We start from the raw sequence: 352,367 nt of genomic DNA on the forward strand, positions 1-352,367 counted from the left end.
GTAGTGTGGCTCAAGCCATGCGAGAGTAGGTCATCGCCAGGGTTTACACCCAAAAACCCCGCTGCTCACGCAGCGGGGTTTTTTCTTTGCCTGCGTTCTGGGGTCATGCCCTACCGCGCCGATCACCACCCCAGCGGTCGATTGGGATGCGACCCTACCGGCGCACGTTGCCCGCCAATCGGTAGGGTCGGTTCCCAAACGACCGCCGATAACGGTGATCGGCACGGTGACGCATGGACCAGAATCGAAATGCGATGCCTCCGATTACCGGAACACCGCCACCGCTGCGGCCAACGCTTCGGCTTCCTGCTCCAACTCCCTTGCCGCTGCACTTGCCTCTTCAACCAATGCCGCGTTCTGCTGGGTCGCGTGGTCCATCTGCACGACGGTCTGGTTGATCTGGTCGATGCCGCCAGCCTGCTCGTGCGAGGCCGCAGCGATGCTGGCCATGATCTCGCTGACCGACGCCACGCTGCCGACGATGTCCTGCATGGTGCCTCCGGCTTCCCTGGCCAGGCGCGCGCCGTCGGCCACTTCGGTGACCGAGGTGTCGATCAGCGTGCGGATCTCGCGGGCCGCCTCCGCGCAACGCTGGGCCAGGGCACGCACTTCGCTGGCAACCACCGCGAATCCGCGGCCCTGTTCGCCAGCGCGTGCCGCCTCGACTGCAGCGTTGAGTGCGAGGATGTTGGTCTGGAAGGCGATGCCATCGATCACGCCGGTAATGTCACCGATCCTGCGTGATGCGCGTTCGATCCCTTCCATCGTGGTGACCACTCGACCCACCACCGTGCTGCCCCGCTCGGCAATGTCCTGTGCGCCGTGTGCGAGGGTGCTGCCCTTGCCCGCATGCGCAGCATTCTGGCGAACGGTAGCGGTCAGCTCCTCCATGGAAGAAGCGGTTTCCTCGAGATGGGCTGCCTGGCGCTCGGTGCGCCCGGAAAGGTCGTCGTTGCCGCTGGCGATCTCACCGGCGGCCGTGTTGATGGCCGCAGCGCTGTGGCGGATGCGCTCGACCATCGCGCTCAGCTGTTCGGCTGTCGCGTTGGCGTCGCGCTGCATGGCGGCAAACGAACCTTCGTACTCGCCGTGCATGCGGCGGCCAAGATCGCCCTGGGCCAGGCCAGCAAGCACGTGCCGGACATCGCCCACCGTGGCGCCGACACGCTCCAGCAGCTGATTGATGCCACGGGTCAGGCCGCACATGAATCCAACACCGTCCGCGTCATGCGGCAGGCGGCGATCCAGGTCGCCACGGCTGGCGGCCTCGACGATGTCCGAGACCGCATTCTCAAGCAGCAGCTCCTCGGTCCGGTCATGCCACTCCACGGCAAAGCCCACGCGCGCGCCGGCGTTGTCGAACATCGGCGTGACCACCTGCGCGAAATGGACTGGTCCAATGCGCACGCGACCATGATGGGTTGCCTGCAGGGTGTTCAACAGGCCCCGGATGCGATCCGGATTGGCATGGAAGCGGTGGATGCTGGTACCGACAAGGCGGTCGGCGTCGAAGTCGGGGAAGGCCGCACGCAGGCTGGCCTGCTGGTGGCGCAGCAGGCGCACCACGGCCGGGTTCGCGTAACGGATGACATGCGTGGGATCGGCGATCATCAGCGCCGTCTGCGAGACCTCCATTGCCTGGCGCACATTGCAGTCGTCCGCGACGCCGGCTGCGTCAACATCAGGTTCGGCCTGCAGCGGGTGCAGTCGATCCGTGAGGCTGCGAACCTTGGCCACCAAGGCCGCTTCACGGCGGTACTGCCGGATCGCCAGCGTCAGCAGGGTGCCGCCGGAGACCGCAAGCAGGGAGTAGATGGAGAGAGATGACATGAAAGCTCCTGGAAGAGAAAGCCGCGCCGGCCGCGTCGACGCGGCGAAGCACGCTTCTTCCTGGAAGCCGGATCACACGCGGCTTCGCAATCAACGGAGCAGGCGACAACACAGGCGCAACCCGTGTGCCTGCATCATCGGTATCGGTCACATCCCTGCACTATTGAGTGCGACACGGTGTCGCAGGGACGCGAAAGCTACGTCGCCAGGAACCGCGCGATCACATCCGCCACGATCTGCGGGTGCTCCATATGCAGATGATGGGTACCCGGGAACACGTCCAGGCGGCCATCGCGCAGCAGCTTGATGCGCTCGCTGCGCAGGGGCTCGGGGTAATAGGACTGCGCCGGGCTGGCGTAGATGACCTGGGTGGGGCATTCGATCGCGGCCAGCAGGTCGTCGATCTGCGCTTCACTCAGCCGCATGGCGGTAGGCAGCATCAGGCGCTGGTCGCTGCACCAGCTGTAGCCGCCTTCGACCGGCATCACGCCGCGCTCGACCAGCAGGCGTGCGCAGGGTTCGCTGAGCTGGTTGGCCATCATCCGCGCACGGACCGGCGCCGCCAGGTCGGCAAACACGCGCAGTTTCTTCGACGGCAGTGCACGCACGGCACGCACGTGGTCACGCAGCCGCTGCGCGGTTTCATCTTCGGGTCCACGCAGGCCGCCGAGTGCTTCGATGGCGACCAGGCGCTCCACGCGCTCGGGCGCGGCCGCAGCGGTGAGGCTGGCGATGCCTGCGCCCATGGAATGACCCAACAGGATGAAGCGGTCCCAGTCCAGCGCATCGGCCACGTCCAGGACATGGCAGATCGCGCCAGGCGTGTTGTACTGCGTGCCGTACGGCAGGTGGGCGCTGTGGCCGTGGCCTGGCAGATCGATGGCTACCAACTGAAGGTCCGGCAGCGCATCGGCCAGCGGTACGAAGCTGGCAGCGTTGTCGAGCCAGCCATGCAGCGCCAGTACGCGTGCACCGTCGGTTGCGCTGGAGCGCAGTCCGGCCACAACGCTGCCGTCGACCGGCAGGGTGAACGGTTCCAGCGTCATGCCAGCGCCGCGATGCTCAGCCGCGAAAGCGCCAGGGCGTGCGCGGGGTCGGCATTGAGGCAGGGGATGTAGCGCATCTGCGCGCCACGCTCGGCGACGGTTTCGGTAAAGCCCATTGCCACTTCTTCCAGGGTTTCCAGGCAGTCGGTGGCAAAGCCAGGACAGACCACGTCGATGCGCTTGATTCCGCGTTCGGCCATCGCCCACAGGGTGGGTTCGGCATACGGCTGCAGCCACTTCTCGCGACCGAAGCGCGACTGGTAGGTGAGCTGCCAGTCATCGTCGCCCAGGTCCAGCGCATGCGCGATCGCCTTTGCGCTGGCTTCGCAGCGCTGCGGGTACGGATCGCCGGCATCGGCCAGGCGCTGTGGAATGCCGTGGAAGGAGAACACCAGGCGCTCGCCGCGCCCGTGTTCGGCCCACCATCGGCGAATGCTGTCGGCCACTGCGGCGACCCAGTCCGGGTCGACGGCGTAGTCGCGCACCAGGGTGACGGTGATACCGGGGTGCCGCGGCTGCCAGTCGCGCACCTGGTCCTCGATGGAGGCGGTGGTGGTGGTCGAATACTGCGGATACAGCGGCAGCACGACGATCCGGCGCATGCCCTCGGCGGCCAGCCGATCCAGTTCGGCGGGAAGCGCGGGTGCGCCGTAGCGCATGGCGTGGCGGACCTGCAGGTTCGGCATGAGCTGCTGCATGGCTTCGGCCAGGCGCCGGGTATGGACCATCAGGGGTGAGCCGTCCGGCAACCAGACCTGCGCATACTTGGCGGCGGAGCGCCCGCTGCGCAGGGGCAGGATCAGGCCATGCAGCAGCGGCTTCCACAGCAACGGCGGGATCGCGACGACGCGCGGGTCGCTGAGGAATTCCGCCAGGTAGCGCCGCACCGCAGGAGCGGTGGGCGTCTCGGGTGTGCCTAGATTGACCGCCAGCACGGCGGTGTCGGGTGCGTCGAGCATGGGGATATTCTCGCAGGTCTGCGCGACAGCGCGTGCATACTCATTGCGGATTCATCGCAACCCCTCTAATTTCGGGGCAATCGATCAATATCCTGAATCGTTCGTTCCGATTTCCCCCTTTTGGAGTACCCATGCGCCGTTTGAGCCTTGCACTGCTGATCACCGCCAGCCTGCTGTCGACCCCGGCGTTCGCCGGGCCGGAGCAGGACCAGCGCGCCCGCAATGCGGTGCGCGTCCTGAATGAGATCCAGGCGATTCCCGAACAGGGCATCCCGGACAAGCTGCTGGATGAAGCCCGGGCGGTGGTGGTCATTCCCGACACGATCAAGGCGGGTCTGGTGATCGGCGGCCGTCGCGGGCACGGCCTGATGTCGGTCAAGAATCCCGATGGCAGCTGGTCGAGCCCTGCATTCATCAAGCTCACCGGTGGCAGCATCGGCTTCCAGGCCGGGGTGCAGTCGTCGGACGTAGTGCTGGTGTTCCGCAATGACCGCAGCCTGGACAACATCGTCAACGGCAAGTTCACCCTGGGCGCAGACGCCGGCGTTGCGGCCGGTCCGGTCGGCCGCAACGCGGCGGCGGCTACCGACGGGCAGCTGAAGGCGGAAATCTGGTCGTGGTCGCGCGCGCGCGGGCTGTTTGCCGGCGTGGCGCTGGATGGGGCCGTGCTGCAGATCGATGACGAGTCGAATCTGGATGCGTATGGCAGCAACACCACGGCGCGGATGATCATCGAGGGTCGCACGACCGCGCAGCCGTCGATGGACGTGGTGGCGTTCCGCGACCGCCTGGAAGAGGCGACGTATTCGGCCCGCCAGAACCGCGGCACGGCTGGCAGCGCGCCGGCACCGCGACCGGCAGGTCCGCAGCCGCAGCAGACGGCCCCGGCGGTAGCTGAACAGGCCAATACGGGCGCCACCACGGCGCCGCTGCAGGCGGTTCCGGCCCAGCCGGCCCCGCAGCAGGGTTTCCAGCCGGTGGGTGAGGGCGAGGTCCGGACCGAGTCGTTGGACGGAAACTGACTTTCGTCACGCGCGCCGCCCTCCCGGCGGTGCGCTATGCTCAGGGCTTGGTTTTCAGGTAATGCGAGCAGAACATCATGGGCAGTTTTAGCATTTGGCATTGGGTGGTGGTTCTGGTCATCGTGCTGCTGGTGTTCGGCACCAAGAAGCTGACCAGTGGCGCCAAGGACCTGGGCAGTGCGGTCAAGGAATTCAAGAAGGGCATGCGCGACGACGACAAGCCGACCGCGCAGCTGAGCGATGAGGCGCGTCCGCAGGATCCGTCGACGACGTCGCAGAACGAGCACGACCGCGACCGTCGCTGATCAGGGCGGCATGCCGTGTTCGATATTGGTTTCAGTGAACTGCTGGTCATCGCGGTCGTCGCGCTGGTCGTGCTGGGTCCGGAGCGGCTGCCGAAGGCGGCGCGCTTCGCGGGGCTGTGGGTGCGGCGGGCGCGCAATCAGTGGGATTCGGTGAAGCAGGAGCTGGAGCGGGAGCTGCACGCGGATGAGATCAAGCGGCAGTTCCGCGAGGCGCAGGAGTCGGTGCGTGATACCGAGGCGCAGCTGCGGGCCAGCGGTGAGGCGGTGCGACGCGAGGCGGAGCAGGTGCGCCAGCAGGTGCATGCCAACAACACCGTTGCGGATGCTGTTGACGAGCCGGTGATGACGGGGCCTGCGCCGGGTTCGCCGGCGAGCGTGGCCCAGCATGTGGTACCGGCGGAGCCGGAGACGGTGGTGGAAGCACCGCGCGATGCGATGGCGCCGCCGGGTATCGACGGGCAGGCGCCGCGAGATCCGCCGGCTGCTGCGCCGGAGGTGCCGCGATGAGTGGCAATGAGAATCCGGAAAGTGGGCTGATCGAACACCTGATCGAGTTGCGTGCGCGGTTGATGCGGGCGCTGATCGGGTTGGGCGTGGTGTTGTTGGGGCTGATGCCGTTTTCGCGGCAGATCTACAACTGGCTGGCGCATCCGTTGATTTCGCAGCTGCCGAACGGGCAGTCGATGATTGCGATCAATCCGGCGGGGGCGTTCTTCGCGCCGCTGAAGCTGACATTCTTCGTGGCGCTGTTCATTGCGGTGCCGTGGCTGCTGTACCAGCTGTGGGCATTCGTGGCGCCGGGGCTGTATGCGCGGGAGAAGCGGCTGGCGGTGCCGTTGCTGGCGACGTCGGTGCTGCTGTTCTACATCGGCTGTGCGTTTGCGTATTTCCTAGTGCTGCCGGCGGTGTTCCACTTCCTGACGACGTTCCGGCCGGACGTGATTGCGATCACGCCGGATGCGAATGCGTACCTGGATTTCGTGCTGGCGATCTTCTTTGCGTTCGGCAGCAGTTTCGAGCTGCCGGTGGCGATGGTGATCCTGACGCTGCTGGGCTGGGTGACGCCGCAGCAGTTCAAGGAAGGCCGTGGTTACGCGATCGTGGGTATTTTCGTGCTGGCGGCGGTGTTGACGCCACCGGACGTGGTGTCGCAGCTGATGCTGGCGATTCCGATGGTGCTGCTCTATGAGCTTGGGATTCACGCTTCGCGGTGGTTGGTGCCTGCGAAGACGGATGAGAAGCAGACGGAGTAGTTCGCTTCGCTTTCAGATTGCGCGTAGAGCAGCGTTTCAATCTTTACGTGCTGGGGCGGCCGCCGGGCAGCCCCGCTCCGGGACACGCCGTGAATACGTCCATGTAGGCTGCTAGAAAACATCCATGTTTTCTAGCGTCCCTCCGGGGGCTACCCGGCGGCCGCCCCCGATAGGTGGCTATGTGCGGTTGGACAGAGCGGACGCGCGTGGCGCGTCTCTACCTTTAGGCTGCGAAGATGTTGTCCGGGCCGTTTTTCGGCGGTACCGGCGGCGGGGTGGTGCGGCCGCGGTGGTCGAACATCTGCTTCCAGGCGGCGTACACGGCGCCTACGTAGAGCGGCATGATGACGGTGGACATGGCGAGCTGCATGACGAATGCGGCGGCGGCGACGCCGGCGACGAGCATGGCGAGCTGCATGGCGATGACGACCAGGAAGTAGATGCACAGCGTTGCGATCAGGCCGAGCAGCATGAAGACGGCCATGGCGCCGAAGTTGCGGATGCAGCCCTGCAGGCTCATGCGCAGGGCTTGCATGCCGCTCTGGTGATCGAAGACGACCAGGGCGGGCTGGGTGAACATGGCCATGCTCAGTGCCACGAAGGTGATGAAGGCGAGCAGGATCCAGAGCAGGATGCGCATCACCGGGACGCCGGCCATGAGGGCCAGGGTCTGTTCGTTGCTGGGGGTGGCGCCGGACTGCTGCAGTTCCTGCATCTTGCGGAACATCTCGGCGGAGGCGGTGAGGCCTTCGCTGCCCATCATCAAGTACAGCAGCGAACCCAGCGCGATGATGGCGATCAGCTGGATCGCCAGCGGAACCAGCAGGTGGCTGACGCGGCGGTCGCGGATCGGCTGCAGCAGGTGCACGGGGGTGGCGCGGTGGCCGTCGTCGACTTCGCGCACGGCGCAGAGCATGCCGCCGAACACCAGCGGGCCGACGGCGACGGAGAGCAGCTGGCCGATAACGCCGAGCCAGCTGGGCAGGGCTTGGGCGAGGACGAGGATCAACGAGCTGACCAGCATGCCGATCACGCCAAGGACCGCGAGTTGCAGCGGTGCGCGGCGATACAGGGAAAATGCGTCCAGCAGCCACTGGGCGCCCGCGGAGGCGGGCAGCTTGCGAATCTCGCTCATACCATTCCGGAACAGGGGGAAGGGCGCATGCGCCCTGGATCGAATCGATTATCCCTGTTTTCCGCGCGCGTGACCTGAAGGAAAGCTACCTGGCGCAGGGCTTTCAGTTGTTGCGGGCCTGGCGGACGAAACGGCGCAGCAGCTGGCGGGCCAGCGGGGCGGCGCTGACCCCGCGGGCGAGGCTGCGCGCGCAGCCGCCATGGCGGCTGATGCATTCGGCGCGGGCGCGGACGTAGCCGCGCATGTGGTGGGTGGCGAACTCTGGATGGAACTGCACGCCCCACGCCTGCTCGCCCCAGCGGAAGGCGTGGCAGTTGTCCTGTGCCGAGCGGGCGAGGATGGCGGCGCCTTCGGGGGCGCGCAGTACGGTCTGCAGGTGGGTGGCGTGGGCGGGGAAGCGGGCCGGGAGGCCGGCAAACAGGGGATCGTCCACGGCGGAAGGTTCGAGCGCCAGCTCGATGGTGCCGGACTCGCGCCCGGCCGGGTTGTAGGCCACTTCGCCGCCAAGGGCGTGGGCGAGCAGCTGGTGGCCGTAGCAGATGCCGAACACCGGGCGGTTGTCGTGGGCGGCGGCGCGCAGCCAGTGCGCGCTGCGTTCGCTCCAGTCGGCGCGGTCGGTGACGTAGGCGGCCGAGCCGCTGATGATCACGCCGGCAAAGTCGCGGTGGTCGGGCAATTCGTCGCCCTTGACCACGTCCACGACCACGGTTTCGTCGGCGTCCAGCCCGGCCGCGACGCGGATCCAGTGCGGAAAGCGGCCGTAGCGGCGCAGCGAGGCGACCGGTTGGCCGGTTTCAAGAATCAGGAAGGGCGTGCGGTTCATCTCGCGGAGGCAGTACGGTCAGGACTTCCTCGATTGTAGTCAGCCCTGCCGCCACCTTTTCAAGTGCCGCGCGACGCAGGGTTCTCACTCCTTCAGCACGCGCGGCCTGGCTGAAACCGGCCAGGTCCATGTCCGCGCGGATCAGGCCGCGCAGGCGCGGGCCCAATGGCAGCAACTCATACAGGCCGACCCGGCCGAGGAAACCGGTGCGCCGGCAGTCCAGGCAACCGGCCGGTGCATATGGCGTGGCCGACTCTGGTAATGCTTCATCGGCATCAGCCAGCACCGCCCATTGGGCGTCCGTGAGCGGCTTGGGCACCTTGCAGTGCGGGCACAGGGTGCGTACCAGGCGCTGGGCCAGCACGCCGTTGATGGTGCTGGCCAGCAGGTAATGCGGCACGCCCAGGTCGAGCAGGCGGGTGATCGCCGACGGGGCATCGTTGGTGTGCAGGGTGGACAGCACCAGGTGGCCGGTCAGCGAGGCCTGGACCGCCATCTGCGCGGTCTCCAGGTCGCGGATTTCGCCGATCATGATGATGTCCGGGTCCTGCCGCAGCAGGGTGCGCACGCCGGCGGCGAAGTCCAGATCGATGTTGGTCTGCACCTGCATCTGGTTGAATTCCGGGGCGATCATTTCGATCGGGTCTTCCACCGTGCACACGTTCACGTCCGGCGTGGCCAGGCGCTTGAGGGTGGAATACAGGGTGGTGGTCTTGCCCGAGCCGGTCGGGCCGGTGACCAGCACGATGCCGTGCGGTCGCTCGACCAGCGCATTCCAGCCGGCGGCCTCCTGCGGGCTGAAACCGAGCTGGTCGATGCTCTTGAAGGCGGCATCGGGGTCGAAGATGCGCATCACGCACTTCTCGCCGAACGCGGTGGGCATGGTCGACAGGCGCATTTCGACCTCGCGCCCGCCCGGCGACCGGGTCTTGATGCGGCCGTCCTGCGGGCGCCGGCGCTCGGCCAGGTCCATGCGCCCCAACACCTTGATCCGGCTGACCACGGCGGTCATCACCGCCGGTGGCACCTCGAACACCTTGTGCAGCACGCCGTCGATGCGGAAGCGCATGCGCCCCATGTCGCGGCGCGGTTCCAGGTGGATGTCCGAGGCGCGTTGTTCGAAGGCGTACTGCAGCAGCCAGTCGACGATGTGCACCACGTGCTGGTCGTCGGCGTTCACGTCGCCGGCGCGGCCCAGTTCCACCAGCTGTTCGAAGCTGGGCAGGGTGCCGTTGGTTTCGCTGCGCGAGTCGCTGCGGGCGCCGCGCACCGAGCGCGTGACCCCGTAGAACTCCATGGTGTAGCGGTGCAGGTCGAGCGGGTTGACCATCGCCAGCTCGATCCGGCGGCGGGTCAGGTGCTGCAGGTCGAGCAGCCATTCCTGGGAAAGCGGTTCGCTGGTGGCCACCAGCAGGCGCTCGCTGTCCACCGCCAGCGGCAGGAAGCGGTGCCGGCGGGCGTAAGCGTGGGAGACCAGCGAGGTCACCGCCGAGACGTCCACGCGGGTGGGGTCGATGCGCAGGTAGCGGGTGCCGGTGCGATCGGCCAGCCACTGGGTCAGGCGCTCCAGGCCCAGTTCGCCGCCGGCGGCCGCGGCCAGCTTCAGATTGGCCAGCAGCACCAGCGGGTGCACTTCACTGGCGTTGCGCGCGCCCTGGCCGCTGAAGCGGATGCGCTCCACGTCCTGCGCCGCGACCAGGCCGTCGGCAACCATGGCTGCGGCGACCTGCTCGAACACCAGCCGGCCCGGCGGCAGGGGCTGCGGAGCGGGGGCGAGCGTTGCCGGTGAGCGGTGTTCCATGGCGCCAGAATCCTCGAAGCGGGGCCTGCAGGTCCCTCGCTATACTAGCGCACCCCCTTTGCAGGCAAGAATCCGCCGCATGTCCGCGAACCCGAACGTTCCGATCACTTTCCAGGGCCTGATCCAGACCCTCAACCAGTATTGGGCGCAGCAGGGCTGCGTGCTGATCCAGCCGCTGGACCTGGAGGTCGGTGCCGGCACCTTCCACCCGGCGACCTTCCTGCGTTCGATCGGTCCGGAAAGCTGGAACGCGGCGTACGTGCAGCCGTCGCGCCGTCCTACCGACGGCCGCTACGGCGAGAACCCCAACCGCCTGCAGCGCTACTACCAGTACCAGGTGGCGATGAAGCCGAGCCCGGACAACATCCAGCAGCTGTTCCTGGATTCGCTCAAGGCGCTGGGCATCGACCCGCTGGTCCACGACCTGCGCTTCGTCGAGGACAACTGGGAATCGCCCACCCTGGGCGCCTGGGGCCTGGGCTGGGAAGTGTGGCTCAACGGCATGGAAGTGACCCAGTTCACCTACTTCCAGCAGGCCGGTGGCCTGGAGTGCAAGCCGGTACTGGGCGAGATCACCTACGGTCTCGAACGCCTGTGCATGTACCTGCAGAACTGCGACAACGTGTACGACCTGGTCTGGACCTACGGTCCGGACGGCACCGCGGTCACCTACGGCGACGTGTACCTGCAGAACGAAGTGGAGCAGAGCACGTACAACTTCGAATATGCCGACGTGGAGGAGCTGTTCCACCGCTTCGACGCCTGCGAGAAGGAAGCGCAGAAGCTGGTCGAGGTGGGCCTGCCGCTGCCGGCCTATGAGCAGGTCTGCAAGGCCAGCCATTCGTTCAACCTGCTCGACGCGCGCCGCGCGATCAGCGTGACCGAGCGCCAGCGCTACATCCTGCGCGTGCGCGCGCTGGCCCAGGCGGTGGCAAAACTGTATGAAGCCAAGCGCATCGAAGCGGTGGCTGCCAAGGAGGTGCAGGCATGAGTACGATGCTGCCGCTGTTGATCGAACTGGGTACCGAAGAACTGCCGGTGAAGGCGCTGCCGGGCCTGGCCCAGGCGTTCTTCGAGGGTGTTGTTGACGGCCTGGCCAAGCGTGGCGTGGCCGTGGACAAGGGCGAGGCCAAGCCGCTCTCGACCCCGCGCCGCCTGGCGGTGCTGCTGCCCGGCGTGGCGGTGGAACAGCCCGAGCAGAAGGGCGAAGTGCTGGGCCCGTACCTGAACATCGCGCTGGACGCCGACGGCCAGCCGACCAAGGCGTTGCAGGGCTTCGCGGCCAAGGCCGGGATCGACTGGACCGCCCTGGAACGTACCAGCGACGCCAAGGGCGAGCGCTTCGTGCACCGTTCGGTGACCCCGGGCGCGCGCACTGCCGCGCTGCTGCCGGAGATCCTGGCCGAGGCGCTGGCCGGCATGCCGATTCCCAAGCCGATGCGCTGGGGCAGCCACAGCTACGGTTTTGCCCGCCCGGTGCATTGGCTGGTGCTGCTGCATGGCAAGGACGTGGTCGACGCCGAGGTGCTCGGCCTCAAGTCCGACCGCATGAGCCGCGGCCACCGTTTCATGCACGACAAGACCGTGTGGCTGTCCCAGCCGGACGACTATGTCAGCTCGCTGCAGGCCGCCTGCGTGCTGGTCGACGCCGACGCGCGCCGTGCGCGCATTGTCGAGGCCGTGAATGCCGAAGCTGCTTCGGCCGGTGGCCAGGCGCGGATCACCGACGATAACCTGGAACAGGTAGTCAACCTGGTCGAATGGCCCGCGCCGGTGCTGTGCAGTTTCGAACGCGAATTCCTGGCGGTGCCGCAGGAAGCGCTGATCGAAACCATGGAGATCAACCAGAAGTTCTTCCCGGTGCTGGACGCCAGCGGCAAGCTCACCGAGAAGTTCATCGGCATCGCCAACATCGAATCGAAGAACGTGGCCGAAGTGGCCAAGGGCTACGAGCGTGTGATCCGTCCGCGCTTTGCCGATGCCAAGTTCTTCTTCGACGAAGACCTCAAGCAGGGCCTGGAATCCATGGGTGACGGCCTGAAGACCGTCACCTACCAGGCCAAGCTGGGCTCGGTGGCCGACAAGGTACAGCGCGTGGTCGCGCTGGCCGGGGCGATCGCGCCGCAGGTGGGTGCCGATCCGGTACTGGCCAAGCGCGCCGCGTTGCTGGCCAAGAACGACCTGCAGTCGCGCATGGTCAACGAGTTCCCGGAGCTGCAGGGCATCGCCGGCCGCCATTACGCCGTGACCGGTGGCGAATCGCCGGAGGTCGCGCTCGCCATCGACGAGGCCTACCAGCCGCGCTTCGGCGGCGACGACATCGCGCTGTCGGCACTGGGCAAGGTGTTGGCCATCGCCGAACGGCTGGACACGCTGGCCGGCGGCTTTGCCGCAGGCCTGAAGCCAACCGGCAACAAGGACCCGTTCGCATTGCGCCGCAACGCGCTGGGCCTGGCACGTACGATCATCGAGTCGGGCTTCGACCTCGACCTGCGCGCGCTGCTGGCCACCGCGCTGGGCGGCCTGCCGGCTGCCGTGCAGCCCAGTGCAGAGCGCAAGACCGAGGCCCTGCCGCAGGAGCTGTACGACTTCATCCTCGACCGCCTGCGCGGCTATTACGCCGACAAGGGCGTGCCGGCGACGCACTTCAATGCGGTGGCGGAGCTGAAGCCGGCGTCGTTGTATGACTTCGACCGACGGATCGACGCCATCGGCATCTTCGCGGCGCTGCCGGAAGCCGAAGCACTGGCGGCCGCCAACAAGCGCATCCGCAACATCCTGCGCAAGGCGGAGGGTGACATCCCCGGCATGGTCGATCCGGCGCTGCTGGCCGAACCGGCCGAAAGCGAACTGGCTGAAGCGGTGGAAGCCGCGATCGATGACAGCAACGCCAGCCTGCACCAGAAGGATTACGTCAGCGTGCTGGCGCGTCTGGCCCGTCTGCGCCCGCAGGTGGATGCGTTCTTCGACGCGGTGATGGTCAACGCCGAAGATCCCAAGCTGCGCGGCAACCGCCTGGCCCTGCTCAAGCGCCTGGGCGACCGCCTCGGCAGCGTGGCGGCGATCGAGCATCTGTCCAGCTGACGGCAACGTCCTGTTCCGGCAACACCCTTGGAAGCGCCCGACTCGTTCGGGCGCTTTCTTTTTGGGTGCATGCGCTCGATTGCGACGAAAAATGCAATCAGTCTGAATCTTGATTGAGCGCATCTACACAAACCACGAAGAACGATAGATTCATGCAATCGGTATTTCCGGGGGCGGCGTGATAGTCCAACGCCGCCCCACGTCGTACGGACATATCCATGCCCTCGCTAGACCGCACCGCCCTGCTGCTTTCAACCCTTCATCGGCACACGGCCCTGCCCAACACACCTGCCGCGCAGGACGCGGACAGCGCCAGTCCGGAGCATGTTGGCAACGCGACACGGCCGCCGGTGGTGGAAGCCGAATCACCAGCGTTGGCGCTGACCCAACGTGAAGCGGACGTGCGCGGCAGGATCCGGGCTGCATACCCGCCCGAGAGCTGGAAGGTCGCCGAGATAATGGACCGCCATCTCGCCGCAGCGTCGACGCCGGCCGAGCGGGAAGCGGTCACCGCCTACATGGAAAAGGCATTGGCGGCGCGCGACCACGAGCTCAACGTGGTGCGCGATCTGGGCCTGAACGTGCTGGGCACCGTGCTCGACCGCGCCGCATGGAGCACCCTGCTCGCGGCGCTGCCCAGCTGGGCCAACAGCGCGCTCACTGCGGGCCAGGTGGCACGCGCGGCGTTCAGCGGCAACTGGAGCAGCCTGGCGGCGGTGCTGCCCTCACTGGCCGCTGCACTGCCATCGTTGCGCAGCCATGCCGAATTCGATGCGCTGGTGCAGTCGCTGCCCGAATCATTGCGCACTGGACTGGCCAGCCTCCACGACAGCATCTCTGACACGGACGCGCAGCTGCGCCCAAGCCTGGCCGGTGGCCACCTGCTGTCCGCGCTGGCCGTAGCCACGCTGCTCTGGCAGGTGCAACGTGCGCTGCCCTCGCCGGGCCGCCAGCTCCAGGGTATCGGCCGCTTCATCGCGGAGTTGCCCAGTCACTGGCAGCGCATCGCCGTGCTCAACGGCGTGGGCGGTGCGTTGCTGGAGCCGGCGGCCTCGGCGCAGGGCGCCGACCTGGCCGCGCCCAAAGTCGCGCTGACGCCGACGCAGAAGCGCGAACGCATTGCGCATCAGAAGGCGATGGATCGGCGCGAGGCGATCGTCCCGCCGTGGGACGTGGCGAATGTCGCGCAAAGCGCATGGCAGGCGCCTGGGCTGCCTCATCCAGGTGGGCCCGCTGCGTCGCCTGCCGCACGTCCGCAGGTGGGCTGGATTCCCTGGCTGGGCGCCGGCCTGACGGCCCTGGGCCAGTGGGGACGCGGCGGCTTCCAGAGCGTGCCGCAGGCGCCGCCCGCCATCGAAATGACCGACATGGCTGCGGTGCCGCTGCGCGAGGTGACCGCCAGCACGCCGTTGGTACCGGCGCCGGTCGGTGCAGGCGCAGCGGCCAGCGCAACGGTCCGCAGCGCACCCGGCCTGCGCCGCGGCCTGCTGTACGGCGCCGTCGCGGGCAGCCTGGGTGGCCTCGGCGCTGCGGCGTGGGGAATGAAGCACTGGTTGTGGCCGGACCGGCCGGCGACAGTGACGACCACGGAGGTGGCCGGGCACCTCGCTTCCGACCTGGTGGAACTGCCGGGTGGCAACTGGGGTACTGCGCTGGATCTGGTGCTTGGCGACATCGAGCCGGCCGCACGCAGCATCCGCGCGAGACGCGCAGCGCCCGGGTCCACCGCAGCCTCCAGTCCACCGCACCGCATCGACACGCCGGCGCTGCATGGCGTGACCGCCGCGCAGCTGGACGCGCTGCGCGACGATCCGGAACTGTTGCAGCAGCTGCAGAGCCTGCGCCGCTGGTCGGTGGCGATGGCCCGCGATATCGCCACCCGCCCAGGCTGGCAATGGGTCGCGCGGTTGTCGCCGACCGAGCAGGAGCTGCTGGTCGGACAGTGGCAGGCGCTGCGCGGCCTTCGCCCGGCGCTGGCGGCCGTGCAGCACAGCGCTGCGGCGTCGATGCGCGCGGCGTTGGACGCGGCGGGCTGGGAGGGTCCGTGGGAGGACATCGAGGTGCGCCTGCCGTCGGTCCGCGTGGCCGGCATGCGCGTGGATGACCGCCTGCCGCTGTTGGAGTACTGCCTGGCGCGCGACGCCCAGGGAACGCCCGTATTCCTGCGCGGTGACGTGCCTGTGGCGGCAGACCAGCTGGCGCAGCTGACCCGCTTCGTCCGCAGCGCGGACGCGCGACGACTGCGCGCGCACGTCAATGGGCGGGTCGAGCAGCTGCGCCCGGCGCTGGGTCGCGCGCTGCAGGCACGGCTGACCATCGATGCGTTGAAGGCAAAGGCGCACGGCGTGCTGGGCAGCGGTGCGGCGCACCGGCGCGGCGCCGACGTGGTGCTCGGGTTCCTGCAGGGTACCCACGCGGTCGAACGCGCCACCCTGACCTACACCGACCGCCTGCCCGATGGCACGCCGGTGACGGTGCAGGTGCCCAATTACCTGGTACTGCGCAGTGCCGGCGAGCCGGGCCTGGCCGGTCAGGTGGTGCTGTACCGCTCGGACCTCGCAAGCTTCCAGGCCTTCGGTGACGAAGGTGCGTTCCGCCAGTTCCTGGACACCCAGCGCGCCCGCATCGGCATGTTTGCTGCCAACGGCCAGCTGGACGGGACCCTGGCCAACGACATCGTGCAGGCCGCCGCGCCGGCGCAGCGCGCCGCCGTGCGCGGCCTCGTCCAGTCCTGGGAAGCGCGCTTTTCGCGCTTCCAGAGTGGCGACCGCACGGCACTTGGCTGGAATCCGGGCGAAAGTTTCCAGCTCGTGTTCGCCCCGGTCGATACGCCTGCGGGCGCGCGCCAGCAGTGGGCGGATGCGCTGGTCGTGCACGGGCAGGCGCTGGCGCAACAGCAGCTGGACCGCAACATGCTGCGCTGGAGTCCGCTGGGAATTGCCAATATCGAAGCGGAAAACGCGTACCGCCTGCAGCAGGACATCGCGCTGCAGAGCCTGCGCCAGCATGCGCACGGCAGCGTCTGCGAGTCGATGGTGCGCGCCCTGCGCAGGGCCGGTTTCCAGGGTTCGCTGCAGGGCTTCGACCCGGACCGGGTCCGACTCCGCGTGGGCGGCCAGGACATGTCCCTGACCGACTGGGCCACCCGCGGCTGGCAGCGGTATGGCCTGCGGCGCCCCGCGATGCCGGCCAACCTGCCGGACTGGTCGCCCGACGCCGGTGGGATGCCGGAGGTGCGCCTGGACGCAGCGTCGTGGCTGCAGGACAGCGAGCTGGATGCCATGCAGCTGGTGGCCTACCAGCCCGACGCGCGCGGCACTCCCGACGTGGACATCGCGCTCAGCGCGCAGCTGCAGGACCCGTTGCTGCGCCGTGCGCTGTGCGTCGAGCTTGAAGACTTCGCCGACAGCAATGCGCTGGCCGATGACTACATCGATCACCTGCAGGCGCTTCCATACAGTGCCGATGGCAATGCGTTCGCCGGTGCCCTCGCCAACCAGCTGCGCGCGCGCACCGGGTGGATGATCGAAGTGGCGCGGCAGGACAGCGTGATCGACGCTGCCACGCACGCCGCGCTCAGGTCGGCGCATGGGCGGCTGGATCCCTCCAATGCACGGCCTTCGTCGCTGCAGGCGGTCACGCTCAAGGATCATGCGCTGGTCGGGCTGTGGGCGATCAACAGCACGGCGGGACGGTATGTGTTCCTGCCCGACACCGCGCAGGGCGACCGCCTGCTCGGCGAGCGCGCGTTCGCCGACTGGCTGCGCGAGCCCGGTGCGGAGGCCTACATCCGCGCGCGCGCGCAGTACCGGCACCATCCCGACCTTGCCGAACTGTTCACCCAGTCCGCGGCCAGCCAGGCCATTCCGGTGGGATTCGAAGCCACGCAGGGCCCCGAGGCGGCAGCGGCGACCCTGATTGCCGCACGCATCGATGACGTTGACGAGATGACCGTAAGCCAGCTGGAGCGGTTTGCGGAGACGTTCACCCTGATCGGTACCGTCGGCGTAGGGGCGCTGTGCTCGCTGGCCAGCGGCGGCACCGCCGCGATGCTGTGCCTGGCCGGCACGCTGGGGCTGGTGGGCAGGAGCATCGAGGAAGGCATCGACCAGTTCGAGCGCGGCGACCGTGACGCCGCCCTGCTTGCATGGGGTGAGGCCGTGTTCGACGGGCTCGACTTCGCGCAGATCAAGGGAATCTCCGACCTGCTGTACCAGGTCGGCAGGCGCAGCCTGGAAACCGTGTCCGAGGCCGCCGATGCCCTGCGCCACTGGCGCATGCAGTCGCGGGCGTTCGCGGCCGACGGCACCCTCGGCACCGCACTGGTGCGGTCGCGCGCAACCCTGGAACAGGCGCCGATGCTGTCGCGCCCGCTTCCCGGTGGCGGCACGCTGTATCTGCAGCAGGGCCGCGAATACCTGCAGCGCAACGGTGAATTCGTCGAGAGCTACCTGGACGGAAACGGCGTCCGCCGCCTGCGCGATCCAGGTAACGGCAACGCAGCGGGCGCGCCGGTGCACTTCAAGGATGGCCAGTGGCGGCGCATGGAGGCCCGCGCCGGTGCGCCGGGGCGCACCACTACCCCTATCCCGCATCCGGAGCGACCGGTTCCCGGCTGGGTCAAGGCGATCCCCGAGGCCGGCGAGTTGCCGGCGGCGCGCCTGGACGAGCTGGAAGCGATCTTCGGCGTGCTGACCCTGGCCAGGAAACCCACCGCCGACGTCACCAATGTGGTCGGCGACTGGACGATGCGCCAGCGCCTCCAGGAGATCGTCACCAACCCTGAAACGCTGGGACGGCCCGGCGAAGGCGCGGTCATCCTGCGTGCCTGGGCCGACAGCCCGAGGCTGGGCAACGGACGCAGCGTTGAAACCTACTACCACGAGGTCGGCGACTGGATGCGCGGTGCGCGCTTCGGCAGCGGACCGGTCGGGCTGCATGTCGAGGTTCTCGATGCGCAGGCGCTTCCGGACGTGGACGGGCTGGTCGACGCCGCGGGTCTTGCCGGGGTGACCGAGCGGCTGGGCCTGCCCGCGCAGAGCCCGCGCGATGACGTGATGCTCGCCGTGCGGCGCGAACTGGCCCAGGTCATCGCGGCAAAGCCCGCGCAGAGCCAGCTCACCTGGCAGCGCTGGCGGGCGATGCAGCACCGCTTGCCGACCGCGGCGGACAACCTGGTCAAGCACTACCCTGAGCTGACCCGACCCGAGGCGCAGGAACTGACCTCGGCCGACGCCGAGCTGGCCAGGGCCGCCGAGTCCTGGTTGTTCCCGTCCACCACGGCCACGCAGGTGGCCAACGTGCTGGCCAACCGCAAGCTGCGCGAACAGCGCCAGTCGGTGGTGCAGGGGCGCATCCGCACGCTGTCGGAGGTGCAGGTCCTGCTGTCCCACCTGCAGGAAGTGCTGCCCGGGCGTGAGTGGAGCACCCGCTCGGCGCCTTCGGGCAGCGGCACGGTGCTGACCTTCAGCGCATCGCCCAGCGGCGCGCCTGCCGGCCAGGTCACCTTTGCAGGCGAGCTCGCCGGGAATGCGCCGGCAGACGGTGCGCGGCCCCTGGAGGGCTGGCAGCAGCGTGTGTTCGCCCAGCTGGCTGAAACCGAACAGCAGTCGGTGGGCGACCCGGAGCGGCTGCGTCGGGCGGTGATCGAACGGATGAAGCAGGCCAAGGGCGCGCCCGACTGCGCGGTGCCGCGTCGCAGCGGCGGCCGGACCGCACGCGCGGCAGACACCTGCGAAGCGGTGACGCGCTCCACGCTTGAACCCAGGGACGTGGAGACGCGCGATGCGCTGGACGAGGACCTCATCCAGCTGCGTGCCACCATGGATGCCCGATTCACCGAGCGCAGTGCGCTGGAACGCGAGTACAACGCCCTGTGGGCGAAGTCGCAGGCGCTGAAGAAGCAGAAGCTGACCCTGGATGACGCAGATGCCAAGCGCATGAGCACGCTGGGCAGGAACGACTTCGGCCTGCTGAAGGGATTCGACACGATGAACTTCGCCAACTACCGGCTGAGTGATCTGTCGTACAGGGGGCAGCCGGTGGATCTTGGGCCGTCCTTCCCACCCACGGGGGCGGCCGCCAGCGGGGATCCGCGAAGCTGGATGCAGGGCGACGGGTTCGTCGAGCCCAACTACATCCGGCGGGTCCTGATACCCAACGCGGTGACGGACGGAAAGCTGACCCAGACCGGGATGTTCCCGGCGGACTACGCGATGGGCGCGGACCTGTCGCCGGTGGGCGGCAGGCTGGCCGCACCGGGTCAGGCATCGGTGGAGATACTGCTGACCGAAGACGACCTGCTGGTGCATGCGCCCGGTACCAAGGGTCGCGACCGGAACGTGCGGTTGGCCGACCTCAGCGATGCGGACATTGAACGCCTGGGACCCAATGACCTGTCCGCGACGATGAAGCGGGTACTGGGCGACGCGCGGCTGCTGCCCCGCAACGCGCGTGCACTGGTGCCTGCAGAGCCGTACCGGGCCTACCTGGTACGCTCGTGCAGCGAGGACAAGATCATCAACAACCTGTTCCGGAGCCTGGGCACGGCGGTCACGGAGATCGCAGCACCCTTGAAGGGCAACGGCGACACACCGATCAAGGCGTTGTCGGGCGAACTCTCCATGCTCACGGAGATGCACCCCTGCGAAACCAGCTGCAATGGCAGGTTCAGGAAAATGGTGGCGTTGCTGTCGGACATGAAGATCAACATCTTCTATCGGTTCGACGACAACAAGCAGCGCCGCGAATGGTGGATCGAGAAGAAAATCGAGCGGCTTGTCGACCGCAGCCGGCAGGACTGGGCTTCGAAGGGATACACGACTGCGCAGATGCAGGCAGAGGCTGCGGAACAGCTCAAGGATCCGGTGCTCGCCGACTGGGTCGCGGCAGATCTCGCCCGCAACCCGCCCGCGCAACCGACGCCCAGGTTGTGGGACGCCCATGAGGAACAGGCCTTTTAAGTCAGCGCCGCTGGTGTGCCAGGGCGGCAGGGTGGCACCATGCCAGCGCCTGTGGTCGAGGTTGCAATCCTCGGCCGCAGGCGTGCCAGCCGACGCAGGGAGAGGGCGAAATGAACATCGACAACGCAGGCATGAACACTACCGGCACCCACGCAGCCGCCACCGTCGCGCCAATCGACTCCCCGCTTGGCGACGCCCGCGAACAGGAACTCGGAAAACGGGAGGGCAGCTTCCTTCAGTTCTGCATTTCGGCCAAGCCGCTGATCTGCCAGACCTTCCGCACACAGATCGCTGGCGAGCTCGCCGGGTACCTCAAGCAGGGATTCCTGGGGCAAAGCGACGCTGACGGGCCAGTGCAGCGTCTGCTTGCAGGCGCCGAAGACGAAGAGGGCGTCGATCCGGACGAGGTCAACCTGGCGCTGCGCGACGGGGCGTTGGTGTTTGGCTTCTACAACTGCCACGGGTGCGGGGACCGCTACTTCGCCTGCATGCCGGGGAAGGACGAGCTCGCATTCTTCTCCATCTGCATCGAATCGGGCATGGCCACGAATGGGCCTTATGACATCTCCGTGTCCGCGCCCATGGACTGGTCCCGCTTCCTGGCAGACCTGCCACCTGCGTGAATATGGCGTGATGTCCAGCACCCCGGATGGGGTGGATACAGGCTTCGTTTTCAGCCCGTTCCCGCTATCCTGTGTCCCATGCCGCCATTGAAACACCTCCTGCCCCTCCTGTTCCTGTCGTTGGCTCTCGCCACGACCGCGCATGCGCGCGGCACCATTGAGAAAGTGGACATCACCGGGCTGGACAAGGGCGACGACGCCGAGATCATCGAGAACATCGAAGTCTCGCTGTCGCTGTACGACACCATCGGCACGCCGCAGGGCGAGTCGCGGCTGGAATACCTGCTGTCCCAGGCCGAGCGCCAGACCCGCCGGGCGCTTGAGCCGTTCGGCTTCTACAACCCGGTGATCAAGGTCGAAAGCCCGCGCGAAGGCGACAACCTGCACGTGATCATCCATGTCGACCGCGGCCCGCCTACCTTGGTGCGACGCGAGAACATCGACATCACCGGTCCAGCGCAGCTGGACCTGTACCTGCAGGAAGACATCGAGAACTTCCGTCCACGCAAGGGCCAGCGTTTCGAACATACCCGCTACGACGCCAGCCGCGTGACCATCACCCGGCGCCTGGCCGAGCGCGGCTACTTCGATGCGGACTTCACCCAGCGCCGGGTGGAAATCACCCGCGCCGACAACGCGGCCGACATCGACCTCACCTGGGACAGCGGCCGCCGCTACAACATGGGCGACATCCGCTTCCACCAGGATTACTTCGTGGAGCGCCTGTTCGACCCGCTGGTCTATTGGGAGAAAGGCAGCTACTTCCATGAGGGAAAGCTTGATCGCCTGCGCGAGTCGCTGACCAAGCTCGATTACTTCAGCGTGATCGACATCCAGCCGCAGCCGGACCAGGCCGACGAAAACGGCAACGTGCCGGTCGACGTGAACCTGACCCGGGCCAAGCGCACCATCTACACCGCCGGTGTGAGCTACGGCAGCGAAAGCGGCGCCGGTGTGCGCGGTGGTCTGGAGCGGCGCTACCTCAACAGCCGCGGCCACAAGATGAACACCCAGCTCGACTACGCGCAGAAGCGCAAAAGCCTGGTTACCACTTACCGGATTCCCGCGTTCAAGTGGCTGGACGGCTGGTATGGGTTCACCGCGAGTGCCTACGATGAGCAGACCGACTACATCGACCTGCGCAACTTCAAGCTGATCGCCAGCCGCAGCGGCGAAATCAACGAACACTGGACCGCGATCGCCTCGATCAATGCGCTGCGCGAACGCTGGCGTTATGCGTCGGGCACCGAATTCACCGACGCCATCTACAACACCTCCACGCTGGTGTATCCGCAGCTGGTGGCCGACTACGTCAACGTGGACGACCGCCTGGCGCCGCGCAGCGGCATCAGCGGCACCGCCACCGTGCGCGGTGGCATCGAAGGTGCGGGCTCGGACACCAGTTTCGTGCAGACCAACGTGATGGCGCGCTGGTTCATCCCGGTGGGCGAGGCCGACCGCCTGATCCTGCGCGGCGAAGCCGGCACCACCTGGACCAGCGACCTGGTGGCGATGCCGCCCAGCCTGCGCTTCTTCGCCGGTGGCGACCGCAGCATCCGCGGTTACGCCTTCCGTGAGGTCGGGCCGCGTACGCCGCCGCCGGACAAGTTCGCGCTGGGCGCCAAGAACGTGGTGACCGCCTCGGCCGAGTACGAGCATTACTTCAACGGCGGCCCGTGGGGCGGGGCAGTGTTCGTCGACACCGGCAGCGCGTTCGACAACACCATCGACCTGCACACCGGCGTGGGCTTCGGCGTGCGCTGGAAGTCGCCGGTGGGCCCGGTGCGCGTGGATATCGCGCACGGCCTGAACAACCCCGACTCGCAGTTCCAGCTGTACCTGAGCATCGGAGCGGACCTGTGAGCACGCCGACCCCGACCCCCGCGACCCCGCCGCCGCCGCGCGTGCGCTTCTACCGCAAGCGCCGCTTCTGGGCGTGGTCGGGCTTCACCGTGCTGGGCCTGGTCCTGCTGGCGCTGATGCTGGTGTACTGGCTGCTGCAGACCGTGGCCGGGCGCGACGTGCTGCTGGCCCAGGTGGTAGCGCGGCTGCCGGCCGGCGCCACCCTGACCTGGAGCCGGGTCGAAGGCCCGGTGTCCGGACCGCTGGTCCTGCACAACCTGGACTTCCGTTACGACGACATCCACTTCACCGCCGAGCGCGCCTACCTCGACCCGGACATCCGCCCGCTGCTGGGCCGCAAGCTGCAGCTGGACGCGCTGCAGATCAAGAACGCCACGCTGAACCTGGCCAAGAGCGACGAACCGTTCGAGATGCCGTCGTGGCCCGGGTCGCTGCCGCAGATTGAAATGCCGCTGGCGATCCAGGCCGACACCATCATCATCGACGGCTTCCGTATCACCCAGGCGCAGGAACCGCTGATCGACATTGCCAAGCTGCGCGGTGGGCTGGAGATCGCCAACGGCGAATTCCGCGCGCGCCAGCTCAAGGTCGACAGCAACCTGGGCGATTTCCGCGTGGACGGGCATTACCTGCCCGGCAACGACTACACCACCGACATCACCATCGGCGCCTCGCTGCCGGCCCCGCGCGGGCGCACCCCGGCCAAGCTGGGCCTGGTCGCGCGCGGCAACCTGGGTCGGATGGAAATCGCGGTGGCCGGGCACGCGCCGGCGCCGCTGCAGGCCAGCCTGGTGTTCGAAGGCCGCGACGAACCGGTCTGGAAGGCCAGTGCACGCAGCAAGGAACTGGATCTGGCGCTGCTGGTGCCGGGCATGGACCCGGCCACCGTGCCGCTGTCGCTGGACTTCACCGCGAGCGGCAAGGGCGGGCAGGCCAATCTGCAGGGGCGTATCCAGCAGGGCGACCTGGCGGTGGAACTGGCGCCGTCGAATGTGGGCCTGGCCGACCAGGTGCTGACCGTGTCGCCGCTGGTGGTGAAGGGCTTCGGTGGCCAGGCGCGCCTGCAGGGCACCGCCGACTTCACCGACCGCGAGAACGCGAGCCTGCGCTTCTCGATCGTCGCGCACGATCTGACCTTCGTGCCCGAAGCAGACACCACCACGCCCGGCGCGGCCAAGCCGGTGCCGGTGACGTTGAAGGAAGCGCGCATGGGCCTGGCGGGCACGCTCAAGGCCTGGGCCGCGGTCGGCACGGCCTCGGTGGCGCGGGAACAGCAGTCGGCGAACCTGGACTTCGACGTGCGTGGCAGCGACACGGCTGCGCTGATCAAGCGCCTGCAGGCCAAGACCCCGGGCGGTGCGCTGGATGTTACTGGCCAGGTGGCGTGGGCACCGCAGCTGGACTGGGACGTGGCCGCGACGCTGGCCGCGTTCGATCCGGGCTATTTCGTGCCCGGTTGGGACGGACGCCTGTCGGGCTCGGTGGCCTCCAAGGGCCGCCAGTTGCCGGTGCCGGCGGGCAGCCCGGCCGGCACTGCCGCGAGCTATGAAGCAACGGTGGATGTGCCCGGCATCCGCGGCACGCTGCGCAACCGCAACGTGGACGCGCAGGGCCGCTTCGCGCTCCGTGGGCAGCAGGGCGAAGGCAACGTGCGACTGGCCGTCGGCAACAGCCGTCTGACCGCGCGCGGCAGCGTCGGTGACCGCCTGGACGTGCAGGCGCAGCTGGAGCCGGTGCAGCTGGACGACCTGATGCCGGGCAGCACCGGCACGCTGCGCGGCAACGTGCAGGTGCGTGGTCCGCGGACAGCGCCGGACATCACCGCCGACCTGGTTGGCAGTGGCCTGCGTTACAACGACTGGAGCGCCGAAGCGCTGAGCATCCGCGGTCGCCTGCCGTGGCAGGGCAGCAACGGCACGCTGGCGCTGCAGGGCACCAAGGTGCAGGTCGGCATGTTGCTGGACACGCTCAACGTGGACGCGCGCGGCAGCATCTCCAATCTGCGCCTGGATGCACAGGCGAAGAACGAACTGGGCGCGGTGGCGCTGCAGGGCGGCGTGCGCCAGCAGGGCAGCGCATGGCGTGGCGACCTCTCGGCGCTGCGCATCGCCCCGGTCAAGGGCGACCCGTGGGCGCTGCGCGCGCCGGCAACCTTCAGCGTGCAGGGCAGTAGTTTCACCTTGAGCGATACCTGCCTGGGCGCGGCCACCGGCGGCGCGCTGTGCGCCAGCGCCAACTGGCCGCGCGACGGGCTGGTGGTGCGCGGTGATGCGTTGCCGCTGGCGCTGGTGCAGCCGTGGCTGCCGCCGCAGTCCGGGCGCCGCCTGTACCTGCGCGGCGAGCTCACCCTGGACGGCCGCATCCGTCCGCGTGGCAACGCGTGGGAGGGCAGCGCGAAGATCGCGTCGCTGGAAGGCGGCATCCGCCTGGGCGATAACGCGCGTGGCGAACTGGTGCGTTACGACCAGTTCTCGGCCACGCTTGAAATGACGCCGGCGCAGATCAACGCCAAGCTGGGCGTGGGCTTCCAGGGCAACGGCTTCGTCGACGCCAAGGTGCAGACCGGCTGGGACGCGAACGCGCCGCTCAACGGCGAGCTGTACCTCAACATGTCGCGGCTGTACTGGCTGGAGCTGTTCTCGCCGGATATCGTGCGCCCGACCGGGCTGATCGAAGGCCACGTGAGCCTGCGCGGCACGCGGGGCACGCCATCCCTGGGCGGCGACGCCAAGCTGAGCAACTTCAAGGGCGAATTCCCCGCGCTGGGCCTGACCTTCGACCAGGGCAGCGGCAGTTTCGTCGCGCAGCCGGACGGTTCGGCCAAGATCACCGCGCAGGCCAACTCGGGCAAGGGCACGCTGTTCGTCGACGGCGGGCTGTCGTGGTTCGGTGATGCGCAGCCGTTGCAGCTGCATATCCACGGCGAGAACGTGCTGCTGTCCAACACGCCGGAACTGCGGATCGTGGCCAACCCGAACCTGGACTTCACGCTGGAATCCGCGGCGATGAAGCTGCGCGGCACGGTGCACGTGCCGGAGGCGGACCTGGACCTGGAGCGGTTGGACCGTGGTACGTCGGTGTCTGAAGACGTGGTGGTGCTGGACCCGGCCGACCCGGAAGAGGGCCCCAGCTCGCCGCTGGACATGGACTTGACCGTGAGCCTGGGCGACAACGTGCGCATGGCGGGGTTTGGCCTGAAGGGCGGGCTGAGTGGCAAGATGCAGGTGTGGTCGCGGCCGGGTCGTGAGATGACCGCGAACGGCGCGCTGGAAGTGAGCGGACGCTACAAGGCGTACGGGCAGGACCTGACGATTACGCGCGGCAACCTCAACTGGAACTTCAACCCGGTCTCGGATCCGCGCATCAACATCCGCGCAGAGCGCAGGGTGGGCGATGTAACGGCCGGCATCGACGTGACCGGTCGCGCGCAGTCGCCACGGGTGGACGTGTGGTCGGACCCGGCGATGTCGCAGTCGGAAGCGCTGGCGTTCCTGGTGCTGGGCCGCAGCCTCACTGGCGCGAGCAGCGACCAGACGCAGCAGGTGACCGCCGCCTCTGCCGCGCTCTCGGCCGGCAGCGGCCTGCTCGCTTCGCAGCTGGGCGCGAAGCTCGGCCTGGACGACGCCGGTGTCAGCCAGTCGCGCGCGCTGGGCGGATCGGTGATCGGCTTCGGCAAGTTCATCTCGCCGAAGCTGTACGTCGGCTACGGCGTCTCGCTGGTGGGCAGTGGTTCGGTGATCACGCTGAAGTACCTGCTGCGTCGCGGCTTCGACATCGAAGTGGAATCGAGCACGGTGGAAAACCGCGGCTCGATCAACTGGCGAAGGGAAAAGTAGAGCTGGGCTCTGCCCGGCTGCTCTTGATTTCGCGGTTTCCCGGCGCGCCGGGCTGCGCCCGGCTTCATGCATTTGGGCGAACAGCCGCCGCCTGCTCGGTTCCCATGGTCAGGGCCGTCGGGTGCGGGTTTGTGGGGGACGCCGTGAATACATCCATGTAGGCTCAGTCGCCGCATCCATGCGGCTCATGTCCCCTCAAACCCACCCCCGCCGACCCTTTGACAGTGGGCCGGTGGCCACGGGAAACGCGGATGCCGGCCGCTGGCCGGCTGTGCGCTCCGATCATTTCCATGCGTCACCGGACGCGGATGATTTCACGGCGGTCGTTTGGGAACCGACCCTACCGATGGCGCGTCAGACCTGTACCCGCTGCGGGAATCACGCAGGCCTTGGTAGGGTCGCGCCCCAGCCGACCGCCGATGACACCCCCGCATCCGATGGGGCATTGCAACTATCGAGACCGCATGCTTCCGCACGCGCAATCCATGGCAAAACGGCAGGAACATCACTGCCTCTCCGCAGGCAAAAACCTCCGGAAAAACACCCGCCGCGACGCGAATCACATTCTGCGATATCAGAACCGGGCGAATTCTGATCCCGTCCCTCCACCTGCGCGGCACTGCCCGGCTGCTACCCCATCATCTCCGCCGCTTGCCCGGCTTGTTGGGAAGCTGGTTCACTGCGTCGCACGTCCACATGAACAGGGCGAGGACGACACCGATTTCCCCGTACTGCAGTACGTCGGAGGCGAACCTGGCGATGGGGAGAAGGGGAACCACCACCCAGAACCCGGTTCCCATATCAAATCCCGAGCGGACCAGGAGCCGGATCGCCGCCAGCAACATTACGGACCACGCCAGGACGTTGCCTGCCGTTCTCGCGTCTGCGACGTGCATCAGCAACAAGGCAGTCACCGCCAACGTAGGAATCAGAAGCAGGCGTAACAGGCGGAAGCGCTGCTGCGGGTACTCGGCGGAGACCTGCCATAGCAGGACGGAGCAGAAGGGCAGCAACAGGGAACCTCCCACCAGCACCAGCAGTGCCGCATGGGGCGCAATCACCGCAAAGTCGATCGGCAGTCTCGCTCCACCTGCCGGAATGGCAGAGGCATAGACCTGCTGGAGGAACCCCAACGCCAACATTCCTGCAAGCACGACTGCAGCGCACAGTGCGCTTCGCACGAGGGCCATCTGCAGCCGCGGCCAGTTGAGATCCCTTCGCGTCAGGGCCAACCAGAACGCAACCTGCCTGGTCTGCAGCGGCTCAGGTGCTGTGGCGGGATCATGGATGCCGAGTGCATGAAGCGTGTTGCCGATGGCAATGACCTGCTTGCCCGTCAGAGCGTCCCGAACTGATTGCCACCCGTCCCATGGCCGCGTCAGGCGAGTCATGCGCGCGAGTGCTTCCGCTGCCCCAACCGGTCTCTGTGGGGTGTGCAGGGCCCGGGCAAGGGCTTCCTGGTTTCCCGGCTGGAGCAGCCACAGCCGGTGCGAGCGCGATCGACAGTGATCAGACGCATATGGGTCCAGCCCGTTGCCCACGTCGTTCCAGCGAAAGCACGCCGCCAGAAGATCGAAGTTCTGCGCAGGAATCGGGACGTTGTGAGTGAAGAGAAGCTCGAGCACCGCCCTGCCGATGAATGGCTTCGCATGCAGTGACCACAGCTCCGGGCGTGATTGCAGCCAGTGCTCGAAGTGTGGTGGATCCGTATGTGCAGCTGCAGCAACCAGCTCCAGGGTGACATCACCAATGTTCAAGCCCTGCTCGGCTGGATCCCGCGCATCCGCCGTGCGCGCTTGCTCCACCGGGTCGCTCCAGCCGCCCCGCTCGTTCTCCTCGCCGCCGCGCTGCAGCCACGCCAGCGCCGCTTTGTACGCTTCATGCAGCTGCTGGAATGCAGCCGGATCATCGTCCGGCCGCGTGGTGCGCAGCCGAACCGCGTAGGCGCGTCGTACCGCACGCTCATCGGCATCCGGCCCAAGCTCCAGCGCAGCGTGACCCCAGCTCACGCGTCACGCTCCAGGGCATCCATCGCGCTTGCGAGCTCGCCGCGATGTTGTTCGATTCGCCGGGTATCCTGGCTGTCCAGGACATGCCGAAACTGGTCCAACCAATACTGGACCAGCTCGCGCTGGTCTATGAACTCCTCATACAGCCGCTCGGCACGTGCTACCAATGCCACGTTCTGTTGTGCGTCCCGCGGATGAATCTTCAGTTCCTGCAGTGCCAGCAGACGCGAGCGGATTTCCTTCGGTGACAGCAATCCGGGATTCTGCTGCAGGACCAGTTCGTGCCGGGTCCCCGTCGCGTCTTCGGTCACCTCGACCTGCAGAAGCCCGTTCACGTCGTAGGTGAAACGCGTTGTCATGCCCTTGTCTGCAGCCTTGCCGCGTTGCGGCAGGGGGACGCGGAGCGAACCGAGCTTGATGTTCTTGTCCACGGTAGGGCTCTCACCCTGATAGATGTCGAACACCACTTCGCGCTGGTCATCCCGCACCGGGAAGAAATGATCCTCCCGGCTGATCGGCACCACGCTGTTGCGTTGGATGATGGGATGGAAGTACCCACCCCGTTCGGCCCCATCCGGTCCGCGCCGTGACACCTGGGTACCCAACGTGTAAGGGCAGACGTCGGTCAGCACGAGTTCTTCCAGGGTCTCGTCGCGCGCCTTCAGGCCAGCGGCCACGCCCGCGCCCAGTGCAATTGCCTGGTCGGGATGGATATGGCGCAGCGGCAGCCGCCCGAACATCCGGGTGACCAGGCGGCTGACCATCGGCATTCGCACGGCACCGCCCACCAGCACGATGTCGTCCAATGCCTCAGGGTTGAGCCTTGCGTCGCGAATCGCACGTTCGATCGGTGCACGGAGACGCTGCAGCAGGGGATCGCAAAGCTGCGCGTAGCGTGCCTCGTCAAGCTGCCAGGACAATTGGCGACCCGCCAGCGTTATCTGGAGGTTGCATTCCCCCTGCTGGCTCAGTTCGCGCTTGAATGTCTCAAGGCGGCGCTGAAGCAGTGCAACGTCCGTGGTCGACAGCGCCTTCCTGTCCACCTCCAGCTCGGCGTGGAACGCCTGTACCAGCACCTCCAGGAAGTCCTCGCCGCCCAGGAAGTTGTCCCCGGCACTGGCGTGCACTTCGATTACGCCCTCGAACAGCTCAAGCACCGATACGTCAAAGGTGCCGCCCCCCAGGTCGAGTACCAGAACGCGACCCTCCCGCTCGCGCTGCTGCAGGCCGTAAGCCAGTGCGGCGGCGGTCGGTTCATTGATCAAACGCTCAACACGGATGCCCGCCAGTTCGCCGGCGGCGCGGGTGGCCTTGCGCTGGGCGTCCGAGAAGTACGCCGGGACGCTGATCACCGCTTCCTCGACACGCTGGCCCAAGGCGGCCTCGGCGTCGGCCAGGAGGGATCGGAGTACCAATGCGGAGAGTTCTTCGGCCCGGAACCGGCGCTTGCCCAGCTGAACATCCCGGTCGCTGCCCATCCAGCGCTTGAAATGGGCCACGGTCTGCTGCGGGTGGCTGACCATGCGGTCGAGCGCCGGTCTGCCTACCAGGACCGTCTCCCCTTCCACGCTGACCACCGACGGCGTCAGCAGCTCCCCGAACGCGTTCGGAAACAGGACCCCGCCCTCCGGCCGATGCACGCCAATCAGCGAATGCGTCGTGCCCAGATCAATCCCTACGATCATCCCTGCCATCTCCCCCTGAGAAGCGCCGATTCTAGCCAGCACCGCCCATCCCTGACCATCGGGCGTTGCCCCGCGCGGCCCCAGTGGCTAAGGTGCCCCCTCGTTCCGCCGTACTGGATGCACCCATGCCCGCACGCAAGCCCCTCAGCGCCGCCCTCGCGCTTGGCCTTACCCTCGCTGCCGCCGCCCACGCCGACGAAGGCATGTGGATGCCGACCCAGCTGCCGGACCTGGCCAAGCCGCTGAAGGCGGCGGGCTTCAAGGGCAACCCGGCCGACCTGGCCAACGTGACCGCACCGCCGCTCAGCGCCGTGGTCCGCGCCGGCGGCGGCACCGGCTCGTTCGTCTCGGCCGACGGCCTGCTGCTCACCAACCACCATGTGGCCATGGGCGTGATCCAGTACAACACCACGCCCGAGCACAACCTGATCGACGGCGGCTTCATCGCCCAGGGCCGCGCCGACGAGCGCCCGTCGAACCCGGACTTCCGCGTGCTGGTCACCACCGGCTTCGACAAGGTCACCGATGAAGTGCTGCGCGACGCGCGCGGCAAGACCGGCCGTGCCTACTTCGATGCGGTCGACCGCGCCAGCAAGCGGCTGGTGGCCGAATGCGAGCAGGAAGGCAACGTCCGCTGCAGCGTGGCCGACATGTACTACGGCACCGACTTCTACCGGATCCGCCAGCTCGAACTGAGCGACGTACGCCTGGTGTACGCGCCGCCGCGCGCGATCGGCAACTATGGCGACGAGATCGACAACTTCATGTGGCCGCGCCACACCGGCGACTTCACCCTGCTGCGCGCCTACGTGGGCAAGGACGGCAAGCCGGCCGCCTACAGCAAGGACAACGTGCCCTACCAGGCACCGGCACACCTGCAGATGTCGGTGGAAGGCCCGAAGGAAGGCGACTACGCGATGCTCGCCGGTTACCCGGGCATCACCTACCGCCACCGTACCGCCGCCGAGTTCGCCGGCCAGATCGATACCGTGCTGCCGCGCCGCGTGTCGGTGTTCCAGCAGATGATCGACACCATCGAGGCCGCCACCGCCAAGGATGCGCAGGCGCGTACCCGCTACGCCTCGCAGCTGCAGTCGCTGAAGAACAACCGCAAGCGCGCCGCCGGTGAGCTGGAAGGCCTGCTGCGCAGCGACGCCAAGGCCCAGCGTGCCGCCGACGAGACGGCGATGCTGGCTGCCACCGACCGCAAGTACCAGGGCGACATCAAGGCGCTGCTGGCCAACCTGTCGCAGGGTGCGGCGGTGGGCGAGCGTGACCTGCTGCTGGATCAGATGGCTGCGCAGAGCCAGTTGCTGCGCTCGGCACTGCTGCTGGAGCGCCTGCGCATCGAATCGGCCAAGCCGGACGCGCAGCGCGAGAGCGGTTACCAGCAGCGCGACCAGGCGATGATCGAAGGCGTGCTCAAGCAGGTCCAGCGCCGCTACGCACCGGAGGTCGAGAAGGCCCTGCTGACCACCTTGCTGACCCGCTACCAGCAGCTGCCGGACGCGCAGCGCGTGGCCGAGTTCGACGCGGCCTTCGGCCGTACCCCGGAGCAGCTGGCCAAGGCGCTGGGCACCCTCTATGCCGGCACCCAGCTGGGTGACGAGGCGCAGCGCCTGTCGCGCTTCACTGCCGCACGCGAGGGCAAGGCACTTGCCGCCGATCCGCTGATCGCCGTGGCCGGCCCGCTGGTGGCCGCGCAGCTGCGCATCGAGAACGAGAGCAAGACCCGCGAAGGCGAGCAGTTGCGCCTGCGCCCGGCGTACATGCAGGCGCTGTTCGCCTGGCGTGCCAAGCAGGGCCGTGCGGTGTACCCGGACGCCAACCGCACCCTGCGCATCAGCTACGGCAAGGTCGAGGCACTGCACCCGCGCGACGGCGTGACCTACTCGCCGGTGACCACCGTGGCCGGCATCGTCGAGAAGAACACCAACGCCTATCCGTTCGATGCACCCAAGCCGCTGCTGGCCGCGATCGCCAAGGGTGACTTCGGCAGCACTGCCGACCCGGCGCTGAAGACCCAGACGGTCAACTTCCTGACCAACCTGGACACCACCGGCGGCAACTCCGGCTCGCCGGTGCTCAACGCCAAGGGCGAACTGATCGGCCTGAACTTCGACAGCAACTGGGAGTCGGTCAGCGCCAGCTGGTGGTTCGACCCGCGCTACAAGCGCGCCGTGCACGTGGACATGCGCTACCTGCGCTGGCTGCTGGCCAAGGTCTACCCGGCGCCGGAACTGCTGAAGGAAATGGGCGTGCCGGCCGAGTAAGCCGGCAACACCCTACCTCGGTGGCAGCGGTCTGATCCCGATCCAGTCCAGCTGCAGCGGGGCACGCAGCAGGTTGGGCTCGTTGCCCAGCGGATTGTTCGGATCCCAGACGTTCGGGTTGGCGGTCTCAGCCGTGTGTTCCGGCGGCGGCGCGGCGCCGTTCCAGCCCGCCAGATGCAGCGACACGCCGCCCACGTGGCGGCCCGCCCTGGGCGGCAGTTCCTGCGCCGCCACCACCACCACCTCGGTGGGCTGCACGCCCAGCCGCAACGACTTCTCCATCAGTCGGGCAGCAACGTCGTGGACGGCACGCTCCAAACCCTCGTCGGGCTTGGGGTAGGGAAGCAATGAGAATTCGCGGCGGACCTCGTTCAACACGCGGGCATGGATCGCGCTCTGCGGGCGGCGCTGAACGGCCGTGGTGGTGTCCTCCAGGGCAGGTGCGATCTGGACGTCGTACAGGTAATGAACCGCCCTGACGGCGCGGTCCTCGTCACTGGTGAGCGGGCCGAACGGCGACCCGTTCCTGGGCAGGACAAGCCGCTGATAGACCTGGGCCATCGCCCACGGATTGCTCGGGTGCACCGGCGGCGGCGTGTGGGTGACCGGTGGAATGTTGCGGATCGACTGCAGCAGGAAGGTCAACTCCCTGAACACACCGGCGTGATGCTCCGGTGGCCACGAGTTCGCCAGGCGTTGGCTCAGCAACGGGCTCAGGACATCGGGGATCGTGGCAACGGGCATGCTGGGTTCCATGAAAAGGATGGCCTGCACGCTGACCGCCACGACCTTCCCGGACAAGCGGCGACCGCGACGCAAGCCTGTCGTCTGCGACCACCCCGACTGAATCCCTGCTTTTGTCGCATTTGGCTCGATTCCAGCCGGCGGCTAGACTGCAGGCTGAAACGGGGACTGCGACAAGGCACGTGACGGCACCACGGGAACTGGAAGGACTGCGGGTCTGGGTGGTCGAGGACGACCCCGAACTGCTGGCGCTGCTGCTGGACGATCTGGCCTGGCGGGGTGCCGCCGTGCGCGGGCTCGGCAGTGCCGAAGCCCTGTACCGCGCGCTGCTCAGCGACCGCTGCGACATCGTGGTGCTGGACGTGGGCCTGCCTGGCGAAGACGGCTATGCGGTGGCCAGCCACCTGCGGGCGTCGGCCAGCATCGGCATCGTGATGCTCACCGGCCGCGGCGACGCACGCGACATGGCGCTGGGTCTCACCCAGGGCGCCGACCTCTATCTGGTGAAGCCGCCGGACATGGACGTGCTGGCCGCCGGCCTGCTCAGCCTGCGTCGACGTCTGCCTGCTGCCGCCACCACCGCGATCCCGCAGGTGCCAGCACCCGCCGCGCGCTGGCAACTGGCCGACGATGGCTGGACCCTGCATGCCCCCACTGCTGCCACGCTTCCCCTCACCGCGATGGAGCGCGGCCTGCTGCAGCAACTGGTGGACGCCTCTGGTGCGGCGGTCACCCGCGAGCAACTGATCGCAGCAGTCACCGACACCCCGTGGGACTTCGACCCGCACCGCCTGGACGTATTGGTGCACCGCCTGCGCGCCCGCGTGCGCGCCGCCACCGGCGTGGAACTGCCGCTGCGCGCGCTGCGCGGCCAGGGGTATCTGCTGACCGGCTGAGCCAGGCGATCGCCGCCACGGTGTGAGCAAGTGTGAGCGAGCGTGAGCCGCCGGCACTGACTTGCCGGGCCAGCCCCAAGACAATGCGCCCCGCCCGGAACCGCCGGCGACGCCTGTCGCCTGCGATCCGGGATCGATAAGACAGGGGACGTCTGTACCGGTTGCGTTGTACGCGCATCGTGCTTCGTTCCCTGTGAACGCAGTACCGACCGGAACAGGGGAAAACACATGTCCAGCCATAGCGATCGCGCAGCCTGCTGCGCGGCGGTGACGTCGTTCGAGTGCGTGCAGTCGCCATCGTGGCGCGCCGTGCTGAAGCGCAGCGTTGCGGCCCTGCTGCTGGCAACGCCGCTGTCCGCGCTGGCCATCGACCTGCAGATCACCGACTTCTCCGACACCGGCTACGACCCGGTTCCGGCGGGCACCACGGTGATCTACAACGTCAAGGTCGAGAACGGCGCCAACGACACCGCCAGCGGCACCGTGACCCTGTTCGACCTGCCGGCCGGCACCGCGCTCGGCAGCACCGCACCCGCGAGCTGCAGTTCCACCCCGGGTGCCAACGGCACCACCCGGGTCAGCTGCACCAACCCGGTCCTGAGCGCGTCCACCGCGCCGTACGAGTTCAAGCTGCCGGTGACCACCACCGCCTCGCAGCCGGCCACCATCACCGTGCGCACTGCGATCGGCTTTGCGAGTGCGCTGCCGCCGCCGACCACGCCGATCCAGAACCTGCAGACCAACGACGCGTTCTTCGGCAGCGACACCAACGTCGCCAACAACCGCACCAGCCAGAACACCACCATCCAGGCCTCGGCTGATCTGGAACTGAGCAAGAGCGGCACCCCGAACCCGGTCATCGGCGGCGGTGAAATCACCTACACCCTGAGCGTGCGCAACAACGGCCCAAGCGTGGCCACCGGCTTCCGCGTGGTCGACACGCTGCCGCCGAATGTCACCCTCGTTGGCGCGCCGGCCGGTGCGGACTGGTCCTTCACCCAGCAGAACGGCACCTACAACGGCAGTCTGGCGGTGGGCGCGAGCACCAGCTACACCTTCCGCGGCAAGGTCAACGTGGGCACCGGCAACATCGTCAACTCGGCGGTGGTCAATGCCGGCAACGTGCCCGATGCGATTCCCGACAACAACGCCGCGCAGGTGACCACGGCGGTAACCGCCGGTGCCGACCTGCTGCTGTCCAAGTCGGTGTCGCCGGCGCCGGCTGCTGCCGGTTCGGTGGTGACCTATACCCTGACGGCGCGCAACGATGGCCCGAGCCCGGCCACCGGCGTGACCCTTCGCGATGCGCTGCCGGAAGGCTTCACCATAAACGGGATTGGCGGTCCCAACGGTTGGTCGTGTACCAACAACCCGGAACGCACGGTGGTCGACTGCAGCCTGGCGGGCAGCTTCGCGCCGGGTGCGCAGGCGCAGATCACCATCACCGCCCAGGTACCGTCCACCGGCACCAACAGCAGCGGAACCGTGGTCAACAGCGCGCAGATCAGCGCCACGACCCCCGACCCGGTACCCGGCAACAACACCGGCAGCGTCGGCCTGACCGTCATTCCCGACGGCGCCGACCTGCGCATGAGCAAGAACAAAACCCCGGCGCTGGTGCCGGTGTGGAACGGCACCGGTGTACGCACCGACAGCGTGATGACCTCCACGCTGCAGGCCCAGAACCTGGGTCCGCGCACCGTCACCGGCAACCTGCAGCTGGTCGACACGCTCGCCGTGGGCGAAGAGTGGGTGGATGCCACTGGCCAGCCGTATGCGGCGAACACGGTGATCACGGTGGGCAGCTTCAGCTGCAGTGTCGACCGCGCCTGGAATGGCACCACCGCACAGGTGGTGACCTGCACCCAGGACACCGGCTACCCGGTGGGCGTCAATGCCAGTTCCGCGGCACTGACGCTGCGCACGCTGGCGCGCCTGCAGGGCACGCTGGGCAATACCGCCTGCACCGGCGGCAGCGGCGGTTCGGCCGAGCCGACCACTGCAGGCGGCATCAACCTGGACCCGAACACCGGCAACGACTGCACCGGCGGCAGCAGCCGCGCCACCGATGCGCGTGCGGACCTGTCGATCACCAAGCGCACCAATGCCGCTGGCGATGCCGACAACATCATCCGCGACGCGGACGGTTCGGTGAGTTACACGCTTGAGATCACCAACAACGGCGCGACCACCACCGGCGTGGTGATGAACGATCCGATCCCGGGTTTCGTTACCGGTTCGACGTCGGTGACCCAGATCACGCGGCCCACCGGCTGGACCTGCGGCCTCAGCGGCAGCAGCTGGAACTGCACCTCGGGCACCACACCGCTGGCGGCCGGTGCCACGGTCACCATCGCGTTCACGGTCAACCGTGGCCTGTTCGACAGCCAGAGCCAACCCGCCGGAACCTGCGCGGGACAGGCCATGCCGGCCGGTCGCTTCTGCAACACCGCCGGGGTGCGGATCGATCCGACCGTGAGCGGTTCGATCGGCGAAGCCAACGCCGCCAACAACAGCGCCTCGGACTGGGTCCAGATCGACCCGGTCGCCAACGTGGCCACCACGGCCAAGGACATCACCTCGGGCAGCCCCGGCCGCGCCGGCGTCAACACCACCTACCGCATCACCTATCAGAACCGCGGGCCGTCGATGGCGCGCGGCGTGGTGTTCAACGACACCTTCACCCTCCCGGCCAACGATGCGGGCTTCGTGCTGGTTTCGGCGGCGCGTACCGGCGGCGGTACCACCGCGTGCACCGTGACCCGCCAGGATGCGTCGATCAGCGCGGCTGCGGCGCCGGGTGGTACCTCGTGGTTCAACACCGGCGGCGCCCCGGCCACGCTGCGGCTGACCTGCGCCCCGCTGGACATGGCCAACAATTCCACCCAGACCATGACGGTGGTGATCCGCCCGAACGTCAACAGTGGCAACACCGGCCGCCAGTTCACCAACGTCGGCAGCTTCCACTTCGATCTCAACAACGACGGCGTCGAAGATCCGGCCAGCGGCACGCTCGGCAATGGGGTCAGCTACAACTACAACAGCAACACCAGCGACGACAGCCGCAACGCGGTGCTGGACTTCACCGCCGGTGAAGTGGACCTGATCGTCAACAAGATCGACCAGAACTTCGTGGGAGGGGTCGATCCGCTGGGCTTCGATTCGCGCCCGGGCCAGGAAACCAACAACTACATCCTCTACCAGGTGAGCGTGCGCAATGATGGCCCGTCGCTGTCCACCCGCACCCTGATCGAAGACACCATCACCCCGGCCAGTGGCGCCAACGTGCGCTTCGTCGGCAGTCGCACCGGCACCAACACTACGCCGCAGGGCACGCTGGAAGCACCGGGCGACCGCTGCACCGTGGCTCCGGGCAGCAGCAACCCGACCACGGCGCCGCAGACCCTGTCGTGCACCATGCCGAGCATCGGCGTGTCCACCACCGAGCAGGGTGTGATCGCCGCCGGGCAGACCAGCTATCTGTACCTGGTCTATCAGTACCTCGCCTCGCCGCCGGCAACCGGCGCGACGCTGATGAACTCGGTGACCGCGCGGTCGGCTGAAACCGAGCGCGACAGCAGCAACAACACCGCGGTGCAGGAAACCAGCATCCGGACCCGCGCCGACCTGGCCATGACCAAGACCAGCGTGGTGCAGGCACCCAATGCCGACCCGACCCAGCCGCTGCCGGCCGCCGCGACGAGCATCAGCCTGCGCCAGCCGTTCTGGTTCGTGCTCGACGTGGTCAACAATGGCCCGGGCCACAGCCTGTCGCGCGACCGCAGCGGCAACAGCCCGCAGCGCGGCGACGGCGTGGTGGTCACCGACACCCTGCCGGCACAGCTCGAAGTGATCGGCGGCGCCGAGGCCGTGACCTGGCAGAAGGTCGGCGCCACCGCTGACGCGGGCGTGGTCAGCAACGGCATGGGCAACTGCACCCTGGCGGGTCGCGCGCTGACCTGCCGCATGGGCGACCTTGCGCTGGACGGCCGCACCCGCGTGCTGGTGCCGGTACGCTGGACCTCGCTGCCGCCCAACGGCGCCGGCAGCAACACCGCGCGTGCCACCAGCGACCAGGTCGATCCGACCCCGGGCAACGACGAAGGCACCAGTACCCATACGGTGGTGCGCTCCTCGCTGACCGGCGTGGTGTTCCAGGACCGCGACCGCAGCGGCGCCAACGGCGGCACGCAGCAGGCGGGCGAGCAGGCGATCGCGGGCGTGGAAGTGCGCCTGGGCGGGCAGGATGCCTACGGCAACGCCGTCACCCTGACCACCACCACCGACGCCAACGGTGCGTACCGCTTCGACAACCTGGCACCGGCCGGCGCCAGCGGCTACACCGTGACCCAGGTGCAGCCGACCACCTACGTCAACGGTCCGGTGGCACCGCCGGGCAGTGGCGCACTGGCACCGTCGGCTGGCGGCACGTTCGCGGTGGTCGACCCGGCCGCCAGCGCCAACTCGCTGTACACCGGCGTCGCGCTGGGCGCGGGCGTGGACGCGGTGCGCTACAACTTCCCTGAAGTGCGGCGCGTAGCGCTGTCCGGCTTCGTGTACGTGGACAGCAACTACAGCAACACCCGCAACACCGGCGACGCGCCAATCGCCAATGCCACGGTGGAACTGCTGGATGCGGCCGGCGTGGTGCTGGCGACCGCCACCACCGGCAGCGACGGCGGCTACAGCTTCGCCGCGCTGGACCCGCTGATCCCCTACACCCTGCGCGAAGTGCTGCCCACCGGCAGCTACCGCAACCGTCCGAGCGCGATCAACCCGGGCCTGGTGGGCGGCGCGGCCTGCGTGGGCTGCACGGTATCCACCGGCACCGCCGGTGATGCCGCAACCACCGACCGGATCAGCAGCATCGACCTGTCGCGTGGCGACGACGGCACCGCCTTCAACTTTGGCGAAGACGCGATCACCGCGATTTCCGGCAACGTGTACCTGGACCGCAACGGCAACGGCGACTTCGATGCCGGCGATGCCGGTACCCGCAATTCGCAACCCAACGGCGGCCTGCAGGGCGTGACGGTCACCCTGACCGGTGCCGGTGCCGACGGCGTGTTCGGCAACGGCGACGATCTGCCGCCGGTCACCGTGCAGACCGATGCGCAGGGGCGTTACGCGTTCGACGCACTGGTGGTCGGGCAGAACTACCGCGTTACCGAAACGCAGCCGCAGGGCTATGCGAATGCGGCCGAGAACGCCTCCAACAGCATCGCGATCAACGCGCTGGCGCTGACCGGCTCCACCGGCAACGACTTCGGCGAAACCCTGGGTGCGCTCAGCGGCGTGGTCTTTGAAGACTTCTCCAACGTGGCGGCCAACAACAACAACGGTCGCCGCGATGCGGGCGAAAATGCCATCGCCGGTGTCACCGTGGTGCTGTCGGGCACCGATGTGCTCGGCAACCCGGTGGCACTGACCACCACCACCGACGCCAGCGGTGCCTACCACTTCGCTGACCTGCTGCCGCCACAGGCCGGCACCGGCTACACCCTGACCGAAACCCAGCCGACCGGTTACCTGGACGGCAAGCACACCGTGGGCAATGCGGCCACGCCGGGCAGCAACGCGGTCGCCAACGTGATCTCCGGCATCGTGATCAACGCCGGCCAGGACGCCACCGGCTACCTGTTCGGCGAGCTGGCCAATGCACCGATCAGCGGCACCGTGTACCTGGACCGCAACGACGACGGCGACAACAACGCCGGTGACGTGGGCATTCCGGGCGTGCAGATCGTGATCGTCGGCGCCGGCAACGACGGCGTGTTCGGCACCCCGGACGACACCACGGTGACCCTGGTCACCAACAGCGACGGGCAGTACAGCTACCCGGGTGCGGTGGCCGGCCAGGACTACCGCATCACCGAAACCCAGCCGAACGGGCTGGGCGAAGGCCGCGAGCAGCCGGGCAACACCATCACCGTCGGCAACCTGCCGGCGGCCGGTGCCAGCGGCAACGATTTCGGCGAACTCGCCGGGGCGCTGTCGGGCACGGTGTTCCTGGACCGCAACAACAATGGCGTGCAGGACGCGGGCGAACCGGGCCTGCCCGGCGTGCAGCTGCAGCTGCCGGCCGGCAGCGTGGACGCGCTGGGCAATGCGGTGACCACCGCACTGACCGACGCCGATGGCCGCTACACCTTCGAGCACCTGCTGGCCGGCACCTACACGGTGACCGAGCAGGCTGCGCAGCCGCTGTTCAATGGCACTGCGACGATCAACGGCATCACCCGTGCCGGCACCATCGACGGCACCACTGCGGGCGTGGCCTCGGCCGTGGCGACCGTGCCCAGTGCGATCAGTGCGATCGTGCTGCCGGCCGGCAAGGCCGCCGTGCAGCAGAACTTCGCCGAAGTCCTGCCGGTGTCGATCTCGGGCACGGTGTTCTTCGACGTCGACAACGACGGCGTGCGCAATGGCGCTGCCGAGACCGGCATCGAGCGCGTGACCCTCGAGCTCACCGGCACCGACGACACCGGCGCCAGCGTGACCCTGAGCGTGCAGACCGACGCCGACGGCCGTTTCGCGTTCGAGAACCTGCGCCCGGGCACCTACACCGTGACCGAACCGCAGCAGCCGGCCGGCACCAGCAACGGCATCACCACCGCCGGCACCATCGGTGGGGTGAGCCGTGGCACGGCCACGCCGATCACCAGCGTGCCCAGCCGGATCAGCACGATCGACCTGACCACGCCGGGCAGTGTGTCGGTGGACAACCTGTTCGGCGAAATCCCGCTCAACAGCGGGATCAGCGGCAAGGTCTGGACCGACCGCAACAACGACGGCGTCGTCGATCCGGGTGAAACCGGCCTGGCCAACGTGCGCATCACCCTGGCGGGCACCGACCTGGCCGGCAACACGATCAGCCGCGACACCGTGACCGACGCCGACGGCAGCTACAGCTTCGCCGAGCTGCCGCCGGGCGCCTATGGGGTGACCGAACCGGAGCAGCCGACCGGCACCCGCGACGGCCGCACCGTGGCCGGCAGCACCGGTGGCAGCGTGACCGCGCCGGGCACGGTCCCCTCGCAGATCACCGCAGTGGTGCTGGGTGTCAACCAGCAGTCGATCAACAACAACTTCGGTGAAATCCCGACCGCCAGCATTGCCGGCCGCGTCTACAACGACAGCAACGACAATGGCGTGGTCGACAGCGGCGAAGGCGGCATTGCCGGGGTCAGCGTGGTGCTGACCGGTACCGATGACCTCGGCCAGCCGGTCAACGCGACCCTGACCACCGATGCCGAAGGCCGCTACCGCTTCGAAGGCCTGCGCCCGGGCACCTACACGGTGACCGAGCCGACCCAGCCGCCGCAGACGCTGAACGGCATTACCAGCGCAGGCACCGTCAACGGCGCCAGCGTCGGCGTGGTCACCGACCGCAGCAGCGTGCCCTCCGCAATCAGCCAGATCGTGCTGCCGCTGGGCGTGGACGCCCTGGAGTACAACTTCGGTGAGATCGGCGACTCGCCCGACCTCATGGTCAGCAAGGCATCGACCAGCACCCGCTTCACGGTCAACAACCTGGCCGGCTACACCATCCAGGTGCGTAATGCCGGGCAGCAGCCGAGCCGGGGCGAGTACGTGGTGACCGACCGCCTGCCGGCCGGGCTGAGCCTGGACGGCACGCCGGTGGGCACCGGCTGGACCTGCACCGGCGACGCCGGCGCGACCCGCTTCAGCTGCAGCAGCCAGCGCGTACTGGCGGCCGGTGCGATCTCGCCTGACACCATTGCGGTGCAGGTGCGCGTCAGCGCCGCGGCGGCCGAGGCCGGCACGGTGAACAACGCGGTGCTGGTGGAAGGCGGCGGTGAAAACCCGTTCCGTGCCCCGACCCCGGCCGAGCGTGCGGCGTTCGACGGCGAGGTCGGCGACCTGCCGGCCTGCGTGGACAGCATCCTGCACAACGCCTGCCGCGTGCCCAACAGCGTGCAGCTGGCCGCATCGGTCGGTGGCACGGTGTGGTTCGACATCGGCAGCGATGACCAGCTGCTCGATGGCGGCGACCGTCGCCTTTCGAGCTGGATCGTCGAACTGGTCGACCCGACCAACGCCCAGGTGGTGAAGACCACCACCAGTGCCGCCGATGGCAGCTACCGCTTCGGCGACGTGGTGCCGGGCGTGAAGTGGAACATCCGCTTCCGCGACCCGCGCTCGACCGTGCTGTGGCCGTTCCCGGTCACCCGCGAAACCGCTGGCGGTGTGCAGGAAGCCTGCGATGCCGAGGCCGCCATCGCGCGCGGCGGGATCAGTGCCTGCGTCACCTCCGACAACGCCACCAGCCAGCTGGAAGTGGTGCTGCGTGCCGGCCAGCACCTGCCGCAGCAGAGCCTGCCGGTGGACCCGTCGGGCGTGGTGTATGACGCCACCACCCGCGACCCGGTGCCGGGTTCGATCGTGACCCTGGCCCCGGTCGGCATGTGCAGCGGCTACGACCCGCGTACCGGCGTGCTCAACGCGGCCGCTGGCGGCTACCGCATCGAAGGCAGCAGCATCGCGATGACGGTGGGCAGCGAAGGCTTCTACCAGTTAGCCTTCGGTCCGGCTGCGCCGGCCCGTTGCGAGTTCCAGCTGACGGTGACCCCGCCGGGTGGCTACACCTTCGTGTCGACGATGATCCCGCCGCAGGCCAGCGCGCTGTCGCCGGCCGGTGGGGCAGGCGCCAATCACGTAGTGCAGGCCAACACCCAGGCGCCGACCGGCGCGGTGGGCACGGCGACCGAGTACTACCTGACGCTGTTCGCCGGTTCGGCCACGGCGGCGATCGTGCACAACCACCTGCCGCTGGACACCGCGGTGGCCACCGGCCTGGCGATCACCAAGACCGGCGACCGCCAGACCGCGGAGATCGGCGACACCGTGCAGTACACCATCACCGTGCGCCAGACCGCCGGCAGCGCGCTGGGTGCGTTGAACGTGGTCGACCGCCTGCCGCGCGGCTTCACCTACATCGACGGCACCGCGCGTGCCGACGGTCGTGCGGTGGCCGATCCGGCCGGTCGCCCGGGCCCGATGCTGGGCTTCGCGCTCGGCCCGATCAATGTCGGTGGCCAGATCGTGCTGACCTACCGGGTCCGCGTGGGCGTGGGTGCGCAGCAGGGCGATGGCATCAACCGTGCGCAGGCCTTCGGCTGTTCGATCAGCGGCGGGTGCATCGACACCACCGCGATCGCACCGCTGCCCGGCTCACTCGCCTCCAACCGCGCCGAGTACCGCGTGCGCGTCACCGGTGGCGTGTTCACCGAAGAGGCCTGCGTGCTCGGCAAGGTGTTCATGGACTGCAACAACAACCACCTGCAGGACCGCGAAGAGCTCGGCATTCCCGGTGTTCGCCTGTACTTCTCCGACGGCACCTGGGTGATCAGCGACTCGGAAGGCAAGTACAGCTTCTGCGGCCTGCCGCCGCAGAGCCACACCCTGAAGGTGGACGCCAGCACGCTGCCGGTCGGCGCGCGCCTGACCACCAGCAGCAACCGCAACCTGGGCGATGCCGACAGCCTGTTCCTGGACCTGAAGAACGGTGAGCTGCACCGCGCCGACTTCATCGAAGGCAGCTGTTCCAACCCGGTGCTGGAGCAGGTCAAGGCCCGCCGCACCCAAGGTGAGGTGCGCGCGCCGGAAACCGAACCGGGCCAGGCGCCGCTGCGCTTCGAAAGCAAACCCGCGCGGGCGCCGCAACAGGCGACCGACACGGCCAACCAGAGACCGATCGTGCATCCCCGACCCAACCCGCCTGCCGCCGGCACCGCCACGGAGGGCCAGCCATGAGCCGCGCTCCCGTGCTGCACCGGCTGCCCCGCCTGAGCCTGCTCGCCTGTGCGCTGGCCACCCTGCCCGCGATGGCGCAGAGCGTGGGCACTCCGAGCCGGTTCACCCCGGTGCTGGGGGATGCCAGCACGCTGTACCCGCGCAGTCCGGCCAGTGTCGATGCTGCGCCGGTGGCGCTGCGTGCCACCGCGTCCGGCGTGCTGGACCGGATCGTGGTCGAACTGGACCGCGACGGCGTGCCGGCCGACGGCCAGAGTGCGGTGCACGTGCGCGTGCAGCTGCTCGATGCCACCGGCCTGCCGCTCGGCGGCACCACCTACGCCACCGTTGAAAACAGCGGCGGCCGCATCCGCCTGCCGGGCTCGCGCACCGACGAACTCGGCCCGGGCGCGCTGGATGCCGACAAGGTCACCCCGGACGTGCAGCTGCAGGTGGTGGACGGCGTGGCCGAGTTCGACCTGCTGGCGCCGCACGAGCCGCAGGATGTGCTGCTGCGCGTGACCGCCGGCAGCGAAACCGCGCAGGGCAGCATCGGCTTCGTGCCGGAAATGCGCGAGATGATCGCCACCGGCCTGATCGAGGGCGTGGTCAACTTCCGCCGCAAGGGCAATGGCGGCCTGGTCTCGCCGGTAGAGCATCACGACGCGTTCGACCGCGACATCCGCCGCTGGGAGCGCCAGTTCAACAACGGCAAGGCGAATGCCGCTGCGCGCACCGCGTTCTTCGTGAAGGGACGGATCAAGGGCGACGCGCTGCTGACCGCCGCCTACGATTCGGACAAGGACACCCGCGGCCGCCTGCTGCGCGACATCCAGCCGGAAGAGTTCTACCCGGTGTACGGCGATTCCTCGCTGCGCGGGTTCGACGCACGTTCGGCCGAGCGCCTGTACGTGCGCATCGACAACAAGCGTAGCTACCTGCTGTACGGCGATTTCCAGACCGGCGACGGCCTGGCCACCGCCACCGGCATCGGCGGCAGCGGGCCGATCCCGCAGCGCAGCCTGGGCACGTACAACCGCACCGCCACCGGGCTGGGCTGGCATTTCGAAAGCGAGCGCGTGCGCAGCAATGTGTTCGCCATCGAAGACTCGCTGCGCCAGGTGATCGAAGAGTTCCGCAGCCAGGGCAGCGGCCCGTATGCACTGCGCAACAACGCGGTGCTGGAAGGCAGCGAGCGCGTCGAAGTGATCGTGCGCGATCGCAACCAGCCTACCCGCATCGTTTCGGTGCGGCCGCTGGCGCGGCTGGTCGACTACAGCTTCGAGCCGTTCTCCGGGCGCATCCTGCTCAACCAGTTCCTGCCGGCGTTCGACAGCGACCTCAACCCGGTCTCGCTGCGCATCACCTATGAACTGGACCAGGACACCGAGAAGTTCTGGGTGGTCGGCGCCGACGCGCAGGTCAAGCTGACCCCGCGCATGGAAGTGGGCGCTGCCGCGGTGGACGACCGCAATCCGTATGCGGAATTCCGCATGGGCAGTGCCAATGCCAGCTACCGCTTCGGCGACAACACCCTGCTGGTGGCCGAGTTCGCGCGCACCCGCAGCGAAGTCAACACCAATTCGATCAACCAGATCACCTCGCAGGGCCTGAAAGACATCACCGGCGAAGTGGAAGGCGATGCGTGGCGGGTCGAGTTCGCGCACGCAGCCGGCAAGCTGGACGCGCGCCTGTTCGCGGCGCGCACCGACCCGGCCTTCAACAACCCGGCCGCGCCGCTGTACGGCGGCCGCGGCGAGTACAACGCGCGCGTGGCCTACCAGCTGGGCCCACGCCTCGAGCTTTACGTGGAAGGGCTGCGCAGCGAGGACCGCAACCCGGATGGTGGCAAGCGCGACGCCGGCGGCGCCGGTGTGCGCATCGGCGCCACCGAACGGCTCACCGTGGACCTGGGCGTGCGCAGCATCCGCGAGACCATCGGGGTGACCACGCCGTGGTCGTCCGGAGTGCCGTTCGGCAACGCCGGTGGCCTCACCGGCGGTTTCGCCACCGGGGCCGGCGGTGGCGCGCTCGGCTACGGCCAGCAGGCGCTGGATCCGGCGACCGGGCTGATGGTGATCAACGGCAGCAACACCGGCAGCCCGATCACCAGCGACCTGCCGGTGGGCACCGAGCTGGAATCGGACAGCGCCCGCTTCGGCCTGGGCTACCGCCTGAGCGACAAGCTCAGCAGCGGTGCCGAGATCGAACACAGCGTCAGTGGCGAAGAACGCCGACGCTTGGCCGCAGGCCTGGACTACCAGGTGTTCGAGCGCAGCCGCCTGTACGGCCGTTACGAAAAGCAGACCGGCCTGACCAGCGCCTACGGCATCACCACCACCGATCGCGAGGCCGACGCGCTGGTATTCGGTATCGACAGCAGCTATCTGCGCGATACCCAGACCTTCAGCGAGTACCGGCTGCGCGATGCGATCAGCGGCCGCGACGTGCAGGCCGCTTCGGGTATCCGCAACAACTGGGACATCCGCGAGGGCATGCGCCTGTCCAGTTCCGCCGAACACGTGAAAGTGATCGACGGCAGCACCGGTGACAGCACCGGCCTGGCGCTGGCGCTGGACTATGCGGCCAACCCGCTGTGGCGCGGCGCGATCCGCGCCGAGCACCGCATCTCCGAGGACGTGCCGGACACCGAAACCAACGAGGCGTTCAACACCACGCTGCTGCAATTCATGCTGGCGCGCAAGCTCAGCCGCGACTGGACCCTGCTGGCCCGCAACTACCTGCTGAGCACGCGCTACGACGCACGCGGCGATGTGTTGCAGGACCGCTTCCAGCTCGGCGTGGCCTACCGCGACACCGACCGCAACCGGGTCAACGCGCTGGCCCGTTACGAGTACAAGCTCGAGCGCGACGAGAGCGGCCTGACTCTGTCCGACGGCAGTACGGTGGACGGCAGCAGCCAGGACGTGCGCACCCGCGCGCACATCGTCTCGACCCATGCCGACTGGCATCCGTCGCGGCCGTGGTGGATCACCGGGCGCGTGGCCGGCAAGTGGCAGCAGGACCAGTTCGCCTACGCCGACGGCGCACGCGTGAACAGCCGCTTCCGCGCGATGCTGTTCTCCGCGCGCGTGGTGTACGACATCACCGAGAACTGGGATGTGGGCGTGCTCGGCTCCACCTTCCGTGGCCAGGCCGGTGCGAACCAGTACGCCTACGGCATGGAAGTGGGACGGCTGCTGCGCCAGAACCTGTGGCTGTCGGCCGGCTACAACTGGACCGGCTTCAGCGGCGACCGCGATCTCAACGGTTACGAGTACACCGAGCAGGGCGTGTTCGTGCGCCTGCGCTTCAAGTTCGACGAAGACCTTTTCCGGCCGGACCCCGTCCGCTACCGCGACCCGGCACGCTGAGGATATTTTGATGAAGAACACCGCCATGACCTTCCGTACCGCACGCCCCTTGCTGGGTGCAGCCCTGCTCACCGTGCTGGCCGGCACCGCTTCTGCGCAGAACGCGCAGCTGCTGCCGCAGCAGCAGCGGATCAGCGACGAAGCGATCTACGCCGACCATGCCATGTATGACGCCACCCAGGGACGCATCCAGGCACTCAACGACGGCGGCCGCCCGATCCGCGATTACCACCTGTCCAAGGCGCAGTGCTGGCTGGACGTGTCGTTCCACGAGTACAGCCGGAATGATCGCAGCGCCTTCCCGCAGGCCGCGCTGGGCGAATCGGAGCGGCTGATCGTCGGCATGGAGCAGGGCGCAGACCCGCTGCCCACCGACACCCCGCTGGTGAACAACGCCAAATACCTGCGGGATGACCTGTGGCAGCGCCTGCGCGTGCTGCACGCCAGCCCGGGCTTCGCCTGCGCCGCGCAGCAGGTGGCCTGTGGCGAGGTGGAGCTGGTGCATGCCGGCAATGAGTTCAACCAGCAGCAGTGGCGCCATTCCAAACCGTACATCCAGATTGCCGAAGAGCTGGTCAACGACGCCGAAGCGCAGGCGCGCCAGTGCGCGGTGGCGCCGACCGTGGCACCGGGTCCGCTGGTGGCCAACGTGCTGTTCGAATTCGACCGTGACGGCTACCGCGACATCCGGACGTACTCGCTGGAAAGCATCGACCGCGCGCTGGCCAGCATCGGCAGCGAGTCGCTGAAGCTGCAGTCGGTGGTGCTGGTCGGGCATGCCGACCGACTGCAGGGCCGTGGCTTCGATGCGAACCAGGGGCTGTCGGAGCGGCGTGCGAAGACCGTGCGCGCGCTGCTGATCGGGCGCGGGCTGGACCCGGCGAAGATCCGCTACGAGTACCGCGGCGACACCCAGCAGGTGCAGCAATGCGATGGCGTGCGCCCGCGCGCGGCGTTGCTGGAATGCCTGCTGCCGAACCGGCGGGTGGAAGTGCGGTTCGAGGTGGCGCGCTGAGCGTGCAGCAATGGATGTGCAGCCACGCAGGGCGTGGCTCTACCGCGGCGGGGCTGCGCAGGGCGCGGTCCACCGGCGGGGAGCGCAGGTAGAGCCACGCCCTGCGTGGCTGCGCATCAAGGCGACCAGCGAATGGGCTGGCTGCCGCTGAGCCGGATCCACCCAGCCGACATCGCCGCTTCCGGATTCCCCAGCACCGCATGCAGATGCGGCGCTTCGCTGCTGTGTTCGCCCCAAACCCCGGCCCACGCATTGCGCCCGCTCTGGCGCGCGCCCTGCAACGCACGGTCGGCCGCACGCAGGCTGTCGTCCACCACCGCCGGCGCATCCGCGAACAACGGCAGCGGCGCCACGCCCACGCTCGCCGTCAGGGTCAGGTGCTGCTGCGGCCCGGCTTCCACCACCAGTCGCTCGATCGCCAGCCGCAGGTGGCCGGCCAGCGCCTGCGCGGCGTCGGCGCTGGTGTCGTGGCGGGCCACCAGGAACGCCGCACCGCCCCAGCGCGCCAGTAGATCGTGGCGGTCGCAGGCCGCCTGCAGGCACTGCGCCACGCTGCGCAGCACGCTGTCGCCAGCGGCCTGGCCATAGCGGTCGTTCAGCGCCTTGAAGTCATCCAGTTCCACCAGCAGCAGCGCACTGCGCGCACCGTCGCCGCGCACGCTTCGCTCGTCCAGCCGGCGCTCCGCTTCGCGCCGGTTGAACAGCCCGGTCACCCCGTCGCTGCGGCTGAGCAGGGTGAGCTGGCGGCGCTGGTGGCGCAGCCGCAGCACGATCACCGTGGCCAGCACCCACACCGCCAGCAGCGCGATCACCGCCGTATTGCGCAGTACGCGCACGCGGCCCAGGTCCTGCTCGGCATTCACCTGGGCCGGATCGATGCTGCGTTCGGCCGACGCCTGCAGCCGGGCCAGCTGGCCCAGGGTCTCGCCCTGGCTGCGCGCCTTGTCCAGCGCACGGCCCTGGCGGGTGAGTTCGAGCGCCTGGTCGCGGTGGCCGAGCAGGGTGTGCAGGTCGCCGAGCAGGTCCAGCCCGTTGCGGATCTCCTCGGTGAAGTGGCCGCCGACCGCCAGCCGCTGTGCCTGTTCGGCCAGCGGCAACGCAGCGGCGGTGTTGCCGCGATCCACCGCGACACGCGCCAGGCGCTGCAGGGTCACCACCTGGCCCTGCGGATCCTGCGCGGCCTGCCAGGGCAGTACCCGGCGCAGGCCGGCCTCGGCCGCGTCCAGCTGGCCGGCGACGCGCTGGATCTCCGCGCGGTGGCTGGCGATGCGGTTGAGGAACAGTTCCTGCCCGGCCAGCCGGGTGCCGATCGCTTCGGCGCGCTTGAACGCCTCCGCGGCCTGCGCATGGCGCTCCAGGTTCAGCAGTGCATAGCCGTAGTTGTAATACAGGATCAGGTCGCCGGGATTGGGCGGGCGGTGCAGGTGCTCGCTGAGCAGCGTGGCCTTGTGCAGGTACGTGAGCGCGCCTTCCGCGTCGCCCATCGCATCGCCGCGGATCATCGCGATCTGCATCAGCGCGCTGATCTGGCCCTGCACGTCGCGTTCCCGAACCGCCTCGTCCAACAGGGTGGCGGTCAGGCTCAGCGCGCGCGCGCGCTCGCCGCCCCACAGCAGCAGGTGCGCGGCCATGGTGCGCGCGCGCTGGCGGTCGACCGCGGTGGCGTCAGGTCGTGCGGCTGCGGCCAACAGGCGGTCGGGCAGGGCGGTGGTCTGTTCCAGCTGGCCGAGCGCCCGCGAAGCCACCCCCAGGCAGCCCACCGCGCCGATCTCCATCGACGTCGACAGCGCCGGCCCGGAAAGCAGTTTGCGGGCGAGCTGCAGCGAGGTCGCCGGTTCGCTGGTGAGCAGGGCGTGGCACTGATCGACCTGGGCCATCTGCGGCGCCCCGTCGAGCGGGCGCTGCGCCAGCGCGGGCAACGCGATCAACCACAGCGGTAAGGCAAGCGCAGGCAGGATGCGCCGGACAGGCAACAGCTTGGGCATGGCAACAACGACTTCCCCGGTCGAATGCAGACGCGCTGCTAATATACCGGGGTTGCCGCCGCGTGCCGGCGCCGCCTGCCGACCCGCCCCGCATGCCCGAGCCGACGCCCCGCACCCGCGCCGACAGCGCCGACCGCCCGCACGGGCTGGGCCGGCGCACCGACGCCATGCTGCGTGGCCTGCTGGTGCTGGTGGCGCTCTATCACCCGCTGCTGGCGGCCTGGATCGCGCTGCGGCTGGGCAGCGGCCTTGACCTGATGGTGCCGGCCATGGCGGCCGCGCATACCCTGCTGTGCGTGCTGTGCCTGCTCGAACATCGCAGCGGGCGCAGCCTGCATGCCGCCGCGACCTTCCTGGTCGGCGAAGCGTTGTTGCTGGTGCTGGCCTACGGGTACTGGGGCCTGGCTGCGCAGCTGCGGGTACAGATGGTGCAGCTGGTACCGGTGCTGCTGGTCGCCGCCGTGCTGGGCCGTCGTCCGCTGGCCTGGGCCACCGCCTGGCTGTGCGCGCTGATGACGCTGGGCGGGTGGGTCGACGCGGCCGGCGCGCTGTTCCGCCCGGACCGGGTCCTGCAGGCAGCCACCGACCTGGCCGTGTCCGCGTTCGGTGCGGTGATGACCGCCTGGCTGCTCCACCACAGCGTGACCGGTCTGCGCGAAACCCTGCTCGAGGCGCGCCAGCGCAGCCAGGAGCTGGCCCGCAAGCGCGATGAGCTGCAGGTGGAGATGCAGGCGCGCGAACGCTCGCGCGACCAGCTGGTGCATGCGATGAAGATGGACAACGTGGGCCGCCTGGCCAGCGGTATCGCGCACGACTTCAACCACCTGCTGGCGCTGGTGCTGGGCTATGTGGCCAAGGCCCGGCGCAGCGAGGGCGCGGCCTTGCAGGACGCCCTGCAGGGCGCGGATTCGGCGACGCGGCGGGCCAGCGCGGTCAGCCGCCGGCTGCTCGATTTCAGCCGGCTCGAACCCAGCCGCCCGCAGCTGCTCGACGCGGCCGCGACGCTCACCGCGATGGCGCCGGTCGTGCAGCAGGTATTCGACGAGCGCGTGCACTGCGAGCTGGACACCGGCGGCGTGCAGCGGCTGATCCATTTCGATCCGGCCCAGCTGGAATCGATCCTGCTCAGCCTGGCGGTCAACGCCAACCAGGCCATGCCCGACGGCGGCCGCTTCAGCGTTCGCCTGCAACCGCCGCAGCCCGACGGCGCGCTGGTGCTGCAGCTGCAGGACACCGGCCAGGGCATGAGCGAGGCCGTGCGCGCGCGCTGCCTGGAGCCGTTCTTCACCACCAAGCCGGTCGGGCAGGGCACCGGGCTGGGCCTGTCGGTCACCGCCAGCCTGGTGGCCGCCGCCGGTGGCTCGGTGCAGGTGCACAGCCGCCCTGGCGTCGGCACCCGGATCGAACTGCACCTGCCGTCGCGCCCGTTGGCGCCCCTGGCCGCCTGAGCATGACCGCAGGCGGCCCGATCCAGCGGCTACACTGCCGCATGCGCTTGGGGAAACGTGCCCGTGGTTTCTAGCTGGATCCTGCTGCTGGTGTCGGTGGCCTACGCCGCGCTGCTGTTCGGCGTGGCCTGGTGGGGCGACCGGCGCCCGATGTACCCCGACCGCCCGTGGCTGCGCCCGGTGGTCTACAGCCTGGCGCTGGCGGTGTACTGCTCGTCGTGGACGTTCTACGGCGCGGTCGGCACGGCGGTGCGCAACGGCATCGGCTACCTGCCGATCTACCTGGGACCGCTGCTGCTGCTGCTGTTCGGCTGGCGCATCATCGAGCGCCTGGCGCTGATCGCGCGCAGCCAGAACGTGGTCTCCATTGCCGATTTCATTTCCTCGCGCTTCGGCCGCTCGCGGCGGCTGGCCGCGCTGGTCGCGGTGATCGCGCTGATCGGCATCATTCCGTACCTGGCGCTGCAGTACAAAGCGGTGGCGATGAGCCTGCAGGTGCTCACCGGAAACGTGGGCCCGACCGGTTACTTCAGCGACCCGGCGCTGTACGTGGCGCTGCTGATGGCGCTGTTCGCCACCCTGTTCGGCACCCGCCAGGTGGACGCCACCGAGCACCACCACGGCATGATGCTGGCGATCGCGCTGGAGTCGATGATCAAGCTGATCGCGATGGTGGCGTTGGGCCTGTTCGCCTACCTGTGGCTGGCCGACCGCGGCGAAACCGTGGTGCGCAGCGCGCACACGCTGTTCACCGGGTTGCCGCCGGTGGGCTTCATCTCGCAGACCCTGCTCAGCTTCCTGGCCATCGTCTGCCTGCCGCGCCAGTTCCACGTGGCGGTGGTGGAATGCGGCGACGTGCGCGACGTGCGCCGCGCGCGCTGGATGTTCGGCGGCTACCTGGTGGTGATCTCGGCGATGGTGATACCGATCGCCACCGCCGGCGTGACCCTGTTCGGCACCGGCGGCAGCGTTGCCGACGACAGCATGGTGCTGGCCCTGCCGCTGGCCGAAGGCCGCAAGTTCCTGGCGCTGGTGGCTTACGTGGGTGGGTTCTCGGCCGCCACCGGCATGGTCATCGTCGCATCGATCGCGCTGGCCACCATGGTCAGCAACGACCTGGTGATGCCGGTACTGCTGCGTCGCAGTGGCGACCACCAGGAAGCGGCGGACATGGCCTCGCGGGTGTTGTGGATCCGCCGCCTGGCGATCCTGCTGCTGGCGATGGCGGCGTACAGCTATTACCGCGGCAGCAGCAACGACAGCACCCTGGCCTCATACGGGCTGATGGCGTTCGCGGCGGTGGCGCAGTTCGCGCCGGGGTTGATCGGTGGCCTGTACTGGCGCGGTGCCAGCCGCCGCGGCGTGGAAGCGGGCATCCTGCTCGGGTTCGGTACCTGGATCTACACCCTGCTGCTGCCGGCGCTGACCCATGCCGGCTGGACCGATGGCAGCTGGCTGCGCGAGGGGCCGTTCGGCATCGCCTGGCTGCAGCCGCAGGGCCTGTTCGGCATGACCGGCTGGGACCCGCTCACCCACGGCACGTTCTGGTCGCTGCTGGTCAATGCCGCTGCGATGCTGCTGGTCTCGGTGCGCTGGCGCCCGGGCGTGGACGAACGGCTGCGCGCCGCACCCTTCCTGGACCCGTATGCGCAGCGTCCGTCGGTGGCCGGCGACTGGCCCGGGCACGTCCACGTGGGCGACCTGCTGGCGCTGGCCGCGCGCGTGGTGGGAGACCGCCATGCGCGGCGCTCGTTCTTCGAACAGGCGCAGTCGCTGGGCCGCGAGCTGCAGGCCTCGGCCGCCGCCGACCGCGCCTGGGTGCAGTTCACCGAGCGCCTGCTGGCCGCGTCGATCGGCGCGGCCTCGGCGCGCCTGCTGCTGACCAGCCTGCTGCGCGGCTCGGGCATGGACCTGGGCGAAGTGGTGGCGGTGCTCGACGAGGCCGGGCAGGAACTGCGCTTCAACCGCGAGATTCTTTCCACCACGCTGGAAAACATCAGCGCGGGGGTCAGCGTGGTCGACCCGGACATGCGCCTGACCGCCTGGAACCGGCGCTACCAGCAGATGTTCGGTTATCCCGACGGCATGCTCTACGTGGGTCGGCCGGTGGCCGACCTGATCCGCTACAACGCCGAGCGTGGCGAGCTGGGCGAGGGCGACATCGACGTGCAGATCAACCGACGCATCGGCTACATGCGCGCCGGCTCACCACACATCTTCGAACGCACCCGCAGCGACGGGCGGGTGATCGAGATGCGTGGCCAGGCGCTGCCCGGCGGCGGTTACGTGACCAGCTACAACGACATCACCGATTACAAGCACGCCGAGAACGCGCTGCTGGAAGCCAACGAAACACTGGAACAGCGCGTGGCCGAGCGCTCGCACGAAGCGGAAGTGGCGCAGCAGTCCAAGACCCGATTCCTCGCCGCGATCAGCCACGACGTGCTGCAGCCGCTCAACGCCGCACGCCTGTTCGCCTCGGCGCTGCGCGACAGCCACCACAACAACGACGAGCAGCGGCATCTCGCAGAGCGCGTGGATGCCTCGCTGCGTGCCGCCGAAGAGCTGCTCGACGGGCTGCTGGATGTGTCGCGCCTGGACGCCGGCGGCCTGCACCCGGTGATCGGCGACTTCGATGTGAGCCTGCTGATGCGCGAGCTGGCCGCGCAGTACTCGCCGGTGGCAGCCGGGCGTGGCCTGCGCCTGGACCTGTTCGCGCGCCCGGCCTGGGTGCGCAGCGACCGCCGCCTGCTGCGCCGGGTGCTGCAGAACTTCCTGGCCAATGCGCTGCGTTACACCCGCCAGGGCCGCATCGTGCTGGCGGTGCGTCATCGTGGCGACGAGATCGAACTGCAGGTGTGGGACACCGGCCCGGGCATTCCCGAGCACCACATGCAGCAGATCTTCAACGAATTCCACCGTTACCAGCAGCCGTTCGACTGGGGCGAGCAGGGATTGGGCCTGGGCCTGTCGATCTGCCAGCGCATCTCGCGCCTGCTCGACCACCGCCTCAATGCACGCAGCCAGGTCGGCAGCGGCAGCATGTTCTCGATCCTGCTGCCGCGCGCGGCGGTGCCGGAACTGCCGCCGAGCGACGCGCCGACAGCGGTGCCCGAACACAGTACCCGCACCGATTCGCTGGCAGGCATGCGCGTGCTGTGCGTGGACAACGACCAGGAAATCCTCGACGGCATGCGCGCGCTGCTCGGGCGCTGGCAGGTGCAGGTCATCACCGCCAGCACCGTGGACCAGGCGCTGGAGGAAGTGCTGGCGCAGCCGGACGTGATGCTGGTGGACTACCACCTGCACGACCGCCTGGATGGCCTGGACACGCTGGTGGCGCTGCGCACGCAGGCCGGGCGCGACATCCCCGGCGCGCTGCTCACCGCCGACGGTCGCGACGAGCTCAAGCGCATGGCGCGGGACCGTGGCTACCGCCTGCTGACCAAGCCGATCAAGCCGGCCTCGCTGCGCGCGTACCTGGCCGCGCACTCGACCCTGAAGGGGTGAAACCGACAGGCGCGGCGCTGCCGCGCCGCCGTGCTGACTATCCTGCGCAGCCCATCCCCCTGCTGCGGAGTCGCCGTGCCTCTTCCCTCGCTGCGATCTGTTCTCTCCACGCCGTTGCACTCGCCGGAAGCCATCCCGCTTGCCGGCACCCTGGGTTCGGTCGTGGGGGCAGGTTTCGAGCTGGCGTTTCGGGGCTGCACCAATGCGGCGGGGCCGGCGTGGAGTGTGGCCGAAGTGATGAAGCCCGCCTTGATCTCCGGCTGGCTGGGCATCGGCTGTGTCAACGCGATGCGCTGGCTGGAGCCGGACAGGGCCCAGCTACAGCCCCATGAGCGCGCGCTGGTCGACTATCCCGGCGTTCGCCAGTTGCTGCACGACGCCGGGACCAGCGTGGACGATATCGACGCGCTGAAGGCACTGGCAGGGCAGCTCGAAAAGGACTTCGGCCGTATGACCCGTCAGTTCAACGACTACTGCCGAAGCCGTGGCGTGCCCCCGAATCCGCTCATTGGCGGCGTCATCCGTCATTTCTTCCTGACCCATTGCCGGGAGCGCTCGGTCATGCTGCTCAGCAAACGCACCGCCACGGCGTGCTACCTGGTCGCGGCGCGTGAGGGGCAAAGGCATGCGATCGCAGACGGCCTGAACGAGGAAGGCGCACTGGCCGGTACCGTGCTGCGGCGGATGCACTGCCCCTACCTGCGGGTGGACCTTGCCAACACCGCGCTGCGCGACGCGAAAGCGTTCACCACCGATGACTGCAATGGCGAAATGCGCGTGCACTCGGTGCACGGCCTGCCCGGGGAGACACTGGAAACGCTGGAACCCAGCGAGCTGGTGAGCGTGACCCACCGCCGCCACACGCGCCGCCGCGTCGCCTCGGGAGAGGTTGCTGGGCCCATGCCGGACCTGGTGGCCCATGCCACCCAGGCTCGGGAACACGTGATCCGGAGCGCGTTGCTGCGCGGGAAGCTGGCGGGCGTGGCACCCGACAGCCGCACCTGGCGCGAACTCAACAGGATCGAAGAAGATCTGGCGGCCAACCGTCCCTGCGGCCACCTCGTCCGCGTGAACGGCGTGCTTTACCACGCAAACGACATCCACTGGGAGGGACGGCAGAGTCCCGGCCGCAATGCCTGGCGCCTGCTGCACCGGAACACCCCCGAAGGACACGAGCTGGTCGACATCGTCGACTACCACCGCCCGCGAACGTAGTGCCGGCCGCTGGCTGGCAACCCCATCAGCCCACGGCACCACTCAGGTGCTCGTACAGGATCGCACTGCCCACCAGGATCAGGATCACGCCGCCGGCGATCTCCGCGCGCTTGCCGATCATGCTGCCCAGCACCCGGCCCAGCATGATCCCGCTGGTCACCATCACCAGCGTGCACAGGCCGATCACCGCCGCCATCACGCCGATATGCACGTCCAGGAACGCCAGGCCGACGCCCACCGCCATCGCGTCGATGCTGGTGGCGAAACCGGTCACTGCGAGATGCCAGAAACCGCGGTGCTTGTCCGCATCCTCCTCGGCGTCGTCGGTGTCCGGCTTCACCCCGTTGATGATCATGTGCACACCCAGCGCACCCAGCAGTACGAAGGCGATCCAGTGGTCGAACGCCTCCACGTACGAAGACGCAGCGCGGCCCAGCAGCCAGCCGATCACCGGGGTGATCGCTTCGATCACGCCAAAGATCAGGCCCGCACGCAATGCATCGGGGAAACGCGGTCGGCGCATGGCCGCACCCTTGCCGACCGCCGCCGCGAAGGCATCGGTGGACATGGCAAAGCCGATCAACAACATCGAAATGGGGGACATCGGGAACACGTGCAGGTCGGGCAATGACGGACAACGGGCCGCGCTCGCGCCCAACCTGTCGTTGCGCACGCGGACCGCTGGTCTCGCCAACCATCATGGCTGCCCGCACCACGGCGCACTGGCCGAGTATGTTGATGCGGGCGTTTCCCTTCAGCGGGAAACCGGCTACTCCCCAAGGGGACGCGAAGCTTAGCACCGTGAATGCGGATTACCGCGGAATGAGCGAATTGCGCAGGGGGTGCTGGAATGTATAGCTTCGGCTATAAGCCGAAGCGGGTAGCGCCGGGCCCCAGCCCGGCGACCTCGATCAGTCTTCCTCGGGCGGCAACACCAACGGCTCATCATCCAGCGTCAGTTTCCCGGCCATCAGCACCGCCTGGGTGCGATTGGTCACCCCCAGCTTGCGCAGGATCGCGGTCACATGCGCCTTGATCGTGGCCTCTGAAACATTGAGGTCGTACGCGATCTGCTTGTTCAAGCGCCCGGCACCCAACATCTGCAGCACCCGGAACTGCTGCGGGGTGAGTTCGCGCAACCGCTGCCCGACCTCACGCTCCTCGCGCCCGGTCTGCGGCACGGTGTGTGCCTCCGGCGGGGCCCAGGTCTCGCCGTCCAGGATCGCGCCCAGCGCATGGCCGATCGTGTCCGAGTCGGCCGACTTGGGAATGAAACCGAAAGCCCCATGGTCCAGCGCCCGCCGCATCACCGTCGGCTCCTCCCGCGCGGACACCACCACCACGGGCAACTGCGGATGCAGCGCCCGCATGTGCACCAGCGCGTTGAACCCCTGCGCGCCGGGCATGTTGAGGTCCATCAGCACCAGGTCGGCGTCGGCATGCTGCTCGGCCAGCTGGTACAGCGCTTCGACGCTGTCGGCTTCGTACAGCTGCACGCCCGGCATCACCCGCTGCACCGCACCGCGCAGGGCTTCGCGGAACAGCGGGTGGTCGTCGGCAATCAGCAGGGTAGGCATGGGGGATGCGAACTCCAACTACTTGACCTTGCGTTCTTCAACCAGCGAGGCGACCACCGACGGATCGGCCAGGGTCGAGGTATCGCCCAGCTGGTCCGGCGCGTTCTCGGCGATCTTGCGCAGGATGCGGCGCATGATCTTGCCCGAGCGGGTCTTCGGCAGGCCTGGCGCCCACTGCAGGTGGTCCGGCGTGGCGATCGGGCCGATCTCCTTGCGGACCCAGGCGACCAGTTCCTTCTGCAGCTCGTCGCTCGGGGCCTCTTCGGCCACCAGGGTGACGTAGGCGTAGATGCCCTGGCCCTTCACGTCGTGCGGGAAGCCCACGACCGCCGCTTCGGCCACCTTCGGGTGCGAGACCAGTGCGCTTTCCACTTCGGCGGTGCCGATGCGGTGGCCCGACACATTGATCACGTCGTCGACGCGGCCGGTGATCCAGTAGTAGCCATCTTCGTCGCGGCGGCAACCGTCGCCGGTGAAGTAGCTGCCCGGGTAGGTGCGGAAATACGTATCGATGAAACGCTGGTGGTCGCCGTACACCGTACGCATCTGGCCCGGCCAGGAATCACGGATGATCAGGTTGCCCTCGGTCGGGCCGTCCTGGATCTCGCCATCGGCATTGACCAGCGCCGGCTGCACGCCGAAGAAGGGCAGGGTGGCCGAACCCGGCTTGAGGTCCATCGCACCGGCCAGCGGCGAGATCAGGATGCCGCCGGTTTCGGTCTGCCACCAGGTATCGACGATCGGGCAGCGGCTGTCACCGACCACCTCGTAGTACCAGCGCCAGGCTTCCGGATTGATCGGTTCGCCGACACTGCCCAGCAGGCGCAGCGACGCGCGGGAGGTCTTCTTCACCGGCTCCTCGCCCTCGCGCATCAGCGCACGGATGGCGGTCGGGGCGGTGTAGAAGATGCTGACCTTGTGCTTGTCGATGACGTTCCAGAAGCGTGAGGTATCCGGGTAGTTCGGCACGCCTTCGAACATCAGCGAGGTCGCGCCGTTGGCCAGCGGCCCGTACACGATGTAGCTGTGGCCGGTGACCCAGCCGACGTCGGCGGTGCACCAGTAGATGTCGTCCTCGCGCAGGTCGAACACCGCTTCATGGGTGTAGGCCGCATACAGCAGGTAACCGCCGGTGGTATGCAGCACGCCCTTGGGCTTGCCGGTCGAGCCGGAGGTGTACAGGATGAACAGCGGGTCGTCGGCGTTCATGCGCTCGGGTTCGCACTGCGCCGGCTGCGGGTCCACCACGTCATGGAACCAGCGGTCACGCGGGGCCTGCATGTCCACCGCACCGCCGGTGTGGCGCACCACCAGCACGGTTTCCACCGTGGTGGTGCCGGGCAGCTTCAGCGCGGCGTCCACGTTGGCCTTCAGCGGGATCTTGCGGCCGCCGCGCAGGCCTTCGTCGGCGGTGATGATCAGCTTGCTGCCGCAATCGATCACGCGGTCGGCGATCGAGTTGGGTGCGAAGCCGCCGAACACCACCGAGTGGATCGCGCCGATGCGTGCGCAGGCCAGCATGGCCACTGCGGCGTCGACGATCATCGGCAGGTAGATGGTGACCCGGTCGCCCTTCTTGACGCCCAGCGCGCGCAGCGCATTGCCCAGGCGGCAGGTGCGCTCATGGAGCTCGCGGTAGGTCACGCCCTGCGCCGGTGCGTCCGGGCTGTCCGGTTCGAACAGCAGCGCCACCTTGTCGCCGCGCTTTTCGAGCTGGCGGTCGAGGCAGTTCACGCTGGCGTTGAGTTCGCCGTCTTCAAACCATTTGATGCGGAAATCGTCCAGCTGGTAGCTGACGTTGCGGATGATGGACGGCTTCTTGAACCAGTCCAGCCGCTCGGCGGCCTTGCCCCAGAACGCGTCGGGGTTGTCCACCGATTCGCGGTAGAGCTGCTGGTAGGTGTTCTTGTCAATGCGCGCCTTGGCGGCAACGTCCGCGTTGACGGGGTAAATATCGGCCATGGCACCCTCACTTGCACTAGGACTGGGTTGTGCGATCGCAGCATAACCCGCGACTGTTCCCTCCCAGTTTGCCGCATCCACTGCGCCGCGAGGTAAGGGAATGGTTAGACCATGGTCGTAACAGCGTACCGACCATGGTCGGTACCTACCCAGTCGCCGTCGGCGCCTGCTGTCCGCCCTTGGCGTCCAGGAACACGCGCCGGCGGCGCGGGTTCGACCAATTGCCAATAGCCGGGGTGCGTCAGGCGGCCGCACGCTCGGCTCGACCGTGACCCCACACGCGGCGATCACTTTGCCACCCGGGAGAGAGGGCAACATGAGTACCCGTATGTTGAAGACCATGCGCAAGCCGCTGGCGACCTGTTTGCTGGTCGCACTGGTGGCACCGGGCATGGCATTTGCCGAAACCGCCAAAGAGAAGCAGCTGGAAGCCCGCGTTGCCGAACTGGAACGCCAGGTGCAGCTGCTGCTGTCCACCACCCAGCAGCAACAGGGCCAGATCAGCCAGGCCCAGACCGACGTCACCGCAGTGAAGGCGGTGCAGGCGCAGCAGCCTGCCGTGGCCACCGTACCGGCCGGCAAGCAGCCGATCCAGGTCACCACCATCACCCCCGGCGCCGCGCCGGGCACCACGGTCAAGATCGGCGGCTTCATCAAGGCCGACTTCCTGCTCACCCAGACCGGCGACGGCCAGCTGGCCGACGACGCCACCGGCCGCGCGCTGTACCTGCCGGGCCAGACCCCGGTGGCCGGTGCCGGCGGCAGCGGCGAGAAGTCCGACGTGGACTTCAACGCCCACGCCAAGTTCTCGCGCTTCAACCTGGGCATCGACAACGTCTCGGAAAAGGGCAACAAGTCCGGTGCGTTCTTCGAAATGGACTTCTTCGGCAACTCGCTGGGCAACCAGACCGCCACCAATACCTACGGCGTGACCCTGCGTCATGCCTACATGTACTGGAACAACTGGATGGCCGGCCAGACCTGGTCCAACTTCATGGATGCCGCGTCGCTGCCGGAAGCGGTCGACTTCGTCGGCCCCACCGACGGCGTGATCTTCGTGCGCCAGGCCCAGGTGCGCTACACCCAGGGCGGCTTCAGCGTCGCACTGGAAAACCCGGAAACCACCACCCTCACCGGTACCCGCAATCCGGTCACCGGCGCCTGGACCAACGCCAGCGCCAACTCCGACCGTGGCAGCCTGCCCGACCTGACCCTGCGCTATGGCTGGAAGGGCAACTGGGGCACCTTCGGTGTCGGCGGCATCGTCCGTCAGCTGAAGGTCGACAACCAGGCCACCGGCGCCAAGGCCGACAAGGTGGCTGGCGGCCTGACACTGGGCGGCAAGTGGGTGATGGGTGACAGTGATTCGCTGCACTACCAGCTGACCGGCGGCGAAGGCATCGCCCGCTACATCGGCCTGGGCATCACCGCCGACAGTGCCTATGACGTGGCCCGCGACGAGCTCAACCCGACCGGCGTGCTTGCCGGCTACGTGGGCTGGCGGCATGCGTTCTCGCCGAAGCTGCGCACCAACCTGATCTATGCGCGCAGCGACTACGACAACGACAGCATCCTCGGCCCGCTGGTGACCAAGAGCGTGCAGAGCATCCGCGGCAACATCTTCTACTCGCCGCTGCCCAAGGTCGATATCGGTGCCGAGCTGATGTACGGCCGTCGCGAAGTGGAGAACGGCAACAAGGGTGACATCACCCGATTGCAGTTCACCACCAAGTACAGCTTCTAAGAGCGTGCCGGCCAACGGCCGGCACCTACCGAATTGTGTGCCGACCAACGGTCGGCACCCACCGACCCAGGTCGGCATCCACAGAGGGAAAGCGTCCCATGTCCAGTACACCCAGCACCGCACACAAAGCGGGCACCCTGACCCAGGGCCACAAGAAGGTCATCTTCGCCTCGAGCCTCGGTACGGTCTTCGAGTGGTATGACTTCTTCCTGTACGGCTCGCTCGCAGCCATCATCGCCAAGCAGTTCTTCAGTGGCGTCAATGAAACCACGGGCATGATCTTCGCCCTGCTGGCGTTTGCCGCCGGCTTCTTCGTGCGTCCGTTCGGCGCGGCCTTCTTCGGCAGCCTCGGCGACCGCATCGGCCGCAAGTACACCTTCCTGGTCACCATCCTGATCATGGGCATCTCGACCTTCCTGGTCGGCGTGCTGCCCAACTACGCTTCGATCGGTTTCGCCGCGCCGGTGATCCTGATCATCCTGCGCCTGGCCCAAGGCCTGGCGATGGGCGGCGAGTACGGCGGTGCCGCCACCTACGTGGCCGAGCACGCGCCGGACGACAAGCGCGGCCTGTACACCAGCTTCATCCAGTGCACCGCCACGCTCGGCCTGTTCATGTCGCTGCTGATCATCCTGGCCTGCCGCTACTTCTTGGGCAACGAAGCCTTCGAAGCCTGGGGCTGGCGCATTCCGTTCCTGGTCTCGATCCTGCTGCTGGGCGTGTCCGTGTGGATCCGCCTGCAGCTGAGCGAGTCGCCGCTGTTCCAGCAGATGAAGTCCGAGGGCAAGGGTTCCAAGACCCCGTTCCGTGACAGCCTGAAGGGCGGCAACCTGAAGCTGATGCTGCTGGTCCTGCTCGGTGCGGCGGCGGGCCAGGCGGTGGTCTGGTATGGCGGCCAGTTCTACGCGCTGTTCTTCCTCAGCAGCATGCTGAAGGTCGATGCCACCACCTCCTACCTGCTGATCGCCGCCGCGCTGGCGCTGGGCGTGCCGTTCTTCATCTTCTTCGGCTGGCTGTCCGACCGCATCGGCCGCAAGAAGATCATCCTGGCCGGCTGCCTGCTGGCCGCCGTCACCTACATCCCGATCTTCAAGGGCCTGACCCACTTCGCCAACCCGGCCATCGAAGAAGCCCGCAGCAGCTCGCCGGCGCTGGTCGTGGCCGATCCGAACACCTGCTCGTTCCAGTTCGATCCGGTGGGCCTGCGCAAGTTCACCAGCTCCTGCGACGTGGCGACCGCCGCGCTGACCAAGGCTGGTGTGCCGTACGACGTGCAGCCCGCCGCCGCCGGTTCGCTGGCGATGGTGAACGTGGGCAGCGCCAGCGTCACCTCGTATGAAGCTGCCGGCCTGACCAAGGAAGAAGGCAAGGCCAAGGCCGATGCATTCGGTGCGGAGCTGAAGACCGCCCTGACCACCGCCGGCTACCCGGCCAAGGCCGATGGCGCCCGCATCAACATCGCCGGCACCATCTTCATGCTGTGGCTGCTGGTGCTGTACGTGACCATGGTCTACGGTCCGATTGCCGCTTATCTGGTCGAACTCTTCCCGACCCGCATCCGCTACACCTCGATGTCGCTGCCGTACCACATCGGCAACGGCTGGTTCGGTGGCTTCCTGCCGGCGATCTCGTTCGCGCTGGTGGCCGGTACCGGCAACCTGTACTACGGCCTGTGGTACCCGATCATCATCGCGCTGATGACGGTCGTGGTCGGTGGCCTGTTCCTGCATGAAACCAAGGGTGTGGATATCACCAAGTAAGCGGTATGGGTGATTGATGGACCAAGGGGCCGTGGCGTTTGCTACGGCCCCTTCTCGTTACGGAACCATTGCTATATTCCAGCCATGGATCCCACCCACATTGCCCCCACCGCGCTGCCAGGCATCCTGCACACCCTGCGTACCGCCTGGCACGCCAACCGCCCATCGCTCGACCAGCGCCGCAACGACCTGCAGCGCCTGCGCGCCGCACTGAAATCGCGCCTACCCGAGATGGCCACGGCCATCGCCGCCGACTTCGGCCACCGCTCCACCCACGAATCGCTGATCGCCGACGGCATGACCGTGCTCAACGAGATCGACCACCTGCTGGACCATCTGCGCGGCTGGATGCGTCCACGCCGCGTCCGTGTGGGCTGGCGGTTCTGGCCGGCGCGGGCGCAGACCCGCCCGGTACCACTGGGCGTGGTCGGGGTGATCTCGCCGTGGAACTACCCGGTGAACCTGGCGCTGATTCCGCTGGCCACCGCGATTGCAGCGGGCAACCACGTCATCCTCAAACCGTCCGAACACACCCCGCGCACCAGCGTGTTCCTGCAGGACTTGCTCGCATCGGTATTTCCGGCCGACCGCGTGGCGGTGGTGCAGGGCGACGGCGACCTCGCCGCTGCGCTGTCCGGCTCACCGCTGGACCATCTGGTGTTCACCGGTTCCACCGCCGTCGGCCGCAAGGTCATGGCTGCTGCCGCCCAGCACCTGACTCCGCTCACGCTGGAACTGGGCGGCAAGTCGCCGGCCATCGTCTGCAGCGACTACCCGCTGGACAAGGCCGCCGCGCGCCTGTCCACCGGCAAGTGGTTCAATGCCGGGCAGACCTGCATCGCGCCGGACTACGTGCTGATCGACGGCCGCCGCCAGCGCGAGCTGGTGCAGCAGCTGCAGACCCAGGTGCGTGCGCGCTATGGCGACTTCAGCGACGCCGGCGACTACACCCGCATCATCCACGAGGGCCAGTACCAGCGCCTGCTCGGGTACCTGGCCCAGGCACGCGAACGCGGCGTGCCGGTGATCGAGCTGGCCACTGTCGACCCCGAGCGCGCGCGCCGCGAGCGGCTGATCGTGCCGACCATCGTGCTCGACCCGCCGACCGACCTGGACCTGATGCAGGAGGAAATCTTCGGCCCGATCCTGCCGGTGTGCGCCTATCCCGACCTGGGCGCGGCACTCGCCGAGGTGCAGGGCCGCGACCGGCCGCTGGCGATGTACGTCTTCAGCGAAAAGCGCGAGGTGGTGGAGCGAGTACTCGGCGAGGTCGTGGCCGGGGGCGTTACCGTCAACGACACCCTGCTGCACTTCGCGATCAACGGCCTGCCGTTTGGCGGGGTAGGCCCCAGTGGCATGGGCGCCTACCATGGCCGCGCCGGGTTCGACGCCATGAGCAAGCAGCTGCCGATCCTCTGGCAGTCGCGCTGGGCGGCCAGCGACCTGTTGAAGCCGCCGTATTCAAGGATTGCCGGGATGTTGAAGGCATTGGTGCGGTAGGGCCGGGTAGAATGCCCCCATGAAAATCGCCTCCTGGAACGTCAACTCCCTCAACGTGCGCCTGCCGCACCTGGAACAATGGCTCACCGCGTTCGCGCCGGACGTGGTCGGGATCCAGGAAACCAAGATGGAGGACCACAAGTTCCCTGACGCGGTGCTGGCCGGGCTTGGGTACCGCAGCGTGTTCGCCGGACAGAAGACCTACAACGGTGTGGCGCTGCTCTCGCGTGAGCCGGCCCAGGACGTGCAGATCGGCATTCCCGGCTTCGAGGACGAACAGAAGCGCGTCATCGCCGGTACGGTCAATGGGGTGCGCATCATCAACCTGTACGTGGTCAACGGCCAGGACGTGGGCACCGATAAATATGAGTACAAGCTGCGCTGGCTCGAAGCGGTGCACGCCTGGGTCGCCGCCGAACTGACGCAGTACCCGGAGCTGGTGGTGATGGGCGACTTCAACATCGCCCCGGAAGGACGCGACACCCACGACCCGCTGGTCTGGAACGAAAACCACATCCTCACCTCCACCGCCGAGCGCGGTGCGCTCAACAAGCTGCTGCAGCTGGGCCTGCACGACGCGTTCCGCCTGCACAGCGAGGAAGAGGGCGTGTTCAGCTGGTGGGACTACCGCGCCGCCGGTTTCCGCCGCAACCTGGGCCTGCGCATCGACCTGACCCTGGTCTCCGACGCACTCAAGGCGCGCGCGCTGGCCTCGGGCATCGATCGCGAGCCGCGCACCTGGGACCGGCCGAGCGACCACGCCCCGGCGTGGGTGCAGCTGGGCTGAAAAAAAGAAAAGGCCCGGCGGGTGCCGGGCCTCTTCATGACGAATCGCGCCCCGCGGTCGCTGCCTACCTGATGCTTTTGCGGGTAAACAGATTCACGATCGCGAGCAGGATCACCGCACCGATCAGCGAGTACAGGAACGACCACAACGTGATCGAGTCGTTGATGTTGCCGCCGAACAGGAACCCTGCAATCAGCGCCCCCACGATGCCGACCACGATGTTCAGGATGATGCCCTGCTGCGCGTCGCGTCGCATGATGATGCTGGCCAGCCAGCCCACGATGCCACCGACGATCAACCAGATGATGATGCCCATGTTGGTGACTCCCTCTGAGTGGATGAAGCGGCGCCAGTTGACGGCAGCCCCCGTGAAGTCCCCGTGCAGTGGGCTTGGCGAGGCATTCGCATGAGCCTGCCGGCCACCCTCGACGGCCCCTGGCGGTTCGGTCCGGTCACGGTCTGGCGGCTGCCCCACGTACCCGGCACCCGTGGCGAACCGCAGGCCCGGGTCCTGCTGGCCGAACAGTTGGGCGGCACCCCGGAAACCCTTCCGCTGCAGCGCGACCCGCGCGGTCGACCCGAACTGCATGGCCCGCTGGCGCAGATGGGGACCGGGTGGAGCCACAGCCATGGCCTGCTGCTGGTTGGGTTGGGCGACGGCGTGCGGCTGGGAGTGGACCTGGAACCGCTGCGCCCGCGCCCGCGCATGGCCGAGATCATCGAGCGCTTCTTCCACCCGGCCGAAGTGGCCTGGCTGCTCGGCCTGGACGAAGCGGCCCGCAACCACTGGTTCTTCCGGGTCTGGTGCGCCAAGGAAGCCATCCTCAAGGCGCAGGGCCAGGGCATCTCGTTTGGCCTGCACCGCCTGCAGCTGGCCCCCGGAGCGGATGGCGCGCTGCACCTGGCCTGGGCCGACCCCGAACTCGGCCCGGCCTCGCGCTGGCACCTGCACGAATGGCAGGCGGCGGCCGACTTCCGCGCCGCGCTGGCCTGGCACGCGCTCTGAACGCGCCGAATCCGCGCAGTGCGAACGGCGCCACCCTGCAATAATGGGGACATGACCGACCCCACACTTCCGCCCGCCGTAGCCACCGCGCTCGACAAAGGCCTGGCCGACATGGGCCTGGACGCCGCCTTGGCGCCGCCGCTGCTGACCTACCTGACCCTGCTCAACCGCTGGAACAAGACCTACAACCTCACCGCGATCCGTGATCCGCTGGAGATGGTCACCCGCCACCTGCTCGATTCGCTGGCGATGCAGCCGTTCCTGGAGCAGGGCACGCTGGCCGACCTCGGTACCGGGCCCGGGCTGCCGGGCATCCCGCTGGCCATCGCCCGCCCGCAGCTGCAGGTGACCCTGGTTGAAAGCAACGGCAAGAAGGCCCGCTTCATGCGCGAAGCGGTGCGCCAGCTGGGCCTGGGCAATGCCCGCGTGGCCGAGTCGCGCGCCGAAGCGCTGGCCGAGCCGGGTGCGTATGACAACCTGACCGCGCGCGCGATGGACACCCTGGCCGGCATCATCGCGGTCGGTGGTCATCTGCTCCGTCCCGGCGGTCGGTTATTGGCCATGAAGGGCGTGTACCCGCATGACGAGATCGCCCAGCTGCCCGCCGGCTGGCAGGTCGAACAGGTGCTGCCGCTCAAGGTTCCCGGCCTCACCGGCGAGCGTCATCTGGTCGTGGTGGCGGGTCCATGACGGGGGCCGGCGCGCATCTCACAGTGCATGACACGCCCTGTGACCGCATAATGCCCAGTCCCACTCCCTGCCGATGAGGCTCACCCGCATGGCCCGCATCATCGCCATCGCCAACCAGAAAGGTGGCGTCGGCAAGACCACGACTGCCGTCAATCTGGCCGCCGCCCTGGCTGCTGCACCCAAGCGCGTGCTGCTGGTCGACCTCGATTCCCAGGGCAATGCGACCATGGGCAGCGGCGTGGACAAGCGCGAAGTGGCCGCCTCCACCTGCGACCTGCTGCTCGGCGAGAGCACCGCGGCGGAGATCCGGGTGACCACCCCGGAAGGCTTCGACCTGCTGCCGGGCAACATCGACCTGACCGCCGCCGAGATCCAGCTGATGGACCAGGGCGAGCGCGAACAGCGCCTCAAGCGCGCGCTGGCGCCGATCCAGGGCGAGTACGACTTCATCCTGATCGACTGTCCGCCGGCACTGTCGCTGCTGACCCTCAACGCCTTGGCCGCCGCCGATTCGGTGATCGTGCCGATGCAGTGCGAGTACTACGCGCTGGAAGGCCTGAGCGCGCTGGTGGAAACCATCGACGCCCTGCGCGCCAACCTCAATCCCAGCCTGGAGATCGAGGGCGTGCTGCGCACCATGTTCGACGTGCGCAACAACCTGGCCAACGCCGTCTCGGCTGAACTGACCGACCACTTCGGCGACCGCGTGTTCCGCACCATCGTGCCGCGCAACGTGCGCCTGGCCGAGGCGCCCAGCCACGGACAGAGCATTGTCGGCTACGACCGCGCCTCGCGCGGCGGCGTGGCCTACCTCGGCCTGGCCGGCGAAATCATCCGCCGCCACCACCAACGCAACACGGCCGGCACGGCCATGGAGACCGCCTGATGAGCAGCAAGCCCGCCCCCGGCAAGAAACGCGGCCTCGGCCGTGGCCTCGATGCGCTGCTGGGGCCCAAGGGCGCGGTGACACAGGTGCAGGCCGCTGCGGTGGTCGAACCACTGCCGGGTGAAGTGCTGCGCAGGCTGCCGGTCCAGCATCTGCAGCCGGGCAAGTACCAGCCGCGTCGCGAGATGGACGAAACCAAGCTCGCCGAGCTGGCCGAGTCGATCAAGGCGCAGGGCGTGATCCAGCCGATCCTGGTCCGCCAGCTCGGCCCGGACAGCTTCGAGATCGTGGCCGGCGAACGCCGCTGGCGCGCCTCGCAGCTGGCAGGCCTGGACGAAGTGCCGGTGGTGGTGCGCGAGCTGGAAGACCGCACCGTCATCGCGATGGCGCTGATCGAGAACATCCAGCGCGAAGACCTCAACCCGCTTGAAGAAGCCGAAGCGCTGCAGCGGTTGATCAGCGAGTTCGCGCTGACCCACGCCGAGGCCGCCCAGGCCGTAGGCCGCTCGCGCGCTTCGGTGTCCAACCTGCTGCGCCTGCTGGAACTGCCGGTGGCGATCCGCCTGCTGCTGGAAACCCGCCGGCTGGAAATGGGGCATGCCCGCGCGCTGCTGACCCTGGCCCCCGAACTGGCCAGCAAGCTGGCCCAGGAAGCGGCCGACCAGGGCTGGTCGGTGCGTGAAGTCGAACACCGTGCGCAGCAGTTCGCCGCCGGCAAGGTGCCCGCCAACCTGCGCAGGAAGCCCAGTGCCAGCGCCCCGCAGGCCGACATCGCGTCGCTGGAGACCGAGCTGTCCGAATCGCTGGGCGCACGCGTGGCGATCAACCACGGCCGTGGCGGCAAGGGCAAGCTGATCATCCATTACACCGACCTGGACACCCTGGACGGCGTGCTCGAAAAGCTGCGCGTCCGCAAGGACTGAGGCAATGACCGTCCTTGTCACCGGCGCGGCAGGCTTCATCGGCGCCTACACCGTGCGTGTCCTGCTCGATGCCGGGCACCGGGTGGTCGGGCTGGACAACTACAACGACTACTACGATCCGCAGCTCAAGCGCGACCGCGTAGCGGCGCTGTGTCCGGACGCCGACATCCGCGTGCTCGACCTCACCGACCGCGACGGCTTGGCCGCGCTGTTCGACGAGGTGCAGCCCAGCCGCGTGATCCACCTCGCCGCCCAGGCCGGGGTGCGCTATTCGCTGGAAAACCCGCACGCCTACGTCGACAGCAACCTGACCGGGTTCGTCAACATGCTGGAGCTGTGCCGCCATCGCGGCGTGGCCCACCTGGTGTATGCCTCCAGCAGTTCGGTATACGGCGATTCGGCCACCCCGCCGTTCTCCGAAGACCAGCGCATCGACAAGCCGCGCTCGCTGTATGCCGCGACCAAGGCCGCCAACGAGCTGATGGCCTACACCTACGCGCAGCTGTACGGCCTGCACGCCACCGGCCTGCGCTTCTTCACCGTGTACGGCCCGTGGGGCCGCCCGGACATGGCACCGCTGCTGTTCTCGCGCGCAGTATTGGCTGGACGCCCGATCGAGGTGTTCAACGAAGGCCGCATGCAGCGCGACTTCACACATGTTTCCGACATCGTGGCCGGTATCCTCGGCGCGCTGGCGCATCCGTCCAGCGACGACGTGCCGCACCGCGTGTTCAACCTGGGCAACCACACCCCGGTCGAGCTGGAACATTTCATCGGGGTCATCGAGGCCGCCGCAGGATGCCCGGCGCAAAAGGTGTACAAGCCGATGCAGCCCGGCGACATGGTCCGCACCATGGCCGACACCCATCGCGCCCATGACGCGTTTGGCTATGAGCCGGCCACGCCCATCGAGCGCGGCCTGCCGCCGGTCGTCGCCTGGTGCCGCGAATATTTCGGGGTTCGCGCCTGACTCACATCGTCAGGTTCATCTTCGGATAACCTTGATTGCGGAAAATGCGCGCTCTTTTTCACTCCTGGCCCCTCGCAGAGCCCGAACATGAGCCAACCCCAGTTGTCGGTCGTCGTCCCGGTGTTCAATGAGCGCGACAACGTACAGCCGCTGATCGACGAGATCACCGCTGCGCTACGCGGCCACATCGCGTTCGAGATCCTCTACATCGACGACCATTCGCGCGACGACACCCTGGCCGTGCTCGAAGCGCTCAAGGCGACCACCCCGGAACTGCGGGTGCTGCACCATGTCACCCAGAGCGGGCAGAGCACGGCGGTGCGCAACGGGGTCAAGCAGGCGCGCGCGCCATGGATCGCCACCCTGGACGGCGATGGCCAGAATGATCCGGCCGACATTCCCGGACTGTTGACCGCCCGTGCCGGCGCCGACGCGCAGGTCAAACTGTTCGCCGGGTGGCGCGTGAACCGCCAGGACAGCGGCAGCAAGCGCTGGGCCAGCAAGTGGGCCAACGCGATCCGCGCGCGCATGCTGCGCGACGACACCCCCGATACCGGCTGCGGCATCAAGCTGTTCGAGCGTGCCGCGTTCCTCGACCTGCCGTACTTCGACCACATGCACCGCTACCTGCCGGCGCTGATGCAGCGCGCCGGCTGGAAGACCACCAGCGTGCCGGTCAACCACCGCCACCGCACCGCCGGCGTGTCCAAGTACAACAACCTGGGCCGCGCGCTGGTCGGCATCCGCGACCTGCGCGGCGTGGCGTGGCTGATCACCCGCAGCAAGCGCACCGCGGTGGAGGAGCGTTGATGGACCTGGAGCTGCACTGGCTGGACCAGCCGCTGACCTGGCTGTACTGGACCGGCCTGCATGTGACCGGCTGGAAGCTGATCGGCTATACCGGCGCGCTGATGTTCGGTGGCCGCTGGCTGGTCCAGTTCATCGCGTCCAAGCGTGCGGGCAAGCCGGTGATCCCGCGGCTGTTCTGGTACATGAGCGTGGTCGGCAGCCTGATGACGCTGAGCTACTTCCTGTTCTCGGCCAAGCAGGACTCGGTGGGCGTGCTGCAGAACCTGTTCCCGGCGTTCACCGCGCTGTACAGCCTGCAGCTGGACATCAAGCACCGGGGCTGGAAGCGGGACAGGGCCAGCCACTAGGTCTCCGGTAGATGCCGACCTTGGTCGGCGCTGGGTTTGGGGCCAACCAAGGTTGGCCGCTACCAGGTCCCGGTCGGCCACGCTACGGTAGATGCCGACCTTGGTCGGCGCTGGGTTTGGGGGGCCAACCCAGGTTGGCCGCTACCGGGGCCCCGGTCCGCTGCGCAGGCAGGACCTTCGTCCCATGCCATGGGCCGTGGGCGGTGCCATCATCGGGGTCTGCCTTCCCGGGAACCTGTGCTCGTGAAAACCCGTCTTGCCGTTGCCCTGCTGATCGTCCTGTCCGCCCCTGCTGTGGCCCTGGCCGCGCCGCCCGCCACCGTCGCACCGGCCAGCGTGGCCACCGAATCGCCCGCCGATGCCGCCTTCCGCGCGCTGTACGAGAAGGAATGGAAGTGGCGCCAGGATGGCGGCGGCGAGGCCAGCGAGGACGAAGACGCCCCGGCCAATGCCACCCGCATGCCCGACGTCGGCCCGGCCGCGCAGCAGGCGCGCCTGAAGGTGTGGGACGAGACCCTCGCCGCGCTGAAGAAGATCGATCCGAAGACCCTGTCGCCCGACAACCAGGTCAACTACGCGATCTACCGCGATCAGGTATTCAACCTGGCCGAAGAGACGCGCCTGCGCGGCTACGAGATGCCGTTCAATGCCGACTCCTCGTTCTGGTCCAACCTGTCCTTCATGGCGCGGCGCGAGATGAAGACCGTGCAGGACTACCAGAACTACATCGCACGGCTGAACGATGTGCCGCGTTACTTCGGCCAGCAGACCGAAAACATGCGCGCCGGCCTGAAGCGCGGCTTCAGCGTGCCGCGCGCGGTGCTCGATGGCCGCGAAGTGTCCATCGCCACCGTCGCCGAGTTGAAGGACCCGACCGAATCGCCGCTGTACGCGCCGTTCAAGAAGCTGCCCAACACCGTTCCGGCGGCAGAACAGGCCAGGCTGCAGGCGCAGGCGCGTGAAGCGATCAGTGGCAAGGTGGTGCCCGCGTTCCAGCAGCTGCGCACCTTCTTCGTCAACGAATACGTGCCTCAGGCGCGTACCACCCTGGCCGCCGAAGCGATGCCGGACGGCAAGGCGTACTACAAGCAGCAGATCCACGAATACACCACGCTGGACCTGTCGCCGGACGAGATCCACCGCATCGGCCTGGATGAAGTGGCACGCATCCAGAAGGAAATGAACGACATCATCAAGCAGGTGAAGTTCAAGGGCAGCTTCGCCGAGTTCCTGACCTTCCTGCGCACCGACCCGCAGTTCTATGCGAAGACGCCGGAAGAGCTGCTGTCGCGTGCCGCGTGGATCTCCAAGCGCGCAGACGGCCAGCTTGGCAAGTACATGACGTTGCCGCGCGCGCGCTTCACCATCGTGCCGGTGCCGCCGGACATCGCCCCGTTCTGGACCGCCGGCCGTGGCGGCATGGGCACCTACTGGGTGAACACCTACAACCTGCCGGCGCGGCCGCTGTACAACCTGCCCGCACTGACCCTGCACGAGTCCGATCCGGGCCATGCGCTGCAGGGCGCGCTGGCCGCCGAGCAGGGCGAACAGCCCGAGTTCCGCCGCAACGCCTACATTTCCGCGTACGGCGAAGGCTGGGGCCTGTACAGCGAACGGCTCGGCATTGAGATGGGCATCTACGAAACCCCGTACGAGGACTTCGGGCGCCTGACTTATGAAATGTGGCGTGCCGCACGCTTGGTCATCGACACCGGCGTGCACCACAAGGGTTGGACCCGCGAGCAGGCGCTGGCCTACCTGCGCGACCACACCGCGCTGAGCGAACACGAAGTCACCACCGAAGTGGACCGCTACATCTCCTGGCCGGGCCAGGCGCTGAGCTACAAGCTGGGTGAGATCGCGATCGTGCGCCTGCGCGGCGAAGCCGAGAAGGCATTGGGCGACCGCTTCGACGTCAAGGCCTTCCACGACGCCGTGCTCAAGCAGGGCTCGGTGCCGCTGCCGGTGCTCGATGCGCAGATCCGCGCGTACATCGACGCGAACCGCGCTCCCTGATGTCGGCAACGGCCATTGCCGATGTGCGCTGGCGCACGCATCGGCACATGGCCTTCCGGCACGTTGCCGAAACTGCTTAGCGCATCGCAGTGTGCGCGAGGCAGATGATTAGGCTGGTCGACCCCCACAAGGAGTTCGACCATGCTGGATGCCCTGTCCGCACTGAAGTACCGTTTGATTTCGTCGTTCACCCCGCAGCGGGGACATCGACGCGCAGCGGCCGCGCTGCGCCTGCTCGAGGTCAACAATCGCACCCGCGTTCGCAGCGCGACGCATCTGCCGGGCACGCCCCCTCCGCGCCCGCCCAAGCCTGATTCGCTGCAGCGCTTCGCCCTGCCGTCCGGGCATGTGCAGCTGCTGGTCCCGTTGATGCAGAAATACCGCCGCCTGCTCGACTCGCAGTACGCGATGCCGCTGCAGGACCGCGACCAGGGCCGGGCGCTGGAGACCTTCTTCACCACGCGCGCCCAGCTGGTGGATGCCGCGCTGGGTGCGCCCGCACACGCTCTCGGCGTGCGCCGCCCGTGGCCGGACCTTTCGCCGCCGTCCAGCCACGCCAGACTGCTGGAACGGCTGTTCCAGTGCTCCCACGGCCTGGTGATCGGCGAAAACCACGCTGCCCAAGGCAGCAAGCGCCTGTTGATCGATCACATGGCCGAGCTGCGCAGGCTCGGGATCACCACGCTGTACCTGGAGCACATGCAGAGCGACCTTCACCAGGACGACCTCGACAGGCTGCATGCCACCGGCGTCCTGGCGCCCGGACTGGACCGGTTCCTGGCCGGGCAGGACGCGGGGCACAACACCCATGCGGCGACCGGTGCCACGTTCCGTGCCCTGGTGCAGGCCGCCGCCCAGGCGGGCATCCGCATCGTCGCGCTGGACCTGATGGCCAGCTACCACCTGGGCGGTGCACAGGGCGCGACCGCGTTGGATTCGCTCGAGCTGCGCATCAAGGTCATGAACCATGTCGCTGCGCAGCGCATCGCGCACGACCAACGGCAGCAGCGCGCCCACGCGCCCGCGCAGCGCTGGGTGGCGCTCGTCGGCGACGCGCACGCCGGCGACTTCAACGACACGGTCGGGCTGGCTGAACGCTTGGGCGTGCCGAGCCTGCGGGTGGAGGACATCAGTCCGTCGTTCTCGCAGCGGGTGCGGGTCGGCAGCGACCCGGTACGCACCGTGCCCGGCAGCCTGGGCCGCACGGAGGGCACGGTGCAGTGCGATTATCTGCTGCAGGTACCGGCCCGCGACGGTCGCGCGCGAAAGGCCACGCCGGGTCCGTGCAGCGCGGCCGAAGCCCTGCGCCAGCACGAGCAGCACCAGGCCCGCTACACCCCGGCACGCGCGCACACGGCATGAACGGCCGCGCCCGCTGCGATTGTGTAACGGCGCTTGGCGCAGCTACCCTGCGCCGATGATGTCCCGCCTGCGCCGCCACCTGCCGTTGCCGCTCCGCCTGCTGATGCTGGTGGTGCTGCTGCTTGGCACGGCCGGCGGTGCGCTGGCCTCGGCGCTGGGCGACCTGCACGCGCTGTCGCATGCCGACGTGACCGGGCAGGCGCATGCGGCGTCGCATGCGTCGACGCCGGACGCAGCATCGGACGACGATGCCGATGCCAATCACGACGAAGACGACAACGGCACGCGCCTGCTGCACGCGCTGGTCCATTGCGGGCAGTGCCACGGCCACGGCGGCGTGCTGCCGCTGGCGTCCCCGGCCTGGTCGCTGCCGGCGGCACCCGCGCATGGGGTGCCCACCGCGCTGACCGCGCAGCTGCTGGCGCAGCCGCCGGAGAGCCTGCTGCGCCCCCCGATAGCGGTGTGATGCCACGCGGCGCGATGCCGCGGCTTCACCTTTGAATCGCTTTCTGGAGATTCCCCATGTGGATGCGTCTGGCAGCCGTTGCTGCCATTGCGTTCGTGCCGTGCGCGCATGCGCAGGGCAGCACGCCTGCTACCCCGTTCGTTGATGTCCCTCCCGCCGTCGCCGTACCGTCGGCCACCCCGCTCAGCCTGGACCAGGCCATCGCCCGCGTCGCGCGGCAGCACCCGGACCTGCGCCTGGCCGATGCCCAGCGCCCGATCTGGGAGGCTCGCCGCGACGCCGCCGCCTTCGGCCCGCCGCTGACCGTCGGCGTTGAGCTGGAAAATGCACTTGGAAGTGGCGCCAGCCGCGGCTTCGACGCCGCCGAACTCACCGTCACCCTGGCCGGCGTGCTGGAGCGTGGCGGCAAGCTCGACGCCCGCCGCGTGCTGGCCCAGGCCAACCTCGACGCCCTGGCGCCGCAGCGCGAAATCGCCCGCCTGGACCTGATGGCGGCAGTGGCACAACGCTACCTGGCCATCACTGAAGCGCGCGCGCAGCTGGCCATCGCCCGGACCGACATCGAACAGCGTCGCCGCGCCGTCGCCGCCGCACGACTTCGGTTGCAGGCCGGCGCGTCGCCCGAATCGGTGTTGCTGACCGCCCAGGCGATGCTGGCCCAGGCCGAGGTGGACCGCGACCGCGCGCAACAGGCCGACCGCGCGGCGCGCGTGGCACTGGCTGCGTTGTGGCGCGAGCGCGAACCCGGCTTCGACGTGGTCAGCGGCGACCCGCTGCAGCTGCCCGCGCTGCAGCCGTTCGGCGTGCTCGCAGAGGAACTGCAGCGCACCCCGGAACTGGCGGTGCTGGCTGGCGAACGTCGGATACGCGACGCGCAGCTGCAACTGGCGCGCACCCAGGCGCGGCCGGACGTCAGCTGGCAGGTGGGCGTGCGCAACAGCCGCGACAGCCGCGACACCTCGCTGGTCGGCGGCTTCAGCCTGCCGCTGGGCAGCGTGGCGCGCGCCGCGCCCGAGATCCGCGCCGCCGAAGCCGAACTCGCGCTCAATGGCGTCGAGCGCGAAGCGCGTGCGCTGCAGCTGTACGCCACGTTGGCGCAGGCGCATGGCCGCTACGAAACCTCGCGGCTGGAAGTGGCGCGGATGGCGCGCGATGTGCTGCCGCAGCTGCAGCGCGCTGAGAATGCGGCCGAGAAGGCCTGGCGCGCAGGGGCCATCAGCTACATGGAATGGGCCCAGCTGCAGGCCATGCGCATCGAAGCGCGACAGCGTCAGCTGGACGCTGCCATTTCCGCGCAGACCGGCCTGATCGAAATCCAACGCCTTACCGGGCAGAGCATGCTCGCCCCCACGTCAGAGGAAGACCGCCCATGAACACGTCCATTACTGCGCGGGCATCGCGCATTGCCTTCCTGCTGCTGTGCCTGTCTGCGCTGTCGGGCTGTGGCAGGGATTCGGCGTCGGCTGCCGGGGAGGGCGAGCGTGACGGGCACGCCGAGGACACGCATGGCGTGTCGCTACCCGGGGACGACCATGAGGACGCGCCGGAAAGCACGGTCATTCCCGCTGCCATGGCCGAACAATCCGGCATCCGTGTCGCGCCGGTGGCGGCCGGCACCATTGCCGACGAGCACGACGTGCAGGGCCTGCTGACCCCGGTGGACGGACGCGTGGCCCAGGTGATGGCGCGCTTCCCCGGTCCGATCCGCTCGCTGCGCGCCAACGTCGGCGACAAGGTCCAGGCCGGCCAGGTCCTGGCCAGCATCGAAAGCAACCTCAGCCTCACCACCTATACGGTGAGCGCGCCGATCAGCGGCGTGGTGCTGGCCCGCCAGGCCCAGGTCGGCGGGGTGGCAGGCGAGGGCACCCCGCTGTTCGAAGTCGGCGACCTGTCCACGCTGTGGGTGGATCTGCACATCTTCGGCAACGACACCCAGCACATCACCGCCGGCGTGCCAGTCACCGTGTCGCGCATGACCGACGGCGTCACCCAGTCCACGACGCTGGAACGCGTGCTGCCAGGCACCGCCACCGCCAGCCAGAGCACGGTGGCCCGTGCCACCCTGCGCAACGACGACGGCCTGTGGCGACCGGGCGCGGCGGTGAAGGCGCGCATCGTAGTGGCGACCCGGCCGGCCGCGCAGGTGGTGCCGCTGAGCGCGCTGCAGACGCTGGACGGCAAGGACGTGGTCTTCGTGCGCACGGGCGACACCTACACCGCGCGCACGGTGCGGCTCGGGGCGCGCGACGCCACCCAGGTCGAAGTGCTTGACGGCCTGGCCGTGGGCGAGAGCGTGGTCGTCGAACAGAGCTACGTGGTGAAGGCCGACATCGGCAAGGCGGGGGCCGCGCATGAGCACTGAACGCCCCGCGTTGCTTGAACGCATCATCGCCACGTCGATCGCACATCGCTGGCTGATGATGATCCTTACCCTTGCGCTGATCGTGGTGGGGGTGTGGAGCTTCACCAGGCTGCCGATCGATGCCACCCCGGACATCACCAACGTCCAGGTGCAGATCAACACCGCCGCGCCCGGCTACTCGCCGCTGGAAGCAGAACAGCGCATCACGTATCCCGTGGAAACGGTGATGGCCGGCCTGCCGCGCATGGAACAGGCGCGCTCGCTGTCGCGCTATGGGCTGTCGCAGGTCACCGTGGTGTTCGAGGACGGCACCGACATCTACTTCGCGCGACAGCAGGTCGCCGAACGCCTGCAGCAGGTGAAATCGCAGATCCCGGTCGGTCTTGACCCGCAGCTGGGGCCGATCTCCACCGGCCTCGGCGAGATCTTCATGTACACCCTCGACGCCGATCCGGCGGCGCGCAAACCCGATGGCAGTGCCTACACCGCCACCGACCTGCGCACCCTGCAGGACTGGGTGATCCGCCCGCAGCTGCGCAATGTTCCGGGGGTGACCGAGGTCAACACCATCGGCGGGTTCCAGCGCCAGGTGCACATCACGCCCGACCCGGCGCGGCTGCGCGCGCTGGGCTTCACCCTGGAAGACGTGGCCCAGGCGGTGGAAAGCAACAACCAGAATGTCGGCGCCGGCTACATCGAACGCAACGGCCAGCAGTTCCTGGTGCGCATTCCCGGCCAGGTCGCCAACCTGGAGGAGATCGGCAACATCGTGTTGGCCCGTCGCGAAGGCGTGCCGATCCATGTGCACGACGTGGCCGAGGTCGCCGATGGACCCGAGCTGCGCAGCGGCGCGGCCACCCAGAACGGGCATGAAGTGGTGATGGGCACGGTGGTGATGCTGATCGGTGCCAACAGCCGTGAAGTGGCGCAAGCCGCCGCAGCGAAGCTGGAGCAGGCGCAGCGCAGCCTGCCCGAAGGCGTCACTGTCAGCGCCAGCTACGACCGCACCGCGCTGGTCGATCGCACCATCCAGACCGTGGCCAAGAACCTGATCGAAGGCGCGCTGCTGGTGATCGTGGTGTTGTTCCTGCTGCTGGGCAACTTCCGCGCCGCCCTGATCACCGCCGCAGTGATTCCGCTGGCCATGCTGTTCACCCTCACCGGCATGGCGCGCGGCGGAGTCTCGGCCAACCTGATGAGCCTGGGCGCATTGGACTTCGGCCTGATCGTCGACGGCGCGGTCATCATCATCGAAAACTGCCTGCGCCGCTTCGGCGAACGCCAGCATGCACTCGGTCGGGCCATGACCCGTGAGGAACGATTCGCCGAAACCGCCAGCGCCACCGCCGAAGTGATCCGCCCCAGCCTGTTCGGGCTGGGCATCATCACCGCGGTGTACCTGCCGATCTTCGCGCTGTCGGGGGTGGAAGGAAAAATGTTCCACCCCATGGCGATCACCGTGGTGCTGGCGCTCAGCGGCGCGATGGTGCTGGCGCTGACGTTCGTGCCTGCCGCCATCGCGCTGTTCCTGGGCGGCAACGTGCAGGAAAAGGAGAACCGCGTGATGGCCTGGGTGCGTCGCCGCTACCAGCCACTGCTGGCGTTCTCGCTGCGGCGCGGTCGCTGGATGGTCGCCGGTGCGCTGGTGCTGGTGGTCGGATGCGGCCTGCTGGCCACCCGCCTGGGCAGCGAGTTCGTGCCGAATCTGGACGAGGGCGACGTGGCCATGCATGCCATGCGCATTCCCGGCACCAGCCTGAGCCAGTCCATCGAGATGCAGAAGCTGATCGAGAACCGGCTCGTGCAGTTCCCTGAAGTGAACAAGGTGTTTTCCAAGATCGGCACGCCCGAGGTAGCCTCCGACCCGATGCCGCCGTCGGTGGCCGACACCTTCATCATGATGAAACCGCGCGGGGACTGGCCGGACCCACGCAAGCCGCGCGCCACCCTGCTCGCGGAGCTGGAAAAGGCGGTGGAACAGCTGCCCGGCAACAACTACGAGTTCACCCAGCCGATCCAGATGCGCACCAACGAGCTGATCTCGGGCGTGCGTGCCGACGTGGCGGTGATGTTGTTCGGTGACGACCTGGACACCCTGTTGTCGGTAGGCAAGCGCATCGCCACCGTAGCCGGCAGCGTGCCGGGCGCAGCCGATGTGCGGGTAGAGGAAACCAGTGGCCTGCCGCTGCTCACCGTGACCCCGAACCGCAGCGCGCTGGCCGGGTACGGGCTCAATCCCGGCCAGGTGCAGTCGACCGTGGCCACGGCGGTGGGTGGTCAGGTGGCCGGCCAGCTGTTCGAAGGCGACCGCCGCTTCGACATCGTGGTGCGCCTGCCCGAGGCGCTGCGCCAGGACCCGGCCGCGCTCGCCGACTTGCCGGTCTCGCTTGCCCCGGCGCTGGAAGGCGATGCCGATGAGTCCAGCCTGGGTGGCGGCTGGACCAGCGGCAGCGCACGCACCGTGCCACTGCGCGAGCTGGCCACCCTGGCCAACAGCGAAGGACCGAACCAGATCAACCGCGAGAACGGCAAGCGCCGCATCGTGGTCACCGCCAACGTGCGTGACCGCGACCTGGGCAGTTTCGTCAGCGACCTGCAGCAGGCCATCACCCGCGACGTGCAGGTCCCCAACGGCTACTGGATCGAGTACGGCGGCAGCTTCGAGCAGCTGATCTCGGCCAGCCAGCGCCTGGCGATCGTGGTGCCGGTCACGTTGATCGTGATCTTCGCGCTGCTGTTCTGGGCGTTCGGATCGGTCAAGGACGCGGCCATCGTGTTCAGTGGCGTACCCCTCGCCCTCACCGGCGGTGTGCTCGCGCTGGCCGCGCGCGGCATTCCGCTGTCGATCTCGGCTGGCGTTGGCTTCATCGCGCTGTCAGGCGTGGCTGTGCTCAACGGCCTGGTGATGATCAGCTTCGTGCGCAGCCTGCGCGAAGGTGGCATGCCGCTGCTCGATGCGGTGCGAGAAGGAGCACTCGGTCGCCTGCGCCCGGTGCTGATGACCGCGTTGGTGGCATCACTCGGCTTCGTGCCGATGGCGTTCAACGTCGGCGCCGGCTCGGAAGTGCAGCGCCCGCTGGCCACGGTAGTGATCGGCGGCATCGTCTCCTCCACGCTGCTCACCCTGCTGGTGCTGCCGGTGCTGTACCGGTGGTTGCACAGGAAGGAACCGTCCTGACAGGGGCAAAACGACCGCTCATGAAAAAGCCGCCTCACGGCGGCTTTTTCAAAACGATCGCTTCAGCATGTTTTCGATCAACGTCACTGCAGTATGGACGCCGTGCTCGCTCGACATTGCCTGTCCCAGCGATGCTGCACGGGCACGGACGTCAGGGGACTCGGCAAATGCTATCGCTCTCACCAGCGTGTCGTGATCCAACCGCTTCTGCGAAAGCGGCGCAGGTGCCACGCCCAGGGCCTGCAACCGCGCTGCCCAGAAAAACTGGTCTGCGGCGAACGGCATGACCAGCGACGGCACGCCCGCGCGACATGCAGAGTGCGTGGTGCCGCTGCCACCGTGGTGAATCACCATCGCGCAGCGCGGGAACAGGCCCTCATGCGGTGTAGGGCCGACCACGAACACGTTCGGAGGCAACGGACCTTCCGGCACGCCCGCCCAGCCGGGGAACAACAACACACGTCGCGGCGCCAACGCCTGCAGCAGTGACGGCATCACGCTTCGGTCGAAGCCCGTCATGCTGCCAAACCCCACATAGACAGGAGCAGGGCCTGCGTCCAGGAACGCCTGCAGAGCAGGCTCAGGTTGCCAGTCCACATCCGGCGCGCGCCACTGCCCGCACACGTGGTGATCCGCTGGCCAGTCCGCAGGTGGTGGCATCAGGCTGGGCGAGATACCGTACAGCATTGGCAGATCGTGCCAGAGCGAGCGTCGCGCGGGCATGCCAATTGCCTTCCGCGCCGCATTGATCGGCGTGCGGAAGGTACGCCATACCGCGTGGTTGACCAGGCTGTAGCTCAACCGGTTGAACGGGCCGGGCAGCGACACCCGCGGCAGGAACGGCGAGGGGAAGTCACCGGTGGGCGTCAGCGGAATCATGCCGGTACCAATGGCCGGCACCCCATGGCGCTCCGCTACGCTCATGCCCACGAACGCCGCCAGCCCACCGGTCAGCACCACATCGCAACCGGCCGCCGCTGCATCGGCCTGCCGCATCCACGCCGGCACGTGCCGCTGCGCCATCCGCGCCAGCCCGCGCGATGCCGCCGCCAGATTGTTGCCCCGCGCCACCAGCGCCACCACCTCATCATGGATGTCGCCCTGCAGCGCCGCATGCGGCACGCCCAACGCCTCCGCCGTACCCAGCGTTCCGCCCTCCGCGAGCAGCATCACCTCATGTCCCGCCGCCTGCAGCCCATGGCACAGCATCACCAGCGGCCGGGTATCGCCTTCGGTTCCATAGGTCACTGCAAGCAGCCGCATGGACAGCTCCGCTGATGGGGAAGCATCAGTATCCGCGAGCCGTACTGCATGTCGCGTGTAGAACGGGCCAATCCCGCCGTGTCGATTGCGAGAACTGATAAGCGCATCATGCCTGCGGATACTGGCCGACGAATAGGCTCACTGGCATCTCCCAAGATCCAGCCGAAGGCAGTAGAAATTGTCGTACGGAATATTCCGCGCAGGCGCACGTGCTTACGACCTCACGCACCTTGATCCGTTCTCAGTCCGGGTGTGCGTGCATGGGGTCATGGTCGATGTCGATGTGAGCTTCAGCTTCCATGTCTTCACCGACCAGAAAGGCAAAGGGCCACGCTTCCCCCACCGCACTGAGCAACGCTATTTCTGCATCGCGCGATACCAGCTGAGCCACGCGGTGGCAGACTACATGCGGGGCGCATTCTTCAACGCCTCCGTGCGGCGACACGTCCGCACCATCGCGGGCTGGCCGCATGAGCAGTACTTCTGTACCGATATGGGGCATGGAGACATCATCTGGACGCGGATCTCGCGCCGCGACCGGCAGAATCGAGTTCACGTCTGGGTTGCCAGTGCCTACAACCGCGACTGGCAGGGCGCGGTACTTCCCAGCGGGCAGGGATTGTTCCGCGTTCAGAAGGTGCTCGCGAACAAGCTGGGCATTCCCCGGCCGTGAACGAAAAAGGCACCCCATTGCTGGGGTGCCTCGGAATTACGTCTCGGTGGTGGTGGAACGCGTCGGTTTTCACCTATCCCGCCAATGGCTGAGGAAAGAACGGAGCGGACCCCGTCTTCGCAGCGCTACTATCCCGTTACCGGGTCCGATCAGCAGCACGTAGCGGAATGATGTCATGGGCCAGGCCCGGCCGTACAGGGGCAGGCACGCCATCGTTCAGTCCCGGGCTGTGGATAACCCCTTGCGTCGCCGGCCCCATCCGTGCATAATGCGCGGCTCGCTGTGTCCGGATTTGTCCGGATTGGTGGCCGGGAACACGTCATCCGGTCTGCCCTCGTCAGCGTAACCCTTTGATTCTCATGACGTGTGGCGGGAAACCGTCGAGGCCGCCGTCGCCCGGGCTATGGGCTGACACATACTTTCATCGAGGTGCGCAATGTCCCGCGTATGCCAAGTTTCCGGCAAGCGAGTGCAGACGGGTAACAACGTCTCGCACGCCAACAACAAGACCCGTCGTCGTTTCCTGCCGAATCTGCACGAGCGCCGTTTCTGGGTGGCCAGCGAGAACCGCTGGGTCAAGCTTCGTGTTTCCGCGCATGCACTGCGCACCATCGACAAGAACGGCATCGATTCCGTTCTGGCTGAGCTGCGTGCGCGCGGCGAAAAGGTCTGAGGAGTAGACGATCATGGCAGGCAAGCGCGATAAGGTCCGTATGATTTCGACCGCCGGTACCGGTCACTTCTACACGACCGACAAGAACAAGAAGAACACCCCCGGGAAGATGGAATTCTCGAAGTACGATCCGGTCGTGCGCAAGCACGTCCCGTACAAGGAAGGCAAGATCAAGTAATCCCTTACCGGATTGCCTGATGCCAACGAAAGAACCCGCCTTCCGGCGGGTTTTTTTGTTTCCGGCCGCGCATGGCAGAATGCCGGCACACCCCCACACGGGCGAACCGATGCTGTTCGAATGGCTGCTGGGTTCCTGGTTGCTGCTGCTGGACTGGCTGATCCGGCTGGCGGCGCTGTTGTGGATTCCCAGCCGCACCACGCCGGGGGCCGCGCGCAGCTGGCTGCTGCTGGTCGGGTTCGTGCCGCTGCTGGGGCTGCCGCTGTACCTGCTGTTCGGCCACCCGTGGCTGTCGCGCCAGCGCGTGCAGCGTCAGGCCGAGGCCTCGCAGGTGATCCGTGAAGAACAGGCCTTGCAGCCGCCGCTGCGCTGGACACCGCTGGCCGACACTGCCACCGCCGAAATGGTGCCGCTGGTCGAGCGCCAGGGTGACTTCATGCCGGTGCACGGCAACGCGGTCGAGCTGTTGACCGACTACGACGCCTCGTTGCAGGCGTTGCTGGACGACATCGACCAGGCCCGCGACCGCGTCCACCTGTTGTACTACCTGATGTTCGACGACGGGGTCGGCGAGTTGATCGCCCAGGCCCTGCAGCGTGCTGCCGCGCGTGGCGTACAGTGCCGCCTGCTGCTGGATGCGGTGGGTGCCAAGCGCGGCCTGCGCAAGTACCGTCACCGCCTGCAGGCGGTGGACGTGGACGTGCGCGCGATGCTGCCCGGCGGCCTGCGCTGGCGACGCAACGGGCGCATGGACCTGCGCAACCACCGCAAGATCGCGGTGATCGACAACCGGGTCGGCTACATCGGCTCGCAGAACCTGGCCCAGGCCGAGTTCGTGCCCGGCTTCCCCAACCGTGAACTGGTCGCGCGCGTGCGCGGGCCTGCGGTGGCGCACCTGGAAGCGGTGTTCGCCAGCGACTGGTACATGGAAACCGGCCAGCGCCTGGAAGTGATGATGGTCGAGCCGGTCTGCGCCGACGACGTGCCGACCCAGCTGCTGCCCAGTGGCCCGGCGTATCCCTTCAGCAATGCGCGCGACGCGGTGAACGCGCTGATCCACCTGGCGCGCCGCCGCATCGTGCTGGTCACGCCATACTTCGTGCCCGACGAAGCCACGCTCAGTGCGCTGCGCATCGCCGCGCTGTCTGGCGTGCAGGTGCAGCTGATCCTGTCGGCCAGCAACAACCAGCACCTCACTGCGTGGGCGCAGGAGGCGTATTACGACGAACTGCTGCGCGCCGGCGTGCGCATCGCGCTGTACGAACCGCAGTTCCTGCACGCCAAGCACCTCACCGTGGATGACGACATCGCGCTGGTCGGCTCGATCAACCTGGACATCCGCTCGTTCGCGCTCAATGCCGAGATCGGCATGCTCTGCTACGCGCCATCGCTGGTGCGGCAGCTGATCGACATCGAGGCGGACTACCTGCGCCAGTCGTGTCAGCTCGACCTGGAGGCCTGGCGCCGACGTCCCGCATGGCGGCGCAGCCGCGAAGGCATCGCGCGGCTGGCCGATGCCTTGATGTAGCGCACAGGACCCATCACCCCCATGACCTACAATGCAGCGCATGACTGCATCTGACTCCACGCGCCAGGCAGACCTGGCCATCATCGGCGGTGGCGCCGCCGGTACGCTGGTAGCCCTGAACGCGCTGCGCAACGCCACTGCGTACGTACGGATCGCACTGTTCGAACCCGCTTCCACACTGGCCCAGGGCATCGCGTATGCCACGCCGTGGCCCGAGCATCTGCTGAATGTCCCGGCTGCGAAGATGAGCGCACTGCCGGAACTGCCGGGCGATTTTCTCGATTACCTGCTGGAGGCCGACGCGCTGCCGGGCGTACCGCGCGAAGTGCTGGCCGATACGTTCGTTCCGCGCCGCCACTACGCGGCGTACCTCCAGGACCGCCTCGAGGAGGCCCAGGTCGCAAGCCCGGCCGAGCTGCAGGTCGTGCAGGACGCGGTCGTGGCACTCCACCCGGGCAAACCGCTGTGCGAACTGCGCCTGGCCGGCGGCGACCGCTGGCAGGCCCGCCAGGTGGTGCTCGCCTGCGGCAACAGCATGCGCCCGCTGCCGGCTCCCGGAGCGGATGCCCTCCCGCAGGGCATCGTTGTCGATGCCTGGGACTACGACGGCGTGCGCCTGCTGGCCGGCGACGACGACCTGGCGATCATTGGCTCCGGGCTGAGCATGGCCGACAGCGCGCTCGCCCTGGCGGCCGCCGGCCATCGCGGCCGCATCCACGTGTTGTCGCGGCATGCGTTGCTGCCGTTGCCGCATGCGCATGGCGCCAGCGTCGACTTCGACCCACAGCCGCTGCTGGCGCTGCCGCTGCGCGCGCGCCTGCGTGCACTGCGCCGGCATGCGCGCGACGCCGAAGCACAGGGCGTGCCGTGGCAGGCGGTGATGGACCGGTTGCGCCCGCTCGGGCAGGCGCTGTGGCAGGGCATGGACGAAGACGACCAGCGCCGCTTCCTGCGCCATGTGGTGCGCTACTGGGACGTCCACCGCCATCGCATCGCCGAGAGCGTGCACGCCCAGCTGGAAACGCTGGAGCAGTCCGGCCAGCTGCAGCGCCACCGCGCCCGGCTGGACGCGCTGCTGGTGCAGGGCAACACCCTGCAGCTGCACGCACACAGCGCGAAGGGCGGACTGGCACCGCTGAAGGTGAGCGCGGTGATCAACGCCACCGGCGTGGAGACCCGCGCGCTGGGCATGCGCAACCCGCTGGTGCAGCAGCTGCTGGCCGAGGGCCATGCCCGTCCAGGCCCACACGGGCTTGGCCTGGACAGCGATGAAACCGGCCACCTGCGCACCGCGCAGGGCGAACCGCAGTCGGACATCCAGGTGATCGGCAGCCTGCGCATCGGCACCCTGTGGGAAAGCCTGGCCATCCCCGAACTGCGGGTGCAGGCGCAGGCGGCTGCGGTGAATGCGCAGTAGCGCCTGAACCGGTTGCCGGGCCCGCCCCTGCGCGGCGGCAGCCGGGGTAAAATGGGCACATGGATGTTTCCCACTTGCTCGACGGGCTCAACCCCGCCCAGCGCGAGGCCGTGTCCGCACCGCCCGGCCACCATCTGGTGCTCGCCGGTGCCGGCTCCGGCAAGACCCGCGTACTGATCCACCGCATCGCCTGGCTCAATGAAGTCTGCGGCGTGCCGATGCATGGCATTTTTGCGGTGACCTTCACCAACAAGGCGGCCGGCGAAATGCGCCACCGCATCGACGTGCAGCTGCCCAATGGCAGCCGCGGCGCGTGGATCGGCACCTTCCATGGCCTGGCCCACCGCCTGCTGCGCCTGCACTATCAGGAAGCGAAGCTGCCCGACAGCTTCCAGGTACTGGACTCGGACGACCAGTTGCGCCTGGTCAAGCGCGTGGTGCAGCAGCTGGAGATCGACGACAGCAAGCATCCGCCCAAGCAGATCGCGTGGTGGATCAACGAGCAGAAGGACGAAGGTCGTCGACCACAGCACATCCAGCCCGAGCCGAACGACGCCTGGCTCGAGACGATGCGCCAGGCCTACGCGGCCTACCAGGAGCGCTGCGACCGCGCCGGCCTGGTCGACTTCGCCGAGCTGCTGCTGCGCGCGCACGAACTGCTGCGCGACAACCCGGCGCTGTTGGCCCATTACCGCTCGCGCTTCCGCGAGATCCTGGTCGACGAATTCCAGGACACCAACGCCATCCAGTACGCCTTCGTGCGCGTGCTGGCCGGCGACAGCGGGCACGTGTTCGTGGTTGGCGACGATGACCAGGCCATCTATGGCTGGCGCGGTGCGAAGGTCGAGAACGTACAGCGCTTCCTGAAAGATTTCCCGGGCGCGCAGACGGTGCGGCTGGAACAGAACTACCGGTCCAGCGCCAACATCCTCGGCGCGGCCAACGCGGTGATCGCGCACAACCCGGACCGGATCGGCAAGGAACTGTGGACCGACAGCGGCGACGGCGAGCCGATCGACCTGTACGCGGCCTACAACGAAATGGACGAGGCGCGTTACGTGGTCGAACGCGCGCGCCAGTGGGTGCGCGACGGTGGCAGCTATGGCGACGCCGCCGTGCTTTACCGCAGCAACGCACAGTCGCGTGCGTTCGAAGAAGCGCTGCTCTCCGAACAGGTGCCATACCGCGTGTACGGTGGCATGCGCTTCTTCGAGCGCGCCGAAATCAAGGACGCGCTGGCCTACCTGCGGTTGATGACCAACCGCAACGACGACGCCGCGTTCGAACGTGCGGTCAACACGCCCACCCGTGGCATTGGTGACCGCACCCTGGACGAAGTGCGCCGGCTGGCGCGCAGCCAGGCGATCTCGCTGTGGGAGGCCACCATGCTGACCACCCAGGGCAACGAACTGGCCGCACGCGCCCGCAACGCGCTGGCCGGCTTCCTCAGCCTGATCAACCAGCTGGAGCACGAAGCTGGCGAGATGACCCTGGCCGAACGCATCGACCACGTCCTGATCCGCTCGGGCCTGCGCGAGCATTGGTCGAAGGAGAGCCGCAACGCGCTGGATTCCGAATCGCGCGCGGACAACCTGGACGAACTGGTCTCGGTGGCCTCGCGTTTCGTCCGGCGCGAGGACGACATCGAGGAGACCGGCGAGACCATGAGCGAACTGGTCGCGTTCCTGTCCTACGCCTCGCTGGAGGCCGGCGAAGGCCAGGCCCAGGCGGGCGAGGAGGGCGTGCAGCTGATGACCCTGCACTCGGCCAAAGGGCTGGAGTTCCCGCTGGTGTTCCTGGCCGGCATGGAAGACGGGCTGTTCCCGAGCGCGCGTTCGCTGGAAGAAAGCGGTCGGCTCGAAGAAGAACGTCGCCTGGCCTACGTGGGCATCACCCGCGCACGCCAGAAGCTGGTGTTGAGCTACGCCGAGTCGCGCCGCATCCACGGGCAGGAAAACTACAACGTGCCCTCGCGCTTCCTGCGTGAGATTCCGCGTGAGCTGCTCAACGAAGTGCGCCCCAAGGTGCAGGTCTCGCGCAGTGCCTCGCTGGGCGCCAGCCGCCCGGCCGGCCACGCCGCGCTGGAAGCGCCGCCGCTCAAGCTCGGTGCGCTGGTCACCCACGCCCGCTTCGGCGAAGGCATGGTCACCGACTACGAAGGCAACGGCGCGCACGCGCGCGTGCAGGTGGAGTTCGCCGAGGCCGGCAGCAAGTGGCTGGTGATGGCATACGCCAACCTCACGGTGATCTGACTACGGCATGTCACGGATGACGCGCAACGTATTGTTCATCTGCAGCCAGAACCGCCTGCGGAGCCCCACGGCCGAGCAGGTGTTCGCCGACTGGCCGGGCGTGGAAACCGCTTCGGCCGGGGTGCTGGCCGACGCCGACGTGCCGGTCAGCCAGGAACTGCTGGCGTGGGCCGACCTGATCTTCGTGATGGAGCGTGCACACCGCACGCGTCTGTCCAGCCGCTACCGGCAGTGGTTGAACGGCAAGCGGGTGATCTGCCTGGACATACCGGACGACTACGATTTCATGGACCCGGCGCTGGTCGAGCTTCTCAAGCGCAAAGTGCCCCCGCATCTACAATGACGCATCCCTGATTCCTTATGGATTTTCCCATGTCCAGCACGCCGCTCTCCCTCAACGTCAAATTGAATGCCCGCCTGCAGCCCGAGCATCGCCTTCAGCTCTTCGAGGATCCGCTCGATGCGATGCTGGAAGGCGCCGGCATCGGCGAGATCATGGGCGGTGGCACCGCGATCACCGAAGACGGCGAAGTCGAGTACGGCGATCTCGAGATCCTGCTGCATGACGGCGCTTCACTGCCCAACCTGATCGAAGCGCTCGAACAGCTCGGTGCGCCCAAGGGCTCGCTGATCCAGCGCGAAGGCGAACCGGATCTGGCGTTCGGCAGCACCGAAGGCCTGGCGCTGTACCTCAACGGCACCGACCTGCCGGACGAGGTCTACGAACAGTGCGACTCGAACTACGTGTTCGACCAGATCGTGGAACGCATCGACGGCCACGGCGAAGTCTGCAGCTGGTGGCAGGGCCCCAGCGAAACCGCGCTGTACCTGTATGGCGCTTCGTTCGAAACGATGCGCGAGCGCATCGCCGAGCTGGTGGCGACCTATCCGCTGTGCCAGGGCGCGCGCATCGCGCAGGTCGCCTGATCCGGCGCGGGACGGGGACTTGCCCGCTCCCGCCCGCCAGCTTCGCCCCTGCGGTAACGCGACTCATCCCGGATTTCACGCGGTTCGTCGCGTGCTCCTTGTAGCGCCCCGGCGACGCGCCCAGAGTCTGGCGCTGTCTGCTGGGAGCGCGCACATGAACAAGGGAATCCCGTACCTGATGGCGGCACTGGTCGCGCTGACGCTGTCGGCGGGCTGGGCGGCACCGGTGCTGCCCCTGTTCGACCAGGTGGCCGCATGCCTGGATAGCGGCGGCCATCTGGACCTGCTGCAGCTGCGCTGCGCGCCGCCGGGGGGAACCCAGGACCTGATGCTGGGTGGCTGGGCCTTCTGGCTGACCGCCGCGAGCGTGGTGGTTGTCGTTTTGCTGGCCGCCCGCAGCCGCCCGACGCGTCGGCAGACCCTCACCGCGCAGTAAGCACCCGCACTTTGCAAGCACTCCGAACCGTAGACGGCGGCAGACGCTGTTAGTGTCCGTGCCCTGTTCATGACGGGGGCGACCCTTGATTCCCACCACCGCCAGCGGCGTAGGGCCGCTGCCGCCTGCGGCTGATGCGCCAAGCGGCGCGGTACGCCTCCGCGGGTTGCCGCCGCGGCTGCCGCTCAAACAGGTCAGCAACGTCGAAGCAATCGGCCCGCGCCCGCTCGACCTGGCGCGCTGCCCGGCCACTCCCTGGCAGGGCGCGGGCAGCCAGCCCGCCGTGATCGTGACGCGCGACCACGCGCGCTGGCGGGTCAAGGCCACCGCCGACACCGCCAGCAGCGCCATCGAAGTCACCTTGGGCACGCTGTTCCAGCTGACCGGGTTGCTCGCGCCCGACCACGCGCTGGTGTCGGCGGCGGAGGGCCTGGAGCGCACGGGGCAGCACGTGGGCACCCGCTACGACCCCGCGTTCCAGGATCTGGGCGACTTCCTGCTCGGCGATGCGGCGGCCGATGCGGCGGCGGCGGGCGATCCCGACGCACGCCGCTGCTACGACGCATTGCGTACGTGGCATGCCAAGGCCCTGGCCGACAACGCCGCCCTGCTGCGCGGGGCGGGGGTCGAATGGTGGGCCCTGACTGGCGCCAACGCGCGCCGGCACGCGGCCACCGACCAGGCCCGCTTCGACGCGCTGGAGGCGATGAACCGCATGCTGCCGGTGCCGCTGCGCTGCGAACAGCTGCGCCACTACGTGGTCTCACGCTGGCTGGGCAACTGGGACCAGCTCAACTACCGGCTCGAGAACTTCGGCTACACCGTGCGCGAAGGCGCGTGGGTCGGCATGTCACTGGACTTCGGCTCGAGCGGTCCGCTCGGTTTCCGCCACCCGGAGTCGGGGGCCATGCTGACCAAAGCCGACAGCCGCACAGTGGCGGTGGTACAGCGGCCGCCTTGCCTGTTCCCCATTCCGCGCGCATCTGTTGCGAACGTCGCCGAATTCGATGCATTCGGCCCCGACCCTGGGGCCCTGCACGACCTTCTGACCTGGCCCTACGGCGTCCAGTCGGAGAGCATTGCCGCCACCTTCTGCCCGCCGGTGGCGCCTTATCCCGCCGTGGCCGACACCTTGGCTGAGATGGGCTACCGGCTGGCCCTCCTGCCGCATGCCGCGATTACGCGGGTGATCGAACGCCACTGGCCAGTGGAGACCGCTGGATGGCCGACCCCCAAGGCGATGGCGCAACGGCTGGCTGAACGGCGCAATGCGCTGGTGGCGCGATTCGATCCGGCCCAGGTCCGCGACTGGATCAAGGCCGATCCGGAGCGTGCCAACGGCGTCCGGAAATCGATCGCCGATGCGCTCACTGCCGCACTGGGACCGATCGCGGCGGCGCCCGGTCACGCCGTCCTCGAGCAGGTCCACGCCACCCTGTCCCGGTCCGATTGATCACGCTCAAGGCATCGCCTGCACGCAAGGTGTGCAATGGTGGTCCCATCGCAACTGCCGAGGAGCGTGCCATGTACAAGCGGATCCTGATTGCCACCGACGGTTCGGAGCTGTCGGAAAAGGGGCTGTTGAAGGGCCTGGAGCTGGCCCGCGACCTCGATGCGGAGGTCGACATCGTCACCGTCTCCGAGCCCTGGGCGGTCGGCATGTACGACGCCATGGGCTGGAGCGTGGGCTATATGAACAGCCCCGAGTACAAGGCAGACCGCGAAGAGACCGCGTCGAAGATCCTGGCGCCGGCCAAGGCTGCGTGCGAAGCGCAGGGGCTGCGTTCTACCACCCTGCACGTGCTGGACCGCTACGCCGCCGACGGCATCATCGACACCGCCACCGAGCGCAACAGCGACCTGATCGTGATGACCTCGCACGGCCGCCGGGGCGTGACCCGGGTGCTGCTCGGCAGCCAGACCGCAGAGGTGCTTGCCCGCAGTACGGTGCCCGTATTGGTGATTCGCTGACGTAGTGGCAGGCTCTGCCCGGCACTGCCTTACGGCCGGATCTTCAGCGTCTGCGATTCATCCAGCGTGCCATCGGCCTGCACCACGACGTACTTCTGCCCGGCGCGGTCGTACAGCACCGGCACCGCGTCGCGGAAGATCGGGCGGCGCACGAAGCGCAGCTGCCAGCCGAACTGCTCCAGCGTGTCCACCGTCTGCCGCTGCTCGGCACTGAGCCCCTCGCGCAGCGCGGCGGGGTCGATGGTCTTGCGGCGTTCAGGCGTGGTCATCGGGCACTGCAATGCACTTCGGGAAACGAGTTACCTGCAAGCCGCATTCCAGTGCGGCGGGCAGGCCGGGCACGGCCCCTGCTCACCAGCTGTAAAGCTTCCAGTACACCGGCGCGGTTCCGTCCTTGCTGCGGTCGACGCCGCCGGTCCGGTTGCCTTCGTACATGTAATACGGGGCCCCGCGCGAGGGCGTGACCTTGACCATGCGGAGCTGGCCGCCCACCCGGTACTCCTCGATGGTGTCGCCGTTGTCCATGGTGCGCTTGGCAATGTCGGCCCCGGTCACGTCAACCGGAGGAACGCCGGCACCGCCGGTGGTCGCACAACCAGCCAACACAAGCAGACCTGCCAGCATCAGTGTCTTCATGGACCGGGGTTCCTGGGGCGGGGGAGCCGTGATTATGCCCCATGCCCCGTGATGCCGGTGCCGCGATCGGTCAGCGCGGGGCGCGTAGAATCGTCGCATGAGCCGATTAGTCCTGATTGACGGGTCCAGTTACCTGTATCGCGCGTTCCACGCGCTTCCGCCGCTGACCAACGCGGCCGGTGAACCCACCGGTGCGCTGTTCGGCGTGGTCAACATGCTGCGCGCCACCCTGAAGGAGCGCCCGGAGTACGTGGCCTTCGTGGTCGACGCACCCGGCAAGACCTTCCGTGACGACCTGTACGCCGACTACAAGGCCAACCGCCCGCCGATGCCGGACGACCTGCGCCCGCAGATCGAACCGATGTGCCAGATCGTCGGGGCGCTCGGCCTGACCATCCTGCGCATCCCCGGCGTGGAAGCCGACGATGTGATCGGCACCCTGGCCCTGCAGGGACATCGTGACGGCATGACCGTCACCATCTCCACCGGCGACAAGGACTTTGCCCAGCTGGTGCGTCCGGGCATCGAACTGGTCAACACCATGACCGGCAGCCGCATGGATTCGGACGAGGCGGTGATGGAGAAGTTCGGCGTGCGCGCCGACCAGATCGTCGACCTGCTGGCGCTGATGGGCGACGCCGTGGACAACGTGCCCGGGGTGGAGAAGTGCGGCCCCAAGACCGCCGCCAAGTGGCTGGCCGAATACCAGCACCTGGACGGGGTGATGGCGGCTGCGCCCGGCATGAAGGGCAAGATCGGCGAGAACCTGCGTGCCGCGCTGGAGCGCCTGCCGCTGAACCGCGACCTGGTCACCATCCGTACCGACGTGGCGCTGGACGCCACCCCGCAGACCCTGGCCCTGCGCGACCCGGACGTGCCGGTGCTGGGCGAGCTGTACCTGCGCTATGGCTTCACCCAGGCGCTGAAGGAGCTCGGCGGCCCGGCTGCGGCCGCGGCCACCGCCAGCGACGCGCCGGTCAGCCTGCGCGGCACCGCTGCCGGTTATGCGAAATCACCCGCCAGCGAGCCGGCCGCCGCGCTCGACCCGGCGCTGTCGGCTCCCGGCGACTACGAGACGGTGCTGACCACCGAGCAGCTGCAGGCCTGGGTCGCCCGTGCCGAAGCGGCCGAGCTGGTCGCCTTCGACACCGAAACCGATGCGCTCGACGCGATGCGCGCCAACCTGGTCGGCATCAGCCTGGCGGTGGAGCCGGGCAAGGCCGCCTACATCCCGGTCGGGCATGACTACCCCGGCGCCCCGGCACAGCTGCCCCGCCAGCAGGTGCTGGACGCGCTGCGCCCGATGCTGGAGAACCCGGGCAAGAAGAAGCTGGGCCAGCACGGCAAGTACGACCTGCACGTGCTGCGCCGCCATGGCGTGGCGGTACAGGGTTACCACGACGACACCATGCTCGAGAGCTTCGTGCTCAACTCCACCGCCACCCGCCACGACATGGATTCGCTGGCGATGCGCTACCTGGGCTACACCACGATCAAGTTCGAGGACGTGGCCGGCAAGGGCGCCAAGCAGATCCCGTTCTCGCAGGTGGGGCTGGAGGAAGCCAGCCGCTACGCGGCCGAAGACGCCGACATCACCCTGCGCCTGCACCGGGTGCTGCAGCCGCAGCTGCTGGCCTCGGCCCCGCTGGACAACGTCTACCGCAGCATCGAAATGCCGCTGGTGCCGGTGCTTGCCCGGATCGAGGCCAACGGCGTCTACATCGACGGCGCCGAGCTGCGCCGCCAGAGCCAGGACCTGGGTGCGCGCATGCTGGCCGCCCAGCAGAAGGCCACCGAGCTGGCCGGGCACACCTTCAGCCTGGACTCGCCCAAGCAGCTGCAGGCGGTGCTGTTCGATGAGCTGAAGCTGCCCGCGCTGGTGAAGACCCCCAAGGGCCAGCCCAGCACCAATGAAGAAGCGCTGGAAGCGATCGCCGAGCAGCACGAGCTGCCGCGGGTGATCCTGGAGTACCGGGGCCTGGCCAAGCTGCGCAGCACCTATACCGACAAGCTGCCGGAGATGGTGAATCCCGACACCGGCCGCGTGCACACCAGCTACCACCAGTCCGGCGCCGCCACCGGCCGCCTGTCCTCGTCCGACCCGAACCTGCAGAACATCCCGATCCGTACTGAGGACGGCCGCCGCATCCGTCGCGCCTTCGTGGCCCCGCCGGGGCACAAGCTGCTGGCCTGCGACTACTCGCAGATCGAGCTGCGGATCATGGCCCACCTGTCCGAGGACCCGGGCCTGGTGCGTGCCTTCGAGCAGGGCGCCGACGTGCACCGTGCCACCGCCGCCGAGGTGTTCGGGCGTGCGCTGGAAGAGGTGACCCCGAACGAGCGCCGCGCTGCCAAGGCGATCAACTTCGGCCTGATGTACGGCATGAGCGCCTTCGGCCTGGCCCGCAACCTGGGCATCGACCGCGGCCAGGCGCAGGACTACGTGGCGCTGTACTTCAGCCGCTACCCGGGCGTGCGCGACTTCATGGAGCGGATGCGCCAGCAGGCCCGCGACCAGGGCTATGTAGAGACCCTGTTCGGCCGCCGCCTGTACCTGAACGACATTCATGCACGTAACCAGGGCCTGCGCGCCGGTGCCGAGCGTGCTGCGATCAACGCGCCGATGCAGGGCACCGCCGCCGACATCATCAAGCGCGCGATGGTGGACGTGGACCAGTGGCTGCGTGACAGCGGTGCACCGGCGCGGATGATCCTGCAGGTACACGATGAACTGGTGTTCGAAACCGAAAGCAGTTTCGTCGAGGAGTTGCGTTTGCAGGTGGTCGAGCGCATGTCGCAAGCGGCCAAACTGCGGGTGCCGCTGGTGGTCGATACCGGCATCGGCAACAACTGGGACGAAGCGCACTGAGGGTGTTTCAGGCCGAAAACGACGTGAATTCGTTCATTCGTCAGAGGTTTCTGACTCGATCATGAATGTTCCCCTGATCGAGGTTCATTAAATTGGGCCCCTTCACGAACCGTTAGTGTTCGGAGTGCTTCTATAACTCTCGACAGGCGCAACGCCTGTTGTGGATCTCTCCCATCCCCTGGAGCAGATCTCGGAACGGGGGCTCCTCCCCAAGCGCCCGTTCCCCGGCCCCGCTGACCTCCCCCTGGTCGGCGGGGCTTTTTATTTTGGGGTTCCGTATCTGGTAAGACCGCCTGGGTCGGCCAACGGCCGACGCTACCGATATGCTGCGGTCACCGTCCTCCTGTGAAAACTCCGATGACCGACCTGTTCGACCTGGCCATGCCGTGGTGGGAATTCATCCTGCGCGCGGTGGTGGTGTACGTGGTGGTGCTGGGCATGGTCCGGCTGTCGGGCAAGCGCGCGCTGGGCCAGATCACCCCGTTCGACGTGCTGCTGATCGTGCTGCTGGGCAACGCGGTGCAGAACGCGCTGCTGGGCCAGGACACCTCCCTGGGCGGGGGCCTGCTGCTGGCCGCCACGCTGATCCTGCTCAACTACGGGGTGGGCTGGCTGAGTACCCGCAGCCGCCGCGTGGAGCGGCTGGTCGAGGGTGAGCCGGTGCTGATCGCGCGCGACGGCAAAGTGCTGGAGTCGGTACTGCGGCGCGAACTGGTGACCCTGCAGGACCTGCATGCGGCGATGCGCCAGCAGGGCTGCACCCACATCGACGACGTTTCGATGGCGCTGCTGGAAATCAACGGCCACATCACCATCGTGCCACGCGAAAAGAAGTCGTGATCCGGTAGCGTCGGCCGCTGGCCGACCCAGGCGGTCCCTCACCAGGCGATTCCCGCCAGCGACGACAGATCGAAACCTGAAAGCGCTCCTGCATTTTCCCTGCTGAAATCGGCCGCATCAGGGCCGCCGCCCGGGTGGCCCACGCAACGGAGATGCCTGCCATGCCCCTCGAATCCCCCACCGGTTCCACGCCTCGCCCCTGGGTTGCCGTCTACGCTGGACGTTCCACCGCTACCCGCGTCCACGATGACGCCCCACCGTCCTACGACGAAGCCGTGCGCGTACCGCCGGTGTTGGACGCACCGCATAGGCTGCCGCCCTCGCGTGCGGTGCCGTTGCAGGTGGAAAACCGGGCGCGTAGCTGGCGGCCGTTCTCCACCCCGCCGCACCCGCTGAAACAGCAGCGGCAACTGCAGAAGCAGCTGGAGCGGCGCGAACGCACGCAGCGCAAGCTGGAGGCCGCCCAGTCGCACCTGGACCGGATACTGCAGCGACACGCGGACTTCTCAGAAGCCGGCCGCGTCTACTGTGGCGGCGGCTTGTTCGACGACGAGGAATGCACCGCCATCACCCTGGCGCGGCACGCGGTCGAGCATTACGCAGAGAAAAAGATCGAGCTGCAGGACGCGCATGCGGCACAGCTGCGCCGACGCAACCAGGCGTAGAAGGGCGGAACCCCAGCGGCTGGCATCAACCCAGGTCGAGCCAGTCCCGCGGCACCAGGTAATCGCCCAGCCGCGCTTCGGCGCTGCCGGGCTCGGGCTGGAAGCCGTATTCCCAGCGCACGCGCGGGGGCAGGCTCATCAGGATGCTCTCGCTGCGCCCGCCGCTCTGCAGGCCGAACAGGGTGCCGCGGTCGTAGACCAGGTTGAATTCCACGTAGCGGCCCCGGCGGTACAGCTGGAACTCGCGTTCGCGCTCGCCATGGGCAGTGTCCTTGCGGCGCTCCACGATCGGCAGGTACGCGTCCAGGAAGCCGTCGCCAACCGCGCGCAGGTAGGCAAAGTCGCGCTCGAAGTCGCCATGCAGGTCGTCGAAGAACAACCCGCCCACGCCGCGCGTTTCATTGCGGTGGCGCAGGAAGAAATACTCGTCGCACCAGCGCTTGTGCGCGGCGTAGCGCTCCGGGCCGAACGGCGCGCACAGGTCGTGGGCAGTCTGGTGCCAGTGCTGCACGTCCTCGTCGAACGGGTAGAACGGGGTGAGGTCGAAACCGCCGCCGAACCAGGCCGCCACCTGCTCGCCGTCGCGTTCGGCGCTGAAGTAGCGCACGTTGGCGTGGGTGGTGGGCAGGTACGGATTCAGCGGGTGGAACACCAGCGACACGCCGGTAGCGCGCCACGAAGCGCCAGCCAGCTCCGGCCGGTTGGCCGAGGCCGACGGCGGCAGGCGGGTGCCGGACACGTCCGAGAACCCGATGCCGGCCTGTTCGAACACCGCGCCGTCGCGCAGGATGCGGGTGCGCCCGCCACCGCCCTCGGCACGCTGCCAGAGGTCTTCGGCGAAGCGGGCCTGGCCGTCGGCGGTTTCCACTGCCGCGCAGATGCGGTCCTGCAGGTCGGTGAGGTAGGCGCGGACGCGCTCGAAATCGTTCATGCCCGCATGTTACCGCCCAAACCACCGTTGCACGTCCGGGCGCAGCAGGCGCAGCACCAGCCAGGCGTGCAGGGCGGCGAAGGACAGGGCGGTCAACACGGTGATGCCGGTGTAAAGCACGCGTTGCACGCGCAGGTCGTTGCGTACCTGGTTGGCGTCTGCGGGGTCCATGTGGCCCGGCAGGTGCACGATCAGGTAGCGGAAAATCTCGTCGATCACCCAGGCGCCCACGAAGTTGAGCAGGGCGGTCAACACCAGCAGCACGATGAAGCTCCACAGCGCCCAGCGCTGGCGGCGCAGCAGGCCCCAGCAGGCCACGGCACCGGCCACGCACAGGGCGAACAGCCCCAGGTTCACGGCGACCGCATGGCGGCCGAACCAGCGCAGCGACGGCGGCACCCAGGACAGGTCCGCGCCCTGCAGCTGCTCCTGCAGCCACGCAGACTGGTGCAGCAGCACGGCAAGCACGACACAACCGGCCCAGCACACCGCCGAGACGATGCACATCACCAGGATCGACTTGGCCATCGGGGCGAGAAAGCGGGGCGCGACATCGCCCATGGGCTGGACCGCACGTGCGGCAGCGGCGGAAGGCAGAAGCGGGGGAAGCGTCGACGACATCCGGTGTCCTGGCAGGTGGCGGTGAGGGTCAGCCTGGCGCAAGCGCGCGCGCAGCCGCCGGCAGGATATGGTCTTCGCTCAAGGGTGCCAAGCGGCGCCCATGTGGGGGCCGCAGTGGCACCCAGGCCAGTTCGGCGATCTCGGCGCGTACCTGCGGCGTGCCGCTGACCTGGACGCACCACGCCTGGGCCTGCACCCGGCAGCCGGTTTCATGCACGGCCCAGTCGCTGAACGTTCCCAACGGCACCGCCGTGGCGGGGTCCAGCCTGACGCCCAGCTCCTCGTCCAGCTCGCGCGCCAGCGCGGCCAGCGGCGCCTCGCCCGGCTCCGGCTTGCCGCCGGGCTGGATGAACACCGCCGAGCCATGCTTGCGCACCACCAGCACCCGCTGCGTGGGGTCGGTGATGACCGCGGCGACGATCCGTATCGCCACCGCGGCGTGGCTCACTTCAGGTTCTCGTTGAACAGCTTGAGGATGCGCTTGTACTGGTCCAGCCAGGAGTCGGCACGGACGTAGCCGTGGCGTTCCAGCGGGTAGGGCGCGATGCTCCAGTTGTCCTTGTGCAGCTCGATCAGCTTCTGGGTCAGGTTGACCGAGTCCTGGAAGAACACGTTGTCGTCCATCATCCCGTGCGCGATCAGCAGGTGGTCCTGCAGGCCTTCGGCGTATTCGATCGGCGAGGACTTCCGGTACGCCTCGGGGTCGATGTCCGGGGTGTTGAGGATGTTGGCGGTGTAACCGTGGTTGTACTGGTGCCAGTCGACCACCGGGCGCAGCGCGGCGCCGGCCTTGAAGGTGCCCGGCGAGCGGAACAGCGCCATGAAGGTCATGAAGCCGCCGTAGGAACCGCCGTAGATGCCGGCGTGGTCGCGGTCACCCTGCTGGGTATCGACCAGCCAGTCCAGGCCGTCCTTGTAGTCTTCCAGTTCCGGGTGGCCCATGTTGCGGTAGATCGCCGTGCGCCAGTCGCGGCCGTAGCCCTCGCTGCCGCGGTAATCCATGTCCAGCACGATGTAGCCCTTCTGCACCAGCAGGTTGTGGAACATCTGCTCGCGGAAGTAGGCCGGGTAGCGCTGGTGCACGTTCTGCAGGTAGCCGGCGCCGTGCACGAACATGGCGATCGGGTACTTCTTGCCGGGTTCCAGCTGCTCCGGGCCGTAGTACTTGGCCCAGACCACGCCGGCGCCGTGCTTCGACGGCACCTGCACCAGCTTCGGCTGGATCCACTCGCGGGCCTTGAAGGCGGCCGTGCGGGTGTCGGTCAGCACCTTGGCCTGGCCACCGGCGCTGGGCACCACCGCCAGCTGCGCCGGCAGGTAGGCGCCGGAGTAGCGCACCAGCAGCTGCTGGCCGTCCGGGGACAGCGAGAAGTCTTCCACGCCGTTGAGCGAGGTCAGCTCACGCACCTGGCGCGAGGCGGTGTCCACCGCGCATACCTCGTAGTCGCCCGGGGCCTGCTGGTTGCACAGCACGTAGAAGCCACGGCCGTCGGCGCTGGGCACCGGCATCGAGGTTTCCCACTTGCCGCTGGTCAGCGCCTGCGGCTTGCCCGTGCCCTGCTGGGTATACAGGTGCGAGTGACCGGACTCTTCGGACAGCAGCCACAGGGTGCGGTTGTCGCTGGACCAGCCGAAGTCGTTGAAGCCCCAGTTGATCCAGGCGTTGTCGGTGAGGCGGTGGCGGGTCTGCAGCTTCGCCTCGGCCGGGCTCACGCTGGCGATCCAGCGGTCCTTGTTGTCGTTGGCGCGCAGCAGGATCGCGGCCTGCTGGCCGTCGTTGCTCCAGCGGATGCCGGGCGCGCCGGGGCCGCCCAGGACCTGCACCGGGCGGTTGCCCTTCAGCGCGTCCTTGCCGGCAGCCTTGCGCAGCGCCGCCAGCGGGTCGGTGCCGATGCCCGGCAGGCCGTCCAGCGACAGCGGCTTGACCGTGCCGGTGACCGCGTCGACCAGCCACAGCGCGTTCGGTTCCGGATCATTGCGGCCGACGCGGGTGCGGGTGTCTTCGAATTCCTCGTAGCCCGACTCGGTCACGTACTTGGGCATCTTGCCGCCGCGGCCTTCATCGAAGCCCTTCGGCTTGGTCACCACGATCAGGCTGCGGGTGTCCGGCGACAGCGCGCTGTCGACGATCTCCACCTCGGCGCCCAGGTACACCGGGCCCGGCGCGCGGGTGCTGTCGGCGCGGCGCCAGCTGGCTTCCTGCTCCTTCAGTGCGTCGCGCTGGGCGCGATCGTTGCGCAGGGTGGCCAGGGTGCGCATCTGCTGGTCTCGCAGCACGTCGGCCTTGGGAGCATCGTCCGGGTTCTTCTCGGCCTTGAGGCTGGCCACCTGCTGCACGCCGCCGGCGGCGGTCCAGTGGAACCAGTTCTGGCCGGTCCGCCAGATCACCCCGCCGTCGCGGGCAAAGCCCACCGCGCCGGCCTTTTCGGTGCTGCGGGTGAGCTGGGTCAGCGCGCCGCTGCGCAGGTCGCGCAGGAACACGTCGCCGTTGCGCACGAACGCGGCACGCTGGCGGGCGGCGTCGTACACCGGGTTTTCAACATCCAGGCTGCCGCGCTGGTCATCGGCGACCTGGCTGGCTGCGCCGCCGGTGACCGGCTGGCGGAAGGTGTCGCGGACCGGGCTGCCGGTGCGCTTGAGCTGGTACTCGACCTGCTGGCTGTTCCACGACCACCACGCGCTTTCGACCGGCGGACCGATCCAGTCCGGGTCGGCCATGGCCTGTTCAATGGTGATCGGCGTCGGTGCCGCGTGGGCCGTACCGCCAAGGGCGGCAAGCAGCAGCAGGGACAAGGGCAGCGTTCTGGGCATTGCGGGCAGCACCGTGAAGGAAAACCCGACAAGCGTAGCAGCCGGGCCAGCCGGAGGAAGGGGCAAAAGGTAATGCCCCCGGTAGAGCCACGCCCTGCGTGGCTGCCCCGCCGACCCTGCGACAGAGTGAAGCAGCGCGTCACCGGGTCGCATGCCCTCTTCACTGAAACAGGCCCAGACTGGTGCGGATTCCAGAAATCCTGTTGGAGGCGTCGCTTGGACGCGTTGTTGTTGTCCCGGATCCAGTTCGGGTTCGTCATCAGTTTCCATGTGCTGTTCCCGGCCTTCACCATCGGTACGGCCAGCTGGCTGGCATTCGTGGAGGGCCAGTGGCTGCGTACGAAAAAGCCGATCTGGCGCGAGCTGTATTTCTTCTGGCAGAAGATCTTCGCGGTGTCGTTCGGCATGGGCGTGGTCAGCGGCATCGTCATGGCCTTCCAGTTCGGCACCAACTGGCCGCGCCTGAGCCAGGTGGCCGGCAGTGTGATCGGGCCGCTGCTCACCTACGAGGTGCTCACCGCGTTCTTCCTGGAAGCCAGCTTCCTGGGCGTGATGATGTTCGGCTGGGGCAAGGTCTCGCCGCGCCTGCATTTCTTCTCCACCTGCATGGTGGCGCTGGGCACGCTGGTCTCCACGTTCTGGATCCTGTCGTCCAACAGCTGGCTGCAGACCCCGGCCGGGCACGCCATCATCGACGGCATCGTAGTGCCGCAGGACTGGTGGCAGGTGGTGTTCAACCCCTCCTTCCCGTACCGCTTGGCGCACATGGCGCTGGGCTCGTTCATCACCACCTGTTTCGTGATCGGCGGCGTCGGCGCGTGGTACCTGCGCAAAGGCACGCATGTGGAAGCCGGGCGCACCATGCTGCTGGCGGCGGTCGCCTTTGCCGCGTTGACCGTGCCGGTGCAGATCTTCGTCGGCGACATGCATGGCCTGAACACGCTCAAGCACCAGCCGATGAAGATCGCCGCGGTGGAGGCGCACTGGCATGCGGAAGGCGAGGGCGAAGGGGTGCCGCTGGTGGTGTTCGCGGTGCCCAATGAAAAGGCCGAACGCAACGACTTCGAGATCGCCATTCCGCGCCTGGGCAGCCTGATCCTGACCCATTCGCTCGACGGCACCTTCGACCCGCTGACGTCGGTGCCGGCCAGCGAGCGGCCGCCGGTGGTGCCGGTGTTCTACGCCTTCCGGATCATGGTCGGGCTGGGCACGCTGATGCTGCTGCTGGCCTGGGCCTCGGCCTTCCAATGGTGGCGGGGCCGCCTGCTGGAGTCGCGTTGGCTGGTCCGCGGCTGGAACTGGATGTTGCCGAGCGGCTTCATCGCGCTGGTCTCGGGCTGGTTCGTGACTGAAATGGGCCGCCAGCCGTGGGTGGTGTACGGCGTGCTTCGCACCGCCGACGCGGTGGGTCCGCAGAGCGCGTGGATGACCGCACTGTCGCTGGGCGTGTACATCGTCGGCTACGCGTTCGTGTTCGGCTGGGGCATCTGGTACCTGGTGAAGATCATCCGGACCGGGCCCAAACCGCATGACCAGCAGCCGCCCATCGAGGACGGCAGCCATACCCCGGCGCGGCCGCTGTCCGGCGCCGACGAACCGCTGGAGGAGCGCTGACATGGAGATGACGACCTGGCTGCCGGTGGCGTGGTTCGCGGTGATTGGCTTTGGCGTGCTGATGTACGTGGTGCTGGACGGCTTCGTGCTGGGCATCGGCATCCTCGCGCCGATGGCCGAGGATGAGGAGCAGCTCGATGTGATGATGAACACCGCCGCGCCGATCTGGGACGGCAACGAAACCTGGCTGGTGCTGGGCGGGGCGGGGCTGATGGCCGCCTTCCCCAAGGCCTATGCGGCGCTGCTGTCGGCGCTGTACCTGCCGGTGCTGCTGCTGGTGGTAGCGCTGGTGTTCCGGGGGGTGGCTTTCGAATTCCGCTTCAAGGCGCACCGCTCGCGGCGGCTGTGGAGCGTGGCGTTCGGGCTGGGCTCGCTGCTGGCGGCGTTCGCGCAGGGCGTGATCCTGGGCGCGCTGGTGCAGGGCCTGCAGGTGGTGGACGGCAACTACGTGGGCGGGCCGTTCGGCTGGTTCAGCCCGTTCTCGATGCTGACCGGGGCGGCGGTGGTGTTCGGCTATGCGCTGCTGGGCAGCACCTGGTTGATCCTGAAGACCGAAGGCCGCGAGCAGGCGGTGGCGCGTACCCTGACCCGGCCGCTGGTGGTGGCGGTGATCGTGTTCATGGGCCTGGTCAGCGCCTGGCTGCCGTTCCTGGACTCGCGCCTGATGGCGCGCTGGTTCAGCGACGGCAACTTCTGGTGGCTGTCGCCGGTGCCGTTGCTGACGTTGGCCGTGGCCGTCGCGCTGTGGCGCAGCGCAATGCACCCGCGCCGCGACCTGCCGCCGTTCCTGCTGACCCTGGCGCTGTTCGTGCTGGGTTTCATCGGGCTGGTGCTGGGCATGTGGCCGTACCTGCTGCCGCCGAGCATGACCTTGTGGGAGGCGGCGGCGCCGGCCTCGTCGATGGGCTTCAGCCTGGTGGGGCTGGTGGTGCTGCTGCCGGTGATCCTGGGGTACACGGCGTGGTCGTACCGGGTGTTCCGCGGCAAGGTGCGTGCAGACGCGGGCTACCACTGAGGGTCTGGCAGCGGGGCAGAGCCCCGCTCTACCCGTGAAGGCCTTCGATCTCGACCAGCAACTCGGCCCGGCACACCTCGGCGTGCAGCACCACGAAGGCCGGTGAGCCGGGAAGTTCGGCCATCCGCGCGGCAATCGCCGGCATGTCCCCGGCACGGCGCACATAGACCTTCAGCAGCGAACCGGCGCCCAGCTGCGCTGGCAGTGCCGGACGCTGAAGGCGCGCGGCATCGACCAGGCTCTGCAGGTTGGTCAACGTTTCTTCCAGCTGCTCGCCCACCGATCCGGTGTGCTGCGAGACATGGCCAACGATCGCCGCCGTACCCGACTGCAGCAGCGGCAGGCCGGTGGCCGGCGGCGGCAGCAGCGCGCGCGAGAAACTCGGCGACTGCGGCCCGTACTGGCGCGGGTAGCGGAACGCGCTGACCTGGCGCGGGTTCTCCAGCGGCAGGCCGGCTTCGCGCGCGGCCAGCCAATACACCTGCAGCCTGCGCACGCCGTCGAAGCGGCCGATGCAGGTGGCCGCCGGCAGCGCGGCCTCGTCCAGTTCGCGCAGGCCACGCACGCGGCCCACGCAGAAGCGCCGGTAGCGCTCCTGGTCGCCTTCGCCCTCGGTCACCGCGTCGAGGTAGTTCCAGGTCCGCAATAGATGCGGGAAGCCGCAGGTGCTCAGAAAACCACTCATTCGCGCGTAGGCATCCGCGGCGGCCGCTTCGATATCGCCGTCGACCTCATCGATCTCGATCGCACCGAACAGCACGGCGTCCGTGCTCGACCAGCGAACGCCGTCGCGCACGCCGTGCTGCACCGCGCCACCCCCCTGCCAGACCTCGATCTGTGCCGGTCCCTGTTCGGCCAGGGGCACGCGCAGCCAGCGCGGGTCGTCGCAGGGCGCGGGATCGGCGGAAAAACCGAACACGGCCAGGGTCTGCGGGTCGGCCAGGGCGTCGGCGCGGCGCTCGGCCGGCAGATAAAACGCGCGGAACAGCGCGGGGTTTACCGAGGGTGACATGACCTGCGTGGCCGCTACGCTGTGGATCGTGTTGCTCATTTCAGATTGTGAATGCTGCCAGTGCCGAGGGTGGCATGATAGCGTGCGCTCCTTTCGCGGCGTGCCCAGACACGCTGGACAACCATGTTGGCGTGAATGATCGAGTTCTCAGTAGTGGATTGGTCGGCCTGGGCACCGGGCCTGACCACGAAATCGCAGTGGCAGGCATGGGCGCAGGCGCCGACCCTGCCCGAAGGGTCTGACACGCCGGCGCTGCCGGAGGTGCCGGCCATGCAGCGCCGTCGCATCGAGCGCCTGGGCCGCATGGCCATCCAGGCGGCATGCTGGTGCGAGCAACCTGACGACGCCGGCCAGGTACCCCTCGTGTTCGCGTCGCGCCATGGCGACGTGGCGCGTTCGATGGAACTGCTGGACACCCTGCGCCAGGACGCCCCCATGTCGCCCACCGGGTTCGGCCTGTCGGTGCATAACGCAGTGGCCGCGCTGTACTCCATCGCACGCGGGCAGCGCGGCAACTACCTGGCCGTGGCCGGTGGGCGCGGCACGGTGGAGACAGCCTGCATGGAGGCCTTCGGCCTGCTCGCCGACGGCGCCCCGGAAGTGCGCGTGATCGCCTATGAGTCGCCGTTGCCGACGGTGTACGCGGGGTTTGCCGACGAACCCGACCCGTTCTTCGCCTGGTGCTGGCGGCTGGCCCGGGCCGAGGTACCCGGTACCCGGCTGTCGCTGGGCTGGGGCCGCGATGCCCCGGACAACGGGGCGCCGGACGGCCCGGCAGGGGTCCTGCCGCACAGCCTGGAGGCCCTGCGCTTCCTGCTTTCCGCCGACACGCGCCTGCAGCTGCAGGCCGACGGCCAGCAGTGGACCTGGCAGCGCCGTGACTGAGCGCTGGCCCGCCCGCCTCGACCGCGCCTGGCGCGTGTTGGGCACGGGGATCAGTTTCGCGGCCTTCGGGGTCGGCGGGCTGGTCCTGGGCGGGCTGCTGCCCTTGCTGTTCCTGCTGCCGGCCGCGCGCCGACGCGTGCTGGCGCGCCGGTTGGTCCAATTCAGTTTCGCCAGCCACGTCGCCCTGATGCAGTGGCTGGGCGTGATGACCTATGAGATCCGGGGGCGCGAACGCCTGCAGCGCAACGGCCTGCTGATCCTGGCCAACCACCCGACCCTGATCGACGTGGTGCTGCTGGTGTCGCTGCTGCCCAACGCCGACTGCGTGGTCAAGCATGCTGTCGCGCGCAACCCGTTCATGCGCGGACCGGTCCGTGCCGCAGGCTATGTGTCCAATAGCGACGGCGCCGGGCTGGTCGACGACTGCATCGCCGCCGTCCATGCCGGGGGCAACCTGGTGATCTTCCCGGAGGGCACCCGGACCGAGCCGGGCCAGCCGCTGCGCCTGCAACGGGGGGCCGCCAACATTGCGGTTCGGGGGCGGCTGGACATCACCCCGGTGCGGATCACCTGCACCCCGCTCACGCTGACCAAGGGCCAGAAATGGTATCGTGTGCCATCACGTCGTTTTCACGTTCAGCTGGAAGTCGGGGAAGATCTCCCGATTGCCCCGTTCCTGACCGGGGCAGACGACACGCCCAGGGGGGATGCCTTGGCGGCCCGGCGTGTGACCGATCACCTTGCCCACTACTTTGACTTCGCTGGAGAACCAAGCCGTGCAGGCACTTGAGCACGAGATCAAGGAATTGATCATTTCATCGCTTTCATTGGAAGACATCGCTCCAGACGACATCGATGCCGAGGCGCCCCTGTTCGTCGAGGGCCTGGGCCTGGATTCGATCGACGCGCTTGAGCTTGGTTTGGCCCTGCAGAAAAAGTACGGTGTCAGCCTGTCCGCCGATTCGGAAGAAACCCGTCGCCATTTTTCCAGCGTGCGTGCACTGAGCGAATTCGTCGCCGCACGCCAGCCGTCGTAACGGCGCGTCAGGATTTGTCATGACCAAGAATGAACTTTTCGATCGCATCGTCAGGATCCTCAAGGACAGCTTTGAGATCGAACCGGTGCGCATCACCCCGCAGGCCGCCTGTACGACGATCTGGACATCGACAGCATCGACGCAGTCGACCTGATCGTGCAGCTCAAGCCGCTGCTGGGCCGCAACCTGCAACCTGAAGCGTTCAAGTCGGTGCGCACCGTGCAGGACATCGTCGATGTCGTGCATGGCCTGCTGCCCGGGCAAGCGGCCGCCTGACGGCCGCCGCTGAAGGTCGACCATGGTCCGGGTGCGGGTCGCGGCGTTTGCAGTGCTGTCGCTGGCGTACCCGCTGGTGGTGTACCTGTCGCTCGGCCGCTTCGAGCCGCGCTGGATGGCGCTGCTGCTGTTCGCGCTGGCGGCCCTGCGCGCGCTGACCACCCGCCAGCCGGTGTGGTGGGCCGCTGCGGTCGGCGCCGGCCTGCTGGCCCTGCTCGCCACGGCGTTCAACCAGGCGCTGCCGCTCAAGCTGTACCCCGCACTGGTCAACGCGGTGATGCTGGTCATCTTCGCCACCAGCCTGCGCTTCCCGCCCAGCGCGGTGGAGCGGCTGGCGCGGCTGACCGAGCCGGACCTGCCGCCGTTCGCGGTGATCTATACCCGCCGCGTCACCCAGGTGTGGTGCGGCTTTTTCGTTCTCAACGGGGCCTTGGCCCTGGTCACGGCGTTCTGGGCCTCCAACCAGGTCTGGGCGCTTTACAACGGACTGTTGGCGTACGTGATGATGGGTACCTTGTTTGCAGGTGAGTGGCTGGTGCGGCGGCGGGTGAAGGCGGCGCACGCGCATGGCTGAGTGGATTGCGCTGGACCGGCTGGCTCGGGTGCCGCAGCCCGACCGCATCGTTGGCCTCGACGCCGACGACCGCAGCGTGACGCATGCGGAGTTCCGCACCCGGGTGCTGGGCTGGCAGCAGGCGTTCGCCGCCGCGCCGGGCCGCGACTGGGCGCTGTACTTCGACGACACCCTGGCGTTCGCCGCCGCCCTGCTGGGCGCGTGGCATGCGGGCAAGCGCGTATTCCTGGGCGGTGACAACCTGCCGGCCACGCTGGAAGGCCTGGCCCCGCGCGTGGACGGGTTCGCCGGCGATGTGCCGGACCGCTACGCGCCGCTGCAGCCGCACGCCGACATTGACCCGGACAGCCCGCTCGACGCGCTGGACGAAGATGCACTGGAACTGGTCGTGTTCACCTCGGGCAGCACCGGCACCCCGAGCGCCATCGGCAAGGTCCTGCGCCAGCTCACCCGCGAAGTCGACGCGCTGCAGGCTGCCTTCGGCGAACAGCTCGACGGCGCGCAGGTGCACGGTACGGTGTCGCACCAGCACATCTACGGCCTGCTGTTCCGCGTGCTGTGGCCGCTCGCCGCCGGGCGCCCGATCCAGCCGCGCCGGTTCTTCCACGAAGACCTGGTCAGCGCGCTGGCCGAACAGCCCTCGGTGCTGGTGGCGACGCCCGCCCACCTCAAGCGGTTGCCCGAACAGCTGGACTGGTCGGCGTTGAACGGCCGCCTGCGCGCGGTGTTCTCCTCCGGGGGGCCGCTGCCCAGCGAAGCCGCCCTGCAGGTGCGCGCCCTGCTCGGCGTGGCGCCCACCGAAGTCTTCGGCAGCAGCGAAACCGGCGGCATCGCGTGGCGCCGCTGGAGTGCCGATGCGCCGCAGTGGCACCCGCTGCCGGGCGTGGCGTGGCGCATCGACGACGGCTGCCTGGCGGTCTCGTCGCCGCACCTGGCCGACAGCGCCTGGTGGCAGACCCAGGACCGCGTCGAGGCCGACGCCGGGCAGAGCTTCCGCCTGCTCGGGCGCGCCGACCGCATTGTCAAGATCGAAGAACGCCGGGTCTCGCTCGACGCGCTGGAGCAGCAGCTGCGCGCGCATCCGCAGGTGCAGGACGTGCGCGTGCTGGTGCTGCCGGGCGCGCGCGAGCAGCTCGCCGCCGTGGTGGTGCCGCGCGCCGCCGATGTGGCGCAGTGGCGTGACGCGCAGCGTCGCCAGCTCGGCCAGCAGCTCGGGTCGCACCTGGCGCAGAGCCATGACGCGGTCACCCGGCCACGGCGCTGGCGTTTCGTCGACGAACTGCCGTTCAACGCGCAGGGCAAGACCACCGCCGCCGCACTGGCGGCACTGTTCCGGCCGCTGCTGCCCACCGCGCAGTGGCAGCAGCGCGACGCCGACGCCGCGTTGCTGGTGCTGCCGCTGGAGCCGGACCTGGTCGCTTTCGACGGTCACTTCCCGCAGGCGAAGATCCTTCCCGGCGTGGTCCAGCTCGACTGGGCGATCCATTACGCACGCGAAGCGTTCGCGATGCCGCCGCGCTTCGAACGCATGGATGCGCTGAAGTTCCAGCACGTGGCACGGCCGGGCGATCGGTTGCAGCTCACCCTGGGCTGGGACGCGCTGAAGTCCGTACTCAGTTTCCGCTATGTCTCCGACCACGGCGTGCATGCCAGTGGCCGCGTGGTGTTCGGCGATGCGTGACGCCACGCTGGTGGTGATTCCGGTCTACGACCACGAACACGCCATCGGCGCGGTGGTGCAGGGCGTGCTTGCCAGCGGCCTGCCGTGCCTGCTGGTCGATGACGGCTCGCACGCTGCCTGCGCGGCGACGCTGCAGGCGCTGGCCGACGCGCAGCCGGAGCAGGTTTCATTGCTTCGCCTTGCATGCAACCAGGGCAAGGGTGGCGCCATGCTGGCTGGATTCGCCGAAGCGGCGCGGCGCGGCTACAGCCACGTGCTGCAGATCGACGCCGACGGCCAGCACGACCCGGGCGACATTCCGCGCTTCCAGGCGCTGGCCATGCAGCACCCGCATGCGGTGATCTGCGGTACGCCGGCGTATGACGAAAGCGTGCCCAAGGCGCGCCTGTATGGCCGCTATGCCACGCATATCTGGGTGTGGATCAACACGCTGTCGTTGCAGATCCGCGATTCGATGTGTGGGTTCCGGGTCTATCCACTGGCGCCGGTGATGCGGCTGGTGGGCGAGGAAACGATTGGTCGGCGCATGGACTTCGACAGCGAGATCCTGGTGCGGCTGTTCTGGCGCGAGGTGCAGGTGATCAGCGTGCCGACCCGGGTGACCTATCCCAGCGACGGTGTTTCGCATTTCGACGTGTGGCGCGACAACGTGCGCATCAGCCGGATGCACACCCGCCTGTTCTTCGGCATGCTCGGGCGCGCACCGCGCCTGCTGTGGCGTCGGCGCAAGCGAGCGCGCGCGGCATGAACGCGCCGGCACCGACCCACGCCCCGCACTGGGCCGACCTGGGCGAAAGCACGTCGGCCGCCGGCGTGCTGTTCCTGTGCTGGGTGCACCGCTGGTTCGGGCGCTGGCCGTTCCGCCTGTGCGTGTACCCGGTCGTGCTGTGCCACTGGCTGGGCAACCGCGTGGCGCGGCGCGCCTCGCTGCAGTACCTGCAGCGCCTGCAGGCGCACACCGGCGTGTTCGGTGGCACCCCCGGCTACTGGACCAGCCTGAAACATTTCGCGCTGTTCGCCGACACGATGCTGGACAAGCTGCTCGGCCTCGGCGGGCGCTACCCGCCCGGGCGCATCCACCTGCAACGCGACCTGATGCTGGAGAAGATCGCGCGCCGCGAGGGCGGATTGATCCTCACCGCGCACATCGGCTGCCTGGAGCTGTGCCAGGTGCTGGCCGAGCAGGTGCCGGGCTTCCACATCACCGTGCTGGTGCATACCGCGCACGCGCAGCGTTTCAACCGTCTGATGCAGCGGCTGGATCCGCTGGCGTCGGTCGAACTGCTGCAGGTCACCGACATGGGCCCGGCCACCGCCGTGGAACTGCAGCGTCGCGTGCAGGCCGGCGGCTTCGTCGCGATCGTCGGCGACCGCGTGCCGCTGCGCGGCGGCCGTACCGTGCCGGCACCGTTTCTGGGCCACACCGCGCAGTTCCCGATCGGCGCCTATGTGCTGGCCGCGGCGCTGGCCTGCCCGGTGTACACCATGGCCTGCCTGCATGAAGGCGACGGCTACCGCGTGCGCTTCGAGCATTTCAGCGACCGCATCGTGCTGCCGCGCGGTTCGCGCGATGCCGCGCTGACCGCGCAGGCCGAACACTTCGCCCGGTGGCTGGAACTCCAGGTTACCGAAGCACCCTTGGACTGGTTCAACTTCTTCCCCTTCTGGGATCAGGCATCTCATGGCTCGTAATGCAGGCTCCACCCCGGCACGCACCGTCCGCTTCGGCGACGCGCCGCTGACCATCGAAGACGTGGTCGCGCTGTCGCAGCGCCAGGCCGACGCGGTCGTCACCGACGATCCGGCGTTCACCGCGCGGATCCAGCGCGGCGCCGACTTCCTCGACCGCCTGCTGCGCGAAGACGGCGTCATCTACGGCGTGACCACCGGCTACGGCGACTCCTGCACGGTGAACATTCCGCCGGCGCTGGTGGCCGAGCTGCCGCACCATCTGTTCACCTACCACGGCTGTGGCCTGGGCCGCTTCCTGGACGAGCAGGAAACCCGCGCAGTGATCGCCGCGCGCCTGGCCTCGCTGGTGCGTGGCATGTCCGGGGTCAGCCATCCGCTGCTGCAGGGCCTGGCTACGCTGCTGCGCCACGACGTACTGCCGCTGATTCCGGCCGAAGGCTCGGTCGGTGCCAGCGGCGACCTCACCCCGCTGTCGTACGTGGCCGCCGTGCTGTGTGGCGAGCGCGAGGTGATGTACCAGGGCACGCGTCGCCCGGCCGCCGACGTGTTGGCCGAGATCGGCATGGCGCCGTTGCGGTTGCGTCCCAAGGAAGGCCTGGCGATCATGAACGGCACCGCGGTGATGACCGCGCTGGCCTGCCTGGCCTACGAACGCGCCGATTACCTCACCCGGCTCGCCACCCGCCTGACCGCGTTCAACGTGCTGGCCAGCGACGGCAACGCGCACCATTTCGACGAGATGCTGTTCGCGGCCAAGCCGCACCCGGGCCAGATGCAGATCGCCGCGCGCCTGCGCGACGACCTGCACAGCGACCGCCCGCCGCGCAACGAACAGCGCCTGCAGGACCGCTACTCGCTGCGTTGCGCGCCGCACGTGATCGGCGTGGTGCAGGACGCGCTGCCGTTCCTGCGCCAGCTGATCGAAACCGAACTCAACAGCGCCAACGACAACCCGCTGATCGACGCCGACGGCGAGCGCATCCTGCACGGTGGCCACTTCTATGGCGGTCATATCGCCTTCGCGATGGATGCGCTGAAGAACACCATCGCCAACCTGGCCGACCTGCTCGACCGCCAGCTGGCGCTGGTGGTGGACGCGCGCTACAACCACGGCCTGCCCGCCAACCTGTCGGCATCCACCGGTGAGCGCGCGCCGATCAACCATGGCCTGAAGGCCCTGCAGATCAGCGTCTCGGCGTGGACCGCCGAAGCGCTCAAGCAGACCATGCCGGCCTCGGTGTTCTCGCGCTCGACCGAATGCCACAACCAGGACAAGGTCAGCATGGGCACCATCGCCGCGCGCGACTGCCTGCGGGTGATCGAACTGACCGAACAGGTGGTGGCGGCGATGCTGATCGCCGCCCGCCAGGGCCTGGCGCTGCGCGAACGGGTTGGCCTGAACGCGCAGCTGCATGGCAGTCTGGCCGACATGTACGCCGACCTGGGGCAGCGCATCGCCCTGATTGAAGAAGACCGCGCGCTGGATCGCGAACTGCGGGAACTGCTGGTGGAGATCCGCGCGCAACGTTGGGAGCTGTATGCCGGTGAATGAGGCCATTGAACGGGTTGGCGATATTGCGTTGACCCCCGCCTTCCATGACTGCGACCCGATGAACGTGGTCTGGCATGGCAACTACTTCAAGTACTTCGAGATCGCGCGCTGCGCGTTGCTCGGGCGCTACGACTACGACTACCCGCAGATGCTCGAATCGGGCTACCTGTGGCCGGTGGTCGATGCACGGGTGAAATATGTGCGCCCGCTGCTGTTCAACCAGGCCCTGCGCGTGATCGCGCGCATCGCGGAATGGGAGAACCGGCTGAAGATCGAGTACGAGATTCTCGATGCGGAAAGCGGCCAGGTGCTGACCCGCGCGATGACCATCCAGGTCGCGGTGGACGCGGCCAGCAAGGAAATGCTGTACCAGTGCCCGCCGGTACTGTGGGAACGCCTGGGAGTGCCTGCGCCGTGACGATGCTTGCCCGTGTTTCGAGCGTGCTGCTGTGCGCGCTGCTGCTGGCGGCCGTACCGCGTGTACAGGCGGCCGACCCCGCCGTCGATGCGATCACCCAGGCGGTGGCGCGGCCCGACGTGCTGCGTGGCCAGTTCAGCCAGGAAAAACAGGTCAGCGGCTTCAAGAACCCACTGCGCTCGCAGGGCCGGTTCGTGGTCGCGCGCCAGCACGGCGTGATCTGGACCACGCTCAAGCCCTTCCCTTCTGAAGTGGTGGTCACTGCCGACCGCATCCTCAGCCGCCAGCGCGATGGCAGCACCCGCGTCGAGCTCGACGCGCGGCAGCAGCCGGCGATGCGCTCGGTCAACGCGATCATGTTCGCGCTGATGAGCGGCGACGCACAGGCACTGTCGGCGCAGTTCGTGGTCAAGGTCGAGGCACTGCCGGACAACGGCTGGCGCATGCAGCTGACCCCGCGCTCGGCGATGCTGGCCAAGGTGTTCAGCGCGCTCAGCCTGAGCGGCGACCGCTACGTGCGCGAGGTGCAGATCACCGAAGCCAACCAGGACGTCACCCGCATCCATTTCGCTGGCCTGAGCGAAACCCCGGCACAGCTGAGCGCCGACGAGGGCCGCCGGTTTGAATGAGCAGTTGAACGGGGCGTGGCGTGAAAACGGTCGGTTGCAGCGCGCCTGGCGCTGGCTGGCGGTGGCGTGGCTGCTGGTGCTGGTGGGCCTGGGGGTGCAGCAGTGGCAGCTGTGGCAGCAGGAGGCGCGGATCGACACTGACATCCTGGCGCTGTTGCCGCAGGACGCGCACGACCGCCTGCTCTCCGACGTCACCCGCCGCATCGCCGATGCCAATGCCCGCCAAGTCGTAGTTCTGCTCGGCAGCGCCGACGCCGCGCAGACCAAGGCGGCCGAGCAGGCGTTCCGCGAAGCGATCTCCGGAGCGCTGACGGAAGCGGGGCAGAGCCCCGCTCTACGGGAGGCCGGGTCGATTGAAGGCTGGTTCGACCAGGCGCGTGCGTTCTACGCGCCTTACCGCGACCGCCTGCTCACCGACGCGCAGCGCCAGCGCCTGCAGGACGAATCGCCGGAAGGCCTTTCCGAATCCGCGCTCGCTGCCTTGTACGGCCCGATGGGCGCACCGCGCCTGACCGAATGGCGACAGGACCCGCTGTCGTTGTGGCCGCAGTGGTGGCAGGAACGCGCACTCGGCTCCGGCCTGCGCATGGGCGATGACGGCCTGCTCGAAGCCGACGGGAAACACTGGTCGGTCGTGCAGTACGAAACCACCGGCTCGGCCTTCCAGCTCGACGGCGAACGCCATATCGACCTGCTGCTCGATGCCGCCACCGCAGCGGCCAGCAGACAGGCCCCCGGCCTTGAAGTACTGCGCGCCGGCGTGCCGTTGCATGCCGAAGCGGCGGCGGTCCAGGCCAACCGCGAAATCAACACGATCGGCTGGGGCTCGCTGGCGGCGGTGCTGCTGCTGGTGTGGCTGGCGTTCCGGTCGCTGCGCCCGATCCTGCTGGTCGCCGCGTCGCTGTTGATCGGCTGCGGCGTGGCGCTGGCGGTGACCGTGCTGGTGTTCGGCAAGGTCCATGTGCTGACCCTGGTGTTCGGTGCCTCACTGGTCGGCGTGGCCGAGGACTACGGCATCCACTGGTTCGCCTCGCGCCAGGCCGAGCCGGCCGACCGCCGCTGGAAGCTGCTGCGGCACCTGCTGCCCGGGTTGTGGCTGGCGCTGCTGACCAGCGCGCTGGCTTACCTGGCGCTGGGCCTGGCCCCATTCCCGGGTCTGCGCCAGATGGCGCTGTTCTCGGTGGTCGGCCTGGCCGCCGCCTTCCTCACCGTGATCTTCTGGTTCCCGTGGCTGGATGGCGGCGAGATCCGCAGCACCCGCTTCGCGCGCTGGCTCGGCGCCACCCTGGAGCGCTGGCCGCGCCTGCACGGACGCCGTCCGGTGGCGCTGTTCCTTGGCGCGGTGGTGGTGGTCTCGGCCGTGGGCATGCTGCGCCTGCAGCCCAACGACGACCTGCGCAGCCTGCAGTCCTCGCCGATGGCGCTGATCAACCAGCAGATCCGCATCAGCCAGATGCTGGGCATGCCCAGCCCGGCGCAGTTCTACCTGGTGCAGGGCGACAGCGCCGAACAGGTGCTGGAGCGCGAGGAAGCGCTGGTCGCGCGCCTGCGCGTACTGTCGGCGGAGAAACAGATCGGCGGCTACCGCGCGCTCAGCGAGTGGCTGCCGTCGGTGCAGCGCCAGCACGCCGATGCCGCGCTGACCGCGCGGGTGGAACCGCAGGTGCTGGCCGCCGTCGGCGAAACCGTTGGCGAAACCCTGCAGCGCCCCGACTATGCCGCGCAGGACCTGCAGGCCGACGCGTTCCTCGCCTCGCCCGCATCGATGCCGTTCCGCCACCTGTGGCTGGGGGAAGTAGGGCAGGGCATGGCCTCGGTGGTGATGGTGGATGACCTGTCGCGCGCCGACGCGCTGAGCTTGCTGGAAGCGCAGGCCACCGGCATCGAGGGTGTGCGCTGGGTCGACCGTACCGCCGACTTCTCCGCACTGCTCAAGCACTACCGCAAGCTGATGAGCGCGCTGCTGCTGGTCGGCATCGTGCTGGTGTTCGCGGTGCTGTACTGGCGCTACCGTGGCCAGGCCTGGCGCGTGTTCGCCCCGACCCTGGCCGCCGGCGCGCTCACCCTGGGCCTGCTCGGCCTGTTCGGCCAGCCGCTGCAGCTGTTCAACGTACTCGCGCTGATGCTGCTGCTGGGCATGGGCATCGACTACGGCATCTTCCTGGTCGAACACCGTGGCGACGCCAGCGCATGGCTGGCGGTCTGCGTGGGCGCAGCCAGCACCTGGTTGTCGTTCGGCCTGCTCGGCCTGTCGGCCACCCCGGCGCTGCGCGCGTTCGGGCTCACCCTGCTGTTCGGTATCGGCCTGGTCTGGCTGATATCGCCCCTGTTCCGTCCTCCACCGCACGACGCACCGCACTGAGCGACCGCGCCGGACCCCACTTGTCTTGATCAAGGATGCATCGATGAACGCAGCACTGGAAACCACAGAAATCCTGGTGATCGGCGCCGGTCCGGCCGGATCCGTCGCCGCCGCGATGCTGCGCCAGCAGGGCCGCCAGGTGTTGATGCTGGAGCGCCAGCAGTTCCCGCGCTTTTCCATCGGCGAGAGCCTGCTGCCGCAGAGCATGGAGTACATCGAAGCGGCCGGCCTGCTGCAGGACGTGGTGGAAGCGGGCTTCCAGTACAAGAACGGCGCGGCCTTCGTGCGTGGCGAACGCACGACCGAGTTCGACTTCCGCGACAAGTTCTCGCCCGGTTGGGGCACGACCTACCAGGTGCAGCGCGCCAACTTCGACGACGTGCTCGCGCGCGGCGCCGAGCGCATGGGCACCACCCTGCGATTCGGCGATGAAGTGCTCTCGGTCGAACCGGGCAGCCCGGCACGGGTACAGGTGCGCCGCCCGGACGGCAGCGAGTACACCATCGAAGCCGGCTTCATCCTCGACGCGAGTGGTTTCGCGCGGCTGCTGCCGCGTCAGTTGAAGCTCGAGTCGCCGTCGAACTTCCCGGTGCGCGGTGCGATCTTCTGCCACGTGCGCGACAACATCCCGGCCGATGCGGGCTTCGACCGCAACAAGATCCTGATCACCACCCATCCCGAACATGTGGACGTGTGGTACTGGACGATTCCGTTCTCCAACGGCTGCTGTTCGCTGGGCGTGGTCGCCGAGCCGAGCTTCTTCGAGAAGTACACCGGCACCGACCTGGAGAAGCTGCAGGCCATCGTCGGCGAAGATCCCAACCTGACCCGCCTGCTCAAGGACGCGGAGTGGGCGGTGCTGCCGGTGCGCACCATCACCGGCTACTCGGCCAACGTCAGCTCGCTGTGGGGCGAGGGCTACGCGCTGCTGGGCAATGCCGGCGAGTTCCTCGACCCGGTGTTCTCCTCCGGCGTGACCATCGCCTTCAAGTCGGCGCAGCTGGCCAGCGACTGCCTGGCCCGCCGCCATGCCGGTGAACAGGTGGACTGGGAGCGCGAGTTCGCGATTCCGCTGCGCGCCGGCGTGAAGACCTTCCGCCGCTTCGTCGAAGCGTGGTACGCCGGTGGCTTCCAGAAGATCATCTACCATCCCGACCAGCAGCCCGAGATCCGTCGCATGATTTCCTCGATCCTGGCCGGGTACGCCTGGGATACCAACAACCCGTACGTGGCCGATGACAGCGGCCGGCGCCTGCGGGTGCTGGAGGAACTGTGCAGCGCCTGATCCTGACCCTGCTGTTGAGCCTGCTGCTGGCCGCCTGTGCCAGCACCCGCATGCCCGCGCCGCTGGTGCAGCTGCCCATCCTGCAGTTGCCGCCCTCGGCACTGGCGCAGCCGCTGCAGCTGCAGCAGCGCCTGCAGTTCCGCTTCGGCAGTCACGAACGCGAGCTGGACGCGCTGCTTGAAGCCGATGGCGAACAGGTCAGGCTGGCGGTGCAGGCCATGGGCCAGACCGGTGTGCGCATGGTCTGGGACGGGCATGCCCTGGAACAGACCCGCGCACCGTGGCTGCCGCCGCAGGTGCGCGGCGAACGCGTGCTGGACGACCTTCAGTTCGCGCTGTGGCCGGCCGATGCCATCCGGGCGGCATTGCCGTCCGGATGGACCCTGGTCGAGGACGGTGGGACGCGTCGCCTGGAGCAGGACGGCAAGGCGTGGCTGGTGCTGGAGCCGCTGGACGATGGGCGCGTGCGCCTGCGCAACCTCGCCGAAGGCTATGAACTGGTGATCGAATCGTTGGACATGGGACAGGCAGGATCGTGAGCAGTACGGCGGTATATCTGAATGAGCTGGGCATCACCTGCGCATTGGGCAATGGACGCGCGCAGGTGCGCGACGGCCTGTTCGCCGACCAGCCCGGCGGCCTGCGCGACAACGACCGCATGATCCCCGGGCGCATCCTTGCGCTGGGCGAAGTGGCCGACCCGCTGCCGGACCTGTCCGCGCTGCCGGTGGCGCTGCGCGGGCGCAACAACGCGCTGCTGGAAAGCGCGCTGCTGCAGATCCGCCCGGCCGTGGACGCGGCGATCAGGCAGTACGGAGCCGACCGCGTGGCGGTCATCATCGGCACCAGCACCTCGGGGATCGGCGAGTCGGAAAGCGCCCTGCGCATGCAGGCAGACGAAGGCCGCTGGCCGGACGACTTCCACTACGCGCAGCAGGAAATGGGGACCTCGGCGCGCTTCGTGCGCGAGCGCATCGGCAGCGGCGGCCCAGCCTGGACCATTTCCACCGCCTGTTCCTCCAGCGCCAAGGCGTTGATGTCGGCGGCGCGGCTGCTGCGTGCCGGTGTGGTCGACGCGGTCGTCGCCGGCGGCGCCGACTCGCTGTGCCGCTTCACCGTGGCCGGCTTCAGCGCGCTGGAGTCGGTGTCGGCCGCGCGCTGCAACCCGTTCTCGCGGCACCGCAACGGCATCAACATCGGTGAAGGCGCCGCGCTGTTCCTGATGACGCGCGAAACCGGTCCGGTGCGCCTTTCCGGCTGGGGTGAGTCCTCCGATGCGCACCACATGTCCGCCCCCGACCCGCAGGCGCGCGGCGCCATCGACGCCATGCAGCAGGCGCTGGACCGCGCCGGGCTGGCACCGCAGCAGGTCGACTACGTGAACCTGCATGGCACCGCCACCGGGCACAACGATGCCATGGAGAGCGTGGCGGTGGCACAGGTGCTGGGCACTGCGGTGCCGGCCAGTTCGACCAAGCCGCTGACCGGGCACACCCTGGGCGCCTCCGGCGCGATCGAAGCGGCGCTGTGCTGGATGACCCTGGCCGACAACCCCGATCAGCGCCTGCCCACGCACTGGTGGGACGGCGAGGCCGACGATGCATTGCCGGCGCTGACCCTGGTCGCTCCGGGCACGCGCGCGGCACAACCGCTGCAGCACGTGCTCAGCCATTCGTTCGCGTTCGGCGGCAGCAATGCCGTGCTGGCGCTGGCACGGGGTTGAGCATGCAGCTGCCTGCCGATATCGAAAGCGTGCTGCCGCACCGCGCCAGCCTGCGCCTGGTCGACCGTGTAATCGACTGGCAGCCGGAATCCATCGTGGTCGAGGTGGACGTGCCCGCACAGGGCCTGTTCTCCAGCCCCGACGGCGTGCCGGCCTGGGTCGGCGTGGAGTACATGGCGCAGGCGATTGCGGCCTGGGCCGGGTGTCGGGCCCGCGCCGAAGGGCGTGAACCCTCGATCGGGTTCCTGCTCGGCACCCGGCGCTACACCGCCCACCAGCCGGCCTTCACGCCGGGCACCTGCCTGCGGGTGGAGGCACAGTGCGAGCTGATGGGCGAAAATGGGCTGGGCATGTTCGCCTGCCGGATCCTGGCAGGTGATGTTGAATTGGCGGTCGCCAACGTATCGGTGTTCGAACCACGCGATGCGATGGCCTATCTGGAGAGTGGAGAGGCATGACAGGGAATCAGACCGTGCTGGTGACCGGCGCCAGCCGGGGCATCGGCCGCGCCGTGGCGCTGCGTATCGCGCGCGACGGCTTCGACGTGGTGGTGCATTGCCGCAGTCGCATCGAGGAAGCGCAGGACGTGGTCGCGCAGATCCAGGCACTGGGCCGGCAGGCCCGCGTGTTGATGTTCGACGTGTCCGACCGCGATGCCGCGCGTACCGCGCTGGAAGCCGACATCGAGGCGCATGGCACCTATTACGGCGTGGTCTGCAACGCCGGCATCGCCCGTGATGGCGCGTTCCCGGCCATGACCGCGGAGGACTGGGACGCGGTCGTGCATACCAACCTGGACAGCTTCTACAACGTGCTGCACCCGCTGGTGATGCCGATGGTGCGGCGGCGCAAGCCGGGCCGCATCGTTACCCTGTCCTCGGTCTCGGGGCTGGTCGGCAACCGCGGGCAGACCAACTACAGCGCGGCCAAGGCCGGCATCATCGGCGCCACCAAGGCGTTGGCACTGGAACTTGCCAGCCGTGCGATCACCGTCAACTGCGTGGCGCCGGGCCTGATCGAGACCGAGATGGTCAACCAGGAAGTGCTCGACCACGCGCTCAAACTCATTCCCGCCGGGCGCATGGGCCAGCCGGACGAAGTCGCGCACGCGGTGTCGTTCCTGCTCTCCGAGTCGGCCGGGTACATCACCCGGCAGGTGATTTCGGTCAACGGGGGGATGGTCTGATGGCCCGCCCCGAACGTCGTGTCGTGGTCACCGGTGCCGCTGCGATCAGCCCGCTCGGCAACGACTGGCCGAGCATCCGTGCGCGCCTGCATGAACAACGCAACGCGGTGCGCTACATCCCCGGCTGGGAAGTCTTCGATGGCCTGAACACGCGCCTGGCCGCGCCGGCCGAAGACTACGAACTGCCTTCCAACTACAACCGCAAGACCACCCGCAGCATGGGCAGGGTCGCGGTGATGTCGGTGCGCGCCACCGAGCTGGCGCTCGAAGCGGCCGGCCTGCTGGGACACCCGGTGCTGCGCAGCGGCCTGGCCGGGGTCGCCTACGGCTCCTCCTCGGGCAGTCATGAAGCCACCGCCGAATTCGGCCGCATGCTGCATGACCACACCACCGAAGGCATCAGCGCCACCACCTACCTGAAGATGATGAGCCACACCTCGCCGGTGAACATCGGCGTGTTCTTCGGCTTGTCCGGACGGGTCTACACCACCTCCAGCGCCTGCACCTCGGGCAGCCAGGGCGTGGGCTCGGGCTATGAAGCGATTCGCAGTGGCAAGCAGACGGTGATGGTCACCGGCGGCGCCGAACAGCTCGACGCCACCGCGGCGGCGGTGTTCGACACATTGTTCGCAACCAGCGTGCGCAACGATGCACCGCAGACCACGCCCAGCCCGTTCGACGCGCACCGCGATGGCCTGGTGCTGGGCGAGGGTGCCGGCACCCTCATCCTGGAAGAGCTGGAGCATGCGCAGGCGCGCGGCGCCACCATCCTGGCCGAAGTGGTCGGCTATGGCACCAACAGCGACGGCCAGCACGTCACCCAGCCCACTGCCGACACCATGGCCCAGGCCATGCGCCTGGCGCTGGAAGACGCCGGCCTGGAGCCAGGCCAGATCGGCTACGTCAACGCGCACGGCACCGCCACCGAGCATGGCGACATCGCCGAAACCCAGGCCACCGCCCAGGTGTTTGGCGCGGGCATGCCGATCAGTTCGCTGAAGAGCTACGTCGGCCACATGCTCGGCGCCTGCGGCGCGTTCGAAGCCTGGGTCACCATCGAAATGATGCGGGAAGGCTGGTTCGCCCCGACCCTGAACCTGCACGAGGTCGACCCGCGCTGCGGCGCGCTGGATTTCATCCGGGGCGAAGGCCGCCTCATGCAGCCTGAGTACGTGATGAGCAACAACTTCGCCTTCGGCGGCATCAACACCTCGTTGATCTTCCGTCGCTGGCAGGACTGAGTACCACCCGACTTACAACAAGGAGAAAGTTGAATGCGTCGTTTTGCCCTGTTTGCCGCTGCCGCCCTGCTCACCGTCGCCAGCACCGCCCACGCCCGTGAAACCCGTGTCGAGCAGTCGCTGCGCAGCCTGATCGAATCCCCCGAAGCCAAGGCCGCCGGTATCGACGGCAGCGTGCGCTTCTACCTGGCCGGCGAAAAGGTCAACGTCCAGCAGCGCCTGGGCGAAGACGTGACCAACAAGAAGACCAACGCCGCCAACAAGAGCGATGCCGAGGCCTGCCGCTGGGTCGCACTGTCGGCGCTGCGCGCGCTGCAGGACGGCGCCAAGTCGCGCGGCGCCAACGCCGTGGTCGACATCGTCAGCTACTACAAGAAGAACGAGTTCAAGAGCAGCAGCAACTACGAGTGCTACGCCGGCGCCATCCTTGCGGGCGTCGCCCTGAAGGGGACCTACGCAAAAGTGAAATAACGCGACGCGTTATTTCACGGGTAGCAGCCGAAGAGAACGGCAGGAGCCGTTCTCAACGTCGCGAAGCGACGGCCCGGAGGGTGGCCGACAGGACGTCGGACATACCTTGGTCGGATGGCATTGCCCCGTCCTTCCTTTGGAAGGGCGGGGCCGCTTTACCTGAACAACCCCGCCACATTGATGAACCTGAATCTGCCCCGCGCCTGAAAACCGGCGCCCCACGCGGCAGATACCTATCGGACTTGCGTGGTTTCCGACACAATCGACGTATCTATTCCCAGGGCCACCGCCCCGCGGGCAATGCAAGCCTACGTCTACAAAAGCCAACGCAAGCAGGACACCTACGTCTACCTCGCCGCCCGCGACGCCTTCGATGCCATCCCCGATGCGTTGAAAGCCACGCTGGCGCCGTTCGCATTCGTGCTGGAAGTCGCCCTGACCCCCGACCGTCGCCTCGCCCTGGCCGACGTTGACCAGGTGCGCGTCAACCTCGCCGAACGCGGTTTCCACCTGCAGATGCCTCCGCCGCCGGTACCGCCGGTGCGCGTGCCGCGCCGCGATGACCCGCGATGACTGACGCCCTGCGCACCCGCGCTGCCGCCATTGCCGTTGCCGTCGGCAGCCTGTTGTCGCTGGCCGTGGTGCTGGGTGGCGTGCCGGCGGCATTGGGTGCGGCGCTGGCGCAGCCGGCGTTCGCGCTGGGCGTGTCGTGGTGGCGGCGCAGCCGCGCGGTACCTGCGTTGCCGCAGCTGGGCCGGCAGGACCTGCCGGCGCTGGGCGCCTTGTGGGCGCTGGGTCCGGCGCTGTTTGCGCTGCTGGTGTCCTGGCCGCTGGCCGCACTGCACGACAGCGGCAGTCTCGCCGCCGTACTCGGCCTGAGCGTGGCGGTCAGCGCCGCGCTGCTGGGCGTGTGGCGCACCTGGCCACTCTGGAACGAAATCGAACGCAGCGACGGTAGCCTGGCGCGGCATTGGCGCAGCCTGGCGACGCGTGACCTGAGCGCCTGGCGCGGGCTGATCGTGGCCGGCCTGGTGGTGGCGCTGTGCGCGCTGGTGGTGGTGCCGGCGTGGCCCGGCCTGCTGGCCGACAGCCTGCGCTGGCCATGCGCGTTGCTGGTGCTGATCGGTTCGCCGCTGGCCCACTTCGCGCTGCAGCGTGTCGCACCCGCCGACCCGCTGCCGGCGCGCAGCGTGCTGCAGCCGGCGTCCGCCGCCTTCGCCGCCGCCGCGCACGAGGACGATGCGACCCAGCCGCTGGAGCCGCTGGGCCAGCACGAACGCCTGCCCGCCCTGTATGAGGCTGCACGCAGCGGCCGGGTCGACCGCGCCCTGCAGCTGCTGGCCGCAGGTGCCGATCCGCACGGCCTGCCCGACCCGAACTGGCGCGACCAGCGCAGCCTGGTGGTGCTGGCGGCGGTGCTGCCGGATCTGCGCCTGCTGCGCGAACTGATCGCGCGCGGCGTCGGCGTCAACACCCCGCACCGCGGCATGACCCCGCTGCTGGCGGCCACCCGCGACAGCTGGCATGGCCGCCCCGAAGCGGTGATGACCCTGCTCGCCAACGGTGCCGATTCGCGTGCGGTCGACAGCGACGGCAACACCCCCCTGCACCATGCCGCGCGCAGTTCCGACCCCGGCGTGGCCGCGCTGCTGCGCGACGCCGCCGCCGAAGTGGACGCGCTCAACAACGACGGCTGGTCGCCGCTGGCGGTGGCCTGCCAGGTCGGCAACTGGCGCCTGGCGCGCTTCCTGCTGGAGCGGGGTGCGCGTACCGAACCGGCCGAGGGCACCCCGGTGCTGCTGGCCGCGGCCGGCACCGAAGAAGACGATACCGCCGGCGTGCAGCTGCTGCTCAAGCACAAGGCTCGCGCCGACGCGCGCGACCGCCAGCGCCGCAGCGCGCTGCATGAAGCCGCCCTGGCCGGGCACGTGGACATCATCGAGGTCCTGCTGGCCGCCGGCGCCAACCTTGAATCGCGCGATGCGCTGTCACGCACGCCGTGGCTGGAAGCGGCGCGTGCCGGTCGCGCCGCCGTGGTCGAACACCTGCTGCCGCACAAGCCCGACCTGCACGCCGTGGACGTGGAAGGCCGCAATGCGGTGCTGCTGGCCTGCATGGCCGACACCGTGTCGCCGCTGCTGGTGCGCCGCCTGCTTGACCTCGGCATTGCCGCGGATGTGCCGGACCCGCAGGGCCGCCGCGCCGTGGACATCGCCGCCGCGGCCGGTCGCTGGACCATCGTGTCGCTGCTGGACCGCAGCTATCCGCTGCCGGCAGCAGTGAGCGACGGGCTGGCCAGCGCCGCCGAGGGTGACGCCGACGCTTCTACCCCGATCCTCCCGGACCGCCCGCCACTGGACCTGCTGCGCGAAGCGCTGGGCTTCGGCAATGTCGACGGCATGGCCACACTGGCGCGGCTGTGCAGCCCGGAAGAACTGGGCGGCCTGCTGCACGACGCCGAACTGGCGCTGGACCCGCATGCGGTGGAATGGCTGCTGGCGCACGGCGCCGCGCCGGAAGTGCTGGATGCCTGCGGCGACACCCCGATGTTTGCGCTGCTGTCGCGTGGCGTCGATGCGGTACCCGCACTCCAGGTGCTGCTGCGCCGGGGCGTGTCGCCGGCCGGCACCGGCGGCCTGGCGCGCCTGCTGGCGGCCTGCGCGCAGCACGACCAGGCCGCGCGCGGGCTTGAACAGCTGGCGCTGGAACTGCTTGAGCGGGGTGCCGACCCGTTCGCGGCCTCGCCGGCGGGCGACCCGCCGCTGTCACTGGCGGTGCGGCTGGGCTGGCTGCGCCTGCAGCAGGCCCTGCTGACCCTGGGCGTGGACCGTGAAGCGCGCGACAGCCATGGCATGACCGCGCTGCACCTGGCCACCGCGCTGGCCCGCGAAGGCTCGCTGAAGCTGCTGGTGCAGCAGGGCGCCTCGCCCGAAGCGCGTGCCGCCGACGGCCAGACCCCGCTGGGCGTGGCGCTGTCGATCGGCCGCCGCGACCTTGCCGACTGGCTGGACTGGCGCGTGTGGCCGCTGCCCGGTCGTGCGTTGCGCGCCGCTGACCTGCCCGGCGCCGCCATGGCTGGCGACGCCGACGCGGTGCGCCGTTTGAACGACCTGGGCTTCGCCATCGACGTGGTCGACGCGCAGGGCTGCACCGCGCTGCTGCGTGCCGCCGGCGGTGGCCACCTGGCGGTGGTCGACCTGCTGCTGGCGCGCGGGGCCAATCCGCAGCACGCCGCTGCCAGCGGCGCGACGCCGTTGTCGGCAGCGGTCAGCATGCGCCAGATCGACATCGTCTCGGCCCTGCTGGATGCTGGCGCGGAGCTCGAATACCGACTGCCGGGCGGGGTGACCGTGCTGATGCTGGCGTCGGCGCTGGGCCTGCCCGACATCGCCGCGCGCCTGCTCACCGCCGGTGCCAACGTGCATGCCGGCGACGCGCAGCAGCTCGGTCCACTGCACTGCGCGGCCCTGTACGGCTTCGGCGCCCGCGACCGCTCGCGCCTGCTGGCCCTGCTGGACACGCTGCTGCTGTCCGGCGCCGAGCCTGACCAGGCGGCGGCCGGTTCGGTGACGCCGCTGCTGCTGTTGCTGGGCGCCCGCGCCGAGCCCGGCACCGCCTGCGACGAACAGGTCGTGCTGGCTGCAGTCGAACGCCTGCTCGATGAAGACGTATCGCTGGAAGCGCGCGACCCGCGCGGCTTCGGTCCGCTGCACCTGGCGGCCCTGCACGGGCTGCCGCTGCTGGTGCAGCGCCTGCTGCGCGCCGGTGCCGATCCGGACGTGCGCGATGCACTCAACCGCAGCCCGCGCGAGATCGCGGTGATGCGCGGTTTCATCGATGTCGCCGGCGAATTCGAACCGCGCGTACCGGGCGTGTCCTCGATGGCGCGGTTCCTGCGCGACAACGGGTAGCTACGTGGTGCCGGGCTCTGCCCGGCCGGTGTCCCTTCCGTTGTCCGTTCCGCCGTCGTGTTCCGCATCCGCCTCGAACAGCCGCATCAGATCTGCCCGCGCATCGCGTGAGGTCTGGATCACCGCTGCCTCGTCGTCATACACCAGGTACTGATCGCGCAGCAGTTTCTCGTCATGTTCGCGGAAGCGCCGTACATGGCTGCGCGCGGTATCTTCGGACAGCCCCAGCGCCATCAACAGGCGCTCGCTCATGTCCAGGCTCGACCCGAACACCTCGCGGAACGGTTCGGCCGACATGTCCATCAAGCGCCACGCATGCTGGCGGTTGCGCGCGCGGGCCAGCACCACCGCGTCCGGGTACATGCGCCGGATCAGGCGGGTCGCGCGCATGTTGGCTTCCGGGTCGTCCAGCGTCACCACATACACCCGTACGTTCTCGCTGCCGGCAGCGCGCAGGATCTCCGGCCGGGTCGGATCGCCGTAGTACAGCTTGTTGCCGAACCGGCGCAGGTCCGAGACCGTGTCCGGATTCGCTTCCAATGCCACGAATGGAATCTTCTGCGCGGTCAGCAGGCGTGCCACGACCTGGCCGAACCGGCCCATGCCGGCGATCATCACGCTGGGCTCGGTGCCGCCGGTGTCGATCGTGTCGGCCGGGCGCTTGTCCTTCGCGGCTTCATGCTCGCTGCCGAGCAATCGCAGCAGCAGGATCATCAACAGCGGCGTCAGCGCCATCGACAGACCGACGATCGCCACCAGCCGATCGTGGTTGGCGTTGCCGAGCAGGTTGGCGCGCTGCGCCTCATTGAACACCACGAAGGCGAATTCGCCGCCCAGCCACAGCACGCTGCCCAGCAGCACGGCATGCCGGGTACTGAGTTTCGCCAGTTTGCCGATGCCGAACAGCAGCCCGAATTTCACCACCAGCAGGACCGCCACCCCGATGGCGATCGCCCACGGCTCGGCGATCACCCGGTCCAGGTCGATGCCCATGCCCACGGCGATGAAGAACAGGCCGAGCAGCAGCCCCTTGAAGGGTTCGATCTGCGATTCCAGTTCGTGGCGGAACTCCGAATCGGAGAGCAGCACGCCGGCCAGGAACGCGCCGAGGCTGGGGCTGAGCCCGACCTCCTGCATGAACCACGCGGTGCCCAGCACCACCAGCAGCGCCATCGCGGTGAACACCTCGGGGCTGCGCGTGCGCGCCACGGTACTGAACAGCCAGCGCAGCACCGGCCGCCCGCACACGATCACCACCGCCAGCGCACCCAGCGCCAGCGTCACATCTCCCCAGTCCAGGGTCTCGTTCCTGGCCCCGCCCAACAGCGGAATGGCGGCCAGCAGCGGAATCGCGATCAGGTCCTGGAACAGCAGGATCGCAAAGCCCAAGCGCCCGTAATCGGTGTTCAGGCCCTTGTGCTCGGACAGCAGCTGCAGGCCCACGGCGGTGGACGACAGCGCCAGCGCGATGCCCACGATCAGCGCGCCTTTCCACTGGAAGTGGTCCAGCATCAGCAGGCTGCCCAGCACCAGCGCGCTCAGCGCTACCTGCGCCGTGCCCGCACCAAACACCGAGCGCCGCATCACCTTCAGGCGCGCGGGCGAAAGCTCCAGCCCGATCACGAACAGCAGCATGACCACGCCGATTTCGGCGGCGCCCAGGATACGGTCGGCATCCTGCACGAAGCCCAGCCCGTCCGGGCCGAGTACCACGCCAGCGACCAGATACCCCAGCACCGCGCCCAGCCCGAGCTTCTTGAACACCGGCACGGCGATTACCGCAGCCAGCAGCAACACCAGGGCCAGGACCAGCGCACCGCTATGCATGGGGAAACCTGCGCATCGCATCATCGGCCTGTCGCCGGTGGCCCATTATGCGGCCCGCCGCGTCAACGACCTTCAACCGCGCCTGACCCCAGTCGCCACAGGGGTTGACCCGGCCTGCCCACGGGTCCAGACTCCCGCCCGCTGGCCGCGCCCACCGGTGCGCCCCGCAACACCCTTCCGGAGTCCACACCCATGTCCAGCGACAGTAGAAGTCGACCTTGCTCGACGCCAGCGATGGCCACCGCCTGACATCGGGACGGTTCGCCAGCGTTGGCGTCGCGCGAACGCGATCCACAAGGCGAACCCCATGAACCAGAAAGACCTCCTGCGCCCGGCGGCCGACGCCGCGCTGAGCGCACCCCTGCAGGACTTCAACACCGCTGACGCGGTCGAATACCTCAACACCCTGGAGCTGTCGCGCGCCGCCGACACCCTGGCCGCGTTGCCGTTGCCGCGCGCGGTGAAGATGCTCGAGCAGCCCGAGCTCACCCGCAGTGGCGACCTCGTCGCTGCGCTGCCGGTCGCCAAGGCCGCCGCGCTGCTCGGCTTGATGGCCGACGACCGCGCCACCGACATCGTCCATGAGCTGGACGAGGACGAACGCGCCCGGCTGATCCCGCTGCTCAGCGCCGAGTCGCGCCAGGCCATCCAGCAGCTGCTCAGCTACCCGGCACACACCGCCGGCGCGCTGATGACCACCGAGTTCGTCAGCGTGCCCGCCGACTGGACCGTGGGCCGCACCCTGCAGCACATCCGCGAAGTCGAGCGCACCCGCGAAACCGTGTACGCCATCTACGTACTCGACCCGCGCACCCAGGCGCTGCAGCAGGTGGTGACCATGCGCCGGCTGATCACCGGGTTGCCCGACGAGCCGATCCTGGACGTGGCCCAGGTCAACCCGCCGGTGACCGTCGACGCCCTGCTCGACCAGGAAGAAGTGGCCCAGCTGATCCGCCGCCACGACCTGCTCGCCATTCCGGTGGTGGACGCGCGCCAGCAGGTGCTCGGCATCGTTACCGTGGACGACATCCTGGACGCACTGATCGAAGAATCCACCGAGGACGTGCACAAGTTCGGCGGCATGGAAGCGCTTGAAAAGCCCTACATGCAGATCGGCTTCTTCGAGATGCTGCGCAAGCGCGCCGGCTGGCTCAGCGTGCTGTTCCTCGGTGAAATGCTCACCGCCAGCGCCATGCAGCATTACGAAGACGAACTGGCCCGCGCCGTGGTGCTGACCCTGTTCATTCCGCTGATCATGAGCTCGGGCGGCAACTCCGGTTCGCAGGCCACCTCGCTGCTGATCCGCAGCCTGGCGCTGCGCGAACTGCGCCTGCGCGACTGGTGGAAGGTGGCGCTGCGCGAAGTGCCCACCGGCATCACCCTGGGCGCGATCCTCGGCGTGCTGGCGGTGATCCGCATCGTGTCCTGGCAGCTGCTGGGCCTGCATGACTACGGCGAGCACTGGAAGTTGCTGGCGCTGACCATCGGCGCGGCACTGGTCGGCATTGTCACCTTCGGTTCGCTGTCCGGCTCGATGCTGCCCTTCATCCTCAAGCGCCTCGGTTTCGACCCGGCCAGCGCCTCCGCCCCGTTCGTGGCGACGCTGGTCGACGTGACCGGCCTGGTGATCTATTTCAGCATCGCCGCCGCGATTTTGAGCGGAACGCTGCTTTAGCCCAGTGGTCAACCTTGGGGTAGGGTCGGTTCCCAAACGACCGCCGACCTTGTCCATCGGTGCATTGACGCATGGACCCCAAACGAAGATGCGCGCGGCCAGGCATCCAAGGCCGCGCGAATCATCGGTCATGCGTTCGTCGCCCGATGACATGTCCACGGCGGTCGTTTGGGAACCGACCCTACCGCCCAGGCATCGTATGCGCGTTTGCGCCGGATCATCCCGCTGGCACGGCCAGCCGTGTACCGTGTAGTGCATGAGCATCTACCACCTGCAGTCCGTATTCCGCCCGCAGTCGGTGGCCGTCGTCGGCGGCAGCCCGCGCGAGCGCTCCGCCGGCCGCGCGGTGATGCGCAACCTGCGCGCCACCGGCTTTCCGGGCAAGGTCGCGTGGATCAACCCGCGCTACGGCGAGATCGACGGCATCAGCACGGTCAAGCGGCTCAAGGATCTGGACTGGGTGCCGGAGCTGATCGTCATCACCGCGCCGGCCAGCATCGTGCCGCAGGTGGTCGCCACCGCCGCCGAGCGCGGCGTGGCGGCGGCCATCATCCTCACCGCGAACCTCGGCCAGGGGCCGGGTTCGCTCAGCGAGCAGGTGGAAGCCGCCGCGCGCCCCAAGGGCCTGCGCATCCTCGGCCCGCACTGCCTGGGCGTGATCGCGCCGCATGCGCGGCTCAATGCCAGCATTGCCGCGCACTTCCCGCAGGCCGGCGACCTGGCGCTGATCTCCGAATCCAGTGCGATTGCCGCCGCCCTGGTCGAATGGGGCGTGGCGCGTTCGGTCGGCTTCTCCGCCGTGGTCTCGCTCGGCGACGCGCTCGATGTCGACTTCGGCGACCTGCTCGACTACTTCGCCACCGACTACCGCACCCGCGCCATCCTGCTGTACGTCGAACACATCCGCGACGCACGCAAGTTCATGTCGGCGGCACGCGCCGCCGCGCGCGCCAAGCCCGTGGTGGTGGTGAAGTCAGGCCGCCACATCCGCATCGATCCCGACGGCGACACCCACGTGCAGGCGCTGGCCAGTTCCGACGCGGTGTACGGCGCGGCCTTCAACCGCGCCGGGCTGCTGCGGGTGAGCGCGCTGGACGAGCTGTTCACCGCCGCCGAAACACTGGGCCGGCTCGGCACCTTCCCGGGCCGGCGGTTGGCGATCCTCAGCAATGGCGGCGGGGTGGGGCGCTTGGCCGTGGATCAGCTGCTGGCACTGCGCGGCAGCCTGGCCGAGCTTTCGCCGGGCACCATCGCCGAGCTCGACGCGGTCCTGCCGGAAGGCTGGTCGCGCAGCAACCCGGTCGACATCGTGGTCGACGCCGACGGCGAGCGCTACGCAGCCGCCATCGACGCGCTGATGTCCGACCCCGGCAACGACGCGGTGCTGGTGGTCAACGTGCCGACCGCGTTCACCTCCTCGGCCGATGCTGCGCAGGCGCTCACCCGCACGCTCGGCCTGCGCCCGCGGCATCACCGCGACAAGCCGGTGTTCGCGGTCTGGCTTGGCAACGACGACCGCGCCACGGCCACCCTCAACGCTGCGCGCGTGCCGACGTACCCAACCGAGGCCGAAGCCGTGCGCGGCTTCCAGCACCTGGTGCGTTACCGCGACGCGCAGGCCGCGCTGATGGAGACCCCGCCCAGCCTGCCGCAGGATTTCGTGGTGGATACCGCTGCCGCGCGCGCGATCGTCGAGGCCGCGCTGGCCGCCGGCCAGCAGTGGCTGGACCCGATCGCCACCCACCAGCTGCTGTCGGCCTACGGTATTCCCTCCGCGCCGGTGATGCAGGCGCGCGACGCGCATGAAGCGATGGACCTGGCCCAGCCGTTGCTGGAGCAGGGCGCCACGGTGGCGGTGAAGGTGTTTTCCGCCGACATTCCGCACAAGTCCGACGTGGATGGCGTGCGCCTCAACCTGGGCACGTTGCAGGCGGTGCAGGCGGCAGCCAGTTCCATCCTCGCGCGCGCCCGCGAGCTGCGCCCGAACGCGCGCATCGACGGCGTGCTGGTGCAGCCCACCATCGTGCGGCCCAAGGCGCGCGAGTTGATCGCCGGCATTGCCGACGATCCGACCTTCGGTCCGGTGGTGGTGTTCGGTCGCGGTGGCACCGCAGTGGAGGTCATCGACGACAAGGCACTCGCGCTGCCACCGCTGGACCTGCGCCTGGCCCATGAGTTGATCGGCCGCACCCGCGTCTCGCGCATCCTCAAGGCGTATCGCGACGTCCCGGCCGCCGATGAGCGCGTGGTCGCGCTGATCCTGGTCAAGCTGGCCCAGCTCGCCGCCGACATTCCCGAAGTGCGCACCCTGGACATCAACCCGCTGCTGGCCGACCGCGACGGGGTGATCGCACTGGACGCGCGCGTGGCCATCGCGCCGTCGCGCAAGCTGCACAAGGGCCGCGGCCATCCGCGCTTCGCCGTGTTTCCGTATCCCAAGGAGTGGGAGCGCACCATCACCCTCTCCGACGGCGCGCCGGCGTTCGTGCGCCCGGTGCGGCCGGAAGACGACGCGCTGTTCCGCGCCTTCTTCGCGCGCGTGTCCGACGACGACCTGCGCCTGCGCTTCTTCCAGTCGGTCAAGCACTTCAGCCACGAATTCATCGCGCGCCTGACCCAGCTCGACTACGCCCGCTCCATTGCGCTGGTGGCGATCGACCCGCGCAGCGGCGACATGCTCGGCGCGGTACGCCTGCATGCCGACGCCGATTACGACCGCGGCGAGTACGGCATCCTGATCCGCTCGGACCTCAAGGGTCACGGCATCGGCTGGCGCCTGATGAGCATCATGATCGAATACGCCCAGTGGCTGGGCCTGAACATCGTCGAAGGGCAGGTGCTGCGCGAGAACAGCACCATGCTGGCGATGTGCCAGGCGCTGGGCTTCAAGACAAAGCTGGACCCCGACGATCCCACCGTGATGGTGGTGACCCTGCCGGTGCAGGAGGCGCAGGCAGCGGTGCCGCCGGAGGGCATTACGCACTGACCGGTGCGGAACACACCGGACCAGCGGCAACGCGCCCTTGTCGGCAGGATCGCCGACAATGAGCGCATGACCGAACGCATCCCCCTGTTGTTGCTGCCCGGCCTGCTCAACGACGCCGAACTCTGGCGCGCGCAGATCGCAGACCTGTCCGATATCGCCGACTGCACGGTGGGCGACCAGACCCGGGGCGAGACCCTGCAGGCGGTGGTCGACGACGTACTCGCACAAGCACCGCCACGTTTCGCCCTGGCCGGGTTTTCGCTGGGCGGGTTCGTCGCCCAGCAGATCCTGCGCGTGGCGCCCGAGCGCGTGTTGCGGCTGGCGCTGATCGACACCTCCATCCATGCCGACTCGCCGGAACGCGCCGCCCAGCGCCAGACCCAACGCGCCAGTGTGCGCCTGCCCGGCACCTTCCATGGCTTCGGCGACAAGCTCATGCGCAGCTACATCGACGCCTCGCGGCTGGACGACTACGTACTGGTGCAGCGCGTGCGCGACATGACCGCGCGGCTGGGCGCCGAGGTCTTCCTGCGCCAGAGCGCACTGGACCGCAGCGACGGTCACGACGTGCTGGCCGGCTACCGCGACCCGCTGCTGATCGTCTGCGGCGCCAACGACCGCATCACCCCGCTGCCGATCAGCGAGGAGATGCACGCCTTGGTCCCCGGCTCAACGCTGGTGGTCATTCCCGATTGCGGCCACCTGGCGCCGATGGAAAAGCCGGAAGAGGTCAGCGACGCCATGCGGGAGTGGCTGCGGCGCTGACCCTCAATCCCACGCAGGCGCAATCCCTTCCGGATTCGCCAACCGCTGCCCACGATCCAGCGTCGCAATCTGTGCCATGTCCTCGTCGGACAACTTCAGGTCGGCCGCCAGCAGGTTGCTCGCCAGGTTCTCGCGACGGGTGGAGGAGGGGATCACCGCGAAGCCCTGCTGCAGCGCCCAGGCCAGCGCCACCTGCGCCGGCGTGGCGTCGTGGCGGTCGGCGATCGCCTGGATCACCGGGTCCTTCAGTACCTCGCCATAGGCCAGGCTCATGTAGGCGGTGACATGGATGCCCTGTTCGCGCAGGAACGCGATCAGCGCACGGTTCTGCAGGTACGGGTGCACCTCGACCTGGTTGGTGGCGATGGCATCGGCGCCCAGGATCGCAATCGCCTGGCGGGTCAGGTCGATGGTGAAGTTGGAAATGCCGATCTGCCGGGTCAGGCCTTTGGCCTTGGCTTCGGCCAGTGCACCCAGGTACCCGGCCATCGGCACCGCGTCGGCCGGCGAGGGCCAGTGGATCAGGGTCAGGTCGACATGGTCGGTGCGCAGCTTGCGCAGGCTTTCGCGCAGGCTCTCCAGCAGCGCGTCGTGCTCGAAGCTGGCGATCCAGATCTTGGTGGTGAGGAACAGCTCCTCGCGCGCCACGCCGGACTCGGCGATGGCCTGGCCGACCTCGGCTTCATTGCCGTAGATCTGCGCGGTATCGATGGCGCGGTAACCCACGTCCAGTGCGTTGCGGACCGAGTCGATGACGGTCTGGTCCTTCAAACGGAAGGTGCCGAGCCCGAAGGCGGGAATGCTCATGGAAAGTCCTGAAGGGGGGAGGAGGGCAGTGCAGGCTACGCCGGGCACTGTTAAACGAGGGAAATCGAACGGATCAGTGCGCGGCAACCACCAGGCCTTCGGCACGTTCGCCGACACCATCGCGGCGATCCAGCCGGCCGCTCAGCACGGTCAGGCCCAGCGCACCCAGCACCACCAGGCCGCCCAGCCATGGGGTGTGCATCAGACCGAGGTGGTCCACCACCAGGCCGCCCAACGAAGCGCCCATCGCGATGCCGACGTTGAACGCGGCGATGTTCAGGCCCGAGGCCACGTCCGCGGCCTGCGGGGCAAAACGTTGCGCCTGCTTCACCACATACACCTGCAGCCCGGGCACGTTGCCGAACGCCACCGCGCCCAGCGCCAGCACCGTGAGCAGCACCAGCCAGGTGTTGTGCGCGGTGAAGGTCAGCGCGAACAGCACCAGCGCCAGCAGCCCGAAGATCAGCTTCAGCGCCGGCACCGGGCCGCGGCGGTCGGCCAGGCGGCCGCCCCACAGGTTGCCGACCGCCACCGAGACGCCGTACACCAGCAACACCAGGCTCACCGCGTTCGGCGAGAAGCCGGTGACGTCCTGCAGGATCGAGGCCAGGTAGGTGAAGGACAGGAACGTGCCGCCGTAGCCCAGCGCGGTGATCGCATAGACCAGCAGCAGGCGCGGCTGCGCCAGCACCGCCAGCTGCTGGCCGAAGGTGGCCGGCTCGCTGCGCTGCAGGTTGCGCGGCACGAACAGCAGGCTGCCGAGCAGGGCGATCACGCCCAGCGCGGCCACTGCCAGGAAGGTGGCGCGCCAGCCCAGGTGCTGGCCGATGAAGGTGCCCAGCGGCACGCCGGTGACCAGCGCCACCGTCAGCCCGGTGAACATGATTGCGATGGCGCTGGCCGCTTTCTCCTTCGGCACCACCGAGGTGGCGATGATCGAGCCGATCGAGAAGAACACACCGTGCGCCAGGCCGGTCAGTACCCGGGCCACGATCAGCGAGCCGTAGCTGGGTGCCATCCAGGCAATCACGTTGCCCAGCGTGAACAGCACCATCAGCGCCACCAGCAGGGTCTTGCGCGGTACCCGCCCGGTCAGCGCGGTCAGCACCGGCGCGCCCACCGCCACGCCCAGCGCGTACAGCGACACCAGCAGGCCGGCCGAGGGCAGGGACACGCCCAGGTCGGCGGCGATGGTCGGGATCAGCCCGACGATGACGAATTCAGTGGTGCCGATGGCGTACGCACCGAGCGTGAGCGCCAACAAGGCCAAGGGGATGCCACGGGACATGACGGTTACCGGTGGAAGAAGAAGGTGCGCAGTCTGCGCGCCGCACTCTTGCTGAAAAACCGGTCTTCACGCCAATGACTCTTGCTTCATGGTCAATAATGGGGGCATGAAGACCACCCTCGATGAAATGCAGGCGTTCATCGCCGTGATCGACAGCGGTTCGATCACCGCGGCCGCCGAACAGCTGGGCCAGACCACCTCCGGGGTCAGCCGCGCGCTGGCACGGCTCGAGGAGAAGCTCGGCACCACGTTGCTGACCCGCACCACCCGGCGCCTGCAGCTCACCGAGGAGGGCGATGCCTTCCTCGCCCAGGCGCGCGCCATCGTGGCCTCGGTCGAAGCGGCCGAGGAACAGGTGGCCGCGCGCCGGCAACGCCCGGCCGGGCGGCTGCGCGTGGATGCGGCGACCCCGTTCGTACTGCACGTGATTGCCCCGCTGGTGGCCGGCTATCGCGCGCGTTACCCCGAGGTGCAGCTGGAACTCAACAGCAGCGAGCGCTACATCGACCTGCTCGAACGCCGCACCGACGTGGCCATCCGCATCGGGCCGCTGGCCGACTCCACCCTGCACGCGCGCCCGCTCGCGCACAGCCGCCTGCGGGTGCTGGCCAGCCCGGCCTACCTCGCTGAGCGTGGCACGCCGAAGGCCGTGGACGACCTGGCCGGGCACGCACTGCTCGGCTTCAACGAACCGGACTCGCTCAACCACTGGCCGCTGCCAGGAAGCACCGACGCGCTGCTGCACATCCGCCCGGTGGTGGCGGTGTCGAGTGGCGAAACCCTGCGCCGGCTGGCGCTGGAAGGCGCCGGCATGGTCTGCCTGTCCGACTTCATGACCCAGCGCGACCGTGATGCCGGCACGCTGGTACAGGTACTGCCCGCCCTTACCGTGGAGGTGCGCCAGCCCATCCACGCCGTCTACTACCGCAACACGGCGGTGTCGGCGAGGATCACCTCGTTCCTGGATTACCTGGCCGGGAACATGACCGGCGCGCCCTTCATCCGGTAGGTGCCGGCCGCTGGCCGGCACACCGCCGCATTACGCCGCGCGCGACAACGACGGCGCCACCGGCGCCAGCACGAACACATCCACTGCATCGTTCAGCGCGATGGCCTGTTCTTCCATGCTGCGTGCGGCGGCGGACGCTTCCTCGACCAGCGCTGCGTTCTGCTGGGTCGCCTCGTCCATGTGCACCACGGTCTGGCTGACCTGCTCGATACCGGCGGTCTGCTCCTGCGACGCGGCCGAGATCTCGGCCATGATGTCGGTCACCCGCTGCACGCCGCTGACGATCTCGCCCATGGTCTGACCCGCCTCGTGCACCAGTCGCGAGCCGGTGGTGACATCGTCCACCGACGCTTCGATCAGCGTCTTGATCTCCTTGGCCGCACCGGCAGAGCGCTGCGCCAGCGTGCGCACCTCGCTGGCCACCACCGCGAAACCACGTCCCTGCTCACCGGCCCGCGCTGCTTCCACCGCCGCGTTGAGCGCCAGGATGTTGGTCTGGAATGCGATCCCGTCGATCACCGTGATGATGTCGGCGATGCGACGCGACGAGCTCTCGATCGCGCTCATCGTGGTCACCACCTGGCCCACCACCTCGCCGCCCTGCGCCGCCACGCTGGCCGCACCGATCGCCAGCTGGTTGGCCTGGCGCGCGTGCTCGGCGTTCTGTCGCACCGTGGAGGTCAGCTCTTCCATCGACGCCGCCGTCTCTTCCAGGTTCGCCGCCTGCTGTTCGGTGCGCTGGGAAAGATCGTTGTTGCCGGCGGCGATCTCGCTGGCTGCAGTCTGGATCGCCTGCGCGGCGCGCTTGATGTCGCCGACGATGCCGGTGAGCTGCCCGCTGGTCAGCGCGACGTCATCGCGCATCCGCGCGAACACGCCATGGAACTGGCCGTGCATGCGCGCGCTGAGGTCGCCGCGCGCAATCGCCTGCAGCACGCCGGAGACCTGGCCCAGGTCGCGCTCGGTGGTTTCCATCAGCTGGTTCAGGCCGCCGACCATGTCGCGGAAATCATGCTGGTAGCGCGCTGCGTCGCCGCGCTGGCTGAAGTCACCGGCCGCGGCGGCCATCGCCAGCCGCTTGATCTCCGCATTGATCGAACCCAGGTTGTGCTTCACCGCGTCCAGCGCTTCGGTGATGACGGCCTTCTCGCCCGGCAGGCGCTGCATGTCCTGCGACAGGTCGCCCACCGCGTAGCGGCCCATGATCTCGATGGCGCGCAGCTGCACCTGCAGGTGCGCGTCCACCAGCGCGTTGCTGTCGTTCACCATCTGCCCATAACCACCCGGGAACGCGCTGGCGTCCATCCGGTAGCTGATCTCGCCCGCGTCGTGGCGGTGCGCCATGCCAGCCTGTGCGGCCAGCACGCTCTTCAGGGTGTGGGTCACGTCGGTCATCGCCTGGCCAAGGCGGCCGATCTCATCGCGGCTGCGTACCTGCACCGTGTGGTCCAGCTCGCCGCGCGCCACCGCACGCGCCGCCGCCTCCACCGCGACAACCGGCGCGATCACCGAACGGCGCAACCACACCGCCAGCACCGCCATCAGGATCACGGCGGCCAGCGCGGTCAGCGCCGCGCACACGACCAGCATGCGTCGCGCCTGCTCCGAGCGCGCTTGAACGGCACGTTCGGCCACCGCGGCCGTCTGCTTGCCCAGCGCATCCAGGGTGGTGCCCAGCGCACGGTCCTTGCCGCGCACCAGCGCGTCGCCTTCGACCGGGCTGTAGCCGCTTGCGGCGAAGGCTTCGAGCGCACCGTGGTAGTCCTTCTCCAGCACCGCATGCTGCGCCAGGAACGCTTGCGCCAGCCGCACCGTTTCGGCGTCGCCTTCACTGGCGAGGGTCTTCGCCAGTTCGCGGCTCTTGTCGCCCTGCGCATCGAAGGCGGCCAGGTGCTTGGTCCGCAGCGCTTCATCGCCGCCACGCAGCAGGACGTTCTTCCACTCCTGCACCTGCATGCGGAACTCGCGCTGCAGACCTTCGGCCTGCGCGTTGCGCGCCACTTCCGGCGGAATGGTGGTCGACAGGTTCAACCAGGCCGAGCCCAGCCCGGCCAGTGCGCACAGCACCACCACGGCCAGGCCAAGCGACAGGGCGCCGAGCAGCTTGAACTGCAGGCTGAAGGCACGCGCGGGCGCGGTAGAGGAGGTCTTCATCGCGGGTCACTACAAAAAGAGGGAAGGGTCGATGGCGGTATCGGAACCGTCGCTCCCTTCTGAAGTGCGATGCACAGCACATTTCCTGTCTCATTCATGCATATGAAACATTTCTTACAGCTGAAATATGTCACCGGTAGAACAATCGACGCGGTTGCACCGGCTTCTTCCTTTATGTAACTATCGTTGTTACATGAAAGCCAGCAACCAGTTTTCCGACGCGCTCCACATCATGGCCCACCTCGTTGGCCAGGCCGGACCGCGCACCTCCGAACAGCTCGCGACCTGCCTGCCGACCCACCCGGTGGTGATTCGCCGCCTGCTCGCGGCCCTGCACAAGGGCGGGCTGGTGCACACCGCGCGCGGCCATGGCGGCGGCAGCCAGCTCGCGCGCGACCCGGCCAGCATCACCCTGCACGACGTATATGTCGCCTTGGGATCGCCCGCACTGCTGCACACCGGCGTGCGTGAAACCGGCGGGGGCTGCCCTGTGCAGCAGGTGGTGAACACCGCGCTGGATGAAAGCTACCAACAGGCGCAGGCCCTGCTCGAAGCACGCCTGCGCGACACCACCCTGGCCACGCTGGGCGAAGCCTTCGCCCAGCATCTGGCCCACCATGCCGCAGGAGTTCCGCATGAGCTTTGATGCCGTGATCGTCGGCGGCAGTTTCGCCGGCCTGTCCGCCGCCATGATGCTGGCGCGTGCCCGCCGCAGCGTGCTGGTGGTCGACAGCGGGCTGCCGCGCAACCGCTTCTCCAACCACTCGCACGGTGTGCTCGGGTTGGATGGGATCTCCGGCAGCGACCTGCTGCGCCAGGCCAAGGGGCAGCTGCTGGACTACTCCACCGTGCGTTGGGCGACCGACACCGTCATCGATGTGCAGCCCACGGTTGACGGCTTTGCGGTCACCAGCGCAAGTGGCGAAACCTGGGCGGCACGCAAGCTGCTGCTGGCTACCGGCATCCGCGACGTACTGCCCGAGCTGCCCGGGCTGGCCGAGCGTTGGGGCCACAGCGTGCTGCACTGTCCCTACTGCCATGGCTATGAGATCGGCGGCGGCCAGATCGGCCTGCTCGGCGGCCACGCGATGTCCAGCATGATGGCCGGGGTGCTCGCCGACTGGGGACAGGTCACCCTCTTCGCACACGGCATGACCTTGGACGACGAGGCCCTCGCCACCCTGCAGCGGCGCGGCGTACGCGTTGAGACCGAACAGGTGGTGGCGCTCGAAGGCGAGGCACCGCAGCTGAGCGCGGCACTGCTGGCCGACGGCCGGCGCATCGACCTGCGTGCCCTGTTCGTCAGCGCGCGCCAGCAGATGGCTTCACCGCTGGTGGAGCAGCTGGGCTGCCAACTCGATGAAAGCCCGGTCGGCGTGCTGATCCGCGTTGACGCGCAGAAGCAGACCACGGGGCCCGGGGTGTACGCGGCCGGCGATGCCACCGTGATGGGCAACATCACCCTGGCCAGCGCCGAAGGGGTGCGTGCAGGGGTGAGCCTGCACCACGCGTTGATCGCGGACGATCCGGCAATTCCGTAGAGCCCGGCTCTACGCGCTTGCGGACTCCAGCTGGGCGACGTCTTCCGCCGTCAAACCGACCTGCGCTGCCGCCAGCACATCGCGCAACTGCTCCTCGCTGGTCGCACTGACAATCGGCGCGGTGATGCCCGGCCGCGCGATCAACCACGCAATCGCCACCTGCGCCGGCGTAGCGTTGTGACTGCTGGCCACGTCGTCCAGCGCCTGCAGGATGCGCAGGCCGCGGGGGTTCACGTACTTGCCCACCACGCTGCTGCCGCGCGAGCTGCTCTTGCCTGCATCCTCGGCGCTGCGGTACTTGCCGGTCAGGAAACCGCTGGCCAGCGAGTAGTAGCTGATCACGCCCAGCCCATGCTCCCGTGCCACCGCCTCCAAACCGTCTTCATAGCCGGCACGGTCATACAGGTTGTACTCCGGCTGCAGCGTCTCGTAGCGCGGCAGCTTGTAATCCTCCGAGACCTTCAATGCCGCCTGCAGCCGTTCGGCGCTGTAGTTGGATGCGCCAATCGCCCGCACCTTGCCCTGTTCGATCAACCGGCCGAACGCGGCCAGCGTGGTCTCCAGCGGCGTGGACTCGTCGTCTTCGTGCGCCTGGTACAGGTCGATCACATCGGTCTGCAGGCGACGCAGCGAATCCTCCACCGCCGCGGCGATGTTGTCGGCCGACAGCCCGGGGTGCTCGGCCCATTTGGCCACCTTGGTGGCCAGCACCACCTTGTCACGCTTGCCACTGCGCTGGAACCAGCGGCCCAGGATCGCTTCGGATTCGCCGCCCTTGTTGCCCGGTACCCACGCCGAATACGCATCCGCGGTATCGACCAGGTTGTAGCCGGCGTCCACGAACGCATCCAGCAGCGCAAACGAGGTTTTCTCGTCGGCACCCCAGCCGAACACATTGCCGCCGAACGCGATGGGAAGCACTTTCAGGCCGGAACGGCCGAGTTCGCGCGGTGCAGTCATGGGCAATCCTCCAGTCAAAACCAAGAACCACAGCATAAGTCCCTGTCCATGACACCGCTGCGGCGCCGGCCACAAAACAGTGTTCCGCTTCGCTGCACTGCACTAACGTTTTGTGAACACCTTTGACATCGCGGCTGCTAGGCTCGCCGCATCCCGTCCACCGTAGGTGATTCGATGAAAGCCCGTTCGCTCAGCTGTGCCTGCCTGTTCACCGTCTCCACGCTGCTGCTTGCCGCCCCCGCCATGGCCGTGAAGCCGGCTGGCGCCAACGCCCAGGTCGCGATCACCCCGGCCGTGCAGGCCGCCGTGGACGGCAAGGGCCGCGATGCGGCCAACGTGAAGCGTGACGCATACCGCCACCCGGCGCAGACGCTGTCCTTCTTTGGCGTGGAGCCGGGCAAGACGGTCGTGGAAATCACGCCTGGCGGTGGCTGGTATTCCGAGATCCTGGCGCCGCTGCTGCGCGACAAGGGGACCTACGTGGCCGCCGTGGTCGACCCCAAGGCCGTGGCCGAAGGCAAGGGCCGCGACTACCAGCAGCGCCAGATCGACGGCCTGCAGAAGAAGTTCGGGGCCACCCCGGGCATGTATGACAAGGCCAAGGTAATGCCGTTCGACCCGAACGCACCGAAATTCGGCGCGGACAACTCGGCCGATGTAGTGCTCACCTTCCGCAACGTGCACAACTGGCGCAGCGCCAACCAGGCCGAGGGCATGTTCAAGGGCTTCTACAGCGTGCTCAAGCCGGGCGGCGTGCTCGGCGTGGTCGAGCACCGCGCCAAGGCCGACGTGCCGGCCGACGACAAGAGCGGCTACGTGGGCCAGGCCCAGGTGATCGCCATGGCCGAAGCGGCCGGGTTCAAGCTGGCCGGTACCAGCGAGATCAACACCAACCCGCGCGACACCAAGGACTACCCGAACGGCGTGTGGACCCTGCCGCCGGTGAACAACCATGACGCCGCCGACGATGCGAAGTACAAGGCGATCGGCGAAAGCGACCGCATGACCCTGCGCTTCGTGAAGTAACGCTGCAGCCCGGATGGGTGGGACAATGGCGAACTGCCGCTGCTGTCCCGCCCATGCTCATCGCCTTCAACAAGCCTTTCAACGTGCTGTGCCAGTTCACCGACAGCAGCCAGCCGCCGCGTGCCACGCTGGCCGGGTTCGGGCTGCCGCCGGACGTGTATGCGGCCGGGCGGCTGGACTACGACAGTGAGGGCCTGCTGCTGCTGACCGATGATGGCCGGCTGGCGCATCGGCTGACCGACCCGCGCCACAAGGAAGACAAGACCTATTGGGTGCAGGTCGAGGGCGCCCCCGCTGACGAGCAGCTGCAGGCGTTGCGCCGTGGCGTGCAGTTGAACGATGGGCCGACATTGCCGGCGCGGGTGGAACGGCTTGAAACGCCGACGTTGTGGGAACGCAATCCACCGGTGCGCTTTCGCAAGACCGTGCCGGATGCGTGGCTGGCCATCACCCTGCGCGAAGGCCGCAACCGTCAGGTGCGGCGCATGACCGCAGCGGTTGGATTGCCGACGCTGCGGCTGGTGCGCGTGGCGATGGGGCCACATGGTCTGGACGGTCTTCAGCCCGGCGAATGGCGAACCCTCCGGTAGAGCCACGCCCTGCGTGGCTGAACGCGGCACCGATCAACGTCGCAGCCACGCAGGGCATGGCTCTACCGGCAAAGAAAAACCGCCGGGCAAGCCGGCGGTTTTCAGTTCGGCGTATTGCAACAATCAGGCGTCGCTGCCGATGTCGCTGTGCTCGTCCACCACGGTGGTGTTGCGGCGGTTGCGCGCGTTGATGCGTTCGGCCTGGCCGTTGACCACGTGGCCGTTGGCGAGCTTCTTCTTCTGCTGCTTGCGGTACAGCGCATAGCCCAGCAGGCCCACGCCCACCGCCGCCACCGCAATCGTGGCCGCCGGGTTGCGGCGAACGACCTTGGACGCCACCTTGGAACCGGTCTTCACCGCCCCGAGCGCGGCGCCGGTCTTGATCCAGTCGGTCGCCTGCGGACCGAGGTGGCGCAGGTGGCTGCCGGCATGCTTGAGGCCGTCGCCGGCGTTGCTTGCCAGATCCAGTGCACGCTCCAGGGCGCGGTCGGTAATCACGGTCAGTCTGCTCATTGGGGGTCCTTTGCCTCGGTTCGAAATCCAGTGTCGCGCGGGGGCCGTGTAGGGCGCGTTATCCGCCGGCTACGATCTGGTCACCACCATAACCAATACCCGCAATCGATTCAGGTGCGGCCCACCGCGCCGATTGGCTGCCAGACATGAACGAACACCGGGTCGAGCCACGCCCTGCGTGGCTGCACGCGGGATCAGGTCCCCCGCGGCTTGGCCCGATGCGTGGCGGTAGCCGTCCAAGGATCATCCGGCCAAGGATGCTTCGGATACCGCCCCTTCATCTCCTTCTTTACCTCGGCATACGTGCTCGCCCAGAAGTTCCGCAGGTCCTGGGTCACCTGCAGCGGGCGCCCGCCCGGGGACAGCAGGTGCAGGGTCAGCGGAATACGCCCATCCGCAATGCGCGGGGTATCGGCCAGACCGAACAGTTCCTGCAGCTTTACTGCCAGCACCGGCGGTTGCGGGGTGTGCCCGTCCGCCTCCAGCGCGTAATGGATGTTCCGCTCCATCCCCGACGGCACCGCCATGCGCATCGGTGCGTGGCGGTCGATCAGCTGCCGCTGCGCCCACGGCATCGGCGACTTCAGCGCTTCGCCCAACGCCGACTCATCCAGCGCATCCAGTCGGGTCTTGCCGTTGAACGCCGGGGTCAGCCATGTCGGCAACGACTTCATCAGCGCGGCATCGGAGACATCCGGCAGTTCCAGTTCCGGCATCCACGTGCGCAGTGCAACGGCGCGCGCCTGCCACTGGCGCAGCCCGTCGGTCCACGGCAGGGCATCCAGGCCCAGCTCACGGACCGCGTCGGTCAGTGCCTGTGCGGCCTGGGCCGGGTCGACCCGGCCGGCTGAACGGCTGTCCAGCACGATGCGGTCGAAGCGGCTCTCGCGGCGGGCCACCAGGGCGCGCTTTTCCGCATCCCAGCGCACCACGTCTTCCTGTCGGAAGCGGTCAGGGAAATCGCGGCGCAACCGGTTCTCGTCCACCGGCGCCGCACGCAGCAGCAGCGCGTCGCGCGCCTCGTACCGGAGTTCCACCGCCACCAGCCACGGCTCACCGCGCAGGTCGCTGGGGTCGAACAGGCGCGCGCTGCGGCCGTTGGCGAGCAGGTAGCGCTGCGGGTCGGTCGGGTGGCGAGCGGCGATCCGGTCCGGAAACGCGTGTGCGAGCAGGTCGCCCAGCTGGTGCGCTTCCACCGTGGTCGGAGGTGCGGTGTCGCAACGCAGGCGTCGCCGCCACTGTTTGCTGGCCGCGTCGATGGCCGCCAGCGCGCCGCGGTTGGCGTCGTGAGGCGCTCGCCCCTGCCGGAACGCGGCCAGCGCCCGCCAGCGTGCGGCCAACGCATCACCACCCTGGCGCAGCGGGTCGCGCGCTTCCACCAGCGCGGCCAGGTCGCAGGCCAGCGCCTGTTCGCTGCCGTTGCCGGCCGCCAGCAGCATTGCGGCCAAACGCGGATGCGTGCCCAGCGCCAGCATGCGCCGGCCCAGCGTGGTCAGCGCGCCATCTCTGCCCAGCGCGCCCAGCCGCTGCAGCAGCTCGCGCGCGGCCGCCATCGCGCCCACGGGCGGAGCGTCCACGAAGCGCAGGTCATCGCTGCCCCACGCGGCAAGCTCCAGCATCAGCGCCGCCAGCTCCACCTGCGCAATCTCCGGTCGGCGTTGCGCTTCCAGCCGCTGCGACTGCGGCCACAGCCGCCACGCCCAGCCCTCCGCCACGCGCCCGGCGCGGCCCGCGCGCTGGTCGGCGGAGGCCTGCGCGATGTTCACCACGTCCAGCCGCGAGAAGCCGCTGTTGGGGTCATAGCGTGGCTCGCGCGCCAGCCCAGCATCGATCACCACGCGCACGCCCGGCAGGGTCACCGAGGACTCGGCCACGTTGGTGGCGAGCACCACCCGGCGCTGCCCATCCGGATCCGGCTGCAGCACGCGCGACTGTTGTTCCACAGGCAGTTCGCCGTGCAGGGGCAGCACCTGGATGTCGCCCGGCAGCGCCTGTTCCAGCGCCGCCAGGGTGCGTGAAATCTCGCGTTGGCCGGGCAGGAACACCAGCACATCGCCAGGATGCTCCGCCAGCGCCTGTTCCACCGCGCGGCGTGCCTGCGCTTCCAGCGCTTCGTCGCGGCGGGCCGGGAAGTGGCTGACCGCGACCGGGAAACTGCGCCCCTCACTGCTCAGGCGCGGTGCGTCCAGGAACTGCGCCAGGCGCTCGCCGTCCAGCGTGGCCGACATCACCACGATGCGCAGGTCCTCGCGCAGCTGTGCCTGCACGTCGAGCGCGAGCGCCAGACCCAGGTCTGCCGCCAGATGGCGTTCGTGGAATTCGTCGAACAACAATGCGCCCACGCCCTCCAGCATCGGGTCGTCCTGCAGCATCCGGGTCAGGATGCCTTCGGTGACCACCTCCACCCGGGTGCGCGCCGACACCTTGTTCTCGAAGCGTATCCGGTAGCCCACCGTCTCGCCGACGGCTTCGCCCAGCTGCCGCGCCATGAACTGCGCCGCACTGCGCGCAGCCACCCGTCGCGGCTCCAGCATGATGATCTTCCGACCTTCCAGCCACGGCGCGTCCAGCAGTGCCAATGGCACCTGGGTAGTCTTGCCTGCGCCGGGAGGCGCTTCCAGCACCAGGCGCGGATGCGTGGCCAGGTGCGCGGCGATCTGCGGCAGCAACGGGGAAATCGGGAAATCGGGCGCGCTCATGCCGCAAGGATACGGGCCGCGGGCAGGGGCCGCACGGGCGGCACGCTACAATGGCGCGATCAACTGTCCTGTAGCTGCCTAATGCAACTGATCGATATCGGCGCCAACCTCACCCACGATTCCTTCGACCGCGACCGCGACGCCGTGCTGGCCCGCGCCCGCGACGCCGGCGTGGTGCAGATGGTGCTGACCGGGGCCAGCCGCGAGCACTCGCCGATGGCACTGGACCTGGCACGCCAGCATCCCGGCTTCCTGTACGCCACCGCCGGCGTGCACCCGCACCACGCGGTGGAGTACACCGACGAGTGCGACGCCGAAATGCGCGCCCTGCATGCGCATGCTGAAGTGGTGGCGGTGGGCGAGTGCGGCCTGGACTACTTCCGCGACTTCGCGCCGCGCCCGGCCCAGCACCGTGCCTTCGAGCGGCAGCTGCAGCTGGCCAGCGAGGTACGGAGCGCCGATGGTGCGCTGAAGCCGCTGTTCCTGCACCAGCGCGACGCGCACGCCGATTTCATGGCGCAGATGAAGAACTTCGACGGCCGCATCGGCGCGGCGGTGGTGCACTGCTTCACCGGCGAGCGCCAGGAACTGTTCGACTACCTGGACCAGGACTGGTACATCGGCATCACCGGCTGGCTGTGCGACGAACGCCGTGGCGCGCACCTGCGTGAACTGGTCAAGCACATTCCGGCCGAGCGCCTGATGATCGAAACCGACGCGCCGTACCTGCTGCCGCGCAGCCTGAAGCCGATGCCGAAGGACCGCCGCAACGAACCGATGTTCCTCAAGCACATCGTGGAAGAGCTGGCGCGGGATCGGGGCGAAGACGTCGCGACCACGGCAGCGAATGCCACGGCGGCCACGCGGACGTTCTTCCGCCTACCCGACGCGCGCTGATACGGTCGGCAGCGGCCTTGGTAGGGTCGCATCCCAATCGACCGCCGATATCAGCGCGCAGATCATCCAGGGCATGACGCATGGCGAAGGCGCGTCTCCGAAGAGGTCAATGCGTCAAAGCGCCGATTAATGTAATCGGCGGGGCGCTCCTTCGCATCCTGCGAACGCGCCACTAGTGCATCCATGCACGTCGTCGTTTGGAAACCGACCCTACCTGAGCGCGTCCTGCAACCCTTCGCGATACGTAGCGAACTTCGGCGCCCACTGCAGCGCCTCACGCGTCCCGCGACTGTCGATCCGTTTGCACCCGGCATAGAACCTGCGCAACGCCGGGCGCAACGAAGGATCGTCCCACGCCACTGCAGGCGGCATCTCAAACCCTCCCAACGCCGCCGCATACGCCAGCACCTCTTGGGGCGCTGCCGCTTCATCGTCGCAGGGCAGGTACAACGCCTCGCGCTCGTCACAACGCATCGCCGCCACCACAACCGCCGCAAGGTCTTCCACGTGCAGCCGGTTGAACACCAGCCCCGGCTTCAGCACATGCCGCGCGCGTCCTTCGGCCAGCTGCACCAGCGCATTGCGTCCACGCCCATACAGGCCGGGCAGGCGGAATACCGCCGATCCGATGCCCTTGTCCAGCGCAAACGCACGCCACTGCTGCTCGGCCAGCAGACGCCTCCGCGCCGCTTCATCCACCGCATCGGCCGCCGAATGCTCATCCACCCAGCCACCATCGCGGTCGGCATACACGGCAGTAGAAGAGAGATACCCCACCCATCGCAGCGCAGGGCTGTCGCGCAGTTCCGCCGCAAGCAAACGCAGCATGGGATCGCCATCCCCATCCGGAGGAACCGTACAAAGCACCGCCTCCGCACCGCGAATGACCTCTGGCGCCACCGCAACATCCCGCACCGTGCCACTGCAGGCCACGCCCAACGACTGCAGCAACGCCGCAACATGTCGCCCGGCATACCCCAGCCCCAACACCAGCACCCGCGCCGGAAGCGCACCGGCCGTCATGTTCAACCCGCGCGGTTGCGCTGGTACGCCTGCAGATGCGCATACGCAACCGCCAGCAGCGGCGCCGCCTGGCCCGCCGCGCGCGCCCGCGCCAGCATGTCGCCCACGATCTGCGCCGCCTCGACCTGTTGCCCGGCTTCCAGATCGCGCAACATCGATGCCTTCAACGCCGAGCCGTCCTGGGTCAGCGCAGACAGCGCAATCGCGCGCGCCTTTTCCGGGACCGGCTCACCGGCCGCGTCGGCCACCGCCAGGCACTCGTCATACAAGCCGCGCACCACCGCAGCACCGTCGTCGGTCGCCACGATCGTGCCCACATCGGCCCGCATCACGCACGTGGCCGCCGCCAGCGCGGTCAGGAACGTGTACTTCACCCACTGTTCCTGGCCAATCGCATCGCTTGCCACATGGTCCACCCCGGCCTGCACGCACGCCGCCGCCAGCGCCAACACCCGCGCACTGCCGCCGGGCGTATCGCGCTCGCCAAACGTGATCTTCGCGGCAGGCGCCAGGTGCAGCACCGCACCATCCTCAGCCTTGGCAGCACTGATGAAACACAGCCCGCCGAGCACCGCATCGCGCCCAAAGCGCGCATCCAGCGCCGCGTAATGGCGCAGCCCATTGAGGATCGGCAGCACGGTCGTACGCGACGACACCGCCGGCGCAATCGCCTCGATCGAGCTCTCAAGGTCATAGGCCTTGCAGCTCAACATCACCAGGTCAAACGGCTGTTCCGCCGCCAGCGCAGGCAGCGCGTCAGCCGTCACATGCGCCACCGGGAAGGTGGCATCACCCAGCGGACTGCGGATCACCAGCCCGTCGCGCGCCAACTGCGCCGCGCGGGCCGGCCGCACCAGGAACGTGACATCCACCCCTGCCTGGGCAAGCCGCCCGCCAAAGTAGCCGCCGGTGCCACCGGCACCCAGTAAAAGGATGCGCATCAGCTGCGCATCCCGACACCACGCTTCAGCAGCCAAAGCGCCAGCGCGGTCAGCGCCACCACGAAGCCGATCATCAGCGCGTAGGCCACCCACAGCGGCACGTCGCTGCTGCCCAGCAGGCCGTAGCGGAACGCGTTCACCATGTAGAAGATCGGGTTCGCGTGCGTGGCCGCCTCGGCCCAGCCCGGCAGCAGCTTCACCGAATAGAACACACCGCCCAGGTAGGTCAGCGGGGTCAGGATGAAGGTCGGCACGATCGCCACGTCATCGAACTTCTTGGCGTACACCGCGTTGATGAAGCCGGCCAGCGAGAAGATCGTCGCGCCCAGCAGCACCGTGGTCAGCGTCACCAGCGGGTGCGGAATGCGCACCGGCGTGAAGAACATCGCGATGATCAGCACGATGATGCCCACCATCAGACCGCGCAGCACCGCACCGGCCACGTAACCCCACAGGATCACCCAGTTCGGCATCGGGCTCACCAGCAGCTCTTCCACGTGCCGCCCGAACTTCGCCCCGAAGAACGATGAACTGATGTTGCCGTAGCTGTTCTGGATCACGCTCATCATCACCAGGCCCGGCACGATGAACTGCATGTAGCTGTAACCGCCCATCTCACCCACGCGCGAACCGATCAGCCCGCCGAAGATCAGGAAGTACAGCGTCATCGTGATCGCCGGCGGCACCAGGGTCTGGCCCCAGATGCGCAGGATGCGCGCCACTTCGCGGCGCACGATCGTCATCAGCGCGATCCGGTTGCGCTGGCCGTCGGTCAGGACCGGGGTCGGGGTGCTGCTCATGCCGCATTCTCCTGGTTGCCGGTGAGCCGCACGAACAGCTCCTCCAGCCGGTTGCTCTTGGTCCGCATCGAACGCACCCGGATCCCCGACGCGTTCAGCGCCGCGAACACACGGTTGAGGTCCATCGCACGCGGCATGTCCACGTCCAGCGTGTGCCCGTCGATGGCCGTGATCGTGGTGCCCTCGATCAGCGGCAGCTGCGCCGGCAGCTCACCGTCGATATCGAACAGGAAGCCTTCCACGTCCAGCTTCGCCAGCAGCTCGCGCATCGGCCCCTGGGTGACGATCTGGCCGTGGTTGATGATGGCCAGGTTGCGGCACAGGTGCTCGGCCTCTTCCAGGTAATGCGTGGTCAGGATGATCGTCGTGCCGGCCGCGTTGATCTCCTTCAGCACCCGCCACATGTCGCGGCGGATCTCGATGTCCACGCCCGCGGTGGGTTCGTCCAGGATCAGCAACCGCGGCCGGGTCATCATTGCCCGCGCGATCATCAGCCGGCGCTTCATGCCGCCCGACAGCGTGCGGCTCATCACCTGCGCCTTTTCCCACAGGTGGGCGCGCTTGAGCTCGACCTCGGCCATCTGCTCGGCCTCCTCGCGTGCCACCCCGTAGAACCCGGCGTAGTTCACCAGGATGTCGAAGGGCTTCTCGAACAGGTTGAAGTTGATTTCCTGCGGCACCAGCCCGATCAGGCGCATGGTGGCGCTGCGGTTGCGCACCAGGTCGCTGCCGAACACCTCCACCTGGCCTTCACTCAGGTTCACCAGCGAGCTGATGATGCCGATAAGGGTGGACTTGCCGGCCCCGTTCGGGCCCAGCAGCGCGAAGAAGTCACCCGGGGCAACGTCCAGCGAAACGCCTTTCAGCGCCTGGGTGCCGTTGTCATAGGTCTTGCGGAGGTCGCGCACCCGCAGGGCGGGGGCGGTACTGGTCGCGGGGGGATTCTGGGATGCCAAGCTCTTGCCTTCGCGCCCAAGGGTCGGCGCTGGATAGGGGCGGGGGAGCGGCTATTATAGAAGGCCTCAGGGGTTTGCCCCGGCTACACACTGTTTCCCAAATTCGTGCCTGTTCAATTCCCCCTCAAGCTGATCGACCGGCGCATGCTGGCCCCCACCGTCGGCCATTACCAGTTCCTGCGTGATGACGGCCAACCGCTGGATTTCCAGCCCGGCCAGTTCATCCAGGTCCATTTCGAGTACGCCGACGGCACCGCCACCAAGCGCAGCTACTCCCTGGCCACGATCCACGATCACGCCATGGCGCCCGGCGAAGCCGTTGATATTGCAGTCAGTTTCGTGCCCGGCGGCGCCGCCACGGCCCTGTTCGAGGGCCTGGACCTGGGCGGCCACGTGACCGCCAGCGGCCCGTTTGGCCGGTTCTGCCTGATGCCGGGCGACCACAACGCCCGCTACCTGCTGATCGCCACCGGCACCGGGGTCACCCCGTACCGCTCCATGCTGCCGCTGCTGGCCACCGCCATGGCCGAGCGCGGGGTCGAAGTGGTGCTGCTGCAGGGTGCCCGCACCCCCGAAGAGCTGCTCTACAGCGACGATTTCTACGCCTTCGCCGCCGCCCACCCCGGGTTCCGCTACGTCCCGTGCCTGTCCCGCGAGCTGCCGGAAGACCCGCACCCGGACGTGCGCCACGGCTACGTGCAGCAGCACCTGGCCGAATTCGCCCCCAACCCGGCCACCGACATCGCTTACCTGTGTGGCAACCCGGACATGGTCGACGCCACCTTCGAAGCCCTGAAGGAAGCCGGCCTGCCCACCCCCCAGGTGCGCCGCGAGAAGTACGTCAGCAGCAAGTAGCGCCGGGCTCTGCCCGGCGGGTTTGCTCATAACGTCAGCCGTCATCGATGGAACCTGCTTGAATCGCTGGACGCCTCACGCGTCCATGGTGAACGCAGTTCTCGGAATCGCGATTCACGCGATCTATCGGAAGCCCATTAGATGGCAGAAACGCCAATGGGTAGGCGCCGTCAATGAGACCGCGAAAACCAATAGAAAAAACCTAATTGCCTCACGGCTGTCCAGCGCGCACGGTGCAGGTCGGAGCGCAAAACTCTTGAGCATGCTGGATGTGGGCTCCGATTCCCTCGCCATTCCGTCGAGGGTCACAACCATTGGAGGTCAACCGTGCAAAAGCAGATTCCGGTCTTGAAGATCCAAGGCCAATGGCTGCGTGAGATCGGCTTCACCGCAGGGGCGAAACTGAAGATCGAAGCCAGGAAAGGCGTCATCACCATCAAGGTGGATCCGCCTGTGAAGTTTCCACTCGCCACCGGTCGTCCTGGGGTGACCTACCACCCAATGTCCCGAATTACCCCGACAAGGTACTTCTACGCGAAGGTGGAAGCAGAAACGCATTGAGGCAGCATCGCCTCTACAGATGCCCCGACCCGGTTGAAGGGACATTGGCCACCATGCACATGGTCCCACCAAGAGTGGTCAAGAGAGTCCGGCCCGCAGCACGGTCGCAAACGAACGCCCGCCATGCGCGGCCGTTCGCTTCTTCATAAGTCGACATTGGTGCCGGTGTCCATCAGTTATCGAGGGGGGTGAGGCTGTTGGCGGGAACCTGCTCCACCAGCCAAACGCCATTGTCTGCCTGGAAGAATCTGAATCCCTGCTGGTGCATGCGCAGGGCTTCAACTCTCAGGATGACCGGTTTGCCGTAGCGCTCGCCAACTGTCGTGGCTGTGCTCATGTCCTCGGACAGGTGCACGTGGTGACGCTGGCCGGGACGCAATCCTTCCGCCAGGATCGAGTCCAGGAACCGCGTGGCGGTACCGTGGTACAGGAAGGTCGGCGGCTCCTTGGCGACGTGCCGGATGGCGACGCTGTCCGTGTAATGCCCCTGTACGGCGCGGATACGTCGATTGTCGTCGGAGAGCGCAAAGCGCTTCTTGTCGCTGCTGCTCACCACGGCCTGGATCAGCTCGCGGTCAAGCTCCCGGCCGGCGGCTTTGCTTCCGGCAATCAAGGCGTCCACATCCGCCCAACCTTCGCTGTCCAGCGTGATGCCAATGGCGTGGGGCTCGTGGCGCAGAACGTAGCTAAGGAACTTGCTGGTATCGGTGAATTCTTTGCTCATGCGTCCATACCTGATATTGATGGAAAGCCTGTCCACTACACGTAGTTCTGAGCGCGTTGCAGCCGGTACAAAGTACCGTCGTGCGGTCGTTCAGTCACCAAGGCGCTGAAGGCGCTGCCGATGAGACGCTTACCTCCGAGCGGCGTGGTAGACATTCGCGCCGCGATCCAGAGAGACGCCCGTCACCTTGCTTTCTGCATTGCGGGTGACGTTCAACACCATGTCCTGATCGGTAGTAAAGAACGCTGTTGCAGACTGCGCATGCAGCTCCATGCGCGCTGCGCCGAACAGATCGCTCTGCAGATACAGCCGCTCGCCTTCCGCACTGATCACCACGGGCGTGTCCATCAGTCGATAGGTGCCTGCAATCTGCTGGTTGTTCGCCGCGTCGCCAGCTATGGCCACTTTCTCGGTCACCTTGAACTCCGGCCAGTCGTACTCGGCGGAGATGCTGGCCAGGATCTCCGAGATCAAGGCCGCGCCGTTGTCGCTGTTGGTCAGGATCGCCACGCCCTGGCCGCTGTGGGTGTAACCATAGATCTGCGCGCGGAAGCCGTTGGTGCCACCGCTGTGCGCGAAGCTGGTGCGTCCGCCCAGGTCTTCCACGTACAGCCCCAACCCATATTCGCCCAGGCCGCGCGTCACCATCTGCTGGGCACTGTCGTGCGTCAGCACCTTGCCGGGCGCGCCATCGGCAGCGCGCTGCACTTCAAGCACCACCTGCGCCAGATCCGTGGGCGTCGTCCACAGCCCGGCAGCAGCTGACTCCGGATAACGCCGCCAGCCGCCCGCGACGGGTTGCCCCTCCGTACTGAATCCGGTCGCTGCCAGCGCACGCTGGGGCGGTGAGAGGTCCACGTCAAAGGTGCTGTGGGTCATTCCCAGCGGGCCAAGCACCGCCCGCTGCATGTACTGCCCGAACGATTGCCCGGACGCTTCGGTGACCATCAGCTGCACCACGCTGAAGCCCCCGCCCGAATAGCGCCACAGGGTGCCCGGCCGCACATCCACCCGCACCGGATCCGAATCCGCCGGTGGGGTGCCGTCCAGCATCTGCAGAAGAGAGGGCAATGCCTGCCCCTGCGGATAGCCGAAGTAGCCGTGCACCGTCGTGCCCGCACTGTGGTTCAGCAGCATGCGGAGAGTAGGCTGCGTAGCGCGGGTAAGCGCGTTGTCCGGAATCTTCCATGCGTTGAGCTGGTCATTGGCCGGCGCATCAAGCGACAGCGTGCCCTGCTGGACCAGCTGCATGGCGCCCAGCGCACTGACAGGTTTGCTGACCGACGCGGCCTGGAACAGGGTGTCTACCGTGGCGGTGCGGGGCGTTTCCCCATCAGCGTTGACCACACCGTAAGCACGCGCCCACTCGACGCGGCCGTTCTCGATGAGCGCGATGCTGACTGCAGGCACCTTATGGAAGGCCATGCGCGCTCGCAGGTCCATCTTTCCGCCGCCAGCACCTCTGATGACTACCGGCGTGGAAAGGCCCGACTCCACGCGCGCGATGCGGTCCTCCTGCATGGCACTAGAGGCGTCCCCGGCCAAGGCCGGAGCGCTGCAGAGGCCGAAGACGGCCGTCATGAGCGCAACCCGAAGGGGCGTGGCCTGCTGCATGTTGCGGAAGTGCATCGACGGTTCCGGGCATGGCTGAAGTGGAGCGACGATACCGCATCGCCGCGTCTGCGGTAGCCCTTTCAAAACGGCCATCAGGTCCCGTCGTTGTCCAGATGGCGGGCCCTGTGCGTTGCTCAGCCCGGCAAGAACGGTCTTTCAATGGGAAGGGCGGCCTTCGCCTCTTCCAGCCGCTCCTCCGCTACCAGCGCATGTATCTGATGGGCGAGGGGTGTGACGTCGGTAATCCTTTGGATCCAATCCCCGATGTAGAGGCGGACAGCTTCACCACTCAGGCCAACCTGGATCGCGCGGTGCTCAAGGGGGCGATGGTGCAGGTCGCGTTCGGGGTCCCACTGCACCCGCACGGGCGAGCGCTTCTTCAGCGCATCCCACTCCTGCTCGTCCATCCCCGGTTCGGGATGGCTGGCGCAGCCGTGCGCCAATGCCCACTCAAAGCCCTCGCGGGCAATGTCGATCGCAAGGATGCGGGCCTGGCCTTCGTCCTTGTAGCCCCAGCCTGCGCGATACATCATCCACAGGAAGGAGGGCTTGATCCACGTCATCCGCTCCATCTTGAATGGCGGTGCGACAAAGGTCTGATGCTTCAGGGCACTCTCGGCGATGGTATCCGAGTAGGCCTGGTAAACGCGAAGGGTGGCATCATCGTACTGGGCGCGGATCTGCCGCACCGGAATCATGGTCGCTGTCATTGCGTGCGTTATAGCCGAGGTAAGAGACTCGAGTATTTGCGGGATGACGGACGGTGGCGAGTGGCTGACAACCGGCCCTCCCGGGATCGTGAAGTCCTGGCACGCGCCGGTACGGTTGCCCGATTCTGAAGTAATCTTCAAATGGCAAGTATGGAGCTCCAATCCATTGATAACATGGAGCTGGCCCGGTGGGCTGTCAACGGTCTCTATGCGCATGCCACCCGATGCCGTGGCGCATCTTGAATCCTTGAGTGTCGTTGCAATCATTGGGAACAGAGCGTGTCGCCAACTTGAGTGAGCCGCCTGCGATCACAAACTGGAGCGCTGGAATGATTGCTGCGGAACTATTGATTGGGTCTGGACTTTGCGGTTTCCTGGATAGAATTCTCGCCGAGCATGAGAATACTGATGTTGTAGTGACTCGCATTGCAGGGCGAACCTACGCAACCGTTGGTGAATTGGGTTTTTCGTTGGTGTCAGAAGACGGCGTCTCCATTGATGTTGTCCAGCTGCACGGGGATGGATCGGGCTATGGAGCCATCGCGCTCACTTTGCCTTGGGGTCTGTGCATGCATGATTCACGCGAAGTGGCTCAGTCAAAGCTGGGCCTTCCTACCCAGAGCGGCGGGGAGGCCCACCACCCGGTCACAGGTCATGAGATGCGTGCTTGGGGCGCCTACACTGTGCGTGGATATCGCTGCCATCTTGAGTATCATCCTAATGATGCCGGAATTGCGTTGCTCTCAATCGAAGCTGCGTCGAGTTAGGAGTTGAGCTTGGGCTGGGCCCCATTGCTCGACTGCCTACCATGGATGCGATTCCGGTAGTGAGGGCGCAAAAACTGTCTAACGCTAGCCGAGGAGGCTGAGCCGGCCGTTGTAATCGAAGGATCTTCGTTTTGGTTCGTTCTATTGCCACACATTGCAGCGTACCTGCAACCACGATCCCCGATGTAAGTTCAACAGTATGAGAAGTGTTCCTGAGTTGCTGCGCCTGGATCTACGTACGTTCTGCTATGTAGAGTGGTATGAGTTGGATGAGTTGGCGACTATCATCACGCGTGGTGACTCGGATTTTGATGCCGACGAGTTTAAGGCTCAGCTCGAACGTCTCGTTGGATCGGAACGTGTTCCGGTTGAGGAGTTAAACGAAGTGACTGGTTTGGCGTTCGACAGTGATGAAGAGGCAAGGCAGTGGCTCATAGCGGTACAGCGCGAGTTGTTCCGCTGAACTCCAAGGCTTTGAATCGACCCGAATGATTGCCTTGGACTGGATGTGGACGGCGGCGGAACACGTCAAAAAATGAAGGGCCCTGTGCCGGCGGTGCTGCGGCCAATGGCTGGAATGTCTTTTAATGCGGTTTTGCGGCCTATTGAATGAGCGCGATCGGGCAAATTGAGGAGCAGATCAGCGATGGCGGCAAAAAATAAGCTGCTGCTTCTAGACGAGATGGAGCCAATTGCAAGGGAGGCAACGCGTCAAGCACTGAACAGATTTCCCGAGCCGTCGAAAGAAGATCAGTCCAGTTGGACGCTAGGGAAATTTGAGACTGAGACCGAAGGTGTATTCGAGATATACATCCCATCGGAACGTCCCTTGAACACCAAGGTAATCAGCTGCGCCCGAGTGAATCGCCGGACAGGAGAGGTCAGGGTTGAGGTATTTCTCGATAAGCTCTTCTGATTCTGTCTTAGCCGCTAGAAGGCCCCCACTGCCTGGCACTTGCCGGGTGGTGTTGTATAGGGTCTCGAAATGTTCAGCGTGAAGGCTTCCAGGGTGTGTTTACCAATTGCCCCTGGCCAGAACGTAGCCCAGGCCGGCAACACTCTGCGCAATATTGCCCAGCGCGTGAATGGCACGGACCAACACTGGCAAATGCTGGCCGATGCGAACGGCTTTGGCGATGCAGACGCGCAAAGCGGCTCCTGAGTGTCTATGAAACTCTGGCCGGTCCAGGGTTGAGTGATCAAGGTCTGTCAAACTTTATGGACGTTAACAAGCGAATTCAAGCGCAGTATGCCTCCGCAGTCGGTATTACGGATAATCGTTTAGGCAGCAACCTTTATATGTATGCCACCTTGGCAAGGAACGGCTGGCATACCGCACAGTTAAGAAATTGGAACATGATTCAAGAAGGCCCGACTGTAATCGTGCGACCTGCAAAGCTTGGTGGCTCTTATGTTCTTCCCCCCATGACAATGAAGAGAGGAGGCCGCTGATGCCGACGCTGGCTGAGAAACTAATGGACTTGGCAGGCTCCGTCGCAACGGCGACGGGTGCCCCCGACGAGTATTCTGATAGTAGAGTTGAGGGGTGGGGGAGCATGGAGCTCGCATACAAAATGAACAAGCAAGCGGTACTTGAAGACTGGGCGGAGGTCAAAAGGCTGTTGAAGCGAGATGCGGACAAGATTCCGTTCATCGACGAGAGGCTTCACTTTGCGTTCTCGGCATTCGATGAAGGAAAGAAAGAGATTGGCAAGGCTGCGATGTTCGAGGTGTACAACCTGCAGCTGCGCAAGTTGAGATAGGCGCGAAGGTTGCGCTTGACTAAGGCGTTTTCCTCAACAAGCCCTACCACACCCATCGAGTACGGCCCTGCTGGACCTCCGCCGCGCGCTGTCTCCTGCCGCGCCCGTCGAGCGGCCATGACCGCCCCTACTTCGGTCACATCCAGCCCGCCCATCCGTCATGGCATGCTGAGCCCCTTCAACCAAGGACGTGATCGAAATGCGACTTTCCCGTCGTCCCCTGGCCGCCAGCGCAGCCGTGCTGCTGCTGGCAGCCTGCCAGGCCACCCCGGAAGCGCCCCCGCAAGGGGCGGCGCGCCAGTACGGAACACTGACGTTCAAGCCCTGCACCCTGACCAGCGCCCGGGCCAGCAGCAACGTGGAAGCCGAATGCACCACGCTGCAGGTGGCGGAGAACCCGGCCGCGCCGAACGGCCGCAGGATCGACCTCAACATCGCGCTGCTGGACACCGAGAACGAAGGCGAGGGCAAGCAGGACCCGGTGTTCTTCCTGGCCGGCGGCCCGGGCCAGTCGGCGACCGAAGTGGCGGCGATCATCAACCAGTCGCTGCGCGAAGTCCGTAAGAAGCGCGACATCATCCTGGTCGACCAGCGCGGCACCGGTAAGTCCAATCCGCTCAGTTGCGTGGATGCCAACGGCAAGGACCTGGCATTTGACGAGAACGCGGCGGCCACGCCCGAGGTAATTGCCGAGTTTGCCAAACGCTGTGCGGCAGCGCTGGTGGACCGTGCCGATACCCGCTTCTACACTACTACCGAAGCCATCGGTGACCTCGATGCGGTGCGCGCCGCGCTCGGCGTGGACAAGATCAACCTGGTCGGTGGCTCCTACGGCACCCGCGTGGCCCAGCAGTACGCTGCTCGCTTCCTGCAGCATACCCGTGCGGTGGTGATCGACGGCGTGGCGCCGAACGACCTGGCGGTGGGCGGTGACTTCGCCAACACCTTCGAGTCGGCGATCGAGCTGCAGTCGGCGCAGTGCCGGAAGGATGCAGCTTGCGCCAAGCGCTTCCCGGTCGACACCCGCACCCAGCTGCGCAACGTGATGACCACGCTGGCAAAGGCGCCGGTGGAGGTGGAGTACCGCGACCCGGGTACTGCGGCGGTGCGCCGTGACCCGATCAGTGCCAGCACCGTGACCAGCCTGGCCTTCATGTTCTCGTACATGCCGGAATCGTCCTCGCTTCTGCCGGTGGTGCTGGACGAAGCTGCGCAGGGCCGCTACGCGCCGCTGATGTCCCTCAACAGCCTCGCTACCCGCAACATGGCCGGGCAGATGAACCAGGGCATGCAGTGGTCGGTGATCTGCGCCGAAGATGCCGACCGCTATGTGGAGAGCCCGGCCGGCGACCGCATCCTCGGCCCGGAAGTGGCGCGCATGTTCTTCGCTGCGTGCCCGGTCTGGAACGTGGGCAGCCGACCGAAGAGCTTCACCGCACCACTGAGCACCGACGTGCCGGTGCTGCTGCTGTCCGGCGAATTTGATCCGGTCACCCCGCCGCGCTACGCCGAACAGGTGCTCAAGCACCTTCCCAACGGCCGCCACATCGTCGCCAAGGGGCAGGGCCACGGCACCCTCGGCGCCGGCTGCATGCCGCGCCTGCTGGCGCAGTTCATGGACTCGGCCAACGCCAAAACGCTCGATGCCGCCTGCCTGGATACCCTCGCGCCGGTACCGGCCTTCACCTCGTTCAACGGATGGGCACCATGATCGTCGCCGAGAACCTGCATAAAGCCTTCAAGACCAAGACCGGCCTGATCAAGGCGGTGGAGAACGTCGGCTTCCAGGCCGAAGACGGCCGCATCACCGGCCTGCTCGGCCCGAATGGCGCCGGCAAGACCACCACCATGCGCATGCTCTACACCCTGATGACGCCCGACCAGGGCCGGGTGCTGGTGGATGGCCTGGACGCGTCCACCCAGGCCGTGGAGGTACGCCGCCGCCTGGGCGTGCTGCCCGACGCGCGTGGCGTGTACAAGCGGCTGACCGCGCGCGAGAACATCGCCTACTTCGGTGAGCTGCACGGGATGAGCGCGTCGCACATCCGCGAGCGCACCAAGGTGCTCTCCAAGGCGCTGGACATGGAAGACATCCTCGACCGCCAGACCGACGGTTTCTCGCAGGGGCAGCGCACAAAGACCGCGATCGCGCGGGCGCTGGTGCACGACCCGCGCAACGTGATCCTGGACGAACCGACCAACGGCCTGGACGTGATGACCACCCGCGCCCTGCGCGGATTCCTGCGCGAGCTGCGCGACGAAGGCCGCTGCGTGATCTTCTCCAGCCACATCATGCAGGAGGTGGCCGCGCTGTGCGACACCATCGTGGTCATCGCGAAGGGCACGGTAATGGCGGCCGGCACGGCCGACGAACTGCGCGCGCAGACTGGTGAATCGAACCTGGAAGACGCCTTCGTGAAGGCGATCGGCAATGAAGAAGGACTGCACGCATGAGCGCGTTTGCCACGTTGTTGACCGTCATGCGCAAGGAACTGCGCGACCTCTCGCGTGACCGCCGTACCCTGGCGCTCACCCTGCTGCTCGGGCCGCTGCTGTACCCGGTGCTGTTCCTGGGCATGGGCAAGCTGGCCGAGAGCCGGGTCAAGACCCAGATCGACAAGCCGCTGGACATTCCCACCATCGGCCGCGAAAACGCTCCCAACCTGGTGCGCTTCCTGGCCTCGCAGGGACTCAACGCGGTGGACCCGCCGAAGGACCTGACCGCCGAGATCCGCGACCAGAAGATCGACATCGCGCTGCGCATCAGCCCGGACTTTGGCAAGGACTGGGCAGAAGGCCGCCCGGCCCTGGTGGAGATCGTGCAGGACAGCACGCGCCGCGACGCCGACATCCCGACCGCACGCCTGAAGGCCGCGCTCAGCGGCTACAGCCAGCAGGTCGGTTCGCTGCGGCTGCTGGCGCGCGGTATCGACGCCCAGGTCGCACGCCCGCTGGACGTGGCCACCCAGGACCTGGCCACGGTAGAGGCCAAGCGTGGGATGATGCTGTCACTGCTGTTGCCGATCCTGCTCACCATCACCTCGTTCCTCGGCGGCGCCTACCTGGTGATGGACACCACCGCCGGCGAGCGGGAGCGGCAGTCGCTGGAACCGTTGCTGGCCACCCCGGCCAAGCGCGGCGCCATCGTCAGCGGCAAGATTGCCGCGGCCTGCGTGGTCGGTGTGGTCTCGCTGCTGCTGACGTTGGCGGCGTTCAAGCTCAGCGCGCAGCTCTCCACCGGCGCGGCCGCGCGGCAGCTCAACATGGGGTTCTTGTCCATGCTGCAGATGCTGTTCGTGATGATGCCGATCCTGTTCATCGGTACCTCGCTGCTGACCTTCCTCTCGGCGGCGGCCAAGAGCATGAAGGAAGCGCAGAGCCACATGACCTGGCTGATGCTGCTGCCGATGCTGCCGGGCTATGCGCTGATGGTGTACCCGGTGAAGAGCGAGCTGTGGCAGCTGGCGGTGCCGTTCCTGGCGCAGAACCAGATGCTGCTGAAGATCATCCGCCACGAGCCGATCAGCGCGCAGATGTGGGGCGTGTACCTGGCGGCCGGCTTCGGGCTGGCGGCGCTGCTGTGGCTAGCGGCGGTGCGCCGTTACCATCAGGAGCGGTTGGCGATCTCGGGCTGACACGTTCGCATGCACCCCGGCTTGTCCGGGGTGTGTGCTTCATGGCTATTGACCACTGTGTCGCCGTGCCGCTTCATGGCTCTACCCCACTCCGGAGTAGTGCATGCACGTCGACCTGGCTTCTGGTAACACCTCCGCTGCACGTCGCCAAACCTTCCATGACGCTCCCTTGATGGAACTGGGCGCCCGTCGCGTACTCCGGCCGGGACGGCTGCGGTGGCTGCGCGCCCTTGCCTGGGCGGTGCTGCTGTTCGTCGTGGTGGTTGCCAGCGCCATGACCACCACACAGGTACTGATCAGCATGCTGCCGCCGGACGCCGGCGCCTCCAAGCTGCTCGCATACCTGGCCTCGGTGCTGGTGGGCCTGGGTGCCTACACGCTTGCGGTGCGTCTGGGTGAGGCGCGCCAGCCCACTGAAATCGCGCTGCGGCCGATGCTGCCGCAGTTGCTCGCCGGCGTGCTGATCGGTGCAGCGATGTTCGCGGCGGTGATGGCCATCCTCGCGATGTCCGGGCTCTACGACATCCGGGCGCAGGGTGCCGCACCGGCCTGGGTCGCGGTGGGAAAGGCGCTGCAGGCTGGCGTGGTTGAAGAGCTGATGCTGCGCGCGATCCTGCTGCGGTTGGTGTGGCTGGCCTTCGGACCCTGGGTGGCATTCGCCGTATCGGCGGCGCTGTTCGGCTTCGGGCATCTGGGCAATCCGAATGCCACGGTGTTCGCGGCGATCTGTATCGCCCTGGAAGCCGGCATCATGCTCGGCGCCTTCTATGTGCTTACCGGTCGCATCTGGATGTCGATCGGCGTGCATGCCGCCTGGAACTTCACCCAGGGCTACGTGTTCGGTGCGGCGGTGTCCGGTGCGGAGCTGGGGCCGGCGATAGCGCACAGCACGGCGCGCGCGGGAACGCCGGAGTGGCTGACTGGCGGCGCCTTTGGACCGGAAGCGTCATTGCCCGGCTTGGTAGTGTGTCTGGTGGTTGGCATCGCGGTGCTTTGGATGGCCCACCGGGCCGGCCGCTTCAGCGTGCCGCGCGGCGAACTCCTGCGCGGGTAAGCATGAAAAAACCCCGGATCGCTCCGGGGTTTTTCTTTTTGCGGCAATGCTACCGATCAACCGCCCGGCGCGAACGCCAGCGTGCGGCGGGTGGTGGTCGGCGCCGCCACCGGCTCGAACTTCCACTTCTTCACCGCGCCCAGCGCTTCGCGGTCGAAGATGCGGGCCGGGGTGGCGCGCAGCACGCGCGCGTTGGTGACCGAACCGTCGGTGCCGACGGTGATTTCCACCAGCACTTCGCCCGAGGTGCCCGAGCGCAGCGCGTCGGCCGGGTAGCGCGGCGCCGGAGTGCTGATCGGACGCAGCGTGGCAGCCGCAGCGGGTGCGGCGGCCGGTGCGCGAGCGGCAGCTGCCTGCGCGGCAGCAGCGGCCTGCTGGCGCTGTTCGGCTTCACGACGTGCTGCGGCCTGGCGCTCACCGTCCTGGCGTTCGCTTTCGCGACGGGCGGCGTCCTGCTGCGCGGCGATCTGCTTGGCCGCTTCGGCCTCGCTGGCCTGCTGCTGGCGCTGCTGGTCGGCCAGCTGCTTGGTCTTGTTCTCGGCGTCCTTCTTGACCTTGTCGGTCTCTTCCTGGGTCCGCTTCAGCGCGATTTCCGTGCCCTTGGTGATACCGGTCTTCAGGCGCGGCAGGGCGGCAGCGTTGGGATCGACCTTCTCGATCAGCGCCACCAGGCGCTGGCCTTCAGTGAAGTCCTCACGGGCCAGGCTCTGCTCGGCGGCAATCAGCACGTACGGCTGCAGGTCGGTCAGCGCGCTCTTGATCGAGGCGTCGTCCGGGGTCTTCTCGCGCAGCGCCAGGTAGTACTCCATGGCGTTGTCGCCGGCCGGGGCGTACATGCGGTTCTCGCGCAGGGCCTTGCTGGCCAGCTCGCGCAGTTCCTCGGTGCCCATCGACTGGACCTTGGCCGACACCGCCGGTGCCGGTGCCGGCGTGGCGGCGGGTGCGGCAGCCGGTGCTGCGGCGGTCGGCGCGGCCGGCGTTGCGGTTTCATCCTTGCCCGAGCAGGCGGCCAGAGCCACCACCAGGGTCAGCGGCACCAGCAGGCGCGCCTTGGCGTTCGTGTTGACGTGCGACATCCAACTCCCCTTTGAAGAACGGCGATACGTAGGGCCTGATGCGGTCAGGCCGACCGAGGGCCCTGGACGATTCCCAGCGTCCAGGCCATGCAACAGGTGCTCAATCTAGCATCCCCGCGCCCCGCTGGGGGCGGCAGATGGGGCAGGGCGGCACGCCGGGGCGCGCCGCCGCCCAAGGGCCGGTCTCAGTGGGCCAGCGACTTGCTCGGGGTGTGGGCCATCAGCTTGTCGGTGTAGGCAATGCCGATCGCCGACAGGATGAAGGCGGCATGGATGATGGTCTGCCACATCACGCCGCTGCCGGTCATGGTCGTGCACTTGAAGGATTCCTCCACTGCCGGACCGTACTTGGCCACGGCGTCGAGCACGGCGGTGACGTATTCCGGATTGCCGCAGGACGGCAGCCCGTCCAGGTTGCCCGCACCGATGAAGGTCTTGAGCAGGTGGATCGAGGAGATGCCGATGATCGACAGGGCCAGCTTCACCTTCAGCACGCTGGCGTTGACGTGGCTCAGCCACTCCGGCTGGTCGGGGTGGTTCTCCAGGCGCAGGCGGGAAACGAAGGTCTCATAGCCACCCACGATCACCATGACCAGCAGGTTGGAGATCATCACCACGTCGATCAGGCCCAGCACCAGCAGCATGATCTCCTGCTCGCCCATGGTGTTGGCCTTGTGCACCAGGTGCCACAGCTCCTTGCCGAACAGGAATACGTAAACGCACTGCGCCAGGATCAGGCCCAGGTACAGCGGCAGCTGCAGCCAGCGCGAGGCGAAGATCAGGGACGACAGGGGACTGATGGGCTTGGCGGAAGAACTCATGCTGGAATGCTGCGTTGCTGGGGACGCCGCAGGGTACCGGGCCTTCATGACCCTGCCAACCCGACTGACGCACTAGACTCGGGATTCCTGAACCGCTGGGTCCTGTCATGATCGATCTGTATTACTGGCCTACCCCCAATGGCCATAAAGTCACCCTGCTGCTGGAAGAGCTGGGCCTGCCGTACACCATCAAGCCGGTCAACATAGGCAGCGGCGACCAGTTCAAGCCGGAGTTCCTGGCGATCTCGCCGAACAACAAGATGCCGGCGCTGGTGGACCACCAGCCCACCGACGGCGGGGCGCCGCAGAGCGTGTTCGAGTCCGGCGCGATCCTGCTGTACCTGGCCGAGAAAACCGGCAAATTCCTGCCGGCCGACACCCGGGGTCGGGTGGCGGTGCTGGAATGGCTGTTCTGGCAGATGGCCGGGCTGGGCCCGATGAGCGGCCAGATGGGGCATTTCAGTGTGTATGCGCCCGAGCAGATTCCGTATGCCATTGAGCGCTATGGCAATGAAGTGCGCCGCCTGCACGGGGTGATGGACAAGCGCCTGGCCGAAAGCGCGTTCCTGGCCGGCGACGCGTACAGCATCGCCGACATGGCCAGCTACCCGTGGATCAACGCCTACGACAAGCTGCCGGCCGATTTCGCCGCGTTCCCGAACCTGAAGCGCTGGCACGAGGCGATCGCCGCGCGCCCGGCCACCGAGCGGGCCTACGCGTTGCGCCAGAAGGTAAATCCGGACGCGGGCAAGCCGCTGAGCGACGAAGAGCGCAAGCACCTGTTCGGCAAGCGCTGACCCGAAAACGTGGGTGTATCGACATAGAGCCGGGCTCTGCCCGGCTCCAGGGGCTGCCCGGGCAGAGCCCAATCCCATACGCTAGGATGTCCGCCTGCCGTCGCCGGACCCCTCCATGCGCCACCTTGTTGCCTCGCTCGCCCTCATGCTCGCTTCCACCACCGTCGCCCACGCCGAAAAACTCACCCTGGACGCCATCACCGGGCCGCTGCCGCTGTCCGGGCCGACCCTGATGAAGCCGAAGGTGGCGCCGGACGGCTCGCGCGTGAGCTTCCTGCGTGGCAAGGAGGCCGACCGCAACCAGCTGGACCTGTGGGCCTACGACATCGACAGCGGCCAGACCCGCCTGCTGGTGGACTCCAAGGTAGTGCTGCCCGGCAATGAAACCCTGAGCGATGCCGAAAAGGCGCGCCGCGAACGCCAGCGCATTGCCGCCATGACCGGCATCGTCGATTACCAGTGGTCGCCGGACGCGCGCACCCTGCTGTTCCCGCTCGGCGGCGAACTGTACCTGTACGACCTGGGCAAGCAGGGCAAGGCCGCCGTGCGCCAGCTCACCCATGGCGAGGGCTTCGCCACCGACGCCAAGCTCTCGCCCAAGGGCGGCTTCGTCAGCTTCGTGCGCGACCGCAATCTGTGGGTGATCGACCTGGCCAGCGGCAAGCAGCTCCAGCTCACCCGCGACGGCAGCGACACCATCGGCAACGGCGTGGCCGAATTCGTCGCCGACGAGGAAATGGACCGCCACACCGGTTACTGGTGGGCGCCGGACGACTCGGCGATTGCCTTCGCCCGCATCGACGAATCGCCGGTGCCGGTGCAGAAGCGCTATGAAATGTATGCCGACCGCACCGAGATGATCGAGCAGCGCTATCCGGCCGCCGGCGACCACAACGTCACCGTGAAGCTGGGCGTGATCGCTCCGCGCGCCGAGGCTGCCCCGAAATGGGTGGACCTGGGCCGCAATGCGGACATCTACCTGGCCCGCGTCGATTGGCGCGACCCGCAGCGCCTGACCTTCCAGCGCCAGTCGCGCGACCAGAAGACCCTGGAGCTGATCCAGGCCGACCTGGCCAGCGGAAAGCAACAGACGCTGGTGACCGAAACCTCGCCGACCTGGGTGCCGCTGCACAACAGCCTGCGCTTCCTGAAGCAGGGCGGCTTCGTGTGGTCGTCCGAGCGCAGCGGCTTTGAACATCTGTACCGCGTGTCCGACGACGGCAAGACCGTCACGGCGCTGACCCAGGGCAACTGGCCGGTGGACGAACTGCTGGCGGTGGATGAGGATGCCGGCAAGGTCTACTTCCGCGCCGGTGTGGAAAACGCACGCGAGAGCCAGATCTACGCGGTGCCGCTGCAGGGCGGTCCGCTGCAGCGCCTGTCGCAGCAGCCGGGCATGCACAGCGCCAGCTTCGCGCGCAACGCCAGCGTGTACGTGGACAGCTGGTCCAACACCACCACGCCGCCGCAGATCGCGCTGCACCGGGCCAGCGGCGAGAAGATCGCCACCCTGGTGGAAAACAATCTCGAAGACCCCAATCACCCGTACGCCCGCTACCTGGATGCGCAGCGTCCGGTCACCTTCGGCACGCTCACCGCCGCCGATGGCCGCACCCCGCTCAACTACAGCCTGATCAAGCCCGCCGGTTTCGATCCGTCCAAGCGCTACCCGGTGGTGGTGTACGTGTATGGCGGCCCGGCCAGCCAGACCGTCACCGACAGCTGGCCCGGCCGTGGCGACCACCTGTTCAACCAGTACCTGGCCCAGCAGGGCTACGTGGTGTTCTCGCTGGACAACCGTGGCACGCCGCGTCGTGGCCGCGATTTCGGCGGCGCGCTGTACGGCGTGCAGGGCACCGTGGAAGTGGCCGACCAGCTCAAGGGCGTGGCATGGCTGAAGCAGCAGCCGTGGGTCGACCCGGCGCGGATCGGCGTGCAGGGCTGGTCCAACGGCGGCTACATGACCCTGATGCTGCTGGCCAAGGCCTCGGACCAGTACGCCTGCGGCGTGGCCGGCGCGCCGGTGACCGACTGGGGCCTGTACGACAGCCACTACACCGAACGCTACATGGACCTGCCGGCGCGCAACGCCAAGGGCTATGAAGAGGCGCGCGTGCTGGCCCACATCGATGGCCTGCGCTCGCGCCTGCTGCTGATCCACGGCATGGCCGACGACAACGTGCTGTTCACCAACTCCACGTCGCTGATGAGCGCGCTGCAGAAGCGCGGCCAGCCGTTCGAGCTGATGACCTATCCGGGTGCCAAGCACGGCCTGTCCGGCAGCAACGCGCTGCACCGTTATCGTCTGGCCGAAGATTTCCTGGGCCGTTGCCTGGCGCCGTAACGCTGCACTGCGGATCGGGCAGCCAAGGAGGACGCCGATGACCTTTCCACCCCCGCTGACCCGGGCGCACCCGCCCGGCTGGTGGCGCCGACACTGGCGCTGGGCCATGCCGCTGGCCGTGCTGGCGGTGGTGCTGATGGTGGCCGGGATGGTCTGGCTGGCGCTGCTGGAATGGTCGCGCTGGAGCCGCGCCAGCGAGCCGTATCAGGAGGCCATGCGTCGCGCGCGCTGCAGCATCGAACTGGTGGCGGTGCTGGGCGAACCCATCCAGGACGGATTCCTGCCCACCGGCAACGTGCAGCGCAACGCCAACGGCAGCGCGTCCAGCCAGTACGTGGTATCGCTGTCCGGCCCGCGCGGCGCGGCCGAACTGTACCTGGAAGCGCACCGCGAACGGGGCGAGTGGGACTACCCGCTGCTGTACGCCATCACCCGCAATGACGCGGCGATCGACCTGACCGCACTGGACGATGCCGAAGCGGCCGGTGAATGCGCGCTGCGCGACTGCCGCGAGCAGGGCCACTGCCCGCTGCCGGGCGGTCGCTGGGGACGCTGAGCGGCGGGCATGACCTCCGGCCGATTGCCGCCCAACGCCTGAGTGCGTAGGGTCGCAGGGAACCGCTCACCGGAGTCCTGCATGAAGCCGCTTGCCCTTGCCGTCGCGTTGGCCCTTTCCGTTCCCGCCGCGCTCAGTGCGCCGCCGGTCTTTGCTGCGGCGCCTGCTGCCAACAAGGCGCCGGCCAGCGCCGCGTGGGTGACCCGCAGCAACGAACTGGCGCAGATCCTGCTCAATGCGCAGGGCCCGTTCCAACCGGAAGAAACCGGCTTCTTTGGTGTGCCCGGTTACGACGACAAGGTGGCCGACTTCGGCCCGGACAACGCAAAGCGCTACCGCGAGGCCATGGCCAAGGCGCGCAGCGACCTGCAGGCCAGGCTGGCCACCGAGCGCGACCCGAACGTGCGCCAGGACCTGGCGATCATGATCGCGGCAGCCAGCGAGAACATCGAAGGCAGCGAACTCAACGAAAAGTACCTGCTGCCGTGGACCGACACGCCGCAGGTGGTATTCAGCGGCATCAACCTGCTGCTCTCCGACCAGGTGCCGGCCGAGCGTCGCGCCAAGGCGCTGGATCGCCTGAAGGCCTATGCCGGCCTGGCGCCGGGCAGCACTGCCATCACCACGCTGTCGCGCCAGCGCTACGAAGAACGCCTGAAGGACGCGAGTCTGCTGCAGCCGACGAAGATCGAGGTGGAGCAGTCGCTGGCGAACGTGGACACCTACATCACCGGCATCGAAAAGCTGTTCGACAAATACAAGGTGGCCGGCGCCGACGAGGCCCTGAAGGCCATCGCCACCCAGCTGCGCGAGTACCGCGACTGGACCAAGGCCGAAGTGTTGCCCAAGGCGCGTGCCGACGCGCGTCTGCCGGAGCCGCTGTATGCGTTCCAGCTCAAGCGCGTGGGTATCGACATCGACCCGCAGCTGCTGATGCAGCGTGCGCAGCTGGAGTTCATGGAAACCCGCTCGGCGATGCGCCAGCTGGCGCCGCTGGTGGTCAAGGCCAAGGGCCTGAAGGTGGCCGACCCGACCGACCCGGTCGCCGTGATCCGCGCGCTGAAGGCCGACAAGATTGCCGACGACCAGCTCGAGCACCACTACCGTGGCGTGATCGATGCGATCGACCCGATCATCCGCGCGCAGAAGATCGTCGACGTTCCGCAGCGCCCGATGCAGATGCGCCTCGGCTCGGCGGCCGAAAGTGCCGCATCGCCTGCACCGCATTTCCTGCCGGCGCCGCTGGTGGGCAACACGGGCCAGCAGGGCACCTTCGTGCTGCCGCTGGGTAACCCGGCCGCCGGCGACAAGGCCGCACAGTACGACGACTTCAATTTCGGCTCGGCCGCGTGGACGCTGAGCGCCCACGAAGGCCGCCCCGGGCATGAGCTGCAGTTCACTGCGATGGTGGAGCGCGGGGTGTCGCTGGCGCGCACCATGTTCGCGTTCAATTCGGTCAACGTGGAAGGCTGGGCGCTGTATGCCGAAGCCGAAATGGTGCCGTACGAACCGCTGGACGGGCAGTTGATCGCGCTGCAGTTCCGTTTGCTGCGTGCCGCCCGCGCGATGCTGGATCCCATGCTCAACCTCGGCCTGATCGATCGCGCCAAGGCCGAACGCGTGCTGATCGACGAGGTCGGGCTGTCCAAGGCGATGGCCACCCAGGAACTGGACCGCTACATGGTGCGGTCGCCCGGCCAGGCGGGCAGTTACTTCTACGGCTACACCCGGATCCTGGAGCTGCGCATGCAGACCGAGCTGGCGCTGGGCGAGCAGTTCGACCGGTTGGCCTTCAACAACTTCCTGCTGGACCAAGGCCTGTTGCCGCCGGACCAGCTGGCCAAGGCGGTCAACGAGGTGTTCATTCCGAAGTCGAAGGCGCGCTGATCGTTTCCGTGCGGTCACGACCGATGGTCGTGACCGCCGTCATCATCACGGTTTGATCGTCTGCGCCGGCAGGCGTTCAACCGGCGCCGGATTCGGAACCCAGATGGCCACACCGGCCGCACGGCGCTGCGTGGTCGGAATGCCGATGCCCACGCCGCCACCGCTGTGCGAGCCGTAACTACCGCCGCCCACCGACAGGCCGCCGCCCGAGCTGCTGGACTCCACGCCCATCAGGATCACCCCGTTGGCGCCCAGCGCCGCGGCTTCCTTCTTCAACCGCGCGATCGCCGCATCGGTCTGGCCCTGGGTTCCGAAGCCCGCCGCGCTGGACGACTCCAGCTGCGCGATCTCAATCGAGCCCGGGGGCGGAGTCGAGTAGATCTGCACCAGCGCCGGATCGGTCGGCGCACGGGCCTGCCCGAGCATGACCTTGGACGAGCTGGCGCAGCCGGTCATGACCAGCAGCACGCCGAGCAGTGGAAGGATTCGAAGGTTCATGGGTACACCCCTTGTTCGGCCGCGTCGGCCTGCGCCTGGATCATCCGGGCTGGCCGCTGAATCGGTGCCAACCCCCTCACGCGAACGTTAACACCCACCGGGTGAGACCGCCGCATCCCGACCTTGCCGCCGCCATCACACGCCGCACGCAGGCCGGTCGCTACGCTGCGCCCAGCATTTTTCAGTAAGGGGAGCGGGACATGGGACTGATCAGTCTGTTGTGGGGCGTGCTGGCACTGTTGTGGATGATCCTGGCGCTGATCCCGCTGCTGGGCTGGGGCAACTGGTTCCTGATCCCGTTCGCCGCCGTCGGCGCCGTCATCGGCGCGCTGGGCATCCTGTTCACCCACCCGACCAAGCGCGGCCGTGCTTGGACCGGTCTGATCCTCAATGCCGTGGTCGTGGTGGTGGGCATCGTCCGTCTCTCCATCGGCGGCGGCGTGATCTGACTGCGACACCCGGTCGCACCGACCGGGGATGTCGCACCCAAGGGCGTAGAATGACCGCCCCATGATCATCCGTCCCCGACCCCACGGCTGGCAGCTGCTGTACATCCTGCGCGGCTCCATCGTGCCTGCCATCGCGCCCAAGGTAGCCGCCATCTTCGTGCTGGCCGTCGCCGTGGCCGCCTTTGCCGAGCTGGCCCACCCGCCGGGCATCGAGCGCGTATCGGTCGCACCGTTCACCCTGCTGGGCCTGGTGCTGTCGATCTTCCTGAGCTTCCGCAACAACGCCTGCTTCGACCGCTGGTGGGAAGGGCGCAAGCTGTGGGGCCAGCTCATCTTCGAATCGCGCAGCCTGGCCCGGCTGTGCACCACGCTGCTGGCCGGACAGCCGCAACGTGCGGCGCGCATCTGCCGGCTGTGCATCGGCTTCGCGCACGCCCTGGCCGCCCGCCTGCGCGGCCAGGACGCGGCGCTGGCCGGTCTGCCCTGGGTGGATGAGGCCGACCGCGAGCGCTACGCGCAGCGCCAGAACATGCCGGACCAGCTGCTGGCGATGATCGGGGCGGAAGCCACGGCCGCCCTGCGCGCGGGTGAGATCGATTCGATCCTGTATGCCCAGTTCGAAACCCGCCTGCATGCGCTGTCCAGCATCCAGGCCGGCTGCGAGCGCATCCTGCTGACCCCGCTGCCGTTCGCCTACACCCTGCTGCTGCACCGCTGCGCGTGGATGTTCTGCGTGCTGCTGCCGTTCGGCCTGGCCAGCTCGCTGGGCTGGGCCACCCCGGTGGTGTCGGCGGTACTCGCCTATGCCTTCTTCGGGCTGGACCAGCTGGGCGAGGAAATGGAGGAGCCGTTCGGTCTGGAGCCCAACGACCTGCCGCTGGACGCCATGGTGCGCACCGTGGAAATCGACCTGCTCGACAGCCTGGGCGTGCGCCCGCTGCCGGAACCCCTGCAACCGCAGCGCTACCTGCTGCAGTAACCGACCCTGTCTGGAGCATCCCATGGCCCACCCCGACTACCGCCCCCGCCGCATGCGCCACGACGAGTTCTCGCGCCGGCTGATGCGCGAAAACACGCTGACCACCGACGACCTGATCTACCCGGTGTTCGTGCATGAGCTGGCCGGGCGTGCACCGGTGGCCTCGATGCCGGGCGTGGAGCGCCTCTCCATCGACGAGCTGCTGAAGGTCGCCGAGGAAGCGCTGGAGCTGGGCATTCCGGTGATCGATCTGTTCCCGGTGATCGACCCGGCCGGCAAGTCGCTGGACGCCGCAGCGGCGTGGGACGAGAACGGCCTGGCGCAGCGGGCGATCCGCGCGCTGAAGTCGCGCTTCCCCGAGCTGGGGGTGATGACCGACGTGGCGCTGGACCCGTACACCACGCATGGCCAGGACGGGATCATCGACGACAAGGGGTACGTGCTCAACGACATCACTGTCGCCGCGCTGGTCAAGCAGTCGCTGTCGCACGCTGAAGCCGGCGTGGACATCATCTCGCCGTCGGACATGATGGACGGCCGCATCGGCGCGATCCGCCGCGCTCTGGACGCCGCCAACCACGTCAACGTGCGCATCATGGCCTACTCGGCCAAGTACGCCTCGGCGTTCTACGGCCCGTTCCGCGACGCGGTGGGCAGCTCGGCCAGCCTGGGCAAGGCCGACAAGAAGACCTACCAGATGGACCCCGCCAACGGCGACGAGGCCATGCGCGAGATCGCGCTGGACCTGGAAGAGGGCGCCGACATGGTGATGGTCAAGCCGGGCATGCCCTATCTGGACCTGGTGCGCCGGGTGAAGCAGCAGTTCGGCGTGCCGACCTTTGCGTACCAGGTCAGTGGCGAGTACGCGATGATGAAGGCCGCCTTCGCCAATGGCTGGCTGGACGAACGCGCCTGCGTGCTGGAGTCGCTGATCGGTTTCAAGCGCGCCGGCGCCGATGGCGTGCTGACCTATTTCGCGCCGCAGGTGGCGCGTTGGCTCCGCGACCGCTGACAATACGCGGCAACAGGAATACAGGACGACGACGATGCAGACGATGGGATGGGTACAGTGGCTGACCTGGGGCACCGGGGTCACGGTGTTCGCGGTGGTGATCGCGTTAGTCATCCGCAGCGCGTTGCGCGCGTCGAAGCGTGCACCTGAGCAGCCCTCGGCGGCTGCTCGCCTGGCGCGTGAAGCCAACCTGTCGCCGGCCGTGCAGGCCGAGCTGGCCGCGCTGAACCAGCGCAAGGACAACGGCGAGATCAGCGAAGCCGATTACGAGCAGCAGCGCGCCGCATTGTTGCGCGCGACCTGAACAACGCTCGCAAGGCCGGTAGGGTCGGTTCCCAAACGACCGCCGACAACATTGATCGGCGCTGGGACGCATGACCTTTAACGGAGATGCCTCTCCGGTGAGGTCATGCCCTACCGCACTGATCCACATCCATGGCGGTCGATCGGGATGCGACCCTACCGACCCCGGCCATCGCAATCAACGGCACGCCACCACGGGCGCCCGCATCCGATAAAGATCCAATCCTCCCGCCTTCGGCGCCCGCGCCTGCCCGGCCAGCACCAGCTCCCCAGGCTTGGACGCATCCACCACCGGCGCCCCGGTCTGCCCCTCGACGGTATTGAACGACAGCCCCAGCGGCACCGCTGCCTGCGCGTAATCGCAGCCCACCAGCCACACCTGCGAGTGCCCATCGGCCACCCGGGTCAGGGCCAGCGCCCCGTCGTTGCCCAGCCATTCCGCGCCCAGCTCATCGGCCGCACTGTTCAGCGGCGCAGGCAACGCCGAGGCCTCCGCGAATCCGTTGCCAGCCACCTCGGCCCGATACAGATCAAATCCGCCCTGCCCACCCTTGCCGGTGCGCGCGAACAAAAACACCCGCCCATCCGGGCGCAGCGCAGGGCGACGCTCGTCCGCACGCGTGTTGATCGACGCGGGCAGCGCCGCCACCGGCCCGAAGCCGCCGTCTGCCAGCACTGCCACCTGGTAGAGGTCGAAACCTCCACGCCCACCGGCCCGGTTCGAGGCGAAAAACAGGGTTTTCCCGTCATGGCTGAAGTACGGGTCAGTGTCATCGCCCGCCGTGTTCGCCGCCAGCGGCACCGGGTCCTGCCAGCGCCCGTCGCGCAGGCGGGCCTGCCACAGGTCCCAGCCCCCCGCGCCCCCGGCCCGGTCGCTGGCCCAGACAATCCGCTGACCATCGGGCGAGATCGTGGCCTGGGCTTCATTGGCCTTGGTCGAGACCACGCCCATGCCCTCGATGCCGAACTCGGAAAGCGCCATCGCGCCCGGTGCGAAGAGTAAACTGAGGCTCAGCGCGAGCAGAGACAAGGGAGTGCGCATAGTCGCTTCCATTGGGGTTTGCGTTTCAATCCAGGCCCGGAGTTTAAGACACCCATGACCGCCCGTTACGCCGTATTCGGCCAGCCCATCGCCCACTCGCTGTCGCCGCACATCCACACCGCGTTCGCCCGCCAGGAAGGCATCGCGCTGGACTACCAGGCTGTTGAAGCCAGTGCCGCCGAGTTCCCGGCCGTGCTGGAAGCGTTCGCCGCCGACGGGGGCGTGGGCGCCAACGTCACCGCGCCGCTCAAGGAGGTGGCCTTCGCGCTGTGCAGGACGTTCACCTCGCGCGCCAAGCTCGCCGGCTCGGTCAACACCCTGCTGCGCAAGGGCGACAGCTGGCACGGCGACACCACTGACGGCGTGGGCCTGGTGCGCGACCTCACCGAACGCCATCTGCTGGACCTGCGTGGCCGCCGCGTGCTGCTGCTGGGCGCCGGTGGCTCTGCCCGCAGCGTAGCACCGGCCCTGCTCGATGCGGGCATCCTGGAGCTGATGGTGGTCAACCGCACCTCGGAGCGCGCCGACGAGCTGGTGGACGCCATTGGCGAACCCGGCCGCGCCAAGACCCGACGCTGGGAGGACCTGCATGAGCTGGGCGACTTCGAGTTGATCGTCAACGCCACGTCGGCCGGCCGCGACCCCAACGCCAACTTCGTCCTGCCGATGTCGCTGGTGAACAGCATGACCACGGCGGTCGACCTCAACTACGGTGAGGCCGCCATTGCGTTCCTGGCCTGGGCCCGCGCCATGAACTGCCGCAACTTCGTGGACGGCCTCGGCATGCTCGTGGAACAGGCTGCCACCAGCTTCCAGCAGTGGCATGAAGTGCGGCCGGAAACCGACCCGGTCTACGCCGAACTGCGCGCCCGCCACGCCCTGGCTGGCGACGAATGAACGTGGACCTGCTGCTCAGCCTGCTCGGCATGGCCGCGGTGCGGCTGCCGCTGCTGATCGCGCTGGGGGTGTCGCTGGTGTGGGTGCTGGACACCCCGCGCGGCGCCATCCGCAGCGTGGCGCTGTGGTCGCTGGCGCTGCTGGCGGCCGGCACCCTGGCCGGGCTGGTGCTGAACATCGTGCCCACGTACCTGGTCCAGCAGGGCAGCTACGGCAACGTGCAGATGCTGTCGTGGTGGCTGCGCGGCGGCCACTTCGCGCTCAGCCTGGTCAACGCGCTGGGCATGGTGCTGCTGGTCTGGGCGATGACCCGCGCGCTGCGCAATCGCAGCACGCCAGCTGCCTGATCGGGCGATCCCGGTCACGGATCTGAACCGGCGCGGAAAACTCTGCGCCGGTCCCGGCCTCCGGGCATGAGAAAATACCCGCCTGATCCAGGCAGGACCCTCCCGGCGTGACCGAAAAAGTTGAAGCCCCGCGCGCGCTGAACGACGAGCTCAAGACCGTCATCCGCGATGCCTACGCCAAGCTGCAGGCCAATACCCCCGGCTTCAGCACGCGGCGTTCGCAGAGCCAGATGATCGGGGTGGTCTCGCGTGCGCTGTCGCAGAGCGGCGGGGTCGGCGTGGTTGAAGCGCCCACCGGCGTCGGCAAGAGCCTGGGCTACCTCACCGCCGGCGTACCGATTGCGCTGGCCACGAAGAAGAAGCTGGTGATCAGCACCGGTACCGTGGCGCTGCAGTCGCAGCTGGTCGAGCGCGACATTCCCAACTTCCTCAAGGCCACCGGCCTGGACGCCACCGTGGCGCTGGCCAAGGGCCGCACCCGCTACCTGTGCACCCGCAACGCCGCCGAGGCGCATGGCGACGGCGCCCAGGAAGGGATGTTCGAGGACGAGCAGCCGCTGTTCGACCGCCCGCTGGCGCCGATCGAAATGGACCTGGCGCAGAAGCTGAGCAAGGACTTCGTGGAAGGGCGCTGGAACGGCGACCTGGACAACGCCCCGGACACCATCAGCCCCTCGCTGCGTTCGCGCATCACCACGCCGGCCTCGGGCTGTGCGGGGCGCAAGTGCGCGTACTCGGCGCAGTGCGCCGTGCTGCGCGCGCGCAACACGGTGCGCGATGCGCAGATCGTGGTCACCAACCACGCCCTGCTGCTGTCGGCGCTGTCCATTGGCGAGAGCGACAACGGCCAGCCGCTGATCGCGCCGCCGTCGGACATGCTGCTGGTCCTGGACGAAGGCCACCACATCGGCAATGTCGCCATCGACCAGGGCGCGGCCAGCCTGGCCCTCGATGAAATGGCCAAGCGCACCGGCCGCCTGCAGATCCTGATCGCGGCCGCGTACCGCGCGGTGGACAAGGACAAGCTGGGCAACCTGCTGCCGAACGAGGCCATCGACGTGGCGGCGCGGGTCAGCAAGCAGCTGCGCGCATTCCGCGACGTGATCGACCGCAGCTGGCAGCCTGACCCGACCGCGCAGGAACCGATGTGGCGTGCGCCGAACGGGCGCCTGCCGGACATCTGGATGGCCGACATCGAAGCGCTGGCCGACGACACCCGTGCGCTGTTCAACTGGGCCCACGCCGCGCATTCGCAGGTGGCCAAGGGCAAGCCCGAGGACGCCGCGCGCGAGCGCCTGCAGCGCACGCTGGGCATGGCGCTGGAGATGATCGAGCAGCAGCACAACCTCTGGACGGCCTGGCGCCGCGAGGACAAGGATGGCCAGCCGCCCACCGCGCGCTGGGTCACCCTGTCGCGCGACGGTGACCTGATCCTGCACGGCTCGCCCGTGTCGGCCGCGAACGTGCTGCGCAAGCTGCTGTGGGACGAAGTGGACTCGGTGGTGATGACCTCGGCCACGTTGACCGGCGGCGGCGACTTCCAGGCATTGGCGATCGACAATGGCATTCCGCCCGAAGCTGAAATGGTCTCGCTGGCCTCGCCGTTCGACCTGCCCAACCAGGCCGAGCTGATCGTGCCGAACTTCCCGGTGACCCCGGACGACCGCGACCGTCATCCCAAGGAAGTGGCCAAGTACCTGGTCAAGGAACTGGACTGGAGCAAGGGCAGCATCGTGCTGTTCACCTCGCGCTGGAAGATGGAAAAGGTGGCCGAGCTGATGCCGGCTGCACAGCGCAGGCAGGTGCTGGTGCAGGGTGAGACGGCCAAGCAGAAGATGATCGACGAGCACCTGCGGCGCACGGCGGCGGGGGAGGGCTCGGTGCTGTTCGGCTTGAACTCGTTCGGCGAAGGCCTGGACCTCCCGGGCGAGGCCTGCACCACGGTGGTGATCACCCAGGTACCGTTCGCGGTGCCGACCGACCCGCAGACCTCCACGCTGAGCGAGTGGTTCGAGAGCCGTGGGTTGAATGCATTCAACCTGATTGCGGTGCCGCATGCGCTGCGTACGCTGACGCAGTTCGCAGGGCGGTTGATCCGGACCTCCACCGATACCGGGCGGGTGATCATCCTGGATTCGCGGTTGATCAGCCGGCGCTATGGCAAGCGCATCATCGATGCGCTGCCGCCGTTCAAGCGGGTGATCGGGTAACGGTTGTGGCATGCATCGCGTGGGACACGCACGGCGTGTCCGCGCGGTCTCACACCTTGCTCAAATCCCGAACCGCGCCCTTATCCGCGCTGGTCGCCAACAACGCATACGCCTTCAATGCCCCGGTGACCTTGCGCGGCCGCGCCTCACGCGGCTGCCAACCAAGCGCATCCTGCTCCGCACGGCGTGCCGCCAGCACGCTGTCATCCAGCAACACATCGATCCGCCGCGCCGGAATGTCGATCCGGATCCGGTCGCCATCGCGCACCAGGCCAATGGTTCCACCCGCCGCCGCTTCCGGCGACGCGTGTCCGATCGACAACCCAGACGTGCCCCCGGAAAAACGCCCATCGGTCAGCAGCGCACACTGCTTGCCCAGGCCCTTGGACTTCAGGTAACTGGTCGGGTACAGCATCTCCTGCATGCCGGGACCCCCGCGCGGACCTTCGTAGCGGATCACCACCACGTCGCCCGCCTTCACCTGGTCGGCCAGGATCCCCTGTACGGCCGCATCCTGGCTTTCAAACACGCGCGCGTTGCCCTCGAATACATGGATGGATTCATCCACGCCGGCGGTCTTCACCACGCAGCCGTCTTCGGCCAGGTTGCCGCGCAATACCGCAAGCCCGCCTTCCGCCGAATACGCGTTGGCCACATCGCGAATGCAGCCCTCGGCACGGTCGACGTCCAGCGACGGCCAGCGCGTGGCCTGGCTGAAGGCGACCTGGGTGGGAATTCCCGCCGGGCCGGCCTTGAAGAATTCATGCACGCCGGCGTCGTCGGTCACCGCCACGTCCCAGCGCGCAATCGCGTCGGCCAGGGTGCGGCTGTGCACGGTCGGCACCCCGGTGTGCAGCAACCCGCCGCGCGCCAGCGAGCCCAGGATCGCGAACACGCCACCGGCGCGGTGCACGTCTTCCATGTGGTACTTCGGCGTGTTCGGCGCCACCTTGCACAGCTGCGGTACGCGTCGCGACAGCGCGTCGATGGCATGCAGGTCGAAGTCCACCTCCGCTTCCTGTGCGGCCGCCAGCAGGTGCAGGATGGTGTTGGTGGATCCGCCCATGGCGATGTCCAGCGTCATCGCATTCTCGAATGCATCGCGCGTGGCAATACCACGCGGCAACGCGCTCGCATCCTCGGCGCCATACCAGCGATGGCACAGCTCCACCACCAGCCGCCCGGCGCGGCGGAACAGCTGCTCGCGGTCGGCGTGCGTGGCCAGGGTCGAGCCGTTGCCCGGCAGCGAAAGCCCCAGTGCTTCGGTCAGGCAGTTCATCGAGTTGGCGGTGAACATGCCCGAGCACGACCCGCAGGTGGGGCAGGCGCTGCGCTCGTACTCGGCCACCTTCTCATCAGAGGCGCTGGCGTCGGCGGCGATCACCATCGCGTCCACCAGGTCCAGTTTGTGCTCGGCCAGGCGGGTCTTGCCCGCTTCCATCGGTCCGCCGGACACGAACACCACCGGAATGTTCAGCCGCAGCGCGGCCATCAGCATGCCCGGGGTGATCTTGTCGCAGTTGGAAATGCACACCAGCGCGTCGGCGCAGTGCGCGTTGACCATGTACTCCACCGAGTCGGCGATGATCTCGCGGCTGGGTAGCGAATACAGCATGCCGTCGTGGCCCATCGCGATGCCGTCGTCCACCGCGATGGTGTTGAACTCCTTGGCGACCCCGCCGACCTGTTCGATCTCGCGCGCCACCAGTTGGCCCAGGTCCTTGAGGTGAACGTGGCCGGGCACGAACTGGGTGAATGAATTGGCGATGGCGATGATCGGCTTGTGGAAGTCCGCATCGGTCATGCCGGTGGCGCGCCACAGGGCGCGGGCGCCGGCCATGTTGCGGCCGGCGGTGGAGGTACGGGAGCGGTATTCAGGCATGGGGGCTGGCAGGATCTGGCGGGCCGTGGGGGCGCGTTGCCACTCGATTCTGCCGAAAAAATCCGGTTGCGTTTGCAACCGACCCGGCGGCCCATCCTGAAACGTCGTTCATCTTTTCGACTTTGCCGGTTTTGGTTGTTGTCCCCGATCAGGCATGATTGAGGGGATAACCGAAAAAAGGGGGCACGCCGCCATGAAACGTTCCAGGACTACCGCACTGCTGCTGATGAGCGCCGCACCGCTGCTGTTCACCGCCTGCTCCAAGCAGGAAGGCGTGCAGACGCAGGAGGGGCTGTACACCTCGGTGGAGGCCTGTACCGAAGCCACCGGCGACCCTTCAAGCTGCCGTACCGCCTTTGCCGAAGCGCAGAAGCAGTCGGCCGACGCGGCGCCCAAGTACGCCTCGCGTGCCGAATGCGAAGCCGACTATGCGGCCGAGCAGTGCAAGCAGCAGACCACGTCCACCGGCCATTCGTTCATCGGGCCGATGATGATGGGCTTCTTCATGTCGCAGATGCTCAGCAACCGTGGCGCCGGCATGGCGCAGGCCCCGGCGGCCGCGCCGGCCTACCAGGACAAGGCCAAGGGCTGGGCGCGTCCGGCCCCGGGCGGCAGTGGCGGCCTGAACACGGCCAGCGGCATCGGCGCCGGCAAGGCCGGCCTGGCCCCGGTCAACGCCACCCCGAACCGTGCCGTGACCGCCAGCCGTGGTGGCTTCGGCAACACCAGCAGCAGTCGCAGCAGCTACGGCGGTTGATCCAATGAAGCGTGTGCGTATCGACGAGCGCAGCCAGTGGCGCGCTCGTGCGGCCGAGTCCGGTTTCCGTTTCCACACCATCGACGGACTGCCGTACTGGGATGAAACCGCGTACTACGCGTTCACCCTGCGCCAGATCGAAAACGACATTGAAGACCCCAGCGCCCAGCTGCATGCCATGGCGATGGACCTGGTCGACGAAGTGGTGCGCAGCGAACAGCTGATGGACCAGCTGGCCATTCCGCCGGCGTTCCGCGACTGGATTGCCGACAGCTGGCGCCGCCGCGAACCGCACCTGTATGGCCGGCTGGACTTCGCCTATGACGGCACCGGCCCGGCCAAGCTCTATGAGCTCAATTACGACACGCCGACCTCGCTGTTCGAGGCTTCGTTTTTCCAGTGGCAATGGCTGGAAGACCAGCGCAACCAGAACCGCCTGCCGCCGCAGGCCGATCAGTTCAATGCGATCCATGAAGCGTTGGTGGAGCGGTTCGCCGAGCTGAGCGCGCAGTTGCCGCCACCCTTGTACTTCAGCGCGGTGGGCAGTTCGGAAGAAGACCAGGGCACCGTGGCCTACCTGCGCGACTGCGCGGCCCAGGCCGGGCTGCGGGGTGAGGCGATCGCCATCGAAGACATCGGCCTGTCCGAAGACGGCCGCTTCACCGCGCTGGACGACACCGTCATCGGCAGCCTGTTCAAGCTGTATCCGCTGGAAGACCTGATGACCGAGTCGTTCGGCCAGGCGCTGCCCACCTCCGGCGTGCAGCTGCTGGAACCGGCGTGGAAGGCGATCCTCAGCAACAAGGGCGTGCTGCCACTGCTGTGGCAGCGCCACCGGGGCCATCCCAACCTGCTCGCGGCCGAGTTCGACGACGGCAGCGCGCTGCCCGCGGGTTGGGTGCGCAAGCCGCTGTTCTCGCGCGAAGGCGCCAACGTGGCCATGCACCTGGCCGACGGCAGCTGGCAGGAAAGCGAAGGCCCGTACACCGGCCCGGCGATCCGCCAGGCTGCGCACCCGCTCACCGCGTTCGATGGCGGCTATCCGCTGATCGGCAGCTGGGTCGTAGGCGACCACGCCTGCGGCATGGGCATCCGCGAAGACAACAGCCGGATCACCCGTGACAGCGCGCGGTTCGTGCCGCACGCAATCATCGACGAAGCCCCGACGCGCATATACGTGTGAGGTAGAGCCGGGCCCTGCCCGGCTTCCGCACGATCACAGCAACCCGTCGCGCTTCACCGCCAGGTAGCGCTCCACCAGCGCCCCCGGCAACGCGTCTGCCGTGACATCCAGCACCATCACCCGATGGCTGCGCAGCGCTTCATGCGCATCGTTGCGCTGCTGCAGGTAGCGCGCGATCGCGCCGGCCTGGGTCGCGTCCTGCAGCGTTTCCACTTCCTGCTCCAGCGCCACGTCCAGCTCTCGCTCGCGCAGGCTGGCCACGCACACCAGATGCTGGCGCTGCAGCAGGCGCACTGCCACCAGCAGGTCTTCAATGTCTTCATCGCGCACGTTGGTGACCAGCATCACCAGCGAACGCCGCCGCTGGCGCAGGCTCAGCTCAGTGGCGGCGGCCAGGTAGTCGGTCGCCACCGGCTGCGCCTGCAAGTCGTAGCTGCCGCGCAGCAGCGCATCGATCGCACCCATCCCGCGCTGCGGCGCTACCCAGCGACTCTCGCCACCGGTGGCAAACAGGCCCACGCCGTCGCCCTGGCGAAGCGCGAGGTAGGACACCACCAGCGATGCGTTGAGCACGTGGTCGAAGTGCGACAGGCCGCCCTCGCTGGCCATCATCCGTCGCCCGGTGTCGATCATCAGCACCAGCTGCTGGTTCTTCTCGTCCTGGTACTCGCGTGAGATCAGCTTGCGCGCGCGTGAGGTAGCCTTCCAGTCGATCTGGCGCAGGCTGTCGCCGATGCGGTACTCACGCATCTGGTGGAAATCGGTGCCCTCACCACGACGCCGCTTGAGGTGCGCGCCGACCAGCCGTGAGGCCTGTTCGGCACTGAACAGCGCAAAGCGGGTCAGCGGCGCGAAGTTGGGGTACACGCGCACCGTCAGGGCCGGTGGCAGCACGCGTCGCTGGCGCCACAGCCGCCACGGCGCATGCACGCGCAGGTGCACGCCTTCAAACGCGAAGCGTCCACGCGCGGTCGGGGTCAGCGAGTACTCGACACTGCTGGCCACCAGGGGCTTGAGCGTCAGTGCGCGCGGCAGGCCCTGCAGCGCCCACGCACCCGGCACCAGGTCGAACACGTCAACACGCTGTCGGCGGCTGGACTCAAAACGCAGCGTGGTGCGCCGCTCCACGTTCAATGCCAGCGCCTCGGGCAGCTCGCGCTGCACGGTGGGCGAGGGCTGCGCACGCAGGCGCAGCAGGTCGATCAGTGCCAACACCGCAATGGCAGCGGCGGCGGCCTGCCACGCCCACATGGGCAGCAATCCGAACGCCACCGGCAGGCCGAGCAGCCCCCAGCCCACCAGCAACGCCAGCAGCAGCGGGCCTGGCCTCATTTGCGCGGCGCTTCCACCTTGGCCAGCAACGCGGTCAGCGCATCGTCGGCCGACTGGCCCTCGATCTGCAGTTCCGGGGCCAGCGCGATGCGATGGCGGAGCGCCGGCCGGGCCACGTCGCGCACGTCATCGGGGGTGACGAAATCGCGCCCGGCCAGTACCGCCTGCGCGCGCGCCGCACGCACCAGCGCGATGCTGCCGCGCGGACCGGCGCCCAGCGCGATGCCGGGGAAATGGCGGGTGGCAGCGACGATGCGTACCGCGTAGTCCACCACCTCCGGGTCCACCGTGATCGCAGCGGTGGCCTGCTGCAACGCGATCACGTCGGCAGCGTTGAGCACCCGCGGCACCTGCGACAGGTCGAAGTCGGACGCGCTGCGCCCGGTGGTGATCGCGTCCACCATGCGCTTCTCATCTTCCAGCGCCGGGTAGTCGATGATCACCTTGAGCAGGAAGCGGTCCAGCTGCGCTTCGGGCAGCGGGTAGGTGCCTTCCTGTTCCACGGGATTCTGCGTGGCCAGTGCCAGGAACGGCGGGCTCAACACGAAGGCCTTGCCTTCGATGGTGACCTGGCCTTCCTGCATCACTTCCAGCAGCGCGGACTGGGTCTTGGCTGGCGCGCGGTTGATTTCGTCGGCCAGCAGCAGGTTGGTGAACACCGGACCGCGGCGGATCTTGAAGCTTTCCGACTTCGGGTCGTACACCGCATGCCCGCTGACGTCGCTGGGCATCAGGTCGGGGGTGAACTGCACGCGGCCGTAGTCCAGCTCCAGGGCCTGGGCCAACGCACGCACCAGCAGGGTCTTGCCCAACCCGGGTACGCCTTCGATCAGCACGTGGCCACCGGCCAGCAGCGCGATCAGGATCTGGTCGAGTACCTCGGCCTGGCCGATGAAGGCGCGGCCGACGGCTTCCCGCACGGCATCGACACGCTCGACCAGGCTCTGGCCGGTCAGCGCGGGAGGGGACAGCGGCGGCGGAACGGTCGGCTCGGTCATAGCAGGTTTCTCATCTGGATCAGCAGGCGGATGCGGTCACGCAGGGCGGCGACATCCTTCGATGCCGGTACCTGCAGGGCGGTCTGTACACGGGTGTGTGGCCACTGCAGCAGGGTGGCGATGGCGTGCACCTGGGCTTCGCCGCTAAGCGCCGCAGCGGTCGGCGCACGGCGGCGCAGCCGCGCCAGGAACGCACGGCGCACGGCGTCGTACAGCAGCGGCGCCTTGCCATAGCGCAGCAGGTGTTCGCCGCTGCCACGCACGTGCTCGAGCAGCGAGCGGCGTTCGGTGGCCGGCGCCGGCAGTTCGCTGCCCAGCCGCTGCGCGCGTTGCCACAGCCAGCCCAGCAGCGCCAGCAGCAGCGGCACCCAGACCGGCCAGCCCTGGTAGAAGATGCGCGACCACAGCGTCGGCGGGCGCGAACCGTAGATCAGCCACACGGTGCCCTTGCCGTAGTTGGGCTCGAGCAGATAGCGGGTCAGGTCGCGGTGCGCGGTGTCGTGCAGGCCGTCGGCCAGGCTGGCCTTGGGATCCTCCGCATTGAACATGCGCGGGGTGCCCTTCAGGAACTCCATGTCCGACAGCACATCAATGGTTCCGGCGCCCTTGCGCAACCGTACGAACACCAGGCCGTCGTCGTCGCCCCATTCGCGCTCCACGCGGAGGCCTTCCGGTGGGTCGATGCCGAAACGCAGCCCTGCGCAGAACTCGGAGTGCCCCGGGTCGTCGGCCACGTGGAACGGCTTGCACACGCCCTCGTAGTACTCGGTGTCCACGCCGAGTGCATCCAGCAACGGCCCCTGCGCGGTATCGTCATCCTTGTAGGGCGATGAAGTACGCAGCAGCAGGTGGCCACCGCGTTCGACCCACGCCAGCAGCGCCTGCGCGGTGGGTGCAGGCACGTCGACACTGTCCTGCAACAGCAGCACCGTGTCGCCCGGCGCAAGTTGCATGCGCGGCAGATCGATGCGCGGGCTGCCGTGCGTGCCGAGGCCGTCGGCGCGCAGCGCCTGGCCCAGTACGTACAGCGGGTTGTAGCTGGCCTCGCCCTGCGGCGGCAGGTGTTCGGTGTGGGTCACTTTTTCGTGCGTGCGCAGGAACACGATCGCCAACGGCACGCCGAGCGCCAGCAGCACGCCCAGGACCAGCAGCCAGCGCAGGCGGGCACTCATGCGCGCCACCGGAACTGCGCCTGCAGCGTGCTGGCCAGGCTCTCGAAATCATCGGGTTCCGGCAGGCGACCGGCATAGGCCGCGTACTGCCACACCCGCACCACGCGGGCGAACAGGACGCGATCGGCCTCGTCGGGCATGCGTCGCGACGCACGCAGGCACTGCGACTCCGTCGCACCCGGCGGCAGCACCACCCCGGCGCGTTCGCTCATCGACTCCACGCTGGCACGGTACAGCAGGGCCAGCGCCTGGCGGGGGCGGCCCTGCTGCCACAGGTCGCGTGCCCGCGCCGCCGGATCCGGCGGAATCACCTCGGGCAGTTCCACTGCTTCTTCCACGACTGCGCCTTCCGTTCGGCGTCGGCGTGCACCGGTGCCGCGCAGCCATCGGACCCACCAGGGCGAGGTGACCAGCAGGAACAGCACCAGCGCGCCGACCAGGCCCCACAGGAGCCATTCGGCGATCTGCGCCGGCAGGCGCGGGCCTTTGGCGTACGGGTTGGCGTCCTTGTTCCTGTCCTTGTCCCGCTTCTCTTTCTCCTTCTCCGCATCGCTCTGCGTGCGCTCCCAGCGGCTGACCTCGCGCGTGGGCGTCACCAGCGGATCTTCATAGGCGCGCTGCACGGCCTGGCGGAAGCCCGCGGTATCCGGTGTGCCGCCGAAGATGACTGCAGGGGTATTGGAAGGGTCGTCAGCCGGTACGCCTTCGGGGATGCCTTCATCGTCCGCGTCCGCGTCCGGATCCGCATCTTCGTGGAAACCATCCGGCGTCCCGCAGCTGGGTGCAGGGTCGGACGACTGCGCATGCAGCGCGCCCATCGGCCAGCACAGCACCAGGGCCAGCACCAGCAGTGGTGCTGCCTGCTGCAGGCGTTCGCGCAGGCGCCGGAACGCGATCTCCACGTCCCAGGCTTCCATTTCGGTGCGGCGGTTGAGGTACAGCGCAAAGCCGGCCCCGGCGTAGAACGGGCCGATCAAGGTGGCCGCCAGCCAGAACAGGAAATTCACCCCCAGCTTCGCCCAGGCCGGCATGTCCTGGCGCACCATGTCCCACGCCGCGCGCCAGGAGTCGGAGAGCAGCTCCAGCGGCACGAACAGGAAGATCGCCGCGATGCAGCCGCTGACGATCACCAGCTCGAACACCATGCACATGAACGTGAGCAGCACCGCGTGTCCAAACGTGCCGCCCAGCACCGCGCGGCGGCGCACGCTGCGCTGGCTTGCATCGCTGCCTTCCAGCAGGTTCACCGGCAGCAGCAGCGAGCGGAACGGACTGAAACGGCGCCAGCCCAGGTAGCCCCAGAAGCCGCGCCAGCCCCAGTGGCGCTGCGCACGCAGGGTCTGCAGCGGGCGTGGCTCCTCACCGAACACTCCGCGCGACATCACATACAGCGCGATCCGGTCGGAGACCGGCTTGAGCCACCACATCAGCAGCCAGGCCCAACCGAACGCATCGGCCCACCAGGCCGCGGCGTTGATCAGCGCAAACAGCGGCAGCGACACGCACACCAGCGGCAGCCAGATCGCGCGCGCATGGCGGCGCACCAGCGCCGTGCCCAGTTCCATCGCTTCCCATTCCGTGCGCGCGCGCAGGGTGACGTTGAGCTGGTCAATCCGCATCGCCGGCTCCGCGTCCACCGCGCCACAGCCACACCAGCACCAGTGTCCACAACACGGCGGCCACACTGTACTTGCCCCAGGCGGGGACTTCGGCAATGGACGACCAGAACGCTTCGATGAAGGCCGCCACCAGCAGCATTGCCGCCACGCCCAGGCACAGGCGTGCGCCGATCCGGCCGCCGTCGACCAGCGCGTCGATGCGTCGTCGCCGGCCAGGCGCCAGCAGCTTCATGCCCAGCTGCAGTCCGGCACCGCCGGCGATCACGATCGCGGTCAGTTCGAACGCACCGTGGCCGACCACGAAGCGCCAGAACGGGTCGCCGTGGCCGATGTGCTGCAGGTGCCCGGCCGCCGCACCGATGGTGAGCCCGTTGAACAGCAGCACCAGTACCGTGCCCAGTCCGGCCAGCAGGCCGCTGGCGAAGGTGCGCAGGCCGATGCTGATGTTGTTCATGATGTAGTAGCCGAACATCATCCAGTCGGTGCCGCTGTCGCGGCCCAGGTGTGGTGATGAAGGGTCGTACATGCGTTCCATGGAGGCGATCTGGGCGTTGTCCATCAACAGGTGGACCAGTTCCGGGTGCCACTGCAGCAGTGCGAAGCTGCCCACCAGTGGCACCACGAACAACGCGGTGGCCACCCACATGCTGCGCGCCTGGCTGCGCACCAGCTGCGGGAAATCGGCCAGCAGGAATTCCAGCGCACGCCGCCAGCGCGGTCGCGGGGTGCGGTAGAGCACGCCGTGGCCCTGTTGCATCAACAGTTGCAGGCGTGCCACCAGCTGCGGGCTGTAGCCGCGCCGGCGCGCAAGCGCCAGCTGCTGGCACAGGCGGCGGTAGCGCTGCGGAAAGTCTTCGTCGTTGAGCGTGGTCGGGTCCAGCGTGTTGCGCGCGTGTCGCGCACGGTCGCCACGCAGCGCGAACCAGCGCTCCAATGCCTGCCATTCGGCCTGGTACCGGGCGACGAACTGTTCCTGCCTCATCGGCGCCCCAGCAGCCAGTTGGCCATGGCATACAGGCGCAGCACCCCGACCTGGCCCTGGCCACCGCTGATCGGTGCGGCCACCGCGGCCAGCTCCTGCTGGCGCGGCCCGGACAGGCGCGGCGCGCGTTCGGCAAAGGCGATGATGGCGGCCTGTTCGGCCGGCTGCAGCGGCTGCGGCGGGGCCAGCACGGTGTCGATGGCTACGCTGCCGGAGAGCGGGCGCGCGCTGTCGTGCACCACCACGGTGCCGGCTACCAGGTCGCCGAGGCGGCGTCCGTTGCGGTCGAACAGGCTCGACAGCAGGCCCAGCGCATAGGCGAACGGCAGCATGTCCACGGTGCGCAGCAGGTTGCGGGTGATGGCCGCCATCCAGCCGATCGGCGCGCCGTCCTGGGCCACCACGCGCAGCCCCAGCACGCGTTTGCCTACGGTGCGGCCCCAGAGGGCTTCCTGCACGATGGTGTAGGCCCACATCAGCAGGAACATCAGGCCCAGGTACAGGCCCTGGCCAAATTCGCCCAGCACGGTGAGCGGAATGCTGAGCAGCATCAGGGCTGCCACACGGATGACGAAGTCGACCGCCCAGGCCAGCGCGCGCGGCACCGGGCCGGCGGCGGGCAGGTGCAGGGGCACGCCTTCGGGCGTGATCACTTCACGGTAGGTATCCAGCATGGGCGCGCTCATGCGCACACGTCACTCCGGACGGCTGCCAACGGCATGCGGTTCTCGACGGCTTCCTGGGTCGGGTGTCGACTGTACCGCGCGGCGCTCACATTCCCAAATACTTGTCCTTCAAGCGCACGTAGTGGTCGGCCGAATAGTGCAGCGACTCGATCTCCTGGGCGCTGAGGGTACGCACGGGCCGCGCTGGGTTACCCACCCACAGCTCGCCTTCGCCGACCACCTTGCCTGGCCCGATCACCGCACCCGCCCCGACAAAGCTGTGTCGGCTGACCGTGGCCCCGTCCAGGATGCAGGCGCCCATGCCGATCAGGCTGTACTCGCCGATGGTGCAGGCATGGATGATGGTGCCATGCCCGACGGTGACGCCTTCGCCGATCAGGGTCGGGTAGCCGCCCTTGTTGTACGGGCTGTGGTGGCTGACATGGATGATGGTGCCGTCCTGGATGTTGCTGCGCGCGCCGATCCGCACATGGTTGACGTCGCCGCGGATCACCGTGCCAGGCCACACCGAGACGTCGTCGCCCAGCACCACGTCACCGATGATGGTGCACGCCGGATCGATGTAGGCGCGCTCGCCAACGACAGGGAAGGTGTCAAGAAAAGGACGAAGAGAAGACATGCAGGAAAATCCGGGTAGAGCCACGCCCTGCGTGGCTGAAGCAATCAATCAGGCAACGCGGCTACGCCGCGCACGTTCCAGATGCACCAGCAGCAGCGAAATCGCGGCCGGGGTCATGCCCGGAATCCGCTGTGCCTGCCCGATGGTCTGCGGGCGTACCCGCTCGAGCTTCTGCTGCACTTCGGCCGACAACCCGCGCACGCCGGCGTAATCGAACCCCGGGTCGATGGCGGTGTTCTCATGGCGCTGCTGGCGCTCGATCTCGCCGCGCTGGCGGTCCAGGTAACCGGCGTACTTCACGCCGATCTCCACCTGCTCGGCCACCTTCGCATCGTCCACGCCCGGTCCCAGCGAGGGCACCTGCATCAGCTTGGCGTAGTCCAGCTCCGGGCGCTTGATCAGGTCCAGCACATTGGATTCGCGGCTCACCGCCACGCCCAGTGTCGCTTCCACTTCACGACCCAGCGCGTTGGCCGGCGTTGCCCACAGCGCACGCAGGCGCGCGGACTCGTTCGCCACCGCCTCCTGCTTGGCCTGGAACGCGGCCCAGCGGCGCTCGCCGACCACGCCCAGCTCGCGACCGATCCCGGTCAGGCGCACGTCGGCGTTGTCCTCGCGCAGCTGCAGCCGGTACTCGGCGCGGCTGGTGAACATGCGGTACGGCTCGGTGGTGCCGTGGGTGATCAGGTCATCGACCAGCACGCCCAGGTAGGCTTCGTCGCGCCGCGGGCACCAGCCCGCCTCGTCGCGCACATGGCGTGCAGCATTCAGCCCGGCCAGCAGCCCCTGTGCGGCGGCTTCCTCATAGCCGGTGGTGCCGTTGATCTGCCCGGCGAAGAACAGCCCCGACACCGCCTTGGTTTCCAGCGTGTTGTTCAGTCCGCGCGGGTCGAAGAAGTCGTACTCGATGGCGTAGCCCGGGCGGGTGATGTGTGCGTTCTCGAACCCGCGGATGCTGCGCACCAGCGCCAGCTGCACGTCGAACGGCAGCGAGGTGGAAATGCCGTTGGGGTAGATCTCGACCACGTCCAGCCCTTCGGGCTCTACGAAGATCTGATGGCTCGCCTTCTCGGCGAAGCGCACCACCTTGTCTTCGATCGACGGGCAGTAGCGCGGGCCGATGCCTTCGATCTGCCCGCTGTACAGCGGCGAGCGGTGCAGCGCGCTGCGGATGATCTCGTGGGTGTGCTCGCTGGTGTGGGTGATCCAGCAGCTCACCTGCTGCGGGTGCTCGTCCACGCTGCCCAGGAACGACATCACCGGGCGCGGATCGTCGCCCGGCTGTTCTTCCATCACGCTGTAATCCAGCGAGCGACCATCGATGCGCGGCGGTGTGCCGGTCTTGAGCCGGTCGATCGCGAACGGGCGCTCGCGCAGGCGCGCGGCCAGGGTGGTGGCCGGCGGGTCACCCATGCGGCCGGCCGCATACTGGGTCTGGCCGACATGGATCTTGCCGGCCAGGAAGGTGCCGGCGGTCAGCACCACCGCCGGTGCGTTGAACTGCAGCCCGGTCTGGGTGATGACCCCGCGCACGGCATCGCCTTCAATCACCAGGTCGTCCACCGCGGCCTGGAACACGGTCAGGTTCGGCTGCGCCTCGACCATGCCGCGGATGGCCATGCGGTACAGGTTGCGGTCGGCCTGGCAACGGGTGGCGCGCACGGCAGGGCCCTTGGAGGCGTTGAGCGTGCGCCACTGGATGCCAGCACGGTCTGCGGCATGCGCCATGGCGCCGCCGAGCGCGTCGATCTCCTTGACCAGATGGCCCTTGCCGATCCCGCCGATGGCCGGGTTGCAGCTCATCGCGCCGATGGTTTCCACGTTGTGGGTCAGCAGCAGGGTGCGTACGCCACTGCGGGCAGCCGCCAGCGCGGCTTCGGTGCCGGCATGGCCGCCGCCGATCACGATGACGTCGTAGCCGTAGAAAGAATCGGTCATGGGGGTGCTCGGAGCGGGGGCGGAACGGCCCGTATCAGCCCTGGGGCAGGGCGCGGGAGACAATTTTAGCGCCGTTCGGGGCGTTTCCCTGAATGGGGGCATGCAAAAAAAAATGCAACTGGCCCTCAAGTTGGCACGTTATCTGCAGATAACCCAATAGCACCCAGGATGGCAGGCGCCGTCAGGCGCTACGGATCGGAATTGGAACAGGGGCTGATCCATGCGCATCCCGGGGAAGCAGAGGGGCCGGCAGTCGGGGGACTGTCGGCCCTGTTTTTTTGCCTCACACCAAGCCAGTAAACAAAAGGCCCCGCCATTGGCGGGGCCTTCTGCTTTGTAGGTGCCGACATCCGACAGGGCCGGAACAGGGGGGATCCAGATGTTCCTGTCGGATATCGACGTAGAGCTCAATGTGACGCCCCTCGTCGCTTTTGTCACTTTTCGACCGAGGCCGTCACTGCCCGCTTAGATTGGACCGGCAGGCAGGTGAAAAGCAAGCGATCTTCAGTTCTCTTGTGTGCGCTGGTTCAACTTATTCATGTTCCGCCACGGCGAACCGTTGCTCCGCTGCGGCGGCGGGGTCGGCCGGGACTGCGGCACGCTGACCGGACGCTGCTGCTGGACCTGCTGCGGCGGACGGTCTGGACGCTGCGGACGACCCACGGAGTCCATGTTCCGCCACGGCGAGCCGCCGTTGTTCGGCGGGCGCGGGCGGTCCGGTGGACGTACCTGGCCACCATTGCCGTTGCCGGGACGCGGCGGCGGGCGATGATGGTGCGGCGGGCGGTAGTTCGGGTACGGGCGGTAGATCGGGTAATTGGAGTAACCACCGTAGCCGCCATAGCCGTAGTAGCCGCCACCACCGTAGTAGCCACTGCCATAGCCGTACGGATAGCCGGCCGGGTAGCGGTACTCCACCGACGGCGCGCCGTGGTAGTAGCCACTGCCACCACCACCACCACCACCGCCGCCCACGTAGTCGTAGGTCGCGCAACCGGACAGGGCCAGTAACAGGCCGCCGGCGAACATCAGGCGCATCTTCATGATTCGGGTCCCCCCAAGGGTAGGTGTCCAGCTTCGGGCCGGGGCATTGAATCGGCCCTTAACTCTGGCCAGTGTGGATGAACCGTTGCCGTTTCATCCGTTAATCTTGTGTCATGACCGATTCATCCTTGCCCTGCGCCGATGACCTGTTGGCCGCCGCCGCGCGGATCGCACCGCACGCCAGCGTGACCCCGGTGCTGCAATCGCGCGCGCTCGACGCGCTGAGCGGCGCGCAGTTGGCGTTCAAGGCCGAACACCTGCAGCGCGGCGGTGCCTTCAAGTTCCGTGGCGCCTGCAACGCGGTATGGGCCCTGCCCGGGGCGGTCGCCGAACGCGGGGTGGTCACCCATTCCTCCGGCAACCACGGTGCCGCGCTGGCACTGGCCGCGCGCACCCGCGGCATCGCCTGCCACGTAGTGGTGCCCGACGGCGCGGTGGCGGCCAAGCTGGCCAATATCGAACGCCACGGCGCCACCCTGTGGCGCTGCGCGCCCAGCATCGCGGCGCGCGAGGCGATGTGTGCCCAGGTTGAGGCCGACACCGGCGCCACGCTGGTGCACCCCTATACCAACGCGCGGGTGATTGCCGGGCAGGGCACCGCGGCACTGGAACTGATCGGCAGCCACGGGCCCTTCGACACCCTGGTGGTGCCGGTCGGCGGTGGCGGCTTGGCGGCGGGCACCCGGCTGGCACTGCAGGCAGCGGCGCCCAACGCCCGACTGGTGCTGGCCGAACCGGCCGGCGCGGCCGATACCGCACGCTCGCTGGCCGCGGGCGCGCTGCGCCTGGACTTCACTCCCGACACTATCTGCGACGGCTTGCGCGGCACCCTGGGTGCGCCCAACTTCGCGCTGCTGCATGGCGCGGCCGAGGTGATCGTGGTGGATGACGCGGCCACCGTGGCGGCCATGCGCCTGCTCTGGCAGGTGCTCAAGCAGGTGGTGGAACCTTCTTCGGCCATTGCCCTGGCCGCGATCCTGTCCGAGCCGGCGCGCTTCGCCGGTCAGCGGGTCGGCGTTGTGCTGTCTGGCGGCAATGTGGACCTGGACGCGCTGCCATGGGCGCTGGCATGACCCGGCGCCACCGGATCGGGCTGGCCGGCTGGCTGTGGCGGTTGTGCCTGCTGCTGGCGGCGTGGTTGTTGTGCGTGACCGCGTGGATCGTCTGGGTCGGTGAGCGCGACCAGGCCGCCAAGGCCGACGCGATCATCGTCCTGGGCGCTGCCGCGTACGACGCCAAGCCCTCGCCGGTGTTCGAAGAGCGCATCCGGCATGGCCTGGACCTGTACCACCAGGGCTATGCGCCGCTGCTGATCTTCACCGGCGGCTATGGCGGCACCGGAGCGCGCTTTTCCGAATCGCAGGTGGCGCGTCGCTACGCGCTCAAGCAGGGCGTGCCGGAAAACGCGATCCTGATCGAAACCGCCTCGCGCACCACCCGGCAGAATCTGGTGGAAGCGCAGCGGCTGATGGAGAAGCGCAAACTGCACCGGGTGATCATCGTGAGCGACCCGCTGCACATGGCGCGCGCGCTGCGCCTCGCGCATGAACTGAGGATCGATGCGCTGGCCTCGTCAACGCCGAGCACGCGGTTCCGCAGTTTTCATACCAGCTGGAAGTTCCTTGCGCAGGAAATCTATTTCTTCCACCGCGACATGATCTCGACCGGCGCCTGATCAGGTCGTCCGGCGCCGGATCGGAATCGCCGACAACGGTACCGTGGCCACGTCGTGTCCGTGCTCGCGGATCGGTGCGCCGGCTTCCGGTGCCCAGGCGTGTGCGTAGATGACTTCCCAGCTGCTTGGCAAAGTGCCGTCTTCGCGACGCAGCGGTTCGTACGCCGCACGTGCTGCGGCGAAGCGACCCCGTCCGGTCAGGGTATGGCGGCGGTCCTGGCGCGCGTTGGTGGCACCGATCGCGCGCAGCTCGCGCATCAACGCGTCCATATCCTTGTAGGTCAGCGTGAACAGGTCGCGGTCCAGCACCGGGTCGCGGAAACCGGACATCATCAGTGCATCACCAAACTGCGCGATCGGCGGGAAGCGGCTCACATGCGGCGTATCGTCGGCACTGGCGAAGGCGTCGCGCAGCTCGATCAGCGTTTCCGGCCCGAACGTGGAACACACCAGCAGCCCGCCCGGCTTGAGTGCGCGACGGAATCCCGCGAACACTGCAGGCAGGTCATCCACCCACTGCAGGCACAGATTGCTGTAGATCACATCCACGCTCTGGTCCAGCAGCGGCAATGTGCGTGCGTCGCCGCACACGCGTGCGAACGGCTTCCACCAGCCGGCCTGCTTTTTCGACTCGTGCAGCATCGGCAAGGCCATGTCCAGCGCGATCACCTGCGCCTTCGGCCAGCGCTTCTTCATCGCTGCGCTCGCATGCCCGGTGCCGCTGCCAACATCCAGTACCACGTCCGGCTGCCGCGCTTCCAGGTAATCCAGCGACTCGAGCAGGCGCTTTTCCACCTCGCGCTGCAGGGCGGCGGCGGCGTCGTAACTGCTGGCGGCACGCGAGAACGCGCGGCGGACATGCTGGGGATCGAAGTCGGTGGTCATGCAAGGCTCACTGCGGAAAACTACTGCGGAAAACGGGAAAGAAAGTACGCGTCAGAACGTGCCGGGATAGGCGCCGCCGTCGATCAGCAGGTTCTGCCCGGTGATGTAGCCGGCCTGCGCACTGCACAGGAACGCGCAGGCCGCGCCGAATTCGTCGGCCTTGCCGAACCGGCCGGCGGGAATATGGGTGCGCTTGCGCTCGGCGATCTGCCCGGCATCGACGCCCTGCTGCTGGGCCATGTAGGCAAAGTTGCCGCGCAGGCGGTCGGTGTCGAACTGGCCCGGCAACAGGTTGTTGAGGGTGACATTGTTGGCCACGGTGCGGCGGGCCAGCCCGGCCACGAAGCCGGTCAGGCCCGAGCGCGCGCCGTTGGACAGCGCCAGGATGTCGATCGGTGCCTTCACCGACGACGAGGTGATGTTGACCACGCGACCGAAGCCGCGCTCGATCATGCCGTCCACGGTGGCGCGGATCAGCGCGATCGGGGCCAGCATGTTCGCGTCCAGCGCGGCGATCCAGTCCTCGCGTTCGAACTGGCGGAAGTCGCCGGCAGGCGGGCCGCCGGCGTTGGTGACCAGGATGTCCACCTGCGGGCAGGCGGCCAGCGCGGCGGCGCGGCCGGCTTCGGTGGTGACGTCGGCGACCACGGTGACCACCTGGCCGGCGCCGGCCAGCGCCCGCAGTTCTACGCCCGCTTGTTCCAGTGCCTGTTCACCGCGTGCGGCGATCACCACGTTCACCCCTTCGCGCGCCAATGCACGGGCGCAGCCCAGGCCCAGCCCCTTGCTTGCGGCGCAGACGAGGGCCCAGCGGCCGGCAATTCCAAGGTCCATGCGTCAGTTCCGTGAAGGAGGGAGGGCGGCTACAAAGTGCTGCAACTGCGCGGCCACGTCGTCGGTGTGGCCCAGGAACGGTGCGTGGCCGCCATGGGCGACTACATGCACGCTGGAACGCGGTGCCAGCGCTGCAGCGGCCTGCATGCCGCGCGCCGACACCAGCCGGTCGCGCTGGCCGGCCAGCCAGAGACTGGGAACAGGCAATGCGGGCAGCGCCCCGCGCAGGTCGGTGCTCTCGAGCAGGCGCAGGCCTTCCTGCAGGGCGCGCGGTGCCGGTTCGCCACGTTCCACCAGCATGGCACGCAGGCTGCGCAGTTCCTGGCGGGCGTGCTCGGAGCCCATCGCATCCAAGGCCAGGAAGCGCTCCAGCGTGCCACGGTAATCGGTGGCAAGGTCCTGCCCGAACTGTTCGAACACGGCCGGTTCCACCGCGTGCGGCCAGTCCTCGCCACGTACGAAGCGCGGTGTGGCGGCGATCATCGCCAGACCGCGCACCTTGGGCACGGTAGCCGCGGCGTGCAGTGCGAACAGACCGCCCAACGACCAGCCGCACCACACGGCCGGCGGGGTGGCGGCGGCAATCGCATTGACCACGAAGGGCAGGCGCAGCGGCGTGCCATCCTCGCGGCTGTGGCCATGGCCGGGCAGGTCTACCCGATGCAGCTCGAACTGTGCGGCGAGGCGCTCCACCAGCGGCGCGAACACGCCGCCATGCAGGGCCCAGCCGTGGATCAGCACCAGCGCCGGCCCGCTGCCGGTCACTTCGATATGCAGGCTCACCGGTACCGCCCCTGCATCACGCGCTCAGTGCATCCAGTGACTGCTGGCGCAGCACGTGGTCGCGCGCGTGCGCGATCGCATCGGTCAAGGCGCGGACTTCCGGCACGGTGTGCAGCGCGGACAGGGTCACGCGCAGGCGTGCCTTGCCCTCGGGCACGGTCGGCGGACGGATTGCGCTGACCAGGAAACCGGCTGCTTCCAGCGCGGCCGAAAGCGCCATCACGGTCGACTCCGCGCCGCACAACAGCGGCTGGATCGGCGTGTCCGACGGCATCAGCTCAAGCCCGTGCTGGCGCGCGCCGGCACGGAACACGCCGACCAGTTCCGCCAGCTTTTCGCGGCGCCAGTCGTCGCGGCGGGCAAGCTTCACCGCCGCCAGTGCGGCAGCGGCCTGCGCCGGCGGCACGGCGGTGGTGTAGATGTAGGGTCGCGCGGTTTCGGCCAGGTGCTGGATCAGCGCGTCGTCGCCGACCACCACCGCACCACTGCCACCCAGCGCCTTGCCGAGCGTGACCAGCTGCAGCGGCACGTCGGCCACGCCCAGCCCGGCCTCGGCCACGCAGCCCCGGCCATGTTCGCCAACCACGCCCACGCCGTGCGCGTCGTCGACATACAGCAATGCCTGCTGCATGCGCGCCACCAGCGACAGCGAGCGCAGTGGGGCGATATCGCCGTCCATGCTGAAGACGCCGTCGGTGACCAGCATCGCCGCGCCTTCGGCCGCGTGCTTGAGCTGGCGCAGCGCGCCTTCGGTGTCCAGGTGCGGGTAGCGGCGCAGGCGGCAACCGGCCAGGCGCGTGGCATCGAGCAGGCTGGCGTGGTTGAGCCGGTCCTGCACGCACACATCGTCTTCTTCGGTCAGCAGCGCCTGCTGCACGGCCAGGTTGGCGGCAAAGCCGCTGCCGAACAGCAGCGCGCGCGGGTAGCCCAGCCAGTCGGCCACTTCCTGTTCCAGGGCCTCGTGCAGCGCATGGTGGCCGCAGATCAGGTGCGAGGCGGTGGCGCCGGCGCCTTCGCGCGCGGCGGCGTCCTGCAGGGCACTGACCACGCCGAACTGCTGGGACAGGCCCAGGTAGTCGTTGCTGCAGAAGCCAGTAAGCCACTGGCCATTGAGTTCCAGACGCACGCCATCCCGGCGGGTCACGGTGCGGCGCACGCGGATCCGACCCTGCGCATCGCGAAGCTTGCGCTGGGACTGAATACGGTCGTGCAGGTCAGGACGGGCCATGGTCGTCATGTCTCATGGGCGGGCAGGGGAGCTAGCGTACCCGGTTGCCGGGCGTTGCGCTGCACCGCCCGGGGCGGGGCTCAGGCCGCCTGTCCGCAACCGCCGTCACAGGTGATCTCGGCATGCACGGTGCCCGGGTGGTCGTGCCCGGCCGCGTCGACCTGTACCGCCATCGGGCGGAGTCCCAACCGGCTGAACAGGGCCAGGTCGCGCTCGGTGTCCGGGTTGCCGGTGGTCAGCAGTTTCTCACCGTAGAAGATGGAGTTGGCCCCGGCCAGGAAGCACAGCGCCTGCAGTTCGTCGCTCATCGCCTCGCGCCCGGCCGAGAGCCGCACCATGGACTGGGGCATGGTGATGCGGGCGACCGCGATCATGCGTACGAACTCGAATGGGTCCAGCTCGGCGCTGCCGTGCAGCGGCGTGCCCGCGACCTGCACCAGCCGGTTGATCGGCACCGAATCGGGGTGGGCCGGCAGGTTGGCCAGCGCCAGCAGCAGCCCGGCGCGGTGCGCGCGGGTTTCGCCCATGCCGACGATGCCGCCGCAGCAGGTCTTCAGCCCGGCCTGGCGCACGTGCTCCAGCGTGTCCAACCGGTCCTGGTACTGGCGGGTATGGATGATCGAGTCGTAGTAGTCCGGCGCGGTGTCCAGGTTGTGGTTGTAGTAGTCCAGCCCGGCCTCGCGCAGCGCAGCGGCCTGCTGGCCGTCGAGCATGCCGAGCGTGGCGCAGGTTTCCAGTCCGAGCGCCTTCACCTCGCGGATCATCGCCGCCACCTTCGGAATGTCGCGGTCCTTGGGCGAACGCCAGGCCGCACCCATGCAGAACCGCGACGCGCCCGCCGCCTTGGCCTGTCGGGCCTTGGCGACCACCTCGTCGGTGGCCATCAGCTTCTGCGCGCTCACCCCGGTGTCATAGCGCTGTGCCTGCGGGCAGTACGCACAGTCCTCCGGGCAGCCCCCGGTCTTTACCGAGAGCAGCGTGGAGACCTGCACCTCGGCCGGGTCGAACGCCTCCCGGTGCACGCCCGCGGCCCGAAAGAGCAGCTCCGGGAGGGGCAGCTCAAATAGCGCCAGCAGCTCCTCGGGGTGCCAGTCGTGGCGGATGACAGAAGCCATGGGAGTGTCCTGACAGATTGCGGAAGCGAGGGGCGGCAGTCTGGTGAGGTTGGAGGAGGCTGTCAACCATATGGATCTACGCAAAGTTTACGATGCCCTGGGATGGCTGGGCCGACAGGTGCTTCCTCTGCGCTGCCTGGTGTGCGCCGATCCCGGTCACGAGGGGTTGGATCTGTGTTTCCCCTGCTACGCCGCGCTGCCGTGGAATGACCATGCATGTCCGTTGTGCGCGCTGCCTCTGCCGCCAGACGAGCCTGCCACCGCCTGCGGGGCATGCTTGCGTCAGCCGCCACGGCAGGTCGGCGCGGCGGCAACTTTCATCTATGCCGCGCCGATCGACCGGCTGGTCCTGCGTTTCAAGTTTCACCAGGACTTGGCCGCCGGGCGGCTGCTGTCGCAGTTGATGCTGCAGGCGGTGCCGGAGTTCGCGTTGGACCCGTTAATGCCGATGCCGCTGCACCGGCGGCGGCTGCGCGAGCGCGGTTACGACCAGGCCCGGGAGCTGGCCCGGCCGTTGGCGCGTGAACTGGGCGTGCCGCTGTGGTCGGGGCTGTGCCGCAGCCGGGCCACCGTGGCGCAGTCGACGCTGGATGCGGAGGCCCGCCGCCAGAACCTGCGCGGGGCCTTCGCTGTAAAGGCCACCCCGCCGCCCCGGCTGACGCTGATCGACGATGTGATGACCACCGGCGCCACCCTGGATCCGGCCATGCGCGCGTTGAAGCGGTCAGGGATGGAGCAGGCCACCTTGTGGGTGTGCGCCCGGGCGCCTTGACGCCTTGTCGCGGCGCGCAAGCAGGCCTAGCATCGCGCTTGACCTCCTTCACAGGAACACCGTCATGAGCCAGGCCTCGGATCTGCGCGGTACCTCGTTGTTGTCGCTGGTGGGCCGCAGCTGGTGGGTCCTGCTGCTGTATGGGCTGGTGGCCATCGGTTTCGGCGTGCTCGCGGTGATGCGGCCGCTGTCGGCGGCGGCAGGACTGGCCTGGGCCATCGGCGTCATGGCGTTGATAGAGGGCCTGATCAGTCTGTTCGCGGTGTTTGGCGGCAACAGCGGCGCGCCGCGCGGCTGGGCGTTGGTCTATGCACTGGCGTCCATCGGATTCGGTGCGCTGGCAGTGATCAATCCGCTGGTGACCGCCAAGGTGCTGGTGCTGCTGCTGTCGATCTGGCTGGTCATGGCTGGCGTCTATCGCATCGTTTACGCGATCCGGGTGCGCAAGCAGATCGAAGGTGAGTGGCTGCTCATCGTCAGCGGCCTGCTGGCGATCGTGCTCGGGGGCATGATGTTCGCCAACCCGCTGGGCGGGGTGGCGGTGACCACCTTGTGGATCGGCATCGGCAGCCTGTTGTACGGCTTCCTGCAGATCGCGGTGGCGTTCCGCTTGCGGAAGCTGCGCTGAGGCCTCCGCAGCGGCGTCAGCGGAACCGCGCCTCGATCTCTTCCAGCGTTTTGCCCTTGGTTTCCGGCAGCAGGAACGCGGCCACCAGGAAGTACACCAAGGTACAGCCGGCCCAGAAGAAGAACATGCTGGCGTAGCCGTGGTGGCCCACCGTGGGCAGGAAGATCGCGGCGATCACGGTGGACACGAACTGGTTGATCAGCAGTGCGATGCTCATGCCGTTGGAACGGATGCGGGTGGGCATCAGCTCGGACAGTGCCAGCCACACGCAGACACCAGGGCCGACCGCGAAGAAGGCCACGAACAGCAGGATGCAGCCGGCCACCATCCAGCCATGGGTCGGCGACGGCACCGGGCCGATCACCGCGCGCTCGATCACCAGCGGCGCGCTTGCAGCGGCAGCCGGGTCCGGGAACGGATTGAGGTGGAGGCGGCGGAAGAACGCACCGATCACGCTGTCAGCTGAGACGGCGTCTTCGCGGCGGATCTGCAACGTGGTGTCGATCGGGTTGTCGCTGCGCAGCGAGCGCACGTTGCTGAAGCCGCCGTAGGCATAGGACACCGTGAGCTGCAGCGGCTGCCCGTCGGCCTTGCCGTCGAGGCGGCGCCACTGCGCATCGTCCATCGGCAGCGCGAGCGAGTCGCCCACCAGCTGCTGCTGCAGCGTGGCGTGGACATCCAACCGGCCATGTTCGCTGCGCACGAAGAGCAGGGCCGCGCACAACAGGGCAACGGTGATACCGCCCGTACCCAGCATCAGCAGGAACTTGCGGCCCTTGCGGTCCACCAGCACCAGCGCAACCACGGTCATCAGCGCATTGAGCAGCTTGATCGAGACATCGGCCCAGTTGGCCACCGCGCCCGGCAGGCCGGCCTGGTGAAGGATGTTCACCGCATACGCCAGCACCGAATTGATGCCGGTGGCCTGGGTGAAGGCCAACACCAGGCAGGCCAGCACGAACGGCCACACGTAGCGACGGCTCAGCAGCGGGTCGCGTTTGGCGGGCGTGCCGTCACTTGTCGGTGCATCGGGGGCCTGCATGCGTGCCAGCGTGGCTTCCACCTCGTCCGGCGCCACGGTGCGCTGCAGTGCGCGGCGGGCCTTGTCGATACGCCCGCGCCGCACCAGCCAGCGCGGCGACTCACTGATCAGCAGCGCGCCGCCGGTGAACACCAGCCCCGGCAGCAGGCAGCTCCAGAAGATGGTGCGCCAGGCATGGTCCTTCACCGCGAACAGCAGGCGCTGCTGCTCTTCACCGGGCAGGTGCGCCACCGCCGCCGTGGCCACGTCCACGCTGTGCGCGTGATACAGGCCGATCACCGCGGCCAGCACCAGGCCGATGGTGAGCAGCAGCTGGAACATCGCCGCGCCGCGTCCACGTCGTTCCGGGCTGAGCACTTCGGCCAGGTACAGCGGCACCACGACGCCGATCAGGCCACCGCTGATGCCCTGCAACAGCCGCCCCATCAACAGCGGGCCGTAGCCTTCGGAGAGCGCCATCACCGGAATGCTGGCGGTGAACAACAGCCCGGCCAGCACCATTGCCCCGCGCCGCCCGATCAGGTCGGCTACCGCACCGGCAAACAGCGACGACAGCACGCTGCCCAGCAGTACCGCGGCCACCACGAAGCCGAGCTGCTGGGTGGTGAGCTGCCAGCTGGCGGTGGCGGTGGCCTCCAGGTAGGGCAGGGCGCCGGCGATGATGCCGATGTCGATGCCGTAGAGCAGTCCGCCCATGCCGCCGATGAACAATAGATAGCGCACCGGCCAACGCGGTGCGTTGGCGGCAGCGGGCACGGGCATGGCGGCGGAAACGTCGTTCATGGTGCGGTCCTGTCCAGGTTTCAAGCGCGCCGTGTGCGGCGCGGACTCACTCAGTCGATCGCGATGGTCTCGCCTTCCACCACGACCTGCTGCACGCGCAGGTCGTGGTCGAGCACCACCAGGTCGGCCCAGGCGCCCGGTTGCAGGCGGCCCCGTTCTTCCAGGCCCAGATAGTCGGCCGGGAAGCGTGAAACACGGTCGGAGGCGTCATCCAGCGCCAGTCCCAGCGCAACCAGGTTGCGCAGCGCCTGGTCCATGGTCAGTGCGCTGCCGGCCAGCGAACCGCTTTCCAGGCGCACGCAACCCAGGCACTTGTGCACCCGCTGCACGCCCAGCGCGTACTCGCCATCGGGCATGCCGGTGGCGGCGGTGGCGTCGGTCACGCAGTACAGGCGCGGAATCGCCCGCAATGCGGTGCGGATCGCGCCGGGATGGACGTGCTGCAGGTCGGGAATCAGTTCGGCGTACTGCGCATGCGCCAGTGCCGCCGTAGCGATGCCGGGGTGGTAGTGGTCCACGCCGGTCATGCCGTTGAACAGGTGGGTGAATCCCGCCGCGCCGGCTTCCAGTGCTGCTACGCCATCGTCGTAGCTGCCTGCGCTGTGGCCGAGCTGCACGCGGATGCCCAGCGCGCCCAAGGCGGGAATCAAGGCCAGGTGCTGGCCGATCTCCGGCGCCATGGTCAGCACCTTGATCGGCGCGATGGCGTGCAGGCGGCGCACGTCTTCAAGCGTGGCTTCCACCACCAGCGGTGGCTGCGCGCCCAGCCGTTCGGCGCTGATGAAGGGGCCTTCCAGATGCACGCCGAGCACGCGGGCGGTGCCCGGCGTGCGCTGGGCGATCGCGCCCGCCAACCCCTGCAGCGCCCGCGCGATGTCGTCCGCCTCGGCGGTCATGGTGGTGCCCAGCAGCGCGGTGGTGCCATGCCGCGCATGCGCGCGCGCCACGGTGACCGCGGTGTCGCCGCCCTGCATGATGTCCACCCCGGCACCGCCATGCACATGCAGGTCGATGAAGCCCGGCAGGATGAACGGCACTTCGTCGTCGCCGCGCGGGTCGGCGTGGTCGCTGCGGATCGCAACAATGCGCTGGTCGAAGTGGATGTCGCCGCGTACCCACCCGGACGGGGTCAGTACGCGGCCATGCAGGATGGCGGCAGGGTTCACGGCGGAGACTCGGCGATGATCACTTCGATGCCCAGCTTCTGCAGCCCGTCCAGGTAGTCCGGGTCGATGCTGGCGTCGGTGATGATGGTATGGACCTGATCGAGGCGGGCGATGCGGTGCAGGCTGACGTGGCCGAACTTGGACGCGTCGGTCAGCACCACCACGCGGCGCGCGCGTTCCACCATGCGGTGGTTGAGGCGGGCTTCGGCCTCGTGGTGGGTGGTGAGCCCGAACTGCAGGTCCAGGCCATCCACGCCCAGGAACAGGGTGTCGAAGCTGTAGGTGTTGAGACTGGCTTCGGCCTGGCTGCCCTGCAGTGACAGTGACTGCTTGCGCAGCAGCCCGCCGGTGAGCAGCAGCTCCACGCCCGGTGCATTGGCCAGCTCCCAGGCGATGTTCAGGCCGTTGGTCATGACCGTCACGTCCTGGTGTTCGCGCAGGTGGCGGGCCAGGGTCATGGTGGTGGAACCGGAATCGATGATGATGTTGTCGCCGGCCCGCACCAGCCGCGCGGCGTGCGCACCGATGCTGTCCTTCAGCGGCAGGTTCAGCGTGTCCTTCTGGTGGATGTCCTGTTCCAGCGGCGGCTTGCGCACCAGCGTGGCACCGCCGTGGGTACGCGTGGCCAGCCCCTGCGACTCGATGTGGGTCAGGTCGGCGCGGATGGTCACGGCCGACACGCCGAAACGGTCCACCAGTTCGCTGACCTGCACGTTGCCATGGTCGACCAGCAGTTGCAGGATCTGCTGGCGGCGCTGCCGTGTGTTTCGCATGGAGGCGATTCCGTTCGGAAGGAAAGCCGAAGCTTACCGTTCCGAAACCTCTGCGGCATAAAAACTTTCGTTATCGGCCACATGCTGATTGCGGGCGCAGGCGCGGGCGTACTCGGCCAGGCGCAGGCCCACCTTGTGCCGGATCAGCGCCAATGGCTCGACGGCCAGCGCGCCGGCCTGCACCGCGCGCAGCTGTTCGGGCAGGAACTGGCTGAGCAGCATCAGCGGCGGCGGCACCCGCGTCAGGTTGTCCACCAGCGTGGCCAACGCCGCCTGCACCGCCGGCTCACCCCAGTAGTAACGGCTGCGGTCGCTCAGCGAGTACGCGCGCAACAGGCGCTGTTCGTGCGCGCTGCCGGTGTAGTAGCTGGCCCAGCTGCCGGGCTTGTCCAGCATGCAGCGCTCCAGCACCTCGATCAGCTGCGATCCCTCGGCGGCGGGCAGCAGCTCGCGTTCGATCATGGCCAGCGCGAACACGGCCTCGCGGAACGCATACGTTGCGGCCGGTCCGACCTTGAGGATGGCGTAATGGTCGCGCACCAGCGCGTGGAGGCCCGCTTCGGTCTGGTAGTCGGTGGAGTGCGCCTCGAACACGATGCGTTGCTGTGTCTCCACGAATGCGGACAGCGCCTGCGCCGCGGCCGGGTCGTAGTAATGCACGCTGCTGTGGTCGAAATCCACGCCGGGTTGAACCACCATTGCGATCACCCGTTCCCAGGCCGGCAGCAGGTCCGGTGCAGCGAACGCGTCGCGATGGATGGCCAGGGTCAGCGCGGCGGCCGTTGGCGTGGTCACCGCCAGCCCGGCGTCCAGCGATGCCTCGCCGCCGGGGACCGGCACTTCGGTGCCGATGACGTAGACCGGTGGCGGCAGGCCGTTTTCGGCGGCGGTGCGTTCGGCGATGCGCGCCAGCTCCGCCGAGCGCGCCGCGACGATGGCGTCCGGCAGCGGGCTCGGGTCGTCGGCGCAGGACATGCTGCAGTCCAGGTGGATCTTGTGGAAACCGGCCGCCACGTACGCAGCGATCAGCGTGCGCGCGTTGGCCATCGCCACCTCGGCAGGCCCCTTCTGCCAGGCATTCGGGCCGAGGTGGTCGCCGCCCAGAATCAGCCGCTCCACCGGGAAATCGTGGCTGCGCGCCAGCTGCAGTACGTAATCGCGGTACTGCGGCGGGGTCATGCCGGTATAGCCGCCGAACTGGTCCACCTGGTTGGAGGTGGCTTCGACCAGCAGCACCGTGTCGTACGTGCGCGCCACGTCCATGGCCGCCAGCAGCACCTGTTCGTTGCTGCAGCACACGCTGTACAGGCCAACAGGCTGGCCCTGGCGATGGGCAGCGATCAACGATTGGACGGCAGACATGGCAGTACTCCTGATGCAGCAGGATGAAGGGGGAGGGAATTTCAGGGCGCGCGATGCTGTTGGCGGGCCAGCAACGCCGCGCCGCGTGCACCGCCGGCGTCGCCGAACACCGGCGGCAGGATTGGCGGCACGCGCACGCCATTGAACAGATACGGTGCGATGGCCGCAGGCAGGTCGCGGTACAGCTGTTCCAGCTTGGACAGTCCGCCGCCCAGCACGATCACGTGCGGGTCGAGCGCCAGGATCAGGCTGGCGAAGCTGTAACCGAGCAGGTCGCGATGGATCGCCAGCGCGTGCAGCGCGGTCGGGTCGCCGGTGTGCGCCAGTTCCACCACCGTGGTGGCGTCGCGGGCCTGGCCGCCGTGGCGCTCGTGGATCATGGCCAGGCCACTGCCGGACACGTAGCGCTCCAGGCAGCCGCGCAGGCCGCAGCCGCAGTCGAGCAACGGCAGGTCGTGGCGAAGTTGCAGGGTGGCGGGCAGGCTCCAGTGGCCCCACTCGCCGGCAATGCCGTTGTTGCCCGCCACCAGCTGCCCGTGCAGGCAGTATCCGCCACCGGCGCCGGTGCCCAGGATCACGCCGAACATGCTGGGATAACCGGCCGCCGCGCCGTCGTGCGCCTCGGACAGCGCAAAACACTGCAGGTCGTTGCCCAGCGCGAGCGGGCGTTGCAGCCGCGCTTCCAGGTCGTGGCCAACCTTCTGGCCACTGAGCGCCGGTACGTTGGCGCTGAGCTGTACACCGCTGTCGCGGTCGCGCACGCCAGGCAGGCCGACGCCCACCGCTGTGGCGCGTGTGCCGAGCGCGGCCTCGGCCTCGTCCACCAGCCGGCCGATGGCCTCGACGAAGGCGGCGTAGTCGTGGGTTGGCGTGGCCACGCGCTGGCGATGGTGGACGGTCAGGTCCGCGTCACAGGCCACCAGTTCGATCTTGGTGCCGCCGATGTCGATGCCGTACCAGCGCTGCAGGGGCATATCGGACTCAGCCATGGTCGTGGATGGTCACGCCCTGGACCACGCGGTTGACCGTCCCGTCGGGGAAGGGGTTGTCCGGGGTCAGGCCGAGCGCGGCCGAACGTTGCAGCGCGAAGCACTGCGCCATCACCAGCCACAGCGGGGCCAGCCACGCGTCGGGCAGGACCGGTGCGTCGAGTACGAAGTCGCCGTCGGCGCTGTCCGCACCGGCTGGGCCGACCGAGATCACCCGTGCGGCAATGCCGTCGCGGCGAAGTTCTTCCAGCAGGTCCTGTTCGTAGCGACGGGCCAGCGGCTGCGCGCTGCGCAGCATCACCACCAGTGTGGTGCCGTTGAGCGTGGATTTGGGACCGTGGCGGAAGCCCAGCGGCGTGTTGGCCAATGCCAACACTCGACCGGCGGTCAGCTCCAGTACCTTCAACGCGGCTTCGCGCGCGGTGGCCTCCAGCGGCCCGCTGCCGAGGTAGATCACCCGCGAGATGTCTCCCTGCGCCAGTGCGGCGACCGGCGCGTCCCACGCGTGCAGCGCCTGGGCTCCGCACTCGGCGAGGCTGTGCAGGCGCGCGGTGCGTTCGGCCCACGGAGCGCGGTCGAACACGCTCAACGCGGCCAGCAGCATGCAGCTCAGGCTGCTGGTCATGGCGAAGGCGCGGTCGCAGCTGGCCGGCGGCATCAACAACGAAAGCGTGTCGCTGCGGCCCTGGCCGCGCTGGGCCAGCGCGCCTTCGGCATTGCAGGTGATGTCCAGGAAGCGCGCCTGGTCCACCTGCGCACGTACCAGCTCCACCACCGCCACACTCTCCGGGCTCGAACCGCTGCGCCCGAACGACACCAGCAGGGTCGGGCGGTCGCGCTGCAGGTACAGCGCCGGGTGGGTCAGCAGGCTGGTGGTGTGGATGGCGCGCACGTCGGCCGGCCACTGCGCGTTGATCTGGTCGGCCACCATCTCGGCAATGAAACCCGAGCTGCCGGCGCCGGTGAAGATTACCCGCTGGTTGGGATCGTTCAGGGCGTCGCCAAGGAAGGCGTCGATCCGTTCGCGAGCGCCGTCGATCACCCCAGCCAACGCCGACCACAGGGCCGGTTGCTGCGCGATTTCTTCAGCGGTGTGCGCGCCACCAAGGCGCTGCCAGGCGGGCAAGTCAGGGAGCAGGGTGACGTCCATTCGCGATTCCTGTTGGGCAACCAAACGATCTTCGTTTTCTTTCGAAATGTCAAATAACGAAAGATATAAATAAGATTGGTTGGTCACAGTTTGCAATCGCAATTTTTGGAAAAGCGCAATCAGAATCGGACGCGACGCGCTACAGCAGGGAAGAATCCGCGCATTCAGTTGGCAGAAAGCAAGTGGTGCTTTGCATCAACTTTCTTTTCAAACAAATTCCTAAGCTTTTTTCTTTGCAATTTATTGACATCTTTCGACAGCCTGCCCCATAGTCGGCCGCACTGGTTTCGGACACCCGCCAACCGCGGGCTTTGGGGGCGAAGTGGTTACCCGTTGTCGACGCACCGTACTGGCCATCGCACTGCTTTCGTCCCTGTCGCTGGCTGCCCTGCCTGCGCTGGCCGCGCCGCTGGGCAATCTCTCTACAGTGCAGGCTGCCCCTGGCAGTGGGGCAACCGCCTGGAACCTCACCACCGACAACGGCATGACCGTGCGCGTGGACCTGCTACGCAACGATCTGCTCCGCGTGCAGGCCAGCCGCACCGGCACGCTGCAACCGGCCGGCGACAAGGCCGCGCCCATCGTGCTGCCGCAGCCCGCCGGCGCAGTGCCGTTCACCCTTGAGGAAGATGCCGCCGAGGTGCGCATCCGCACCGACGCGCTGGTGCTGCACATCCAGCGAAAGCCTCTGCGGCTGGCATTGGACCGCCGCCAGGGTGGCAAGGACGTGCCGCTGTGGCGCGAACTGCAACCGCTGGATATGGACACCGCGCAGAGCGTGCAGGTGCTCAGCAGCCAGCCGGACGAGCAGTTCGTGGGCGGTGGCCAGCAGAACGGCCGGTTCGCCTTCAAGGGACGCGAGCTTGAAGTGTCCTATTCCGGCGGCTGGGAAGAGGGCGACCGCCCCAACCCCGCGCCGATGCTGCTCAGCTCGCGCGGCTGGGGCATGCTGCGCAACACTTGGAGCGATGGCAGCTACGACCTGCGCCAGGCCGACCAGGCCACGCTGCTGCATCGCGAAGACCGCTTCGATGCCTACTACTTCGTCGGCGGCGGGTTGCCCGCGCTGCTGGACCGCTACACCGCGCTGACCGGCCGCGCCGCGCTGCTGCCGCGCTGGGCGTTCTCCTACGGCGACGCCGACTGCTACAACGATGGCGACAACGTCAAAAAGCCCGGCAGCGTCCCCGAGGGCTGGAGCGACGGCCCCACCGGCACCACCCCGGACGTGGTCGACAGCGTGGCAAAGCAGTACCGCGCGCACGACATGCCCGGCGGCTGGATCCTGCCCAACGACGGCTATGGCTGCGGCTACAAGGGCCTGCCGGAAACGGTGAAGGGCCTGGCCGGGTATGGGTTCAAGACCGGGCTGTGGACCGAAAACGGCGTGGACAAGATCGCCTGGGAAGTGGGTACCGCCGGCACGCGTGTGCAGAAGCTGGACGTGGCCTGGACCGGCAAGGGCTACCAGTTCGCGATGGACGCCAACCAGTCCGCCTTCAACGGCATCCTGCACAACTCCGACTCACGGCCGTTCCTGTGGACGGTGATGGGCTGGGCCGGCATCCAGCGCTACGCGGTGGCCTGGACCGGCGACCAGAGCAGCAGCTGGGACTACATCCGATGGCACATTCCCACCCTGGTCGGCTCCGGCCTGTCCGGCATGGCCTACGCCAGTGGTGACGTCGATGCGATCTTCGGCGGCAGCGCCGAAACGTTCACCCGCGACCTGCAGTGGAAGGCGTTCACCCCTGTTCTGATGGGCATGTCCGGTTGGTCGGGCAGTGCACGCAAGCACCCGTGGTGGTACGACGAGCCCTACCGCAGCATCAACCGCGACTACCTCAAGCTCAAGATGCGCATGACCCCGTACATGTACGGGCTGGCGCACGAGGCCGCCACGACCGGCGCGCCGATCCTGCGCGCGTTGATGTGGGACTACCCGCAGGATCCGAATGCGTGGGACGAAACCTACAAGTACCAGTTCCTGCTCGGCCGCGACCTGCTGGTGGCGCCGGTGTACCGCAGCCAGGCCGCCAGCCGCGGGTGGCGCCGCGACATCCACTTGCCGCAGGGCCGCTGGATCGACTACTGGGACGGTCGCGCGCTGCAGGTAGATGCGCAAGGCCGCACGCTGGACCGCCCGGTGGAGCTGGCAACGATCCCGTTGTTCGTTCGCGCCGGTGCGATCGTGCCGATGTACCCGGAGATGCTGTTCGACGGCGAAAAGCCGCTCGACGAAGTGACTTTCGACCTGTACCCGCAGGGCAGTTCGCAGTACACGCTGTATGAAGACGATGGCAATACGCGTCGGTATGAGAAGGGCGAGTCCAGCCAGCAGCAGGTGCGCATGCAGGCCCCCGCACAGGGCAGCGGCCCGGTGCAGGTCAGCATCGACGGCGTACGTGGGCAGTACCAGGGCCAGTTGGCGCAGCGCCGCTATGCGCTGCGCGTGTTGAGCCGGCAGCGTCCGACGGCGGTGACCCTGGATGGCCGCGCGCTGCCGATGCTGGCCGACGCCGCCGCATGGCACAGCGCCAGCGAAGGCTGGTACTACGACGCGGCCGAGCGCCAGGGCACCGTGCATGTGCGCACCACTGCGGTGGACATCCGCACGCCGCTCGCATTCCAGCTCGACATTCCGCAGGCCGCTGCGCCCGCCGACGATGCCTTCCCCGCCGCGCCGGTGCTGGGCCGCGCGCTGCCCGCCGACAGCCTGCTGGTGGTCAACCGCCCGGCCGAAGAGCGCGGCTACGAACTGGAGAAGGCCTTCGACGACGACCCGGCCAGCTGGTTCCGCACCGTGCGCAACCAGGCCGTGCGTACCGGCGCCCACGAATGGGTGATCGGCTTCGGCGAACGCCGGCTGGTCGACGGCATTGTGCTGGCGCCGCGCAACGACCAGCACTGGAAGAGCGGCCAGGTTCGCGACTATGAGATCTATCTTGCCGACACCAACGGCGAGTGGGGCGAGCCGATCAAGCGTGGCCGCCTGGCGCTAAGGCAGGACAAGCAGCAGATCGACTTCCCCGCGCATGCCGGCCGCCTGCTGCGCTTCCGCGTGCTCAGCGTGCAGAACCCGGAAGGCGATGGCGTCGCCGGCAGCGACCCGATGGTCACGGCCGCGCAGGGCAACGTCGCCCGCGCGGTGGACGCCCTGCAGCCGCGCGACGTCGGGCCGATCACGCTCAGCACCTTCCAGATCCTGGAGCACCAGGTTCCGGAGCGTCCGGCCCAACAGCGTTACCTGTCGGAGCTGACCCTGCCCGCGGCCAGCACAGCGCAGGTGCGTGCCGACCTTGCCTTCCATGGCGGTCAGCCGATGCGCATGAACGGCCTGCTGTTCCGTCGTGGGCTGGGCGTCGGCCCGGCCAGCCGCATCGACCTGCAGTTGCAGGGTCAGTGGCGCCTGCTTCGTGCCGACCTCGGCATCGACGATGCCTGCCGCACGGCCGGTGGCATGCAGTTCCAGGTCTGGGGCGATGGTCGGCTGCTGTACGACAGTGGCCTGGTCAAGGCGCCGGGCGTGGTCAAACCCGAACTCGACATCCGCGGGCTGCAGACCCTCAGCCTGCGCACGCTGGGCGCACAGGGCGCGCAGCCCACGCAGGTCTGCGGCAACTGGGCCAACGCTGCACTGATCGGACAGGAGGGCGATACCGCCAGCATCGTATCGCCGTAACCCACCGCACGACGTTTCATACCACCTCACCCCACGGTAATCCGACTACGGCCTTCTGGCCGTGGCGCGGGGAACTGTTGCCCGAAAAAACCCACCCAGGCAGCCCCACGCTGCGGAAGTACAAGGAGCCAAAGATGTTGAACGCACGCCATCGCCGCATCCCCGCCACACCCTTGTCCGTCGCGCTGGGCCTTGCCCTGGCCGTGAGCGGCCCCGCCTTCGCGCAGGACGACGACACTGCCACCGACGCCAAGAGCAAAGCCAACGCTACCGAGCTGGCGCGCGTGCAGGTCACCGGCTCCAACATCCGCCGCAGCGACGTGGAAACGTCGTCGCCGGTGCAGGTGATCAGCAAGCAGGACATCGAGAACATGGGTGCGCGCACGCTGCTGCAGGTGCTCGACAACCTGCCGGCGGCACGGCCCGGCCAGCAGGATTCGCGTTCGCTGTTCACCGGCTCGGACGGTGCCTCGCAGGCCAACCTGCGCGGCCTGGGCGCGCAGGGCACGCTGGTGCTGCTGAACGGTCGCCGCCTCTCGTACTACGGTGCGCCGGCCGGCTTCCAGACCCAGTTCGTCAACATCGATGCCATTCCTGCCGCTGCCATCGAGCGGATGGAAGTACTCACCGACGGCGCCTCTGCCGTGTACGGTACCGACGCGGTGGCCGGCGTGATCAACGTGATCACCAAGCAGAGCTACCAGGGCGCGGAGGTCAACATCACGGCCGACCGTTCCTCGCGCATCGACTCCTACGGCGAGCAGCAGGGCAGCATCACCGCCGGTTTCGGCGACCTCGACGAAGACCGCTACAACATCTACGCCTCGGTCAATCTGTACCGGCGCAACGCGATTCCGCTCAGCGATTTCTACGACAAGCGGCCCAGCCAGTACTACGTCAACAACCCGAACTACATCACCAACCTGCGCCTCGGTACCGGCAGCAAGCCGGGCGTGTTCAACCCGGGCAGTTACTTCGCGTTCGATCCGACCACCAATGCGCTGGTCCGCGAGGCCGCACCGGGCTGCAACAACGTCCTTGCGGATGCGGCGGGCACACGCTGCATCTGGCAGACCTGGATGAACCGCGAGGTGGACGCCGGGGCGAAGACGGAGCGTGCCACCGCTTACATCAGCTCGCATTTCCTGATCGGTGACAGCACCGAGGCCTTCGCCGAAGTCACCTATACCGACATCGACCTGACCGCCAACGGCGGCACGCCCTCGGCCTACAACACCACCACCGGCAATCCGTCGAGCTGGTACTCGCGCAACACGGGTAACGTAGTCAATCAGTTCCTCACTCCCTACCTGGGACCGAACAACGTCTACAACCTCGCCAGCCCCGAGCTGAAGGCACTCATGGGCGGCGTAGTGGGCCTGAACTACCTCATGCAGGACGTGGGCGACGGACACTTCGGCCAACGCAACACCGACCAGAGCTACCGCGTGCTGGCCGGCCTGCGTGGCAGCCTGGGCGAAGACTGGAACTGGGAGACCGCGTTCGCCACCGCCGGCACGCACTCGGTGACCTACCAGACCGTCAACGTGAACCTGGACGGCTTCGAGCGCGCCTTCGGTCCGTACACCATCGACCCCGGCACCGGGCGGGTGATCATTTCCGACAACCCGGCCTATCAGTTCGGCGTGATCAATGAAGCAAACGCCCAGCTGATCCGCGAAGCGTATCCAACCTTCGACATCCAGTCCTGGACCCGCCTGCATACCCTGGATGGCAAGATCGAAGGCCCGTTGTTCAGCATGCCGGCCGGTGACGTGCGCGCGGCCTTTGGCTTCAACGCCACCCGCGAAACCTTCTACACCCCCGGCAACGAAGACGCGGCCAACGGCCTGATCACCCAGCAGGGCGGCTCGTGGTTCGATGGCAAGCGCAACACCTACGCGCTGTTCGCCGAAGCGGTGGCGCCGCTGACCGACAAGCTGGAACTCGACGCGGCGCTGCGCGTGGACAAGTACCCCAACTTCAGCGCCAACCTCGCCCCGAAGATCGGCCTGAAGTACCAGGTGCTGCCGCAGCTGCTGCTGCGTGGCACCTACTCCGAAGGCTTCCGCGCCCCCAGCCTGGCCGAAGCCGGCACCGGCGGCGTGTTCGCCCAGCTCGGTGGTTTCGAGGACGACATCCGCTGCGATGAAACGAACGCCATTGCCAACCTGCTGCGCCAGTCCAACCGTGCTGGCGACGTCGACCTGGGCAACTCGCTGCTCAACAGCGACTGCAGCCGCACCGTGGCGCGCATGACCCAGCCCAACCAGGACCTGAAGCCGGAGAAGGCGAAGATCTCCACGCTCGGCTTCGTCTACGAGCCGGCCAGCTGGATGTCGATCTCCGCCGACTACTGGTTCATCTATCGCCGCAACGAGATTGCCGCGCCGGATTACAGCAAGGAACAGGACATCCTTTCGATGACCCGCAACCCGATCAGCGACGCTGACCGGGCCAACGAGGCCGCGCTGGCCCAGATGTGTGCCGATCCGGCCAGCGGCGTCAGCTGCCCGGGCGCACTGCCGGGCTACAGCGTGGGCAACGTTTCCGCCGTGGTGGGCCAGTACAAGAACCAGGGCCGCACCCTGGTGGACGGCTTTGACATCGACGCGCGCAGTCGCTTCTCGCTGGGCGACTGGGGCTCGCTGAACATCGGCATGGCGGCCACCATCGCGCGGCGCAAGGAGGCCTACCTTAATGATGAAGACCGCTGGTACTACGGCAACACCATCGGCTACTACGGCAACCCGCGCCTGCGCGCCACCTTGAATGCCGACTGGAACTACAGGCAGGTCACCACCAGCTTCTTCATCAACTACGTGGGCACCACCAAGTGGGCGTGGGACCGTGTGGATGCCGAAGACAACAACCCGGACACCTGCACCGCCGGTTCGCTGCCGGTCAACCCGGCCCAGTGCGATGGCGTGCCATCGTGGTGGACCGCCAACCTCAGCGTGGGCTGGCGTCCGGATGACCACTGGAGCCTGGGCCTCACGGTCAAGAACCTGTTCGATCGCCTGCCGTTCTATGACCCGAACAGCTTCCTGGGTGACTCCAGTGACTATGCCAGCATCTTCGGCCGCAGCTACAGTCTGCAGGTCGGCTACAAGTTCTGATTGTTCCAACGCGCCGGCTCCGGTCGGCGCGATTTCAACGGGAGTATCGTTTCATGAAGCGTAGGGAATTCATTGCCGCCAGTGCGGCCCTGGCCGCCACCAGTCTGTTGCCGGAAACCCCGGCCTGGGCCCGCGGGCGTACGCTGCGGCTCGGCCTGATCGGTACCGGCATGCGCGGCCAGGTGCTGCTCAAGGAGCTGGTGCGCCGCGACGACGTTGAAGTGGTCGCGCTGTGCGACATCGAACCGATCATGCTCAAGAAGGGCATGGACATGGTGGCCAAGGCCGGCAAGCCCGCACCCAGGGCTTACGGGCAGGACGGCGACCGCAACGCCTGGAAGCGCCTGCTCGAGCAGCGCGGCCTGGACGGCGTGATCATCGCCACGCCGTGGGAATACCACGCCCCGATGGCGATTGCCGCAATGCAGGCCAAGGTAGCCGTGGGCTGCGAAGTGGTCGCCGGCATCACCCTGCAGGACCACTGGGACGTACTCAAGACCCAGCTCTCCACCGGCACGCCGTACATGCTGCTGGAGAACGTCTGCTACCGCCGCGACGTGATGGCCGCGCTGCAGATGGTCCGCAAGGGCGTGTTCGGTGAACTGGTGCACCTGCAGGCCGGTTACCAGCACGACCTGCGCGGGGTGAAGTTCAACTCCGGTGATCCGTCCCAGCCTTACGACAGCGGTGTGGAATTCGGCCCGAATGCCTGGTCCGAAGCGCGCTGGCGCACCCAGCACTCGGTGGACCGCAATGGCGAGCTCTACCCCAGCCACGGCATCGGCCCGTGCGCCATGTACACCGGCATCAATCGTGGCAACCGCTTCACCCACATCAATGCATTCGCCAGCAAGGCGCGCGGGTTGCACGAGTACACCGTGGCCAAGAGTGGCGGCACCACCCACCCCAGCACCCAGGTGAAGTTCAAGCTGGGCGACATCGTCACCACCACCCTGGCCTGCGAGAACGGCGAGACCATCCTGCTGCAGCACGACACCTCGCTGCCGCGTCCGTACTCCATGGGCTTCCGCGTGCAGGGCACCAAGGGCCTGTGGATGGACGTGAACCAGTCCATCCACATCGAAGGCCGCAGCCCGCCGCACAAGTGGGAGGCGTTCCAGACCTACCAGGACCAGTACGAGCACCCGCTGTGGAAGCAGCACGCCGACACCGCCGCCAGCGCTGGTCACGGCGGCATGGACTGGTTCGTGATCCACGCGTTCGTGGAGTCGCTCAAGGCCAAGGCGCCGATGCCGATCGACATCTACGACGCCATCACTTGGAGCGCGATCACGCCGCTGTCCGAGCAGTCCATCGCCAACAGCTTCCAGACGCTGGAGTTCCCGGACTTCACGGCAGGTCTGTGGAAGCAGCGCAAGCCGATCTTCGCGTTCGACGGGACGTATTGATTGAAGGGTGCCCAGTGCTCTGGAGCGCTGGGCACCCCAATGCGCACCCTGATACCGCGCAGCCACGCAGGGCGTGGCTGTACCGCCCGATCGCGCACAACGCGGTAGAGCCATGCCCTGCGTGGCTGTGCGGTCAATTCGGCGAAACGGGGGAAGATGGTGCGCCCGGAGGGATTCGAACCCCCGACCAATGGCTTCGGAAGCCACTACTCTATCCGGCTGAGCTACGGGCGCATCTTGAAACCGCCGCAGCGCCATGCGGCGGTGCGGGACGGGCATTCTATCCGTAAACGCGGCGCAGGTCTGCCCCCTCGGCCCAATCGTGTCGCAGCGCACCCCGTCGGGGGCCTTGGCGGTATCCTTTACGCATGGCTTACGAACGTTTTGACGCCCCCGCCGGCGCACCGCCGTCGCGTTGGGGCCAGTACTGGAAACTGATGCGCGCCGATCGCCCGATCGGCACCCTGCTGCTGCTGTGGCCCACCTGGTGGGCGCTGTGGCTGGCTGCCGGCGGCCTGCCGCCGCTGTGGATCCTGTTCGTGTTCACCGCCGGGGTCTGGCTGACGCGTTCGGCCGGCTGTGTGATCAACGACTACGCCGACCGCTGGCTGGACCCGCACGTCAAGCGCACCAAGGACCGCCCGCTGGCCAGCGGCCGCGTGTCCGGGCGCGAGGCGCTGGTGCTGTTCGCCGGGCTGATGCTGGTGGCGTTCGCGCTGGTGCTGACCCTGAACGCCCTGACCATCGGCATGAGCTTCATCGGCATCTTCCTGGCGGCCAGCTACCCGTACCTCAAGCGCTACACCCACCTGCCGCAGGTTTACCTGGGCATGGCGTTCGGCTGGGGCATCCCGATGGCGTTTGCCGCCATCCAGGGCGAAGTGCCCGTAATCGGCTGGCTGCTGTACGGCGCCAACATCCTGTGGTCCACCGCGTACGACACCTGGTATGCCATGGTCGACCGCGACGACGACCTGAAGATGGGCTCGCACTCCACCGCCATCCTGTTCGGCGACCTGGACCTGGTCATCCAGGGCATCCTGTACGCGCTGTTCCTGGGCACCATGGCGCTGGTCGGCGTGCGCAGCGGGTTGGGGCTCTACTACTGGCTGGGCGTGGCCGTGGCCGCCGGGCTGATTGCGTACGAATTCTGGATCGCCCGCAAGCGCGAGCGCGACCCCTGCTTCAAGGCCTTCCTGCACAACAACTGGGTGGGTGCGGCGTTGTTCGTGGGTATTGCCGCCGCATTGGCACTGGGCTGACGGTCACCCGGGCAGGGCCCGGGTGCTACCAATAGGTCACAGACAGCACCGCCGGCCTCCTGCACACTGCCCGCCATTGAACCTGGGAGGGTAGGGCATGGCCACTACGGCATCGGCGGCAACGCAGGACGGCTGGATGGCGCGCGCGGCGCTGCGTTCGGCGGCATGGGCAGAAAAGTGGTTCCCAGACGCCTACGTGTTCGCGGTGCTGGGCGTGGTGATCGTGGCGCTGGCCGCCATGGGTTTCGGCGCCACCCCGCAGGCCACCGCCAAGGCGTTTGGCGACGGCTTCTGGAGCCTGATTCCCTTCACCATGCAGATGGCCTTCGTGGTCATCGGCGGCTATGCCGTGGCCACCGCACCGATCGTGGCCCGCTTCATCGAGCTGCTGGCCCGGGTGCCGCGCACCGGCCGGGGCGCGGTGGTGTATGTGGGCCTGGTCAGCATGCTGGCCTCGCTGCTCAGCTGGGGGTTCTCGCTGGTGTTCGGCGGGCTGCTGGTGCGGGCCCTGGCCCGCCGCGAAGAACTGCACATGGACTACCGCGCTGCGGGTGCCTCTGCGTACCTGGGTCTGGGCGCCGTGTGGGCGATGGGGCTGAGTTCCTCGGCCGCGCAGCTGCAGGCCAACCCGGCCAGCATGCCGCCCGGCCTGGTGGAGATCACCGGTGTACTGCCCTTCACTGAAACCATCTTCCTGTGGCAGTCGATCGCGCTGACTGCGGCGCTGATCCTGGTCTCACTGCTGATCGCATGGCTGACCGCGCCCGGCCCGGCGACGGCACGCACCTCGCGCGACTTTGCTGGCGCGGCCCAAGCCGAGCCGGAGCCACTGCAGCCGCGTACGCGTGCGGGCGAGTGGCTGGAATACAGCCCGCTGCTCACCGTGCTGCTTTCGCTGTTGGCCTTCGGCTGGTTGTTCAGCGAGTTCGCCAGCAAGCCGGTTGTTACCGCCATTGCCAACCTCAACACCTACAACTTCCTGTTCATTTCGCTGGGCCTGCTGCTGCACTGGCGTCCGCGCAGCTTCCTCAACGCAGTGGCCAAGGCCGTCCCCAGCACCACCGGCGTGCTGATCCAGTTCCCGCTGTATGGCGGCATCGCCATGATCCTCACCCACGCCGTGGGCAGTGGCGGCGAAACACTGGCGCACCGCCTGTCCACCGTGTTCGTGCATATCGCCACCACCGACACTTTCGCGCTGGTCATGGGCATCTACTCCGCCGTGCTGGGCTTCTTCGTGCCGTCCGGCGGCGGCAAATGGATCATCGAAGCGCCGTATGTAATGCAGGCGGCCAATGAGCTGAAAGCCCACCTGGGCTGGGCGGTGCAGGTCTACAACGCTGCCGAGGCCCTGCCCAACCTGATCAACCCGTTCTGGATGCTGCCGCTGCTCGGCGTGCTGGGCCTGAAGGCGCGCGACATCGTCGGTTTCACCTTCATCCAGTTGCTGGTGCACATCCCGTTGGTGCTGGGATTGCTGTGGGTGCTCGGGATGACCCTGACCTATGTGCCGCCGGTGATGCCGTAGGCGGTATCTGCCGCCCGCTCACTCCGGCGGCCAGTCATGCGCGCGCGACAGGACCGCGTGCAGCACGGCCTGCACCTGCGATTCCTTGAGGTGTCGGCGCAGCAGGGGTTCCAGCCGGTCGCGCAGGTGTTCGTGGAACAGGATGCGGGGGCCGGCGTGTGCTTCGGCCACCACGACGTCGATCAGCGCGCCCATGGATATGCGGTCGGCCTGGTGCCGGGTCGCACCGAACAGGCCTTCCAGCACCGCCAGGCCGCATGACGGCGGACGTCCGCTGCCGCCGCCGTGCAGTGACACCTGCAGCGCGGCTTCGAATGCGTGCAGTGCGTCCAGTCGCATCTGGCCGGCGGGGCTCAGCAGTACCTGGTCCAGGTTGTAGCGACCCTGTTCGATCAGGTGCGGCTCTTCCCCTGTTTGGCCAAGCTGGTGGCGCAGGCGGGTGTACATCTGGTTGGACTGCTGCCCGACTGCAGAATCGCTACGCTCATCCGGAGCGAATACCTGGTAGTCCAGCGGCTCCTCGTGCACTGCCGGGGCGCGCTCGCGTGTCCAGTGCCGCACGCGCAGGTCTTCGGGGTTGAAGCGGTCATCTTCCAGCGCCAACTGGCTGACCGCGTCGCGCAGCAGGGAGTAGCGATGCAGGGTGCTGCGGTAGCGCGCACTTGCTGCGGCCTGTTCACCGGTAAACGCCGCTTCCGACGCGATGGCCACCTGAAGCCGCTGCCCGAACTCGGTAACGCGGCGATGCAGCAGGTCGCGCCGCCGCCGGTGCAGGTCGATGTCGTCGCCGTGCGTGCCCAGCGTCCAGTCCGGTGCGAGGTGATCGCGGCAGGCGTGGAAGTCATCTTCCGCACGTTCGGGCAACAACCCCTGCAGGCGCCGATCATCATCCGCCAGCGCGTCGCGGTTGACCTGTACCGACCCAGGCAACCACCCCTGTCCGGGTGCTTCATTCATCCCGCTGGCATGGAAATCCACGACCAGTGCCGCGCGCTTGTCCGGGTGGGGCGCATTGATCAACCCCACCGCGCGCAGCCGTTCGGGGTCCGACAGCGGGCGGTCCACGTACAGCAGGCTCAGCCGCGCATCCTGCGACGCTGGAAGGTCGCCATGTGCAATCACCAGCTCAACCTGCGGTGAGATGCCTTCCCATGCCCGTTGCGTGGACAGGCCGCGACTGTCGTAGCCGGTCAACTGCGTCTGCAATCGCCCGTCGGCATGGAGTGCACGCTGGTAGTCCTCCGCTTCCTTCGGGGTTTCCACCAGCAGCGTGCCGCGCAGGTTGCGCTCTGCCACCCGGATCAAGCCGTGGAAGTGCTGGCCTATGGCGGTGGCCACCTGCGCCTGGCGCAGTTCGCGTGGGGTCGCCTCGGCATCTGCCGGCATGTCCCGGCTGAGCACAGGGAAAATCGCCCCGCCATCGCGCCACGCAGGCACCACTACGCCGTCGGCCACCGCATGCTCGGGTGGGTAGTGGTACAGCGGCGCACCGGGGTCCAGGTCTGCCGAGGGCAGCAGGATCGGCTGCGAACTCAACGTGAGCCAGGTCGAACGCGGCAGGCAGCGACGCAGACGGCGCAGCAGGGCCGGCGGGCTTTCCCAGAAGTTCGCGTCGACTATCAGCAGGATCTCCGTACCGGCTTCCTCTGCAGGCGTCGGCAGGGCGGCCTTGCGCCCCCAGCCGCGAAACACACGCAGCGGAACCTCATGGGGCGAGCTGGCATGACCGGCGAGAAACTCGGTGAGCTGGTCGGTTGCCTGCGGGCCCGGCCTGCGCTTGTGTTCCTGTGGCGCTGGGGTTGGGCGTGCCACCGGCAGCAGTATGCGCAGCCCTTCGAATTCGGGGTCTGTACGCAGCGCGTGCAGCAGCCAGTACCGCGCGCGCTGCAGCCCGCTGCCGGCGGCCAGGCACAGTTGACCGCCGCCTCGCCTGCCGGCGGCATCGCGGGTGCGCAGCGCCTGCAGCGCGTGCTGCACGGCAAAGAATTGCCCGGGCCGGGCTACATAGCGGCGCCCATGCGCGCCGGTGTGCAGGAAGCCGCGCAGCAACTGCAGGAACCGCGCCGGCCCCAGTACCCCGTGCAGCAGCTCGGCATGGGCTGCCCACGGCGGGTCCAGCGCCACCTCGGCGAAGGGCACCGGACGGTCGCGCAACTGGTCTACCGTCTCGCGGCGCCAGCCATGTTCCCGCCAGCGCATCCAGCCATGGGCCGGCGTGCCCACGCTGGCATAGCAGCCGCCGCGCCGGTCCAGGCAGAGCAGCAGTTGCGCGTGCAGCGCTGGCCGATGGGAAACAAAGGCGGTCTTGCCACGCCACAGGTGGGAGATCCCGGCAGCGGCGGTGCCCCAGCGCTTTTCCCGGTCGCGCTCCACGCACGCCAGCACCACCAGCGGAATGCCATTGACGTAACCCACCAGCTCGCGAATGTCGGGATCGAGCGGATCCGGATACGGCTCCGCATCGGCCACGTCCCAGTGGTTACGCAGCACATGCTCCCAGTCGATCAGCGGAACCAGCACGTCGGTGCTGCTTCCATCGGGCAGCTGTTGCACCGTACGCGCGCCTTCCACCAGCAGACGGTGAACGGTCGCGCTGGATGCTTCCCAGTCAAGGCTGTGACAGCAGGTATCCACCACGGAAATGATCTCGTGGAAGCAGTCTGGTGATAACGACAGCAGCTCGCCGTTGCGCTCGAAGCGGAAGCGCCGCAGCCACGGCAGCAGACGGTTCTCGAGGAGCGTGCTTTCCGGGATTCCGCGAAGCGGGCGCAGCTCGCGTGCCTCCAGGTAGTTCCAGCCAAGCCGACGCAACCAGCCCAGCGCTGAGTGGCGAACACCAAATCTGCCGTGGTTGACGCTCATGCGAGCACCTCGGGGACACAAAGGCGGATACGCGTGTCCGCGACGACGAGATCTTGGGGGGCGATGTTCATGCGGACAGTGTGTTCGATCACATCCATCTCACACTGTGTGCATCATTCCGAATCATGCGTTCGATGTGCAGACAACGGAACGCGTTCTCAATCCATTTTCAAATTCGAATAGAGAACGCCAATCGGTCGCACACATATGCGTCGTTTCAGGCCAGTTTTGAAAACTCGCGCTCCAACGCGTCCAGTTCTGCGTTCAACTCCTGCTGTATCGCTGCAAATGTCGCTTCCAGCGATGCGCGCCGCGAGCGCAACGTGGCCAGGTCGGTAGCAGCGTGAGCCGGTACCGGCCGCACGTAACGCGCAATGCTCAGGTTGCCGTGGTTCGCGGTGATCTCATCGAACTGTGCCAGATGCGCCAATCCCGGCACGTTGGTGCGTTCTGCACACAGGCGCAGCAGCGTGTCTGCGGCCTCCATGCCCAGGCGCGGACCGCGCTTGCCTGCAGTGGAAGGTCGGCGGGCGTCGATGAACAGCACCGCTTCGTCCTTGCGTACCCTGCGCAGCACCAGCAGGGCTGTCGCCACCGAAGACCCGGCAAACAGACGGTCGGGCAGCCCGATCACGGTTTCCACCAGGTTGGCGTCCAGCCACGCCTGGCGTATCCGAGCTTCCTCGCCGTCGCGGAACAGCACGCCGTGCGGCACCACCACTGCCATGCGACCGCGCTGGGGATCCAGCGTGGCCAGCATGTGCTGGATCAGCGCCGCATGCGCCCATTGGCGGGGCGCGGTGCCGTGCAGGAAGCGCAGGTAGGGGTCGTGCGCCGCCTGCGCGGACACCCATTTCAGGTGCAGCGGCGGACAGGCCAGCGCCACGTGGAAGCGTTGCAGGCGGCCGTCTTCCAGCAGCGGATCCTCCAATGCGTCGCGCGACCGCAGGTGCGGGTTGTCGCTGCCATGCAGCAGCAGGCGCAGGCGTGCAACGGCACACAGCAGCGGGTCGGCCTCCTGCCCATACAACGGGTAGCGGTAAGCCGGGCTGGTCTCGGCGTCCTCCTTTCGCATCTGGCGAGTGGCGGCCAGCAGCAACGTGCCCTGCCGGCAGATGGGGTCATACACAGACTCGCGGGCGTCCGGATCGGTGAGAGCCGCCATCAACCAGGCCAACGCATCTGGTACCTGGCCCGCCTCAACCGGGCCGCGCCCAGCCACCGGGCGGTTCAGCAGACCCTCCACCGCATCGCTGATGCAGGCATTGCCGAATCCGGGGTGCCCACGGAAATCCAGCGCGGGCAGGGCAAGGCGTTCCAGCAGGTGCAGCAGCACCTCGTCACGGCGGGTCTCATCGGAGGGCAGCGCATCGACCAGCTGCAGCGCGGGGAAGATGCCGCCCAGCTTGCGTGGGTTCGCCAGGGTGAAGACCCGCAGCGCTGTCATCACCCGCAGCCCATTACCCTGTGCGTGGCGTTGCCGGTAAAGCGTCTCGAACCGCGCATGTGCCGGCACGCAGAACGGCACGGAACGCAACCGGTCGAACGGTGCCTGTGCAGAGGGTGGGGTGCAGCCCTGGTGCACGTCGCTGGCCAGCTTGAGCAGCAGAAGGGAAAGAGTCAGATGCGTGTCGGCATCAGGCCGCCTTACCTCGCCGAGCGCGTCACGCGCATGCACCAGAGCGGCCAGGGTGGCCGGAGTGTCGGTTGTCATCATCGCGTGTACGGAGTGATCGGATCGCCGAATCTACACCCGGATTCTTGATATCGGAAAACGGGATAATCCCCTATGAATCATGGACATAAAGTGCATCAGCGGGTCAGCTGGAGGCGCCGCCGAGAAGGCGGGCCGCATAGCACGAGACCTCCTCAGTGCGCGCTGCGATCAACTGCTCGCAGTGGGATCGTTCAAGCAGCGCGGCCCTGGCGATGGTCAAGATTCGCTGCTGTTGGAGCAGCGGCGGCAGCCTCATCGGCAGGTTCTCGACTGAGGCCTTCCGCAGGCTCTGTTGGCGTGATCCAGCCGATTTCCTGCGTAGATACTCCTGTGCCGGTGGTTGATTCAACTGCCAGGCGATGAACGCAGGCAAGGCCCTGGAGGCATCAGCTACCCGAATCACGTAGAGATGTGGGCTGCACACCGTCCTCTCCGGCGGGTCGGTGAGCAGTGCTGCCATCGGGCGACTACCCCGTGCTGTAAGCACCACGTCTCCATCCTTCACCCAGTCTGGCGCTTTTCGGTTGCTCAGATGCGTGCGAATCAGGTCAAGCACATCGTCCATGCCATTCATGCCGACGTTCTTCAACTGGATGACTCGCACCGATCCATCCGAGGTCGTTCTGATCGCTCCGCGAAAGGGATGCCCCTGGCTGATGCTGGCGATATCTCCCAGCCTTGCGCTACCGTGTGAAGTGTTCATCGCAGGGAACATGCGCGGCACCCCGAGGGGCGTCAATGTGCGTATCTGCACCATTTCAGATGATGCGAATTCAGGTGCTGGAACTGGAACCTGCTTGGCGCTTTACTGATAGGGCCCGTGAAATTGATTCCCTCACTGCCCAAGACGGCATCAATCGGACTTCCATGGCTTGCGCAAATCGAGGGCTCGTGGATTCGCGCGGAGCAGCGCATTCATACTGCTGACTTCGGCGTAATGCGGACAGGGGCATGTGTGCATTCCATCGCGGAATGAGGCTTTTCCTGGATCGCGTAAGCCCCTGAAAACACCGTGTTTGGGATCGAATTCATAACTACGTTTGACAAATTCGTATGAAAATTGCCACACGCTCTTAACCGTGCCCTGCACAGCATTACCGTGACCGCGGCATCCCGCCCGCGGCTTCCGGAGATCCGAGATGGCCCAGCAGCGCAATCAGAGTTCCCAGCAGAACCAGCGTGGTCAGCAGGAGGGGCGCGGACGCGACCAGCAGCAGCAACAGCAGCAGGAACAGCAGCAGCGCAACCAGAACCAGCAGCAGGGCTGGAAGGACGAAGAAGAGTGACGGCTGGCTGTAGCGCCGGACGATGAGGCCCCGCTTCGGCGGGGCCTTTTTTTGTACTAGGATCGCCGGGACCAGGGAATGCCGGAATCCTTCATGTCCATGCAGTCGGCTCTGGAGGAGCTTGGACTCTATGAATAGCCAGTAGATCAGGTCTGAGCTCTACCCGGCCCCCGCCATCAACTCGTCCTCAACCGCAGAGAACCGCCCAAGGTCGAACGTATCCAACCGCATCGCCTGCGCGGCAGTCGAGAAGGCCAGCGTAGCCAGCACCCGCTCCGGATGCTGCGCCCACGGCGGCACGTAGCGCGGTGGGGCGATCAGCCCAGAGGCGCGATACGGCGCCAACGTGACCAGGTCACCCAGGTCCACGCGCCCGCAGAACAGCAGCCTTAGCGTGTCGCCGCGATTCTCATGCAGGGCGCGCTTGATGAAGGCGGTGACCAGCAGCAGGCCTTCCAGATAGGCGCCGTCCTTGGTGAAGCACACCTTCCCTTGCACGTCGCCGCCGCGGAAGATGCGCGCGGCGCTTCGGTAACTGTCTTCCTCAGATTGGCCGGCGGCCAGGAAGGCCTTGAAGACATCGATGAAGTCCGCGCCTTCCAACGCTTCCTGCAACCGGACCACGCGCAGCGCAAGGCGGCGCAGTCGATTGATGTCCATCGATCCGGTGATGATCTCCGAGAAGGTCGCCAGGCCTTCCTGCGTACGTGTTGTACGCGGCGAGCCTGTACCCAAACAGCGCAGCCACGGCTGGTGCTTGCCGTTGAGCAGCGTGCCGGCGTGGATGAAGGCTTCGTGTTCCACCAGCTGGTCCAGGTCCAGCTGCGAGAACAGGGCATCCGCGCGCAGGCGGATGACCTTGCTGCCGGCGGCGGCCTTGGAGGCCAGTTCGGTGTCCAGCACCACCTTCACTGGGTCGTCGGTGAAGAAAGGATCGATGCGCTTGCGCAGCATTTCCGAGAAATCCGGTGCGGGAATGTCGTAGGCAATGCGGGGAACGTACTGCGAACCCAGCAGCTGATCGGTGATGGCCAGCATCTGCGCGGCCGATTGCGCGGTGGTGATGGTCTGGGACCGGTACTGGGTGCTGGGGTGCCCGTAGAGGAGGGTGGAACACGCAGTGAACCGCGGCGTGCCGATGCTGGAGAGCATGCGCGCGGCCACGCGCATGCTCCACGCGGTGCGGTACAGCCAGTCGCCTACTGGGTGGCCGCGGTCGAGGTGCTGCAGGATGTCATCCAGTGCGGCAATGGTTTCCGCATGGTCCTGTGGCTGGGTGGGCGGGGACGGCATTTCCGGCTTTCCCGCCCGCCAACTTTCCAGGAAGCGGGTTTCCATCTCGATCGGCCACGCCAGCCCAGAGAGGATGCGGATCCTGCTGCCCAGCTTGGCCAGCCGGGCGTCCACCTCGAGCAAGGGGGAAAGGGAAGGGTCGTCCCGGGTGGGGTCGGTGGCGGGTGCGGCGGTCAGCAGTTCCACGGCGGGCAACCTGGAGTGGGCTGAAGCCACTGTGTTGCCGGGGTGCCGACCGCGCAACGGTCCTTCTACCCGTTGCGGCTCAGCAAATGTACTGGCTGCGCAGGTGAATGCGGGCAGGCAACGTGTTCAGGCGGGTCCGGGCGCGGTGATCTGCCAACCTTCGATGTCATCGGCCAGCTGGCCGGTATCTACATCGCCCAGCGTCGCCACGATCCCGCGTGCATTGGGCAGCACCTTCTGCTCCGGAAACCAGTGCCGCGTGGCATCCACGACGATCAACAGACCTTCGTCGTCGCCCAGTGCGGCAAAGTGCGGGGTTGGCGGGCTGAACGGCTGCAGCCCGAATGCAGTCCCGGCGCGGGCGGTCAGTGCGGCGACATCGGCAGTGGGCAGGCCCACTTCGCTGACGCAGGTCAGCTCGCTGCCGTGGAACGCGCCAGTTCGCCCGGAGGCAGGCAGCCGCCGCCGTCCAATCAGTTCCAGGATCAACCCGTCGGGGCCGTCGTAGTAGATCGACTCCGACTCCCATCGCCCACCGAAGGTGAAGTGGGCTTCCCCTTTGGCATTGCGCTGCAGCGGCGAGCGTTCCAGCAGCCATGCGGTGGCGGCCTCGAAGCGGTCGGCCGGGACGTTGAAGGCAAGATGGACACCCCCCACCGGGTCATTGCCCGCGTCCCGCAGCTGCAGCGCGGTCCAGCCGATCTGCACGGCAGTGCCACGTAAAGGCAGTTGCATGACCTCGCCGAACCACGCGGCGACTGCGGCAACATCGGAGACGGGGAGCTGGAGAACGTTGATGCGCATCGTGCCAATCACCAGAAACAGCGGCGGGTGTCAAAGGGCTGACATCGCCAGGGAAGACAATAAAAGCACACGCATTACAGTGTGATGAGGTTCACGTAAATCATGTGCCTTACATCACGCATGGCATGCCAGACCTGCGATGTAGCGGATATGTGAACGCCAACGCATTGGCGCGTCGCTATGCTACGCGACCCGGCGTAATGTGATGTACGCCACGACACGAATCAGGAGGATCCGTTGTCCCATCATCGTTCCATGACCCTGCTCGCCGTTTCGCTGAGCATCCTGCTGGCCGCGTGCAAGCCTGACGCCGCCCCCATTGCGCCTGCAAACGCCGCCCCACCGACGACCACAGCGTCCACCGTCGCCCCCGAAGCCAGCGAACCTGCCGCACCCGGAGCGGCCAGTACTGACGCGAGCGCCAACTGCGCCCACGCAGACTTCGACGCCTTCCTGCCGCAGTTCGGTCGGGAGATCGCCCTGCAGGAAAAGTCCGTGGCCGACCCGCTGGTCAGCGAACGGTACGACACCCAAGGTGACGAGCCGAAGCTGGTCAGCGAGCAGGTGCCGCTGGCCGACGTGGCCTGGCCGGTCATGCCCAACCCGTCCGGTTTGAAGGACATGGGTCGCGAAATGCAGGTGACAAAACAGGACGACGGCACCATGAAAGTGCTGATCCGCACCCCTGACACCAGCAACCAGCAGTCGTACTACTTCGCCCAGCGACCGTGCTGGCAGTTGGTGCGCATGACCGACGAGTCGATCTGAGTTGTTTGACCGCGCGAGCACGCGCGGTCGTTTCCCACAACGGAGCCTGTGATGTCGAACCTGCGTTTCGTTCCGGCGCTCGCCCTGTTGCTGGCCGCGTGCAGCGCGCCTTCCGGTCAGGCGGTTTCCACCGCTGCGCCGGAAACGGCTGCCGCGCCCAAGGCCGCAGTTGCAGCCACCCCTTTACCCACCCAGCAGGAAGAAAAAGGCATGCACAAGGAATGCCCAGGTGCACGGTTGCACCTGACCGCGTTGCCGGCCCAGGACGGGCAAGCCACCCAGACCCGCCTGGAGATCGAAAAGGACGGCCAGCGCCGCACCATCGACGCTCCGGCGGAAATGAGGGGTTACACCGCCGTTGGCCTGGCCTGCGTTGAAGACCAGCAGGGCACTTCGTATTTCGTGGTGCAGTACGGCGAACTACCGTACGGCTGTGCGTTCTGCGAATGGTTCTACCTGTACGACGCCAACGGCAAGCAGTTGACCCACAGCAACCCGCCAGTGCGCGGCGAAGGCGAGTCGCAGTCGCCCAACAACGATGAGTACTCGCAGCTGATCGCCAAGCTCGGCATCAAACACCCGGAGGTGGACGACATCGAAGACTGAAACACTGGAGCAACACCCTTTAAGGAAAGCCCCTTTCTCACAGAATGGATAGCACAGAGATGCCAAACGACATCTACACCAACATGGTCCAGCCGCCAGGCGCGGCGTACCGCAGCAGCCAGATCGAGCCGTGGAGCCACTACCGCGAGCCGATCGACGAAAGCCGCCCCCTGCATGGCCAGTCGCGCCGCTGGGGCGACGCATCGCCGGAAGTGCAGTCGCGCGTCATCGACTCGCTGATCGAGTCCTCTCGCGAGGCCGGCCTCACCCCGCGTGAAACCGCGTACGTGCTGGCCATTGCCCGCGTGGAATCCGGCTTCAATCCGGACGCCGCCGCTGGCACCACCTCGGCCTCGGGCCTGGGCCAGTTCATCGACCGCACCGGCAAGCACTACGGCCTGAACAACGCCAACCGTTTCGACGTGGACGCGCAGTCCGACGCACTGGTGGCGCACTTCGTCGACAACCGCAACCTGGCGCGTGACCGCGGCCAGGGCGAAGACTACATCTACAAGTACCACCACGACGGCCCGACCAGGGACTACGGCGGCCTCGGCCTGTCGCAGCGCAAGGTGGCGCCGCACCTGGATGAGTACGAGCAGTTCGTAAACCAGCGGCTGGGCCAGACCCAGGACCAGGCTCCGACGCAGCAGCAACAGGAAGCACCGGTTGCCGCCGCAGCGGCCGTTGCAGCGGTTGGCGCTACCAGCCAAACGCGCTCCTACGAACACACCATGCAGGTGATGCTGCCGCCGCAGAACGGGGTGAAGCCGCACATCACGGGCCACTTCGGTGAGCACCGCGGCGAGAAGGCGCACGGTGGCAGCGATTTCAACTACGTGGGCGGCCAGACCGGCCGCAACCTGCAGCACCCGACCATCCACGCACCGATTGCCGGCACCGTGACGTCGGTAGGTGGAAGGTACGGCACCGTGATGATCCAGGACGCGGACGGCATCTCGCACCAGATCCTGCACATGCAGAGCACCCAGGTGAAGGTGGGCCAGCACGTGGAGCCGGGCGATCCGATCGGCACCATGGGCGGCCGTGGCCCGCAGGGCGCGAACCAGTACGCCCAGCACGTGCACTACCAGATGAAGGACGCCTCCGGAAAGCTGATCAACCCGGAAAGCTACTGGAACAAGGGCGTGCAGCAGGAAGCGGGCAAGCACGACCACGACCATGCCCCGGCCGGCACCCTGCGCAAGGGCGACCGCAGCGACGAGGTGACCGAGCTGCAGCAGGCGCTGAACCGCCAGGGCGTGCGTGATGCCAACGGCAACCGCCTTGCCGAAGACGGCAAGTTCGGCGACAACACCCGCGAAGCAGTGCTGGCCTTCCAGAAGCAGCAGGGCCTGAAGGACGACGGCGTAGTCGGCCGCGAGACGTCCGCCAAGCTGGCCGCCACCCAGGTCCAGGCAGCGGAGACCCGCAGTTCCACCGGCCCGCAGCTCGGCGACAAGGCGCACCCGGACACGGCGCTGCACACTGCCATCCGCAGCCAGTTGCCGGCAGCGATCTCCAACGAAGCGGCCGCCAACGTGACCCTGCAGGCCAAGCAGGCCGGCATCGACTCGGCAGAGAAGCTGCAGAGTGTGAGCGTGCAGGACGGCAAGGCCTTCGTGATGGGAACCACGCCGGGCTACCGCGCGGCGGTGGACCTGAGCCAGGCGCCTCCGCTGGAGCAGACCAACGCGCAGCTGCTGGGCAACAGCGAGACGCAGCAGCGCCAGGTGCAGGAAGAGCAGCAGAAGGTGGCGATGGGGCGCTAAGCCAGCATCACCCTACGCTTGAGGCGTGTGTAGTGATGGAGCCAGCCGGGGCAACCCGGCTGGCTCCTTTTTGTTCCCGTGGTCGGCTGCCTTAAACTACGGCGCTGGGCGGTGCCCGGGTATCGGTAGTGAACAAGGTCGAACGAATTGGATAGTGGGCAGCGCCCGGCGGCGATTGAACTGGTGGCCATCGACATGGATGGCACCCTGCTGGATCCCGCACATCGCCTTACCCCACGGGTGAAGCAGGCCATCGCACGCGCCCGGGAGCAGGGCGTCCGGATCGTGCTGACCAGCGGCAGACCCGTTTCCGGGCTGGCGCCGTTCCTGGACGAGCTGAGTATCGATGGTTCCGATGACTACTGCATCGCCTGCAACGGTGGCCTGGTCACGCGCGTTGCCACCGGCGAAGTGGTGGTGGAGTACCCGCTGAGCTTTGATGATTTCCTGTTCTGCGAGCAGGTTGCGCGCGAGATGGGCGTGCACTTCCAGGCACTGGACGGCGAGCGCCTGTACACGCCCAACCGCGACATCAGCATCTACACCGTGGCCGACTCCCATCTTTCCCGCGTGCCGCTCTCGTACCGGAGCGTGGCTGAGATGGACCCGGAGATGTCCTTCATCAAACTGATGATGGTGGACGAGCCGCAGGTGTTGGACGCGGTCATTCCGCGCCTGCCTGCCGCATTGACCGAACGCTTCGCGGTGCTCAAGAGCGCCGCGTTCTTCCTGGAGGTCTTCGATCACCGCGCGGGCAAGGGCCCCAGCCTGCAGAAGCTGGCCGAACACCTGGGTATCGACCGCAGCCAGGTGATGGCCATCGGCGACCAGGAAAACGACCTGACCATGCTGCAGTACGCAGGCACCAGCGTGGCCATGGGCAATGCCGTCGACATCGTCAAGGCGACAGCGCTGCACCAGACATCAACCAACGCAGACGACGGCGTCGCCATGGCACTTGAGCGATTCGTTCTCCGGTAGGGTCGATTCCCAAACGGCCGCACGTAACGATGATCAATGCTTAACGCATTGACCCAAAACGGAGCGACGCCTCCGCATTACGCCTGCCTGCCACCATTCCGCTGCGCAACATATGCCTCCCACAGCGCGGCCAGGTCATTCCCGGTGCGCTGCTTCCACAACGCCGGTGTGTAAATGCCCTTGCGCAGCGCCCCATCCAGCGCTTCGACCAATCCCGGATGCTCGGCCTCGCTCCACTTCAGGAACGCGCCGGTGACCCGGTAACCCGTATCCACCTTGTGCTCGGCCTTGACCTGCGCCGGCAGCGCCCACCCGCCGGCAGCGTTGTCCACGCCGTAGACATCGCGGGCGTAATCGGCAATGCCCTCCACCAGCCATGAAGGCGCCTGCTCGCTGGCGTAGCCCGGGTAGCCCTGCACGATATGCATCGCTTCATGGGTGACCAGGTCGGTGTCGTTGGGATGCTTCTCCAACCAGCGCGGGTTGATGGTGATGGTGGCGGCCTTCTCCTTCTCGCCGACATAGGCAACACCGTCGTAGGACGGGTCCATGACGATGCGCACGCTGGAAGGCGCGGCCGGGTGGAAATCGGCGCGCTCGCGCGGGTAGGCGGAGAAGAAGGTGGCGATGATGCGGTCGCGCACATCCGCCTTCGTTGAACCGCTCGGGTCCTGGTAAGTCAGCGTGACCCCGTCGCGGGTCTGCGTGATGTCCGCAGCATGGGCTGCGGGGAAGGCGAGGACGGCGGCAACGGCAGGAACGATCAGGCAACGGCGCAAACGCATGGACGGCACTCCGGGACGTGACGGGGAAACGCCTGGCGACCACAGCGAAACAATGCTGCAGTGCGGCGCGAGGAACGGGTTGTCGGCGGCTTCCGAGGCCGACAAGCGCGCTGATCCTGCATCACCCAACGCAGTGCCCGCAAGTGCCATTTCGTTCGATCTAATCCGGCAAAAATAGTTTCATTGCAAATTATTGACAATCCATTTGGATCGATCTAGAAAAGTCGCTCCCCACGCTTCACGGAATCCCCTCATACCCAACCCTCCTGCGCCGGTCCGGCGCCGGGAGACCTTGTACTGGAGAGCTGCAGAATGAAGCGCACGTTGCTGTCGTTGCTGGTGTCGTCCGTACTGATGTCCCCCCTGGCCGCCCAGGCACAGACCGCCCCGCCCGAAGAAAAGGGCGCCGAGCCGGCCACGCGCCAGCTCGATGCGGTGAATGTCACCGGCTCGCTGATTCCCCGCGCACAGATCGAAGGCCCGTCGCCGGTGACCACCATCACTGCCGAAGAGATCGAGGCCCAAGGCTTCACCACTGTGTTCGACGCGCTGCGCTCGCTGCCGGTGGCCAATGGCTCGGTGCAGGACTCGCAGGGCACCGGCTTCTACACGCCGGGCGCAAAAACGGTCAGCCTGTTCGGCCTGGATCCGAGCTACACGCTCACGCTGCTCAACGGGCGCCCGCTCAACAGCTATCCGCTGGCCTACAACGGCAATACCAGCATCGTGGACATCGCCAACATTCCGCTCGGCATGGTCGAACGCATCGACGTGCTCACGGGTGGGCAGTCGTCCGTCTACGGCTCGTCAGCCGTAGCGGGCGTGATCAACATCGTGCTGAAGGACAAGGTGGAGGGCGCGCATTTCCGCTACCGCGCGGGCGGCTACAGCGACGGTGGCGGCTCCAGCCAGCGTTTCATCTTCAGCAACGGCCATACCTTCGGCAACCTGGACCTCAGCTACGGGCTCGAATACACGAAGCAGAAGCCGATCTTCGCGTCCGACCGCAGCTACATCGACAGCGTCAATGACAGCCCGACCGGCCCACAGGATCCGTCGCGTACGTTCCTGCGCATGCAGATGTCGCCCAACGGCTACATCGACCCGGGCCAGGCCACGTGCGAGCCGCTGACCTATCTGTTCGGTGGCAGCACCAGCTACGCACACCGCAACGCGGCCGGTACCGGCTACTACTGCGGCAGCCCGAACAACATCGGCACGGCCACGCTCTACAACAAGAGCGAGGACGTGAACGCGACCACCTTCCTGCGCTACCACCTCAGCGAAACCACCGAGCTGTACTCGGACATCCTCTTCAGCTACGGCCGGCCCACCTACTCGGGCGGCAGCCCGTTCTGGAACAAGACCTTCTACAACCAGACCAGCGGCAACTACGAGCAGTGGCAGCGCATCTATGCGCCGGAAGAAGTGGGCATGGACGCGAAGGACCAGCGCGTCTATACCCGCTCGTGGAACATCACCGCAGGTGCGCGCGGCGGACTCGGCGATACCGGGTTCGACTACGACGTGTACGTGAACCGCTCCAGCACCGACGTGACCCGCAAGTCGACCGACTTCCTGGCACGCGGCGGCATCGATGACTACTATCTTGGCCCGCAGCTGGGAATGGTCAACGGCTACGAGTCCTACGCGCCGAACCTCGGCGTGCTGTACCAGCCGCTGACCCGCGGCCAGTACGATCAGTTCAGTGGCACCAACCGTGCCGAATCCAACGCCTCGCGTACCGGTGTGACCGCGCTGGTGACCAATACCTCGCTGTTCGACCTGCCTGCCGGCGACGTCGGCTTTGCGATGATCCTGCAGGGCACCCGCGAGAAGTTCTTCAACCAGTCGGCCGACCCCAATGCGGCCACGCTGTTCCGCGGCCAGACCGCAGGCACCTCGGCCGAGGGTCAGCGCGACCTGTACGCGATCGGCGCCGAACTGCAGGTGCCAATCTTCGACACCTTCAGTGCCAACCTGTCCGGGCGATATGACAAGTACTCGCTGCAGGGCGGTGGCGGCAACGGCAAGGCGACCTGGAAGCTGGGCTTGGAGTACCGCCCCATCGACTCGCTGTTGCTGCGTGGCAGCTACGCAACTGCGTTCCGTTCGCCGGACATGTTCTATCTGTACTCGCGCGAGAGCAGCGGCTACACCACCAACGTGGACACCTTCCTGTGCCGCCAGGCGGGCTATACCTCCGAGAACTTCGACGAGTGCCCGCAGTCGTCGCTCTCGGTGCTGTCCTCCAGTACCGGCAACCGTGACCTGAAGGACATCACGGCGGAAACGTTCACCTACGGCTTCGTCTGGTCGGCATTGGACAATGCACTGAACCTGTCGGTGGACTACAACTCGGTGAAGATCGAGAACGAGGTGTCCATCCTCGGTACCGACAGCATCCTCACCTCCGAAGCCAACTGCCGACTGGGAACATCGGAGAACGGCGACGTCAACTTCGACATCAACTCGCCGACCTGCCGCCAGATCCTGGCCCAGGTACAACGCCTGCCGGCCACCGATCCGATCAACCCGAACGGCGTGTCCAAGGTGTTCTCCTACCCGATCAACCTGGCCAAGCAGCGCCAGACCGGCATCCAGGCGTCGGCCGACTACAAGTGGAGCGCGGGGCGTGCGGGCGACTTCGGCGTGAACGCGGGCTACTACCGGTCGCTGAAGCACGAACTGCAGCAGCAGGAAGGCGACCCGGTCTACGACATGCTGTGCTGCGCGAACTCCAACGAGCTGCATTACCGCGCGACGTTCGGTGCAAACTGGAACATCGGTGCGTTCAGCACCAACGTGTATGGCATCCGCAACGCACCGACCTGGAACGCCATCGGCGAAGAGCGCAACATTGGTCCGTGGACGACCTGGAATGCCACGGTCAACTACCGCATCAACAAGCTGGCCAGCGTAATGTTGACTGCCAACAACCTGACCAACGAACGACCGCCGGTGGATCGCACCAACGGCAACTGGCCGTACTACGACCAGGGCGTGTACAACGCATTTGGCCGCTCGATGTTCGTGGAGCTGTCGCTGGACTTCCAGTAATGGATCGACGGGATGGCCGCTTGTGCGGCCATCCCGGCTTCATCCAGTTCCGCCTCGATCCACCTGCCTGTACCCAATCGCCTCAGCCACGTGCTCGGTAGCAACTCGTTCGCTGTGCGCCAGATCCGCCAACGTTCTAGCTACACGCAGAATGCGATGCATCGAGCGGGCAGAAAGTTGCAGCTGCTCGACCGCTGATTCCAGCAGGGTCTGATCGTCAGGCTCCAGTCGGCAGTGGAGGTCCAGCTCCGTGGGTAGCAGCTGGGCATTTGGCTTGCCGCTGCGCTCCAGCTGTATCGCGCGCGCGGCCACAACGCGTGCGCGGACGGTGGCACTGTCTTCCCCACAGGGCGCGCCGCTTCGCAGCTCCCTCGGTTCCAGGCGTGGCACCTGCACGTGCAGGTCGATACGGTCGAGCAGCGGGCCGGACACGCGACCGCGATACCGCTGGATGGCTTCACCGCTGCAGCGGCAGCGACCGCTGCGGTCGCCTGCCCAGCCGCACGGGCAGGGGTTCATTGCGGCCACCAGCTGGAAGCGGGAGGGGAACTGGTCGGTGCGCGCCGCACGCGCCACCATCACCGTGCCGGACTCCAGCGGTTCGCGCAGTACTTCAAGGCTATGCCGACTCCACTCGGGCAGTTCGTCCAGGAACAGCACGCCGTTGTGGGCCAGCGAGATCTCACCCGGTCGTGGGTGCGTGCCCCCACCGACCAGGGATACCGCGCTGGCGGTGTGGTGCGGAGCACGATAAGGACGGTGCCGCCAGCGCGCTGCATCGATGCCGACGCCGCTGCAGGAGGCGATGGTGGCCGTTTCCAGCGCCTCGGCTTCTGTCGCATCGGGCAGGATGCCGGGCAGGCGCGACGCCAGCAGGGTCTTGCCGCAGCCCGGCGTGCCCAGCAACAGCAGGTGGTGGCCGCCGGCCGCTGCCACTTCCAGGGCGCGACGCGCCTGCAGCTGGCCGCGTACGTCGCGCAGGTCGGCGACCGCCAACGGCGTGACAGGCGCCGGCACGGCAGGGGGCAACGATCGGCTGGCCAGCGAGGCACACACTTCCAGCAGGGTTCGGGCCACCCGCACGTCGGCGTGCTGGGCCAGCGCTGCCTCCTCGCCATTGCCGGCTGCCAGAATCAGCGTGCGACCCTGCTGGGCGGCGGCAATGGCAGCGGGCAGGGCGCCGTCCACACCGCGCAGTTCGCCGGTGAGGGCCAGCTCGCCAAGGAATTCGTAGGTGTCCAGCAGGTGCCGGTCGATCTGGTCGCTGGCCGCCAGGATGCCGAGCGCAATGGCCAGGTCGAAACGCCCACCCTCCTTGGGCAGGTCGGCCGGCGCCAGGTTGATCAGGATGCGCTGCTGCGGGTAATCGAAGCGCGCGCACAGCAGCGCAGCGCGCACCCGGTCGCGCGATTCACGCACGGCGGCTTCGGGCAGGCCGACCATGGTGGTATGCGGCAGACCGCCGCTCAACATCACTTCTATGCGTACCGCCGGCGCAGCGATGCCCACGCGCGCGCGGCTGTGCACCAGTGCAAGGCTCATGCAGGTTCCCGTGTTGGCTCAACAACCTGCAAGGTTGCCCGGGGATGCTCCGGAAGGCTGTCGGGTGGAGCCGCGCGGGCAGATGAGGAGAAGCCGCAGCGCTACCTCGGCGGCGACCCTCAACCGAGGATCAGGGCGCCGGACGCTCCGGAGCGGCAGCGCCAGCCTCCAGTGCCGCCACGGTCTTCTCCAGCGCTTCCAGCTTCTCGCGGGTGCGCAGCAGCACCGCGCGCTGGACGTCGAACTCTTCGCGCGTCACCAGGTCCAGCTTGCCCAGCCCAGCCTGCAGGGCGCTCTTGAAGGTGGCCTGCAGCTCTTCGCGGGATTGACGCAGGCCCGGCGGGACCATGTCGCTCAGGCGGCGTGCAAGGTCGTCGAGCTGGTTGAGGTCAATCATGGTGTTCTCTGCGGGTGGGGCTGGCCAGGTACTAGGATAGCGTTATCCTTGCGCCGCAGATCAAAGGAGCCGATAGATGAAGATGGTCATGGCGGTGGTCAAACCGTTCAAACTCGACGATGTGCGCGAGGCGCTGGCCGAACGCGGTGTCACCGGGATCACGGTCACCGAGGTCAAGGGCTTCGGCCGGCAGAAAGGGCATACCGAGCTGTACCGGGGCGCCGAGTACGTGGTCGACTTCCTGCCGAAGGTGAAGATCGAGGTGGCGGTAACCGACGAGCAGGTCGAGGAGGTGGTGGAAGCCATCGTCAAGGCGGCCGGCACCGGCAAGATCGGCGACGGCAAGGTGTTCGTGTACGACCTGGGCAGCGTGGTGCGCATCCGCACCGGTGAGTTGGACGCCGACGCGTTGTAGGCGATTACGCCTTGAACCACCGATAGAACCGCTTCCAGGCCACCCGCACGCCGGATACCCAGCGCGGGTCGGCCACCTGGGCCGCTTCGGCGGCGCTGGGGCGGGCGCCGGTCAGGCGCTGGCGCATCTTCAGCAGGTTCTTCATGTCGCTACGGCGCAGCTGACGGGATACCGGGTGCACTGGCAGCCAGCGTGGGCTGCGCCAGGCCGAAGTGAAGTCCACCAGCACCGGGACGCCGCCGCTCACCATCACATTGGTGCCGTGCAGGTCGTTGTGGGTGATGCCGGCCGCGTGCAGGCGGGTAAGCGCGTACTGCAGCTGCTCGAACACCTCGATACCGACCGACTGGGCCGCGCTCAGGGTCTGGCCAGGAATGAATTCCATGCCCAGGGCCAGGCCACCAATGGTGCCAAGGAGTGCAGGGGCGTGCTTCCAGCCGCTGAGCCGCTGCAGGATGCGGGCTTCGCGGCGGACCAGCAGGCGGGCAACCGGTGAGAGCGGGGTGCCGCGGTAACGGGTGTAGTCCTTGACCACCGCCGGCTGCCCATTCAGGCAGGTGCGGTAGACATCGGGTTCCAGCAGGCGTTCGCCGCGCTTGAGCAGCTCGGCGGGGGCGGTGTCGTCGACACACGCAGCAACGGGGGTATTCATGACGTTCCAAGGCGACCCGGCGGTCGGCGCAAAGCGTCAGGCGTACCGGTGCTACTGAAGGGGGAGGGATGAAGGTTTCGTTAATTTTAGTACTCGGGAGTACACGAAACCAGTGTTTGTCGGAAAAATGTCATAACCGGGGGTGGAACAGAGCGTCGCGCGTCTGAATGTCACGGCGGGACTGGCTTGACCCGGGGCGGGCTGGCCCGGACCATAGCGTGATTGAAAGCGCCCGCGCGGCAGTCCCGCACCTGACGGCACGTCTCCGTCGCGCCAGGCTCTCCCCCCTTACACCTTCGGGTTCCGGCAGCGGCCGGTGGATGCTTGATGATCAAGATTATTGTGGTGGCCCTGTTCGTGGCCTGCGTGCTGTACGTGCACTACCGCGGCAAGGTCCGGGCACGCTGGTCGCGCCAGTTGCTCGACCATTCCAGCTTCATGGCGCCGATCAACGTGATCATGTACCTGTTCTCCAAGGTACCGACCACGCCGTTCCTGGATCCCGGCAAGGAGTTCCCGCAGCTGGAACCGCTGCGGGCGAACTGGAAGATGATCCGCGATGAGGCGCTGGCGCTGCGCGATGCGGAGAAGATCGCCGCCTCCAGCTCGTACAACGACGCCGGCTTCAATTCGTTCTTCCGCCGTGGCTGGAAGCGCTTCTACCTGAAGTGGTACGGCCCGTCGCACCCGTCGGCGAAGGCGATGTGCCCGAAGACCACGGCGTTGCTGGAGTCGCTGCCGGACGTGCGCGCGGCGATGTTCGCGCAGCTGCCGTCGGGCAGCGAACTGCGTCCGCACCGCGATCCGTTCGCCGGTTCGTTGCGCCTGCACCTGGGCCTGGCCACGCCGAACAACGACGGCTGCTACATCGAAGTGGACGGCATCAAGAAGAGCTGGCGCGATGGCGAGTGGATGATGTTCGACGAGACCTACATCCACCACGCGCACAACGAGACGCCCGATGACCGCGTGATCCTGTTCTGCGACATCGCCCGCCCGCTGCGCTTCGGCCTGCCGGGCCTGTTCAATCGTGCGGTGGCGGCCACGCTGCTGGCCGGCGGTGCATCGCCGAACCTGCCGGGTGACCCGACCGGTGGCGTCAACAAGGCGTTTGGCAGTGTCTACAAGGTGCGCCTGAAGGCCAAGGCACTGCGCGAGCGCAGCGTGGTGGCCTACCAGCTGATCAAGTGGGGCCTGGTGGTGGCGGTGATTGCCGGTATCTGGGCGCTCTGAGCGAACCGCGGCCGGACTTGGCCCGGCGCTACCGGATTCCGCGGGGTATGTTGTAGAGCCGAGCCTATGCTCGGCTTGGTCTACCGCAACCTGTCCGAAGAGCAGCCGAGCATGGCTCGGCTCTACAGAAAGCAAAAACCCGCGCTGTCGCCAGCGCGGGTTTTTGTTTGGATCAACCCTTCAGTGCCGCCTGCACGAACGGCGGGGTCACCAGCACGCCGGTGTGCAGCGCGGCGGTGTAGTACAGGGTGTTGAAGGTCTTGGCGGCCGAGTCGGCCTGGCGGAAGTCGAAGCTGCTGTCGCCCTTGCGCGCCATGGTCACGCTCCACCAGCCGGTGGGGTAGCACGGCTGCGGGAACGGCAGGGTCTTGAACGAACCGAAGCCGGCCTTGCCCATCTCGGCGCGCATTTCGTTGATCAGATCCAGCTGCATCAGGGGCGACTCGGACTGCTGCACCAGGATGCCGTCGTCCTTCAGGGCCTTGAAGCAGCTCTCGTAGAAGGCCTTGTTGAACAGGCCTTCACCCGGGCCGACCGGGTCGGTCGAGTCGACGATCACCACGTCCACGCTGCCGGCCGGGCAATTGGCCATGTAGGCCACGCCGTCGTCGAACAGCAGCTCGGCGCGGGCGTCATCGTTGGAGTCGCACAGTTCCGGGAAGTGCTTGCGCGCCATCACGGTGACCTGCTCGTCGATATCGCACTGGGTCACGCTCTCCACGCCGGTGTGCTTGAGCACTTCGCGCAGGGTGCCGCAGTCGCCGCCGCCGATGATCACCACGCGCTTGGGCGCGGCGTGGGTGAACAGCACCGGGTGGCTGATCATCTCGTGGTAGAAGAAGTTGTCCTTGCTGGTCAGCATGATGGCCCCGTCGATGGTCATCAGGTTGCCCCAGTCGGTGGTCTGGAAGATCTCGATCTTCTGGAACGGCGACTGCACCTCGTCCAGCTTGCCGGTGATGCGGTAGCCGATGGCCGAGCCGGTGCGCTCGAAGTGTTCGATGTACCAGTTGTTGCTGTCAGTCATTGGAAAACAGTCCTGTTCGGAGGGGTGGAGCCGGGCTGGCGGGCGGGGCCGCGTGGCACAGATGCCACATCCGGACGGATCGGCCCGTTCAGGTTGAAACCTGTCACGGGCGCGGGCGCGCATGATAACGAACCTGTGGGCATATAGGCGTTATCATGCCCCCCCTTTTATTGCCAACAAGGCCGACTGAAATGACCGATTGGTCCCTCGACCAAGCCCGCAAGACCTACTCGATCCCGCATTGGGCGGACGGTTACTTCGATGTGGATCAGGCCGGGCACATGGTGGTGAGACCGACCGGGGCGGACGGCCCGGTGGTGTCGCTGCCCAAGGTGGTCGATGCGGCGCGTGCGGCGGGCGCCAAGCTGCCGCTGCTGGTGCGCTTCCCGGACATCCTCGGCCAGCGCCTGGGCAAGCTGCAGGCGGCCTTCGGCCAGGCCCAGCAGGACTGGGAATACAGCGGCGGCTACACCGCCGTGTACCCGATCAAGGTCAACCAGACCCGCGGCGTGGCCGGTACCCTGGCCAGCCACCACGGCGAAGGCTTCGGCCTGGAAGCGGGCAGCAAGCCGGAGCTGATGGCCGTGCTGGCGCTGTCGCGCCCGGGGGGCCTGATCGTCTGCAACGGTTACAAGGACCGCGAGTACATCCGCCTGGCCCTGATCGGCCGCAAGCTGGGCCTGCAGACCTTCATCGTCATCGAGAAGCCGTCCGAGCTGAAGCTGGTGCTGGAAGAGTCCAAGGCGCTGGACGTGAAGCCGGGCCTGGGCGTGCGCATGCGCCTGGCCTCGCTGGGCGCCGGCAAGTGGCAGAACAGCGGTGGCGACAAGGCCAAGTTCGGCCTGTCGCCGCGCCAGCTGCTGGACCTGTGGAAGTCGCTGCGTGACACCGAGTACGCCGACTGCCTGAACCTGCTGCACTTCCATATGGGCTCGCAGATCTCCAACGTGCGCGACATCGCCAACGGCATGCGCGAAGCCACCCGCTACTTCGTGGAGCTGTCGCGCCTGGGCGCGAAGATCACCCACGTCGACGTGGGCGGTGGCCTGGGTGTGGACTATGAAGGCACCCGTTCGCGCAGCTTCTGCTCGATCAACTACGGCCTGCATTCCTACGCCAGCAACATCGTGCAGCCGCTGGCCAATGCCTGCGAAGAGTTCGGCCTGACCCCGCCGCGCATCGTGACCGAGTGCGGCCGCGCGATGACCGCGCACCACGCGGTGCTGATCGCCAACGTGTCGGAAGTGGAAGAGGCGCAGGAAGGCCGCGTGCCGGACCAGCACGACGACGAGCCGGCGGCGATCCGCCACCTGCGCGAGATCCACGACGAACTGGACGTGCGCCCGGCGGTGGAGCTGTTCCAGGAAGCGCAGCATTTCCATGCCGAAGGCCTGGCCAGCTATGCGCTGGGCCAGATCGACCTGCCGCAGCGTGCGCGCATCGACGACCTGTTCTACGCCATCGCCCATGCGGTGCGGGCGCGCCTGAGCTACGACGAAAAGAGCCATCGGCCGGCACTGGACGAGTTGAACGAGCGCCTGGTGGACAAGTACTTCGTCAACTTCAGTGTGTTCGAGTCGATCCCGGATGCGTGGGCGATCGACCAGGTGTTCCCGATCGTGCCGATCGAACGCTTGAACGAAGTGCCGGAGCGTCGCGGCATCATCGCCGACATGACCTGCGATTCGGACGGCATGGTGAAGACCTATGTCGAGAACGAGAGCCTGGACACCTCACTGCCGCTGCACGCGGTGCGCCCGGGCGAAAGCTATCGCATCGCGTTCTTCATGGTCGGTGCGTACCAGGAGATCCTGGGCGACATCCACAACCTGTTCGGCGACACCGACGCGGTGGAAGTGCGGGCCGAGGCCGATGGCTATGCCATCACCCAGCAGCGTCGGGGCGACACCACCGACGTGATGCTGGACTACGTGGGCTACAGCCTGGCCGATCTGCGTGCCAGCTACGCCGAACGCGTGGCCGCAGCGAAGCTGTCGCCGGAGCGCGCGCAGGAGCTGTCCGATGCGCTTGAGGCGGGGCTGACCGGTTACACCTACCTGTCTGACGAGCCGCTGGTCTGAGCAGTCGCGCCATCTTCCATCTGTTCCTGCACGCCGCCATACCGGCGTTGCTGGCGTGGATGTTCTGGCGCAAGCGCTTCCTGTCGGCATGGGTGCTGATGCTGCTGGGCTGGATCATCGACCTGGACCACCTCCTGGCCGATCCGATCTATGCGCCGAACCGGTGCAGCATCGGCTTCCATCCGTTGCACACCGCGCCGGCGATCGCGGTGTATGCGGGGCTATGCATTCCGAAGAAGACGCGGTTGTTCGGGATCGGGCTGATGATCCACATCGTGCTGGATGCGATTGATTGCTGGCTCATGCACGCGGGATCAGCCCGCGGGTAACACCAGCTCCGCGCGCAGCCCCGGCGTGCCATTCCGCAACACCAATCCGCCGCCGTAACTCTCGGCGATATCCGCCACGATCGCCAACCCCAGGCCGCTGCCCGGCGCGCGCTGGTCCAGTCGCACGCCGCGGCCGAGCACCCGCTCCAGGTCGTCTTCGGGCAAGCCGCCGCCGTCATCGCTGACGGTGATCTGCAGCCGCTTGTCGGCCAATACCACGCCCACCTCCACCCGCTGCGCCGCCCATTTGCCTGCGTTGTCCAGCAGGTTGCCCAGCATCTCTTCCAGGTCCTCGCGCGCGCCTGCGAATACGCCGGGTGCGTCGGTGGCGCAGACGAATGCGACGTCGCGCTGGCCATGCACCCGCTGCATCAGCCCGCACAGCGCGCTGACCACCGGCGCCACCGGCGTGCGCTGCTGATGGTCGGCGGCCACGCCTACCGCCAGGTAGCGGTCGATACTGGCCTGCATGCGTGCGGTCTCGCTGCGCAGGGTCTGTCGCCAGTCGGTCCCGGCGCCTGCGGCTTCGGTAGAGAGCACGGTCAACGGCGTCTTCAACGCGTGTGCCAGGTCTTCGGCACTGCGTCGCGCGCGCAGCACCATGCGGCCGTGGTGGTCGAGCAATGCGTTGAGCTCGGCGGCCAACGGAGCTGCTTCGCGTACCAGGCCCTGCTGCGGAAAGCGCACGTCTTCGCCGTTGCGCACCTGCTCGGCAATGCGCCCGAGTTGCTTCAGTGGCCGCAGCCCGTAATGCACCTGGGCAACGAGGACCGCAAACCACAGGGCGATCAGCACCATCAGCGCCAGCGCGGTACGTTGCCGGAACACGGTGACCTGGGCATCCAGCTGGCTGCGGTCGGTGGCCACGATCACCCGCAGCGGCATGGCCGCACGTGGCAGGGTGACCTGCTGTGCCAACGCCCGCAGCGGCTGCTGCAGCGGGCCGCTGGTATCGAATGCGTGGGCCGGGCCGGTACGCAGCGTCGCCGGGGCAGGCAGCGTTTCGTCCCACAGTGAGCGCGACTGGCCCAGCGGCTGGCCCTGCGCGTCCAGCAGCTGCCAATACGCACCGGAGAACACACGCTGGTAGCGCTCGCCGCGCAGCTCGTCGCGCACCTGCACGGCACCCTGCGCATCCACCTCCAGCAGGGCCAGTACCGCGATCAGGTCATTGTTGAGCTGCTGGTCCAGGGTGGCCTGCGCGGAGCGCTCGTACATCGCGCCCAGCCACCAGGTGGCCAGCGCCGAAACCAGCACCATGCCCAGTCCACCGGCCAGCAGCAGGCGGCTGCGCAGCGAACGGGTGTTCATGGTTGCGCCGACAGGCGGAAACCCTGGCCGCGATGGGTATGGATGAGGGTGCTGCCGAGTTTGCGGCGGATGCGGCCGATCAGCACGTCCAGGGTGTTGGAGTCGGGATCGAAGCCGGATTCGTAGACATGCTCGCCCAGCCGCGAACGGCTGATCACCACGTCCGGGTGGTGCATGAAGTAACTCAGGATCCGGTGTTCCTGCGGGCTCAAGGGCAGCAGCACGCCGTCCAGCTCGAAGCGGCCGGCGTTGACGTCAAGCCGCAGCGGGCCGCACTGCAGGCGCGGGCTGGCATGGCCGGCGCTGCGCCGGATCAATGCGCGCAGCCGCAGCAGCAGCTCCTCGGGCTGGAACGGTTTGGTCAGGAAATCATCGGCACCGGCGTCGAAACCGGCCAGCTTGTCGTGCCAGCGCGTGCGCGCGGTCAGCACCAGCACCGGAAAATCGCGCCCGGCCTGGCGCCAGCGCTCGATCACGCTCAGGCCATCCAGCCCCGGCAGACCGAGGTCCACCACTGCGGCGGCGATGTCCTCCACCTGGCCCTGGTACTCGGCGTCCACGCCCTCGCTGCTGTGCACCACCACGTACCCGGCGTCCTCCAGCAGAAGCTGCAGCTGGCTGGCGAGCAGGGCATCGTCCTCGGCAAGCAGGAGTCGCATCAGTCCTCTTCCATCTTGAGCAGGCGGCCGCTGGTCGCATCATAGTCCAGCTCCATCACCACGCCATTGGGACCGAGGATCTCGATCTCATACTCGCCGTCGTCAAGCTCCACTTCCAGCAGTTGCCCCGGATAGCGGCGCAGGGCGTCGCGCACCACGGTTTCCAGCGGGACGTAACGGCCCTGTTTGACCGCCTGGCGCACCGCGTCCTGCTGGCGTGCGCCGCCATCCAGCACCCGCATCGGGTCCTGGGTCGAGGCGGTCAACAGCAGGGGCAGCAGCAGCGACAGGGTATTCATGGCCATACGGTATACGCGGGGCCTTTAAACGGGGCCTAACAGTGGGCCTCATGCTGCGCTTAAGGGCGCTTGCCAGACTGGCGGCGCCGGGATGATCCGGTCACTTTCCAGGAACACCCCCATGAACAAGCTGATCCTTGCCGCGGCGCTGGCGGCCACCTTCACCACCGCCCCAGCCCTTGCCGCTTCCCTGAACGCTGCCGAGGTGCAGGCCAAGCTGAGCGCCGCCGGCTACACCCAGGTCATGGAGCTCGAGCGCGACGACGGCGTATGGGAGGCCGATGTCATCCGCGCTGACGGCCGCCTGGCCGAGGTGATCGTCGACCCGGCCACCGGCGAGATCTTCGATCCGCTCAGCGGCCGCCCGATGCTGGAGGCGGGGCAGATCCTGTCCCTGGCCGGCAAGGCCGGACTGACGAAGATCGAATCGCTGGAACGCGACGGCGCCACCTGGACCCTGGAAGCGCGCAATGCCCGCAACCAGCGCGTGGACGTGCGCATGAGCGGCCACGACGGGCGGATCATTTCCACCGAGCGCGACAACTGGTGGGACTGAGCTGGCTTACCAGCCGACCGGCGGCGGGCCGCCCCAGAAGCCGGGGCCGTAGCCGCCGTAACCCGCCCCATACGGTCCATAGAAGCCAGGGCCCTTGCCCTCGCTGATCTGGATGTTGAGGTTCATGTTGCGGGTCTTGCCTTCGTCGTTGGTGTAATTCTTGTTGAGGTTCAACTCGGCGGCGTTGTAGTGCGTGTTGCCGAAGTTCTTGGCATAGCCGATGCCCGTGGTGATGCTGCCGTTGACCCGCAGCTTGTCGTCGACCACGTCGGCGATGCGGTTGCCGGCGGCATCGCGCTGGACCGCACGGCGGCCGCTCTTGTCGCCATAGAAGGTGCCCGGCGGGTCGCCCCGCAGGCTGGGGTCGTTCAGGTACTGCAGCGGCTGCTGCGGCAGCGACAGGTCGAGGTCGGTGGCCGACTGCGGGCCGGTGGCACCGGCAGCGGACTGCGCCAGCACGACGCCGGGGGCCAGCAGCAACAGCAGCAGGGAAAGCGGGCGGATCATGGTGGGCTCCGGGGCAAGGCAAGGCGGCCGACAGCGCTGACGCTAGCAGCCGTTGCTTGAATGATGCCTGTCATTGCGCCGTTTGGGTCAGCGCTCCAGCCGCTCGAACCCGAACAGCGCGGCCAGCGGGTGGCGCCGGCGCTCGATCCGCGCCCGCAGCAGCTCGGCACCGATCATCGAATAGGTGATGCCGTTGCCGCCGTAGGCCATGGCGAACAGCACCCGTGGTCCCCACTGCGCGTGCGGGCCGAAGAACGGGAGCCCGTCTTCGGTCTCGGCGAAGGTGCCGGCCCAGGAAAACGCGGGTTGCAGCGGCAGATGCGGGAACAGCTTGCCGACCTGCTTGAGCAGGGTGCCGGTCTTGCCGGCCACGCGGCGATCGCGCCGGGCCGGGATGTCCACCGCGTCGTCTTCGCCGCCAACCAGCAACCGGTGGTCGCCGGTGCTGCGCATGTACAGATAGGGTCGCGCCGACTCCCACACCATGGTGTCGGCCAGGGGGCCGAGCAGGCCCGGATCGATCGGGTCGGTGATGAAGGCGTAACTGCTGCGGTTGCGCGCCACCTTCTGCTTCAGCCAGCGCTGCCCGGCATACCCGGTGGCCAGCACCACGTGCCGGCTGCGGATGCGTACCCCCTCCGGCGTGGTGGCGGTGACGCCGCGCGCGGTGGGCTCCAGGCCGTGCAGTACGGTGCGGTCGTGCACTGCGCAGCCGGCCTTGGCCAGGCGCATAAGCAGGCGGTAGGTGAGCTGGTACGGGTCGACCCGCGCCGCCAGTGCGCTGAGGATCGCGCCGGGTGCGGGTATGCCGTACCCGGCATGCACCGCGTCCGCGTCCAGCCAGTGCACATCGAAGCCGTGCTTCCGGCGCAGGGCGTATTCGTCCTGCAGGACGGGTCCGTGCCGCCGCTTGCTGGCGTAGTAAAGGCTCTGCATGGGGTGGCAATCCACGCCGCGGAAGCCGGCCGCCACCGCACGCAGCGCAGGGATCGCCTCGGCGCAGGCGCGGTAAGCCGTTACCGCATCCGCTTCACCGAACCGCTTGGCCAGGTCGATCAGATGCGTGTCGATCTCATACTGCAGCAAGGCGGTACTTGCGGCAGTGCTGCCCCAGCCGATGTCGCGCTGCTCGACGAGCACCACGTCATGGCCATGCGCACACAGCTCATTGGCGATCAGCGCGCCGCTGATGCCGCCGCCCACCACCAGCACGTCGCAGCTGCGGTCGTCGCGCAGCGGCGGGAAGGCATGCATCAGGCCGTTGCTGACCGCCCAGAACGGATAGCCGCTTTTGAGGTCCATGTGCGATCAGGCAGTGGGGTGGCCGGTATGCGGGGTGCGGATGAGTGGGGTCAGGTCGAAGCCCTGCAGGCGCGCCACTTCCAGGTAGTGCTCGGCCGTGGTGGTGTCCAGCGTGGGCTGGCGTGCCAGCAACCACAGGTACTTCCGGTCCGGGCTGCCGACCAGGGCGACGCTGTAATCCGGGGCGACCTGGATCACCCAGTAGTCGCCCTTGGTGAAGGGAATCCAGCGCAGGCCGGCGGGCAGGAAGCTCACCTCCAGGCGCGCCGGGTCGTCGCCCACAGGGGTGGCTTCGCCCTCGGCTTCTTCGACCTTGTCGCCGATACGGCAGCGATTGCGCACGGCCACATGGCCGTTGTCCTTCAGTGCGTAGTGGGCGGTGACATCGGTGCAGTCTTCCGGCTCATGCGACATCGGCAGCCGGGCGAGCTCGTACCAGGTGCCGACGTAGCGCGGCAGCTGCAGGTTGGCAACGGTTTTCAGTTCGGGGTGGGTAGTCATCACAGGCTCCGCAATGGACGTGGACGCCACGATGCCGGGGCTTCCGCCATGGCCGGGTGAAGCCTGAACGATGCGATTTAGCCACGCATACCCGGCGTGAACAGGGCTCGGTTTATAGTCTCGACAGGCGCGGTGGTCCGCGTGAACTCCAGGTGCAGGTTTGTCTTTCCGTCCCCGTAATTCCCTGCTGCGGCCGCTGGCCGTGATGCTGCTGAGTGTCTGGCTGTGCATGGCCCCCGGGGCCTGGGCGCAGGCCACCGACGATCCCACCGCGCAGCCCAAGGCGCAGCTGTCCCAGGCCGGCAAGGAACTGGACGCGATCCGTGACGCGCTGGCCGACGCCGAAACCCGTGAGACGCTGAGCTCGCTGTTCGACCGCGCCATGAAAGTGCAGCGCGATGCCGACGCCGCGCAGGGGGCACTGCAACCGGAACTGGACCAGCTCGACAACCGCTTGACCCAGCTCGGCACCGTGCCTGAAGGCACCGTGGAGGCGCGGGAGTTGGCGCAGCAGCGCAAAGGGCTGAACCAGCAGCGTGCCGACATCGCATCGGCGATCGCCCGCGCCAAGCTGCTCGCAGTGGACGCCAAGCAGCTGGGGGCGGACATCGAGAAGATGCGCGTCACCCAGTTCAGCGAAGAGCTCGCCCGCAAGGTGAATTCGCCGCTGTCGCCGACGCTGTGGAGGCAGTTTGCCAAGGACGTGCCGGCCGACATGCAGCGCCTGGGCGCGTTGTACCGGCAGGGCGAAAGCACTGCGCGCAAGGCGATTGCCCAGCATGGATGGACCGCACCGCTGACCGGCCTGGTGCTCGCACTGCTGATGTTCTTCCCGCTGCGGCTGTGGCTGCGCGCGGCGGGCCGCCGCTACGCGGCGTCCGAGCGCGCCCCGGACGGACGCCTGCGTCGCTCCGGGCTGGCGGTGTGGCTGCTGGCGGTGGGCACGATGCTGCCCGGCCTGGCCGGCGTGGTGCTGGTGGGGTCGCTGGATGCGATAGGCGCGATTCCCCCGCGGCTGCAGAACGTGGCCCTGATGCTGCAGGTGGCCACCTTCATCGCGGCTTTCATCACCGCGTTGAGCGCTTCGCTGCTGGTTCCCAAGCGCCCGTCGTGGCGCCTGCTCAACCTGGATGACGCCGCCGCCTGGCGCCTGCGCAAGTACGCGTGGGGCGCAGCAGGACTGACCTGGATCAGCATCGTGCTGGTGGCACTGAATCGCGCTGCACGCACCAGCACCATCACCACGGTGGCGGTGGATGGCCTGATCGCGATTACCTACATGGCGCTGATCATCGCCATTCTGGTGTCGCTGGCGCGCCTGCATCGCCGCCAGACCGATGAGGCCGAAGCCAAGCTGGAAGCGCAGGCGCAGGCCGACGCCAAGGCCAAGCCCAAGCCCAAGGGTCCGCCGCGCCGCAGTGGCTGGATCGTGGTGGCGAGGCTGGCCGGGCACGTGGTGGTGGCGGCGGCGGTGATCGCCACCCTGCTGGGCTATCTCAACCTGGCGCTGTTCGTGGGCCAGCAGCTGATCTGGGGTGCGGTGGTGCTGATGGCCGCCTCGCTGCTGATGAAGTTTGCCGACGACCTCGCTACCTGGCTGTTGTGTCCGACCAGCAGCGTCGGCCGCACCGTGCTGCTGACCACCGGGTTGAGCGAATCGCGCATCGTGCAGGCCGGCGTACTGCTGTCGGCGGCGCTGCGTATCGGTGTGATCCTGCTGGCAGTGATCGCGCTGACTGCGCCGTTCGGCAATGTGAGTGCTTTGTACGGTGGCCTGGATACGTTGTCCAAGGGAATCAGCCTCGGCGACAACATCACCGTCAAGCCCAGCAACATCCTCTATGCGGTGCTCGCCTTCCTGCTGGTGTGGGGGGTGATGCAGGCATTCCAGCGCTGGCTGAGCGACACGTATCTGCCCAAGACCGAACTCGACGCCGGTGCGCGCAATTCGATCAGCACCGTCACCCGCTACCTGGGCATCATCGCGGCGGTGCTGTGGGCGCTGACCGCGCTGGGGATCGGCTTCGAACGGCTGGCGCTGGTGGTCAGCGCGCTTTCGGTGGGTATTGGTTTCGGCCTGCAGGCGATCACCCAGAACTTCGTGTCGGGCCTGATCCTGCTGGCCGAGCGGCCGGTGAAGATCGGTGACTGGGTCAAGCTGGGCGACCAGGAGGGCGACATCAAGCGCATCAATGTGCGCTCGACCGAAATCCAGGTTGGCGACAAGTCCACTCTGATCGTGCCGAACTCCGAGCTCATCACCAAGACCGTGCGCAACATGACCATGGGCAATGCGCAGGGCCGGATCCAGATCCAGTTCACCGTGCCGCTCAGTACCGATGTGGCGCTGGTGCGACAGATCCTGCTCGATGCGTATACCGACCATGTGGGCGTGCTGGCCGACCCGGCGCCGTCGGTGTTCATCGATTCGATCGCCAACGGCCAGGTGGCGATCAACAGCTTCGCCTACACCTCCGGCCCGCGTGCGGTGTATGGGGTGCGCAGCGACCTGTACTTCACCATGCTGCAGAAGTTCGCGGCGGCCGGGATCGCGTTGTCGGCACCGACCGACATCCATCTGGTGCGCGATCCGTCGCTGCCGCCGGACACGCCCTGAGCGCGCCGGCGGCCCACCTCAGCGGTGGGTCGCCGGTACTCCCAGCGCACGGTGGTCGGGCAGCACGACCACCGGGGGCTGCAGTGCACCCGGTTCGTCGCCACCTTCCTCGTCCGAGGTCTTGCCGCCCTGTTTGATCGGCTTGAGCGCTTTGCCCGGCGACACATGCGGGGTGCGCGGGCTGCCGCCCACCTTGATCAGCATGCCGGCCGCGTTGCCGCCTTCCACCAGCGGCTCCTGCAACGCCGGTCCGTACAGGGTCAGCGTGGCAGGGTCGACCAGGTGCAGGGTCCGGCTGCTGCTGGCGCTGGCCAGCGGTGGAGGCGACACCATCGCCCCCGGAATGCCATTGACCGTGCGCACCTTGATCTCATACAGCGGCGAAGCCAGCGATCCGCCTTCCTTGGCGATCGCCATGCCTTCGCGCATCGCCCAGCGCAGCCCCACGGTGCGCGCCGGTGGCGGTTGCCGACCCATGAACGTCCACAGGAAGCGGAGCCTGCCACGTGCGGTGCGCTGGACCACGCTGACCCCCACGCGCAGCAGCGCCACGCTGCCGGCCGCCGGGTTGAGCGCGTCCACCGTGCCACGCCCCAGCACCTTCGAGAGTTCGGTGAAGCGCGGCACGGTGAGCTTCAGTCCGGGTCTGGCCAGCACCTTCGCCATGCCACTGACCACCGGCCCGACCACGATGATCGCCTCCAGGTACAGACCAAACGCGGCCATGGAGAATTCGTTGCGGTCCTTCGAGGTGATCCGGCGCAGGTTCTCCACGAAGGGCACGATGAAGTCCACGGCGCTGAGCCAGAGCGGCGCTCCTGCCAGGTACTGTTCGTAGCCGGTCAGCGCCATGCCCTCACGGTGGAAGTTTTCCCTGTCCAGCCAGAAGAAGTCGGACTGGATCGGATCGACCAGTGCATGGAACGGTGATCGGGTGGCATTGTCATGGTCATCCGCGCGGGGGGGCGCCAGCAGCGGCTCGACGATCACCGCCGACTGCATGCCGTCAGCGGGCGCCTTGTCGCTGCTGAAGGCGAGCCAGTCCACCGGCAACGGCGTGCCCCGACGGACGTGCACGGTTGCCATGTTGCCGCTGCGCAGTCGCACCTTCCGCTTCTGCAGTTCGCCCCCCAGCGGCAGTGGTCCGTCCACATCGAGTGGCACGATCCGGCTCTGCAGCGGGAACAGCTGGAAGTGGCGCGGCCGTCCGCTGATGGTGAGCGTGTACACGACGCCGAAGCGGCCCCGGTACGGGTCGGTGTCGTTGCGGGTTTCCTGCTGCGCTTCGAGGTCAGGTTCGTGCGTGCGCAGGGTGAAGACCTGCACGTCGCCGCGCAGCAGCGCTTCGCGTTCGTCCTCGGGACGTTGATACAGCGCCTCTTCGATCAATACGCCGTAGCCACGTTGCGCCTTCCGGAAATAGGCGTCGAACCGGCGTTGGAAGCGGGCGTTGATGTCGGCCAGGCGCGGCAGAGCGGGTTTCATCTGCGCATAGGCGTTCTGCAGTGCAGCCTCATAGCGCGGATTGCCCTGCGCGTGGTTGAGCGGTGTGTCGGGGACGAAGGTTCGGCAGGGCCGCCAGCGGTCGCTGCCGTTTCGCAGCGCGCCGGCCGCCACCAGTTCGAAGAACGGGAAGCTGCGGCCGAAATGGTTATCGTCGTGGCAGAGCAGGAACTCGGTGGAGTTCCATGCATGGTTGGACAGGACGCCGGGAAACTTCGGGAACAGGCGGTGGATCTCCGCCTCCACCAGCGGCATGCGGTAGGGCAGCGGGGCCAGGACGTCGACCACCGCGCGCTCGATGTCGGCCACGCGCTGGTCGAATGCCAGCAGCGCCGCTTCCATGCGTTCGGAGCGGCGCATCGGCCGCGCCGATCCCCGTTCCAGCTGGCGGAACACGTACCAGTCCTGGGTCGGCAGGCGTCGCGCATGCAGGGCCAGCCGTTTGACCAGCTCGGGCACGTCGTCGTTCTCGAGCAGGTCGACCGAGAGAGTCAGCAGTTCACTGAAGCGCATCTGCTGCGAGAGTCCGCGGCGGATCCGCTCGGCCAGGTGCACGCCGGAAACGAAATGGATCGAGGCGATGGTGTTGGCATACACCAGGTTGGGCGGCACGTCGCGGATCAGCAGCTCCGGCGCGGCGTCCTGCAGGGCCAGCGTGGTCGCCATGCCCAGCATCGAATCGGGAATGCGCCCCATGCTGCGCAGGTAGTCGTGGAAGTCCAGGCGGATACTGGCGAAGGTGCGGCCCCAGTTGGAGGGCTTGTGCAGGCGGTAGCCCAGCAGCACGCGCGCGTCGCGGTTCGAGGGCGGGCCCAGGTCGAGCACGATCGCAACCCGGGTCAGGCTGGCCAGCAGCGTCGGCGACGTGGGCGCATGGAGGCTGCCCTGGTACCAGCCAAGCGCGCGCAGCAGCGCGGTCTGCAGCACCTGCGCGCGCGGTGTACGCGCCATGGCGGCGATGAAATGGCTGGTGCGGTGTACCTCGTCCCACGCCATTTCGCCGCGCTCCACCAGCGGCCGGGCGAGATATTCCAGCAGGGTCTGATCGCCCGGCGCGCGCTGGGCAAGAAACGCCGTGCTCGTGGCGCGGACCTGTGCCAGATCGGTGGCGTCCAGCGCGTCCCATGCATGCAGCAGGTCGGCGCGCATGCCCAGCCGCAGCTCCGCGAGCAGGCGCTCGACGCACCGCGCGGCGCCATCGAAGTGGGTCTCCTCTTCCGGCCCGCAGCCGCCGTGCGCGGTCAGGATGTCCGAGACACTGACCCGACTGTCGGAGCGGACCTGCCCACCGAGCTGGGACGCGACTGCGCGCAGGGTAGCCAGCTGCGGCACGACGTCGGGATCGTGCAGCCAGGTGTCGTTGCCATCGAGCGTGTACGGCGCGCCCGCCGCGTCCTGCGCGACCAGCCCGCCCTGGATGTCCATGCCGATCCAGCGCGGTACACGCTGTGTGCGTTGCAGTGCCGCCTGCAGGCCCGGGGAGGCCAGCAGCGTGGCGAAGGCATGCAGCGCCGGGTACTGATGGCTGGTGGTGGTGGTGCCCAACGCGGCCCGATGGTCCTCACCGGTGGCGTCGGGATGGTGGCTGAGCAGCTGGGCGAGATCCCGCAGTTCGTTGCTTGCCTGGCGCCAGGCTGACTGCATCGGGTCATGCCGCAGCCAGCGTTCCTGCACCCGCGCGATGGCCTGCAGCAGGCGGGCGTGCGTGCACAGGGTCGGCACCGCGCACGGTGCAGGCGATGGGGGCGGGAGGGCGCCATGGAACTGCAGCGCATTGCCCAACGGCACCGATGTACCGGGTGAGAACCGGCCGAGCCGGTCGGTCATGCGGTACAGCGCTTCCAACCAACCCGACAGCGGTGGCGCAAGGTTGCCGGGTAGACCGTCGGCAATGATCACGCTGCGTCCGCCGCCACGCACCTGTGCGGTGAGCCCGTCGGCACCGACCCGCAAGGTAGGGAACGTGGCATTCTGGCGGCGCATCTCCAGCCAGATCGCAGGTTGCTCGTAGACATGCCGCAGCTGCTGCTGCGCGTCGCGCCATGCCGCCAGCAGCGGCGAGGACGCGGTGGGCGACAGGCTCTGGCGTTCAAGCGCTTCCTCCCAGGTGCGGGGCAGCGCATCGAAGCGTTCCCACAGGCGGGACAGCAGCCGCTGGTGATCCTGCTGCGCCAGTACGTCGCTGCGTTCGTCCCATTCAACCTGCGCCCGCCGCGGCTCGGACACCGGCGGCGGGGGCGGCGCCAGTTGCCGCTCGAGGGCGGCCAGGCACGTGTCGAACGGTGCATCGTCGATCGGCGCGGCGGGCAGCGGTGCGGCGTAGTAGGCGAGCATTTCCGGCGTCCTCAACCGCCCTTCCGACCGCACCGGGGCATGCAGCAGCGTGGCAATGCCACGCAGGAGGCTGTCGATCGAGGCCAGTGCCGCAGGCGGGTCGCCGGCGTCGAACAGCGGGATGCTGCGTGTGTCCTGCAGGCCGCGCGCCAGCACCGGACCGTGCGCCGGGTATTCCAGCTGCGCCGGGTCGGCGTGGTGGTGCCAGCACAGCGCGATCACGTCGGCATGCTGGGAGACCTGCAGCAGCAGGCTGCGCGCCAGTGCCATGTTGTGACCCAGGTGCGATCGCGGGTCGGGCCGCCAGCTGCGCCAGATCGGTTCCAGTCCGCGTATCGGCGCTGCTTTCAGCCGCCGTACCTGCTGGTGCAGCTCCAGCAGCGTCGTGGTTTCGTTGGTCGCGGCGGTCTGCCCGTCAGGCAACTGCAGAAGCCGTTCCAGCTGCTGGATGGCGCTGTCGATCGCCAGCGGCCGCTGCGCGCTGGTGGGCGCCGGGTGGCCAAGGTAAAACCCCAGCGCGCAATCGAGGCGGCCGGGCACCGCGTTGTCGAAACAGCCGCCGGCGCTGCGCACGATGCGCTGCAGGTCCAGCAGCAGTACCTCGGTGGGGGTGGACCAGGTATTGATGCCATCGGCATCGAACTGCGGATGCAGCTGGACCACCGTGCCCGAGATCGCCCGTGCGGCATGCACCTGACCGTCGGCCACCCGGATCGTCGACGGTGGCGTGCGCTCGCCGTACAGATGGTGCTGGAAGTCATCCTGGCGGTAGAGCCAGCCCAGCTGCTCCCGTACGGCCAACAGTGCCATCGCGAAGGGTGACCCGACGGCGGGACTGAACGACGTACCCGGGATCATCGCGCTGCCTTGGGCGACGGCGGCATCGCGCAGCGTCCAGAGCGCCTCGATCAAGGCGACCTGGTCCTGTGCCGCCGCCTCGTTCTGCGCCGGCGCCACTGCGTCCAGCGAGCGCGCCGGTCGGCGCGACGCCGGGTATCGAACGTCGATGCCGGCTGGCTCGCCAGTGCGGGGCGACGGTTCGAACGGCGTGCCGTGGGTTCGCGGCGTCGGGGTGGCGGCGGCGTTCAATGCCCAGGCGGCCAGCCCGGCGCCGGCGGTCGCTGCGGCCACCCCGGTTGCCAGCGCGACGCCCCGTCGCCGCCCGAGCTGATGCGCCAGCGCGGGCAGCGTGGCTGCGCCGGCCATGGCCATCGGCAGCGCGGGGTGCAGAAGGTGGGTAGAGACAGAGGCACCCGTGGCGGCGAGCGCCGTGCAGTCACGGGCTTCCCACCCCGCATCGGCGGGTGCGGGCATCGCAGGCGCGAACAGCGCACGCGCGCCGGTTCCGACCCGGTCCAGCTGGTCCAGCGCGGCGGGCAGCCGGGCCACCTGCTGCCCGAAGCGCGTTGTCGGTGGTGCGGTGGGTTGCTGCCGGAACCAGAGCACCCACGCCGTGCCGAGCAGCAGCAGGCGCAATGGCGCGGACGGCAGTTCCAGGCCCCGGTGCAGGGCGTGGTGCGCTGTCGCTGCCTGCTGCAGCGCGACCTCCAGTCCGTGCGGAAGCAGGGCGACCAGCGGTTCGACCCACGCGCCACCGCGCAGCGAGGGCAGCGGCAGCTGGCACAGCCACACCAGCCACGGCAGGACGCCTGGCGCCCCCAGCAGGCGTGGGAGCGCCACCGCCTGTTGCGACCACGCCAGCAGGCGGGCGCCCTCCGGGCCCAGTGCCGCGTTGCCGACCGCGTACAGCGCCAGCCCGGCTGCGCGGGTGCATTGCAGCTGGCCCAGCCCGTCGAGCAGCGCCGCTATGACCCGGGTGCATTCCTGCTGCCAGGCGTCCGCCGCCGGCATGGGCACGCCGGGCTGGGCCGCCAGTGCGGCGTCGAGCGCCGCGGGTCGGGCTGCCAGCGGTGCACGTTTCAGCATGTTCGCCAACTGCATGCCCAGCGCCTCCGGCGACGTGGCAGCAAGGGCTTCGTGCAGCTGCGCTTCCACCCGGGTGAGCTCGGCGGGAAGCAGTGGGCAACGCCGCAGCAGGCGTGTCAGTGCAGGGGTCAGGGAAACCTCGGCCGCGTCGTTGCCAGCACGCCACGCCCCGTTGCGCAGGCTGACGGGCGCCACGCCTGGTGTGGGTTCTACCGGTGCAGGAACGGCAATGGACGGCGGCGCCGCAGTGCGGCCCGCGCCCTGCAGTGGGCCCAGCATGGTGTGCTCCCCGGATCGACAGCGGCGGGCGCCGATTCTGCCGATCCAGAACCGATCAGGCTGTGCGTGTCATCGCAGAATGGGCCCGTTGTGCGACCCACGACGCCATATTCAGCCGCGATTGCCACGTCGTGACGGGATCAGCGCGAAGTCGTCCACGGCCAGCTTCTCGGCATGGTTCAACCAGGCGCGGATCTCCAGGTCATCCACTTCGTGGTCCAGGCCGAACGGCACGTTGATCCGGCCGTCGGCGTCGGGCTGCACCCACTGCTGGGCGACCACTACTTTGCGTTTGGAGGAGACCGCTTCGATCCAGAAGCCGCGATCGGGCGACTGTTTCGCCACCAGCTGCAGCATGTACTGGCCGGCGCGGGTGCGACGACCCTTCTGGGTAATCATGTGCGCCTGGCGGATGCTGGGACGCGGGCCGTTGAACGGGTCCAGCGGCGCGTCCACGGCGAAGCCTTGGCGCAGCTGGTCGTCGCGGTAGAGCTTGATGCCCTTGTCGCGGTTGACCAGCATCGCGCACCAGTCGCCGTCGGCCGAGCCGTCCTCAAACGCCGTGCAGCGGTCCACGTAAGCCAGCGTGTTGGCCGGGTCGGCCAGGTCGAACTGCTTGGAGGTGTTTTCCAGGTAGACCGATTTGAGATCCCAGGTCTTGTCGTACTCGAGCAGCACCGGAGGCTGCACGTGCTGCAGGCCGATCACCACCTGGTTGTCGTCGTCGATGCGCAGCTGTCGGGTCTTGTCGCCCAGCCACAGCGAGCGCGAGAACGCCAGGTAACGCGGGAAGTCCTTGCCGCCCTCGCGGAATGCGGCGGCACTGGCGCTGTTGGACTGCTCCGGATGCAGCAGCGACCGTCCAAAGCCGATCTCACCGATCGCGGGGTCGACCAGGCTGAGCAGGGTGGCGCCAGAGTCCAGGGTCGAGCCGTTGCGCGCGGCCAGCTGGCGTGGCGCGATGTCCTTGCCCAGGAACAGCAGCAGGTTTTCGCGCTTCTGTTTGGCCAGGATGTGGCTGAGGTCGTTCGGCATGGCCAGATGGTCGGAGGCGATCACGATCAGGGTGTCGTCGCCGTAGGCGCTGGCCTGGATGCGGTCAACCAGCTTGGAGATCAGGCCATCCGTGCACTTCAACGCATTGAGCATGCCGATGTTGCCGTACTCGCTCTTGTAGCGGGTGCGCTTGCACGCCACCGGCAGGTGGCCGGCCGGGTGGTGGGTGTCCATGGTCAGGGTGGTCAGCATGAACGGCTGGCCGGCCTTGGAGAGCTGCATGAAGCGGTCGAACGCCTTGTCCAGCAGCACATCGTCGTGCACGCCCCACGGCGAGAAGTGCGAACGCGCGATCTTCTGCTGCTTGAACCAGGCCAGGTCGTCGACCGCGTCGAAGCCGTGCGTGGCCAGGAACTGACCCTTGCCGGCGAACAGCCCGTTGGCACCGCCCAGGTAGTGGTTGGTGTAGCCCTGCTGCTTGAGATAGTCGCCCAGGCAGACCGCTTCGGGCAGGAAGCTGCCCATCCGGTCCATGCTGTTCTCATCGCCCTGCGCGGTGGTCAGCGGCACGCCGCACATGGACGACACCAGCCCGGCGATGGTCCAGCCGCCGCCTTCGGCCGAGACCAGGCCACGCACGTCCAGCGACTGGCCGGCGAGCCGGTTGAGGTTGGGCATCAGCTGCGGAAACGCGGCTTCATCCAGGTACGTGCGTTCCAGGCTTTCGCCGTAGATCCACACGATGTTGCGTGGCTTGCGCAGTGCCTGCTGCGGCACGCGATACTCCGGCGCCACCATGCTGTAGTCGACCGGACGCATCTGTTGGTACAGGCGCTGGCCATCGCGGTACAGCGGGCTGACCCCGATCGCTACGATCCACATCGCAAGGAAGCCAGCGAACACGCTGCGGCCGTGCGCGGTGCGATGCCAGCGCTTGATGCGGGGGGTGAGCAACGGCAGCAGCGACAGCAGGGCGAGCGCGATGAAGCCGGCGATGTAGCCCTTGAAGTCGGCCACGCCCGCGCCTTCCATGTCCGCACCCAGGTGATACAGGGTTGCGGCATTCAGTCCGTCGCCGGACAACTTGTTGATCAACCACCATGCACTGAGGGTCAGCAGCAGCAACGACATCAACCCTGCCTTCCACCATGCCCAGCGACCGGAAGCGAGCAGCAACCAGGTAAGCAGCAACAGCGACAGCAGCAGGATCCAGAGCATAGATGGCATCGGCAGCGGAGACAGATCGACCGCCAAAGCACATGTGCGTGACAGGCCGATGACTGGAGCATGCCTGCACGAACCTGACTGAAATGTTTGTTGAAACGGCGCGCTTCAGCCCTACATCGCATTGCATCGCAAAGGGTAAAGCGCGTGTGAAAGCCTCAGCGGTGTCCGCGTTCTTCGCGCGAGCGTGCGCGCCGGTCGAACAGCAGTGCACTGAGGATGATGCCCAGGCCGAGGATCACGCCGATCAACATCAAGGTGAATGCGATGGCGGGATAGCCGAAGAAGTGCCAGCCGGTATCCACCTTCATCATCAATGCCGCAGCAAGAATGAGTGCGGCCGTGACGATGCCTGCGGAAACCCGGTTTGCGATCTTCTGCAGGTTCTCCATCAGGCGCGATTCCTCCAGTCCGGTCACCTTCATCTGCAGGCGGTTCTCGGCCAGCAGCGCGAGGATGTCGGACATCTTGCGCGGCCCTTCGCGCAGCAGCTGCTGCACTTCCATTGCCTCGCTGGCGAGGTTGGCGGCAGACAGCGACTTCTTCAGCCGCGCGCGCATCACGTGCTGCAGCTGGCGTTCGACGATCCGGCGCGTGTCCAGGTCGGGCGAGAGCAGGCGGCAGACCGTTTCGAGGTTGAGCAGCGCTTTGCCGAGCAGGCTCAGTTCCGGTGGCGTGCGCAGCCCACTGGCAGTGGCGATGCGTACGAGGTCCAGCACCACGCGACCTTCCGAGAATGTTCCGCTTGCTGCGTAGCGCGCGATGACCTGCCCAGTCTCGCGCAGGTAGCGCTCTTCGTCGAAGGCTTCCAGACGCGTGCTGATGCCGATGATCTCATCGGCCACTTCCTCGCCGCGTCCGTCGACAGCGGCGAACAGCAGCTTGAGCAGGCGCTCGCGCAGGCGCGGCGGCATGTGCGCGACCATGCCCAGGTCGAAGATCGCCAGGCGCCCGTCCGGGGTGACCCGCAGGTTGCCCGGATGCGGGTCGGCATGGATCTCGCCGTGCACGAAGATCTGGTCGATGTAGCCCCGGATCAGTGCGCCGGCCAGTGGCGCCATCGGTTCTTCGGTGCGGCGCACGTCGGGGATCATGTCCACGCGCACGCCCTGGGCCAGCTCCATGGTCAGCACGCGGTGGCTGCAGTAGTCCCAGATCGGCTGCGGCACCCACAGCGGCTTGAACGGACGCAGGTGCTGGCCGAAGCGCTGCAGGTTCTCGGCTTCGGCCTGGTAGTCCAGCTCCTGCATCAGGGTCTTGGCGAACTCGTTGAGCCAGTCGCGCAGGCGTACGCGGCGGCCGACCTGGGTCAGGTGGTCGGCGGCCAGCGCGAAGCTGCGCAACGCCTCCAGGTCCGAGCGCAGCTGCGCGGCGACTTCAGGCTTCTGCACCTTCACTGCTACCTGGCGGCCATCGTGCAGCACCGCGCGGTGCACCTGCGCGATCGACGCGCAGCCCAGTGGCTCGGGATCGAACGCAGCGAACAGCTTGTTCACCGGCGCGCCCAGTTCCTGCTCGACGATGGCATGGATGCGCTCGACCGGAATCTCGGCCACCTTCTCCTGCATGCGCTCCAGCGCCGTGGCGAACTCCACCGGCACCATGTCCGGGCGGGTAGAGAGCATCTGGCCCAGCTTGACGAAGGTGGGCCCCAAGGCCTCCAGGTCGCTGACGAACTGCTCCGGATTGCCGTCGGCGGGCACGTCGGCCTGGCTGCTGGCGGCATCCAGGTTCATGCCGGAAAACACGCCTGAATGGCGGTAGCGCATCAACAGGCGCAGGATCTGGCTGCGCCGGTTCATGCCTTTGACCAGCGGGGGATTGCCATTGGCGGTGGGCGGATTGCTCAAGCGGAACTCCCATGCGGCAAAGACGGTCGTGCCGGCCCCTGGCCAGCAATGTCCGGATTCCGCAGTGTCGCCGGGGGGCGGTAGGCACGCGGTGAATCCGACCGCTTCCGCAGCCGCCCCGGTATCGGTCAGAATCCGCTCATTCCCTCTCTGGACTTCCCATGGCCGGTGCCAGCCTGTTCGCCCTGCTCGACGATATCGCCACCCTCCTCGACGATGTCTCGGTCCTGACCAAGGTCGCGGCGAAGAAGACCGCCGGCGTGCTGGGCGACGACCTGGCGCTGAACGCGCAGCAGGTCACCGGGGTCAGCGCCAACCGCGAGCTGCCGGTGGTGTGGGCGGTGGCCAAGGGCTCGTTGGTCAACAAGGCGATCCTGGTGCCGGCGGCGCTGGCGATCAGCGCGCTGGAAGCCTGGTTGAAGACCAAGGGTTACCCGATTCCCATCGTGGTGCCGCTGATGATGATCGGCGGCGCGTTCCTCTGCTACGAAGGCGTGGAGAAACTGGCGCACCGTTTCCTGCATTCGAAGGAAGAAGACGCGCAGAAGAAGGCCGAGCGCGTCGCGGCGCTGGCCGATGAGAAGGTCGACATGGTGGCGTGGGAGAAGGACAAGATCAAAGGCGCCGTGCGCACCGATTTCATTCTTTCTGCAGAGATCATCGTGCTGTCGCTGGGCGTGGTGTCGGCCGCGCCGTTCCTCAACCAGGTGACCGCGCTGGTGGTCATCGCACTGGGCATGACGGTGTTCGTCTATGGACTGGTGGCGGGGATCGTGAAGCTGGATGACGCGGGCCTGTACCTCTCGCGCAAGGGCGGCGCGCTGGCCGCATTCGGTCGCGGCCTGCTGGTGTCCGCGCCGTGGCTGATGAAGTTCCTGTCGGTGGCCGGTACCGCCGCGATGTTCCTGGTCGGTGGTGGCATCCTGGTGCACAACGTACCGGCGCTGCATCACTTCGTGCAGGGGCTGGGCGGGGATGGGCAGTGGGGTTGGCTGGTCAACGCGCTGGGCAACGTGGTGGTCGGCGTGATTGCCGGCGCCATCGTGTTGGCGGTGGTGACGGGTATCCAGAAAGCGCGCGGCAAGACCGCGCATTGACCGGTAGAGCCACGCCCTGCGTGGCTATCGCGGTGTCGGACATTACGCAGCACGCAGGGCGTGGCTCTACCCCGCCTGCACCCGGTTCTTGCCTACGCGTTTGGCGGCGTAGAGCGCCGCATCAGCGCGCTTCAGCAGGGCGTCCCCGCTTTCGCCGGGCTGCCACTGGCTCAGGCCGGCGCTGAAGTGCACCGGTACGCGCTGGCCATCCAGCTGCAGGGGCCGCTGCGCCAGTGAGCGCTGCAGCCGCTGCAGGGTGGACATGCTGTCGGCGCCGGGGGTTTCGGGCATCAACAGCACGAATTCGTCGCCACCGATGCGCGCGATGGTGTCCGAGCTGCGCAACAGCAGCTGACACACCGTGACCAGGTGGCGCAGGATCGCGTCGCCACCGGGGTGGCCATGGTCGCTGTTGGTCTGGTGGAAATCGTCCAGGTCCAGCAGCGCCAGCGCCAGCGGGTGGCCGTGACGTTCGGCGCGGCCCAGTTCGCGCTCCAGCAGCTCGTCGAAACCGCGCCGGTTCAGCGCACCGGTCAGCGGGTCCGTACGCACCAGCCCGGAGACGTCGCGCAGTTCCTGTTCCAGCTCGGCAATGCGCGCTTCGGCCTGCTCGACGTCGCGACGCGCATTGCCCAGGTGGTCGCGTGCCTGCAATGCCTGTTCCTGCACGCGGCCGGTGTCCTGCAGTACGTCCTGCAGCAGTTGGTTGAGGTCGGCAATGCTGCGCGCTTCCTTCAGCGCCAGCGCATAGCTGCTGATCCGGTCGTGGTACTCGCCGGTGCTTACCGCCATGCCGTCCAGCTGCTCGATGAAGTCGCCCATCAGGCTCTTCATCGCCGCCTTGGAGTCGACGATGCCCTGCTTCAGCAGGCCCTGCTTGTAGATCACTTCGCGCAGGTTGGCGCGCGCCTGCTCGACCGAATCGCGGTCAAGCGGGCCGCCGATCAATGCGCGCACCGCATGCAGCTGGCCATGCAGCCAGCTGCTGTCGTCGAGCAGTTCGCCGATGTTGTCCAGCAGCAGGTCGAACAGGCTCAGCAGCAGCTCCTGCTGTTCCTGCCAGCCGTCGCTGCGCACGCCGATCTGGTGGGTGAGCTCGCGCAGGCGCAGTTCCAGCGGCTGCAGCGGCTGGCCGGGGTGCCAGTGGCGCAGCTCGGCAGCCAGCTGCACCGGCTCGTCCTTCAGCTCGGGCATGTTCTGCAGCAAGCTGGCCACGGTCACGCCCAGGGTCAGGCGCAACAGCTCGCGCAGGCGCAGGCTGTCGGGCGGGCCGTCGGGGCTGTCCTGCTCGATGGTGCGGATGTACTTGTCGATCAGCTGGCGCATGGCGCGGCCGTAGCTGACCCAGTCGGCACTGCGCTGGGCCGACTGCAGGCGCTCGCCCATGTCGCCCAGTTCGCCGGGCAGGCTGGCCATGCCCTGGGCGAACGCGGCGAGCAGCGGCTCGGGCTGCTCGGCGCCGGCGAACAGGCGCTGCAGCAGCGCACTCCCGCCAGGTTGGGACATCGACGCTCCCGCCGGCGCCTCGGCCGCCTTGGCCGCACCCAGGCGGCGCGACAGCAACCGCCCCACGGCGGTGCCGGGGCCGGGGCTGGGGAGGGCGTCCTGCGGGTCCTTCATGCGGCGGTCCTGGGCGGGTCAACCGGCCACGGGGCCGGACGGGAAGGGAGGTTGGAACAGTATCGGCGCCATGGACGCGGGCTTGAACCCCGGGTGTGCCACGATGATCGAAGATCCAATGGCGGGAGTATGCGATGAAGGTGATGCTGCTGGGGGCAACCGGGCTGGTCGGCGGACAGGTCCTGCAGCTGCTGCTGGACGAGCCCCGCTGCGACACGGTGGTGGCGCCCACCCGGCGTCCGCTGCCGGGGTCCAACCCGGCGCTGCGCAACCCGGTGGTCGACTTCGAGCAGCTGCCGCTGGAGGCGGACTGGTGGTCCGTGGATGCGGTGATATGCGCGCTCGGCAGCACCATCTAGCAGGCCGGCAGCCGCGAGGCCTTTGCCCGGATCGACCACGACTATCCGTTGATGTTCGCCACCCGGGCCAGGGCCGCAGGCGCTCGCGCGTTCGTGTTGAACTCGGCGATGGGTGCCGACCCGGGATCCAGGATCTTCTACAACCAGGTCAAGGGCCGGCTGGAACAGGACCTGGGCGCGTTGGGGTATCCGTCATTGACCCTTGTACGACCGGGCTTGATTGGTGGCGAACGCGCGGAACGTCGCACAGGCGAACACCTGGCCAGCCTGGTGTTGGGCGCTTTGGGCCCGGTGCTGCCACGCGCCTGGCGGATCAACCCGGCCGGGCGCATCGCCGCCGCCATGGTGGATGCGGCACTGGCGCCACGTCCCGGGGTGCAGGTCGTGGGGTCGGCAGAACTGGTGTGAGGGCGCATGCAAAAACGGCCACCTTGCGGTGGCCGTCGTTGCATCGTCAGCAGGTGCCGGTCAGTTGGCCAGGGCCAGGTCGTCCAGCATGGCGCGCAGGAAGCGGGCGGCTTCGCCACCGGTGGCGGCGCGGTGGTCGAAGGTGACCGACAGCGGGATCACCTTGTGCGCTTCCACGCCGCCCATGACCGGGGTCATCTGGTGGCGGGCACGGCCGGCCGCGACGATGGCCACGCACGGCGGGACCACCACCGGGGTGGCATAGCGGCCGGCGAACATGCCGAAGTTGGACAGCGAGATGGTGTAGCCGCTCAGCTCCGAGGCGGCGATCGAACGCGCTTCGACCTGCTCGCGCAGGCGGTTCACGCCTTCGCGGATGCCGCGTGCGTCGAGCACATCGGCGTTGCGCAGGGCCGGCACGAACAGGCCGTCGTCGGTGTCCACCGCGATGCCCACGTCCACGTGCGCATGCAGGGTGCGGGTCAGGGCGTCGCCATCGAACCAGGCGTTGAGCGCCGGGACCTTCTGGCAACCGACCACGATCGCGCGCACCAGGCGGGCGGTCATGTCGTTGCCGGGCGCCCAGGCATGGATGTCGGCGTCATCGTTCAGCGTGGTCGGGACGACCTTGCTGTGCGCATCGGCCATCACCCGCGCCATGTTGCGACGCACGCCCTTCAGCTGCTCCGGCTGGCCCTTGGCAACCACGCCCGGCGGCTGGGTGCGCATCGGCTTGCCGGCGGCAGACAGGGGCGCGCGGGTTTCAGCAGCGCGCGCGATCGGTGCGGCAGCCGCAACCGGCGCAGCAGCGGCCGGTGCCGGTGCAGAACCGACCTTGGCGGTGCCATCGGCCGCGGCCTGCTTTACGTCGGCCATGGTCACTGCGCCGTCGGCGCCGGTGGCACGCACGCGGCTCAGGTCCACGCCCAGCTTGCGCGCGGTGGCACGCACCGCCGGCACGGCCTTGACCCCGCCGACCGCCACCGCCTGTTCGGCGTGCACGGCGTTGGAGCTCTGCATCGCACCGACCACGGTGCCTTCGTCTTCGCGCTCGGCGCCCGGCTTGGCGATTTCGCCACCGTCATCAGAGGCCACCACCTTGTCCGGCTGGGCCGGCGCGGTCTGGCCGGTGCTCGGGGTCGACGCCGGGGCCGCGTGGCCGTGGCTGTGGCCGGTGTCCTGGCCATCGGCGCGCTGCGGCAGGTTCGGGTCCAGTACGAACTGGGCCAGCACGCTGCCGGTGGGAATGATGTCACCCGCGCCGCCGGCCAGCTTCAGTACCGTGCCGGAGAACGGCGAGGGCACTTCAACCACGGCCTTGGCGGTCTCCATCGAGACCAGCGGCTCGTCCAGCTTGATCACGTCGCCTTCCTTGACGAACCACTCGACGATGGTGGCGTCGGGCAGGCCTTCGCCGAGGTCGGGCAGGTGGAAATTCTTGTTCTCACTCATGTGCAGTTCTCTTCCAGCAGTTCGAGATCGCGGGCCGGCAGCCAGCCCGTCGCGCCGTTCGCGCGTTCGGACCACCACCAGCCGCCGTGTTCATGATGCAGCTTGACCATTTCGCCACTGTCCACGTCCAGTTCGCGGGCGTCGTAGTCGCGCAGTGCTTCCGCGCGACCGTCGTCCAACCGCTGCAACCACGCCACCGGTGCCCAGCCGGCACGCCCGTCATCGGTGCGTACCCAGGCAAACGCCGGCCATTCCTCGTCACGAACACCCAGTTCGACGATCTGGCCGGTGCGGAACCGGAGCGGGTTGGGGTACTGGCTGCGGTAGGGGCCTAGAAGACGGGCCCGCATGTCAGCCTGCCGCCACCGCGCGTTTGGCCGCGCTGACGATCCGGTCCACGCTCGGCAGGTACTTCATTTCCAGGCGGAACAGCGGAATGTGGGTGTCGTAGCCAGTAACGCGTTCGACCGGCGCCAGCAGGTCGTAGATCGATTCCTCGGCCAGGCGTGCGGCGATCTCGGCGCCGAAGCCCGCGGTCTTCGGGGCCTCCTGCACGATCACGCAGCGGCCGGTCTTGGCCACCGACTCGGCGATGGTGGCGAAGTCCAGCGGACGCAGCGTGGCCACGTCGATGACTTCGGCACTGATGCCTTCGCCGGCCAGCTTGTCGGCCGCTTCCAGCGCTTCCTTCACCTGCGCGCCCCAGGTCACCAGGGTCACGTCGGTGCCATCGCGCAGCACGAAGCAGACGTCCAGCGGCAAGGCTTCGCCGTCGTTGACGACCACTTCCTTGTACTGGCGATAGATGCGCTTGGGCTCCATGTAGATCACCGGATCCGGTTCGCGGATCGCGGCCAGCAGCAGGCCGTACGCACGCTGCGGCGACGACGGCAGCACCACGCGCAGGCCCGGCACGTTGGTGAAGATCGCCTCGTTGGCTTCACTGTGGTGTTCCGGCGCGCGGATGCCACCGCCCCACGGCACGCGCAGCACCATCGGGCAGTGCAGGCGGCCACGGGTGCGGTAACGCAGGCGTGCGGCGTGGCAGACGATATGGTCGACCATCGGGTACATGAAGCCATCGAACTGGGCTTCGGCCACCGGCTTCATGCCCTGCGCGGCCAGGCCAATGGTCAGGCCGGCGATGGTGGTCTCATCCAGCGGGGTGTCGAGGATGCGCTCGGAGCCGAAGCGCTGCTGCAGACCGGCGGTGGCGCGGAACACGCCGCCGTTGACGCCCACGTCTTCGCCCAGCACCAGCACCGACGGGTCGTGTTCCAGCTCCCAGGCCAAGGCCTGGGTGATGGCTTCGATGAGGGTGATCGGGGTGGTGGTCATGCTGTCATCTCCGCGCGCGACCGCAGCGCTGTCGGCGGCGTTGGTGTGCGCGCCGGGCGCGCCGTTCTTGATCTCATCCATGGCGCTTCTCCAGGGCGATCGCCTGGGCACGCTGGGCCAGCAGGTCCGGTGGCGGATCGGCATACAGGAAGTCGAACATCGCCTCGACCGGCTGCACCGGCGTGTTGAGGTACAGGTTCACTTCCTCGTCCACGCGCGTGCCGCACTCGGCGACCCAGGCGGTTTCCTCGTCTTCGCTCCACACACCGGCGTTGATCAGGTATTTGCGCAGGCGCAGCATCGGCTCGCGCTGCCAGGCATCCTTCACTTCGGCGTCGTCGCGGTAGCGGCGCGCGTCATCGGCGGTGGTGTGGTCGGACAGGCGGTAGGTCATCAGTTCCAGCACGGTGCCACCGTCGCCGGCCAGCGCACGTTCGCGTGCCTGTTCCATCGCCGCCAGCACCGCGATCAGGTCGTTGCCGTCCACCTGCAGGCAGTGCAGGCCGCCGGCCAGGCCCTTCTGCGCCAGCGTTTCGGCACCGGTCTGGGCCGAACGCGGGACCGAGATGGCCCAGCCGTTGTTGACGATGCACAGGATCAGCGGCAGCTTGTAGGCGCCGGCCGAGTTCAGTGCTGCGTAGAAGTCGGTCTTGGAGCTGCCGCCGTCGCCGCACACGGCCACCGCGATCTGCGGTTCCTTGTTGAGCTTGAACTTCAGCGCGGCACCTGCGGCGTGCAGGCACTGGGTGGAGATCGGCACGCAGAACGGGAAGTCCTTGGCCGCGTTGCCGCCGTAATCGTTGCCGCGCTCGTCGCCGCCCCAGTACATCAGCACGTCGTGCGGGCGCACGCCGCGCATGAACATCGCGCCATACTCGCGGTACGAAGGTGCGAACACGTCGTCCTTCTGCATCGCAGCACCGATGCCCACGTGCGCAGCCTCGTGGCCCAGGCAGGCGGCATAGGTGCCGAGCTTGCCGGTGCGCTGCAGCGCGATGGATTTGCTGTCGAACGTACGTACGAACAGCATCTGCTTGAACAGCGGTACCAGGACCTTGGGGTCGCGCAGCGACGCGGGCAGGTCGTCGCGGACGAGCGTGCCGTCCGTATCCAGGTACTGCAGGTATTCGATCTTGAATTCAGCGGCAACCGTCATTGCGTACTGCACCTTCGACAGAGAAGTTACAAATGATATGAATCGCCATGTTAAGGAACGCGTACGGAATAGCCTTCCTGCGCCGCAACACGGCGATTCCCCGTTTTACCCCTGCCGGCGGGTGGGGGGCCAATAACAACAACGTATTCAGTCGTTGCTGCAAAGCATCAGAATACCCCTCTGGCTGACCGCCAGTACAACGGCCTGGACGGTTCCACGCGCAGGCCCGGGATCGGCCGATGCTCCACGGCCAACCGCACGCCCGGGTATGGGCCCGGCGGCTGCCAGCGCGGCGGCAACGCGCTACCCTTGCCGCCCCCGATCTGGTCCCGCCCATGTCCGTCGACAACAACCAACGCGATCTCGAAGCCGGCATCCACACCGACCTGCAGGGGCGCCTGACCTACGGCGGCTACCTGCGGCTGGACCAGCTGCTCAGCGCGCAGCAGCCGCTGTCCAACCCGCCGCACCATGACGAGATGCTCTTCATCATCCAGCACCAGACCTCGGAGCTGTGGCTGAAGCTGCTGGGCCATGAGCTGCGCGCCGCAATCGGCTTCCTGCAGCGCGATGAAGTCTGGCAGTGCCGCAAGGTGCTGGCGCGCAGCAAGCAGGTGCTGCGCCAGCTGACCGAGCAGTGGTCGGTGCTGGAAACGCTGACCCCGTCCGAGTACATGGGCTTCCGCGACGTGCTGGGCCCGTCGTCGGGTTTCCAGTCGCTGCAGTACCGCTACATCGAGTTCCTGCTGGGCAACAAGAACGCGCAGATGCTGCAGGTGTTCGAGCACGATGCGGCCGGACAGGCGCAGCTCCGCACCGTGCTGGAGGCGCCCAGCCTGTACGAGGAGTTCCTGAAGTACCTGGCCCGCTTCGGCCACGCCGTACCGGCCGTGTATGAAAACCACGACTGGACCCAGCCGCATGTGGCCGACGACGCACTGCAGCCGGTCTTCGAACGCATCTACCAGGACACCGACCGCTACTGGCGCGAATACGCGCTGTGCGAGGACCTGGTGGACCTGGAGACCGCCTTCCAGCTGTGGCGATTCCGACACATGCGCACCGTGATGCGGGTGATCGGCTTCAAGCGCGGCACCGGCGGCTCGTCCGGGGTGGGCTTCCTGGCCAAGGCGCTGGAACTGACCTTCTTCCCCGAGCTGTTCCAGGTGCGCACCAGCCTGCAGGCCGGGCCCCCGTCAGCACAGGGCTGATCCGTATTCAGCTTGGATCCCGGCCACTGGCTGGATCGTTTCAGATGCAAGTTCAGCGAGCAGGCCGGCACCTGTCTCAAACGGCGTGTATTTGACGTGAACGCCAGAAGTCGGTGATCCTCGCGCGTTGCTCCAACTGCACAGCGGACGTGCTCGTCATCCACCGAACCAGGAAACCCGCATGAGCGTAAACGCCACTGCGAACACCCCAGAGCCGGCGCTGCCGGACTTCAAGACCACGCTGGGCCACCCGCGCCCGTTGTGGATGCTGTTCATGACCGAGTTCTGGGAGCGCTTTGCGTTCTATGGCATCCGCTGGGCCTTGGTGCTGTACATCGTTGCCCAGTTCTACAACGGCAGCGCTGCCGGTGAAGGCGACGCCAGCCGCATCTACGGCGCCTACCTGGCCCTGGTGTATGCCGCAGCCATCTTCGGTGGCTACGTGGCTGACCGGGTACTGGGCTATCAGCGATCGATCCTGACCGGCGCGATCATCATGGCCGCCGGCCTGTTCATGATCTCGCTGCCGCAGGAGCACATCTTCAAGCTCGGCCTGGCCACGATCATCGTCGGCAACGGCCTGTTCAAGCCCAACATCTCGACCATGGTCGGCAAGCTGTACGGCCTGAAGGACGAGCGCCGCGATTCGGGCTTCACCATCTTCTACATGGGCATCAACATCGGCGCGATGATCGCCCCGGTGCTGACCGAGTACCTGGCCCGCAAGGTGTTCGGTACCGATGCCATGCCGTCCTACAAGGTCGTGTTCATCGCTTCGGGCGTGGGCATGCTGATCTCGCTGGTGTGGTTCTACATCGGTCGCGCCGGCCTGAAGGGCATCGGTGCACCGCCGGCCGGCGCTGAAGGCTTCGGCCGCATCATCATGGTGCTGGCCGGTGCCGTGGTCGCCATTCCGGTCGCGTACTTCCTGCTGGCCACCGGCGCCACCGCGCTGGCCTGGATCCTGGGTGCGATGTTCACCGCCCTGGCCATCCTGCTGCTGGTCGAGGGCATCCGCGAGGGCAAGGTGCAGCGCGACCGCGTGATCGCCATGCTGATCATCTTCGCCTTCAACGTGATGTTCTGGATGTTCTTCGAACAGGCCGGCAGCTCGTTCACCTTCCTGGCCGAGAACATCGTCAACCGCCAGTTCGGCGACTGGACGTTCCCGACCGCGTGGTTCCAGTCGGTCAACTCGGTGGCGATCATCACCCTGGCCCCGATCATCGCCTGGATCTGGGTGGCCATGGGCCGCGCCAATCCGTCCATCCCGCGCAAGTTCGGCCTGGGCCTGCTGTTCAACGGTGCCGCCTTCGCGCTGCTGATGTTCGCCCTGTCGCAGATGGTCGTGGACGGCAAGATCCCGTTCTGGACCCTGTTCATGGTCTACGTCATCCAGTCGGTGGGTGAGCTGTGCCTGTCGCCGATCGGCCTGTCGATGGTGACCAAGCTGGCCCCGGTGCGCCTGGTCGGCTTCGGCATGGGTGGCTGGTTCCTGTCCACCGGCATCGGCAACAACCTGTCGGGCATCTTCGCCGGCGTGGTGAGCGGCGAAGGCGGCATGACCGTCGAGTCGGCGCTGAAGGGGTACACCTTCGGCTTCTGGGCGTTGATTGGCTCGGGCGTGGTGCTGTTCCTGATCGCGCCGCTGATCAACAAGCTGATGCACGGCGTCAAGTGAGGTCTGCGATGCGCATGTCCGCTGTGGGTTCTTCGTTGATCGTGGCCGGCCTGCTGGCCGCCTGTTCGCCGTCGGCGCCCACCGCCGCACCTGCGCAGCCGCTGGACACCACCGAGCAGAAGCCACCGGTGGCCGACCCCGGCCAGCCGGTGGCCTCGGGCAACACGCCGGCCGCAGCGGATGTCGCTGCGGTGGCCGGACTCAACGCCCAGTTCGATCCGGCCCGCGACCCGGTGGCCGACCTGGCCACGGCCAAGGTCGAAGCCCAGCGGGGTGGCAAGCGGATCGTGCTGGACGTGGGCGGGGAGTGGTGCTCGTGGTGCCACCTGCTGGACGCGTTCGTCGAGGGCGATGCGGAGATCCGCAGCTTCCGCGACGCCAATTACGTCTGGATGAAGGTGAACTACAGCGAGGACAACGAGAACGCCGCGTTCCTGTCGCAGTTCCCGCAGATCAAGGGCTACCCGCACCTGTTCGTGCTGGATGCGCAGGGCAGGCTGCTGCACTCGCAGTTCACCGGCGAGCTGGAGGCCGACAAGGGCCTGCCGAAGGGCTACAACCGCGAGAAGTTCGTGGCCTTCATCAAGGACTGGGCGCCGCCACAGGCTCCCTGATGCAAGCCGAAAATGCCGCGATCATCGCGGCATTTTTTTTACCCGCGTGGTTACAGATCCCGCGCGCGCTGCCGCTATCCCCAAGGACCTGACGCCGCATGCGCGGCGCAATCCATGGAGGACCTCCGCATGCAGCCAGGCAGCAGTGACCGCGTTTCCGAAGCCCTCAACGAGGCACCGGGCGGCGTGAGCCTGCCCCCGGCGGACGTGTTGCTGGATGACCACTCCGCGCACGGTGGCGATACCGACACGCCCGACCCGGGTGCAGCGCTGTATCGCCTACCGCTGGTGTCGGTGCCCGACAACGTGCTGCTCAAGGCAGCCGTGCAGAAGCTGGTGGAGCAGAAGGCGCAGCTGGACGTGTTGGCGCGCAACCCGGCGCTGGCCGGCCTGCTACCTGGCGAATGGCAGGGCAGCGGCACGCGCGGCGTGGACCTGCAGGCCTTCGTGCTCTCGGTGCTGCCCTACCTGCATAACGCGACCAAGGCCGAAACCGCCCCGGCACGTCTGCCGCTCAAGCACGTGCTGGGCGACAGTGGTCGCTGGGACCACGCCGACGTGGCCGAGCCGAAGTCGCTGGCGTTCTTCCTCGCCAGCGACGACCGCGCCAGCGCGGGGGTGAAAGACCCGGCTGAAGCCTATCTGGTCGCGCCGTTGGGCCTGGCCTGGGCGCACGAAGGGCGTAGTCGCCCTGGCTTCCTGCGTCACATGGGCTACCCCAGCATGGCCGCGCGCGTGCATGTGCTGCCGTATCCGGAGCCGGGCCAGCTGGCGCTGTATAGCGTGGTGGCCAACGGCGTTCCCCAGCTTTGGTGCGTGCTGGACCGGCGCAAGCTGCGCCCGCTGCTCGCGCCATGGCTGAGCGTGCCGTTGCTCACCGCGTATGGCGTTGCCGCACCGACCGCGTGGCCGAGCTCGTATCCGGCCATCGACGAAGTGGCACGGGCGCTGGCCACCGCACGCACCGGAAAAGGCCCGGTGGAAGTCGACCTGCCCAAGGTGGTGGCCAAACTGGCCGAAGACGCGTCCGGCGAGACCTGGATGCCGGTCAGCCTGCTCCAGGTGGGCACCTGGGCACCGCGCTGGCGCTATTTCCTGGCCACCTTCATCGCGCTGCCGGCCGCGCTGCTGGTGATCGCCGCACTGGCGTTGCCGGGCGCGCTGGAAGCGGCCGCCGTGGCGGCGTCACTCGGGCTGGCGGCCGGGGCGATCGGTGCGCTGGCCGCGCCATGGGTGCATGCGCGGCGGAAGCATCTGAGCTAGCCCTCGTCCATCCGCTGCAGGCCGTCCCCGGCCAGGCGCAGGATCAGCTTTTCCAGCATCTGCTCCTCCTCTTCGCTGAGCACCGACATCAGCTTGCGGGTGATCTCGATCACCAGCGGGGCGATCGTCTCGTACACCTCGAAACCCGCCGCCGACAGCGCCAGCACCGAGCGGCGCCGATCGTCGCCATGGGTTTCACGCTTGATGAAGCCACGTTCGAGCAGTCTGGCTACGGCCCGGCTGACCGCCACCTTGTCCATGGCGGTGCGCTCGGAGACCTCGCTGGCCGACGAGCCCGGGTACAGCGCCAGGATGGTGATCACCCGCCATTCGGGAATCGCCAGGCCGTACCGGTCCCCATACAGCTTGGCGATGTTGCCGCTGACCCGGTTGGAGAGGACGCTCAGCCGGTAGGGCAGGAACTGCTCCAGGTCGAGCAGGGCGTGCGAGGCACGGATGCTGTGGCTGCTGGGATCGGCTGGGCTCATGCTGCGGTGCACCTTGATGGTGGTTTCATGTGAAACTATAACCTTGTTTCCGGATTCCGCATTCTCGCGGGTCTGCCTTCCGCCCGCACCTGGTTTTTTCCGGGGGTGGGCCGCTTCGGAGCCCAATCATGAGCAGCCAGCCCGCAACCGCGTCGCACGCCCCCAACCTGGGCATGCAGGTCACCACCTTCGAAAACCCGATGGGCATCGACGGTTTCGAGTTCGTCGAGTTCGCCGCACCGGCCGGTCGCGGCGCCGAACTCCACGAATACTTCCGCAAAATGGGCTTCACTGCGGTGCTGCGCCACAAGCAGCGTGCCATCACGGTGTACCGCCAGGGCGGGGTGAACTTCCTGGTCAACGAGGAACCGGATTCGTTCGCTTCGGACTTCGCCGAGAAGCACGGCCCGAGCGCCTGCGGTTTCGCGATCCGCTTCAAGAAGCCGGGTGAGGAGGTCCTGCAGATGGCGCTGGGCAACGGCGCCGAAGTGGTCGACTTCAAGCCGGACAGCAAAGCCGTGCGGACCCCGGTCATCAAGGGCATCGGCGACTGCATGCTGTACCTGGTGGACCGTTACGGCACCGGCGGCAGCGTGTTCGACGCCGACTATGCACCGATCGAAGGCGCCGAGCAGAATCCGGTCGGATTCGGCCTGACCTTCATCGACCACCTGACCCACAACCTGTACTTCGGCAACATGCAGCAGTGGTCGGACTACTACGAGCGCCTGTTCAACTTCCGCGAGATCCGCTACTTCGACATCAAGGGCCTGAAGACCGGCCTGGTGTCCAAGGCGATGACCGCGCCGGACGGCATCGTGCGCATCCCGCTGAACGAATCGTCCGACCCGAAGAGCCAGATCAACGAGTACCTGGACGCGTACAAGGGCGAGGGCATCCAGCACATCGCCTGCTTCACCGAGAACATCTACGAGACCGTTGAAGCCATGCGCGCGCAGGGCGTGGATTTCCTCGACACGCCGGAGACCTACTTCGATGTGATCGACCAGCGCGTGCCGAACCACGGTGAAGACGTGCCGCGCCTGGCGAAGAACAAGATCCTGATCGACGCCGATCCGGAAACCCACCAGCGCAAGCTGCTGCAGATCTTCACCCAGAACTGCATCGGCCCGATCTTCTTCGAGATCATCCAGCGCAAGGGCAACGAAGGCTTCGGCGAAGGCAACTTCACCGCGCTGTTCGAAAGCATCGAGCGCGACCAGATCAAGCGCGGCGTGCTGTAAGAACAAAGGAGCCCACCATGACGTCCTCCATCTCCGCACGTGGCTACCAGACCGGCTTCGGCAACGAGTTCGCCACCGAGGCGGTGGAGGGCGCGCTGCCGGTTGGCCGCAATTCCCCGCAGCAGGTCGCGCACGGGCTGTATGCCGAACAGCTCTCCGGCACCGCCTTCACCGCGCCGCGTGGCAGCAATCGGCGCAGCTGGGTGTATCGGATCCGTCCGGCGGTCACCCACGGCGAGTTCCAGCCGTACCCGCAGCCGCACCTGCACAGCGACTTCGCGCACGGCGCGGTGTCGCCCAATCAGCTGCGCTGGGACCCGCTGCCGCTGCCGTCCACCCCGACCGACTTCGTCGACGCCCTGTACACCATGGGCGGCAACGGTTCGCCGGACGCGCATGGCGGGGTGGGCATCCACCTGTACGCGGCGACTGCCGACATGCAGGGGCGGTATTTCTACGACGCCGACGGCGAGCTGCTGATCGTGCCGCAGCTGGGTCGGCTGCGCCTGCTCACCGAATTCGGCGTGATCGAGATCGAACCGCAGCAGATCGCGGTGATTCCGCGCGGTGTGCGTTTCCGCGTGGAGCTGCCGGACGGGCAGGCACGTGGCTACGTATGTGAGAACTTCGGTGCGCTGCTCAAGCTGCCCGACCTGGGGCCGATCGGCTCCAACGGCCTGGCCAACCCGCGCGATTTCGAAACCCCGCAGGCCGCCTATGAAGACGTGGACGGCGACTTCGAACTGATCGCCAAGTTCCAGGGCCAGCTGTGGCGCGCGTCCATCGACCACTCGCCGCTGGACGTGGTCGCCTGGCACGGCAACTACGCGCCGTACCGTTACGACCTGCGCCGCTTCAATACCATCGGCTCGATCAGCCACGACCACCCGGACCCGTCGATCTTCCTGGTCCTGCATTCGCCCAGCGACACGCCCGGCACCAGCAACATGGACTTCGCGATCTTCCCGCCGCGCTGGCTGGTGGCGCAGGACACGTTCCGGCCGCCGTGGTTCCACCGCAACATCGCCAGCGAGTTCATGGGCCTGATCCATGGCGCCTACGACGCCAAGGCCGAAGGCTTCGTGCCCGGCGGTGCGTCCCTGCACAACAGCATGAGCGGGCACGGACCGGATGCGGCCACCTTCGAGAAGGCGTCTGCGGCCGACCTCAGCAAGCCGGACGTGATCAAGGACACCATGGCCTTCATGTTCGAAACCCGGGGCGTGATCCGTCCGACCGCGCAGGCGATGGACGCCGCGCACCGCCAGCGCGGTTACCAGCAGTGCTGGCAGGGCTTGAAGAAGAACTTCCGGGCCTGAGTCAGCCTGCCACCACGCCGGCCTGTTCCAGCTGTGCCAGGTGCGACTCCGGCAGTACCTCGAACAGGCGTTGGCGTACCCGCTCGCAGTAGCCCGGCGAGGTCAGGCCGGGCAGGGCATCCAGCGCAGCGTGCAGGGCCGCGATCACCTGCTCGTCGCTGCGCGACTGCTGCAGCGCGTACAGCAGTGCAGCGGCCTGCGGATGCCGCTGGAGTTCCAGGATCCCGAGCAGGTAGATGCGTGCGGCCACCATCGAGCGGCGGCGCTCGGTGACCGGCGCGGCCGGGGAGGCCGCCGGTACCGGGGCGGCCAACGACGGGGACGCGACCGCTGCAGCTTCGGGTGCGGGTGCCGCCGGTGCCGTCGAGACCAGGTAGCCGGCCTGGATCAGCTGGATCACCATGGCCGACGCCTCGGGCCCGATCATGGCGGTGAGCTGGGCCAGGTCGCGCTGGCCATCGCACAGGATGAGCAGGCGCCGTTGGCGCATGTCCAGGGGCGCGCGGTGGGCCTGCAGGGCGTCGCGGGCGAGATCGGTCTTGCGCGGTTGCATGGGCATAGGGGTCGAAGCGGTGCACGCCGAGCCTGAACGGCCCAGGTGTAACTGTGATGACAAGCACGATCTGCATGCATGGGCTGCACATACCCCACGCTAGCCTGCGGACCACAGACAGGAGGACGTGCAGATGAAACAGCTGGGAGGCGTTTTGGCGCTGGGTATCGCATTGACGTTGAGTGCCTGCGATCGCGCTCCGGAGACCCCGTCGACCGACGCCGAGGCGGCGGTGGCCGAGCCGGCTGCGGCCGCACCATCTGCGGACACCGCCCCCGTTGCTCCGGCCACGCAGACGGCCAGCCAAGGCCCGGCCCGCCTTGACGGCTACGGTCCGCTGACCCTCGGTTCGACCCTGGAGGACGTTCGCAGCGCCTGGAAAGAGCCTTTGCAGGGCGAGGTCCCCGACGACTACTGCCACGCCCTGCGGCCGCAGGGCAGCCAGGCCGATGACGTGATCCTGATGATCGAAGGCAACCGGCTGGTCCGTTACGACGTGCGCAACGACCGGATCGCCGCGCCCGGCGGTGGCAAGGTCGGCATGTCGCTGGGCCAGCTGCAGACGCTGTACCCGGAGCGTGGCGACCTCACCCCGCACAAGTACGACGAACGTGGCCACAACCTGCGGGTGCGTCCGCTTGCCGAGGGTGGGGCGCTGATCAACTTCGAGATCGATGGCGACGGCAAGGTCACCGCCTGGCGGGTCGGGCAGACCCCGCAGGTGGACTACGTCGAAGGCTGTTCCTAGAATCGGGCCACGACACCTGGGGATCCACCGATGATTGCTGCTACCGCTTGGTTCCTGCTGGGCCTGCTGCTGCTTGCATTGGGTGGCGACTCCATCGTCAAGGCCGCCTCCGGGCTCGCCCAGCGCTTCGGCGCCTCGCCCTTCGTGGCGGGTCTGCTGCTGGTCACCTTCGGCACCTCGCTGCCGGAACTGGTGGTCAACGCACGTGCGTTCGTGGTCGGCGCCGAGGACCTGGCGCTGGGCAACGCGGTGGGCAGCAACATCGTCAACGTGGGCCTGACCCTGGCCATGGCGGCGCTGGCCGCCCCGCTGCTGGTACGGGCACGCCTGCTGTCGCCGCTGCTGATCCTGCTGGCCGTGGCCAGCCTGGCGCTGATCGTGTTCGGCCTGGACGGGGTGATCGCGCGCTGGGAAGGCGCGGTGCTGTTGCTGGGCTTCGTCGCGCTGCTCGCCTTCGTGCTGCGTGCGGCCAAGCGGGAATCGGAAGGGGTCCGGGAGGCGCTGGCCGGTTACGCGATGACCCGGACCGGCCTGGGGCTCAACCTGATCCGGGTGGTCTTCGCGGCCGTGTGTCTGTACTACGGCGCGCGCTGGATCGTCGGTGCGGCACCGGTGATGGGCGCCAGCCTGGGCTGGTCGCCGTTACTGGTCGGCCTGCTGCCGGTCGCCATCGGTACCGCGCTGCCGGAAGTGGCCGCGGCGATGGTAGCGGCACGCCGTGGCCAGGGCGACATGGTGCTGGGCCACGTTATCGGCTCGAGCCTGTTCAACCTGCTGGTGGTGGTAGGCGGCATGGCCGCCCTGCGCCCGCTGGCGCTGCCCGAATCGTTCGTGAAGCTGGAGTTGCCGGCGGCGATCGCGTTCGTGCTGGTGCTGTACCCGATGCTGCGCGGTGACCTGGTGGTCAGCCGGAAGGAAGGCGGGATTCTGCTGGTGGCGTTTGTGGGCTGGGTGATTCTGGAGTTGGCGCTGCTGGCTTGATCGCGGCGCATGGTCCGGTAAAACGTTACGACTTGTCTTCTTCTGCTTCCGGACGCGGTGGCGGCAACTGCTCCTCTTCCGCCGTCTCATTTCCCGGCAAACTCGGACGCTTTTCCATCATCAACGACAGCGCCGCCTTGGCCATCATGTGCGCGCTGATCGGCGCGGTGATGAACAGGAACACGGTGATCAGCAGCTCGCGCGGCTGCGGGTCCTGGCCCAGGAAGATGTGGTAGCAGACCGAGCACACCAGCACGCAGCCCACGCCCAGCGTGCTGGCCTTGGTCGGCGCGTGCAGGCGCTTGAAGAAGGTGGACAGCTTCACCAGGCCCAGTGCGCCGACCAGGATGAAGAAGCAGCCGAACAGCAGCAGGATCGACAGGCCGATCTGGATCGCGGTGATCATTCGACGATGTCCCGGCGCAGCACGAACTTGCTCAGCACCACGGTGCTGCCAAAGCCGAGCATCGCAATCAGCAATGCGGCTTCGAAATACACCGCCGAGTTGAGGTACATGCCAAACAGCATCAGTTCGGCGATGGCGGTGACCGACATGGTGTCCAGCGCCAGGATCCGGTCGGGAACGGTCGGGCCGCGCAGCAGGCGCCAGGTGGCCATCAGCATGGCAAGTCCGACGATGTGCATGCACACCGCCATGGTGGTCTGGATGAAGGTGAAACCGGTCATGGGAAAATCTCCATCAGCGGGGCTTCGTAACGGCGCTTGATCTCCTTGATCAGCGCGTCTGGATCTTCAAGGTGCAGCACATGCACCAGCAGATAGCGGCGATCGTCGGAGAGCGCGGCCGACACCGTGCCCGGGGTCAGGGTGATCATGCTGGTCAACGCGGCAATCCCGTGGATGTTGGCGATGTCCAGCGGCAGCCAGATGAAGCCGGGGTGGATGCGGCGCTCGGGTCCCAGCACCTGGATCGCCACGCGGATGTTGGAGACCAGGATGTCCCACAGCGTCACGCAGACCAGCTTGGGCAGCGGCCGCAATGAGCCGATGCGGGCGAACTCACGGTCCAGCCGGGCGGCGAACAACGGCACCACCACGCCCAGCACCATGCCCAGCAGGATCGGGCCCAGTGTGAAGCTGTCGGACATCAGCACCCAGAACGCCGTCACCATCACGCTCAGCGATGGCGAAGGGAAAACGCGGCGGAACAGCGGGCGTCGGCTCATGGGTTGCGGATCTCCGGCGTGGTCGCGCGCAGTTCACCCACGTACTCCTGCGGGTTGAGCAGCTGGGCGGCCATGGCATCGGTGTACTGCATCAGCGGGTTGGCGAACACGCTCATGCCGATGCCATAGCAGAGCAGCAACGCGGCCGCGAACAATTCAACGGTGCGGGTGGGGGCCTTGCGCGGCGGCGGCACGCCCTCTTCCAGCACCGGCACGCGCCAGAACAGGCGGATGCCGCCGCGGGTGATGCCCACGATCACCATCAGGCTGCTGCCGAGCACGGCGGCCCAGACCACGGCGGTGTACTGCGCCGGCATGCCGGCCAGCAGCGCAGCCTTGGCCAGGAACCCCGACAGTGGCGGCAGGCCGGCCACGGACACCGCACCGATCAGGAACAGCACCGCGGGCGTTTCCTTGCCCGGCATTGGCGCAATGATCTCCTTGCGGTCGCTGGCACCGCCACGGCGGCGGCGGATCAGGTCGGCAATCAGGAACAGCGCGGCGGCGACAAAGGTGCTGTGCGGCAGGTAATACAACCCGGCCGAAAGGACCTCGGGGGTGCGGACCGAGAAGGCGATGAACAGCGTCGCCGCCGACACCACCACCAGGTAGGAAATCAGCACGCGCAGGCGGGCGGCGGCCAGTACGCCCAGCCCACCGAGCAGCAGCGTGGCCACGCCGGCCCAGAACAGCCAGTCGCTTCCGTAGCCCGCCATGGCGCCGGCGTCCTCACCGAACCACAGGCTGCTGACCCGCAGCATCGCGTACAGGCCGACCTTGGTCATGATCGCAAACAGCGCCGCCACCGCAGCCGGGGCGCGCGCATAGGCTTCCGGCAGCCACAGGTACAGCGGCATCAGCGCCGCCTTGCTGCAGAACACGAGCAGCAGCAGGCCCATCGTGGCCTTGGTCAGGGTCAGGTGGCTGGCCGGTACTTCGGCCACGCGCTGTGACAGCTCGGCCATGTTGAGCGATCCCAGTGAGGCATACAGCAGGCCCAGCGCGATCAGGAACAGGGTCGAGGCGGTGACGTTGAACACCACGTAGTGCAGGCCGATGCGCATGCGCAGGCCGCGGCCACCGCTGAGCAGCAGGCCGTAGGAGGCGATCAGCATCACCTCGAAGAACACGAACAGGTTGAAGATGTCGCCGGTCAGGAACGCACCGTTGAGGCCCACCAGCTGGAACTGGAACAGTGCATGGAAGTGCGGTGCGCGGCGGTCCCAGCCCGAGCAGGCATGCAGCAGGCAGGGAATGGCCAGCAGCAGGGTGGTCAGCAGCATCCACGCCGACAGCCGGTCGGCCACCAGCGCGATGCCCAGCCGCGATGGCCAGTCGCCGAGCAGGTAGACGTTGATGTCACCGCTGGCCGTGCTGGCAAACAGCAGGCCCACCGCCAGCGCCAGCGCCGACAGCGCGGTCCAGGCCACCGCGCGCTGCACTCTGGGGCCATAGCGGCGGTGTTCGACGAACAGCGACAGTGCAGCACCCAGCAGCGGAATCAGGATAGGCAGGATCACCAGATGATTCATGCGCGGTCCTCGTCCTGGCGCGGCGGCACGCGCTCATCCTGCAGGTCGTCATCCGGTTCGTGGGCGTCCACGTGGTCGCTGTGGTTGTCGCTGCGGCTGCGCATGGCCAGCACGATGCTCACGGCAGTCATCGCGAAGGCGATCACGATCGCGGTCAGCACCAGCGCCTGCGGCAACGGGTCGGTGTAGTTGCCGAGATGGCTGTCCACACCTTCCTGCAGCACCGGCGCCTTGCCCAGCACCACGCGGCCACCGGCAAAGATCAGCAGGTTGGTGGCGTAGGACAGGAAGGTCATGCCGAGGATCACATCGAAGCTGCGCGCACGCAGCAGCAGGTAGATGCCGATCGCACCCAGGACGCCAATCGCACTTGCCAGGGCCAGTTCCATCAGTGAGTCTCCCCGGTGCGTGCCGAACGGCGGTTGGGATCGATCTCGCCCTTGCGCGAGTCGCGGGTGCGCGAGGGCTTCACCGTGCCCATCATCGACAGGATCAGCATCGCGCCGCCGAACACCACCAGGTACACGCCGGTGTCGAACCCGATCGCGCTGGCCAGCGGTACGGTGCCGACCAGGGGCAGTTCCAGGTCGATGTGACCGCTGGTCAGGAACGGCACGCCGAACAGCATCGACGCACTGCCACTGACGATGGCGATCAACAGGCCCGCGCCGATGCAGCGGATGTAGTCGAAGCCGAAGCGCGACTCCACCGATGCGGTGCCCTGGATGACGTACTGGATCAGCAGTGGCACCGCCAGCACCAGGCCGGCGATGAAGCCGCCGCCGGGCGCGTTGTGGCCGCGCAGGAACAGGAAGATGGACACGGTAAGGGTCAGCGGGAACATCACCTGGGCCAGGTCGGCCGGCACCGGCAGCTGGATCGGCGGCCCCGGCATGATCTGCTCCGGCGCCATGCGCGAACGCCGCAGCATGGCGTGCACGACCAGCGCGGCGATGCCGAATACGGTGATCTCACCGAAGGTATCGAACCCGCGGAAGTCGACCAGGATCACGTTGACCACGTTCTCGCCGTACGCTTCGGGCAGGGCGCGCGCCAGCATTTCGCCGGCCATGGTGTTGGGCGGCAGGGTCATGGCGCTGTAGGCCATGGCGGCCAGGCCGGCGCCGCCGGCCACCGCGATCAGCGCGTCACGGCGCTTGCGCCACTGCGACTTCTCCGGCGGCGACTGTGCCGGCAGGTAGTTCATGCCCAGCAGCATCAGCACCAGGGTGACCATTTCCACCAGCAGCTGGGTGAGCGCCAGGTCCGGGGCGGACAGGTACACGAAGGTCAGCGAGACCATCAGCCCGGTGCCGCCCATGACCAGCACCGCCAGCAGGCGCTGCCGGTACAGGAACAATGCGCCCAGCGCGCAGGCCATCATCACCAACCATACCACCCAGCCCAGCAGCGACAGTGGCTGTGGCGAGGGCCAGTTGGGCGACACGGGGTTGGCCACGAACGGCGCGGCGGCGACCACGATGGAGACCACCACCAGCGCCATCAGCATGCGCTGCAGGCTGCCGTTGGCCAGCGTGTGGGTCAGCCAGTGGGCAAAGCCGAACACCACGTCCAGCTGCTTGTGGAACAGGTTGCGGCCGGTGGCGCGGGTGATGACCGCATGCAGGTTGATCAGGCGACGCAGGCCGAAATACAGCGCAATGCCGCCCAGCACCCCGCCGATGCTCATCATCAGCGGCATGTTGAAGCCATGCCAGATCGACAGGCTGTACTGCGGCATGGCCGGGCCAAGGATGGACGAAGCCGCCGCGTGCAGCACCGGTGCAACGGTGATGGCCGGGGCGATGCCGACCGCGACGCAGATCACCACCAGGATCTCCACCGGCACCTTCATGAAGCGCGGCGGCTCATGTGGCACGCGGTCCAGGTCGTGCGGGCCCTTGCCGAAGAAGGTGTCGTGCACGAAGCGCAGGCTGTAGGCCACGCCGAGCACGCCGGCCAGCAGTGCGGCGATGGAGACGGCGATGCGCATCGGCTCCGGGCCCTGCGCGGTGATCGCTTCGGCAAACAGCATTTCCTTGGACAGGAAGCCGTTGAGCAGCGGAATGCCCGCCATCGCCAGCGAGGCGATGATCGCCAGCGCGCTGGTGAAGGGCATCAGCCTGCGCAGGCCACCCAGCTTTCGCATGTCGCGGGTGCCGGTTTCGTGGTCGATGATGCCCGCGGCCATGAACAGCGAGGCCTTGAAGGTGGCGTGGTTGAGGATGTGGAACACACCGGCCACCACCGCCATGGGCGTGGACAGGCCGAACAGCAGGGTGATCAGGCCCAGGTGGGAGATCGTCGAATAGGCCAGCAGGCCTTTCAGGTCGTGCTGGAAAATCGCGTTCCAGGCACCGATCAGCAGGGTGACTGCACCTATGCCACTGACCGTATAGAAGAACAGATCGGTGCCGGCCAGGGCCGGGTGCAGGCGCGCCAGCAGGAACACGCCGGCCTTCACCATCGTGGCCGAATGCAGGTAGGCCGACACCGGGGTCGGCGCGGCCATGGCATGCGGCAGCCAGAAGTGGAACGGGAACTGCGCGCTCTTGGTGAAGATGCCGGCCAGCACCAGGAACAGCGCGTACGGGTACAGCGCGCTGGCGCGGATCTGCTCGCCGGCGGCCAGTACCACGTCCAGGTCGAAGCTGCCGACGATACGGCCGATCAGCAGCACGCCACCGAGCAGGGCCAGGCCGCCGCCGCCGGTGATCACCAGCGCCATGCGCGCGCCTTCGCGGGCGTCCTGGCGGTGCGACCAGAAGCCGATCAGCAGGAACGAGCTGATGCTGGTCATTTCCCAGAAGATCATCAGCAACAGCAGGTTGCCCGACAGCACCATGCCCAGCATGGCGCCCATGAACAGCAGCAAGTAGCAGTAGAAGCGGTGCGCGTTGTCCTGCTGGCTCAGGTAGTAGCGCGCATACAGCACCACCAGCGCGCCGATGCCCAGCACCAGCCCGGCGAACATCCAGGCCAGCCCATCCAGGCGCAGGGTGAAGTCCAGGCCGATCTGTGGCAGCCAAGGGACCATCGTCCGCACCACCTGGCCGTCGAGTACGGACGGGGTCAGCCAGCCGAGGATGGCTAGTCCGCCCAACGGCGCCAGCGCCGCCAGCCAGGCAGCAGTCGAGCGCGAACTACGGGGGAAGGCCGCAACAGCCGCTGCCATCAGGAACGGCAGGGCCAGCAGCAGGGGCAGGCTGGGGAGCATGCAGGGAATCCATGATTCACGAGCAGGTCAGGGAGGATAACAGGCTGCGAAATGTCGCCGAAACCCATCGAACAGCGATCAATTGCATGTAACGTTCGCTGATTCATTTTTTCTGCGGTGCAGCATCGCGTTCCTGCATCTCTTCCCCGCTAGCCCTGGGAGGACACCCTACGCCCACGCAGGGAGACCGCAGGCCCTGTCGCACAGGGGCTGCCGTCGACGGGCGGGAAGTGGGGAGCGAGTCACCGGGGCAGGCTGGCAGGGCCGTCGTGGAGTGCGGGTGACGGAATCTGCCCGTTCAGGAAACGATGGTCGCCGTCGGCCGGCCGCAGTTCAATAGCGCCAGTCGAGCTTGCGGTAGAACTTGGCCATCACCCAGGCCGGGCCGATCAGCAGGTAGGTCAGGTCGGTCAGGAAGCTGGGCTTGCGGCCCTCGAACTTGTGGCCGATGAACTGCGCGATCCAGGCCACCACGAACACGCCCACCGCCAGCCAGCGCAGGGCCTGCAGGCCGATTTCGGCCTCCAGCAGGCGGCACAGGCAGCCGAACACGAAGAACTGGATGAGCATGCCGATGCCCAGCGGGCGCGACAGCTTGTTGTAGAAACACCACGCGCTGAACATCGCGAACGCCGACCAGATGCCGTACTGGAACCAGGTGATCAGCGGCGGCAGGCACCACAGCAGGGCCACCACCGACCACAGGATCGCCGGTACCGCCACCACGTGGATGCGCTGGTTGATCACATTGCGGTGGTCGTCGGAGTAGCTGGCGAAATAGCGGTCGATCGGCCGCGCAAGCTCGGTGGATGTCTGCATGCGGCCAGCATACTCCCGCCAGGGCCGACAGTAGAGCCAGGCCATGTCTGGCTGCGGATTCGCCGAGGTTGCCGGCCAGCGGCCGGCACTACCACCAAAATGAAACGCCCCCGGCGGGCCGGGGGCGCAGGCGGATCAGTCGACGCTGATCCCGGCCAGGCGCTGCAGCGCCTCGGCGTACTTGGCGCGGGTGCGCTCGATGATCTCGGCCGGGATGCTCGGGCCCGGGGCGGTCTTGCCCCAGTCCAGCGTCTCCAGGTAATCGCGCACGAACTGCTTGTCGTAGCTCGGCGGGCTGGTGCCCACTTCGTACTCGTCGGCCGGCCAGTATCGCGAGGAATCCGGCGTCAGCATCTCGTCCATGATGTACAGGCGGCCATCGGCGTCGGTACCGAACTCGAACTTGGTATCGGCCAGGATGATGCCACGCTCGCGGGCGTAGTCGGCGGCGAACTTGTAGATGCGCAGGGTTGCATCGCGCACGCGCTCGGCCAGGTCCGCACCGACCTGCTTCACCATCGCATCGAAATCGATGTTCTCGTCATGGTCGCCGACGGCGGCCTTGGTCGAGGGGGTAAAGATCGGCTCGGGCAGCTGCTCGGCCTGGCGCAGGCCGTCGGGCAGGTCGATGCCGCTGACCTTGCCGGTGCGCTGGTAATCCTTCCAGCCGCTGCCGATCAGGTAGCCGCGGGCGATCGCTTCCACCGGCACCGGCTTCAGCTTGCGGGTGACCACCGCGCGCTTTGCATACAGGGCCGGGTCCACGCCCTCGGGCAGCACGCTGGCCACGTCGATGCCGGTCAGGTGGTTGGGCATCAGGTGCGCGGTCTTGGCGAACCAGAAGTTGGACACCTGGCAGAGCATCTCGCCCTTGCCCGGAATCGGGTCGGGCAGGACCACGTCGAACGCCGACAGGCGATCGGTGGCCACCATCAGCAGGTAGTCGCCCGGTGGGGTCCCTGCGGGCAGCCGCTCGCGCGGGATATCGAACACATCACGCACCTTGCCGCGATGGCGCAAGGGCAGGCCGGGGAGATCGGATTGCAACAACGTGGTCGGCACGGGCACTCCTGAGGCTTCGTCGAGACAGCTGCCCAGGGCACCCGGAGGGCCCGCAGGGACAGCGGGCGGCCTAGTGTAAAGCGGGTTGGGCCCGCTGTGACGTAAAATGAGGCTCCCTTGTTGCCACGGCCGCCCCGACGACCATGCGCTGGTACGGAAAACTGCTCGGATTCATCGCCGGTGCCCTGCTTTTCAGGCCCAATCCGCTGTTTGGCGCCGTGGTCGGCCTGCTCATCGGGCATGCCTTCGACTCCGACTGGTTCCGCCTGAACAGGGAGAACCCGTACCGGGAGCTGGGGCTGACCTCCGAGGCCACCGATGCCGAGGTCGACCTGGCCTACCGCCGATTGATGTCGCAGTACCACCCCGACAAGGTCGTGGGCGCCGCCCCCGAGCTGCGCCAGCAGGCCGAACGCCGGTCGCGCCAGCTCAATGCCGCCTACGACCGCATCAAGACCCTGCGCAAGCGCTGAGCGCGCGCCATCCCCTCTCTACGTCCTGAAGGCCCCGGCCATGTCCAACTGCATCATTGCCCCGTCCATCCTGTCCGCCAACTTCGCCCGGCTGGGCGAGGAAGTGGACAACGTGCTCGCCGCCGGCGCCGACTGGGTGCACTTCGACGTGATGGACAACCATTACGTGCCGAACCTGACCATCGGCCCGATGGTCTGCCAGGCGCTGCGCAGGCACGGCGTGACCGCGCCGATCGACGTGCACCTGATGGTGGAGCCGGTGGACCGCATCATTCCGGACTTTGCCGAGGCCGGCGCCACCTACATCAGCTTCCACCCCGAAGCCAGCCGCCACGTGCACCGCACCATCCAGTTGATCCGCTCGCTGGGCTGCAAGCCGGGGCTGGTGCTCAACCCGGGCACCCCGGTCGACATCCTGGACTGGGTGCTGGACGACCTGGACCTGGTGCTGCTGATGTCGGTCAACCCGGGCTTCGGGGGCCAGGCCTTCATTCCCTCGGCGCTGGACAAGCTGCGCGTGGTCCGCCAGAAAATCGATGCCAGCGGCCGCGACGTGCGACTGGAGATCGACGGTGGGGTCAAGGCCGACAACATCGGCGCGATCGCCGCCGCCGGCGCCGATGCCTTCGTGGCCGGCTCGGCGATCTTCAACGCGCCGGTCAGCTACAAGGACGTGATCGACCAGATGCGTCACAACGTGGCCAAGGCGCGGGGTTGATGATGGGCGCGGCCTATCTTCAGATCCGCAACGCCGTTGCCGCCGATGCCGCGCTGATCCTGCGCTTCATCCGCGAACTGGCGATCTATGAGAAGGCCGAATCGTCGGTGCAGACCGACGAGGCCGGCATCGTCGCCAGCCTGTTCGGCGAAGGCGCCAAAGCCCGTGCGCTGGTGTGCGAAGTCGACGGCAACGCCATCGGCTACGCGGTGTACTTCTACAACTATTCCACCTGGCTGGGTCGCAACGGCATCTACCTGGAAGACCTGTACGTCAGCCCGGCCCAACGGGGAAGCGGCGCCGGCAAGGCCCTGCTGCAGCACATCGCCCGCATCGCCGTTGCCGAAGGCTGCGGCCGGTTCGAATGGTCGGTGCTGGACTGGAACGAACCGGCCATCAAATTCTACGAAGCAGCGGGCGCGAAGCCGCAGAGTGAGTGGACGGTGTATCGGCTCGAAGGCGACGCGTTGAAGAACTTCGCGTCGTAAAAAAAAGACCGCACTCTTGCGAATGCGGCCCTGGGAATAGCGGGAGGCTGATCCTGCCTCCATCCATCGTCCCTGCTATGGACTTCCATTCTCCGGGCGATCAGTGACCGTTTGATGACGTTCACCGCCCCTGAAACATGCGGCTGATAGCCTGCGCCTCCCCCTACCGTGGAAGTGCAGCATGAGTGGCCCCCGCTGGCGTCTGATCCTCAATGGCAAGTCGACCGGCAACCAGGAGGTGCGCGAGGCCGTGCACGCGCTGCGCGGGCAGGGAGTCACCCTCGAGGTCCGGGTGACCTGGGAGGACGGCGACGCCGAACGCTATGTTGCCGAGGCCATCGAGCACGGGGTGGATACCATCATCGCGGCCGGGGGCGACGGTACCCTGAGCGAGGTGGCTGAAACCCTGGCCCACCGCGAAGAGCCGGCCGACGCGTTGCCCTCGCTGGGCCTGGTCCCGCTGGGGACCGCCAATGACTTTGCCACGGCCGCCGGTATCCCTGACGAGCCGCTGCAGGCCCTGCAGATGATCCTCGCCCAGCCGGCGCGGCCGCTCGACCTGCTGCGTATCGACGCCGAGGGCGATCTCTGGTGGTGCGCAAACGTGGCCAGTGGCGGCTTCGGCACCGAGGTGACGGTGGAAACCGACGAGGGACTGAAGAAGGTGCTGGGTGGCCTGGCCTATCTCGTTACCGGCATCTCGCGCTTGGGCCGGATCGAGCCGATCCGCGCACGGCTGCGTACGCAGGACTTCAGCTGGGAAGGTGGCTTCATCGCACTGGGAATCGGCAACGGCCGCCAGGCTGGCGGTGGGCAGGTACTGTGCCCGGAGGCGAGGGTCGACGATGGCCTGCTCGATGTCACCGTGATTCCCGAGCTGACCGGCGAAGTCGCCTCCACCCTTGCCGCGCTGGTGCGCGGCGGCAAGCAGGGCGCGCTGGAGCAGGTGGCCGAACGCACCCGTGCGCGATGGGTGGAGATTGACGCCGACGAACCGATGACACTCAACCTGGACGGCGAGCCGGTAAGAGCACGCCGCTTCCGCATCGACTGCGTTGCATCGCGCCTGCGCATGCATCTTCCACTGGACAGCGCGCTGCTGGCCGAACAACGCGCAGACGCTGCCCCCCGGTAGAGCTGGGCTCTGCCCTGCTGCTGTCAAATCCGCGGCACATTCTTGCCGCCCGCTACCAACGCCAAATCTGCTTCTCTCCACGATTGGCAATGCGATCCCACCACGATCTGCGTTGCCGGTTCTCCTTGGCCCGCTGTTCGGGAGTACTTGGTGTGCAGACCAATCGTTGCGAGTCCCTGTCGGTTTCGAGACCTTCTACTGTGCAAAGGTTTGAGGCAAAGCCATCGAAAATGAAACGCAGCGGTGTTCCGTCCTCGCGAACCACGGATGGGGTCGCCTCCCGTATGGCCTTCCAGACCTGAGCCTGACTGAATCGCTTGGTCACACTATGACCGGCCGGAAGAGCCCATTTGACGTCCGCATGCGACTGATCCCGTGGGTCGTAATCCCCGAATGGGTCAAGGCAACCCACTGTCACACCCTTGGGCTCATAATGAAGATGGAGAGGGTAAAGTGAAGTGGATTCGAGCATGGCCCAAACCGGCTTGCGGCCTTCTGCCGCGCTGACATTGGTGTAGCGGAACACGAGGTCATCGCCGTCCTTACTCACCGACAAGTCGTGCCTGCGTTCGGTTTCGTGCTCGGAATAGAACCCCCCGCATGGCCCTGCGGGGGATGATCGGTAGGGTTTGCAGCCAGCCAAGCTCCCCATGACGACGACGGCAACCATCGCCTGCAGGACTCGGCACGTAGTGTGCGCGCTCAAAGCAATGGAATCTCCGCTTCCGTGCTGGGGAACCCGAACGCCTCTCGCTTTCGGCGGATGTGTTCAGGCATCGGCGGACGCGGAATGCCGCGTGCAACCAACCATTCCTGACACTTCTTCTGCCACGGCAGGAGGTCGGGCGTAGTGATTTCCCAGTAGATGTCTTCAACCATCAGCTGGCGCGAAGGGGTGCTTGACTCTGCCGGCGGTCGCGACGGAAGGGTGGGATCGGCGCCATGTTCAAGCAACCAGTACGCAGAATCGAAGCCACCCCGGCCGGTGTACCAGCTCAGGACTGTGTCATCGCCCTTGCTCAGATTGGACGCGTTGATGTTTGCCCCGTGCGCAATCAATGCCTGGATGTTCTTCCATTGATTGCCGCTGAGGAATGCCTGGAGCAGCAACGTTTCGTTGGCCGAATTCCGCGTGTTCGGATCGCCGCCATGCTCGAGCAGCAGCTCGAGGAAGCGTGGATCTTCCATCTTGGCCGCATAGACCATCGCGTTGTTGAAGCGGATCTCCCGGCCGTTCATCTGCTTCACTTCGCGGGCATTGGGATCTGCGCCGTTGACCAGCAGTGCGCGCAACCCATCCAGGTTTCCTGCACGCAGTGGCCAGGCAACGAGCGGGATGCCATCCCTGTGCGCGAAGGTCCTGTCAGGATCAACGCCCTCGTCCTTGATCAGTCGCCTGATCGCCTCCTGATCGCCCTGCTCGGTTGCCACGGCGAGCTGTAGCGCTTTTCCTTCAAAGTAATCCGCAGCTCCTTGTGAAGAGGAGGCGGCGCATCCGTTGACCAGAAAAAGTGTGAGCCAAACCGCACTTATGAGGCCTTTTGTCATCATGTTGTGAAGACTGACGCGCATGATCATCCTGATGTTGAAGCCCCTGAAGGGGTGACATTAGCAAAGTGTTCTGCTATTCGATAAGCGGCGCGGCTCGGGGGGATCGCGCGCCTTCACTGTGCAATGGAGCTTGCCATGAGTGGTCCCGAATTCCAGGCGCGTGCCCGCGCCGTCCAGCAGAACCTTCTCCTCGTTCAGCAGCTGCGCGACAGCGGCAATGACACCGAGGCAGATCGACTTCAGGAGACGTATCACGCACGAGAGATGTCTGGGCTCGCCGCCGACGTCTACCTTTCCGCAAAAGGCGACGGTGCACCGCCGGTGGGCTGGTCGCGTGCCAGCGAGGATCCCGCCGCGCTGCGCGCCGCGGGTATCAACCTGGAAGACGATGAAATCCGTGACCTCTTGCAGCCATTGCAGTCCGGGTTCCGTGCAGAGATCTACCTGCCCGACAAGTCCGTGCTCGGTGAGGGGGCGAAGCCGGTCGTGGTCTATAAGGGCTCGACGGGCGAAATCATCGACCCGTCTGCACCGGGAGGGCGACGCGAGTCTGGCGGCGAAGACTTCCTCAACAACGGGCAGCAGGGCATCGGTATGCGTAGTGACTACTACGATCGCGCGATGCGGCTCGCAGTGACCATCAATCGTGAGATTCCAGAGGGTTTCGAAATCGCAGGCCACTCCCTCGGCGGCGGCATGGCCTCTGCGGCCTCGGCCGTGACCGGCGCGCGTGCGACCACTTTCAATGCGGCTGGCCTGCATCCGGATACCGCTTCACGCTACGCCAAGGACAACGGTCTGCCCGCCTTCAATCCGCAGCAGACCGTGCACACCTACCAGACTAGCGGTGAGGTGCTCAACGATGTGCAGAACGGGATGCAGCGCCTCAACGAACAGCAGCGCCACGCCTACGGACTGCTGGCGAACGAAGCCAGCATGCTGATGCGCGAACCGCTGATGCAGGCCAAGGTGGCCGAGAAGATGCGCGAGATGCTGCCGCCCGGTGCGCAGACCGCAGCCGCGCAGTTCGTCGAACAGCTGGCTACCAAGCCGGGCTACGAGGCCCTTCGCGACATCCCGGTGGCGGCGGGGCGGATGGAACTGGTGCTCGATCCGAAGACCTACGACGCCCAGGACCGACTGGTGGATCGCGCGCGTACCGACGCGCCCAGCCAGGTGGCCGAGCTGGCCGGCCCGTTGTCCAAGGTGCTGCACTCGGCCGCGCATGGAATGCACAACGGGCGGGTGGTGGGCGAAGTGGTGGAGAAGGGCGGCGCAACCGCAGCCCACGTCCTTGACCGCACCGGCGACGCCGTGGAGCAGGTGGCCCGGGCGCAGGGCATGGTGGTTGGCCGGGTGGTCGACATGGGCTCGGCCACGCTGCAGGTGGGCACCAAAGCCACCACCACGGTGTATGCGGAGGGCCGCGAGCTGACCGGGATGATCGCGTCCACGGCACATCGCGTGGAATCGCGCGCGCAGTCGGGCGTTCTGTCTGTGGCCTCATGGGGCGCCGGCAAGCTGGGGTTTGAGAGCACTGCCAAGGATCTCGACAGCCGCGCCGATGCCGTGCACGCGGCAGGCCAGGCGCGTGCCACCGCCGCCAGCCGTGACGCCCTAGAAGACGCCGATGCCGCGCGCGCCGCGGGCCAGCGCACTGCCGACAACATCGACCGGAACGGCCAGTGGGTCGCCGGCAAGCTGCAGAACGGGTACGCGACGGCCGGCGCCTATGTCGACCAGGGCTATGACATTGCGGCGCACCACATCAGGAACACCACGGCGCAGGCACCGGCGGTGTTCGCCTCGGTGGGTGGGGCCGTCGCGGGCCTACGCGGCGCGGCCGCTACCTACGTGCCCACGGCGCTGACGCCACAGAACATCGGCAACATCGTTGAAACCAAACGGTTGGTAGACAGCATCGGGCCGGCGTTTGGCGAGGCCGTGCAGCGCCACGGGATGAAGGAAACCGTCATTCCCAGCCTGGACGCCGAGCTCATCAAGCAGGAGGCGCACGCGCGCACGCTGCTGGAACAGCACGAACGCATCCAGCACCCGGCGGAGAAGCACGCGGCCATCGCCGCCGAACCCTCCACGCTGGTGGTCGGCATCAACGATCCCGGCCACAGGCAGTACCACATGTTCCAGGGTGCGCAGTCCGGGATACATGGCATCGACGCGGCCCACAATCGTGTGCCCGACCTGCAGAGCGATCAGCTGGCCGGTGCGCTGGCGGCCAAGGCCACGCAGGAAGGCCTGGAGCGGATTGAGCGGGTGGTACTCAGCGAAGACCGCACCCGCGTCTTCGCCGTCGATACCCAGGACCTGGCCTCGGTACATCGACAGTTCGCCCAGGTGGACGTGGCGGCCGGCCGCCAGCAGCCGCTCAGCGTGAGCACCGAGCAGGTGGCCGAGGTCAACCGCCAGCAGGAGCGCACCGTGGCGGCCCCGGCGCTGGTCGCCGACCTGGGTGCCGAACAGCGCGAGCAGGAGCAGCAGGCCGCGCGCCGCATCGGCTGACGCCTCTGGCCCTGTTGGCGGCTGAACCGCCTGCAGGGCCGGGTTTGCCCTGCACGGGCGGGTTCCATCCGGCACCGCCAATGCGGTACAGTCCCCGGGTGTCCATTCTGACGACCCCGCATACCCTTTCTTCCGCTCGCCGTTGGTGGCGATGGTGGCCTGTTGCCGTCGTCCGTCCCGCCACCGCCGTTTCCCGGAAGGAAAGTCGTCTTGATCACGCTCGAGCAGTTCCAGCAGCAGGCCGCTGAAGGCCACACCCGCATCCCCGTCGTCCGCGAAGTGCTGTCCGACCTGGACACGCCGCTTTCGGTCTATCTGAAGCTCGCCGACGGCCCGCACACCTATCTGTTCGAATCGGTCGAAGGCGGCGAGCGCTTCGGGCGCTACTCCATCATCGGCCTGCCGGCGCGGCGCGTGTATGCGTTCCATGGGCACACCTTGACCGTCAGCGAAGCCGGCCAGGTGGTCGAAACCCGCGAAGTGGCCGACCCGTTCACCGAGGTCGAGGCGCTGCGCAGCGCCCATTCGGTGCCGAAGCTGGCGGGGCTGCCGGGCTTCACCGGCGGCCTGGTCGGCTGGTTCGGGTTCGAGTGCATCGGCTACATCGAACCGCGCCTGGCCCCGCCGCGCGGTCGCGACGAGCTGGGCACCCCGGACATCCTGCTGCTGCATTCCGAAGACCTGGCGGTGTTCGACAACCTCAAGGGCCGCCTGTACCTGATCGTGCACGCCGACCCCGGCCAGCCCGGCGCATGGGACGACGCGCAGGCGCGCCTGGACACGCTGGTGGCCAAGCTGCGCGCGCCGGGTGCGGGCTATCCGGCGCCGATCACCCGCGACGTGCTGGACGAAAACGACTTCGTTTCCGGCTTCACCCGCGAAGGCTTCATTGCCGCGGTGGACAAGTCCAAGGAGTACATCCGTGCCGGCGACATCTTCCAGGTGGTGCTCAGCCAGCGCCTGAGCGTGCCGTTCAAGGCGCGCCCGGTGGATGTGTACCGCGCGCTGCGTGCGCTCAACCCGTCGCCGTACATGTATTTCCTCGACACCGGCGAGGTGCAGGTGGTCGGCTCCTCGCCGGAAATCCTGGTGCGCCTGCAGGACGGTGAAGTCACCGTGCGCCCGATCGCCGGCACCCGTCCGCGTGGCGCCACGGTGGAAGAAGACAACGCACTCGAAGCCGAGCTGCTGGCCGACCCGAAGGAACGCGCCGAGCACCTGATGCTGATCGATCTCGGCCGCAATGATGCCGGCCGCGTTTCAAAGGCGGGCACGGTGGAGGTGGGCGAGCAGTTCGTGATCGAACGCTACAGCCACGTCATGCACATCGTCAGCGAAGTCACCGGGCAGCTGCAGCCGGGCCTGAGTTATGCCGACGTGCTGCGCGCCACCTTCCCGGCCGGCACCGTCAGCGGCGCGCCGAAGATCCGCGCGCTCGAAGTGATCCGCGAGCTGGAGCCGATCAAGCGCAACGTGTACGCCGGCAGCATTGGCTACATCGGCTGGCATGGCGACGCCGACACCGCCATCGCGATCCGCACCGCGGTGATCAAGGACGGCCGCCTGCACGTGCAGGCCGGCGCCGGCATCGTCTACGACTCGGACCCGGGCAAGGAATGGGACGAGACCATGAACAAGGGCCGCGCCCTGTTCCGCGCTGTAGCCCAGGCCGCCAAGGGCCTCTGACCAGGAAATTCCGATGTTGTGGATGATCGACAACTACGACAGCTTCACCTACAACCTCGTGCAGTACCTGCAGACGCTGGGTGCCGAGGTGAAGGTGGTGCGCAACGATGCGATGAGCGTGGACGAGATTGCCGCGCAGAAGCCTGAGCGCATCGTCATCTCGCCCGGCCCGTGCACGCCCAATGAAGCGGGCGTGTCGCTGGAGCTGATCCAGCGGCTCGGGCCGACCACGCCGATCCTCGGCGTATGCCTGGGCCACCAGGGCATCGGCCAGGTCTATGGCGGCGACGTGATCCGTGCCGGCACCATCATGCATGGCAAGACCTCGCCGATCCGGCATGAAGGCAAGGGCGTGTTCGCCGGCCTGCCGGACCGCTACCAGGCCACCCGTTACCACTCGCTGGTGGTGGACAAGACGACGCTGCCGGCGTGCCTGGAAGTGACCGCATGGACCGAGAACGACGACGGTTCCATGGAAGAAATCATGGGCCTGCGCCATCGCGAGTTCCCGGTCGAAGGCGTGCAGTTCCACCCCGAGTCGATCCTGACCGAGCACGGCCACGCCCTGCTGAAGAACTTCCTGCAAGGAACCCGCGCATGACCTTCACCCCCCACGAAGCGTTGCAGCGGACCATCGAACATCGCGAAATCTTCTTCGACGAAATGGTCGACCTGATGCGCCAGGTGATGCGCGGCGAGGTCTCGCCGGTGATGACCGCGGCGATCCTCACCGGCCTGCGGGTCAAGAAGGAAACGGTCGGCGAGATTGCCGGGGCGGCCACTGTGATGCGTGAGCTGGCCCTGGCAGTACCGGTGCAGGACAAGTCGCACCTGATCGACATCGTCGGTACCGGCGGCGATGGCTCGCACACCTTCAACATTTCCACCTGCGCCATGTTCGTGGTCGCCGCGGCCGGTGCGCGGGTCGCCAAGCACGGCAACCGCAGCGTGTCGTCCAAGTCCGGCAGCGCCGACGCGGTTGAAGCATTGGGCGCGGCGATCGAACTGCAGCCGGAACAGGTTGCCCGCGCGATTGCAGAGACCGGCATCGGCTTCATGTTCGCGCCGATGCACCACCCGGCGATGAAGGTGGTGGCGCCGGTCCGCCGCGAGATGGGCGTGCGCACCATCTTCAATATCCTGGGCCCGCTGACCAATCCGGTCGGTGCCACCAACGTGCTGATGGGCGTGTTCCATCCAGACCTGGTCGGCATCCAGGCGCGCGTGCTGCGCGAGCTGGGCGCCGAGCGTGCCATGGTGGTGTGGGGCCGCGACAACATGGACGAGATCTCGCTGGGCGCTGGCACGCTGGTCGGCGAACTGCGCGACGGCAAGGTTCGCGAGTACGAGATCCACCCGGAAGATTTCGGCATTGCCATGTCGGCCAGCCGAAACCTCAAGGTGAGTGGGCCGGAAGAATCCATTGCGATGCTGCGGGGGGTGCTCGACAACCAACCCGGCCCGGCGCTGGACATCGTGGCGCTCAACGCCGGCGCGGCGCTGTACGTGGCGGGCGTGGCCAGCAGCATTGCCGACGGCCTGGCCCGCGCCCGCGCCGCCATTGCCGACGGCAGCGCCCGCCAGCGCATGCATGACTACGTGGACGCCACCCGGCGCATCCGCACGGCGGGCTGAGCCCGCCTTCACGCAGCACCCGTGGCTGGCCGATAATGGCCGGCCTGAAGGACCCCGAACGACATGAGCGACAAGAGCGACATCCTCGAGACCATCCTGGCCCGCAAGGCCGTTGAAGTGGCCGAGCGCCGTGCCCGGGTTCCGCTGGAAGCACTGCAGGCGCGCCTGGCTGCGGCGCCGCCGGTGCGTGGCTTCGCCGATGCGCTGCGCGCCTCGATCGCGGCCGGCAATCCGGCGGTGATCGCGGAAGTGAAGAAGGCCAGCCCTTCCAAGGGCGTGATCCGCCCGGACTTCCACCCGGCCGACATCGCGGTGAGCTATGAGTTCGGTGGCGCCAGCTGCCTGTCGGTACTGACCGACGTGGACTTCTTCCAGGGCGACGACGCCTACCTCCAGCAGGCGCGCGACGCATGCACGCTGCCGGTGCTGCGCAAGGATTTCGTGATCGACGCCTACCAGGTGGTCGAAGCGCGCGTGCTCGGTGCCGACTGCATCCTGCTGATCGTGGCTGCGCTGGAGGACCGACAGCTGGCCGAGCTGTCGGACCTGGCGATGCAGCTGGGCATGGACGTGCTGGTGGAAGTGCACGATATCGACGAACTGGAGCGTGCCATCCAGGTGCCGGTGCCGCTGATCGGCATCAACAACCGCAACCTGCGCACCTTCGAGGTGTCGCTGCAGACCACCCTGGAGATGCGCCAGGCGGTGCCGCGCGACCGCCTGCTGGTGACCGAAAGCGGCATCCTCGGGGTCGACGACGTGACCCTGATGCGCAACGCCGGGGTGCATGCCTTCCTGGTCGGCGAGGCCTTCATGCGGGTCGAAGAGCCCGGCGAGGGCCTGCGTCAGCTATTCTTCAGCGCATGACAGCGAACTACCCGACTCCGCATGACGACGCGCCGCTGGTGGTCTTCGACTTCGACCACACCCTGTACGACGGCGACTCCGGCAGCCATCTGTTCGCCTCGCTGATCAAGCGCAATCCGCTGCGGCTGCTGGCCGCACTGCTGGTGACGCCGGTCGCCGGGCCGCTGGTGGCGATGCTGCCCACGCGCCGTACCGGCATTTCGGTCTATGTATGGATCGCCACCTTCGGCCTGCACCGTGCGCGTGAATTCAATCGCGTGATCGACGCCTACGTGCTCAAGCATGAGGCCCAGCTGCGCGCCAAGCTGCTGCCGCAGGCGCTGCAGGTGTTCGCCGAACATCGTGCCAAGGGCGACCGCGTGGTGGTGGCGACCGGCGCACCGCCTGAGCTGGCCCGCGCGATCCTGGCCTTCGTCGCCCACCAGGGCGTGCCGGTGATCGGCAGCGAAGTGGGGCCGCGCCTGGGCGCCGTTGGCGCCACCCGGCACTGCCACAACGAAGAGAAGATGCGCATGCTGCGCGAGCGTGGCTACGGCGACATCGACGTGGCCTATTCGGACAGCACCGCCGACCTGCCGCTGCTGCTGGCCGCGAAAGAGCCGGTGGTGGTGAACCCGAAGGTGTCCAAGGTCGCGTACTTCCGCCAGGTGCTCAAGCCCGGCACCCGCATCCTCAACTGGGGTTGCGTGGATCGCGGTGGCGACCGGGGTTAACCCAACCACCCTTTCAAGGCATGGCCGATCTGGAACAGGCTGATCGACAGCACCAGCACGCCCACGGCGACCAGCACCCAGCGCTCCTTGACCCGCTTCACCAGCACGGCCGCCAGCGGGGCGGCCATCATGCCGCCGATCAGCAGGCCGGCCACGATGTTCAGGTACTGCAGGCCCATCGACAGCAGGAACGTGATCGACACCGCCAGGGTCACCACGAACTCGGCGGCATTGACCGTGCCGATGGTGGTGCGCGCCTGACCGCCGCGGGCGAGCAGGGTGGAGGTGGCGACCGGACCCCAGCCGCCGCCGCCGCTGGCGTCCAGCAGCCCGGCGAAGAAGCCCAGCACAGGCACCCGCTTCACTTCCTGGCGCGGCACCAGCCGCCCGGCCGCGCGCAGCAGGATGAACACCGCAAGCACCAGCAGGTAGCCATAGATGAAGGGGCGTATCGCCTCACCAGGCAGCTGGGTCAGTACGTAGGCGCCGACCACGCCGCCGACCGCGCCCGGCAACGCCAGGCGCAGGAACAGCCGCTTGTCCACGTTGCCCGCCACCAGGTGCGACACACCGGAGGCGCCTGTCGTGAACACCTCGGCGGTATGCACGCTTGCGCTGACCGCCGCCGGCGGGATGCCCATGCTGAGCATCACCGACGAGGACACCAGCCCGAACGCCATCCCCAGCGCGCCGTCGACCAGCTGCGCGCCGAGGCCGATCAGGATGAACCAGTAGAATTCGCTGCCGGGTGCCATGCATTCAGCCTACCGGCACCCCGTGAAGGGCGCTGTCATGCCCTGCCATGCGGCCGGCCGTGGGCCGGCAACCGGAATCAGCGCGTCCCGTACAGGACAACGGTCTTGCCGCGGGCGTGCAGCAGCCCGTCGCTCTGCAGCTTCTTGAGCACCCGCCCGGCCATTTCACGCGAACACCCCACCAGCCGCGCCAGCTCCTGGCGGGACACGCGCAGCTGGGTGCCCTGCGGGTGGCTCATGGCTTCGGGCTCACGGGCCAGGTCATGCAGGGTGCGCACGATGCGGTCGGTGACGTCCAGGAAGGCCAGCCGGCTGGCCTTGCGGCTGGTGTCCAGCAGGCGCTTGGAGACCTGCTGGCCCAGCGCGTAGAGCAGGCGCGGGGCGTCGGTGGAGAGCGGCCCCAGGAACAGCTGGTGCAACCGCTCGTAGCTGATCTCGGCCAGCTCGCACGGGGTGCGGGTGCGCAGGATCACCTCGCGGCGCTCGGTTTCCACGAACAGGCCCATCTCGCCCACGAACTCGCCCGAGCCGAAGTAGCCCAGCACCAGCTCACGATCGTCATCTTCTTCAGCAATTATGGAAACGGAACCGCTGATGACGTAGTACAGGGTCCCGGCGGGGTCTCCGGGACGGAAAACATCGGTGCGGCCTGGGTAGCGGCGTCGGTGGCTGTGGGCCAGAAAGCGATCTATGGTGGCGATGTCCAGGGCCAATGGACTCGTGGCAAGGCGCACAGATGACACGTTGAGGCGCTCCCTTTGCTCATGAACAATTCACGGCTATGTGCCGCGAGCTTAACGATCAGGGTTGTGAAGGGCAAACCCCAACACAGCAACTTGTTTCAATGCAAGTTTCGCCCTCGATCAGTTTGCCCCATAATTGTTCCTTTCCCACCACACACAGGATCGACCGCCGTGGTCAAGCCGTTGCCTCGCCTGAGGTTGCAGGGTTTCAACAACCTCACCAAGGCGCTGAGCTTCAACATCTATGACGTGTGTTACGCGCGCACCGAAGAGGAGCGTCAGCGTTACATTGAATACATCGATGAAGAGTACAACGCCGACAGGCTGACTCAAATCTTGACCGATGTCGCCGAGATCATCGGCGCCAACATCCTGAACGTGGCCCGCCAGGACTACGACCCGCAGGGTGCCTCGGTGACCATCCTGATCTCCGAAGAACCGGTGATCGACAAGAAGCAGGCCGGCAAGGAGCTGATCTCCGACGCCGTGGTCGCGCACATGGACAAGTCGCACATCACCGTGCACACCTATCCGGAAACGCACCCGCAGGAAGGTATCGCCACCTTCCGCGCCGACATCGACGTGGCCACCTGCGGCGTCATTTCGCCGTTGAAGGCGTTGAACTACCTGATCGAAAGCCTCGAGTCGGACATCGTGATCATGGACTACCGCGTCCGTGGCTTCACCCGCGATGTGAAGGGCAAGAAGCACTACATCGATCACAAGATCAACTCGATCCAGAACTTCCTGGCCAAGAACATCAAGTCGCGTTACGAGATGTTCGACGTCAACGTGTACCAGGAAAACATCTTCCACACGAAGATGCACCTGAAGGACTTCGACCTGGACCAGTACCTGTTCGAAGAGAAGGCCAAGAACATCTCGTTCAAGGAGCGCATGAAGATCGAAGCGCTGCTCAAGCGTGAGATCGAAGAGCTGTTCCACGGGCGCAACCTGTCCGAGTAATACACCGCGACACCCGCCTGGGCCTGGCCCGGGCGGTGCTGCACAAGGCGGGACGTCCCGCCCTGTGGAACATCTGTTTTGCGCAGAGTTGTTGTTCCACGGCAAGCTACCGACGACGGTCCGGTGTGAAGACACCGGGCCGTTTTGTTTTTGTTTAGGAGGCACTCCCCATGCCCTGGATCTACCTGCTGCTCGCTGGCCTGTTCGAAATCGGCTTCGCCCTTGGCCTGAAATACAGCGACGGCTTCAGCAAGCCCTGGCCGACCGTGGCCACCATCATCTCTGCAGGCATCAGCCTTTACCTGCTCACCCAGGCCCTGCGCACCATCCCCGTGGGCACCGGCTATGCGATCTGGACCGGCATCGGCGCGCTCGGCGTGGCGATCCTGGGCATCTTCCTGTTCGGCGACAGCGCGTCGGCGCCGCGGTTGGCGTGCATCGGCCTGATCGTGGCCGGCGTCATCGGTTTGAAGCTGGTTTCCGGTTGACCGTCGAGCCGGGCAGAGCCCGGCTCTACATCGCGCGCTACAACCGGTACGCGATGGTCTTCATGGCCTTGGAGGCCAGCGCCATCACGCCCGGGATCGGGAACGGCAGCTTGCGCGCGCCGGCATGCTCGGCGTGGTCGGCATGGCGGGCTTCATCGATCTTCATCACCTTGAGGATCTCGCGGCTGCGCTGGTCGGCCGGGGGCAGGGTGTCGAGGTGTTCGTCCAGATGGGCTTCCACCTGGCGCTCGGTTTCGACCACGAAGCCGAGGTTCCAGCCGTCTCCGCGCAGGCCGGCCAGGGTGCCGATGGTGTAGCTGCCCGCATACCAGATCGGGTTGAACAGGCTGGGCCGGCTGTCCAGCTCGCGCAGGCGCTGCGCGCACCAGGCCAGGTGGTCGGTCTCTTCCTGGGCCGCCTCGAGCAGGTGGGCGCGGGTCTGCGGCTCCTGCGCCACGGCGGCCTGGCCGAAGTACAGGCCCTGGGCGCAGACCTCGCCCACGTGGTTGATCCGCATCAGCCCGGCCGCATGGCGGCGCTCGGTGCGGGCCATCGGGGCCTCATCGGTGGCTTCCGCCGGATAGGGCCGGCTGGCCGGCGGGTTGCCGAACACCGTGTCCAGGGCGCGCTGGGCCTCGGTCAGCAGGTGGTCGAGCGGGGTGATCTGGCGGTTCGCGGTCATGCGGGCAGGCATCGCGGCGGCGGGGGAGGTCCCATTCTCGCCCATTTGCATGTCGGCAGGAGGCCCGGTACAATCCCGCCTCTTCACAACGCGTGGCAGAGTTCCGGCCGCTCCATGGCCGCAATGAGCCCGACCTACCTGAGTTCTTTCATGAGCACTTTCACTGCAAAGTCCGAGACCGTCCAGCGCGACTGGTATCTCGTCGACGCCTCCGGCAAGACGCTGGGCCGTCTGTCCACCGAGCTGGCCCGCCGTCTGCGCGGCAAGCACAAGCCGGTCTACACCCCCCACGTTGATACCGGTGATTACCTCGTTGTCATCAATGCAGAAAAGATTGCCGTCACTGGCAACAAGCTGCAGGACAAGCTGTACCACCGCTTCACTGGCTATATCGGCAACCTGAAGACCGAAACCCTGGCCCAGGCGCTCGAGCGCCACCCGGAACGCGTCATCGAAACCGCCGTCAAGGGCATGCTGCCGAAGGGCCCGCTGGGCCGCGCCATGTACCGCAAGCTCAAGGTGTACTCGGGTTCCGAGCACCCGCACGCCGCTCAGCAGCCCCAGGTTCTGGATATCTAATCATGGCTATCACTCAAAACTACGGCACCGGCCGCCGCAAGTCCTCCACCGCCCGCGTGTTCCTGCGCAAGGGCGCCGGCAACATCACCGTCAACGGTCGTCCGCTGGACGAGTTCTTTGGCCGTGAGACCGCACGCATGATCGTGCGTCAGCCGCTGGAACTGACCAAGAACACCGAATCGTTCGACGTCATGGTCACCGCCGCTGGCGGCGGCACCACCGGCCAGGCCGGTGCGATCCGTCTGGGCATCGCCCGTGCTCTGGTCGAGTACGACGAAACCCTGAAGTCCGAGCTGCGCAAGGCCGGCTTCATGACCCGTGACGCCCGTGAAGTCGAGCGTAAGAAGGTCGGCCTGCACAAGGCACGTCGCGCCACCCAGTTCTCCAAGCGCTGATCCATCGCGCCTGGCGTGGGATCCTTCGGGATCCCGCTGGGAGGAAGCAAAAGCCCGGCTTCGGCCGGGCTTTTGTCGTTTCAGTGCGACCAACCGGGCTCAGGTCGCGCCCGGTTCGCCCTTGGCCTTGCTGCGCGGCCAATAGCCGCCACCCCGCTTGGGTGCGGGCGCGCGCTTGCGCGGTCGATCGTGCCCGGCCGCATTGCCGGGCATCCAGGCTTCCTGTGCAGACCTGGGCATCGAATCCACGCCGGTACCGGCCACGCCGCGGGCCAGTGGTGCCAGGTGGCGCAACGCGCGCGCATAGACGCCGCGCTTGAACATCACCACGTGTTCCACCGGGTACCAGAAGTCGACCCAGCGCCACTGGTCGAACTCGGGGCTGTCGGTGTGGTCCAGTTTCACGTGCGATTCGTCGCCGGACAGGCGCAGCAGGAACCAGACCTGCTTCTGGCCGATGCAGACCTGCTTCTCGTTGCGGCGGATGGCCCGGGCCGGCAGCCGATAGCGCAGCCAGCCCGGCGTCGCCCCCAGCACTTCCACGTGCTCAGGCAACAGGCCGGTTTCTTCATGCAACTCGCGATACATGGCTTCGACAGGCGTCTCGTCGGTGTTCATGCCACCCTGCGGGAACTGCCAGCCGTCCCGGCGCACACGTCGTGCCCAGAACACCTGGCCGTCCTGCCGCATCAGCACAATGCCGACGTTCGGTCGATAGCCGTCCGGATCGATCACGATGCGGACTCCTAAGAAAATCTACTGGTCAGGACTATCCCATGCCCTCTGTCGGCCCACAAGCACGACACAAAAGTGTTGACAGGGTCGATACACATCCGCAGAATAGCGGGCTCACCAAGGCTATGTAGCTCAGCCGGTTAGAGCACAGCACTCATAATGCTGGGGTCGGTGGTTCGAGTCCACCCATAGCCACCACACTGAAAATCAAGTTGTTTTTCAGTGTGAAAAGTGAGAAAATAGTTGCACGTTTTGCCCCGTCGCCAAGCGGTAAGGCACCTGACTCTGACTCAGGCATTCGGTGGTTCGAATCCATCCGGGGCAGCCAAATACGAAAAAAGACCGATCGAAAGATCGGTCTTTTTTTTTTGCGCCTGAACGGGCCGGCTGAACCGTATCGAGAATGGTTCATGTGCGGAATTGACAACCATTCGCGTTTCGATTGGAATAGCCAAAGGCCGATTCCGGCCTGTCTGCCAGCCGAGTTCGAACGTGTACGTCTGCATCTGCAACGGGGTTACCGACCACCAGATCCGCGAAGCCGCCCTGAGCGGTGTCGCCAGCGTGTCCGAGCTGACCATGCGCACCGGCTGCGGCGCCACCTGCGGCTCCTGCCTGGACATGGCCGCCGACCTGCTGGCCAAGGCCCGTAACACCCATGACCTGCCGTTGCCCGTGCTGGGTCTGGCCCAGGTTGCCTGACGATACCCGGACCCACATCCCGCCGAAAAGCGATAGCGATCATGATTCGCGTTCCCTCATTGTTTTCGGGGACGCGCTACAGTGCCCGCGTTTTCACGCTGCAGGAGCACGGTCATGAAGGGCGACGCCAAGGTCATCGAATTCCTCAACAAGGTCCTCTACAACGAGCTGACCGCGATCAACCAGTACTTCCTGCACGCCAAGATGCTGAAGAACTGGGGTCTGAAGGAACTGTCCGAGCACGAGTACAAGGAATCGATCGAGGAGATGAAGCACGCGGACGTGCTCTCCGATCGCATCCTGTTCCTTGAAGGCCTGCCGAACTTCCAGGCGCTGGGCAAGCTGCGCATCGGCGAGAACCCCACCGAGATCCTGCAGTGCGACCTGGCGCTGGAACGCGAAGGCGTGGTCACCCTGCGCGAAGCGGTGGCGTATGCCGATTCGGTTGCCGACTACGTCAGCCGCCAGCTGTTCGTGAAGATCCTCGACAACGAGGAAGAGCACATCGACTGGCTGGAAACCCAGCTGGAGCTGATCGAGCGCATCGGCGAGCCGAACTACCTGCTCACCAAGCTGGAAGAGTGATTCAGCGCAGCTCGCTGGCGCGCACGCTGGCCTGGTAGCCGGCCAGCGCCAGCCGCGCACGCGCGTACTCGGCAATCAGCAGCGCCACGGCCACGGCCGGGCGCTCCAGCGTGCCGGCGCGGGCGTCGTGTTCAATCCGACGCGCCGCTACCGAGAGCGCCATCGCCCCCACGTTCGCACTCGCCGACTTCAGGCTGTGCGCGAGCGCCCGCAGCCGTTCCAGGTCGGCCTCCACCGAGGCATCCTGCAACTGGCGGATCAGCGGCGGGGTGTCTTCCAGGAACACGCCGATGATGGTCGCGATCTCCGCGCCGATCACCTCCTGCAGCTCGTCCAGCACCTCCGCGTCCAGCACTGCGGGGCTGGGCTCGTCGCTGCTGTCCAGCAGCGCAGGCGCCATCACTGGCGACAGGGGCAGCGGCAGCGGCGGCGGCGGCGGACTCGGAACAGGCTCGGGCGACGGCGCAGCCGCCCGCACATTGCGTGCGTCGGCAGCGTTGTCTTCCATTCGGAACTGCCAGCGCAGCAGGCAGGCCTGCAGCGATTCGCGGTTGACCGGTTTGGACAGGTAGTCGTCCATGCCGGCCTGCAGGCAGCGCTCGCGGTCACCGGCCATGGCATTGGCGGTCATCGCCACGATCGGCAGGCGCGTGCGGCCCTGCGCGGCTTCCTGCTCGCGCCAGCGGCGGGTGGCGCTGTAGCCGTCCAGCACCGGCATCTGGCAGTCCATCAACACCAGGTCGAAGGTCTGACGCTGCAGCTGCGCCAGGCCTTGCTCGCCGTCGTTGGCGGTGGTGACGGTGCAGCCCAGCACCTGCAGCAGGCGCTGGGCGACCAGCAGGTTGGTGCTGTTGTCTTCCACCAGCAGCAGGCGCAGGCCGAGCTGCGGGGCTTCGACCGGGCCGGTGTACGGCTCGACGCTGGCCAGCAGCGGTGCCGGGCGCGCGCTGACCTGTGCGGGGCGCAGCAGCGCATGCAGCAGCGTCTCGTCGGTGTCGCGCGGCAGGGTCTGGGTGTTCTCGCGCAGCAGGGCCGCCAGCGGTTCGTCGCCCTGCAGCCACAGCAGGCGCGGGGTTGGCGTGCGGGCGTCGTGCAGGACCGCGCGATGCAGCGCGGTCGCACCGTGGCGCAGCGCATGCGTATCGGCAATCACCCAGACCAGGTCCGGTTCGATCCCCGGGCGCACTGGCGCGCGCAGGATATCCAGCGCGGCCGAGGCGCTGTCCACCGTGTGCAGGCGGATGTCGTGATGCTGCAGCACGCGCTGCAGGCGTTGCACCAGCAGCGGGTCTTCGCTGATCAGCAACGCGCGGGTGGTGGCCGGTACGGCGGGCAGGTCACCGGCCACCTTGAGCAGCGGGATTTCGAACCAGAACGTGGCGCCGTGGCGCGGCGTCGAACTCACCCCGATCTGGCCGTGCATCAGGTCGATGATGCGCTTGCAGATCGCCAGGCCCAGGCCGGTGCCACCATAGATGCGCGTGGTCGAAGCGTCGGCCTGGCTGAAGGACTGGAACAGCCGTGCCTGCTGCGTGCCGTCGATGCCGATGCCGGTGTCGATCACTTCGAAACGCAGCTGGTGTTCGCTGCCGGTCTCGCCGAGGCGGGTGACCTTCAGGCGGATCTGGCCGCGCTCGGTGAACTTGATCGCATTGACCATCAGGTTGCCCAGCACCTGGCGCAACCGCACCGGGTCGCCGCGCACCGACAGCCGCACTGCCGGGTCCAGTTCCAGCGAGACCGCCAGGCCCTTGGCCTCGGCACTGCGCTGCATGAGCTGGACGATCCCTTCGAGCAGCTCGCGCAGGTTGAAGGTGGTGATCTCCAGGTCCAGGCCCTTGGCCTCCAGACGGGAGTAATCGAGGATGTCGTCCACGATCCGCAGCAGCTGCTGCGAGCTGACCGTGGCAGTGGCCAGCATCTGGCGCTGGTCGGTACCGAGCTGGCCGCGCGCGATCAGGTCGAGCATCGGCAGGATGCCGTTGAGCGGGGTGCGGATCTCGTGGCTCATGGTGGCCAGGAACTCGCCCTTGGCCAACGCGGCCGCTTCGGCAGCCTGTTTGGCCTGCAGCAGTTCGCGCTCGAGCATGTCCTGTTGCTGCACGGCACGCTGCAGGTGGTCGCGCTCGCCGGCCAGCGCCTCGCTGCGCCGCTGCCCCTGCGCCAGCTGGGCCTGCAGCTCGCGCCAGCGGCCCACCGCGACCAGCGCCGCGATCACGGCGGCTGCAGCAGTACCGGCGGCAATCGCCGGCCACGGTCCGTTGGCGCCGGCCAGCGCCATCCCGCTGGCGGTGGCCGCCAGCGCGGCGGCAATCGCCGCCAGCCAGAGTGCAAAGGGAACCCGTCCTTGGGTCGTCATGCTCAGAGCACCGCGTTGTGGAAGTCGAAGTTCAGTTCGCTTCCGGCCGACTGCACCATGTTGCCCTGGATGAAATCGACTCCGCCCATCCACATCGCCGCTGCGGCCTGGGGATCTTCGATCTGCTGGCCGATGATCATCGCCCCGGCACGGTGCGCGGCATCAATGGCCGCGCGCAGCTCATCGCGGGTCTGCTGGTTGGCATGGCTGCTGGAGAATCGCGCGGCCATGCGTACGAACGCCAGCGGCAACTGGTTCAACAGCGCGTTGGCTTCGCCACCGGGTTCGAACTGGCTCAGGCAGAAGCGCACTCCGGCCGCGCTCATGCGCGTGCAGAACTGCTGCAGGGTCACGGTGTGGATCAGCGCGTCGGGAAGACGCACGTCGATCACCAGCGCACTGCCGGGCAGGTTGCGCTGCTGCAGCGTTTCCAGCAGCCAGTCGGCGAAGGCGTCGCGGGCCAGGGTGCGCAGCGACTGCGACACGAACAGGCTCAGCGGCTGGGTCGCGTGCTGGTACAGATCGAGCAGGCCCAGCGCGTGGTCCAGCACCTGCTGGTCGAGGTCGGCGATGCGCCCGGCCGCTTCGGCGGCGGGAATCACCTGCCCGGCGTTGAGCACGCTGCCGTCGGCCTGGCGCAGGCGCAGCAGCACCTGGTACTGCGCGGTGTTGCCACCGGCGACCGCGACGATCGGCTGATAGGCCGGTTCGAGCTGCCCTTCGAGCATCGCCAGGTGTTCCTGCGCGGCCACATCTTCCCGGCGCACGTGCGCGGCCACTCCGGACGGCAGCAGGCGCGCCTGCAGCGTGGTGCGTTCCACCGCTTCCAGCGCGGTACCGGCATCGCTGAAACCGCCGGACAGCTGCGCATGACCAACCACGCCGCGCAGGTGCACCGACTCTTCGTCGCGGATCACGAACGCGCGTGCGGACAGCTCGTCGCGCAGCTGGTGCGCCATGCTGTCCAGAGTTTCCTCGTCCAGTCCGCGTCCCAGTACCAGGAAGCTGTTGTCGTTCAAGCGCGCCAGCAGGTGCGGATGCGCGTTGTCGGCCAGCCGCTGCGCGGCCTGCACCATCAGGCGCTCGAACGCGGCATAGCCATAGCGTTCGCGCAGGCCCAGCGCGCTGGCCACTTCGATGAAGAACAGGCCACCGTGCTCGCCGTGTGTCAGCGCACCGGACAGCTGCTGCATCACATGGTGGCGGGTCGGCAGGCCGGTCTCGGGATTGTTCATCGCCGGGGCGCCCCGGGCACCCGGCTGCATCGCCGCCTGTGCACGGGCGCGGCGGATCCGGTTGGAGACCGCTGCGATCAGGTGGCGTGGGCGGATCGGCTTGCTCAGGAAATCGTCGGCACCGCTGTCGAGCACTTCGAACTGGCGCTCCGGGTCGGGGTCGCCGCTGAGGAACACGATCGGCAGCAGCTGCTGGCCCGGCTGCTGGCGGATCAGCGCGGTCAGGCGCATGCCGTCCAGGCCCGGCAGGTGCAGGTCCATCAGGATCAGGTCGGGGCGTTGCTCGGTGATCACCTGCTGCACGCCTTCGGCTTCGCTGTGCACGATCGCTTCCATGCCGGCGCCATGCAGCACGCTCTGTGCGAACAGCGCCTGCGAACGATCGTCTTCGACGATCAGCACGCGGTAGGGAGCCTCGCTGCCCAGGGGCAGCTGCGCGCCGTCGTCCTGCCCCTGGGTGGGCGGCAGCGCGGGCGGCGTCGGCGCGGCGGGCGCGGCCGTGCCGGCATTGAGCGGCACCACGTTGCTGGGCGCGCGCGCCGCAGCGGCGGCCTCCGCACTGGCCCAGCGCTGCCAATGGTCGGCGGGCGGGGTCTCGGCGCGGGTGGCGCGGGTGGATGCAACAGCGTTGTCTTGGACGGCCATCAGTACTCCCTGTCTGCGGCGCAATTATGCGGTATCGCGGGTGGCGGGATCGCGACTGGCCGGTTGCCGCAGCAACCAGCGCATGCCCTTCCACAGCGTGCGCCAGACCAGCCAGACCACCAGCGCGCCGATCAGGCTGCAGGCGACCACCACCACCAGCGCCAGCCACGGATGGGCCAGCGCCAGTGCCAGCCCGCCCACCACTACGGTGTCTTCAGCGGCCGAGGCCACCCAGTTGCTGGCCGGCTCGGGCGAGGTGTTGAGCAGCGCGCGGGTGCCGGACTTCAGCCCATGGCTGGCCAGCGCCACCCCGGCCCCGGCGGCCAGCGACGTGGCGCTGAGCTCGCCGTCGGGCGACAGCGTGGCGGCGGCCAGGAAGGCACCGGCCGGCACCCGGGCCAGGGTCTGGACCAGGTCCCAGGCGGAGTCCACCCCGGGAATCTTGTCGGCCACGAATTCGGTCGCGGCCAGCGCCGCCGAGGTGCCCAGCACCCACCACGACTCGGTGGCCTGCAGGGCCGGCGGCAGGTCGACCCAGCCGAGCAGGCCGGCCAGGCCAACGCCGAACACGGTCAGGTAGACGCGGATGCCGGCCAGCCAGGCCAGCAGGATGCCGATCACGAACAGGTGGGCCTCGGTCATGCCAGGCGCTCCGGCGTCAAAGTGTGCACAGGCCCACACTATCGGGGATGACGTGCCTGAACGCTACTGCCCGGGGAGGGGGGAAGGGCGAAAAATGTGCCACCCGTGACTTACACTAGGGAGTCGCTCTTTCCGACAGGGGTTGTGTCGGTATCGCCCAGCCGGTGGTACCGCCCTATTCGCCATGAACAATCCGACACCGTCCCGCGTCCAGATCCGGCGCCCCGGCACCCCGGTGGCCCCCGATCGCCGCCGCCTGATGATCCTGGCCGGCATCTGGCTGGCCAGTCTGGTCCTGGCCGTGCTGCTGGGTCGTTGGCTGGGCAGCCCCGGTGGCGACGTCGGCCGCCAGTTGGAGGCCGCGCAGGCACGTGCTGAAACGCTGCAGAAGCAGGTCACCGAACTGACGCAGAGCCAGGCCACCCTGCAGGCCTCGGACCGGATCAGCCGCGCCGCCAACAACGAGGTGCAGACCTCGCTGGGCGAACGTGACGAGGAAATCGCCGGCCTGCGCGCCGACGTGGCGTTCTACGAACGGCTGGTCGGTGCGACCAGCCAGCGCAAGGGCCTGAACACCCATTCCATCGAGTTTTCGCCCGAAGCGGGCGGCACCTGGCAGTACGCGGTGGTGCTGACCCAGAACCTGAACCGTGGCGCGATCAGCCAGGGCCAGATGCGCTTCACGGTGGAAGGCGTCAAGGACGGCAAGTTGACCTCGGTCAGCTGGGACGAGCTGCACCAACGCACCAAGGTGCCGGGCCAGGAGTATTCCTTCCGGTACTTCCAGCAGCTCACCGGCAGCGTCATGTTGCCAAAAGACTTCACCCCGCAACGCGTGCGGGTCACGCTGGGAACCGGCGCAGGGGGCGCCACCCAGGTATTCGACTGGAAGCAGGCCGGCGCACCGGCTGCACCAGCAATGGCAGAAAAAGGGGAGTAAACCCATGTTTGGCAGCAACAAGTCCAACCGCGACGGGCATCTGGTCGTGGACGCGCTGATTGGCGCGCAGGTGGTGATCCGCGGGGACGTGGAATTCAGCGGTGGCCTGTACGTGGAAGGCACCATCCTGGGCAAAGTGATCGCCCAGGACGGCGCCACCAACGCCACCATTACCCTGGCCGAACAGGGCAGCATTGAAGGCGAGATCCGTGCCCACGTGGTGGTGCTCAGCGGCCGCCTGGACGGCGACGTGCACGCCAGCGAGCGGGTCGAGCTGACCCCCAGCGCCCGCGTCACCGGCAACATCCATTACCAGGTGGTGGAAATGAACGCCGGCGCGCAGCTGACCGGCCGACTGATCCATGGCGCGGCGCAGATGGCGCTGCCGCCGCCGGCGGGAGAGCCCGAAGCGGTCAAGGAAGGCAACGCCCGGAAGAAGCTCGCCGACGCCATGGCCTGAATGCCGGGCGCTTGAAAGCGTGCCCATGCGCCCCCATGCTGGGTGCATGAGCACGCTTGTTTCCCTGCCCGGCGCCCCTGCCGCCGCGCCGAACTACCAATCGCTGGACCGTCCGCTGAACTTCACCGAGGCCGCTGCGGCCAAGGTCAAGGAACTGATCCAGGACGAAGCCAGCGATTCGCTGGCCCTGCGCGTCTACATCCAGGGCGGTGGCTGCTCCGGTTTCCAGTACGGCTTCGAGTTCGACGAGAACCGCGCCGACGACGACCTGGCCGTGGACACCAACGGCGTGACCCTGCTGGTCGATCCGCTCAGCCTGCAGTATCTGATGGGCGCCGAGGTGGACTACACCGAAAGCCTGACCGGCGCGCAGTTCGTGATCCGCAATCCGAACGCGAAGACCACCTGCGGCTGCGGCAGCAGTTTCAGCATGTGACTTGCTGTTCCGGTTGAATAGCGGCAGGCTTTGCGGATGTCCAACATCTCCCTGCCGCTGGCCGGTTTTGCATTCACCACCGATCCCCTTGAACGCGCCGACACGATGCGCGACGACGCCGAAGCGTTGTTGCAGTTGTGGCCACAGGCGCATCTGCTGGTCATTGACCCCGATGGCCGCGCGCTGGCCGGCGACGACGGCCAGCCGCTGGTGCTGACCGGTGCCGAGGTCGGAGGCGGTCCCGGCACTGCGATCTTCCTGGGCCTTCGCGGCCAGCAGGCATGGTTCTCGGTGGAATCGGCTGCGGTGGATGCCACCGCCCCGCAGCGGGTGGACCTGCGTGAGTCCGCCACCACCTGGTCGGCCGCCGATGCCAGCGCCTTCTGCTATGCACGCGGCATGTCGTACTGGCAGTCGCGCACGCGCTTCTGCGGTGTGTGCGGTGGCGCCGTGGCCTTCACCCGGGGCGGCTTCATCGGCCGCTGCGCCAAATGCAACACCGAACACTATCCGCGGGTCGACCCGGCGGTGATCGTAGCCGTGGAAAACAACGGTCGGCTGCTGCTCGGCCGACAGGCCAACTGGGCGCCGCGCCGCTACTCGGTGCTGGCCGGGTTCGTCGAACCGGGCGAATCGCTGGAACAGACCGTGGTCCGCGAAGTGTTCGAGGAGAGCAAGGTGCGGGTGCGGCACTGCCAGTATCTGGGCACCCAGCCGTGGCCGTTCCCGGGCGCCTTGATGCTCGGTTTCAGCGCTACTGCCGAAGACGACATCCCGACCGTGAACGGCGAGCTCGAAGACGCGCGCTGGTTCACCGCCGAAGAGGTGGGCGCGGCGTTGGCCCGGGACATCGAGGACGACGGACAGGGGATCCGCCTGTCGCCGCCGATCTCGATTTCGCGCAGCCTGATCGAACATTGGTACCGCCGCCAGGTCGGCTGAGCCGGGGCAAAGCGTTGCCGCTGCCTGAACACGGGGCGGCGTACATTACCTGTGGCCCCGGGGAATGGCCGGGGCGCACGGCATAGTAGCGGCCAGAAACCGAACGGAGGCAGTCATGTTCACCACCCTGGTCGCAGTCCTGGTCGCCCTGGCCCTGGGCCATGTCGCGCCTGCCGCGGCAGTGGCGCTGCGTCGGTTCGGCCTCTACCGGCGCTGGCTGCAGTGGCTGCACGCACATGCCCCGGAGGCCGGTGTCTGGCGCGGGCGACACGGGTGGGTACTGGCGCTGCTGCCGTTCGTGGTGGGCCTGGCGCTGGTGCAATGGCTGTTCCACGACCGCCTGTTCGGTTTGCCGTCGCTGTTGCTGGGCATCGCCACCCTCGTGATCTGCTGGGGCCCGCGCGACCTGGACCGCGACGTGGAGGCGGTGATCGACGCCGACGACGCGCACACCCGGCACGCGGCCATCGGCCAGCTGCAATCGGCCGGCGGCAGCCTGCACGAAGACGTGCCGTCGCTGGTCGAGGCGACCGTGCTCAACGCACTGCGGCGCTGGTTCGCGGTGCTGTTCTGGTTCCTGCTGCTGGGCCCGGTCGGGGCGCTGGCATACCGGCTGCTGGCGCTGCTCGCGGTCGGTCCGATGCGTTCGCTGGCCGACGTGGAAACCGTGGTGGGCGCGCGCCAGGTGCTGTCATGGCTGGAGTGGCCGGTGGCGCAGCTGATGTCGCTGTCGATGGCGCTGGTCGGCAATTTCGACACCGCATTCAAGGCGTGGCGCGACGCGCACGGCAACCGCTGGGTGGAGTCGACCGACTTCCTGGGCGCGGTCGCACGCGCCAGTGTCAGCGCCGAACTGCGCGAAGACGCACACGATTACAGCGATGCAGGCATGGTGCCGGTATGGCGCCGCCTGCCGGAGCTGCGCGATGCCATGAGCCTGGTATGGCGCATGCTGCTGCTGTGGATGGCCGCCCTCGCTCTGCTGGTGATCGCCGGCTGGGTGACCTGAAACGCGCCCCCCGGTAGCGCCGGCCGTTGGCCGGCCCAAGGGGTCTATCCTGCGCCAGGCGCCAATACGGTGAACGGATACCAAGGCAGGTTCCGCATCACCGCATACCCCACCAACAGCACCAACCAGAAGGTGGGATTGGCCAACACCCGCATCAACGGGTCCAGCCCACGCATGCGCACGCCCGCGTTGTTGAGCAGCATCAACAACAGGAACGGCAGCGAGATCACCAGCAGCGGATTCATCGCCATCGCACCAGCCAAGTCCAGGTGCACCAGCGAATACAGGCAGCGCGTGCTGCCGCAGCCAGGGCAGTAGATCCCGGTCAACGCATACAACGGGCACCCCGGCAGCGGACTGTTCGCGGCATACGGGCTGACATGGCGCAGCACCACGGCCGCGCCGGCGGCGAGGCCGGCACTGACCGCCAGCGGCGCCCAGCGCGACAGAACGGAACGGGACGGCATCGTCATGACGGCAGAACGGCCCGAGCCGAACACCCCGCAGGGGCGCCGGACCGGGCCGTCCAGAGTGCGATCAGTAGTTGCCGCCGCTCATCGCGCCGCCAATGCCCATCACCATCACCAGGACGATGTACAGGACGATGCCGACGACGCCGATGATGGCCGACCACATGGCCCACTTCTTGGCCTTGTCCGACGATTCCTGGGCACCGGCGATATCACCGGCGGCCAGCTTGCCGTTGACCTGCGCGGCGAACACGATCGAGACGATGCCGGCCGGCAGGCAGCAGAACAGGGTGGTCAGGATGGCCCAGACCAGGTTGTTGGGGACTTGCGGGGCAGTGGCGTTCATCGAGGAAGCTCCATTTTCAAGGGTGGGTTGAACGAAAGGTGTTTCAGAGTTCGGAAAGAGCGCCCAGCGCGGCAATGCCGCCGAACAGACCAAACCACAACAGCAGCAGGACCGGTAACGCCAGTGCAGACGCCCATGCCCAGCCCGCAGCCTTGCGCGACGCGGCGTAAGCACCGGCCACGTCGCCGGCCGCGCGGCGGCCATCGACCTGGGCGGCATACACGATCGACACCACGCCCAGCGGCAGGCAGCAGAACAGCGTGGTCAGGATCGCCCACACAAGATTGTTGGGAACGACTACACCCGACGGGGTCGGTGGCGGCAGATGATTCAAGTACGGCTCCATTCCATTGGTTGTCCTTGGCATCTCCCAACGCCAATGGACACCCCCTATGGGCGGTAATCTAACCGAAGTTCCGGCGGATGTATGCGTTTACATGCCGACGTATTGGGATTTTTCCCATGCGGGCACGAACGGAAACGGGCCGCATGCGGCCCGTTGCTTGCACGATCCGGCGTGTTTTGGCGGTTTTAGCCTTGATCGCCGCGCAGTGCGCGGACCTGCGCCTCCAGGCCTTCCGCCGTCGCGGTGGCACCGTCCACCGGCGTCCCGGCGATCACTTCGATGTGCGCACGCAGCCGACGCGGTACCCGCATCCGACCCAGGCGGCTGTCGCGCCGGCTCCACATGCTGGCCCACATGCCCCGCAATGCCATGGGCACCACCGGGACCGGCCGACGTTCCAGGATCTTTTCAACGCCCGACTTGAACGCGGCCATTTCGCCGTCGCGGGTGAGTGCGCCTTCGGGGAAGATGCAGACCAGCTCACCTTCGGCGAGCGCCCGGTCCACTTCGTCGAACGCGGCCTGCATCAGCGCCGGATCCTCGCGGGCGCCGGCGATCGGAATCGCCTTGGCGGTGCGGAAGATCCAGCGCATCACCGGGATGTTGAAGATCTTGTAGTACATGACGAACCGCACCGGGCGCGGGATCGTCGCCGACAGGATCAGCGCGTCCATGTAGCTGACGTGGTTGCACACGATCAACGCTGCGCCTTCGTCGGGCACGTTCGCCTCGATGCCGTGCGGACGCAACCGGTACAGGAAGCGCACCATCACCCAGCTGAGGAAGCGCATCAGGAATTCGGGAACGATGGTGAAGATGTAGATCGACACCACGGCATTGGCGATGGCCAACGCCAGGAACAGCTGCGGGATGGTCCAGTGCAGGAACTTCTGGGTGGCCAGCGCGATCATGGCGGCGGCCACGATGAAGCCGGAGTTCTGGATGTTGAGCGCGGCGAACACGCGCGACATCTCCGACTTCGGCGTGCGGCTCTGGATCAGCGCGAACAGCGGCACGACGAAGAAGCCGGTGAACAGGCCGATGCCGACCAGATCGACGATGATGCGCACGCTGCCCGGCGCTGCGACGAACGCGGCCACGCCCAGTCCGGCGCTGGTGGCGGTGCCGGCCCGCGCGAAATACAGGTCGAGCATGAAGGCGGTCATGCCGAACGCGCCCAGCGGCACCAGGCCGATTTCCACGGTGCGCCCGGACAGCTTTTCGCAGAGCAGCGAGCCGACCCCGGTGCCGATGGAGAACAACGCCAGCGCGAAGATGTACAGGGTGGGTTCGCCGCCGAGGTTGACCACCGCGTAGGTGGGCAGCTGCGAGGTGAGCATGGTGCCGACGAACCAGAACCAGGACACGCCCAGGATGGCGTTGGCGACGGCCTTCTGCTTTTTGGCCAGGCGCAGTACCGCGAGCGATTCGGGAATCGGGTTCCAGTTGATCTTCAGGTCCGGCGCGCCCGCGTCGACCTTGGGGATCATGCGCGCGGTGATGTTGCCGGCGATGGCCAGGCCGATCACCGCGGTGGCGGCCACGATCGGGCCGAAGCTGCCGGCCAGGGTGAAGATGATGCCGCCGCTGATCATGCCGGTGAGGATCGACATGGAGGTGCCCATCTCGACCAGGCCGTTGCCGCCGGTAAGTTCTTCCGGCTTGAGTACCGAGGGCAGCACGGAGTACTTCACCGGGCCGAACAGGGTGGACTGCAGGCCGGTGCAGAACAGCGCCACCAGAAGCACGGGCATGCTCTGGGTGAGGAAGCCGACCGCCGCGAGCGACATGATCGCGATCTCCATGGTGGTGGTGATCACGATCAGGCGCGATTTTTCCAGCTTCTCGGCGATCTGTCCGGCCAGGGCGGAGAACAGGAAGTAGGGCAGGATGAAGATGGCCGGGGCCAGCGTGGTGTACAGCGACTGCTCTTCCTGACTGACGCCGAGGTAGAACAGCAGGCCGATGATGGCCTGGCGGTACACGTTGTCGTTGAAGGCCCCCAACGACTGGACGATGAAGAAAGGCAGGAAGCGGCGCTGGCGGAGCAGGGCGAACTGACTGTGGCCGGACATGGAGTCTCCTTGCAGACCGGCGCAGCCTACCATTTCAAGGTGTCGCTGCACTGCCTCCCACTTCATTCGCCGCCGCGCGCAGCTTCGGCAGCAGCCGCAGCATCAGCGCCATCTGGGTACGGATCAGCTGCAGTTTCGGGGGCATCTCGTCGGTGACCTGCTCGAGCTGTTCGGCCAGGGCGCGGTCGGCGTTGTTCGCGCTTTCATCGACGGGCTCGCGCCGTTCCAGTGCACCGGCGATCTCCTGCATGGCCTGCTGCACGCGTTCCCCACTGGAGCGTGCGAGCGGGTCCTGGGCGTAGCTGTCGAGCTGGGCGCGGTGCGCGCCCAGGGCAGACAGGTGGCCGAGCAGGGTGTTGGAGAGGGCGAGGAAGCGGAACCCGGCGTCGAGGTTGCCGCGCACGTGGCCCGGCTCGCGCAGCATGTTGGACAGGGCGGTGGAGAGGGCCACGTCGGCGTTGTGCATGTCGCGGCGAGCGACGCGGTAGGCGAGGTCGTCCTGCATGCCGCTGCCGTACTGGCCGAGCACGGCCTGCAGGTAGCCGGCGCAGCGCTGCAGGACGCGGGCCATGACCAGGTCAAGGCGGCGGCCCTGCCAGTCGGGCAGGATCAGGAAGGCCGCGGCGGCGGCGATGGCGCAGCCGAGCAGGGTGTCGACCAGGCGCGGCCAGATCAACAGGAAGCCGTCGCCGATCAGGTTGAAGCAGGTCAGGGCCATGACGGTGATGGCGGCGGAGGCGACCAGGTAGCGGTCGCTGCGGGTGAAGAAGAACAGCAGGGCCGAGAGCAGGGCGATCAGCAGTTCGATGCGCAGATCGTGGAACAGCTGCAGCAGGGCCCAGGTGAGGACGAGGCCGATCAGGGTGCCGGCGACGCGCTGGGCGAGGCGTTGCCGGGTGGCGCCGAAGCTGGGGCGGCAGACGAAGACGATGGTGAGCAGCACCCAGGAGCCGTTCTGGGTGTTGAACAGGCGGATGGCGATGAAGCCGACGATCAGGGCGATGGCCATGCGCAGGCCGTGGCGGAACAGCACCGAGCCGGGGGTGAGCTGCTGGCGGATGCGTACGCCCATTTCGCGCAGGGTGTGCGGGTTGGTGTCGCGCAGGCGGGTGTCGACGTTGTCGAGGGTGGATTCGGACTGGGCGGCTTCGGAGAGGCGGCGTTCGATGCTCTGCAGGTTGTGGCCGAGCAGGTCGAGCGAGGACAGCAGGCGCTGCCACTGGGGGTTGTGCTGGGCGCGCAGCCAGGCAAGGGAGTCGGTGAGGTCGGCGGTGGCCTGGCGGGTGCGCTCGCCGTAGTCGAAGGGGCGGCGCAGTCGGATGGCGGTGCCGAGGTTGGCGCAGGCGTCGCCCTGCAGGGCGAGCAGGCGCTGGCAGCGGTACAGGACGTCGCTGTGGAAGAAGGCGTCGGTGAGGGCGCCGTAGGGGTAGTGGGAGGAGCTGGCGCGTTCGTGGAAGTCCTGGGCCATGTAGTAGAGGCGCAGGTACAGGCCGGACTGGACGCCGGGACGGCCGGAGCGGCCGAAGCGGGCGAGGATCGCGGTCTTGGCGGTGTTGAGGGCGTCGACGACGCGGCGGTTCTGTTCGGCAAGGGCGAGCTGGCGTTTCTGGACGTCGGCGTCGCGGACCGGTTCGAACAGGTCGGCCTTGAGCTGGAGGTAGCGCCCGAGTTCGATGTAGAGGCGGGCGAGGCGTTCGCGAACGGGGCGGTTGGCGAACAGGGCGGTCCACAGGATGGACAGCAGGCCGTACCAGAGGGCGCCGGCGAGCAGGTGGCTGACGGCGGTGAAGGCCTGGGCGCGGTCGGCGGCGCCGTGCTGTTCGAGGCCGATCATGGTGTAGATGGCGAGGGTGACGGTGGCCTGGGCGATGGAGGCGTAGCGTTCGCCGAGGGCGCCGAGCAGGGTCAGGCTGAAGGTGGCAAGGGCAAGGGCGGCGATGAACAGCCAGGGCCAGGCGAACAGGTGGACGACGGCGGCAGCGGCGGCGATGAAGCAGAGCAGGGAGAGGGCGACGGACTTGGTCCGGCCCCACCAGTTGTCGTCGGTTTCGGCAATGGCGCTGGCGATGATGCCGAGGAACACGCCGGGCAGGGCGGGCAGCTGGTCGAGGTGCCAGCACACGCCCATGGCGGCAGACAACGCGATGAAGACCCGCAGGCCATAGCTGGCCTTCTCATGCGCCCACAGGCGGCTCAGGCGGGATTCTCGGGCAGACATGCGGACTCGTGGTGCGGGGCGTCTGCATTATTGCGTGTTTGCTATTGGGATCGTGCGAAGAGCAGCGTTTCCATTGCTACTGGCTGGGGCGGCGGCCGGGCTGCCCCGCTCCGGGACACGCCGCAAGTACGTCCATGTAGGCTGCTAGAAAACATCCATGTTTTCTAGCGTCCCTCCGGGGGCTACCCGGCCGCCGCCCCCACACTGGGTCGTGTGCGGTTGGAAACGGCAGACACGCATGGCGTGTCCCTACGCGGCACGGGACCATGCGCGATGTCGCCGGTAGGGTCGGTTCCCAAACGACCGCCGATAACATCCATCGGTTCTTTAACGCAGGGACCCAAAACGAAGGCGCCCTTAAAGATCGAACCGCACGCTCACCGCAAACGTACGCGGCAGGCCGATGCCTGCATTCGACCAATACTTTTTGTTGGCCAGGTTCTCCACGCTCGCACGCCACGTCACCGGATGTCCGTTGGCCTGCATGCGGTATCCCACGCCGGCATTGACCAAGGTGTAATCGGGCAGCTTCAGGGTGTTCTCGGCGTCGTAGTACACATCGCCGTAATAGCGGGCGAGTGCGTAAAGGCTCAGGCCTTCCACCTGCGGCACGCTGTAATCGGCGTGCACCACGCCGTTCCAGCGTGCGGCGCCGGCGGTGCGGTTGCCTTCCTGGGTGACGCTGTCGGGCGAGAGCTTGTCGTAGGTAGGGTCGAGCCAGGTGACGCCGCCGCCGAGGCTGAAGGCGTCGGTGAGGCGGACGTTGCCGCTGACTTCCACGCCTTCGTACAGGGTGATGCCGTCCTGCACGAGCAGCTTGCCAGCGCTGGTGAGGCGGTCGATGTTGGCGCCGCGTTCGAGGCGGAAGGCGGCGGCGTTGGCGTTCCAGCGCGGGTATTCGAGCTTGGCGCCGATCTCGAACTGCTTGCTGATGGTGGGGTCGAGCACGTCGCCGGCGTTGATGTAGTCGCTGCCGACGCGGCTGCCGGCTTCGAGGGATTCGACGTAGCTGGTGTACAGGGTGACTTCGTCGGCGGGCTTGTACATCACTGCGTAGGTCGGGGTGACCGGGTAGGTGTGGTAGCTGCCCTTGTTCTCGAAGTCGTTGTAGCGGGCGCCGGCGAGCAGGGACCAGCCGTGGCCGAAATCAACGGTGTCGCTGAGGAACACGGCCTGCTGGATGGTTTCGCTGCCGCGGGTCAGCTCATGCGAGCCTACCGCGTCGTGGCGCAGGGTGGGGCGCTGGTAGAGGTTGCCGCGGCCGATGGTGTTCCATTCGTACGGGCGGTCCCAGCCGAGGCCGGTCTGGTGCGAGACGCCGGCCACCAACTGGTGTGAGAGTGGGCCGGTCTGGAAGCGGCCCTGCACGATGGCCTGGGCGAGCTTCCATTCGCTCTTGCCGCCGAGTTCGTAGGCGTTGACGTCGTAGTCGCCGTTGACGTCATCGATGTAGGCGAAGATCTTGTTCACGTCGTTCCACGACGAGGTGTAGCCATAGCTCAGGCTGGCCTTCCAGTCGCTGTTGATCTGCCAGTTCAAGGCCGTGGACAGCAGGCTGGAACGGGTGTCGTAGAAAGTGCCCGGAATGGCGTTGTTGACGTCGCCGGCGATCGGGCGCGGCAGTTCGGTCAGGCCGATGAAGTAGTACTGCGGGGACTCCTCGCTCAGGTCGCGTTGCTGGAACACGCCGTCGAAGGTCCAGGTGAGGGTGTCGCTCAGGCGGGCGTCCAGCGACAGCGCGCCGACCTTGCGGTCGACCTCGCCACCGTTGAAGGTTTCGCCCTTCTCCTGGTAGGCGTTGAATCGGTAGCCGAACATGTCTTCGTTGCCGAAGCGGCCGCCTGCATCGACCTGGCCGCTGACGATGCCCTGTTCGCGCCAGCCGAGCTGGGCGGAGAAGGTCGGGGTGTCGGTGGGCTTCTTGGTGACGTAGTTGACGATGCCGCCGGGCTGGCCGAAGCCGTACATGAAACCGCCGGGGCCCTTCAGCAGTTCCACCTGCTCCATGACTTCCAGCGGCCATTCGGTGCCCCAGGAAGAGACCTGCAGGCCGTTGACGCGGTAGCTGTCGTAGCTGAGGTCGATGCCGCGGTTGCGGATCGGCGAGCTCCAGCCGCTGGCGTAGGCGCTGACCTGGGTGACCACCGAAGGGTCGGTCAGGAACGCTTCGCCGAGCGAGACGACCTGGCGCTTCTCGATGTCCTCGCGGCCGATCACCGAGATCGCGAACGGGGTGTCGCGCACGGGGCGGTCGCCGAGCGCGCCGGTGTCGGTGTGGGTGCGCTCGGCGGTGACCTTGATTTCATCCAGGTCGGTGGCGGCGCGGGACTGGGCATGGGCGGAGCAGGCAAGCGACAGCGAAAGCGCAAGCAGGGCCGGGCGCAGGGCCCGGCGCGGAAGAGCGGAAGCACGCATGTAGTGGGGGTCCTCTGCGGACAGCAGCACACCGTCCGCGATCGGTGGATGGCGGAAAGAAGAGGGCGTGGCTGAGTCGGGGCACTGCCCGCGGAAGGCGGAATCAGCGCGGTGCGCTAGGCGCGGCAGGACCGTGGCTGATGCGAATTGTTCTCTTTTGGACGTCTTGCGTCAAATGATTGTCATCTTCCGTCACGCGCGCGCTGCGCGCCGCAGGGCCACCTTCTCGCGACGCCGCGCCCGCCATCCGCGCCAATGCTGCTGCAGGCACGAGAAGATCACATACAGCGCCGGGGTGCTGAGCAGGGTCAGGCTCTGCGAGAACAGCAGGCCACCGATCATCGCGATGCCGAGCGGGCGGCGCAGTTCGCTGCCCTCGCCGAGTCCGATCGCCAGCGGTACCGCGGCCAGGATCGCGACCATGGTGGTCATCATGATCGGGCGGAAGCGCACGATGCTGGCTTCGCGCACCGCTTCCAGCGGACTCTTGCCATGCTCGCGCTGCGCCACCACCGCGAAGTCGATCATCATGATCGCGTTCTTCTTGACGATGCCGATCAGCAGCACCAGCGCGATCATCGAGATCACCGACAGCTCGGTGTTGGTCACGAACAGCGCCAGCAGCGCACCCACGCCCGCCGCCGGCAGGGTGGACAGGATGGTGACCGGGTGCACCAGGCTTTCATACAGCATGCCCAGCACCAGGTAGACGGTGATGATCGCGGCCAGGACCAGGATCAGCATCGAATTGGGATTGAGCTGCACGTTGAAACCGCCACCGTCGCTGATGCGGATGTCGCCGGGCAGGCGCAGGCCGTCCACGGTGGCCTTGATTATCGCGTCGCCCTCGCCGGAGCTCACCCCCGGGGCCAGGTTGTAGCTCAGGTCCATGGTGGTGTACTGGTTCTGGTGGGTGATCTGCGGCGGTGCCAACCCCGGTACCTGGCGGGCCACGGCGGTGATCGGGATCATCTCGCCGTTGCCGGCGCGCACGTGGATCTCATCGAGCGCGCGCGGGGTCGCGGTCTGCTCGGGCAGCGCGTTGACCACCACGCTGTACTGGTTGATGTCCGAATAGATGGTGGAGATCTGGCGCTGGCCGAACGCGCCATACAGGGCGCCGTCGATGGCACCGACCGACACGCCCAGGCGCGCGGCCTTGGCGCGGTCGATCTCGATGTTCTGGCGCAGGCCGGCGGTGTCCACGTCGGTGCCGACGTCGCGCAGCATCGGGTTCTTCTTCAGCGCGGCCTGTACCTTGGGCAACCATTCCTGCAGCTGGGCAAGGTCATTGCCCTGCAGCGACACGCGGTACTGCGCGCCTTGGCTGTTGCCGCCACCGCCGTCGCTGGGCAGGTCCTGGATGGCGCGCAGGCGCAGTTCCAGGTCCGGGTAGCGGTCGGCCTTGGCGCTCAACCGCGCCAGCGCCTCCGCGGTGGTCTCGCGTCGCCCTTCCTTGCGGGTCTTCAGCTCGATGTTGAACTGCGCGCTGGAGCCCTGGCGGCCGCTGCCCAGGCGTACGCCCACGGTCTTCACCGCCGGGTCGGCCATCAGCATGTCGGTGATGCGGCGCTGGCGGTTGACCATGTCCTCGAACGAGACGGTGGCGCTGGAGTTGGCCCGGCCCCAGATCAGGCCGGTGTCCTGCGGCGGGAACGAGCCCTTCTTGACCGCGCCGGCCAGCATCACCGTGGCCACGATCAGCAGGATCGGGGTCAGCGACAGCAGCAGCGCGTGGCGCAGCGAAAAATCCAGGCACACCGTGTAGATGCGCAGCATGCGGTCGTGGCCGGCATCGAGGAAACGCCCGATCCGCGACGGCTTTTCCGGCTCGGCATGCGCGCTCAGGAAGCGGCTGCACAGTGCGGGGGTCAGGGTCAGCGAGACGATCATCGAGACCACGATCGCCGCCACCAGGGTCACGGTGAATTCGCGGAAGAATGCGCCGACCATGCCGCTGGCGAACAGCAGCGGAATGAACACCGCCACCAGCGAGGCGGTGATCGAGACGATGGTGAAGCCGATCTCGCGCGCACCGGTCAACGCCGCCTGCATGCGCGGCATGCCTTCGTCGAGGTGGCGCATGATGTTCTCGATCACCACGATCGCATCGTCGACCACGAATCCGATCGCGATCACCAGCGCCAGCAGGCTCAGGTTGTTCAGGGTGAAACCGAACACGTACATCACCAGCGCAGCACCGGCCAGCGACAGCGGCACGGTGATCGCCGCGATCAGGGTCGGTGCCAGCCGGCGCAGGAACAGCGCCATGGTCAGGATCACCATCGCCAGGCTGATCAGCAGGGTGATCTGCACTTCGTGCAGCGACGAGCGGATGGTCGGGGTGCGGTCGAAGTACGGGGTGAGCGTGGTGCCCGGTTGCAGGTAGTCGCGCAGCATCGGTATCTGCGCCTTGACCCTATCCACGGTCTCCACGATGTTGGCGCCGGCGCGGGTGAACACATACATCACCACCGCCGGTTTGTGGTCGAACCAGGCCGCCTGATAAGCGTCCTGCTGGCCGTCGTAGACGTTGGCCACGTCCTTCAGGCGGATCACCCGGCCATCGTCCTGGGTCTTGATCACCAGGTTGGCGAAGTCGGCCGCGCGCGCCACCGAGTCGTTGGCGATGATGGCGGTGGTGGTGTTGCCATCGCTGAGGAAGCCGGTGGGCGAGGTGACGTTGGCCGCGCGCACCGCGTTGCGCAGGTCGTCCGGGGTGAGGTTGAGCGCGTTGAGCAGGCGCAGGTTGACGTCCACGCGCACGGCGGGCGTAGACGCGCCGGCGATATCCACCGACGACACGCCGCTGATCTGGCGGATACGCTGGGCCAGCAGCGAGTCGGCCACGTTGTACAGCTCGTCGGCCGACTGCGTCTGCGAGGTCAGTGCGATCGCGATCACCGGATCGTCGTTCGGGTTGGCCTTCTGGAACATCGGTGAGCCAAGCCCGGAAGGCAGGTCGGCCTGCGCGGAATTGATCGCGGTCTGCACGTCCAGTGCGGCCGAGTCGATGTCGACCCCGCTCTGGAAGACCATGAACACCAGCGAGCTGCCTTCGGAACTGGACGAGCGCATCTGGTCCACGCCAGGCAGCTGGCCGAGGTGGCGTTCCAGCGGTGCGGTGACCGTGGACGCCATGGTGGTGGCGTCCGCGCCGGACTGGCTGGCATGCACGAAGATCACCGGAATCTGGATGTTCGGCAGCGCCGACACGCCCAGCTTCAGGTAGCACATCAGGCCGACCACGAACAGGCCGATGGCCAGCAGCGCGGTGCCGATCGGGCGGCGGATGAACGGGCCGGAGATGTTCACGCGTGGTCCTGGGCGGTGCCGTTGCGCAACGCGCGCTGTTCACGGCGCTGGCGCAGCCACTCGGAGTAGCGCTCCATGTACAGGTAGATCACCGGCGTGGTGTACAGCGTGACCAGCTGCGAAATCAGCAGGCCGCCGACGATGGCGATGCCGAGCGGACGGCGCAGTTCCGAACCGATGCCGGTGCCCAGCGCCAGCGGCAGCGCGCCGAGCATGGCCGCGGCGGTGGTCATCATGATCGGGCGGAAGCGCAGCAGGCAGGCGCGGCGGATCGCTTCGTGCGCGTTGGCACCGGCCCGGCGTGCCTCGATGGCGAAGTCCACCATCATGATGCCGTTCTTCTTGACGATGCCGATCAGCAGCACGATGCCGACGATGCCGTCCACCGACAGGCTCAGCCCGCACACCATCAGCGCCAGCAGCGCGCCCACGCCGGCCGGGGGCAGGGTGGAGATGATCGTGATCGGGTGGATGTAGCTTTCGTACAGCACGCCGAGCACGATGTAGATCACCACCAGCGACGCCAGCAGCAGCCACACCACGTCGGTCTGGCTGCCGGTGAACTCGGCGGCCTTGCCGATGAACTGCGCATGCACCTGCGACGGCATGTCCAGGCTGGCCTTGGTCTCTTCGATCGCCTTGACCGCATCGGACAGCGAGTAGCCCGGCGCGATGTTGAACGACACCGTCACCGCCGGCAGCTGCTGCTGGTGGCTGACCACCAGCGGCGTGCTGGTGACCTTGCCTTCGGCCAGCGCCGCCAGCGGGATGATGTTGCCCGCGCCGACCGGAATGCCGGTGTTCTGCGCACCGATGCCGGTGGCGGTGGACGAGTTGGACGAGGTGACCTGGCCGAAGTTGGTGGCATTGCTGCCGGTCAGCGCGCCGGCGCCGTTGGAGGCGACCGCGAGCTGGTTCATCAGCGCGGTGCTGGTGCGGAATTCCGGGGCGACTTCCAGCACCACGCGGTACTGGTTGAGCTCGGTGAAGATGGTGGAGATCTGGCGCTGGCCGAACGCATCGTACAGGGTGTCGTCGATGGTCTGCATCGGCACGCCCAGCACGCTCGCCTTGTCGCGGTCGATGGTCAGCTCAAGGGCGCGGCCCTGGTTGGACAGGTTGTTGTCCACGTCGGCCAGTTCCGGACGCTGGCGCAGCGCCTCGGTCAGGCGGGTGGCCTGCAGCGCAACCTGCGCGCTGTCCACGTCCGACAGCGAGTACTGGTACTCGGTAGCGGCGACGCGGGTGTCCAGGGTCACGTCCTGCACCGGCTTGAGGTACAGCGCCACACCCGGAATGCCGGCCACCGCCTGCTGCAGGCGCGGCAGGATGTCGTCCAGGCCGTCACGGTCGCCGCGCTCCTTGAGCACGATCGACAGCTGGCCCTGGTTGAGCGTGGGGTTCATGCTGCCGGCGCCGATGAAGGCGGCCACGCCGGTCACTGCCGGGTCCTTGCGCAGTGCTTCAGCCACCGCCTGGGTGCGCTGTTCCATCTGCGGGAAGGCGATGTTCTGGTCGGCCTGGACCACGCCGGTGATCAGCCCGGTGTCCTGTTCGGGCAGCAGGCCCTTGGGGATCACGATGTACAGCACCACGGTCAGCACCAGCGCGCCTGCAGCAACCGCCAGGGTCAGGCGCTGGTGTTCCAGCACCCAGTCCAGGCTCTGCTCGTACAGGCCGACAGTGCGGCTCCACACGGTCTGCTTGCCGGCCGCGTTGGCCCGCTCGTGCGCGTCTTCGCCTTCGGGCAGCGCGTCGGGCTTGAGCAGGTAGGCGCACATCATCGGGGTGAGGGTCAGCGAGATCAGCATCGACAGCACCACCGCGATGCTCAACACCCATGCGAACTCGTGGAATAGCCGCCCGGTCACGCCCGGCATCAGCAGCAGCGGCAGGAACACGGCCACCAGCGAGACGGTCAGCGACAGCACGGTGAAGCCGATCTGGCGTGCGCCGATCTCGGCCGCTTCCGGACCGCTCTTGCCCTGTTCGATGTAGCGCACGATGTTCTCGATCATCACGATCGCATCGTCGACCACGAAGCCGGTAGCCACTACCAGCGCCATCAGCGAGAGGTTGTCCAGCGACATGCCGGCGAACGCCATCACCCCGAACGTGCCGGCCAGCGACAACGGGACCGCGACAGACGGAATGATGGTGGCCCACAGACGACGCAGGAACACGAAGATCACCGCCACCACCAGGCCGATGGTGAGGATCAGGGTGAACTGCACTTCATGCACCGAGGCGCGGATGGTTTCGGTGCGGTCGGAGAACACCTCCAGGTGCACGTCGGCCGGCAGTACGTTCTGCAGCTGCGGCATCAGCGCACGGATGCGCTCGACCGTCTGCACGATGTTGGCGCCAGGTTGGCGGCGGATCTCCAGCAGCACCGCCGGCTTGCCGTCGGCCCAGGCCGCCAGCTGGTCGTTCTCGACCCCGTCGATCACCTCGGCCACGTCCGACAACCGCACCGGCGCACCGTTCTTGTAGCTGATGATGGTTTCGCGGTACTCGGCGGCGCTGGTCAGCTGGTCGTTGGTGCCGATGCTGTAGGACTGGGTCTTGCCGTTGAGCGAGCCCTTGGGCGCGTTGACGTTGGCCTGGGTCAGCGCGCTGCGCAGGTCTTCCAGGGTCAGACCCATGTTGGACAGCTGCGCCGGGTTGACCTGGATGCGCACGGCCGGTCGCACGTTGCCGGCAATCGAGACCAGGCCCACGCCCTGCACCTGCGAGAGGCGCTGGGCCAGGATCGAGTCGGCGTAGTTGTTCACATCGCGCAGCGGGCGCGTGTCGGAGGTGAGCTTGAGCGTGATGATCGCTGCGTCGGCCGGGTTCACCCGGTTGTAGACCGGCTGGTAGGGCAGCGACGAGGGCAGGGTGGCCTGGCGGATCGCCGCCTGCACGTCCTGCGCGGCGATGTCGATATCGCGGTCCATCGAGAACTGCAGGATGATCGTGGACAACCCCGCCGAGGAATCGGAGGTCATCAGCTCCAGCCCGGAGATCTGCCCGAACTGGCGCTCCAGCGGCGTGGTCACCAGCGAGGCCATGGTGGTGGCGTTCGCACCTGGGTACTGGGTGGTCACCACCAGGCTGGGCGCGTCGATTTCCGGCAGCGCCGACACCGGCAGCTGGCGATAGCCGAGAATGCCGAGCAGCAGCAGGCCCGCCATCAACAGCGAGGTGGCGATGGGGCGGCGGATGAAGATCGTCGAAAAGCCCACGGGCGGATCCTTGCTGTTACGTCACACGGCGATGCAGGAAACGAACGCCGGCCAACCCGCCGGCGTCGCGGACACGGGGCGCGCGGTCAGCGCGGGCCGCCGCCACGGCGACCACCGCCGCCTTGCTTCTGCGCGGCGGCCTTGAGCTCGGCCTCGGTCGGGGCGGCCGGGGTTTCGCCGGGCTTCAACGCGGTGACCTTGCTGCCCGGCTTGAGCCGGAACTGGCCTTCGCTGACCACGCGCTCGCCGCCCTTCAGGCCTTCGGTGACCTGTACGTGGCTGTCGCCCACTTCCACGCCGCTCTTCACGGTCTGCATGGCCACCGTGTTGTCCGGCTTGACGATATAGACGTACTCGCCGTCCGGGCCGCGCATCACTGCCTGGGTGGGAATGACCACGCCTCCGGCAATCGTGCGCAGCTGCATGCGCACGTTGACGAACTGGCCGGGCCACAGGCTGTTGTCCTTGTTGTCGAACAGGGCGCGGGCACGGAAGGTGCCGCTGTCGCTGCTGATCTGGTTGTCCACCACGTCCAGGGTGCCGCCGTCGGTGAGCACATGGGCGTCGTTGCGGTCCAGCGCGGCAATGGTCACCGGGCCGGCCTGCTGCGCCTGGCGCACCTCCGGCAGCTGGCGTTCGGGCAGGTTGAACACCACGTGGATCGGGTGGACCTGGGTCAGAGTGACAATCGCGGTACCGGCGCTGACCACGTTGCCGGCGTCGACCGCACGGATGCCGGCGATGCCGGAGATCGGCGCGGTCACCTTGGTGTACTGCAGCTGCACCTGGGCCGCGCGCATGCTGGCTTCGTTGGCGGCGACCGCGCTTTCGTACTGGGCCACCTGGTTGCGCTGGGTGTCCAGGTCGGTCTTGGCGACGTACTGGCGGTACTCGGGCGAATTGGAGCGCTGGAAGTTGGAGCGGGCCGTGGCGAGCTGCGCCTGGTTCTGCTTCTTGGCAGCGGCGGCTTCGTCATAGCTGGCCTGCAGCGTGCGCGGGTCGATCTGCGCCAGCAGGTCGCCCTGCTTCACTTCCTGGCCTTCCTTGAAGTTGATGCTGAGCAGCTGGCCGCCGACCTGCGGGCTGACGGTCACGGTGTTCATCGCGGCCACCGTGCCCAGCGCGCTGGCGTACACCGGCACGTCCTGGCGGGCGGCGTCGATCACGGTCACCGGGACCGGGCCAGTGTCGCGCTCGCCGTCCTTGCCGGCCTCGGTCTTCGGGCCGCCCTCGGCGTCCTTTGCCTTGCCGCCGCCGAGCATGCGCATGCCGACCAACCCCACCACCAGCACTGCGATCACCAGCAGCACGATCTTCCAGAAACGCGACATTCAAAAACTCCTGAGGCTGGCGAAGGGCTTGGCCCGGTTGGCAGGTACGAAGGATACCCGCCGGGCGTGATCCTGAATGCATGACGGATGGGACGGGCGGTCAGACCCGCGCAGCCCCGTGAGGTTCCCCCGATACGGGGATATTCGCGGTAGAAGCCCACCCCAGTCGGCTTTCCCAACCCACACGGATGCCCTACATTCAGGTTAATCGACCTTTGGCACCCCCTCGGAGACCCGCATGCCCCGTCTGTCGCTGTTGCTGTCCGCCCTGCTGCTCGCCTCGCCCGCGCTGGCCGCCGCCGCCCCGGCCGAGCGCCCGGAAGTCACCGCCGCCGCGGCCCGCCTGCAGGCCCAGGTGGTGCAGTGGCGCCGCGACTTCCACCAGCACCCGGAACTGTCCAACCGCGAGGAGCGCACCGCCGCCAAGGTCGCCGAACAGCTGCGTGCGATGGGCCTGAAGCCGAAGACCGGCATTGCCCACCATGGTGTCGTCGCGATCATCAAGGGCGGCAAGCCCGGGCCACGCATCGCCCTGCGTGCCGACATGGACGCGCTGCCGGTGACCGAACAGACCGGGCTGCCGTTCGCCTCCAAGGCCACCAGCACCTACCGCGGCGAGACGGTCGGGGTGATGCATGCCTGCGGCCACGACGCGCACACCGCGACCCTGCTTGGCGTGGCCGACGCGCTGGTCAAGATGAAGGCCAACCTGCCCGGCGAAGTGATGCTGATCTTCCAGCCCTCCGAGGAAGGCGCGCCGGCACCGGAAGAGGGCGGTGCCGCGCTGATGCTCAAGGAAGGCCTGTTTGCCGACTTCAAACCGGACGCGGTGTTCGGCCTGCATGTGTTCTCCAGCGTCCAGGCCGGACAGATCGCGGTCCGTGGCGGCCCGCTGATGGCCGCGTCGGACCGGTTCGGGATCAAGGTGATCGGCCGCCAGACGCATGGTTCGGCGCCGTGGAACGGGGTCGACCCGATCGTGGCCACCGCCGACCTGGTCGGCACCGCGCAGACCATCGTCAGCCGTCGTTCCAACATCTCCAAACAGCCGGCCGTGGTGTCCTTCGGCGCCATCAAGGGCGGCATCCGCTACAACATCATCCCTGATGAAGTGGAAATGGTCGGCACCATCCGCACCTTCGACGAGGGCATGCGCCAGCAGATCTTCGCCGACCTGCGCAACGTGGCCGAGCACACCGCCGCCGCGCATGGCGCGAAAGCGGAGACCGAAATCTTCGAAGCCGAGGGCAACCCCGCCACGGTCAACGACCCGGCGCTGACCGCGCGCATGCTGCCCAGCCTGCAGGCCGTGGTGGGCGAGGCCAACGTGTACGAACCGCCGCTGCAGATGGGCGCCGAAGACTTCTCGCTGTATGCCCAGCAGGTGCCGGGCATGTTCTTCTTTGTGGGCTCGACCAGCGAAGGCATCGACCCGGCCACCGCCCCGGCCAACCATTCCCCGAAGTTCCTGCTGGACGAGAAAGCGCTGGATGTGGGGTTGCGGGCGCTGCTGCAGGTGTCTTTGGACTTCCTCAACGCGCCGGCAACCTGATTACTGGCGGATTTCCCGCACCGTCCGCGCCGGCGCTTCGATGCCGGCGCTGGCCCGCCACGGGTTGATGTCCAGCCCGCCGCGGCGGGTGTAGCGCGCTTCCACCTCCAGCCATTCCGGCTGGCAGCGCTGGGTGATCTCGTTGAATATCCGTTCCACGCACTGTTCGTGGAACTCTGCGTGTTCGCGGTAGCTGACCAGGTAGCGCAGCAGGCCTTCGCGGTCGATGCGCGGGCCGCGATAGCGCACGCTCACAGTGGCCCAGTCCGGCTGCCCGGTGACCGGGCAGTTGGATTTGAGCAGGGCCGAGCTCAGGGTCTCGGTCACTACCTGGCCGGCATTGGCCGACAGGTACTCCGGCGCGGGCGGGCCGTAGCGTTCGATCGCCACCTCCAGTTCGTCCAGCGACTCGCCCTCGGCCCCGTCCACCAGCGGCGGCACCCCGAACACCACGTTCACCACCGCCCCGGCACAGGCCGACAGGTCGCCGGCAATCCGCTGGCGGGCCTGGTCGTCGTCGTCGAAGCGCGTGCTGTTGAGCGAGTTGAGGTACAGCTTGAAGGACTTGGATTCGATCAGGTTCGGCGAAGTGCACGGCACGCTGACCGTCGCCACCGCTACCCGTGGCTTGCCGCGCCGGTCCAGCCAGCTCAGCTCATACGCCTGCCAGCGGTCGTGGCCGACGAACGGCAGGTTGGCCTCGTCCACTCCTATTTCTTCGCGCGCGGCGCGGCGGGGAATCGGGAAGAGCAGGGCGGGATCGTACTGGGAGGGGTAAGCGACCTCGCGACCGAGGCTGGAGTCCTGGGGGGTATTCATGCGGCCATTTTAGCGTGGGCAATCGCTCTCCCGGGCCCTGTTCAGAAAAGCACCCGAATCCTTCACATCCGCGCCATGCCCCATTAACACGGCCTGTGACACCGTGCGATCCAGGTTGTCATATCCAGAAAGGAGCGCGTGGATGAGTACCGACAAGAAAGCCGATTTCTCCGGTGTCAAAGCCAGCGTCGATACCACTGCAGAAAAGGTGGAGAAGGCCGATTTCTCCGGCGTGACCGCCTCGGTAGACACCACGGCTGAAAAGGTGGGGGGCAGTACCTATACCGTACAGAAGGGCGACTCGCTGTCGAAGATCGCCAAGCACGAGCTGGGCGACGCGAACGCCTGGAATCGCATTTTCGAGGCGAACAAGGACATCCTGGACGACCCGGACAAGATCCAGCCCGGCCAGGTCCTGAAGATTCCGTCGAAATCCTGATCCCACCCGAACTGCACGCTACCTATTCCCAGGGAGGAATTCCATGAAGAAGACGTCCATCAGTACCGCCGTTCTTGCCGCCCTGCTGGCCACCGCCGCGCTGGCCGGCTGCAAGAAGAAGGAAGACACCGCCGACAACAACGCCCAGCCGGCCGCGCCGGTAGCGATGGCGCCGGCAGAACCGGCCGCGCCGCAGCCGATGACGGCGGCCGCGCCGGTGAATGTCTCCGCCGTCAGCGTGGGCAAGACCGCCGCCGCCGACAAATCGGTTGCGCCGACCGCGTCGTTCGGGCCGAAGGACATCATCATCGTCTCGATCCGCACCGACGGCACTGCCAACAACGCCAACGTCGGCGCCAAGTTGACCTACCAGGATGGCCAGGTGGCGGGCGAACAGAGCCAGGCACTGAACACCACCGGTGCCGAGACCACCAACATCAGCTTCACGAATGCCAGTGGCTGGCCGGCGGGCAAGTACCGCGCGGAAGTCATGGTAGATGGTAAGGCGGCCGGAACGCCGCAGGAGTTCGAGGTCAAGTAAGTCCCGCCGACTCTCTCCCGGCACGGGCTCACGATGGACGCAGCCGCGAGGCTGCGTCTTTTTTATTGGCCAGTACCTTTGCGTATGGCGCCGCTTTGCTCCCCGGGTCCGAAATCGCGACAATGAGGGGGTTACCCGGAGAGCATCAGACCCCCATGTCGAACACGCCCAAGATTCTGTACACGCTTACCGATGAAGCCCCGTTCCTGGCGACGCAGTCGCTGCTGCCGATCGTCGAGGCCTACACTGCCACCGCCGGCATTGCCGTGGAAACCCGTGATATCTCGCTGTCCGGCCGCATCCTGGCGCTGTTCCCGGACTTCCTGAAGGACGACCAGAAGGAAGCCGACCACCTGGCCGAGCTGGGCCAGCTGGCGACCACCCCGGACGCCAACATCATCAAGCTGCCGAACATCTCCGCCTCGGTGCCGCAGCTGAAGGCGGCCATCAAGGAACTGCAGGACCAGGGTTACCCGCTGCCGGATTACCCGGAAACCCCGGCCGACGACCAGCAGCGCGACTACAAGGCGCGCTACGACAAGGTCAAGGGCAGCGCGGTGAACCCGGTGCTGCGCGAAGGCAACTCCGACCGCCGTGCACCGCTGTCGGTGAAGAACTACGCGCGCAAGCACCCGCACCGCATGGGCGCCTGGGCGTCGGATTCGAAGTCGCACGTCGCGCACATGGCCGCCGGTGATTTCTACGGCAGCGAGAAGTCGGCCACCCTGGCCAACGCCGGTGCGCTGAAGATCACCTTCCACGGCAACGACGGCAGCACCGTCGTGCTGAAGGAAAAGACCGCGGTCAAGGCGGGCGAGATCGTCGATGCTGCCGTGATGAGCCGCAAGGCGCTGGCCGCGTTCATCGCTGAGCAGATCGCCGATGCCAAGGCCCAGGGCGTGCTGTTCTCGCTGCACCTGAAGGCGACCATGATGAAGGTCTCCGACCCGATCATGTTCGGCGTGGCCGTCAACGAGTTCTACAAGGACGTGCTGGCCAAGCACGCCGACGTGCTGAAGCAGGCCGGTTTCGATGCCAACAACGGCATCGGTGACCTAGCCGCGCGCCTGCCGTCGCTGCCGGAAGCCACCCGCGCCGCCATCGAAGCCGACCTGGCTGCCGAGTACGCACAGCGTCCGGGCGTGGCCATGGTCAATTCGGACAAGGGCATCACCAACCTGCACGTGCCGAGCGACGTGATCGTCGACGCCTCGATGCCGGCGATGATCCGCGACTCCGGCAAGATGTGGAATGCCGAAGGCAAGCTGCAGGACACCAAGGCGGTCATTCCGGACCGCTGCTACGCCGGCGTGTACCAGGCCGTCATCGACGACTGCAAGGCGCACGGTGCCTTCGACCCGGCCACCATGGGCTCGGTGCCGAACGTCGGCCTGATGGCGCAGAAAGCCGAAGAATACGGCTCGCACGACAAGACCTTCCAGATCGCTGCCGATGGCGTGGTCAAGGTCACCGACGATGCCGGCACCGTGGTGTTCGAGCACGCTGTGGAAGCCGGTGACATCTGGCGCATGTGCCAGACCAAGGACGCGCCGATCCAGGACTGGGTCAAGCTGGCCGTCGAGCGCGCCCGCCTGAGCAGCACCCCGGCCGTGTTCTGGCTGGATGCCGCCCGCGCCCACGACGCGCAGGTCATCGCCAAGGTCGAGCAGTACCTGAAGAACCACGACACCAACGGCCTGGACATCCGCATCCTGCCGCCGGTGGAAGCGACCGCGTTCTCGCTGGACCGCATCCGCAAGGGCGAGGACACCATCTCGGTGACCGGCAACGTGCTGCGCGACTACCTGACCGATCTGTTCCCGATCATGGAGCTGGGCACCAGCGCCAAGATGCTGTCGATCGTGCCGCTGATGGCCGGTGGTGGCCTGTTCGAGACCGGTGCCGGTGGTTCGGCCCCGAAGCACGTGCAGCAGTTCGTCGAAGAGGACTACCTGCGCTGGGATTCGCTGGGTGAATTCCTGGCCCTGGCTGCTTCGCTGGAGCACCTGGGCAACCGCTACGACAACGCCGGTGCCAGCGTGCTGGCACGCACCCTGGACCAGGCCAACGGCCAGTTCCTGGACAACGACAAGTCGCCGTCGCGTAAGCTGGGTGGCATCGACAACCGCGGCAGCCACTTCTACATCGCGCTGTACTGGGCCCAGGCCCTGGCCGCGCAGGATGACGACGCCGCGCTGAAGGCCCGCTTTGCCCCGCTGGCCAAGGCGCTGACCGACAACGAGCAGGCCATCGTGGCCGAGCTGATCGCCGCGCAGGGCAAGCCGGTGGACATCGGCGGTTACTACCGCCCGGACGTGGCCAAGGCCAGCAAGGCGATGCGCCCGAGCGAGACCTTCAACGCGGCCCTGGCAGCGCTGTAAGGTTCGACCCCCGCTACTGTGGTGATCGACGGAAAACCCGCGCCCCGGCGCGGGTTTTTTGTTGGCAATCGCATTTCCGACAGCAGGACTACATCGCGGTGCTGCGCCAGCACGCCGCCGACGTACCGGCGGTGATCGGCGTTTCCCGCCTGGACCTGCCGCCATCATTCGACCTGGAATCGAGGCCTGGAGTGCACCGGTCACCGTGCGGTGGCCGGTGCAGGCCGGAATGGCGACATTCCCGGGCAGGGCCCGGCGCTACAATGGCGCCGGTCCTTCCGGTTGCCCTGCATGCCTGTTGCCGATTCCCACGATGAAGTTGCGCTGGCCGCGTCCCTCGCCCTGCTGGTACGCGTGGGATTCGAGGACTATCACGCGCGCTTTTCCAGCATCACGCGGCGCGCGCGGATGCGCTTTGAAACCCGTGACTGGAGCGGTGCGCAGGGCGACGCGGTGGAGCGTATCGGGCTGTACGACCGCTGCATTGCCGAGACCGTGGATGCGCTGCGGCGTGCCGCCGGCGAGGCGGTAGGCAGGCGCAGCCTCTGGCTGCGTGTCCACGCCGCGTACGCCGGTCTGGTCGGCGGGCTGATCGACGCCGAGCTGTACAAGACCTTCTACAACACGTTGGCGCGACGCCTGTTCGCCACCGAAGGCGTGGATCCCGACGTTGAGTTCATGGCGCTGGACGTTGAACCGTCCGATGCCATCACCCATCCGGTCGCACGGCACACCTATGCGGTGTCCACCACGCGCCCGGTGGAGGCGTTCATGCGGGTGCTGGGCGACTATCGTTTCGAGGTGCCGTACGCGCACCAGCTCCGCTGTGCCGCCGCGATCGCAGTGCGCCTGCAGGATGACCTGCAGCATTGGGGTACGCATCCGGTGCGCAGCATCGAACTGCTCGACACCGTGTTCTACCGTGAGCGCCGTGCCTATCTGGTTGGGCGGGTGTTCGGCGAGCACCGCTTTTCGCCGTGCGTGATAGCACTCGTCAACGACGGCGCCGGCCTGCGTGCCGAGGCGGTGCTGACCCGTCGCCGTGACGTGGCGCACCTGTTCGGTGTGTCGCGCAGCTACTTCCAGGCCGACCTGGCCACGGTGGGCGACGCGGTGGTGTTCCTGCGCAGCCTGCTTCCGGCCAAGCCCATCGATGAAATCTACACCGTGCTGGGCCGTGCCAAGCAGGGCAAAACCGAACGCTACCGCACCTTCTTCCGTCACTTCCTGGACCACCCCGACGAACAGCTGGTGCACGCCGAAGGCACGCCCGGCATGGTCATGGCGGTGTTCACCCTGCCCAGCTATCCGCTGGTGTTCAAGCTGATCCGTGATCGCTTCGCCTGGCCCAAGAGCATGACCCGCCACCAGGTGGAAGAGAAGTACGCCCTGGTGTTCAACCTGGACCGCGTGGGCCGGCTGCTGGACGCGCAGCCCTACCGCCACCTGCGCTTCCCGAAATCGCGCTTCTCCGCGGCGCTGCGCGAGGAGCTGCTCACCCAGTGCGCCGCCAGCGTGCGCGAAGAAGGCGACAGCCTGGTGATTGCGTTGTGCTACGTGCAGCGGCGCTTCCGCCCGCTCAACCTGTACCTGCGCGAGCAGACCGCCGACGCGCGCCGTGCAGCGGCATTGGATTACGCGCAGGCGATCACCGACATGGCGCGCAACAACATCTTCCCCGGCGACATGTTGCCGAAGAATTTCGGGGTTTCGCGGCATGGACGCGCGGTGTTCTACGACTACGACGAGCTGTGCCTGGTCAGCGACTGCGTGTTCCGCGCGTGGCCGCAACCCCGCAATGCCGATGAAGCGATGGCCGACGAGCCGTGGTTCCATGTAGGCCCGCGCGATGTGTTTCCTGAGCGGTTCGCGCCGTTCATGGGGCTGCCCGCCGTCGAATTGGCAGCGGTCCGCGAACACCATGCGCACCTGTTCGATCCGCTGTGGTGGCAGGGGCTGCAGGCCCGTTTCGCGGCGGGGGATCATCCCGACACCCTGCCATACGCGGACACCCACCGGCTGGCGTGATTTCCTCCTGACACACGGGTGGGGTACCCTCGGGGTTCATCACAAGGAGCAGGTGAGATGCGCTATTCCCCCCTTCTGGCCGTTGCCCTCGCCTTCGGCGGCAGCGGGCTGGTCGCGAGCAGTGACACTGCCGCACAGAACGCACGCGAAGTGCGGCAGACCGCCGAAGCCAGCATGACGCTGGGCGGCACGATCGATATCGGCAGCGAAGGGCAGGTGACCGGCTTTGCGCTGTCGCATGCCGACAAGGTGCCGGCCGACCTGGCCGCATTCGTTACCCGCCAGGTGCAGGCATGGCGTTTCGAGCCGATGCGCGTGGACGGTGCTGCGGTGTCGACCCAGACCCCGGTCATCCTGCGCCTGGTGCAGCAGCCTGACCCGAGCGGCGACGGCGCGCAGGTACGCGTAACCGGCGCCAGTTTCGCCAAGTACGATCCGAATGACACCAGCCGGGTCACCATCGTCGCCCGGCCCGCACCGGTCTACCCGAAGGACGTGGCCGCGATGCGCGGCCGTGGTGATGTGTTGATGCTGCTCAAGGTGGCACGCGATGGCAGCGTGGCCGATGTGTTCACCGAGCAGGTCAACCTGCACGTGGTCGGCAAGGAACGGCAGATGCGTGCCATGCGCGACTCGCTCGCGCGTGCCTCTGAAACCGCTGCGCGGACCTGGACCTTCCGCCCACCGACTACCGGCGCTGCCAAGGACGCAGAGTCGTGGAACGTGCGCGTGCCGGTGCGTTACTCGATGGGCGTGTCCCGCATGGACCGCTACGGCGTATGGGAAGCCTATATTCCGGGCCCGCACGAGCGCGCGCCGTTCAGCAAGGCCCGGGCAGATGCGAATGCCGCGCCGGACCTGCTGGCCGATGGCGGCATCTACATGGCCGACCTCGATGACGGTCCGCGCCTGCTGACCCCGCTGGGCGGTTGACGGCCGATCAGTCCGATCGTTGATAGAGCAGATGGATTGGCAACGGGCGTACCGGCGGGCTAGCCTTGTCCGGTCGCTCACAAGGAGAAGTGCAATGCGTAGTTCACTCTGTCTGGCGTTGGCGCTCGCTGCAGGCGGCGGCCTGCTTGCCGCAACACTGCCTGCCGCAGCGCGGACGCATGCGGAAGTCCGCAGGACCGCCGAAGGCAGCATGGTGTTGACCGGCCAGATCAACATCGGCCTGGAAGGCGAGGTTGAGGGGTTCACTCTCGACCAGCGTGAGAAGGTGCCCGCCAACATGGCGGACTTCGTCGACCGCTCCGTAAAGACCTGGCGCTTCGAACCGATCGTGCGTGATGGCAAGCCAGTGCATGCGCGCACGCAGGTGTCGATTCGTCTGCTGGCCCAACCCGGCGTGGATGGCAACGACAGGGTGACGCTGGATGCGGCCAACTTTGGCGAGTACGACCAGACCAGCACCGACCACGTCACCAGCGTGGCGCTGCCGCGGCCTGTGTTTCCGTCGCTGGCCCAGGACCTTGGGGGCAGTGGCGATGTGATGCTGCTGGTCCAGGTGGGCCGGGACGGCAAGGTGATGGACGTGATCGCCGAGCAGGTCAACCTGCGCGTGGTGGGCGATGAACGCCGCATGCAGAAGCTGCGCGAGGCCTTTGCGCGGCAGAGCGTGAACACCGCACGCCGCTGGACCTTCCGTGCGCCCACCACCGGCGACGCCGTGGACGAGCCGTTCTGGACGGTACGCGTGCCGGTGAGCTACGACTTCAATGAGGTCAATCGCGCTTACGGGAAGTGGAACGTCTACATTCCCGGCCCGCGTGCGAAGGCCTCGTGGCGTACGGCCGAACAGGGCGAAAAAGACCTGGCCGGCCTGCTGCCCGCCGGCGGCGTCTACATGGCCGATGCCGACAACGGGCCGCGCCTGCTCACCCCTCTGGGCGGTTGATTACCCCTGCGCCGGGCCGTCCGGCGCCGGGTACACCACGGTGCGGTTGCGGCCCTGTTCCTTGGCCATGTACAGGGCCTTGTCGGCCAGGCGCAGCGCCTGGTGCGGGTCTTCGTGGTAGCTGGGGTAGTGGGCCACGCCCAGCGACACCGTCACCGTACCCACCTCGTCGAACACCTCCGCTTCCACCTGCAGGCGCAGGCGCTCGGCGATGGCCGCGCTGGCCGCGACGTCGATGCCCGGCAGCAGGATCAGGAATTCCTCACCGCCGTTGCGGCACAGCAGGTCGGTGTCGCGCGAGTCGTCGCGCATGATCTGTGCGATGCGCAGGATCACCGCGTCGCCCACGGCGTGGCCGAAGCGGTCGTTGATGGTCTTGAAGCGGTCGATGTCCAGCGCGACGATGCCGAACGGCTGCCCGCGCGCCTGCCAGTCTTCCAGCCCTTCCTGCAGGCCACGGCGATTCTGCAGGCCGGTGAGCGGGTCGGTCATGCTGGCGCGGCTGAGCTTGCCGATGCGGTCCTGCAGCAGGTTGAAGCTGTACAGCAGCGCCTGCTTGAGGTGAGCGGCCTCGTAGTACCACGCGCGGATGCCGCTGACATGGCGGATGGCGATGCCGGTGTCGCGGTTCTGCACGTTGCGCGCCATCTGCCACAGCGGCAGCGAAATGCGCCGCGCGAACCACCAGGTGACCAGCAGCGACAGCACGCCCAGTGGAATGGCATTCCAGATCACTGCCTTCATCAGCCGCGACAACGGGGCCAGGGTGGCGGCGGTGGGGCGCTGCGCCACCACGCCCCAACCGACGCTGGGCACCGGCGCGTAGCCGGCGAGCATCAGCACGCCATGGCTGTTGCGCACTTCCTGCGCCCCCGAGTGGCCCTGGCTCACGGCCTTGACTGCTGGATTCTCCAGCGCGAACTGCCCCACCCGGGACGGCTCGATGTGGTACAGGATGCGGCCGTTGCGATCGACCACGTACAGGTAAGAACCGTCGCGGTAGTAGTGCTTGCCAAGCAGGCTCTGCAGGATGCTGCGTTCGCGGAGGTAGATGGTGCCACTGACGTAACCGCGGTACTCGCCCTGTGCGTCGAAGATGGGGTGTGAGATCGCCACCAGCAGGCGCCCGGTGGCCGACTGGTAGGGATCGCTGATGTACGGCTCGCGACGTTTCAGTGCTTCGCTGTTGCCCTGGCTCTTGAGCGTTATGCCGGTGAGCGCCAGGCTCAGCGGCGAGGTGGCCAGCACCGTGCCGGCCGGGTCCACGATCAGCACCGAATTGAAGCTGTTGGTCTGCAGCTGCAGGCGCGCGGCGTAGGCTTCAAGTCCGGCGCGGTCATGGTTCTGCCTGCCCAGCTCGGTGGCGGCGTAGGCCAGCTGCTGCTGGGCCGAGAGCACGAAGTTCTGGGTACTCTCGGCCAGCTTGCTGGCGTAGACCCGGTTGGACTCCAGCGTGGTGCCGATCAGCTGCTCACGCTGGACGCGGTAACTGGCATGCAGGGTGTTGGCCAGGGCGACCAGCGCGCTGAGCAGCGCAAGCGCCAGGATCAGCTTGCCCAGATTGAGGCGGGACGACAGCAAAGGCATGGACAGGGCTACCGGCAGAGTGACGATCGATCACGGCGCGGATTATCACGGATTCGCCGGTCGATGGGTAACCGCCAGGACTACCGGTCCAACCGTTTGCGCAGGACGCTGCGTACGTTGGCCGCCATCGCCTCGTCCAGCGGACCGAGCACCCCGCGCGCGTGCTCGGGAATGTGCGCAGTGGCGTCCGCGCCCGCCGCGAACACATAGTGGTCGAACATCGCCCGCCAGTGTCGACGCTGAGCCGGTGGCAGCGTGCGCAAGGCCAGCAGCGAGAGCATCAGGGCATTCATCGGTGCGTCGGACCAGGCCGGCACCGGGCGCCACCAGTAGTTCACCAGCACGTTGAAGTCGTCCAGCCCCTCCATGTGGTGCCACCACAGCGAGGGAATGAACACCGCATCGCCCGGGCCCAGCTCGGCGACCTGGGCACTTGCCAAGGCCCGCTCGAAGCGCGGGTAACGGTCCAGGTCCGGCGCAGCGAAGTCGACCAGGCTCACCGCCTGGCCGGCCGGGGTGAAATCAAGAGGGCCCACATAGAGATTGCCAACCTGGTCGGGCGGGAACAGCGTGACCTGGCGGCGGCCCGCGGCCACGCAGGCCAGGTTGTCCGGTACGTCGTGGTGGGCGGCAATGCGCGAACGGTTGCCGATCCAGATGCTGGCCAGCGGATCGTCCACGCCAAGTTCGAGCGGGTTGTCCTGGCGAAAGCCGGGCAGGAAGCTGTCCAGCGTGGTCGAGGCCACGTAGATGGTGGGCGCGGCAGAGCTGCTGCGGTACTTGAGGAGGGTGTCGAGCACGACCTTGAGAGGAATCTGCTCACGGCGGAAATTGAAACCGCTCATGTCCGCGTTGTAGAAGATCCGCCCCTGCGCTTCGGGCGGGGCGGTGGTCGCGGTCACTGGCAGGGTGCCGTGGTCGTACTGCTTGAGATGGGCAACGGCGGCGTCGGCAGAGGCACGTGCGGCGGCCACCATCGGCCAATCGCCGACCAGCCCGCGAATGACTTTGGGCGTGGTCCAGGTGGGCAGCAGCGCCGCCAGCTGGCTGCGGTCGAGGTCGCGGACTTCGTCGATCGGGCCGGGCGTAGCAGGCATGGCGGGTCGCTTGCGGGGCAGGGACGGTCTGGCGAGTGTAGACCCGCCAGACCGCCTGTGGGCCTTAGAACTTGTAGCGGACGCCGAACATGTAGCGCGGGCCGGTCTGGGTGGCGTAGCGCAGCATGTTGGTGTGGCGCGCGTAGGTGCGCATGGTCTCGTCGGTAAGGTTGATCGCCTCCACGCTCAGCGACAGCTGCTCGTTGACCGCATAGCTGATGTTGAGGTCGAGCTGGCCGTAGTCGTCGGTGTAGTTCGGGTTCGGACCCTGGCCGCCGATGCCGTTGAGGAACTTGTCGCGCCAGTTGTAGGCCGCACGGATCTGCCAGCTGTTCTTGTCGTAGAAGGCCACCAGGTTGGCCGAGTCGCTCAGCCCGACCATCGGGTACTGGTCGCCCAGGCTCAGGTTGTCGAAGGTCAGCCCCGACTTCACCTTGGTGTAGTTGGCGGCCAGACCGAAGCCGGACTGCCCGAACAGGTGCTGCACGGCGATTTCCCAGCCATCGAGATGGTCCGAACGCTGGTTGGCCGGCAGGGTGATGTCGAACCCGGCGATCGGGTCGCCGGGCTGGCCGACGATGGTGCCGGTGAGCTGGCCGGCCGAGTTGGTGCCGGTGGCGGTTACGCCGGGCTGGCCGTTGAAGTTGGTGAAGATGTAATCGCGGATGCACGGCATGTCGGACACGCCGCAGCCCGCCGCCAGCGCCGCATTCCAGTACGCGCCCCCGACCGGCGTGTGCAGGTCGCCGGTGTTCTCGCGGACGATGGTGTTGCTGATGAAGTTCTTGATGTTCTTGCGGAAGAAGCCCACCGAGGCGTAGCTGGACTCACCGTAGTACCACTCCAGCGACAGGTCGAAGTTGTCCGACAGCAGCGGTTCCAGCGCCGGGTTGCCGCGCGACCCGCTGCCGCCCTGGGTACGCACGATGTCAGCCAGCGACTGCCCGCTCTGGATCTGGTCCCACCCCGCGCGGCCCAGGCTGCGGCTGTAGCTGCCGCGCAGTGCCAGCGCATCGCTGATGTCCAGCTTCAGGTCCAGGTTGGGCAGCACGTAGTCGTACTTGCCGCTGTCGCTGATGAAGCCGCTCTCGCTCGCGTAGTCGATGTTCAGCTCGTTGGCCGAGCTCCAGCTGATCCCGTTCGGCACGCGCACCATCGCGGTGGAGTCCACGTCGGTCTGTTCGTAGCGCACGCCGACCGCCACGTTCAACGGCATCGACCAGTCGAAGGTGGTGCGGTACTGCAGGAACGCGCTCTTGGACTTTTCGTTGGTGCGGATGTCCTGCGAGTATTCGGTAGGGGCCACGTAGCAGGTCGGGCAGGCCGGGTCGGAGGCGGTGCCGACCTGGGCGGCGCGGTTGATCAGCCGGTCGAAGTCGAACACCAGGAACTGGCCGGTCAGGCGCGGGTCGCTGTGCCCGGAGAAGGCATCGAAGTACTTCGCCATGTCGTCGGCGTACCAGATGCTGTCATCGTAGTCGGCCGGCGTACCCAGTCCACCCCAGGTATTGCGCTGCATGATCGCCGAGGCCGAGCGGTTCTTGACGTCGGTGTAGCCGACGCCGAAGTCCAGGGCCGAGTAATCGGCGAACTTGAAGGTACCGCGCCCCTGGTACTGTTCCACCTCGGACTTGTTGTAGCTGTTCTGGAACACCGAACCGGTGACCAGCGCATCGGCCGCCTGCACGCCGCCCGGCGGCAGCGCGATGTTGATGATCGGCAGGTCGCCGCTGTAGTCCACCGTGGTCTTGCCGCGCACGAACGCGGCCACGCCGAGCACGCCGGCCGAACCATACGGGCTGTCCGGCTGCGACTCGCCGGTGGAGTTGTGCGCGTCGAAGTTCAGGGTCAACGCATCGTTGACTTCCCACTCCACGTTGAAGCCCAGCGAGTCCAGCGTGTTCTTGGTGGCCAGCTGCGCGCCACCCATCGACACGTCCGAATTGACCATGTCTTCGCTGTAGATGATCGGCGCGGCGACCGGACCGTTGGTCCAGATGCTGTCGCCCGGGCCGTAGTTGAACCACACCGACAGTTCGCTGCGCTGTTGCTGCACCTTGTTTTCCACATAGGTGTAGTCCAGCGTGGTGGTCACGTTGTCGACCGGCTTCCACTGCAGGGTGGCCTGGCCGTTGGTGCGCTGGCGCTGCACGCCGTTGACGTTGTAGGCGGTGTTCTGTGGACGACCGTACACATCGTTCGGGCCCGGGCGGTTCTGGATGCGGTCGGCATAGTCCTGGCCAGGCTGCGGCAGCACGCGCCAGTCGGTGGTGTTGTCGCCCTCGAACGTGGCCCAGCCTTCGGCCACGGTGGCCTGGTTGAAGCCGGAGTCGCGCTCCTGGTAGCTGCCGCTCAGCATCACGCCGAAACGGCCGTCGGCGTAGGTGTCGCTGAAGATGCCCGACATCTCGCCAGTGAAGTCCGAACCCTTCAGGGTGCGCGGCAGGTTGTCGTTGGAGGTGTCGTTGACCGCCTTCAGGCCCACGCTGACCACCGGCGCCGCTTCCAGCGGACGCAGGGTCTTGACGTTGATGGTGGCGCCGATGCCGCCAGTGGGATTGTCGGCACGCGTGGTCTTGAACACTTCCACCGCCGAGATCGACTCGGAGGCAATGTTGGCGAAGTCGAACGAGCGCGAGCCGGACAGGCCGCCACCGCCGTTGCCGAGGTTGGAGGCCGGCATCTGGCGACCATTGAGGAGCACCAGGTTGAAGTCGGGGCCGATGCCGCGCACGGTGACCTTGGAGCCTTCGCCGCTGGAGGTGCGGTCGATCGACACGCCGCTGATGCGCTGCAGCGATTCGGCCAGGTTGGTGTCGGGGAACTTGCCGATGTCTTCGGCGACGATGCCGTCGACCACGCCCTGGCTGTCGCGCTTGAGGTTCATGGACGAGGTGAGGCTGCCGCGGATACCGGTGACCTGCACCGTGTCCAGGGTGGCCGGGTCGAGCCCCTGCGAGGACGACGCAGCGCCGTCGCGGCTGGTGTCCTGGGCCCACGCCGGCCCGGCCAGCACGGCGAGCAGCGCGGAAGTGAGCATTGCCTTGCGGGGTACAGCCTTGTACGTCTTCATTGCGCTCCCTCCCCAGGGAAATCGGTAATGGCAGTCCTACGGTGTCTGGCACGATTCAACAACGATGTGGGCGGATTGGGCCCACGCCTGACAGCGTTGTCAACAAACTGCCATGCAACCTCCTGTTGCATGGCCCGCCGCCAGCGCACCCGCGCGTGCAAAGTCGCCGTGGGTAGCAGCTGAAAACGTTGCTGCACATGCCCTCCGGGCGGTTTTCAGTGGGACATCCCTCACCTGATCGCGTCCCGCCTGCTCGTTGTGCAGTGCAGAAAGGAACTGCGCAAACCGTGATCGCGTGCTCGCTGACAGCGCTGTCGCGTGTTTTGGCCGATTGTCTGACAGCGCTGGACAATCGCGTGCCGAGCGGGTTCCATGTCTGGCCGCCGCATGGCTGGCATTTCCTTCAGAAGGACACGCAATGGACACTTCCACCGCGGTTCGCGGGCACCACGTACAGAGCACGCGCACGGCCCTGGCCGTGGTCACGGCCATCTTCTTCATGTGGGGCTTCATCACCTGCCTCAACGACATCCTGATTCCGCATCTCAAGGCCGCGTTTTCCTTGACCTGGGTGCAGGCGATGCTGATCCAGTTCACGTTCTTCGGCGCGTACTTCCTGATGTCGTTGCCTGCAGGGCGGCTGGTTGCGGCCGTAGGTTACAAGCGTGGCATCGTGGCCGGCCTGGCCATTGCCGGCGTCGGTGCGCTGCTGTTCTGGCCGGCCGCCGCGCTGCATGTGTATGGCCTGTTCCTGGGCGCGCTGTTCGTGCTGGCCACCGGCATCACCGTGCTGCAGGTGGCGGCCAATCCATACGTGGCGCTGCTGGGCCCGGAGCAGACCAGTTCCAGCCGGCTGACACTGGCGCAGTCGATGAACGCGGTGGGCACCACCATCGCGCCACTGTTCGGCGGCCTGCTGATCCTGGCCGCCGAGCCGCGCAGTGCCGAACAGCTGGCGCTGCTGCCGCAGGCCGAAGCGCTGGCCTACCGCGCTGCCGAAGCGCAGTCGGTGCAGCTGCCGTACTTCGGGCTGGCGATTGCGCTGTTCGTGCTGGCCGCAGCGATCTGGATGTTCCGGCTGCCCAGCATTGCCGGCGTGGAGGACAACAAGCAGCAGGGCACCCTTGGCCAGGCGCTGCGTCACAAGCACCTGGCGTTCGGTGTGCTGGCGATCTTCTTCTACGTGGGCGCGGAGGTGTCGATCGGCAGTGTGCTGGTCAACTTCCTGTCCATGCCCGGCATCGGCGAGGGTCTTACCGAACAGCAGGCCACGCACTACGTATCGCTGTATTGGGGCGGCGCGCTGGTCGGCCGTCTGGTGGGCACCTTCCTGCTGGCGAAGTTCGATCCGCGCCGCCTTCTGGGGATCTTTGCGTTGATCGTGATGGGCCTGCTGGCGGTCACCATGCTGGGCACCGGGAACCTTGCCAAGTGGAGCGTGGTCAGCGTGGGCCTGTTCAACTCGATCATGTTCCCGACCATCTTCGCGCTGGCCATCGGCGGACTGGGCCCGCTGACCGGACAAGGTTCCAGCCTGCTGGTGATGGCGATCGTCGGCGGTGCGGTGGTTCCGCTGGCGGTCGGCTGGCTGGCCGACCAGTACGGCCTGCAGGCGTCGTTCCTGCTGCCCCTGCTGTGCTACCTGTTCATCGTGTTCTACGCATGGCGCGGTTCGCGCCGGGCGGGCTGAGCGATCAGCGCCTGCGCGGTGCGTGGGTGGACTCACGCACCAGCACCGCATGGTCCACTGTGACCATGCGGCCGGCGCCGGCCGAGCGGATCCGTTCGATCAGCTGTTCGGTGGCGATCCGCCCCATCGTGTCGGTGGGCTGGCGCACGGTGGTCAACGCCGGGTAGATGTGCCCGGCAATCGGCGTGTCGTCGAAGCCGCACACCGAGAGGTCGCGCGGTACGCGCAGTCCACGCTGGCCCGCCACGCGGAACACGGCGGCAGCCATGTCGTCGTTGGCCGCGAAGATCGCGGTGGGCGGTTCGGGCAGGTCGAGCAGCGCGTTGGCGGCGTCGATCCCGGACTCGAACGAGAACTGACCGTTCACCACCAGGCTGGGATCGAATTCGATCCCTGCTTCACGCAACGCCTGCCGGTAACCGGCCAGGCGCCATTGGCAGGCGCCGTGCGCACGCGGACCCTTGATGTGCCCGATGCGCCGATGGCCCTGCTTGACCAGGTGACCGATCAGCTCCACCACGGCGGTGGTTTCGTCCATGCGCACGCCGATGATGCCCTCGGGGTGGCGCGGCGCGATGCTGGCGAACGGGATCTCGTTTTCTTCCAGGTAGGCCAGCACCACCGCGTCATCGGTCAGCGGGGGAATCAGCACCACCCCATCGGGCCGCGAGTTCTCGAACAGCGCCGACAGGTCGGGCAGGGTACGCCGACCGATGCCGACCGGACCCAGGATCAGGTTGTAGTGATGCGCATGGCAGGCTTCCAGCATGCCGTTCTGGATTTCCATCAGGTAATTGCGCGAAGGATTGTTGTACACCAGCGCCAGCGCATACGAACGCTGCCCGGCCAGGCTGCGAGCGGAGAGGTTGGGCTTGTAGCCCAGCCGCGTCACCGCCGCGAGCACGCGCTCGCGCGTCTCCTCGCGCACGTTGGGCTCATGGTTGAGCACGCGCGAGACGGTCTTGATCGAAACGCCCGCAACCGCCGCGACATCTTCGATACGACTACGCATGGTGCGATGGTTCCTCTGGAAGCGCCGGTCGGCCGCAGCGGATGGTGCCATGACGCGGGGCACTCGTGCACGGTCATTCAAATCCATGCGGCGTTGCAACAGCAATGGCCCGCAGACATCGCACGCGGACAGCGCCAGCCCAGCAGCCACGGTGAGGGCAGGACATTGCCGCGCGCAAATGGTTGACAGGGCCACGCCCGGCTTATATGACAGCGCTGTCAGCGGAGGCGCCGGACCGGCCGCGATCCGCACCCGCACCCGTCATTTTCTTTGGAGGTAGATGTCCGTGAGCAGCGCCCGGAAGACCGTTCTTGCCCTATGTGTACTGACGGCTTTGGCCGCACAGGCCCCTGCCGCCTTCGCCGCCGAACGGCTGCAGGACTGGCCCCGGGTGAGCAGCGCCATCGCCGCCGACCCGGCCATTGAAGCCCGCGTGCGCACCATCGTGGGCCAGATGACGCTGGCCCAGAAGATCGGGCAGATGACCCAGCCGGAGATCAAGCAGATCACCCCGGAGCAGGTGCGCACGTACTACATCGGCTCGGTGCTCAACGGCGGCGGTTCGTGGCCGGGCATGGACAAGCACGCCACCGTGGCCGACTGGGTCAAGCTCGCCGACGCCTATCACGCGGCGTCGCTGTCCACCGATGCGCGCACCCAGGTGCCGGTGATCTGGGGCACCGACGCGGTGCACGGCCACAGCAACGTCCATGGCGCCACGCTGTTCCCGCACAACATTGGCCTGGGCGCGACCCGCGATGCCGCGTTGATCGAACGCATCGGCGCGGCCACCGGCACCGCCACCCGCGCCACCGGCATCGGCTGGGTGTTCGCGCCCACCCTGGCGGTCGCGCACGACCCACGCTGGGGGCGTACCTACGAAAGCTTCTCTTCCGACCCGGCGGTGGTGCGCGAGTTCGCCACGGCGTACGTCAAGGGCGCGCAGGGCCGCTTCACAGCCGACGGCAACGTGGTGGCCACGGCCAAGCACTACATCGGCGATGGCGCCACCGACAACGGCCGCGACCAGGGCGAAGCTACGGTCGACAAGGCGACCATGATCAACGTGCACGGCCAAGGCTACTTCGGTGCGCTGGGCGAAGGCGTGCAGACCGTGATGGCCTCGTTCAACAGCTGGAACGACCGCGCCGGCGGCGTGGACTACGGCAAGATGCACGGCAGCGAAGCGCTGCTCACCAGCGCGTTGAAGGACAAGATGGGCTTCGATGGCTTCGTGGTGTCCGACTGGAACGGCATCGCGCAGGTGCCCGGGTGCCGCAACGACAGCTGTGCGCAGGCAATCAATGCCGGCATCGACATGGTGATGGTGCCGGACGACTGGAAGGCGTTCATCGCCAACACCATGGCGCAGGTTGAGAGTGGCGAAATCCCGATGGCGCGCATCGACGACGCGGTGACCCGCATCCTGCGGGTCAAGCTGCGTGCCGGCCTGTTCGACCACAAGCCGTCGGACAGCCAGTTCGCCGGCGACAGCGCGGCCGTGCAGCACCGCGAGCTGGCGCGCGAAGCGGTGCGCGAATCGCTGGTGCTGTTGAAGAACCAGGACAAGGTGCTGCCGCTCAAGCGCAACGCCCGGGTGCTGGTGGTCGGTGAAAGCGCGGACAACCTCTCCAACCAGGCCGGTGGCTGGTCGCTGACCTGGCAGGGCACCGAGAACACCAATGCCGACTTCCCCAACGCCGACTCGGTGCTGGGCGCGCTGCGCGCCGAACTGGGCGCGGAGCAGGTCGTATTCAATGCCGACGCGAGAAGCATCGACGCCGCGCAGTTCGACGTGGTGGTGGCGGTGATCGGCGAAACGCCGTACGCCGAAACCAACGGCGACATCCTCGCCTCGGACACGGTCAGCCACAGCCGCGCGCAGCCCAAGGACCTGGCCGTGCTGAAGGCGGCGGCCGCCAGCGGCAAGCCGGTGGTCACCGTGTACTTCTCCGGCCGTCCGATGTACACCAACGACCTGCTCAACCTTTCGCAGGCGTTCGTGGCCGCGTGGTTGCCGGGTTCCGAAGGCAAGGGCATCACCGACGTACTGGTGGCCGGCAAGGACGGCAAGGCAGTGCATGACTTCACCGGCCGGCTGAGCTTCCCGTGGCCGGGCGTGCCGTGCCCGGCGCCGATCGACCGCCCGGACCCGAAGCGGCCGCCCCTGTTCAATTTCGGTTACGGCCTGAGCTATGCGCAGCCGGCACAGGTCGCCCGCCTGCCGGAGGTCAACGCCGACCATTGCGGCGAGGTGACCACCCTGCCGATCTTCAACCGCTTGGACACCGCGCCGTTCTCGCTGCACATCGCTGCCAACGGCGCCACCCAGCCGCTCGGCAACGACCTCAACGCCAGCCTGCGCTGGCCGAAGGAAAAGCCGGTGGTTGAAGTGCGCACCGTGCAGATCAACACCCAGCAGGACGCGCGCGAAGTGAACTGGCTGGCGCCGGCACAGCTGATCGCACGCAGCACCTCGCGGCGGAACCTGAGCGCGCTGGCGCGCAGCAACGGCGCGCTGCAGTTCGACGTGATGGTGCAGCACCAGCCGGCGTCGGCGGTAAAGGTGACCATGCAATGCGGCACCGGCTGCGAGGGCGGCGTAGACATCGCGCCGACGCTGGCCGCGCTGCAACCGGGCCAGAAGCGCACCGTGACCATCCCGCTGGCCTGCTTCGCCAGCAAAGGGGTAGACCTGGGCGCGGTGGAAGCACCGTTCGTGGTCAGCGCCGACAAGCCGTTCGCAGCGGCGTTCACCCAGGTGCGCGTAGCAGCGAAGGCCGGCAAGGCAGAAGGTGTGGTGGACTGCCGGTAGACTGGGTTCCGTAGCGCCGGGCTCTGCCCGGCCGCTCCTGCGCTCCGTGAAGCCGGGCAGAGCCCGGCTCTACGCCCAATTCTTCCAGCGCACCTCTTCCGTCCCGGGCTCGATCAGCAGCATTCGGATACGATTCCCCCGGCACCCCACCGTCCCGCCATACGCGGTTGCACGACCAGAAAGCTGTTCGACTGCCAGGCGTTCCGTGCAGGTGGAGAGTCCATGTCCCGCGTCGACAGTCCCGACGGTAATGAGGATGCCCGTGTTGCCCTTTGCGCTCCCGCAGCGTGCACGGATCCGGATCTGCCCCGGCTCCTTCTGCAGGAGCAGAGTGGCGGCGTCCTGGATCAATCTGTAGGCAGAAAGCTGAAGGTCGATACTCAGACGGCAAGGGTCACCAAGGAGCTGATGGGCTGCCACCCGCTCCGTCGACTTCCAAACTTCATTGATGCCTCCGATCTGCAGAGCAAGGTAGAGGCCCACATGCTCAAGAGACGTGGGATACACCATCGTCACCTGTTCGCGCACCTTGCGGGAGTGCAGGGTGGTGACCTTCAACAGCCCGCCCGCCAATGCCTCGTGTCCATCGACTCTGAGACCCTCTGCGACGCTGCAGAGCGACGCATCGAAGCTCTCTTCAAGCTGCCGGATGTCGAGGGCCCTGGTGCGCAGGTCCTGCTCCGCTGATATGAATGCAGAGCGCGTGTGGGATAGCGCCCTCTCACTGTCCAGCTGACTGGCCTTGGATTGCCGGTAGTGATGGGAGAGACAAGCGCCCACAGCCAGTAATGCACCTCCGACTACCGCAAGATTCTGCTGTACCGAAAACGCGGCTGGATCGAAACTGTCGGCCATTCCCGAGGCAGGCATGGTGAGCCTGACGGCCAGGCTCCATATCGGGACACCGACGGCTGCACCTTGCCACCCGTGCATGCAGGTAAGCGCGATGGCCGGCAGGGCGAGCAGCAACAGCATGCTCGTCTTCTCCGAACCCGATTCGGTAGGTATCCAGACCGCAGCGAATCCAATGATCGCCATCAGGACGAGCGCGATGGACGTCGGTACGAGCAGCTCCCGCCTTGGAGGGGCAGAGGCTTTTCGCTTGACCCAAAGCAGAGCAAGTGGCGCGATCGTGAGCACGCCAATGAAGTCCCCGACCAGAAATCGAACCAGGTCCGTACCCAGGCTCGCAGCGGGTGGTGTTGGCCAGAACAGGTGCGCAAGAAGAAGGTTCAAACCCGTTACGGCAATCGTCGAGGCTCCCGCGACACACATCAGCCAGAGCTCAGTGGTGGCGGCCAGGAACCTGTGACAGGTGCTCATGATCAACATCACCGTCGGCATCAGCAATGCGGAGCCGAGAATGACCCACGTGATCCCATGCTTGTCGACGAGCGGGTACCTCGCGACGCCGAAGTAGAAATACTCGCCAAGGAGGAGGTAGGGCCAGAACCTGGGCGGGCTCAGTAGAAGCGCTGCAACTCGTACACCTGCCGGAAGGTAGAACTGATCCAGTGAGAGCTGGCGCGCAGACCAGTACGCAAATGCGTAGCCAATGGCGAGGCAAAGTCCGAGTGGGTGGATGCGGAAGTTGAATTGCAGCCCATGCTTCCACCATGCCATTTGCATGCTTGTTCTCCATTCAAGTTCGCGACTCGTCACCAGCTCGTTCAAAAGCGAGTCGAGGCGGGACGGTATCGGTGAACTCAGTGCAGTGCAATGGCCGTTTTGAATTATAGGAAAGATACGAGGATGCAGCCGCGAGCGAGGTTGTTCGACATCACGCTCTGTCGGTGACGCGGGTCAGCTTTGTATGGAGAAGTGCATCACGGCCAAGGGCGAAACAGTAACGAATGCATGTGGGATTCGGAAAAGTATCAGCGGCAATCATGGGATTGGCCGATAGGCTGCACGAGGCGCCATTGCCGTCGCTTTCTGGAGGTTGAAGTGAAGTTACGTTTCGCCCGTACTGCGTTGCCTGCGCTGCTGTTGGCAGTGTTGCCGGTGTCAGCAATGGCTCAACTAAGTGACCATCATGGCAATGAGCTGCAGTCGTTTGGGCTCGGGCAGTCATCTCCGCTGGCGGCCAATGTGAGCCAAGACCGCAACTGGTTGGTTTACCAGTTCGAGCGCGAGGGAATCTCGTACTACCAGGTAAATGATCTTGCCGGCCAGGTACATATGATCATCGCTAGGGTGGATGACGTCTTCTGGGCACTTCCGGCAGGTATAACTCCTTTCCGCGCATCTCTTCCCACCAAACGACTCGTGATTCCAGCGGAGGCGCCATCGGCGATTGTCTATCGGAGCCCGGAGTTCATGATCGTGAGATACGTCGTTGACGGTGAGGCTGTTTGGTCGGTGCAGCGCTTAGGGGATCCCACGTAAGGGGGCACGCGCGAATCGGCTTCGAGGTGGAGCCGGGCAGAGCTCGGCTGTACCGACAGTTTGTGTCGGGATTGCCACAAAAATGGGAGTTGTTGCAGAGGATGCTTTTCGCGTGATCGCTAGTGTGTGGGCTACACAGGCGCGGGGAGATCGATGTGACACTGATGCATGTGCTGGGTGGGCTGTCGCTGCTCATCCTGGTCGCGGTGTCGACGATGATCAGGGCGGGGATCGGGTTCGAACGGGGGGATGGGACGGCCGGGCAGGAGGAGGCCCAGGTCGACAACGTGGAAGTGGCAGCGGAGGCTCCGCTGGACCCGGTGGCAGCGCCGGGTTCACTCCACTTTGGCCCACTGCTGGATCGCATGCGTCCCTGAGTCTCATCTGCCAGTGACCGTGGGGTGGGATCGGGGTACTGGTCATTCCGTAGTTCTGTAGGTTTTTCACCGCCAGCGATAGGAACTTCCTCAGTATTTCACGGTGTGAGACACGCGACCCGTCTCGTCGTAGTAGTACCACGCCCCTGATTGTGTCCCATTGGCGTACTGCCCGCGGAACTGTAAGTGGCTTCCCTCGACGGCGAGGAAGGTGCCGTGACTGATGTAGCACCCGACCGAACTCCCACCCTCCCACGGTCGTAGCATCTTGACAGCAGGTGGAGTGCACTCGATAGGTTCTCTGTCGAGTATTTCGAACTGGCTGTCGCGCCCTTGGCGAAGGAACGCCTCGATATCCGTGCCCTCCACATACAAGTTGGAATGCTGGTTCTCCATATTGCTCTGGTCGTAGGTGGACTCCTTCAACAGTCCCCCATCAGAAGTCAACCATCGCCACGTACCGGTCCTCTGTCCGTTCAAGTACTGGCCTCTCAGGTAGACGTGACCGTCCCTGGCTGCGGCGACGCCTCCGACCTGGATGTAGCAGCCGGATGAAACGCCGTTGATTCCCCAATCCATCACAATCTCAATGGATGGAGGCTCACAGGCAACATCCTGGCTCGCGAGTACTTCCATGTCACGGGAGCTGTCGGGGAAGAACGACAGCCCGCAGCCGGTCAAGCTGGCGGAGATTCCCAAAAGCAACATGGCGTTGTGATAACGGGTTTTCATCTACTTCGGCCAATGGTTGGGGGGCTGATAACTTGGCTACGGAAAAGTCACCGATCTGGATGTTACAACCGGGCGAAACTCCATTCATCCCCCAGCCCTTCACTATCTCTATAGGCGGCGGATCGCAGTGCTGCTTCTACTCCGCAGGCCCTTGCCAGCACGACCCCGATTCCCTTGGTGCAAAGACAAAAAAAGGCCCCGCAATGCGGGGCCCTCTCTGTGCCGATACCCGCGCCAATCAGCGCTTCATCGAACCGAAGAACTCGTCGTTGGACTTGGTGTTCTTCATCTTGTC

At 67.4% G+C, this 352,367-nt stretch carries 285 protein-coding genes, 3 tRNA genes, 3 pseudogenes and 1 riboswitch; of the genes and pseudogenes, 170 read left to right on the top strand and 121 right to left on the bottom strand.

Going from position 1 to position 352,367, the window contains the following annotated elements; all coding sequences use genetic code 11:
- Positions 1-264: 264 nt before the first annotated feature.
- From RYM47_RS00005 to hemH, 3 genes and pseudogenes are all read right to left on the bottom strand, one after another.
- A pseudogene (locus tag RYM47_RS00005) lies at positions 265-1,698 on the bottom strand (methyl-accepting chemotaxis protein); the annotation flags it as partial.
- A gap of 329 nt (positions 1,699-2,027) precedes the next feature.
- Positions 2,028-2,876: an alpha/beta hydrolase gene (locus RYM47_RS00010; protein WP_315385218.1), complete on the bottom strand. Its 849-nt coding sequence runs from the start codon at positions 2,874-2,876 to the stop codon at positions 2,028-2,030.
- Positions 2,873-3,835, bottom strand: coding sequence for a ferrochelatase (hemH, locus tag RYM47_RS00015; RefSeq protein ID WP_315385219.1), 963 nt, complete (start codon positions 3,833-3,835; stop codon positions 2,873-2,875). The genes RYM47_RS00010 and hemH overlap by 4 nt, the downstream gene beginning before the upstream one ends.
- A 131-nt stretch (positions 3,836-3,966) precedes the next feature.
- On the opposite strand from hemH, the gene RYM47_RS00020 reads away from it, so the two are divergent.
- From RYM47_RS00020 to tatC, 4 genes are all read left to right on the top strand, one after another.
- Positions 3,967-4,857, top strand: a complete 891-nt coding sequence (locus RYM47_RS00020; RefSeq protein ID WP_315385221.1) for a lipid-binding SYLF domain-containing protein — start codon at positions 3,967-3,969, stop codon at positions 4,855-4,857.
- Positions 4,858-4,934: 77 nt separating this feature from the next.
- A complete protein-coding gene (tatA, locus tag RYM47_RS00025) occupies positions 4,935-5,162 on the top strand; it encodes a Sec-independent protein translocase subunit TatA (RefSeq protein ID WP_070209607.1) in 228 nt (75 codons plus the stop codon).
- Positions 5,163-5,177: 15 nt separating this feature from the next.
- Entirely contained in the window at positions 5,178-5,669 is a 492-nt protein-coding gene (gene tatB, locus RYM47_RS00030; RefSeq protein ID WP_315385224.1) for a Sec-independent protein translocase protein TatB, read from the top strand.
- The gene (gene tatC / locus RYM47_RS00035; protein WP_315385226.1) at positions 5,666-6,415 is read left to right on the top strand and encodes a twin-arginine translocase subunit TatC; all 750 of its coding nucleotides are present in this window, start codon (positions 5,666-5,668) and stop codon (positions 6,413-6,415) included. Before tatB ends, tatC begins: the two co-directional genes overlap by 4 nt.
- Before the next feature lie 223 nt (positions 6,416-6,638).
- On the opposite strand, the gene RYM47_RS00040 is transcribed toward tatC, so the two are convergent.
- The 3 genes from RYM47_RS00040 to RYM47_RS00050 form a co-directional block, all read right to left on the bottom strand.
- Positions 6,639-7,550 (bottom strand): BPSS1780 family membrane protein, encoded by a 912-nt coding sequence (locus RYM47_RS00040; protein WP_315385227.1) that lies wholly within the window; start codon positions 7,548-7,550, stop codon positions 6,639-6,641.
- A 103-nt stretch (positions 7,551-7,653) separates the two neighbouring features.
- Positions 7,654-8,373, bottom strand: a complete 720-nt coding sequence (locus RYM47_RS00045; protein ID WP_315385228.1) for a glutamine amidotransferase — start codon at positions 8,371-8,373, stop codon at positions 7,654-7,656.
- Entirely contained in the window at positions 8,345-10,174 is a 1,830-nt protein-coding gene (locus RYM47_RS00050) for a GspE/PulE family protein (protein WP_315385229.1), read from the bottom strand. The genes RYM47_RS00045 and RYM47_RS00050 overlap by 29 nt, the downstream gene beginning before the upstream one ends.
- A gap of 79 nt (positions 10,175-10,253) precedes the next feature.
- Between RYM47_RS00050 and glyQ the strand changes: the two genes are divergently transcribed.
- The 6 genes from glyQ (at position 10,254) to RYM47_RS00080 (ending at position 26,542) form a co-directional block, all read left to right on the top strand.
- Complete coding sequence (gene glyQ / locus RYM47_RS00055) at positions 10,254-11,165, top strand: glycine--tRNA ligase subunit alpha (RefSeq protein ID WP_315385230.1); 912 nt, start codon at positions 10,254-10,256, stop codon at positions 11,163-11,165.
- Complete coding sequence (gene glyS / locus RYM47_RS00060; RefSeq protein WP_315385232.1) at positions 11,162-13,258, top strand: glycine--tRNA ligase subunit beta; 2,097 nt, start codon at positions 11,162-11,164, stop codon at positions 13,256-13,258. Before glyQ ends, glyS begins: the two co-directional genes overlap by 4 nt.
- Before the next feature lie 218 nt (positions 13,259-13,476).
- Positions 13,477-20,220, top strand: a complete 6,744-nt coding sequence (locus tag RYM47_RS00065) for a hypothetical protein (protein ID WP_315385233.1) — start codon at positions 13,477-13,479, stop codon at positions 20,218-20,220.
- Between the two features lie 110 nt (positions 20,221-20,330).
- A complete protein-coding gene (locus tag RYM47_RS00070) occupies positions 20,331-20,843 on the top strand; it encodes a hypothetical protein (RefSeq protein WP_315385235.1) in 513 nt (170 codons plus the stop codon).
- Positions 20,844-20,921: 78 nt separating this feature from the next.
- Positions 20,922-22,706 (top strand): autotransporter assembly complex family protein, encoded by a 1,785-nt coding sequence (locus RYM47_RS00075; protein ID WP_315385236.1) that lies wholly within the window; start codon positions 20,922-20,924, stop codon positions 22,704-22,706.
- The gene (locus tag RYM47_RS00080) at positions 22,703-26,542 is read left to right on the top strand and encodes a translocation/assembly module TamB domain-containing protein (protein WP_315385238.1); all 3,840 of its coding nucleotides are present in this window, start codon (positions 22,703-22,705) and stop codon (positions 26,540-26,542) included. Before RYM47_RS00075 ends, RYM47_RS00080 begins: the two co-directional genes overlap by 4 nt.
- 638 nt (positions 26,543-27,180) lie before the next feature.
- Here the strand turns inward: RYM47_RS00080 and RYM47_RS00085 are convergent.
- Together RYM47_RS00085 and RYM47_RS00090 are read right to left on the bottom strand one after the other, a co-directional pair.
- Complete coding sequence (locus RYM47_RS00085) at positions 27,181-28,551, bottom strand: hypothetical protein (RefSeq protein ID WP_315385239.1); 1,371 nt, start codon at positions 28,549-28,551, stop codon at positions 27,181-27,183.
- Entirely contained in the window at positions 28,548-30,236 is a 1,689-nt protein-coding gene (locus RYM47_RS00090; protein WP_315385240.1) for a molecular chaperone HscC, read from the bottom strand. Before RYM47_RS00090 ends, RYM47_RS00085 begins: the two co-directional genes overlap by 4 nt.
- A 125-nt stretch (positions 30,237-30,361) precedes the next feature.
- On the opposite strand from RYM47_RS00090, the gene RYM47_RS00095 reads away from it, so the two are divergent.
- Complete coding sequence (locus RYM47_RS00095; protein ID WP_315385241.1) at positions 30,362-32,509, top strand: S46 family peptidase; 2,148 nt, start codon at positions 30,362-30,364, stop codon at positions 32,507-32,509.
- Positions 32,510-32,521: 12 nt separating this feature from the next.
- On the opposite strand, the gene RYM47_RS00100 is transcribed toward RYM47_RS00095, so the two are convergent.
- Positions 32,522-33,253 carry a hypothetical protein gene (locus RYM47_RS00100; protein WP_315385242.1) on the bottom strand — a complete coding sequence of 244 codons (732 nt, stop codon included), beginning with the start codon at positions 33,251-33,253 and terminating at the stop codon, positions 32,522-32,524.
- A 182-nt stretch (positions 33,254-33,435) separates the two neighbouring features.
- Between RYM47_RS00100 and RYM47_RS00105 the strand changes: the two genes are divergently transcribed.
- The 4 genes from RYM47_RS00105 (at position 33,436) to RYM47_RS00120 (ending at position 48,294) form a co-directional block, all read left to right on the top strand.
- Positions 33,436-34,149: a response regulator transcription factor gene (locus RYM47_RS00105; protein ID WP_315385243.1), complete on the top strand. Its 714-nt coding sequence runs from the start codon at positions 33,436-33,438 to the stop codon at positions 34,147-34,149.
- Positions 34,150-34,377: 228 nt separating this feature from the next.
- Positions 34,378-43,926, top strand: a complete 9,549-nt coding sequence (locus RYM47_RS00110) for an SdrD B-like domain-containing protein (RefSeq protein WP_315385245.1) — start codon at positions 34,378-34,380, stop codon at positions 43,924-43,926.
- Positions 43,923-47,279 (top strand): hypothetical protein, encoded by a 3,357-nt coding sequence (locus tag RYM47_RS00115; protein ID WP_315385247.1) that lies wholly within the window; start codon positions 43,923-43,925, stop codon positions 47,277-47,279. The genes RYM47_RS00110 and RYM47_RS00115 overlap by 4 nt, the downstream gene beginning before the upstream one ends.
- 10 nt (positions 47,280-47,289) lie before the next feature.
- Positions 47,290-48,294 (top strand): OmpA family protein, encoded by a 1,005-nt coding sequence (locus RYM47_RS00120; protein WP_315385248.1) that lies wholly within the window; start codon positions 47,290-47,292, stop codon positions 48,292-48,294.
- 116 nt (positions 48,295-48,410) lie between these two features.
- On the opposite strand, the gene RYM47_RS00125 is transcribed toward RYM47_RS00120, so the two are convergent.
- On the bottom strand, positions 48,411-50,279 hold the full coding sequence (locus RYM47_RS00125) for a diguanylate cyclase (protein ID WP_315385249.1): 1,869 nt from the start codon (positions 50,277-50,279) through the stop codon (positions 48,411-48,413).
- 92 nt (positions 50,280-50,371) lie between these two features.
- Between RYM47_RS00125 and RYM47_RS00130 the strand changes: the two genes are divergently transcribed.
- The 3 genes from RYM47_RS00130 to RYM47_RS00140 all read left to right on the top strand — a co-directional run bounded on the left by RYM47_RS00130 (position 50,372) and on the right by RYM47_RS00140 (position 56,452).
- Positions 50,372-51,727, top strand: a complete 1,356-nt coding sequence (locus tag RYM47_RS00130) for an ATP-binding protein (protein ID WP_315385250.1) — start codon at positions 50,372-50,374, stop codon at positions 51,725-51,727.
- 63 nt (positions 51,728-51,790) lie between these two features.
- Positions 51,791-55,237, top strand: a complete 3,447-nt coding sequence (locus RYM47_RS00135; protein ID WP_315385581.1) for a PAS domain-containing hybrid sensor histidine kinase/response regulator — start codon at positions 51,791-51,793, stop codon at positions 55,235-55,237.
- 75 nt (positions 55,238-55,312) lie between these two features.
- Positions 55,313-56,452 (top strand): hypothetical protein, encoded by a 1,140-nt coding sequence (locus tag RYM47_RS00140; protein ID WP_315385251.1) that lies wholly within the window; start codon positions 55,313-55,315, stop codon positions 56,450-56,452.
- A gap of 25 nt (positions 56,453-56,477) precedes the next feature.
- Here RYM47_RS00140 and RYM47_RS00145 read toward each other — a convergent pair whose 3' ends face one another.
- The 3 genes from RYM47_RS00145 to acs all read right to left on the bottom strand — a co-directional run bounded on the left by RYM47_RS00145 (position 56,478) and on the right by acs (position 59,991).
- On the bottom strand, positions 56,478-57,056 hold the full coding sequence (locus tag RYM47_RS00145) for a manganese efflux pump MntP family protein (RefSeq protein ID WP_315385252.1): 579 nt from the start codon (positions 57,054-57,056) through the stop codon (positions 56,478-56,480).
- A gap of 4 nt (positions 57,057-57,060) precedes the next feature.
- Positions 57,061-57,236, bottom strand: a riboswitch (yybP-ykoY riboswitch).
- Between the two features lie 127 nt (positions 57,237-57,363).
- A complete protein-coding gene (locus RYM47_RS00150; protein WP_315385253.1) occupies positions 57,364-58,029 on the bottom strand; it encodes a response regulator transcription factor in 666 nt (221 codons plus the stop codon).
- 18 nt (positions 58,030-58,047) lie between these two features.
- Positions 58,048-59,991 carry an acetate--CoA ligase gene (gene acs / locus RYM47_RS00155; protein WP_315385254.1) on the bottom strand — a complete coding sequence of 648 codons (1,944 nt, stop codon included), beginning with the start codon at positions 59,989-59,991 and terminating at the stop codon, positions 58,048-58,050.
- A gap of 316 nt (positions 59,992-60,307) precedes the next feature.
- On the opposite strand from acs, the gene RYM47_RS00160 reads away from it, so the two are divergent.
- The 4 genes from RYM47_RS00160 (at position 60,308) to xth (ending at position 65,782) form a co-directional block, all read left to right on the top strand.
- Complete coding sequence (locus RYM47_RS00160; RefSeq protein ID WP_315385255.1) at positions 60,308-61,735, top strand: DcaP family trimeric outer membrane transporter; 1,428 nt, start codon at positions 60,308-60,310, stop codon at positions 61,733-61,735.
- A 98-nt stretch (positions 61,736-61,833) separates the two neighbouring features.
- A complete protein-coding gene (locus RYM47_RS00165) occupies positions 61,834-63,495 on the top strand; it encodes an MFS transporter (RefSeq protein WP_315385256.1) in 1,662 nt (553 codons plus the stop codon).
- 84 nt (positions 63,496-63,579) lie between these two features.
- Complete coding sequence (locus tag RYM47_RS00170) at positions 63,580-64,995, top strand: coniferyl aldehyde dehydrogenase (protein ID WP_315385257.1); 1,416 nt, start codon at positions 63,580-63,582, stop codon at positions 64,993-64,995.
- A gap of 19 nt (positions 64,996-65,014) precedes the next feature.
- Positions 65,015-65,782 carry an exodeoxyribonuclease III gene (gene xth, locus RYM47_RS00175; RefSeq protein ID WP_315385258.1) on the top strand — a complete coding sequence of 256 codons (768 nt, stop codon included), beginning with the start codon at positions 65,015-65,017 and terminating at the stop codon, positions 65,780-65,782.
- A 64-nt stretch (positions 65,783-65,846) separates the two neighbouring features.
- Here xth and RYM47_RS00180 read toward each other — a convergent pair whose 3' ends face one another.
- A complete protein-coding gene (locus RYM47_RS00180) occupies positions 65,847-66,098 on the bottom strand; it encodes a GlsB/YeaQ/YmgE family stress response membrane protein (RefSeq protein ID WP_315385259.1) in 252 nt (83 codons plus the stop codon).
- 90 nt (positions 66,099-66,188) lie between these two features.
- On the opposite strand from RYM47_RS00180, the gene RYM47_RS00185 reads away from it, so the two are divergent.
- From RYM47_RS00185 to RYM47_RS00245, 13 genes are all read left to right on the top strand, one after another.
- Positions 66,189-66,788: a 4'-phosphopantetheinyl transferase superfamily protein gene (locus tag RYM47_RS00185; RefSeq protein WP_315385260.1), complete on the top strand. Its 600-nt coding sequence runs from the start codon at positions 66,189-66,191 to the stop codon at positions 66,786-66,788.
- A gap of 51 nt (positions 66,789-66,839) precedes the next feature.
- On the top strand, positions 66,840-67,478 hold the full coding sequence (gene rsmG, locus RYM47_RS00190) for a 16S rRNA (guanine(527)-N(7))-methyltransferase RsmG (RefSeq protein WP_315385261.1): 639 nt from the start codon (positions 66,840-66,842) through the stop codon (positions 67,476-67,478).
- Positions 67,479-67,566: 88 nt separating this feature from the next.
- Positions 67,567-68,364 carry a ParA family protein gene (locus RYM47_RS00195; RefSeq protein WP_315385262.1) on the top strand — a complete coding sequence of 266 codons (798 nt, stop codon included), beginning with the start codon at positions 67,567-67,569 and terminating at the stop codon, positions 68,362-68,364.
- The gene (locus RYM47_RS00200) at positions 68,364-69,287 is read left to right on the top strand and encodes a ParB/RepB/Spo0J family partition protein (RefSeq protein WP_315385263.1); all 924 of its coding nucleotides are present in this window, start codon (positions 68,364-68,366) and stop codon (positions 69,285-69,287) included. Before RYM47_RS00195 ends, RYM47_RS00200 begins: the two co-directional genes overlap by 1 nt.
- A gap of 4 nt (positions 69,288-69,291) precedes the next feature.
- A complete protein-coding gene (locus tag RYM47_RS00205; RefSeq protein ID WP_315385264.1) occupies positions 69,292-70,257 on the top strand; it encodes an SDR family NAD(P)-dependent oxidoreductase in 966 nt (321 codons plus the stop codon).
- An 87-nt stretch (positions 70,258-70,344) separates the two neighbouring features.
- Positions 70,345-71,067 carry a glycosyltransferase family 2 protein gene (locus tag RYM47_RS00210; protein WP_315385265.1) on the top strand — a complete coding sequence of 241 codons (723 nt, stop codon included), beginning with the start codon at positions 70,345-70,347 and terminating at the stop codon, positions 71,065-71,067.
- Positions 71,067-71,414 carry a lipid-A-disaccharide synthase N-terminal domain-containing protein gene (locus RYM47_RS00215; RefSeq protein WP_005411648.1) on the top strand — a complete coding sequence of 116 codons (348 nt, stop codon included), beginning with the start codon at positions 71,067-71,069 and terminating at the stop codon, positions 71,412-71,414. Before RYM47_RS00210 ends, RYM47_RS00215 begins: the two co-directional genes overlap by 1 nt.
- Before the next feature lie 243 nt (positions 71,415-71,657).
- Positions 71,658-73,430 carry a DUF885 family protein gene (locus RYM47_RS00220; RefSeq protein WP_315385271.1) on the top strand — a complete coding sequence of 591 codons (1,773 nt, stop codon included), beginning with the start codon at positions 71,658-71,660 and terminating at the stop codon, positions 73,428-73,430.
- A gap of 141 nt (positions 73,431-73,571) precedes the next feature.
- Entirely contained in the window at positions 73,572-74,792 is a 1,221-nt protein-coding gene (locus RYM47_RS00225; RefSeq protein ID WP_315385272.1) for a membrane-targeted effector domain-containing toxin, read from the top strand.
- 58 nt (positions 74,793-74,850) lie between these two features.
- Entirely contained in the window at positions 74,851-75,258 is a 408-nt protein-coding gene (locus RYM47_RS00230; RefSeq protein ID WP_315385273.1) for a CopL family metal-binding regulatory protein, read from the top strand.
- A 56-nt stretch (positions 75,259-75,314) separates the two neighbouring features.
- A complete protein-coding gene (locus RYM47_RS00235; RefSeq protein WP_315385274.1) occupies positions 75,315-76,631 on the top strand; it encodes a TolC family protein in 1,317 nt (438 codons plus the stop codon).
- Complete coding sequence (locus tag RYM47_RS00240) at positions 76,628-77,620, top strand: efflux RND transporter periplasmic adaptor subunit (protein WP_315385276.1); 993 nt, start codon at positions 76,628-76,630, stop codon at positions 77,618-77,620. The genes RYM47_RS00235 and RYM47_RS00240 overlap by 4 nt, the downstream gene beginning before the upstream one ends.
- Positions 77,621-77,630: 10 nt before the next feature.
- The gene (locus RYM47_RS00245) at positions 77,631-80,798 is read left to right on the top strand and encodes a CusA/CzcA family heavy metal efflux RND transporter (protein ID WP_315385583.1); all 3,168 of its coding nucleotides are present in this window, start codon (positions 77,631-77,633) and stop codon (positions 80,796-80,798) included.
- A 48-nt stretch (positions 80,799-80,846) separates the two neighbouring features.
- On the opposite strand, the gene RYM47_RS00250 is transcribed toward RYM47_RS00245, so the two are convergent.
- Positions 80,847-82,061, bottom strand: coding sequence for a glycosyltransferase (locus RYM47_RS00250; protein WP_315385278.1), 1,215 nt, complete (start codon positions 82,059-82,061; stop codon positions 80,847-80,849).
- Positions 82,062-82,329: 268 nt separating this feature from the next.
- On the opposite strand from RYM47_RS00250, the gene RYM47_RS00255 reads away from it, so the two are divergent.
- The 11 genes from RYM47_RS00255 to RYM47_RS00305 all read left to right on the top strand — a co-directional run bounded on the left by RYM47_RS00255 (position 82,330) and on the right by RYM47_RS00305 (position 92,116).
- Positions 82,330-82,734 (top strand): hypothetical protein, encoded by a 405-nt coding sequence (locus RYM47_RS00255; RefSeq protein ID WP_315385279.1) that lies wholly within the window; start codon positions 82,330-82,332, stop codon positions 82,732-82,734.
- 436 nt (positions 82,735-83,170) lie between these two features.
- Complete coding sequence (gene rpmB, locus RYM47_RS00260; protein WP_005411638.1) at positions 83,171-83,407, top strand: 50S ribosomal protein L28; 237 nt, start codon at positions 83,171-83,173, stop codon at positions 83,405-83,407.
- A gap of 10 nt (positions 83,408-83,417) precedes the next feature.
- Entirely contained in the window at positions 83,418-83,585 is a 168-nt protein-coding gene (gene rpmG / locus RYM47_RS00265) for a 50S ribosomal protein L33 (protein ID WP_170272460.1), read from the top strand.
- Positions 83,586-83,694: 109 nt separating this feature from the next.
- Positions 83,695-85,113 carry a cardiolipin synthase gene (gene cls, locus RYM47_RS00270; RefSeq protein ID WP_315385585.1) on the top strand — a complete coding sequence of 473 codons (1,419 nt, stop codon included), beginning with the start codon at positions 83,695-83,697 and terminating at the stop codon, positions 85,111-85,113.
- A gap of 40 nt (positions 85,114-85,153) precedes the next feature.
- On the top strand, positions 85,154-86,530 hold the full coding sequence (locus tag RYM47_RS00275) for an FAD/NAD(P)-binding protein (RefSeq protein ID WP_315385281.1): 1,377 nt from the start codon (positions 85,154-85,156) through the stop codon (positions 86,528-86,530).
- Between the two features lie 59 nt (positions 86,531-86,589).
- Positions 86,590-88,782: a DNA helicase II gene (gene uvrD, locus RYM47_RS00280; protein WP_315385283.1), complete on the top strand. Its 2,193-nt coding sequence runs from the start codon at positions 86,590-86,592 to the stop codon at positions 88,780-88,782.
- A 16-nt stretch (positions 88,783-88,798) separates the two neighbouring features.
- The gene (locus RYM47_RS00285) at positions 88,799-89,125 is read left to right on the top strand and encodes a low molecular weight protein tyrosine phosphatase family protein (protein WP_315385587.1); all 327 of its coding nucleotides are present in this window, start codon (positions 88,799-88,801) and stop codon (positions 89,123-89,125) included.
- Between the two features lie 29 nt (positions 89,126-89,154).
- Entirely contained in the window at positions 89,155-89,709 is a 555-nt protein-coding gene (locus tag RYM47_RS00290; RefSeq protein ID WP_315385284.1) for a hypothetical protein, read from the top strand.
- A gap of 154 nt (positions 89,710-89,863) precedes the next feature.
- Positions 89,864-90,145, top strand: coding sequence for a hypothetical protein (locus tag RYM47_RS00295; protein WP_315385285.1), 282 nt, complete (start codon positions 89,864-89,866; stop codon positions 90,143-90,145).
- 85 nt (positions 90,146-90,230) lie between these two features.
- Positions 90,231-91,598, top strand: a complete 1,368-nt coding sequence (locus tag RYM47_RS00300; protein ID WP_315385286.1) for a hypothetical protein — start codon at positions 90,231-90,233, stop codon at positions 91,596-91,598.
- A 71-nt stretch (positions 91,599-91,669) separates the two neighbouring features.
- Entirely contained in the window at positions 91,670-92,116 is a 447-nt protein-coding gene (locus RYM47_RS00305) for a universal stress protein (protein WP_070207184.1), read from the top strand.
- 29 nt (positions 92,117-92,145) lie between these two features.
- Here RYM47_RS00305 and RYM47_RS00310 read toward each other — a convergent pair whose 3' ends face one another.
- Both RYM47_RS00310 and RYM47_RS00315 read right to left on the bottom strand, forming a co-directional pair.
- Positions 92,146-92,385: a hypothetical protein gene (locus tag RYM47_RS00310; RefSeq protein WP_315385288.1), complete on the bottom strand. Its 240-nt coding sequence runs from the start codon at positions 92,383-92,385 to the stop codon at positions 92,146-92,148.
- Between the two features lie 82 nt (positions 92,386-92,467).
- Positions 92,468-92,752, bottom strand: a complete 285-nt coding sequence (locus RYM47_RS00315; RefSeq protein WP_315385290.1) for a DUF2782 domain-containing protein — start codon at positions 92,750-92,752, stop codon at positions 92,468-92,470.
- A 97-nt stretch (positions 92,753-92,849) separates the two neighbouring features.
- Between RYM47_RS00315 and polA the strand changes: the two genes are divergently transcribed.
- The 3 genes from polA to RYM47_RS00330 all read left to right on the top strand — a co-directional run bounded on the left by polA (position 92,850) and on the right by RYM47_RS00330 (position 97,126).
- Positions 92,850-95,621, top strand: a complete 2,772-nt coding sequence (gene polA / locus RYM47_RS00320; RefSeq protein WP_315385291.1) for a DNA polymerase I — start codon at positions 92,850-92,852, stop codon at positions 95,619-95,621.
- A 357-nt stretch (positions 95,622-95,978) separates the two neighbouring features.
- Positions 95,979-96,461, top strand: coding sequence for a YetF domain-containing protein (locus RYM47_RS00325; RefSeq protein WP_315385293.1), 483 nt, complete (start codon positions 95,979-95,981; stop codon positions 96,459-96,461).
- 161 nt (positions 96,462-96,622) lie between these two features.
- A complete protein-coding gene (locus RYM47_RS00330; RefSeq protein ID WP_315385295.1) occupies positions 96,623-97,126 on the top strand; it encodes a hypothetical protein in 504 nt (167 codons plus the stop codon).
- 25 nt (positions 97,127-97,151) lie between these two features.
- On the opposite strand, the gene hemF is transcribed toward RYM47_RS00330, so the two are convergent.
- From hemF to RYM47_RS00350, 4 genes are all read right to left on the bottom strand, one after another.
- Positions 97,152-98,057: an oxygen-dependent coproporphyrinogen oxidase gene (hemF, locus tag RYM47_RS00335; protein ID WP_315385296.1), complete on the bottom strand. Its 906-nt coding sequence runs from the start codon at positions 98,055-98,057 to the stop codon at positions 97,152-97,154.
- Between the two features lie 9 nt (positions 98,058-98,066).
- Entirely contained in the window at positions 98,067-98,585 is a 519-nt protein-coding gene (locus RYM47_RS00340; RefSeq protein ID WP_315385297.1) for a hypothetical protein, read from the bottom strand.
- A 121-nt stretch (positions 98,586-98,706) separates the two neighbouring features.
- Positions 98,707-99,126, bottom strand: coding sequence for an NUDIX domain-containing protein (locus RYM47_RS00345; RefSeq protein WP_315385299.1), 420 nt, complete (start codon positions 99,124-99,126; stop codon positions 98,707-98,709).
- Complete coding sequence (locus RYM47_RS00350; RefSeq protein WP_315385300.1) at positions 99,123-101,489, bottom strand: S9 family peptidase; 2,367 nt, start codon at positions 101,487-101,489, stop codon at positions 99,123-99,125. Before RYM47_RS00350 ends, RYM47_RS00345 begins: the two co-directional genes overlap by 4 nt.
- A gap of 216 nt (positions 101,490-101,705) precedes the next feature.
- On the opposite strand from RYM47_RS00350, the gene RYM47_RS00355 reads away from it, so the two are divergent.
- Positions 101,706-103,103 carry a cytochrome ubiquinol oxidase subunit I gene (locus tag RYM47_RS00355; protein ID WP_315385302.1) on the top strand — a complete coding sequence of 466 codons (1,398 nt, stop codon included), beginning with the start codon at positions 101,706-101,708 and terminating at the stop codon, positions 103,101-103,103.
- A gap of 1 nt (position 103,104) precedes the next feature.
- Complete coding sequence (cydB, locus tag RYM47_RS00360; RefSeq protein ID WP_315385303.1) at positions 103,105-104,118, top strand: cytochrome d ubiquinol oxidase subunit II; 1,014 nt, start codon at positions 103,105-103,107, stop codon at positions 104,116-104,118.
- Between the two features lie 28 nt (positions 104,119-104,146).
- Here cydB and RYM47_RS00365 read toward each other — a convergent pair whose 3' ends face one another.
- Positions 104,147-105,169 carry a pteridine-dependent deoxygenase gene (locus tag RYM47_RS00365; protein ID WP_315385305.1) on the bottom strand — a complete coding sequence of 341 codons (1,023 nt, stop codon included), beginning with the start codon at positions 105,167-105,169 and terminating at the stop codon, positions 104,147-104,149.
- 96 nt (positions 105,170-105,265) lie between these two features.
- Between RYM47_RS00365 and RYM47_RS00370 the strand changes: the two genes are divergently transcribed.
- From RYM47_RS00370 to RYM47_RS00475, 22 genes are all read left to right on the top strand, one after another.
- Positions 105,266-106,015 carry a beta-ketoacyl synthase chain length factor gene (locus RYM47_RS00370; protein WP_315385306.1) on the top strand — a complete coding sequence of 250 codons (750 nt, stop codon included), beginning with the start codon at positions 105,266-105,268 and terminating at the stop codon, positions 106,013-106,015.
- Complete coding sequence (locus RYM47_RS00375) at positions 106,008-106,805, top strand: lysophospholipid acyltransferase family protein (protein ID WP_315385307.1); 798 nt, start codon at positions 106,008-106,010, stop codon at positions 106,803-106,805. Before RYM47_RS00370 ends, RYM47_RS00375 begins: the two co-directional genes overlap by 8 nt.
- A complete protein-coding gene (locus tag RYM47_RS00380) occupies positions 106,792-107,052 on the top strand; it encodes a phosphopantetheine-binding protein (RefSeq protein WP_102946212.1) in 261 nt (86 codons plus the stop codon). The genes RYM47_RS00375 and RYM47_RS00380 overlap by 14 nt, the downstream gene beginning before the upstream one ends.
- A 19-nt stretch (positions 107,053-107,071) precedes the next feature.
- Positions 107,072-107,206, top strand: coding sequence for a hypothetical protein (locus RYM47_RS00385; protein ID WP_315385310.1), 135 nt, complete (start codon positions 107,072-107,074; stop codon positions 107,204-107,206).
- Positions 107,207-107,208: 2 nt separating this feature from the next.
- Entirely contained in the window at positions 107,209-107,328 is a 120-nt protein-coding gene (locus tag RYM47_RS00390; protein WP_315385312.1) for a hypothetical protein, read from the top strand.
- 22 nt (positions 107,329-107,350) lie between these two features.
- Complete coding sequence (locus RYM47_RS00395) at positions 107,351-107,902, top strand: hypothetical protein (protein ID WP_315385314.1); 552 nt, start codon at positions 107,351-107,353, stop codon at positions 107,900-107,902.
- Positions 107,895-109,583 carry an AMP-binding protein gene (locus RYM47_RS00400; protein ID WP_315385316.1) on the top strand — a complete coding sequence of 563 codons (1,689 nt, stop codon included), beginning with the start codon at positions 107,895-107,897 and terminating at the stop codon, positions 109,581-109,583. Before RYM47_RS00395 ends, RYM47_RS00400 begins: the two co-directional genes overlap by 8 nt.
- The gene (locus RYM47_RS00405; protein ID WP_315385317.1) at positions 109,576-110,331 is read left to right on the top strand and encodes a glycosyltransferase family 2 protein; all 756 of its coding nucleotides are present in this window, start codon (positions 109,576-109,578) and stop codon (positions 110,329-110,331) included. Before RYM47_RS00400 ends, RYM47_RS00405 begins: the two co-directional genes overlap by 8 nt.
- A complete protein-coding gene (locus tag RYM47_RS00410) occupies positions 110,328-111,275 on the top strand; it encodes an acyltransferase (protein ID WP_315385318.1) in 948 nt (315 codons plus the stop codon). The genes RYM47_RS00405 and RYM47_RS00410 overlap by 4 nt, the downstream gene beginning before the upstream one ends.
- Positions 111,265-112,827, top strand: a complete 1,563-nt coding sequence (locus tag RYM47_RS00415; RefSeq protein WP_315385319.1) for an aromatic amino acid ammonia-lyase — start codon at positions 111,265-111,267, stop codon at positions 112,825-112,827. Before RYM47_RS00410 ends, RYM47_RS00415 begins: the two co-directional genes overlap by 11 nt.
- Entirely contained in the window at positions 112,814-113,245 is a 432-nt protein-coding gene (locus RYM47_RS00420) for an acyl-CoA thioesterase (protein ID WP_315385320.1), read from the top strand. Before RYM47_RS00415 ends, RYM47_RS00420 begins: the two co-directional genes overlap by 14 nt.
- A gap of 2 nt (positions 113,246-113,247) precedes the next feature.
- Positions 113,248-113,874 carry an outer membrane lipoprotein carrier protein LolA gene (locus RYM47_RS00425; protein WP_315385589.1) on the top strand — a complete coding sequence of 209 codons (627 nt, stop codon included), beginning with the start codon at positions 113,248-113,250 and terminating at the stop codon, positions 113,872-113,874.
- A complete protein-coding gene (locus RYM47_RS00430) occupies positions 113,867-116,236 on the top strand; it encodes an MMPL family transporter (protein ID WP_315385321.1) in 2,370 nt (789 codons plus the stop codon). Before RYM47_RS00425 ends, RYM47_RS00430 begins: the two co-directional genes overlap by 8 nt.
- A 43-nt stretch (positions 116,237-116,279) precedes the next feature.
- Positions 116,280-117,521, top strand: a complete 1,242-nt coding sequence (locus RYM47_RS00435; RefSeq protein WP_315385322.1) for an NAD(P)/FAD-dependent oxidoreductase — start codon at positions 116,280-116,282, stop codon at positions 117,519-117,521.
- On the top strand, positions 117,509-118,060 hold the full coding sequence (locus tag RYM47_RS00440; RefSeq protein WP_315385323.1) for a DUF3261 domain-containing protein: 552 nt from the start codon (positions 117,509-117,511) through the stop codon (positions 118,058-118,060). The genes RYM47_RS00435 and RYM47_RS00440 overlap by 13 nt, the downstream gene beginning before the upstream one ends.
- Positions 118,057-119,244: a beta-ketoacyl-[acyl-carrier-protein] synthase family protein gene (locus tag RYM47_RS00445; RefSeq protein WP_315385324.1), complete on the top strand. Its 1,188-nt coding sequence runs from the start codon at positions 118,057-118,059 to the stop codon at positions 119,242-119,244. Before RYM47_RS00440 ends, RYM47_RS00445 begins: the two co-directional genes overlap by 4 nt.
- A 2-nt stretch (positions 119,245-119,246) precedes the next feature.
- Complete coding sequence (locus RYM47_RS00450) at positions 119,247-119,702, top strand: hotdog family protein (protein ID WP_315385326.1); 456 nt, start codon at positions 119,247-119,249, stop codon at positions 119,700-119,702.
- Positions 119,699-120,430 (top strand): 3-oxoacyl-ACP reductase FabG, encoded by a 732-nt coding sequence (gene fabG, locus RYM47_RS00455; protein ID WP_315385327.1) that lies wholly within the window; start codon positions 119,699-119,701, stop codon positions 120,428-120,430. The genes RYM47_RS00450 and fabG overlap by 4 nt, the downstream gene beginning before the upstream one ends.
- Positions 120,430-121,671, top strand: coding sequence for a beta-ketoacyl-ACP synthase (locus RYM47_RS00460; RefSeq protein WP_315385328.1), 1,242 nt, complete (start codon positions 120,430-120,432; stop codon positions 121,669-121,671). The genes fabG and RYM47_RS00460 overlap by 1 nt, the downstream gene beginning before the upstream one ends.
- A gap of 33 nt (positions 121,672-121,704) precedes the next feature.
- Positions 121,705-122,142 carry an excinuclease ATPase subunit gene (locus RYM47_RS00465; RefSeq protein ID WP_315385329.1) on the top strand — a complete coding sequence of 146 codons (438 nt, stop codon included), beginning with the start codon at positions 121,705-121,707 and terminating at the stop codon, positions 122,140-122,142.
- 300 nt (positions 122,143-122,442) lie between these two features.
- A complete protein-coding gene (locus RYM47_RS00470) occupies positions 122,443-122,715 on the top strand; it encodes a YcgL domain-containing protein (protein ID WP_315385330.1) in 273 nt (90 codons plus the stop codon).
- Positions 122,712-126,053, top strand: coding sequence for an ankyrin repeat domain-containing protein (locus tag RYM47_RS00475; protein WP_315385331.1), 3,342 nt, complete (start codon positions 122,712-122,714; stop codon positions 126,051-126,053). The genes RYM47_RS00470 and RYM47_RS00475 overlap by 4 nt, the downstream gene beginning before the upstream one ends.
- On the opposite strand, the gene RYM47_RS00480 is transcribed toward RYM47_RS00475, so the two are convergent.
- Positions 126,054-127,880, bottom strand: coding sequence for a monovalent cation:proton antiporter-2 (CPA2) family protein (locus RYM47_RS00480; protein WP_315385332.1), 1,827 nt, complete (start codon positions 127,878-127,880; stop codon positions 126,054-126,056). It abuts the gene before it with no gap.
- Positions 127,881-128,187: 307 nt separating this feature from the next.
- Between RYM47_RS00480 and mgtE the strand changes: the two genes are divergently transcribed.
- From mgtE to RYM47_RS00495, 3 genes are all read left to right on the top strand, one after another.
- Complete coding sequence (gene mgtE / locus RYM47_RS00485) at positions 128,188-129,555, top strand: magnesium transporter (protein WP_315385333.1); 1,368 nt, start codon at positions 128,188-128,190, stop codon at positions 129,553-129,555.
- Between the two features lie 256 nt (positions 129,556-129,811).
- A complete protein-coding gene (locus tag RYM47_RS00490) occupies positions 129,812-132,541 on the top strand; it encodes a bifunctional acetate--CoA ligase family protein/GNAT family N-acetyltransferase (protein WP_315385335.1) in 2,730 nt (909 codons plus the stop codon).
- A gap of 66 nt (positions 132,542-132,607) precedes the next feature.
- Positions 132,608-133,306, top strand: a complete 699-nt coding sequence (locus tag RYM47_RS00495; RefSeq protein WP_315385337.1) for an alpha/beta hydrolase — start codon at positions 132,608-132,610, stop codon at positions 133,304-133,306.
- A 3-nt stretch (positions 133,307-133,309) separates the two neighbouring features.
- On the opposite strand, the gene dkgB is transcribed toward RYM47_RS00495, so the two are convergent.
- Positions 133,310-134,113 (bottom strand): 2,5-didehydrogluconate reductase DkgB, encoded by an 804-nt coding sequence (gene dkgB / locus RYM47_RS00500; RefSeq protein WP_315385338.1) that lies wholly within the window; start codon positions 134,111-134,113, stop codon positions 133,310-133,312.
- Positions 134,114-134,186: 73 nt separating this feature from the next.
- Entirely contained in the window at positions 134,187-135,401 is a 1,215-nt protein-coding gene (locus RYM47_RS00505; protein WP_315385339.1) for an MFS transporter, read from the bottom strand.
- Between the two features lie 106 nt (positions 135,402-135,507).
- Between RYM47_RS00505 and RYM47_RS00510 the strand changes: the two genes are divergently transcribed.
- Positions 135,508-136,410, top strand: a complete 903-nt coding sequence (locus tag RYM47_RS00510; RefSeq protein ID WP_315385340.1) for a LysR family transcriptional regulator — start codon at positions 135,508-135,510, stop codon at positions 136,408-136,410.
- Between the two features lie 30 nt (positions 136,411-136,440).
- Here RYM47_RS00510 and RYM47_RS00515 read toward each other — a convergent pair whose 3' ends face one another.
- Positions 136,441-138,564 (bottom strand): methyl-accepting chemotaxis protein, encoded by a 2,124-nt coding sequence (locus RYM47_RS00515; RefSeq protein ID WP_315385341.1) that lies wholly within the window; start codon positions 138,562-138,564, stop codon positions 136,441-136,443.
- Positions 138,565-138,757: 193 nt separating this feature from the next.
- Here RYM47_RS00515 and RYM47_RS00520 point away from each other — a divergent pair, with 193 nt between their 5' ends.
- Both RYM47_RS00520 and RYM47_RS00525 read left to right on the top strand, forming a co-directional pair.
- Positions 138,758-139,210: an Rrf2 family transcriptional regulator gene (locus RYM47_RS00520; RefSeq protein ID WP_315385342.1), complete on the top strand. Its 453-nt coding sequence runs from the start codon at positions 138,758-138,760 to the stop codon at positions 139,208-139,210.
- A complete protein-coding gene (locus tag RYM47_RS00525; protein WP_315385343.1) occupies positions 139,200-140,105 on the top strand; it encodes an NAD(P)/FAD-dependent oxidoreductase in 906 nt (301 codons plus the stop codon). The genes RYM47_RS00520 and RYM47_RS00525 overlap by 11 nt, the downstream gene beginning before the upstream one ends.
- 9 nt (positions 140,106-140,114) lie before the next feature.
- On the opposite strand, the gene RYM47_RS00530 is transcribed toward RYM47_RS00525, so the two are convergent.
- Positions 140,115-141,065, bottom strand: a complete 951-nt coding sequence (locus RYM47_RS00530; protein ID WP_315385344.1) for an aldo/keto reductase — start codon at positions 141,063-141,065, stop codon at positions 140,115-140,117.
- 174 nt (positions 141,066-141,239) lie between these two features.
- Here RYM47_RS00530 and RYM47_RS00535 point away from each other — a divergent pair, with 174 nt between their 5' ends.
- Together RYM47_RS00535 and RYM47_RS00540 are read left to right on the top strand one after the other, a co-directional pair.
- Positions 141,240-142,091 (top strand): methyltransferase, encoded by an 852-nt coding sequence (locus RYM47_RS00535; RefSeq protein ID WP_315385347.1) that lies wholly within the window; start codon positions 141,240-141,242, stop codon positions 142,089-142,091.
- Between the two features lie 53 nt (positions 142,092-142,144).
- Positions 142,145-142,681 carry a pseudouridine synthase gene (locus tag RYM47_RS00540; RefSeq protein ID WP_315385349.1) on the top strand — a complete coding sequence of 179 codons (537 nt, stop codon included), beginning with the start codon at positions 142,145-142,147 and terminating at the stop codon, positions 142,679-142,681.
- Positions 142,682-142,804: 123 nt separating this feature from the next.
- Here RYM47_RS00540 and RYM47_RS00545 read toward each other — a convergent pair whose 3' ends face one another.
- Positions 142,805-143,194 (bottom strand): hypothetical protein, encoded by a 390-nt coding sequence (locus RYM47_RS00545; RefSeq protein ID WP_315385350.1) that lies wholly within the window; start codon positions 143,192-143,194, stop codon positions 142,805-142,807.
- Positions 143,195-143,388: 194 nt separating this feature from the next.
- Positions 143,389-145,893 (bottom strand): ATP-dependent helicase HrpB, encoded by a 2,505-nt coding sequence (gene hrpB, locus RYM47_RS00550; protein WP_315385351.1) that lies wholly within the window; start codon positions 145,891-145,893, stop codon positions 143,389-143,391.
- Positions 145,894-145,974: 81 nt separating this feature from the next.
- On the opposite strand from hrpB, the gene RYM47_RS00555 reads away from it, so the two are divergent.
- Entirely contained in the window at positions 145,975-146,790 is an 816-nt protein-coding gene (locus tag RYM47_RS00555; protein ID WP_315385353.1) for a TatD family hydrolase, read from the top strand.
- A gap of 210 nt (positions 146,791-147,000) precedes the next feature.
- On the opposite strand, the gene RYM47_RS00560 is transcribed toward RYM47_RS00555, so the two are convergent.
- Genes RYM47_RS00560 through RYM47_RS00575 form a run of 4 tightly spaced genes read right to left on the bottom strand, consistent with a single transcriptional unit; the run spans position 147,001 to position 150,510 of the window.
- Positions 147,001-147,813 carry an epimerase gene (locus RYM47_RS00560; protein WP_315385355.1) on the bottom strand — a complete coding sequence of 271 codons (813 nt, stop codon included), beginning with the start codon at positions 147,811-147,813 and terminating at the stop codon, positions 147,001-147,003.
- Positions 147,814-147,815: 2 nt separating this feature from the next.
- Positions 147,816-148,754 carry a 2-dehydropantoate 2-reductase gene (panE, locus tag RYM47_RS00565; RefSeq protein WP_315385356.1) on the bottom strand — a complete coding sequence of 313 codons (939 nt, stop codon included), beginning with the start codon at positions 148,752-148,754 and terminating at the stop codon, positions 147,816-147,818.
- Positions 148,754-149,554: an ABC transporter permease gene (locus tag RYM47_RS00570; RefSeq protein ID WP_070209485.1), complete on the bottom strand. Its 801-nt coding sequence runs from the start codon at positions 149,552-149,554 to the stop codon at positions 148,754-148,756. Before RYM47_RS00570 ends, panE begins: the two co-directional genes overlap by 1 nt.
- Positions 149,551-150,510: an ABC transporter ATP-binding protein gene (locus tag RYM47_RS00575; protein ID WP_315385357.1), complete on the bottom strand. Its 960-nt coding sequence runs from the start codon at positions 150,508-150,510 to the stop codon at positions 149,551-149,553. The genes RYM47_RS00570 and RYM47_RS00575 overlap by 4 nt, the downstream gene beginning before the upstream one ends.
- Before the next feature lie 105 nt (positions 150,511-150,615).
- Here RYM47_RS00575 and RYM47_RS00580 point away from each other — a divergent pair, with 105 nt between their 5' ends.
- Entirely contained in the window at positions 150,616-151,365 is a 750-nt protein-coding gene (locus tag RYM47_RS00580; RefSeq protein ID WP_315385359.1) for a ferredoxin--NADP reductase, read from the top strand.
- A gap of 327 nt (positions 151,366-151,692) precedes the next feature.
- The gene (locus tag RYM47_RS00585) at positions 151,693-151,926 is read left to right on the top strand and encodes a SymE family type I addiction module toxin (protein ID WP_070209482.1); all 234 of its coding nucleotides are present in this window, start codon (positions 151,693-151,695) and stop codon (positions 151,924-151,926) included.
- 172 nt (positions 151,927-152,098) lie between these two features.
- On the opposite strand, the gene RYM47_RS00590 is transcribed toward RYM47_RS00585, so the two are convergent.
- From RYM47_RS00590 to RYM47_RS00600, 3 genes are all read right to left on the bottom strand, one after another.
- Positions 152,099-152,650: an RNA 2'-phosphotransferase gene (locus RYM47_RS00590; RefSeq protein ID WP_315385362.1), complete on the bottom strand. Its 552-nt coding sequence runs from the start codon at positions 152,648-152,650 to the stop codon at positions 152,099-152,101.
- A gap of 129 nt (positions 152,651-152,779) precedes the next feature.
- Positions 152,780-154,264 (bottom strand): serine hydrolase, encoded by a 1,485-nt coding sequence (locus tag RYM47_RS00595; protein ID WP_315385363.1) that lies wholly within the window; start codon positions 154,262-154,264, stop codon positions 152,780-152,782.
- 134 nt (positions 154,265-154,398) lie between these two features.
- Positions 154,399-154,974, bottom strand: a complete 576-nt coding sequence (locus tag RYM47_RS00600; RefSeq protein WP_315385364.1) for a DUF4291 domain-containing protein — start codon at positions 154,972-154,974, stop codon at positions 154,399-154,401.
- 329 nt (positions 154,975-155,303) lie between these two features.
- Between RYM47_RS00600 and RYM47_RS00605 the strand changes: the two genes are divergently transcribed.
- The 8 genes from RYM47_RS00605 to RYM47_RS00640 all read left to right on the top strand — a co-directional run bounded on the left by RYM47_RS00605 (position 155,304) and on the right by RYM47_RS00640 (position 162,193).
- Complete coding sequence (locus RYM47_RS00605; RefSeq protein WP_315385365.1) at positions 155,304-155,741, top strand: hypothetical protein; 438 nt, start codon at positions 155,304-155,306, stop codon at positions 155,739-155,741.
- A 217-nt stretch (positions 155,742-155,958) separates the two neighbouring features.
- Positions 155,959-156,204: a hypothetical protein gene (locus tag RYM47_RS00610; RefSeq protein ID WP_315385366.1), complete on the top strand. Its 246-nt coding sequence runs from the start codon at positions 155,959-155,961 to the stop codon at positions 156,202-156,204.
- Positions 156,205-156,726: 522 nt separating this feature from the next.
- Positions 156,727-156,903 (top strand): hypothetical protein, encoded by a 177-nt coding sequence (locus RYM47_RS00615; RefSeq protein ID WP_315385367.1) that lies wholly within the window; start codon positions 156,727-156,729, stop codon positions 156,901-156,903.
- A gap of 289 nt (positions 156,904-157,192) precedes the next feature.
- Positions 157,193-157,504, top strand: coding sequence for a hypothetical protein (locus RYM47_RS00620; RefSeq protein WP_315385368.1), 312 nt, complete (start codon positions 157,193-157,195; stop codon positions 157,502-157,504).
- Between the two features lie 199 nt (positions 157,505-157,703).
- Positions 157,704-159,215 carry an alpha/beta hydrolase gene (locus RYM47_RS00625; RefSeq protein ID WP_315385370.1) on the top strand — a complete coding sequence of 504 codons (1,512 nt, stop codon included), beginning with the start codon at positions 157,704-157,706 and terminating at the stop codon, positions 159,213-159,215.
- The gene (locus RYM47_RS00630) at positions 159,212-159,958 is read left to right on the top strand and encodes an ATP-binding cassette domain-containing protein (RefSeq protein WP_315385371.1); all 747 of its coding nucleotides are present in this window, start codon (positions 159,212-159,214) and stop codon (positions 159,956-159,958) included. The genes RYM47_RS00625 and RYM47_RS00630 overlap by 4 nt, the downstream gene beginning before the upstream one ends.
- Positions 159,955-161,139: an ABC transporter permease gene (locus RYM47_RS00635; RefSeq protein WP_315385372.1), complete on the top strand. Its 1,185-nt coding sequence runs from the start codon at positions 159,955-159,957 to the stop codon at positions 161,137-161,139. Before RYM47_RS00630 ends, RYM47_RS00635 begins: the two co-directional genes overlap by 4 nt.
- A gap of 172 nt (positions 161,140-161,311) precedes the next feature.
- Entirely contained in the window at positions 161,312-162,193 is an 882-nt protein-coding gene (locus RYM47_RS00640) for a CPBP family intramembrane glutamic endopeptidase (RefSeq protein ID WP_315385591.1), read from the top strand.
- 56 nt (positions 162,194-162,249) lie between these two features.
- On the opposite strand, the gene RYM47_RS00645 is transcribed toward RYM47_RS00640, so the two are convergent.
- Together RYM47_RS00645 and RYM47_RS00650 are read right to left on the bottom strand one after the other, a co-directional pair.
- The gene (locus tag RYM47_RS00645) at positions 162,250-163,269 is read right to left on the bottom strand and encodes an energy transducer TonB (protein ID WP_315385373.1); all 1,020 of its coding nucleotides are present in this window, start codon (positions 163,267-163,269) and stop codon (positions 162,250-162,252) included.
- Positions 163,270-163,454: 185 nt separating this feature from the next.
- Positions 163,455-164,090 (bottom strand): TIGR00645 family protein, encoded by a 636-nt coding sequence (locus RYM47_RS00650; RefSeq protein WP_315385374.1) that lies wholly within the window; start codon positions 164,088-164,090, stop codon positions 163,455-163,457.
- A 107-nt stretch (positions 164,091-164,197) separates the two neighbouring features.
- Here RYM47_RS00650 and RYM47_RS00655 point away from each other — a divergent pair, with 107 nt between their 5' ends.
- The 4 genes from RYM47_RS00655 to RYM47_RS00670 all read left to right on the top strand — a co-directional run bounded on the left by RYM47_RS00655 (position 164,198) and on the right by RYM47_RS00670 (position 169,674).
- Positions 164,198-164,887: a glutathione S-transferase N-terminal domain-containing protein gene (locus RYM47_RS00655; protein ID WP_315385376.1), complete on the top strand. Its 690-nt coding sequence runs from the start codon at positions 164,198-164,200 to the stop codon at positions 164,885-164,887.
- Between the two features lie 115 nt (positions 164,888-165,002).
- Positions 165,003-167,231, top strand: a complete 2,229-nt coding sequence (locus RYM47_RS00660) for a S9 family peptidase (protein WP_315385378.1) — start codon at positions 165,003-165,005, stop codon at positions 167,229-167,231.
- A 37-nt stretch (positions 167,232-167,268) separates the two neighbouring features.
- Positions 167,269-167,787: a cytochrome c oxidase assembly factor Coa1 family protein gene (locus RYM47_RS00665; protein ID WP_315385381.1), complete on the top strand. Its 519-nt coding sequence runs from the start codon at positions 167,269-167,271 to the stop codon at positions 167,785-167,787.
- An 81-nt stretch (positions 167,788-167,868) separates the two neighbouring features.
- Positions 167,869-169,674: a DUF885 domain-containing protein gene (locus tag RYM47_RS00670; protein ID WP_315385382.1), complete on the top strand. Its 1,806-nt coding sequence runs from the start codon at positions 167,869-167,871 to the stop codon at positions 169,672-169,674.
- A 45-nt stretch (positions 169,675-169,719) separates the two neighbouring features.
- Here the strand turns inward: RYM47_RS00670 and RYM47_RS00675 are convergent, their stop codons facing one another.
- Positions 169,720-170,172, bottom strand: coding sequence for a hypothetical protein (locus RYM47_RS00675; RefSeq protein ID WP_315385383.1), 453 nt, complete (start codon positions 170,170-170,172; stop codon positions 169,720-169,722).
- 200 nt (positions 170,173-170,372) lie between these two features.
- On the opposite strand from RYM47_RS00675, the gene RYM47_RS00680 reads away from it, so the two are divergent.
- The 4 genes from RYM47_RS00680 to RYM47_RS00695 all read left to right on the top strand — a co-directional run bounded on the left by RYM47_RS00680 (position 170,373) and on the right by RYM47_RS00695 (position 172,916).
- Positions 170,373-170,621 (top strand): hypothetical protein, encoded by a 249-nt coding sequence (locus RYM47_RS00680; protein ID WP_070209106.1) that lies wholly within the window; start codon positions 170,373-170,375, stop codon positions 170,619-170,621.
- Between the two features lie 61 nt (positions 170,622-170,682).
- The gene (locus RYM47_RS00685) at positions 170,683-171,600 is read left to right on the top strand and encodes a bestrophin family ion channel (protein WP_315385384.1); all 918 of its coding nucleotides are present in this window, start codon (positions 170,683-170,685) and stop codon (positions 171,598-171,600) included.
- Positions 171,601-171,622: 22 nt separating this feature from the next.
- Positions 171,623-172,612, top strand: coding sequence for a porphobilinogen synthase (hemB, locus tag RYM47_RS00690; RefSeq protein WP_315385386.1), 990 nt, complete (start codon positions 171,623-171,625; stop codon positions 172,610-172,612).
- Between the two features lie 34 nt (positions 172,613-172,646).
- Positions 172,647-172,916: an SHOCT domain-containing protein gene (locus RYM47_RS00695; RefSeq protein WP_315385388.1), complete on the top strand. Its 270-nt coding sequence runs from the start codon at positions 172,647-172,649 to the stop codon at positions 172,914-172,916.
- Between the two features lie 177 nt (positions 172,917-173,093).
- Here the strand turns inward: RYM47_RS00695 and RYM47_RS00700 are convergent, their stop codons facing one another.
- Entirely contained in the window at positions 173,094-173,957 is an 864-nt protein-coding gene (locus tag RYM47_RS00700; protein WP_315385390.1) for a TolB-like protein, read from the bottom strand.
- Between the two features lie 54 nt (positions 173,958-174,011).
- Between RYM47_RS00700 and aroE the strand changes: the two genes are divergently transcribed.
- From aroE to dinG, 3 genes are all read left to right on the top strand, one after another.
- Complete coding sequence (aroE, locus tag RYM47_RS00705) at positions 174,012-174,854, top strand: shikimate dehydrogenase (RefSeq protein ID WP_315385392.1); 843 nt, start codon at positions 174,012-174,014, stop codon at positions 174,852-174,854.
- Positions 174,851-175,201 (top strand): hypothetical protein, encoded by a 351-nt coding sequence (locus RYM47_RS00710; RefSeq protein ID WP_315385394.1) that lies wholly within the window; start codon positions 174,851-174,853, stop codon positions 175,199-175,201. The genes aroE and RYM47_RS00710 overlap by 4 nt, the downstream gene beginning before the upstream one ends.
- 107 nt (positions 175,202-175,308) lie before the next feature.
- Positions 175,309-177,411, top strand: a complete 2,103-nt coding sequence (gene dinG / locus RYM47_RS00715) for an ATP-dependent DNA helicase DinG (protein WP_315385395.1) — start codon at positions 175,309-175,311, stop codon at positions 177,409-177,411.
- A 49-nt stretch (positions 177,412-177,460) separates the two neighbouring features.
- On the opposite strand, the gene ilvD is transcribed toward dinG, so the two are convergent.
- Positions 177,461-179,293, bottom strand: coding sequence for a dihydroxy-acid dehydratase (ilvD, locus tag RYM47_RS00720; RefSeq protein ID WP_315385397.1), 1,833 nt, complete (start codon positions 179,291-179,293; stop codon positions 177,461-177,463).
- 193 nt (positions 179,294-179,486) lie between these two features.
- Between ilvD and RYM47_RS00725 the strand changes: the two genes are divergently transcribed.
- On the top strand, positions 179,487-180,050 hold the full coding sequence (locus RYM47_RS00725) for a DUF1190 domain-containing protein (RefSeq protein WP_315385398.1): 564 nt from the start codon (positions 179,487-179,489) through the stop codon (positions 180,048-180,050).
- 4 nt (positions 180,051-180,054) lie between these two features.
- Complete coding sequence (locus tag RYM47_RS00730) at positions 180,055-181,233, top strand: glutathionylspermidine synthase family protein (RefSeq protein ID WP_315385400.1); 1,179 nt, start codon at positions 180,055-180,057, stop codon at positions 181,231-181,233.
- Between the two features lie 33 nt (positions 181,234-181,266).
- Here RYM47_RS00730 and RYM47_RS00735 read toward each other — a convergent pair whose 3' ends face one another.
- The 9 genes from RYM47_RS00735 to RYM47_RS00775 form a co-directional block, all read right to left on the bottom strand.
- Complete coding sequence (locus RYM47_RS00735; RefSeq protein WP_315385402.1) at positions 181,267-182,565, bottom strand: DUF58 domain-containing protein; 1,299 nt, start codon at positions 182,563-182,565, stop codon at positions 181,267-181,269.
- The gene (locus RYM47_RS00740) at positions 182,562-183,563 is read right to left on the bottom strand and encodes a MoxR family ATPase (RefSeq protein ID WP_315385404.1); all 1,002 of its coding nucleotides are present in this window, start codon (positions 183,561-183,563) and stop codon (positions 182,562-182,564) included. Before RYM47_RS00740 ends, RYM47_RS00735 begins: the two co-directional genes overlap by 4 nt.
- Positions 183,560-184,735 carry a DUF4350 domain-containing protein gene (locus RYM47_RS00745; protein WP_315385405.1) on the bottom strand — a complete coding sequence of 392 codons (1,176 nt, stop codon included), beginning with the start codon at positions 184,733-184,735 and terminating at the stop codon, positions 183,560-183,562. Before RYM47_RS00745 ends, RYM47_RS00740 begins: the two co-directional genes overlap by 4 nt.
- The gene (locus tag RYM47_RS00750; protein WP_315385406.1) at positions 184,732-186,354 is read right to left on the bottom strand and encodes a DUF4129 domain-containing protein; all 1,623 of its coding nucleotides are present in this window, start codon (positions 186,352-186,354) and stop codon (positions 184,732-184,734) included. Before RYM47_RS00750 ends, RYM47_RS00745 begins: the two co-directional genes overlap by 4 nt.
- Positions 186,344-187,336, bottom strand: coding sequence for a stage II sporulation protein M (locus RYM47_RS00755; protein ID WP_315385407.1), 993 nt, complete (start codon positions 187,334-187,336; stop codon positions 186,344-186,346). Before RYM47_RS00755 ends, RYM47_RS00750 begins: the two co-directional genes overlap by 11 nt.
- Positions 187,333-188,022: an RDD family protein gene (locus RYM47_RS00760; RefSeq protein ID WP_315385408.1), complete on the bottom strand. Its 690-nt coding sequence runs from the start codon at positions 188,020-188,022 to the stop codon at positions 187,333-187,335. Before RYM47_RS00760 ends, RYM47_RS00755 begins: the two co-directional genes overlap by 4 nt.
- 85 nt (positions 188,023-188,107) lie before the next feature.
- The gene (locus tag RYM47_RS00765; RefSeq protein ID WP_315385410.1) at positions 188,108-188,641 is read right to left on the bottom strand and encodes a gamma carbonic anhydrase family protein; all 534 of its coding nucleotides are present in this window, start codon (positions 188,639-188,641) and stop codon (positions 188,108-188,110) included.
- A gap of 48 nt (positions 188,642-188,689) precedes the next feature.
- Positions 188,690-190,579, bottom strand: a complete 1,890-nt coding sequence (gene mnmG / locus RYM47_RS00770; protein WP_315385411.1) for a tRNA uridine-5-carboxymethylaminomethyl(34) synthesis enzyme MnmG — start codon at positions 190,577-190,579, stop codon at positions 188,690-188,692.
- 504 nt (positions 190,580-191,083) lie between these two features.
- Positions 191,084-191,623, bottom strand: a complete 540-nt coding sequence (locus RYM47_RS00775) for a hypothetical protein (protein WP_315385413.1) — start codon at positions 191,621-191,623, stop codon at positions 191,084-191,086.
- 113 nt (positions 191,624-191,736) lie between these two features.
- Here RYM47_RS00775 and RYM47_RS00780 point away from each other — a divergent pair, with 113 nt between their 5' ends.
- Both RYM47_RS00780 and RYM47_RS00785 read left to right on the top strand, forming a co-directional pair.
- Positions 191,737-192,696 (top strand): pyridoxal-phosphate dependent enzyme, encoded by a 960-nt coding sequence (locus tag RYM47_RS00780; protein ID WP_315385414.1) that lies wholly within the window; start codon positions 191,737-191,739, stop codon positions 192,694-192,696.
- Positions 192,681-193,298 carry a YdcF family protein gene (locus tag RYM47_RS00785; RefSeq protein WP_315385415.1) on the top strand — a complete coding sequence of 206 codons (618 nt, stop codon included), beginning with the start codon at positions 192,681-192,683 and terminating at the stop codon, positions 193,296-193,298. The genes RYM47_RS00780 and RYM47_RS00785 overlap by 16 nt, the downstream gene beginning before the upstream one ends.
- On the opposite strand, the gene bioC is transcribed toward RYM47_RS00785, so the two are convergent.
- From bioC to bioB, 5 genes are all read right to left on the bottom strand, one after another.
- Positions 193,299-194,183 (bottom strand): malonyl-ACP O-methyltransferase BioC, encoded by an 885-nt coding sequence (bioC, locus tag RYM47_RS00790; RefSeq protein WP_315385416.1) that lies wholly within the window; start codon positions 194,181-194,183, stop codon positions 193,299-193,301. It abuts the gene before it with no gap.
- 51 nt (positions 194,184-194,234) lie between these two features.
- Positions 194,235-195,017, bottom strand: coding sequence for an SDR family oxidoreductase (locus RYM47_RS00795; protein WP_315385417.1), 783 nt, complete (start codon positions 195,015-195,017; stop codon positions 194,235-194,237).
- A gap of 3 nt (positions 195,018-195,020) precedes the next feature.
- Entirely contained in the window at positions 195,021-195,794 is a 774-nt protein-coding gene (gene bioH / locus RYM47_RS00800) for a pimeloyl-ACP methyl ester esterase BioH (protein ID WP_315385592.1), read from the bottom strand.
- Positions 195,795-195,816: 22 nt separating this feature from the next.
- Entirely contained in the window at positions 195,817-197,028 is a 1,212-nt protein-coding gene (gene bioF, locus RYM47_RS00805) for an 8-amino-7-oxononanoate synthase (protein WP_315385419.1), read from the bottom strand.
- 80 nt (positions 197,029-197,108) lie between these two features.
- Positions 197,109-198,143, bottom strand: a complete 1,035-nt coding sequence (bioB, locus tag RYM47_RS00810; protein WP_315385420.1) for a biotin synthase BioB — start codon at positions 198,141-198,143, stop codon at positions 197,109-197,111.
- Between the two features lie 70 nt (positions 198,144-198,213).
- On the opposite strand from bioB, the gene RYM47_RS00815 reads away from it, so the two are divergent.
- Positions 198,214-198,915, top strand: a complete 702-nt coding sequence (locus tag RYM47_RS00815) for a ComF family protein (protein WP_315385422.1) — start codon at positions 198,214-198,216, stop codon at positions 198,913-198,915.
- Between the two features lie 64 nt (positions 198,916-198,979).
- Positions 198,980-199,543, top strand: a complete 564-nt coding sequence (locus RYM47_RS00820) for a DUF308 domain-containing protein (protein WP_315385424.1) — start codon at positions 198,980-198,982, stop codon at positions 199,541-199,543.
- Between the two features lie 16 nt (positions 199,544-199,559).
- Here RYM47_RS00820 and RYM47_RS00825 read toward each other — a convergent pair whose 3' ends face one another.
- The 6 genes from RYM47_RS00825 to RYM47_RS00850 are packed head-to-tail and all read right to left on the bottom strand — an operon-like array spanning position 199,560 to position 206,808.
- Entirely contained in the window at positions 199,560-201,368 is a 1,809-nt protein-coding gene (locus RYM47_RS00825; protein ID WP_315385425.1) for an MFS transporter, read from the bottom strand.
- Positions 201,369-201,418: 50 nt separating this feature from the next.
- On the bottom strand, positions 201,419-202,534 hold the full coding sequence (locus tag RYM47_RS00830; RefSeq protein ID WP_315385426.1) for an N-acetylglucosamine-6-phosphate deacetylase: 1,116 nt from the start codon (positions 202,532-202,534) through the stop codon (positions 201,419-201,421).
- Positions 202,531-203,307 (bottom strand): DeoR family transcriptional regulator, encoded by a 777-nt coding sequence (locus RYM47_RS00835; protein WP_315385427.1) that lies wholly within the window; start codon positions 203,305-203,307, stop codon positions 202,531-202,533. Before RYM47_RS00835 ends, RYM47_RS00830 begins: the two co-directional genes overlap by 4 nt.
- Positions 203,308-203,340: 33 nt before the next feature.
- On the bottom strand, positions 203,341-204,669 hold the full coding sequence (locus RYM47_RS00840) for a D-tagatose-bisphosphate aldolase, class II, non-catalytic subunit (RefSeq protein ID WP_315385428.1): 1,329 nt from the start codon (positions 204,667-204,669) through the stop codon (positions 203,341-203,343).
- Between the two features lie 41 nt (positions 204,670-204,710).
- The gene (locus tag RYM47_RS00845; protein WP_315385429.1) at positions 204,711-205,658 is read right to left on the bottom strand and encodes an ROK family protein; all 948 of its coding nucleotides are present in this window, start codon (positions 205,656-205,658) and stop codon (positions 204,711-204,713) included.
- Positions 205,651-206,808: an SIS domain-containing protein gene (locus RYM47_RS00850; RefSeq protein ID WP_315385430.1), complete on the bottom strand. Its 1,158-nt coding sequence runs from the start codon at positions 206,806-206,808 to the stop codon at positions 205,651-205,653. The genes RYM47_RS00845 and RYM47_RS00850 overlap by 8 nt, the downstream gene beginning before the upstream one ends.
- Before the next feature lie 322 nt (positions 206,809-207,130).
- Between RYM47_RS00850 and RYM47_RS00855 the strand changes: the two genes are divergently transcribed.
- From RYM47_RS00855 to RYM47_RS00865, 3 genes are all read left to right on the top strand, one after another.
- Positions 207,131-210,490 carry a TIM-barrel domain-containing protein gene (locus tag RYM47_RS00855; protein WP_315385431.1) on the top strand — a complete coding sequence of 1,120 codons (3,360 nt, stop codon included), beginning with the start codon at positions 207,131-207,133 and terminating at the stop codon, positions 210,488-210,490.
- 134 nt (positions 210,491-210,624) lie between these two features.
- Positions 210,625-213,609 carry a TonB-dependent receptor gene (locus RYM47_RS00860; RefSeq protein WP_315385432.1) on the top strand — a complete coding sequence of 995 codons (2,985 nt, stop codon included), beginning with the start codon at positions 210,625-210,627 and terminating at the stop codon, positions 213,607-213,609.
- Positions 213,610-213,662: 53 nt separating this feature from the next.
- Positions 213,663-215,018 (top strand): Gfo/Idh/MocA family oxidoreductase, encoded by a 1,356-nt coding sequence (locus RYM47_RS00865; RefSeq protein WP_315385433.1) that lies wholly within the window; start codon positions 213,663-213,665, stop codon positions 215,016-215,018.
- Positions 215,019-215,175: 157 nt separating this feature from the next.
- Here RYM47_RS00865 and RYM47_RS00870 read toward each other — a convergent pair.
- A tRNA-Arg gene (locus tag RYM47_RS00870) sits at positions 215,176-215,252 on the bottom strand.
- A gap of 134 nt (positions 215,253-215,386) precedes the next feature.
- On the opposite strand from RYM47_RS00870, the gene ubiA reads away from it, so the two are divergent.
- Positions 215,387-216,280 (top strand): 4-hydroxybenzoate octaprenyltransferase, encoded by an 894-nt coding sequence (ubiA, locus tag RYM47_RS00875; protein ID WP_315385434.1) that lies wholly within the window; start codon positions 215,387-215,389, stop codon positions 216,278-216,280.
- Between the two features lie 97 nt (positions 216,281-216,377).
- On the top strand, positions 216,378-217,808 hold the full coding sequence (locus RYM47_RS00880) for a TIGR00366 family protein (protein WP_315385436.1): 1,431 nt from the start codon (positions 216,378-216,380) through the stop codon (positions 217,806-217,808).
- Between the two features lie 18 nt (positions 217,809-217,826).
- Here the strand turns inward: RYM47_RS00880 and RYM47_RS00885 are convergent, their stop codons facing one another.
- The 3 genes from RYM47_RS00885 to RYM47_RS00895 form a co-directional block, all read right to left on the bottom strand.
- Positions 217,827-220,670: a type I restriction endonuclease gene (locus tag RYM47_RS00885; protein ID WP_315385437.1), complete on the bottom strand. Its 2,844-nt coding sequence runs from the start codon at positions 220,668-220,670 to the stop codon at positions 217,827-217,829.
- Between the two features lie 217 nt (positions 220,671-220,887).
- Positions 220,888-222,384, bottom strand: coding sequence for an N-6 DNA methylase (locus RYM47_RS00890; protein ID WP_315385438.1), 1,497 nt, complete (start codon positions 222,382-222,384; stop codon positions 220,888-220,890).
- A gap of 106 nt (positions 222,385-222,490) precedes the next feature.
- Entirely contained in the window at positions 222,491-223,090 is a 600-nt protein-coding gene (locus RYM47_RS00895; RefSeq protein ID WP_315385439.1) for a restriction endonuclease subunit S, read from the bottom strand.
- Between the two features lie 436 nt (positions 223,091-223,526).
- Between RYM47_RS00895 and RYM47_RS00900 the strand changes: the two genes are divergently transcribed.
- Positions 223,527-223,673: a hypothetical protein gene (locus RYM47_RS00900; protein ID WP_171966802.1), complete on the top strand. Its 147-nt coding sequence runs from the start codon at positions 223,527-223,529 to the stop codon at positions 223,671-223,673.
- Positions 223,674-223,832: 159 nt separating this feature from the next.
- Here the strand turns inward: RYM47_RS00900 and RYM47_RS00905 are convergent, their stop codons facing one another.
- Positions 223,833-225,152 (bottom strand): flavohemoglobin expression-modulating QEGLA motif protein, encoded by a 1,320-nt coding sequence (locus RYM47_RS00905; RefSeq protein ID WP_315385440.1) that lies wholly within the window; start codon positions 225,150-225,152, stop codon positions 223,833-223,835.
- Between the two features lie 126 nt (positions 225,153-225,278).
- On the bottom strand, positions 225,279-225,956 hold the full coding sequence (locus RYM47_RS00910; RefSeq protein ID WP_315385442.1) for a VOC family protein: 678 nt from the start codon (positions 225,954-225,956) through the stop codon (positions 225,279-225,281).
- A gap of 255 nt (positions 225,957-226,211) precedes the next feature.
- Between RYM47_RS00910 and RYM47_RS00915 the strand changes: the two genes are divergently transcribed.
- From RYM47_RS00915 to yidA, 4 genes are all read left to right on the top strand, one after another.
- Positions 226,212-226,724, top strand: a complete 513-nt coding sequence (locus RYM47_RS00915) for a hypothetical protein (protein ID WP_315385443.1) — start codon at positions 226,212-226,214, stop codon at positions 226,722-226,724.
- Positions 226,725-226,775: 51 nt separating this feature from the next.
- On the top strand, positions 226,776-227,330 hold the full coding sequence (locus RYM47_RS00920) for a hypothetical protein (RefSeq protein ID WP_315385444.1): 555 nt from the start codon (positions 226,776-226,778) through the stop codon (positions 227,328-227,330).
- Positions 227,331-227,389: 59 nt separating this feature from the next.
- Positions 227,390-229,102 carry a peptidoglycan-binding protein gene (locus RYM47_RS00925; protein ID WP_315385445.1) on the top strand — a complete coding sequence of 571 codons (1,713 nt, stop codon included), beginning with the start codon at positions 227,390-227,392 and terminating at the stop codon, positions 229,100-229,102.
- A 147-nt stretch (positions 229,103-229,249) separates the two neighbouring features.
- Positions 229,250-230,083 (top strand): sugar-phosphatase, encoded by an 834-nt coding sequence (gene yidA, locus RYM47_RS00930; protein ID WP_315385446.1) that lies wholly within the window; start codon positions 229,250-229,252, stop codon positions 230,081-230,083.
- Between the two features lie 77 nt (positions 230,084-230,160).
- On the opposite strand, the gene RYM47_RS00935 is transcribed toward yidA, so the two are convergent.
- A complete protein-coding gene (locus RYM47_RS00935) occupies positions 230,161-230,868 on the bottom strand; it encodes a basic secretory protein-like protein (protein WP_315385447.1) in 708 nt (235 codons plus the stop codon).
- Between the two features lie 312 nt (positions 230,869-231,180).
- Here RYM47_RS00935 and RYM47_RS00940 point away from each other — a divergent pair, with 312 nt between their 5' ends.
- Positions 231,181-233,928 carry a TonB-dependent receptor gene (locus RYM47_RS00940; protein WP_315385448.1) on the top strand — a complete coding sequence of 916 codons (2,748 nt, stop codon included), beginning with the start codon at positions 231,181-231,183 and terminating at the stop codon, positions 233,926-233,928.
- Between the two features lie 39 nt (positions 233,929-233,967).
- Here the strand turns inward: RYM47_RS00940 and RYM47_RS00945 are convergent, their stop codons facing one another.
- Both RYM47_RS00945 and RYM47_RS00950 read right to left on the bottom strand, forming a co-directional pair.
- Positions 233,968-235,470, bottom strand: coding sequence for a YifB family Mg chelatase-like AAA ATPase (locus RYM47_RS00945; RefSeq protein ID WP_315385450.1), 1,503 nt, complete (start codon positions 235,468-235,470; stop codon positions 233,968-233,970).
- Positions 235,471-235,600: 130 nt separating this feature from the next.
- Positions 235,601-235,867 (bottom strand): accessory factor UbiK family protein, encoded by a 267-nt coding sequence (locus RYM47_RS00950; protein ID WP_070207080.1) that lies wholly within the window; start codon positions 235,865-235,867, stop codon positions 235,601-235,603.
- Between the two features lie 76 nt (positions 235,868-235,943).
- On the opposite strand from RYM47_RS00950, the gene RYM47_RS00955 reads away from it, so the two are divergent.
- Complete coding sequence (locus RYM47_RS00955) at positions 235,944-236,282, top strand: P-II family nitrogen regulator (protein ID WP_070207081.1); 339 nt, start codon at positions 235,944-235,946, stop codon at positions 236,280-236,282.
- Between the two features lie 4 nt (positions 236,283-236,286).
- Here the strand turns inward: RYM47_RS00955 and RYM47_RS00960 are convergent, their stop codons facing one another.
- Positions 236,287-236,934 (bottom strand): RIO1 family regulatory kinase/ATPase, encoded by a 648-nt coding sequence (locus RYM47_RS00960; protein ID WP_315385451.1) that lies wholly within the window; start codon positions 236,932-236,934, stop codon positions 236,287-236,289.
- A gap of 327 nt (positions 236,935-237,261) precedes the next feature.
- Between RYM47_RS00960 and RYM47_RS00965 the strand changes: the two genes are divergently transcribed.
- Positions 237,262-238,167, top strand: coding sequence for an aspartyl/asparaginyl beta-hydroxylase domain-containing protein (locus RYM47_RS00965; protein WP_315385452.1), 906 nt, complete (start codon positions 237,262-237,264; stop codon positions 238,165-238,167).
- Positions 238,168-238,339: 172 nt separating this feature from the next.
- On the opposite strand, the gene speE is transcribed toward RYM47_RS00965, so the two are convergent.
- Positions 238,340-239,194, bottom strand: coding sequence for a polyamine aminopropyltransferase (speE, locus tag RYM47_RS00970; protein ID WP_315385453.1), 855 nt, complete (start codon positions 239,192-239,194; stop codon positions 238,340-238,342).
- Between the two features lie 191 nt (positions 239,195-239,385).
- Between speE and speA the strand changes: the two genes are divergently transcribed.
- Positions 239,386-241,275: an arginine decarboxylase gene (gene speA, locus RYM47_RS00975; protein ID WP_315385454.1), complete on the top strand. Its 1,890-nt coding sequence runs from the start codon at positions 239,386-239,388 to the stop codon at positions 241,273-241,275.
- Positions 241,272-241,604, top strand: a complete 333-nt coding sequence (locus tag RYM47_RS00980; protein ID WP_315385594.1) for a DUF6122 family protein — start codon at positions 241,272-241,274, stop codon at positions 241,602-241,604. The genes speA and RYM47_RS00980 overlap by 4 nt, the downstream gene beginning before the upstream one ends.
- On the opposite strand, the gene RYM47_RS00985 is transcribed toward RYM47_RS00980, so the two are convergent.
- Genes RYM47_RS00985 through RYM47_RS00995 form a run of 3 tightly spaced genes read right to left on the bottom strand, consistent with a single transcriptional unit; the run spans position 241,590 to position 243,816 of the window.
- The gene (locus RYM47_RS00985) at positions 241,590-242,915 is read right to left on the bottom strand and encodes a sensor histidine kinase (RefSeq protein ID WP_315385455.1); all 1,326 of its coding nucleotides are present in this window, start codon (positions 242,913-242,915) and stop codon (positions 241,590-241,592) included. The two genes, RYM47_RS00980 and RYM47_RS00985, sit on opposite strands and share 15 nt — an antisense overlap.
- Complete coding sequence (locus RYM47_RS00990; protein WP_315385457.1) at positions 242,912-243,574, bottom strand: response regulator transcription factor; 663 nt, start codon at positions 243,572-243,574, stop codon at positions 242,912-242,914. The genes RYM47_RS00985 and RYM47_RS00990 overlap by 4 nt, the downstream gene beginning before the upstream one ends.
- Positions 243,574-243,816: a PepSY domain-containing protein gene (locus RYM47_RS00995; protein WP_070207103.1), complete on the bottom strand. Its 243-nt coding sequence runs from the start codon at positions 243,814-243,816 to the stop codon at positions 243,574-243,576. Before RYM47_RS00995 ends, RYM47_RS00990 begins: the two co-directional genes overlap by 1 nt.
- A 178-nt stretch (positions 243,817-243,994) precedes the next feature.
- Here RYM47_RS00995 and RYM47_RS01000 point away from each other — a divergent pair, with 178 nt between their 5' ends.
- On the top strand, positions 243,995-244,429 hold the full coding sequence (locus RYM47_RS01000) for a PepSY domain-containing protein (RefSeq protein ID WP_315385458.1): 435 nt from the start codon (positions 243,995-243,997) through the stop codon (positions 244,427-244,429).
- Positions 244,430-244,435: 6 nt separating this feature from the next.
- Here RYM47_RS01000 and RYM47_RS01005 read toward each other — a convergent pair whose 3' ends face one another.
- From RYM47_RS01005 to RYM47_RS01015, 3 genes are all read right to left on the bottom strand, one after another.
- A complete protein-coding gene (locus RYM47_RS01005; RefSeq protein ID WP_315385459.1) occupies positions 244,436-244,936 on the bottom strand; it encodes a hypothetical protein in 501 nt (166 codons plus the stop codon).
- 87 nt (positions 244,937-245,023) lie between these two features.
- A complete protein-coding gene (locus tag RYM47_RS01010; protein ID WP_315385460.1) occupies positions 245,024-246,238 on the bottom strand; it encodes an FAD-dependent oxidoreductase in 1,215 nt (404 codons plus the stop codon).
- A 6-nt stretch (positions 246,239-246,244) separates the two neighbouring features.
- Positions 246,245-246,739 (bottom strand): lipocalin family protein, encoded by a 495-nt coding sequence (locus RYM47_RS01015; RefSeq protein WP_315385461.1) that lies wholly within the window; start codon positions 246,737-246,739, stop codon positions 246,245-246,247.
- Positions 246,740-246,944: 205 nt separating this feature from the next.
- On the opposite strand from RYM47_RS01015, the gene RYM47_RS01020 reads away from it, so the two are divergent.
- The gene (locus RYM47_RS01020; protein WP_315385596.1) at positions 246,945-249,356 is read left to right on the top strand and encodes a DUF3772 domain-containing protein; all 2,412 of its coding nucleotides are present in this window, start codon (positions 246,945-246,947) and stop codon (positions 249,354-249,356) included.
- Between the two features lie 18 nt (positions 249,357-249,374).
- On the opposite strand, the gene RYM47_RS01025 is transcribed toward RYM47_RS01020, so the two are convergent.
- The 3 genes from RYM47_RS01025 to RYM47_RS01035 all read right to left on the bottom strand — a co-directional run bounded on the left by RYM47_RS01025 (position 249,375) and on the right by RYM47_RS01035 (position 259,468).
- Positions 249,375-255,398 (bottom strand): hypothetical protein, encoded by a 6,024-nt coding sequence (locus RYM47_RS01025; RefSeq protein ID WP_315385463.1) that lies wholly within the window; start codon positions 255,396-255,398, stop codon positions 249,375-249,377.
- 111 nt (positions 255,399-255,509) lie between these two features.
- On the bottom strand, positions 255,510-257,612 hold the full coding sequence (locus RYM47_RS01030) for a phosphoglycerol transferase I (protein ID WP_315385465.1): 2,103 nt from the start codon (positions 257,610-257,612) through the stop codon (positions 255,510-255,512).
- Between the two features lie 164 nt (positions 257,613-257,776).
- Entirely contained in the window at positions 257,777-259,468 is a 1,692-nt protein-coding gene (locus tag RYM47_RS01035; RefSeq protein WP_315385467.1) for an AarF/UbiB family protein, read from the bottom strand.
- A gap of 161 nt (positions 259,469-259,629) precedes the next feature.
- Between RYM47_RS01035 and RYM47_RS01040 the strand changes: the two genes are divergently transcribed.
- On the top strand, positions 259,630-260,565 hold the full coding sequence (locus RYM47_RS01040; protein WP_315385468.1) for a DUF808 domain-containing protein: 936 nt from the start codon (positions 259,630-259,632) through the stop codon (positions 260,563-260,565).
- Between the two features lie 66 nt (positions 260,566-260,631).
- Here the strand turns inward: RYM47_RS01040 and RYM47_RS01045 are convergent, their stop codons facing one another.
- On the bottom strand, positions 260,632-262,071 hold the full coding sequence (locus tag RYM47_RS01045) for a GGDEF domain-containing protein (RefSeq protein WP_315385597.1): 1,440 nt from the start codon (positions 262,069-262,071) through the stop codon (positions 260,632-260,634).
- Positions 262,072-262,319: 248 nt separating this feature from the next.
- Between RYM47_RS01045 and RYM47_RS01050 the strand changes: the two are divergent.
- Positions 262,320-262,952: pseudogene (locus tag RYM47_RS01050) on the top strand (NAD-dependent dehydratase).
- Positions 262,953-263,012: 60 nt separating this feature from the next.
- Here the strand turns inward: RYM47_RS01050 and RYM47_RS01055 are convergent.
- From RYM47_RS01055 to pdhA, 4 genes are read right to left on the bottom strand one after another with little or no spacing between them, the layout of a single operon-like run.
- Complete coding sequence (locus RYM47_RS01055) at positions 263,013-264,404, bottom strand: dihydrolipoamide acetyltransferase family protein (RefSeq protein WP_315385470.1); 1,392 nt, start codon at positions 264,402-264,404, stop codon at positions 263,013-263,015.
- A complete protein-coding gene (locus RYM47_RS01060) occupies positions 264,401-264,754 on the bottom strand; it encodes an SH3 domain-containing protein (protein WP_070207411.1) in 354 nt (117 codons plus the stop codon). The genes RYM47_RS01055 and RYM47_RS01060 overlap by 4 nt, the downstream gene beginning before the upstream one ends.
- Position 264,755: 1 nt before the next feature.
- Positions 264,756-265,823 carry an alpha-ketoacid dehydrogenase subunit beta gene (locus tag RYM47_RS01065; RefSeq protein ID WP_315385474.1) on the bottom strand — a complete coding sequence of 356 codons (1,068 nt, stop codon included), beginning with the start codon at positions 265,821-265,823 and terminating at the stop codon, positions 264,756-264,758.
- A complete protein-coding gene (gene pdhA / locus RYM47_RS01070; protein WP_187756997.1) occupies positions 265,816-266,898 on the bottom strand; it encodes a pyruvate dehydrogenase (acetyl-transferring) E1 component subunit alpha in 1,083 nt (360 codons plus the stop codon). Before pdhA ends, RYM47_RS01065 begins: the two co-directional genes overlap by 8 nt.
- Positions 266,899-267,233: 335 nt before the next feature.
- On the opposite strand from pdhA, the gene RYM47_RS01075 reads away from it, so the two are divergent.
- The 4 genes from RYM47_RS01075 to RYM47_RS01090 all read left to right on the top strand — a co-directional run bounded on the left by RYM47_RS01075 (position 267,234) and on the right by RYM47_RS01090 (position 271,667).
- Positions 267,234-268,109, top strand: a complete 876-nt coding sequence (locus RYM47_RS01075; RefSeq protein WP_019338596.1) for a tryptophan 2,3-dioxygenase family protein — start codon at positions 267,234-267,236, stop codon at positions 268,107-268,109.
- Positions 268,110-268,290: 181 nt separating this feature from the next.
- Complete coding sequence (locus RYM47_RS01080) at positions 268,291-269,790, top strand: oligopeptide:H+ symporter (RefSeq protein ID WP_049401684.1); 1,500 nt, start codon at positions 268,291-268,293, stop codon at positions 269,788-269,790.
- Between the two features lie 8 nt (positions 269,791-269,798).
- On the top strand, positions 269,799-270,404 hold the full coding sequence (locus RYM47_RS01085; protein ID WP_315385481.1) for a thioredoxin family protein: 606 nt from the start codon (positions 269,799-269,801) through the stop codon (positions 270,402-270,404).
- A gap of 129 nt (positions 270,405-270,533) precedes the next feature.
- A complete protein-coding gene (locus tag RYM47_RS01090) occupies positions 270,534-271,667 on the top strand; it encodes a hypothetical protein (protein WP_315385483.1) in 1,134 nt (377 codons plus the stop codon).
- On the opposite strand, the gene RYM47_RS01095 is transcribed toward RYM47_RS01090, so the two are convergent.
- Positions 271,664-272,155 (bottom strand): MarR family winged helix-turn-helix transcriptional regulator, encoded by a 492-nt coding sequence (locus RYM47_RS01095; RefSeq protein WP_315385485.1) that lies wholly within the window; start codon positions 272,153-272,155, stop codon positions 271,664-271,666. The two genes, RYM47_RS01090 and RYM47_RS01095, sit on opposite strands and share 4 nt — an antisense overlap.
- Before the next feature lie 128 nt (positions 272,156-272,283).
- On the opposite strand from RYM47_RS01095, the gene hppD reads away from it, so the two are divergent.
- A complete protein-coding gene (gene hppD, locus RYM47_RS01100; RefSeq protein WP_315385487.1) occupies positions 272,284-273,399 on the top strand; it encodes a 4-hydroxyphenylpyruvate dioxygenase in 1,116 nt (371 codons plus the stop codon).
- A gap of 17 nt (positions 273,400-273,416) precedes the next feature.
- A complete protein-coding gene (hmgA, locus tag RYM47_RS01105) occupies positions 273,417-274,718 on the top strand; it encodes a homogentisate 1,2-dioxygenase (protein WP_315385489.1) in 1,302 nt (433 codons plus the stop codon).
- A 1-nt stretch (position 274,719) separates the two neighbouring features.
- Here the strand turns inward: hmgA and RYM47_RS01110 are convergent, their stop codons facing one another.
- The gene (locus RYM47_RS01110) at positions 274,720-275,271 is read right to left on the bottom strand and encodes a hypothetical protein (protein WP_315385490.1); all 552 of its coding nucleotides are present in this window, start codon (positions 275,269-275,271) and stop codon (positions 274,720-274,722) included.
- A gap of 133 nt (positions 275,272-275,404) precedes the next feature.
- Between RYM47_RS01110 and RYM47_RS01115 the strand changes: the two genes are divergently transcribed.
- Both RYM47_RS01115 and RYM47_RS01120 read left to right on the top strand, forming a co-directional pair.
- Positions 275,405-276,019, top strand: coding sequence for a hypothetical protein (locus tag RYM47_RS01115; RefSeq protein ID WP_315385491.1), 615 nt, complete (start codon positions 275,405-275,407; stop codon positions 276,017-276,019).
- Positions 276,020-276,049: 30 nt separating this feature from the next.
- Entirely contained in the window at positions 276,050-277,000 is a 951-nt protein-coding gene (locus RYM47_RS01120) for a sodium:calcium antiporter (protein WP_315385492.1), read from the top strand.
- Positions 277,001-277,025: 25 nt separating this feature from the next.
- On the opposite strand, the gene RYM47_RS01125 is transcribed toward RYM47_RS01120, so the two are convergent.
- From RYM47_RS01125 to RYM47_RS01160, 8 genes are all read right to left on the bottom strand, one after another.
- Positions 277,026-277,406: a Na+/H+ antiporter subunit G gene (locus RYM47_RS01125; protein WP_315385494.1), complete on the bottom strand. Its 381-nt coding sequence runs from the start codon at positions 277,404-277,406 to the stop codon at positions 277,026-277,028.
- Positions 277,403-277,687 (bottom strand): K+/H+ antiporter subunit F, encoded by a 285-nt coding sequence (locus RYM47_RS01130; RefSeq protein ID WP_070207425.1) that lies wholly within the window; start codon positions 277,685-277,687, stop codon positions 277,403-277,405. Before RYM47_RS01130 ends, RYM47_RS01125 begins: the two co-directional genes overlap by 4 nt.
- On the bottom strand, positions 277,684-278,187 hold the full coding sequence (locus tag RYM47_RS01135; RefSeq protein ID WP_315385497.1) for a Na+/H+ antiporter subunit E: 504 nt from the start codon (positions 278,185-278,187) through the stop codon (positions 277,684-277,686). The genes RYM47_RS01130 and RYM47_RS01135 overlap by 4 nt, the downstream gene beginning before the upstream one ends.
- Positions 278,184-279,719: a monovalent cation/H+ antiporter subunit D gene (locus tag RYM47_RS01140; RefSeq protein ID WP_315385498.1), complete on the bottom strand. Its 1,536-nt coding sequence runs from the start codon at positions 279,717-279,719 to the stop codon at positions 278,184-278,186. The genes RYM47_RS01135 and RYM47_RS01140 overlap by 4 nt, the downstream gene beginning before the upstream one ends.
- Complete coding sequence (locus tag RYM47_RS01145; RefSeq protein ID WP_315385499.1) at positions 279,716-280,108, bottom strand: Na+/H+ antiporter subunit C; 393 nt, start codon at positions 280,106-280,108, stop codon at positions 279,716-279,718. Before RYM47_RS01145 ends, RYM47_RS01140 begins: the two co-directional genes overlap by 4 nt.
- Complete coding sequence (locus RYM47_RS01150) at positions 280,108-282,936, bottom strand: monovalent cation/H+ antiporter subunit A (protein WP_315385501.1); 2,829 nt, start codon at positions 282,934-282,936, stop codon at positions 280,108-280,110. The genes RYM47_RS01145 and RYM47_RS01150 overlap by 1 nt, the downstream gene beginning before the upstream one ends.
- Before the next feature lie 333 nt (positions 282,937-283,269).
- Entirely contained in the window at positions 283,270-283,755 is a 486-nt protein-coding gene (locus RYM47_RS01155; RefSeq protein ID WP_021202665.1) for an Mpo1-like protein, read from the bottom strand.
- Positions 283,756-283,890: 135 nt separating this feature from the next.
- Entirely contained in the window at positions 283,891-284,817 is a 927-nt protein-coding gene (locus tag RYM47_RS01160; RefSeq protein ID WP_008266180.1) for a phosphoribosylaminoimidazolesuccinocarboxamide synthase, read from the bottom strand.
- A 143-nt stretch (positions 284,818-284,960) separates the two neighbouring features.
- Here RYM47_RS01160 and RYM47_RS01165 point away from each other — a divergent pair, with 143 nt between their 5' ends.
- The 4 genes from RYM47_RS01165 to yegS all read left to right on the top strand — a co-directional run bounded on the left by RYM47_RS01165 (position 284,961) and on the right by yegS (position 287,631).
- Positions 284,961-285,290, top strand: coding sequence for a DnaJ domain-containing protein (locus RYM47_RS01165; RefSeq protein ID WP_070207432.1), 330 nt, complete (start codon positions 284,961-284,963; stop codon positions 285,288-285,290).
- A 40-nt stretch (positions 285,291-285,330) separates the two neighbouring features.
- A complete protein-coding gene (gene rpe, locus RYM47_RS01170) occupies positions 285,331-286,008 on the top strand; it encodes a ribulose-phosphate 3-epimerase (RefSeq protein ID WP_315385508.1) in 678 nt (225 codons plus the stop codon).
- Entirely contained in the window at positions 286,008-286,496 is a 489-nt protein-coding gene (locus RYM47_RS01175; protein ID WP_315385510.1) for a GNAT family N-acetyltransferase, read from the top strand. The genes rpe and RYM47_RS01175 overlap by 1 nt, the downstream gene beginning before the upstream one ends.
- Before the next feature lie 181 nt (positions 286,497-286,677).
- Positions 286,678-287,631, top strand: a complete 954-nt coding sequence (yegS, locus tag RYM47_RS01180) for a lipid kinase YegS (protein WP_315385512.1) — start codon at positions 286,678-286,680, stop codon at positions 287,629-287,631.
- A gap of 52 nt (positions 287,632-287,683) precedes the next feature.
- On the opposite strand, the gene RYM47_RS01185 is transcribed toward yegS, so the two are convergent.
- Both RYM47_RS01185 and RYM47_RS01190 read right to left on the bottom strand, forming a co-directional pair.
- The gene (locus tag RYM47_RS01185; RefSeq protein ID WP_315385513.1) at positions 287,684-288,181 is read right to left on the bottom strand and encodes a hypothetical protein; all 498 of its coding nucleotides are present in this window, start codon (positions 288,179-288,181) and stop codon (positions 287,684-287,686) included.
- 152 nt (positions 288,182-288,333) lie between these two features.
- Positions 288,334-289,209 (bottom strand): ankyrin repeat domain-containing protein, encoded by an 876-nt coding sequence (locus tag RYM47_RS01190; protein WP_315385514.1) that lies wholly within the window; start codon positions 289,207-289,209, stop codon positions 288,334-288,336.
- Positions 289,210-289,317: 108 nt separating this feature from the next.
- On the opposite strand from RYM47_RS01190, the gene RYM47_RS01195 reads away from it, so the two are divergent.
- From RYM47_RS01195 to RYM47_RS01220, 6 genes are all read left to right on the top strand, one after another.
- Positions 289,318-291,702, top strand: coding sequence for an XVIPCD domain-containing protein (locus RYM47_RS01195; protein ID WP_315385515.1), 2,385 nt, complete (start codon positions 289,318-289,320; stop codon positions 291,700-291,702).
- Between the two features lie 210 nt (positions 291,703-291,912).
- Positions 291,913-293,388, top strand: a complete 1,476-nt coding sequence (trpE, locus tag RYM47_RS01200; protein ID WP_315385516.1) for an anthranilate synthase component I — start codon at positions 291,913-291,915, stop codon at positions 293,386-293,388.
- A 13-nt stretch (positions 293,389-293,401) separates the two neighbouring features.
- Positions 293,402-293,989 carry an aminodeoxychorismate/anthranilate synthase component II gene (locus RYM47_RS01205; protein ID WP_315385517.1) on the top strand — a complete coding sequence of 196 codons (588 nt, stop codon included), beginning with the start codon at positions 293,402-293,404 and terminating at the stop codon, positions 293,987-293,989.
- A complete protein-coding gene (trpD, locus tag RYM47_RS01210; RefSeq protein ID WP_315385519.1) occupies positions 293,986-295,023 on the top strand; it encodes an anthranilate phosphoribosyltransferase in 1,038 nt (345 codons plus the stop codon). The genes RYM47_RS01205 and trpD overlap by 4 nt, the downstream gene beginning before the upstream one ends.
- Positions 295,024-295,086: 63 nt before the next feature.
- Positions 295,087-295,890 carry an indole-3-glycerol phosphate synthase TrpC gene (gene trpC, locus RYM47_RS01215; RefSeq protein WP_315385521.1) on the top strand — a complete coding sequence of 268 codons (804 nt, stop codon included), beginning with the start codon at positions 295,087-295,089 and terminating at the stop codon, positions 295,888-295,890.
- Entirely contained in the window at positions 295,887-296,603 is a 717-nt protein-coding gene (locus RYM47_RS01220; protein WP_315385523.1) for a haloacid dehalogenase-like hydrolase, read from the top strand. The genes trpC and RYM47_RS01220 overlap by 4 nt, the downstream gene beginning before the upstream one ends.
- On the opposite strand, the gene RYM47_RS01225 is transcribed toward RYM47_RS01220, so the two are convergent.
- Both RYM47_RS01225 and crp read right to left on the bottom strand, forming a co-directional pair.
- Positions 296,600-297,358 carry a sulfite exporter TauE/SafE family protein gene (locus tag RYM47_RS01225; RefSeq protein WP_315385525.1) on the bottom strand — a complete coding sequence of 253 codons (759 nt, stop codon included), beginning with the start codon at positions 297,356-297,358 and terminating at the stop codon, positions 296,600-296,602. The two genes, RYM47_RS01220 and RYM47_RS01225, sit on opposite strands and share 4 nt — an antisense overlap.
- A gap of 77 nt (positions 297,359-297,435) precedes the next feature.
- Positions 297,436-298,101, bottom strand: coding sequence for a cAMP-activated global transcriptional regulator CRP (gene crp / locus RYM47_RS01230; protein WP_315385526.1), 666 nt, complete (start codon positions 298,099-298,101; stop codon positions 297,436-297,438).
- Between the two features lie 171 nt (positions 298,102-298,272).
- On the opposite strand from crp, the gene speD reads away from it, so the two are divergent.
- Both speD and RYM47_RS01240 read left to right on the top strand, forming a co-directional pair.
- Positions 298,273-299,067 (top strand): adenosylmethionine decarboxylase, encoded by a 795-nt coding sequence (gene speD, locus RYM47_RS01235; RefSeq protein WP_315385527.1) that lies wholly within the window; start codon positions 298,273-298,275, stop codon positions 299,065-299,067.
- Positions 299,068-299,237: 170 nt separating this feature from the next.
- A complete protein-coding gene (locus RYM47_RS01240; RefSeq protein WP_315385528.1) occupies positions 299,238-299,555 on the top strand; it encodes a multidrug efflux SMR transporter in 318 nt (105 codons plus the stop codon).
- A gap of 37 nt (positions 299,556-299,592) precedes the next feature.
- Here RYM47_RS01240 and coq7 read toward each other — a convergent pair whose 3' ends face one another.
- Positions 299,593-300,237, bottom strand: a complete 645-nt coding sequence (coq7, locus tag RYM47_RS01245; protein WP_315385529.1) for a 2-polyprenyl-3-methyl-6-methoxy-1,4-benzoquinone monooxygenase — start codon at positions 300,235-300,237, stop codon at positions 299,593-299,595.
- A 150-nt stretch (positions 300,238-300,387) separates the two neighbouring features.
- Between coq7 and rplM the strand changes: the two genes are divergently transcribed.
- Positions 300,388-300,816: a 50S ribosomal protein L13 gene (gene rplM, locus RYM47_RS01250; protein WP_017354548.1), complete on the top strand. Its 429-nt coding sequence runs from the start codon at positions 300,388-300,390 to the stop codon at positions 300,814-300,816.
- A gap of 2 nt (positions 300,817-300,818) precedes the next feature.
- Complete coding sequence (rpsI, locus tag RYM47_RS01255; RefSeq protein WP_315385530.1) at positions 300,819-301,211, top strand: 30S ribosomal protein S9; 393 nt, start codon at positions 300,819-300,821, stop codon at positions 301,209-301,211.
- Positions 301,212-301,310: 99 nt separating this feature from the next.
- On the opposite strand, the gene RYM47_RS01260 is transcribed toward rpsI, so the two are convergent.
- Positions 301,311-301,946, bottom strand: a complete 636-nt coding sequence (locus RYM47_RS01260; protein ID WP_315385531.1) for an RNA pyrophosphohydrolase — start codon at positions 301,944-301,946, stop codon at positions 301,311-301,313.
- Positions 301,947-302,067: 121 nt separating this feature from the next.
- Here RYM47_RS01260 and RYM47_RS01265 point away from each other — a divergent pair.
- The 4 genes from RYM47_RS01265 (at position 302,068) to bfr (ending at position 303,233) form a co-directional block, all read left to right on the top strand.
- Positions 302,068-302,144, top strand: a tRNA-Met gene (locus tag RYM47_RS01265).
- Positions 302,145-302,199: 55 nt separating this feature from the next.
- Positions 302,200-302,274, top strand: a tRNA-Gln gene (locus RYM47_RS01270).
- A 164-nt stretch (positions 302,275-302,438) separates the two neighbouring features.
- Positions 302,439-302,648 (top strand): bacterioferritin-associated ferredoxin, encoded by a 210-nt coding sequence (locus tag RYM47_RS01275; RefSeq protein WP_313345311.1) that lies wholly within the window; start codon positions 302,439-302,441, stop codon positions 302,646-302,648.
- A gap of 114 nt (positions 302,649-302,762) precedes the next feature.
- Positions 302,763-303,233: a bacterioferritin gene (gene bfr, locus RYM47_RS01280; protein ID WP_070209597.1), complete on the top strand. Its 471-nt coding sequence runs from the start codon at positions 302,763-302,765 to the stop codon at positions 303,231-303,233.
- Position 303,234: 1 nt separating this feature from the next.
- Here bfr and RYM47_RS01285 read toward each other — a convergent pair whose 3' ends face one another.
- Genes RYM47_RS01285 through RYM47_RS01295 form a run of 3 tightly spaced genes read right to left on the bottom strand, consistent with a single transcriptional unit; the run spans position 303,235 to position 308,114 of the window.
- The gene (locus RYM47_RS01285; protein WP_315385598.1) at positions 303,235-305,556 is read right to left on the bottom strand and encodes an ATP-binding protein; all 2,322 of its coding nucleotides are present in this window, start codon (positions 305,554-305,556) and stop codon (positions 303,235-303,237) included.
- A gap of 38 nt (positions 305,557-305,594) precedes the next feature.
- The gene (locus RYM47_RS01290; RefSeq protein WP_315385536.1) at positions 305,595-307,472 is read right to left on the bottom strand and encodes an EAL domain-containing protein; all 1,878 of its coding nucleotides are present in this window, start codon (positions 307,470-307,472) and stop codon (positions 305,595-305,597) included.
- Between the two features lie 24 nt (positions 307,473-307,496).
- The gene (locus RYM47_RS01295) at positions 307,497-308,114 is read right to left on the bottom strand and encodes a DUF4126 domain-containing protein (protein WP_315385538.1); all 618 of its coding nucleotides are present in this window, start codon (positions 308,112-308,114) and stop codon (positions 307,497-307,499) included.
- A 184-nt stretch (positions 308,115-308,298) separates the two neighbouring features.
- Between RYM47_RS01295 and RYM47_RS01300 the strand changes: the two genes are divergently transcribed.
- From RYM47_RS01300 to ampE, 5 genes and pseudogenes are all read left to right on the top strand, one after another.
- Complete coding sequence (locus tag RYM47_RS01300; protein ID WP_315385540.1) at positions 308,299-309,054, top strand: DUF6776 family protein; 756 nt, start codon at positions 308,299-308,301, stop codon at positions 309,052-309,054.
- A gap of 4 nt (positions 309,055-309,058) precedes the next feature.
- Positions 309,059-309,418: pseudogene (locus RYM47_RS01305) on the top strand (polymer-forming cytoskeletal protein); the annotation flags it as partial.
- Between the two features lie 142 nt (positions 309,419-309,560).
- Positions 309,561-309,950, top strand: a complete 390-nt coding sequence (gene erpA, locus RYM47_RS01310) for an iron-sulfur cluster insertion protein ErpA (protein ID WP_070208511.1) — start codon at positions 309,561-309,563, stop codon at positions 309,948-309,950.
- A 36-nt stretch (positions 309,951-309,986) separates the two neighbouring features.
- Positions 309,987-310,892 carry an NAD(+) diphosphatase gene (gene nudC, locus RYM47_RS01315; RefSeq protein WP_315385544.1) on the top strand — a complete coding sequence of 302 codons (906 nt, stop codon included), beginning with the start codon at positions 309,987-309,989 and terminating at the stop codon, positions 310,890-310,892.
- Between the two features lie 115 nt (positions 310,893-311,007).
- A complete protein-coding gene (ampE, locus tag RYM47_RS01320; RefSeq protein WP_315385545.1) occupies positions 311,008-311,901 on the top strand; it encodes a regulatory signaling modulator protein AmpE in 894 nt (297 codons plus the stop codon).
- A 44-nt stretch (positions 311,902-311,945) separates the two neighbouring features.
- Here the strand turns inward: ampE and RYM47_RS01325 are convergent, their stop codons facing one another.
- The 9 genes from RYM47_RS01325 to RYM47_RS01365 all read right to left on the bottom strand — a co-directional run bounded on the left by RYM47_RS01325 (position 311,946) and on the right by RYM47_RS01365 (position 327,644).
- Complete coding sequence (locus RYM47_RS01325) at positions 311,946-312,374, bottom strand: DUF2752 domain-containing protein (RefSeq protein WP_315385547.1); 429 nt, start codon at positions 312,372-312,374, stop codon at positions 311,946-311,948.
- 64 nt (positions 312,375-312,438) lie between these two features.
- Positions 312,439-312,717 (bottom strand): CD225/dispanin family protein, encoded by a 279-nt coding sequence (locus RYM47_RS01330; protein ID WP_070208515.1) that lies wholly within the window; start codon positions 312,715-312,717, stop codon positions 312,439-312,441.
- A 43-nt stretch (positions 312,718-312,760) separates the two neighbouring features.
- Positions 312,761-313,042 (bottom strand): CD225/dispanin family protein, encoded by a 282-nt coding sequence (locus tag RYM47_RS01335; protein WP_246233529.1) that lies wholly within the window; start codon positions 313,040-313,042, stop codon positions 312,761-312,763.
- Positions 313,043-313,248: 206 nt separating this feature from the next.
- The gene (locus tag RYM47_RS01340) at positions 313,249-315,138 is read right to left on the bottom strand and encodes an MFS transporter (protein ID WP_315385549.1); all 1,890 of its coding nucleotides are present in this window, start codon (positions 315,136-315,138) and stop codon (positions 313,249-313,251) included.
- A 34-nt stretch (positions 315,139-315,172) separates the two neighbouring features.
- The gene (gene yccS / locus RYM47_RS01345; RefSeq protein WP_315385550.1) at positions 315,173-317,356 is read right to left on the bottom strand and encodes a YccS family putative transporter; all 2,184 of its coding nucleotides are present in this window, start codon (positions 317,354-317,356) and stop codon (positions 315,173-315,175) included.
- A 357-nt stretch (positions 317,357-317,713) separates the two neighbouring features.
- Positions 317,714-319,771 carry a TonB-dependent receptor gene (locus RYM47_RS01350; RefSeq protein ID WP_315385552.1) on the bottom strand — a complete coding sequence of 686 codons (2,058 nt, stop codon included), beginning with the start codon at positions 319,769-319,771 and terminating at the stop codon, positions 317,714-317,716.
- Positions 319,772-319,963: 192 nt separating this feature from the next.
- Positions 319,964-323,086, bottom strand: coding sequence for an efflux RND transporter permease subunit (locus RYM47_RS01355; protein ID WP_315385554.1), 3,123 nt, complete (start codon positions 323,084-323,086; stop codon positions 319,964-319,966).
- Positions 323,083-326,313: an efflux RND transporter permease subunit gene (locus RYM47_RS01360; RefSeq protein WP_315385556.1), complete on the bottom strand. Its 3,231-nt coding sequence runs from the start codon at positions 326,311-326,313 to the stop codon at positions 323,083-323,085. Before RYM47_RS01360 ends, RYM47_RS01355 begins: the two co-directional genes overlap by 4 nt.
- Before the next feature lie 86 nt (positions 326,314-326,399).
- Positions 326,400-327,644: an efflux RND transporter periplasmic adaptor subunit gene (locus tag RYM47_RS01365; RefSeq protein ID WP_315385557.1), complete on the bottom strand. Its 1,245-nt coding sequence runs from the start codon at positions 327,642-327,644 to the stop codon at positions 326,400-326,402.
- A 238-nt stretch (positions 327,645-327,882) separates the two neighbouring features.
- Between RYM47_RS01365 and RYM47_RS01370 the strand changes: the two genes are divergently transcribed.
- A complete protein-coding gene (locus tag RYM47_RS01370) occupies positions 327,883-329,196 on the top strand; it encodes a M20 family metallopeptidase (RefSeq protein WP_315385558.1) in 1,314 nt (437 codons plus the stop codon).
- Here RYM47_RS01370 and queF read toward each other — a convergent pair whose 3' ends face one another.
- Positions 329,197-330,015, bottom strand: coding sequence for an NADPH-dependent 7-cyano-7-deazaguanine reductase QueF (queF, locus tag RYM47_RS01375; protein WP_315385559.1), 819 nt, complete (start codon positions 330,013-330,015; stop codon positions 329,197-329,199).
- Between the two features lie 142 nt (positions 330,016-330,157).
- On the opposite strand from queF, the gene RYM47_RS01380 reads away from it, so the two are divergent.
- From RYM47_RS01380 to RYM47_RS01405, 6 genes are all read left to right on the top strand, one after another.
- Entirely contained in the window at positions 330,158-330,454 is a 297-nt protein-coding gene (locus tag RYM47_RS01380; protein WP_315385560.1) for a LysM peptidoglycan-binding domain-containing protein, read from the top strand.
- Between the two features lie 43 nt (positions 330,455-330,497).
- Complete coding sequence (locus tag RYM47_RS01385; protein ID WP_315385561.1) at positions 330,498-330,995, top strand: hypothetical protein; 498 nt, start codon at positions 330,498-330,500, stop codon at positions 330,993-330,995.
- Positions 330,996-331,150: 155 nt separating this feature from the next.
- Complete coding sequence (locus RYM47_RS01390) at positions 331,151-333,376, top strand: NADP-dependent isocitrate dehydrogenase (RefSeq protein WP_315385563.1); 2,226 nt, start codon at positions 331,151-331,153, stop codon at positions 333,374-333,376.
- 291 nt (positions 333,377-333,667) lie between these two features.
- Entirely contained in the window at positions 333,668-335,404 is a 1,737-nt protein-coding gene (gene aceK, locus RYM47_RS01395; RefSeq protein ID WP_315385565.1) for a bifunctional isocitrate dehydrogenase kinase/phosphatase, read from the top strand.
- A gap of 57 nt (positions 335,405-335,461) precedes the next feature.
- Positions 335,462-336,337, top strand: a complete 876-nt coding sequence (locus RYM47_RS01400) for an energy transducer TonB (RefSeq protein WP_315385566.1) — start codon at positions 335,462-335,464, stop codon at positions 336,335-336,337.
- Positions 336,338-336,431: 94 nt separating this feature from the next.
- Positions 336,432-337,301, top strand: coding sequence for an energy transducer TonB (locus RYM47_RS01405; protein WP_315385568.1), 870 nt, complete (start codon positions 336,432-336,434; stop codon positions 337,299-337,301).
- Here RYM47_RS01405 and RYM47_RS01410 read toward each other — a convergent pair whose 3' ends face one another.
- The 3 genes from RYM47_RS01410 to RYM47_RS01420 form a co-directional block, all read right to left on the bottom strand.
- Positions 337,302-338,888, bottom strand: coding sequence for a sensor domain-containing diguanylate cyclase (locus tag RYM47_RS01410; protein WP_315385569.1), 1,587 nt, complete (start codon positions 338,886-338,888; stop codon positions 337,302-337,304).
- An 80-nt stretch (positions 338,889-338,968) separates the two neighbouring features.
- The gene (locus RYM47_RS01415; protein WP_315385570.1) at positions 338,969-339,985 is read right to left on the bottom strand and encodes a cupin-like domain-containing protein; all 1,017 of its coding nucleotides are present in this window, start codon (positions 339,983-339,985) and stop codon (positions 338,969-338,971) included.
- 64 nt (positions 339,986-340,049) lie between these two features.
- A complete protein-coding gene (locus RYM47_RS01420) occupies positions 340,050-343,058 on the bottom strand; it encodes a TonB-dependent receptor (protein ID WP_315385571.1) in 3,009 nt (1,002 codons plus the stop codon).
- Positions 343,059-343,476: 418 nt separating this feature from the next.
- On the opposite strand from RYM47_RS01420, the gene RYM47_RS01425 reads away from it, so the two are divergent.
- The gene (locus tag RYM47_RS01425; protein ID WP_315385572.1) at positions 343,477-344,748 is read left to right on the top strand and encodes a sugar MFS transporter; all 1,272 of its coding nucleotides are present in this window, start codon (positions 343,477-343,479) and stop codon (positions 344,746-344,748) included.
- A gap of 4 nt (positions 344,749-344,752) precedes the next feature.
- Here the strand turns inward: RYM47_RS01425 and RYM47_RS01430 are convergent, their stop codons facing one another.
- A complete protein-coding gene (locus RYM47_RS01430; protein WP_315385573.1) occupies positions 344,753-345,760 on the bottom strand; it encodes a LacI family DNA-binding transcriptional regulator in 1,008 nt (335 codons plus the stop codon).
- A gap of 286 nt (positions 345,761-346,046) precedes the next feature.
- Here RYM47_RS01430 and RYM47_RS01435 point away from each other — a divergent pair, with 286 nt between their 5' ends.
- Positions 346,047-348,575, top strand: coding sequence for an exo 1,3/1,4-beta-D-glucan glucohydrolase (locus RYM47_RS01435; RefSeq protein ID WP_315385574.1), 2,529 nt, complete (start codon positions 346,047-346,049; stop codon positions 348,573-348,575).
- A 69-nt stretch (positions 348,576-348,644) separates the two neighbouring features.
- On the opposite strand, the gene RYM47_RS01440 is transcribed toward RYM47_RS01435, so the two are convergent.
- Positions 348,645-350,204, bottom strand: coding sequence for an MASE1 domain-containing protein (locus RYM47_RS01440; RefSeq protein WP_315385576.1), 1,560 nt, complete (start codon positions 350,202-350,204; stop codon positions 348,645-348,647).
- 318 nt (positions 350,205-350,522) lie between these two features.
- On the opposite strand from RYM47_RS01440, the gene RYM47_RS01445 reads away from it, so the two are divergent.
- Together RYM47_RS01445 and RYM47_RS01450 are read left to right on the top strand one after the other, a co-directional pair.
- Positions 350,523-350,963 (top strand): hypothetical protein, encoded by a 441-nt coding sequence (locus RYM47_RS01445; protein ID WP_315385577.1) that lies wholly within the window; start codon positions 350,523-350,525, stop codon positions 350,961-350,963.
- 155 nt (positions 350,964-351,118) lie between these two features.
- Positions 351,119-351,340 carry a hypothetical protein gene (locus tag RYM47_RS01450; protein WP_315385578.1) on the top strand — a complete coding sequence of 74 codons (222 nt, stop codon included), beginning with the start codon at positions 351,119-351,121 and terminating at the stop codon, positions 351,338-351,340.
- A gap of 90 nt (positions 351,341-351,430) precedes the next feature.
- Here RYM47_RS01450 and RYM47_RS01455 read toward each other — a convergent pair whose 3' ends face one another.
- On the bottom strand, positions 351,431-352,072 hold the full coding sequence (locus RYM47_RS01455; RefSeq protein WP_315385580.1) for a hypothetical protein: 642 nt from the start codon (positions 352,070-352,072) through the stop codon (positions 351,431-351,433).
- Between the last annotated feature and the right edge of the window lie 295 nt (positions 352,073-352,367).

It is taken from the genome of uncultured Stenotrophomonas sp. (assembly GCF_963519125.1).
Lineage (GTDB): Bacteria > Pseudomonadota > Gammaproteobacteria > Xanthomonadales > Xanthomonadaceae > Stenotrophomonas.

What these genes read in the sequence shown, in the direction of transcription:
- RYM47_RS00020 (WP_315385221.1), top strand. Translation starts at nt 3,967, where the DNA reads ATGCGCCGTTTGAGCCTTGCACTGCTGATCACCGCCAGCCTGCTGTCG.
- trpD (WP_315385519.1), top strand. Translation starts at nt 293,986, where the DNA reads ATGACCTTCACCCCCCACGAAGCGTTGCAGCGGACCATCGAACATCGC.
- RYM47_RS00165 (WP_315385256.1), top strand. Translation starts at nt 61,834, where the DNA reads ATGTCCAGTACACCCAGCACCGCACACAAAGCGGGCACCCTGACCCAG.
- RYM47_RS00095 (WP_315385241.1), top strand. Translation starts at nt 30,362, where the DNA reads ATGCCCGCACGCAAGCCCCTCAGCGCCGCCCTCGCGCTTGGCCTTACC.
- RYM47_RS01020 (WP_315385596.1), top strand. Translation starts at nt 246,945, where the DNA reads ATGCTGCTGAGTGTCTGGCTGTGCATGGCCCCCGGGGCCTGGGCGCAG.
- RYM47_RS01065 (WP_315385474.1), bottom strand. Translation starts at nt 265,823, where the DNA reads ATGGATGAGATCAAGAACGGCGCGCCCGGCGCGCACACCAACGCCGCC.
- RYM47_RS01080 (WP_049401684.1), top strand. Translation starts at nt 268,291, where the DNA reads ATGAGCGTAAACGCCACTGCGAACACCCCAGAGCCGGCGCTGCCGGAC.
- RYM47_RS01005 (WP_315385459.1), bottom strand. Translation starts at nt 244,936, where the DNA reads ATGATCCGCCCGCTTTCCCTGCTGCTGTTGCTGCTGGCCCCCGGCGTC.
- RYM47_RS00525 (WP_315385343.1), top strand. Translation starts at nt 139,200, where the DNA reads ATGAGCTTTGATGCCGTGATCGTCGGCGGCAGTTTCGCCGGCCTGTCC.
- RYM47_RS00110 (WP_315385245.1), top strand. Translation starts at nt 34,378, where the DNA reads ATGTCCAGCCATAGCGATCGCGCAGCCTGCTGCGCGGCGGTGACGTCG.
- RYM47_RS01135 (WP_315385497.1), bottom strand. Translation starts at nt 278,187, where the DNA reads ATGAGCCGACGCCCGCTGTTCCGCCGCGTTTTCCCTTCGCCATCGCTG.
- RYM47_RS00120 (WP_315385248.1), top strand. Translation starts at nt 47,290, where the DNA reads ATGAAGAACACCGCCATGACCTTCCGTACCGCACGCCCCTTGCTGGGT.
- RYM47_RS00170 (WP_315385257.1), top strand. Translation starts at nt 63,580, where the DNA reads ATGGATCCCACCCACATTGCCCCCACCGCGCTGCCAGGCATCCTGCAC.
- rpe (WP_315385508.1), top strand. Translation starts at nt 285,331, where the DNA reads ATGTCCAACTGCATCATTGCCCCGTCCATCCTGTCCGCCAACTTCGCC.
- RYM47_RS01400 (WP_315385566.1), top strand. Translation starts at nt 335,462, where the DNA reads ATGCGCTATTCCCCCCTTCTGGCCGTTGCCCTCGCCTTCGGCGGCAGC.
- RYM47_RS01085 (WP_315385481.1), top strand. Translation starts at nt 269,799, where the DNA reads ATGCGCATGTCCGCTGTGGGTTCTTCGTTGATCGTGGCCGGCCTGCTG.
- RYM47_RS00995 (WP_070207103.1), bottom strand. Translation starts at nt 243,816, where the DNA reads ATGCGGGTGCTGGATGGCGGCGCACGCCAGCAGGACGCGGTGCGCCAG.
- RYM47_RS00465 (WP_315385329.1), top strand. Translation starts at nt 121,705, where the DNA reads ATGCGTCGTTTTGCCCTGTTTGCCGCTGCCGCCCTGCTCACCGTCGCC.
- RYM47_RS00230 (WP_315385273.1), top strand. Translation starts at nt 74,851, where the DNA reads ATGTCCCGCCTGCGCCGCCACCTGCCGTTGCCGCTCCGCCTGCTGATG.
- RYM47_RS00195 (WP_315385262.1), top strand. Translation starts at nt 67,567, where the DNA reads ATGGCCCGCATCATCGCCATCGCCAACCAGAAAGGTGGCGTCGGCAAG.
- RYM47_RS01440 (WP_315385576.1), bottom strand. Translation starts at nt 350,204, where the DNA reads ATGCAAATGGCATGGTGGAAGCATGGGCTGCAATTCAACTTCCGCATC.
- RYM47_RS00640 (WP_315385591.1), top strand. Translation starts at nt 161,312, where the DNA reads ATGGAACTGGGCGCCCGTCGCGTACTCCGGCCGGGACGGCTGCGGTGG.
- RYM47_RS00605 (WP_315385365.1), top strand. Translation starts at nt 155,304, where the DNA reads ATGATTGCTGCGGAACTATTGATTGGGTCTGGACTTTGCGGTTTCCTG.
- RYM47_RS00925 (WP_315385445.1), top strand. Translation starts at nt 227,390, where the DNA reads ATGCCAAACGACATCTACACCAACATGGTCCAGCCGCCAGGCGCGGCG.
- RYM47_RS01015 (WP_315385461.1), bottom strand. Translation starts at nt 246,739, where the DNA reads ATGACTACCCACCCCGAACTGAAAACCGTTGCCAACCTGCAGCTGCCG.
- RYM47_RS00315 (WP_315385290.1), bottom strand. Translation starts at nt 92,752, where the DNA reads ATGAAGACACTGATGCTGGCAGGTCTGCTTGTGTTGGCTGGTTGTGCG.
- rpsI (WP_315385530.1), top strand. Translation starts at nt 300,819, where the DNA reads ATGGCTATCACTCAAAACTACGGCACCGGCCGCCGCAAGTCCTCCACC.
- ilvD (WP_315385397.1), bottom strand. Translation starts at nt 179,293, where the DNA reads ATGCCTGAATACCGCTCCCGTACCTCCACCGCCGGCCGCAACATGGCC.
- RYM47_RS00100 (WP_315385242.1), bottom strand. Translation starts at nt 33,253, where the DNA reads ATGCCCGTTGCCACGATCCCCGATGTCCTGAGCCCGTTGCTGAGCCAA.
- RYM47_RS01330 (WP_070208515.1), bottom strand. Translation starts at nt 312,717, where the DNA reads ATGAACGCCACTGCCCCGCAAGTCCCCAACAACCTGGTCTGGGCCATC.
- mgtE (WP_315385333.1), top strand. Translation starts at nt 128,188, where the DNA reads ATGAACCAGAAAGACCTCCTGCGCCCGGCGGCCGACGCCGCGCTGAGC.
- RYM47_RS00010 (WP_315385218.1), bottom strand. Translation starts at nt 2,876, where the DNA reads ATGACGCTGGAACCGTTCACCCTGCCGGTCGACGGCAGCGTTGTGGCC.
- RYM47_RS01455 (WP_315385580.1), bottom strand. Translation starts at nt 352,072, where the DNA reads ATGAAAACCCGTTATCACAACGCCATGTTGCTTTTGGGAATCTCCGCC.
- RYM47_RS00650 (WP_315385374.1), bottom strand. Translation starts at nt 164,090, where the DNA reads ATGAGTTCTTCCGCCAAGCCCATCAGTCCCCTGTCGTCCCTGATCTTC.
- RYM47_RS01340 (WP_315385549.1), bottom strand. Translation starts at nt 315,138, where the DNA reads ATGTCCGGCCACAGTCAGTTCGCCCTGCTCCGCCAGCGCCGCTTCCTG.
- RYM47_RS00090 (WP_315385240.1), bottom strand. Translation starts at nt 30,236, where the DNA reads ATGATCGTAGGGATTGATCTGGGCACGACGCATTCGCTGATTGGCGTG.
- RYM47_RS00520 (WP_315385342.1), top strand. Translation starts at nt 138,758, where the DNA reads ATGAAAGCCAGCAACCAGTTTTCCGACGCGCTCCACATCATGGCCCAC.
- rsmG (WP_315385261.1), top strand. Translation starts at nt 66,840, where the DNA reads ATGACCGACCCCACACTTCCGCCCGCCGTAGCCACCGCGCTCGACAAA.
- RYM47_RS00890 (WP_315385438.1), bottom strand. Translation starts at nt 222,384, where the DNA reads ATGACAACCGACACTCCGGCCACCCTGGCCGCTCTGGTGCATGCGCGT.
- RYM47_RS00450 (WP_315385326.1), top strand. Translation starts at nt 119,247, where the DNA reads ATGCAGCTGCCTGCCGATATCGAAAGCGTGCTGCCGCACCGCGCCAGC.
- RYM47_RS00065 (WP_315385233.1), top strand. Translation starts at nt 13,477, where the DNA reads ATGCCCTCGCTAGACCGCACCGCCCTGCTGCTTTCAACCCTTCATCGG.
- RYM47_RS01195 (WP_315385515.1), top strand. Translation starts at nt 289,318, where the DNA reads ATGAGTGGTCCCGAATTCCAGGCGCGTGCCCGCGCCGTCCAGCAGAAC.
- RYM47_RS00940 (WP_315385448.1), top strand. Translation starts at nt 231,181, where the DNA reads ATGAAGCGCACGTTGCTGTCGTTGCTGGTGTCGTCCGTACTGATGTCC.
- RYM47_RS00835 (WP_315385427.1), bottom strand. Translation starts at nt 203,307, where the DNA reads ATGCGAAACACACGGCAGCGCCGCCAGCAGATCCTGCAACTGCTGGTC.
- RYM47_RS01095 (WP_315385485.1), bottom strand. Translation starts at nt 272,155, where the DNA reads ATGAGCCCAGCCGATCCCAGCAGCCACAGCATCCGTGCCTCGCACGCC.
- uvrD (WP_315385283.1), top strand. Translation starts at nt 86,590, where the DNA reads ATGGATGTTTCCCACTTGCTCGACGGGCTCAACCCCGCCCAGCGCGAG.
- RYM47_RS01125 (WP_315385494.1), bottom strand. Translation starts at nt 277,406, where the DNA reads ATGATCACCGCGATCCAGATCGGCCTGTCGATCCTGCTGCTGTTCGGC.
- RYM47_RS01205 (WP_315385517.1), top strand. Translation starts at nt 293,402, where the DNA reads ATGTTGTGGATGATCGACAACTACGACAGCTTCACCTACAACCTCGTG.
- RYM47_RS00725 (WP_315385398.1), top strand. Translation starts at nt 179,487, where the DNA reads ATGAAACGTTCCAGGACTACCGCACTGCTGCTGATGAGCGCCGCACCG.
- RYM47_RS00860 (WP_315385432.1), top strand. Translation starts at nt 210,625, where the DNA reads ATGTTGAACGCACGCCATCGCCGCATCCCCGCCACACCCTTGTCCGTC.
- RYM47_RS00365 (WP_315385305.1), bottom strand. Translation starts at nt 105,169, where the DNA reads ATGAGCAACACGATCCACAGCGTAGCGGCCACGCAGGTCATGTCACCC.
- polA (WP_315385291.1), top strand. Translation starts at nt 92,850, where the DNA reads ATGAGCCGATTAGTCCTGATTGACGGGTCCAGTTACCTGTATCGCGCG.
- RYM47_RS01120 (WP_315385492.1), top strand. Translation starts at nt 276,050, where the DNA reads ATGATTGCTGCTACCGCTTGGTTCCTGCTGGGCCTGCTGCTGCTTGCA.
- mnmG (WP_315385411.1), bottom strand. Translation starts at nt 190,579, where the DNA reads ATGACCGATTCTTTCTACGGCTACGACGTCATCGTGATCGGCGGCGGC.
- RYM47_RS00950 (WP_070207080.1), bottom strand. Translation starts at nt 235,867, where the DNA reads ATGATTGACCTCAACCAGCTCGACGACCTTGCACGCCGCCTGAGCGAC.
- nudC (WP_315385544.1), top strand. Translation starts at nt 309,987, where the DNA reads ATGTCCAACATCTCCCTGCCGCTGGCCGGTTTTGCATTCACCACCGAT.
- RYM47_RS00475 (WP_315385331.1), top strand. Translation starts at nt 122,712, where the DNA reads ATGACTGACGCCCTGCGCACCCGCGCTGCCGCCATTGCCGTTGCCGTC.
- RYM47_RS00370 (WP_315385306.1), top strand. Translation starts at nt 105,266, where the DNA reads ATGATCGAGTTCTCAGTAGTGGATTGGTCGGCCTGGGCACCGGGCCTG.
- RYM47_RS00685 (WP_315385384.1), top strand. Translation starts at nt 170,683, where the DNA reads ATGATCATCCGTCCCCGACCCCACGGCTGGCAGCTGCTGTACATCCTG.
- cls (WP_315385585.1), top strand. Translation starts at nt 83,695, where the DNA reads ATGCTGTTCGAATGGCTGCTGGGTTCCTGGTTGCTGCTGCTGGACTGG.
- RYM47_RS01295 (WP_315385538.1), bottom strand. Translation starts at nt 308,114, where the DNA reads ATGACCGAGGCCCACCTGTTCGTGATCGGCATCCTGCTGGCCTGGCTG.
- RYM47_RS00125 (WP_315385249.1), bottom strand. Translation starts at nt 50,279, where the DNA reads ATGCCCAAGCTGTTGCCTGTCCGGCGCATCCTGCCTGCGCTTGCCTTA.
- RYM47_RS00645 (WP_315385373.1), bottom strand. Translation starts at nt 163,269, where the DNA reads ATGTCGCACGTCAACACGAACGCCAAGGCGCGCCTGCTGGTGCCGCTG.
- RYM47_RS00330 (WP_315385295.1), top strand. Translation starts at nt 96,623, where the DNA reads ATGCCCCTCGAATCCCCCACCGGTTCCACGCCTCGCCCCTGGGTTGCC.
- RYM47_RS01060 (WP_070207411.1), bottom strand. Translation starts at nt 264,754, where the DNA reads ATGCGGGCCCGTCTTCTAGGCCCCTACCGCAGCCAGTACCCCAACCCG.
- RYM47_RS00935 (WP_315385447.1), bottom strand. Translation starts at nt 230,868, where the DNA reads ATGCGTTTGCGCCGTTGCCTGATCGTTCCTGCCGTTGCCGCCGTCCTC.
- RYM47_RS01300 (WP_315385540.1), top strand. Translation starts at nt 308,299, where the DNA reads ATGAACAATCCGACACCGTCCCGCGTCCAGATCCGGCGCCCCGGCACC.
- RYM47_RS00290 (WP_315385284.1), top strand. Translation starts at nt 89,155, where the DNA reads ATGTCCAGCACGCCGCTCTCCCTCAACGTCAAATTGAATGCCCGCCTG.
- hemH (WP_315385219.1), bottom strand. Translation starts at nt 3,835, where the DNA reads ATGCTCGACGCACCCGACACCGCCGTGCTGGCGGTCAATCTAGGCACA.
- RYM47_RS00710 (WP_315385394.1), top strand. Translation starts at nt 174,851, where the DNA reads ATGAACGTGGACCTGCTGCTCAGCCTGCTCGGCATGGCCGCGGTGCGG.
- RYM47_RS01115 (WP_315385491.1), top strand. Translation starts at nt 275,405, where the DNA reads ATGAAACAGCTGGGAGGCGTTTTGGCGCTGGGTATCGCATTGACGTTG.
- RYM47_RS00615 (WP_315385367.1), top strand. Translation starts at nt 156,727, where the DNA reads ATGTTCAGCGTGAAGGCTTCCAGGGTGTGTTTACCAATTGCCCCTGGC.
- RYM47_RS00920 (WP_315385444.1), top strand. Translation starts at nt 226,776, where the DNA reads ATGTCGAACCTGCGTTTCGTTCCGGCGCTCGCCCTGTTGCTGGCCGCG.
- RYM47_RS00895 (WP_315385439.1), bottom strand. Translation starts at nt 223,090, where the DNA reads ATGAACACTTCACACGGTAGCGCAAGGCTGGGAGATATCGCCAGCATC.
- RYM47_RS00075 (WP_315385236.1), top strand. Translation starts at nt 20,922, where the DNA reads ATGCCGCCATTGAAACACCTCCTGCCCCTCCTGTTCCTGTCGTTGGCT.
- RYM47_RS00210 (WP_315385265.1), top strand. Translation starts at nt 70,345, where the DNA reads ATGAGCCAACCCCAGTTGTCGGTCGTCGTCCCGGTGTTCAATGAGCGC.
- speA (WP_315385454.1), top strand. Translation starts at nt 239,386, where the DNA reads ATGACCGATTGGTCCCTCGACCAAGCCCGCAAGACCTACTCGATCCCG.
- RYM47_RS00820 (WP_315385424.1), top strand. Translation starts at nt 198,980, where the DNA reads ATGAGCCAGGCCTCGGATCTGCGCGGTACCTCGTTGTTGTCGCTGGTG.
- RYM47_RS00530 (WP_315385344.1), bottom strand. Translation starts at nt 141,065, where the DNA reads ATGACTGCACCGCGCGAACTCGGCCGTTCCGGCCTGAAAGTGCTTCCC.
- hemB (WP_315385386.1), top strand. Translation starts at nt 171,623, where the DNA reads ATGGCCCACCCCGACTACCGCCCCCGCCGCATGCGCCACGACGAGTTC.
- RYM47_RS00385 (WP_315385310.1), top strand. Translation starts at nt 107,072, where the DNA reads ATGACCAAGAATGAACTTTTCGATCGCATCGTCAGGATCCTCAAGGAC.
- RYM47_RS00955 (WP_070207081.1), top strand. Translation starts at nt 235,944, where the DNA reads ATGAAGATGGTCATGGCGGTGGTCAAACCGTTCAAACTCGACGATGTG.
- RYM47_RS01410 (WP_315385569.1), bottom strand. Translation starts at nt 338,888, where the DNA reads ATGCCTTTGCTGTCGTCCCGCCTCAATCTGGGCAAGCTGATCCTGGCG.
- dkgB (WP_315385338.1), bottom strand. Translation starts at nt 134,113, where the DNA reads ATGAGCATTCCCGCCTTCGGGCTCGGCACCTTCCGTTTGAAGGACCAG.
- RYM47_RS00945 (WP_315385450.1), bottom strand. Translation starts at nt 235,470, where the DNA reads ATGAGCCTTGCACTGGTGCACAGCCGCGCGCGCGTGGGCATCGCTGCG.
- RYM47_RS01045 (WP_315385597.1), bottom strand. Translation starts at nt 262,071, where the DNA reads ATGTCCCAACCTGGCGGGAGTGCGCTGCTGCAGCGCCTGTTCGCCGGC.
- RYM47_RS00250 (WP_315385278.1), bottom strand. Translation starts at nt 82,061, where the DNA reads ATGCGGCTGCTTGCAGTGACCTATGGAACCGAAGGCGATACCCGGCCG.
- RYM47_RS00425 (WP_315385589.1), top strand. Translation starts at nt 113,248, where the DNA reads ATGCTTGCCCGTGTTTCGAGCGTGCTGCTGTGCGCGCTGCTGCTGGCG.
- RYM47_RS01055 (WP_315385470.1), bottom strand. Translation starts at nt 264,404, where the DNA reads ATGAGTGAGAACAAGAATTTCCACCTGCCCGACCTCGGCGAAGGCCTG.
- RYM47_RS00735 (WP_315385402.1), bottom strand. Translation starts at nt 182,565, where the DNA reads ATGAGGCCAGGCCCGCTGCTGCTGGCGTTGCTGGTGGGCTGGGGGCTG.
- speE (WP_315385453.1), bottom strand. Translation starts at nt 239,194, where the DNA reads ATGACTGACAGCAACAACTGGTACATCGAACACTTCGAGCGCACCGGC.
- RYM47_RS00490 (WP_315385335.1), top strand. Translation starts at nt 129,812, where the DNA reads ATGAGCATCTACCACCTGCAGTCCGTATTCCGCCCGCAGTCGGTGGCC.
- RYM47_RS00295 (WP_315385285.1), top strand. Translation starts at nt 89,864, where the DNA reads ATGAACAAGGGAATCCCGTACCTGATGGCGGCACTGGTCGCGCTGACG.
- hemF (WP_315385296.1), bottom strand. Translation starts at nt 98,057, where the DNA reads ATGAACGATTTCGAGCGCGTCCGCGCCTACCTCACCGACCTGCAGGAC.
- RYM47_RS00235 (WP_315385274.1), top strand. Translation starts at nt 75,315, where the DNA reads ATGTGGATGCGTCTGGCAGCCGTTGCTGCCATTGCGTTCGTGCCGTGC.
- bfr (WP_070209597.1), top strand. Translation starts at nt 302,763, where the DNA reads ATGAAGGGCGACGCCAAGGTCATCGAATTCCTCAACAAGGTCCTCTAC.
- glyS (WP_315385232.1), top strand. Translation starts at nt 11,162, where the DNA reads ATGAGTACGATGCTGCCGCTGTTGATCGAACTGGGTACCGAAGAACTG.
- RYM47_RS00625 (WP_315385370.1), top strand. Translation starts at nt 157,704, where the DNA reads ATGCGACTTTCCCGTCGTCCCCTGGCCGCCAGCGCAGCCGTGCTGCTG.
- RYM47_RS00560 (WP_315385355.1), bottom strand. Translation starts at nt 147,813, where the DNA reads ATGACGGCCGGTGCGCTTCCGGCGCGGGTGCTGGTGTTGGGGCTGGGG.
- RYM47_RS00765 (WP_315385410.1), bottom strand. Translation starts at nt 188,641, where the DNA reads ATGTCTTCTCTTCGTCCTTTTCTTGACACCTTCCCTGTCGTTGGCGAG.
- RYM47_RS00340 (WP_315385297.1), bottom strand. Translation starts at nt 98,585, where the DNA reads ATGGCCAAGTCGATCCTGGTGATGTGCATCGTCTCGGCGGTGTGCTGG.
- RYM47_RS00775 (WP_315385413.1), bottom strand. Translation starts at nt 191,623, where the DNA reads ATGAAGATGCGCCTGATGTTCGCCGGCGGCCTGTTACTGGCCCTGTCC.
- RYM47_RS00740 (WP_315385404.1), bottom strand. Translation starts at nt 183,563, where the DNA reads ATGACCGAGCCGACCGTTCCGCCGCCGCTGTCCCCTCCCGCGCTGACC.
- RYM47_RS00620 (WP_315385368.1), top strand. Translation starts at nt 157,193, where the DNA reads ATGCCGACGCTGGCTGAGAAACTAATGGACTTGGCAGGCTCCGTCGCA.
- RYM47_RS00900 (WP_171966802.1), top strand. Translation starts at nt 223,527, where the DNA reads ATGGCCCAGCAGCGCAATCAGAGTTCCCAGCAGAACCAGCGTGGTCAG.
- RYM47_RS01040 (WP_315385468.1), top strand. Translation starts at nt 259,630, where the DNA reads ATGGCCGGTGCCAGCCTGTTCGCCCTGCTCGACGATATCGCCACCCTC.
- RYM47_RS01415 (WP_315385570.1), bottom strand. Translation starts at nt 339,985, where the DNA reads ATGCCTGCTACGCCCGGCCCGATCGACGAAGTCCGCGACCTCGACCGC.
- RYM47_RS01370 (WP_315385558.1), top strand. Translation starts at nt 327,883, where the DNA reads ATGCCCCGTCTGTCGCTGTTGCTGTCCGCCCTGCTGCTCGCCTCGCCC.
- RYM47_RS00590 (WP_315385362.1), bottom strand. Translation starts at nt 152,650, where the DNA reads ATGAGCAAAGAATTCACCGATACCAGCAAGTTCCTTAGCTACGTTCTG.
- cydB (WP_315385303.1), top strand. Translation starts at nt 103,105, where the DNA reads ATGGAGATGACGACCTGGCTGCCGGTGGCGTGGTTCGCGGTGATTGGC.
- ubiA (WP_315385434.1), top strand. Translation starts at nt 215,387, where the DNA reads ATGGCTTACGAACGTTTTGACGCCCCCGCCGGCGCACCGCCGTCGCGT.
- RYM47_RS00115 (WP_315385247.1), top strand. Translation starts at nt 43,923, where the DNA reads ATGAGCCGCGCTCCCGTGCTGCACCGGCTGCCCCGCCTGAGCCTGCTC.
- bioF (WP_315385419.1), bottom strand. Translation starts at nt 197,028, where the DNA reads ATGGCCCGTCCTGACCTGCACGACCGTATTCAGTCCCAGCGCAAGCTT.
- RYM47_RS00845 (WP_315385429.1), bottom strand. Translation starts at nt 205,658, where the DNA reads ATGGCTGAGTCCGATATGCCCCTGCAGCGCTGGTACGGCATCGACATC.
- trpC (WP_315385521.1), top strand. Translation starts at nt 295,087, where the DNA reads ATGAGCGACAAGAGCGACATCCTCGAGACCATCCTGGCCCGCAAGGCC.
- RYM47_RS00555 (WP_315385353.1), top strand. Translation starts at nt 145,975, where the DNA reads ATGCAACTGATCGATATCGGCGCCAACCTCACCCACGATTCCTTCGAC.
- RYM47_RS01430 (WP_315385573.1), bottom strand. Translation starts at nt 345,760, where the DNA reads ATGCGTAGTCGTATCGAAGATGTCGCGGCGGTTGCGGGCGTTTCGATC.
- RYM47_RS00255 (WP_315385279.1), top strand. Translation starts at nt 82,330, where the DNA reads ATGGTCGATGTCGATGTGAGCTTCAGCTTCCATGTCTTCACCGACCAG.
- RYM47_RS00045 (WP_315385228.1), bottom strand. Translation starts at nt 8,373, where the DNA reads ATGAACCGCACGCCCTTCCTGATTCTTGAAACCGGCCAACCGGTCGCC.
- RYM47_RS01075 (WP_019338596.1), top strand. Translation starts at nt 267,234, where the DNA reads ATGTCCGTCGACAACAACCAACGCGATCTCGAAGCCGGCATCCACACC.
- RYM47_RS00145 (WP_315385252.1), bottom strand. Translation starts at nt 57,056, where the DNA reads ATGTCCCCCATTTCGATGTTGTTGATCGGCTTTGCCATGTCCACCGAT.
- RYM47_RS00180 (WP_315385259.1), bottom strand. Translation starts at nt 66,098, where the DNA reads ATGGGCATCATCATCTGGTTGATCGTCGGTGGCATCGTGGGCTGGCTG.
- hrpB (WP_315385351.1), bottom strand. Translation starts at nt 145,893, where the DNA reads ATGAGCGCGCCCGATTTCCCGATTTCCCCGTTGCTGCCGCAGATCGCC.
- RYM47_RS00630 (WP_315385371.1), top strand. Translation starts at nt 159,212, where the DNA reads ATGATCGTCGCCGAGAACCTGCATAAAGCCTTCAAGACCAAGACCGGC.
- RYM47_RS00750 (WP_315385406.1), bottom strand. Translation starts at nt 186,354, where the DNA reads ATGCGGATTGACCAGCTCAACGTCACCCTGCGCGCGCGCACGGAATGG.
- RYM47_RS01425 (WP_315385572.1), top strand. Translation starts at nt 343,477, where the DNA reads ATGGACACTTCCACCGCGGTTCGCGGGCACCACGTACAGAGCACGCGC.
- RYM47_RS00400 (WP_315385316.1), top strand. Translation starts at nt 107,895, where the DNA reads ATGGCTGAGTGGATTGCGCTGGACCGGCTGGCTCGGGTGCCGCAGCCC.
- RYM47_RS01150 (WP_315385501.1), bottom strand. Translation starts at nt 282,936, where the DNA reads ATGCTCCCCAGCCTGCCCCTGCTGCTGGCCCTGCCGTTCCTGATGGCA.
- RYM47_RS00570 (WP_070209485.1), bottom strand. Translation starts at nt 149,554, where the DNA reads ATGAGCAGCACCCCGACCCCGGTCCTGACCGACGGCCAGCGCAACCGG.
- RYM47_RS00350 (WP_315385300.1), bottom strand. Translation starts at nt 101,489, where the DNA reads ATGCCCAGAACGCTGCCCTTGTCCCTGCTGCTGCTTGCCGCCCTTGGC.
- RYM47_RS00635 (WP_315385372.1), top strand. Translation starts at nt 159,955, where the DNA reads ATGAGCGCGTTTGCCACGTTGTTGACCGTCATGCGCAAGGAACTGCGC.
- RYM47_RS00435 (WP_315385322.1), top strand. Translation starts at nt 116,280, where the DNA reads ATGAACGCAGCACTGGAAACCACAGAAATCCTGGTGATCGGCGCCGGT.
- xth (WP_315385258.1), top strand. Translation starts at nt 65,015, where the DNA reads ATGAAAATCGCCTCCTGGAACGTCAACTCCCTCAACGTGCGCCTGCCG.
- RYM47_RS01420 (WP_315385571.1), bottom strand. Translation starts at nt 343,058, where the DNA reads ATGAAGACGTACAAGGCTGTACCCCGCAAGGCAATGCTCACTTCCGCG.
- RYM47_RS00515 (WP_315385341.1), bottom strand. Translation starts at nt 138,564, where the DNA reads ATGAAGACCTCCTCTACCGCGCCCGCGCGTGCCTTCAGCCTGCAGTTC.
- hppD (WP_315385487.1), top strand. Translation starts at nt 272,284, where the DNA reads ATGAGCAGCCAGCCCGCAACCGCGTCGCACGCCCCCAACCTGGGCATG.
- RYM47_RS01225 (WP_315385525.1), bottom strand. Translation starts at nt 297,358, where the DNA reads ATGGCACCCGGCAGCGAATTCTACTGGTTCATCCTGATCGGCCTCGGC.
- RYM47_RS00985 (WP_315385455.1), bottom strand. Translation starts at nt 242,915, where the DNA reads ATGAACACCCGTTCGCTGCGCAGCCGCCTGCTGCTGGCCGGTGGACTG.
- RYM47_RS01130 (WP_070207425.1), bottom strand. Translation starts at nt 277,687, where the DNA reads ATGACCGGTTTCACCTTCATCCAGACCACCATGGCGGTGTGCATGCAC.
- RYM47_RS00755 (WP_315385407.1), bottom strand. Translation starts at nt 187,336, where the DNA reads ATGAGGCAGGAACAGTTCGTCGCCCGGTACCAGGCCGAATGGCAGGCA.
- yccS (WP_315385550.1), bottom strand. Translation starts at nt 317,356, where the DNA reads ATGTCTGCCCGAGAATCCCGCCTGAGCCGCCTGTGGGCGCATGAGAAG.
- RYM47_RS00130 (WP_315385250.1), top strand. Translation starts at nt 50,372, where the DNA reads ATGCCCGAGCCGACGCCCCGCACCCGCGCCGACAGCGCCGACCGCCCG.
- RYM47_RS00325 (WP_315385293.1), top strand. Translation starts at nt 95,979, where the DNA reads ATGACCGACCTGTTCGACCTGGCCATGCCGTGGTGGGAATTCATCCTG.
- RYM47_RS00160 (WP_315385255.1), top strand. Translation starts at nt 60,308, where the DNA reads ATGAGTACCCGTATGTTGAAGACCATGCGCAAGCCGCTGGCGACCTGT.
- RYM47_RS00480 (WP_315385332.1), bottom strand. Translation starts at nt 127,880, where the DNA reads ATGCATAGCGGTGCGCTGGTCCTGGCCCTGGTGTTGCTGCTGGCTGCG.
- bioB (WP_315385420.1), bottom strand. Translation starts at nt 198,143, where the DNA reads ATGGCTTCTGTCATCCGCCACGACTGGCACCCCGAGGAGCTGCTGGCG.
- RYM47_RS00840 (WP_315385428.1), bottom strand. Translation starts at nt 204,669, where the DNA reads ATGTCTGCCGTCCAATCGTTGATCGCTGCCCATCGCCAGGGCCAGCCT.
- RYM47_RS00070 (WP_315385235.1), top strand. Translation starts at nt 20,331, where the DNA reads ATGAACATCGACAACGCAGGCATGAACACTACCGGCACCCACGCAGCC.
- RYM47_RS00785 (WP_315385415.1), top strand. Translation starts at nt 192,681, where the DNA reads ATGGGCGCTGGCATGACCCGGCGCCACCGGATCGGGCTGGCCGGCTGG.
- RYM47_RS00675 (WP_315385383.1), bottom strand. Translation starts at nt 170,172, where the DNA reads ATGAACCTTCGAATCCTTCCACTGCTCGGCGTGCTGCTGGTCATGACC.
- RYM47_RS01030 (WP_315385465.1), bottom strand. Translation starts at nt 257,612, where the DNA reads ATGCTCTGGATCCTGCTGCTGTCGCTGTTGCTGCTTACCTGGTTGCTG.
- RYM47_RS01380 (WP_315385560.1), top strand. Translation starts at nt 330,158, where the DNA reads ATGAGTACCGACAAGAAAGCCGATTTCTCCGGTGTCAAAGCCAGCGTC.
- RYM47_RS00885 (WP_315385437.1), bottom strand. Translation starts at nt 220,670, where the DNA reads ATGAGCGTCAACCACGGCAGATTTGGTGTTCGCCACTCAGCGCTGGGC.
- RYM47_RS00305 (WP_070207184.1), top strand. Translation starts at nt 91,670, where the DNA reads ATGTACAAGCGGATCCTGATTGCCACCGACGGTTCGGAGCTGTCGGAA.
- RYM47_RS01000 (WP_315385458.1), top strand. Translation starts at nt 243,995, where the DNA reads ATGAACAAGCTGATCCTTGCCGCGGCGCTGGCGGCCACCTTCACCACC.
- RYM47_RS00990 (WP_315385457.1), bottom strand. Translation starts at nt 243,574, where the DNA reads ATGCGACTCCTGCTTGCCGAGGACGATGCCCTGCTCGCCAGCCAGCTG.
- RYM47_RS00535 (WP_315385347.1), top strand. Translation starts at nt 141,240, where the DNA reads ATGAAAGCCCGTTCGCTCAGCTGTGCCTGCCTGTTCACCGTCTCCACG.
- RYM47_RS00825 (WP_315385425.1), bottom strand. Translation starts at nt 201,368, where the DNA reads ATGAACGACGTTTCCGCCGCCATGCCCGTGCCCGCTGCCGCCAACGCA.
- RYM47_RS00040 (WP_315385227.1), bottom strand. Translation starts at nt 7,550, where the DNA reads ATGAGCGAGATTCGCAAGCTGCCCGCCTCCGCGGGCGCCCAGTGGCTG.
- RYM47_RS00700 (WP_315385390.1), bottom strand. Translation starts at nt 173,957, where the DNA reads ATGCGCACTCCCTTGTCTCTGCTCGCGCTGAGCCTCAGTTTACTCTTC.
- RYM47_RS00670 (WP_315385382.1), top strand. Translation starts at nt 167,869, where the DNA reads ATGAAGCCGCTTGCCCTTGCCGTCGCGTTGGCCCTTTCCGTTCCCGCC.
- RYM47_RS01290 (WP_315385536.1), bottom strand. Translation starts at nt 307,472, where the DNA reads ATGGCCGTCCAAGACAACGCTGTTGCATCCACCCGCGCCACCCGCGCC.
- RYM47_RS01350 (WP_315385552.1), bottom strand. Translation starts at nt 319,771, where the DNA reads ATGCGTGCTTCCGCTCTTCCGCGCCGGGCCCTGCGCCCGGCCCTGCTT.
- RYM47_RS00285 (WP_315385587.1), top strand. Translation starts at nt 88,799, where the DNA reads ATGACGCGCAACGTATTGTTCATCTGCAGCCAGAACCGCCTGCGGAGC.
- RYM47_RS01190 (WP_315385514.1), bottom strand. Translation starts at nt 289,209, where the DNA reads ATGATCATGCGCGTCAGTCTTCACAACATGATGACAAAAGGCCTCATA.
- ampE (WP_315385545.1), top strand. Translation starts at nt 311,008, where the DNA reads ATGTTCACCACCCTGGTCGCAGTCCTGGTCGCCCTGGCCCTGGGCCAT.
- RYM47_RS00960 (WP_315385451.1), bottom strand. Translation starts at nt 236,934, where the DNA reads ATGAATACCCCCGTTGCTGCGTGTGTCGACGACACCGCCCCCGCCGAG.
- RYM47_RS00880 (WP_315385436.1), top strand. Translation starts at nt 216,378, where the DNA reads ATGGCCACTACGGCATCGGCGGCAACGCAGGACGGCTGGATGGCGCGC.
- queF (WP_315385559.1), bottom strand. Translation starts at nt 330,015, where the DNA reads ATGAATACCCCCCAGGACTCCAGCCTCGGTCGCGAGGTCGCTTACCCC.
- panE (WP_315385356.1), bottom strand. Translation starts at nt 148,754, where the DNA reads ATGCGCATCCTTTTACTGGGTGCCGGTGGCACCGGCGGCTACTTTGGC.
- aroE (WP_315385392.1), top strand. Translation starts at nt 174,012, where the DNA reads ATGACCGCCCGTTACGCCGTATTCGGCCAGCCCATCGCCCACTCGCTG.
- erpA (WP_070208511.1), top strand. Translation starts at nt 309,561, where the DNA reads ATGAGCACGCTTGTTTCCCTGCCCGGCGCCCCTGCCGCCGCGCCGAAC.
- RYM47_RS00405 (WP_315385317.1), top strand. Translation starts at nt 109,576, where the DNA reads ATGCGTGACGCCACGCTGGTGGTGATTCCGGTCTACGACCACGAACAC.
- RYM47_RS01390 (WP_315385563.1), top strand. Translation starts at nt 331,151, where the DNA reads ATGTCGAACACGCCCAAGATTCTGTACACGCTTACCGATGAAGCCCCG.
- RYM47_RS00600 (WP_315385364.1), bottom strand. Translation starts at nt 154,974, where the DNA reads ATGACAGCGACCATGATTCCGGTGCGGCAGATCCGCGCCCAGTACGAT.
- RYM47_RS00695 (WP_315385388.1), top strand. Translation starts at nt 172,647, where the DNA reads ATGCAGACGATGGGATGGGTACAGTGGCTGACCTGGGGCACCGGGGTC.
- RYM47_RS00915 (WP_315385443.1), top strand. Translation starts at nt 226,212, where the DNA reads ATGACCCTGCTCGCCGTTTCGCTGAGCATCCTGCTGGCCGCGTGCAAG.
- RYM47_RS00680 (WP_070209106.1), top strand. Translation starts at nt 170,373, where the DNA reads ATGGGACTGATCAGTCTGTTGTGGGGCGTGCTGGCACTGTTGTGGATG.
- coq7 (WP_315385529.1), bottom strand. Translation starts at nt 300,237, where the DNA reads ATGACCGCGAACCGCCAGATCACCCCGCTCGACCACCTGCTGACCGAG.
- RYM47_RS00850 (WP_315385430.1), bottom strand. Translation starts at nt 206,808, where the DNA reads ATGGACGTCACCCTGCTCCCTGACTTGCCCGCCTGGCAGCGCCTTGGT.
- RYM47_RS00595 (WP_315385363.1), bottom strand. Translation starts at nt 154,264, where the DNA reads ATGCAGCAGGCCACGCCCCTTCGGGTTGCGCTCATGACGGCCGTCTTC.
- RYM47_RS00050 (WP_315385229.1), bottom strand. Translation starts at nt 10,174, where the DNA reads ATGGAACACCGCTCACCGGCAACGCTCGCCCCCGCTCCGCAGCCCCTG.
- RYM47_RS00240 (WP_315385276.1), top strand. Translation starts at nt 76,628, where the DNA reads ATGAACACGTCCATTACTGCGCGGGCATCGCGCATTGCCTTCCTGCTG.
- aceK (WP_315385565.1), top strand. Translation starts at nt 333,668, where the DNA reads ATGCCTGTTGCCGATTCCCACGATGAAGTTGCGCTGGCCGCGTCCCTC.
- fabG (WP_315385327.1), top strand. Translation starts at nt 119,699, where the DNA reads ATGACAGGGAATCAGACCGTGCTGGTGACCGGCGCCAGCCGGGGCATC.
- RYM47_RS01325 (WP_315385547.1), bottom strand. Translation starts at nt 312,374, where the DNA reads ATGACGATGCCGTCCCGTTCCGTTCTGTCGCGCTGGGCGCCGCTGGCG.
- RYM47_RS01365 (WP_315385557.1), bottom strand. Translation starts at nt 327,644, where the DNA reads ATGTCGCGTTTCTGGAAGATCGTGCTGCTGGTGATCGCAGTGCTGGTG.
- RYM47_RS00865 (WP_315385433.1), top strand. Translation starts at nt 213,663, where the DNA reads ATGAAGCGTAGGGAATTCATTGCCGCCAGTGCGGCCCTGGCCGCCACC.
- RYM47_RS00795 (WP_315385417.1), bottom strand. Translation starts at nt 195,017, where the DNA reads ATGGACCTTGGAATTGCCGGCCGCTGGGCCCTCGTCTGCGCCGCAAGC.
- RYM47_RS01405 (WP_315385568.1), top strand. Translation starts at nt 336,432, where the DNA reads ATGCGTAGTTCACTCTGTCTGGCGTTGGCGCTCGCTGCAGGCGGCGGC.
- RYM47_RS01165 (WP_070207432.1), top strand. Translation starts at nt 284,961, where the DNA reads ATGCGCTGGTACGGAAAACTGCTCGGATTCATCGCCGGTGCCCTGCTT.
- RYM47_RS01090 (WP_315385483.1), top strand. Translation starts at nt 270,534, where the DNA reads ATGCAGCCAGGCAGCAGTGACCGCGTTTCCGAAGCCCTCAACGAGGCA.
- RYM47_RS00540 (WP_315385349.1), top strand. Translation starts at nt 142,145, where the DNA reads ATGCTCATCGCCTTCAACAAGCCTTTCAACGTGCTGTGCCAGTTCACC.
- RYM47_RS00510 (WP_315385340.1), top strand. Translation starts at nt 135,508, where the DNA reads ATGAAGACCACCCTCGATGAAATGCAGGCGTTCATCGCCGTGATCGAC.
- RYM47_RS00275 (WP_315385281.1), top strand. Translation starts at nt 85,154, where the DNA reads ATGACTGCATCTGACTCCACGCGCCAGGCAGACCTGGCCATCATCGGC.
- RYM47_RS00730 (WP_315385400.1), top strand. Translation starts at nt 180,055, where the DNA reads ATGAAGCGTGTGCGTATCGACGAGCGCAGCCAGTGGCGCGCTCGTGCG.
- RYM47_RS00965 (WP_315385452.1), top strand. Translation starts at nt 237,262, where the DNA reads ATGATCAAGATTATTGTGGTGGCCCTGTTCGTGGCCTGCGTGCTGTAC.
- pdhA (WP_187756997.1), bottom strand. Translation starts at nt 266,898, where the DNA reads ATGACGGTTGCCGCTGAATTCAAGATCGAATACCTGCAGTACCTGGAT.
- RYM47_RS00150 (WP_315385253.1), bottom strand. Translation starts at nt 58,029, where the DNA reads ATGCCTACCCTGCTGATTGCCGACGACCACCCGCTGTTCCGCGAAGCC.
- RYM47_RS01240 (WP_315385528.1), top strand. Translation starts at nt 299,238, where the DNA reads ATGCCCTGGATCTACCTGCTGCTCGCTGGCCTGTTCGAAATCGGCTTC.
- RYM47_RS00205 (WP_315385264.1), top strand. Translation starts at nt 69,292, where the DNA reads ATGACCGTCCTTGTCACCGGCGCGGCAGGCTTCATCGGCGCCTACACC.
- RYM47_RS00310 (WP_315385288.1), bottom strand. Translation starts at nt 92,385, where the DNA reads ATGACCACGCCTGAACGCCGCAAGACCATCGACCCCGCCGCGCTGCGC.
- RYM47_RS00545 (WP_315385350.1), bottom strand. Translation starts at nt 143,194, where the DNA reads ATGAGCAGACTGACCGTGATTACCGACCGCGCCCTGGAGCGTGCACTG.
- RYM47_RS00665 (WP_315385381.1), top strand. Translation starts at nt 167,269, where the DNA reads ATGACCTTTCCACCCCCGCTGACCCGGGCGCACCCGCCCGGCTGGTGG.
- rpmB (WP_005411638.1), top strand. Translation starts at nt 83,171, where the DNA reads ATGTCCCGCGTATGCCAAGTTTCCGGCAAGCGAGTGCAGACGGGTAAC.
- RYM47_RS01010 (WP_315385460.1), bottom strand. Translation starts at nt 246,238, where the DNA reads ATGGACCTCAAAAGCGGCTATCCGTTCTGGGCGGTCAGCAACGGCCTG.
- bioC (WP_315385416.1), bottom strand. Translation starts at nt 194,183, where the DNA reads ATGACCACCGACTTCGATCCCCAGCATGTCCGCCGCGCGTTCTCGCGT.
- RYM47_RS00215 (WP_005411648.1), top strand. Translation starts at nt 71,067, where the DNA reads ATGGACCTGGAGCTGCACTGGCTGGACCAGCCGCTGACCTGGCTGTAC.
- RYM47_RS01385 (WP_315385561.1), top strand. Translation starts at nt 330,498, where the DNA reads ATGAAGAAGACGTCCATCAGTACCGCCGTTCTTGCCGCCCTGCTGGCC.
- RYM47_RS00225 (WP_315385272.1), top strand. Translation starts at nt 73,572, where the DNA reads ATGCTGGATGCCCTGTCCGCACTGAAGTACCGTTTGATTTCGTCGTTC.
- RYM47_RS00470 (WP_315385330.1), top strand. Translation starts at nt 122,443, where the DNA reads ATGCAAGCCTACGTCTACAAAAGCCAACGCAAGCAGGACACCTACGTC.
- RYM47_RS01175 (WP_315385510.1), top strand. Translation starts at nt 286,008, where the DNA reads ATGATGGGCGCGGCCTATCTTCAGATCCGCAACGCCGTTGCCGCCGAT.
- glyQ (WP_315385230.1), top strand. Translation starts at nt 10,254, where the DNA reads ATGTCCGCGAACCCGAACGTTCCGATCACTTTCCAGGGCCTGATCCAG.
- RYM47_RS00815 (WP_315385422.1), top strand. Translation starts at nt 198,214, where the DNA reads ATGGATCTACGCAAAGTTTACGATGCCCTGGGATGGCTGGGCCGACAG.
- RYM47_RS00415 (WP_315385319.1), top strand. Translation starts at nt 111,265, where the DNA reads ATGGCTCGTAATGCAGGCTCCACCCCGGCACGCACCGTCCGCTTCGGC.
- RYM47_RS01145 (WP_315385499.1), bottom strand. Translation starts at nt 280,108, where the DNA reads ATGGAACTGGCCCTGGCAAGTGCGATTGGCGTCCTGGGTGCGATCGGC.
- RYM47_RS00495 (WP_315385337.1), top strand. Translation starts at nt 132,608, where the DNA reads ATGACCGAACGCATCCCCCTGTTGTTGCTGCCCGGCCTGCTCAACGAC.
- RYM47_RS00420 (WP_315385320.1), top strand. Translation starts at nt 112,814, where the DNA reads ATGCCGGTGAATGAGGCCATTGAACGGGTTGGCGATATTGCGTTGACC.
- tatC (WP_315385226.1), top strand. Translation starts at nt 5,666, where the DNA reads ATGAGTGGCAATGAGAATCCGGAAAGTGGGCTGATCGAACACCTGATC.
- rplM (WP_017354548.1), top strand. Translation starts at nt 300,388, where the DNA reads ATGAGCACTTTCACTGCAAAGTCCGAGACCGTCCAGCGCGACTGGTAT.
- acs (WP_315385254.1), bottom strand. Translation starts at nt 59,991, where the DNA reads ATGGCCGATATTTACCCCGTCAACGCGGACGTTGCCGCCAAGGCGCGC.
- RYM47_RS00910 (WP_315385442.1), bottom strand. Translation starts at nt 225,956, where the DNA reads ATGCGCATCAACGTTCTCCAGCTCCCCGTCTCCGATGTTGCCGCAGTC.
- RYM47_RS00460 (WP_315385328.1), top strand. Translation starts at nt 120,430, where the DNA reads ATGGCCCGCCCCGAACGTCGTGTCGTGGTCACCGGTGCCGCTGCGATC.
- RYM47_RS01220 (WP_315385523.1), top strand. Translation starts at nt 295,887, where the DNA reads ATGACAGCGAACTACCCGACTCCGCATGACGACGCGCCGCTGGTGGTC.
- RYM47_RS00410 (WP_315385318.1), top strand. Translation starts at nt 110,328, where the DNA reads ATGAACGCGCCGGCACCGACCCACGCCCCGCACTGGGCCGACCTGGGC.
- RYM47_RS00505 (WP_315385339.1), bottom strand. Translation starts at nt 135,401, where the DNA reads ATGTCCCGTGGCATCCCCTTGGCCTTGTTGGCGCTCACGCTCGGTGCG.
- yegS (WP_315385512.1), top strand. Translation starts at nt 286,678, where the DNA reads ATGAGTGGCCCCCGCTGGCGTCTGATCCTCAATGGCAAGTCGACCGGC.
- RYM47_RS00185 (WP_315385260.1), top strand. Translation starts at nt 66,189, where the DNA reads ATGAGCCTGCCGGCCACCCTCGACGGCCCCTGGCGGTTCGGTCCGGTC.
- hmgA (WP_315385489.1), top strand. Translation starts at nt 273,417, where the DNA reads ATGACGTCCTCCATCTCCGCACGTGGCTACCAGACCGGCTTCGGCAAC.
- tatA (WP_070209607.1), top strand. Translation starts at nt 4,935, where the DNA reads ATGGGCAGTTTTAGCATTTGGCATTGGGTGGTGGTTCTGGTCATCGTG.
- RYM47_RS00745 (WP_315385405.1), bottom strand. Translation starts at nt 184,735, where the DNA reads ATGAGTGCCCGCCTGCGCTGGCTGCTGGTCCTGGGCGTGCTGCTGGCG.
- RYM47_RS01110 (WP_315385490.1), bottom strand. Translation starts at nt 275,271, where the DNA reads ATGCAACCGCGCAAGACCGATCTCGCCCGCGACGCCCTGCAGGCCCAC.
- RYM47_RS00395 (WP_315385314.1), top strand. Translation starts at nt 107,351, where the DNA reads ATGGTCCGGGTGCGGGTCGCGGCGTTTGCAGTGCTGTCGCTGGCGTAC.
- RYM47_RS00200 (WP_315385263.1), top strand. Translation starts at nt 68,364, where the DNA reads ATGAGCAGCAAGCCCGCCCCCGGCAAGAAACGCGGCCTCGGCCGTGGC.
- RYM47_RS01025 (WP_315385463.1), bottom strand. Translation starts at nt 255,398, where the DNA reads ATGCTGGGCCCACTGCAGGGCGCGGGCCGCACTGCGGCGCCGCCGTCC.
- RYM47_RS01140 (WP_315385498.1), bottom strand. Translation starts at nt 279,719, where the DNA reads ATGAATCATCTGGTGATCCTGCCTATCCTGATTCCGCTGCTGGGTGCT.
- RYM47_RS00655 (WP_315385376.1), top strand. Translation starts at nt 164,198, where the DNA reads ATGATCGATCTGTATTACTGGCCTACCCCCAATGGCCATAAAGTCACC.
- RYM47_RS01155 (WP_021202665.1), bottom strand. Translation starts at nt 283,755, where the DNA reads ATGCAGACATCCACCGAGCTTGCGCGGCCGATCGACCGCTATTTCGCC.
- RYM47_RS00660 (WP_315385378.1), top strand. Translation starts at nt 165,003, where the DNA reads ATGCGCCACCTTGTTGCCTCGCTCGCCCTCATGCTCGCTTCCACCACC.
- RYM47_RS00780 (WP_315385414.1), top strand. Translation starts at nt 191,737, where the DNA reads ATGACCGATTCATCCTTGCCCTGCGCCGATGACCTGTTGGCCGCCGCC.
- RYM47_RS00760 (WP_315385408.1), bottom strand. Translation starts at nt 188,022, where the DNA reads ATGAGCGCGCCCATGCTGGATACCTACCGTGAAGTGATCACGCCCGAA.